The organism is Pigmentiphaga sp. H8 (assembly GCF_003854895.1).
GTDB lineage: Bacteria > Pseudomonadota > Gammaproteobacteria > Burkholderiales > Burkholderiaceae_B > Pigmentiphaga.
Genome location: NZ_CP033966.1, coordinates 4109357 through 4560271, shown reverse-complemented (window position 1 = coordinate 4560271; position 450915 = coordinate 4109357). Strand labels below are relative to the sequence as shown.

Sequence of the window (450915 nt, the reverse complement as noted above, 5' to 3'; positions counted from 1 at the left end):
TACCTTATGGGAAGGAGGGGCAGGCTACTATGGCGGCCATCTGCAATACCGCACGTTCCAGGAGCGAAACATGCCCCAAGCCCCCATGCGCCTTCCCGTCTACATGGACTACAGCGCCACGACGCCGGTCGATCCGCGCGTCGTCGACGCCATGGTGCCCTATCTGTACGAGAAGTTCGGCAATCCCGCCTCGCGCAGCCACGCCTATGGCTGGGAGGCCGAGGAAGCGGTCGAGGCCGCGCGCGGCCACGTCGCGGCGCTGCTGAACGCCGATCCGCGCGAGATCGTCTGGACCTCGGGCGCCACCGAAGGCAACAACCTCGCCATCAAGGGCGCGGCGAATTTCTACGCCGAGCGCGGCAAACACATCATTACCGTCAAGACCGAGCACAAGGCGGTCCTGGACACCTTCCGCGAACTCGAGCGCCAGGGCTTCGAGGCCACCTACCTGGACGTGGACGAGGACGGCCTGCTGCCGCTCGAGCGCCTGGAGGCGGCCATCCGCCCCGACACCATCCTGGTCTCGGTCATGCTGGTCAACAACGAGATCGGCGTGATCCAGGACGTGGAAGCCATCGGCAAGCTCTGTCGCGAGCGCGGCGTGCTGTATCACTGCGACGCCGTGCAGGGCGCGGGCAAGGTACCCATCGATGTCCAGTCCTTCCCGGTCGACCTGTTGACGGTGACCGCGCACAAGCTCTACGGCCCCAAGGGCATCGGCGCCCTGTACGTGCGGCGCAAGCCGCGGGTGCGCATCGAGGCGCAGATGCACGGCGGCGGCCACGAGCGCGGCATGCGCTCGGGCACGCTGGCCACGCATCAGATCGTCGGCATGGGCGAAGCCTTCCGCCTGGCCAGGCTGGAAATGCAGCTGGAGTCGGCGCGCGTCGGCAAGCTGCGCGACCGGCTGCTGGCGGGACTGTCCGAGATGCAGGAAGTCTATGTGAACGGCAGCCTCGAACACCGCGTGCCGCACAACCTCAACATGAGCTTCAACTTCGTCGAAGGCGAGTCGCTCATCATGGCGATCAAGGACGTCGCCGTCTCGTCGGGGTCGGCCTGCACCTCGGCGTCGCTGGAGCCTTCCTTCGTGCTGCGCGCCCTGGGCCGCAGCGACGAACTGGCACACAGCTCCATCCGCTTCACGCTGGGCCGCTTCACCACCGAGCAGGAAGTCGATTTCGTCGTCGATCTGATCAAGGGCAAGGTCGCCAAGCTGCGCGAGCTCAGCCCGCTGTGGGAGATGTACCAGGACGGCGTGGACCTGAGCACCATCCAGTGGGCCGCCCACTAAGGGACGAGACCGGAACGGCGGGGCCGCCGTTTCGCGTGCCGAAATAACCGAAGAAAGCCCGTCACGCCGCGGTCCGGCGGGGCTATGCTGCGCGGATCCGTTTGTTTCCGGCCGCGCAGCGCGGCCTTCCGCCATGTCCGATCCTTCCGCTTCCGGCGCCCGGCGCGCCCTGTCCGGCATTCGTGTCCTCGATCTCACCTCGGCGGTGGTCGGGCCGTATGCCGCCAAGATCATGGCCGACCACGGCGCCGACGTGATCAAGGTCGAGGCGGCCGACGGCGACGTCATCCGCTGGATTGCCGGGCCTTCCCCCACGCCCGGCATGTCGGGCAAGTTCATGCACCTGAACCGGGGCAAGCGCAGCATCGTGCTCGACCTGAAGCAGCCGCGCGGCCGCGAGGCCGTGATGCGGCTGGTCGCGCGCGCCGACGTGCTGCTGATCAACATGCGCCCGCAGGCGGTCGAGCGCCTGGGGCTGGACTACGGCAGCGTGGCGCGCGCCAACCCCCGGCTGGTGTATTGCGCGATGGTGGGCTTCGGCCCGGGGCCGTACCGCGACACGCCCGCCTACGATTCCATCATCCAGGGCGGGGCGGGCGTGGCCGCGCTGTCCGAGATGGCGACCGGCCAGCCGCGCTACGTGCCCTACGTCGTGGCCGACCGCACCGTGGGCCTGATGGCGCTCAATGCCGTCATGATGGCGCTGTTCCAGCGCGAGCGCACCGGCGAAGGCCAGTGCGTGGAAGTGCCCATGTTCGAGAACATGGCGGCCCTGATGCTGAGCGAGCATCTGTACGGCGCGACCTTCGAGCCGCCGCTGTCTCCGCCCGGCGACCTGCGCCTGATCGATCCGCAGGCCAGTCCCGTCAAGACGTCGGACGGCTACGTCTGCCTGACGACCAACACCGATGCCCAGGCCTTCGCGCTGATGCGCGCCATGGGGCATCCCGAGATGCAGACCGATCCGCGCTTCAGTACCAAGCAGGCCCGCGCCGCCCATAGCCGCGAGTACTTCGGCATCCGGGCCGAGGCGATCGCTCGCCGCACGACCGCCGAGTGGCTGGCCCTGCTGAAGGAAGCGGACATTCCGGCCATGCCCTACAACACGCTGGACAGCCTGCGCTCGGATCCGCACATCGTGGCTTCCGGCCTGCTGCGCGAAGTCGATCATCCCACCGAGGGGAAGATGTGGGACCTGGCCGATCCCACCCGCATGAGCGGCCGGGACGACGCGCCATCCCGGCCGGCGCCCAAGCTGGGCGAACACGGCGCCGAGATCCTGGCCGAGGCGGGTTATTCGCCGGAAGAGATCGAGGCGTTGGCCGGCACCGGCGCGCTGGGGCCTTCGTCGGCCTGATCCATGTGCCGCAGCGGCGCATGGGCCGCCAGGATCTCCAGGGCGGTCTGCCGCAGGATGGGGATGTGGCGGTCCAGGAAGTCCCGGGTCATCGTGGAGCCGAAGGTGGTCATGCTCAGCACGGCCAGCAGTTCGCCGTCCTCGGCCACCGGCACGGCGCAGGTCGCGCTTTCCCACTCCGCGGTGGGTTGCCGGACCGCGTAGCCGCGGGCCCGCGTGGCGTCCAGGACGGCCTGGAGTTCCGCCGGGGCTCCCTCGGGCAGCAGGAAGCGCCGTTCGGGTTCGGAACAGAAGGCCAGGTAGGCCAGCCCGACCGAGGATTGCGTCATCGGATGGCGGCGCCCGTACGTGGTGGGCAGGTAGGCCAGGGGGCTGTAGGGCATGGTGCTGTAGCGCACGGCCATGCGGTCGCCGTCCAGGGTCGACAGCCCCAGCGGCCACTTGATCCGGCGCGTGGTCCGGATCATGCAGGGAATGGCCGCGTCCACGATCAGCAGCCGTTCCGAGCAGCCGTCGCTCAGGTCGCGTACCTTGCCGGTCAATTGATAGCTGCCGCGGGCGTCGACCTCGCGTACATAGCCTTCATCCCGCAGCGTTTCCAGGATGCGGAAGACGGTGGGCTTGGGCAGGCCCGTGTCCCGGTGCAGGTCCGCCAGCGTGGAATGCATGCGCGCGTTCATCGCGCGCAATACCGCCAGTCCCCGGGAGATGGACCGTATCATCGCCGCGGTTCCTTCAGGTCCGGGCGTGGCGGTCAGGCATCGGCGCGAGGAGAATAGCGGGAGGCGGGCGGGCGTTCGAAGATCAGGTCCCATACGCCGTGGCCCAGCCGCAGGCCGCGGGTCTCGAACTTGGTCTGCGGCCGCCAGGCCGGGCGCTCGGCATAGCCTTCGCAGGTATTGCACAACTGCGACTCGCCGCTCAGCACTTCCAGCATCTGTTCGGCATACGGCTGCCAGTCGGTCGCGCAATGCAGATAGGCGCCAGGCGCCAGGCGGCTGGCCAGCAGCTCGATGAAGGCGGGCTGGATCAGGCGCCGCTTGTGGTGCCGCTTCTTGGGCCAGGGATCGGGAAAGTAGATGTGCACGCCCGCCAGCGAGGCCGGCGGAATCATGTCGCGCATGACTTCCACCGCGTCGTGCTGGACGATGCGCACGTTGCGCAGGCCCGAATCCTCGATGCGCCGGAGCATGGCGCCCACGCCGGCGTTGAACACTTCCACGCCCAGGAAGTTGCGCTCGGGCTGGGCCAGGGCGATCCGCTCGGTGGTCTCGCCCATGCCGAAGCCGATCTCCAGCACGGTGGGCGCCTCGCGGCCGAACACCTGGGCGAACGAGATGTGGCGGTCCGTGTAGGGCAGGGACCAGGTGTCGGTCAGGGTCTCGAGCGCTTCTTTCTGGCTGAGCGTGATGTGGCCGCGGCGGTGGACGAAGCTGCGGATGTGGGTGCCCGGCCGCGTGGCCTTGGGCAGTTCGCCGCCGGCCAGGGCCGGATCGGCCGGAATGGGCAGGGCGGGAGAAGGAGTGGTCATGTTCATCGTGATCCTAGCCTCCGCCGACGGCGACGACGATTTCGAGCCGGTCGCCATTGGCGATGAGGGTGTGCTGGTGCGCGCTGCGCGGGACGATCTCGCCGTTGCGCTCGATGGCCACGCGCTTGCCCGCGTAGCCCAGCGCCTGGATCAGATCGGCCACCGAGGAGGCTGCCTCGATGGTGCGCGGTTCCCCGTTCAATACGATATTCATGGCCGGGATTTTAGTCGGTCTCGGGCCGGTGGTGCGGCAAGCTCCGCGTCAGGTCGGTAACGGATTGCGGGTACCGGGCGATCATTCATGCGACTGATTGATTCGGGTTTACCCCATAGACCCGTGTCCAAGTGTGACCTACTATGTATTTATGCCATATATAAATCATCGTTTTATATATGGTACAAACCGGCCCTTCCGGTTTTCTCCCACTCATATGCCGGCGGGATGCTTCCCGCGCCAGGCCAGGCCGCCGCAATGGCCGGCGGCCACAACTGGAGTCCTTTCATGAAACGTCGTGAATTCCTCGGCAGCGCTGCTGCCGCTGCCGCCACGCTGCTGCCGCTGCCGGGCCTGGTGTCCGTGGTGCACGCCCAGGGCAAGGGCAAGCTGACCTTCCTGACGCCGTCGTCGTTCTCGCTGGCCTTCTCGCCGGTGCTGTACGCATCGGTGGCCGGCCATTTCGCCAAGGAAGGCCTGGACCTGAAGGTCGAGGCCGGACGCGGCGCCGCCCAGGTCGTGCAGTTGACCGCTGCCAAGCAGGTGCAGACCGGCCGCACCGGCGGCGCCAACTATATGATGGCGCGCGTCAACAGCAACGCCCCGGTCATCGCCATTGCCACCATCGCCCAGCGTTCGCCGTTCGCGGTGATCTCGTCCAAGGACGCCCCGATCCGCACGCCGCAAGACCTGGCGGGCAAGGTCATCGGCGTGCAGTCGGCCGGCGGCTCGATGGAAGCCACGCTGGACCTGATGCTGATGCGCGCCAAGGTCGATCCCAAGTCGGTGCGCCGCGAGCGGGTAGCCGATTCCGCCGCCTCCTTCGGCATGATCCAGTCCAAGCGCGTGCAAGGCTTCCTGGGCAATGCCAGCTCGGCCATCCGGCTGACCGCGCAGAACTTCCCCGTCTCCACCATGCAGATGGACGACGGCGTGCCGGGGCAGGTCTACCTGGCCGAGGAAGCCGAACTGGCCGCCAACAAGGACGCGTTCGTGGCCTTCCTGCGTGCCGCCTATCGCTCGGCCCAGGAACTGATCGCGATGGACGACGCGGCGTTGCAAAAGGCCGTGGCCCTGATGCGTGGCAAGTACGATATCCCCGGGTCGGACAACACGCCGATCGCGCTGGCCGACATGCGCGCCAACCGCGAGCTGTGGGCGACCGCGAACCCCAAGCAGGTCCTGCGCTGCAACGAAGCGCAGTGGACCGAGGGCGAGTCGCTGCTGCGCCAGGCCGGCCTGCTCAAGCAGCCGACCACCAAGCCGCTGTACACCAACGACATCTGGGAGGCCGCCAATGGCTGACAACATCGTGCGCGCGGTACCGCCGGCCGGTAACGTGCATGCGCTGAACGCCAGCCGCGGAACGGTGGTCCGCGTGGATGGCGTGTCCAAGCGCTTCGACACCAAGTCGGGTACCGTCCAGGCCCTGGCGGGCATCCGCCAGTCCATCGGCGCGGGCGAGTTCGTCGCCATCGTCGGACCCTCGGGCTGCGGCAAGTCGACCTTGCTGCGCATCCTGTGCGGCCTGGAAGAGCCCACCGAGGGCCGGATCGACTGGGGCCGGGAAGGCCAGGCGCCGCGCATGGGCGTGGCGTTCCAGGACCACCGCCTGCTGCCCTGGCTCAGCATCGAGCAGAACATCATGCTGCCGCGGCTCATGCAGGGCCGGGCCTCGGCCGCCGACATCGACCGCGCGCTCGCGCTGTGCAAGCTGGTCGGCCTGACCGGCTTCGAGAAGCGTCGTCCGGCCGAGCTGTCGGGCGGCATGAAGCAGCGCGCCTCGGTGGCGCGCGCGCTGTTCACCGATCCCGAACTGCTGCTGCTGGACGAGCCGTTCGGCGCGCTGGACGCGCTTACGCGCGAACAGATCACGGCCGATACCGAACGCATCTGGACCGAACAGGGATTCGCCGCGCTGCTGATCACCCATTCGATCAGCGAAGCCGTGCACCTGGCCGATCGCGTGATCGTCATGTCGGCCCGCCCCGGCCGCGTGGTGGCCGAATTCAAGATCGACCTGCCGCGTCCCCGCACGGAAGCCCTGGGTTCGCCCGAGTTCGGCAAGCTGTGCAGCGACATCCGGAAAAAGCTGGAGCTCTGACCCGACATGAAACGACTCGCGCTACAAGTATCCGCCGTCGTGGCCTTCTTCCTGATCTGGAAGGGATACGTGCATTTCTTCGACGTCTCGCCGCTGGTGCTGCCGGCGCCCGAACTGGTGGTGGTGGCCCTGTTCCGCCTGCTCGGTTCCACCGACACCTACTACCACCTGGGCATCACGCTGACCGAGTGCCTCGGCGGCTTCCTGTTCGCCATCGTGTTCGGCACCGTCGTCGGACAGCTCCTGGGCCGCGTCGCCATCCTCGACACGGTGTTCAAGCCCTTCGTGATCGCCTTGCAGGTCACGCCCAAGGTCGCGCTGATCCCGCTGTTCATCCTGTGGTTCGGCTTCGGGCTGGAGTCCAAGATCATCGTCTCGGCGGTGCTGGCTTTCTTCCCCGTGTTCGCCAACAGCTACCTGGGCGCCAAATCGGTGGACCGCGGGCTGTCCGAGGTGTTCACCGTGGGCCGCGCCAGGCAGTCGCGGCGTTTCCGGCTGCTGGTCATTCCCAGCTCGCTGCCCTACATCCTGACCGGGATGGAAATGGCCATCGTGCTGGCCATCATCGGCGCGGTGGTGGGCGAGTTCGTGGCCGGCACGCGCGGCCTGGGCTACCTGGCCACCATCAAGCTGCAGGAGCTGGAAGTCGACACGCTGTTCGCGGTCGTACTGCTGCTGGCGGCCATCGGCTTCTCGCTGTATTTCGCCGTCGGCTCGCTGCGCAAGGTGATGATCCCCTGGCACGAGTCCGCCAACAGGGTCGCCATCTGATGTCCAGATGCCGACACTGATGCGGGCGCTGGACGAACTGCGCGCGGCGTTGGGCGACGAGGTCGTCCGCGCCGCGGCCGACATCCCCGAGCGCCACCTGCGCGACTGGGTGGTGGCGGCGGGGCCCGAAGACCAGCCGCTGGCGCTGGCCTTGCCGCGCACGACCGACGAGGTCGCGCGCCTGCTGGCCTGCTGTGCCCGGCTGCGCGTACCCGTCGTGCCGCAGGGCGGCCTGACGGGCCTGTCGGGCGGCGCCACGCCGGTGCGCGGCAGCGTGCTGGTGTCGTTGCAGCGCATGCAGGGCATCGAGGAAACCGACGCCCAGGCCGGCACCCTGACCGTGCTGGCCGGCACACCCTTGCAGCGCGTGCAGGAGGCCGCCGACGCGGCCGGCTGGATGTTCCCGCTGGACATCGGCGCGCGCGGTTCGTGCAGCATAGGCGGCAACGCCGCCACCAACGCGGGCGGCAACCGCGTACTGCGCTACGGCATGATGCGCGACCTGGTCCTGGGGCTGGAAGCGGTGCTGCCTGACGGCACCGTCGTTTCCTCGCTCAACAGGATGCAGAAGAACAATGCCGGCTTCGACCTGAAGCAGCTTTTCATCGGCAGCGAGGGCACGCTGGGCGTCATCACCCGCCTGGTGCTGCGCCTGGCGCCCCGGCCCGCCAGCCAGAACACCGCGCTGTGCGCGCTGGCCGATTACGCCGCCGCCAGCCGGCTGCTGCGCCTGGCCCGCACGCGGCTCGGCCCGGCGCTGTCGGCGTTCGAGTTGATGTGGCCCGAGTTCTACGAACTCGCGCTGGCGCATGCCGCCCGCCAGGGACGCGGTGCCGCGCCCCTGGCCCACGGCCACGGGCTTTATCTGCTGATCGAGTCCTCGGGCTTCGAGCCGGAGCAGGACGCCGATCAGTTCACCTCCCTGATCGAGGCCGCCGTCGAGGAAGGGCTGGTCGAGGACGCCGCGCTGGCGCAGTCGCTGCGCGACACCCAGTCCTTCTGGGAACTGCGCGAATCCGGCAGCGACTTCCTGCCTGCGCTCGGCGCGCGCGTGGGGTTCGACATCAGCGTGCCCACGGCGCAGATCGGCGACTTCGTCGAAACCTGCCGCGAGCGCTTGCGAGCGCGCTGGCCGTCCTTGCGCAACATCGCCTTCGGCCATGCCGGCGACGGCAACGTCCACTTCATCGTGCAGGTGGACGACCGGCCGCTGCCGGTGCACGAGATCGAGGAAACGGTCTACGGCTGCGTGCAGGCAAGAGGCGGCTCCATCGCCGCCGAGCACGGCGTCGGGCTGCACAAGCGGCCGTTCCTGCACTATTCCCGTTCCGCCGCCGAGATCGCGCTGATGCGTACGATCAAGGCCGCGGTGGATCCGCTGGGAATCATGAATCCGGGGAAAGTGGTGGCGCGAGACGGCCAGCCGCGCGCCTCGGTGTCTTAGCGGGCGGCCTCCAGCCCCGACGCGCGGGCCAGTTCCGTCGCCTGCTCGACCTCGTCCTTCAGGAAGCCCGCGAACTCCTCGCGCGTCGTGCTCTTGGGCTCCAGCCCCTGCTTGATGAACGCCTGTTTGACGTCCGGCGCGCCGACCACCGCGACGATGGCGGCGTTCATGCGATCGACGACCTCGGGCGGCACGTTCTTCGGCATCACGACCCCATACCAGCCGTAGCGCGCGTATCCCGGCAGGCCGGATTCCCCGACGGTGGGCAGGTCGGGCATCACGGCGGTGCGGTACGGCGTGCTGACCGCCAGCAGCTTCACCTTCTTGGCGGCGGCCAGCGCCATGACGGACGGAAAGCTGGCGAACACCATGTCGATCTGGTTGGACGCGACCGCCGTGACCCCTTCCGCGACACCCTTGTACGGGATGTGCACGATCCGGGTCTTGGCCATGGTGTTGAACAGTTCATTGGACAGGTGCGCCGCGCTGCCCATGCCGGACGACGCGTAGCGCAGCTCGCCGGGGTGGGCGCGGGCCAGTGCGATCAGCTCGGCCACGTTCTCGACCGGCAGGGTCGGCTTGGCGACGAGCGCGAACGGCACGGTGACGACCAGCGAGACCGGCGCGAAGTCCTTCAACAGGTCGTACGAAAGATCCTTGTGCATCAGGTGTTGCGCGGCGTCGGCCGCCGACGCCATCAGCATGGTGTAGCCGTCGGGCGCGGAACGCGCGACCGCGGCCGTCGCGATCATCCCGCCCGCTCCGGGCCGGTTCTCCACGATGACGGACTGTCCGAGTTTCTCGGACAGCTTGGTGGCGAGCAGGCGGGCGGTGACGTCGGTGCCGCCTCCGGGCAGGAAGCCGACGAGCATCTTGATCGGCTTGTCGGGATACCCCGCCGCACAGGCGGGGACGGCGGTGGCAAGTCCCAGTACGGCAGCTACGACGGCAATCGCTTTCATGGTTGTCCCCTTGAATTATTTGGAACGTCGTATGGAGTGTCGAGGCATCGCGTCGCCTAGGCTACTTTCGGAAACTTCATGGCGCAATCGGTATTTCTAAATACTGGAACGCTTTTCTAAAAAATTGACATGCGCGCGGATTGACCCGTACATTACGCAGCCAGAGGGTGCGTGATTTGCCGCGCGAACATCGCGTCCGAGGGTATTCCCCGCCATCAGGAGGAGCAGTCCATGATTCAAGGCGTCGTCGATGCGGCAACCCTGAAGCGCATGCTCCACGACGGCGGCGAGATCGCGTTGCTCGATGTCAGGGAAGAAGGCGTGTTCGCCAAGGGGCACATGTTCCTGGCCGCGCCGGTGCCGTTGTCCCAGCTCGAGATCCGCATGCCCGTGCTGGTGCCGCGCCGCTCGACGCGCATCGTGGTGACGGACGGCGGCGAGGGCCTGGCCGAACGCGCGGCGGCAACGCTAGCTCGGTACGGTTATGGCGATGTCTCGGTGCTTGAAGGCGGCCTGCAAGCGTGGGTCGATGCCGGGTACGAGGTGTACACGGGCGTGAACGTGCCCAGCAAGGCTTTCGGCGAGTACGTCGAGCTGCACGACCAGACCCCTCGCATGGAAGCCGCCGACGTCAAGGCACGCGTCGACCGCGGCGATGACATGGTCATCCTCGACAGTCGGCCGTTGGCCGAGTACCGCAAGGTCAGCATTCCCGGCGCCATCGATTGTCCAGGCGCGGAACTGGCCTACCGCATTCACGATCTGGTGAAGTCCGATTCCACGCTGGTCGTCGTGAACTGCGGCGGGCGCACGCGCAGCATCATCGGCGCGCAGTCGCTGCGCAACGCCGGCATTCCCAACCGCGTCGTCGCCTTGAAGAACGGCACGATGGGATGGCATCTGGCCGGTTTCCCGGTGGACAACGGCAAGGACAGGACGGCGCCGCCCCCGACCGAGCCGGGCCTGCGCAAGGCGCGGGAATCGGCCCGACGCGTCGCCCGGCGCTTCGGCATCCGCTTCCTGGACGCCGCCGGCCTCGACGCATTCCGGCGCGAGGCCGACGCGCGCACCGTCTACCTGCTCGACGTGCGCAGCCCGGAAGAATATGCGAGCCGTCACTTGAAGGGCAGCGTCTCGGCGCCCGGCGGCCAGCTCGTGCAGACGACCGATACCTATGTGGCGGTGCGCAATGCCCGCCTGGTGCTGATCGACGACCATGGCGTGCGCGCGACCATGACCGCCTCGTGGCTGATGCAGATGGGCTGGAACGAGGTCTACGTGCTGCGTGATGCCTTGCAGTACGGCGAATGGGTGAGCGAACCGCCGGCGGCCGAGGTTCTGGGATTGGACGGCATACGGTGCGAGAGGATTTCTCCCCGGTCGCTCGCGGCGCTGTCCATCGAAGGAGCGAGCATTCTCGACCTCGATTCCAAGCCGCGCTATCGCGACGGCCACATTCCCGGGGCCTGGCACGGCATCCGCGCCAACCTCGCACGCAATCTTGCCCGGCTGCCCGCGGGTGGCTGCATCGTCGTGACCTCGGCCGACGGCCTCCTGGCCACGCTGGCCGCGCCCGAGATCGCCGCGATCACGGGCGGCGACGTCCGCGTCCTGGAGGGCGGCACCCAGGCCTGGCGCGCGGCGGGCCATCCCATGGAAGAAGGCGAGACGCGGCTGACCGACGACACGGACGACGTCTGGGTGAAGGTGCACGACCGCATCGAGAACCGCGACCAGGCGATGAAGGACTACCTGACCTGGGAAGTCGATCTGATGACGCAGATCGGGCGCGACGACGACGCCGGGTTTCGCCGCTATCCCACCGCTGAATAGGACCGCAAAGGAATCCGCATGAGCCAGAACTCCGCGATCGTGAAGAACGAGGCGAGCGCCGACGCGCGCTCGGTGTCGCAGCGCATCGCCGCGCATGTGGCCGAGCTGCGCCACGGCGCGCTGCCGCCCAGCACCGTCGAGGCGTCCAAGCGATTGATGCTGGACACGCTGGCCTGTGCGTGGGCCGGCCGCGATGCGCCGGGGGCGCCCGCGGCACATGGACTGCTCGCGGCCGATGGCGGCACGCCCGAGGCCACGGTGTGGGGCTATGGCGGGAAGCTGCCCGCCGCATCGGCGGCGTTCCTGAACAGCCTGTTCGGCGCGGCGCTCGACTATGACGCCGTGAACACCGTGCACGCGGACGTCTGCGTGCTGCCGGCGGCCCTGGCCGTGGCGCAACGGCAGCGCACGAGCGGCAAGGAGTTCCTGGTCGCCTACGCGCTGGGGACCGACCTGGCCTCGCGGCTGGGAGGATCGATCACCGGACAGCACCGGGGCTGGTTCACTACCTCGATCTATGGCGTGTTCGGCGCCACGGCCGCGGCCGCCCGCCTGCTGGGGCTGGACGAGACAGCCATCGCCCATGCCTTCGGCATCGCGCTCAGCCAGGCCTCGGGCACCCAGCAGGCCAATATCGAACAGGCCCTGACCAAGCGGCTGCAATCGGCCTTCGCGGCGCGGGCCGGGGTGTTCTCGGCGCTGCTGGCCTCGCGCGGCGTGACCGCGCCGCGGGAAGCCTTCGAGGGCCGGTTCGGCCTGTTCCAGCTGTACCAGGAAGGCAATCCGCTCAAGGTGCTCGACGGCCTGGGCCTGTCCTTCGCGCTGGAGCAGACCAATCTCAAGAAGTATCCGACCTGCGCCTGCAGCCATGCCGCGCTCGACGCCGCCTTCGCCCTGATCCGGGAGCACGATCTGAAGCCGGAGGATGTGAGCGCGATCGAGGTCGTGCACTCGCCGTTGATGCACCGGCTGGTCGGGGCGCCGTTCGATCCGTCGGGCAATCCGCAGGTGACGGCGCAGTTCAGCGTTCGCTACGCGCTGGCCAGCGCGCTGCTGCGCCGCAAGGTCGCCATCGACGACATCCAGGAAGCCGCGGTGCTCGACCCGGCCATCCGCGCCATCACGGAACGAATCGCCGTCGTGGTCGACGAGGACAACAAGAGTGCTCGCGCGCCCGCCACCGTCACCATGCAGACCCGGCACGGCAGGCTGTCGCGGACGGTGCATGAGTTCCCGTGGAGCGCGGAGGCGCCGCCCAGCGGCGAGGAACTGGCCGCGAAGGTCGATGCCTGCTTCGGCTACGGCGGCGACGCATTGGCCCCCGCCGCGAGGAAGACGCTGATCGAACGGGTGCGCCGCATCGAGGAAATCGACGACATGTCGGCGTTCTTCGCCGGCGTGCTGTAACGCTTCAGGATCCCTTGCCAGGACGAGCGCCGATGGACACCAGCATTTCCCGCCTGGCGGATTTCGCCGCCGGACTGCGTTTCGAGCATCTGGCCGCGAGCGTGGTTCACGATTGCAAGCGCCGTCTCATCGACGCGCTGGGCTGCGGCCTTGCCGCGTGCGACGCGCCGCCTTCGCGTATCGCGCGCAGGCTGGCCGCCCGCGTGGATCTGCCGGATGGAGTCCCGGTGCTGGGAACGCGCCGGCGCACGCTGCCCGAGCTCGCGGCTTTCGCCAACGGCGTCATGATCCGCTATCTGGACGGCAACGACACCTTTCCAGGCGGGGGCGGCCATCCGAGCGACGTCATGGCGGCGGTACTGGCCGCCGCCCAGGACGTTCGCGCCGACGGCCGCGCCACGATCGCGGCCATCGTGGCGGCCTATGAGGTGTACGCGGCCCTGTTTCGCGCGGTCAACATGCGCGAGCGAGGCCTCGACCACGTCTTCTATACGGCGGTGGCGGGTGCCGCCGGCGCCTGCAACGTCATGGGCCTGGATGCGGCGCGGACCGCGCAGGCGATAGCGCTGGCCGTGACTCCCAACCTTGCGCTGGAAGCCACCCGTCGCGGGGCCTTGTCCGAATGGAAGGGTTGCGCGGCCGGCAACGCGGCGCGCAACGGCCTGTTCGCGGCCCTGCTCGCGCGCGAGGGGTTGACCGGTCCGGAACAGGCCATAGAGGGCGCGCATGGCCTGCGCGAACTGGTCGGCGGCTTCGAGCTGCCCGACCTTGCCGCGCGGGGCGCGGACTTTCGCATCGGCCAGGCACACCTCAAGCGTTTCCTGGCCGAGTTCCATGCGCAGTCGCCGATCACGGCGGCGCTCGAGCTGGCCCGCAAGGTATCCCATGCCGACATCGCGCGGATCACCTTGCACACCTACCATTTCGCCTGGAGCGAGGTCGGCCACGAGCCCGAGAAATGGCGGCCCACCACGCGCGAGACCGCCGATCACAGCCTGCCTTACATGATCTCGGCGGCCCTGATCGACGGCGATTTCAGCGACGCCGTCTTCGAGCCCGAGCGGCTGGCGGACGAGCGCATCCACGCGCTGGCGGCCAGATTGACGGTCGAGGAAGACCTGGACCTGAGCGCGCGCTTTCCGGCCTTCGTCCCCTGTCGCCTGGAGATCGTGACGCATGGCGGCATGCGCCACGTCGCGACGGTCGACTACCCCCGCGGCCATGCCGCCAATCCCATGGACGATGCCGAGGTCGAGGAGAAGTTTCTGCGCCTGGCCGGCCGTCGTCTGGACGAGGCGAGCGCGCGCCGCGCGCTCGACATGCTGTGGCGCCTGGACGCCGGCAAGACGCTTGAGGAGCTTTGGTCGGTTCTGACCATAGGGGCGGAGGAGAGACCATGAAACACGGATTGCAGGGAATGCTGGCCATCGCGCTGGCGGTGGCGGCGGGGCCGGCCTGGCCGGCGGACGCCTATCCGTCGAAACCGATACGCATCGTGATCCCGTTCGCGCCGGGCGGCACCGTCGACATCCTGGGGCGGGTGCTGGGCGAACAACTCGGCACCCGGCTGGGGCAACCCATCATCATCGACAACCGGCCCGGCGCCGGGGGCAACATCGCGGCGGCCAACGTCGCGCGCGCCGACCCGGACGGCTACACGCTGTTCCTCGGCTCCATGGGCACACAGTCGATGAACGGCGCCATCTACGCCAAGCTCCCGTTCGACCCGATCGCCGATTTCGCGCCGATCACGCGCCTGGTCACCAGCGCCAACCTGCTGGTGGTGCATTCGTCGATCAAGGCGAAATCGGTCAAGGAACTGATCGACTACCTGAAGGCCAGGCCGGGGCAGGTGAACTACGCCAGCGCGGGTATCGGCAGCTTCAACCACATCTCGGCCGCCCTGTTCGAGATGATGGCGGACGTGAAGATGACGCACGTGCCCTACAAGAGCGGCGGCCAGGCGCTCAACTCCGTGCTGGCCGGCGAAACGCAACTGGTGTTCCAGACCATTCCGGCCGCGGTGCCCTACATCCAGTCGGGCAAGCTCAGGGCGCTGGCGGTCTGCTCGGAAGAGCGCCATCCCTTGTTTCCCGACCTGCCCACCGCCAGCGAGTCGGGGCTGCCCGGCTTCGAGATCAATACCTGGTACGGCATGCTGGCGCCGGCCGCCACGCCGCGCGCGGTGATCGACAAGCTCCACGGCGCGCTGGTGCAGACGCTGCAGGACACCGCGATCCGCAAGCGCCTGACGGAGCTGGGCCTGGATGCCGCGCCGGACACGCCCGAGCAGTTCGCGGCGCTGATCAAGACCGATGCCGTGAAGTGGGGCAAGGTGATCAAGACGGCCGGCGTGGTGGCCGAATGAGCGCGGCGCCATCCCGGTCCATGCAGGATGCCGTCGCCTGGGTGGTCGGCGGCGCCGGCTCCCTGGGGCAGACGATCGCCGCGGCGCTTGCCGAGGCCGGGGCCCGGGTGGTGGTGTCGTCCCGCAGCGTGGAAGGCCGCTGGCCGGTCCGGGAACCGGACGGCATCTGGCCGCGGGGCGCGGTCGCGCTCGACCTGGGGTCTGGCGCCCGGGTCGATGCGGCCGCGCGGGAAATCGAGGGTCGATGCGGCCGCATCGACCTGCTCGTCAATTGCAGCGCCGCGCCGGTCTTCGGCGATTTCCTCGAACTGGACGACGAGGACTGGGATACGGTGCTGCAGGCCAAGCTGCTGGGCTACATGCGGACCATGCGGGCCGTCCTGCCCGGGATGGCGGAGCGCGGCGCCGGCGCCATCGTCAACATCAGCGGACGCGGCGGGCGCCAGCCGACGCCGGCGCACCTGCCCGGTTGCTGCGCGAACGCCGCGGTCAACGTACTGACCAAGGGCGTGGCCGATATCTACGGGCCGCGCGGCGTTCGGGTCAACGCCATCGCGCCCGGTCCCATCGATACCCCGCGCCACCAGGAAATCGTCCAGGGCAATGCCCGGGTCGGTTCGCCCGCCTCGAAGAAGCTGCCGCCCGTGGGGCGCCTGGGCGAGCCCCGGGACGTCGCCGGCGCGGTGCTGTTTCTTGCCAGCCCGGCGGCCGCGTTCATCACCGGCATCACCCTACCCGTGGATGGCGGCGGAACCGCCACCGTATAGGCGAGCAAAGCGCGTAGACCAGGCGCGAAAAGGAGAGGAGATGAGGAGCATTCGAGGCATTGCCCGGCTCGCGGCCGGGTGTCTGTGCATCACCGCCGGTTCGGCGGTGGCGGACGGTTTCCCGACCCGCCCGCTTCGCGTCATCGTCGGCTACCAGCCGGGCGGGGCCGCCGATCTCGTGGCGCGGGTGGCGGCCGAAGGGCTGGGCGCCAAACTGGGCCAGCAGGTGGTGGTGGAGAACCGCCCGGGCGCGGGCGGGTTGATCGCCAACGAGATGGTCGCGGCGTCATCGCCCGACGGCTATACGCTGCTGCTGGTGAATTCGTCGTTCGCCTATCTGCCCACGATGTATTCGAAGCTGAAGTTCGACACCGTCAAGGACTTCGCGCCCGTCGCGCTGCTGGCGACGACGCAGAACGTGCTGGTGGTCAACGCCAATTTGCCGGCGAAGAACGTGAAGGAACTCGTAGCCCTGGCCAAGGCCAGGCCCGGCAAGCTGACCTATGCCTCGGGCGGTCCGGGCGGCTCCACCCATCTGTCGACGGAATTGTTCAAGAGCATGACCGGCACCGACATTCTGCACATTCCCTACAAGGGCAATGCGCCGTCCATCGCCGATCTCAGCTCCGGGCAGGTCGACATGACCATCGGCCCCATCCCGGCGCTGCTGCCCTTCATCAACGGCGGCGCGAACGGCAAGCTGCGCGCGCTGGCCACCAGCGGCGCCCAGCGCACGCCCATGCTGCCCGACCTGCCGACCATTGCCGAGGCGGGTGTGCCGGGCTACGACGCGGGGTCCTGGTACGGCTTCATGGTGGCAGCCAAGACACCCAAGGATATCCGCGACAAGCTGGAGCAGGCGCTGTTGGCGGTCGGCAAGTCGGACAAGTTCATCGAGCAGTTGAAGAGCGCGGGCGCGGAGCCGTCGGTGATGCCGGCCGACGAGTTTCGGCGCTTCGTTGCGAGCGAGACCGACAAGTGGGGAAAGATCATCCGGGAAACCGGCATCCGGGGCGATTGAGCACCCGCCGCAAGGAGCACTTCATGGTTGACACCACGCGCGCGGCGCAGCGCCCGCGCAGCATGTTCGAGAAGATCTGGGCCCGCCACGTCATCACCGAGCGCGAGGGTGGCGAGTCGCTGATCTACATCGACCGGAACTTCGTGCACGAAGGGCCGTTCTATGCCTTCGACGGCCTGCGGCTGGAGAACCGCAAGATCCACCGCCCGCTCAAGCAGTTCGCGATCGCCGACCACTACGCGCCCACACAGCATCGCGAAGCGGGCGTGGTGGCCATCCAGGATCCGGACATCCGGAGAATGATCGAACAGCTCGAACAGAACGCCCGCGATTTCGGCGTGCCGCTGATCGGCATGACCGATGCGCGCCAGGGCATCATGCACGTCGTCGCTGCCGAACTGGCCCTGGTGCAGCCGGGCATGATCACGACGGCGGCGGATTCGCACACGACCAGCATAGGCGCGTTCGGCGCGCTGGCCTTCGGCGTGGGGGCGTCCGAGATCAAGCACATACTGGCGACGCAGTCGCTCTGGTTCCGCAAGCCGAAGACGATGCGGGTCACCGTGGCGGGAAGCTTGTCCCGGGGCGTGGCGGCCAAGGATGTGATCCTGGCGGTGGTCGGCAGGGTGGGGCTGTCCGGCGGGACGGGCCACGTCATCGAGTACGCGGGGCCGGCCATCAGCGGGATGACGATGGACGAGCGCATGACGATCTGCAACATGTCGATCGAAATGGGCGCGAGGGCCGGCATGGTGGCGCCCGACGAGACCACCTTCGCCTACCTGAAGGGACGCCAGTACGCCCCCCCGCCCGAGTACTGGGACCAGGCGCTGGCGTTCTGGCGCGGACTGCCGACCGAGCCCGGCGCGCACTTCGACCAGGAGCTTGCCCTGGATGCCTCGCGGATCGAGCCCATGGTCACCTGGGGCAATCTGCCCGAGCACGCGCTGCCCATCAGCGCGCGGGTGCCGCACCCGGACGAAGCAGCCACCGAGAAGCAGCGCGGCCACTACGAACGCGCGCTGGCCTACATGCAGCTGGAGCCGGGCATGCGGCTGACCGACGTGGCCGTGGACCGCGTCTTCATCGGTTCGTGTACCAACGCCCGTTTCGAGGACCTGGCCGCGGCCGCCGAGATCCTGAAGGGCCGCCACGCGGTCGTGCCGGCCATGGTGTCGCCGGGCTCGACCGACGTGAAGCGCCGCGCCGAGGCGGCGGGGCTGGACCGCATCTTCAAGGAAGCCGGTTTCGAATGGCGCGATTCGGCCTGTTCGATGTGCGTCGGGTCGAACGGCGACTTCGCGCTGCCGGGCGAGCGTTGCGCATCGACGTCGCCGCGCAACTACGAGAACCGGCAGGGGCGCGGCGTGCGCACGCACCTGATGAGCCCGGCGATGGCGGCCGCAGCCGCCGTGACCGGCAGGCTGACCGACGTTCGCAACCTGGGCTAGGAGATCCCGCATGGAGCCGTTTACCCGCCTGACCGCCATCGCGGCGCCGCTGGACCGCGCCGACGTCGACACCGACATGCTGATTCCGCAGCGTTTCCTGCGCAAGCCCCTGACGGTGGGCTACCGCAGTTTCCTGTTCTACAACGACCGCTACGACGCCGCGGGCAAGCTCAAGGGCGACTTCCTGCTCGATCGCGAGCCCTATACGCAGGCGCGCATCATCGTCTCGGGGCCGAACTTCGGCTGCGGCTCGACGCGCGAAGGGGCGGTCTATGCCGTGGTCGATTTCGGCATCCGCGCCGTGATCGCATCGAGCTTCGGGCCGTTCTACGCCAGCAACGCCTACCAGAACGGGCTGCTGCCTGTCGTGCTGCCCGAGGACGCGGTGCGCGGGCTGCTGGACCAATTGGCGGCCGCGCCGGGCGCCGAGATATCCATCGACCTGCCCAGCCAGACGGTGACCGATCCGGCGGGCAGGCAATATCGTTTCGAGATCGAGCCGGCCCGCAAGGAGCGCATGCTGGGCGGCATCGACGACATCGCGGCCACGGGCGAGTTCGCCCAGATGCGCGATGCCCTCGAACGCAAGCTCGAAGCCGAGACGCCCTGGCTGACCGGCAAGGAACTGGCGGAGCTTACGTCGTGACGCATGCGCCGCTGACCGCCGCGCTGGGCGATTTCGTCGCGAAGCTCCGGTACGAGGACATCCCGGAGGCGGCCGTGGCCATTGCCAAGCAGGGCATCGCCGACTGCGTGGGCGTGATGCTGGCCGGCTCGGCCGAGCCGGCCGTCGAAGCGGTCCGAAAAGGGTTCGCGCCAGACACCGCCGGAGGCGGCTCGTCGATCTGCTTCGGTCCGGCGCGGGCGCCCGCGCACGTCGCGGCCTGGGTGAACGGCACCGCCGCCCACGTGCTGGACTACGACGACGTGGCGCTCAAGGGCAGCCATCCGAGCGCGGTGCTGGTGCCGGCCATCCTGGCCGAAGCCGAGGCGGTGGGCGCGAGCGGGCGCGACATGCTGCGGGCCTATGCGGCCGGGTTCGAAACCTGGGGCGAACTGATCTCCCGCGACAGTGGCAACTACCAGCGCAAGGGCTGGCATCCGACCGGCGTCTTCGGCGCCATGGGCGCGGCGGCGGCCTGCGCGGCCCTGCGCGGCGCGACGGCGCGGGAAGCGGCGCACGCCCTGGGCATCGCGGCCTCGCAGGCCAGCGGCGTGATGGCGAACCTGGGCTTCATGACCAAGCCCATGCATGCGGGCAAGGCGGCGGCCTGCGGCCTGCTTGCCGCGCGTTTCGCGTCCGCCGGGCTGACGGCCGCGCCGGACGCGATCGAGCACGAACAGGGCTATCTGGGCGCGTTGTCGCCCGCGGGCGAGATCGACCGCGAGCGTGCGCCGTCGCTGCCCCCCGCTCGCTGGCGCCTGGTCGAACAGGGCCTGGCGATCAAGCAGTACCCGGTCTGCTACCGCGCGCATCGCGCGATCGATGCCATGCTCGGGCTCGTCCGCGATCGCGGGCTGGAGGCCGACGCCGTCAAGGCGATCACCGTGCGGTTCAGTCCGTCGCACTCGGTGATCCTGAAGAATCACCGGCCCCGCACGGCCATCGACGCGAAGTTCAGCATCGAGTTCGCCCTGGCGTGCGCGCTGGTGGCGGGCAGGGTGGGGCTGCGCGACCTGGTCGACGAATTCGTGCTGAGCGAACCGATCCAGCGCCTGGTGCCGCGCGTGGCCATCGAGATCGAATCCGAGGAAATGCCGGGCACGTCGGGCTATGCGCCGTACGACCTGGTGCGCGTCGAGACCGCCGCTGGCGAGGCGATCGAGAGCGAGCACGTGCGCCACGCGCGCGGCGATCCCCAGGCGCCGCTCTCGGCCGACGCGTTGTGGACGAAATTCGAGGATTGCGCGCTGTGGTCCGGCCTGCCGCTGGATGCCCGCGCGCTTTTCGACAGACTGAACACGCTGGAGACCTGCCGCTCGGCGGCGGAGCTGCTGCGATGACCCGACTACTGATCGAATCGGAGATAGGCAATGAATCAGCCGGCAGATGCGGGATTCAAATCCTGGCTGTGCATCACGTGTGGCTTCATCTATGACGAGGCCGCGGGCCTGCCGGGCGAAGGCATCGCGCCGGGAACCCGCTGGGCCGACATCCCGGACGACTGGTCCTGCCCCGATTGCGGGGTGAGGAAGGTGGACTTCGAGATGGTGGAATTCGCCTGAACCCGCAGGGGAACCTGCCGATTCCAATATATGAAATCACGTTCTCCGAATTGACCCCCATGCTATAGTCGTTCCACGTTCAACTCCCGATGTCGTATCGCTTTGGACAAGACCGCCGCCAAGACCCTGCGCGCATTCGAACACATGTGCCGCATCGAAAAATCCATCGGGGTCAGCGCGCTCGCCGCGAAGCTCGACATCACCAAGAGCAACGCGCACCGCATCCTGACCACGCTGGTCGAGACCGGCTACGTGCAGCAGCTGGAAAACGGCGAGTACTTCCCGACGCTCAAGATCTGGGAACTGGGCAGCATGCTGCTCAGCCGGCTGGACTTTGTCCAGATCGCCAAGCCCCATCTCCGGCGCCTGAGCGAGGCCACGGGCGAACAGGTCTATCTGGCATCGATGAGCAGCGGCGCCGTCGTCTATCTGGACGTGATCGCCAGCAAGCATCCCATACGCACCTATGCCTCCATCGGCAGCGCGGCGCCCCTGCATTGCAGCGCGTCGGGCAAGGTGCTGCTGGCGTACAACCAGGCGCTGGCCGATGAATATCTCGCGGCGCCGCTGGAGAAATACACGCCGCGCACGGTGACCAAGGAGGCCGACCTGCGCAAGGTGCTCGACGAGGTACGCAAGAAGGGTTACGCCACGAACGATGGCGAGTGGCACGAAGGCGTATGCGGCGCGTCCGCGCCCGTCCATACGGCTTTTCGCGAAGGCGTGGCGGCCGTCGGCATCTCGGCGTTGAAGGAACGCACGCCGCGAACCAAGCTGATCCGCTTCGGCGAAGAACTCAGGCAGGTGTCGGTCCGGATCTCGCGTGAACTGGGCTATCACCCGGCCTTGCAGGTCCTAGGCTAGGTCCTTCAGCAGCTCGCGGGCGTTCGCCAGCCGGTCCAGTCCCAATACCCGGTCCACCAGACGTTGTGCCTGTTCGCCGTCCAGGGGCTGCACGCCCGCCCGCAGGCAGTCGAGCGCCTTCTCGCTGCGGTCGGCCTCGGCCAGGGGCGCTTCCCGCGACCCGGGGATATGGGCGACGTGGCGTTCGCGCCGCTCTCCCGAATGCAGGCGGACCACGACGGTGGCGGCGCGGCCGTTACCCCAGGATTCGTCGACGTGGACCGTTACCCGGCGCGCAAGCGCAAGCGTGGCCGGATCCAGCACGGCTTCGGGTTCGATGTCGCCCACGCCGAAGCGCCCGCGCAGCATGGCCGCGGCGACCGAATACTGGACGCTGAATTGCGCGGCCACCTGTGGGTCGCTGGAGGGATCGAACGGCGCGCCCACCAGGCGATGGACGTAGGGAGAGATGGTGACGTCCAGGTCCGCGATCCCGGATGCCTGAACCGGATGTTCCCGCGCCAGTTGCAGCGCCGCCTCGATCGCGGTGTGGTTGCAGGCGCAGCTCGGAAAACGCTTCACGCCGGTTTCCACGTGCGGATAGGACACTCCCAGGCCATCCAGCAGCCGGTCGGGTTCCCCCGGCTGGTATAGCTCGTAGAATCCGAACCGGCCCTCGAACGCCTGGCGCGCGGCGGTGATTCCCCGCGCGGCCAGCAGCGCGGCCAGGACGCCGCCCTGCGCGGCGAAGGCCGAGGAGTAGCGCTTGACCAGACTGCGTTCGATATTGGGCAACTGCGTCGAGCAGGCCTGGTTCACCGCGATGCCGAAGGCGTGCATGGTCTGTTCGGCGTCGAGCTTCATCAGGCGCGCCGCGGCCGCGGCGGCGCCCATGATTCCGTAGATCGAGGTCTGGTACCACCCCCGGTGCGGCAACGCGGACGCGGCGCCCAGGCGGGTGACGATGTCGTTGCCCAGGACCAGCGCCGCCACCAGTTCCTGGCCCGTGGCGCCGTGCTGTTCGGCCACCGCCAGCGCGGCCGGCAGCACGACGCTGTCCGAATGCACGCTGCCGCGTTCGGAGGCCCGCATGCCGTCGAAGTCCAGCGCCGCGGCGGCGGCGCTGTTCAGGAAGGCGGCGGAGCGGGCGGGAATCTTCGCGCTGGTTGCCCAGACGGCGCTTTGCGGCTTGCCGCCTTCGTCGATGAGCGCGTCGCGCACGGGTGGAATGCCCGGCGCGCTGGTGCCGGCCCAGGCCACGGCCAGGGTGTCGAGCGCCATGTGCTTGGCGGCCAGGACGGCCGCCGGCGGCAGCGCGTCCCAGGGGGTGTCGATGACGTGGGCGGCGAGCCGGGCCGAGAGCGTGTCGGGCGACATGGCGGCGGCGCTCAGGCGGCCGCGGGCCGGACGGGCGCCAGCAGCCGTTCGGCGTTGCCCGAACGGATCAGCGCCTTGTCGGCGTCCGAGATGTCCGGGTTGGCGGCCAGGAGCTGGACGTCCTTGTACTTCATGCGGCCGCCCGGGTCGTCGTGCGGATAGTCGGTGGCGAACAGGAACTGCGAGGCGCCGAACAGGTTGACGGCTTCGGGCAGTTCCGCTTCCTCGGTCTCGATGGTGAAGAACAGGTTCTTCCTGAAGTAGTGGCTGGGCGCCTGCTTGTTCTTGGGCTTGTAGTCGTCGACCGAGACGATGCGCTTGCCGCCTTCCAGCTTGCGGTAGTTGAAGCGCGGCGCGGCGTCTTCGGATTCGTAGTCGACGATCTCGTTGTTGAAGACCGAGTCCAGGTGCGAGACCAGCGGCTTGATGAAGCCGACGCCGGCCTCGGTGAAGACGAATTTCAGATCGGGGAAGTCATCCAGCAGTCCGCTCGTGACGAGCGAGACCAGGCTCATCTGGCCTTCCTGCGGCGCCAGCACGTCCAGTCCGTTGAACTGATAGTTCAGCAGGTTGGTGATGCGGTGGCCGTGCTGGATGTTGTGCAGGAACAAAGGCATGCCCAGTTCCTCGGCCCGCTTGAAGAAGGGCCAGAGTTCGCGATGGTTGCCCAGCGGATCGGAATAGCAGTGCTCGTGCACCGGAAAGACCTTGTCCATGATCACGGCGCGAAAACCATTGGCGGCGGCCCACTCCATCTCGGCGATGGCGCCGTCCACGTCCTGCAGCGCGACCAGGGCGCCGCCGATGAGGCGGTCGGGATAGCGCTTGAGCAGGTTCAGGATGGACAGGTTCCAGGAATGGGCCATGGCCGTGGCAAGGCGAGGTTCGACCAGGTAGGAGAACACCGTCGCCGTGAGCTGGGGGAACAGGAACTGCTTCTCGATGCCCAGCTTGTCGTAGTCGGCCAGACGCTCCTCGATGTAGTAGGTGCCCCGGTAGCGCGAACCGGTGCCCGGCGGAGGCAGCGGCGTGGCTCCGGGCACGCGCGGCGGTTCTCCCGGGAACTGGACGTCGACCAGCAGTCCGGAGTCATCCCAGGTCAGGCGTGGGCGAAGCGCCTCGAACTCCGGTCCGAGGTAGTCGTAGACATCGGGAGGCAGGAAATGGGTGTCGGCATCGATGATCATGGCTGGGTCTCGTCCAATCGTTTCTCGGGCAACGTCTCGCTTGGCCGAAACGCGCTGGAAACAGACTACTCCGCGGGTTTGGCGCCCGCAATACTGATTTTCTAAATAATAGAACAGCTTTCCAAATTTATTGACAGTCTTGCCGCTTGTCCGTAAATTACCCAGCCAATACGTCGTATCGCCACGAGCGTTTTCTTCCCTCCCACCCTTACACCCAGCGGGCCCGCACATGATCATCGACATGGACACCCACATCCTTCCGCGTGACATCTACGATCATGTCACCGGCAAGACCGCCGACCTGCGGCCGAGATTCGAGTTCGACAACGCGGGCATCCTGGTGAACTGGAGCTTCCCCGGCAACTACATCGTCAAGGGCTCGACGCCGTTGCCGCCGCCCGGCGCCGGCGGCAGGCATGTCGGGCTGACCGACATGGAATATCGCCTGGAGGAATACGACAAGCTGGGCATCGAGAAGCAACTGCTGCTGCCGCAGTTCTCGGCGATCTATTTCAACTACACGCTGGATCCCGAGCTTGCCGGCCAGATGGCGCATTCCTACAACCTGTCCATCCTCAATCTGCTGCAGAAGTACCCCGGCCGCCTGATCGGCTCCGCGCTGGTCGCGCTGCAGGACGTGGACGGTGCCATCGCCGAAATGGAATGGGCCCGCAAGAACGGCTTCCAGTCGGTCGCGGTCGACAAGGTGTTTCCCGTGCGCGAGCACCAGTTCTCGGAAACGCTGGGCAGCCGGCGCGAGCTGTGGCCCTTCTTCAAGCGAGCCGAGGCGCTGGGCATGCCTATCGTCCTGCACAACATCCAGCACGGCCATCGCATCAGCAACCTCAACATCTTCCAGCGCGACGGGCTGGACGTGGCGTCGCCGGCAGAAGGTCAGCTCAGCCTGATGTCGCTGTGCACCAGCGGACTGTTCGACGATTGCCCCAACCTGAAGGTGGTGTTCACCGAGGCCGGTTCGGCCTTCATCAGGCCGCTGGTGGAGCGTTTCGACGCGGCCTATGTGAAGCCGCCGCTCAACTACGAGGACGAGGACGCGCAGGCTCGCTTCCATCGCCGCGTCAAGCCGGGGGCCGAGCGCCTGTCGGCCGGCAAGCGCATCACCTCGGTCGAGGAATACGAAAGCCGCAACAAGGAGCCCGCCAGCTACTACTTCCGGAAGAACCTGTTCTTCACCATCGAGACGGAAGAACCCGAACTGCCGGATTCCATCGCGTTCCTGGGCGCCTCGCAGTTCCTGTTCGCCACCGACTATCCGCACGACGATCCGGGCGGCCGCATGAAGTACAAGGACGTCCAGCTCCTGCACGACCACCCCGGCATTTCCGAGGAAGACAAGGACATCATCCGCAGCGGCTCGGCCCTCGACATGCTGCCGGCCTGAACGGCCCACACACTTACCGGCCAGGGAGCGAGGATGGCTATCCAGACTGATGTGCTGATCGTCGGCGGCGGAAACGCCGCATTGTGCGCGGCGCTGGCGGCACGCGCGCACGGCGTCTCGGTGATGGTGCTCGAACGGGCGCCCGAGGACGAGCGGGGCGGCAACAGCCGCTTCACCGAAGGTTCGATGCGCTTCGCCTTCAACGGCGTGGACGACCTGCTGAAGGTCGTGCCCGACCTGACCGAGGACGAGAAGCAGAACACCGACTTCGGCGCCTACACCGAGGACGATTTCTTCGACGATCTTTTCCGCGTCACCGATTTCCGCAGCGATCCCGACCTGGCCGAGGTCCTGGTCAGGCGCAGCTTCGACACCGTGTGCTGGCTGCGCTCGCTGGGGCTGCGCTACGTGCCCAAGTACGGCAAGCAGGCCTACAAGATGGGCGGCCGCTTCAAGTTCTCCGGCGGGGTCGTGGTGGAGGTGGTGGGGGGCGGCGCGGGCCTGGTCGACTCGCTCTACAAGCTGGTCGCAGATCGTGGCGTCGACGTGCGCTACAACGCCCGCGCGCTGTCCCTGCTGGCCGACGACAGCGGCGTCCACGGCGTTCGCGCCCGCATCGACGGCAAGACCCAGGATATCGAAAGCCACGCGGTGATCCTGGCCTGTGGCGGCTTCGAGGCCAACGCGGAATGGCGCGCCCGTTACCTGGGGCCGGGCTGGGACCTGGCCAAGGTGCGCGGGTCGCGCTTCAACACCGGCGACGGACTGCGCATGGCGATCGACGCCGGCGCGCTGCCGGTCGGCAACTGGTCGGGCTGCCACGTGGTCGCGGGCGACCTGAACGCGCCGAATTATGGCGACCTCAAGTTCGGCGATGCCTTCCAGAAGCACAGCTACCCGTTCGGCGTGCTGGTCAATGCCGAAGGCAAGCGCTTCTTCGACGAAGGCTACGACTTCCGCATGTACACCTATGTGGAATGCGGGCTGGCGCTGGCGCGCCAGCCCAAGCAACTGGCCTACCAGGTGTTCGACGGCAAGGTGCTGCATCTGCTGCGCGACGAATACCGGCTGCGCAGCGTGACCAAGGTGCGCGCCGACACCCTGGAAGAGCTGGCCGAGAGCCTGGAAGGGGTCAACCCCCAGCAGTTCCTGGCCACGATACGGGAGTACAACGCGGCGGTCCGCACCGACCGCGCATTCGACCCGAACAGCAAGGACGGGCGCTGCACGGAAGGCCTTGCCCTGAACAAGTCGAACTGGGCCAATACCCTCGACGAAGGTCCGTTCGAGGCCTATCCGGTCACCACCGGCATCACGTTCACCTTCGGCGGGCTCAAGATCAATGCCCGTGCCGAAGTGGAGGACGTCGATGCGCGCGTCATCCCGGGCCTCTACACGGCCGGCGAGATGGTGGGGGGACTGTTCTATTCGAACTACCCCGGCGGCAGCGGCCTGATCTCGGGCTCCGTCTTCGGGCGGGTCGCGGGCGACGCCGCCGCGGAATACGTGCGTTCGCGCTAGATCCCATGGAAACAACCGGTTTCGCCGACGGCGACGAGATCCGCACCCGGTTCTCCCGCCGCATGTCGGAAATGTACCGGCGCGAGGTACCGCAGTACGGCGCGCTGCTCGACCTGGTCGCGGACGTCAATGCCGCCGCGCTGCGGCGCGATCCGTCGTTGCGCGAGCGCCTGGCGCGCGCCGGAGAGCTGGAGCGCCTGGGCGTCGAGCGCCATGGCGCGATTCGCCTCGGCTCCGCCGGGGAGCTCGCCACGATGCGGCGCGTCTTCGCCGTCATGGGCATGCAGCCTGTCGGCTACTACGATCTGTCGATCGCGGGCGTGCCCGTGCACGCCACCGCCTTTCGCCCCGTGGACGACTCGTCCCTGGCGCGCAATCCGTTCCGGGTGTTCACGTCGCTGTTGCGCCTGGATCTGATCGAGGATGCCGGCCTGCGCCGGGTCGCGACGGAAATCCTGGAACGGCGCCGGATCTTCACCCCCCGTCTGCTGGCCCTGGTCGAGCGGGCGGAGGGGCAGGGCGGGCTGGCCGGAACCGAGGCCGACGAACTGGTGGCCGAGGCGCTGCAGACCTTCCGCTGGCACAGCGCGGCCACGGTGGACAAGGCGACCTACGCCAGGCTGCACGATGCCCATCGCCTGGTTGCCGACGTCGTCTGCTTCAAGGGACCGCACATCAATCACCTGACGCCGCGCACGCTGGACATCGATGCCGTGCAGGCGGCGATGCCGGCGCGGGGCATCGCCGCCAAGACGGTGATCGAAGGGCCGCCGCCGCGCAAGGTGGCGCTGCTGCTCAGGCAGACCAGTTTCAAGGCGCTGGAGGAGCGCATCGCCTTCGCGGGCGAGGACATCCGGGCGCCGGGCACCCATACCGCCCGCTTCGGCGAAATCGAGCAGCGCGGCGTGGCGCTGACCCGCAAGGGCCGCGCGCGCTATGACGCGCTGCTGGCGCGCGCCCGGCGCGGCGCGTCGGGGCAGGATTACGCCGGCCGGCTGGCCGGCGCGTTCAAGGACTTCCCCGACGATCTGCCCACGCTGCGGCGCGAGGGGCTGGCTTTCTTCCGCTATGCGCGCACCGGCCGGGGCAACCGGGACGGCGTCAGCGCGCGCCTGCCCCTGGAGACGCAAATCGAGCGCGGCCTGGTCCGGGCCGATCCCATCGTCTACGAAGACTTCCTGCCGGTAAGCGCCGCGGGCATCTTCCAGTCGAACCTGGGCGAAACCGGACCACGCAGCTATGCCGGCAACGCCGCGCAAGCGGCGTTCGAGCACGCCCTGGGGGCGCCGGTGCTGGACGAAATCGCGCTGTACGAGGCGGCACAGGCCCGTTCGCTCGACGCGCTCGCGCAAAGGTGAGGCTATGAAGGTATTGGTCGCGGTCAAGCGGGTGGTGGACTACAACGTGAAGGTTCGCGTCAAGGCGGACGGCTCCGGCGTGGACATCGCCAATGCGAAGATGAGCATGAATCCTTTCGACGAGATCGCCGTCGAGGAAGCCGTCCGGCTCAAGGAAAAAGGCATCGCCACCGAGGTCGTGGCCGTCTCCTGCGGCGTCGCCGCGTGCCAGGAGACCTTGCGCACGGCCATGGCCATGGGCGCCGACCGAGGTATCCTGGTCGAGACCGACGAAGCACTGCAGCCGCTGGCCGTGGCCAAGCTGCTTAAGGCGCTGGCCGATCGGGAACAGCCGCAGCTCATGCTGCTGGGCAAGCAGGCCATCGACGACGACGCGAACCAGACGGGCCAGATGCTGGCGGCGTTGGCGGATCTGCCGCAGGCGACCTTCGCGGGCCGGATCGAGCTGCGGGACGGCGAGGCGGTGGTCACCCGCGAGGTGGACAAGGGCGTGGAGACCGTCGTGCTCTCCCTGCCCGCCGTCGTCACCGTCGATCTGAGGTTGAATGCGCCGCGTTTCGTCACCTTGCCCAACGTCATGAAGGCCAGGAAGAAGGCCATCGAGGTCGTCAAGCCCGACGAGCTCGGGGTCCAGGCCGGATCGCGCCTGCGCACGATCCGTGTCACCGAGCCGCGTCCGCGCACGGCGTCCGCCAGGGTGCCCGACGTGGCGACGCTGGTCGACAGGTTGCGCAACGAAGCCAAGGTCCTTTGAGGGAGAGTCGCATGGCCGCACTCGTCGTTGCCGAGCACGACAACGTTTCCATCGGTTCCGCCACGCTGTGTACCATCGCGGCGGCCGCCGCCTGTGGCGGCGAGGTCCACGTATTGGTGGCGGGCAGCGGGGTGGACGCAGCCGCGCGGGCCGCTTCCCGGATCGCCGACGTGGCCCGGGTACTGCAGGCCGAGGCGCCCTGCCTGGCCGATGGCCTGGCCGAAAACGTCGCGGCCCAGGTGCTTGCCGTGGCGGGCGGCTACAGCCACATTCTCTTTCCCGCGAACGCCAGCGGCAAGAGCGTCGCGCCCCGCGTCGCCGCGAAGCTCGACGTCTCCCAGATCAGCGACATCGTCCGCGTGGAAAGCGCGGACACCTTCGAGCGGCCCATCTATGCCGGCAACGCGCTGGCCACGGTGCAGAGCGACGATCCCGTCAAGGTGATCACCGTGCGTGCCACGGGCTTCGATCCGGTGGCGGCGACGGGCGCAGACGCGCCGATCGAAGCCATACCGGCGGTGGCCGGCCACGGCAAGAGCCGCTTCGCCGGGCGTGAGATCAGCAGCAGCGACCGCCCCGACCTGACCGCGGCGAAGGTCGTGGTGTCGGGCGGCCGCGGCCTGGGCAGCGCCGACCGGTTCCGCGAGATCATCGCTCCGCTGGCCGACAAGCTGGGCGCGGCGATCGGCGCCAGCCGCGCCGCCGTCGATGCCGGCTATGCCCCGCACGACCTGCAGGTGGGCCAGACCGGCAAGGTCGTGGCGCCGCAGCTCTATATTGCCACGGGCATCTCGGGCGCCATCCAGCACCTGGCGGGCATGAAGGATTCCAAGGTGATCGTGGCGATCAACAAGGACGGCGAGGCGCCGATCTTCGGCGTTGCCGACTATGGGCTGGAGGCCGACCTGTTCGAGGCGGTCCCGGAACTGCTGGCGCGGCTCTGACGCCTTTGCGCAAGGAATGCCATGTTTGATTTCCTGCGTTCCACCCCGCCCGTCCACGATCCGCTCGAGCCGCCCGCGCCCGGCGCCGCGAACGAGGTCAAGCACACGACCTGCTACATGTGCGCCTGCCGCTGCGGCATCCGCGTACACCTGCGCGATGGCGAGGTCCGCTACATCGACGGCAATCCGGACCATCCGCTGAACCAGGGGAAGATCTGCGCCAAGGGCTCGTCCGGCATCATGAAGCAGCACTCGCCCGCGCGGCTCACGGTGCCGCTCAAGCGCCGGCCGGGCACCGCCCGCGGCGACGGGGAATACGTCGAGATTTCCTGGGACGAGGTCTATGCCATCCTGACCGAGCGCCTGGGCCGCATCCGCGCCACCGACCCCAAGCGCTTCGCGCTGTTCACGGGCCGCGACCAGATGCAGGCCCTGACGGCGCTCTGGGCGCGCCAGTTCGGCACCCCCAACTACGCCGCGCATGGCGGATTCTGTTCGGTCAACATGGCCGCGGGCATGATCTACAGCATAGGCGGCTCGTTCTGGGAGTTCGGCGGCCCGGACCTGGAGCATGCCAGGCTGTTCGTCATGATAGGCACCGCCGAGGACCACCATTCCAATCCGCTGAAGACCGCGATCTCGAAGTTCAAGCGCGCCGGCGGCCGCTTCATCTCCATCAATCCCGTGCGCACCGGGTACTCCGCCATCGCCCATGAATGGATCCCGATACGGCCAGGGACCGACGGGGCGCTTTTCATGGCGCTGATCCGGGAACTGATCGCCACGGGCGAATTCGACCGCGATTTCGTCGCCCGCCATACCAATGCCATGGACCTGGTCGATCTGGACAGCGGCCTTATCGTCGGCACGGGCGACGCGCTGGAGGGCGAGCGCGAGGTGGCGGGCAAGCCCGCCAGGCCCGCCTTCGAGCTCCTGCGCGAACGCGTGGCGGACTGTACGCCGGAATGGGCCAGCGCCATCACCGGCATCCCGGCGGCGCGCATCGTCGCCCTGGCCCGCGAGATGGGCGAGACAGCCATGCGCGGCGCGTTCGAACTGCCCATTCCCTGGACGGATACCGACGGCGTGGAGCATGCCGGCGTCGTCGCCCGTCCCGTGGCGTTCCACGCGATGCGGGGCCTGGCTGCGCACTCCAACGGCTTCCAGACCATTCGCGCGCTGGCCATCCTGATGAGCCTGCTGGGCACGATAGACCGGCCCGGAGGCTTCCGCCACAAGGCGCCGTTCCCGAAGGCCATCCCGCCGGGCGTGCGGCCGCCGAACTCCTGGGACCAGGTGCGGCCGATGACGCCGCTGGGCGCCGCCCCGCTGGGATTCCCGGCCGGCCCCGACGACCTTGCCGTCGGGCCGGACGGCGAACCGATACGGATAGACAAGGGGTTCTCGTGGGAGCATCCGCTCTCGGCCCACGGCCTGATGCACAACGTCATCACCAACGCCTGGCGCGGCGATCCGTACCGCATCGACACCCTGCTGATCTTCATGGCGAACATGGCGTGGAACTCGACCATGAACACCACCCAGGTGCGGGCCATGCTGAACGACCGCGACCCGGGCGGCGACTACCGGATTCCCTTCATCGCGGTGTGCGATGCATTCGCTTCGGAGATGACCCAGTACGCCGACCTGATCCTGCCCGACACCACCTACCTGGAGCGGCACGACGCGATGTCGCTGCTCGATCGGCCGATTTCCGAGTTCGACGGCCCGGTGGACTCCGTGCGCATACCCGTGGTCGCACCGAAAGGGCAGTGCAAGCCTTTCCAGGAGGTGCTGATCGAACTGGGCTGGCGCCTGAAGCTGCCGGTGTTCACCGACCCGGACGGCGGGCGCAAGTACCAGGGCTACGAAGATTTCATCGTCCGCTACGAGACCGCGCCCGGTTCGGGCATCGGCTTCCTGGGCGGCTGGCGCGGCGCGAACGGCGACAAATCGCTGGTCGGCGAGCCCAATCCGCGCCAGTGGGAAAAGTATGCCGAGAACCATTGCGTGTTCCATCACGAGCTGCCGCCCGGCATGCAGTACATGCGCAACTGGAACCGCGACTATCTTGCCTTTGCCCGGCAGGCCGGATTCAACGGCGCGCCCGAGCCCATCCGCATCCATCTGTACTCGCCGGTCATGCAGGAATTCCGGCTGGCCGCCCAGGGCCGGCGCGCGGGCAAGCAGCCGCCGCCGCACCTGCGCGCGCGCATCGAACGCCACTTCGATCCGCTGCCTTTCTGGTCGCCGCCGCTCGAATACGCCGCGACCGATCTCGAGAAATATCCGCTCAACGCCATCACGCAGCGGCCCATGGCCATGTATCACTCGTGGGATTCGCAGAATGCCTGGCTGCGCCAGATCCACAGCCACAACTACCTCATGGTCAATCCGGCCACGGCGCGCGCCGCCGGAATCGAGGACGGCGGATGGATATGGGCCGAGTCGCAGTGGGGCCGGCTGCGATGCATGTGCCGCTACAGCGAGGCGGTCGAGCCCGGCACCGTCTGGACCTGGAACGCCATCGGCAAGTCGCGCGGCGCCTGGAACCTGGGGCCGCAGGCGGACGAATCCAGCAAGGGCTTCCTGCTCAACCATTTGATCTCGGAAGAGCTGCCCCTGCCGGGCGGGGGCCCGGCCGGAACGGTTTCCAACAGCGATCCGGTCACTGGCCAGGCCGGATGGTACGACGTCCGCGTGCGCATCAGTCCGGCGGACCCCGGCGAACCCAAGGAGGTCTGGCCACGGTTCCCCGCCATGAAGCAGATGCCGGGCACCGGCATCATCCGCAAGGTCCAGGCCTATTTCGCCGGCAACAAGTGATCCCATGACCCAACTCGCGCTAGTCATCGATCTGGACGTCTGCGTGGGCTGCCACGCCTGCGTGACCTCCTGCAAGCAATGGAACACCTCCGGCTCGGCCGGTCCGCTGGAGGACGCGAATCCTTACGGCGAAAGCCCGAGCGGCACGTTCTTCAATCGCGTGCAGACCTTCGAGGTGGGTGAATTCCCGCTGACCGAAACACTGCATTTCCCCAAGAGCTGCCTGCACTGCGAGGATCCGCCCTGCGTGCCCGTTTGCCCCACCGGCGCGTCGTACAAGCGCAAGGAGGACGGCATCGTGCTGGTGGACTACGACAAGTGCATAGGCTGCAAGTACTGTTCGTGGGCCTGTCCGTACGGCGCGCGCGAACTCGACGAAGGGCGCAAGGTAATGACCAAGTGCACGCTGTGCGTGGACCGCGTCCATAACGAAGCGCTGCCCGAGAGCGAGCGCAAGCCGGCCTGCGTGATGGCCTGTCCGACCAATGCACGGCTGTTCGGCGACGTGCACGACGAGGATTCCGAGGTATCGCGGGCGATACGCGAGCGCGACGGCTACACCTTGATGCCGGAGTGGGGCACCCGGCCGGCCAATCACTACCTGCCGCGCCGGAGCCGCCCATGAAGCCCGCCTGGTCGGTCATCTTCCTGACCACGCTGTGCGGCATGGCGCAGGGCCTGATGCTGGCGCTGGTCGGCGCGGACGTGTTCGGCGCGCCGCTCGAGCCGCTGGCGGCACAGCGTTTCTTCGGCGGCGGGGCGCTGCTGTGCGTGGCGCTGGCGGGCCTGGGGCTGTTCGCGTCGTTCTTCCACCTGGGGCGGCCGGAACGCTTCTGGCGCAGCGCGGCCATGTGGCGCACGTCGTGGCTGTCGCGTGAGGTGATCGCCGTGCCGGCCTTCATCGGCGCCGCGTCGTGGTATGCCTGGGCCCACCATGCCGGACAGGGCTACGCCCCGGCGGTGGGGCTGCTGTGCGTGGCCTGCGCGCTGGCGCTGTGGGTGTGCACGGCGATGATCTACGCGTGCCTGCGCTTCATCCGCGAATGGGCCAGCCCTTACACCCTGGCCAACTTCGCCGTACTGGGCTGCGCGTCGGGCTTCACCGCGGCGTCGGCCTGGGCGGCGTGGATGGCGCCCGGCTGGATGCCGGCCTACCTGTCGGCCGCTTATGTGACGCTGACCGCCGGCCTGGCGGTCCGGTTGCTGATGCTGCGCCGCAATGCGCGGCTGCGGCCGGTGTCCACCTTGCAGAGCGCGCTGGGCGTCCGGCATCCTGCGATCGCGCAGAAATCCATGGGCGCGATGGGCGGCACCTTCAACACGCGCGAGTTCTTCCATGGCCGCAGCGCGGCCGTGATCCGCGGCGTGCGCTGGGCGTTCCTGCTGCTGCTGTTTCCCGGTTCGGCGCTGCTGCTGGCGTGGGGGCAGCTTCGGGCCAGCGGCATGCTGATGGCGGCGGCGCTGGCGGTGCAGTACCTGGGACTGCTGGCGGAGCGGTGGTTCTTCTTCGCGCAGGCCAACCATCCGCAAAACCTGTACTACCAGGTGATCTCGTAGGGCCTGCTTGAAAAGCCTGTTCGGCGAAGCCGTCTATGATCGTCAATTATCGTGCGGCATCACCCGGCCGCGATTCTTGATTCGTGCGAACATTCATGGCAAATCCCTTATCCGCAAGCTCCGGCGACGGCCGTGGCAACGAGGCGCTCGCCGCCGTACCCGGCGAACTGCGTGTCTTTCAATGGCATGACCACGCCTCGCTCTGGTTCAGCCTGGGCGTGGGGCTGCTGGTCATGCAGATGGGCTCATACCTGGTGCCCGCCCTGAGTTCCACCCAGGCCTTGCTGGTCATCGTGCTGGGCTCCGTAGTCGGGGCCGGCCTGCTGGGCTGGGTCGCGCGGATCGGCTGCCGCAGCGGCCTGTCCAGCGCCGGGCTGATGGTGGCCGTTTACGGGCGCCGCTTCGCGCGCCTGCCCATCGTCCTGAACATCGTGCAGTTGCTGGGCTGGGGCGCGTTCGAGCTGGTGGTGATGCGCGATGCCACGGTCGCCGTCGGCCGCCATGGCGGCGCCATGACCGCCGATTACTGGCCCTACCTGGCCACGCTGCTGTGGGGCGCCGTGATCCTGCTGCTCATCGGCGGTTCCATGGTGCGTCTGGTGCGCCGCATCGTCTCGCGCGTGGCCCTGCCGCTGGTCGTGCTTTCGCTGCTGTGGCTGAGCTGGCAGTTCCTGTCCATGGCGCACAGCCAGGGCATGGCCGCCTTGTGGAGCCGGAGCGGCACGGGCGGCATGAGCACGCTGTCGGCCCTGGATCTCGTGATCGCCATGCCCATCAGCTGGCTGCCCCTGGTGGCCGATTACGCCCGCCACGGCAAGAGCGGCCGTTCGGCGCTGACGGGCGCCTGGGTCGGCTATGCCGTGGCCAACATCTGGTGCTACGGGCTGGGTGTGCTGGTCGCGCTGACGCTGCCGAGCCAGGACCTGATCATGGCCCTGCTGCAGGCCCAGGGCGGCCTGATCGCGCTGTCCCTGGTGCTGATCGACGAAGTCGACAACGCCTATGGCGACGCCTACTCGGCTTCCGTGTCGGCGCACAGCATCGCGCCGCGCTGGAGCATTCGCCGCTGGGGGCTGCTGATCGCCACGGCCTGCTGCCTGCTGGCGATGGTGCTGCCCATGCACAGCCTGGAGCCGTTCCTGCTGCTGCTCAGCTCCTGCTTCGTGCCTTTGTTCGGCGTCATGCTCGGCACCCTGGGCCTCGGCGCCGACGCAAACCGGCTACTGCGCCAGGCACCCGCGATACGGGTCAAGGCCGTGCTCATCTGGGGCGCCGGCATTGCCTGCTACCACCTGCTGCCGCTGGCCGGCACGGCGCTGGGTTCGGCCCTGCCCACCCTGGCGCTGAGTTTCGGCCTGGCCGTGGTGTTCATGCGGCGGCGGGAACAGGTAGAACCCGTTCCCGCCTAGCCGGCTTCAGCGGCAGACGTAGTTCGCCGCGTCATCCGGGTCGCCTGTTCCCTCGTAGGCCGCCTGCTTGGGGTAGGCGCACAGCGGGCGGGTCCTTTGTACCGATCCTCCCGCCATCCGTGATGCGACGAAGTCGTCCGGGGGCTTGCCTTGTTCCACCCACCGGTCCATGAGGGCCAGGATGTCGCGGCTCGGGTCCGGCGCGGCGTCGCCGTCGGCGCGCAAGGTGGTCGCGCCGGGGCCGCCGCTGCAGTGGCCCATGCCGGGAACCAGGAAGAGCCGGTAGAACTCATCGAGCGCTGTCCGGGATCCTTGCGCGGCGAGTACGCGATCGTAGTAGCCGATGCTGTCATAGGCACTGACCACCGGATCGCTCCAGCCGTGATAGACCATCAGCTTGCCACCCCTCGCCTTGAACGCCGACAGGTCGGCGCTGGTCTGGTCGACCAGTGGCGCGATCTTCGCATACGCATAAGAAACGTCGCGGTCGAAATCGAATGTCCACCAGTTCCACTGCGGATCGTCGAAAACCCAGTAGCGCCAGAAATCGGCCCGCACCGGTTCGGTCGATCCCATGTAGCCCGACCAGCCCGACTCGCTGCCCACGGGCCAGCCGGGATAGAGCTGGGCCTTCGTGCGGGGATTGCGCGGACCCTGGTAGATATTCCGTGCGGCGCCAAGCTGGTCGGAAGTGAGGCAGTCCGCCGCATCGCCGGCGGTGCACAGCAGGCTGGCGACGTCGAATTTGTCCGTGGTACAGGCGCGCGGATCGTCGATGACGCCATCGGCCACGCCGTCCAGCGTATCGCAGGCCGCGACGGCGCGATCCGTGATGAGCCGGAGCTTGGCCGGCGTCAGGAACTGCGTGAGATTGTCGTCGGTGGGGCGGTTGGAGCGGAAGCGCCACATGAACTCGATGTTGAGGGCGGTGCGGTTATTGCCGGGCGAGCCGGCAATGATGCCGTCGAAGTCCTCGGGGTAACGCTGCGCCTCGGCGAATCCCTGATGGCCGCCCGTGGAGCAACCCAGGTAATAGGCCCGGTGGGCCGCCGTGCCTCGCAGCTCGGTCAGCAACTGCTTGCCGGCGACCGTAATCGCGTTGATCGACCGGGAGCCCCAGTCGATGATCTTCTCGGGATTGCCGACGCCCCACAGCATGTCCTCCGTCTGATGGCCGGTGTCGCCGCCCAGGACGGCATAGCCTTGCCGCATGGCGTACGCCATGTCGCCGTAGCTCAGTGCCGGGCTGTAGCCGCCGTTGCCGGTCGTGACCAGCTTGCCGTTCCAGGATGTTCCTTCGGGCACCCAGAGCTGGAAGTTGATCCGCGAGCTGGTCGTGGGCGTGGCCACGGCGTCGATGCGGCAGAACGCGGGGACGTCGTTCAGGTCCTGGCGGCTGTCGGCGGGACGATAGGTGCCGGCGGGAACGGACGATACCGCCGTGATGCGCGCCGCGGGGATCCGCACATCGGCGAAGCTTTCCAACTGACAGGAGCGGGCAACGGACTCCGGAGGGGGCGGCGGCGTTCCGCCGCCGCTGTCACCGTCGCCGCCGCCGCAGGCCGCGAGCGAGGCAGCCAGGGCAAGCGCGAGAGGCAATGCGGTGTGTGCGGGAGGTGGGTATCCCATGACTTCTCCTTTGGTGTGGCGCCGCGCTCGTTGTCGATCTTGTGCGCGCGGCGAGATGGTGCGAAGCCTTCTTGTCCGCCGCACTCTATGCCGGGAGATTTCATTTGGGAATTCGAAAATTTACATGAATTGATCGATTGTTCAGGATAGTCGGGGCGGTGGACGATGGCGCGCCAGGCTGATCGCACCCTCGCCCACCAGGACCAGCACCGCCATCCAGATCGCCACGTAGGTCGGCCACTGCGCGGGGGAAATGGATTCGCCCAGCACCCCCGCGGCGACGGCGACCAGAAGGACCGGCTCCACATAGATCAGCAGGCCGAACAGCGTCACGTTCAGCTTCGGCGCCGATAGCGCCTGCAACCCCAGCGCCGAGGCGCTGATGATGCCCAGGCCGAGGATCAGCCACGGCAGGCTGGGCGGCGCATCGGCCGGCAGCGCGTAGCCGCCCTGCAGGACGAAGAACACACTGACGGGCAGGCCCAGCGTCATGTCCAGCCACAGCGAACCCAGGGTATTGGTATGGGTGGCGCGGCGCAGCCAGAAATAGCCGGGATAGCCCAGGCACACCAGCAGCGCGGGCCAGGACACGGTGCGGACGATCGCCAACTGGTAGGCGATGCCCACGAGCGCCAGTCCGCCGGCCAGCAACTGCATCCGGCTGATGCGCTCCTTGAACGCGAGCCGGCCCAGCGCGACCATCGCGATCGGCAGCAGGAAATAACCCAGCGACACGTCGAGCCCGTGGCCGTTGACGGGCGCCCACATGAACAGCCAGAGCTGGGCGCCGAGCAGGGTGGCCGACAGCACGCGCTGCGCCCAGAAGAACCGCTCGCGGCGCACCCGCGCGGCGAGCTGGCGGATTTCGTGCCAACGCCCCATGGCCAGGACCAGGAGAGTCAGCGCGGGGACCGTCAGCAGCATGCGCCAGCCATAGATGGCCGCGCCGTCCAGGGGGCGCAGCAGGGTGGTGTAGGCGGACATCAGCGCGAAGAGCGCCGAGGATGCGACGTTGAGCAGGACGCCGGTGGAGGTGTTGAGGGAGGGGGGGGCGGTCATCGGGATGGATAGGACGCAGGCAGGGAATGCCGCGTAGTGGGGCGTCCAGATAAGTGAGAATGACTACAATCTACAATATGAGGGCTTGCCCCTTATTTGCCGGCCTTCGAATTCGGGCTTAGAATTGCAGTCCTGTCGCGTCTAGCGGTAGTGTCTTCCGTCCAAGCGGTCAGCCTGGGCGTCCAAGGCGGGTGTAGTTCAATGGTAGAACGGCAGCTTCCCAAGCTTCATACGAGGGTTCGATTCCCTTCACCCGCTCATTTTGAATTTCCAAACCCGTTGAGAGGCTTTGGGAAGTTGACTAAGTCCTTGATGTTCAATGAATTTCTGAAAATTGGCCTTTGCCGGTGTTCAGAAGAGTTCGCCAGTTTTTACCCCCGATAAGTACATTTTTCTGGCCATCGATTTGATGCATTGGCGGCTTGTTCGCGTGCGTCTGTCGAGGTCCATTGGCGTCTATGGAGAAGAGCTGCACGGTCTCTGGAGCTGGGATGACGGACCTCCTTGCGGCTTGGTGTGCGCGGTCTATAGTCCACTGCCGTCCACCAGCATCCAGCGTTTTTAAGTCCATTTTCGGGCCGTAGTTCCGATGTTGTAACGGTGCTGATTTGTCGGGCCATTGTCCATGGCTCCCCATCTCGTCTAATTGGAGATTTGGAGTTGGAGCATGGCGCTCACCGAATTGCGTGTCCGGACCGCGAAGGAGATGGGAAAGGCCTACACCCTTGGCGACTATGACGGATTGTCGTTGTTCGTATCCGCCAAAGGTGGCAAGGCTTGGCACTTCCGGTACTACTGGCTGGGCAAGCAGTTGCGGATCTCCCTGGGCACGTATCCCGAGATCGGTTTGCGCGATGCGCGGGCCTTGCGGGAAGAAGCGCGGGGGCTGATCGCCAGAGGCGTCAATCCGAAGATCCATCGCAAGCAGAAACGGCAGGCGGCCAAGCTGGCCGGCGAGTACACCTTCATGGTGGTGTACGAGCAGTGGCTCGCGCGTCGAGAATTGGTGCTGGAAGAAGGGCGGCAGAGCACGCTGGAGCAGATTCGGCGTGCGTTCAAGAAGGATGTTCTGCCGGCGCTGCATCGGATGACTATTCACGAGATCACGAGGCATCACCTGTTGGAGGTGATCGAGCGGATCGAAAAGCGCGGTTCGTTGTCTGTCGCGGAGAAGGTACGGACCTGGTTCCGGCAACTGTTCGAGTACGCCCTGGTGGTTGTGCCTGGGATGGAAAGGAGCCCCGCGACAGATCTGCACGTTGTCGCGGCGCCCTTGCCACCGGTTCAGCACAATCCGTTCTTGCGGATGGAGGCGTTGCCTTTGTTCTTGCGCACCTTGCGTACCTATCAGGGAAGATTGACGACGCAGCTCGCGATTCGCTTGCTGTTGCTGATCGGGGTGCGTACTGGCGAGCTGCGGTTAGCTACGCCAGATCAGTTCGATCTTGACCGCGGGCTTTGGATCGTTCCCGTCATGTCGCTTAAGCAGCGCGCAATGCTGACTCGCAGGCGGCGTAAACGCGCAGAGGACATCCCTCCATATATCGTGCCGCTTTCGACCCAGGCGCAGGTGGTCGTTCGATCTATGTTGGACGAGTTCAAGCTAGCGCAGAAGTATGTGTTCGCGTCGGCTACGCGGCTGACGGATCGTATGAGCGAGAACACAGTCAACTTCGCACTGAAGCGCATGGGGTACAACGGGTTGCTGACCGGGCATGGGCTGCGGGCCACGATGTCGACGGCGTTGAACGAGATTGGCTATCCACGGGTGTGGGTGGATGCGCAGCTATCGCATGCTGATCCGAATCGGATCAGGGCGACGTATAACCATGCGCAGTATGTGGAGCAGAGGAGGGTAATGATGCAGGATTGGGCGGATCGGGTGGAGTTGCTTGAGCGGGGTGAGTTGGAGGCCGCGAACCGGCATCTGATTGTGCATCTGCAGGGGAGGGCAGAAATGACTTGGTCGGGTGATCATGCCTCACAACGTTCGAGAGTTCAGGCTTTACATCGTATGGAGGCTTATCCTCAACAATCCATACTGTCTCTGACAGAAACAGACCGTGCTGGCCTTTCTACATATATGGTCTGAGATGGTTGTGCTTGGAGGCTAACTGAAGTGGTCGACGGCTTTTAGGGCCTTGGCTTGCCAAGTTGGCCGTTATTAAAGCAGGTTATCTCTCGACTCTAGTTGGAGGCGACTGACTGTTTTCGGCCAAGAGCGGGCAGTAGAGCTCAGGCGGTAATGTGTCAAAATGCGGGAAATTCCTCCAACGCGTAACTACCAGTGCAGGTGAGGTAGCTAGTTTGGAAAAGGTGGCTCCCGAGAGAGGTTGTTTAGTACCAAAAATATCAGGGGTTGCAGGGGGTCTAGGTGATCAAACCCATTATTTAAATGGAAAATAGATGAAATCAATAGCCGTTTTCAATAACAAAGGTGGTGTTGGAAAAACAACACTTGCGTACCATCTGGCGAGCGCCATGGCGGATCTTGGAAGGAAAACTCTATTAGTAGATTTGGATCCACAATCCAATCTAACGCTGTATGGATACTCTCCGGAGGAGCTCGAAGATTTGTGGAAAGAAGAGGATGATTTCATCGAGGATTTTCCTCAGGCAAAAAAGGTAAGTACTCAAGCTAAGTATAAGAAAATCACCTCAACTACACGATCAATTCATTTTCTTCTAAAGCCGACAGAAGACGGTGTGGATGAACTAAAAAAACTCCCGCCACCTCGAAAACTTGCAAAAAATCTTGATCTTCTGCCTGGTCGTTTGTCCATCCACATGTTTGAAAACAAAATCGCCAGTCGATGGTCAGAGGCTTTTCAAAGTGATCCCTTGGCAATTCGGACGATTACAAATATCAGCAGAATAATAAAATCGTATGGCGCTACGAGAAAATATGATGTCGTGATCGTGGATACATCTCCAGCTCTCGGGATATTAAACAAAATAGTTATATCAACTTCCGATGCCTTTATGGTGCCATGTGCGCCCGATATGTTCTCAGTATATGGGATAAAAAATATCGGCAGAGCCCTTAATTCTTGGATAAGGGATTTTTCGCTTTTAGAAAAAATTGTGGGGGAACGCCATTCCAAGGATTTACCAGCAATACCTGTTTCTTTTCTCGGCTTTACTATTTATAACGCTAGAAAGAGAGGGGATGCTTCAAATGAGTGGAAGATTGCAAAGGCACATTATAACTATGCTAAACAAATCCCATTTGCTGTGGAGGAGTTTATTCCCAAAGAAACAATTAGCGAAAGTGTGAGCGATGTTATCTCTGATCCAATTGGTGGAACATCTGTCATGTATTCTCACTCTACTATTCCTGGGATGTCTCAAAAATATCGGGTGCCAATATGGAGCGTTCCGGATCATGAAAACTTAAGTTCAGAAGATCGATCAAGCGTTTCCCCAAATCGAAACCAATACGTAGAGACTAAATCTGCCTATAAGACTTTTGCCGAGGATGTGATTTCTCGGTTGGGGGTGTAAATTGATTGCACCGAAGAAGAAATCGGAGTCAGTGGCCAGTATTTTGAAAGCCATAAGAGAACAGTACCCAGTGATAGAAGGGTTTGGGACTACAGTTGAGGCAATTTTAACTAAAGACCCGAGGGTTGTTCCCGTAATTCATTCTTTTAAGAGAAGATTGAAGGAGGAAAAAAGTATCAAGGAAAAAATAATGAAGAAAAGGCTTTCTGGTGTGCAAATAGATTCAAACAACGTTTTCTCCGAGGTTACCGATATCTATGCCGTGAGACTTATCCATTTGTACCCTCATGACGTGAGAGTTGTTCATAATGTGATAGTCGATCATGCTGCGAAGAAGGATTGGATTCTTGTTGAAAAACCAAAGGCTTACACATGGGATCCTGATAGCATTAAGTTTCTAAAGTCCTTGGGCCTTAAGTGTGAGTTAAAGTCAAGTTTCTATACGTCAGTTCATTATTTGGTGAAACCTAGAAAGAATTCTGCTGCTATATGTGAAATTCAGGTGCGTTCATTACTCGAAGAGGTATGGGGTGAAGTTGATCACAAAATCAAATACAAAGGATTGACTGAAGATGAACGTATCAATGAGCATCTGGCTGTTCTGGCAAGGTTAATTAGCGCAGGATCTCGTATTCTATCTGCGATACAAAAGAAGTAACTTCTGTAGCGAACATTTGTTGGAGTTAGTAGCAATTGGTCTATATAAGCAAAGGCGTGAAAGCTCAATTATTTATTTAACGGAATTTTCCCTGAGACCGAAACGCCAGTTTTTCCCATCGCAGCAGGACTTGGTAAAGCGTATCCCTAATTTTTTTTTGGGAAACATCCAACTTTCGGATACGTAGGTGCAGGATTCGACTTCTCGCGAATCGAATAATTGCTTCGAATAAATCGAATGTCTGATGTGGGTCGAAAGCCGCTAAGCATTGGGAGCATTAAATGATTAAGTTCGATCCGTCGATGCTGTCTGATGATGCAGCAGACCAGTACACATGGAACTGGATGAAAGTTCGCACGGAGCCACTGTCCGCTGAAGACTATCTTTCATTCGCTACAGAGGATTTGGTTGATGGGAAAACACCTAGGAATTTGATTAATTCTTTGTCTAACGCCAAGAAGGCCTTACATTTGCGTCTCGAAGATCTTTGTTTGGGTTTTGGTGCCAAAGATTTAAAAAATTTGAAAGCATTTCCAGCACTGATAAATTACGCCCGGGAGTGTGGGTTCGTCGCACCTCGAGTATTAGATCGCCTTAACACGCAGCGTAACGCTGTTGAGCACGACTACATACTACCCATAGAGGCTGATGTTGAGACGTTGGTTGATATCGTTCACTTATTTATAGCTGCAACTGATCGGTGGGTATCTAGGCGTCCTTGTGAAGTGGGAATCTATAATGTAAAAATCATAAATGATTCATCCGAATTCGATTTGAATCAACTCGCCTTTGACTGGCCACAAGGAACAGCGTCCCTTGTTTTTGGAAAGTCGAAAAAGAGTGGGAATGAGTTGACTGAGACAATTGAATATCAATCACCTTCCCCTGAGTTTTTCCAATGCGTAAGATTCGCTCTTCGCAACTCAGATTAATTGCTTTGGAAAGGGACGCTGGCGAATTTCCGCTTGGGGTCGGGAGCCGACAAGGGAGAACGACCGTTTCCGACCGAGGCTGTGTGAAAACTCTTTGACGCTGCTACGGTTGTGTAGTTAGAGTTTAGTATCTCGATTCCGGGAGTCGACATGCCCCGATTCATGGAAGGTCAGGACCGGCAGCAGGTAGCGTTAATCCCGGAATGCCTGGATGACTTTATCGCCGACGACAACCCGGTGCGCATAATCGACGCATTTATCGACGAGCTCAACCTGGCATCGCTGGGATTTGAGAAGGCGGCGCCAGCAGCTACCGGCCGCCCGTCGTATCACCCGGCCGTGCTGCTGAAGATCTACATCTACGGCTACTTAAATCGGGTTCAGTCCAGTCGTCGACTCGAGCGAGAGTGCCAACGCAATGTCGAACTGATGTGGCTGGTCGGCCGACTGGCGCCAGACTTCAAGACCATTGCGGATTTTCGCCGTGACAATGGCTCGGGCATTCGCAACGTTTGCCGGCGGCTTGTTGCCGTATGCCGAGATCTCAAGCTATTCAGCCAAGCCCTGGTTGCCGTTGATGGAAGCAAGTTCAAGGCAGTCAACACGCGCGACAAGAACTTCACTGCCGCCAAGATAGACAAACGTCAGCAGCAGATTGAGGAGAGCATCCACCGCTATCTGGCGGCGCTCGACACTGCGGACCGAACGCAGCCTGTCGAGATCGAGGCCCGGACCAATCGGCTCAACGACAAGATCGAGCGCCTGCGCAAGCAAATGCGCGCACTGGATGACGTCAAGGAAAGGCTCAAAGATAGTCCAGACGGTCAACTGTCGGTGACTGACCCGGATGCCCGCTCGATGGCTACCAGCGGCCGGGGCTCAGGGATGGTCGGCTACAACGTGCAGATGGTTGTCGAAGCCAAGCACCATCTGATCGTCGCGCACGAAGTGACGAACCGAGGACATGACAGGGACTCATTGGCATCAATGACACAAGCCGCGCGGGAGGCTATGGGCAAGAAGCGACCGTGTGCGATTGCCGATCGCGGCTACTACAGCGCGCCTCAGATCAAGGCATGTGCAGAGACAGGTATTGATGCGATCTTGCCCAAGCCGACGACTTCCAATGCCAAGGCCGAAGGCCGCTTCGACCGTTCGGACTTCATATACATTGCGAAGGACGATGAGTACCTGTGCCCTGCGGGCCAGCGCGCCATTCACCGGTTTACGCGGGAGGAGAATGGTCTGCAATTGCGGCGCTACTGGAGCAGCGCCTGCCCACAATGCGCTATGAAGGAGCGATGCACACCTAGCGCGTATCGGCGCATCAGTCGATGGGAACATGAGGCCGTGCTTGAGGCGGCGCAGCGCCGTCTAGACCGAATGCCAGAAGCGATGAAGGTGCGGCGGCGCACAGTAGAACATGTGTTCGGCACGTTCAAGCATTGGATGGGCTATACACACTTCCTAACTCGTCGCTTGGGCAATGTGAGCACGGAAATGAGCTTGAATGTACTGGCCTATAACCTCAAGCGGGTCATGCGCATCCTAGGCTTCCAGCAAACAATGAAAGCGATGCTGTCGATGGGGGGCTGAGCCCCTCTTGTGGCCAATGACGCACTTCAAATCCTATCCGCGCCGCTCAAACGGCCTTTAGGGTGTCTCGCGTCGAAAAATCGAAGTGAAGACCGCCCAAGTTGATGCGGTCCAGGCGAACGCGCTGTAGTCGTTAGGGCGAGTGGAGTTTCCACACAGCCTCGACCCAGAGCGGAAGTTTGCGCTGCCCAGAAAATTGTCTGCTTTACATCGGATCGCAGCCATTGACCGAATTGTTGATGACTGGACGTGCTGACCTATGAACTCTTCGAGGGCGCTGATTAACTGTCCATTCTTTATGCTTCGGCGGTCTTGAACAGTAGTTCCCGCGCCGCGTAGTCAATGCGAAAGGCGTGCGGCTCCGCGAGTGCGCATTCCAGCGCTTCACCCGTTGCCGGCCCCCCGTTGAGCTTCACGGTCCAGAAATACGGATCGAAATATTTCAGTTCGACACCGTCCAGCTCTGAGTCGTCGCGCTCAAGTATTTCGTCGCCAGTTGGCCGATAAATGAAAGTCGTTTTGTAGGCAACCTCACCCGTTCGTTTGAAGCGCATAGCGAGCGTGTCCGAAGCATCATGGATGTGCTCCTCGCCGATAGCAAGCGCAGGTGGGTTGGCAATTAGTTCGGAAACATCTGGTTCCGAAGGTGGTGGTGCTGGCGGCGGCTTGTGAGCTGCAAACAGCTCATGAACGTTATCCCTCGTCGCAACGAGGAGCGTAGCTGTCATGCTTAGGCAAAGCGCAGAATAACTCTCCTCCGAAGGGCTTGGCAGTCCGCGCCCTCGGTCGTCTCCAGTATGCCCGATGCGATAGAACGACATGGGCAGCGCGTGGACATGACTCGAAAACAGCACATAGATCCAGCGGAAGGTTCTTAGGTCAATACCTGCTCGCTCCGCAATAACTTCCATCGGCAAGAGATACGCGGTCTGGCCATGGAGCAGGCGCTTGCTGTGCTTTTTGTCGATGGTGGCTAAGAATGGACTCTCGAGTAAGCGTGATCGAAGATCTTCGGCAACTGCGCGCAGAGCTTCTACCTGATCTGAATTTTCGAGAGCCTCGAATATGCGGATTCGAGACGTGCAATCATGAAGGTTGAATAAATTCCAGCGAAACCTCCATTCATCCTCTGGGCATTGGTCCACGCACAGATAATAGAAAGCGACGCGCAGCTCGATGATTGTGCGAGCGATGCCAGTCATCGAGCTGTAGTCCCAGTGCTCAATTTTCTTATCAGCCCAAGGCGTGTGCGGCGCCAGCATAAGAAGGCTAACGCACTTGGTAATCATGAGCGTGAATAGAACTGACGCGTAAAAATGTTGGCTCGTAGGTGAAGGAATGCCTCCATAGGAACGAGAAACAAACATGCACTCGCGAACAATCTCATCAAGCATCCGCAGACGCTCGAGATAGGATTTTGACGGCTCGGGACCGAGCGCGCCACGATCGACAATCTCCTCTAGATTCGAGGTGCTTACTTCGTCGGACGTCTGATTATCCACTTGTCGATGCAGATCGTGGTTCATGCTGCCGTTCCCAATAATAGCTGCGTCATCCGTTCGACTGAGCTCGTGAGTTGAATGATAGGGGTATTAGACCGAGCCAGGGGAGCTCGCATGCAGCTCAATGAAGCAATTCGCCAACGACTTAATCAAAACCAGCTGTCCGCTAATCGCCGGATTCCCGTAATCCCAAATTTCATCTTCGACAACTGCTATTGGCCGATCACTGACTACTCGGTGATCTGGCCGGCATCGTCTTACCCAGCTTCATCAGGTGAGAAACTATCGAATGTGCCAGCCGGAAAGCGGCACGCTGGCCGAAAGCCTTGTCTTTGCAATCCAGTTCACGAGGACTCTATCGGTGCGAGTCTTCAGTTCTCCGGTGGAGAAATCCCAAGCAAAGTCCACATGCTGCAACCGACCGGCTTTGCTGCAAGCTTGGGTAGCACCAAACCAATGCATGTCCCAACCGCCAGAAGGACCAAACGGAAGCCCGACGCTAAGTTGGTTAGCATGATTGCCAGGCGAAAATTCGAGCCGCGCCTCGCGGGATTGATGGTTAAAACATCCGCCAAGGTCAACCGGCCGAACGTCATAGGGTGATGCAGACCGTCGATATCGAACTGCCACGTCTTCCCCGCTACGAGCAGTATGGTGACCTCTGCGACCGTACCATCTTCAAATCCGATCTCAACCTGTGTGTTTTCGTAGCGATAGCAAACACGGTCATATTTCATCTCAAGCACGCATTGAATGCGATCGGGCGTACCTAAGATCTCAAGAACCTTCGCTTTGGGCGTTCCTAAATCCAAGAAGTTGATAAGGTTGCGGGGTGTCTTGGTTGTGGGGAGAATCAGCACATCCCCATCACCTTTCTCCGCAATCGTCTCGGCGATTGGCGGTGGCTCAAGGTAAAGATCGGCACCATGGAGGTCCTCGACTTCAAGTAGTGCGTCACCTCTGTGGTGGCCTGTGACGCAGGGCGTTACTTTTCCAGTGACATAAACATCGCCGTTGAGTTTGTCCCTATTTGCCGCGTATTGGTCTGATGACATCATCAAGTGAAGCACTTGCACATCAGGTTTGACGATGGGTTCGGCTTGAGTCGGCTCGAACGATCGGTAATTAAATCGGAACGGCTCGGGTAGCGTAAGTAGCCAATTGGTTTCGAGCGCATCAGTTCTGAAGTCTTCGTAGTTCGGTGGGCCTGCGAACGTTTGCCGAGACAGGTAGCCTTTGAATTGAATACGCTGCCCGTCGTAGATCTCGTCCGGAAGGGCTGGCTTCTGACCGCGCGGCGCATGATTCAGCCGCTCCGCGCCAGCCATGGCCAGGAACCAGGCATCCCGATGCCGGCGGAGTTCGCTAGGGCGGTATTTGGTCCCTTTGGGATGTCGGTCGTTGTAGTGGCCAACGTCCGCATGACAATCGAAGCAAAGTGGAATGCAGTTATCTAGTGTAGAAGGCCCGCCATCCGCTTCGGGCTCGATGTGGTGGAGTTCCATATTGACTCCGCAGAACCGATTACAGATGCAGCAGCGCCGTCCACAGGCGGACAATGCTCGTTCTCTAACGTCGGTCGGCCACATGCGATTTGTCTCCCCATCCGATTTCCCAAAGTCGGCCTATGAAGGCCGTAACGATCGGACCCAAGTGGAGCACATTCTGAGGCTACCAAGAAGTTCTGTCGAATGGCCGCTGGTGTCCGCTTTTGGCCGATTCTGTTGAAAAACTCGCCGCGGTCTCGGTCGTCTGGCAGAATTTCCAAAGTGCCAACGAGTTCATAGAGCACCGACATGATGGGTCATCAAGCGAGCGGACAAGAGCGGTTGTTCTACGCCTTCAACGTTGAAGACGTCATTCCGCCGACCCACCTTCTGAGAGCCATCGATCGCTGTCTGGATCTGAGTGAACTTCACCGACACCTGGCAGAGCACTACAGTCATACGGGCCGCCCCTCCATTGACCCCGAACTCATGATCAGGATGCTGATCGTTGGGTATTGCTACGGCATCCGCTCCGAGCGACGTCTGTGCGAAGAGGTTCAACTGAACCTTGCCTATCGATGGTTCTGTCGTCTCAGCCTCGAGGATGCAGTGCCCGATCACTCGACCTTCTCCAAGAACCGACACGGACGCTTCCGTGCCAGCGATACCTTCCGCTAGTTGTTCGATGAAGTGGTCCGTCGTTGCATGGCTGCGGGCCTAGTAAAAGGCGAAGGCTTCGCTGTCGACGCCAGCGTCGTGGCCGCTGATGCGAGCCGCCAGCGCGGTGTTCCTGCCAGTGAGGCCACCGACTGGTCGAACCCCGCACTCAGCACGCGTGCCGTGCGCGAGTACCTCGAAGCGCTCGACGACGAAGCGTTCGAGCAAGCCGTTCCCCGGCGGATCTCGCTGACCGATCCGCAGTCACGGTGGACGGCCGCCCCTGGCGGCCCCGCATTCTTCGCCTATTCGACGAACTATCTGATCGATACCGAGCATGGCGTGATCCTCGACGTCGAAGCCACCCCTGCACATCGCACCGCAGAAGTGGACTCTACCAAGACGATGGTGGACCGTATCGAGGAACATTTCGATATCACCCCTGAGCGGCTCATCGGCGATACCGCTTACGGCACGGCTCCGATGCTGGCGTGGATGGTGCAAGACAAGGGGATCGAGCCGCACGTTCCCGTCTGGGACAAAACCCAGCGCAAGGACGACAGTCTATCGAGCAGCGACTTCCAATGGGATGGCGAGGCCAACGAATATCGTGGCCCCGAGGGGCATGCACTGCGCAGCGAGCGGCGCATATTCAAGATCGAGCGCACTCACGTCACCAAGGCAGGCACCGTGATTTACCGGGCCAGCAATAAGGACTGCGGTACGTGCGCTATGAAGCCGCGGTGCTGCCCCAATACGCCGATGCGCAAGATCGCTCGCAGCATTCACGAGGATGCACGCGACGTAGCCAGGCGTATCGTCGCCACCGTGCAATACCAGCGCTCACGTCACGAACGCAAGAAGGTCGAGGTCCTGTTTGCACATCTCAAACGTATTCTGAAGATCGACCGCTTGCGGTTGCGCGGACTCACTGGTGCAGCAGATGAATTCACGCTTGCGGCAGCCGTTCAGAACCTACGCCGTCTTGCGAAGCTCACCTCACAGGGGCCACCGGTTCAGGGCACAGGTGCGCCCGCTTGAGGCGAAACCCACCGATTAACAAGGCAACCGGGCATCAGTACCCGGTTCCAATCGGAAAAAGGCGAAAGCCGCCTGGTCGTCGGGCTTGCAAGCGTGATTAATCGCGACGAGCAATCGAGTTTTTCAACAGAATCGGCTGAAAGCAGACGTCCGCACAGCTGCCTTCCCCTATGCCTTGTGTGCCGAGAACGCCCCTGCAGTCAAATCAATATCCGCGCTGCTAATGCGCATCCGACGAGCAGCGTCCTGCCAATGATCCACAACTACGATTACCTCATTCACAATTTTCTGAGCTTGCACATCGTCCAGCCCATAAAAAGCAGCCGTGCTGAGGACAGTCTCCAGGCTAGGCCGATTATCAACGTCGTCAATATTCAAGACATGCTCCGCCTTGTCGATATTCGGATTGATATCAAACGCGGGTGCAAGTCTCCATCCTGTCTTGCCAAGCACGAATCCGTGATTGCGAAGGTGGTCGTCGCGGTTGCCAACGGCGACGTTAAACACCACGCGCCGGAATAGTTGTTCCAAGTCTGCGTCCGTATGTTCGGCGTCGCCCTGAGCTCGGATGAACTGCGCCAGTTCCAGATAGCTCGTACCTTCACTTTGAGTCTTGCGAAGCAATGTCATCGCCGAGGCATAGAAGCATCGCGAACTGTTGGCACGATCGAACCTTTGGACACAGAAGGTATGGAAGTCGTTGTTTAGCTTGATGAGCTTCGCAGGCGGTACGTCTATCCCCGCTTCTTGCGCGAGTTGGTGAACGACATATTCCCAGGCCCCGACGTCTCGATCGTCATCCCTGGCTGGGAACTTGCCGATCCAGAGTGAGCCGTCGGTTTCGGTAAAGTTGGCCTTTGGCCTTGCTCCGCCTAAAGACGCGCCAGGTGCGACGAGCACGGCGAGCCACTTTCGTAGCGCATCTAAATCGTCGATACGCCGGTTGCTGAGCTGATAGGCCACGGCTTCCAACTCTCGTAGCGTCGTCACTGGCGGGGCCGCCATTTTCTCGTTGCCGAGAAACGCATCCGTACCTGATCGGCGAAAGCGCAGGGCGCCTTGGCGAGTGAGGTCTTGCACGCCGATGAGGAAGTCCCAGGCGTACAGCGTACGAGGAGAGCGTTGCTCATCCTTTGCCTGTAGGGCCTCGCGCCGCTTCATCAGTGTTTGTCCCCATCGGTCCGGTGACGAATCCAGGAAGATGCCAAAGTTGCCTAGCTCAGGCTTGGGAAAGAAGGGGTGTTCGTCGAGGGAGAGATCGGGGTCCAGCGCGAAGGCGCGAGGATCCGTCAACCAGTCACGTTCGTAATGAAAGCGGATCTGGCCGCGGTCATGGGCGAGCGTGCCGACTTGGCGTGCAGGGCCGAGGTCGTCGTCAAGCCATACGTCCAGGGTGTTGTCCTGCGTGCTCATGTTGGTTCCTCATCGTTTGAGGTTGATGAGGCCTTGGCCGTCTTGGCGCGGGTAGCGGTGCGGCGCTTGGGCGCTGGTTCCAGCGCCAGATCCTGCAATTTCCGCCCAACTCTATCGTCGGCTCCAAGCTGATTGAGGTCGCCCTCAAGCCCCAGCACGGCCAGGACCCGGACATAGGAGCCCAGCGTAGCCCCAGCATCTCCGGCCTCGACCTTGTATAGGGTGGTCCTTGAAATCCCCGCGCGTTGCGCGACGACGGCGTTGCTCAACTTGCGTCGCTTGCGGGCAAGACGCAGCCGCTCTCCCAGCGCGGAGAGCAGGCGCTGTTCTTGAGGGAAGACGATAGGCGGTTTGCGCGGCATGTTCGCTATTATGGCTCATATCGCTATTATTCGTCCATAATAGCGGGAAAAATGATTTTATGTTGGAGATCGCGGAGAGTGGAGCAGCGCAGCCGTTGCATCCATCTGCTCATGCTCGAAAGCCGCCGCGAAATCATCCAGTTCGTTCGGACGTAGTCCAACATCCGCTCCAAGAGCGGCCTGTCGCCAGCTCACGACGGCCCCATAGACCTCGGCCAAGACACCCAATGCCTGCTTTTCATCCAGTGCGAAGTACGACGCGCGAGCCAGCAGCATCTGCACATCGGTGATCGGACCATCTGTTTCAGACAGCCAGGTCTTGGATTCCCGCTCCTTGTCCGGAAAGGGGTTGATGTCGAAGGCGGGTGCAAGACGCCACAGTCCGTGCCCCACGTGCAGGAAGCCATGGTTCTGCAAGTGATCGTCCACGTTCGTAATCAACAGGTTGAACACAAGGCGACGCCATAGCTGGCGCAGATCCCGGGTAGGCTCATGACCGTGGGATCGGATGGCATCCGCGATTTCCGTGTAGCTGCGATCTTCCTCGCGCGAGGCCTGCAACAACGATGCGGCTGATTGGTATGGAATACGGCCATCGGCGCCGTCACGATCAAAGCGGCGGATGACGGCTATCGGCACGTCTGCCAGGGAGACGATGCGCGCAGGTGCGGCGTCGATGCCTGCCAGCGTCGCCAACTTTAGAGCCAAGACCTCACCGCGAGTGACGCTGCGCGTGTCGTTCACACTGGGGAACTTGCCGATTGCGAGCCAGCCGTCTTCGTCCACCATGGTGCACTTGGGCCGCATGCCGCCCAGCGAGGTGCCTTTGCCTTGCAGGTAGCGCAAGTCTTCGGCCGTCTCCTGCCCGCGCTCGACAGCGCGGCTGGCTTGATAGATGTGTTCGAGCTCGATCAACGGTGGGGTAGTGCGTCGGCCTTCGGGCACTGTTCGATGCCAGGCCCCGTCCGGGCCGTGTAAGCGCAGTGCGCCGACGCGACTGAAGTCATCGACCGCCAATAGATAGTCCAACTCCGTCAATGCAGCCAATTTGGGATCGATTCGGCGCCGTTTGGCATGATCGCGGGCGATGACGCGCCGGCCCCAGGCGTCTGGGGCAGTATCGGCGATCGCACCATGGAATACGGAGTCATGGGGCGAGGCAGCCTTGTGCGGCTGGTGGCCAGGCATCAGTTGCAGGTCGGCCGATACGTTGAAGCGCTCGGGGTTGGCCAGCCACGCCTCGTCATAGGCAAAGACGCAGTTTTCACGCCGACCTTGCTGGACGTATACAAGCGAGCCGAGCGGTAGCCCAGCCTTGCCGATGCAGACTTGAACTTGTTGGCGGATTGCTGCGGCGGTCGCCATTACAAGGCTCCCGAGGACTTGCCGGGCTTGTTGCGCACGCGTTTGGGCAAGTTCTCGTCCATCAGCGTCAGCCCAATCTCGTCGTTCGGTGTGTCTAGCAGATGCTCCAACGCTTGGATCTCGCCGAAGACATGCAACGCCCGGGCGAAGAAATGGATGGGCACGCGGACGTCGCCTTTCTCCATGCGGCGCACGGTGGACAGGGATGCACCCATGCGCTCGGCAAGCGAGGCCTGGGAGATATGACGTCGCCTGCGGGCCAGGGAAATGTCGCCGCCGAGCTTCCGGATCGCTCGTTCGACGGATAGGGGGATGGGGGAATCCATTTAAGTGCTCCCAAAGGAGCTTGAATTATAGTTAAGAGTTCCAGATAGAACAATTAAATGAAGAATAGGAGACTGCTTGAGGGATGATCTCGAAAGCCAACCGTGCAATGGCAGCCAGGCGCTTCGTGGCATTGCGGCGCTGGAATCCGTCCGGATCCTTGCGCTTCAGTGACTCGACCTGCTTCTGCAGACTATCCAGTTGCGCACGAAAGAGCGGATGCAGGTAGATGGTCCAACCGTTGACGGTGACGAGGACGCTCGATTCAGCCGTCATTCGTCATCTGCGGACAGCGGTGCATCAAGGTCGATATCTCCAGCCTCGCGCGCAGCCTTTTCCATGGAAGCGAGCAAGTCGCCCGACAGGGATGCCAGGCGTTCGGGATGCGACGCGATGTCGTGGGCGAGGAAAGCCAGGAATGCCCCGAGCGCGGGGTGTTGCTGGAAACGCATCTAGAATCCGAATGAAGGCGTTGACCACGAACTGGCGCCACTGTCAGGCCGCTGAGCCAGCGGCCCATCATGCTGAATCGTTGGCAAGCTTCCTGCTCACTCTCCGGCACTCTTCAGCCAGTTGCTCGGCTACGGGACTCAATTCCATGTCGCGTCGAAAGACCAGCCCGACGTCGCGCTGAACAAGCGGAGGCGCGAGAGGCCGAAAGGCCAGATCCCGCAACAAGGGGAGTGCGGCCACCAGGGCGGGTACCACGGCGGCGCGAATGCCGCTGCGGATCATCCAGTGCAGGCTTGTAACGCTGGAGACTTGGTATTTCGGCTCAGTCAGGATGGAGCCCAGGTCCGGCACGCTCTGCAATTGCTGGCGCGTGCTGGTGTCCAGCGTATGGCCGACGAGTTCGTAGCCGCGTAGTTGATCCCAATGCAACTGCCCGCCAAGTCGTGCCAGAGGATGATCCGCCCCGCATACCAGCCCGAGGTGATCGTGTGTCAGCGTCTCGAACATCAGGCTCGAGTCTTCCGCGGTACGGCTTGTCAAACCGAAGTCGGCCGATCGTGACCGCACGTGCCGACGGACTTCGTCGGCGCCCGCGTCGCGGATGGTGATGCGCACGGCGGGGTGGTTTTCCACGAAGGCTTCGATGGCAGGCGCAAGGATCGCTTCGAATGCGGAAGGCGCCGCTACCACGCTGATATGGCCCCGGCTGCCGCTCGCGAAGCCGCGCATATCGCTGACCGTGTGGTCCAGGTCCTGGAGCAGGCGTTCAGCGATGGGAAGCAGGTCCCGCCCGGCCTCGGTCAGCTCGACGTGCCGGGCCGACCGGTTGAACAGGCGTACGCCCAGTTCTGCCTCGAGTTTCTGGATGGTGGCAGTCAGTGCCGGCTGCGCGAGAGCCAATCGCTCGGCTGCCACGGTGAAATGGCCGGCTTTCGCCACGGCCACGAAGCAGTCCAATTGCCTGATGGTGACGCGCTGGGTCAAGGCAGCCAACTCCAACGGAAGATCTTCGTGGCGCCGTTCCCGGAACGAGGATCGCCAAATCCTATTGATTCATCGTGCATTGCGATTGGACTTCATCTGAGCTGGACACACATACTCACCCGATCTTAACAAGCGCCAGGCTCTTTGGAGGCCGAAAATGAGCAAGCTGAATCGCCGGCATGTATTTGTGCATGGCTTGGTTGCTGCAACCCTGCTGGGAAGCGGTGCCGCCTTCGCACAGGATAACTATCCATCGAAGCCGGTGCGCCTCATCTCGCCATGGCCGGTGGGGGGTTCCGCCGATGTCACGACCAGGTTGGTCGGGGATCGCCTGGCGGCCTTGCTCGGGCAGCCGTTCGTCGTGGAATCTCGTGGCGGAGCGGCCGGTACGATCGGGTTCGGTGCCGTCGCCCGTTCGGCACCGGATGGTTATACGCTGCTGCTGGGCACGAACAGCACCTATGGAATCGCCCCGCATTTACTGCCCCCCACGCCTTACAAGATATCGGATTTCGCGCCGGTGGCGCTGGTGGCAGCCAACCCCCAGATCATCAGCGTCCATCCGTCCGTTCCCGCGAAGGACCTGCCAGATTTCATCGCCCACGTTCGTGCCCATCCCGGCCGCTACTCCTACGGATCAGGAGGGAAGGGCGGCACCAGCCACATGGCTTCGGTGCTGCTGGCGACAACCGCCGGATTGAACATGCTGGACGTCCCGTACCGGGGAACCGGACCTTCCCTGCAGGCACTTCTTGCCGGGGAGATACAGATGGTGGCGCTCGACGTGGCCGTCGCCAAGCCCCTCGTCGAGGCCGGCAAGGTCCGGGCCCTGGCGGTGAGCTCAAGCCGCCGCTCGCCTGCCATGCCCGATTTGCCGACTATCGCGGAACTCGGCTATCCCGGTTTCGATTCGGCGACGGTCTACGCGCTTTTCGCGCCGGCAGGTACGCCGGCCAACATCATCGCGAAACTGAATCGCGCGATCAACGAGATGCTCAAGCAGCCCGACCTGCAAGAACGCTTCATCGCGCTGGGCCTGGACGGGATGGGCGGCACGCCGGAAGAGATGGCGCGCCACATCAAGGCGGAGTCAGACAAGTGGCGCGACGTGATCGCGCGCACCGGCATCAAGATTGAATGAACACTCGCGGAAAGCTAGGGGAGTCCTGTATGGCGTTTCGGCTTGCTTGCGACGTGGGCGGCACTTTCACGGATGTGGCGGTTCGACAGGCGGACGGCGGTGTTGTTTTCGCCAAGGTGCCGACTACTCCAGACGATCCGGTCGAGGGTGTGCTGAACGGTATCGCCGCGCTGGCGGAGCAACTTGGCCAGGATGCGCGCGAGTTGCTTTCATCCGCGGGCGAGCTCGTGCATGGCACCACGATCGCGACCAATGTGCTGGCCCAGGGGCGTCCCGCGCGCGTGGGTTTGCTCACCACACACGGGTTCCGGGACATCCTGGAGTTGCGTGACGGCACACGGAGCAATCGCTACCAATTGCGGGTGCCCAGTCCGGTGCCGCTGGTGGCCCGGCCTTACCGGCTGGAGGTGATGGAGCGAATGGGATTTGACGGTTCCGTCCGGACGCCGCTCGATGAAACGCAGGCGCGAGACGCCATTGCCTCGCTTCTCGACCTCGATGTGGAAGCGGTGGTGATCGGGTTGTTGCATGCGCACCGCAACCCCGCGCATGAACTGATGCTGGAGAAATGGTTGCGGGAATCGGACTGGATGGGGCCGATCGTGCTGTCGCATCGGGTGCTGCCGCAGGAGGGCGAGTATGTCCGCTTCTCGACGGCCGCGATCGAGGCGAGCGTCGCACCGGTGCTGGAAGGCTACCTGGAGCGCTTGGGCAAGCAGTTGGAAGCCAAGGCTGGCCGCCCGGTGCGCACGCAGGTGATGCAGTCTTCCGGCGGCCTGCTGCCGTTGACCGCGGCGGGGGATCGGGCCGCGCATTTTGTCAACAGCGGTCCGGCCGGCGGCGCCATTTCCGCCGCCAGCATTGCGCGTCAACTTGGCCGTGACGTGGTGGCCTTCGATGTCGGCGGCACGACCACCGACATCTCGGTCATTCACGGCGGCCAGCCGCAGGAGCGGCTCGTGACCAGCACCGATGCGTACGTCATCGGGCTGCCCACGATCGATATCCATGTGCTGAGCCTGGGCGGCGGTTCGATCGCGCGGGTCGGGGCGGACGGCGTGCTGCAGGTAGGACCGGAGAGCGCGGCCGCGGTACCAGGACCCGCCGCATACGGCCGTGGCGGAGCGAGGGCGACGCTGACGGATGCGGCGGTCGTGCTCGGATTGTTGCCGGCTGGCGATGCCGGCGAAACGAGCAGCCTGGGTGGGACCTCCGGTCTGAGCCTGTCCAGGAAGCTGGCTATCCAGGCGGTTACGCGCGATGTTGCCGTGCCGCTGGGGCTTTCGCTGGAAGCGGCCGCGCAAGCCGTGCTGACTCTCGCGGCCACCACGGTGGCCAGTGGGATTCGCGCGGCAACGGTCAGCCGGGGCATCGATCCGCGCGCGCTGGCACTGGTCGGTTTTGGCGGTGCCGGCGGTTTGCTGCTCGGCGCCGTGGCGCGGGAGACCGGCGTGGCGCTGGCGGTGGCACCGGCTGCGGGGTCTGTGTTGTCCGCCGCCGGGTTCCTCGATGCGGAAACGAGATACGACACGATCCGGCACGCCGGTCTGGCGATGAACGCGTTGCCGAAGGAGAGCCTGGCTGCGCTCGCGCGCGACATGGAGGATGAGATGCACCGCTGGCGTGACCGCCACGCCATGGCTTGGGGCGATGAACCGATGGAGATGGCCTGGGTCGCGGAATGCCGCTACGCACGGCAGGCCGGCACCGTGGCCATTTCACTCACTTCGGATGAGCTGGAGCGCGGCGCGGTGGACGAGGTGGCGGCCCGCTTCGAGGCGCGCTACACCATGCTTTTTGGCCATGCGCATCACAACGAGACCTGCGTGCTGGATGCCCTGCGGCTCGTGGCGACGCAGCCTTGCAGCGCGTCGGGGCGCCATAAGGGCCGCACGCGGCGCAAGCCGTCCGGGCAGACGCTCACGCGCTCGGTTCACCAAGGGGGGGGCTGGCGCGAATGGCCCGTCATCTCGGTTGATGAGCTTGGCGACGACGCCTCATGGCGCGGTCCCCTCCTGTGCGATTGCGGCGGCGTGGTGGTCGTGCGGGAAGGTGAAACCTTGAGCAGAGGAGAGCAGGGCTTGCTCATCCTCTCGGTGGAGAAGTGACGATGGCCGTGCAACCGGTGGACCCCGTGACATTGGCGGTCGTGCGAGCCCGCCTCGCTGCGATCGTGGACGAAACCGTCGAGGTGATGGCGCGTACGGCCTTTTCTCCGATCCTGAATCAGTCGCGCGACTTCTCGGCTTCGATCTTCGATGCGGATGGGGAGCTGTTGACCCAGGCGGAGCGCCTGCCCATCCATCTGGGCGCGTTGCGGTTCGCGTTGATGGCCGCGCGCGAGCGGTTCGGCGATCAGCTCGCCAACGGTGACGTCGTGCTGCTCAATGACCCTTACCACGGCGGAAGCCACTTGCCGGACATGACGCTGTGCCTGCCCGTGGTGATAGAAGGGCGAGTCGCATTCTGGGTGGTCAACCGTGCTCACCAAGGCGATATCGGCGGTATCTCGCCTGGCGGCTACAGCCCTCATGCCACGGAGATCTGGCACGAGGGCTTGCGGGTGCCGCCCGTCCGTCTGGTGCGGGCCGGGTTTCTGGACGAGGAGTTGCTCGATCTGCTTTGCCTGAATTCCCGCACGCCGGCGGACATGCGTGGCGATCTCCTGGCCCAGCTCGCGTCCGTCCAGGCGGGCGCCACACGGCTGCGCGCGCTGGCCGATCATTACGGGGCACCTTGCCTGGCCGTATGCGGCAAAGCGATCCTGGCGGCGGGGGAGGTGGCGATGCGAGCCACCATCAGCGCGTGGCCCGATGGAATACAGGAAGGCGAAAGCTGGCTTGACCCGATCGAACCCGGCGGTGCAGCGCCGCGCATTCACGTCCGGATCGAGGTGGAGGGCAACGAAGCGACGGTGGATCTGCGAGGCAGCTCCGATCAGGTCGTGCGATTCGTGAACTCGCCGCTGGCCAACACTACCGCGGCGGTCAACGCTGCTTTCGCATATGTCTGCGCGGGCGAGGGGCGGCAGAGCGGCGGCGCGATGCGTCCCATACGGCTTCTTACCCGGCCAGGCAGCCTGGTGGATCCGGTCGCGCCGGCGCCGGTCACCGCTTGTACCACCCTTACCGCGGCGCCGATCATCGAGGCGGTCCTGGATGCGCTCTCCAGGATCGTGCCCCATCAGGTCATCGCAGGCTTCGCGCGGCGCTTTCGCGTGGCGATCGCCTGCCACGACAGGAGCGGGCGCAGTGTGGTGTGGCACCACTTCGCCAACCGGGGGGCCGCCGGTGCGCATGCCTCGGGCGACGGTTGGTCCAACCTGGGTGTCGTGCAAAGCCCGGGGGGCACGCCTTCGCCCAGCGTGGAGAGGACGGAGTCGGTCTTTCCCCTGCATATCGAACAGTACGCGCTGCGTCCGGATTCGGGCGGCGAGGGGATGTATCGCGGAGGCCTGGGGGCTACCTATATCTTCCGCTACGAGGGCATGGAGCCGGGCCGCCTGACGCCAACTGGCGACGGCGTGATGGTGCCTCCCCCCGGTCTGGCGGGTGGCAGGCCAGGGCAGTCCAACGCCGTCCGTATCGTGCGGGGGGGCCACGATCTGACGTTGCAGGCGCTGTCCGGCACCGTGTCGATTCTGCCGGGTGACCGGATCTTTCATGAGTCGGCCGGCGGAGGGGGCTTTGGCCCACCTGAAGACCGCCCCGCCGCGCTCAAGGCGCATGATGCAAGCTGCGGCTATACCTCCCTGAAGGAATCCGCTGAATGACCGACTCCCTGGATTTGGCCGTCATCGGCACGGGTCCCATCGGTATTCTCTCGGCAACGCTGGCGGCTTCCGCGGGGCATCGCGTTGGCGTGTGGTCTCCACGTACTGCGGTGGAGGGCAAGCGGCTGACCTTGCGTTGCTCTGGCAGGCTGGAGTCGAGCGTGGAGGTCGAGAACATTTCCGGGCCGGAATCGCTCGCCGCATGGAGCCACATTCTGGTGGCTTTGCCTGCCACCGCCTATGCCGACGTGCTAGGCATGGCCGCGCCGTTCCTGCACGGGAAGCAGACGGTGATTCTTAGCGGTGCGCTTTCGCTGGTGCAATTCTGGTTGCGGGATTCCGTGGATTGGAAAGGCGCCGCTCCGGATCTGGTGGCTTGGGGGACGACCCTCGGCACCGCCAATCGCGTGGCGCCTTTGCATGCCCGTATCGCCACGGTGCGGCCGCGTCTGGGGGTGAGCGCGCTACCTTCTACTCGCATCGAGGTTCTGACGGGCCGCTGCGCGGCGCTGTTCGGTGATCGCTTCGAATCTTCGCCAGCGCATCTGGCCACATTGCTGGCCAATATCAACCCCATAGCCCATGCGGGCCAGGTTATCCCGAACCTGACGCGCATCGAGAACGGCGAGCCGTGGCGTCTGTTCGCCAATTTTTCACGCGCCGGAGCGCGCATTGCCGAGGCGATAGATGCCGAACGGCTGGAAATAGGGCGCCGCTTGGGGATCTCCCTTCGTTCCCTGGACGATCACTATCGCTTGTCCTATGCGGTGGAGGGCAGGGACCTGGCGGCGCTTGCCCAAGCCATCGAAGCAGCAGGACTCGGGGCTCCAGGGCCTGAGAGCACCCGTCACCGCTACATCGAAGAAGATGTTCCCTATGGGTTGGTGGTGCTTCAACGGATCGGTGCACGCGTTGGCGCAGCGACGCCCAATCTGGATATGGCCATCGCGCTGCTGAGTTGCGGCTTGGACAAGCCATACGCGCGAATGAATCCGATCCTGGCGGGACTTCGGCTGGAGACGGAAACGGCGGAATCCCTGGCGCGGCGCTTCGCGTGACGGAGCGCATCAGCCAGGCATGGGACTACCACGCGGGCACCGCGATTGCTGACGAGCGACAGCCACCCAGCACATACCCGTTGCCCTGCCGTCTGAGGAGCCTCGCATGGTCGAGCCTGTCCAGCATCGCCGCATCCGCGTCGACAATATCGATACCTTCTACCGCGTGGCGGGCCCGCCGGACGCGCCGGCCATCCTGCTGCCGCATGGCTACCCCTGTTCTTCCTACGAATTCCGCAATCTGATGCCCCGGCTGGCGGATCGTTGGCGGCTGGTCGCGCCCGATTATCCCGGCGCAGGCTACAGCGCCACGCCAGACGATTTCGATTACAGCTTCGATGGCTATGCGGCCTTCCTGGAGCGCTTCGTCCTGGCCCTTGGCCTGGACCGTTTTGCGCTCTATCTGCACGATTTCGGTTCGCCGATCGGGGCGCGGCTGGCGATCCGGGCACCCCATCGGGTGACGGCGCTGATCATCCAGAATGGCGACGTTCCCTACGAAGACGCCTTGGGCCCCAAATACGCGGACATCGAAGCCACCTGGACGCTGCCGCCAGCCGACATGCGCCGGGCCATCGGCAGCAGCATCACCGAAGCGAGTTTTCAGGATGAGTTCCTGAATCATGTCCGGCCGGACATCGCGGAGCGGATTTCCCCGGACTTATGGAAACTGCACTGGTCCCTGATGACGCCGCGCCGCAAGGAGGTAGCCATCGATCTGATCGCCGGCCTGAAACAGAACCGATCGTGGTTTGCACAGCACCGGCAATACCTGGCGGACCACCAGCCGCCCACATTGATTGTCTGGGGGCCACAGGATCACTACATGCCTGAAGCCTCCGCCCGTGCCTATCTGCGCGACTTGCCGGATGCCGAACTCCACCTGCTGGACGGCGGCCATTGGTTGCTGGAAACGCATCTGGATGAAGTGGCCGCGCTGATGCGGGTATTTCTGCAACGGGTGCATGCGGCCTGATCGGCCGATACCGCGCGGAGCCGAACGCCTCGGGTAGAGCGTTTCACCGCCTCAGCCGGCGCGAGGCGCGCCGGAATTCGGCCGCAAGCGCCGCAGCTGCTGCGGTCAGCGGCCGCATCGTCGGCGTGATCAGGTACTGCACGGCTAGCGGCAGATCGAGATCGATGGGCAGGAATTTCAGCAATCCCCGCTGCCGCAGGGGCTCCAGCGCCGCCAGGCTGTTGATCGCGACATAGTCGCCCTGGAGCAGCATGTCGACCAGCGCGCTGGCCGAATTGCAGTGCGCGACCAGCGTGGGGTCGGGCAGGCCCTGCTTGCGCATCAGCGAGACGATCATGGGGCCGCCGGACTGCTGCACGCTGTACAGCCAGCCGTAGGGGACGAGGCTGGCCAGGTCGCGGGCGTCGGCGGCGGGGTGGTCGGCGCGCACGATGATGCCCAGGTCCGAACTGCACAAGCGTTCGGTATGCAGGTCGGTGATGCTCTGGTCGGCCGGCAGCGGGCTGACCGCGAAATCGATCCTGGCCTCGCGCAGCGCCGCGATGGTGGAAGACGAGCGGCCGCCGTACACGCTGATCTGCGTGTTCGGCCTGCAGTCGCGAAAGCGGGCCACGGCTTCGGACAACAGCATCGCCTCGGCGGTGGCCGACAGGCCGATCTTGACCTGGCTGTGGTGTTCGCCGCTGAACCGTTCGATTTCCTCGTGCAGATTGCGCAGTTCGGCATCGATGACGCGCGCGCGGCGCAGTACCATGCGGCCGATCTCGGTGGGTTCGACACCTCGGGCGGAGCGGATCAGCAGGGGCACGCCCAACGATTTCTCGAGAGCGGTAAGGTTCTTGCTGACGGCGGCTTGTGCGAGGCCGAGTGTCCGGGCAGCGGATCGAACGCTACCCGTTTCGACAACCGCTATCAAATCGCGCAGATGAGCTTCGCGCACTGTGGATCTTGCCTCCCCATTGGATTTTCTTGATTTTCTTGCTTTGTGCGTATTCTATAGCGCCTGGGGCAGCGGCTTGCCGATCGTTTCGAACGGCGAGCCGCTGCCGACGTCCGTCAGTTTTTCTGGCTTACCACCAGCTTGTTGCCACCGCTGCCGTCCATGTAGCCGCTGGTCGAGAAATCGCATCCCGACGTGCAGGTGAAGGAGAAGATGCCGGTGTTGTTGCTGTTGTCCTGGACCAGGACACGGAACGTCGCCGGTTTGCCGTCGAAGGTGCCGCTGCCGTCGATCTGCACCGAGTTCCTGGCCGCGGTGATATCGCCGTCGGCATCGATTGCCGAGCCGAGTCGCGTCACCGAGGTCAGCTGCGCATCGTGGCCCTGGCCCTTGAGGGTCATGCTGGCCACGGCGGGGGCGCCGTTGCCGTTGCGGCTGGCTTCCACCGCGACGTCCAGGTTGCCCTTCGCCGAAACCACCTTCCCCTTGACGCTCGCGCCACGGCTCATGCAGGGGTTGTATTCGGGATTGGTCAACTCCACAGACACCAGGCCGCCCTGGTTCCAGCCCGTGTAGTACAGGCAGTTCTCGGTGTCATAGCGCGGGTCGGGGCGCGTGAAGTCCATCTGGTCGCTCGTATTGCGCTCCTTGATGTAGTAGGCGACCTCGATGGGGCGTGCGGGGTCCTTCCAGTCCACGAAGCGGATGCCGCCGTAGGCGCTCGCATAGACCGCCACGCGCATGTTGCTGCGGTCGTCGAAGCCGATGTAGTGCGTCATGCCCGCCCAGGTGTCCTCGGCCAGGTTCTTCTCGCAGTTCTCGGGCTTGTTGGCATCCGACTTGTAGGTGCCGACGACCTGCGGGTTCTTCTCGTCCGAGATGTCGATCATGCGCGCGTAGGATTGGTGCGCGCAGATTCCCGAAGGCGTGCCGCCCAGGCCGCCGCCCGACTCTTCGGTCGAGACGATGTACTCCTTGCCGTTGACGTGGCGCACCCACTCGGTCGCATGGGCCGACGCCGTTTCGCCGTTGCCGAAGTCGGGGTCGATCATCTGCTTGTCGTCGCACCACGAGACGAAGCTGATGTACTTCAACTTCGGATTGGCCACCCGCTTGACGATGTCGCTCGAGTCCATGATGAGCAGGCCGTTGCCGCAGCGCTGGGTCCGTGCCTCGATGGCGCTCTTGTTGCCCCCGCCCAGGGAGTTGGTGCCGCCATACAGCGCCATGTAGACGCGCGTTCCATCGTTATTGGTGCTGACGTCGTGGAAGTGGGTCGTGTTCAGGATCTTCCAGTCCAGGTTGTCCTGGACCTCCTGGGGCAGGTCCAGGCGGTTCCAGTTCAGCAGGGCCTTCGGTTTCCTTGGATCCGACAGGTCGGTCACATGCATGTCGATGCGATTGACGGCTTCGGGAACGACCTGGTTCTTGTTGCCGTTGTCGACGTTGCCGCGGCCGATGATCGGGTCGCCGCTGAACGGGATGCCGTAGTAAGTCTTGCCGTCGGGCGTAAGCCAGCCGTCGTGGTTGCCCTGGGGAGTGTTGTAGGTGGTGCTGAGCGGAACGGGGTGGAGGCAGTCGCTGACGTCATAGACGTCCAGCGGGTTGGTGACCTTGCCGGCCACGGTGGGGCCGTTGTCCTTGTAGGCGCCGATCATGATGTTGCCCTGGAGCTCGAGCGCCGAGTAGGCACGGATCATCGCGGGCGTGCGCAGGACTTTCCCATACGGATTCGGACCGGCCGGATCGAAGGAAGCGTGGCCGACCTGGTCGTCGTCGGGCGTGATCGCCATCTTCGTCGGGGTTTTCATGTCGAACACGACGGTCCCGACGTATTGCTTCTGGTCGGTAATCGGCTGGCCCAGGGCATCCTTGGCACCGTCGCGCCGGGAGGCGTAGGCACAACGGCCCTTGATTTGCAGATCGCCAAAGGCGCCCCGGTCGAACAGCTTGTGCTGTGCGACTTTGTGCGCGCCGCACCAGAAACCCTTGAAGGTCACGTTGTTTTTGACGGGGCCACGGTCAGCGGCGGGAATCCCGCCACGGATGCCGGTTTCGGGCTGGTCGCCGGGGCCCGGTTCGCAGTATTCGATTTTCTTCGCCGGGATGGGGTCGCCGGCGACCGGCGTGTCCGTGCCGGATACCGGGTCGTTATCGCTGCCACAGGCGGCGATCAACGCAGCCGTGGCCAAAGCGACCATGGACAGGCCGATGTGCGTTTTCACGTTTTGTCTCCTCTCATTCAAGAGTGGTTGTTGGTAAGCGGGGTGGGGCAATCGCGGGTCAATGCCCTTCGACTGCGTTCTCGGGCGCGGGCCCGCGATAGGCCTCGGGTAGTTGCTCGATGGGAAGCAGGGGAGGTGCAGGCGGGGCGGAAGCGGGCGGAGCCGGTTCCGCGGCGCCCGCGCCTGCGTCGGTCGCGGCCTGCGGCCAGGTTTCGATCGCGACGATGCCTGTCGCGCCGGCCAGCACGACCTTGCCGGATTCGATTTCGGTGACGACGAGGTCGTCGACGCGATCGCCCACGCGGAGCTGCACGAGCCGCGAGTCGGCCGTGTGACGCACCATCGCGAAACTGCCTGCGCCGCCGACGACCGTGCCTTCCAGCTTGAGCGCCGGCGCGGACGTCGCGGCCTGGCCCGGTGCGACGGACTTGTCCGCATCGTGGGCGCACAGCGGAGCGGAGTCCGGCATCAAGGCCGCCGCAGGTTCCGCTGGGTCGTCATGCCATGGTTGCCACCACGCGATCGATAGGGCAGCGATCGAGGCCAGGAACCACCACGGCCAACGTCTTGTCTCTGTCAGGGAAGATTGCATGTCATCTTGTTCGAATTCATCAACGCGGATTACCGAAGCCGTGCGAGCCATGGCCGTGGCCCCGGTTATAGTCGCGGCCCTGGTACGCCGGAAGACAACTGGCGGTTAACTCGTTCGGCATAGGTGAACGGGCAGGCATCGCCGTCGATGCGCCGCGCCCGCCGCACCTGATGAAAACCCGCGTGGATGCTGGTTCTTATGCCAGCAATCGATGTTTGCTCCGCGCATGAACTCCGCCCGGTTGCCGGCGTGGTCCCTCTTGCAAGCGTCCGCGGCGCTGGTTGATACTGCGAGCCTTCAAGCAAAGGACGGGGACGACGATGTTGCTGAAATGGATCTCGCGCGGTGCTCGGGTCTCGTTGATGGCTGGTGCCTTGCTGCTCGCGCTGGATGCCTCGGCCGATCCCGCATGGCGCGATGGCATGCTGCTCGCCGGCCATGACCCGATCGTCGACCCGGTGCTGCGGCGCTATCCCGGCAAAGTGACCGGCCTCGGCTCGCCCGGCAAGACGGGGCGCGTCTACACGCTGCGCCTGCAGCCGCTCGGTCCGAAAGCGGCACCGCCGGCACCCAATGCATTGCGCGGCTGGCGGTTGACCGTACTGAAAGGGGCGCGCTTCGGGCAGGTCTACTGGGTCCAGAGCAATACCGCGGATGCGATCACGGTGCGCAGCAAGGATGGCTCGCTCGACGGAATGGCCGCGGGCGACCTGTTCGTCGTCGAAGAACTCGACCCCGATCCGCCGGCAACCTCGCTTGGTGACGATGGGGGCAAGCCGCGTGTGGCCTGAACGGATGCGTCCGCTGCTCATGGCCGCGGGCCTGGTGCTGGCCGGCTCGGCGTGGGCGCAGAGCGCCAGACTCCCCGCCGATGCGGTAGATGGTTTCCACGCGGCCCTCAAGCGCAAGGATACGGGCGCGGCGCTCTCGCACCTGGACCGCGGGCTGGTCGTGTTCGAGTTCGGTACCATGGACCCGACGGTCGAGGCCTATGCGTTGAGCCATCTGCCGAACGATATCGACATGGCCGCCATTTCCGATTGGAAGCTGCAGGCCAGGCGCCTGGGCGGCAGCGGCAACGAACGCTGGGTGCTGAGCACCTACCGCGTCACCGGCAAGCTGCCCAACGGTAAGGAAATCGACCAGGTCACGCTGGAAACGGCGATCGTGCGGCGCGTTGGCGACAGCTTCCGTATCGTCCACCTGCACTGGTCGAGCGACAAGAGCGACTTCCAGTCCTGGGCGCAGGCGCAGCAGCAGCGCCCCACGCCCTGATATCAGCCGACGATGGGCTGGGCCATGATCCACAGGCTCAGGCTGGTATAGGCCACCATCAGCGCGAGCATCGGCAACTGGCTCATCAGCGCCGCGCGGTGGCTCTCGAAACGCCGCGCCGCTTCGACGTGCGCGACGATGACCGCCAGCACATGGCCGACGACGATCAGCGTGACGGCAACGTACCAGTAGACGGCCGGACTGACGATGCCGAGATCGACGGTGCGCCCGCGCGTGCCGAACAGGTTCCAGCCCCAGCCGAACGGATCCGACGCCAGCGGGATGATGAACTGGCCCGTGGTCAGCAGCAGCGACGCATAGTGGGCAAGGTGATAGGCCACGGCGATCGGCACGAGGCTCCATACCATCACGTTCAGATCGACCTGGGTATGGCCGGTGCTGGCAGTTGCGCCGGCCAGGCGCAACATCCATGCGTTGACACCGCGAAAGATCAGCACGAAGCCGAGCGGGAACAGCAACAGCAGGACGGTGTTCAGCCATTGCGTCTCGTCCAGCGCCGTGATGGAGGAGAGCGTGAACAGCGTCTCGGCCACGGGGCGCGACATCTGCGCGGCGGTTCCGATGCGATCCATCAGGGGCGTTTCATGGAACCCGTCGAAGGTGACGGTTGCGAGCATCAGCAGGACGAAGGCCGCCATCGAATTCGACACCGGTTCGTTGGTCAGCAGTCCGGCGGCGTAGGGACGCAGGCGCAGACACGCGGGTTCGGTGGGTGTCGAACCGCGAAGTTCGAGCGGTGCAAACCGGCCCAGCACCCGAAACACCATCGCGAAAGCGTCGGCCTGCCGGCGCCAGGCCTCGACACCGAAGAGCAGCATGCCGACCCAGCTCAGCGCCGAATAGGCCAGCAGGGCGGTGGCGAGGGCGCGCGGCACGTCCTTGTCCTGCCAGATCAGCTCGGCCCAGGCGAAGGCGAAGAACAAGGCGACCGCCGGCCATGTGGCCCATCGTGCGGGGTAGGTCCAGCCCAGCGATTCCCGGCAGCCGATCAAGCGCACGGCCGCGCGATACAGCACAGGCAACGGATTGACGATGTCCCACAGGTCGCCGATCAGCGCGCAGAAAAAGGCCATGCCCACCCACCACAGCACCCAGACCATCGTGACGGTCAGGTTCGCATAGGCGTCGGAACTCCCGTAGAAGCCCGTCGCCAGGATCAGCGCGAACAGCGCGCAACCGATGGCGCGCAGCAGAGCCGCGAGCGGATGGGCCACGCGGCGCAGCAGCGGGAACCGCAGCAGGTCGATACTGCGAAGGAATGACGCGCCGAAGTCGCGCCGGCGCGCGAACAGCGCCAGCGCTGCGAACGTGAGCACGATGGTTGCGCCGGCCCCGGTCAGCCACAGCCACAGCGGCAGCGGCAGGTCGAAGCGCTGTCCGAACCCGTGCGCCTGCGCGTCGGACGCGGCGCCCGCCAGGACGAGGACCGGAAAGGCCCCGTTCAAGCCTCGCGATGAGGACCTGCCAGGCGCCGCACGGCTATGGATGGACTTCGATGAACAGCACGGCACGATGATTGCCAGCCCCATGGGTGTGTACGTGCACGGGAAAGCGGCCGGCCAGGTCAGCCTTGAATGCCAGCAGCGCCGGCGCCGGCGGCTCGACCCTGGCCTCGATCTCGTAACCGTGCAGGTGCAGCATCATCGGCTGGTCGCTGGTCAGGCTGACCCGGACCTGGTCGCCCTTGCGCACCTTCAGCGTCTCGTCGCCCTTCACGCGGCCGCCAACGATCTGGACGGAAAAGGACTGCGTGGAAGCGGCGGCGACGGCGGTGCCGCCCAATGCCACCATCGCCGCCAGCGCAATCAGCCGCCGCCGAGAACGGTCAGTCATGACGGTCTCCGCGGTCATTGCACGTACTGTTGTCCGGCGGCCTTGATGACCGAACCCCATTTTTCTATTTCGGCTTCCACGAATTTCTTCTGTTCGGGGCCATTGACCCGGGCGTCGTTGATGATGACCGCGCCGAGCCCTTCCTGGCTTTTCACGAAGACGGGATCTTTCAAGGCCACCTTCAGCGCCGAATTGAGCTTGTCGGTGATTGCCTTCGGCGTGCCCTTGGGCGCGAACAGGCCGTGCCAGATGGTGACGTTGAAGCCTTTCAGGCCGCTTTCATCCAAGGTGGGCAGCGCGGCCAGTGCCGGCGTCTTCAGCCGTTGCTGCGTCGTCACCGCGAACGCCTTGACCATGCCCGCCTCGATCTGCGCGGTGGTGTTGGTCGTCTGATCGCACATGACATCGACCTGGCCGCTGATGAGATCGGTCATCGCCGGCGCGGTGCCCTTGTAGGAAATGGCTTGCATCTCGATCTTGAGCGCGTTTTGAAGCATGAGCCCGCACAGGTGCGAGGCCGAACCGACACCGGCGTTGGCGATGTTGATCTTCCCGCGATGGTCTCCCAGCCACTTGTGCAGCTCGGCGAAAGTGGCAGCGGGCAGTTTCTTCGTGCTGATGACGGTCATCGGCACCTCGTTGATCATGCCGAGATACTCGAAATCGTCCAAGGTCTTGTAGGGCAGCTTGCTGTACAGCGCGGGCGAGGTGGCGAGGCTGACGTGGTGCAGCAGCAGCGTGTAGCCGTCATTGGACGCACGCGCAGCCTTGGCGGCCCCGATCGTGCCGCCGGCTCCACCAGCGTTGTCGACAAGGACCACGATATTGCCCAACTGCTTGCGCAGTGCTTCCGCGAAGTCGCGTGCGACCTTGTCGGTCGGCCCGCCGGCGGCGAACGGCACGACGATCGTTATCGGCTTTTCGGGATACTCGGCCCGGGCGGGAAGGGCGGCGATGGCCGCCATGGCCATCATGATCGTGGACAGACGCTTCATGGGTCGTCTCGCAGGAGGTGAAACGGCGATCCTATCGAGAGCCGGCGCGGCGTAGAAGACGCACAACCGTTAAGTCGTTCACTTAAGGTGAACGCCAGGTTGCGGATCCGCTCACTTCGCGGTCGTCCAATGTATCGCAGTCCGAATTCGCCGGGTTCGGCGCACGCCCGGTCGTACCCAGCCCGTCACGGCCCTTCGCCATGCGTTTGCTATCATTGGCCGCGCCTGCCAGCGCTACACGAAAATCTAGACCGCGAATGGATAAAACAGTCATCAAAGCCTTCCAGGTGTTCGAGCGCCTGTGTCAGCACGACGGGCCGGTAAGCCTGTCCGAACTGACCCGCGAGACCGAGCTGCAGAAAAGCAATGTCCATCGCCTGCTCAACACGCTGATGCATCTGGGCTACGTGTGCCAGACGCCCGACGCGAGCTACATGCCCACGCTCAAGACCTGGACGCTGGGCAGCAGCATACGCGAGCGCTACAACGTGGCGGCGTTGGCCCGGCCGGCCTTGGTTGCCTTGCGCGATGAACTGGGCGAGACCTCGTATCTGGCCGCCCTGGACCGGGACAGCATCGTGTATCTGGACGTGGTCGAAGGCACTCACCGCATCCGCGTCAACGCGAAGACGGGCGGGCAGGCGCCCATGCACGCGACGGCTTCGGGCAAGGTGCTGCTGGCGTTCTCGTCCGGGGCCGTGCTGGATGCGCTGGCCGAGCCCTATCCGCGCTTCGGCCCCAACACGCCGACCACGCGCGCCGCGCTGGAGAAGATCATGGCGAAGGTCCGGCGCGACGGCTACGCGGTCAACAACGAAGAGTGGGCCGAGGGTGTGATGGGCATTTCCGTGCCCATCCGCGATGCCAGCGGCGAGTGCGTGGCGGCGATAGGCGTGACGGGCCTGGCCGTGCGACTGGCCAAGGCGCCGCCCAAGCGGATCATTGCGCTGCTGCAGGAGCATGCGCAGGCGATATCGGCGACGCTGGGCTTTCCCGGCTGAACGGGAAAGCCCTTGTCCGCGGGGTCAGTTGGACGCGGCGAGCTTGCCGTCAACGATGACCTTGTTCCAGTAGGCGGTTTCGGACGCCATGAATTTCGCGAAGGTGGGCGGGTCGCTGAAGTCCACCGGCATGCCCGCCGCATTGAAGCGTTCGATCACGGCGGGTTCCGACAATACCTTCTTCAAGACGCTGCTGTAGCGCTGGACGATGGCCGGCGGCATGCCGGCGGGTCCCGCCAGCCCCATCCAGCCTGACCAGTCGATGTCGCCGAAGCCTTGCTCGCTCAGCGTCGGCACGTCGGGAAGGTCTTTCGAGCGTTCCTTCGAGGTGACGGCCAGCACGCGCATCTGCTTGCTCTGGATATAGGGCATGACCTTGCTGGGAAAGCCGACCACCATGTCTATCTGTCCACCTAGCGCATCCTGCAGCGCGGGCGCGGCGCCTTTGTAGGGCACGTTGAGTAGTTCGAAATTGCCCAGGCGCTGGAGTTGCAGCATGACGAGGCTGCCCAGCGTGCCCTGCGAGACGCCATAGCTGGCGCTTCGGGGTTTCGCCCGGGCGGCTTCGGCGACGTCGCGGAAGGTCTTGTAGGGCCGTTGCGCGTTGACGCCGATGGCCATGGGCGCGCGCGTGACCAGGCCGATGGGCGTGAAGTCTTCCAGGGGGCGATAGCCGGCGTCCTTCAGCAGGCTGGGCACGATGGTGTGGGCATCCATGATCAGGCTGATGGTGTAGCCGTCGGGCTCGGCGCGGCGGACGAAGTTGGCGCCCAGCGAGCCGCTGGCCCCACCGCGGTTGTCGACGATGACGGGCTGGCCGAGTTCTTTCGCCATCTCGTTCGAGAAGGCGCGCGCCATCTGGTCGACCGGACCGCCCGCGGGGTAGGCGACGATCAACTTGATGGGCCTGGCCGGTTTCCACGTGGCGTCCGCGGCCTGCGTGGCGGGCAGGCCGCCCGCGCAGGACAGCGCGAGCACCGCGAGGCCAAGGACGGGCTTGCCGAGTCTTTGCTGTGTCATGAGATGTCTCCGGTGTTTTTATCGTTGCGCACGGCGCGCGGCCTCAGGCGGGCCGCTGCGGGGCGTAGGCCTGGAAGTTCAGGCTGCCGTCCAGGCGGGCCTGTTCCAGCAGGTCGACCTCCCACGACAGGTACTCGTCCATGGCCTGCCGGGTCTGGGTCGGCCTTTCGAAGGGGCGCAGCCAGACGTCTTCGGGTTCCACCGACCAGCGCTGTCCGTCGCTGGTCAACGGCTGGCCCGCCGCGGACCAGGCGGCGATCCCGCCCGCCAGGTAGTGGACGGGCTTGCTGGTCAGGGCCTGCGCCTCGGCCAGGGCGAAGCCCGAGATGCGGCCGTCCTCGCAGGTCAGCAGGTAGCCGGCGCTGTCGGCATGGGCATCCATGGCCGCATCCAGGTGGCTGCGCGAGGCAAACACGGCGCCCGGCACGTGGCGCCGCTTGTAGTGGCGGCTCCAGGACAGGTCCAGCACCGTCACGTCCATGGCCTGCATGTAGGCCTGGGCTTCGGCGACGTCCAGCCCCGGGCGGGCGGGCGTCGGCAGCGGCGCCGGCCGCGTCGCCAGCAGGGCGGCCATGTCGCGGACCTGGTGCGGCGGCGCCACGTAGACGTCGCGCCAGCCCATGCACCGCAGCCAGGCGCCCGTCATCAGCGCCCGCGTGTGTTCCGGATCGAGCAGGAGGATGCGCGATTGCAGGGTGCCGATATAGAGATCGGTTGCCTGCACGAGTTGGCCGCCAGGCGCGGGCAGCGTCCCGGGCAGCGGATCCCGCGCGGTTTCATCGGGCGTGCGCACATCCAGCGCATAGAGCGTGCGCGCCTCGCGCTCGTCCAGCCATTGGTGGAGCATGGGCAGGTCGGCCGCGCGTACGCCGGCGGCGTCGGCGAAGCGCTGCGCGGCCGCGCGCGAGGCCTGCGCGGCTGCGCGCGAAGGCGTGGCCAGGCGGCGTTCCGCGCCGGTTTCCACCGCCAGCCCCGCCAGGCGCCATCCCATGGTGCCGTTGCGCAAGGCGACGACGCGCTGCGGCAGGCCGGCATTGATGACGGACTGCGCCCCCAGGATGCTGCGGGTGCGGCCGGCACAGTTGATCACCACCAGGGTATCGTTGTTCACGACGGCTTCGGGAACGCGGAACGCCAGTTCCGCACCCGGCGCGCTGGTGGACGTGGGGATGGTCTCGGCGGTGTAGTCGTCGTAGGGACGCGAGTCGAATACCTTCACGTCGGCTTGGGCGTCGAGCAGGGCCTGCAGCTCCTGCGCGTCTATCGACGGCGTGTGGTAGGCATGCTCGACGAATTCCCCGAAGGCCTTGCTGGGCACGTTGACGCCGCTGAAGACCGGCAGGCCGGCCTGGGCCCAGCCCTCGAGCCCGCCTTCCAGGGCGGAGACGTCCGTATAGCCGAGGCGGGCCAGCCGCCCGCGCGCCTGCTCGTTCAGCGCCGAGTCGGCGCACAGCACGATGGGCGTCGATCGCCGGGGAACGCGCTGCGGCATCAGTACTTCCAGCCGCGACAGCGCGATGCAGCGGGCCTGCAGCAGGTGCGCGCGCGAGAAGGGCAGTTCTTCGCGAACGTCGACCAGGGCGAGTTCCCCGTCGCGCCGCAGGCGCTCTCGCAAGTCGGCGGGTGTCACGATCCGTTCCTGTCCAGGCGTGTTCATGTCGGTTGTTCCATGGTGCGGGGGGACACGTCAGCTCGCCCGCTGCGGGGTCATGCGGGTGACCGTTCCCGCCTCGAGATCGAACATGTCGCGATGGAAGGCATCGAGGTCGCGGCCGGTGACGCGCGCGAACACGGCCTGGTCGGGATAGTCGATCGCGTGGATGGCCCCCTGGGGAAACAGCCGGGCCTGCCCGGGTTCCAGCCGGAAGGACTCGGTCAGCGTGAGGTCGGCGTGGCCGGGCTGCCGGCCGTCGTCGTTGCGCCGGTAGTTGGTGATGTCCACCCAGCGGGTGACCTGGCCATAGATCGCCCACGATTCGCCGTGGTCGTGGGGCGGGGACTTGCGCGCCGCCTTGTTCAGGTGGACCAGGACCTCGAAGCCGAGCTCGGGATCGGTGTGGACGCGGTACAGCTTGCGTTCGAGCTCCGGCCCGCAGTACTTGTCGACGAATGCCGGCGATTGCAGCAACCGTTCGAAGTCGGCGCAGACGCGCTCCTGGCCGGCGCGGCCGGGGTCCTGGCGCAGCGTGGCGCGGGTGTTCTCGCAAAACTGCTCGAGCGTGTACGGGTGATTCGACATGGATCGCTCCTTACACGATCTGCGGCAGGCACCACACGCGCTCGGCGTGCTCGCGCGTGACGATGTCGAACACGACGCCGTTCGGGTCGCGGTACTTGCGCTCGGTGGCCGGGCCCTTGCCCACGCCGTTGATCTGGCCGTGGTACTCGGCGCCGGCGCCCAGCACCCGGTCCGCGGCGCTTTCCATTTCGTCGATCAGAAAGCCCATGTGATGAAGGCCTTCGCGTTCTTCGGCGTTGGGGTTCTTGGTCGAGCTGATGATGGCCAGGCTGACCACGCCGTCGGACATCATGACGGCGACGTTGGACTGGCGCACGCGGAACATGCCGAATGCCTGTTCGTAGAAGCGCGCGGTTTCTTCGATGTCCTTCACCGAAAGGGAGATGTGGCGGAGCTTGCCAAGCAGGGGTTGAGCCATGGTGGGGATGTGCCTTGTCATGTGTACCGAGTGCATCCGCCGGCCCCGCACTTTGTACATTCCAAATATTGGACCGACTGTTCTAAAATAATAATTGGCTGATCCAATCCGGGTCAAGCACGAAAAAACCATGGAGAAGTCGCACGATGTTCCATCCACATCCCGGCACCTTTGCCGATGCGCCCGCCGTTCCGGACAGCGTGCGCGCGCTCATGCGCGAACTGGGACCCATCTGGGGCCGCGACATCAAGGACCATACCCGGCGCATGATCGAGGCCTATGACGCGCTGCACGCCGCCGCGCCGAAGGTGGGCAGGCGCGAGATGGACCTGTCCTACGGTCCGCACGAGCGCAACCGGCTCGATGTTTACGTGCCGCCTTCCTCTGAATCTGAAGGGACGGGCACCCGCGCCTCCCGTCCCGTCCTGATGTTCGTGCATGGCGGGGCCTTCGTGGATGGGGAAAAGAACCGCACGCCCGAGATCTACGCCAACGTGCCGTGGTTCATGGCACGCCACGGCATCGTGGGCGTGAACGTGGAGTTTCGTCTCGCGCCGGACCATCCCTTCCCGAGCGCGACGCAGGACATCGCCGCCGCGGTCGCCTGGGTGCGCAAGCATGCCGGGGAATGGGGCGGGGATCCCGACCGGATCTTCCTGATGGGGCATTCGGCGGGAGGTACCCACGCCGGCCACTATGCCGGCGACAGCCGCTTCCATCCGGCGGGGCGGAGTGGCCTGGCCGGGCTCATCGTGGTGTCGGGACGGGTGCGCGCCGAGGCCGGCGCCGAGAATCCCAACGCCCGTCGCGTGGAGGCCTATTACGGGGTCGACCCCCGGCGCATGGAGGAAGGATCGCCGGTCACCTATGCCGCCCAGGGCTTGGCCAAGCTACCGATCATGCTGGCGGTGGCGCAGTATGAGAACCCGTTGATCGACGTGCACAACGCGGAGCTGTATCACGCCCTGAGCGCCCACCGGCGCAGGTCGCCGCGCTTCATGTGGCTGGCCGGGCATAACCACACTTCCATCATCGCGCACCTGAACACCGCCGATGCGGACTTCGGAATGGCATTGGTGGACTTCATTCGGGACGGTGCTTGACAGGCCGGCGGCTACTGGACCTGGGCGCGGCGTATCGTGGCGGCCGCCTGCAGCAGCGCCGCCGCGCACTCGTGTTCGATGCGGCATCGCTCATGCGGCATCGAGCAGGTATGCACGCCGGCGATCACCGCGCTGTCGCCGCCGGCCAGCGCGAACGGAGCGGCGATGAAGCCCACGCCGGACCGCCACGTGCCGAACGACGCGCAGGTGCCGCCTTGGACGAGGTCGTGGAAAGCCTGGTAGATGGTCGCGGCGTGGGTGTGTTCGGCCGGGTTCGCCGATGCGCGCATCGGCGTCAGCCATTCGCCCTGCGTGGCGGCCGGCTGGGTCCACAACCAGGCGTGGCCCGGTGCGGTGCGGGCGATGGGCAGCCGCGTCCCGGCCCTTAGCGGGCAAGGCTCCGTGCCGGTGCCGGCCTGGTGCGCGAGCACCAGCATGTCGCCGCGGTCGCGCACGCACAAGAGGCAATGCAGGGCGTGGCGGTTGGCGAGCAGTTGCAGCACCGGCGTCGACCTGCGCACCAGTTCCGAGCCCGACAGCACCGCCTGGCCCAGGACGAAGCTGGCGACGTGCAGGCGGAAGGCATCGCGATCCGGGACGCTGAACAGGAAGTCATGCGCGGCCAGCGTGTTCAACAGCCGGCGTGTGGTGGTCCGCGGCAGGGCCAGCCGGCGGGCGATCTCGGCAACGGTCAAGGCATTTTCGCCAGGCAGGAAGCAGCGCAGGACTTCCATTCCCCGCTGCAAGGAGTCGATGCCGCGATTGCCTTCGTCGCCGTTCGCGGCGTCCAGCACCGGGGTGCGCTTGCGCATCAGGAGCCTCCCGCGCCGCCGGCCGTTTCCAGGTCGGCTTCGATCCGGCCGCGCAACCCGAGCAGCAATGGACCGATTTCAGCGATGCAGCGCTCGCGGGGATAGCGAAAAGCCGGTACCGAGCAGCCGAGTACGTATGCGCCTGGGGATTGTGCGAAATCGATGGGCGTCGCGACGCTGTTGACGTCGGGCTCCAGCGAGCCGACCGTGACGCAGAACCGGGACCGGGCGATCTCGGCCGCCGCCTCGTCCAGCGCCGGATGAAGCGTGTCTTCGGGGAAGGCCTGTTCCAGTTCGCGCAGCATGGCCGCATGCCGGGCGGGGGCAAGAGAGGCCATCCAGGCACGGCCCATGGCCGAGCGCGGCAGCTTCAGCCGCGAACCCGCGGCGACGCGGATCGTGAGCGCGCCCCGCCCACGGCAGACCTCGTGGCAGACCATCACATTGCCTTCGCGTACGGCCAGCACGACCACCAGGTCGTTGTCATCCGCGAAGCGCTGCATGTGCTCGCGGGCCCGCACGCGGATGTCCTGCGTGGACAAGGCGCCGAAACCCAGCGCGACGGCGGCGTGAGCCAGGCGGTAGCGGGCCGATTCTTCCAGGTATTCGAGGTAGCCCAGGCGGGTGAGGGTCGCGGTCAGGCGCGACACGGTGGCCTTGGGCAATTCGGTCATTCGCGCCAGTTCGCCGTTCGAGCGGGCGGCGTTGCGCGGACAGAACGCCTTCAGCAAGGCCAGGCCGCGAGCCAGGACGCGGATTTCGCCGGTGGGCGCCGCAGTCCTAGGGAAAGTCCCTAGCGTGTCGTTCATGGAATGGAATTCGATGTGATGGAAAGAAACGATCCGGTGAATTTCCGCGCAATATCAATGACTTCGCGTCGATGCGCCGCGCCGTGGCATTGTGAAATTTGCCTGCTTTCCAGGCATTCCATGCCGCCATTCTACATAATTAAAATGGAATTAGACTTTTAAAAACGGAATAAGAATCTAGAATTCGGCCATCCCCTTTTCGCCATTCCCGCATGGAGGCCCGGATTCGATGATCACCCAGCCTTTCGACGAGCTGTCCGTGGGCCAGCGCCGGCGCTCCGGCGGCCGCACCATGACCGAGACGGACGTGGTCAATTTCTGCGGCCTGACCGGCAACTGGCTGGCCATCCACGCGGACGCGGAGTTCTCCAAGCGATCGCTCTATGGCCAGCGCGTCGTGCAGGGGGGATTGGTGTTCGTGGTCGTGAATGCGCTGCTCGGCTTCGATTCGAGCGTCGTCGAAGCGTTTTACGGCGTGGACAAGCTGCGCTTTCTCAAGCCCACTTTCATCGGCGACACCCTGCATGCCGAAAGCGAAATCATCAACCTGCGCGCCAAGGGCGACCGGCACGGCATCGCGACCACGAAGCTGGTCGCGGTCAATCAGCGCGACGAGACCGTGCTGAGTTGCGAGTTCAGCCTGCTCGTGCGCCGCCAGCGCCTGCCGGCCCAATGACGATTCCCCACCTTCCCACAAAGAGAGCGACATGGATTTCCTGAACGAAGAGCAGACGTTGTGGCGCGATACCGTCGCGCGGGTGATGGAGCAGGAGATCGGCCGCGAGTATGTGCGCCAATGCGACATCGACCGCGCCTATCCCTATGAAGCCTATGAAAAGGTGGCCAAGCTGGGCTGGCTGCGCCTGCTGATACCCGAGGACCAGGGCGGCGATGGCGGCACGATCTTCGACTACGCGCTGATGTGCGAGGGCCTGGCGCGCTATGGCTTCGATTTCGCGACCGCCTTCATGGTCGCGACGTTCACGGGCATGAACATCGTCAAGTTCGGCACGCCGGAGCAGAAAGAGCGCTACCTGCCCGCGTTCATGCGGGGCGAGCTGCGTTTCTCGATCTCGATCTCCGAGCCCCAGGCGGGTTCCGACGCGGCGTCGACGCGCACGCGGGCCGAGCCGCGCGACCAGGGCTGGGTGATCCGGGGCCAGAAACTGTGGTGTTCCGGCGCGGCGGCCCGGAACGTCGTGATCGCGATGCTGGTGCGTACCGACAAGGAAGCGAAGAAGCACAAGGGCCTGTCGGTGCTGCTGGTGCCCAACGACACGAAGGGCCTGGACATCCGGCGCCTGCCGACGATGGCGCGCCGTGCCACGGGCACCACCGAGATCTTCGTCGACGATGCGTGGGTGCCCGAGGCCAACATGATGGGCGAGCCGGGCGATGGCTGGCGCATCATCACCGACCACCTGGAACTCGAACGGATAGCGGTGTCCGCCGCCTACGTCGGCAACGCGCAGCAGGCCGTCAGCGACGCCCTGCGCTATGCGCACGAGCGCATCCAGTTCGACCAGCCGATCTACGACTTCCAGGTGATACGCCACATGCTGGCCGACATGCAGACCGCGGTCGATGCGTCGCGCCTCATGGTGTATCGCGCCGCCGACATGGCTTCGCGGGGCTTGCCCTGCTCGCGGGAAGTCAGCATGGCCAAGCTCATGGCGTCGGAGACCCTGCAGACGGTGACGCGCCAGGGCATGCAGATCCTGGGCGGGCACAGCATGCTGCCCGAGTCCGACATGGAGCGCTATTTCCGCGAAGGCATGCAATCGACCATAGGCGGAGGGACCTCGCAGATCCAGCGAAGCATCATCGCCAAGGCGATGCGCATGTGACCGCAGGCCGGGCGATCCCGGCGTTCCCCCCGTTGGACGTGCAAGGCCATCAAAGGAGACATGACATGAGAAAAATCCACACACTGCAAGCCCTGTTGCTGGGGGGATCGCTGGCGCTGGCCGCCTCGCCGCAGGTCCGGGCCCAGGCGGCGAGCTTCCCCAGCAAGCCCATCACCATCGTCGTGCCGTTCGGCGCCGGTACGACCACGGACCTGGCTGCCCGCTTCGTCGGCAAGCACATCACCGAGATCACCAAGCAGCCGGTCATCGTCGACAACAAGCCCGGCGCCAGCGGGTTCATTGCTTTGCAGCACGTGCTGCGCCAGCCCGCGGACGGGTACACCATCGTCGTCGGCACGAACACGACGCATGCCGCGAACCTCGCGCTGTTCAAGAAGCTGCCGTACGATCCCGTGGCGGACTTCGTGCCTATTACCGCGATGATCGTGGGCGGCGTGGTGCTGACGGTCGCGCCCGGCGCGCCTTACCACAACGTCCAGGAGCTGATCGCCGCGGCCAGGAAGAACCCTGGCAAGCTGACCTTCGGCTCCGGCAACTCCTCGTCCAGGGCCGGCGGCGAAGTGCTCAAGGAACTGGCCGGCATCGACATCCTGCATGTGCCGTACAAGACGTTGCCGCTGGCCGTCACGGACGTGATGGGCGGTCAGATCGACATCGTGTTCGGCGATGCGCCGGCGGTGATGCCGCACGTGCGCGCCGGAAAGCTCAAGGCCCTGGGCGTGTCCACGCCCACGCGCATGCCCGGCTACGAGGACATCCCGACGATCGCGGAGCAGGGCGTTCCCGGCTACGAGGCCAGTGGCTGGCTGGCGGTGTTCGCGCCCAAGGGTACCCCGAACGACATCGCCGACAAGCTCAATGCGCTGATCGTTCCCATCATGCAATCGCAGGAGGCCGCCAAGTACTTCGGCGACAACGCCTGGAAGCCGATCGCGGGGACCCGACAGGAGCTGGCGGAGTTCCAGAAGGTCGAAATCACCCGGTGGACGAAGCTGGTCAAGGCGGCGGGCATCGAGCAGCAGTGACGGACCGGCTACCGATCACAACCTGCGGGGGTAGCAAGAGCGACAGATAGACGCAGCGGCAGGAGCCAGGGGACGGCCCATGCATGAGCCCGAGTCTTCGGAGCTACGTATAATCCGCCCATTCTGTTGATCTTCGACGGTGAGCACGCATGATCATCCGGCCCCGCCCGCACTGGCTGCGCATGCTGTTTATCGTACGCGGCTCGGTGCTGCCCGGCATCCTGCCGCAACTGGCCGCGGCGACGCTGTTCGCCGCCCTGGTCACCGTGCTGCACGGCCAGGTCTTCGAATGGAAAGTGCAGCTCAATTTCGTGCCGTTTTCGCTGATCGGGTTGACGCTGGCCATCTTCCTCGGTTTTCGCAACAGTACCAGCTACGCGCGTTATTGGGAGGCTCGCAGCTTGTGGGGCACGTTGCTGAACGAGACGCGATCACTGGTCCGGCAGGCCTTGACCCTGACCGACGCGCCGGGCAGGGCGCGCGAGTTCGCCATGTGCCTGGCGGCCTTCGTGCACGCCTTGCGCCATCAACTGCGAGGCAGCGATGCCGGCGGCGATTTGCGGCGCCTGCTGGGCGACGAGGGCGCGGCCTCCATCGGCCAGGCCCGCTACAAGCCCGCCATGCTGTTGCTGCAGGCCGGGCGATGGGTGGGCGAGCGGCGCCGCGACGGTTCCCTGGACTCCGTGCTCGTGCCATCGATGGAAGCGTCGATGCGCAGGCTGAGCGAAGCGCTGGGCGGCTGCGAGCGGATCGCATCGACGCCCATCCCTTTCACCTACGCGGTGCTGATCCACAGGACCATCTATCTGTATTGCCTGCTGCTGCCGTTCGGCCTGATCGACGCCATCGGCGCCATGACGCCGGTGATCGTCGCCTTCATCGCCTATACGTTCTTCGCGCTGGAAGCCCTGGCCGCCGAGATCGAAGAGCCATTCGGCCTGGAGCCCAACGACCTCGCCCTGGACGCGATGTCCGGCATGATCGAATCGACCCTGCGCGAGATGCTGGGCGAGAAGCTGCCGCCCGAGGCCGACCGTTCGGATACCATCGTGCTGAGCTGACATCTTTCATCCCCCTGGACCCACCATGGAAAACTATCCCAAGGACATCTACACCGAGCCGGAACCGGATGTCCACACGCTGGCCAATCTCGGGCCGCTGACCGGCATGGCCGGCATCTGGACGGGCGCGCGCGGGCTCGACATCAACCCCAAGGCCGACGGTCCCGAGAAACAGGCCTTCATCGAGCACATGGAGCTGCAGCCCATCGATGCGCAGACCAACGGTCCGCAATTGTTCTACGGGCTGCGCTATCACACCCGCATCGTCAAGCCGGACGACGTCGAGACCTTCCACGACCAGGTGGGCTACTGGCTGTGGGAGCCCGCGACGGGCGCGATAATGCAGACGCTGTCCATCCCGCGCGGGCAGACGGCGATGGCCGTGGGCCAGACCACCGCCGATGCGAAGCGTTTCAGCCTCCAGGCCGTGCGTGGTTCGCTGACGAACGGGATCGTGTCGAATCCCTTCCTGGAATATGCGTTCAAGACCGAGAGCTACACCATCACGGTCACGATCAACGACGACGGCACCTGGTCCTATGAGCAGGACACGATACTGGTCATCCCCGGCCAGGCGGAGCCCTTCCACCATACCGACCGGAACACGCTGCGCAAGATCGGCGAGGCCACGCCGAATCCCACGGCGCAGGCGGCCATGAAGCAGGGGCTGCCGCAACTGTCCTGACGTGGCGCACCCCTTTTGTGTGTTAGTGCTTGCTACGTTTTGTAGCAACTAAATTCCGATAGTTACGAAAAAACGGGTAATTTTCGTGCGGTGGCAAGGGGGTATTGCCACAACACCGAAAATAAGCGCAACACACACCGGGGGGATCCGATGAGAGGATCAATGTGCACCCGCGCCCGCCATCTATGGCTGGCGCTGGCGGGTAGTATCGTGCTGACGCTGGCCGCCTGCGGCGGCGACGGCGCCAAGCCGGGGGGCGAGGAACCGCCTCCGGCATCGAGCAGCAAGGCCGTGATCGAAGTCCAGGCCGATCGCAGCAATGCTTCCGTGGGTAAACCGGTAGGCTTCAGCGTCGCCGCCGTGACGGACGGCACGAAGATCGACCAATACCGCTGGACGTTCAGCGATGGGCAGCGGGCCACGGGACAGCGGGTCTCGGCTTCCTTTGGCAAGGCGGGACCGGTGACGGCAACCGTGCAGGCCATCTCCGGTGGCCAGTCCGTGGCCGAGGCCAGCGCCGCGGTCGTCGTGATGGATGCCGGCAATTCGCCGTATGCCGAGTTCGGCATACCCTCGAAGATCGGCAACATCTCCGGCAATGCCAAGCCCGGCCTGGTCGATGCCATGCGCCTGGGGCAATACGTCGGGGGGTTGAACACGCTGAACGAGCTCCAGGTGGCGCGTGCGGACATCAACCTGGATGGCACCGTCGACGAAGCCGATGTCGCGCTGGCCATGCAGGCGGCCGCCGCCGGCCAGGAACTGCCATCGGCGCTTCTGCATCCCCAGGCCTATCCTGGAGCCGTGGTCGCGATGGTGTCTCCGGCGTTGTTGAATCCGGAAGCCCAGGTGGCCATCAAGGTGGACGGCGTTGCTTCGCCCCAGGTGTTCCGCATGCTGCCGGGCTATGCGTCGTTCCTGGTCCCGGCCGGGTTGGCGCGCAACGCGAAGGCGCAGGTCGTGGTGTCCGTCAACGGCGTGGCGAGCGAGACCCTGGCGCTGGATCTGCTGGCGCCGCTCCAGCCCAATGTACCGGCCGCCCAGGACGTGCGCGCCTTTTTCGATCGGATCGATCGCCTGATGCAGGCACAGCACGATGCCATCGTGGCCGAACCCAGCGGCTTGAGCGCCGAGGGCGCCGAGCAGTTGCGCAAGGTGGCGGCCGCCGGCCGCAGCGCCTTCGGCAACGCCAGGCTGGAACTCGAGCGCGTGCTGGCCGGGCCCAACGGCGATACGCTGGCCAAGGTGTTCCAGAAGGCGCTGCTGGCCAACGGCATGCGCGAGTTCCAGGCCGAAAGCCAGGAAGTGCTGGGCAAGGTGTCCGCGAATGCCGCCGCCGGTCCCATGGCGGCCGCCGTCTCGCCGGACCAGATCTGCGATTTCGTGCTGCCCGAGCTTTGCCGGTTGAAGAAGACCGCCGACATCCTGGGCGAGGCGTCGTCGATCGCCAGCGCGGCGTGCAGCGCGGTGACCGCCACCATCTTCATCGCCGGCGCGGTCATTCCCGCCGACGGCCCCGCCATCGAGATCGGTGCCGTGGCCGCGTTCGTGAAGTTCTGCGTGCCGCTGAGCGCGACGTTGTCTGTGGCATCCACGCTGGGCGAGATCGTCAAGCCCATCGATCCCAAGCTGTACCTGACGGTGAGCCCGCTCAGCCTGAAGCCGGGCGAGTCGGCGCTGGTCAAGCCGGAAGTGGCTTTCATCGGCCTGCAGCATCTATGCGGCATGGGCGCCAGCCAGGGAGCCGGGTATCTGGTCAAGCAGATCATCGGCAAACGCGTGGTGGCGGGCATCCTGCGCAGCAATACGGCAGCGCGGACGCTGGCGGATTTCTTCGCGAAGTATGCGGAGGATCTCTACGTCAAGCTGCTGGACGGCTTGGCCGATGCCGCAGGCAATGCCCTGGATGCCGCCGGCGTGATGGGCGCGATCGAGAGCTTCGTGACCAACCGCTGCGCCGTGGTGCCTGCGGGCCGGGCGCCGATGCCGGCGAACCGCGTGCTGACGCCGCTGAGCGCGGACAAGGGCAGCTACAGCTTCAACTCCGACGGAACGGCGAACTACAACTGCCCGAGCGCGTCGCCCACGGCGGCCGGCACGGCCACGCTGGAGGCATCCTGGCCGATGTGCGACGGACTAGGCAGGGCGACCGAGATCGTCGGCTGCAGCACGTCGGATGTCACGATCACGATGGGAGACAATGGTTCCGCGCTGGACGACATCTTCGAGGTCGTCGTGTTCGGCCAGACGGTGCTGACCAGCAGCTCGCCGGTGCGCAGCGTTTCCGCTTCGGTGCCGATTCCGGCAGGCCAGGCCGAGGTGCTGATGCGCGGCCTGGCCGCGCCGGACGGGATCGGTACGTACTTCATCACCTTCGGCGGCAATGCGAGGGTGGTGGGCGGGGATGCCTTGTCCGGCAGTGACCTGACACCGGGCGTGACCAAGCGATTCATTCTCGAGGTGCAATGACATGCGTATTCGTTCGTTCATTCTCCGGTCCGTGCTGGCCGGCCTGCCGCTGGCGGCGGCCATGAGTGGCGCCGCGCATGCCCAGTTCGTCGGCGACGCCTTCTTCGTCGATCCTTCGGTGACGGCGGTGGCCGGCGCCGAGGGCGCCATACAGGTGGCCGTGTTCTCCGGCACCCAGGCGGTGGGGGCGGCCCACGCCACGGTCACCTACGATCCGGCGGCGCTGGAGATCCTGGCCATCGAGCCGGTGGCGGCCGGCCGCGTCACGCCGGCCGTCCAATGGCGCAAGGACGGCAACGTCCTGCATATCGTGATGGTCAACGGCACGTCGCTGACGCAGCCCATCGGCACCGTGCCGCTGGGCAACATCCGCTTCAAGGTGCTGGGCCCGGCGCAGGCCACGACCACGCTGACGGCCAAGGCGACCGAGATCCTGAAGCCGGATGCGACGGCCATTCCGCCGGGTGCCGATGGCTACGACGGCGAGGTGACCTTCGTCGAGTCGGTGGCGTCGCCGGCGCCCCGGTTGGCGGGGGTGGTCCAGAAGTCCTCCAGTCCCGACCTGGTGTCGCGCGCGCGGCGGATGCGGCCGGCCGGCGGCACGGTGACGCTGCAGGTCGCCAACGGGTCGGGGCAGGCGCAGCCGGTGCAGGTTCGGATACCGGCCGCTACGGCGCCCAGGGAGTAAGGAAAAGGAAGGTTCGAGCCGGCGCCCCGCCGGCTCAGCCCGCCGTCAGGCTGTCCAGCAACTGGACGGCCAGGTACCCCAGTAGTGCCAATGCGATGACGGCCTGGAACACCGCGACGAACCCGAAGAGCAGGGGCGTTTCCCGGCGCCGGATGGTGCGCGGCGGGATGACGAGTTCGCCCTCGCGCAGCCCTTGCAGGTAAAGGGGAAGAAACGCCAGCGGCAGGCACAGCAGGAGGGCCTGCATGAGGCTGTCGGGCAGCGCGATCCATCCCTGCTGCCTGGCCCAGGCGGCAAGCACGATGGCGGCGAGCACCCCGGCGAAGATGGCCTGGCGCATGGAACGGCTCCTGGGATGACCGGAGGGATGAGGAAGTCTAACAGCCCTGGCTGCCATTGTTTTGGTTCCCGCCGCGGCGATGGTACGCTTGGCCGCGGCTGGATGTTCCGACCGTGCAGTCAGGACTTGCCGGCTACATTCCAATAAGACCTGCGGAGACTTCCTTGAACGCCCTTGTGCGCATCATCCCGTTCGCTTGTAGCCTGGCCGCTGCCGGAACCAGCCTGGGCGCGACCCCCGATTCCCGGGACATCCTCGAAAGCGCCAATACGCAGGCCGCGCAGGTGCAGGCCGCGCTGGATTTCTGCAAGCGGGATGCAACCCCGGTCGTCCGGGCCCTGGATGGATTGATCGGCGCCGCGGGCCTGTCCTTGCCCCAGCGCGACCACTTGCGGCGCGCCTACGAGCAGGCGAAGCGCGACGAGACGGCGCGCATCGCCGGCATCGCCAGCCAGAAGGGCTTCGCCCAGGGCGCCTGTCCGGCCGCGACGCTGGATACGCTGGACAAGCAGACGCCCGTCATCGTCAAGTCGCTGGACGACATGCGCCGCGGATGGCGGCAAACCGCGGCTCCAGCTCCAGCGCCCGCGCAGGCCGCCGACATCGCACCTGGCAAGTACACCTGCTACACCTTCGATGCAGGCCAGTTGAACTACGCCTATACCGATGTCGTCGTGCAGAAAAGCGGCCAGTACGCGGTGGGCGCCAAGGGCGGCAGCTATCAGCTGAAGGATGGCCGCGTCAGCTTCACCGGGCCGCTGTCCAACGCGACCGGACGCTACGCGGTCAAGCAGACCGGCGTGCCGCAGCTAGACCTCGTGTTCAACGGCGACAACCGGGCGTCGATGACCTGTCCGCGCGGTCGCTGAGCGGGAAGTTATCGCCGCCTTAGTTGCCGGGCTGGCCGGCGGGGCCTTCCGCGGCCGGCGCCGCCGCGGCCGGTGCATCGTTCCGCGCGACCTCGGCGGCGCCCGCGGGACCTTCCTTGGCTTTCTCGACGGCCGCCAGGCTTTGCGTGGGCTTGCCATCCTCGCGATGCATCCGGTCGAAGACCTGGGGCTCGCCGAAGATCAGTTGTACCCAGTCGGGATAGTTGTAGGCCACGCCCTTGCTGTGGTCGATGATGGCACCGATGCCGCCGCCGATGATGATGTTGCCGAACATGCCGGCGCCGGCGCGAGAGATCAGCCGGCCGGTGGCTGCTGCCGGCTCGCCGTCCTTCTTGCAGTCGATGGAGAGGTCTTCCGAGGATTTCCTGACCGAGACCGTGGCCGGGGTCGTGGCATTGAAGACGCCCCGGTCATTGGACAGCGTGCACGCCGCGCCCGCCACGCTCTTGCCGTCCTTGTCGAGTGTTTCGACCCGCAGGGTCTGCATGCTGTCGCTGGTGATCGACGCGCATGCGCCCAATGCGCCGATGCAGGCCGCGGCCATGGCTGAACGAATGAACATCTGCAACTCCCCCGGTGCTTTTCTATGAGGGAGTGAATGTAATGAAATATTTCAGAGGGAGCAAACGCCGGCGCCCCGGCACTGGCCGGGGCGCCGGCGATCAGAACGGCTGCGCCGTGGCCGACGCTTCCATTTCCGCGCCCTGGCTGGTCGAGCAGAACGACGGGTTGTACTGATAGACCCAGTTCGTCTTCGGAATGGCGGTGGGCGCCGTCCAGGAATTCATCTGGGTCATGGTGTCGAAGATGAGTTCGGAACGCTGGGTGACCTTGGTCGTGAAGTCGCCGCCGCTGGCTTCGACCGTGAACGAGGCCTCGGCCACGACGGGGGTGCTGTCGTTCTCGTTCAGGTACCAGAGCGAGACGGTGAAGTCGGCCCCTTGCTGGCCCAGGTCGCTGTCCGGACCATCGTAGGTTTTCTCCCAGATCGACAGGCCGCCCACCACGACGAGCGGGTCGTCCCGCACGACGTCCAGGCCGGTCGCGACGGGATAGAGGTCCGTGACGTCCTTCATCTTGTTCAGGTTCTTGCCGTTCGAGAAATCCTGCTTGGTCGACCGGGAATAGGCCGTGGCCGAGGCGGTCTTGTCCATCTCGAACTTGGAGTCGGCGCCCGATTCGCTGCCGGTGATGGTGACGCCCGCGGCAGCGGACTGGGAGCTCGAGCGGAACTTCAGCGTCGATTCGCGCTTGTCGCTCACGCGTTCGCGGAAGGAATAGGACTGCGCGCGCAGCTGGCAGCTGCCCGGCGAGTCATAGAAGCGCACGGTGCGTTCCTTGTCCTTGGCGAAGCTGCCGCCGATGCTGCGGTCGAAGCCGGCGGAGGCCAGCGCGGCCTTCAGGTCGGCCAGGTACGTGTTGGACGCGTTCTTGGGATGGTCCGCGAACAGCGCGGGCTTGAGCAGCACCTTGTATTCCCGCGATGTCGGGACGTCGGCCTGCGCCGCTCCGACCATCGCCCACGCCGCGCCCAGCGCCGCGACCTTCAGCCATGCCATGGTTTTCTCCTTTGTAGGGACCTCGCGCCCGCGGGAATGATCGTCGGCGCGTGTGTCAGGCATGTGTCGGCCGCATCGATCGATGATACGGCAGGCCGGGTCAGTCGATCGCCTGCGCCCACGGTTCGCCGACGAAGTGCGTGGTCAGGTACTCCATCAGCGCCTGCACGCGGGCCGGCCTGCCGCGTCCGGGCGGCGTGACGAGGTGCAGCGCGATGGGGTCGACCTGCCAGTCGTCCATGGCCGTTTCCAGCGTGCCGGATTGCAGGTCCTGCCAGGCCAGGAATTCGGGCTGCAGGGCCAGGCCGGCGCCGGCGCGCAAGGCGGGCGTCAGCGCCTCGGCATTGTTCACGCGCAGCGGCGTGGGCATGGCCTGGGTGAATTCGCCATGGCGCGCATGGCGGAAGCGCCAGCTCGACCCGCCGCGCGCGTAGGCGTACTGCAGCGCGCGATGCCGGGCGAGTTCACGCGGATGCCGGGGCCGTCCGTACTGTTCGAAGTAGGCGGGGGAACCCACGAGCAGGATGCGCACGGTGCACAGCCGGCGCACGAGCAGGCTGGAGTCTGCCAGCGTGGAAATGCGCAGCGCCAGGTCGAAGCGCTTTTCCACCAGATCGACCTGTTCGTCGCTGAAGTGGACATCCAGGTTGACCTCGGGATAGCGCGCGAGGAACGGAGGCAGTACCGGCGCCACGTGCGAGATGCCGAAGGACATGGGTGCGGTCATCCGTATCGGCCCGCGCGGGCTGCTGGACTGCTCGGCCACTTCCGCCTCGACGGCCTCGCCCTCTTCCAGGATGCGCGAGGCGCGCTCCAGCGCGGCCAGCCCGCTCTCGGTCAGGGAGATGCGGCGCGAGGTGCGGTGGAACAGCACGGCCTTCATTCGTCCCTCCAGGCGTGAGACCGCCTTGGAGACGGTGGCCTGGGACAGAGACAGTTCGGCCGCCGCCCGGGCGAATGACCCGGTTTCGGCCACCTTGGCGAAGATCGCCCAGGCTTCCAGGTCGGGGAGTCTGCTCATGGATTCCTCTCGAATGCGTCGGTGTAGACCTAAAAAATGGAAAGTATGGTTTTCAATTAATTCTATTTCAATGGTGCCGACGAGTTCTTATAGTTCTCTACATCGAAGCAAACGAAAGCGGAGAACATCATGATCGAACGTCGTCCCTACGAGAGCCTGGGTGGAGCCAACCACGGATGGCTCGATGCCAAGCACCATTTCTCGTTCGCCGGCTATGTCGACCCGGCCCGCATGAACTGGGGCGCCCTGCGGGTCTGGAACGATGACACCATCGCCCCGGGCACCGGCTTCCCGGCGCATCCCCATGCCGACATGGAAATCATCACCTACGTCCGGGAAGGCGCCATCACCCATCAGGACAACCTGGGCAGCCGCGGCCGCACCGAGGCGGGGGACGTCCAGGTCATGAGCGCGGGTTCGGGCATCCGGCACTCCGAATACAACCTGGAACCCGGCGTGACGCGCATCTTCCAGATCTGGATCTTTCCGGACAGCCGCGGCGGCCAGCCGTCGTGGGGGGCCAAGCCGTTTCCCAAGGGCGACCGTTCTGGCCAGTTCGTCGCGCTGGCCAGCGGCATGCAGGGGGACGAGGATGCCTTGCCCATCCGTGCCGACGCCCGGGTGTCGGGCGCCACGCTGAAGGCGGGCGAGACCGCGGAGTACCGCCTGGGAGCCGGCCGCTACGGCTACCTGGTGCCGGCCACCGGCCGCGTGGACGTCAACGGCGTGGAGTTGCGGGCGCGGGACGGCGCCGCGATCCGGGACGAGGACGTGATACGCCTGACCGCCATCGAAGATACCGAACTCGTCCTGGTGGACGTGGCCGGCTGACACATTTCCTGATCGTTTCCCCAACGGAGAACCGCCATGTCTCATTATCTAGACGTCCTGACCCCGCAGAACAGCCAGATCATCTTCATCGACCAGCAGCCGCAGATGGCTTTCGGCGTGCAGTCGATCGACCGCCAGGTCCTGAAGAACAACGTCGTGGCGCTGGCCAAGGCGGCCAGGGTGTTCGATATCCCGACCACCCTCACGACGGTGGAGACCGACAGCTTCTCGGGCAACACCTACCCCGAGCTGCTGGCGGTGTTCCCGCAGAACAAGATCCTCGAACGCACCTCGATGAATTCGTGGGACGACCAGAACGTGCGCGACGCGCTGGCCGCCAACGGGCGCAAGAAGATCGTCGTGTCGGGGCTTTGGACTGAGGTCTGCAACACCACCTTCGCGCTGTGCGCGATGAAGGAGGGCGGCTACGAGATCTACATGGTGGCGGATGCCTCGGGCGGTACGTCGCTGGATGCGCACAAGTACGCGATGGACCGCATGGTGCAGGCGGGCGCCGTGCCGGTGACCTGGCAGCAGGTCATGCTGGAATGGCAGCGCGACTGGGCCCGCAAGGAAACCTATGACGCCGTGACCGGCATCGTGAAGGAACATTCGGGCGCCTACGGCATGGGCATCGACTATGCCATCACCCACGTGCACAATGGCGCGGAGCGCGTCCAGCACGGCGAGCGGATCGGCCCCAACCCGGCCAGGTAAACCTCCGCGCGCGTGCCGGCTCCCGGCCGCGCGCGACAGTCGATCGTCGAGGTCAGCGATGAAACTCTATGTACTGTCATTGGGGGCCGGCCTCTTGGTCGGCATCGTCTACAGCCTGCTGAACGTCCGCTCGCCCGCGCCTCCGCTGGTGGCCCTGGTCGGCCTGCTGGGCATCCTGGTGGGCGAACAGGTCATCCCCGTCGGCAAGCAGTGGCTGGCCGGGTCCGCGTTCATGTCCGCTTGCGACAAGTCCTCGGCCGTCGCGCACGTGTTCGGCCAACTGCCCGGCCGCAACCAGGCCGCGCCTTCCACCCGGTCCACCGAGGAGCAATCATGAGCGCATCCACCGCCGACCTCATCCTGCGGCATGGCCGCATCACCACGTTGGATCGGGCCAATCCGTCGGCCTGCGCCGTCGCGGTCAAGGACGGGCGTTTCCTGGCCGTGGGCGACGATCGGGAAATCATGGCCCTGGCGGGGCCGGCGACCCGGATCGTCGATCTGGGCGGCCGCGGCGTGCTACCCGGATTGATCGACAACCACACCCACGTGATACGCGGCGGGCTCAACTTCAACATGGAGCTGCGCTGGGATGGCGTGCGTTCGCTGGCCGACGCGATGGACATGCTGCGCCGGCAGGTCGCGATCACGCCGCCCCCGCAGTGGGTGCGCGTGGTGGGCGGTTTCACCGAGCACCAGTTCGCCGAGAAACGCCTGCCGACCATCGCCGAGATCAACGCGGTGGCGCCCGATACGCCGGTCTTCCTGCTGCACCTGTATGACCGCGCGCTGCTCAACGGCGCGGCGCTGCGAGCGGTAGGCTATACCAGGGATACGCCCGAGCCGCCGGGCGGAGAGATCACGCGCGACGCCCAGGGCAATCCCACGGGGCTGTTGCTGGCCAAGCCGAACGCGCAGATCCTGTACGCCACGCTGGCCAAGGGCCCCACGCTGCCGTTCGACTACCAGGTCAACTCCACGCGGCACTTCATGCGCGAGCTGAACCGGCTGGGGGTGACCGGCGTGATCGATGCCGGAGGTGGTTTCCAGAACTACCCCGACGATTACGCGGTGGTTCGGAAACTGGCCGACGACGGCCAACTGACGGTACGCCTGGCCTACAACCTGTTCACGCAGAAGCCGAAACACGAGAAGGAGGATTTCCTGAACTGGACCTCCAGCGTTACATACAAGCAGGGCGATGATTACTTTCGCCACAACGGCGCGGGCGAGATGCTGGTGTTCTCGGCCGCCGATTTCGAGGACTTTCGCCAGCCGCGTCCCGAGATGCCGCCGCAGATGGAAGGCGACCTGGAGGAAGTGGTGCGCATTCTGGCGCAGAACCGCTGGCCGTGGCGCCTGCATGCCACCTACGACGAGACCATTTCGCGCGCGCTGGACGTGTTCGAGAAGGTCGACCGCGACATTCCGCTGAAGGGCCTGAACTGGTTCTTCGATCATGCCGAGACCATCTCCGACCGGTCCATCGACCGCATCGCGGCGCTGGGCGGGGGGATTGCCGTGCAGCATCGCATGGCCTACCAGGGCGAGTATTTCGTCGAACGCTACGGCGCCGCCGCGGCCGAGGCCACGCCGCCCATCGCCCGCATGCTGGAGAAGGGCGTGAAGGTGTCGGCGGGCACCGATGCCACGCGCGTGGCGTCCTACAACCCCTGGGTGTCGTTGGCCTGGATGATCACCGGCAAGACGGTGGGCGGGCTGTCGCTGTATCCGCGGCGCAATTGCCTGGATCGCGAGACGGCGCTGCGCATGTGGACCGAGAAGGTGGCCTGGTTCTCGAACGAGGAAGGACGGCGGGGCCGTATCGCCCCTGGGCAGTTGGCCGACCTGATCGTGCCCGACAAGGATTTCTTCGCCTGCGGCGAGGACGAGATCTCCTTCCTGACCTCGGAGCTGACCATGGTGGGCGGGCGCATCGTCTACGGCGCGGGTGGCTTTGCCGGCCTGGACGACAACCCGTTGCCGCCGCCGATGCCGGACTGGTCTCCCGCGCGCGTGTTTGGCGGCTATGGCGCCTGGGGCGAGCCCGAGGGCGCGGGCCGCCATTCGCTGGGCTACCGCCGGGTGGCCGCGTGCGGCTGCGCGCAGGCCTGCGGCCTGCATGGGCACGAGCATGCCCGGGCCTGGGCGTCGAAGCTGCCGGTGTCCGATGCGCGGGGTTTCTTCGGAGCGCTGGGCTGCTCCTGCTGGGCCGTCTGAGGAGGACGCGACGTGAGCGAAGCGGTCAAGAGCACTTCCCAGGGCGGCTTCGGTCCGCTGAAGCAGAAGCTGTTCGCCGTGCTGTGGGGCGCGACGATCATCGGCAACACCGGCAGCTTCATCCGCGACGTGGCCAGTTCCTGGCTGATGACGGACCTGTCGACCTCGCCCACGGCGGTCGCCATGGTGCAGGCCGCCGCCACGCTGCCCGTCTTCCTCCTGGCCATTCCGGCCGGCGTGCTGTCGGACATCCTGGACCGGCGCAAATTCCTGATCGCGATCCAGGTGCTGCTGGCCTGCGTCAGTATCAGCCTGATGCTGCTCACGGCCTGGGGCTTGCAGACCATCGGTTCGCTGGTCGCGCTGACCTTCCTCGGCGGCATCGGGGCGGCGCTGATGGGGCCGACCTGGCAGGCCATCGTGCCCGAGCTGGTGGACAAGAAGGACATCAAGAATGGCGTGGCGCTGAACTCGCTCGGCATCAACATCGCGCGCGCCATCGGCCCCGCGCTGGGCGGCTTGATCCTGGCGAGCCTGGGCGGTGCGGTCACCTACGGCGTGGACGTCATCAGCTATGCCTTCGTGATCGCCGCGCTGCTGTGGTGGCGCCGGCCGCCCACGCCGCACGACGAACTGTCGGAGCAGTTCCCGGGCGCGTTCCGGGCGGGATTGCGCTATGCGCGGGCCAGCCGTGAACTGCACGTCGTGCTGGTGCGCGCGTTCTGTTTCTTCGCGCTGGCCAGTTCGGTCTGGGCGTTGCTGCCGCTGGTGGCGCGCGGGCTGCTGGGGGGCGGGGCGGGGTTCTACGGCATTCTGCTGGGCGCCGTGGGCATGGGCGCGATCGGCGGGGCCGTGGCCATGCCCAAGCTGCGCGACAAGCTGGATGCCGACGGCCTGCTGTTGATGGCGGCGCTGGTGACGGCGGCGGTCATGGCTGGCTTGTCCTTCGCGCCGCCGCAGTGGTTGGCGGTGGTGGGCCTGCTGGTGCTGGGGGCGGCGTGGATCACCGCACTGACCACGCTCAACGGCACGGCGCAGGCCATCCTGCCCAACTGGGTGCGCGGTCGTTCGCTGGCCGTCTACCTGACCGTGTTCAATGGCGCGATGACCGCTGGCAGCCTGGCCTGGGGCGCGGTGGCCGAGTGGGTAGGCGTGCCCGCCGCCTTGCTGGCGGGCGCCGCGGGGCTGGTGATCGTGGGCGTGGTGTCCCACGTGCTCAAGCTACCCAAGGGCGAGGCCGACCTGGTGCCCTCGAATCACTGGCCCGAACCCTTGACGGCCGCACCGGTGGAGAATGACAGGGGGCCGGTGCTGATCCTGGTCGAGTACCGGATCGACCCCGCCGATCGCGTGGCCTTCCTGCGCGTGCTGGAGCGGCTATCGGCCGAGCGGCGCCGCGATGGGGCCTATGCCTGGGGTGTGACCGAAGACGCGGCCGAGCCGGGGCTGATGCTGGAATGGTTCCAGGTGGAGTCCTGGGCCGAGCATCTGCGCCAGCACAAGCGGGTCTCGAAGGCCGATGCCGATATCCAGGCGGAGGTGCTGCACTTTCACCGGGGGCCGGAGCGGCCCGCGGTGCGCCACCTATTGGCGGTTCATAGCCGGACGGCAATCTGATCGTATGTGTCCGAGATGTCGATCGTCTCGGTCGCGGGTTCTTCGCCGGCGTGCCAGGCCTCGGCTTGCTGGCTGTCCTGCAGAGCGGCCTCGGCGGCGGCCGGGCAGTCGGTCTGCAGTCCGCCGGGGTAGAGCATGAAGCCTTGCGGAATGCCGAGCTGGCTGAAGCGCATGACCCACCGGGTCTGGCATCGCAGGCAGACATAGCGGAGCTGATAGACGGGTGGGGGTTGCGAAGGATCCTGCGTGGTGCGTGCGACTTCCGTGGCTTCGAGACGAAGGTGGGAGTGCGGCGGGCAGTTGGGCTGGCAATCGAACAGCTGATCGCAGCTCTTGCAGACAAGGGAACTGAGTTTCATGCGTGCTTCCTTGGCCGAGCGCTAGGGGCTCTGCGGCTAAGCCGAGATGACGCACGGGCATGGGTCTTGGATAGAAGGATGGCGGACAGGCTCTTGGCGAGCGCTTTTCACAGGCTCGTTCGGAGGATAAAGAGGTGTCGCGTGCTTGGGTAGGCAAAGCTCCCGATACTAGCCATCGGTTCCATCGGGGCGCGGTCGCGGCGGCCGCGCCCCGGACCGCTCAACGCGCCGGTTGCAGCGTGATGCTGTCCGCCTTCAGGCTGTCGACCTTTTGCCGGCTGAAGGCCATGGGGAAGAGTTCCCCCTTGACCCACAGCGGCAGCAGGTTCTTGTAGTAGGGGCTTTCGGGATCGGATGACTGGCCCGGCACGTTCATGGCCAGCGAGTTGTCCCAGTTGCCCACATCGATGGCCTGCCGGTAGGACGCGCCGTGGATCTTGCGGAAATCGGCGCCATAGGCGCCCAGGTACACCGTCTCGATGTTGCCGCTCATCGGATAGCGTTCGGTCCCCAGCGCGGCGCGCTGGCCGGCCGGCAGCAGCGCCGCCAGCTGGTGGTCGAACTTGATGTGGAACAGGTCCCCCCATTTCCACTTGGCGGGATCGTTGCCCAGCACCTCCTTCAGGTTGGCGAGCCCCGCCTTCAGCGCATCGACCAGCAGCGCGTCGCGGCCCTGGACGGGTTCAGCACCGAAGGTCGCGTCGGGTTCCTTGAGCTTGTTCATCACCAGCCGCTTGTCCAGGTCGCCGAACGTGTCGCGGCTGGCGGCCGGCACGTACAGGTCCGAGACCTTGGCGACGATGACGTACTGCCAGAACTCATAGATGGTGGCGGCCACCGAGTCGGCGGACATGCGGTGGTTCCAGGCCTTGAGCCGTTGCAGCGCGTCGGCGACCTCGGCATCGGGCGAGGACAGGCCCGATGCCAGGCCCATCAGCTCGCGCGCGGGGATGGACAGATCGTCGTACTGCAGCTTGGCCGTGTCCTGTACGGTCAGGCCGCGCGCGCTGCCCAGGACCTCGCCGATGCGCTGCACCCGATTCGGGTCCGACCATTCGCGTGCCGACATGTCCTTGCGCGCATAGTCGTCCGGCACGTTGTACTCGTTGGCCGTGGCGTAGAACCCCTTGGCCGGATTCAGCACGCGCGGCAGCGAGGTGCCCGGCAGGATGCCGTCCCATTCGTAGGTGCCGTCGCCCGGGACCGGTAGCAGGCCCGACCATCCGGCCTTGGGCCGGATGGGGGCGAGCGCGCCGCCGAACCAGCCGATGTTGCCGTTCACGTCGGCATACACCATGTTCTCGCCGGGGGTGTAGTGGCGAGCCATGCCGGCGGTGAACTCGTCCCAGTTCCGCGCCTGGTTCAGGCGCAGGCTGGCCAGGTAGGCGGCGGTGCCGGGAAACTCCAGGTAGGCGGCGCGCACGGCGTAGGCCTTGCCCCGGGCGGCGTCCTCGTGCAGCACGGGGCCGTGGCGGGTGAATTTGATCGTCGCCTTCACGTCGGCCTGGCCCCGCACCTTGATCGTTTCCTCGATCCGGCGCATCTTTTCCCACTTGCCCTGGTAGCGGTATTCGTCGCGGTTGGCGGGATTGGTCTCGTAGACGTACAGGTCCTCCTCGTCGCCGAACGAGAAGATGGTCAGGCCGAAGGCGACGCGGTCGTTGTGTCCGATGGATACGCCGGGCAGCGCCGGCTCGCCCGCGCCGATGACGTTCCAGCCGGGCGAGTTCAGGTGCACCATGTAGCGCAGCGAAGGCATGGACAGGGCCCGGTGCGGATCGTTGGACAGGATGGGTCTGCCCGATGCGGTGCGCGCGCCCGAGATCGTCCAGTTGTTGCTCTCGTAGCGGGCGATGCGGCGCGTGTTGGCGCGGGCCATGCCCTCGGCCGCGCTGCTGGCGGCGGCGGGCTCGTCGGGACCCGACAAGGCCTTGGCCAGCGTGTCGCGGGCCTTCGCGCCCAACGGACTGCCGGGGAAGTCGCTGGCCTGGAAGCGCGCGGCGGCATGGCCGAGGTTGTAGGCGTTCATGATCGAGCCATCGATCTGCGACAGGTCCACGCCGCCGGGCACCTGCAGGTCGATGGGCGGTTCGAACAGGCTGAGTTCCTGCACCTTCTTCGCGCCCATCGCCGTGACGTCGCGCGCGAGAGCGACTTCGGAACCGATGTTGCGGGTGATGCCGTACTTGCGCACCAGCACCGTTTCCGGACGCCAGTGGCCGGGTTCCGTGCCTGTGAGCCGGAATTCCAGGGGTAGCCTGGACGGATCGGCCTTCACCTGGTCGATGTAGGCGTTGATGCCGGCCACGAAAGCGGAAATGATGGCCTGGCTTTGCGGATGGTAGCTGGCGTATTCCTTTTCCAGGTCGCCCCGGTACAGGAACATCCGGGCCGCCCGGTCGGCTTCGACGAAGCGCGGCCCGAACTGTTCGGCCATCCTGCCTTCGCCCTGGCGGCGCCATTGGTCCAGTTGCCACAGCCGGTCGCGCGCGGCGTTGTAGCCCTGCGCGTAGAACATGTCTTCCTGGTTCTTGGCGTAGATGTGCGATACGCCGTATTTGTCGCGGATGATCTCGACGCTTTCCTTCAGGCCGGGAAGCGTGTTGCCGCCGCCGGGCGGCGGTGCCGGATCGTCGTCTCCTCCGCCGCAAGCGGCCAAGAGCAGCGCGGCGCTGACCGAACAGGCCGTGGCGGTTCGTCTCCATGCGTGGTCCATCGATGTCTCCTGTCTAAAGGATAGATATGTGCCGCGCATTGCGAGCCGGAGCACGGTGGGGCTTTAGCAGGCGACGTACCCAGCCGGCAGGATCGTGCCATCCGGGCCTAACGCATTGATAGGAATGAGGATTTCTCTTTCGACGGGAGGGAATGGGCGGCACCGCTTTCCGGGATTCCGCATAAAGCGGGGCGGCGGGTTGGCGGGCCGCCGGAACGGCGGGCGCCGGTTGCCTAGGCCTGGGCGGCTAGCGGCCTGCCGCGTAATGCGCCGGGCGGCTGCCCGACCACGCGCTTGAAGGCCCGGCTGAAGGCGGCCAGCGAACCGTAGCCCAGGCGGTAGGCCACCGTTTCGAGGGGCTGGCGTTCCCGTTCTATCCATTGCACGGCAAGCTGCATGCGCAGTTCGGTCAGGTAGCGCAGCGGCGTCATGCCGGTCACGGCCAGGAAGCGTTCGGCAAAGACCGAGCGGGAGCTGCCCATCTGCGCCGCCAGCTCCGCGACCGTCCAGGGGCGGCCCGGATCGCGGTGCAGCGCGACGATGACCTTGCCCAGGCGGGGGTCGCGCAGCGCCTGCACCCAGCCCGTGGCATCGCCGCATCCGCACTCGACCCAGCCGCGCACGATGAAGGCGGACACCACGTCCGCCAGCCGCGCGAGGATGCCGGCGAAACCGGCGCGCCGTGTCCGCGCCTCGCGCTCCATGGCATCGAGCATGGGCCGGATTTCGGGGTAACGGTCGAGCAGGGTGCCAACCAGCATGACTTCGGGCATCGAGGCCACGAGCATCTGCATGCCGCCCAGATGGAACTCCATGCAGCCGCTGAAGACCAGCGGACCGCCGGCCGGGCAGGCGACCGGCTTGACCGCGCAGACCTGCTCGCAGATGTCGACCGACTCGAAGGCGGCGATGTCCCGGCTGGGCGTCTCGGGCGAGGACAGCAGTTCGTGCATCCCGCCATGCGGCAGCAGCACGGCATCACCTGTGTCGAGCCGGTGCAGCGCCCGGCTCGCGGTGCGCAGCAGCAGCGGGCCGCGGCCGACGAAGTGGAACTGCGCGCGCCCCGGCGCCTGGCCGAAACGCACGCCGCAGGGGGGCGCGAGTTCGATCCGCCGGTACTGGACGCCAACCAGCCGCATGCCGAGCAGCAGCTCACTGGCGGGATCGAAGTCGGGGACGGGTTGCAGGTCGGGCGTGTCCATGATTTCCGGACGATAGATCAATAAAACAGGATTCTACGTCATAGACAGTCCTGGCGTGCGGCCGATACGCTGCGGTTTTCGGCAATCCTGGAAGTCGTCATGAGTGAATGCATTTCTCCCGGCCGCCTGGCCGCCGCGCCGGACCGGCCCGCCTGGGGCGCGGTATTCGGGTTGGCGCTGGGCGTGTTCGGCCTGGTCACGGCCGAGTTCCTGCCCGCCAGCCTGCTGACGCCGATGGCCGCCAGCCTGGGGGTGACCGAGGGTCTGGCGGGGCAGACGGTGACGGCGACCTCGGCGGTCGCGCTGGTTGCCAGCCTCCTGATCGCGGCGGCGACGCGCGGCATCGACCGCAGGTGGGTGTTGATGGCGTTTTCCGTCCTGCTGATCGCCTCGAACCTGCTGGTCGCCTTCGCGCCCAGCCTGGCTGTCATCCTGTTGGGACGGGTGCTGCTGGGCATCGCCATCGGCGGGTTCTGGACGATGTCGGCCGCGACGGCGATGCGGCTCGTGCCCGAGGCCATGGTGCCGCGTGCGTTGTCCCTGATCTTCGGCGGCGTGTCGGTCGCGACGATCGCGGCGGCGCCGCTGGGCAGCTATTTCGGCCATCTGCTCGGATGGCGCAACGTCTTCCTGCTGGCCACGTCGCTGGGCGTGGTGGCGTTGATATGGCAGGCCCTGACCTTGCCGCGCATGGCGCCCTCGGGCACCACGCGCCTGGGCACGCTGGTCGATGTGTTGCGGCGGCCGGGCGTGGCGCTGGGCATGGGGGCCTGTATCATGGTTTTCACCGGGCACTTCGCCTTCTTCACCTATCTGCGGCCGTTCCTGGAAAGCGTGCCCGGCGTGGACGTCAACGGCCTGTCGGCCATGCTGCTGGGATTCGGCGTGGCCAATTTCGTCGGCACGTCGCTGTCGGGCCTGCTGCTGCAGCGCAGCCTGCGCATGACGCTGCTGCTGATGCCGCTGGCGATGGGCGGCATCGGCCTGGTTCTGGCCGCCACGGGGACGCTGCCCTGGATCGCGGCCGTGCTGGTCGCGCTGTGGGGCATGGCCTTCGGCGCGGTACCGGTGGCCTGGTCCACCTGGTTGACGCGGGTCGTGCCCGACGAGGCCGAGAGCGGCGGCGGGCTGATCGTGGCGGCCGTGCAACTGGCCATCACCGTAGGCGCGGCCGCAGGCGGCGTGGTGTTCGACGCGGGAGGCGCGCACGGCGTCTTCGCGGCCAGCGCGATGCTGCTGCTGGGGGCGGCGCTGGTGGTGTTCAGGGGGTTCTGGCGGCGGCCGGTACTGGCCGCCGCGCCCCTGGCCCGATAAGGCGCCAGGCCCGCGGCCGGTACGCTAGCCCAGGCCGGCGTTGGCGCCCAGCACCGCGAGGGCGGTCATGTTGATGATGCGGCGGACCGTCGCGCTGGACGTCAGGATGTGCACCGGCGCGTTCACGCCCAGCAGGAAGGGCCCCACCGCCACGTTGCCGCCAGCGGCGGTCTTGAGCAGGTTGTAGGCGATGTTGCCCGCGTCCACGTTGGGGCAGACCAGCAGGTTGGCTTCGCCCTTCAGCGTGGAGGACGGCAGAATGCGCAGCCGCAGGGCCTCGTCCAGCGCGCAGTCGCCGTGCATTTCGCCGTCGACCTCCAGGTCCGGCGCCTGTTCGCGCAGCAGTTCCAGCGCGCGGCGCATCTTGCCGCCCGAGGCGGAACTGCCCGAGCCGAAGTTCGAGCGCGACAGCAGCGCGGTCTTGGGTGCCAGGTCCAGCCGGCGCATGGCCTCGGCCGCCGCCTGCGTGTATTCGGCGATCTGCTCGGCGCTGGGGTCGTCGTTGACGTGCGTGTCCACCAGCGCGATGGTCCGTTCGTTCAGCAGCAGGATGTTCATCGCGGCGTAGACGCCGTGTCCGGGCCGCCGGCCGATGACCTCGTCGACGAAACGCAGGTGGTCGTGGTAGGCGCCCACGGTGCCGCAGATCATGCCGTCGGCGTCGCCCAGGTGAACCATCATGGCGCCGATCAGGGTCATGCGGCGGCGCATCTCCACGCGCGCCATCTCCTTGGTGATGCCGCGGCGGCACATCTTTTCCCAGTACGTCGTCCAGTACTGGTGAAAGCGTTCGTCGAACTCGGGATTGGTCACCTCGACGTCCTGGCCCAGGCGCAGACGCAGCCCGAATTTCTCGATGCGCGCGAGCAGCACGGCGGGGCGGCCGACCAGGATGGGCTTGGCCAGCCCTTCGTCCACGATCACCTGCACGGCCCGCAGCACGCGCTCGTCCTCGCCCTCGGTGAACACGATGCGGGCCTTGCCGCCGTCGCGCACGAAACGCTTGGCGTTGGCAAACAGCGGCTTCATGAAGGCGCCTGAGCGGTAGACGAACTGCTGCAACTGCTCGGCATACGCGTCCAGGTCCGCCAGCGGGCGGGTCGCCACGCCGCTCGCCATCGCGGCGGCGGCCACGGCGGGTGCGATGCGCACGATCAGGCGCGGATCGAAGGGCTTGGGGATCAGGTAGTCGGGGCCGAAGCGCAGGTCATAGGTGCCGTACGCGGCGGCCACCACCTCGTTCTGTTCTTCCTCGGCCAGGGCGGCGATGGCGTGGACCGCGGCTTTCTCCATTTCGCGCGTGATCGTGGAGGCGCCTACGTCCAGCGCGCCCCGGAAGATGTAGGGAAAGCACAGCACGTTGTTGACCTGGTTGGGAAAATCCGAGCGCCCCGTGGCCATGACCACGTCGTCGCGCACGGCGTGGGCGGCGTCGGGAAGAATCTCGGGCGTGGGGTTGGCCAGCGCCAGGATCAGCGGCCGGGCGGCCATGGCCGCCACCATGCCGGGCTTGAGCACGCCGCCGGCCGACAGCCCCAGGAACACGTCCGCGCCGGCGATGACCTCGGCCAGCGTGCGGGCGTCGGTCGGCTGCGCGAAGGACGCCTTCTGTTCGTCCATCAGCACCGTGCGTCCCTCGTACACCACGCCTTCGATGTCGGTGACCCAGATGTTCTCGCGCGGCAGGCCCAGGTCCATCATCAATTCCAGGCAGGCCAGGGCCGCGGCGCCCGCGCCTGAGGTCACGACCTTGACCTGTCCGATGTCCTTGCCGACCACCTTCAGGCCGTTGATGAACGCGGCGCTGACCGTGATGGCGGTGCCGTGCTGGTCGTCGTGGAAGACGGGGATCGTCATGCGCTCGCGCAGCTTGCGCTCGACGGCGAAGCACTCGGGCGCCTTGATGTCCTCGAGATTGATCCCGCCGAAGGTCGGGCCCAGCGAGGCGATGATGTCCACCAGCTTGTCCGGGTCGGTCTCGTCGATCTCGATGTCGAATACGTCGATGCCGGCGAATTTCTTGAACAGCACGGCCTTGCCTTCCATGACCGGCTTGGAAGCCAGCGGGCCGATGTTGCCCAGGCCCAGCACCGCGGTGCCGTTGGAGATCACGCCCACCAGGTTGCCGCGGGCGGTGTAGCGGAAGGCATTGGCGGGGTCGGCGACGATTTCCTCGCAAGCGGCGGCGACGCCCGGCGTGTAGGCCAGGGCGAGGTCGCGCTGCGTGACCAGCGGCTTGGTCGGGTAGATCGACACTTTTCCCGGAACGGGGAATTCATGGTAGTCGAGGGCGGCCTGGCGAATCGTGGTGCTCATCTTCCTGTCCTTCCGTGCCTCTGGGGCATAGGGTTGCATCAAGATCCAGCCATTCTAGGCAGCGGTTATCATTGAAATATTCTGATTGACGATGTATCCATAATATTTAGCTGATATCTTGGCGATTCCAGGCATGCCAGATTCCGGTTTTCCCTCTGATGACGTCGTCCGCCGGTTGGTTTCCCGGCTGAAGATGCGCCATCTGCAACTGATCGTGCAGGTCCACCGGCTCGGCTCCCTGACACGGGTGGCCGAACTGATGGCCACCAGCCAGCCGGCGGTGACCAATGCCTTGTCGGAACTGGAAGCCATGTTCGGCGCGCCGCTGTTCGTCCGCACGGCGCGCGGCATGGCGCCCACCGACATCGGGCGGATCGTGGCGGGCCGGGCGCGGGCCATGCTGCAGGACCTGGGGCATCTGGTCCGCGATATGGAGGCTTCCAGCGCGGGCCTGGCCGCGCGCTTGCACGTGGGGGTGACGCCCTTCGTGTCCGGGCGGCTGGTGGCCGAGGTCGTCTCCGCCGTGCAGGCGGAGCCCCGGCGGCTGGCCGTGCGCATCCACGACGGCACCAGCGAGAGCCTGTTGCGCGCGCTGCGCGATCACGCGCTGGACGTGGTCATCGCGCGGGCAAGTCCCATGCTGGATTTGCAGGGGCTGGCGTTCGAGCCGTTGTACCGCCAGCAGGCCCGGCTGATCAGCAACCGGCGCCTGGCGGCGCAACTGGGGCGCGCGCCGCTTTCATGGCACCGCCTGGCCGAACTCGACTGGGTCCTGGGCGAACCCCACACCGCGCTGCGCGAGCAGGTCGCCGGCCTGTTCATCGGGGCGGGCGTCACGCCGCCCGTGCCCGTCACCGAAGGCTACTCCGCCAAGCTCATCGGCGAGATCATCGCCGCGTCCGAGCGCGCGGTCTCGCTGCTGCCCGCCGACATTGCCGAAGAACTGGTGCACGTGGCGGGCGTGGCCATCGTCCCGTATTCCATCGCCTGGAGCCTGCCGCCGATCGCGGCCATCGTGCGCGAGGACAGCGGCGAGAACGAATCGCACCGGCGTTTCCTGGAGGCCGTGCGCCAGGCTTGCGGCGGCATGCGGCGGGACGCCCCGGATCCGGGGCGGCAGACCGAGTTCTGACGAGCGGCTAGCGCGCGCCGGCTTGGAGCAGGATGCGCTCGATGGCGGTGAAACCGCGTTGGCGGGCATGCCGCAGCGGGGTGACGCCGTTGCCGTCGGCCAGGTTCACATCGGCATGCGCATCGACCAGCAGGCGGACGATGTCCGTGTGGCGGGCGCCGCCCGTGCCCAGGATGATGGCTTCGAGCAGCGCGGTCCAGTGCAGATTGTTGACGTGGTTCACGTCCACGCCCGCCTTGATCAGCATGCGGACCGTCTCGACGTGGCCGCGTTCGGCGGCCGGGATCAGCGCCGTGCCGCCGTAGCGGTTGGTGCTTTTCAGGTCCGCCCCATGCGCCAGCGTCATCCGGAGGATTTCGTCGTGCCCCCGCGCGCCCGCATACAGGTAGGGGCTGTCGTTGATCCTGTCCTTGGCGTTGACGTCGGCGCCCGCGTCGATCAGGGCCCGGGCCGCTTCCACGTTGTTGCGGTGGGTGGCGGCCAGCAGGGGAGTGGCGCCCGCGGCATCGCGCGCTTCGATGTCCGCCCCCTGGCCGATCAGGGTGCGGACGTCGGCGGCCGTGCCCCGTTCGGCGGCGGCGCGCAACTGGCCGTCCAGGCTGGCGCCGTTCACGGGCGCCGACAGCGAGGCGAGCAGGGTCGCTGCGACCCCGAGGTGGATGGATAGGCGCTTCCACAGCATGCACGAGTCTCCTTGGATGAACGGAGACGTGATGTTAAGAGCGCCGTGGCGGATTGGAAAATCGTATATATGAATGGGCCGCAGTGGAAAAAGCTATGAATCCGGCAGGGTCAGGTGCGGTGCGCGGCCGGGTTGTCCACGGCCACCAATCGCAGGGGGTGGACGAATAGCGTCGCCTGGCAGCCGTGGCACCGGAAAAGCCGTCGCCCCGGGACGAGCCGCAGCCAGAAGCCCCGGGGCAGGCGCGATTTGCGTGCTTGGCACGGGCAAGGACGAAAAAGCATGGGAATCCTCAGGACTGTCCCGGCCACGTGCCGGGACAGCAATTAGAGGATGGGGCGAGTCCGGCGGCTATCCCGAGAAATGGGTAATCGGGGGCAGGTGGACGCGCAGGCGCGTGCCGCCCGCGTCCGACTCGATCTCCAGTCGTCCGCCTATGCGGGCGATGCGGGCCCGCATGCTGCGCAGCCCGATGCCCGCCATGGGGTGGTCGGCCAGCCCGACGTCGAATCCCGCGCCGTCGTCCTCGACGCTCAGCGCCAATACTCCGTGGCCGGCATCGCCCAGGGTCACGGTGATCGCGCTCGCGCGGCTGTGCTTGATCACGTTGGTCAAGGCTTCTTCAAGAAAGCGGGTCAGGGCGAGCAGGCGGGCCGGGTCCGGCTCCGCGGGCCAGTTCCCGGCGATCCGCCAGGCGCACCGGACCTCTTGTTCGTCGAACAGTTCGCCGTAGCGGCGCCGCAGCGGCGCGATCCAGTCCGCAGGCGAGGCCACGGCCGCGGGAGTGGCCGCGAAGCTCTGGTCCAGGATCTGCCGCAGGTCGTCCCGCAGGCTTTTCAGGATGGACACGTAGTGCTGCGGCGGCAGCGTGGCGTTGCCTGTTTCCGCCATGACGATGGATCGCACCAGCGAGCTGCCCAGGCCGTCATGCAGGTCGTGGGAGATCTGCAGCCGCTCGCTCAGCCGGGCATTGGCCACTTCCAGCTCGTGCTGCCGGCCCAGCGTGTGCGTGAGTTCCCGCCGGGCCCGGTCGACGTGGTCGGCCAGTTCGCGGTTGAACCTTTCCACGCGTCCGAGGGTGGTGGTGAAGCTCCAGGCCAGGACCAGGGCCATGCCTATCATCATCAACGGCGCGGTGGCGGAGGTGTAGCCATGGACGTCGTCGATGATGCGCAGGAAGGCCAGCATGTCGTGGGTGACGGCCACCAGGAAACTCAGCATGCAGGCCGCCAGGAACAGGTGTTCGGGGCGGCGCGTGCGCAAGGCGTGCAGCTGGAATTGCACGCAGGTTCCGACGAACACGGCGGCATAACCCATCGCCACCAGATAGAACACGATCTTGGGCTGGACCGGCCCCAGTGCCAGCAGCGCGACGCACACCGCGCCCGTGAGGGTCCACAGCGCCCTTTCCAGGCGCGGGAACCGCTGGCCGCCGAAGCGCCAGGCGAACATGGCGAAGGCGCTGCAATAGATGGTGAACACCAGGGTGATCCACGTGGACCAGCCGTGCGTGGTGGCGAATGGCCAGGGGGAAGTGACGGCCGAATTCAGGCCGAACAGCAGCCAGGCCAGCGATGTCAGCGCATACCATCCATAGGCCTGCTCGTTGCGCCGCAGAAGCCAGACCACCAGGAAGAAGCAGCCCAGCGTGATGGAGATGATCAGGTTGACCTGCGGGAGGACGCGCCGCAGCAGCCATTCCCGTTCGTAGAGCGGGCGGATTTCGTCGGGCGGGCCGACGTGTACGCCGCCCAGCCCGGAGCTGTAGCGGTCGTAGCCCACTGCCCTGAACCACAAGGTGTTGGTGCCGGCGCGCAGCGCCGAGGGCGGCAGCAGGGAGTAGCGTGGCAGGTTCCAGCCGCGCGACAGGGGTTCGACCAGGCTTGCGTCCGCCCAGAGCGTATCGTCGTTGAGACGTCCCGCGCCTGCCATCGAGAGGTATTCGAGGAAGACGGCCACGGCCTGGCCGGGGCAGTGCGTCCATTCGACGCGGTACCAGACCGTGCCGTCATACCCGGGCCAGCGCGTCGACCAGATGTCGGGCAGGGTGACGGTCTCCCAGCCCGTGGCGGGCGGCATGTCGGGGGCGTGGTCCGCGCGCGCGGCGCTGATGGAGGAAATCGCCGGACGGCAGGCTTCCGCGCGGATCGTGTCCGCCAGGCCCAGCCAGAGCGCCAGGATTACAGCAAGCCAAGCGAGCGCGCTTCGTGGATCGCGCGCGTGCGGGACGTGACCGCTAGTTTCCGATAGATGTTCTTGATGTGGCATGCGGCGGTGTGGGGGGAGACGAACAGCTGCTCGGCGATCTCGCGATTGGTGTGGCCCTGGGCGACCAGTTCGAGGATTTCCCGCTCGCGTTTGCTCAGCGGCGCCTCGGCCGGTGCCGGGACGGGCGAGGCGGGCGGGGGTAGCAGCGCCAGCAGGCGCCGGGCGACGAACGGGTCGATGGGCGCGCCGCCGCGCAGCACGCTGCGCAGGGACATCGTGATTTCCAGGTCGTCGCGTTCCTTCAGGACGTAGCCGGTGGCGCCCAGTTTCAGTGCCGCGAGGATCATGTCCTCGGTGGTGCAGGCCGAGATCACCAGGATGGCGGTCCGGGCATCGCGCCTGTGCAGCGTTTCGATCAACTCCAGGCCACTGCCGTCCGGCAGGCCGAGATCGATCAGGGCGAGCGCGAAGCGGGCGTTGCCGTCGAAGTGGAAGCGGGCCTCGGCCAGCGTGGCGCATGAGACCAGCGCGCCTGGGGGGTAGCCGAGCCCGGTCAGCAGACTCAGGATCCGTTGGCGCATCGAGGGCTCGTCTTCGACGACGAGGACCGGTGCGGAAAGAGGGAGGTCGGTCATGGTGAAACGGAACTGGCGGGCCGGGAACTTTCCGTCGGCCGTGTCCCGTGCCTGGCAAGGGACGGTAACGCGATGTTGCGGATATGAGGACTGTACCACCACGAAATGAAAAACGGCCGCGCCGGCGGGTCCCGTGGGGATTCCGCCGGCGCGGCCGTACGTCCGGACCCCGGTGTCAGGCGTCCTGCCAGACCTCGGACGGAATCAGCACGCTGCCTTCGAACAGCCGGCGGGCGGTGCGGATCACCGCGGCGCGCCGGATGGCGGGCGTGGCGCTGACCAGGTCCACGTCGAGGTCGATGGAGATCGTGCCGGACGGATGCTCGATGCGCACCACGCCCTGCGGCGGCGTGCTGTCCAGGCCCGACAGCCGGGATGCGATGGTGCCCGGCACTGCGCAGGCGGAAGCCACGCACAGCGCGCCGGTGACGGCGTGCGCGCGGTGGCAGGAATAGGGCACGAAGTAGCGCGACGAGATCGTGCCGCCGTTCTGCGGTTCGGCCAGCAGCCCGATCTTGGGCACGACCGACGCGCTGACGTCGCCCAGCCCCATCAATTCGCCCGCCTTGCGCCGGATGGCCTCCATCCTGGCGATCAGCGCGGTGTCGGCATCGAGGTCCTCGGCGCTTTCATGGCCGGTCTTGCCCAGTTGCGCCGCCGAGAACAGCACCATGGGCATGGCGACGTCCACGCAGCTGACTTCGATGCCGTCGATCACATCCAGCGGCCGGCCGGTGGGCAGCAGCTTGCCGGTGATGGAGCCGATGGCGCTGCGGAAGTTCAGCTTGACGGGCGCGGCGGTGCCGGGCACACCGTCGATCGCCGCATCGCCCGAGTAGGTCACCGAGCCGCCCGGCGTCTGCACGATGGCGTGGACTTCCGCCTGCGTGTTGACGTTGAAGATGCGCACGGTCGTCTCGTCGCCCTGCGCCGGCACCAGTCCGGCGTCGATGGCGTAGGGGCCGACCGCGCCCAGGATGTTGCCGCAGTTCGGGCGCGTGTCGACCAGGCGTTCGTTCACCAGGACCTGGGCGAACAGGTAGTCGACGTCTATGCCGGGGCGCTGCGAGGGGCTGATGATGGCGACCTTGCTGGTGAAGGGCGTGGCGCCGCCGATGCCGTCCACCTGGTAGGAATGGGGCGATCCCATGGCGGCCAGCAGCACCTCGTCGCGTCGCGCCGGATCGGACGGAAGGTCCGAGGCCAGAAAGAAAGGCCCGCGCGAGGTCCCGCCTCGCATCATGACGCACGGTATCTTCGTCTGCATGGTCATTCCACCTGGATCTTGGCGTCGGTCACGACGCGCTTCCAGAGCGTCAACTCCTTCTGGATCTGCGCCATCAACTGCTCGGGCTTGCCGATGGCGGGTTCTTCGCCGTTGGCCTTCAGTTGCTCCACGGTTTCAGGTAGCGCCAGCGCGGTGTTCATTTCCTTGTTCAGCCGCTGCTGGATGTCGGCGGGCAGGCCCTTGGGGGCGATCAGCCCGTACCAGACGATCACCTCGTAGCCCGGCACGCCGGCCTCGGCCACCGTGGGGATGGACGGCTCGGCCTGGATGCGCTTGGGCAGCGTCTCGGCCACGACCTTCAGCCGGCCGCTTTTCATGTAGGGAAAGGCGGCGCCCGCGGTGCTGAAGAAGAGGTCGGTCTGGCCCGCCACGGTGTCCGTCAGGGCCGGGGCCGTGCCGCGGTAGGGCACGTGGGTCATCTCGATGCCGGCGGTGCGCTGGAACAGTTCCGTGGCCAGGTGGGAGATGCCGCCCTGGCCGGACGAGGCGTAGGTCAGGCCGCCCTTCTTGGTCTTGGCGAGCTGGATCAGGTCGGCCAGACTGTTGACCGGCAGCGTGGTCGGCACCGAGATCAGGAGCGGGCCGCGCGCGATCATGCCGATGGGCGTGATGTCCTTGATCGGGTCGAACTTGATGGGATAGAGGCTGGGATTGACGGAATAGCTGTTGGAGATCAGCGTGAGCGTGTAGCCGTCGGGATCGGCCTTCACGCCGGCTTCCACGCCCAGCTTGCCGCCGGCACCGGCGCGGTTCTCGATCACCACCGGCTGGCCCAGCGAGTCGCCCAGGCGCCGGCCCAGAGTGCGGGCGATGGCGTCGTTGCCGCCGCCGGGGGCGAAGGGCACGATCAGCTTGATGGGCTTGGTCGGATAGTCGGCTGCCTGCGCGGCCTGCCACGAGGTCGCGGCCAGCGTGCCCAGCATCGCGGACAGCAGGGTGCGGCGCAAGGCCTTGAACGCCGAACCGGCGCGAGGCGTGAGGGGGTACGTCATGTAGGTCTCCGGGGACGGTTCTTGTGTCTGGAATGGTTGAACTGCCGAGCAAGGCGCGTGCCATGGGCCGCGGCCAGCGGGGTATCCAGCGACAAGCCTTTGATTCGTATGAAATTTCGAAGCGCGGCCGCGGTTCATGGTGGAGCGCTTCGGAATAGGTGGTGTTTCAATAATGTAACGTGTTTCGCCGAAACGGCATCATCGCCCGGTGGGCGCGTAGACCTCGCCCCGCATCAGCCGGCGCGCGGTACGCGTGACGGTGGTGCTTGCGACATGCGGTCGTGGTCCGCCGCTGACGGCGGCGCCTACCGGCAGCGAACCCGAGGCGTGGCCGATGACGATGTCGCGGCCGTCCGCGGGCACGCGGCCCAGTTCGGCGCCCAGGGTGCCGGGCAGGCGGACGCAGGCCGCCAGGCACATCGCGCCCGTCAGCGGCGTTGCCCGGTGCGGCTGGCCGGCCGAGAACATGCGGGCGGTGATGTCCACGTCCCGGGCCTGCAGCGGGGCGCCCGAGGGCAGCACCACGTCGGCGGGCGGCGACAGCAGGCAGACCAGCGGCAGGTTGCGCAGGCGCGTGCGCGCCTCGTCCTCGGTGGCGAGCCCCATCAGGACGGCGGCGGCCACGCGCAGTTCCTCGCATTGCCGGACCAGGTCCGGCCGCGCGTCGATCTGCGCCGCCGATTCGGTGCCGGCCAGGCCGAAGTCGGCGGCGCGCGCGAAGACCGTCGGATTGGAGACGTCGATGCACGAGACCTCGATCGTGCCCACGCCGGGGATCGTCACGGTGTCGCGCGCGGCGCCGGTGGGGAACAGCTTGCCGGTCGTGGCGCCGCCCGGGTCCAGGAAGGACAGCCGGATGGGCGAGCCGGTGCCCGCCACGCCGGGCAGCACGAAATCGCCGGCGACCGCGGCGCGGCCGCCGCTAAGGGCGAAATCGGCCACGATGATCTTGCCGGTGTTGGTGTTGTGGATGCGGACCGAGGCGCGGTCGCCCGATGCCCGCACCAGGCCTTCGTCCACGGCATAGGGGCCGATGGCCGCCGAGATGTTGCCGCAGTTGCCCCGGTACTGGACCAGCGGCGCGTCGATCGCGACCTGGCCGAAGGTGTAGTCCACGTCGGCATCGTCGCGCGAAGGCGCGCCCACCACGGCGATCTTGGACAGCGACGAGATGCCTCCGCCCAGGCCGTCCAGTTGCCGCTTGCCGGGATCCGGGCTGCCCAGCGTGGCCAGGAAGACATGGTCGCGGGCGTCGCGGCCGGCGGGCAGGTCGCGGTCGTGAAAGATCAGGGCGCGGCTGGTGCCGCCGCGCATGTAGACGGCTGGATAGGCTGATTGGGGCATCGAAGTCTCCGAATGGGATGGCCGCCTGTTGCAAGGCCCATGCCAGCCGGCTCCATGGTGCGGGAGCCCGGCACGGCGCGGCAACGGACGTGGTGTGTTTCACCGGATCTCGTGTTCATGTTTCAATATTGAAAAGGAGTGAACATGAGCATCGCCGCATCCGATGACCGCCGGCCCCTGATCTGGGCCATCAGCGCGCACCGGCTGACCGAAGTCTTCCGCACCGTCAGCCCCGAACTGGCGGACCGGGCCGCCATCGAGATCATCGACAAGGGCTTCGACGACGCGATCGCCGAGATCGCCCGGCGCAGCGAAAAGCGGGCCTGCGACGTCATCGTCGCGGCGGGCGCCCATGGCGCCTATCTGCGCCAGAACGTCAGCATCCCCGTGGCCTTCGTCAAGGTGGGCGGCTTCGACCTGATGGCCGCGATCTGCAAGGCGCGGCAGTTCTCCGACCGCATCGCCATGGTCATGCACCGCCGCGTGCCGCCGGCGTTGAACCGCTTCGCGACGCTGTTTTCTTTGCCCATGCAGATCCGCGCCTACCAGACCGCCGAGGATGCCCGGCATTGCATCCAGGAGCTGGCGGCGGCCGGCGTCGAGGTGGTGGTCGGTCCGGGCTTGATCGCCAACCTGGCCGACGAGGCCGGCCTGACGGGCATCCTGGTCTATTCGCTGGATTCGGTGCGTGCCGCCTTCGACGACGCCATCGAGATCGCCGCCGCCCAGAAGGCCGAGAAATCGCGCCGCACGCAACTCGACTCGGTGCTCTACCACTTGAACGACGGCGTCATCGCGGTGGACATGGCCGGCCGCATCGTCGCCGCCAATCCGTCGGTGGACAAGCTGACCGGGCGCCGCGTGCGTGACGCCCTGGGCCAACCGCTGCGCCAGGTGCTGCCCGACCTGGAGCCGGGGCAGGTCATGACACGCGGGGCGAGCGAGATCGGGACCGTGCAGGAGATGGGCGGCAAGTCCGTCGTGGTCGACCGCGTGCCGCTGCTGGACGAGGGCATGCAGACCGGCGCCATCTTCACGCTGCACGGATCCAGCGAACTGGAGCGCGCCGTCAGCAAGCTGCGGGCGCATACGCACCGGCGCTCGCGCGTGGCCCGGTACCGGCTGGACGATGTGGTGGCCGAGTCCGCCGCCATGCGCCAGGTGATCGCGCAGTGCCGGGTCTTCGCCGAGCACAGCGACGCGGCCGTGCTGATCCACGGCGAAAGCGGCACCGGCAAGGAGCTGCTGGCCCAGGGCCTGCACAATGCCAGCCGGCGACGCCGGCATCCCTTCATCGCCATCAACTGTGGCGCCTTCACCGAGACCCTGCTGGAAAGCGAGCTGTTCGGCTACGACGAGGGCGCCTTCACCGGCGCGCGCCGGCAGGGCAAGCCGGGCCTGTTCGAGTCCGCCAACGAAGGCACGCTGTTCCTGGACGAGATCGGCGAGATGCCGCTGCCGTTGCAGACGCGGCTGCTGCGTGCCTTGCAGGAGAAGGAGATCACGCGCGTGGGCAGCGTCGACACCATTCCGGTCGACGTGCGCATCGTCGCCGCCACCCATCGCGATCTGCTCGCGATGGTCAGGGCCGGCGCCTTCCGCGAGGACCTGTACTACCGCCTGAACATCCTGCAGGTGATGGTGCCGCCGCTGCGCGACCGGCCCGAGGACATCGAGGCGCTGGCGCGGCTGCTGCTGCCGGCGGCGCTGGGGCGGGCGGGGTTGCGGGAGGCCGTGGCGCCCATGCTGGAGGCGGCGCTGCCGGTGCTGAAGGAAGGTGCGTGGCGGGGCAACGTCCGGGAACTGGAGAACGTGTCGGAACGCCTGACCATGGCCTGCCTGACCGAGGGGCGGCCGCTGTCGCGCCGCGAGGTGCGGGCCATGCTGGCCGATGCGCCGGCCCGGCGCCAGGCGCCCGCGGCGCGCAGCCTGTCGGCGGTGCGCGCCAGCCAGGAGGCCGAGCATGCCCGCGCCGTGCTGGCCGAGTGCGCGGGCAATCACCAGGAAGCCGCGCGGCGGCTGGGCATCAGCCGTACCACGCTGTGGCGCAAGATCAAGGCGGCGCAAGCCTAGGCGCGGCGGTGCAAAATACAGGCAAACCCGCCGGCCGCAACGGCGGGCCATGGATCGGTACTGGAGAAGCCCGGTGAAACTCACGACCCTGAACGCGCTGGTTGCGGCGGTGGAGGAAGGCAGCCTGCGCGGCGCGGCGCGGCGGGTGGGCACGTCGCAGCCGGCGCTGACCAAGATGGTCAGGGAACTGGAACTCGAGCTGGGCGTGACGCTGTTGCAGCGGACCTCGCGCGGCGTCATGCCCACGGGCCAGGGCCGCATCCTGTACGAGCGCACGGTCAAGGCCCGGCGCGAGCTGAACCTGGCGGTGGACGAGATCCGGCAGATGTCGGGCTCCATGGTGGGCGAGCTGCACCTGGGCGCGGTGCCGGTGGCCGTGATGCTGCTGGTGCCCGAGGCCCTGCGGACCTTCAGCCAGGAGTTCCCCGGCATCCGGCTGCGCGTGAGCGAGGAACTCTACGTCGCGCAATTGCAGAAGCTGCGGTCCCAGGAAGTGGATGTGACCCTGGGCGGCATACCGGAGGATTTGTCGGCGGGCGAGTTCCACATCGAACCCCTGATCCGTACGACCATGGTACCCACCGCGCGCCGGGGCAGCCCGTGGCTGAAGGCGCGCACGCTGGCCGATCTGCAGGGGGCGCGCTGGGTGTTCACCGGCGCCGACGGAGAATCGGGCTACGCCCGGCCTCTGTTCGAGCAACACGGCCTGGAGCCGCCGGCGGTGGCCGCGGTGGCCAACTCGACCCTGGCGCTGCTGTCCCTGCTGGCGGCGGGCGACTATGTGGGCCTGATGCCGCGCCAGATCGCCATGCAGCCGCTGGCGTCCCAGTTCATGTCGGTGATCGACGTGGAAGAGAAAGGCTACGACCTGACGGTGGGCGCCATGCTGCGCAGCGATTCGCTGCCGTCGCCGCTGATGCGGCACCTGATCACCCACCTGCACCGTGCCGCGCACCACATCGGGTAGGACGCGGTCCTAGCGGACGACCACGCCGGCGTCGATCGTGCCGTACACGCTGATGCCGTTGCCGCTTTGCGCGGAGCCGGAGGGGGATCGAGGCGCGGGCGTGCAGGCCACGCAGAAGGCCGCCAGCAGCGGCCCGGTCGTCTTGAGCAAGAATCGAAGCATAGGGTTTCCTGTCCGCGTCAATGCAGGCCCCAGGCGGACATGCCGTCCGACGTCCCGGGCTGGGAGCCGCCGGCGACGAAGGCCCGGACCTGTTCGTCGACGATGAAGCTCGCGGAAGAGCTGGCGCGCAGGATTTCGTCGGGCGCCATGGGCTTGGCGATGGCCCAGCCCTGCACATAGTCTACCCCCAGCTCCGCCAGCGCTTCCACCGTGGGATAGTCCTCCACCCATTCGGCGATGCTGCGCATGCCGAGGTTGCGCGCCAGCTCTACGATGGCCTCGACGATGGCGTAGTTGGCCGGGTGCTCATGCATGCGCTTGATGAAACCGCCGTCGATCTTGAGCGCGTCGGCGGCGAATTCCTTCAGGTACGAGAACGAGGTGTAGCCGGCGCCGAAGTCGTCCAGCGCGATCTTGGCGCCGCAGGACTTGAGCCGGTCGATGAAGCGGCGGGAGTTGGCGATGTCGTGCAGGGCCACGCTTTCGGTGATCTCCATGCACAGGTATTTCACCACCGGCCCGAAGCGCGACAGGATGCGGAAGGTGTCCTCGATGAAGGCCTCGTCGTTCAGCGACGCGCCGCTCAGGTTGACGCAGACGAAGCGGGTGTTGGGCAGGCGCGGCAGGTTCTCGGTCAGCCACACCAGCGTCGAGGTCAGCACCCATTTGTCCAGTTCGCCGATGGTGCCGTTGGCCTCGGCCGCCGCGATGATCTTGCCGGCCGGCACCATCGAGCCGGACGAGTCCTGCATGCGGATCAGCACTTCGAAGTCCAGCGAGGCCTCGGGCGCGCGCAGCGACATGATGGGCTGCATGACCAGCGAGAGGCCCGTGGGCGTGAAGGTGCTGCCGAGCTCTTCGATCAGCCGCAGTTCCTCGGCGCGTTCCTGGAAGGCGGGTGCGTTTTCCTTGTAGATGACCAGGTGGCCGTGCTTGCCCTTCTTGGCTTCGCGGCAGGCCCGATCGGCCGCCGAGACGGCGTCCTGGACCCGCATCTCGGGCGTGATCTCGATCAGTCCGATGGACACCTTGACCTGGAACGAACGCCGGCGCAGCTGGAAGGGCATGTCGCAGATGTCGCTGATGATGCGGCGGCAGAGGTCGGTAGCCGGCAGCATGGCGGTGTCGCGCAGCACCAGGATGAACTCGTCGCCGCCGATGCGGCCGATGTGGTGGTGGTCTCCCAGCGACCACTTGACCCGCTGGCAGACCTGTTTGAGGACTTCGTCGCCGGTCTGGTGGCCGTACAGGTCGTTGATCAGCTTGAAGCGGTCCAGGTCCAGGTAGGCCAGGGCGATCGGGTGCGCCGGGTCGAACTGTTTCAGCGAGGTTTCGAGGATGTGCTCGATGCCCCGGCGGTTCAACGCGCCGGTCAGGGTGTCGTTGTTGGCCAGGAAGCGCAGCCGTTCGGTGGCCTTGCGCCGCTCGGTGATGTCCTGCAGCGAGCCTTCGATCCGGGTATGGGCCAGCGTGGCCTTGGCCAGGTACCAGCGCGGCTCCATGCCGCCTATGGGCTGGGCCTGGATCTCGGCCTCGCCGCCGCGGTCGGCGATCTCCTTGAGCCGCGCCAGCGCGCCGGGCTCGAAGTAGTTCTGCCAGCGCAGTTCGTGCAGCGGCCGGCCTTCCAGGCCCAGCTTTTCCTGCATGGCGGTGTTGGCGCGCACGAAGCGGCCGTCGGGCTCCAGCGTGAACAGGCCCACCGGCGTGACTTCGTAGGCGCGCTGCAGCTCGGCCTCGGCATGTTCGCGCTCGACCCGTTCCACGCGTATCTGCTCGGCGAACGCAAAGGCGGCCACGAGGCTGGACGCCAGCGCGGCGGTGACGCTGTTGAGGGCGCCGACCAGGGCCTTGAAGTCGAAGGCCGCGGCGATGACTTCGGAGAAGGTGGAGAACAGCACGATGCCCAGCGCCGCCGCGTACCAGAGCGCGATGCGCGAACGCGTGACGATGACGATGCGGGCCAGGAAGAAGATGACGACGAAGATGCCGAACGAGGCCACCACCCACATGGCGGGCAGGAAGGCGGCGAAGCTGAGGAAGACGGCCAGGACCAGCAGTACCAGGCCGGCGCGCGAGCCGGCGCGCAGCAGCCAGCCGTAGCCCACCCGGCTGAGCTCGGTGCGCATGAACTGGGCGAACAGCGTGTAGGTGACGATGTAGTAAGCGGCGATGGTCAGCTTGCGGGTCATCGCCATCCATTCATTGGGAATGGTGCGTTCCAGCCACTGGGTGTCGAATCCCATGGTGATGCCGCCCAGGCGCAGGTTGCCGACCAGCCAGATCGCGAACAGCAGGTAGCGCGCGTCGCGGTTGATCAGCGCCGTCATCAGCGTGAGCACGGCCAGGGTCAGCAGCCCGCCCTCGAGCACGCCCGTGGCATGGTGGTAGGCGAGATGGGAGAGGGCCAGCTCGGCTTCGGGCCAGGCCTCGACCGTGATGCGGGCCGGGCCCGAGAAGTGCGCGCGGCACAGGAGATCGAGGGGCCGCGCGTGCACGCCCAGGTCCAGCGCGAAGCCCGATTTCACCGACTGCAGGATGCCCGACGTGCCGCCGCGCGTGGCCGCGCCCAGGGGCACCAGGCCCGCAGCGTTCCAGCACGAGACTTCCTGCGCATGGCGAGAGGGGAGTTCCACGCTTTGCGGCGTGTTCGAAGGCGGAACGGTGAAGCGGAACCAGAACGGGGTCTCGGCCAGGCGGGTATCGTGGAACCGGACGGCGGGCGCGGACGCGAGGGCGGCCAGCGCTTCGGAAGGGGGCTGGCCGGTCTTGTCGGCGACCACGGCGAAGGGCAGGACGCGGTTGTCGTTGGTGTCGTAGATGCTGTGTTCCAGCGTGAGCGCCACCAGCGAGAATACGAAGATCGCGGCCGGTACGAGGTAGTACGAGAAGTTGCTTAAGAACCAGTCGATCTTGGCCGTAACCCAGGCAACGCGGGTAGAGGGTTCCGCCGGAGGGGGCTGCATGTTCGCCTTGTTCAGGAGGGGGGGCTTGTCGTTTCGCGGGCGGCCCGCCCCCCCGGATGGGCCGCTGATCGTGCCGGATCAGGCCTGCGGTTGAAGGAGATCTTCCCGTTCCCGCGAAGCGCTGCGCAGCGCGTCAATGTTAATCAAATTCCCATCGATGCGAATGTCCGGGTGATGGGTCTTGAACACAAACTGATACAAAGGGTGGCTGCCTTCGCGCCACCGCTTTTCGGCCGTCGCGATTTCGAAAGCCAGTACGCGGTGGGGGATGTTGCCGGCGTGGCGCATCGGCATGAAGCCTTGGCCGGGGAACACTTCGCGGAACATCAGCGCCTCGTACTGGCGATCGAGCGGGGACCGTCCGGCGATGACCATCCAGTCTATGCCCGCTTGCACGCAAAAAAGGAAATAAGCCTTGAAAAGGGCTGTTTTCGCGACGCGGCCCATGCGCTCGCTGGCCACGCCCAACCGGGTAGCCTCGGCCAGGGCATAGCCCGAGAGCCAATCGGGCAGCGTGACCGACTGTTCCAGCCACAAGGGGCCGCACATGTTGGTCTGGACGCGCATGGTGCCCAGCGGCGCGCCGTCGAACTTGGATTCGGCCAGCAGCACGACCGAGCCGGGATCGGAGTCGTGCAGCTCCGGTTCACCCAGGTTGCGGGCGATCTCCGGCACGTGGCGGCCGTAGGCCGACTGGCGCATGGAAATAGCTTTTTCCATGGCTTCACCGTCCCGGGCGATGCGGATGGTGAAGGGCAGGTTCTCGGGGGTCTGCTCGGAAAGCGGCAGCAGCAGGCCGGACCGGGTAGGCAGAGCGTTGTCATAAGACATTTGGACTTCCTTGTAAGAGTGAGACGGTATGGCCGTTGCGGATATCGCAGCGGTAACACCAGATTCGCACGTCTGGGCGGGAAGTTGCTTACAACTGTCGGGAAAAAGGGGGTTATGGGCCGGTTTTTGTTGTGCGCTGCACAATAAGCGGTTTCAACCGCCCAGGCTGGCCCAGATCAGGCTGGCGCCGGCCAGCATCAGCAGGCCGCAGACCAGCCATTCCACGGCGCGCCGGGAAATGGGGGGCGGATGCCGGGCCTGCCACCACGATACGCCCGCGACCACGGGAACGGCGCAGACGCCCAGCAGCAGCGAACTCCATTCGAAATGTCCGCTGGCGGCCACCAGCACCAGGCGCAGGGCGGCGCTGGCGGCGAACATCATGAACAGGCACTCGCGCACCAGGTTGCGGTCCAGGGGCTGCCGGTACAGGTGATAGACCATGGGCGGCCCGGAGGTGGAGAAGAGGCCGCCGAGCAGCCCCGACAGCACGCCGAAGAACCACAGCGCCGGCTTGCCCGACGGCTGGGCGCGGGGGGCGGTCTGCACGAGCAGCAGGATGGAGCAGCCGATGATGGCCACGCCCAGCAGCAGGCGCAGCGTCGTGACCGCGTTGGTGCTGAGCCAGGCCAGCAGCGCGACGCCGCCCAGCACGCCGACGAGGCTGCTGGTCAGGATGGGACGCAGCAGCGTCCAGTCGAAGGTGACGCGGTTGTAGCGCCAGTAGGCCCAGGCGTTCGCCAGGCTCAGGACGCTGGCCACGTTGGCCGCCTCGGGAATGGGCATCAGTCCGAAGGCGCCGACCATGCCGAGCAGCAGCAGGGCGAAGGCAAAGCCGGTGAGGTTCTGGCAGTAGGCCGAGAGGCCCACGCAGGCGAGAAATAGCAGGAAGGTCAGTACGGTCATGAGCCCGAAATACTAACCCGAAAAGCAGGGGTTTTCCGGGGGCGGAGCGCTTTCAGCTCGCGCGCAGCACCGCCGAGATGCTGGCCGCGCTGCGCAGCGCGTGCTGGGCCAGCGGCGCCTCGGGATCCAGCTCGTCTTCCAGCGCCAGCCCGGCCACGATCAGCGCGGCCACTGCTTCGTCGCCACGGCCGAACACCGGGCAGGCGAGCGTCCCCACGCCGGGCCGCATCTCGCTCAGTCCGAACGACAGGCCCCGGGCCGCGCGTATCGCTTCCAGCCGTTCCGAGACGGCCGCGTAGCGTTCCTCGCCCATGCGCGCGATGCCTTGCTCGCGCGGCCACGCGGCCAGGATGGCGCGCCCGCTCACGCTGGCGTCCAGCGGGAAATGGGTGCCGATGTCGGTGATGATGTTGAGCGGCACCGAGGGGGCCCAGATGCGTTCGATGATGACCACCTCGTCCAGCGCCGGCACCGAGAGCGAGACGATCGCCCGGCGCTTGCCCACGCCTTTCTCCTGCAGCTCGATCGCGTGCGGCAGGGCGGCCCGCCGTATGCCCAGCCGGTCGTGCTGGGCCGTTCCCAGCACCAGGCACTTGGGGCCCAGCGCATAGACGCCGTCCCGCGCCTGCACCATGCCCCAGAACGCCAGGGTGCGCAGCACGCGATGGACCGTGGTGCGGTCCAGTTCCGTGACCTGGGCCAGTTCGAGCGCCGAGGCGCCGCGCGGCATCCGCATCAGGACGTCGAGCAGGAGCATGGCCCGGTCGATGACCTGGACCCGATTGCCGGGCGGCGCTGCGGAGAGGGAAGGCTGGCGGGGCATGGGCACGGTCGGGAATCGTTGACGTCGCGACATGGTATCGCTAATCTCTGAGTGCGTATTGCAAGCTTTAAGTGCGTAATATGCACATAACCCCAGATCATGAGAGGTTACCGCCATGTCGTTCCCGCGTGTTTCCTGGTTTGCGTCGTTCCTTGTGCTGGCCGCGGTTCCCGCCGTCGCGGCGGATGGCTATCCCTCCCGGCCGGTCAGGCTGATCGTGCCGTTCGCGGCCGGCGGCGCGGTGGACGCGATCGCGCGCACGCTCGCGCTCCGGCTGTCCGAGCAGTTTTCGCAGAAGGTCGTGGTCGAGAACCGTGCCGGCGCTTCCGGCAACATCGGCGCCGAGGCGGTGGTCAGGTCGCCGGCGGACGGCTATACGCTGCTGTTCACGGCCTCGACCCTGGTGGTCAACCCGCTCATCATGAAGGACAAGCCGCCCTTCGATCCGGCCCGCGACCTGACGCATCTCGCGCTGGTCGCCTCGGGACCGCTGTTGTTCGTCACGCCCGCGTCCGCGCCGGCCGGGTCGGTCCAGGACTTCGTGGCCCAGGCCCAGGCCGCTCCCGACCGGTTCAATTTCGCGGTGGGCGGTTTCGGCGCGGCGGGCCACCTGGACGTGGAGTCCTTCAAGCATCGGGCCGGGCTGGCCGTGCCCACGGTGCTCTACAAGGGCACGGGGCCGGCGCTGGTCGACCTGATGGGCGGCCAGGTCAGCGGCATGATCGATCCGCTGCTGACTTCGCTACCCCCGGTCAAGGCCGGCAAGCTCAAGGCGCTGGCCATCACCGGGAACAAGCGCAGCACGCTGGCTCCCGACGTGCCGACGTTCGCCGAGGCAGGCTACCCCGAAGTCAATTTCTCGACCTGGTATGGCCTGTGGGGACCGGCGGGACTGCCGGCCCCCGTGGTGGACAAGCTGGAGGCCGCCGTCAAGCGCTTCGTGGCCGAGCCCGACACGCGCGCCTGGTTCGAGCGCCAGGGGCTCGAACCGTCGGGGGTGTCGGGCGCCCGTTTCCGGGCCTTCATCGACCAGGAAACGGCCAAGTCGCGCGAGATCGTGAAGCTGGCCAATATCGCCGAGCAGTGACGGGGCCTGCGGGCTCAGGCTTCGTCCACCAGCAGGGCCCGCACCTTGGCCCGCTGCACCTTGCCGTAGTGGGACTTGGGGATGGCCGGGGCGAAGCGGATCACGCGCGGTTTCTTGAATCCCGACAGCGACCGGCGGCAGTGTTCCATCAGTTCCTCGGCCGTGGCCGCCGCGCCCGCGTGCAGCACGACGGCGGCGCCGACGATCTCGCCCCACTCGGGGTCGGGCAGTCCGGCCGCGGCCGCTTCGGCCACGGAAGGGTGGCTGCACAGCGCGCGTTCCACCTCGTCCGGAAGTATGGACTTGCCGCCGCTGCGTATCACTTCCTTCAGGCGGCCGGTAATGCGCAGCACGCCCGAGGCGTCCAGGATGCCGAGGTCCCCGGTGCGGAACCAGCCGTCGCGGAAGACCCGGGCGGTCAGTTCCGGCTGCCGCCAGTAGCCGGCCGCGACGTGGGCGCCGCGTATCAGCACTTCGCCTTCCGTGTCCGCCGGCGCGGTTTCCCCATCGCGCCCGATGCGGATCTCGCAGCCGAACAGCGGCCGGCCCACGCTGCGCACGGCCCGCGCCCGGGTCGTGGGGTCGGCCAGGGCATCGGGCGGCTGATAGCAGCTCCACGATGCCTCGGTCAGCCCATACAGGATGCCGAAGCGCGGGCCGAAGGCCTCGATGGCGGCCAGGAAGGTGTCGGGCGGAATGGCGGCCGCGCCCACGTCCATGCAGCGCAACGCGCCCAGGTCGTGGTCGGCGGGCCGGGTCTCCTTCAGCAGCCGCACCAGATGGGTGGGCACCAGGGAAGTCGAGGTGGCGCGGTGGCGCGCCAGCAGCTCCAGGAAGCGCGCCGGTTCGAAGCGGCCCGCCAGCACGACCGCGCCGCCCGCGGCCAGCTGGGCCAGCACGATGATGGCGGCGATCGGCCATAGCGGCCGCATGTTGAGCATGACGTCGCCGGGATGCTGGCCGCGCGCCATGACGATGTTCTGCAGCGCGGAGGTGATGCTGCCGTGGGTGATGACGACGGCCTTGGGCGCGCCGGTGCTGCCGCCGGTGTAGTTGAGCGAGGCCATGGCGTCGGCCGCGGGCGTGGCCGCGGGCGCCTCGCGGCTGCCCGCGTCGGCTTCCAGTGGACGCAGGCGCAGGCCGGGCACGCGGGCGGCCAGCTCGCGCGCGCGTTCGCCGTATTCGGCGCCATGGGCCAGCAGGCCGGCCTGGGCATCGATCAACTGCGCGGCCTGTTCGTCGGCGCTGAGCGCCGGGTCGAGCGGCACCCGGACCAGTCCGGCCGACATCGCGCCGTAGTCCCACAGCAGGTAGGCGGGGGTGTTGTCCCCCAGGATGGCAACGCGGTCGCCGTCGCCGAGCCCGTCCGCGCGCAGCGCATGGCCCAGTCCGAACACGCGCGCGGCGAACGAGGGAAAATCCAGGACGCTGCCGTCGCGCGCGTCCACGATCGCGGGCCGGCCGGGCCAGCGCTGCGCGCAACGTTGAAGCAGGGCACCGATGTTCATAGCCAGCCCTGCATGATCACGCGGCCTTCCACGGCCTTGGTGTCGAGAAGCTCGTGCGCGCGGCGGATCTCGTTGAAGGGCAGGGTGGCGGAGATGACGGGGCGGATCTGGCCGCAGGCCAGCATCGCCAGCGCCTGGCGGATGTCCTCCAGCGTGCCGCTGCCCGATCCCATGACGCGTATCCTGCGGCCGATCAGCAGGCCGGGCAGCACGTCCACCGCCTGGCCGTCGATGTTGCCGAGCACCACCACCGTGCCGCCCTGCGCCATGCTGCGCAGGGTCTCGGGCAGCGACAGGCCCAGGTTGTCGATGGCGATATCCACGCCCTGCTTGCCCGTGAGCTGCCAGGCCTGGGCGCTGAACTTCAGGTCCGGCGCCACGATGACTTCGTCGGCCCCGAGCGATTTCAGGTGCGCGGCCTTGGCCGGGCTGGAGGTGACCGCGATGGAGCGGGCGCCCAGGGCGCGCACGATCTGGATCTGGTGCATGCCCAGGCCGCCGCTGGCGCCGGTGATGAGGACCGTGTCGCCGGGGCTGGTGCCGGCCAGGGTACGCAGCGCGCGCAGGCTGGTGCCGATCGGGCAGCACGACAGCGCCGCGGCTTCCCAGGGCAGGCCCCGCGGCACGGGGATGGCCATGGGCGCGGGTACGCAGACATATTCGGCGTAGCCGCCCACGGTGTCGACGGCCGGCAGGCCCAGCGCGCGGCACATGTCCTGCCGGCCGCGCAGGCAGTTGCGGCACAGGCCGCAGAACTGGCGCTGGTAGATGACCACCGGGTCGCCCACGCGGTGCGTGATCACGCCGTCGCCCACCGCCACGACCTCGCCTGCGGTCTCGTGGCCCAGGACGACGCCGGCGCGCGCGCCGGGCAGCTTGCCCGCGCGGTGCAGGACGTCATGGTGGCAGATGCCGGCCGCCCTGACCTGCACCAGGACCTCGCCCGCTGCCGGGGAGGGTGTGGGAACCTCGCGGATTTCCAGGGCGTCGGGGGGGCCGAAGGCGGAAAGGATGACGGCTTTCATGGAGGGATCGTCCTTGGTTGATTGTGCATATTATGCACATAATGTTTACTATTCACACATTTGCGGTATAGTTTGCATAGCCGGCACCCGCCTGTCAACGTATCGCCGGCGCCATTCATGGGAAGAGGCCTGCATGGGTATCGACTATCGTCCGCTCGAAGGCGGCATCCACGAGATCGTCATCAACCGTCCGGAGCGCATGAACGCGCTGGACGTGCCCGCCAAGCGGGAACTGGGCCGCATCTGGCGCGACGCGGCGCGAGATCCGGCCGTGTCGGTGCTGGTGCTGCGCGGCGCGGGCGAGAAGGCCTTCTGCGCCGGTTCGGACATCAAGGAAATGCAGGCCACCGGCACCATGGTGGACACGCGCACGCTGATGGAGGCCATTCCCGGCATAGGCGTCGAACTGCACAAGCCGGTGGTGGCGGTGCTGCACGGCTTCACCATAGGCATGGGGCTGACGCTGGCCATCCATGCCGATTTCCGCATCGCCGCCGAGACGGGCAAGCTGGGATTTCCCGAGGTGCAGCACGGCATGCTCTCGGGTGTCAGCGCCGTCACCCTGCCGGGGCTGGTGGGCGAACCGCGCGCGCTGGACCTGATGCTGACGGCCCGGCTGATCGAACCGCGGGAAGCGCTGCGCATCGGTCTGGTGGACGAGGTCGTGCCCGACAGCCTTGCGGCCGCGATGGCGCTGGCGCGGCGCATCGCCTCGAATTCCGCGGCGGCGGTGGCGCAGACCAAGCGCCTGATCCTGCTGGAGCGCCGCCGCCGTGCGCGCGATCATGCCGCCGCCATCGACGATGCGCGGCTGGCCATACTCGAGTCGAAAGAGTTCGGCGACGTGGTGGCCCACAAGCCCGGAGCGGGCCGCATTCGCTAGGCGGCGCGCCTATCCGTCCATGCGCCGCCCCGCGTCCAGCAGGCGGCCGATGTCCTGTGCCGCCAGCAGTTCCACCGTTCCCTGCGCGAGCTGCGACAGCGGCCGCTCGCGGGCGGTGGCCAACACAAGGTTGTTGCGCATGCGCGGCGAGCCGATGGTGGAGATCCGGAACGGGCCGCCTTCGACGATGCTGGCGATGGGTGCCGCGCTGCGCGGCACGATGGCATAGCCCTGCCCGCTCAGCGCGAGCTTGAGCAGGGTGTGCACGGCGTCGACCTCGGCCACGACGTTCAGCTTGATGCCGTGGGGCCGGCAGCCCGCCTCGATCACGTTGCGCACGGCGTTCGGAATGCTGGGCACGAGGACCGGGTAGCGCTCCAGCTCCCGCGCCGCCAGCCGCGCGGGCAGCGGGAAGGCGGGCTTGGGACGGCCGCACAGCACCATGTCCTCGCGATACAGGCTGCGGTACTCGAGCCGGGGGCTGGGCGGAGGGTCGAACAGCAGCGCGATCTCGATCTTGCCCAGTATCAGGTCCTCGCGCAGCGCGACGCTCAGGCCCTCGGACACGGAAATCGATGCCTCGGGGTAGCGCTTGCGGAACTGCTTGACCAGTTCCGGCGTCAGCACGTGCGCGATGCGCGGGGGCAGGCCCACGGTCAGCCTGCCGGTGGGCTGTTCGCGCAGCGCCTGGATGTCGGCGCGGGCCTGCCGCGTCAGCTTCAGGATGGCGTTGCCGTAGGACAGCAGGCATTTGCCGGATTCGGTCAGCTCCACGCCGCGGCCGGTGCGGACCAGCAGGTGGGATTTCAGTTCGAGTTCGAGCAGGCGGATGTGGCGGCTGAGCGTGGGCTGGGAGACGCCCGCCACCAGCGCGGCGCGGGTCAGGCTGCCGAGTTCGGCCACGCGGACGAAGGATTCCAACTGCTGCAGGTCCATGGTATTTAATTTTCGGATATCAGATGTAGAAGCTATTTTATTGATGAAAATGGCCGGCGTGCTCACAATGCCGCCTCTTGACGAAACGCCGCCAGCGGGATGCCGCCAAGGTGGCATGCACGAGGAGACCCCATGCACATGTCCCGCAAATTCCTGGTCCCGGCCGTTGCCCTGGCGCTGGCTTCCACGCTGGGTGCCGCGCGCGCCGAGGACTATCCCGACCGTCCCGTGCGCATCGTGATTCCGTTCGCGCCCGGCGGCAGCAACGACATCGTCGGCCGCCTGATCGGCGAGGAACTGTCCAAGAGCCTGGGGCAGCCGTTCATCGTCGACAACCGGGGAGGCGCGGGCGGTACCATCGGTACCGAGGTGGTGGCCAAGTCCCGTCCCGACGGCTATACGCTGTTGCTGATCTCGACCCCGCACACGGCGAATTCGACGCTGTACAAGAAGCTGTCCTACGATCCGAACAAGGACTTCGCGCCCATCGCCCGGCTGGCGACCGCGCCGCTGCTGATTTCGGTCTATCCGGGCCTGCCGGTGAAGACGCTGTCGGACCTGATCGCCTACGCCAAGGCCAATCCGGGCAAGCTCAACTACGTGTCGTCCGGCGTGGGCAGTTCGCAGCATCTGGTCAGCGAACTGTTCGAGATCCGGGCCGGCATCTCGATGACGCACGTGCCCTACAAGGGCGCCGGCGCGGCCCTGACCGACGTTGCCGCGGGCCATGCCCAGGTGTCCGTCGGCACCGTGTTGCAGGCGCTGCCGCACGTCAAGGCCAACCGCCTGCGGCCGCTGGCCGTCAGCGGCAACCAGCGCCAGCCCGTGCTGCCCGAGGTGCCCACGGTCCAGGAAGCGGGCCTGGCGGGCTATGACGGCGACAACTGGTGGGGCATCCTGGCACCGGCCGGCACGCCGCCGGCCGTCGTCGACAAACTGAGCAAGACCATCGGCGACATCCTGGCCAAGCCGGAGATGCGCCAGCGCCTCGCGGCCGAGAGCGCGTCGGTGGCCTATCTGTCGCCCGAACCCTTCGGCAAATTCATGGCCGGCGAAACGACCAAGTGGGCGGAGCTGATCAAGCGGCTCGGCATCCAGGCCGACTGACGCGTCCGGCTGGCCATTTCTGGAAGATGCATCTATGAGTAGACCCGCCGCGGTGTTGTTGCGGTATTCCCCGGTGCCCGCCGACCTGGCGGCCATCGAACGGCTGGCGGCCGAGGTGGCGGCCGCCCACCCCGGGTACTTCGAGCGCGTGGACGCCAACCGCGCGCTGGACGGTTCCCATCTGTACCTGTACTTCTGGTCCGCGCGGCCCGGCGGCCCGGAGCTGGCCGGTGCCATCGCCGAACGGGCCGGCCGGCTGCTGCCCGGCCAGGCGCCGGACGTCCTGGTCCTGTCGCCGGTGCAGGATCTGCCCGGCGTCTCGCAGGGGCAGCCGGCCACGCACCACTACGTGGTCGAGACCGACGTGCGTCCGGAGGTGGCCGAGGACCTGTCGAACTGGTACGGACAGGAACACCTGCCCGGGCTGGCCGCCGTGGCGGGCAACGTGCGCGCGCGCCGGCTGGTGGCGGACAATAGCGATGGCAGCCAGCGCTCGCTGGCCTGCTATGACCTGACCACGCCCGCCATCCAGCAGGATCCCGCCTGGCTGGCCGTGCGCGCGACCGACTGGAGCAGCCGCGTGCGCCCGCATTTCCAGAATACGCGCCGGGTCATGTGCGAACGGATCTACGCACTCGAACCCGGCCAAGGAGCGATATGACTTCCGCAATCCGACGAGACGGCGCGCCCGCCCTGGTGGACGCCCGCATCACCCGCATCGAGACCATCCCGCTGAAAGTTGAGCTGGAACGTCCGGCCACGGGCTCGACCCTGAAGCTGACCCATCGCTGCACCATCGTCACGCGCGTCCATACCGACGCCGGCGTGGTGGGCGAGTGCTTCAACGGCAACGACGACGAACTGCAGGCGGACATCATCCGCCTGATCCACGACGAACTGGAGCCGCTGCTCAAGGGGCGCCGCGTCGCCGCCATCGACGACGCCTGGGCCGCCACGCGGCGCGCGACCGAGCCTTTCCTGCGTGACCGCCGGGTGGCGCTGCGGGCCCAGGCCTGCGTGGACAGCGCGCTGCACGATGCCGTGGGCAAGCTGGCCGGCCTGCCGCTGCACCTGCTGTGGGGCGGCGCGCGCGAGCGGGTGCCGGTGGTGGCGCTGGGCGGGTACTACCGCCAGAGCGGCGACCTGGAAGCCCTGGCGGACGAAGTGGCCGAACTGAAGGCCTTCGGCATCCACGGCCTGAAGCTCAAGCTGGGCGGCAAGACCCCCGCCGAAGATGCCTTGCGGGCCCAGACCGTGCGCCGGGCCGGCGGCGATGACTTCGTGCTGGCTTGCGACGCCAACCAGGGCTGGAGCCGCGAAGAGGCGCTGGAGTTCGTGCGCCGGACCCGCGACCTGAACCTGGCCTGGTTCGAGGAACCCTGCCGCTGGGACAACGACCGTGCCGACATGGCGGTGGTGCGGACGGTGGGCGGCGTGCCGGTGGCGGCGGGGCAGAGCGAGCTGTCGCGCTTCGGCTGCCGCGACCTGCTGGTGGCCGGCGCCATCGACGTCTGCAACTTCGACGCCAGCTGGGGCGGCGGGCCGACCGAGTGGCGGCGCGTGGCGATGCTGGCCTCGGCCTTCAACGTCTCGGTCATGCAGCACCTGGAGCCGCAGATCGGCCTGATGATGTCGGCGGGCGTGGCCAACGGCCGCTATGCCGAGGTCATGCTGCCCTGGCGCGATCCGTTCTTCTACAAGCTGATCGCGAACCAGCCGGCGCGGCCGTTCGTCGACGGCTTCTATACGCTGCCGACGGCGCCGGGCTGGGGCATGAGCTTCGACCCCGAGTACCTGGAGTTCGCGCGGCGCAAGTAGCGGCCGCCGGTTCAGCGCGCCGCGAGCAGGGCCTCGACGGCGCGCGCCACCGCCAGCAGGCGGCGGTCCTGGCCGCCCGGCGCGGCCAGCATGAGCCCGACCGGCGCCGTGCCCGGTTCGTGGCAGGGCAGCGAAATGGCGCACCCGTCCAGGAAGTTGATGAAGGTCGGGTTGCGCAGCATCAGCAGGTTGGCCCGGCCATAGGCCTCGTCGTTGGCCAGCTCGCGCAGCGTCGGCGCGATCACGGGCACCGTGGGGCAGACGATCACGTCCAGCGTCTCGAAGTGCCGGCTCGTGCGCCCTATCCAGTCGGCGCGGCGGGCATGCAGTTCGGCAACGTCCCGGGCGGTCAGCTGCGCGCCTTTCTCGATGCGTACCTTGACGCGCGGATCGTACCGGTCGCCGTGCCGGGCCATCATGTCCCGGTGCAGCGGATAGGACTCGGCGGCCGTGTAGCCGCCCTTGGCATTGATGGCCGCCAGTTCCGAGAATTCCGCGAAGGGCGCGTCCACGATGGCCGCGCCGGCTTGCGACAGCCGTTGCAGCGCGGCCTGGAAGGCCGCGGCCACGTCGCCGTCCATGCCGTCCAGCACGAGGGTTTGCGGCACACCCATGCGCAGGCCGGCCAGGGGCGCCTGCTCGTGCAGGTACACCGGGTCGCCGGACAGGATGGCGTCGACGAGGGCGCAGCAGTTCACCGTGTGGCCGAGGCCGCCTATGCTGTCCAGCGTGGTCGACAGCGGAAAGGCGCCCGCCGCGGGCACGCGCGCCGCGGTGGGCTTGAAGCCGGCCAGGCCGGTCAGCGCGGCGGGGATGCGGCATGATCCGCCGGTATCGGTGCCCAGGCCCACGGCGGCCATGCCGTCGGTGACCGAGACCGCCGCGCCCGAGGACGAACCGCCGGGGATCCGGCCGGTCTTGCGGTCGTAGGGATTGAGCGGCGTGCCGTAGTGGGGATTGAGCCCCAGCCCCGAATAGGCGAACTCGGTCATGTTCGTGCGGCCCATGACGACGAAGCCCGCCTCGCGCAGGCGGGCGACCGCCACGGCGTCGCGCGCGGCGGGCGGGCCATCGGCCAGCACGCGCGAGCCGGCCGTCGTGACCTGGCCTTCGATGTCGAACAGATCCTTGATCGAGATGGGAATGCCCGCCAGGCGCCGGGTGCGTTCCCCCCGCGCGCGCGCCGCATCGGCCGCATCGGCGGCGCGCCGCGCGCCGTCGGTATCCACCCGGGTATAGGCGCGCGCGCCCTCGCCGGACGGATCGGCGATGCGCGCCAGACAGGCTTCCACCAGCTCGCGGCTGGTCGTGCGGCCGGCGCCCAGCTCGGCGCTCAGGTGTTCGAGGGACATCAAGGACGGCATCGCGGGGTCTCGTTCAGGCGGGGTCGTAATAGTGTATTTCCAGAAGGAGACAACCGCCGTTCGATTTGAAGGGGCCGTGCCAGGCGCCGGGCGGGCGCACCGCGTAGGTGTAGCCGGAGAACGGCGTGCCGCCGTTGCCGTCGGCGTCATTGCCCACCGTCAGGTCGCCGGAGACCAGGAAGACTTCTTCCCAATGGTCGTGGACGATGGCCTCCCGCGTGTGGAGGCCCGGCGGGAAGCGCAAGAGGCGCGTGCGGCTGCCGCGCTTGTTCAGGACGTCCAGCGCGCCGGCCAGGATCTTCTCGCGGGCGCCGGAGGCGGGGTCGTAGCCCTCGGGCAATTGCCAGCCATTCTCCATGTCCAGCGTATGGAATTCGTCGTGCAGTTTGTTCACGGGCATAGGGGGGCTCCTGATGGGAAACGGGATCAGCCGGCCACCGGCAGCGCCTCGGCGCGATAGCCGTGGCGCAGCGTGCGGTCCAGCACGGGGTCGTGCAATTCGAAATCGAAGCGGGCCGAGTGGCGGATGCCGCCGTGGGCCGGCAGCGTGCCGCAGAACATGGCGCCGCCTTCGGGCAGGGCGCCCGCGCCGTCGGCGTAGCCGGCGATCAGGTCGAGCGGATGGCGCATGGCCGACACCGGGCCTTCCTGGTAGGGCACGCGCCGGCCGTCTTCCTCGATGAAGGCGCGCAGCAGCAACTGGTCCCAATGCGGGGCGACGTCGTCGAACAGCCACCAGTCGGCGCCTATGGGTTTTTCGCACAACTGCTTGGAGATCGCCACCCCCATGGTCTCGACCTTGCGGTCGGTATGGTCCGAGCCTATGCCCACCCACAACTGCCCGCCCGCGCGCAGCATGACGAATTCGACCTCGCCGCTGGAGTCGGTGCCGCTGACCTCGATGTGGTCGCGAGTGGTCAGGCGCGACGCGGCGACGCGGTAGTACATGGGCGTGGCGGCCGGGCGCGGGACGCCCAGGGCCTCCAGTTCGGCGATGTGTTTTTCCATGGCCTCGCGGTCGCGACCGGTCCAGCCTGCGATGACGGCGTGCGAGATGGCGGTGTCGCGCGGGACCGTGCCCGCGCCGGTGATGAAGTTCAGAAGCATCGTGTTTCCATCGGGAAAAGCGTGGCGGCCGCGCATGCCGTGGCATGCGCGGCCGGATCGGTCCGGCGTCAGTCCAGCTGGGCGTTGGCGGCCTTGACCACCTTCTGCCAGCGGGCCGATTCCTGCGCGATGAAGGCGCGGAACTCGTCGGGCTTGTCGGCGATGATGGTCAGTCCCAGCGATTCCAGCCGGGCCGTGACGGCGGGGTCGTGCAAGGCCTTGGCGAACTCGGCGTTCAGCCGGTCGACGACGGGGCGCGGCGTGCCGGCGGGCGCGACGAAGCTGTACCAGTTGCCGGCCTGCACGTCGGGATATCCGGCCTCGGCCGAGGTGGGAATGTCCGGCGCCTGCGGGCTGCGTTCCTTGGCGGTCAGCGCGATGGCCTTCAGGCGGCCGCTCTTGACGTACTGGAGGACGTTCGACAGGTTGTCGCACATCAGGCCCACGCGGCCGCTCAAGACGTCCTGCATGGCCGGGGCCGGGCCCTGGTAGGGCACGTGCACCAGGTCCACGCCGGTGGCCGCCTTCAGCGATTCGCCGCACAGGTGGCTGGTGCTGCCGTTGCCGGCCGAGGCGAAGGTCAGTTCGCCGGGGCGCTTGCGCGCCAGTTCCACCAGTTCCTTCAGGTTGGACGCCGCGATGCCGGGGTGGGCCACCAGCAGGTTGGGGGTGGACGCGGCGTTGATGACCGGGTCGAAGTCCTTGGCCGGCGCGTACGCGAGCTTGCTGTACACCCAGGGGTTGATGGCCAGCACGCCCGTCGTGGCCATCAGCAGCGTATAGCCGTCGGCGGGCGAGGTCGCCACTTTCGCCGCGCCCAGCGAGCCGTTGGCGCCGGCACGGTTTTCGACGACGACCGTGGTGCCCAGGGCCTTCGAGACGTGGGGCGCCAGCAGGCGGGGAATGATGTCGCTGGTGCTGCCCGGCGGAAACGGCGTCACGATGGTGATGGGGCGGCTGGGGTACGGATCGGCCCAGGCCGTGGCCGACGCCAGCGCGAGGAGGGTACCTAGTGCGAATTTGCTGAACATGCTGAACTCCCGATGGAGGATTGGTGGGAAGGGGAGCGCATACGGCGGGTCAGGCTCCCTGGTGCATCTCCGGCCGCCGCAGGCTGCTGATCATGGACACCTTCAACAGGTACTCCCTGGCCAGTTGCCCGTCGCCGGCCGTGCGGGTCATCTCTTCGCGCCAGGTCTTCTGCCGCGCTTCGTCCCGCGTCTCCAGGTTGTTCTTGTTGGCGATGGTGATCTTGTTCACGTAGTCGAGCGCGACGGGCCGGCGTTCCGCCTCGTACCGGTCCAGCAGTGCGTCGTCGGCCTGCCCCAGGCACACGCGGGCGAGCTTGTCGGCCAGGTTGAAAGCATCATGTATGCCACCGTTCATGCCCATGCCGCCCAGCGGATTGTTCAGGTGGGCCGCATCGCCGGCCAGAAAAGCCCGGCCCACACGGTAGCGCGGCGCCACGCGCTGGTGCACGGAATAGATGGTGCGGTGCTCGATGGTGTAGCCGGCCGGGTTCGGGTGCACGCATTGCAGGCGCCGCTGGATGCTGGCGTCGGACAGGATGTCGGCGTCGGTTTCGTCGGCGCCCACCGGCAGCATCACGCGCCACAGGCCGGGCACGCGCAGCAGGAAGAACCACTGCTCGGGGTCCGCGAAGTAGCTGACTTCGGCCAGGCCGGGAATGACGTCGGCGAAGTCGAAGGGGGTGCTGGCGACCAGGAAGCGTTCAGTCCAGGTGAAGCCTTCCAGCACCACGCCCACCAGGTCGCGCACCGCGCTGCGGCCGCCGTCGGCGCCGATCAGCCAGGTGCCGCGTTCCGTCGTCTCGGCGCCGTCCGCGCGCTGGACGGTAAGCGTCACGCCGTCCGCGTCCTGCTGCGCGTTCGTCACGCGCGCGTCGAAGCGGACCTCGGCATGCGGAATGCGCGCCAGGCGGTCGACCAGGAGGCCGTTCAGCTTGAACTGCTCGCACTGGAGGCGGTAGGGGTGCGCGGTCTCGCCGCCGATGGCGCCGAAGTTGAACTCGGCCACCCAGCCCTGGCGATCGCGGTATTGCATGCGCGGGGCCACCAGGCCCATGTTGATGAGTAATTTCGAAATATCGAGGCGGGCAAGCAGGTCCAGCGTCGACGGCTGGAAGGTGGAGGCGCGCAAGGTCTGGGGCAGGCTGGCCTCGGCCTCGAACACCGTCACGGGTATGCCGGCATCCGCCAGCACGTTGGCGGCCACCAGGCCCACCGGGCCGGCGCCGGCGATCAGGACTCGTTCGTTGTTTGCGGTCATGGCTTGCAGGAATGTGGAGGAACGGGAGACATCCTAGGAGTCTTGTCCGAGGCCCGACAAACGATTTATTCTGGACACATCTTGAGTTTTTGGAATGATCCAATGCGACGCAGGCTGCCCAGCATCGGTGCGTTGACCGCCTTCGAGGCGGCCGCCCGCCACCTCAGCATCACCCGCGCGGCGGCCGAGCTGGCGCTGACCGAAAGCGCCGTGTCGCGGCAGATCTCGCTGCTGGAAGAACAACTGGGCGTGCGGCTGTTCCATCGCATCAAGAAGCGCATTTCCTTGACGCGCGCGGGCGCCATGTATGGCGAGCGGGTGATGCAGACCATAGAACGCATCGAACGCGACACGCAGGAAGTCATGGGACATGAAGGCGGCGGCGTGGTGCTCGAGATCGCCGCGTTGCCCACCGTCGGGTCGCAGTGGCTGGTGCCCAGGCTGGCCTCGTTCTACGATGGCCAGCCCGGTGCCACCGTGCACGTCAGCGCGCGCAGCACGCGCTTCTTCTTCAGCGAAAGCGCGCTGGACGGTGCCCTGTATTTCGGCGCGCCCGACTGGCCCGGCGCCGGCGTCGACCACCTGTTCGACGAGGTGCTGCTGCCGGTGGGCAGCCCGGCCTTGCTGCGCGGTGCCGCCTCGCTCGGTCCGCGCGACATCGTGGGCTGCCGGCTGCTGCACCTGATGACTCGCCCCGAGGCCTGGCGCCAATGGTGCGCGGCGGCGGGGCTGGCCGACGTCAACGTCATGCGCGGACCGCGTTTCGAGATCCAGTCCATGCTGATCAGCGCCGCCTGCGCGGGCCTGGGCGTGGCGCTGCTGCCGCGTTTCCTGATCGGCGACCAGCTGCGGTCGGGCAAGCTCAGGGTGTTGTCGGATCTGGCGGTGCGCAGCGAAGGCTCTTATTACTTCGCCTATCCGGTGGAAAATGCCGGCGACCCGGCCCTGGCGATTTTTCGCGCCTGGCTGCAGGCGCAGACCGAATCCCTCAGGAAACAGACACGGGCAAGCGATGCCGCTCCAGCCGCTCGCGGTCTATCCAGTCGTCCAGGCAAGGCGAGGACGGCAGTGCCACGCGGCCGCGCCGGATGAGCGGCTCGGCGGGCACGATCTGCTCGGCCAACGTCAGGAAGAAGGTCTGCTCCGCGGCGAAGGCGCTGTCGGCGGCAGGTACGGCCGCGGCCTGCTGCAGGTTGATCAGGGTGCCCAGCGCGCTTTCCGCATAGATGCCGGTGGCGATCCGGGCGCCGTAGTCATGTGCGAGTTTGCCGATGGCCAGTGTTTCTGTCATGCCTATGCGCCCGGGCTTGGCGCTGAGCGAGCGCGCGCCCCGTTCCAGGAACAGCGCCGCATCGGCGGCCGTGGCGCAGGGGCTGTCCACCAGGATGGGCAGGGGGGTGCCGCGCTGCAAGGCCTCGAAGTGGGTATCCGGGCGCAGCGGGCAGGGGTCTTCCGCGGTCTCGACCCCTTCGTCCTCGAGCAGGCGCAGGTAGGCCGCGGCCTCGTCCGGCGCATAGGCCGAGTTGGCGTCCACGTTGAAGACCGCGCCGTCGCCCACCGCCCGGCGTATGGCGCGCAGCGCCCGCTGGTCGACGTCCATGCCTTGTCCGCCCTTGATCTTGAACGCGCGTATGCCATGGCGCTCGGCCGCGCCGGCGGCCTCGCGCGCCATGACTTCCGGGGGCTGGCGGGTCACGGTCCAGGTCACCTCGACCTCGGGCGTGCCGCCCCAGAGTTGCCACAGCGGCTGCCGGGCGCGGGCGGCGCGCAGCATCCAGCAGGCGGTTTCCAGCATGCCCTTGGCCAGGCGGTTTTCCGGAAGGGGAGCCAGCGCCTGGCGCAGCGTGGCCGGATCGGAGACGTCCAGCCCAACCGCCGCCGGCATCACCAGATCCCGGAAAGCCGCGGCCAGCGAGGCCGGCGAGACGCCGGACCAGGTCGCCTTGACCGTGCCTTCGGCCATCCCGGCCAGGCCCTCGTCCGATTCGATGCGCAGCAGGGCGTAGATGCCCGCGTCTTCGACCGCGTTGGCCCAGACCACCTGGCGGCGGTAGGCCAGGCGATAGAAATCCAGCGACCAGCGGGCGATCTTCATGGCGGAAGGTCAGCCCATCGTGATGTTGGCTTTCTTGATCAGCTTGCGCCAGGTCTCCATCTCGCGCTCGACGTGGGTCCGGAATTCCTCCGGCGTGGTACCCAGCATCTCGACGCCCTGGGATTTGAAGTGCTCTTTGAACTCGGGCGATTGCACGATCTTGTTCAATTCGCGGTTCAGCTTGTCGACGATGGGCTTGGGCGTGCCGGCTGGCGCGACATAGCCCCACCAGCCCGAGGCATCGTAGCCGGGCAGGGTTTCGGCGATGGTGGGCACGTTGGGCAGTACCGACATGCGTTCCTTGCCGGTGACGGCGATCGCCTTCACGCGGCCGGGTTGCAGGTAGGCCATCGCCCCCGTGTAGGTGCTGAACGTCAATTGCACCTGTCCGCTGGCGACGTCGTTCAGGCCCTGTGCCAGGCCCTTGTAGGGGATGTGCATCAGGTCGACGTGGGCCATGTCCTTGAGCAGTTCGCCCATCAGGTGGGCGCTGCCGCCGTTGCCGGTCGATGCGTACGAGATCTTGCCCGGCTGCGACTTGGCCAGCGCGATCAGTTCGGGGACCGTGTTGGCGGGCAGGCTGGGTGTGGCGGTCATCACGTAGGGCGAGGTTCCCACCAGGGTGATGAAGCTGAAGCTCTTGATCGAATCGTAGGGCAGCTTGGCGACCAGGCTGGGATTGATCGAATGGGAAGCCGCCGTTTGCAGCAGGGTGTAGCCGTCGGGTTCGGCGCGCGCGACGTACTCGGTGCCGATGACGGTGCCGCCGCCGGGCTTGTTCTCGACGACGACCGATTGCTTGAGCGCTTCGGACAGTTGCTGCGCGACGCGGCGCGCCAGCACGTCATTGATCGCGCCGGGCGTGTAGGGAACGATGATGCGGATCGGCCGCGAGGGGTAGTTGGCCGCGGATTCGCTTTGCGCCCACGCGGGCAGCGTTGTCGCCACGGCAGCCGCGACGGCTCCCAATTGAAGGGCGAAACGGGTCTTCATGCTGTCTCCTCGATGGCGGCTGTCCGGGGGACTTGCCGTCCTTGCCGGGGAAAAGCCAGATTGTTGTCTAAATCAACTATGGATTTTATCAACTATACCGTAGCAAGTTGCCATTTTCAACGAAGAGGCGCTGGGGAAAACCCCGGGCGCCCCCGCCCGCATCGTTCATTCGTAGGAGAGAGTGTCGAACAGTGTTTGCACGGCCGCCGGCGGGGTGCCGGCGCCCAGCGCCAGCATCAGTGTGATGCGCGCCTTGTAGGGGTCCAGGCCGGCGGCCTGGATGAAGCCGCCGCCGGGCAGCCCGACCCGGCCGGCGCCGCAGCGGGTGGCACGCACGATCGCCAGGCCCTGCCGGCCGGCCTCGCGCAGCAGCGGTTCGATGCGGCCGCTGATCGAGCCGTTGCCGTAGCCGGCCCAGACCAGTCCGCGCGCACCGCCGCGCAGGACCGCTTCGACCATCGAGGTGGAAATGCCGGGATAGTCGAACAGGATGTCCACCGGCGCGAGCGGCGCATCCGGCGCGAAGCGCGCCGCGGGCCGGCGGGGCGGCCAGAACCAGCCCACGCGGCCGTCCTGGATGAAACCGGCGGGCCCGGCTTCCCCGCTGTCGAAGGCGTCCACGCGATGCGTGTGCGCCTTGCGCAGATGGCGGGCGTGATGGATCTGGCCGTTCAGGACGGCCATTACGCCATGCCGCGCTGCCTGCGGGCAGGCCGCCACCTGCACGGCCTGCAGCAGGTTCATGGGGCCGTCGGCGGAGGCCGCGGTGGCGGGGCGCATGGCGCCCGTAATGACCAGCGGCTTGGCCAGGGCCAGCGTCAGGTGCAGGAACCAGGCCGTCTCCTCCAGGGTGTCGGTGCCGTGGGTCAGCACCACGCCGTCGACATCCGGGTCCGCCTGCGCCCGCCCGACTTCGCGGGCCAGCATCTGCCAGAAACCGGGCAGCGCATCCTTGCTGTCCAGCGAGGCCAGTTGCCGCGCGTCCAGGCGAATGTCGTCCTGCGGGGGAAGGGCGGCCAGCAGCGCATCGACCGGAAGGGCGCCGGCGCGGTAGCCGCTGGTATCGCGAGGCGATGGCGCGGCGCCGGCGATGGTGCCGCCGGTGGCCAGGATGCGCACGGCGGGTATCCGGCGCGTCATGCGGCCTCCGCGGAGTATGCTCGCGTGGGGGCGCGCAGCCGCGCCCGCCTGTCAGGACGATCCGTATGCACGATGCGACACACCGCTTGCTGGCCGCGCTCAGGATGCGCCAGCTCGAACTCATCAGCACCCTGGCCGATGCCGGCAACATGCGGGCGGCGGGCCAGCGGCTGCACCTGAGCACCGCGGCGGTCAGCAAGGGCCTGCGCGAGGTGGAAGCCCTGTTCGGCACGGCCATCTTCCACCGCCTGCCGCGCGGCGTGGTCACGACCGCTGCCGGCGACCTGATCGTCCAGCGCGCGCGGGTGCTGCTGGGCGAGGTGGCCCAGTTGGCCGACGAGCTGGCCGCGCACGGCATGCCGGCCGACCAGGGCATACGGCTGGGCGCGCCGCCCTTCATCGCCTGGACGCTGGTGCCCCGGCTGCTGCGCGACCTGGCGGCCCACGGCGGCCTGCCGCCCGTGCGCATCGTCGAGGGCCGCCTGGCCGACATGTGCCAGAAGCTGGAGGCCGGCGACCTGGACGTGCTGGTCACGATGAACACGCCGTCCGAGCTTGGCGGGCTGAGGCCCGACGGTTTCGTGATCGAACAGATAGGGACCGAGGAATGGACCGTGGTGTGCGCGCCGGCGCATCCGCTGGCCGCTGACCGCCGCCGGCGCCACGCGTGGCGGTCGCTGCGCGACGAGGCCTGGATACTGCCGCCGCGGCCGACCAACGCCCGCATGATGGTGGAGCAGGTCATGCTGCACCACGACCTGGCGCCCATCGTGCCCCGGATCGAATCCACCAATGCCATCACCAATCTGCAACTGGCCGAACAGTCGCTGGGCGTGACGCTGGCGGCGCGCTGCGTGATCGAGGATCGCCTGCGGCGCGGGACCCTGGTGGAGATCGGCATGGAGGACCTGCCCGCGCCGGTCCCCATCGCGATGGTCTATCGCTTCAGCGGCGCTCATCGCGGCGGCGTGTCGGCGCTGCGCGAGGCGGCGCAGCGGCTGCGCAGCGCGGCGACGTCGCCCGAGGCCAGCCCCAGTTCGTCCACCAGGAAGTTCTCGGCCCGGAAATCGCGCGCATAGGCGGCCTCCAGGATGTCGATGCAGGCCGACAGCAGCGGCGACTCCACGCCCGCCGCCCGCGCCAGCGCTTCCTGGAACACCAGGCCGAAGGGCGCGTCTTCCAGCACGTAGCGGTGGTCCAGGCGGGCGGGGCCCGAGGGACCCATGCCGCGCGCCTGGATGGCGGCGGCCATCTCGTGCAGCGGTCCGGCCTCGATATGGTAGGAGCGGCTGTAGTGCTCGGCCAGCGTGGGCAGGGCGAAGCCCAGCGCCGCGGCGGTGGCCAGGCGTTCCCGGTCCAGGCCCGCGGCCAGGCGGCCGACCACCGGCGTGAAGCAGCCGAACAGCGGCCAGTCCTCGCCCCGGTCCATGCGGGTCAGGTTGGGGATGACCTCGGCGGCGTGGGCGATGGGGTTGATGTTGGCCAGCGTCGGCGCCAGCAGGTCGCCGGCATCGACGAAGCGGTCACCCAGCAGGGCGGCGCAGAGCGCCAGGATGCGGTCGCCCGCTCCGGTCGAGGCCATGTCGATGCGATGGCGCAGCGGATTGGCGTGCAGCCGGCCGTCGGGCAGGAAGTGCGCGGTCGTGGGCGTCGTGGCCCAGCCCGCGGCGTGCAGATCGCAGCCGCGCCGCGCCGCGCGCTCGCGCAGCCAGAGCGGCGCCAGGCTGAGCGCGCCGCTGACGATGATGGTCTGGCCGTCGCGCCACACCGGCGTCAGCCGTCCCAGCACGTCGGCATAGGCATTGCCCGGCAGGCAGACGATTACGGTGTCGAACCCGGCCAGCCGTTCCGGCGCGGCCAGCAGCTCGATCTCCACGTCGCCGTCCAGGGCGCCGGTGCAGGCGATGCGCGCCATGCCGCCGCGGCGCTCGAGCCGGGCGGCGGTGGGGGACCACAGGAAGGGACGGTGTCCGTGACGAAGCAGATAGGCCGCGGTGGCGCAGCCGATGGGCCCGGCGCCGACGACTGCGACGTCGAGCGCGGGGTGGGAATGCGATGCCATCCTAGTCCAGGGAAATGTGGCGTTCGCGGATGATGCGGGCCCACTTGGCGCTTTCCGCGGCCGCGGCGCGGCGCAGCTCGTCGGGCGAGCCGTCGACGATCTCGACGCCCTGGCGGCGCAGCTTGTCGCGCAGGTCGTTGCCCGACAGCACCTTGTGCACGGCCTGGTGCAGGCGGTCGATGATCGGGCGCGGCGTGCCCGTCGGCGCGAACAGCGCGAAGTTGGTCGTCGACTCGAAGCTGGGGACGCCGGATTCGCCCACGGTGGGAACCTCGGGCAGCAGGGGCGAGCGGGCCGTGCCCGTCACGGCGATGGCCTTCAGGCGGCCGGCGGCGGCGAAGGGCAGGGCCACGCCCAGGTCCAGGAAGGCCGCGTCGACTTCTCCCGCGGCCACCGCGTTGTTGGCCGGGCCGCCGCCCTTGTAGGGCACGTGCGTCATGGAAATGCCGGTCAGGCTCATGAACAGCTCCGCCGCCAGGTGGCTGGTCGAGCCGTTGCCGCCCGAGGCGACGTTCAGGCGGCCGGGCTGCTTGCGGGCCAGCGCCAGCAGATCCTTCACGCCGGATGCCTCCAGCGTGGGACGCACCGCCAGGATGAGCGGGCTCGAGGCCAGCAGCGAGACCGGGGCGAGGTCGCGTTCGTTCCGGTAGGGCAGCGATTTGTACAGGTGCTCGGCGATGGCGTAGGTGCTGTTGGTGGCCAGGATCAGCGTATAGCCGTCGGCCGGGGCGGCCGCCACCTGGGCGTGGCCGATGGTGCCGTTGGCGCCGGGCCGGTTGTCCACCACCACCTGCTGGCCGAGCTGCAGGCTCAGTTCCGTGGAGACCATGCGGGCCAGCAGATCGGTGGCGCCGCCAGGAGACCACCCGACCACCATCTTGACGGGCCGGGAGGGATAAGCGCCGGACTGCGCGTGGGCGGCCGGGACAAAGGCGACGGCCAGCGCGGCCCATAGGCTTATGGCGGGTAAGGTTTTCATCGAAGGGAGTCCGGGGTGAAGGGTACGATGAGTGTATTGAGCGCCTTCCCGCCTGACGAGCGACGTCTTTTCAAGCCTCGTCAACCCAGGGTTAACGCAGCGTGGCCATCGCCCGCTTCCCCGGTGGGCGCAACCCTTGCACGAGAGCAGAATGACCGCACTGTCCGTATTGGATCTGTCACCCATCTGCGCCGGCGGCACGGCCGCCGACGCCTTTCGCAACACCCTCGACCTGGCGCAGCACGCCGAGCGCTGGGGCTATCGCCGCTACTGGCTGGCCGAGCACCACAACATGCCCGGCATCGCCAGCGCCGCCACGGCGCTCGTGATTTCCCACGTGGCCGCCGGCACCACCCACATCCGGGTGGGCGCGGGCGGCGTCATGCTGCCCAACCACGCGCCGCTGGTCATCGCCGAACAGTTCGGCACGCTGGCCTCGCTGTATCCGGGCCGCATCGACCTCGGCCTGGGCCGCGCGCCCGGGTCGGACCAGGCCACCGCCCGCGCGTTGCGCCGGGGGCAGGGCGATACCGCCGACCGCTTCCCGCAGGACGTGGCCGAGCTGCAGCACTATTTCCAGGCGCCGAGCCCGGGGCAGCCGGTGCAGGCCGTGCCCGGCGGCGGACTGGACGTGCCGCTGTGGCTGCTGGGGTCCAGCCTTTTCAGCGCGCAACTGGCGGCGCAGATGGGGCTGCCGTTCGCCTTCGCCTCGCACTTCGCGCCGGGCTATCTGACGGCGGCGCTGGATCTGTACCGCACGCGCTTCCAGCCTTCCGAGGCCTTGCGGCGCCCCTATGTCATGCTGGGCATCAACGTGGTCGCCGCCGACACCCCGGACGAGGCGCGCCGCCTGTTCACGTCGCTGCAGCTGCAATTCGTCAACTTGATCCGCGGGACGCCCGGCAAGCTGAACGCCCCGGTCGACAACATCGAGGAAATCTGGAGCGGCGCCGAGAAGGCGCACATCGAGCGTTCGCTGTCCTGCGCGGTGGTGGGCACGCCGGAAGACGTCGAAACCGGCCTGGACGAATTCGCGCGCCGGCACGGGGCCGACGAGCTGATGGTGACGGCCCAGGTCTACGACCACGCCGCGCGCCTGCGTTCGTTCGAGATCGCCGCCGCCGCCGGCGCGCGGCTGGGGTGGCTGGAAAACGCGGCGTGAGGCTGGTCAGTCGTCCCGCTCGGGCAGGCGCTCGGCTTTCAGCGGCAGCACCTTGCCCAGCCAGAATCCGTGGACCAGGTGATCGCGGCGCGGAAGTCCCGTGTCCGGGTGCACCAGCACGTCCAGGCCGCGCCGGTTCAGCATGAGCCAGGGCACGAGCGAGGCAAAGACGGCGGGGTCGAACAGCAACTGATACATCGCCTGGGTATGCGGGCCGACGGGCACGTCGTGCCAGCGGCCGGCGCGCAGGGGAAAGCGCGCGACGGCTTCCTCGCGCACGATCGCGGCCACGTCGCGGGTGGCGGCGGGGTCGTAGTAGACATGGGCATGGAATGCGCGAATGATGCCGGTGTCGTAGGAGTCTGCCTGCATGGCTTCTGGCCTGGATGGCGGTGCGGACCGCGGTGGTGAATGAAAGAGAAGAAGGCGCGGCGGTGGCCGAGCCCTGTATCGATTCTATGTGACGGAGCGACAAGTGGACCTGGGATTGAAAGGAAAAGTGGCGGTGGTGACCGGCGCGACGGCAGGCATAGGCCTGGCGGCCGCGCTGAAGTTCGTGGAAGAGGGCGCCCGGGTGGCGATCTGCGCGCGCAGCGCCGACAAGCTGGCGGCCACCGTGGAGCTGTTGCGGGCCAAGGGCGGCGATGTCTTCGGGCTGGCGACGGACATCTCCAGGCCCGAGGAGATCGAGCGGTTCTTCACGGCCGTCGCGGATCACTTCGGCCGTATCGACATCCTGGTCAACAATGCCGGCACCTCGATGCGCGGCCCGTTCCTGAAGATGAGCGACGCCGACTGGGACGCCGATCTCGAACTGAAGCTGTACGGGGCGATCCGCTGCTCGCGGCTGGCCGTCCAGCACATGAAGAAGCAAGGGGGTGGCCGCATCGTCAACATCTCGACCATAGGCGGCAAGCAGCCCGCCGCCACCTCCATGCCGACCTCGGTGTCGCGCGCGGCGGGGTTGGCCCTGACCAAGGCGCTGTCGCGCGAGTTCGCCGCCGACAACATCCTCGTGAACGCCGTCTGCATCGGCAAGATCAAGGCCGGCCAGCACGAGCGCGCCGCCGCCTCGAAGGGCCGCGACGCCGACGACCTGTACCACGAGTTCGCCCAGGACATCCCCCTGGGCCGGGTGGGCGAGGCCGAGGAAGCCGCCAACGTCATCGTCTTCCTGGCGTCCGGGGCGGCCAGCTACGTGACCGGCTCCAGCGTCAACCTGGACGGCGGCGCATCCTCCGTGATGTGACGGCGGCGCGGGCTCCGGCCCGCGGCGGGGCTTGCAATTCCCGGCCTCCGCCTATATAGTTAGTTCAACTAACTAACTTATTGGGCGCAGCGCCCGCGCGCCCGCCCGCCAGGACCATGTTGGACCCCACCGGCAACGAATCGATCGACCTGGCCGCGCAATTGCGGCCGGCCATCCTGCGGCTGAACAGGCTGCTGCGGCGCGAGACCCAGGCCTTCGGCGTCTCGCCGCTCATGGTCATGCTGCTCTCGGCCATCGACAAGGAGCCCGGCATAGGCGTCAACGATCTCGCCAATCGCGAGAACATGCGCGCCGCCAGCATGAGCAATCACGTCAAGCAGCTCGAGGCCGGCGGCTACATCCAGCGCGACCAGACCCTGCATACGGACAAGCGCCGCGTCGGACTGGCCGTGACGCCGGCTGGCCGCAAGCTGGTGGCCGAGGTGCGCAAGCGCCGCACCGACTGGCTGGCGGGCCGCATCGCCATGCTCGATCCCGACGACCGCGCCGCGCTCGGCCGCGCGGCCAAAGCCCTGCAGCATCTCGGGGAGTGACAGCCATGGCCTTGTCCACCAACCATCACTCCCCGTTCATCGCCCGCATCACGCAGCGGCTGGCCCCCATGGTCGTGCCGCTCATCGTCGGCTGCGCGCTGTTCATGCAGATGCTGGACTCCACGGTCATCGCCACGGCCCTGCCGGCCATGGCTCATTCCTTCGGCGAGGATCCGGTCCGGCTCAACGTCGCGATCACCGCCTATCTGCTCAGCGCCGCGGTGTTCGTTCCCATCTGCGGCTGGGCCGCCGACCGGTTCGGCGCGCGCCAGGTATTCGCCTCGGCCATCGTGCTGTTCACCATCAGCTCCACGCTGTGCGGTCTGTCGCAAACGCTGGGCCAGATGGTGGCCGGCCGCATGCTGCAAGGATTCGCGGGGGCGATGATGGTCCCGGTGGGGCGCATCGTGCTGCTGCGCACCGTGTCCAAGTCGGAACTGGTGCGCGCCATGTCGTTCCTCAGCATGCCGGCGCTGCTGGGGCCCATCTTCGGGCCCGCCGTGGGCGGCTTCCTGGTCGAGTATGGTTCCTGGCGCTGGATCTTCTTCATGAATCTGCCCATCGGCATCCTGGGCGTGATCCTGGCGCTGCGCTACATCCGCGATACCGAGGCGGGCCAGCCGCAGCCGCTGGACATCATCGGCTTCCTGCTGACCGCCGTCTGCCTGGGCACGCTGGTGTTCTGCTTCGAAGCCGTGGGCCATGGCGTGCTGTCGACGCCCGTGGTGCTGGCGATGCTGGGCTTGGGCGGCGTGTGCGGGCTGCTTTACGTCAAGCACGCGGAGCGTTCGCCGCACCCCATCCTGGATTTCCGCCTGCTGAAGATCCCGACCTTCTCCATCGCGCTGCTGGGCGGCAACCTCTGCCGGCTCGCGGTCGGCGCCGTGCCCTTCCTGCTGGCCATGCAATTGCAGGTGGCGTTCGGCATGGGGCCCTTCGCCGCCGGGATGTTGACCTTCGCCGGCGCGCTGGGCGCGCTGATGATGAAGATGAGCGCCAGCCCCATCATCAAGCGCTTCGGTTTCCGCCGCACGCTCGTGGCCAACGCCTTCCTGACCGGGGCGTCCATCATCGGCTGCGTGCTGTTCACCTCGGTCACGCCGCATGCCGTCATCATCATCGTGCTGCTGCTGGGCGGGTTCTTCCGCTCGCTGCAACTGACCGGGGTCAATTCGCTGGCCTATGCCGACATCGGCCCCGAGCAGATGGGGCGGGCCACCGGCATGGCCAGCGCGGTCCAGCAGCTGGCCATCAGCCTGGGCGTGGCCGTGGCCGCCTTCGCGCTCAAGGCCAGCATGGCCACGCGCGGTACCACCACGCTCGATGCCTACGACGTGATCCCCGGCTTCCTGGTCATCGGCATCGCGATGATGATGTCGGTGTTTTTCTTCAGCCGCCTTTCCGCCAACGCCGGTTCCGCCGTCAGCGGAAAGCGGGAGCCCCCCCCTACGCGCTGACGCGCGCCCCCCAGGGGGCGATGCGGGTGGACCGGCAAAGCCGGATCCACCGCATCCTGGGTCTAGTACCGCTATCTTGGTTGGTGGCGCCGGTGCTTCGCTGGCTGCCAGCGGTAGCAACCGTGCTTCTATCCAAGATAGTTTCCCTAGACCCAGGAAACCGCGGATCTGGCTTTGCCAGTCCGCCGGTTTCGCCCCCTGGGGGGCGCGCGAAGCGCGTAGGGGGGGGCTTCGCCTCTACACCATGTTTTTCGGGATGACCCAGGCGTCGAACTGCTCGTTCGTCACATAGCCCAGGGCCAGCGCGGATTCGCGTAGCGACAGGTTTTCCTTGTGGGCCTTCTTGGCGATCTGCGCGGCCTTGTCGTAGCCGATGTGGGGATTGAGGGCGGTGACCAGCATCAGGGAGCGTTCCACCAGTTCGGCGATGCGGTCGCGGTTGGGTTCCAGGCCCGCCACGCAGTTCTTCTCGAAGCTTTCCATGCCGTCGGCCAGCAGGCGGACCGATTGCAGGAAGTTGTGGATCAGCATGGGCTTGAAGACGTTCAGCTCGAAGTTGCCGCTGGCGCCGCCGATGTTGATGGCGACGTCGTTGCCCAGGACCTGGGCGCCGAGCATGGTCAGGGCCTCGGACTGGGTCGGGTTGACCTTGCCGGGCATGATGGAGCTGCCGGGCTCGTTCTCGGGGATGCTGATCTCGCCCAGTCCGGAGCGCGGGCCGCTGGCGAGCCAGCGCACGTCGTTGGCCAGCTTGATCAGGCCGGCGGCCAGGGTCTTGAGGGCGCCGTGGGAGAACAGCAGGCCCTCGTGCGAGGCCAGCGCCTGGAACTTGTTGGGCGCCGACTCGAAGGGCAGGCCGGTTTCGCGGGCCAGCTCGGCGGCCACCTTCGCGCCGAACTCCGGATGGGTATTCAGGCCGGTGCCGACGGCGGTACCGCCTATGGCCAGCTGCAACAGGCTGCGCTGGGCGTGGCGGATCTGTTCCTCGGCCAGCAGCAACTGGGCCTCGTGGCCGGACAGCTCCTGCCCCAGGGTCAGGGGCGTGGCGTCCTGCAGGTGGGTACGGCCGATCTTGACGATGTCGGCATAGGCCCGCGCCTTGTCGCCCAGCGTCTTGCGCAGGCGCGCCAGGGCAGGCAGCAGGCGGGCGTGGATCTGCAGCGCCGCCGCCACGTGCATGGCCGTGGGGAACACGTCGTTGGACGACTGGCCGCGGTTGACGTGGTCGTTGGGGTGGACCAGCCGGGCCTCGCCCCGCTCGCCGCCCAGGAGTTCCGAGGCGCGGTTGGCCAGCACCTCGTTGACGTTCATGTTGGCCTGCGTGCCCGAGCCGGTCTGCCAGACGCTAAGGGGAAATTCGTCCGGCCAGCGGCCGGCGATGATCTCGTCGGCCGCCGCCTCGACGGCATGGGCGGTACGGCCGTCCAGCAGGCCCAGGTCAGCGTTGACGCGGGCGGCGGCGCGTTTGACCTGGGCCAGGGCCGTGATGAGCGGCACGGGCATCTTCTCGTGCGAGATCGCGAAGAACTGCAGTGATCGCTGGGTCTGGGCGCCCCACAAATGGTCGGCGGGAACGTCGATCGGACCGAAGGTGTCCTTTTCAACACGGGTTTGCATGGTCATCTCCTTGCCTGCCGGCCCGGCCTGCGGGCCTGGATGATTCCAGGTTAGCAGAAGCCATCCACGCATCGGCTTGTGTCCCTGCAAGCGACTGTGGTAAAGGATGAGCGATGCCAGAACCAGGGAGCTTTTCGTGTTCGAACGAGCCGAGCGGGACCCGTCCATGGACGAGCGGGAGTACGAGCGGCGCGAGCTCGTGCTGCGGACGGAACTGCTCCAGCAGCAGTACGAGCTTCTGAAGCAGCGCGACCGCGCCGTGCTGATCGTGGTGGCGGGGGTCGACGGCGCGGGCAAGGGATCCGCGATCAACCTGCTGAACGAATGGATGGACCCGCGCCACATCCGCACCCTGGCCTTTGGCGACCCCAGCGTGGACGAGGCCCAGCGGCCGGCCATGTGGCGCTACTGGAACGCGCTGCCCGCGCTGGGGCAGACCGGGATCGTCTTCGGCTCCTGGTATGCGCCCCTGTTCAAGGAGGCCGCGCGCAAAAAGCCTGACATGGACCGCATCGAGGCGATGGCGGCCGAGATCCTGCGCTTCGAGTCCATGCTGGCCAGCGAGCGGGTGCGTATGCTCAAGCTCTGGTATCACCTGTCGCGCGATGCGCAGGTGGCCCGCATCGATGCGCAACTGGCCGATCCCGCGACGGCCTGGCGGGTGTCCGAGGCCGACCTGAAGGTGCGCAAGAAATTCGACCGGCTGCGCACGGCCGGCGAGATTGTGCTGGGCGCCACCGACGCGGCCCATACGCCGTGGCGGGTGGTGCCGGGCGCCGATGCCCGGCTGCGCGCGGTCGAAACGGCCTCGGCCGTGTTGCAGGCGATGCGCGAGCCGCTGCCGCGCGCGCCGCGCCGGCCGCCGCTGCAGGGGGTGCGCCCCGGCGGCAGGTCCAAGGCGGTGCTGGAGCCCATGCCGGGCGCGGGCAAGCTGGACGAGGTCGATTATGAAAGGCAACTGGCCGGCTGGCAGGCGCGCTTGTCGGAGCAGGTACGCGCCAAGCGCTTTCGCAAGCGCTCGCTGGTGCTGGTGTTCGAGGGTGTGGATGCCGCCGGCAAGGGCGGCGCGATCCGGCGTGTCTCGCATGCGCTGGATGTGCGGAACTTCGATATCGTGCCGATCTCCGCGCCCAGCGACGACGAACTGGCCCATCCCTACCTGTGGCGATTCTGGCGGCATCTGCCGCTGCATGGCAGTGTGTGCATCTTCGACCGTTCCTGGTATGGCCGGGTGCTGGTCGAGCGGGTCGAGTCGCTGATTCCGCCCGCCACGTGGCGGCGCGCCTACGACGAGATCAACGACTTCGAGGACCAGTTGCGCCGCGGCGGCGCGGTGGTGCTGAAGTTCTGGCTGTCGGTCTCGCGCGAGGAACAACTGCGCCGCTTCAAGGAGCGCCGCGATTCCCCGTTCAAGAGTTTCAAGCTCACGCCGGACGACTGGCGCAACCGGCGCAAGTGGGACGACTACATGTCGGCCGCGCGCGAGATGATCGCGCGCACCGACACCGCGCACGCGCCCTGGATCGTGGTGGCCGACGACGACAAGCGCACCGCGCGGGTCAAGGTCCTGGAACACATCGTGAAGGCCATGGATGAAGCCTGATCCACGCCAGCCTTCCACCGCGTGGGTGCTGGCCGTCACGCTGGCGATCCAGTCGCTGGCCTCGGCCGCCACCATCGCGCCGGCGGTGGTGGCCCCGGTGGCCACGCGCGAACTCGGCCTGCCTTCCAGCGCCATCGGCTTCTACATGGCCCTGGTCTACCTGGGGGCGATGTTCACCAGCGTGATCGGCGGTACCCTGGTCACCCGCCTGGGAGCGGTGCGCTGCAGCCAGGCGGCCCTGCTGCTGTGCGGCCTGGGCACGGGGCTGCTGTGCAGCGGCGGCCCCACGGTCGCGGCCTTGGGCGCATTGATCATCGGTGCCGGGTACGGCCCCATCACGCCTTCCAGTTCCTACCTGTTGATGCGCAGCACGCCCGCCCATCGGATGTCGCTGGTGTTCTCGATCAAGCAGACCGGCGTGCCGCTGGGCGGGGTCCTGGCCGCGCTGGCCAGTCCGCAGATCGAACACGTGCTGGGCTGGCGCTGGGCACTGGGCATTTGCGCGGTGGCCTGCCTGCTGTGCATGCTGGTCGCGCAAAGCGTGCGCCGCAGCCTGGACGTGCCGGGCGAGCCCGCCGCCCCGTGGCGCTGGCAGGACCTGGCGCGGCCGGTCGGACTGGTCTGGCGCACGCCCGCGCTGCGCCTCATGGCCGTGTGCTCGCTGTTGTTCTCCTTCATCCAGCTGGCGATCACGGCTTACCTGGTGACCTACCTGAACCTGTCGTTGGGATGGACGCTGATCGCGGCGGGTGTGATCCTGTCCTTGTCGCAGGTCGCGGGCGTGGCCGGGCGGATCCTGTGGGGCATCGTGGCCGACCGCTGGGCGCCGCCGCGCAAGGTCCTGGGCGGGCTGGCCCTGACGATGGCGGCAAGCTGCGTCGCCACCGCCTTGCTGCAGCCCGCCACGCCCTGGGTGCTGGTGGCCGCCGTCGCGGTGGTGTTCGGCGCTTCGGCCATAGGCTGGAACGGCGTGTTCCTGGCCGAGGTCGCCCGGCGCGCGCCGGCGGGGCAGGCCGGCGCGGCCACGGGTGGGACTCTGCTGTTCACCTATTTCGGCGTATTGGTGGGCCAGCCCTTGTTCAGCTACGTGGCGTCGCTGGCGGGCCCGGCCGGGCAGCCCGGCTATGCCTGGGCATACGGGCTGCTGGTGATTCCCGCGCTGTTCTGCGCCACCTGGCTGCTGCGCGCGCGGAGCTAGCGAACCTGCGCGATGACGTGGGCCACCGCCGCGGTCAGCTTCTTCACGTAAGGAATGTGCAGGAACTCGTTGGGCCCGTGGGCATTGGACCGGGGGCCCAGCACGCCGGTGATCAGGAACTGGGCCTCGGGGAATTTCTCGCCCAGCATGCCCATGAAGGGAATGGTGCCGCCTTCGCCTATCCAGGCCGTGCCTTGCCCGAATGCCGACTGCGACGCCGCGTCCAGCGCGCGCGAGCCAGGGGGCGGTCGGCGGAGCGTTCCAGCCACCGGCGCCGCCCTCGCTCTCGAACCTGACCCGGGCCTGGTAGGGAGGGTCCTTTTCCAGCGCGGCTTTTATCGCATGCGTCGCGCGTTCGGCGTCCACCGTGGGCGGCAGGCGCATGCTGAGCTTGAGCGAGGTCTTGGGACGCAGCACGTTGCCGGCGGCGTCGATGGACGGCAGGCCGGCCGCGCCGGTCACGGACAGGGCCGGCCGCCAGGTGCGGTTCAGGATGCCTTCGACCGGGTCGGTGGTGGTGGGCTGGGCGTGGGCATGGCCGTCGGCGCCGTGCGAGCATCCCACCCAGGGGAATTGCTTCCACACCTGGTCGCCCAGGATGGCGCCCGCCGTGCGGGCCTGGGCCAGGCGCTCATCCGGGATGCCGGCATGGAGTTCGGGCAGCAGCACGCGCCCGGTGGCCGGATCGTCGATCCGGTTGAGCAACTGGCGCGCGACCCGGAACGAGGACGGCACCAGGCCGCTGGCCATGCCCGAGTGGACGCCTTCGTCCAGGATTTCCACCGTCAGCACGCCGCCGGTCAGCCCGCGCAACGAGGTGGTCACCCACAACTGCTCGTAGTTGCCACAGCCCGAATCCAGCCCCACCACCAGCGTGGGCGGGCCGATGCGCGGGGCGAGCAGGTCGAGATAGGCGGGCAGGTCGTAGCTGCCGCTTTCCTCGCAGGTCTCGATCAGTCCCACGCAGCGGGGGCGCGGAATGTCCTGCGCATCCATCGCGGCCAGCGCGGCCAGGGCGGCGTAGATGGCGTAGCCGTCGTCCGCGCTGCCGCGTCCATAAAGCTTCCCGTCCTCGATCTTCGGCGTCCACGGACCCAGGTCCTGGCGCCAGCCGGTCATTTCGGGCTGCTTGTCCAGATGGCCGTAGAACAGCACGGTGCGGTCCCCGCCCAGTCCCTGGGTGGCCGGCGCCTCGAAATACAGGCAGGGGGTGCGTCCCGGGATGGCGACGATCTCGACGTGCAGTCCGGTAACCGGCTGAGCGCGCGCCCACTTCGCCGCCGCCTCCACGACCGCGGCCAGATGGCCGTGCTCGGCCCAACTGGCATCGAACATGGGCGACTTGGCGGGGATGCGCACGTAGTCGGCCAACAGGGGAATCAGTTCGTCGTCATAGCGGCGCGCCAGCACCGCGGCAAGGTCGGACAGGTCCATGAAGGGGCTCCCGGATCAGGCTCCAGTGTAGAACTTGTAGCCGGGGAAGGCAGCTTGCAAGATTTACATGTAATTCTTACCTGAGGTAGGGTGGGAGGCCATGCAAATCTTATAAACACCCCTGCGCCTACCCAGCGCGACAGGCTTTTCAACGGGCAAGGCCGGCATGGTACGGAACGTGCTCGTTGTTTCCGGCACGACGCTTACCGCGTCGCCAAGACAGAACCCGCCATCAGCGGGACGAGTTTTACGGGAAAGCCAAGGAGAAGAACCATGTTGCGCTGGGCTACTATCTTTTTCGTGATTCCCTTGCTGGTTGCCGTCGCGGGATTCAGCGACTTCGCGGCCAGTGCCGCGAACATCGCCGTCGTCCTGTTCCTGGTTTCGCTGGGGGCCTTTCTCGCCACCTTCTTCATCCGGACGCCCGAGGACGTGGAAGAGGGCTACGAGGGGGAATGGTCCCGATGAACCCACAGTTCCTTTTCCGCGGTTGAACATGGTTGCAAGACGCGTTTCGCAGGCGGCCGGGCCGCCCGATTCCTCTTATCGCAGATTGGCCGAGCACGCGCCGGGCGTACTTTGGTCAGCCTCGGAGACAGGGGAGTGGCTGTATGTGAATCCGGCCTGGACCCGCCTGACGGGGCAGCCCGCCAAGGCGGCCCTGGGCTGGGGCTGGCTGGCCTGCGTGCCCGCCGACCAGCGCGACCGGGTCCGTGCCGCCGTCGCCAAAGGAGCCGCCGATGCCGCGCCCTTCGAGGTGGTGCACGGACTGGCCACTGCCGACGGACGGTGGGTGGATGCGCATACGCAAGCGCAGCCCAGCCTGGAGGCCAATCAGCAGTTCGTGGGATTCAGCGGTACCTGCCTGCCGTGGCGCGAGTTCGCCGCGGTTAGCCCGTCCGCCCAGGAAGAGCCCGACGGACGGCAATTGCTGGACCTGCTGCCCCATGCCGTCGTCGCCTACGACGCCTCCTTGCGCTACGTGTACGCGAACCGCGCGGCCGGCGAGCTGTTCGGCATCGAGCCCGCCGTCTTCGCCGGCAAGACCGCGCGGCAGTTGGGCGTGGCGCCCTATATCGCATCGGCATACGAACAGGCGGTGGCCGACGCGCTGGCCACGGGGGTGCCGCAGACCTTCGACTACCGCATCGATACCGGCTCCTCCACGCGCCACTTCCGCGCTCGCGTCGTGGCCGATGGTGACGGCCGGCGCGCGGTGGCTTCCACTTTCGACACCAGCGCCTGGGTGCGCGTCCAGGTAGAGCAGGACACGCTGCTCCTGCGCGAACAGGCGGCCCGGACCCAGGCGGAAACCGCGATCGGGATACGCGACCAGTTTCTATCCATGGTCTCCCACGAATTGAGGTCTCCGCTCAACGGCATCCAGAGCTGGGCTCACGTGCTGGAGAGCCGGGTCGATGCCGGCGTGCCCACGATCGCGCGCGCGCTGGCGGGCATCAGGACCGGCGTGCAGCAGCAGGTCGGACTGATCGACGAACTGCTCGACGCCACGCATGCCATGACGGGACGGCTTCAGCTTTCGATGGCGATGGAGGCGCTGGGGCCCATCGTCGAACGCGCGATCGCCCGCGCCGCCCCGAAGGCGGCCGAACGCAACGTGAGCCTGCGTGCCGAACTGCCGCCGGGCGAGATCCGGGTCTGGGGCAGCGCCGAGCGCATCGAGCAGATGGTCGGGCACCTGCTGGGCAACGCCATCAAGTTCAGCCAGCCCGACGGCCAGGTCGCGGTGCGGGTCGAAGCGACGCAGGACGAGGTGCGCATCGCCGTCGGCGATACCGGCAAGGGCATCGCGGCCGACGTCATGCCTTATCTGTTCGATCCTTTCCGCCAGCTCGACGCTTTTCGCGCTCGCCGCCCGGACGGCCTGGGCCTGGGATTGACGCTGGTGCGGCACCTGGCCGAATTGCAGGGCGGCAGGGTGGCCGCCCAGAGCGGAGGCGAGGGGCAAGGCGCGGTTTTCTCGATCTACCTGCCGCTGGCCGGCGATGGCGAGGCGCCCGTGCCGGCCGTGCGACCCGAAGCGGCCGGCGTGTCCGCCGGCATGCTGCGTGACATACGCATCCTGCTGGTCGAGGGGCACGCCGAGGCGCGAGCCGCGCTGGCCGATTCCTTGCAACAGGCAGGGGGCGCGGTGGTGGCGTGCGACTCCAGCGCATCGGCCCTGGAGCATCTGCGCCGAACCGGCCCGGGGGAGCTTCCCCATGTCATCGTCAGCGACATGACCCTGCCCGGCATGGATGGCAGCGACACGCTGGCCCGCATCCGCGAACTCGAACGCGGCGAGCCGGACCGTTTTCCTTCGCCTACTCCCGCGGTCGCGCTGACCTCGGCCAGCCGGTGCGAGGATCGTATCGGCGCGCTGGCCGCCGGCTTCCAGGTCTACCTGGCCAAGCCGGTGGAGTTTCCGCAATTGGTGGGATTGATCCAGAATCTGGCGCGGGCCGCCTCTCTGGAGCGACGCTAGCGAAAAGGCGGCCCGCAGGCCGCCTTTCCGGTCAGGCGTGCGCGCGCATCCGGTCGCGCAGTTCCTTCACCTGATCGTGGTTGCGCACGACGCCTTCATATTGCAACTGGATGAGTGCCAGGAGCTGAGGCGGAAGTTCCTCGCGCAGGGCAGCCTGGTAGCGGCCCTTGGCGACGTCCTCGCCGCGTTCGCACTCCTCCAGGATGGCGAGATCCGTTCTTCCCGCCACCGCCGATTTCAATCCCAGCCAGCCACGGTGCAGCGCGCCGGCCGCGGTGCCGCCTTCTTCCGGCTCGTCGCCCAGTGCCGATACCTGCTCCTGCAACTGGGCCGCGGCCGTCGAGCAGTCGCTCGCGCGCCGGGAGAAAAGCGTCTTCAACTCGGGATCGTGGGCGTCCTGGGCAGCTTGCCGAAAGCCGTACTCGCCGTCCTTGCAGGTCTCGACCAAGTCGTTCAGTACTGTCGTCACATCTCGGGCCATCTTCGTCTCCTGGGTAGTCCGAATGAACCGGGCCGCATCGGGCCCGGTCCGGGACTTCAGCAGGAAACGGGCCCGCCTGACGATGGCTATTTCTTGGGATGGCTGGGCTTGAGCTTCCAGTCCTTGTCGTCCTTGTCGGTACGGACTTCCTTCTCGGCATGGGCGGCGGCCCCGGGCGAGATCGGATCGCTGGCCGGGAAGGTATCCTCCAGCGAATCGTCCAGCAGTTCCTGGTAGGTCGGCAGCCCTTCGTCGGACTGCTTGGCCTTGTCCTTCGGATCCTTCTCCGAACGGTTCTTGGGTTCAGTCTTCATGCCATGCTCCCGCAAATTGTCGCGTGGTCGAGTCGGCAAGAGTCATGCCCGGGCCTTACGCCCCGGCGGCGCCGCCCGCCGACGGTGGCGGCACCGAAACCTGGGGTCCGTCGCCATCCAGGCGGCGGACGAAGCTGGCCTGCGGATTGGCAAACTTTATCCCCAACTGCTTGAAACGGCGATAGATGCGCTGGTTGAATCCGCGCTGCACCGCGGCCTTGCCGCGATCCAGCGTGCGGATCTGCCCCGCCAGCGTGACCGAGGCGCCGTCCACCTGATCCACGCCCCACAGGTCCAGGTCGGCCAGCATCAGCGGACCCAGGTTGGGATCGTTGCGCATTTCCTCGCCCACGTTGCGGATCGCGGCCATGACCTCGTCCAGGTCCGAATCGGCGCTTACGCTGACCCGCACCGAGGCGTTGCCGATGCCGCGGTTGCTGTTCGAGACCGTGCCCACGGCGCTGAACGGGACCACGTGCAGCGAGCCGTCGCCCGCGCGCAGCCGGACCGTCCGTATGGACAGATACTCGACCGTGCCCGACACGCCGGCCAGCGTGACCGAGTCGCCCACCTGCATCGCGTTCTCCATCAGCAGGAAGATGCCGGTGATGAAATCCTGCACCAGCTTCTGCGAGCCGAAGCCGATGGCCACGCCGATGATGCTGGCGCCGGCCAGCAGCGGCGCGATGTTGATGCCCAGCTCGTTGAGCGCGGTGAACAGCACGATCAGCGCGATCACGATGAACAGCGTCGTGCGCAGGATGGGGACCAGCGTGCGCAGCCGCGTCGCGCGGGCGAGGTCGCCGGCCCGGGTCCAGCGCTCCATGCGCCGGTTGATCGACAGGTTGGCGGCTTCCCAGGCGACCAGCGCCAGGATGCACGACACCGCGATGGTGGCCGTGGCCGAGACCAGCCTGCGGCCCACCGTGCCGGTCTCGAACCAGTCCAGCGCGCGCACGCCCCAGACCTCCAGCAGCGCGATCGCCGTGGCGACGAATACCAGGATCATCACCACGCGCTGCGCCAGCGTCTGGTAGGGCCGCCGGCCCGGCTGGCCGTCGCCCCCCGCGGGCGCGTCGCTGTAGAAAGCGCGGTCCAGCGCCCCGAGCAGGATCATGCTGAGCACGGTGGCCGCCAGCATGACCAGCGCCGTGCCCCAGACGTAGTGCAGCAGCTGCGACAGTCCGCTGGCCGTGCCCAGCGCCCATACCGCCCACAGGCCGGCGATCACCGCGATGGCCGTGGGTGCCCAGACATTGGCCAGCACCACTCGCAGTCCCTCGCGTTCCGGCCCGCGTATCCAGCGCGAGACCTGGCGCCGCCGCTGGACCACCATGATGATCAGCATCACGTGCACGGCCAGGCCCACCAGCTTGGACAGCACGTTGCGCGCGTCGTCGCCGGCCCCCAGCAGATAGGCGATCTCGGTCGCGGCCACGCCGAAGGCGCCGACCGCCACCACGCGCCGCAGCCACGTGTCCAGGTAGCGCGCCGCTTCGTCGCCCAGCCGCGACAGGCGCAGGCAGGCGGCCGACGGCGAGGTCAGGAGACGCAGCGCGGCCATCGTCAGGCGCATGGCGAGATAGGCGGCGATCAGCGGCAGGATGAACGGATAGAAATCGGCGGTCGGCGCGCCGAACAGCGTCATCAATACCGTCGCCACGACCAGGAAGCCGGCCAGCGGCACCAGGGTCAGGATGGCATGCGCCAGCGCGGCGGGCAGCCGGCGCACGATGCGCAGGTGCTGGTCGGGCTCGGCGGGCGTTTCCGTGTCGGCGTCCGGCGCGGAGGGCGGGACCGTGTCCGGAATGTGCCGGCGTTCCGCGTAGGCCATCAGCATCGCGCGCGGCCGGCGCAGCAGCCGCCCGATCCCGGCTTCCACGCCCAGGGCCGCGGCCAGGATCAGCAGGATGGTGCCCAGGCCCTGGAAGGTGGCCGCGCGGGCCTCGGGCGTGCCGAGGTAGTACTGCCACCAGGCGCCCGCGGAACGCAGCGACAACAGCGTCGCGCCCGTCAGCCGCAGCTCGTCCAGCGCCGAGTGCACCCAGCTGCCCGCCTGCGTGAAGGCCTGGGCGACCAGTCCGTCCTTCTCCAGCGCGGCGGGGACTTCGGGCGCGGAGGGTGCGGCCGCCTGTTGCTGCGTCGCTTCGGCGATGACGCCCAGCGTCTGTTCCAGTTCCGCCCGCCGGGCATCGTCGCGCAGCAGGTCCAGGACCTGGCGCGCCTGGGCGGGCGTCACGGCGGCGGGCGCGGGGGCGGCGGCGCCGGCTGGCCGCGACATCCAGAGGGCCAGGCACAGCAGGGCGAGGGCGGTCCAGGGGCGTGGGCGTCGTGTCTGCATGGGATCGGTCGGAAGGGGGATAGGGCGATTCTACCCAGCGGTGCGGGATGTCTGGGGGGAGTTGCGGGGCAATCAAAAAAACCGCTATAATCTTTCTTCTTTGCAGGGCTGTTAGCTCAGTTGGTAGAGCAGCGGACTCTTAATCCGTAGGTCGAGTGTTCGAGCCACTCACAGCCCACCAGAATTCGAAATCAACGCCTTAGCCGCTATGCGGCCTAGGGCGTTTTTTCTTTTGCGGCAACGCCTGTCAGGCATGGCTCGTAGCTTCTGGAATGAGCAACGCCGTCGAAGGACCCTCGAAAGAACCGTCATGGCCGTGGCCATGAAGGGCTTTCATTCTTGCAACCACATGTGGTGAAGATATGAACAAGCCTTTCATTTCGCTGTGTCCAGAGATCACTCGGGCAGACGCGCTGACGCTGATGGATTGGTTGGAAGATGAGCGCGTCATCCGCTACCTGAGCGATTCGCGCCACGTCTCCCGGTTCATCGAACAGGTCATCGGCCGGGTTCAGTTGCCGATCCTGACCCATCTGTTCAACCAGGGCGGCCGGTTCTTCATGGCCTACGACCGGCATGACGTGCCGGTGGGGTTCGTGCGTCTCGTCAAGACCGGTCCGGACTGCGAGATCGTCCTGGTCATCGGCAATCGCGACAACTGGGGCCGCAAGCTTGGCGCCAGCGCCATCCTCGAAGGCATGAAGCTCGCCTTCTTCGACATGCGGGCCGAGAAACTCATCGCCAAGGTCCACCCGGACAACGCGCGCTCGTTGAAAGCCTTCCTGCGCTGCGGCTTCCTGCTTGAAAGCGAAACGCCCACGCTGAAGTCATTTTCCATGACATTCGAGCGCTATCTCCGGCTGCTGCGCGAAAACGCCGTGGGCGACTCCACCGACATCTACATCACCGAAATCGACAAGGCCCGGCTCAGCAGCCTGGTCGGGTTCGAACAGGGGCCGGCTGTCGTCGACCTCGAGCACGAGATCGAACGAGCCATCGTCGTCGATTCGCGGCAAGTGGCGCGCAATGTCGTCACGATGAACTCCAGGGCCTTGCTGCACCTGGACGACGAGGAAGTGGAAGTCGCCCTGGTCTACCCCGAGGACGCGGACGGCAGCGCCGGGAAACTGTCGGTGTGCTCCGACGTCGGCGCCGCGATCCTGGGCTACCAGGAGGGCGATGCCATCGACTGGCGGATTTCGGACCGGACCCGCCGTATCTGCATCGAGAAAGTGCTTTACCAGCCGGAAGCCGCCGGCGATTTCCACCTGTAGCGTCGCACGCTTGCGCCTGCGCGGTTTGCATCTTCGATATGTGCCGTCCCCGCCGCCTAGCCGATGGACGGCTGGTGCCGCCGGTGCATGACCAGCCACTTGCCCACGGCGATGACGGATAGCGCGGCCACGATCTCCACCGCCAGTTCGACCATGGGGCCGGGTTCGCCCAGGTGTTCGACGACGAAGGTGTCGCTGATCAGCATGCCGCCGGCGATCCATCCCAGCATGCCCGCGCCCAGCGTGACGATCACGGGGAAGCGGTCTATCAGCTTCAGGACCAGCGTGCTGCCCCAGACGATGATGGGCACGCTGACGCACAGGCCGAAGATCACGTAGTACAGCTGGTGTCCGAGATGGGCGCTCTCGGCCGCGCCGGCGATGGCGATGACGTTGTCCAGGCTCATGGCGAAGTCGGCGATGATGATGGTCCGGATGGCGCCGAAGACGGACGTGCCGCCGTCGATGTCGCCGTGCGCGTCCTTGTCCTGGGCCAGCAGCTTGATGCCTATCCAGATCAACAGCGCACAGCCCACGATCTTCAGGAAGGGCATGCTCAGCAGCGCCAGCGCGAAGGCGATCAGCAGGACGCGCAGCAGGATGGCGCCCGCGGTGCCCCACAGGATGCCTTTGATCCGTTGCCGGGGCGGCAGGTTGCGGCAGGCCAGGGCGATGACGATGGCATTGTCGCCGCCCAGCAGGATGTCGATCAGGATGATCTGGAAGACGGCGCCCCAATGAAGCGTCTCGATGAGTTCGAACATGAGCTTGCCCCCGGAAAGAACAAGGAAGGCCGCATCGATACCGGCGCAAGAGCCGTACGCATAAGGATGAGCCGCGAAACATTCTATTCCTAGAATGTTTTAAACATTCTAATAATGGCACTATTAAAAGGGTCACTCGCCTTCCCGGAACGGCGGGACCGTATGTTTCCGCTGAAAAATAGATATCTGTTTATCGGATGGGATGTGACTTGTCCTGACCGATTGGTGGATGGAAACTGGCCGCCATGATCAATATTGGGGTGGTCGATGTCCATCAGGCCCCGCGTACCGCGTTTCCTTTGTAGTGCCGTGCTGTTCTGGGGCCACTGCGCGCGCAGGTTCCTGTCTGCCCGTGCGATCCAGCGCGCCATCCGCCGGCGCGAATTCCGCATGGTGTACCAGCCCATCGTCGCGCTCGACACCCTGGCGTTCAGTGGGGTCGAGGCGCTCGTGCGCTGGCACCGGCCGGGCCGGGGCGGCGTGCCGCCCGATCGGTTCATTCCGGTGGCGGAGAGCCGCGGCCTGATGGCCGAACTGACTCGCCACATCCTCGACCTGGTTGCCCGCGACGCCGTCAGCCTGGGGCTGGGGGCCCAGCATCGCCTGGCCGTCAACATCAGCGGTTCGTACCTGGCTACGCAGGCGTTCGCCGAGGACATCCGCCGTTTCATGGGCCGGCTTGGTCCCGACCGGCCCGTGGTCGTACTCGAACTGACCGAGCGCGAATGCCTGCCCGACAGTCCGCTGGTCCGGCACAACATGGCGCAGGCGCGTGCACTGGGCGCCCTATGGTCGCTGGACGATTTCGGTACCGGCCACAATTCCCTGGCCTGTCTGGACCGGTTTCCTGTCGATCATCTCAAGATCGACCGTTCGTACATACGCGGCATCGGGACCGGTTCGATCCGCGCCGTGGTGCTGGACACCCTCATCGACCTGGCCCGGCGGTTGAACCTCGCGGTGGTGTCCGAGGGCATCGAGACCGAGGCGCAGGCCGCCTATCTGCGCGATCGCGGCGTGGCGCTGGGGCAGGGCTATCTGTTCGCCAAGCCGCTGGAGGCGGCGGATCTCGCGGCCTGGCGCTAGCCGCCGGGGATCAGGTGCCGCCCAGGTTGCGCATCAGGCCGCCGTCGACGAAGTAGCTGCTGCCCGTCACGTAGCTGGCCTCGTCCGAGGCCAGGAACAGCACCACGTTGGCCACTTCCTGCGGCTGGCCCGGCCGCCCCTGCGGGATCTGCGAGGCCGACTCGCGTGCCTGCGCGGGATCTTTCAGGCGGTCCTGCGTCATGGGTGTGGCGATCATGCCCGGCGCGACATTGTTGATGCGTATGCCGCGCGAGGCCAGCTCGAGCGCCAGTGTCCGCGTGACCGATCGCAATCCCGCCTTGGACGCGTCGTAGGCCGCGCTGCCGGGCAGGGAAATTTCTTCATGTACCGACGTAATATTTATGATGACGCCGCCGGTGGACACCATGCGGCGGGCGGCCGCCTGGCACAGCAGCCAGGGCGATACGAGATTGATGTTCAGCATCCACGAGAATTCGTCGGGCGGGATCTCCAGCGAATCCTGGCGCGTGGCGCCCGCGCCGGCGTTATTCACCAGCACGTGCAGGCCTCCCATCCTTGCGTGGGCCTGTTCGAAGAACGCCTGCGCGCGCGCGGAGTCGGAGAAGTCCGCCTGCAAGACCTCGGCGCGCCGCCCGGCTGCCCGCACCTGCGAGGCCGTGGCGTTGGCTCCTGCTTCATCCCGGTGATAGTGAACCAGCACATCGGCACCTTCGCGGGCGAACGTCGCGGCCACCGCCTGGCCGATGCCGCTGTCCGCGCCGGTCACCCAAGCGATCTTGTCCTGGAGTTTCATGTCGGCTCCCTGGTCGTAGGCGGACTGGCGCCGACGCAAGCGGCGTGCCGCCCGTGCCGAAGGGTGTTGTAAAAAAGCCGTTTCCCCGCGCCGGGTGCGGCGCCCGGCGCTAAGATACGCGCCACCCCGGAACACAGGCGTCGCGTCGAACGCCGGTTCGCCACTCCCATAGGCCATGTCCGCCCCTTCCTCCCGCATGCCGCTGATCGATGCGATCAAGGCCGTCGCCTGCCTGGCCATCGTGCTTCATCACCTGGCCTTCTACGGCCCCATGTCCGAGATCGCCCACCCGCTCATGCCGCGCGTGCTGGATGCGCTGATGCACTACGGCAGGATGGCCGTCATGGCGTTCTTCGTGGTGTCGGGATTCCTGGCCGCGCGTGCCTTCGCCCCGGCGGGCGTGTCGCGGGTGGAGCAGCCCCTGGCCGCGATCAAGCGGCGGTATTTCCGGCTGGCCGTGCCCTTCATGGCGGCGCTGGTGCTGGCCATGGGCTGCGCCGCGCTGGCGCGGGCCTGGATGGAACACGACTCCATCCCGGATACGCCCACGGCGCCGCAACTGGCGGCCCACGTGCTGCTGAGCAACGGCCTCTTGCGCCAGGAGTCGCTGTCGGCGGGTGTCTGGTACGTGGGCATCGATTTCCAGCTGTTCAGCGTCATGGCGCTGCTGCTGGGGCTGTCTCGCTGGATCGGCGTGCGGCGTCCCACCTGGCGGTGGCTGGGCGCCGCCGCGATCGGCGGACTGACGCTGGCGTCGCTGTTCGTCTTCAACCGCAATCCCTATTGGGACGAGACCGCGCTGTATTTCTTCGCCTACTACGGCCTGGGGTGCTGCGCCTACTGGCTGACCGGCCGACCCAAGGGCGGCCTGTGGCTGCTGGCCATGGCCGGGGTGGTGGCCGCGGCGCTGGTCACGGATTTCCGTGAACGCATCGTCGTGGCGGCGGCCATCATGCTGCTGCTGGGCGCGGCCCGCCAGGCGGGCTGGCTGGAGACGGTGGCCGTGCCCGGCGTCCTGAGCCGGCTCGCGCGCATCTCCTATTCGGTGTTCCTGGTGCACTTTCCGCTGTGCCTGGTGGTCAGCGCCCTGGTGTTCCACTTCTTCCCGGAGCAGGCCTCGGCCAATGCGCTGGGCATGGGGCTGGCGGTACTAGTCAGCGTCGCCGGCGGTGCCGCCTTCCACCGGCTGGTGGAGTGCCGCACGCTGGACCCGATCGTGCGGCGCGCCGTCATGGGGCTCTTCGCCGTGGGCGGCGCGCTGGCGGTCTACTCCCAGGTCTAGGGCCCTACACCAGCCTCGGGCCCCGGGGCTGGTGCCGGGCTTCGGCGGCCGAGGTCAGTCCCGCTTCCTTCTCGAAATCCGCGCCCTGGCTCTGGACCTGGGTGTAGGCGTGCTCGCGGAACAGGTTTTCGGCGCGGTCGGCCTGCCCGCTTTCTATGGCGGTGACGATGGCATGGTGCTGCCGATGGGCGTAGAACAGGAAGTTGAACATCATGTCCCGGCTCTGCGTGTCGAACGCCAGCGTGAGCGGATCGGTGAACGGCACGATGTTGCAGCGGCTGACCAGGCTGGCCAGCAGGGGCATGTCGGCGCCTTCCAGGATCAGCGTATGGAAGCGCGCGTTCATTTCCGCATAGCGGATCTCGTCGTCGTCCGATAGTTTGCGCTCGGTGAAGATGCGGTCGCCCTGAGCCAGGCAGTCCTTGAGTTCGGCCAGCAGTTCCGCGCTGGCGCCGTTGGTGGCCAGCGCGCGCGCCGCCAGCCCCTCCAGCGCGGCGCGCACGTGCAGGGCCTCCGTGCTTTCGCGGGCGGAAAAGGCGCGTACCGCGAAGCCACGGGCGCCGGATGGCACCAGCAGGCCTTCCTGGGCGAGCGCGGGCAGGGCCTGGCGCACGGGCGTGCGCGAGGTGCCCAGCCGTTCGGCCAGGTCGGCTTCCCGTACCCGTTCTCCCGGCGCGAGTTCGCCCCGGAGGATCATTTCACGAATATGCAGCATGGTCGTGGTCTGCTGCATGCGTGCTCCCTGAGTGATGATGCGGTTGCCTCGCGGCTGGCGAGGTGGGTGCAAGTATAAGACTCGTTTGGGATCCCGTATTGGATCCCAAGCAGGCGCCTAAACCCGAAAAAACCCTTGATTGCTTTATTTTGGGATCCCATATAATCTCCGCTACGCATAAAAAAGGGCTGGTGGCGCATGGCGATGCGGCCGCGCCGCCTTCCTATCAGACGGAGCACGCATCATGGCAAGAATCATCGGCGGCATCGGCAGCTCGCACGTGCCGACCATAGGCGTCGCCTATGACAAGGGCAAGCAGAACGATCCGGCCTGGGCGCCGCTGTTCGACGGCTACAAGCCGGTGGCTGCCTGGCTGGCCGAGAAGCAGGCCGACGTGCTGGTGTTCTTCTACAACGACCACTGCACGACCTTTTTCTTCGACATGTATCCCACGTTCGCGCTGGGGGTGGGGGCAAGCTTTCCCATCGCCGACGAGGGCGCGGGCCTGCGCAACCTGCCCGCCATCCGCGGCAACGTCGATTTCCAGGCCCACATCGCCGAGTCCCTGGTGAACGACGAGTTCGACATCACCGTCTTCCAGGACAAGCCCATCGACCACGGCTGTGCCTCGCCGCTGCCGTTGCTCTGGCCGCACCAGCCCGACTGGCCGGGCACCGTGGTGCCCGTCGCGATCAACGTGCTGCAATATCCGCTGCCCACGGCGCGCCGTTGCTATCGCCTGGGGCAGGCCGTGCGCCGCGCGGTGGAATCCTATCCCGAGGACCTGAAAGTAGTGGTGGTCGGCACCGGCGGCCTGTCGCATCAGGTCCATGGCGAACGCACCGGCTTCAACAATACCGAGTGGGACATGGAGTTCCTGCGCCTGCTGGAGGAAGATCCCGAGGCGCTGCTGCGGATGAAGCATGCCGACTACGTGCGCCTGGGCGGCGCCGAGAGCGTGGAGCAGATCATGTGGCTGTCCATGCGCGGCGCGTTGGGCACCGGTCCGCTGCGCAAGCTGCACCAGAACTACTACCTGGCCACCACCACGGCGATGACGGTGGTGCTGTACGAAGAAGGCGAGCCCGTCGCCCGGCAGGCCGGCCCGGCCGCCGCGGCCGTGGCCTGAGGAGCGCGCGATGAATCCGCAACTGGAAGGCATCGAGCAGATTCCCGGCACCTACGCGTTCGACCTGCGCATCAGCAACCGTACGCTGAAGATCAATCGCTTTTTCTGGAACATGATAGGCGCCGACTGGCGCGCGCGCTTCATCGCCGACGAGGAGGGCACGATGGATGCCGCCGGGTTGACGGAAGAGGAAAAAGCCCTGGTGCGGGCGCGCGACTGGCTCGGCTTGATCCAGCACGGCGTCAACTTCTTCGTGCTCGAGAAGTTCGGCCGGGTCGTCAAGAAAACCAATCTCGAGATCTACGCCATCATGCGCGGCGAGAGTTTCGAGGAATTCATGAAGACACGGCTGGTCCCGGACGCTAGGTAGAAGACCCCCGTACGCGCTTCGCGCGCCCAGCATGGTGAGCCCCCAGCCGCTACGCGGCAACCCCCCGAGGGGGCCGGGACCCGCCTTGGGGCGGCCCGGCGCCGGGTCCCGTGGGGGCGGCACTGGCGGACCAGCGGAGCCGGATCCACTGTGCCTTAGCTACACCATTACATCGCAACACCACCGACGATAGGCGCAGCGCGCCAAGGAGAGAGACTATGCGAATCGGGAAACGCGTGGCGGGGCTGCTGTGCGCCGCCGCGGCCGTGGCGGCGGCGGGAACGGCCGCCGCGGCGGAAATCAAGGTCGGCCTGCTGAGCCAGTTCTCGGGCGCCTACACCTGGTGGGGCCGGGAGTATCAGCGCGGCGTCGACCTGTACCTGGCCCAGCGCGGCGGCAAGTTCGGCGAGCACACCATCACGGTGCTGTCGCGCGACGAGGCCGGTTCCAATCCCCAGCGTGCGCGCCAGTTGTCGCAGGAACTGGTGGTGCGCGACAAGGTGCAGTACCTGATCGGCGGCGTCTTCACGCCCACGGTGCTGGGCGCGGTCGATGTCATCAACCAGACCAGGACGCCCTACGTCATCCTGAACTCGGGCACGTCCAGCGTGACCGACAAGTCGCAATACTATGTGCGCGCCGGTTTCACGCAATGGACGGTCAGCATCCCGCTGGTGCAGTGGGCCTATGACCAGGGCATGAAGAACGCCGTGGTGCTGGCGGCCGATTACGCGCCGGGCCACGACGCGCTGGAGGCCTTCGGCCAGACCTTCGCCAAGCTGGGCGGCAAGGTGGTGGGCGAGATCAAGGTGCCCATGGGCACCACCGATTTCTCCAGCTACCTGCAGCGCGTGCGCGACCTCAAGCCGCAGGCGGTGTTCATGTTCATGCCGGTGGGCCCCATGTCGGCCGGCATGATCCGCAGCTTCAAGGAACGCGAGCTGGACAAGGCCGGCATCACGCTGCTGGTGACCAACGAGGCGCAGGAAGAGGATATCGCCCCCATCGGCGACGCCGCGATCGGCCTGACCTCGGCGCTGCACTATTCGCCCTACCTGGATACGCCGTTGAACAAGGAGTTCGTGACCGCCTACAAGGCCAAGTACGGCAAGGACGAACTGCCCAGCGTCGCGTCGGTGGCGGCCTACGACGGCATGCGGCTGATCGAGCAGATGGTGCGCGCCACTGGCGGCGTGAAGGACGGCGACAAGGCCATGGCCGCGATCAAGGGCTACAAGTGGGACAGTCCGCGTGGTCCGGTCAGCATCGATCCGCGTACCCGCGAGATCGTCCAGAACGTCTACATGCGCAAGGTCGAGAAGATCGACGGCAAGCTCGGCAACAAGGTGTTCCACACCTATCCCGCCGTGAAAGACCCCTGGCACGAGATCAACAAGTAATTCCCGCGCGGGCGCGGCCCTGGCGCCGCGTCCGTTCCCTTCTTCCTCGCGCCGGATGACGCATGACTTCGACGCTCGCCACTTTCCTCAGCCTTGCCGTGGACGGTATCGCCTACGGCATGATGCTGTTCCTGATATCGGTCGGCCTGACCATCACGCTGGGCGTGATGCGCGTGGTCAACCTGACCCATTCGGCCTTCGCCATGATCGGAGGCTACATCGCGCTCTGGTTCATCCAGCGCGCGGGCGTGCATTTCTTCCTGGCCGTGCCGCTGGCGGTCCTGGCCACGATGGCCATCGGCGCGCTGCTTGAACGCACGCTGTACCGCTGGGTCTACGGCACCCACGGACTGGGCCAGCTGCTGATGACCATCGGCCTGACCTTCATCATCACGGCCATCGTCAAGAACCTGGCCGGCACGCAGCTGCAGTCCCTGCCGCTGCCGCCTTCGCTGCAGGGCAATTTCAGCGTGGGCCCGCTCACGCTGTCGGTCTATCGCGCCTTCCTGATCGGCGCCAGCGCGGTCGTCGCCTTCGCGCTGTGGCTGGGCATCGAACGCACGGCCTTCGGCGCCCGCCTGCGCGCCGCGGTCGATAACCAGCGCATGGCGCGCTGCGTGGGCATCAACGTGCCGGCGGTGTTCTCGGCCACGTTCGCCATCGGCTGCGGGCTGGCCGCGGTGGGCGGCGCGCTGGGCAGCCCCATGCTGCCGCTGGAACCGTACTATGGCCTGAAGTACCTGGTCATCGTGATGATCGTGGTGGCCGTGGGCGGCCTGGGCAGCCTGCGCGGATCGCTGTACGCGGCGCTGCTGCTGGGCCTGATCGATACGCTGGGCCGCTACTACCTGCCCGCGCTGGGCGCTTTCGTGATCTATCTGGCGGTGCTGGCGATCCTGCTGGTGCGCCCCCGTGGCCTCGTGGCGAATTGATCATGACGACACCTTCCCTGAACTCATCCGTCGCGCGCGCGTTCTCGCGCCATCGCTACAACCTGCTGGACCTGGTGCTGCTGGGCGCGGCGGTCGCGACCTTCTTCCTGGCCGACCTGTACCTGGCCCTGGCCACCGCCGTGCTGATCATGATCGTGTTCGCGCTGTCGCTGGACATCGCGCAAGGCTACGGTGGCATCGAGACCCTGGGCCACGCGGCCTTCTTCGGCACCGGCGCCTATGCCGCCGGCCTGTACGCCATGCACGTCTCGTCCGAGCCGATCTCGGGCCTGTTCGTGGGCATGGCGGCGGCCGCCGTCGTGGGCCTGCTGTCCGGCCTGGCCGTGCTGCGCACCGCGGGCCTGACCCAGATCATGCTGACCCTGGTCTGCGCGACGCTGCTGCTAGAGCTGGCCAACGTGGCCAAGCCGCTCACCATGGGCGACGACGGCTTGACCGGCTATTCGGTGGCCCCGGTGCTGGGCCTGTTCCAGTTCGACATCGAAGGCCGCACCGCCTACTGGTACGCGCTGGCCGTGCTGGTGCTGGTCTACGCCTTCTGCAAGTTCCTGGTCAGCTCGCCGCTGGGCCTCACGGCGCAGGGCGTGCGCGAGAACCCGACGCGCATGGCGCTGCTGGGGGTGCCGGTACGCCGGCGCCTGCTGACGCTGTATGCCATCTCGGCCGCGCTGGGCGGGGCCGCGGGCGCGCTGTCGGCGCAGGTCAACAACATCGTCGGGCTGGACAGCCTGGGCTTCACCATGTCGGCCAACGTGCTGGTCATGCTGGCGCTGGGCGGCACCGGCCGGCTCTACGGCGCCTTCCTGGGCGCCATCGTCTTCATGCTGCTGGCCGACCGCGCGGCGGCGCTGGACCCGACCAACTGGCTGGCGGCGCTGGGCGTGCTGCTGATCGTCGTCGTGCGCTTCGCGCCCACCGGATTGTCCGGCTGCCTGGCCCGGTGGACGAACAAGGAGGGCACGCAATGAGCACCCCTCCGCTGCAGCTCGTGGGCCTGTGCAAGCAGTACGGCGCGCTGAGCGTGACCCGCGACGTGAACCTGACGCTGGAAGCGGGCGCCCGGCACGCGCTGATCGGCCCCAACGGCGCCGGCAAGAGCACACTGGTGCACCAGATCACCGGCGTGATCCGGCCCAATGCCGGCAAGGTCCTGCTGGAAGGACGGGACGTCACCGCCATGCCGGCCGAGCAGCGCGTCAAGCTCGGGCTGGCGCGCACCTTCCAGATCAATTCGCTGTTCAATCACCTGACCGTTGCCGAGAACATCGGCCTGGCGCTGTCCGCGCATCGCGGCCTGGACGGCCGCATCGGACGGCCGCTGCCGGCGCGCCCGGCGTTCGTCGACGAAGCCGTGGAGTGCCTGCGCGAACTGGGGCTGCTCGACCTGGCGGGCAGGCGGGTGAGCGAGCTGGCCTACGGCCAGCGCCGCCAGATCGAGATCGCGCTGGCCCTGGCGCTCAAGCCGCGGGTGCTGCTGCTGGACGAGCCGGTGGCCGGGGTGCCGTCGACCGAGGGCAAGCGCCTGTTCGAACTGCTGGAGCGCCTGCCGCAGGACGTGGCCGTGCTGGTGATCGAACACGACATGAGCCTGGTATTCCGCTTCGCGCGGCGCATCACCGTGCTGGTCGAGGGGGCGGTGCTGCTGGAGGGCAGCGTGGACGAGGTCCGGACGGATCCGCGCGTGCGCGACGTCTACCTGGGCAAGCGGGGGCATCATGACTGAGCGGGTACTGGAACTGCGCGACCTGAGCGCCGGCTATGGCGAGACCGTGGTGCTGGAGGACGTGTCGCTGCACGTGGACGCAGGCGAGGCGCTGGCGCTGCTGGGCCGCAACGGCGTGGGCAAGACCACGCTGCTGACCACCGTGCTGGGGCTGAACACGGTGCATGGCGGCAGCGTGCGCTACGTGGGCCAGGACATCGCCGCCTGGCCGGCGCACGTGCGCGCGCGCAAGGGCCTGGGGCTGGTGCCGCAGGAGCGGGAGATATTTCCGTCGCTGACCGTGCAGGAGAACCTGACCGTGGCGGCGACGGCGGGGACCTGGACCCTGGAGCGGGTGTACGAATTGTTTCCGCGGCTGGCGCAGCGGCGGCGCAACCTGGGCTACCAGTTGTCGGGCGGCGAACAGCAGATGCTGGCGATCGGCCGTGCGCTGATCGGGAACCCCAGGGTGCTGTTGCTGGATGAACCCTTCGAGGGACTGGCGCCGGTGATCGTCGACGCCCTGGTCGATGCGTTCGGCAAGCTGCGCGAGGGCGGGGCGCTGTCCATCGTGCTGGTCGAGCAGCATGCGGAACTGGCGCTGGACCTGACCGAGCGCGCCGTGGTGCTGGATAGGGGACGCATCGTCTGGCAGGGCGCGAGCCCGGATCTGCGCGGCGATCCGGAGCGGCTGGCGTCATTGATAGGTTTGGAGGAAGTGTAATGAGCAGTCTGTCGAATCCGCCCCTGGTGCTGCTGCCGGGCCTGCTGTGCGACTTCGCCGTCTGGGAGGACCAGCGCGCGCGTTTCGGCGATCGGTTCGCATGTCAGGTGCCGGACTACGGCATGCTGGATACGCTGACGGCGATGGCCGAGCACGTGCTGCGGCACGCGCCCGCCGACCGGTTCAACCTGGCCGGCCATTCCATGGGCGGCCGTGTCGCCCTGGAGGTGACGCGCCTCGCACCGGAGCGGGTGCTGCGCCTGGCGCTGATGGACACCGGCTACCAGGGCCTGGCCAAGGGCGTGGCGGGCGAGTCCGAGCGCGCCGGGCGGCTGGCGCTGCTCAAGGCCGCGCGCGAATCGGGCATGCGCGAGATGGGGCGGATCTGGGCGCGCGGCATGGTGCATCCCGACCGGCTGGACGGGCCGGTGTTCGAGGCCGTGCTCGACATGATCGAGCGCCGCACTCCCGAGGTGTTCGAAGCGCAGATCCACGCCCTGCTGAACCGGCCCGACGCCACGGGCCAACTGGCCGGCATCGCCTGCCCGACGCTGGTGCTGTGCGGCCGGCAGGACACCTGGAGCCCCTTGTCGCGCCACGAGACGCTGGCCGCCGAGATCCCGGGCGCGACGCTGGCCGCCATCGAGGATGCCGGCCACATGACCACGATGGAGCAACCCGGCGCGGTCAACGAAGCCCTGGCGCAATGGCTGCGGGCGGAGGTACGCCACTGATTTCGCAACCCTTCGCGCGGGGCCGGCTCGCGGCCCGCGGCGCGAAGTCATCACTGAGGAGACTCACATGTCGTCCAATCGCGGTGTCGTCTACGTAGGTCCCGGCAAGGTCGAGGTGCAAGGCATCGCCTTCCCCGAACTGGTAAGTCCGGCCGGCAAATCCATCGAGCATGGCGTCATCCTCAAGGTGCTTTCCACCAACATCTGCGGCTCGGACCAGCACATGGTGCGCGGCCGGACCACCGCGCCGGCGGGACTGGTGCTGGGCCACGAGATCACCGGCGAGGTGCTCGAGGCCGGGCGCGACGTCGAGACCCTGAAGAAGGGCGACATCGTTTCGGTGCCGTTCAACGTGGCATGCGGCCGCTGCCGGCTGTGCAAGGAACAGCAGACCGGCGTCTGCCTGAACGTGAATCCCTCGCGCGCCGGCGGCGCGTACGGCTACGTGGACATGGGCGGGTGGATAGGCGGGCAGGCCGAGTACGTCATGGTGCCGTACGCCGACTTCAACCTGCTGAAATTCCCCGACCGCGACCAGGCCCTGGCCAAGATCCGCGACCTGACCTGCCTGTCGGACATCCTGCCCACCGGCTATCACGGGGCGGTCACGGCGGGCGTGGGGCCGGGCAGTACGGTCTACGTGGCCGGCGCCGGACCGGTCGGCCTGGCGGCCGCCGCATCGGCCCGCCTGCTGGGCGCGGCGGTGGTCATCGTGGGCGACGTGAATCCCGCGCGGCTGGTGCATGCGCGCAAGGTGGGCTTCGAAACCGTGGACCTGTCGAAGGATGCCTCGCTGGGTGACCAGATCGCCCAGATCCTGGGCGTGCCCGAAGTGGACAGCGCGGTCGACGCGGTGGGCTTCGAGGCCCGCGGCCATGGACACGAGGGCGCCCGCCACGAGGCGCCGGCCACCGTGCTCAATTCGCTGATGGAGGTCACGCGCGCCGCCGGCAAGATCGGCATTCCCGGCCTGTACGTGACGGACGATCCCGGCGGCGTGGACAGGGCCGCCCAACAGGGTTCGCTCAGCATCCGCCTGGGCCTGGGCTGGGCCAAGTCGCACAGCTTCTTCACGGGCCAGACGCCGGTGATGAAGTACAACCGCGCGCTGATGCAGGCCATCCTGTGGGACCGCATCAAGATCGCCGAGGTCGTCGGCGTGGAAGTCATCACGCTGGACGAGGCGCCCAAGGGCTATGCCGAGTTCGATGCCGGCGTACCCAAGAAATTCGTCATCGATCCGCACGGGCAGTTGCCGAAGGCTGCCTGATCGTCTCCCCCATCCTAGGGAATGTACCGAGGCCCGCGGCGCCCACCAACGATTGACGTTGGGGGCGCCGTGTTTCATTATTCTCCTGCAATTCACCAAAACGTGAATTAAGCGCGAGCGACGGGATCCCGTGTTCGCGCCGCACCGGTTGCATGCGTATAAAAGACACCGCACCAGGAGACAACCATGAACTTCGTCCGCGCCGCAGCACTCGCTCCGGTATCGTGCCTGATCGCCCTGGCCCACGCGCCGGCCGGCGCCCAGGATGCCGCCTACCCCACCAAGCCCATCCGCGTGATCGTGCCGTTCACGGCGGGCAGCACGACCGACATCATCGCCCGCGCCATCAGCGACAAGCTCGGCGCCAGCCTGGGCCAGACGGTGGTGGTCGAGAACCGCGCCGGGGCCGGCGGCACCATAGGCGCGGCCCAGGTCGCCCAGGCCGCGCCCGACGGCTACACGATCCTGATCCACTCCTCGTCGCATACGGTCAATCCCTCCACCTTCGCCAAGCTGCCGTTCGATACGGTGAAGGACTTCGCGGGCGTGACGCCGATCTCGACGCTGCCCAACGTGCTGGTGATCGCACCGTCCAAGAACATCAAGTCGCTGTCGCAACTGCTGTCCACCGCGCGCAGCCGCCCGGGCACGCTCAACTACGCGTCGTCGGGCACCGGCAGCGCCACGCACCTGAACGCCGAGCGCTTCCGGCTGCAGGCCAAGATCGACGCCACGCACATTCCCTTCAAGGGTTCGCCCGAGGCCGTGTCCGAAGTCATCAGCGGCCGGGTCGACTACTACTTCTCGCCCGTGGCGCCGGTCATCGGCCAGATCAAGGAAGGCCACCTGGTGCCGCTGGCGGTGGGATCGCCGCGCCGCTCCAGCATCCTGCCCGACGTGCCGACCACGGCGGAAGCGGGCGTACCGGGGTCCGAGTTCAACTTCTGGATAGGCATGATGGTGCCGTCCAGGACGCCGCGCCCCATCGTCAACAAGCTGCAGGCCGAAGTGGCCAAGGCCCTGGCCACGGAAGAGGTCAAGACGCGCTTCGCCGCGGTGGGCGCCGATGCCTTCGTGCTGGCGCCCGAGAAGTTCGACGCCTACATCAAGGATGAAATCGAGTCGAACGCCCAACTCGTGAAGGCCGCGGGCATCGAGCCGATGTAAGGCGTGCTAGGCGATGGCCGGGTGGGGCCAGAGCGCGTTGCGGTCGATGTCCCGCAGCGTGCGGCAGCCGGCCAGGGCCATCGCGATCTCGAGCTCGGTGCGCAGCATGTGCAGCACGTGGATGACGCCCACGGCGCCGGCCGCCGCCAATCCATGCACGTAGCCCCGGCCCACCATCACGGCGCTGGCGCCCAGCGCCAGCGCCTTGAATATGTCGGTGCCGCGCTGGATGCCGCCGTCCATCAGGACCGGCAGGCGGCCACCCACTTCGGCGGCGATCCAGGGCAGGGCCTCCAGCGTGGCGGGCAGCGTGTCCAGGCCGCGGCCGCCGTGATTGGACACGACGATGGCGGCCGCGCCGGCATCGATCGCCAGCCGGGCATCGGCCGGCGCCAGGATGCCCTTGAGCACCAGGGGCAGCCGGGTGGCCGAGCGCAGCCAGGCGATGTCGTCCCACGACGGCGCGCCGTCCAGCGTGCCGCCGCCGAAGATGGCGCTTTCCCCGGCCCGCGCCACCGCGCCCGCCATGGGGCGCATGCCCCGCAGGTTGACAGCCTCGACGTCCGGGGGCAGCCCGAAGCCCTGGCGCTGTTCGCGGTTGCGCACGCCGTTGACCGGCGCATCCACCGTGACCACCAGCGCGCGATAGCCAGCCGCCTCGGCGCGCCGGACCAGCCGCAGGGTGTCGTCGCGCTCGCGCTGGAAATAAAGCTGGAACCACAGCGGCGCTTCGGCCGTGCGCGCCATGTCCTCGAGTCCGACGCTCGCCTGCGTGCTGGCCACCATGACCGTCTTCATGGCGGATGCCGCCAGCACGCTGGCCAGTTCGCCCTGCGGATGGACCAGTTTCTGGTAGGCCACCGGGGCCAGCAGGATGGGGAAGGGCAGCGGCGTGCCCAGCAGCTCGAGCCCGGTGCCGCCGCCCGTCAGGTCGCGCAGCACGCGCGGCTGTATGCGTACGCGCGCATAGGCCTCGCGGTTGGCGCGCAGCGTGTGTTCGTCGGCAGCGCCGCCCGACAGGTAGGCCCAGGCGGCGTCGCTCATGCGTTCCCGCGCGTAGTCCTCGTAGTCGGCCACGGCGGCGATCTGCGGGGGAATCTGCGTCAGGGGGGGCAGGGGCATGTCGGCTCCGGGGCGCCCGCTCAGGTCTGCGACCATTGCCGCAGCAGGTTGTGATAGATGCCGGTCAGCTGGACCACGGCGTCGCTGCCGGGGACTTCGCGGGACAGTTGCTGGATGGCCGTGTCCATGCGGTACAGCGTTTCGCGTTGCGTCTCGTCGCGCACCAGGCTTTGCACCCAGAAGAAGGCCGAGACACGGGCGCCGCGGGTCACGGGGGTGACGCGGTGCAGGCTGGTGCCGGGATAGATCACCAGGTGGCCGGCGGGCAGCTTGACGCGGTGGGCGCCGTAGGTGTCCTCGACCACGAGTTCGCCGCCGTCGTAGTCTTCCGGCGGCGTCAGGAACAGGGTGGCCGAGATGTCGGTGCGCACGCGGTGGGCGCTGCCGGGCAGGCTGCGGATGGCGTTGTCGATGTGGTTGCCGTAGTTGCCGCCACCTTCGTAGCGGTTGAAGGCCGGTGGCAGCACCTTCAGCGGCAGCGTGGCGGAAATGAACAGCGGGTTGGCGCCCAGCGCGTCCAGGATCTGGTTGCCCAGTTGCGCGCCCAGCGGATCGTCATTGGCCAGTTGCTGGTTGTGCTTGGCGTGGACCGCCATGTGCCCGGCCGTGGCGCGGCCATCGACCCAGGCGGCACCCGCCAGCGCCTGCCGGCAGCGTGTCACCTGCTCGGCCGTCAGCACGTCGGGAAGGGTCAACATCATGGCGGAGTATCCTCGTGAGTATCCCGGCAAGTTTACCCTTGCCGCCCAACCAGGAGCCCCGCATGCCCGCCGATATGCCCGACCTGCAATCCCTCTGGATGCCCTTCACCGCCAATCGCCAGTTCAAGGCCGCACCCCGGCTGCTGGTGTCGGCCAAGGGCATGTACTACACCGACGCCGACGGCCAGCGGATCCTGGACGGCACGGCCGGCCTGTGGTGCTGCAACGCCGGACACGGGCGCGAGGAAATCATCGAGGCCGTGCACGGGCAGATGCGCGGGTTGGACTATGCGCCGCCTTTCCAGATGGGGCATCCGCTGGCCTTCGAGGCGGCGCGGCGGCTGGCCGCGCTGATGCCGGCGGGGCTGGACCGTATCTTCTTCACGAACTCGGGGTCCGAGTCGGTCGATACCGCGCTCAAGATCGTGCTGGCCTACCACCGGGCGCGCGGCGAAGGCCAGCGCATGCGCTTCATCGGCCGCGAGCGGGGCTATCACGGCGTGGGGTTCGGCGGCATGTCGGTGGGCGGTATCGGTACCAACCGCAAGGCCTATGCGGGCAACCTGATGCCGGGCGTGGACCATCTGCCGGCCACGCTGAACCTCGCCGAGGCGGCGTTCACGCGCGGGCAGCCGGCCTGGGGCGCGCACCTGGCCGACGAACTGGAGCGCTTGCTGGCCTTGCACGATCCTTCGACGGTGGCGGGGGTGATCGTCGAGCCCATGGCCGGCTCGGCGGGCGTGCTCGTGCCGCCGCTCGGCTACCTGGAGCGCTTGCGCGAGCTATGCACGCGCCACGGCATTCCGCTGATCTTCGATGAAGTGATCACCGCCTTCGGCCGCTTGGGCGCGGCCACCGCGGCGCAGCGCTTCGGGGTGACGCCGGACCTGCTGACGATGGCCAAGGGGATCAACAATGCCGCCATTCCGATGGGCGCGGTGGCGATATCGCGGGAGATCCACGACACGATCATGGCGGCGGGGCCGGGCAACGCGATCGAGCTTTTCCACGGCTACACCTATTCGGGGCACCCCGCCGCGGCGGCGGCCGCGGTGGCCACGCTGGACCTGTACGAGAAGGAAGGGCTGTTCGCGCGCGCCGCGAGTCTGGAGCCGGTGTTCGAGTCGGCGGTTCACGGCCTGCGGGGAGCGCCGCACGTGAAGGACATCCGCAACATCGGGATGGCGGCGGCGATCGAACTGGAACCGCGCGCGGGGCAGCCGGGGGCGCGGGCCTACGAGGCGTTCCTGGCCTGCCTGAAGGCAGGGGTGCTGGTGCGGTTCACCGGGGACATCCTGGCGTTCTCGCCGCCGCTCATCATCGACGAGGAGCAGATAGGCGTGCTGTTTTCCGTGGTGAAGACGGCGCTGGATGCCGTGGGCTAACCAGGGCGCAGCGGATCCGGCTTTGCCGGTCCGCCAGCGCGTAGGGGGGTCAGCTATAGTCCGGCTGCTTCGCCGGCACGGCCTGCTGGAACGCGGGCTGCTGCTGGCAGTGCTCGTACACGGCCATCACCCGGGGGTAGGCCGAGGTGTCGCAGCCCATGCGCTGGGCGTTGCCGACCTGGGGGACCAGGCAGCAGTCGGCCAGCGTGGGGGCGTCGCCGAAGCAGTAGGGACCGGAGCCGTGGGCCTGGAGCAGGCGTTCGACGGCGGCCAGGCCGTCCTGGATCCAGTGGTCGTACCACGCCTTCTTCTGTTCCTCGGTGACGCCGATGACGTCGGTGAGGTACTTCAGGATGCGCAGGTTGTTGACCGGATGGATGTCGCAGGCGATGGCCAGCGAGACCTCGAGCACGCGGGCGCGCTGCATCTTGTCCTGCGGGATCAGGCGCGGCTCGGGATAGGTGGCGTCGAGGTAGTCGAGGATGGCCAGCGACTGCCCCAGTTGCACTTCGCCGTCGACCAGCAGCGGGACATTGGCCGAGGGGTTCCTGGCCACGTAGTCCGCCGCGCGGTGCTCCAGCTTGCGGATGTTGACGCCGTGGTACTCGTAGGCCAGGCCCTTGAGCGCCAGCGCGATGCGGACCCGGTACGAGGTCGAGCTGTTGAAGAAGCTATAGAGTTCCATATCGGCTCGTCCGGCCTCAGACCACGCGGACCTTCAGTTCGCCCAGGCCGGCCACGCCGCTTTCCATCAGGTCGCCCTTGACCACGGGGCCCACGCCTTCGGGGGTGCCCGTGAAAATCAGGTCGCCCGGTTCCAGGCGGAAGTACTTGGACAGGTAGGCCACCGTTTCCGCGATCGACCAGATCAGCTTGGAGGTGTCGCTGCGCTGCTTGTCCTGGCCGTTGACCTTGAGCCACAGCTCGGCCTTGTCCATGTCGCCGACGTCGGCGGCCTTGTGCAGCGGCGCGGTGGGCGCGCTCTGGTCGAAGGCCTTGCCGAGTTCCCAGGGGCGGCCGACTTCGCGCATCTTGATCTGCAGGTCGCGGCGGGTCATGTCCAGGCCGACGGCGTAGCCCCAGACGTGGCTCAGCGCCTGTTCGACCGGGATGTTGGAGCCGGCCTTGCCGATGGCGGCGACCAGTTCGATCTCGTAGTGGAAGTTCGAGGTCTCGGACGGGTAGGGCAGGTCCAGGGTCGTGCCGTAGGGCACGGCCACCACGGCGTCGGCAGGCTTGCAGAAGAAGAACGGCGGTTCGCGGTCGGGATCGAAGCCCATTTCGCGCGCGTGGGCGGCGTAGTTGCGGCCGACGCAGTAGACGCGGCGCACGGGGAATTGTTCGTTGCTGCCGACGACGGGCAGCGCGGTGACCGCTTCGGGTTGGAAGACGTACGACATGGGCGGGTAACCTTTGGTGGAGGGATGGGAAAAGGGATCAGGCGACGCGCTCTTCGCGCAGCAGCCCCAGCGCGGCCTGCACCGGACGATCAGAATAGCTGAATAGCACCGCGTCTTCGAGCGCGGCCAGTTGCACCGGTTTCCAGGGCGGCACGGAGAATACGTCGCGCGGCCCGAACTGGAAGACTTCGTCGCCGATGCGCACGCTGCCCTGGCCTTCGACCACGCTGAACACGGTGGAGTCCGAGGTGCGGTAGGTCTTGCCCTGGAAGCCGGCCGGCAGCCACTGCATGAAGGTCGCCATGGTGGGCATGGGGTAGCCGCCGGTGGCCGGGTTCACGTAGCGCAGCTTGACGCCGTCCCAGGGGTCGAGTTCGCCGCGGCGCGCCAGCTGGTCGAGGGCCTCGCGCGAGCGTTCGTAGGGATAGTTGAAGATGGGCGAGGACGTGCCGCTGAAGGTGTGGCGCACCGGCGCCATGTTGTAGCCGTAGCGGGCGAAGCTGTCCCCCTCGGGGCGCATGACGGGCTGCGAGGCCTCGGGGTAGTTTTCGGCGAAGCCGGCGTCCAGCGAGCGCAGCAGCGGGATGTCCAGGCCGTCGAGCCAGACCACCGGCTCGCCGCCTTCGGCCTCGGTGGGGTTGCCGTGGTCGTGCCAGGTCCAGGACGGCGTGATGATGAAGTCGCCGGGATGCATGGTGGTGCGTTCGCCGTTGACCGCCGTGTAGGCGCCCTTGCCTTCGACGATGAAGCGCAGGGCGGACTGGGTGTGGCGGTGGCTGGGGGCGATCTCGCCGGGCAGGATCAGCTGCAGGCCCGCGTACAGCGTCTGGGTGATGGCCGACTGGCCTTTCAGGCCGGGGTTCTCCAGGATCAGTACCCGGCGCACGGCTTCCTCGGCGCTGATGATGGAGCCCGACTCCATGACGTCGGCGCGCAGCTTCTCGTATTTCCAGATCGCGGGCACGCACTGCGGCTGCGGCTGGGGCGGGACGAGGGTATGCAGGGATTCCCAGAGGGGGCTCAGGTTCTTCTGCGCGATGCGGTCGTAGTAGTCGCGGCGCGCGGCATCGGGAGCGGTCTTGTCGAGCATGGATGTCTCCGTGTCTGGCGGAATGGCGCGGAGTGCCCCCGCAGCCGTGGTTTCGGCCATTGTATGCGTCGAGGTATGCAAATCGATATGAAATTATCTTATCAACCATATCAATAAAAATATGGCTTGCGGCATGTAGGCCGGCTCATCCATGCACCAACCGGAGGGCCGGGACTAGAATCGTCGATGATGCCGACCAGCGTGAGCCCCCTATGACCTATTGTGTGGCGACGCGCGTGGACCAGGGGCTGGTGTTCCTGGCGGACACGCGTACCAACGCGGGCGTGGACCACGTCAGCACCTTCCGCAAGATGACCGTGTTCGAGCAGCCCGGCGAGCGCGTCATGGTGTTGCTGACGGCGGGCAACCTGGCGCTGACCCAGTCGGTCGCGCAGCTCCTGTCGCAGCCGTCCGACCCGGACCTGTCCACGCCATGGAACGTGCCCGACATGTTCGAGGCGGCTTGCCTGGTGGGGCGGGCGGTGCGCGAGGTCCACCGCATGCACGGCAGCGCGCTGAACGATTTCAACATCGAGTTCAATTGCAGCTTCCTGCTGGGCGGCCAGATCCGGGGGCAGCCCATGCGGCTGTTCCAGATCTACGCGGCGGGCAACTTCATCGAGGCTTCGACCATGAGCCCGTATTTCCAGATCGGCGAGGCCAAGTATGGCAAGCCCATCCTGGACCGGGTGCTGACGCCGTCGATGCCGCTGGACGAGGCGGCCAAGTGCGCGCTGATCTCGATGGATTCCACGCTGCGCTCGAATGTGTCGGTCGGCCTGCCGCTGGACCTGCTGGTGTACGAGAAGGACAGCCTGCGCGTGACCAAGTTCGCGCTGATCGACCACGACAACGACTACTTCCGGATGATCCATTCGTCGTGGGGCGAGCGGCTCCGGCAGGTGTTCGCCGAGATTCCCGACCCGCAGTGGGCGCCGGTTTCGGCGCTGCCCCACGGCAAGTCGCCGATGCGCTCCGAGCCGCCGCTGGCGCCGGGGCACGGGCCCTACAAGTCGGTGCACGAGCCCGCCCTGGCACAGACCCTGGCGCAGTCGCCGGGGCGTCAGCCCGGGCCGGACTAGGGCCTGTTCCCCCTAGGCGATGGGCGTCAGCGCGTTTTCCAGCGCCTGGGCGGTCAGCGGCCGCGAGAACCAGAACCCCTGCGCTTCGTCGCAACCCAGTTCGCCCAGCCGGCGGGCGTGGGCGGCGGTCTCCACGCCTTCGGCGGTGACCTTGATGCCCAGCGCGTGGGCCATGCCTATGATGGCGCTGATGATGGCGTCGCCGTTCTTGACCGACGAGATCGCGCGTACCAGCGAGCGGTCGATCTTGATGCGGTTGACCGGGAAGCGCGCCAGGTAGGCGAAGCTGGAATAGCCGGTGCCGAAGTCGTCGATCGCGATAGCCACGCCCAGCTTGCGCAGGCTTTGCAGCGTGTCCGAGACCTGGCGGGTATTGTCCAGCAGCAGCCCCTCGGTAATCTCGAGTTCCAGGCAGCCCGGCGGCAGATGCCAGCGTTCGAGGGCGGAGGCGACCACGCCGTAGAGCTTGCGGTCGCGCAACTGCGTGGGAGAGATATTGATCGCCATGCACGGCGACTGGCCGAACTTGGCGTGCAGGCGCACGGCCTGCTGACAGGCGGTGTCGATCACCCAGGCGCCCAGTTCGTCCATCAGGCCCAGGTCTTCGGCCATGGGGACGAACTCGGAGGGACCGACGGCGCCCAGCCGCGGGTGCTGCCAGCGCAGCAGGGTCTCGGCGCGGGTGATGTGGCCGGTGCCCAGGTCGACCTGCGGTTGGTAGGCCAGCGAGAACTGGCGCGTTTCCACCGCCTCGCGCAGCAGCGTCTCGAGATGGTTGCGGCGCGCCGACTGCGTCTGCATGCCGAAATCGAAATGGCGGGCGGTGCCGCCGCCGCTGCGGCTGGCCGCGTGCAGGGCCAGCAGGGCGCGCTGCAGCAGGGCCCTGGCATCGTTGCCGGCCGTGGGATGGGAGCTGACCCCGATGCTGGCGGTGACGTGCAGCGTTGCCGAGGCGAACGGGATGGGCCGCGAGACTTCCGCCATCAGCGCGGTCTCGCGCTCGACGGACAGCGTGTTGCGGCCGGTGGAGATCATGACGAACAGCGAGCCGCGCATCAGTCCGAGCACGTGCTCGTCGCCGCACAGGCGCTTCAGGCGGGACGCCACCTGCTTGATGGCGGTGTCGGCGGCGGCATGGCCGAGGGTGTCGCGCAGCTTGCGCAGGTTGTCCAGCTCCAGCAGTACCAGCAGGACCGGATCGCTGCCGTTTTTCGCGCGTTCCAGCGCCAGCCCCAGGCGCTCTTCCAGCAATTCCTGGTTGGGCAGGCCCGTCAGGGGATCGTGGTGCAGCAGGTGCCAGAGCTGCAGGCCATTGCGGGGGCGGCGGGAGTTGTCGAAGACCGTGCCCACGTAGCCGGCGGTCTGGCCATCGGCCTGGGTCAACCGGCTCAGGGCCAGCGTGACGGTGACGCGGGCGCCGTTGCGGCGCATATAGGTCCAGTCGGCTTCCGCCCCCTGGCTGGCGATCATTTCGGAGTCGGGGTGCAGGCCGACGATGTCGCGCACCGGCGGCGAGGCCAGTTCGCCCTGGCGCAGCGCCAGTTCGGACGGGTCGTGAAGCGCGTCGAAACGCAGCTTGCCGATCAACTGGCCGGCGGAATAGCCGGTGATGCGCTCGTAGGCGGGATTCACCATGGTAAACACGCCATGCGCATCGCACATGAATATGCCGCAGGGAGCCGACTGCATCGCCAATTGATAGGCGGTGGCGGTCCATTGCTGAGCGGACCACGCCGTCGTGGTGCCCGCATCGTTGTGCACGGTCTCATTCCTCCACGACCAGGACATTCTGTCGTGCCGGCCCCGCCGGCACGGCATCTATTGAATCACAAGCGGCCACGGCGCGGCAGGCGATGATGGCGCTACGCCACGACTTTTCAGGGATCTCCCGGGGTGGCGCGTTCGGGGGGGCGACTTTTTGTCGCCGCCGGGCCGCCCCAAGGCAAAAAACGCCCCCTCGGGGGGGCAGCGGGAAGGCCGGCCCGGCCTCAGGCTTTCAGCCGGGCATCCATCGTGATCTGCGCGTTAAACAGCTTGGACACCGGGCAGCCCGCCTTGGCCGCGTTGGCGGCTGCCTCGAAGGCGGCCTGGGCGGCGCCGGGAATGGCGGCCTCCACGTCCAGGTGGACCGCCGTGATCGAGAAGCCATCGCCCACCTTGTCCAGCGTGACCGTGGCCGTGGTCGCTATGCTTTCCGCCGTCATGCCCGCCTTGCCCAGCTCGGCGGACAGGGCCATCGAGAAGCAGCCGGCGTGGGCCGCCCCTATGAGTTCCTCGGGATTGGTGCCCTTGCCGCCCTCGAAGCGGGTATGGAAGCTGTAGGGCGTTTGCGACAGCACGCCGCTCTCGGTGCTGAGCGTGCCCTTGCCATCCTTGATGCCGCCTTTCCAGACGGCCGAAGCCGATTTCTTCATGAATGCCTCCTGGTTGACAGAGCCGTCCAGCTTAACGCCGGGCGGCCGGCGCGGGCCGGGAGGGAATCGCAAGCGGCTGTAACGCCTTGAGGCGTGGGGCTGTCAAACTACAATCCACGCGATGCACGGAACACGAACGGACATGACGCGGAACGCCGCGGCGGACACGCGGGCCGCCGTGCCGCTGCGCGTGCTGCGCGCGGTCGCCGCGGTGGCGCAGGCAGGCGGCGTGACCCCGGCCGCGCTGGCGCTGCACCAGTCCGCCTCGTCCGTGACGCGGGCCATCCAGGAGGCGGAGTCGCTGCTGGGCATACGCCTGTTCGACCGTGGCGCGCGAGGCATGGCCGCCACGCCGGCGGGCGAAGTCCTGGCGCTGCGGGTCGCGCGCGCAATGGCCTTGCTGCGCGCGGCCGCGGAAGGGCTGCGGCTGCGCGGCGCGCCGGCGTCGGTCATGGCGCTGCCGCGACTGGTCGGCGACACCTCGCTGGCGGCGCTGGCCTTGCGCGCCGACCATGCCACCGAAGGCGCCGCGGCGGATGCGCTGGGCATTTCCCAGTCGGCGCTGCACCAGGCGCTGCGCCGGCTCGAGCACCTGGCCAAGCTGCCGTTGTTCGAGCGCACGCGGATCGGCACGCGGCTGAACGAATCGGGCCGCTGGCTGCTGCTGCACGCGCGCCGGGCCGTGGCCGAGATCCGCATCGGCCACGAGGAACTGGCACGCTGGCGAGGCCTGGGCGGGCGTCGCGTATCGATAGGCTCGCTGCCCATGACGGGCGACGTGCTGGTGCCGCGCGCGGCCGCGCTCGCGATCGGCGCCGAGTCCGATATTTCCCTGACCATCAAGGGCGGCACCTACGAAGCGCTGACCGAGATGCTGCGCGCCGCCGACATCGATTTCATGGTCGGTCCCCTGCGCGGAGCCGCGCTGGCGGCCGACTTCGTCGAAGAGGTGTTGTTCATCGATCGCTTCGTCGCGGTCGTGCGTGCCGGCCATCCGCTGCTGGCGCGCCGCCGGCGTCCCTCGCTGCGCCAGCTGGCGGCCTATCCCTGGGTCGGGCCCTTGCCCGGCACGCCCGCGCAGCGGGTGTTCGACCACCTGTTCGCGCAGGCGGGCATCCCCATGCCCGGCGTTTCCATGCAGGCCCACAGCACGGCGGTGGTGCGGTCCGTCCTGCTGTCGGGCGACCACGTGGCGCTGGTCTCGCCGCTGCAGGTCAGGGCGGAGGTGGCGGCCGGCCTGCTGGTCCATGCATGCGGTCCCCTGGCCGGCACGGAGCGCGGCATCGGCATCACCCAGCGGCGGGACGCCCTGGCGTCGTCGGCCTGCCTGGCCGCCATGGCGGCCTTGCGCCAGGCGGCGGCGGAGGCCATTTTCACGCCCATCGATAAGTAGAACGCAACGCAGGATCCCCAACACGCAAGGCTGGGCTCGCATCGGCAGGGGTGCAGTTCGTATACTGCCCGGCAAGGAAAACCTCCGGCGCTGCGTGGCGGCTTCACGCGATGCACGGCCGGTGGAAACGACAAGAAAACAGGGGAGACCACGACATGTGGAATAGCTTGCGCGCAACGATTTTTCTGACGGTCCCGGCCATCATGGCCTGCGCGGCCACCAGCGCGGTCCACGCGCAGGATGCCGCCGCCAATTATCCGAATCGGCCATTGCGTCTGGTGGTGCCTTTCACGCCGGGTGGGTCCACCGACATCCTGGGACGCACCATCGGCCAGCAACTGAACCAGGCCTGGGGCCAGGCAGTGGTGGTCGAGAACGTGCCGGGCGCCGGCGGCAGCATAGGCGCGGACAAGGTCGCCAAGGCGCCCGCCGACGGCTACACGCTGTTGATGGGCCACATCGGCACGCTGGCCGTGACTCCTTCGCTGTACACCAAGCTGCCTTATGACCCGATCAAGGCCTTCGCCGCCGTAGCCTGGGTGGCGCGCGTTCCCAACGTGCTGGTGGTGCATCCCTCGGTCCAGGCGAAGAGCCTGCAGCAACTGGTCGCCTATGCCAAGGCCCACCCCGACGCGATCAACTACGGATCCGGCGGTAACGGCAGCGCCGCCCACATCGCCACCGAATACCTCAAGCTGCAAAGCGGGGCGAGCATGCAGCACGTGCCCTACAAGGGCACCGCGCCAGCGGTCAACGATCTCGTCGCCGGCCACATCAAGGTCATGTTTACCGGCGTGCCCGCGGTGATCGCGCAGATCAAGGCCGGCCAACTGCGGCCGATCGCGGTATCCTCGCCCCAGCGCGTGAAGATGCTGCCCGACGTGCCCACCGTGGCCGAGAGCGGTTATCCGGGCTTCGAGGCGGACCAGTGGTATGGCGTGGTCGCGCCGGCGGGCACGCCGCGCGAAGTGGTGGCCAAGCTGAACAAGCAGATCAACCAGTCCCTGTCGTCGCCCGAGATCGAGCAACGTCTGGCCAGCGAAGGCGCCGAGGCCACGCCCAACCCGCCCGAGGTCTTTGCCAAACTGATCAACGCCGAGATCGCCCGCTGGCGGCCGGTGATCGAGAAGGGCGGCGTCAAGGTGGATTGATCGTTCTTTCCGCAACGACAGGACCAAGGGCCCGGCGTGTTCGCGTCGGGCCCTTGTTGCGTTGCCGATACGCCTGCCGTCATGCCGCTGTCACCCGATGACGCGGGAGCCGCGATAGATCGGCCCGCGCCAGCGGTCTGCCTGGGCGTCGGTGGAAAGCGTTACATCTGAGAAGGTAAAACATTCGCGAAAATCGGCTGGCAGCGAAGGCCATGGATTAAGCTTTGCCCAACCTCACTTCAAATGGAGGGCATGATGCTCGAGTGGCTTCGTAGGTGGGTACTGAGTCACGCCCCGACCCCGGAAAGAGAAGCAGAAAAGGCGCTGAACGAGGCGCGGCTGGCGCTGTATCGCGCCGAGCAGCGGGTTCGCGATGCGATCATGTACGCGGAGTACTACCGCGAGCGGGTCAGCTTCCTGAAGCGGGTCAAGGAAGAAGGCATCGAGAACGTGACCGACGTGCGGGCCATGCGTCCGTATGGGGGCCAGGCCGGAGGTTCGCAGGCGACGCTGCGGCTGCATCCGAAGGCGGTCACGAACGAGTAGCCGCGCACCGCTGGTCCGCAAGCAAGATACCGGCCGCGCGGCGGCAAAAAAAAGCCTCCGCTCTGGGAGGCTTCATGGCAACCATCCGAGGATGGTTGGTAGGGTGGGAGGGACTCGAACCCTCGACTCTCTGATTAAAAGTCAGATACTCTAACCAACTGAGTTACCACCCCACGTACTCACGGAGTTCGCTGTTCGATCAACTGAACTTGCGACCCGAAGCCCAAAATTATGGCAACCCAAAGACTCTTTGTCAAATGAAAAAGGCCGGTATATCCGGCCTTTTTCATTTGAGCGGGTATCGCGTCACTTCAGCAGTTCGAGACGATCCTTCGCGGTCTGCGCGGCGGGCACGCCGGGATAGTCGCGTACGATGCGTTCGAGCGTGGTGCGCGCACCGCGCCTGTCGTTCAGTTCGACCTGGCTGCCGGCGATGACCAGCAGCGCGTCGGGCGCGCGGACGTTGGAGGGAAAGTTCTTGACCAGCGCCTGCTGCTGCGTGATGGCCGCCTTGTAGTCCTTGAGCGCGTAGTGGCTGCTGCCGACATAGAACTGCGCGGCGGGCGCGTACGGGCTCTGGGGGTACTGGCGGACGAAGTTCGACAGGGCGGGGATGGCGTCGGCGTAGTTGCCGTTGCGGAACAGGTCGATGGCGGCGTCATAGGCGCGCTTCTCGTCGGCGCCCACGGTGGCCTGCTGGCCGTCTATCGAGGCCGTCTGGGGTTCGAGGCGCTTGAGGCGCGTGTCGAGGTCCAGGTAGATGTCTTTCTGGGCTTGCTGGGTGTCGGCCACCTGCTTGGTCAGAATTTCGATCTGACCGCGCAGGCGGGCGATTTCCTGCTGCAACTGCTCGATCTGCGAGGCAAGCTGCAACTGGCTGCGCTGGCTCTGGGCCAGGTCGTCGGTCAGTTTGCGGCCTTGCTGGTCGGACCGCTCGCGCACTTCCTTGCGCAGGTCGATGATGGCCTGGCGCGCCTCGTCGTCGGAGAACAGGGCCGCGTGGGCCGAGAAACCCGTCAAGCTGGCGCCGATGCAGGCGGTGGCGGCCAGCAGCCGGAGGCGGGAAGTGCGGAGCGTCATGAGGGCGGATCCTTAGCGGTAGGCGATGTCGGCGCGGCGGTTCTCGGCGCGCGAGGCTTCATCCGTGCCGGTGGACTTGAGCTTTTCCTTGCCGAAGCTGATGGCTTCGACCTGGTCGTCGCGCACGCCCAGCAGCACCATCATGCGGCGCACGGCTTCGGAACGGCGCTGGCCCAGGGCCAGGTTGTATTCGCTGCTGCCGACGTCGTCGGTGTTGCCTTCGATCACGACCTTGCGGTTGCGGTTGTTGTTCAGGAAGCGCGAGTGGTTTTCGACGATGGGACGGTACTGGTCCTTGACCACGTAGCTGTCGAAGTCGAAGTACACCGAACGCTGGGCCAGCACGCCCTTGGGATCGTTCAGCGGATCCAGGCCCTGCTGGGTGGTGTCGACGCGGGCGACGCCGTTGGGGTTGGCGCCGGTGTTCTGGCCGGAGCGGTCTTCGACCGGGACGTTGCTGCTCTCATCGAGCTTGACGGGGCTGCTGCAAGCCGAGACTACCGCGACAACGCTCGCCACGACGAACATTTTGAATGCACGAGTAGACATGATTTTTCCTTGGGTTCCGAGGGACGATAGTGGGTTGGAAAAGACGATGACCAGACCGAAACGTGATCCTAAAGTGTCACATGAGCCCCACGGCGCGCAAGGTTGCAAGACGTGACAACGATGCGGCGCCGCGACAGCGGGGCCCTTTTCAGGTAATCAATTGTTCAGGAAAGGCCCCCAGGTGGGTTCGCGTACGTCACCGTTGAGCACCGACAGAGTCTGGGTAACGCGACCGTCGCTCGAAACCGCAGCCAGCACACCGCGGCCGGACTGCGATGTTGCATAAAGAATCATCTTTCCGTTGGGGGCAAAGCTGGGGGATTCGTCCCGGCCGCCGTTGGTGAGGACGAGCTCATTACCGGTGGCGAGGTCTAGGGAAGCTATCTGGAAGCCGGCGCGGCGGGTGACGTACAGCAAGGTTTTGCCATCAGGCGACAACTGGGGAGAAATATTGTAAGTCCCTTTGAACGTGACGCGCTCGACTTGATTGTTGTCCACGTTCAGCCGGTAGATCTGCGGGCTGCCGCCACGGTCGCTGGTGAACAGAATGCCGCGGCCATCGGGCGTGAAAGTGGGTTCCGTATCGATGCCGGGAGACTGGGTCAGCCGGCGCAGGCCCGAGCCGTCGGCGTTCAGCATGTACAGCTGGGACAGGCCGTCGCGGGTCAAAACGACCGCCAGGCGGTTGCCATCGGGCGCCCACGCCGGGGCGCTGTTATTGCCCTTGAAATTGGCAACCGGTATCCGTTGGCCCGTGGTGATAGTGTGCACATACACAACAGGCTTGCGCGATTCGAAGCTTACATAGGCCAGGCGGGTGCCGTCGGGCGACCAGGAGGGCGAGATGATGGGCTCGCGCGAGCGCAGGGCCGTTTGGGCGTTCTGGCCGTCGGCGTCGGCGATCTGCAATTCGTAGATGTTGTCGCGCTTGAGCACGTAGGCGATGCGTGTTGCGAAAATGCCACGATCACCGGTCAGCTTCTCGTAGATGCGGTCGGCGATCTGGTGCGCGGTGCGACGCATTTCATTGGCGCCCGAGGCGAAGGCCACGCCGTCGATCTGGGCCTGCTTGACCGTGTCGACCAGGCGATAGCGAACGTCGTAGCGGCCGTCGCTGGTGCGTTGCACGCTGCCCACGGCCAGCGCGTCGGCGCCGCGGGTCTTCCAGGCGGCAAAGCCGATGACGGCCGAGTCCGACAGCGGGGTGTCGCCGGCATCGATGATGCGGAACAGGCCGGTGCGGTTCAGGTCGGCGCGGATGATTTCCGCGATCGCCTTGCCCTGCGGATCGGCCGACTCGAAGTTGGCGATGGCCACCGGATACTGGTTGGCGCCGGCGCCCGAGATCTGGACGGTGAGCTGGGCGCGGGCCGGGGCGGCGCCCAGGGCGAAGGCCGTCGCGGCCAGCGCCGCGGCGCATTGCAGGAGCCGCCGTCCTAGCCGGCTGCCGAGGTCACGCAGGCGAGCGCTGCCGGACAGGGCGGACGAGGGGGGGAAAGCGGGATTTGCAAATGTCATCAGTCGAACATCCGATATTGAACTTCTATGTTGGACTCGTACCGGCCGGAAGACGGCCGCGGGAAGGGGTCGCAACGCCGGATACCGGTCTCGACCGCGCGATCGAAAGCCGGGACGCCGGAGGAGCGGACGAGGCGCGGCGCGCCCGCCTGGTCCCCGGTGGGTAGCAACTGGACCCGGAACACGGCTGTGGGGTTCCCGCCGGAGGAACTGCCACTTGCACTATAAATGACTCCGGGTTTGATGCAAGCGCGCACCAGGTCCGCATAGCCGGGGTCGCCCCCGCCGCCGCCCGCCTGGTTGCGGTTGGCGGTGCCGCCCTCGCGGCCGCCTTCCAGGCCAGCCGCGCGGGCGGTGTCGTTGCGGAAGGCTTCGCGCAGCTTGCGGTCGCGCTCGGCCTGGGCCTTCTTGTCGGCAGCGGCCTTCTTGTCTGCGGCAGCCTTGTCGGCCGCGGCTTTCTTCTCGGCGGCGGCCTTGTCGGCGGCCAATTGGTCGGCCTTTTTCTTGTCGGCTTCGCGCTGTTCGGCTTCCTTCTTTTCTTGCGCGCGCTTGTCGGCCAGCTTCTTCTCTTCCAGCTTTTGCAGTTCGCGCTTGCGCTCGGCCTCGCGCTCCTCGGCTTCGCGCCGTTCAGCCTCGCGGCGCTTCTTTTCCTGCTCGATGGCGATGTCGGGCTTCTCCTGCGTCACCTTGGGTTCAGGCGGCGGAGGCGGTGGCGGGGGCGGCTTGATCGGCTCGGGTTGCGGTTCGGGCGTGGGGGTGGGCGGCTCGGGCTGGTTGGGCGCGGGCAGCGCCGTCCACAGTTCGGCCTGGACCGGCCCCGGCGAGCGCCGGTTCCAGTCCAGGCTGAAGATCAGGGCGGCGGCCAGCAGCACGTGCATCAGCACCGCCAGGCCGAAGGATTTCCACTTGCCGGGTTCCGGCGGTCGTCGGAGAGGTCGGTTGGATCGGTCGTTGGGCGCCATGGGCAATCAGGAGCCTTGTTGCTTGACCAGCAGGCCGACCCGCTTGACGCCCTGGCGCTGCAGGTCGTCCATGACTTTCAGCACGGACTCGTATTGCGCCTTGCGGTCGGCGGAGATGACGACGGGCTGGTCGGGATGTTCGGACTGGCGTTCGCGCGCGAGGCGGGCGAGGTCGTTGCGCGGGACGGCATGCGGCGTGCTGTCGCCGCGCTCGCGGTCGCGGATGGTGACATTGCCGTCGGCGGCCAGGATGATCTCGAGCGGCTTGACCGGTACCTGCGAGGCCTTGCCCACCGTGGGCAGGTCGATCAGGCCCGGCGACATCATGGGCGCGGTAACCATGAAGATCACCAGCAGCACCAGCATGACGTCGATGTACGGGACGACGTTGATCTCGTTCATGGAGCGGCGCCCACCTCGGCCGCCGCGGTTGCTGGAGCGGTTCGAGGGCATCAGCGCACCTGTCGTTGCAGGATGTTCAGGAACTCGTCGATGAAGCTGTCGAAGCGGATGGACAGCCGGTCGATGTCGTGCGAGAACCGGTTGTAGGCGACCACCGCGGGAATGGCGGCGAACAGGCCGATGGCCGTGGCCACCAGCGCTTCGGCGATGCCGGGCGCGACGCTGGCCAGCGTGGCCTGTTCGACGTTGGCCAGGCCGCGGAAGGCGTGCATGATGCCCCAGACCGTGCCGAACAGGCCGACGTAGGGGCTGACGGAGCCGGTGGAGGCCAGGAAGGCGAGGTGGGATTCGAGCGAGTCCATCTCGCGCTGGTAGGCGGCCCGCATCGCGCGGCGGGAGCCGTCCAGCAGCGTGTTGACGTCGCTCAGCTTGCTCTGGCGGCCCTTGACGAATTCGGCCATGCCGGCCTCGAAGATGCGCGCCAGCGCGCCTTGTTCGCCGCGCCGCGTGGTGACCGCCTGGTGCAGCATGTTCAGGTCGCCGCCGGACCAGAAGTCGGCCTCGAAGCGCTCGGTCTGCTGCTTGGCGCGCTTGATGGCGAAGTGCTTGCGGAAGATGTAGGTCCAGGACATCAGCGACACGATGGCAAGGATGGCCATCACGCACTGGACGGTAAAGCTTGCCTGGGTGATCAGGGACAGGATGGACATATCCTGGTTGACGTTCATGCAGAGTCCTTTGGGGGGGCGAAAGAGGATGCCTGAAGGGTTGATGTCGGGGTTAATCGGTTGCGGGTTCCGCCGCGAGCGGCGCGAGCGCCCGGACGAGATCGGGCGGCAGCGCGCGCGGCCGCAGCGTCGCGCGATCGACGCATCCTACCTGGACCTTGCCGGTCGCGAGCAGTTCATCGCCGCGCTCGCAAAACTGCAGGAAATCGATGGAGGCCTTGCCCAGGCGGGAGACCTGGCTGCGTATCGTCAGGCTGTCGTCCAGGGCGGCGGGCCGCCGATACTGGGTGTCGATGCCGCGCACGACGAAGATGCAGCCGGTCAGGTCCGCCAGCGCCCGCTGTTCGACGCCCAGCGCGCGCAGCCACTCGGTGCGGGCGCGTTCGAAGAACTTGAGGTAGTTGGCGTAGTAGACCACGCCGCCGGCGTCGGTATCTTCGTAGTAGACCCGGATCGGAAACCGGAAATCTTCACTGGCGGGTTGGAGCACGAGGCGGAACCTTGGACGAGTCTGGCGAGCTGAGGCCGATGAAGCCCCTGGGGCGAAATTGTAAACAACCCGCCGGTCCGGGGCATCCGGCCACCATGCGGGCATTGTGCCAAATGTGACGGCTTGTAAAGCGGGAAACTTTAGCGCGCCAGGGCCGTCAGACGCCAGGAAGCGTTGATTGCAAGCCTGTGCGGCTTCGGGTGCGTGGGTGGCGCCGTCCGGGTTATCGACGCTTCCACCCTTCTTTTACAGGTCGGGCGATTCTGCACCGAGCTGTCATGGCCGCGTCATCGACGCCGTTCATGATCTCGTCCGACTTGATGTCAACTGTGCCCTGCACAGTCGAACCCGTGACCTGGGGGATGCCCAGCACGGGTTTTGTTTTTGTACCCCCCTACGCGCTGACGCGCGCCCAGTATGGTGAGCCCCCAGCCGCTACGCGGCAGCCCCCCAAGGGGGCCGGGACCCGCCTTGGGGCGGCCCGGCGCCGGGTCCCGGGGGCGATGCGGGTGGACCGCCGGATCCGCCGCATCCTGGGTCTGCCTCGATCATTTCCGTATCAACTGGAAAACAGATCGCCACCGGTTTGCGTGGGCGGGGTCAGGCCCAGGTGGCGATAGGTGCCCTGGGTGGCGATGCGGCCGCGCGGGGTGCGTTGGACGTAGCCGTGCTGGATCAGGTAGGGCTCGATCACGTCCTCGATGGTGTCGCGTTCCTCGCCGATGGCGGCGGACAGGCTGTCCAGGCCCACGGGGCCGCCGTCGAACTTGTAGACGATGGCTTCCAGCAGCTTGCGGTCCATGATGTCCAGGCCGGCCGGGTCGACGTCCAGCATGGACAGGGCGGCGTGGGCGACTTCGCCGGTGATGCGGCCGCCGGCCTTGACCTCGGCGTAGTCGCGCACCCGCCGCAGCAGCCGGTTGGCGATGCGGGGCGTGCCGCGCGAACGGCGCGCGATCTCGCGGGCGCCGTCCTCGGCGATGGCGGCGTTGAGCAGGCCGGCGCTGCGGGTCACGATGGAGGACAGCTCGTCGGCGGTGTAGAACTCCAGGCGCGCGATGATGCCGAAGCGGTCGCGCAGCGGGTTGGTCAGCATGCCCGCGCGGGTGGTGGCGCCGACCAGCGTGAAGGGCTGCAGGTCGAGCTTGACGCTGCGGGCGGCGGGGCCTTCGCCGATCAGGATGTCGATCTGGAAGTCTTCCAGCGCGGGGTACAGGATTTCCTCGACCACCGGGGACAGGCGGTGGATCTCGTCGATGAAGAGGACGTCGTTGCGTTCGAGATTGGTCAGCAGGGCCGCGAGATCGCCCGGCCGCTCCAGCACCGGTCCGGAGGTCTGGCGCAGCTGGACGCCCATCTCGCGCGCGACGATGTGGGCCAGCGTGGTCTTGCCCAGGCCCGGCGGGCCGAACAGCAGGACGTGGTCCAGCGATTCCTGGCGCTTGCGCGCGGCGGCGATGAAGATCTCGAGCTGTTCGCGGATGCGGCGCTGGCCGACGTATTCGTCGAGCGCCTTGGGGCGCAGCGCGCGTTCGATGGCCTCTTCGTTGGGGGACGAGGCGCGTGGAGAGATCACCCGCATGTCGGGGGCGTCGTCTCGGATGGAAAGCTTGTCGGGCTGGATCGCCATGGGGGTATTCTGCCTTGAACTGCGGGTATGTTAGCCCGTTCCGCGCCGGGCTGCGGGCGCCGCCGCCGGCTTAGTAGTCCAGCCGTCCGTACAGTTCGCCGAAGGGCACCATGACGTGCTCGCGATAGGGCGCGCGCTGCTGCAGCCGCTGGTACCAGGCCCTGACGTGGGGTACGTCGGGCCGGGCGATGTCCAGGCCGAAATAGCGGTACAGCGCCGTGCCGGCGGGAATGTCGGCCAGGGTCAGTTGCTCGCCGCCCAGAAAGGGCTGGTTCGCCAGCCGCGCATCCAGCAGGCGGAAATAGCCGGCGCATTCCTCGACGCGGGCGCGGATCCGGTCGGGGTCGCGCAAGGGCTCGGGCGTCCGGTAGTAGCCCCAGAACACGCCGGTCAGGAAGGCGGGTTGCAGCGAGGTGTGGGCCCAGTCCATCCAGCGTTCGGCCTGCGAGCGGGCGGCCGGGTCGGCCGGCCAGAAGTCCGGTGCGCCATGGCGGGCCGCCAGGTAGCGCAGAATGGTGTGGGATTCCCAGACCACGGCGCCGTCGTCGTCGATGACCGGCACCCTGCCGTGGGGGTTCAGCGCGCGGAATTCCGGCGTGTCGATCAGGCCATGCTCGCCGCCGGCGGGGATGTGTTCGTAGGCCAGCCCCAGTTCGTTCGCGAACCAGAGCACCTTCTGCACATTGAACGAGTTGCGCCGTCCCCAGATCCTGAGCATGCGGCCTCCGTCGGCGCGCCTAGCGGGCCAGCGCCTTGAGCGCCTGCTTGATGCCTTCCGAGACGCCCACGCCGGCCGGCAGGTTCTTCACCGAGGCCACGGCCTCGCGTTCGGAATAGCCCAGCGCCACGAGCGCGTTGAGAATGTCGGTCTGGCCGTCGGCCACCACGTGGCCGGCCGCGGCCCCCAGGTCGGCGCCCAGCTTGCCCTTGAGTTCCAGCAGCAGCCGTTCGGCCGTCTTCTTGCCTATGCCCGGCACGCGGGTCAGGCGGCCGGCCTCCTGCAGGGTGACGGCCTGCGACAGCTCGGCTACCGTCATGCCCGACAGCACGGCCAGCGCGATCTTGGCGCCTACGCCGCTGACCTTGATGAGTTCGCGGAAGGTGACGCGTTCGGCCGCGGTGCCGAAACCGTACAGCACGTGGGCATCCTCGCGTATGGCCAGGTGGGTGAGCAGCGTCACCCGGGCCCCGAGTTCGGGCAGGGAATACAGCGTGCTCATCGGCACGTCCAGTTCATAGCCCACGCCGTTCACGTCCAGGCAGACGGTGGGCGGTTGTTTCTCGACCAGCGTTCCGGTCAGGCGTCCGATCATGAATTCACCTTGGCGACTTGTCTTCGCGCGTCATACTAATCTTCCGGCCCGCAGCCGGGTACCGCGGCGGGCGAAGGCGGGATGGCTGCCGTGTTCGCGCAGGCGGTCGGCCATGGGCGAGACGTGCGCATGGCAGATGGCGCAGGCCAGCGCGTCGGCGGCATCGGCCGCGGGGGCGCCGTCCAGCGCCAGCAAATGTTGCACCATGGACTGCACCTGGGTCTTGGCGGCGCGTCCGGTGCCGACCACCGATTTCTTGATCTGCAGCGCAGTGTATTCGTGCACCAGCAGTCCGGTGTCGGCCAGCGCGCACAGCGCCGCGCCGCGCGCCTGGCCCAGCAGCAGCGTCGAGGCGGGGTTGGTGTTGACGAAGACCTTCTCGACGGCGGCGAAATCGGGCGCGGTGTCGCGCACGACCTGCCGCAGGTTGTCCAGGATGATCTTGAGCCGCGCCGACAGGTCGTCGTCGGCGGGCACCACGATGGTCCCGCTGGCGACATAGCGCAGCCGCGGCCCCTCCGATTCGATCACGCCGAACCCCGTACGCCGCAACCCCGGATCCACCCCAAGAATACGCATAACGTCAGCCTACCCCGGATCCAGGGCGCCGAGGATCCGGCTCCGCCGGTCCGCCAGCGCCGCCCCAAGGCGGGTCCCGGCCCCCTCGGGGGGCTGTCGCGTAGCGGCTGGGGGCTCACCATGCCGGGCGCGCGTCAGCGCGTAGGGGGGGGCCATCTCTAGTGGCGGAAGTGGCGGGTGCCCGTGAGCACCATCGCGATGCCGCGTTCGTCGGCCGCCGCGATGACCTCCGCGTCCCGCATGCTGCCGCCGGGCTGGATGACGCAGCTCGCGCCCGCGTCCACGACCACGTCCAGGCCGTCGCGGAACGGGAAGAAGGCATCGGAGGCCACGGCCGAACCCTTGAGCGACAGGCCGGCGTTCTCGGCCTTGATCGAGGCGATGCGGGCGGAGTCGACGCGGCTCATCTGGCCGGCGCCCATGCCCAGCGTCATGCCGCCGCCCACGAACACGATGGCGTTGGACTTGACGAACTTGGCCACCTTCCAGGCGAACAGCAGGTCGTCCATCTGGGCCTCGGTGGGTGCGACCTTGGTGACGACCTTGAGCTGGTCGCGCGCGACGTTGAACGAATCGGGCTGCTGCACCAGCCAGCCGCCGCCCACGCGCTTGACGTCGAAGGCGTTCACGCCGTCGCCCATCGGGATTTCGAGCAGGCGCACGTTCTGCTTGGCGGCGAAGATCTCCAGCGCGCCGGCCTCGTAGGCGGGGGCCAGCAGCACTTCGACGAACTGCTTGCTGACCGCCTGCGCGGTGGCGGCGTCCACGGGGCGGTTGAAGGCGATGATGCCGCCGAAGGCGGACGTGGGATCGGTCTTGAACGCCTGCTGGTAGGCGTGGAGCGCGTCGGTCGACACCGCCACGCCGCACGGGTTGGCGTGCTTGACGATGACGCAGGCCGGCGCGTCGAAGGTGCGCACGCATTCCCAGGCGGCATCGGCGTCGGCGATGTTGTTGTAGGAAAGCTCCTTGCCCTGCAACTGGCGGTAGTTGGCCAGCAGGCCGGCGGCCGGCGCGGTGTCGCGATAGAAGGCCGCGGACTGGTGCGGGTTCTCGCCGTAGCGCATGGCCTGGCTCTTGGCGGCCTGGAAGCTCAGGATCTCGGGATAGGCCTCGCGCGCCGGCACGGCCTCCTGGGCCGGCGCGTCGGTCAGGCTGGTCAGGTAGTTGGCGATCGCGCCGTCGTACGAGGCGGTATGGGCGAACACCTTCTTGGCCAGGTTCAGGCGCAGGGCGTAGGACGTGGCGCCGGTGGCATCCATTTCCTTCAACACCTGGGCGTAGTCGGCCGGATCGATGACGACCGTGACGCCGCCCGCTTCGGTGCCGTGGTTCTTGGCCGCGGCGCGCAGCATGGCCGGCCCGCCGATGTCGATGTTCTCGACGGCGTCGGCGAAGGTGCAGTCGGGCTTGGCGACGGTCTCGCGGAAGGGATAGAGGTTCACCACCAGCAGGTCGATGCGGCCGATGCCGTGGCCGGCGATGGCGTCCAGGTGCGCCTGGGCGTCGCGGCGGGCCAGCAGGCCGCCGTGGATCTTCGGATGCAGCGTCTTGACGCGGCCGTCCATCATCTCGGGAAAGCCGGTGTAGTCGGAGACTTCCTGCACGGGCAGGCCGGCCTGGGCCAGCAGCTTGGCCGTGCCGCCGGTGGACAGCAACTGCACGCCGCGGTCGTGCAAGGCCCTGGCGAAGTCGACGATGCCGGATTTGTCGGAAACGGAAAGAAGCGCGCGTTCGATTTTCATGGGTGTGGGGCAGAATGGCGTGCCAGGGCCGGCACGGGACAATGGGGATAAAGGGGCCGGGTCAGAGCTTGATCTGATAGTGGTCGAGCTTCTTGCGCAGGGTATTGCGGTTGATGCCCAGCATCTCGGCGGCGCGCGATTGGTTGCGGTCGGCCTTCTCCAGCACGACCTCCAGCATGGGGCGCTCGACGGCCGTCAGCACCATGTCCCAGATGCCGCTGGTCGTCTCGCCTTCGAGATCCTTGAAGTAGCGGTCCAGGGTGTGGCGTACGCACTCTTCAAGCGTATGTTCTTTCATTGGGTTGTTTCCTTGATGCGCGATCTAGGCGGCCAGCCGCGAGGCTGGCGTGTCGATCGGGTGATCGAACCAGTCGGCCACCGCCTGCCATTGGTCGCGCGTGTTTTCTATCAAATTCAGCTGCGCACAGAACTGCGGCCCTCCCGGCAGCGAGCCCAGATACCAGCCGATATGCTTGCGCGCGGTCCGCACGCCCGTGTATTCGCCGTAGAAACGGTAGTGGTCGTCGAGGTGCTGCAGCAGCAGTTCGCGCATTTCCGCCTGCGTGGGAGCGGGCAGGCGGGTTCCGGTGCGCAGATAATGGTCGATTTCCCGGAACAGCCAGGGCCGGCCCTGGGCCGCCCGGCCGATCATGACGGCGTCGGCGCCGGTTGCATCCAGCACGCGCCGCGCCTTTTCGGGCGAGTCGATGTCGCCGTTGGCGATGACGGGAATGGCGAGCTCGGCCTTGACCGCGGCGATGGTCTCGTATTCCGCCTCGCCCATGTAGAGGTCCTCGCGGGTGCGGCCGTGCAGGGCCAGGGCCGCGATGCCGATGTCCTGCGCGCGCTGCGCGACCCGCAGCACGTTGCGGTCGGCCCGGCGCCAGCCGGTGCGGGTCTTGAGCGTGACGGGCACGCCCAGCGGCTCGCAGGCGCGCACGACGGCCTCCAGGATGCGGGCGACCAGGTCCTCGTCGCGCAGCAGGGCCGAGCCGGCGGCCACGTTGCAGACCTTCTTGGCCGGACAGCCCATGTTGATGTCGATGATGCGGGCGCCCTTGCCGACGTTGAAGACGGCGGCCTGCGCCATCATTTCGGGATCGCTGCCGGCGATCTGCACGGCGATGGGATCGCTTTCGCCTTCATGGTCCAGGCGGCGCGAGGTCTTGACGCTGTTCCACAGCCGCGGATTGCTGGCGGCCATCTCGGACACGGCATGGCCGGCGCCCAGCCGCTTGCACAGCTGGCGGAACGGACGATCCGTCACGCCTGCCATGGGAGCGACGAAAACGTTGTTCGGAAGGTCGTAGGGGCCGATGCGCATGACTGAATGCGCCGTCAGCCCTGTTCATCGGGGATGCGGCGCGTGAGGCAAAATGTCCGAGGAAGGCGGGGATTGTACCGCTGTCGGGGCGCCGCGGCGATCAGGCCCGCAGCCCCTCCATCAATTGTCGCGCCAGCGGTCCGCGCAGCGTGCGCGATACGTCCAGGCCCAGCAGGGCCAGGCCGCAGGCATGTTCGACGGGGGCCAGGCCGGTCGTGAAGATGCGCGGCATGAAATCGGTCAGGCCGCTGGTCAGCCAGCGGTCGGCCCCGCGGGCGCGGGCGTAGGCCGCCAGCAACGGCGCGGCGCCGGCGGACGGATCGCGCAGCAGGGGGGCGAGGCTTTCGGCCAGCCGAGCGGCGTCGCGCAGGCCGAGGTTCATGCCCTGGCCGGCCACCGGGTGCAGGGTCTGGGCGGCGTTGCCGATGGCGACGGCGTTGCCGTCGACCACGTGACGGCGCAGGTTGATGCCCAGCGGGTAGCGGTGGCGCGGACCGGCGGCGGCGAAGCTGCCCAGCCGGGTGCCGAATGTCTGTCCCAGGGCCTCGGCGAAGGCGCCGTCGTCCAGGGCCGCCAGGCGCTCGGCATGGCCGGGGCGGCAGCACCAGACCAGGGCGTAGCGGCCGGCGTTGTGGGCCGGCCCGGCGGGGTAGGGGAGCAGGGCCAGCGGGCCCTCGGTGGTGAAACGTTCCCAGGCCCAGCCCGGACGCGGACGGCTGGCGCGGACGATGGCCAGGACCGCATGCTGGCCGTAGTCGCGGTGCAGGTCGTTGCGGGCCTGGTGGTCGAAGGTGCCGCCTTCGGCGTGGACGCAGGCCCGGGTGGCCCATTCCTGGCCTTCCTGGCCGATCACGGCGGCGTCGCCTTCCTGGCGCAGGATGGCGGCGGGCTCGCCTGCGCGAACGGTGATGCCCGAAAGCGCCAGCGCGGCGTCCAGGGCTTCGACGATGGCCGGATAGGGTACGACCGTGCCCAGCGCCGGCACGCCGAAGTCACTGTGCGAGATATGGGTGCGGCCCAGGCGGCCCTTCTGCGAGACATGGACGTGCAGGATGTCGGCGCCGCCGTCCGGCCAGGCGTCCAGCGACGCCAGCAGCACCCGGCTGCCATGGTTGAGCGCCATCGAGCGCGGATCGGTCGCCGCGCTGGCGGAGGCGACGGCGGGGCGCCGGGGGCGGCACAGCACGATGCGTTCGGGCCGGGCGGCGGCGCGGGCCAGGAGCAGCGCCAGCGTGGCCCCGACGGGGCCGCCGCCCAGGATGGTGACGTCCGCGTGCATACCCGCGTCAGCCCCGCATCAGGGCTTCGATCTCGTCGGCGGCAACGGGCACGCCGCGGGTGATCAGGTCGCAGCCGGATTCGGTCACGACGGCGTCGTCCTCGATGCGGATGCCGATGTCCCAGAACCGCTCGGGCACGTCGGCGGCCGGGCGGACGTAGATGCCGGGCTCGATGGTGAGCACCATGCCCGGCCGCAGTTCGCGCCACGGGCGGGGTTCGTCCGCGGCCGGCGCCGTGCCCGGCTCGCGGTAGTCGCCCACGTCGTGCACGTCCATGCCCAGCCAGTGGCCGGTGCGGTGCATGTAGAAGCGGGCGTACTGCTGGGACTCCAGCACGCCGTCCAGGGTGCCCGTCAGCAGGCCTTCGTCGATCATGCCCTGCGCCAGCACGCGGACCGCGGCGTCGTGGCCCTCGTTCCAGCGCGCGCCGGGGCGGGTCAGGGCGGCGGCGGCGTTCTGTGCTTCCTGCACCAGGTCGTACAGCGCGCGCTGCGGACCGCTGAAGCGGCCGTTGACGGGAAAGGTGCGGGTGATGTCCGAGGCGTAGCCGTCCAGTTCGCAGCCGGCGTCGATCAGCAGCAGGTCGCCGTCCTTCAGTTCGGCATCCCCGGCGCGATAGTGCAGCACGCAGGCGTTGTGGCCGGTGGCGACAATGGAGTTGTAGGCCACGGCCTGCGAGCCGTGGCGGCGGAATTCGTGCAGCAGCTCGGCTTCGATCTCGTATTCGTGCAGGCCCGGCCGCGACGCCCGCATGGCGCGCACGTGGGCGCCCGCCGAGATGGCGCCCGCGCGGCGCATGGTCTCGATCTCGAAGGCGTCCTTGACCAGGCGCATTTCCGCCAGGATGGCGCGCAGGTCGTAGCTGCTGGCGGGCGCGGTGGCGCCGGAGCGGCCCATGGCGCGCACCCGGTCCAGCCAGCCGCGCAGGTGGGTGTCGAACAGGCGGTCGCTGCCCATGGGCACGAACAGCGCCGGCTGGTCGGCGATCAGCTTGGGCAGTTCGTCGGCCAGCGCCTCGACCGGCAGCGCGCGGTCGAAGCCGAACTGCTCGGCGGCCGCGTCGGGACCGATGCGGTAGCCGTCCCAGATCTCGCGTTCCAGGTTCTTGCTGCGGCAGAACAGGATGCTGCGGTCTTCCGTGCCGGCGATCAGGACCAGCCAGGCCTCGGGCTCGGGAAAGCCGGTCAGGTAGAAGAAGTCGCTGTCGAAGCGGAACGGGAACTCGGCGTCGCGGTTGCGGACGAGTTCGCGCGAGGTAGGCAGGATCGCGATGCCGCCGCCGCGGGCATGCATGGTGTCCAGCACGCGCCGGCGGCGCGCGGCGAAGGGGGCGAGGTCCGGGGCGGGAATGCTCATGGCGATGGATCCGTGCGCGGGAATGACCAGGGTTTATTGTAGGCTGGCGTCGAGCTCGGCCAGGCGCTGCGGCGTGCCCACGTCGGTCCAGCGGCCGCCGTGATGCATGCCGGCGACCTGGTCGCGGCCCATGGCGGCGCGCAGCAGGGGCGCCAGCCTGGCCGGCTCGCCCGCAGGCAGGCCGGCGAACAATGCCGGCTGGTAGACGCCGATGCCGGCGAAGGTCAGCCGAGGTTCGCCGTCCCGGACCAGGCCGGCGGGCGTCAGGCGGAAGTCGCCCGTGGGATGGTGGACGGGATTGTCGACCAGCACCAGCCAGGCCAGGCGGCCGTGCCGCGGCAGGTCGTCGGCCGCGGCGCGGGCCAGGGAGGGATCCCAGTCGGTCCAGATGTCGCCGTTGATCACCAGGAAGGGGTCGCTGCCCAGCAGGGGCAGGGCCTGGCGGATGCCGCCGGCCGTCTCCAGCGCGGTGGCCTCGGCCGAGTAGCGCAGGCGCACGTCCCAGCGCGAGCCGTCGCCCAGCGCTTGCTCGATGCGCGCGCCCAGCCAGGCATGGTTGACGACGATGTCGCGCACTCCCGCCCGCGCCAGCCGCTCGATGTGCCAGACGATCAGCGGCTTGCCGCCCGCCGGCAGCAGCGGCTTGGGCACGGTGTCGGTCAGCGGCCGCATGCGTTCGCCGCGACCGGCCGCCAGGATCATGGCGCGCATCAGAAGGTGTATCCGGTGGCGGACGTCTGGCCGTCAAGCTTGTCCAGCAGTTTCATCAGCGGCTTGAAAGCCAGGTAGCGGCTGGCCACCTGCCGGACGTAGGTATTGACGCGGGGCATGTGGTCCAGGTAGGCGAGCTTGCCGTCGCGGTGGGCCAGGCGGGCGAAGACGCCCAGGATGCGCAGGTTGCGCTGCAGCCCCATCCATTCGTAGGCGCGATGGAAATCGGCGAAGTCGGGCGCCACCGGCAGGCCGGCCTTGCGCGCCATTTCCCAGTAGCGGATGCCCCAGTCGAGCTGTTGCGGTTCGTCCCAGGTGGTACGGGCATCGGTCAGGACCGAGGCCAGGTCGTAGGTGATGGGGCCCACCACCGCATCCTGGAAGTCGATGACGCCGGGATTGGGGCCGTAGTCCGGTCCGCCCGCCGGCAGGTCGGTCAGCATCAGGTTGGGCGAGTGGTAGTCGCGGTGCACCAGGACGAAGGGCTGGGCCATATTGGCGTCGATCAGCGTTTCGAACACGGCGTCGAGCGCGGTCCGGTCGGCCGCGTCCAGGGGCTGGCCGCGGTAGCGCGCGGCGTACCAGTCCGGAAACAGCTCGAGCTCCGTCGCCAGGCGGGCCTTGTCATAGCGCACCAGGTCGGTGGTTGCGCTTTGTTGCAACTTCACCAGCGCCGCCAGCGCGTCCATGTAGATGCGGTGCGTATCGTGCGGGGTGGGCGTGCCCCGCAGGTAGTCGACGTAGGTGCTGCGCCCCAGGTCCGACAGCAGCAGGAAGCCCTGGCCCAGGTCCTGCGCCAGCACGCGCGGCACGTGCACGCCGGCGTCGTGCAGCAGACCCGCCACGTGGAGGAAGGGACGGCAGTCCTCCTTGTCGGGCGGGGCGTCCATCACGACCGCGGTGCTCGGGCCCATGGCGACCCGGAAATACCGCCGGAAGCTGGCGTCGCTGGAGGCCGGCTGGAGGGTGGAAGGGTCGAGCTGGAGCTGCTGGGGAAGGCCGGACAGCCAGGCGGCGACCTGGGTCCGCCTGGGGTCGGCGCCGGCCTGGCCGGCGGCTGGATCGGAAATGGCGTTCATGCCTCCTATAATACCGACCGATATCGGTTCCCGGAACGAGCCCGGCCCCCTTTTCGGCGGGGCCCGGCGCCCCCCGCCAAAAGCCGCGGGCCGCTATCTTTTTTTACCGCGCGCGGCCGTCGGCTCGCGTATTCTTCGACTTTCCGTTTTTTCATTCCTCGAGGCCCGTGCGATTGATCCGGTGGTTCAGCCTGTTTGCAGCATTTGCGGTAGCGCCGCTGGCCTATGCGCAAGACGGTCCGTCCGAATCCCAGGCCGGCGCCGGGCCGGTATCCGGCCCTGGCCTGCGCCTGTCGCCGGGCCTGCGCCAGCACACCTACGATCCCGACCAGTTGCCGGTGTTCATGCAGGCCGACACGCTCACGGCCGAGGACCAGGACAAGCTCCGGCTGGAGGGCAGCGCGCAGGTGCGGCGCCAGGACACCATCCTGAAGGGCGACACCATCGAGTACGACAAGGTCGAGGACGAACTGGAAGCACTGGGCAACGTGCGGCTGTTCCGCGAGGGGAATCTGCTGACGGGGCCGAGGCTCAAGCTCAACATGAGCAGCGGCACGGGCGAGATCGACAACGCCCGGTTCTTTTTCGGACTCAACGGCGGCAGCGGTTCGGCCGAGCGCATCCGCATGCTGGGACAGAACCGGGTGCGCGCCGACCGGGTGCGCTATACGGGGTGCGCGTGCGAGACGCCTGACTGGGAGCTTCGCGCCCGGCGGGCCGACTTCGATTATGACGCCGGTACCGGGGTGGGCTATGGCGGGGTGCTCTATTTCAAGGATTTCCCCATCCTGGCCTCGCCCATCATTTCCTTCCCGCTGAACAACGAGCGCAAGTCGGGCTTCCTGTCGCCCACGTTCGGCCTGACCAGCAAGAGCGGTCCGGAATTCTCGATTCCGTACTACTTCAACATCGCGCCCAACCGCGATGCCACGCTGACGCCCAAGTTCATGACCCGCCGCGGGCTGCAACTGTCGGGCGAGTTCCGCTACCTGGAGCCTTCGTTCAGCGGGGTGACGCGGCTGAGCTACCTGCCCGACGACCGGGTCGCGCAGCGCGACCGCTATCTGTTCAGTTCGCAGCACCGGCAGCAGTTGACGCCCAACCTGGGCTTCAACTGGAACGTGTCCAAGGCGTCCGACGACGCGTACTTCCGCGACCTGTCCGTGCTGGGCACGGGCCTGGCCTCGACCGCGACGCTGGAACGTTCGTTCTCGCTGAACTGGCAGCAGGGGTACTGGGAAGCCTACGGCCGCGTGATCAGCTACCAGACGCTGCAGGATCCGCTGGCGCCCATCGTGCCGCCGTACGGCCGCGAGCCGCAACTGCACCTGACCGGCCAGCGCTACGACTGGAACGGCTTCGACGTGCGGATGGACGCGGATGCCACGCGCTTTCGCAGCAATACGCTGGTGAACGGGTCGCGCGCCTATGCCTATCCGTCGGTGTCGTATCCCATCATCCGGCCGGGCGGGTTCTTCATCCCCAAGATCGGCATCCATTCCACTCGCTACAACACGGACTCCTACCAGGGGGCGGCGTCCTACACCGCCAACCGTACCGTGCCCATCATGTCGCTGGACACCGGCCTGATCTTCGAGCGCGACAGCACGCTGCTCGGCAGGGAGGCGCGCCAGACCCTGGAGCCGCGCCTCTACTACCTGCGCGTGCCGTACCGCAACCAGTCGAACCTGCCCATCTACGATACGGCGCTGGCGGACTTCAATTTCGCGCAGATATTCTCCGAGAATCTGTATTCGGGCTGGGACCGGATCGCCGAGGCCAACCAGCTGACCGCGGCGCTGACCACGCGCTGGCTCGACCCCAAGACCGGCGTGGAGCGCGCGCGCATCATGGGTGCCCAGCGGCTGTACTTCAGCGACCAGCGGGTCACCCTGCCGGGCGAGGAGCCCAGTTCCGACGGCCGTTCCGACTTCCTGGTGTCGGTCTACGGTGCGCTGACGTCCACGCTCAGCGGCGAGACGACGGTGCAATACAATCCCAAGATCGAGCGTGTGACCCGGTCCACGATCGGCGCGCGCTGGAGCCCGCAGCGTCTCAGCACGGTATCGCTGGCCTACCGCTACAAGCGGGAGATGGTCAGCGTGCCGGGGCAGGAGTTGATCGACATCGCCTTCCAGTGGCCGCTGGCCCCCCGCTGGTTCGGCATCGGGCGCATCAACTATTCGCTGCTCGAGAACCGGATCGCCGAGGCGGTGGCCGGGATCGAATACAACGGCGGGTGCTGCTGGGCTTTCCGCCTGGTCGGCCAGCGCTACGCGGTGGCCAAGGACAACGCCACGACCGCGATGTTCTTCCAGCTCGAGCTGACCGGATTCGGCGGCATCGGGGCGAGCCCGATGACGACGCTGCGCCGGAGCATCCCGGGTTATCAGGTAATCAACCCGCCGCCTGAGAAAGGGACGGTGTTCGAAAGGTACGAATGATGGTTTCCAAGGTATTGCCCAGAATGACGAAAGCGGCCCACGGTGTCGCCCTTTGCTGCCTGGCCGCTTTGGCGGGTGGGTCGGCGGTGGCCCAGGGGCTGCGCATGCCAGGTGACCTCGGCGGCGCGCCGGGCGGCAACGGGCCGACCCTGTTGGCACCGCAGCCCGCGCCGCAGTCCGCGCCGCCCGCCAGCCAGGCTCCCGTGGCCCCGGCCGCGCCGGCGGCCCCGGCTGCGCAGGCGCCGCGCAGCACCAGCGGTTCGCGCATCCAGCTGGGTGACAACATCGTCGCCGTGGTCAACACCGACGTCATTACCCGCCGCGAACTCGACGCCCGCGTGCACGCCGCCCAGGCCACGCTGGCGCGCCAGCAGATCGCGCCGCCGGACGCGGCCACGCTGGAGAAGCAGGTGCTCGAACGCATGGTGGTCGAGAAGACCCAGTTGCAGGAGGCCGCGCAGACCGGCATCCGCATCGACGACCTGCAGCTCGACCGCGCCATCAGCCGGATCGCCCAGCAGAACAACGTGTCGGTTTCGCAGATGCGTGACCAGATCGAGCGCGATGGCCTGCCGTTCTCGGTCTACCGCGACGACCTGCGGCAGGAAATCACGCTGATGCGCCTGCGCGAACGCGCGGTCGACAGCCAGATCCAGATCTCCGAACCCGAGATCGATGCCTATCTGTCCGAGCAGCACGAGGGCGCGCCTTCCGACCTGTCGCTGGCACAGATCCTGGTGCGCGTGCCCGAGGGCAGCTCGTCCGACATGGTGGCGCGCCTGCGCCGCAAGGCCGAGACCCTGCTCCAGCAGGCGCGCGGCGGCGCCGATTTCGCCCAGTTGGCGGCCTCGTCCTCGGACGGCGAGGAGGCCCTGCGCGGCGGCGACCTGGGCTCCCGTCCCACCGACCGCTGGCCGTCGATGTTCGTCGACGCGGTGGCGCAACTGAGCCAGGGCGGCATCAGCGAGATCATCCAGAGCGGCAACGGTTTCCACATCATCAAGGTGGTCGAGCGCAAATCGTCCGGCGGTGCCGGTGGCGGCGCTGGCGCGATGCCCGTGCGGCAGACGCATGCCCGGCACATCCTGATCCGGCCGACCCAGGTGCTGACCGCCGAGCAGGCGCGCGAGCGCCTGGCCAACATCCGCCAGCGCATCGTGCAGGGCGGGTCGAGCTTCGCCGACATGGCCCGGCAATATTCCAACGATGCCTCGGCGCCGCAGGGCGGCGACCTGGGCTGGCTGTCGCCCCAGGAAACCGTGCCGGAGTTCGAGCGCGCCATGGATGCGCTGCAGCCCGGCCAGGTGAGCGAGCCCGTGCAGTCGCCGTTCGGCTGGCACCTGATCCAGGTCGTCGAGCGCCGCACGCAGGACGTCGGCCGCGAGCGGCAGCGTGCCGAGGCGCGCCAGACGCTGTTCCAGCGCAAGCTGGACCAGGCGTACGAGGACTGGGCTCGGCAGTTGCGGGACAAGGCCTATGTCGAAATCAGACTGAGCCCCCCCCCTACGCCCTGACGGGCGCCCCCCCAGGGGGGCGGCACTGGCGGACCGGCGGAGCCGGATCCGCTGTGCCCTGGGGGACTACCCGGCTGGTGGGGGGCGGCGTTCTTGGCGCCGTTTTTGTTTTTTGAGGCCGGTGTTGGGCTGGCGGATGAGTGAGATGAGTGCGATGCGCAGGCTGGTCTTGACGACCGGCGAACCGGCGGGGATCGGGCCTGAGTTGTCGGTCGCGGCCGCGGCGTGGTTCGCGGGCGAGCGCGGGGCGGGACGGGTGCCGGCGGATGTGGAACTGGTGCTGGTGGGGGATCGCGATCTGCTCGCGCAGCGCGGCGGGCAGGATGCCGCGGCGTTGGCGGGGGTGGGGGTGCATCACGTGCCGCTGCGCGTGCCGTCCGAGCCGGGCAGGCTGGCGGTGGCCAATGGGCGCTACGTGCTCGACACGCTGGATGAGGCCATTGCCATGGTGGCCGATGGCCGGGCGCAGGCCATCGTCACGGCGCCGGTCCACAAGGGGGTGATCAACGATGCCGGCGTGGCTTTCTCGGGACATACCGAATACCTGCAGGAGCGGGCGGGGGTCGACAAGGTCGTGATGATGCTGGCCGGCGGCGGCCTGCGGGTGGCGCTGGCGACCACGCACCTGCCGCTGCGGGCGGTGCCCGATGCGGTCACCGCGCAGACGCTGGACCAGGTGCTGCGCATTCTGGATGCCGACCTGCGCCGGCGCTTCGGGCTGGCGCACCCGCGCATTGCCGTGTGCGGCTTGAATCCGCACGCGGGCGAAGGCGGGCACCTGGGGCGGGAAGAAATCGAGGTCATCGAACCGGCCATCGCGCGGGCCCGCGCCGCCGGCATCGATGCGCGCGGGCCGCTGCCCGCCGATACGCTGTTCGTGCCCGCGCACGTCGCGCAGTTCGACGCGGCCCTGGCCATGTTCCATGACCAGGGCCTGCCCGTGCTCAAGCACGCGAGCTTCGGGCACGGCGTCAACATCACCCTGGGCCTGCCCTATGTGCGGACCTCGGTGGACCACGGCACCGCGCTCGACCTGGCCGGAACGGGCAAGGCCGATCCCGGCAGTTTGCAGGAGGCCATCGTCACGGCCCTCCAGATGATACGAACCGGCACCCAGGCGGATGCCGGCTCCGGAGTTTCCGCATGAAACATCAGGCGCGCAAGCGCTTCGGCCAGCACTTCCTGGTCGACGAAAGCATCACCGACTCCATCGTCCGCGCGGTGAACCCGCGCCGGTCCGACAACGTGGTCGAGATCGGCCCAGGCCTGTCGGCGCTGACCCGGCCGCTGCTGGACAAGCTCGATCGCCTGAAGGTCGTCGAGATCGACCGCGACCTGGCGGCGCGCCTGCGCGGGCAGTATGCGCCCGAGCGCCTGCAGGTGACCGAGGCCGACGTGCTGACCGTGGATTTCGCGCCGTTCGGCGAAGCGCTGCGCGTGGTGGGCAACCTGCCCTACAACATTTCCAGTCCGCTGCTGTTCCACCTGATGGCCTACGCCGACCAGGTGCGCGACCAGCATTTCATGCTGCAGCGGGAAGTCATCGACCGCATGGTGGCCCGGCCGGGTGATGCCGACTACGGCCGCCTGTCGGTCATGCTGCAGTCGCGCTACGACATGGAGAAGCTGTTCGACGTGCCGCCCGAGGCCTTCGATCCGCCGCCGCGCGTGGTCTCGGCCGTCGTGCGCATGATTCCGCTGCCGGCCGACCGTCCGCGCGCGCGCAGCGAGGAAGCCCTGTCCGCCACCGTGGCCCGGGCATTCGCCCAGCGCCGCAAGATGCTGCGGCGGGGCATGGGCGACTGGGCGGCGCTGGTGCCGTGGCAGCAACTGGGAATACCGGAGACCGCGCGCGCCGAGGAGTTGTCGGTCGCGCAGTTCATCGCCATGGCCGACGTGCTGCACGCAGCCGGCGTGGCCTGACCGCGCCGGCCCGCCGCGACGGGCGCGTCATTCGGGCTGGATGCCCGCCTTGGCGACAATGCCCCGGTAGGTGTCCACGCTGCCGGCCAGCAGCGAGGCGAATTTTTCCGGAGAAGGATGCGCCTCGACCTCGAAGCCCGCGGTTTCCAGGCGTTCCTGAAGATCGGGCGAGGCCAGGGCTTGTTCGATGCCGGCGCGCAGTTTCTCGATCACGGCCGGCGGCATGCCGGCGGGGCCGAGCAGGCCCACCCAGGTGTCGGGTACGGCGAAACCGGGCAGGCCGGCCTGGGCCAGCGTGGGCACGTCGGGCGCGGCCTTGGCCCGTTCGGCCTGCAGCACGCCCAGCAGGCGCAGCTTGCCCGCCTTCACGTGGGGCAAGACGTTGGAAAGCACCAGGATGCCGACCGGCACCTGTCCGCCCACCACGTCGTTGAGCGCCGGCGCGCCGCCCTTGTAGGGCACGTGGATCATGTCTATGCCGGTCGAGGCCTTGAGCAGTTCGCCGCCCAGCTGCTGGGACGAACCGACGCCCGACGTCCCGTACGAGAGCTTGCCGGGCCGCGCCTTGGCGTAGGCCAGGAACTCCTTCAGGTCTTTCACGGGCAGCTTGGCGTTGACCACCATGGCCTGCGGCGCCGTGCCTATCATCGCCACCGGCGTGAAATCCTTGACCGGGTCGTAGGGCACGTTGCGCGAGAAGAACGGCAGCGTATTGTGGGGCGGCCCGAGCTGCATCAGCAGCGTGTAGCCGTCCGGGGCGGCCCGCGCCACCAGTTCGGAGCCGATCATGCTGTTGCCGCCGGCGCGATTGTCGACGATGAAGGCCTGGCCCAGCGCCTCGCCCAGCTTCTGGGCCACGGACCGCGCGACCGTGTCCGCGGCGCCGCCCACCGCGAAAGGCACGACCACCCGGACGGGGCGGTCGGGATAGGTTCCGGCCAATGCCGGCAAGGGCATCAGGCACAGGGCGGCCAGCGCCCGCCTCATGGGGTTCATGGTGTCTCCTTGATGTTCGTGGTCGCGGCCGCGCGAGCGGCGGCCGTCGCTGTGTCAGGCTTGCTGCGGGAAGCGCTCGGAATAGGAAATGAAGCCGATGCGGTTTTCGTTGACCCAGTGGGCCAGTTCGTCGTGCCGGGGAAACCAGACGCCGGGATGGGAGGCGATGTAGCCCAGCACCTCGTCCAGCATCGCGCTGATCAGCGGCCGTCCGCCGAAGTGGCCATGCACGGTGATGTTGATGAACGCGTTCGGCTCCTTGCGATACAGGAAATCGAAGGTGTCGCGGTAGCACTGGAAGAAGTCGCGCGGAGCCGCACGCAGCACCCGGTTGTCGGCGAAGTCGCTGTGCGGAATGGCGACCATGCCGCCGTGCCGGGTCTGGATCTGGCAGGGCAGGTCCAGGTAGTTGTAGTCGCCGTGCCAGAGCATGCCTTCCTCGGCCAGCAGGTCCGCGGTCCGTTCGGTGGTCGCGATGGTGGAGCTCAGCCAGCCTTGGGGCCGCACGCCGGAGGTGCGCTGCAGGATGTCCAGGCTCTTGCGGATCAGGGCGCGTTCCTGCGCCTCGTCCAGGCCGGGCAGCACTTCATCCTGCGCGTAGTTGTGCCCGGCCAGCTCGAAGCCCTGGCCGACGATGGCGTGGATGACCTCGGGAAACAGTTCTGCCACCCGCGCGTTGACGCAGAACGTGGCGGGCAGCCCGCGGTCGCGCGCCAGCCGCATCAGCCGGTAGGCGCCGGCCCGCGCGCCGTATTCCGACCAGGAGATGCCGGCCAGGTCCTTCGCGCCCGGCTTGGGCGGACTCGTCATGGGCGAGTAGGGCGGGGCCTTGCCCTCGGACCAGCTTTCGACCAGGAAGGTCAGCGCCACGACGATGCGCGCGCCGCCCGGCCACATGGATGCGGGAGTGGACATGAAGTCTCCGGTTGACGTTGCCCACGGTCTGGCCGTGGTGATGCCGCCCACTATCCGTGCTTCCTGGACTTTTAACAATTTTAACTTTTTTAATTAAAATTAAGTCTTATTGGAAATCGGCCGTTATCTCCATGCCCGACGCGTTCAAGATCCCCCAGCTTCGTCAGTTCGTCATCGCCGCCACGCGGCAAAGCCTGCGGGCGGCGGCCGAGGACACTCACCGCACCCAGGCCGCGGTCACGCTGGCCATGCAGAATCTCGAAGCGCAGATAGGCGGCAACCTGTTCGAGCATGGACACCAGGCCCGCCTCACGCCCCTGGGCGAATCGGTGCTGCCGCTGCTGCGCGAGCTGGTGGCGCTGCACGACCGCGTGCAGAACGAGGTCGGCCTGCTGGCCGCGGGCGAACAGGGCTCGATCGCCCTGGCCGTCATGCCGTCGCTGGCGGAGGAATGGCTGCCGCTGATGCTGCGGCGTTTCGCCGTGGACTATCCCGGCGTCAGCCTGAAGATCGCCGACGTATCCTCGCCCCAGGTCGGCCCCATGGTGGCCAGCGGCGAGGCCCAGCTCGGCATCGCCGGCGTGGGCGCGGAACTCGCGGGCCTGCGCTGCATACCCGTGGCCCAGGATACGTTCGGCGTCGTCTGCCGCCACGACCATCCCATCGCGGGGCGAGGACGGTCGGTACCCTGGCGGATACTGGAAGGCGAACCCATCATCGAGAACACCACCTTCCACGCACTGCGCGAGCATCGCATGGCGGCGTTGTTGCAGCGGCCCCATCTGGTGATCAAGAACCGCACGTCGCTGATCGCCGCCGTGAAGGCGGGCCTGGGCATTACCGTGCTGCCGACCCTGGCGCGGCCCGCGGTGGAACACGACCTGGCGTTCGTGCCGTTGACGGCGCCGCGCATCGAGCGCCGCGTCGGCGTGCTGCATGGCGCGGGCCGGTCATTGTCGCCGGCGGCGGCGCACATGCTGGCGCTGATGCTCGATTCGCTGCGGGCGTTCGCGCACGCCAAGGGCGCGCGGCCGATCGATCAGCCGAAGAACCAGTAGCACACGCCGATGGCGGCCAGCACGCCCGCCAGGTCGGCCAGCAGCGCGCAGCCCACGGCGTGCCGCGTGCGCTGGATGCCGACCGCGCCGAAGTACACCGCCACCACGTAGAAGGTGGTTTCCGTGCTGCCTTGTACCGTGGCCGACAGCAGCGCGGGGAAACTGTCCACGCCGTGGTTCTGCATGGTCTCTATCATCAGCGCGCGCGCCGCGCTGCCCGAGAAAGGCTTGACCAGCGCGGTCGGCAGGGCATCCACGAAACGGGTGTCGAAACCCAGCCACTGGATCGCCAGGCGCAGGCCGTCCAGCACGAAGTCGAGCGCGCCCGAGGCCCGCAGCACGCCGATCGCGCACAGCATGGCGACCAGATAGGGCAGCAGCCCCTTGGCCACGTCGAAGCCGTCCTTGGCGCCTTCGATGAAGCTTTCGTAGACGGGAACCTTGCGGATCGCGGCCACGGCCAGGAAGAACAGGATCAGCGCGAACAGCGTCAGGTTACCCAGCAGCGAGGACAGCGCGCCCAGCGCCGCCACCGACAGCGTGGACAGGAAGGCCATGAAGCTGCCCAGCAGCAGCGCGGTGCCGCCGACCCAGGCCAGCACCACGGGATCCCAGACCCGCAGGCGCTGCACCGCCGCCACGCACAGGAAGCCGGCCAGCGTCGAGGCGCTGGTGGCCAGCAGGATGGGCAGGAAGACCAGGGTGGGATCGGCCGCGCCCTGCTGCGCGCGGTACATGAAGATGGTGACCGGCAGCAGCGTCAGCGACGAGGCATTGAGCACCAGGAACAGGATCTGCGCGTTGCTGGCCGTGGTGGTGCTGGGGTTGAGCGTCTGCAGCGATTTCATCGCCCGCAGGCCGATGGGCGTGGCGGCGTTGTCCAGGCCCAGCACGTTGGCGGCGAAGTTCAGCGTGATCAGGCCGATGGCGGGATGGCCGCGCGGCACCTCGGGCATGAGCCGCGCGAACAGCGGCCCCAGGATGCGCGCCAGCGCATCGACCAGCCCGGCCTGCTCGGCGATCTTCAGGAAGCCCAGCCACAGCGCGATGGTGCCGAACAGCAGCACCATGACTTCCACCGACAGCTTGGCCATCGCGAACAGCGAGGCGACCATGGCCTGGAAGACCGACGGGTCGTGGGCGATGCCCCAGCGCGCCAGGGCGGCGGCGGCCGCGGCGATGAAAAATCCCAGCCAGAGTTTGTTCAGCATGCGCGACAGGAGTGGGGAAGGCGCCGGCCCGGCGGGCGCGGCAGTCCGCTGATTGTAGCGATTAGGGCCTGTTCACACTAAAAGAGGCTCGCATGCCCTAGCCTGGCGGGTGGTCAGCGGCGGCGGGCGTAGGCCGCCGGCGTCATGCCGTTCCAGCGCTGGAAGGCGCGCGCGAAGGCCTTGTCCGATTCGTAGCCGACGGCCGCGGCAACCTCGTCCAGGGTCAGGGCGGGATCCTTGAGTTTCTCGGCGGCGACGGCCATGCGGTATGAGGTCAGGTATTGCATGGGCGTCATGCCGACCAGTTGCCGGAAGCGTTCGCTGAACACGGTGCGCGAGAGATAGCAGGCCGAGGCCAGCATGGCGACCGTCCAGGGGCGCTCGGGATGGTCGTGGATGGCCAGCATGGCGCGGGCGATGCCCTGGTCCGCCATGCCGCGCAACATGCCGGTGCGGCGTTCGGCCGATGTGCGCAGATGTTCCCCCAGGATGTGCACCAGCAGCAGGTCGGCCATGCGCGCGGTGGCCAGCTGCCACCCCGGCGGTTGCAGCAGCGACTGGTCGACCAGCGAGGCCATCGTCTGCGCCAGCGCCGCGGTCACCGGCGTTTCGCGCTGGCGGATCACGATCAGGCGGGGCAGGGTGTCGACCAGCGTGCCCGGCCCGCTGTCCGGCATCCACAGGTGGAGCGAGAACATGCCGGTGACCGGTCCGTCGCCGCCGTGCGAGAACACGATGGGCCGATCGCCGTGGGCGCCGACCTGGTGCGCGGCGATCAGCGGCTGGAAGGGGCGCGCCGGCAGCCCGGGCGCGGACGAGATGGTGTGGGCGTCGCCGTGGGGCAGCATCAGGATGTCGCCGGCCTCGATCCGCTGCGGCGTATCGTGGTCGAGGGCGATCCAGTAGGGCGTGTCCGCCGCCATCCTGATCAGCGCGCCTTCCACGCCGTCCGACCGCAGGGCCCAGGGCGCGGACAGCGCGAAGCGGGCCGTTACCGCGCGATCGGATCGCCAGTGGGCCAGCAGGCGGCTGAGGAGGTCACCGGAGGCGTGCATGCGGGGTCGGAGGTCTGGGCGGGGCCGCGTGGCGGATTTCCGGACGCCTGGTGCCCGGATCCGGCGTCCCGAGGGTTGAGGCGGGCGCCGGCGGCATCGACACTTACGGCATCGACACGGAGATTATCATGCCTCGAATCGACCACGCCCTGATCGTCGGCGCCGGCATCGCCGGCTGTTCCGCCGCGATCGCGCTCGCGCAGCAGGGCATGCGCGTGACCATGGTGGAAAAACAGCGGGCCTGGCAATTCCAGAGTTCCGGCCTCTTCATCTACAGCAATGGCCTGCGGGCGCTGCGCGAGATCGGCGTGCTTGCGCCGATCCTCCAGGCGGGGTTCGCCGTGCCGGGCGGACGCAACCGCTATTTCGGCCCGGACGGCTCGTTCATCGTCGAGACGGTCTATCCCTCGCTGGACGGGCTGCCCGCCATCCTGGGCATCAAGCGCGCCGAACTCCATCGCATCCTGGCGGCTCGCATCGAGGAGCTGGGCATCGTGCTCAAGCTCGGCACGACGCTGGCAAGCCTGCCGTCCGGCCAGGACGACGGACCGATGCGCGTGGCCTTGTCCGACGGCACGCAAGTCGCCTGCGATCTCGTCATCGGCGCCGACGGCATCCGCTCCCAGGTACGGGCCGACGCGTTTCCGGAACTGGTGCCGAGCTATTCGGGTTTCGGCGTCTGGCGCAGCGTGCACGACCGCCCGCGGGGCCTCGATGCCAAGATCATGATGATGGGCACGGGCAAGCGCCTGGGCATCATGCCCATCAGCGACGAGAAGCTCTACCTGTTCGGCGTGATGCTCGAACCCCAGGACTCCTGGTACGAGCGTGCCGAGTGGCCGGCGCTGATGCGCGAGCGCTTCGCCGAGTTCAGGGGCCCGGCGGCGCCCTTCCTGGATCAGCTGGGCGAAGGCGCCGAGGTGCTCTACACCGGCGTGGAGGAGGTGATCGCCCCCTTGCCCTGGCACCGCGGGCGGATCCTGCTGATCGGCGATGCCGCCCATGCGTCGACGCCCTTCATGGGACAGGGCGGCGCGATGGCGCTCGAGGATGCGGTCGTGCTGGCCGAGGCGCTGGGGTCGGAAGCGACGCCGGAGCAGGCCTTGCTGGCATTCGGCCGGCGCCGCCATCCCATGTGCAGGCTGGTGCAGGATGTCTCGCGGCAGGTGGGGCAGGCCGGCGCGCTGGAAGACGCCCAGGGATGCGCGCGGCGCGACGAGGCGTTGCGGCGGGAAGGGCAGGCGAAGGTGGACGGCTTCTTCGCCGAGCTGGAGCGACTGCGCGCGGCGGGCCGGTAGCGACCGCCGCGATAGCGCGTCAGTCCTTGTGGGTGTTGGCCTGGATGAATTCGATCTTGTAGCCGTCCGGGTCCTCGACGAAGGCGATGACCGTGGTGCCGTGCTTCATGGGACCGGCCTCGCGCGTGACCTTGCCGCCCAGTTCGCGCACGCGGTCACAGGCGGCATAGGCGTCGTCCACCGCCACGGCGATGTGGCCGTAGCCGGTGCCGAGGTCGTACTTCTCCACGCCCCAGTTGTGCGTGAGTTCGAGCACGGAGCCGTCCTTCTCGTCTTCATAGCCGACGAAGGCCAGCGTGAACTTGCCGTCGGGGTAGTCCTTGCTGCGCAGCAGGCGCATGCCCAGGACCTTGGTATAGAAGTCGATCGAGCGCTGCATGTCGCCGACGCGGAGCATGGTGTGGAGTAGTCGCATGGGTTACCTCGCTAATCGTGGGAAGGGGAACAGGCCCTAGTGTAAACAGGCCTAGTCGAACCGCGGCAGGCTGCCCGGATCGTGGCGCCGCAAGGTATCGCGGGCGTCCTCGAAGCCGGGCATCAGCTGGCCGACTTCGGCCCAGAAGCCCGGGCCGTGGTTCATCTCGCGCAGGTGCGCCAACTCGTGCGCGATGACGTAGTCGATGATGCCGACAGGGAAATGGATCAGGCGCCAGTTCAGCAGGATGTTGCCCTCGCTGGTGCACGATCCCCAGCGCGTGGCGGCCGACGACAGCCGCCAGCGGTTGATGGTCAGGCCGGTGCGGGCCAGGAAATCCAGCAGGCGGACGTCGAACAGGACGCGGGCGCGGCCCTGCAGCCAGGCCTGGACGGTGTCGCGGATGCGGGCCGCCGTCGCGTCGGACGGCAGGCCCAGCCAGAGCACGTCGCCGTCGGCGGGCGCGTCGAGGTCGGCCGTGGCCAGCGCCGTGTCGCGCTGCGCGTCCAGGCGCATGACGATGCGGCGGCCCAGATAGGGCAGGTCGCCGCCGTCTTCCCAGCGCGTCTGGTTCAACGCCAGGCGTTCCCGGCGCAACTGCCATTCGTGCAGCTTGGACAGGATCCAGCGCGCCTTCTCGCGGACGGCGCCATCGATCTCGGCCAGGCCGACCCAGCGCGGCGCGGTCACGCGCAGGCCGTCGTCGCCGATCAGGAAGCCGATGGTGCGGCGGCGCGAGCGTTGCAGGACGAAGCGTATCCGCTGTCCCTCGGCCACCACTTCGTGCCAGCGCGCGCCGGGCGGCAACTGGATGGCGGGGGCAGGCGGCGGCGCGGCGGGCGCGCGGGCGACGGGTGGCGGCGGCGCCGGAACGGCCACGGCCTGGGGCGGCTCGGCGAACAGGTCGAGCTGCGCGGAGTGGGGACCGGACTCCCGCTGCGGAGCCGGGGGCGCGCCGGTGTCGGAAGCGGGGCGTGTGGCCATGGAGGCTAGCCGGCGGCGCGTTCGGCGCCCCGGGTATCCGGATAGCGCTCGGGGTTGAGCTGGCGCATCTCGGCCTCGATCCAGTCCTCGACTCGGCGGTTGATCTCGTCGGCGGTCAGGCCTTGCGGATCGATAGGCGGGCCGATGGAGACGGTGATCAGGCCGGGACGCTTGACGAAGGTCTTGCGCGGCCAGCATTCGCCGGCGTTGTGGGCGATGGGCACGACCAGCGCGCCGGTGCGCGCGGCCAGGCGCGCGCCGCCGCTCTTGTACTTGCCCTTCTTGCCCGGGGCGATGCGGGTGCCTTCCGGGAACATGACCATCCAGCGGCCCGCGGCCAGGCGTTCGCGGCCCTGCGCCACGACCTGCTCGAAGGCGTCGCTGCCTTTCTTGCGGTCGATGGCGATCATGCGCAGCCCCGCGAGGCCCCAGCCGAAGAAGGGCACCCAGTTCAGCTCGCGCTTGTACACGTAGCAGACTTCGCGCGGCATCCAGGCGGGAAAGAACATGGTTTCCCAGGTCGATTGGTGCTTGGGCAGCAGGATGGCCGGCTGGTCGGGAAGATTGTCCCAGCCCTTGATGCGCCAGCGCATGCCGGTGATCCAGCGGCCGCCCCAGATCATCAGGCGCGGCCATCCTATCGTGAACCGGTAGCGCCACCGCAGGGGCAGGGGCAGCCACAGCACGCAGAGAATGGCGTAGGGAATCACCGTGACGATGAAGAAGATCGAGAACAACAGCGAGCGAAGCCAGCGCATCAGTGCTCCTCGGCCTGGGCGGCGGTTTCGAGCGCGTCGGCGACTTCCCCCAGGTCGTTCCAGACCACCGTTCCCGGCGGCAGCTGGCCCTTGGCGAGGGTCTTGGGCCCGTTGCCGGTCAGCACCAGCCAGGGCGTGCAGCCGGCGGCCGCGGCGGCTTCCAGGTCGCGGGCCGAATCACCCACCGAGGGCACGCCGTGCAAGTCGGACTCGAAGCGCCGGGCAATCTCGCGATACAGGCCGGGCAGCGGCTTGCGGCAGTCGCAGCCCTCGTCCGGCGCGTGCGGACAGATGAAGATGGCGTCGATGGCGCCGCCGTGCTTGGCCAGCGACGCCCGCAGCTTGGCGTGGATGGCGTTCAGCGTGGCCGCGTCGAACAGGCCGCGGCCCAGGCCCGACTGGTTGGTGGCGACCACGACGCGATAGCCGGCCTGGTTGATGCGGGCGATGGCTTCGAGCGCGCCGGGCAGCGGAATCCACTCGTCCGGCGATTTGACGAAGTCGGGGCTGTCCTGGTTGATGACGCCGTCGCGGTCCAGGACCACCAGCTTGGGGCGGGCAGGAGTGGTGGGCATGTCAGGTATCCATGGTGTGGCACGATACGCATCGCATGAAACGAGCGCGACTCGCTCCGGGACGCAGCGGATCCGGCTTTGCCGGTCCGCCTGCGTCGCCCCCTGAGGGGCGCGCGTCAGCGCGTAGGGGGGGGCTCATCATGTCAGGCGGTTGCCAAACGGGACAGATCGGCCACGTGGTTCATCGTGCGGTGCAGTTCGGCCAGCAGCGCCAGGCGGTTGGCCCGCACGGCCGGATCCTCGGCCATGACCATGACGTCGGCGAAGAAGGCGTCGACCGGCTCGCGGGCCTGCGACAACACCGTCAGGGCGCCGGCGAAGTCGCCCTGCGCGAACTTGCCCTCGGCCTGCGGCCGCAGCGTGCGCACGGCTTGCGCCAGCGCCTGTTCGGCCGGTTCCTTGAGCAAGGCTTCGTCGACCGTGCCCGGCTCGCCCTCGACCTTCTTGAGCAGGTTGCCGATACGCTTGTTGGCGGCAGCCAGCGCGGCGGCCTCGGGCAGCGCCGAGAAGGCGACCACCGCGCGCACCCGCGCCGGCACCTGGGCCAGGGGCGGCGCCACGGCGACCACGGCATCGACCGCGGCGCGGTCGAACTGGCCAGCCAGCTGGTTGCGGTAGCGTTCGAACACGAAGGCGCGGACCTCATCGATCTGGGCCGCCGTGGGCGGCGTGGCGAAGGTTTCCGCCGCCCGCGCCAGCAGGCCGTCCAGCGTGAGCCCGGCGCCGCCGGCGGACAGGCGCCCACCCGCGTCGAGCTGCTCGAACGCGCTGATCAGCCCCAGCGCCGCGCGGCGCAGGCCGTAGGGGTCCTTGTCGCCGGTTGGGACCAGGCCGATGCTCCAGATGCCCAGCAGCGTTTCCGCGCGCTCGGCCACGAACAGCGCGGCGGCGGTGGCGCCGTCGGCATCGACGGGCTGGTCCAGGCGGATGCGGTACTGCTGGCGGATGGCCTCGACCACGTCGGAGGCCTCGCCGTCGGCCGCCGCGTAGTAGGCGCCCATGACGCCCTGCAGTTCGGGGAACTCGCCCACCATGCCGGTGACCAGGTCGGCCTTGGCCAGCAGCGCGGCGCGGTCCGCGTGCTCGGGATCGGCGCCGATCGCGCCCGCCACCCAGCGCGCCAGCGCGCGCACGCGCTGCGCGCGTTCGAGCTGGGTGCCGAGCTTGTTGTGATAGACGATGGTGCCGAGCTGTTCGACCCGGCCGGCCAGCGGCACCTTCTTGTCGGTCTCGAAGAAGAAGCGCGCGTCGGCCAGGCGCGGCCGGACGACCCGCTGGTTGCCCTCGACGATGTTGGACGGGTTGGCCAGGGCCATGTTGCTGACGATCAGGAAGCGGTGCGTCAGCTTGCCGGTGGCCGCGTCGAACAGCGGGAAGTACTTCTGGTTCAGCCGCATCGTCAGGATCAGGCATTCCTGGGGCACGGCAAGGAATTCGGATTCGAACTCGCCCACGTAGACCGTGGGGTACTCGACCAGCGCGCACACCTCGTCCAGCAGCGAGGCCACGTCGGCCTCGTCGCCCAGCGAGGCCTGCAGGCGCGCGGCCTGGTCGCGCAGCTGGCGTTCGATGGCGGCGCGGCGCTGGTCGAACGAGGCGATCACGCGGCCCGGTTCGTGCAGCAGCGCTTCATAGGCGTCGGCCGAGGGCAGTTCGATCGTCGCCCGCGACTGGAAGCGATGGCCGCGCGTGTTGCGGCCGGCGCGCAGGCCGAGCGCGCAGATGTCGACCACCGTGTCGCCGTGCAGCGCCACCAGGCCGTGCGCGGGGCGCACGAAGCGGACGGTGGTGACGCCGTCGGCCAGTTGATAGCTCATGACCTTGGGGATGGGCAGCTTGCCCAGCGTGTCTTCCAGCGCCGCCTGCAGGGCGGGCGCCAGCACCGCGCCCTTGGCGATGCCGCGATAGACGAGCTGTTCGTTCTTGCCGTCCGACTCGCGCGCGAGCCCGGACACGTCGACGCCTTCCAGGCCCTTGGCCGCGAGCTTCTTTTGCAGCGCGGGCGTGGGCTGGCCGCTGGCGTCCAGCCCCACGCTCACGGGCATGAGCTTTTCGGAGAATTCGCTGTCGGCCCCTTGCGGCAGCACGGCCGACAGGCGCACGGCCAGCCGCCGCGGCGTGGCATAGGCGGTGGTGGTGCTGCCGCCGGCCAGCAGGCCCCGGCTCTTCAGGCCGGCGGCGATGCCTTCGGCGAAGGCCTGTCCCAGGCGGTTGAGCGCCTTGGGGGGGAGTTCCTCGGTGAACAGTTCCAGCAGGAGGGGGTGAGCGGCCGGCATTTACGCGGCCTCCTTGCGTGCAAGCATGGGAAAGCCCAGTCGTTCTCGTGATTCGTAGTACGCCTGCGCGATGGCGCGCGACAGGTTGCGGATGCGGCCGATGTAGGCGGCGCGCTCGGTGACGCTGATCGCGCCCCGGGCATCGAGCATGTTGAAGGTGTGGGCCGCCTTGAGCACCATTTCGTAGGCCGGCAGCGCCAGCGGCACTTCCACCAGGCGCTTGGCCTGGGCCTCGTAGTCGTTGAAATGGCGGAACAGGGTCTCGGCCGACGAATGCTCGAAGTTGTAGGTGGATTGCTCGACTTCGTTCTGGTGGTAGACGTCGCCGTAGGTGACGCGCGTGCCGTCCGGCGCCTCGGTCCAGACCAGGTCGTAGACGCTTTCGACGCCTTGCAGGTACATGGCCAGGCGTTCCAGGCCATAGGTGATCTCGCCCATGATGGGCTTGCAGTCGATGCCGCCGACCTGCTGGAAATAGGTGAACTGCGTCACTTCCATGCCGTTGAGCCAGACCTCCCAGCCCAGGCCCCAGGCGCCCAGCGTCGGGTTTTCCCAGTCGTCTTCGACGAAGCGGATGTCGTGTTCCTGGGGATCGATCCCCAGCGCCTGCAGCGAACCGATGTAGAGGTCGAGGATGTTCGGGGGCGAGGGCTTGAGCACCACCTGGTACTGGTAGTAGTGCTGCAGGCGGTTGGGGTTCTCGCCGTAGCGGCCGTCCTTGGGGCGGCGCGAGGGCTGCACGTAGGCCGCGCGCCAGGGCTCGGGGCCGAGCGCCCGCAGGAACGTGGCGGTGTGCGACGTACCGGCACCGACTTCCATGTCGTAGGACTGCAGGAGGGCGCAGCCTTGCTGGCTCCAGTATTCCTGGAGTCGGAGAATGATTTGTTGAAATGTCAGCATGGTGTTGGAGTAGATGCGGCCGCGGGCGGCCTTGCGGCACGGCGAAACCCTGGATTTTAACTGGCCCTGGCGAAATGCGGAGGGATGGAGCCCCGGGGCGCCGCGGCGTATCAGTCCACGCGACGGATCCGCAGCCAGCCCAGCACCGCCAGCAGGGCCGCGACGATGAACAGGATGGGCACGTTGCCGGTGCGTGCGTAGGGCGTGAGCCCCGTGGTGCCCTGCACCGTCGCGTCCAGCGCGCCGACGCTGTGCGGCGCCAGTTCGCCCACCACCTGCGCCCGCTCGTCCACCACCGCCGTCATGCCGGTGTTGGTGGCGCGCAGCATGGGGCGCCCGGTCTCGCGCACCCGCATGCGCGACATCTGCAGGTGCTGGGGCAGCGCCAGTGAATTGCCGAACCAGGCCAGGTTGCTGACGTTGGCGAGGATGGTGGCGCCAGGATCGGTCGGGCCGGGCCGGACCGCGGGCAGCAGTTCCTCGCCGAACACGTCCTCGTAGCAGATGTTCATCGCGATGTACTGGCCGCCGATGTCGAACGGTTTCTGCCGTTCCCGGCCCCGGTCGAAGTCGCCCAGCGGCATGACCATTTCATCCACGAACCAGCGGAAGCCGGGCGGCACGAATTCGCCGAAGGGGACGAGATGGCGCTTGTCGTAGCGGTGCGCGACGCGGCCGGCTACCAGTTGTTCCGGCGAACTGCGGCCATCGAGCGAGATGACGCTGTTGTAGTAGTAGTCGCGGTCGGGATGGATGTCGCGCATGGCTACGCCCAGCGCGAACGTGCCGCCGCGCAGCGCGGCGCTGTCCACCCATTCCTTCCAGGCCTCGGCGCTGAGCTGGTCCTGGAATACCGGCACGGCGGTCTCGGGCAGCAGCGTAAGGGCAATGGGCTTGCCGTCGGCCCGCGGCGCCTCGGCCAGATCGCGGTGCAGGTCCATGCCCTGCCAGATCTGGGCCGGATCGAACTTGTCGGCCAGCGGGATATTGGCCTGCACCAGCCGGACCGTCAGCGGCGCGCCGTAGGGGCGCACCCAGTTCCAGGCCGCGCCCGCCATGCCGACGAGCAGCACGGCCAGCGCCGCCGCGGACGCCCGCCATCCCGGGCGCAGCGCGGCCGCGAGACTGGCGGTGCCGCGCTCGGCGGCGGCGCTGGCCGCCCAGACCAGCCCCGAGGCGGTCAGCGCGGCGGTGAAGGCCACGCCGTAGACGCCCAGCAGCGGTGCCCAGCCTTGCAGCGGGCCGTCGACGTGGGCATAGCCGATGTTGAGCCAGGGGAACCCGGTGAACAGGACGCCGCGCAGCCATTCCGCACCGGTCCAGGCCGTCGCCATCGCCAGCACGCAGGTCAGCGGCGAGGCAAGCCGGGCCGGGCCGTCCGCGGCGGTTGGCCGCTGCGACAGCCACCATGCCACGCCGGTGGCCAGCGCGGGATACAGCGCCAGATAGGCGGCCAGCAGGCCCACGCCCAGCGCCGCCAGCGGCGCCGCCATGAAGGCATAGACGTGCAGGCTGATGTAGATCCAGGACACGCCGACCAGGAAGGTGCCGGCGCCGAAGGCCGCGCCGATCCATATGGCGCCCCGCAGGCTCGTGGCGCGCCAGGTCAGCCAGCTCATGCCGCCGAAGGTGGATAACTGCAGCACCGGCAGGAACCAGGCTGGAAACGGAGTGGGCGCGAAGGCCAACCCCTGTAGCATGCCGAGGATCAGCGCTCCGGCCAGCGCGGCATAAGACAGGGGCACGGGCGGAGTCAACCTTGGTTGGGGAGCGGGGAGGCCGGCGCGGCGCCAGCTGCCAGGCGGGAGACGCGCAGCCAGAGCGCGCGGCGGGCATCGGCGCGGATCACGTCTATGCGCAGGTCGTCGCGTTCGATGCGGTCGCCGCGCCGGGGGATGCGGCCCAGGGTGCCGGCCATCCAGCCGCCCACGGTGTCGTATTCGTCGTCGTCCAGCGACGAGCCGAAGGTTTCGTTGAAGCGGCGGATGTTGGTCAGCGCCATGACCCGCCAGCGGTTCTTGCCGTCGGGGAAGATGGACTGCTCGACGGCGGCGTCGTCGAACTCGTCCTCGATCTCGCCCACGATCTGCTCGAGCACGTCCTCGATGGTGATCAGGCCGGCGGTGCCGCCGTGCTCGTCGACGACGATGGCGATATGGTTGCGATTGCTGCGGAATTCGCGCAGCAGCACGTTCAGCCGCTTGGATTCGGGAATGAAGACCGCCGGCCGCAGCAGCGTGCGCAGGTCGAGTTCGCGGTCGATCATGTAGCGCAGCAGGTCCTTGGCCAGCAGGATGCCGATGACGTTGTCGCGGCTGTCCTCGAACACCGGGAAGCGCGAATGCGCGGTCTCGATGATGGTGGGCAGCAGGACGTCGATGGGCTGCGAGACTTCCAGCATGTCCATGCGCGAGCGCGGGATCATGATGTCGCCCGCCGTGAGCTCGGAAACCGCCAGCACGCCCTCGATCATGGACAACGCCTCGGCGTCGAGCAGGTCGCGGCTGTAGGCGGCCTCGAGCACGGCCTTGAGGTCTTCGCGGTCTTCAGGTTCGCGGTGGATCAGCGCCGAAAGCCGTTCGAAGAAGGTTCTGGGAGGTTGTTTGGGCGTACGCGAAACGTACGCCGGACTAGGGGAGGTGTCTGACATCGTCCAATAGGACAAGTGTTGCAAAAGTTTAGGATACCCGATACGGGTCGGGTATTGCCATCTCGGCCAGGATACGGGTCTCCAGGGCCTCCATCCGCCGGGCGTCGCGGTCGTTCAGGTGGTCGTAGCCCAGGGAATGCAGCACGCCGTGGACCACCAGATGGGCGGCGTGATGCAAAAACGGCTTTTTCTGCGCCCGAGCCTCGGAAGCCAGCACCGGCAGGCACAGCACGATGTCGCCGCCCACCACGCCATCCGGATCCGCGCCGTACTCGAAGGTCAGCACGTTGGTGGCGTAGTCGCGCTGGCGGAAATCGCGGTTCAACCGCCGGCCCTCGGCGGCGCCCACCAGCCGCAGCGTCAGGGCGACCCCCGCCACGCCGGCCAGTTCGGGCGCCCGCAGCGCCTGGGTCACCCAGCGCCGCAGCCGCCAGCGCGGCAGCCGGGGCTCTTCCCGTCCGTACTGGATCGCAAGGGACAGCGCCGGCGCGGCGGCGGGCGCGTCAGCGGCCCGGGGCTTGCTGCTGGCCATGTTTCTCGTAGGCGTCGACGATGCGCGCCACCAGCGGGTGCCGCACGACGTCGCCGCTGGTGAACTGGGTGAACGACAGGCCCTGCACCGAGGCCAGCACCTGCGAGGCATCCAAAAGGCCGCTGCGCTGGCCCTTGGGCAGGTCCACCTGCGACGGGTCGCCGGTGATGACCGCCTTGCTGCCGAAGCCGATGCGGGTCAGGAACATCTTCATCTGCTCGGGCGTGGTGTTCTGCGCCTCGTCCAGGATCACGAAGGCATGGTTCAGCGTGCGCCCGCGCATATAGGCCAGCGGCGCGATCTCTATCGTCTGCTTCTCGAACAGCTTGGTCACGCGTTCGAAGCCGATCAGGTCGTACAGCGCGTCGTACAGCGGGCGCAGGTAGGGGTCGACCTTCTGCGTCAGGTCGCCCGGCAGGAAACCCAGCCGCTCGCCCGCTTCGACCGCGGGCCGCGTCAGCACGATGCGGCGCACCGACTCGCGCTCCAGGGCATCGACGGCGCAGGCCACGGCCAGATAGGTCTTGCCGGTGCCGGCCGGACCCATGCCGAAAGAAATGTCGTGCGCCAGGATGTTGCGCAGGTAGTCGCGCTGGCGCGGCGTGCGGCCGCGCAGGTCCTGCCGGCGCGGCAGCCGCAGCACCACCTCGGTCTCGCCCGGGGCGCCCTGCGGCGGCGTGTCCTCGTCGGTGTCGTGGGCGGCGGTCATCGCCCCCAGCTCGACCAGGTTCAATTGCAGCTGGTCCACCGACAGCGGCTGGTCCGCGTGTTCGTACAGATATTGCAGTGCCGCCGAGGCCGCGTCGGCGCGTTCGCCTTCCAGCGTGATGCGGTGGCCGCGGCGCGCCAGCTCGACGCCGTAGGCGGCGGCCAGCTGACGCAGGTTCTCGTCCAGCGGGCCGCAAAGATTCGACAGCCGGGCGTTGTCGTCGCCCAGCGAGACGACGACCGGCGCGGCGCGGCGGTGGGAAGCGCGGGAGGCGGCCGTCATGCGGACACCCCTCCGGCCGTCTCGCGCGTCACGACCTCGCCGCGCAGCGTGTGCGACAGCGCCGTGGTGATGCGGATGTCGGCCACCTGGCCGACCAGCCGCGCGGGCGCGGGGAAATTCACGATACGGTTGTTCTCGGTACGGCCCATCAGTTCGTTGGGATCCTTGCGCGACGGGCCTTCGACGACGACCCGCTGCGTGGTGCCGACCATGCCCTGGCTGATCGCCGCGGCCTGGTCGTTGATCAGCGCCTGCAGGCGCTGCAGTCGCGCCAGCTTGATCGTTTGCGGCGTATCGTCGGCCAGATCGGCCGCCGGCGTGCCGGGGCGGCGCGAATAGACGAACGAGAACGACGTGTCGAAGCCGACCTCGTCGATCAGCCGCATGGTCTTCTCGAAGTCCTCTTCGGTTTCGCCGGGAAAGCCGACGATGAAGTCCGACGACAGCGACAGCCCGGGCCGGGCGGCGCGCAGCTTGCGCACGATGGACTTGAACTCCAGCGCCGTGTAGCCGCGCTTCATCGCCGCCAGCACGCGGTCGCTGCCCGCCTGCACCGGCAGGTGCAGGAAGGACACCAGCTTGGGTAGCCGCGCGTAGGCCTCGATCAGCCGCGGCGTCATTTCCTTGGGGTGCGAGGTGGTGTAGCGGATGCGCTCGATGCCGGGGATGTCGTGCACGTATTCCAGCAGCAGCGCGAAATCGGCGATCTCGGTCGAGCCGCCCATGCTGCCGCGATAGGCGTTGACGTTCTGCCCCAGCAGCGTCACTTCCTTGACGCCCTGGTCCGCCAGGTCGGCGACCTCGGTCAGCACGTCCTCGAACGGGCGCGAGACTTCCTCGCCGCGGGTATAGGGCACGACGCAGAAGCTGCAGTACTTGCTGCAGCCTTCCATGATCGACACGAAGGCGGTGGCGCCTTCCACCCGGGCCGGCGGCAGGTGGTCGAACTTCTCGATCTCGGGGAAGCTGATGTCTACCTGCGACACGCCCGAGGCGCGCCGCCTGGCGATCAGCTCGGGCAGCCGGTGCAGCGTCTGCGGACCGAATACCACGTCGACGTAGGGCGCGCGCGCCACGATGGCATCACCTTCCTGGCTGGCCACGCAGCCCCCCACGCCTATGACCAGGTCGGGCTTCTCGCGCTTGAGCATCTTGGCGCGGCCCAGGTCGGAGAAGACCTTTTCCTGCGCCTTCTCGCGCACCGAACAGGTGTTGAACAGGATGATGTCCGCGTCTTCGGGACGGTCGGTGATTTCCAGCGGCTGGTCGGCGTTCAGGACGTCCACCATCTTGTCCGAGTCGTACTCGTTCATCTGGCAGCCGAAGGTGCGGATGTACAGCTTGCGGGGAGTGGGATGGCTCATGTCGATTGCCGTGACGGGGTTATAGCCCGGGGGCAGAAAGGCGGAACAGGACATTTTAACAGAGGGGGCGGGGTTGGCCGGACGCCACGCGGGCGCCGTGTTCAGGTCTCTGTCAGTCCCTCCGGGCTAGACTGAAGCCTCAGATGATTGCTTTGCCGCTACGGGCGCCGGCGGAATCCGCAGATCCCCAGCGCCTGGCAGGGTTGTTGTCCGACACCGATACCGCGCTTCCCCCGCGAGCATATTGAGGCGCGGCATTGTGTGCTCCCTATTGGCCCGACAGTTTACTGTCGGGCCATTTTTTTGGGTAATTCAGGGGCCCTGGTCTGGGCATGGCTGTCCATTTGCGTCCCGTTTCCTGACTGTATATAATCGCGGTCTTGGCTTTTTTGGCGCATTAGCTCAGCCGGTTAGAGCGACGGAATCATAATCCGCAGGTCCCCTGTTCGAATCAGGGATGCGCCACCAGAATTCATAAGGGTGCCCACGTAAGTGGGCACTTTTTTGTTCCGCAAACTTGTCTGAGTTGCGCCCAAAGCCTGCTAGTCTCCACGACAGCGGGCTTTTTCGATTTGGATCAGGCGTGTTTCAGCGTGTCGGGACGCAGCGCTATCTGAGCGATGTACGCCGAACGGCTGGCGCCGGCGGCGCGGGCCTTGGCATCGAGACGGGCCAGCACTCGACGAGGCAGCGTAATGTTCACGCGCTCGATGGTGTCGTCCATGACGGCGGGGTCGATTTCCGCGATGGCCCATATCCAGCCCTTGAATTCGGGATCGGCTTGTAGATCCGTGATGCTGCCGGGCTCGGGGATATCCTCCCCCGCATCGATGGCGGCTTCGATCCAGGCTTCGATTGCCTCCTTCGCATTCTCGATCGCTTCGTCAATGCCTTCATCGGCAGCCGAGAAGCAGCCGGGGAGATCCGGGACGACAACGCCCCACGCTTGAGTGGCGCTGCCAGGTTCGATGGCAATGGGGTATTTCATGGTGGTCATCCTTATTTCAGTCCAGCTTGTTTGAACCGCTTGGCTGCCGCATTGCGCTACTTCCTTCGGTAGCTCTTGTTCCCGCTGTCCGAGAGGCAGTACACCCCGCCGCGCGGTCCCGTGCAGTACGTCCCGCTTCGGCAATTGCACGATCCGTCCGCGGCCGGCGCGGCCCGCTTTGGCGCCGCCATCAGTCCCTGCCTGCCGCCGAAGGTCGCCTGGCAGGACTTCTTCGAGGCGCTGATCGAACCGTCGTTGCAGATGAACGTGTCCCCGTCGCACTGGGCGATGCCGCCTTTGCGGCCGGAGCATGGCTGGTTCGCGGCGTCTGCCGCCGGCCAGGCCAGCAGGCTGCCGATAGCCAAGGCGAAGCATGCGATCTGTTTCATGCGCGGCTGCGGTCTGCTCATTCCGGCAACCGCGCCGGAAGCACCAGCAACAGCCGCGCGCCATCTTCTCCCATCGTGAACGCCACACGCCCGCCCAGCTCGCGAGCCCGGCGGTGCATGTTGCGCAGCCCGTTCCCCGCGCCGGCCTGGAGCGGCCGGCCGCCATCGTTGAACACCGATAGCGCCGCCATTCCGTCCTCGGTCGTCCTGCCTTCGATAGCCAGGCGACGCGCGGGCCCGTGGCGGATGGCGTTGGTGACGGCTTCCTGGAGGATGCGCAGCACGGACAGGGCGTTCTGGGGCGTGACGCCGGTTACCGCGGGCAGTTTCTCGGTGGACCAGTGGAATTCGATGCCCAGGCGCCGCAATTGCGGTTCCAGCCGTTCGCGGAAGGCCGCCAGGGCCACGCCCAGGTCGCCGTCGCCCAGGTCCAGGGAATGGACCACCAGCCGCAGGTCGTCGAGCGCGGCGCGGGCCGCGCGCTCGATGGCGTGGCCGCCTTCCTGGTTGCGTTCGGCCAGCGCGATGATGGCGACGAGGTGGCCGCTCATCCCGTCGTGCAGGTCCCGCATCAGGCGCTGGCGCTCCTGTTCGCGCACCATCTGGCTGGCGTGGACCTTTTCCTTTTCGTGCAGCAGTCCCAGTTCCGTCTCCCGCGCCGCCAGTTTCTGCCGGAGCGTGTCGTTGGCGTGGTCCAGGCTGTTGAGGCTGCGGGCCAGCCGGCTCATCAGGATGACCATGATGGCCAGCAGCATCAAGGTGCGGGCGTACGAGGCCAGGAGGAAAGGATCGTCGTATCGTCCGGTCACCACGAGGATGTCGTGCACGCCGAACCAGACCGTCAGCGCGCAGGGGCCCACCATGATGGCGGCATCCCAGTTCCTGTCCTGCGCGAACTGATGCGCCAGGATGCCGGCGGCGACGACATAGGCGGTCAGCGTGATGCAGGCGCTCAGGAGTCCGATCACCGGAAACGGAACCAGCCCGGTCTGTCCCAGGACCAGGAGGAAGGCGGGAACGGCGATGACGGCCGGCAGCAACTGCCTGGGGCGGCGCCGTCCCACGATGGCCAGGGCCATGCCGATCGCCATCAGGCCGACGGCGGACACGAGCGAGATCGTCTGGAGTTGTTGCAAGGTGCCCAGCGGGGCGTGCGGGGATTGGCCAAGAACGACGAGGATGCTGGTGACCGACATCGCGGCCAGCCATCCAAAGACCGGGTCGTGCCTGCGGGCGGTCCAGATGCTGGCGATGCCTATCGTCAGGGCGATGTGCAGGGCGAAGGTCATGGCGCGGATTTCCTCGATCAGGAAATTCGACAACTGGTACGCGGGCATGACCGCGGCGGCGGTTCCCACGCTGACCTGGGAAAGGCGGCCCGGCAGCCATCCGATCTTGCGGGTCTGCCGCAGCAGGATTTCGTTGTCGCCCGCGTGAATCGCGCCGTCGGGAATCCGCGCCAGGAAGGAATAACCGCTGGTGGGCGTCGACCACACGGTATCCGGCGCCGTGTCCGCTCTCCGGCCGTTCACCCAGGCTTCGACGCGATGGCGCACGGCGGGGATGAACAGGAACATCGACTCGTCGGGCACGTCCGAGAGGTGAAAGGAAAGGCGATAGCTGCCGGTCGTGAGCTCGTACAGCGTCTCGGGCATCCATTGATGGGGCAGGGGGACGGTCTGTTCCGGGCTTTCCCCTTCCTGGATGAAGCGGGCCTGGGTGATCGCCAGGGCGTCCGGTGGCGGGGACGTGTCCACGAGGTGGGGCAGCGCGCCGATCGCCAGGATCAGCGCGATCAGGACGATCCCGGCGAGCAGTCTTCCATGATCGTGCGACAGGCCTGCGCGCAGTCCCATCACAGCTTGATGAGCCCGAGCCGCGAGGCTTCGAAGACGGCTTCGGAACGGTTGGTGGCTTGCAGTTTGCGATAGATGTTGCGGATGTGAACGGGAACGGTCTGCCGGGAAATGGCGAGCTTGTCGGCCAGTTCGCCATAGGTGTAGCCCTTGGCGATGCCCCACAGGATGTCCATCTCGCGTTCGGTCAGGGAGGGCTTGTCCGCTGCCTGCGCCGTGTCGCTGGCCACATGCCCCTGTTCGGCCAGGCGGCGGACCAGGACGCGGGCGATGCGCGAGGAAATGGGCGAGCGGCCGGCCATGACGTCCCGGATCGCGTCGAGCAGGTCGATGGAGTCGGCATCCTTGAGCAGGTAGCCGGCGGCGCCCGCCTCGATCGCGTCGAGGACGGAGCGCTCGTCGGCCAGGATGGAAATGACCATCGCCTCGGCCTTGGGCTGCCGCTTGGCCAGGAAGCGGATGGCGTCGATGCCGCTGCCGTCCGGCAGGTTGAGGTCGGTGATCAGGAGGTCGATCTCGTTGGCGCCGATGGCGATCAGGGTTTCCTCGAGGTTGGCGCAGGCCGCGCACAGGTCCGCCTCGGGCCATTCGCCGATGATGCGGGCGAGGCGCTCGCGTATGGGCCCATCGTCTTCGGTCAGCAGAATCCTGAGCGGACCCGTCGTCATTGCAGATCTCCTGGCCGCACTGCCGCCGCGGCCGTCCCGTCGGCCCATGGCGAGTGCGCATTTCTCGATTGAGCAAGTATCGCAGAGGGAACCGCGCCGACCATACCATGTACATGGTATTCAACCGGCGGCCCAGGCGTGACTAAGATGCGCCCATCGCGGCGATCGACTGCGCGAGTCCTGGGGGAATACCAATGAGAAGATACATCCAGCGCCTGGCGGCGGTGGGAGCCGCCACCGTCACGGGACTGGCCGGCTGCGGCGGCGGCTCGTCCAGCAGCGGCGATGGCCAGGCCGAGGGGCCGGATGCCAATCCGCCCAATATCCTGTTCGTCGTGATGGATGACGTGGGCATCGACCAGATGGCCGCCTTCGGCTATGGCGGCGCCACCGCGCCCAGCATGCCCAACATCGGCGCGGTCGCCTCGGCCGGCGTGCGCTTCCGCAATACCTGGTCGATGCCGGAGTGCTCGCCGGGCCGGGCCGCCTTTTTCCTGGGCCGCTACCCGACCCGCACCCGCATCTATCAGGCCATCGGGCCCAACGATCTCGCCAATTCGCAGGTGTCGCCGTACGAGGTGACGGTGCCCAAGCTGCTCAAGCGGGCCAACTACGAAAGCGCGATGTTCGGCAAGTTCCACCTGGCCGGCCCCGAGAACAACGAGGCCGGCAACGCCACGCCCAGCGTGCTGGGCTGGGACCACTTCTACGGCTGGATCGGCGGGCTGCCCGGCTCGATCGACTCGACCGCGGGCGGCATCGCGGCCGAGAAGACCTATGCCTGCGGCTTCGTGCCGGGCAAGGCCGCCGGCGGCGCGGACACGGGGGCCTGCTACCAGGCCGACAACAGCTGCACGACGGTCAGCCGCACCTCGCCCCTGCAGGACGCGGCTGGCCTGCAATGCCTGTCCGCGGGGGGCATCTTCGTGCCCCGTGAGAGCTGTGGCACGGCGCCGGCCACGCTGAATTTCGAGCGCGAGAACGCGTATTACGTGTCGCCGCTGGTGATCATCGACGGCGGCAAGGTCACGGAAGTTCCGCTGAGCGACCCGCGTGCGCGCGGTTATCGCACGCGCATCGAAACCGATGCCGCCATCGACTGGATCAAGTCGCGTCCGTCGTCGCGGCCGTGGATGGCCACCGTCAGCTACAGCGCGGCCCATACGCCCTGGCAGCAGCCGCCTCGCAGCCTGGTGCCGGCCAGCGGCAACGCGACGGCCGACGGCTGGGACTGCAACGGCACGCTGACCGGCCGCCGCATCCAGGACCAGATGACCGAGGCCCTGGACACCGAGTTCGGCCGCCTGCTGGTCGAGACCGGGCTGGCGCGCCGGAGCGATGACGGCCAGTTGCAGTACGACCCGAAGGCCGCCAACACGGTGATCGTGATCGTGGGCGACAACGGCACGCTGGGCTCGGCGGTCAAGCTGCCGTTCAGCGGTTCGCAGGCCAAGGGCACGGCCTACCAGACGGGCGTCTGGGATCCGCTCATCATTGCCGGGCCCCAGGTCGCGCAGCCCGACCGCGAGGTCGATCACATGGTCAACATGGTGGACCTGTTCCAGTTCTTCGGCGAGGTGGCCGGCATCGACGCGCACGCGGCGGTCCCGCGCACGATCGACTCGGTGGCCATCCTGCCCTACCTGACCCACCCCGACCAGCCCAGCCTGCGCACCGTCAACTTCACCATCGGCGGCTACAACCAGCAGGCCGAGGGCGGACGCAACGGCGCCTGCGTGATCAATACGAGCTGCACCCAGATCCCCGTCTCCAAGAGCGTGTGCGAGGACAACCAGGGCACGTGGTGGGGCGCCGGCTACGACGATCCCTCGGTGATTCCCAACGGAGGAGCCGGCTACGGCTCGTGCTGGAGCGTCAACCAGGCGCTCTACAAGGCCGACCGCGATCAGCTCGAGATCCTGCCCGAGATATCGGCGGCGATCCGCGACGACCGCTACAAGCTGGTCCGCAATACCCGCCAGGCCTACGACAGCGCGAGCGACAGCGGTACGACGATCGTGACCGAGGAACTGTACGAGGTGGACCAGGCCGCACCTGAGCCCTTGCTCGACACGCCCGATCGCAACCTGTTGCCGCCGGCCACTGCCGAGGCCAGCTCCGCCTATGCCGACCTGCGCGCCAAGCTCGACGACATGCTGGCTGCCGATCCTGACTGCCCGGGCGATGGCAACCGCGACGGCGTGGTCGATGCCGAGGACCTGTCCAACTGGAGCCGGCTGGCCCGGGACTGGGGCCTGTCCAGCGTCTACGACTTCGTGATCGCCAACGTGCTCGATGGGCGCACCAACGACGCCGATGGCCAGATCGTTCGAAACAACCTGGGCAAGACCTGCCCCAAGAGCCATGGCATCTATTGACCTGAAGAACAGCCGCCGGCGCCTGCTGGTGGGCGGCGTGGCCCTGGCGGCCGCGGGTACCGCGGCAGGCGGCGTCCTGGGCTGGCAGGCCTGGCGCAGCCGTCCCGCGCAAAAGCCGCGCGTCGTCCTGGGCGATGGCATCAAGACGCCCAAGGACATGGCCTGGGTGCCGGGCGGGGTGTTCCTGATGGGCAGCGACCACAAGCTGGCCTATCCCAACGAACGCCCCACGCACGAGGTGCGCGTTCCGGGATTCTGGATGGACGTCACGCACGTCACGAACGACCAGTTCGCCCGCTTCGTGCACGAGACCGGCTATGTCACCACCGCCGAGCAGAAGCCGGACTGGGAAAGCGTGCGCGTGCAACTGCCGCCCGGCACCCCGCGCCCGCCTGACGACGTGCTGGTGCCCGGGGCCATGGTGTTCGTCGGCACCGACCGGCCCGTGCGCCTGGACGACTATTCCCGCTGGTGGCGCTACGTCCCGGGCGCGGACTGGCGTCATCCCCAGGGGCCGGGCAGTTCCATCGAGGGCAAGGGCGGCCACCCGGTGGTCCAGGTCAGCCATGCCGATGCGCTGGCCTATGCCAAGTGGGCGGGCAAGCGCCTGCCGACCGAGGCTGAATGGGAATTCGCCGCGCGCGGCGGCCTGGAACAGGCCACCTATGGCTGGGGCGACGAGCCGCTGCTGGACGGCGCGCGCCAGGCCAACTACTGGGACGTGCGCGAGCGCCGCTTTCCCGTGGTCAGCCCGCGCGCGGGCGGCGCGGCCGGCACGGTCGAGGCCGGCACCTTCCCGCCCAATGGCTATGGCCTGCTGGACATGACCGGCAACGCCTGGCAGTGGGTGGCCGACTGGTATCGCGCCGATTACTTCGTGCAGCAGTCCAGGCTGCCGGTCCATCCCATCGACAACCCCCAGGGGCCCGCCGACTCCTACGATCCCGGCGAGCCCGGTGTTCCGCTCGACGCGCCCAAGCGGGTCATCCGCGGCGGTTCGTTCCTGTGCAACGAAGACTACTGCCTGTCGTACCGGCCCAGCGCCCGGCGCGGCTCCGACCCCTACAGCCCCATGTCCCACCTGGGATTCCGGCTGGTCAGGACTTGAGAGGGAGAACAAGCATGAAAACGATAGCGCGCGGCAAACCGATCATCCTGTGCGCGGCGGCCGCGGCCGCATCCGCGCTGCTACTGTCGAGCTGCTCGGACGATAGCGGCGCCAAGCCCTCGCCGCAGGCGGAGCAGAAACCCAACATCCTGTTCATCGTGATCGACGACTTCGGCCTCGATCAGCTGACCTCCTACGGCTACGGCGGCGCGGTGCCGCCCAAGACGCCCAACCTGACGGCCATCGCCAAGGCTGGCCTGCAGTTCCGCAATGCCTGGGCCATGCCCACCTGCACGCCCACCCGCGCCACCTATTTCACGGGCCGCTACCCGTCCAGCACCAACATCCTGAACGCGGTGGTGTCCACCGACCTGGCCAACTCCGAAATCTCGCCCTACGAGGTCACGCTGCCCAAGCTCCTGCGCACCCAGGGCTATACCAGCGCGCTGATCGGCAAGATGCATCTGACCGGCTCCGACCTGGGCACCGCCGCCAACCTGCCCTATGGCCACCAGACCATGTGGAAGCTGGGCTGGGACTACTTCGACGGCTATCTGGACGGCGCGCCCTATCCGATCGATACGCGGGCGGGCCTGGCCACCGTGGCCGAAGGTACCTACAAGTGCGGCTTCGTGTCGAACACGACGATGGATCCCGTCAACGGCGCCGATGGCGGCGCGTGCTATTTCGCCACGGGCGGTTGCGAGTCCATTGCCCGCAGCAGCGACATCGTCACGCCCGGCCGCAGCTGCATGGAGCGCGGCGGCATCTTCGACCCCGGCCAGTCCTGCCAGAGCACCCGGCCCGGCTACATCGACTTCAGCGCGCAGAACGGCTACTACACCGGCGAGTTCATCCAGAGCTGGGCCGATGGCAGTTCGCGCAAGGTCACGGCCACCGATCCGTCCGCGCGCGGCTACCGCAGCACGATGGAAACCGATCGCGCCGCGGCCTGGGCCAGCAAGCAGTCCAAGGACAAGCCCTGGATGATGTCGGTCGGCTATTCCGCCATCCACGCGCCGCTGCAAGTGCCGCCCCTGTCGCTGGTATCGGAATCCACGCCGGGCCGCAACGACAACCTGCTGTGCTCGCCTGCCAGCGACATCGAGGGCGCGCCGGGCCAGATCACGGCCCTGGTCGACGACCACATCGTCACCAACCTGATGGTGGAGGCCATGGACAAGGAAATCGGCCGCCTGCTGGTCGAGCTGGAGCTTGCCACGTGGAACGACGACGGCACGCTGAACTACCAGCCGGAGAAGACCAACACCATGGTGGTCGTCATGGGCGACAACGGCACCTACGTCAACAGCGTGAAGTTCACCGCGCCGGGCCGCTTCGATCCCACCCGGGCCAAGGGCTTCCCCTACCAGACCGGTGTGTCGGTGCCCCTGCTGGTGGCCGGCCCCATCGTGAAGGAGCCGGGCCGGGAAGTGCCGCATCAGGTCAGTTCGCCCGACCTGTACCAGTTGTTCGCCGAAATCGCCGGCGCCGACGTCAAGGCCACCGTACCCGCCAACCGTCCGGTGGATGCCCAGCCCATGCTGGCCTACCTGACCACCCCCGACCAAGGCGCCATCCGTACCCTGAACTTCTCCGAGATGGGCACCAATTTCATCAACCCGGCCACGGACATCACGCCCCAGCCCTGCGTCGTGGAGGCCGCCAACGTCTGCTTCACCATCTTCCCGAACAAGGCCTTGTGCGAAGACCAGAGCGGTGTCTGGTACGGTGCCGACTCCGGACTGGCGGGCGTGCCCGCGGAAGGCTTCAGCCAATGCGGCCAGGTGCTGTCCTACCGCAAGGCCCTGGAGGCGGACGACCCCGTGGACATCCTGCCTGATTCGCAGAAGGCCGTCAGCGACGGCAGCTACAAGCTGGTGCGCCTGAACCGCAAGACCTATACGGTGGATACCGCCAATCCGGTCAACTCGGCGTACGTGGAAAACAAGAACACCGACGAGCTGTACCGGATCGACATGGCCGTTCCCAACCCCACGCTGGACCGCAGCGGCAGCGCCATCGCCACGGGTACGCCCACCATCACCGCCGCGCTGGACGGCGAGGCGCAGCAGGCCTATGCCACGCTCAAGGCCGAGATGGACAAGCGCGACCAGGTGGCGGCCTACAACTACAGCTATGACACGCTCAACTGCCCAGGCGACGGCAACCGCGATGGCGTGGTCGACCAGAAGGACCTGGACAACTGGACGGAGCTCAGCCAGTTGAACCTGCACGAAGGTGTTGCGCAGTCCAGCTGGTACGACTTCAACCACGATGGCAAGACTGATGCCGCGGATCGCGCCATCATCCAGACCAACATGGGCAAGGCTTGCAAGCTGAGCGTGGCCGGTTGAGCGTGCGCGGTGGCCGAGGACTCAGATCGTCCTCAGCCACCTGCCACGGCTCTTGCGCTGCTGGCCGGCCAACGGCGGCAGGTCGAAGGGATGGTCGTCGTCGAACGGCGATTCGTACGGTGTCCTGATCAGTCCGGCCAGCTTGTAGGGCGGGGACGGCAGGGGTTCGAAGCGCCGGCCCGTGCGGGCCAGGCGATTCATCTTGTCGGCGTTGTACAGGCGCCAGCCGGGTGGATCGCCCGAGCGGCCATCGAGCTGCCAGGCGATCACGACCAGCGTGCCGTCGGTGGTGGCGCCCAGGCTGTGGGGATGGGCTATGCGCGTGGCGCCGTGGTAATGGAACTGGAGTTCGGACCGGACGGCAATGGCGGCGGACAATAGGGTGGAGCGGGTTTCGTTGTGCATCGCAGCTCGGGTAATCCTGATGGATTCCCTTGATGGTAGCGCCTGAAAAACCGGATCGCCAGGAAAATGTTGCGATGCACAAATACGGGTCGGAACGCACCATGACGGCGCGTCCGGGACCCTGTCCTGGTGCCTTGCCGGTCAGAGTTCGACCAGCTTGCGGTTGGCCGCACCCGGCAGCGTGGCGAGGCTCTGGCCCAACGATGCGCGATAGCCGCGGGCATGCACCGTGTCGACGTATTGCCAATCGGCGCGGATGCGCTCGGGCGTGACGGTCAGGACCATGTAGCCGCGCAGGCTGGTGTCGGCGTACTTCAGGCTGCCCGCCCACTTGTTGCCCGCGGGCAGGGTGGACAGGTTGGCCAGGCCGGTCAGCAGGGCAGCCAGTTGAGCCGGCGGCACGCCGTCGCCCAGGTATTCCTCGAAGCCGGGCGAGGTCACCGACGACGCGGCGAACTCCACGCCCACGGCGTTGCCGTCCTTGTCGCGCAGGTCGCTGGCCCAGGCGTTGTGGGTATCCCCGGCCAGCACGACCAGGTTCTTGTCCAACTGGCGCGCCATGCCCAGCACGGTCTCGCGCGCGGCCCAGTAGCCGTCCCAGGAGTCGAGGTTGTACGGGATGCAGGGCATGGCCAGGATGGCGCGTTCCTGCGCCGTCAGGGTCGGATCGCCGGCCTGCTGCCGGGCGACGAGCCGGGCGTAGGCCGCGGGGTCCATCGCGAACTGGGCGGGGATCTCGACGTCGCCCAACTGGCCCGTGGAGGCCAGCAGGCCCAGCAGGACCGGCATGGGCAGGTGCACCGGCGCCATCAGCACCTGCTGACCCAGGACCTGCCAGGTTGCGCTCGACGAGGCCATGCGATCGCGCAGCCAGGCGGTCTGGGCCTGCCCCATCAGTTGGCGATCGGGCGCGGCGACGTCGGCGGTGAACGCGGCGGCGAACTGCGCGAGCCCGGTCGCGGGGTCGGGACTGCCGAGCAGCGCGCCAAAATAGCTGGCGTAGGACAACTGCCGGGCGCGAGCCAGGACGCGCGTGTCGAGCATGTGGAGCGACAGCAGGTTGCCGAAGTCGAAGCTGCGGTAAATGACGTTGGGCGCCGACTGCGGACGGGTGGGCAGCCACTCGTGGTAGGCGCGCACCGCGGCCGCCTTGCGCAGCGCGAAGTCGCCCTCGGAGTCGGGCTGGTGGTTCTCGGCGCCGTTTTCCCAGGTGTCGTTGGCGATCTCGTGATCGTCCCAGACGGCGATGAAGGGCAGGGCGGCATGAACCGCCTGCAGGTCGGGGTCGCTGCGGTACTGGGCATAGCGGCGGCGGTAGTCCGCCAGCGACACGATCTCGTTGGCCGGTTCGGACGGCCGGCCCATGGCCTGCGCCTGTTCCGAGGCATAGCCGTCGCGGCCGTATTCGTAGATGTAGTCGCCCAGGTGGATGGCGGCATCCAGGTCGCCGCGCTTGGCCGCCTCGGCATAGACGTGGAAATAGCCGGCGGGGTAGTTGGAACAGGAGAAGACCACCAGCTTGACCTGCTTGACCGAGCCAGTAGGCAGGGTACGGGTGCGGCCGACGCCGGAAACCTTGTCTTCGTGCTTGAAGCGGTACCAGTAGGACGTGCCCGCGGCCAGGCCGGTGACGTCGATCTTGACGGTATGGTCCTGGTCGGCGCGGGCGCTGGCCGACCCGTTCTTGGCGATGTTCCTGAAGGCCTCGTCCGTGGCCATTTCCCATTCGATGTCGACGTCGCCGCCGCCGGCCGGGACGGCGCGGGTCCAGATGACGACGCGGTCGGCCAGCGGATCGCCGCTGGCCACGCCGTGGGTGAAGCTGACGTCGGTGGGATGGTCGTCGTCGCCGCCGCCGCAGGCGGCCAGGGCCAGGGTAGAGGCGGCGCCGGCGCCGCCCAGGGCGACGCCGCGCAGGAAGCGGCGGCGCGCAAGGGTATCGGTCATGTTCGTCGTGTTCACGTGGGGGAGACGCCGGGCAGCCTACCCGCCACGGGTGACAACGAAGTGAACGATCGGCTAGGGCGCCGGTTCCCCCAGCACGCGCTGGATGACCCCGCGCAGCCAGATGCTCTTGGGGTCGTCGTGGAAGCGTCGGTGCCAGTACTGCTTGAGGTCGTAGCGGCGGATGGGGAAGGGCGGTTCGATGATGCGCGCGTTGGCGCTGCGCACGTGCAGCTCGGCCACCGCGCGTGGCAGCACGACGATGAGGTCGCTGTCGTTGATCAGCGTGCCCAGGCTCATGTAGTGCGAGGTGTGCAGCGCGATCTTGCGCTCGATGCCGCGGGCGGCCAGTTCCTGCTCGAACATTTCCTGGCTGCGCCCGTCGTCGCGCACCAGCACGTGGTCCATGCCCAGGAATTCGTCCAGCGTCATGCGCGGACCGGGCAGCGGATGGGCCTGGCGCACGAGACAGGTCAGGTCGTGCGAATACAGCCGCTGCTGGAAAATGAAGTGGGATTGCAGATCGGGAAAATAGCCCAGTACCGAATCGACGCGGCCTTCGTACAGGGCGCCTTCCAGCTCGGCCGGCAGCAGGCCGACGGTGCGCAGCCGCGCACCGGGGGCCTCGGCGCGGATGCGCCGGTACAGGGCGGGCAGGAAGACCGCCTCGCCGATCTCGCTCATGCACAGCGTCAGTTCGCCGTCGAAACGGGCCGGCGAGAACTCGGGGTTGGGCAGGATCTCGTGGTCGATGACCTGGATGACCTCGCGCGTGCGGGCAATGATGTGCTGCGCGCGCGGCGTGGCTTCCATGCGGGAGCCGCGCCGCACGAACAACTGGTCGCCCAGGGATCCGCGCAGGCGCGACAGCGCGGCGCTGGCCGCCGGCTGGCTCATGGCAAGGCGTTGCGCGGCGGCGCTGACGCTGCCGGTGTCGTAGATGGCGACCAGCACGCGCAACAGATTCAGGTCGGTCTTCATGCGGCGGATATTATCCGAAAATCAAATAGTCGATATTGAAAATATTTGCTATTGAAATTCTGTCGGTGCCGGTAGATTGCTGGCTGAGCCCCGTTCCGGGGCCATCCAAGAACGAGGCGCCACGCGCCGACAGGAGATGATGCATGCAAGCAAGATATCCGCTGGCCGCGGCGCTGGCCTGGGCGTGCCTGGCCTCGGGGGCGCAGGCCCAGGTCAGGATCGGTTTCATGGGAGAGCTGTCCGGTCCGCAGGCCATGCTGGGCCAGGACATGTACGACGGCTTCATGCTGGCGGTGGAACAGGAAGGCGGCAAGCTGGGCGGCATTCCCGTGGCCATCGTGCGCCGCGACAGCCAGCTCAAGCCCGAGGTCGCCACGCAGATCGCCGACGAGTTGATCGAGCGCGAGAAAGTGGCGCTGGTGGCCGGCATGACCTTCTCGAACGTGGCGATGGCGGTGGCCCGCAGGTTCGCCGCGGCGCAGGTGTTCATGGTGTCGGGCAATGCCGGGCCGTCGCCCCTGGCCGGGTCCGCCTGTACGCCTTTCTTCTTTTCGGCGGCCAAGCAGAACGACCAGTTCGCCGAGGCCAGCGGCACCTATGCCAAACAGCAGGGTTATGCGCGCGTGATCGCGCTCGCGCCCAACTACCAGGCCGGCAAGGATTTCGTGGCCGGCTTCAAGCGCAACTACGGCCAGCCGCTGGCCGACGAGATCTATACCCCGCTGGCCCAACTGGATTTCTCGGCCGAGATCACCCGCATCGCGGCCGCGCGGCCGGACGCCGTCTATGCGTTCTACCCGGGCGCCAACGGTGTGGCTTTCGTCCGGGCCTACGGCCAGGCGGGCTTGCTGGGCAAGATCCCGCTGCTGACCAACGCGGCGGCCGACGGCACCAATCTGCCCGCGCTCAAGGAAGCCGCGCTGGGCGTGTTCAACAGCAGCAACTGGGGGCCGGATCTGCCCAACGCCGAGAACCGGCAGTTCGTCGCGGCCTTCGAGGCGAAGTACGGCCGCATTCCGTCCGAGTACGCGGCGCAGTCCTACGACTCCGCCCGGCTGATCGGCTCGGCGCTGAAGGCCACCGGGGGCAAGTTGGACGACAAGCAGGCCCTGGGCAAGGCCTTGCGCGCGGCCGATTTCAAGTCGGTGCGCGGCAACTTCCGCTTCAACACCAATAACTATCCGATCCAGGATTTCTACATGTTCGTGGCCGCGCGCGATGCCCAGGGGCGGGTCAGCCTGAAGACCGTGTCCAAGCCCTTGTCCGACGCCAAGGACAGTTTCCACGCGCAATGCCGCATGTCGTGAGGATGGCATGGAGTTCCTGAGGAATTGCTGGTACATGGCGGGCTGGAGCGAGGAGCTTGCCGCCGGGACGCTGCTGCCGCGCACCTTCCTGGAGCAGCCGGTGGTGCTGTTCCGCCAGCAGGACGGTGCGCCCGTCGCCCTGCTGGACCGCTGCCCGCACCGCGTGGCGCCGCTCAGCCGCGGCACGCTGGCGGGCGACACGCTGCGCTGCATCTATCACGGTCTGCGTTTCGATGCCCACGGGCGCTGCGTGGAAAACCCGCACGGCGCCATTCCGGCCAAGGCCAGCGTGCCGGCCTTTCCGATGGCCGAGCGCGACGGCGTGCTGTGGATCTGGATGGGGACGCCGGACGCCGCCGACCCCGCCCGGGTGCCCGATCTGAGCCACATGGCGCGCGTGCCCGCCACCGCGCAGTCGCGCGGCGCCATGCCGTCCGCCTGCCATTACCAATTGATCGTCGACAACGTCGCCGATCTCAGCCATGTCGAGTACCTGCACGCGACCACGCTGGGCGGCGGGGCCTTCGTCGAAAATCGTCCCGTCGTGTCCGAGCAGGGCACCGAGGTGGTCATCGAGCTGCGCAGCCAGGGCCAGCCGGCCCCGCCGGTCTACGACCGTTTCCTGCCGCAACCCGGCGTGCCGGTGGACTTCGTCAATCGCGTGACCTGGTGTCCCGCCGGACTGCTCAAGCTGGACATCAGCGTCACGCCCATGGGCGCGCCGCCGGAGCAGGGGCTGCGGACCTTCAATGCCCACATCGTCACGCCCGAAACGCGCACGTCGTCCCACTACTGGTATTGGCTGACGCGCGAATACCGGCAGGACGACGAGGACATGACCCGGCTGCGGCATGCGCTGATGACGCGCGTGTTCGTCGAAGAGGACAAGCCCGTCATCGAGGCGCAGCAGCGGCTGCTGGGAGCCGTCGACCTGTTCGACGCCCAGCCGGTGCTGCTGGCCACCGACACGGGCTCGATCCGTATCCGCCGGGTCCTGAAGCAGTTGCTCGCGCAGGAGGGCGGCCCGACGGCTTGAGCGCCGCGGTGTCGCGCCGCAGGAACGGTTCGCCCGGCTGATTGCAACATCGCCCCACCCGCGCCGCGCCAGGGGATTCCGGCCGCCAGTCGGCGCGGACATACGTTTGATTACGTATGTAGCAATGTATCAATATTGCCGCGGTGTACAGTCAGCTTGCCGAAAGCCAAGTGTGCTCGCCCACCCCGTGCGGGGTGGCACAGGAGGCGGCGGGTTAGAAGGAAACGACATCATGATCAAGAAGACGCTGGTGATAGCGATGGCCTGTGCCGGCCTCGCCCTGGGCGCTGCGGCCCAGGCCAAGGGCGACCGTTGGGACCGCGGCCATGGCCACGGCCATTACGACAAGCACGACCGGGGCGATCATCGCCGCTGGGACGATCGCCGCCGCGACCGCGACTACCGCCATGGCTATCGCGACGGTTACCGCGATGCGCCGCGCGTCGTCCATCGCGGCTGGGCGCCGCCTCCGCCGCACCGCTGGGCGCGCGGCGACCGCCTGCCCAACTACCATCGCGGCGGTTATTATGTCGTGAACGACTGGCACTCCCATCGGCTCTACAGGCCGCAGCCCGGCTACCAGTGGGTGCGCATGGGGTCCGAGTACCTGCTGGTCGCGATCGCGTCCGGCGTGATCGCCAGCATCATCCTCAACAACTGACCACCCCTGTCCGCAAGGACATTGGAGCGGGATTCCATGTCCATGCGGCATACGCGCCTCGCGGCGCGCGTGGCGGTCCTGGCGCTGGCGGCGGCGACGCCGCTGTCGGCCCAGACCATCCTCCACACGGAAAAATCGGCCTTCGAGGACATCGTCGTCTACGAGTCTCGGGGCGAGCGCTGCATGAAATTCGGCAGCGTGCAGGCGCCCGGGCGCCAGACCTGCCAGTTGCCGGCGCGGCCCGAGGAACTGCTGTTCGACTACACCCGGATGATGATGGCTTCGCTGTACCTGCATCCGGATCCGCGCCGCATCCTGGTGATCGGCCTGGGCGGCGGCAGCCTGCCCATGGCGCTGGCCAAGGTCGTGCCGCGGGCCCGCATCGACGTGGTCGAGATCGATCCCGCCGTGGCCCGCGTGGCCGAGCGTTTCTTCGGCTTCCGGACCGGGCCGTCCATGCGGGTGGAAGTGGCCGATGGGCGTGCTTTCGTGCAGGCGGCGGCCCGGCGCGGCGACCGCTACGACATCGTCATGCTCGATGCCTTCGACGAGACCTACATCCCCAGGCATCTGTCGACGGTGGAATTCATCCGCGAGGTGCGATCCATCCTGCGGCCCGACGGCGTGCTGGCGGCGAACACGTTCGCGTCCAGCGATTCGTACGCGAATGAATCGGCGACGTATGCCGAGGTGTTCGGGCCGTTCTACAACCTGCGCAGCGCCAATCGGGTCGTACTGGCGTCGGCCGGCGCGCTGCCCGGCCAGGACGTCGTGGCGGCGCGTGCCCGCGCGCTGCAACCGGCCCTGGCCCCCATGGGCGTCGATCCCGATCGCCTGCTGCCAATGTTCTCGACCCGCCCCGACTGGCAGCGGGACGCGCGGCCGCTGCGCGACTGACGCGGCCCACGCCGCGCGATCAGCGCAGCAGCGACGCCGGATCCTCGCGGTGCAGCCGGCGGACCGCGAACAATCCCGAGATCAGCGCGATCGCCATGACGAGGATGGCGCATACCACGGCCACCACGGGCGTCATGCGCACCGGCACGTTTTGTCCGCGCGCGATCGTGAGCAGGACGACACACAGGATGGCGGCCAGCGCGGTGCCGGTCACGCCCACGCCGAACGCCTGCTTCAATACCACCGTGCGCAGCGACGAGGCGCTGACGCCCATGGCCTTGAGCGTGGCATAGGCGCGCATGGAGCCGGCGATGGCGGCGATCAGGGTCTGGCTGGTGATGGCGGCGCCGGCCAGGAACACCACGCCGGCCAGGAACAGTACGCCGGCGCCGGCGCCCGTTTGCAGCAGCCAGTACAACTGCGTCTTCTTGGAAAATTCCTTGCTGCTCCAGACCTCGTAGGCGCCGAAGCTGCGCTGGTTCGCGATCCGCTCGCGCACCGCTTCGGCTTCCGACGGGTCGCGCACCTTGGCGACGAAGTAGGTGGGCAGGTCGCCTTCGTCCGGCGTGCTGATCAGCCGCGCGGTATCGGACGAGGCCAGCACGTTGGCGCCGTCCAGGGCGCGCAGGCCGCTGATGACGCCGATGACGCGTACGGGATGGCCGTTCAGCGTGGCCTGTCCGCCTTGCCGCGTACCCAGCTTGTGCAGGTCGGCGCGGTCCACGACGATGGTGCCGATCTCGGCCAGGCGCTCGCGCAGGTCGGGCGACAGGAGCCGCGAAAAAAGCATGCCGCCCGGCCGGACGTCCACGCCGGATACGGCCACGCTCATGCCGCCATGCACCTCGGGGCTGCGCCATTCGGCCGAGCGCAGGTAGAAGGGCTCCACCGCCGCGATGCCGCGGTCCATGCGCAGGGGCATCTCGATGTCGGGGTTCAGCGGCAGGCCCTGGTCGATGCTTTGCGTACCGGGCGAGCCTATCCAGATGTCGGCGTCCGACGCGGTGATGTAGACCGCCGCGTTGCCGAAGATGCCCAGCACCAGGCTGGCCTGGGCCAGCAGCAGCAGGCCCGAGAAGGCCACCGCCACTACCGCGGGCAGGAAACGCGGCCATTCGTGGATGAGAGTCTTGCGTGCGAGCATGTCGGTTATTGGGCGGAGGCCGCGGCGGTGGACGATGGTTCTTCGCCGCGCCAGGCGGGGGCGCCGCCCACGGCCTTGTGCAGCGAGATGAACGCGAGGTCTTCCGCCAGCGTGGTGGCCGACAGCGCGAGTTGGGCCTGGATGCGGCGCGAGGCGAGATCGGCGTTGTCGAATTCGCTCGACAGCTTCGAGGCCGTCAACCGGTCGGCGTGGTCGGCGGCCCGGCCGATCGCCCGCAGCGCGCGTTCCTCGGCTTCGCGGCGCTGCCGGTACTGGTCGAGTTCGATCAGCGCGGACTCGGCTTCCGACAACCCTTCCAGTACCGCCTGCCGGTAGGCCAGCAGGGCGGCATCGAGTTCGTCGCCGCGCGCATGCGCGGCGGCCTGCCGCTGGCCCCAGTCGAACAGGGGAATGTCGATCAGCGGCCCGAGCGAGAAGATGGTCTGGGTATAGGTGGGCGTGTTGCGCCGGTTGAAGTTGTTGGCGAAGTTGCTGGCAACCGTCAGCGAACCGCCTATGCCCAGGCGGGGATAGAGGTCGGCCCTGGCGATGCCCAGGGCGCCCGCCGCGTCCAGCACGCGCGCCTGGGCCATCTGGATGTCGGGGCGGGTGCGCAGCATGTCGGCGGGCGTGCTGGTGATCGCGGCCAGCGCGGGAGGGCTGGCCACGGGGGCCGGCATGCGGAGCCAGGCAGGGTCCGGCTCGTGGCGGCCGAGCAGCACGGCCAGCTTGAGCGCGCTCTGCCTGACGGCCAGGCCGGGGTCGGCCAGGGATGCGCGCGCCTGCTCCAGCGCGGCCTGCGTCCGCTCGACGTCCACCCGCGATGCGAGGCGTGTACGTTCCCGCAGCGAGATCAATTGCACCTGGCGTTCCTGAAGAGTGACCGCTTCCTTCAGCAACTGCTGCCGGGCCTGGGCGCTGCGCAGTTCGCGCCAGGCGCGCACGACTTCGGCGGCGACGCTGACGCGCGCGCCCTGCAAGGTGGCGGCCGCCGCATCCACGCTGGCGCGTGCCTGGCGCTCGGCGCCCTCGCTCCGGCCGAACAGTCCGAATTCCCAGGTGGCGTCGAACCCGGCCTGGAAGTACGAACTGCTGGCGTCCGCCGCCACGGCGTCGCGCGTGCGAAAGCCCAGGTTGGGCAGGTAGGGCGCGTCGGCCGCGTCATGCAGCTTGCGCGCGGCCTGCAGGCGGGCATGGGCCTCGGCGATGGTCAGGTTGCCGGCCAGCGCCTGCTCCACCAAGCCGTCGAGCTGCGGGTCGGCGAAGGCCTTCCACCATTCGGCGGGCGCGGGCGCGCCCGGCGCGGCGTTGCTCCATTGCGCGGGGACGTCGGCCTGCAGGTCCGGGGCCGGAACGCTCGCGCAGCCGGCCAGGGCGGCGACCGCCAGGACCAGCGCCCAGCGGAGGCCGGGGCGAAAAGGGGGGGACTGCGGAAAATAAAAAAAGGGCATGGCCAGGCGCGCAGAGGAACTGTGGGGCGTGGAGGCGGTACGCGGCCCCGGCGACGAAGGGGCAAATCGCGACAGGCGTGATCTTACTGTTTGTTGGGCATCGGGCGCGAGCGGGGCGGGGCCGGATACCGGGCAGGCTATAATTTTTCGGCGGGAATGCCTAACCGAATGGTAATGAAAATGTCCACCGTGGCCGTTTACCCTATGCGCCTCTTGCAACAGGCGCAGCCTACCGGCCGCGTTGACGATGGCAGTTCACGGCTTTTCTGCGATACTGCGCAACGACGGAGGGTCGGGAAGGTTGGCGGGGACTTCCCGTGTGCTTTCCCAGAACGATAAGCGGTGGGCGCCCAGCCTACAAGACCCGCGGCCGCAACTGATTTCCCCGAGGTTTCCCTTAATGAGCTCCGAATCCCAACTGCTTGCCGACGAAGCGCAATACTGCTCGTTCGGCGATACCGTCCATTACGTCAATCCGCCGAAGATCTTCGATCGCTGCGAAGGCAGCTACATGTACGATGCCCAGGGCACGCCGTACCTGGACCTGCAGATGTGGTATTCGGCCGTGAACTTCGGCTATGGCAACCAGCGCCTGAACAACGTGCTCAAGAAGCAGCTGGACGTGCTGCCCCAGGTTGCCAGCCAGTATCTGCACCCGACCAAGATCGAGCTGTCCAAGGTCATCGCGCAGGACGCCGAGCGCAAGTTCGGCTACAAGGGCCGCGTGCACTTCAACGTGGGCGGCTCGCAATCCGTCGAGGATTCGCTCAAGCTGGTGCGCAACGCCACGGAAGGCAAGAGCCTGATGTTCGCTTTCGAGGGCGGCTACCACGGCCGGACCCTGGGCGCCTCGGCCATCACCTCCAGCTACCGCTATCGCCGCCGCTACGGCCACTTCGGCGAGCGTGCCCACTTCGTGCCGTTCCCGTATCCGTTCCGCCGCCCGCGCGGCATGACGCCCGAGGAATACAGCGAACATTGCGTGGCCGGTTTCGCCCGCCTGTTCGAGACCGAATACAACGGCGTCTGGGATCCGAAGGTGGGGCAGGCCGAATACGCCGCGTTCTACGTCGAGGCCATCCAGGGTACCGGCGGCTACGTCGTGCCCCCGCCCGATTTCTTCAAGGGCCTGAAGAAGGTGCTGGACCAGTACGGCATCCTGCTGGTGGTCGATGAAATCCAGATGGGTTTCTATCGTACCGGCAAGCTCTGGGCCATCGAGCACTTCGGCGTCAAGCCCGACGTGCTGGTCTTCGGCAAGGCGCTCACGAACGGCCTGAATCCGCTGGCCGGCCTGTGGGCGCGCGAAGAACTGATCAACCCCACCGTGTTCCCGCCGGGATCGACCCACTCCACCTTCGCGTCCAATCCGCTCGGCACCGCCATCGGCCTGGAAACGATGAAGATGCTGGCCGAGGTCGACTACGAAGCCATGGTGATGGCCAGCGGCAAGCACTTCCTGGAAGGCCTGAAGGACCTGCAGAAGCGCCACCGCGAGATCGGCGACGTCGACGGCCTGGGCCTGGCCCTGCGCGCCGAAATCTGCACCGAGGACGGCTTCACGCCCAACAAGGCGCTGCTGGACCGGATGGTCGACATCGGCCTGTCCGGCGACCTGGACTACAAGGGCAAGAAGATGGGCCTGGTCCTGGACGTCGGCGGCTACTACAAGAACGTCATCACGTTCGCGCCTTCGCTGCACATCACGCCGGAAGAGATCGACCAGGGACTGGAACTGCTCGACCAGTTGCTGACTCGTGCAAAGAACGGCGGTTGAGGTTGCCGGTCCGGGGGCGACCCCGGACTTCCTGCGGCCGTACCTGAACAGGTTGGAACCCGAGGGGCTGGTGGGCCATTTCCTGGCTTGCCCGCCCCAAGGCTTTTCTGCATGGGTGACCGCCAGCGGCGGTCCGATGTTCCGTGCCCGTTTCGACCTGCTGACCACCGCCGACGACGGCGCCAAGCGCCTGGTTCGGCGCCTGCCGGGCTTTCGCTTCTGGAAGGGCCTGCTGCAGCCGCGCACCGCGTTCGTCGGTACGACCGTCTCGGAATACGCGCTGCTGGCAGCGGGCACGGAGCCCGCGCGCCTGGCCGCGCAGTTGAAGGCCGAGTACGGTGGCCAGCAGCCGTTCCTGATCGTCAAGGACCTGCCGCAGGATTCGCCGCTGCTGAGCGCCGAGGAAAACGGCTACGCGGCGGCGGTGGCCCAGGCCTGCCAGGCCGAGGGCTTCGTGCTGGTGGAAGGGCAGGCGCTGGCCTACGTGGCGATCGATTTCGCCAGCCTGGATGCCTACCTCGAAAGGGTGTCCTATTCGCGGCGCAAGAACATCCGCCGCAAGCTGCGCTCGCGCGCGGGGCTGGACATCGAGCGGGTCATGGCCGGCGATGCCCGATTCGCGCGGCCCGAGGTGCTGCGCGAGTTCTACGCGCTGTACCGGAACGTCTACGACCAGAGCGAGATGCATTTCGACCTGCTGACCGAAGATTTCTTCCAGCGGGTCCTGCAGGACGGCGACAGCGGCGGGATCATCTTCGTGTACCGCCGCGAAGGCCGGATGATCGGCTACAACATCTGTTTCGAGTGCGACGGCAACCTGGTCGACAAGTACATCGGGTTCCAGTATCCCGACGCGCGCGACAACAACCTGTATTTCGTCAGTTGGATGGTCAACCTCGAATACGCGCTGGAGCGAGGCCTGCGCCACTACATCGCCGGCTGGACCGATCCCGAGGTGAAGTCCTACCTGGGGGCGTCGTTCACGTTCACCCGGCATGCGGTCTACATCCGCAATCCCTTGCTGCGGGCCGTGCTCAAGCGCTTCGCGGGGCGCTTCGAGGGCGACCGCACATGGAGCGAGGGCGACAAGCCATGAACGCCGCGCCGCTCGTGCTCGATTTCGACGATGCCTGCGGCAAGGTGGACGGCGCCACGGTGCTGCCGCTGCAATCCTGGCAGGAATCCGTGCGTTTCGGCTGCTCGCTGGCCACGTTCCGCGCGCTGCGGCGCGAGCTGGACGGAACCATGCCGGCGCATCATGGCACGGTGCTGATGGGCAGCGGCGATTTCCATCACCTGAGCTGGCCCCTGATCGAGCGCATGCGCGCGCGCGGGCCGTTCCGCGTGGTGGTATTCGACAACCATCCGGACAACATGCGCTATCTGTTCGGCATCCATTGCGGGTCGTGGGTGCGCAAGGTGGCCGCGCTGCCCTTCGTGTCGCACGTCCATGTCATCGGCATCACGTCGGGCGACGTGGGCTGGTCGCACAGCTGGGAAAACTATCTGCGTCCGCTGGCGGGCGGCAAGCTCAGCTACTGGTGCATGAACGTGGATGCCGGCTGGGCCCGGCTGCTGGGCCTGGGCGGCGCGGTGCGCAGCTTCGACGGCCCGCAGGCGCTGATGGCGGCGGTGCTGCCCGTGCTGGCGGCCTCGTCCGAGCCCACCTACGTCTCGATCGACAAGGATGTGTTCCACCCCGAGGTGGCCCGTACCAACTGGGACCAGGGCATCCTGCGCGAGGAACACGTGGCCCGGGCGATCGGGGCGCTGTCGGGCCGCGTGATCGGCAGCGACATCACGGGCGAGGTCTCGCTGTACGAATACCGCGCCTGGTGGAAGCGGTGGCTGAGCGCCGCCGACGGCCAGGAGGCGCCTTCGGCGGAACTCCTGGCCCGCTGGCAGGCCCAGCAGCACGCGCTCAATGCGCGATTGATTGCCCGGCTGGCTGCCGCATCGCCGCACTGATCGCGCAGTCGGCGGCGATGCGCTGCTCGATGTGGGCCAGCGCTTCCTCCACCTGATCCACCAGGATCAGGCACAGGTCGCCCGCCCCGAGTTCATCCATGGCCGTGTCGATGGCCAGGAATTCCCCCCGGATCTCCCGCACGTCCTGCGCACGGGTCGCGCCCGCCAGTCCCTGGCGCAGCAGCGCCAGCACCTCGCCGTCCTCGCGGCCGCGCTGGCATTGGTCTTCGTACAGCACGACCTGGTCGAAGGCGGTGCCCAGGATTTCGGTCTGGCGGCAGATGTCCACGTCGCGGCGGTCGCCCGCCCCGCTGATGACCACCGAACGCCGCTTGGCGGGCATGCGCTCGATCGCGCGCACCAGCGCCTGGATGGCGTCGGGATTGTGGCCGTAGTCGGCGAAGATCGTGGCGCCGCGGAATGCGAAGCGATTGAAGCGGCCGGGCGCGGTCTGGGCGTCGTTCACGAAGCTGGCCAGGCCGCGGCGGATGACCTGCCAGTCCAGGCCCAGGGCCCAGGCGGCGGCGATGGCCGCCATCGCGTTCTCGACCTGGAAGTCGATCGCGCCGTCGTAGGTCAGGGGAATGTCGGCCAGCGCGATGCGCTGTTCCTCGGCGCCGCGCGCGGCGACGATGGCCTGGCCGTCGCGATAGACCACGCGCTGGTTCTTGGCGCGCTGGGTGGTGATCAGCGTGTGCTGGCGATCGTTCGAGAAGAAGATCACCGAGCCGGGGCAGCTGTCGGCCATGTTGGCGACGTTGGGGTCGGTGGCATTGAGCACGGCGGTGCCGGTGGGCGCCACGTTCTCGACGATCACCCGCTTGACCACCGCGAGGTCCTCGACCGTGCTGATGAAGTTCAGGCCCAGGTGGTCGCCCATGCCGATGTTGGTCACCACCGCCACGTCGCAGCGGTCGAAGCCCAGGCCCTCGCGCAGGATGCCGCCGCGCGCCGTCTCGAACACGGCCGCGTCGACGTCGGGGTGCAGCAGCACGTTGCGCGCGCTGCGCGGTCCGCTGCAGTCGCCCACGTCGATGCGCTGCTGGCCGATGTAGACGCCGTCGGAATTGGTCATGCCGACCAGGTGCCCGTTGACGCCCTGGAGGTGGGCGATCAGGCGCACGGTCGTGGTCTTGCCGTTGGTGCCGGCCACCGCGACCACGGGGATGCGGCCGTCGTCCTCGGGCGCGAACATGTCGGCGATGACGGCTTCGCCCACGGCGCGCGGCTTGCCGTACGACGGCGCGAGATGCATGCGCAGGCCGGGGGCGGCGTTGACTTCGACGATGGCGCCGCCCTGGCTTTCCAGCGGCTTGATGACGGTGCCGGCCACGATGTCCACGCCGCAGATGTCCAGGCCAACCGTGCGCGCCGCCGCGATGGCGTGGGCGGCGAATTCGGGATGGACTTCGTCGGTGACGTCGGTGGCGGTGCCGCCGGTGCTCAGGTTGGCGTTGTTGCGCAGGATGACCAGCGCGCCCTTGGACGGGACCGAATCCGGGGTGTAGCCCGCCTTGGCCAGGGTCGCGATGGCGATGTCGTCCAGGCGGATCTTGGTCAGGCTGGTGGCGTGGCCCTCGCCGCGGCGGGGATCCTTGTTCACTTCGTCCACCAGCTCGCGGATGGTGTGCACCGCGTCGCCGAACACCTGCGGCGGATCGCGCCGCGAGGCCGCGACCAGGGTGTTGCCGACCACCAGCAGGCGGAAATCGTGGCCGGGAATGTAGCGTTCGACCAGGACGGCCGACCCGTATTTCTCGGCCACGGCATAGGCCGCCAAGACCTGTTCGCGCGTCGAGATGTTGACCGCGACGCCCTTGCCCTGGTTGCCGTCGCGCGGCTTGACCACCACGGGCGCGCCGATCTCCTGCGCCGCCGCCCAGGCGTCCTCGGCATCCTCGACCGGACGGCCCTCGGGAACCGGGACGCCGGCGGCATGCAGCAGGGTCTTGGTCAGTTCCTTGTCCTGGGCGATGGATTCGGCGATGGCGCTGCTGCGGTCCATCTCGGCCGCCTGGATGCGCCGCTGCTTCTTGCCCCAGCCGAACTGGATCAGGCTGCCCTGCGTCAGGCGGCGGTACGGGATGCCGCGCTGGATTCCCGCCTGCACGATGGAGCCGGTGCTGGGGCCGATGCGGACGTCCTCGTCCAGGTCGCGCAGCTGCGTCAGCGCGGCATCGAGGTCGAAGGGCGTGTCATGCTCGGCGGCCTGGCACAGTTCCAGCGCGAATTTCAGCGCCTGCCTGCCGACCTCTTCCTCGGTGTACTCGACCACCACCTGATAGATGCCGGCGTCCAGCGTGGGGACGGTGCGCACGAAGGTGACGGGGCAGCCAGCCTGGGATTGCAGGCCCAGCGTGGCCAGCCCGAGCGCGCGGGCCATGGAGACGGAACGCTCCTGGCCCGCTGGCTGCAACAGGCCGATGGCGGGAAAGCGCGCGCGCAGGCGTGCCTCGAAGCCGGGGATGCCGGCGATGGCGCGCTCGGCTTCGGTACACGAGACGATCGCTTCGAGCGCGGTACGCCGGCTCCACAGATTGGGGCCGCGCAGTGCACGGATACGTGAGACTTCCATGATGTTTTCCTGTGCGTTTCCCAGGCTTTCAGGCCGTGGCGGCCGCGGCGGCCGGCATGCCGTAGGTTTCGATCCCGGCGCGGATGCAATCCTGCGGCAGGTCCAGCGCCCAGCCCGCGGCCACGGCGGCCAGGACGCTTTCGATCGGCAGGCCCGGCTGTCCGGCCAGGCAGGGCACGGAGACGAGCGGGGCCAAGGGAGTTTCGTTCGCGCCATGGGCGAGCACGATGGCATCGTCGCGCACGAAGACCGCGCGCTTGCCGGCGGCCCGGTGTTCGGCGATGCGGGGCAGCTTGCCGTCGCGCGCGAAGTACATCACGTCGCCGTCGCACAGCCGGGCCATGTCGGCGACCAGCTCGTCGGCGGCATTGAGCACGGCGCAGCCGCTGGGCAGCACGACGTCGACCTGGGTGCGCAGCACGTTGAAAATCTGCTGCGGCTCGACGATGGACAGGTCGGGGTGCGTTTGCGTGGGATCGAGGTCGGTCACGACGCCGACCTGGCAACGGTCGTAGGCCAGGCCTTGCGTCAGGATGGCGCGGGCACCGTTCTCGATCGCGGCCGCTTCCATCATGGGGTTCATCAGCGCGCGCTGCACGGCGGTCCAGCCGGCGGGGGCGCGATCGACCTGCCGGTGGTCGAAGTACAGGCCCTGGCTGGATGCCGTGGCCACGCGGCGGCCCGACAGCCGCAGGAACTGGCCGACCAGATGGACCACGCCGGTCATGCCGTGGCTGCCGGATACGCCCACCAGCGGGATGCGGCCTTCGCCGCCGTTGGGGAACAGGTGGTCGACGATGGCGCGGCCCACGGGGCGCGGCTTGCCGTCGGCGGGTTTCAGGTGCATCAGCAGGCCGGGGCCGGCATTGACCTCGACGATGGCGCCGCCCTGTTCTTCCAGCGGCCGCGAGATGTCCTCGACCACCAGGTCGACACCGGCGATGTCCAGGCCGACGATGCGCGCCGCGAGCCGCACGTGCGCCGCGACCGAGGGATGGACTTCGTCGGTCACGTCGAAGGCGACGTTGCCGTTGCGCTGGATCAGGACTTCCTCGCCAGCGGGCGGGATGGATTCGCCGTCGTAGCCCTGGCGTTCGAGTTCGATGCGGGCGGCGGAGTCCAGCGCGACCAGGTTCAGCGGATGCTCCTCGGTGTTGCCACGGCGCGGATCCGAGTTGAGCTGGCTGCCGATCAGTTGCTGGATGGTGGAGCGGCCGTCGCCGATGACCGAGGCCGTCTTGCCGCGCGCCGCGGCCACCATCCGGTCGCCCACCACCAGCAGGCGGTGTTCGTTGCCGGGCACGCAGCGCTCGACGATCACACCGCTGCCTTCGCCGCTGGCCACGCCGAACGCGGTCTCGATGGCCTCGCGCGTGCGCAGGTCCAGGAACACGCCGCGGCCGTGGTTGCCGTCGCTGGGCTTGACCACCACAGGCAGGCCGATTTCCTGCGCGGCTTCCCACGCGTCGTCCTTGCTTTCCACCGCGCGGCCCTGGGGCACGGGCACGCCGCAGGCCTGCAACAGGCTCTTGGTCAAGTCCTTGTCGCAGGCGATGCCTTCGGCCACGGCGCTGGTGCGGTCGGTCTCGGCGGTCCATATGCGGTGCTGCGCGGCGCCGTAGCCGAACTGCACCAGGTTGCCCTGGTTGAGGCGGATATAGGGAATGCGGCGGTCCTCGGCGGCCTGCACGATGCTTGCGGTGCTGGGCCCCAGCCAATGTTCGTTGACGAGGTCGCGCAGGGCCTCGATGGCCGCGGGCACGTCGTAGGGCCGGTCTTCGATCGCGGCCATGACGAGATCGCGCGCGGTATGGAGCGCGGCGCGCGTGACTTCTTCCTGGTAGGCGCTGACGATCACGCGGTAGACGCCGCGCGTGGACGTCTCGCGCGCCTTGCCGAAGCCGCCCGGCAGCCCGGCCAGGTTCTGCAATTCCAGCGTGACGTGTTCCAGGATGTGGCCCGGCCACGTGCCCTCGCGCACGCGGCGCAGGAAACCGCCGCGTTCGTCGTAGCTGCACCGGTGCTCGATCAGCGTCGGCAGCCAGGCCTCCAGCCGCTCGTAGAAGCCCGGAATCAGGTTGGACGGGAAGTCCTCGAGTTCCCCGATGTCCACCCAGGCCTCGAGGACGGGCGGATAAGTCCACATGCTGGGTCCGCGCAGGGACAGCACATCGAGGAATTCAATGTGTTTGCGTTTCATGACGAAGATGGGTCTGGGGCGGGGCGCACGGCGCAGAACGGAAAACCGGGGCGTGCGGGCGGCGCGGACAGGCTGAGAAGTTGGGACGAGGGTCCGGGTGGAACGATGCGAGCTGGGTGTACGCTCTCGGGGCGTACTCGAGTCAATCCGATGACAATCGTAGATGAGCGGAAATGTATTGCCCCCTTGCCTGGCAGGCAAGATGGAATACACGGTTTAGGGAATCCCCTAGATGCGACGCTACAACGCATCGGTTTCTCGAACAACGGAAGTTGGTGGGAACTATAATACTTACGTGAGGCTGACATATTTCCATGAATTAGAAATAGTTACAAATACTATGTTGCTTATTTGGGGCACCGCCCGCCGATGACTGCCGCGTCTCATCCGTTGTCTTCCCTGCCCGATGCCTGGCGCGGCCAGGCCGCCCCACCGCTGGCCGCAGGCGAAACCGTATGCGCCTGGCTGGAGCTGGATCTCGATACGGAACTGCGCTATGCCCGGGGCCTGCTGGTGCTGACCGAGACCCGGCTGCTGGCGGCCGCGGCCGATGCGCCGGGATGGCGCGACTGGCCGCTGCGCGAGGGGATGCGGCTGGCCCTGTCCGACCACGCGGGCGTGGTCGCGGTCGAGCTGGTGGATGCCCGGGCGCGACAGGCGCTGTGGCGCACGACCATGGCCCATCATGCCGGCGCGGTCCGGCTGGCCGACCAGTTCGAGCGCCAGCTGGCCGCGCTGGCGCAGGGCGGCGTGGCGGCTCGCCTGGCGCCGGCCTGCCCCCGCTGCCATGCGCCGCTGCCGGAAGGCGAGCAGGACTGCCCGGCCTGCGAGGCGGAAGCGCCGGTCGAGAACCGGGGCTGGGCCCTGCTGCGCCTGAGCCGTTTCGCGCGCCCCTATCGCGGCAAGCTGCTGCTGGGCTTCATCCTGACGGTCCTGGCCACCGCCGCGACGCTGGTTCCGCCTTATCTGACCATGCCGCTGATGGACGATGTGCTGATCCCGTTCCAGAACGGCAAGCCCATCGACTACGACCTGGCCGGGCTCTACCTGTCCGGGCTGCTGGGCGCGGCGCTGGTGGCGTGGGTGCTGGGCTGGTCGCGCACCTACATCCTCGCGTGGGTCAGCGAGCGCATCGGCGCCGACCTGCGCACCAGCGCCTATGAACACCTGCAGCAGCTGTCGCTGGAATACTTCGGCGGCAAGCGCACGGGCGACCTCATGGCGCGCATCGGCAACGAGACCGACCGCATCTGCGTCTTCCTGTCGCTGCACCTGCTGGACTTTGCCACCGACGTGCTGATGATCCTGATGACGGCCGGCATCCTGGTCTCCATCGATCCCTGGCTGGCGCTGGTCACGCTGCTGCCGCTGCCCTTCATCGCCTGGCTCATCCACCTGGTGCGCGACAAGCTGCGCCATGGGTTCGAGAAGGTGGACCGCAACTGGGCCGAGATCACCAACGTGCTGGCCGACACCATCCCTGGGATCCGGGTGGTCAAGGCCTTTGCCCAGGAAAAGCGCGAAGTGGAGCGTTTCCGCGAGGCCAACAACCACAACCTCGCGGTCAACGACAAGGTCAACACCACGTGGTCGATGTTCTCGCCCACGGTCATCCTGCTGACCGAGGTCGGCCTGCTGGTGGTCTGGATATTCGGCATCTGGCAGATCGCCAACCATCACATCTCGGTGGGTGTGCTGGCCGCGTTCCTGGCCTACATCAGCCGCTTCTACCTGCGGCTCGATTCCATGAGCCGCATCGTTTCGGTCACGCAGAAGGCGGCGGCGGGCGCCAAGCGCATCTTCGACATCCTGGACCGCGTCTCCAGCGTACCGGAGCCGGCCCATCCGGTGTCTATCGGCCGGCTGGAGGGGCGTATCCAGATCCGCGAGGCCACCTTCCGCTACGGCACGCGTGCCGTGCTGCGCGGCATAGACCTCGACATCCAGCCGGGCGAGATGATCGGCCTGGTGGGACACAGCGGCTCGGGCAAGAGCACGCTGGTCAACCTGATCTGCCGCTTCTACGACGTGGCGCAGGGATCGATCAAGGTGGACGGCGTCGACATCCGCGCGCTGTCCATTCCCGAGTACCGGCGCAACATCGGCGTGGTGCTGCAAGAGCCGTTCCTGTTCTTCGGGACGGTGGCCGAGAACATCGCCTACGGCAAGCCCGAGGCCACGCGCGCGGAGATCGTGGCGGCCGCGCGCGCGGCCCACGCGCACGAGTTCATCCTGCGCCTGCCGCATGGCTACGATTCGCTGGTGGGCGAGCGCGGACAGGCCCTGTCGGGCGGCGAGCGCCAGCGCATCTCCATCGCCCGCGCGCTGCTGATCGACCCGCGCATCCTGATCCTGGACGAGGCCACCTCCTCGGTCGACACCTCGACCGAACAGGAGATCCAGAAGGCGCTCGACAACCTGGTGCAGGGACGCACCACCATCGCCGTGGCGCACCGGCTCAGCACCCTGCGGCGGGCCGACCGGCTGGTGGTGCTGGACCGCGGCCGCATCGTCGAGCAGGGCCGCCACGAAGACCTGATCGCCAAGGGCGGCGCCTACTATCGCCTGCACCAGGCGCAGACCCGCCAGCTCGATCCTCCCGGCAGCGACAGCGACAACACCTGGGACGGCGACGACGAGGAGCAGGCATGAGCCATACCTTCCCCTATACGTTGAGCCGCAACGCCTACGGCCGGCTGATCTGCACCCCCGCCGACGGCGGGCCGGCCGAGGAAGTGACGCCCGTGCGCGCCTTCCCCATCGATACCGAATCCGAGGACATCTCGCTGGTCGGCCCGGGCGGGCATGAAGTGGCGTGGATTGCCCGCCTGGCGGACCTGCCGCCCGAGGCGCGGGAGCTGGTGCGCGAAGAACTCGGCCACCGTGAATTCATGCCCGAGATCCAGCGCATCGTGCAGGTGGCGAGCTACGTCACGCCCACGACCTGGACCGTCCGGACCAACCGCGGCGAAGCCCGGCTCTGGCTCAAGAGCGAACAGGACATCCGGCGCATTTCCCAGTCCAAGCTTCTGATCTCGGACGGCCACGGCATCCACTTCCTGATACGCGACCTGGAACGCCTGGACCGTGCGAGCCGCCGCATCCTGGACCGCTTTCTCTGAGTTCCGGAGCGCGTCAGGACGCCAGGGTCTTGCAGATCGTCTCGAATCGCTCGTCGTCCAGCCAGTGGCTGTTGGTGATCGACAGCGCGCGCGCCGCGAAATCGCGGGCGTGGGGCACCGGCGTGTCGGCGACGATGGGGCGCAGGTAGTCGTAGTCGGGCAGGGTGTGCACGAACAGGGGGCCCACGCCCAGTCCCGCGCCCCATAGCCGGTCCAGCGCGCGCTGCCGCGCCCGCGCGTCGGGCAGCAGCAGCATGAAGAACGGCCAGACGCCGTCGCCGCCGGCGGTGTCCCGCATCACCCGAATCCCGGGCAGGCCTTGCAGCCGTACCAGACGCGACTGGGCACGCTCCCGGGCATCGTCCAGGAAGGCCGGCAGGCGGCGGGCCGCCCGGGCGCCCACGCCTCGGCGCCAGCGGCCGACCCGGTGGATGGGGATGTCGAGCGGGAAATCGTCGCCGGCGGCCCGGACCGGATCGCCGGCGCGCAGGGCCGCGCGCTGCGGGTTGCCGTAGGCCAGGCGCATGCCGCGAGGTCCGTACAGCAGCGCGTAGGCCAGGAGTTCCAGGCTGCGGCGCGCCTCCCATCCCGGGCGGCTGCCGACTGTGCGTGCGCTGGTGGCCCGCAATTCGTCGCGCAGCGCGGGATCGCGCGCCAGCAGCAGTCCGCCTTCGTAGATGCTCAGGCCCTTGCCCGCGGCCAGGCTGAAGAAGCCGATGTCGCCGTCCAGGCCCACGCTGCGTCCGTTGCGGCGCGCGCCCAGCGCCTGCGCCGCGTCCTCGATGACGGCCGCGCCGCAGCGGGCGGCGCAGCGCAGCGCGGCGCCCGTGTCGGCCACGCGTCCGGCCAGGTGGGTGACCACGATGGCCAGCGTATCGTTGTCGCAGGCCGCCTCGAGCGCGGCCGGGTCGAGATCGAAATGCCCGGGGGCGAGGTCGCACAGCTTCAGCCGCAGTCCGCAGTGGTGGACGGCCAGCGCGACCAGCGGGCAGGTATAGGCGGGCAGGATGACGGTCTTGCGGGGGCTGCGCCGGGCCAGCGTCAGCAGGGACACGACCAGGCTGGCGGTGCCGGAGCATTCCAGTTGCAGGGCCGGGGCGCCCAGCCAGGACGCGATGCGCGCCTCCAGGTCGGCGGGGCCGCCGGGCAGGAGGTCGTTCCAGCGCAGCGGCAGGCCCGCCGTGGGCGGGATGTCGCGCCCGTGGGCGCCGGCCGCGAGCCTAGGCGTCGGCACGGCCGGACTCCGGCTGGAGGCGCCGCGATTCGCTGGCCTCGCCGAAGGCCAGGCAGACGATGCCGCCGATGATCAGCAGCGCGCCCAGCATCTGGTTGACGGCGATGTGTTCGTCGAACAGCCAGACCGACACCAGCATCACGGTCACGACTTCGAGGTGGGAGGCGGCGAAGGCCGGGCCGATGGGCGCGCGCTTGAGCAGCGACATCCAGGTGAAGAAGGCGCCGATGTAGCCGACGAAGGCGCCGTAGATCCATGGCTGGCCGAACACCCGCATCAGCCAGTCCAGGTCGGCCGCCAGCGGCATCGCATGGTTGGCGGCGTATTTGAAGCTGATCTGCGCCAGCGTGTCGAAGGCCATCAGCAGGCCGAAACCGATCAGGTAGAAGCGGCGCATCACGGTATTCCCACGATCGCCACACCGGCGGCGATCAGCGCGATGCCGGCCACCCGCAGCGGCGTCAGGTGTTCGTTGAACAGGAAGCGGCCGGCGATCATGATGGCGACGATGTTGATCGAACCCAGCAGCACGCCCTCGGACAACGGCACCAGCGACAGGAAGGCCAGCCAGACGACGAACTCCAGGATATAGCAGGCGATTCCTATCCATATCCAGGGGCGCCGCGCCAGCTCGCGCCAGTAGCGCAGGCCGCTGCCTTCGGCCGGCGCGGTGGCGGCCGCCTTGAAGGCCAGCTGGCCACCGGTGTCGACCAGCACGTTCAGCGTCCAGAGCAGGGCGACCAGCGGCGTCATCGCGCCGCCGCCTGCGGCATGGCGCCTTCGCGCTGCGCGGCGATCTCGGAGAAGAATTCGGCTGACTCGCGTATGACCTCGCGGCGCTCGCGGTCCACCGTGATCATGTGATAGCTGTCGTGCAGCAGCACCAGCTTGGCGGGGCCGCTGACGCGCTCCATGACCAGATGGGCGTTGCCGACGCTGGCCATGTCGTCCTCGGCGGCGTGCATGACCAGGCAGGGCGCGCGCACCTGGGGCAACTGGCGGCGCACCGTGGCCGACAGGTCGATGAGCTCGGTCAGGGAGGACCAGGGGTTGCCGGGCAGGCCGGCGTCGGCGCTGTCGCCGCCCAGCATGCTGGAGGACACCGCCGCCCGTAGCCGCTCGTCCTTCAGGCCGTAGGGCGGTTCTTCGTCGAAGGACTTGTCCTGGAACAGGTTGAAGCGCTTGAACCAGGGCAGCAGGAACGACAGGCGCGAGTACCAGGGAATGTTCCAGCCGTCGTAGCGGAAGGTGGCGCCGTATACGCCGACGCCGGCGATGTCGTCGGGCCGGTCGGCCGCGGCCTTCAGGGCCAGTACCGCGCCCATCGACAAGCCGGCGACGAAGCAATGGTCGACGTCGCGGCGCAGGCGGTCGACGCCCTCCAGCACGCTGGCGTACCAATCCTTCCAGCCGGTGCGGACGAGGTCGTCGACGTCGCCGCAGTGTCCCGCCAGTTGCATGCCGTAGACCGTGAAGCCGGCCCGGTGCAGGCCCTTGCCCACGGTACGCATTTCATTGGGGGTGCCGGTCAGGCCATGGATGAGCAGCACGCCCGCGCGGCCGCCTTCGAAATAGAAATCCGCGGATTTGATCATGAGGTGAAGAATGGACCGCCCGGGTTCAGGCGGTGCTGGCTGCTGCCGGCGCGATCGTGAAGCCGCGCGGAGGTTGCGCGATGGCGTGCAACTGGCCTTTCAGGATGAAGTCGAGCGCATTGCGGGCCTCGTCGAAGCCGGCAATGGGAATGTGCACCAGGCCGTGTTCGCGGCAGTAGTCGATCAGGCGGTGCTTGGCCAGCACGAAATCGACCGTGCCCGACACGCAGAAATCCGAGGCGCCGTCGCCCACGTACAGGATTTTTTCGTGGAGGCCGCGTACGCCCGAGCCGTAGGAGCACTTGCAGGTGCCGCTGGCCTTGCGGCAGGCGGCGTCGGCGTAGGGGAAGGTCAGCCGCCAGTTGCGGGGGCCGGCCTGTTCGAAGCGGTTGGCCACCACGGGCAGGTCGGCCAGCCCGTGGCGTTCCATGATGGCCGTGATCACGCCAGCCAGACCGTCGCTGACGATGTGCACCGGCGTGCCGAGGCGGCGCGCCTGGGCCACGAATTCAGGGAAGGCCGGGTCGATCTCGATGTTCGCCACCAGGGCGTCCAGTTCTTCCTTGCTGGCGTCCAGCAGCGCGACCTGCTTGGCCATGCACTCGCGCGAGCCGATTTCCCCCCGTTCCCAGGCGCCTTCCAGCTCCTGCCATCCCGGCCGGCCGAAATGTTCAAGCAGCGTATCGGTGACATCCTGCTTGGAAATGGTGCCGTCGAAGTCGCACAACACGATCCATTCGGATCCGGGCTGTTCATCGGCGGCGTACTGACTGAGCAACATGGCAAGCCTTTAGGGAAGGAAACGGACCAGCACGCGCTGGCCGACACGCAACTTTTCGGGGTTTTCGATCGACAGCAGGCTTTCGACGCCGCGGCGGCTGATCCGCTCCTGCGGGTCGTCGCCCGGCGACATGAGCTGGAACACGCTGCCTATGCGTTCCAGGCGCGCGGAGATGGGCGTGCCGCCGGGGGCGGACTCTTCCACGATCTCGGCCTGCATGCCGGTTTTCAACGCCGCGACGTAGGCCTCGTTCACCTCGGCACGGACGATCAGGCGCCGCTTGGGCAGCAGGCGCAGCATTTCCGTCTGGGCGGTGACCGCGTTGCCGACCTGCACTTCCAGGCCCACGACTTCGCCATCCACGGGGGAACGGACCTGCTGGCGTTCCAGCGTCCATTGCGCGGCGCGCAGTTTCTGGCGCGCGACGTCCACCGCCGCCTGGGAAGCCAAGGCCTCGGCCTCGGCCTGGGCCACGGCGTGGCGCGCGTCGTCGGCGGCCTGGCCGTCGATGGCGCCGCCGGCCGCCGCCTCGGCCATCCGCTGGGCGCGTTGCTTCAGCCCGGGCAGGCGGCTGCGCAGCACGCGTTCCTGGGCTTGCGCCTGGCGCAATTCGGCGTCGGCCGCATCGACGGCCAGCTGGGCCGCCGCCGGATTGAATTCGATCAGCGCCTGGCCCTTCTTGACCTGGTCGCCGTCGCGCACCGCCACCCGCACAACGGTGCCGTCCACGGCCGCGCCCACCCGCACCAGGCCGCCTTCGACATCCACGCGCCCGCGTGCGACGGCGGCGTAGGGCGGCTGGTCGGCCGCCGGGGCCTGCGCCTGCTGCTGGCGTGAACACGACGCCAGCAGCACGCCGCCCGTCAGCGCGGCCAGGATTCCAAGGCGAAGAGTAGTGAAAAGCTTAGGCACGAGCTCGAGAGTTCCTAGGTTTCGGCGACCAGCGCACCGGTGCGCCTGTCGTCCAGGATGCGTCCATCCTCCATGGTCAGGACGCGGTCGGCATGGCTGATCAGGCGCGGATCATGGCTGACGCACAACACCGTGGCGCCGTGGCGCTTGGCGATGCGGTGCAGGATGTCGATGACTTTCATGCCGTTGCCGGCGTCCAGCGCGCTGGTCGGCTCGTCCGCAAAGAGCAGTTCGGGTTCCTTGGCAAGCGCGCGGGCGATGGCCACGCGCTGCTGTTCGCCGCCCGACAGGCCGGAGGGCCGCTGGCGGGCTCGTCCGCTCATGCCCACTTCCTCGAGGGCGGCCCAGGCCTGTTCCTCGGCCTGCGGCTTGGACAGGCCCACGTAGCGCAGGGGCAGGACGACCTGTTCGACAGCCGTCAGGGCGGGAAAGAGGTTGAAGCCTTGGAAGACGAAGCCGGTATGCATCAGCCGGAAACGTTCAAGCTCTTGAAGCTGCAACAGGCCAAGGTCCTGGCCCAGGGCGCGCACCATGCCGGCATCCGGACGGAGCATGCCGCTGAGTATGGCCAGCAGGGTGCTTTTGCCGCAGCCCGATGGCCCAGAAATCAATGTCAGTTCGCCGGGCATGATGCTAACCGACAAATCTCGCAAAATGCGCTCGCGAACATTACCGGATAGAAAGGATTTGCTGAGAGACTCGGCGACGAGGCTCGGTGTGCTCCCGGGGGCGCCCCCTGGGGTACTCCCCGATGTGCGGCCTGTGGCCTGGGGCTGGGTCGCCCGCATGGCAAGGTCTCCAACTGGCTGAAAAAACAAAACCCGGCAAGGCCGGGATTGTAACGCTTGGTACGATAACCCAAGACTTGTGATCGTGGGAAGCCTTGCAACAATCCGCCCTGGGGCGGATTGTTGCAAACACGCCGCATCGGGGAAGGGCGCGGCGGGCCGCGCTTCCCCGCCGATATCAGTCCTCCAGGCGGTTGTCCTTGGTTTCCTTGATGAACAGGGTACCGATGACCAAACTCATCACCGCGACGATGATCGGGTACCACAGTCCGTTATAAATGTTACCGGTGGCCGCCACGATGGCGAAGGCGGTGGTGGGCAGGAAGCCCCCGAACCAGCCGTTGCCGATGTGGTAGGGCAGGCTCATGGAGGTGTAGCGGATGCGGGTCGGGAACATTTCCACCAGCATGGCCGCGATCGGGCCGTAGACCATGGTGACCAGGATCACCAGCAGCGTCAGCAGCAGCACCAGCATGGGTTTGTTGACCTGGGCCGGATCGGCCTTGGCGGGGTAGCCGTGGTTGCGGATTTCCGAGGTCAGCCGGGCCTTGAGCTCGTCGCCGCGGGTCTTGAGCTCGGCCGCCGCCAGGCCCGCGCCTTCGAAGGAGTCGATCGTGGTGTCGCCCACCTTGACCTTGGCCACGGATCCCGCCGGGGCCGCCTCGTTGCTGTAGTTCACCGAGTTCGAGGCCAGGAAGGACTTGACCTGGTCGCAGGAGCTGACGAACTTGGCGGTGCCCACGGGGTTGAACTGGAACGAGCAGGTTTTGGGATCGGCCACGACCACCACCGGCGCCTTGGCCTGTGCCGCTTCCAGCGCGGGGTTGGCGTAGTGCGTGATGGCCTTGAACAGCGGGAAGTAGGCCAGGGCGGCGATCAGGCAGCCGGCCATGATGATGGGCTTGCGGCCTATCCTGTCCGACAGCGAGCCGAAGATCAGGAAGAAGGGCGTGCCGATCAGCAGGGCGAGGGCGATCAGGATGTTGGCGGTGGTGGCGTCCACCTTCAGGGTCTGGGTCAGGAAGAACAGCGAATAGAACTGCCCCGTGTACCAGACCACGGCCTGGCCGGCGGTCAGGCCCAGCAGCGCCAGCAGGACCACCTTCAGATTGCCCCACTGGCCGAAGGATTCGGTCAGCGGCGCCTTCGATCCCTTGCCCTCGGCCTTCATGCGCTGGAAGGCGGGCGACTCGTTCAGCTTGAGCCGGATCCAGACCGAAATCGCCAGCAGGAAGATGGAGACCAGGAACGGGATGCGCCATCCCCAGGAAGCGAAGGCTTCCTCGCCGGTGGCGTTGCGCACGCCCAGGATCACCAGCAGGGACAGGAACAGGCCCAGGGTGGCGGTGGTCTGGATCCAGGCGGTGTAGGCGCCGCGCTTGCCCTGCGGGGCGTGCTCGGCCACGTAGGTGGCCGCGCCGCCGTACTCGCCGCCCAGCGCCAGGCCTTGCGCCAGCCGCAGGAGGATGAGGATGACGGGCGCGGCGATGCCGATGGACGCGTACGAGGGCAGTATCCCGACGATGAAGGTCGACAGGCCCATGATCAGGATGGTGATCAGGAAGGTGTACTTGCGCCCGACCAGGTCGCCCAGCCGGCCGAACACCAGGGCCCCGAACGGCCGGACCGCGAAGCCTGCCGCGAATGCCAGGAGCGCGAAGATGAAGGCCGCCGTGTCGTTGACCCCCGAGAAGAACTGTTTGGCGATGATGGCGGCCAGCGAGCCGTAAAGATAGAAGTCGTACCACTCGAATACCGTGCCTAGCGACGAGGCGAAGATCACGCGCCGCTCTTCCTTGGTCATGGGACGCGCGGCCGGAGTCGGCGCCCCTGAACTGCTGACGGTGGTGCTCATGAAGGAATGTCTCCTGGGTGGGCCTGCTGTAAAGGAGTAATAGTTGGAACGGCAGACTGGCCCTTAGCCACGGGAGCCTCGGGCTTGAAACCAGAGTAGAAACAGTTACTGACGCGGCGCTGACAAATTGCTGACGGGGAACTGAATTTTCACGAACTGGTGATATGGCCGGGTTTCGGACGTGCCGGCGCCGCCCGAGCGTGGCGGCGGCGAGACGCCATTGGAGGGAATCAGCGGACCGGCGGGGTGTCCGGCCGCAGGTGCTCGACCAGCCAGTCGACCAGGGCGGCGACGCGGGCGACGTGCTGCCTGCGCCGCGGGACATAGGCCTTGAACCAGGTTTCCTGCAGCGGGAAATCGTCCAGCACCGTCTCCAGCGTGCCGGCTTCCAGTGCCGGGCGGGCGACGTACGCGGGGAGGGCGGCGATACCCAGTTCCGACAGAGCGGCGTCCCGCAGCGTGAGGTTGTCGTCGGCCACGAGCCGGGGCGCGATGTCCAGGCTGATGCCGCCGCGGGCGCTGCGGAATTGCCAGGCGCGGCCGGATGGCTTGAAGACGAGGCAGGCGTGTTCGGTCAGGGCCTGCGGGTGGCGGGGCCGGCCGTGGCGGGCGAGATAGCCGGGCGCGGCGCACAGCACGGTGTCCACCGGACACAGCGGGATCTCGACCACGCCTTCGTAGCTGGCCGGCCGGCCGCTGATGGCCACGTCGTAGTCCCGCTCGGCGGGGTTGGTGGAATGGTCGACCAGCGAGATCTCCATCGTGATGCCATCGTGCCGTCGCAGGAATGCATTGAAGAGCGGCCCCAGCCGGACCGTGGTCAGCGTGGTCGGCGTTGCCACCCGCAGGTGACCGACCAGCTTGGAGGCATCCCGCTCCACGCTCTGCACCAGATCCTCGAAGCTGGCCACCAGCACGCCGGCGCGGGCGTGCAGTTTCTCGCCGGCTTCGGTCAGGCGCACCGTGCGGGTGGTGCGGTCGAACAGCCGCGCGCCCACGGTGGCTTCCAGCTGGCGGATGCGCTTGGCCACGACCGAGGGCACGACGTCCATCTGCCGGGCCGCCTCGGAGAAGCCGCCGCAGGCAACGACGGTGGTGAAGGTGCGCAGTTGCGTGATGGCGTCCAATTTATTCCCGATCGAGCTTGCTGATAGCTATTTTTTGAACAAATATTCGCCATTATTCCTTAATAAAATGCCTTCGCACAATGGGCCGCAAGCGACGTCCCACCGTATCCACGAAGAGGAGACAAGACATGTCCAAACCGCCGATCGCGCGCATGCTGGCCGCTGCCGCCCTGGCCGCGGCGTCCAGCGCCGCCGTCGCCGCCGCGCCGGCCTATCCGGCCCGGCCGCTCAAGATCGTGACACCGTTCGCCGTGGGCCAGGGCCCCGACGTGCTGCTGCGCATCGTCGCCGAGAAGCTGACCGCCACGCTGGGGCAGCAGGTGATCGTCGAGAACCGGCCCGGCGCCAGCGGCTTCCTCGCCTTCGAGGCCGGCCGGCGCGCCGCGCCCGACGGCTACACGCTGGTCCACATGGACAGCTACCACGTGGGCACCCAGCCTTACCTGTTCGCCAGGCTGCCGTACGACGTGCGCAAGGATTTCGATCCGGTCACGCCGCTGGTCCGCAACTACTTCTTCGTCGTGGTGCCCGCCGCTTCGCCATGGCGGACGATGGGCGACCTGATCGCCTCGGCCAAGGCCCGGCCCGGCGGCGTTTCGTATGGATCCTGGGGTGTGGCCAGTCCGGCGCACCTGGGCGGGCTGCTGCTGGAGGCGGCCACCGGCACGAGCATGATGCACGTGCCCTACAAGGAGTCGGCCCAGCTGTTCCAGTCGGTGGCCGTGGGCGACGTGAACTGGACGCTGGGATCGCCCGTTTCGGCCGGGCCCGTGTACCAGTCCGGCAAGGTGCGCTTCCTGGCCGTCGCGGCGCCCCAGCGCCTGCCGGGCTACGCCGAGGTGCCCACCGTGGCGCAGGCCGGCGGTCCGGCCAACTTCGAGGTCGGCGGCTGGAACGGCCTGTTCGCGCCCAAGGGCACGCCCGCCGGGATCGTGCAGCGGCTGAACGAAGGCATCGCCGCCGCGCTGAAGGCGCCCGACGTGCAGGAGAAACTGGCCACCTTCACCTACGAGGCCTATGCCATGCCGCCGCGCGACATGGCGCGGCTGGTGGACGAGGAAATCGCCAAATGGGGGCCCATCATCAAGGGCGCCGGTATCCACCTGGATTGACGCCGTACGGGAGCACAGTCGTGGCAAGCAAGCACATCGAAGTCGTGGTGGCCGGCGTCCGGCCGCTGACGCCGCGCATCAAGGAATTCCTGCTGGCCTCGGCCGATGGCAGGCCGCTGCCGCGCTACGAGCCGGGGGCGCACGTGGCGCTGCACATGGTGTCGCAGGAGCGAGGTCCCATCGTCCGGCATTATTCGCTGATCGGCGGACCGGCCGGGCGGGACGATCCACGGCACGTTTATCGCATCGCCGTGCAAAAAGAGGACCGGGCGCGCGGTTCGGCCTTCATCCACGACACCTTCGCGCCGGGCACGCGCCTGCGCGTCAGCGCGCCGGTCAACGATTTTCCGCTGGACCGGCGCGATGCCTGCTCCCTGCTCATCGCCGGCGGCATAGGCGTGACGCCCATCGTGTCCATGGCGCGCAGCCTGGCCCGGCGGGGCTGTCGGTACAGCGTCGTGTACGCCGGCCGCGATCCGGGCGCCATGGCCTATCGCGACATGCTGGAAGAGGTGGCCGGCGACCGCGTCCGTTTCCACTACAGCGACGAGGCCGGCGTGCTGGACCTGCGCGGCCTGCTGGCATCGCAGCCCGACGGGACGCGCGCGTACGTGTGCGGTCCCGCCCCCTTGATCGCCGCCACCCACGACGCGGGGGCCGCGCTGGGATGGGACCCCGGCCGCGTGCGCAGCGAAGTGTTCACCGCCGGCCCCACGGGCGACGAAACGGCCTTCGAGGTCGAGCTGCGCCGCTCGGGCAGGACCGTGCGGGTCGGTCCCGACGCCAGCATCCTGGATGCGCTGCGCCTGGCCGACGTGCCCGTGCTGTGGGACTGCGCGCGCGGCGAATGCGGCCTGTGCCCGCTGCCCGTCGTCTCGGCCGACGGCCCCATCGATCATCGCGATCGCTATCTGAGCGCAGAAGAGCGTGCCGCGGGCGAGACCCTGTGCATCTGCGTGTCGCGCATCCGCGGCACGCGCCTGGTGCTGGACGCCTGACCATTCCGAGCCATTCCTGCAGGAGCGTGCCATCATGAACCGCATCGCCGATCCCATCCCCGAACTCCGGGCCGATTTCTCCTTCGAACCCGGCGGCTTCGCCGACCACGCCACGCCGCTGGTGCGCAACTGCTGGTACGTGGCGGGCCTGTCCGGCGAGATCACCCGCGAGCTGAGCAGCCGGCGCTTCCTGGGCGTGGACGTCGCCCTGTATCGCACGCAGGCCGGCGAGCCGGTGGCGGTCCGCAACCGCTGTCCGCACCGTTCCTTTCCGCTGGCCAAGGGCCGCCTGGACGGCGACGAACTGATGTGCGGCTATCACGGCATGCGCTTCGATCCGTCGGGCCGCTGCGTGAAGATGCCGGCCATGCCGCTGGTTCCCACCAATGCCCAGGTGCGCAGCTTTCCCATCGTCGAACGGGCGCCGCTGGTCTGGATCTGGATGGGCGATCCCGACCATGCCGACCCGGCCCTGATCCCGGACACGAGCTGGCTGGCCAGCCCGGCGTGGAAGAGCGTGGGCGGGGCCTTCCACATGAAGGCGGACTACGTGTCCATGCACGAGAACTTGCTGGACCAGACCCACTTCCCCTTCCTGCATCCCGGCGCCATCGGCACGCCGGAGTACGCGCGCAGCAAGCTGGACGTGCGCCAGGAAGGCGACGTGGTCATCATCGACCGCGCGCTGAAGAACTCGCCGCCGCCCGACGTCTACGGCGTGCCCACCGGCCTGACCGGCAAGCCGGTGGACCGCTATTCGGAAGCGCGTTTTGCCTCGCCCGGCCTGCACGTCGCCTTCGCCCGCATCGTCGACAACCACGATGCCGGCGGCGCGCCGCGCACCTATCGCTTCAACATCACCCACGCCTTCACGCCCGAGACCAACGGCAGCATCCACTACTGGTGGTTCAACAGCCGCGACGCCAACCTGGACGATTCCGCCGCCGATGCCTATCTGCACGAGGCGTCGTCCAAGGCCTATCTCGAGGACGTGGATGCGCTGGAATGGATACTGGACGTGGTGACGCGCGACGCCGAGCCGCAGTTCGACCTGAACTTCGCGCCCGACAAGCCGGGGCTGCTGATGCGCCGTGCGCTGCATGACATGGCGGCGCGCGAGGCCGGGCTGGACTTCTGACGGGCCGCGGCCTCAGGCCGGCGGGAAGCGCACGCTGATGCGGGTGCCGGGCATGCCGGCGGCCGTGTCCTGCGGGTTGTCGGAAATCGACAGAATGGCGTCGTGCCGCTGGGCGATCTCGCGCACGATGGCCAGGCCCAGGCCGCTGCCTTCGGCGTTGGATCCCAGGATCCGGTAGAAGCGGTCGAACACCAGTTCGCGTTCCTCGGGCGGTATGCCCGGGCCGGAGTCCTCGACGTCCAGCGTCGCGCCCGCGCCGGTCGCCGCCACGCGCACGGTCACGGTGCCGCCGCCCGGGGTGTAGCGCAGCGCGTTGTCGATCAGGTTGTTGACCAGTTCGGCCAGCAGCAGGGCATTGCCGGCCACCGGAACCGGCGTCTCCGGGCCTTCCAGGCCCAGGTCTATCCCGCGTTCCATCGCCTCGTGCACCCAGTTCTGCGTCTGGTCGCTGGCGATGGCCAGCAGGTCGACGCGGGCGGAGACGTCCACGGGGCTGCCCTTGTCCTCGGCGCGTGCCAGCGCCAGCAACTGGTTCACCAGGCGCGTGGCCCGTTCGGCGCCCGAGATCAGATGCCGCAGGCTGGCCTCCATGTCTTCCGGGCTGGCGTTGCGCAGCGCCAGCTCGGCCTGCGTGCGTATGCCGGCAAGCGGCGTCTTCAACTGGTGCGCCGCGTCGGCGACGAAGCGCTTCTGCGCGTCGACATTGTCCGACAGGCGCTGCAGCAGCTCGTTCATCGCGCCGACCAGCGGCGCGATCTCCTGCGGCACCTCGCGATCATCGATGGGCGACAGGTCGTCCGGCCGCCGCGCGCGCAGCCGCGCCTGCAGCCGGCCCAGCGGGGCGATGCCGCGCGACAGGCCGAACCACACCAGCACCACGGCCAGCGGCAGCACGACGAATTGCGGCAGCACCACGCCCTTGATGATTTCGTTGGCCAGCTGCGAGCGCTTCTCCAGCGTCTCGGCCACCTGCACCAGTGCCGGTTGCGCGCCCGGGATCGTGGGCAGCGATACCCAGGTGTAGGCCACGCGCACCGCGAAGCCGCGCATCACGTCGTCGCGATACTGGACAATGCTGGGCAGGGGGCGCTCGAGCGACGGCAGCGGCAGTTCCCGGTCGCCGCCCAGGTATTCGCCGCGGCTGCCCAGGACGAGGTAGAACACGCTGTCGGTCTCGTCGGCGCGCAGCATCTCGCGCGCCGAGACCGGCAGTTGCAGCCGGGCCCGGCCGTTGACGTCCTTGATCTGCTGGGCCAGGGCCAGCACGTTGTTGGCCAGGCTGCGGTCGTAGGGCGCGACCGAGATGGACTGCGCGACCACGTAGGTGATGGCGACGCTGACGGGCCACAGCAGGAACAGCGGGACCAGCATCCAGTCCAGGATCTCGCCGAACAGCGAGCGCGCCGGCCGTTCGACGGCGGGGATGGGCTGCGGCCCCTGGCGGTCGTCGTCCATGCTCCCCAAGCCGGGTCAGGCCGCGCCGTGCTGGGCGCCGGGCTCGCGTTCCAGGCAGTATCCCAGCCCGCGCACGGTGGCGATCTTGACGCCGCCCGATTCCAGCTTCTTGCGCAGCCGGTGCACGTAGACCTCGATGGCGTTGGTGCTGACTTCCTCGCCCCATTCGCACAGATGGTCCACCAACTGCTTCTTGCTGACCATGCGGCCGCTGCGCGACAGCAGGACTTCCAGCAGGCTGACTTCGCGCGCGGACAGCTCGACGATCTGCTCGTCGATGGTCACCACCCGGCCGACCTGGTCGAAGGCCAGGCGGCCGTGACGCAGCACCGCCGGGCCGCCGCCCGCGCCGCGCCGCGTCAGCGCGCGGACGCGGGCCTCGAGCTCGGACAGCGCGAAGGGCTTGGCCATGTAGTCGTCGGCGCCCAGGTCCAGTCCCTTGACGCGCTGCTCCACGCTGTCGGCGGCGGTCAGGATCAGGACCGGCATGTGCGAGTTGCGCGACCGCAGCCGGCGCAGGACCTCGGTGCCCGACAGCCGGGGCAGGCCGATGTCCAGGATCAGCAGGTCGAAGGGTTGCGCCGCCAGCGCGGAGTCCGCCTCGAGTCCGTCGTGGACGGCATCGACGGCGTAGCCGTTCTGGCGCAGGGAGCGGGACAGGCCGTCGGCAAGGATGTTGTCGTCTTCGGCGATGAGGATGCGCATGGGGGAATTGTAGCTTCGGGGTAATGCATCGAGGTGCCCCGACGCATTGTCCCCCAGGCGCGCGTCCCCGTCACTAGCGCTATTCGATCTGATACATCCCCGTGCGGCGCGTCGCGTCGGCCCAGTAGGCGGTTTCCTTGTCCACGAAGCTGCCGAATTCCTGGGGCGTCATGGGCGCGACGGCCTCCAGGCCGAGCTGGGGCAGCTTGGCCACGATCTCGGGGGTCTGCAGCACCGCCCGTACGTCGGCGACGATGCGGGTCATGGTGGCGGGGGGCGTGGCCTTGGGCGCGAACATGCCGTACCAGGCGCGTCCCGGCAGGCCGGTCAGGCCGGCGCTGCTGGCCAGCGGCACGTCCGGCATGAGGGTGGAGGGCGTGTCGCTGCTGGTGATGGCGATGGCCCGGACCCGGCCCGATTTCACCTGGGGCATGGCGCTGGGCAGGGCGTCGATCATCAGCTTGATCGAACCGCCGATCAGGTCCGTGAACGCCGGCGGACTGCCCTTGTAGGGCACGTGCACGAGATCCACGCCCGCCAGTTGCTTGAAGACTTCCATGCTGAGGTGGCTGGTGGATCCCGTGCCGGGCGATCCGTAACTGAACTTGCCGGGATTGGCCTTCAACTGGGCGATGACCTCGCGCAGCGTGGTGGCGGGGAACTGCGCGTTCACCACCATGAGCATGTCGGTGGCGGCAAGCAGCGCGACGGGCTGGAAGTCGCGCCCTACGTCGTAGGGCAGGTGCTTGTACAGATTGGGATTGATCACGACCGGGGAGTTGGAGGTGACCAGCAGCGTGTACCCGTCGCCCTCGGCCCGCGCCACTTCCTGCAGCGCGATGGAGCCGTTGGCGCCGGCGCGGTTCTCCACCACCACCGGCTGCCCCCACTTCTGCGCCAGCTTGTCGCCGATGGCGCGGGCGAGGATGTCCGAGCCCTGTCCGGGCGGGAAGGGGATGATCACGCGCACCCGCTTGCTGGGGAACGCCTGGTCGGCAAGGGCGGGTTGGCTGGCCAGGCCCACGGCCAGGCAGAGCAGCGAAAGCAGTTTGTTCATGGGAAGGGTCTCCTCGCGAATGGTGCCATTGGTGTGGCTTTTCTGTTTCCGGATTTTGATATATTGTTATAACAAACTCAAGATGTCCTTTTCCAACATCGTCCGGGGAGCTTCATGTCGCTACTTCACGGGTTCCGCATTCTTGCCGTCGAGCAGTACGGCGCGGCGCCTTTCGGCACCCAGTTGCTGGCCGCGCTGGGGGCCGAGATCATCAAGGTCGAGCAGGCCGCGCAAGGGGGCGACGTATCGCGGCTGGTCGGGCCGCATTTCCTCGCGAACCTGCCCGACAGCGCGCAAAGCCTGTTCTTCCAGAGCCTGAACCAGGGCAAGAAAAGCATCACGCTGAACCTCGCCCATCCCGAGGGCCGGGCGGTGTTCCGCAAGCTGGCGGCCACGGCGCACGGCGTGGTCGACAACCTGCGCGGCGACGTCGCGGGCAAGCTGGGCCTGACCTACGAAGACTTGAAGGACGTCAATCCGGCCGTGGTCTGCGCCCACATATCGGCCTATGGCCGCACCGGCGAACGCGCGGCCTGGCCGGGCTACGACTACCTGATGCAGGCCGAGGCGGGCTATTTTTCGCTGACCGGCGAACCGGACACCGCGCCGTCGCGCATGGGGCTGTCGCTGGTCGACTACATGACCGGCGTGATGATGTCGGTGGGGCTGCTCAGCGGCATGCTGGAGGCCGCGCGCAGCGGCAAGGGATGCGACGTCGACACCAGCCTGTACGACGTCGCGCTGTTCAACCTCAATTACGTGGCGGCGTGGTACCTGAACGGCGCCGCCGAGACCGACCGCCAGCCCCGGTCCGGCCACCCCTCGCTCACGCCGTGCCAGCTCTACCGCACCGGCGACGGCTGGATCTACCTGATGTGCAACAAGGAAAAATTCTGGCGCAACCTGTGCGAGCGGATCGGGCGGCCGGAATGGATCGCGGATGCGCGCTTCGTCGACTTCGGCGCCCGGGGTCGGCATCGCGAGGAACTGACCCGCCTGCTGGACGAGGCGCTGTCCGCCCGCACCACGGCCGAGTGGATGCAGCACTTCGCCGGCACGGTGCCGGCCGCGCCCGTATGGTCCGTGGGGCAGGCGCTGGATGCGCCCCTGGCCCAGGCCGACGGCAGGGTCCGCCGCGTCGACCTGGCCGGCGGCGGCGCGCTGCGGGTGCTGGACAGTCCGCTGCGCACGTCGCGGCCGGCGGCGGCTGTCGGACCCGCGCCGGCCATGGGCGCCGATACCCGCGAGCTGCTGGCCGGCATCGGGATCGACGAAGAGGAGCAAGGTAGACTAAGGACCCTTGGTGTTCTCTGACGTGTCGCCTCATGTTCCAGCGCAGTGCCGGTTCGCAGTACAAGCTGTTGGCCCAGACCTTGATCCGGCGGATCCGCGACGGCGAATATCCACCCGGCAGCCTGCTGCCCACCGAGAACGAACTGGGGCAGCAGTTCAACGTCAGCCGCATCACCGTGCGCGGAGCCTTGCGCGAACTGGAAGTGCAGGGACTGGTCAGCCGCCGGCCCGGCATCGGGACCCGCGTGGAATCGGCGCAGCCCTCGGGCAATTTCGTGCACGTGGGCAACACGGTGGACGACATCCTGCGCTTCACCCGCGGTTTTCGCTTCCATACCCTGAACATCCGCGAGGTCGACGGCGACGAGGGCTCGGCCCGCGCGCTGCGGCTGCCCGCCGGCCAGCGCTTCATCCGGGTGACCGGCCTGCGCCAGGCCGAGGGCGCGCCGCCGGTCGTCTACAGCGAACACCACATCCCGCCGCTGTACGCCGACGCGCTCGAGCAACTGGATGGCTATCGGGCCTCCGTGGCCGAATGGCTGGCCGAACGGCGTGGCGACCGGGTGTGCGAAATCCGCCAGGAAATCGATGCCGTCCGGCTGACCCGGGCGCAGGCCGAGTTGCTGCAGACCCGCTTCAGCACGCCGACCTTGCGCACGCGCACCTGGTACTACGGCACCAAGAAAGACCTGATCGTCGCCTCGGTGGGACTCTTCCCCGAAGGGCGGCACCTGTTCAGCACCGTGATGCGGCGAGAGCCGATCGGCTGATCCGATCGCGCGGGCCGCGACCTTGTCCCGGAGAGCCCGTGTGACCCACCCCGTCGTTCCTTCCACCTTCCTGTTCTGTCCCGGCAACCGGCCCGACCGCTACGACAAGGCGCTGCGCGGCGGCGCGCCGGGCGTCATCATCGACCTCGAGGACGCCGTGCCGGCGGCCGACAAGGCCGCCGCCCGGCGCGACGCGCTGGCCTGGCTGGCGGCGCTGCCCGTGGCCGGCCCGGGGGCGCCCGCGGTGGCGCTGCGGGTGTCTTCCCCGCAGACCCCCGCGGGTCTGGAGGACCTTTACGCGCTGGCCCACGCGGGCGCCTTGCCCGCCCTGGATCTCGTGGCCGTTCCCAAGGCCGAAGATGCCTCCGAACTGCGCATGGTCCACACGCACGCGGCCGCGGCCAACCCTGCGCTGCGGCTGATGGCGCTGGTGGAGTCGGCGCGGGGCGTGCGCCGCGCGGCCGACATCGCGCATGCCGGGCCGTGGCTGGCGGCGATGGCCTTCGGCGCCGCGGACTTCAGTGTCGAGACCGGCGCGGACAACGCCTGGGACGCGCTGGCCTACGTGCGCGGGCGCCTGCTGTTCGAGACCGCCGGCAGCGGCGTGCCCATGCTGGACGTGCCGCATATCGCCATCGACGACGACGCCGGCCTGCGCGTCGATTGCGAACGGGCGCGCGCCATGGGCTTCTCCGGCAAGCTCGCCATCCATCCGCGCCAGTGGCCCATCATCGTGCAGGCCTTCGCGCCCGATCCACGCCGGCTGGCGTGGGCCGGCGAGGTGGCCGCCGCCTACGAACGCGCCGGCCGCCGCGCCTGCGCCGTGGGGGCCACCATGGTGGACGAGCCCGTCTATCAGAGCGCCCTGCGCATCCTGCGGCGTGCCGCCGCCCCGAACCCCTCCGCCGTTGGAGACCATCATGCATAGTTCCTACTACCACCTGGGCGACGGCCTGTATGCCGAACGCTTCGGCCTGGGCTTCGAGCACCTGTCGGCCGGACAGCGTTTCGTCCATCGGCCGGGCATCACGTTCTCGCAGCAGGACAACGTGGCCGAGGCCCTGGATTCCATCAATGCCGCCATGGTCCACTACGACGACTGCTACGCCGGGCTGACGGACTGGAAGCGGCCCCTGATGGTCAGCACGCTGACCCTGCAGCGGCTGATCGGCATGACGTCCAAGACCTTCGGCCGTCGCCGCCGCATCGTGTCCATGTCCAGCATCGCGCTGACCCGGCCCATGTTCGGCGGCGATACCCTGTATGTCGAAACCGAAGTGCTGGCCACCGAGCCGGTGGACGCGCACCTGGGCCGCGCCAGCCTGCTCACGCGCGGCTACAACCAGCGCGGCGAGCAGGTGGCCGAACTGCGCTACGTGGCCGAGCTATGGCACGGCGCGGCGGGGCCCGATGTGGTCGCGGGCGCCTCGGCGGCGGACGAGGCGCGCTTCCTGTCGCATGCCGCGCGCGAGGACGGCGCCTGGGTCGAGCAGACAGGCCTTTTCTTCGAGGACCTGCGGCAGGGGGAAACCTTCGTCCACAGCCCGCGCAAGACCCTGCTGGCCGAGGAAGCCACGCTGCACGCGCTGCGCGCCATGGAGTGGCAGCCGCAAAGCCACGACCATGCCTTTGCGCAGGCGCTGGGGCTGCCCGCGCCGGTCGTGCCGCAGACCTGGGGGATAGGCGTGGCCGTGGCGCTGTCCACGCGCACCTTCGGCCGGGTCACCGTCAACCTGGGATGGACCGACGTGGAGTTCGGCGCCGACCTGATGCCGGGGGACACGCTCGAGGCGCGTTCCACGGTCGAGGGCACGCGCCTGTCCGGTTCGCGGCCCGACCAGGGCGTGGTGACGGTGCTGACCGAGGCGCGCAACCAGCGGGGGGAGATGATCAACCGCTACCGCCGCGCGCTGATGGTGTACAGGCGGGGGGCCAATCCTTATGCCAGGGCGGGGTACTGAACGGGGGCAGGCGCTCCTGTTTCGAAATTTCCGTTGTTAATTTGGCCTGGGAGCTTGCAGTCCCATACTGTTTTTTTATACAGTATCGGGCAGTGCCATAATTCGCCCATCAACCCAAGGATCCCAGAATGGACGACACCAAAGCTTCCAAGGCCGCAGCCGCTGCCCAGAACGAAAAGACCAAGGCCCTGGCCGCCGCGCTGTCCCAGATCGAAAAGCAGTTCGGCAAGGGCTCGGTCATGCGCTATGGCGACAACGAGGTCGAGCACGACATCCAGGTCGTCTCCACCGGTTCGCTCGGCCTGGACATCGCCCTGGGCGTCGGCGGCCTGCCGCGCGGCCGGGTCATCGAGATCTACGGCCCGGAATCGTCCGGCAAGACCACGCTCACGCTGCAGGTCGTCGCCGAAATGCAGAAACTGGGGGGCGCCTGCGCCTTCATCGACGCCGAGCACGCGCTCGACGTCCAGTACGCCTCCAAGCTGGGCGTGAACCTGACCGACCTGCTGATCTCGCAGCCCGACACCGGCGAACAGGCCCTGGAAATCACCGACGCGCTGGTGCGCTCGGGCGCGGTCGACCTGATCGTCATCGACTCGGTCGCGGCGCTGGTGCCCAAGGCCGAAATCGAAGGCGAGATGGGCGATTCGCTGCCCGGCCTGCAGGCCCGCCTGATGAGCCAGGCGCTGCGCAAGCTGACCGCCTCGATCAAGCGCACCAATTGCATGGTCATCTTCATCAACCAGATCCGGATGAAGATCGGCGTCATGTTCGGCAACCCCGAAACCACCACCGGCGGCAACGCGCTGAAGTTCTACGCCTCGGTCCGCCTCGACATCCGCCGCACCGGCTCCATCAAGAAGGGCGACGAGGTCATCGGCAACGAGACCCGGGTCAAGGTCGTCAAGAACAAGGTGTCGCCGCCGTTCAAGAGCGCGGAGTTCGACATCATGTACGGCGCCGGCATCTCGCGCGAAGGCGAGATCCTGGACCTGGGCGTGCAGGCAGGCATCGTCGAGAAGTCCGGTTCGTGGTTCAGCTATAACGGCGAGCGCATCGGCCAGGGCAAGGACAATGCCCGCGAGTTCCTGAAGGAGCGCGTGGAAATGGCCATCGAGATCGAGAACCGCGTGCGCGACAGCCTGGGCGTGGCCGCCAGGGTCGCCGGCGCCGGCAAAGTGACCGAAGCCGAGCTTGAGGACGAGTGACGACGGCAAGCCCGCCTCCGGCCCTTCGTTGAAGGCCCGGGCGGTGGGCTATCTGTCCCGGCGCGAACACAGCCGCCTGGAACTGGGCCGCAAGCTTGCCCGTTTCGGGGAAGAGGACGAGGTTCGCGCCGTGCTCGACAGCCTGGAGAAGGAAGGCTGGCTGTCCACCCAGCGCTACGCGCAGAGCGTGGTGCATCGGCTGGCGGCCAAGCAGGGCACCCTGCGCATCATGCATGAGCTGCGCCAGCATGGCGTGGCGGATGCGCAGATCGCCGAACTGCGGGACACGCTCGAAACCACCGAACTGGCCCGGGCGCGCGAGGTGTGGCGCAAGCGCTTCGGCACGCTGCCCGCCGATGCCAGCCAGCGCGCCAAGCAGGTGCGTTTCCTGATGTCACGGGGCTTCGGCCAGTCCACCATCAGGCAGGTGTTGCGAGGCGTCGATCTCGACGACCTGGATCAAGATTAGGACCTAGGCCGCTTTCCCGAACCCCCGTACACTTTCCGCATCCGTTTTCGCCGCGAGGCCGCTATGCGTGCATTGTTCCTGGCCCTGTGCCTGAGCGTGTCCAGCCTGTGGGCCTGCGCCCAGTCCGCTCCCCAGGCGGGCGACGTGATCACGCTGGAAGGGCGTCTCGTGCTCAAGGGCAACGAGCCTTTCGTCGTCGCCGTGCTCGAATCGGGCGAGCGGCAATGGGACCTGCGCGGCCTGACCTGGCAGCAGATGCAGGACCTGCAATCCCGCACCGTCACGGTCACCGGCACGGTGGCCCGTTCCGCCAGCGAGGCTGGTGGCGGGATGCCCGCCCAGTTGCAGGTGCAGTCCATCCGCTAGTCCGCGTGCCATGGTATGTTGCGCCAAGGCTTCTTCGGCGGGGGCAAGATGAATCGCGAGACCGTGGGTACCATCCGGACATTGGCCGGAATCTCGTTGGCGGCGCTGCTGGCCTCCTGTGGCGGCGGGGGCAGCGAGGTGTCCGGATCGGGCGTGTTGTCGGTGGCGTGCAGCGGCGCGCAGTGCGGCGCGTCAGACGCCCAGACTTATCGCGGCAGCGGCGTCGGCATCTGGCGCTACGACAATAGCGGCTCGAGTTCGGGCACGTCCGTGCCGATCACCCTCAATGGCGTCAGCGGCCGCACCGTCACCCTGGTCTTCACCAATGTGTCCGACCGCGATGCCGGCATGGCCTCGGTCAGCACATCCGTGGCGGACCGGCCCGCCACGGCGTCGAAAATAGACGCCCCGTCCGATCCGGATCACCTGCCGGGCGTCAACCAGATCCCCGCGCATATCCGCGACTACCAGCCGCCGGTCGATCGCGCGTCCCAGCCGCAAGCCTCGGCGCGGCAAGGGCCCGCCGCCGCGGTGCGCGCCGCCGTCGAAGGCGATACACGGGAATGGCAGGACAGCGGCGGTACGCGGTTCCAGGCCACGCTGGCCCGCCGCTGGGCGGCCTCCGACGGGCGCTGGCTGAACATCTGGGTACAGGACGGCGAGCGGTCCGCCGCGAAGGTAAGCGAGGCCCTGCTGGACAGCCTGAAGAGCCGGTTCTCGTCGAACCAGGATTCCGTCTATCCCATCGTGACCGACCTCGCGGGCGAGCCCTGGGGCGATACCGTCGGCAGCGGCTATATCGGCGCTGACCAGGACCTGCACATCGTGCTGTCCAACATCACGCCCGACGGCAAGGCCTGGGGCGTGATCGGCTATTTCTTCAGCGCCAATGCCTTCCTGAAGAGCTACGAGGGGCTCAGCAACGAGGCGGTGGTGCTGTTCCTGGACACCGAGACCATGTACCTGGGCGGCCAGGCGGGCCGGAACACTGGCTATACGACGCTGGCGCACGAGATGACCCACATGGTCAATTTCTACCAGCGCGCCGCGCGCACGGGCGTGAGTCCGGACAACCGCTTCGCGGTCTGGCTGGAAGAGACCACGGCATTGATGATGGAAGACCTGGCTTCGGGCCGGGTGGTGCCGGGCTTCAACCCGTTGCGGGACGGGGACTACGGCAACTGGCTCCACCAGAGCCAGAACTGCGACTACATCCGGGGCTGGGACGCCAGCGTGTCCTCCAGTTGTTTCTCGTATCCCATCGCCGCCAACTACGGCGGCTACCTGCTGCGGCAATATGGCACGGATTTCTACCGCAGCCTGCTGCGCGGCACCTCGTCCACCGATTCGTTCACGCTGCTCGACCAGGCCGTCAGGCAGGCGGGTGGCGCGGGCGCGCGTCCGGCCTTGCGCGACTGGGGCGCGGCGCTGGCCCTGTTGCCCGCGTCGCCGCCAGCCGGGTTCGGCTATCCGCGCCGGACGCAGGGCGGCTACGACCTGCCCGCCATCAACGGCCCCGACTACGCCTCGCTGCGCACGCTGCCGTCCAGTTCGCCGTCCACGCTCAAGGCCTCGGGCCATTTTCCGGTGGTGCGCCGGCCGTCGGGCGCGTCGTATTCCGAAACCGTGGCGGTGCCGGCGGGTTCGGCCCTGACCGTCGTCGTCCAGTAGCTCAGGGCCCCGGGGCGGCCTGGCGTTCGCCGCGGGGCGCCCGGATGCCGGTCAGGTTCCGGAACGTCAGTTCGCGCGCGATGTCCAGGAAGTTCAGGATGTAGGGCGCGTCCTGGTCCTCGACCCGCACGCCCGCGTACAGCGTGCGCCAGACGCCTTCCGCGCCCAGGCGGCAGGCATGCAGCAAGCCCTGGTCCAGGTATTCGGTCAGCGCCCAGTTGGGGATGGCCGTCACGCCGCGGCCGCTTGCCACGAGCTGGATGATCATGGGCGTGAGTTCGGTGGTGCGGATTTGCGCCGGCTCCACGTCGGCAGGGTCCAGGAAGGCGGTGAAGATGTCCAGCCGATCGCGCTCGACGGGGTAGGTGATCAGTGTCTGTTCCGCCAGTTGCGCCGGCTCCAGGGTCTTGAACGTCGCCAGCGGGCTGTTGCGCGCCACGGCCAGCACCAGTTCGTAGCGGAACAGCGGCACGTAGCGCACCGCGTCCAGGCGGATGGGGTCGGACGTGATCACCAGGTCCAGGTCGCCGCGCACCAGCGCCGGCAACGGCGCGAAGGAGAAGGCCGCGGACAGGTCCAGGACGACCTCGGGCCATTGTTCGCGGAACACGTCCAGCGCCGGCATCAGCCACTGGAAGCAGGAATGGCATTCGATGGCCAGGTGCAGGCGGCCGGTGCGTCCCGCCGCCAGGCGCCCCAGTTCCCGTTCGGCGGCCCGCATGCGGGGCAGGACGTCGTCGGCCAGGGCCAGCACGCGCAGGCCGGCCGTGGTGAAGCGCAGCGGGCGCGTGCGCCGGTTGAGCAACTGCGTGCCCAGGCGTTCTTCCAGTTCGCGCAACTGGTGCGACAGCGCGGACTGCGTGACGTGCAGGCGCTCGGACGCTTCGACCAGGCTGCCGCCCTCGCGTATGGCGACCAGGGTTTCGAGATGGCGGATGTCTATCATGGCTGCCATCATAACTTGAGAAAAATTCATACTAGTTATGTAAAACTTGATTTTGATTCAAGCCATCCGCCTTGCACAATGCCGTGTTTCATCGGATAGGTCGGACGCGACACGGACATGGCTACGCTGCACAACCTGGGCTTCCCCCGCATCGGCGTGCGCCGCGAACTCAAGCGCGCCCTGGAAAGCTACTGGGCCGGGCTGTCCACGCAAGAAGCGCTGGAGCAGGCGGGACGCGAACTGCGCGCCCGCCACTGGGCCGTCCAGGCGGCATCCGGGGCAGCCCTGGTGCCGGTGGGCGACTTCGCCTGGTACGACCACATGCTGGAGTGGTCGGCCACGGTGGGAGCGGTTCCCGCGCGTTTCGGCCAGGCCGGCGATGCGCCCGTGACGCTGGACACCGTGTTCCGGATGGCCCGGGGCCGCGCGCCGGGCGGTTCGCCGGCTGCGGCGTGCGAGATGACCAAGTGGTTCGACACGAACTATCACTACCTGGTGCCGGAACTGCATCCGGGGCAGCAATTCCGCATCGCCCGCGACACCTTGTTCGAGCAGGTGCGCGAGGCGCGGGCGCTGGGCCATGCGGCCAAGCCCGTCATTCCCGGTCCGCTGACCTGGCTGTGGCTGGGCAAGGGCGAGGCCTACCGGGGCGCGGGCGACGCGGACAAGCTGGCGCTGCTGGCGGACCTGTTGCCCGTCTATGAAGAAGTGCTGGCGCGGCTGGCCGGCCTGGGCGTGCGCTGGGTGCAGATCGACGAGCCCATCCTGGCGCTGGACCTGCCCGCCGCCTGGCGCGAGGCCTTTGCCGCGGTGTACGAGCGGCTGGCCGGCGCGCCGGTCTCCATCCTGCTGGCCACGTATTTCGGCGCGCTGGACGACAATCTGCAGGTGGTCCAGGCATTGCCCGTGGCCGGGCTGCACGTCGACCTGGCGCGCGCGCCGGAGCAACTGGCGGCCGTGGCCGCCGGACTGCGGGCAGGCCAGGTGCTGTCGGCCGGCGTGATCGACGGCCGCAACGTCTGGCGCGCCGACCTGGATGCCTGGCGCGCGCGGCTGTCGCCGTACGCCGCGGCCCTGGGCGAGCGCCTGTGGCTGGCGCCGTCGTGCTCGCTGCTGCACGTGCCGGTGGACCTGTCGGCCGAAGAGCAACTGGACGACGAACTCAAGAGCTGGCTCAGCTTCGCCCGCCAGAAGCTGGACGAGCTGTCGCTGCTCGCCCGGGCCCTGGAGCTGGGCGAGGCCGCGGACGGCGTGGCCGGGGTAGCCGATGCGCTGGCCGTGCAGCGCCGCGCCCTGCGCACGCGCGCCGAGTCGCGGCGCATCCACCTGCCGGCGGTCCAGGCCGCCCTGCGGGATGCCGCCGGACTGGCTCGGGCCCGTGCTCCCTTCGCGCAGCGGACCGCCGCCCAGCGGGCGCGGCTGCGGCTGCCGGCGTTTCCCACCACGACCATCGGTTCGTTGCCCCAGACCCCGGAGATCCGAGCGCTGCGCCGCGACTGGCGGGCCGGGGCGCTGGGCGACGCCGCCTACGAAAAGGCCATCCGCCAGGAGATCGCCGACGGCATCGCCTTCCAGGAACGGGTGGGGCTGGACGTGCTGGTGCACGGCGAAGCCGAGCGCAACGACATGGTCGAGTACTTCGGCGAACTCCTGGCGGGCTTCGCCTTTACCCAGAATGGCTGGGTGCAGAGCTACGGTTCGCGCTGCGTGAAGCCGCCCGTCCTGTTCGGCGACATCGCGCGTCCGGCGCCCATGACGGTCGGCTGGACCGCGTACGCCCAGTCGCTGACCGAGCGGCCGGTGAAGGGCATGCTGACGGGGCCGGTCACGCTGCTCCAGTGGTCCTTCGTGCGCGACGACCAGCCGCGCGGCACGACCTGCCGGCAATTGGCGCTGGCCCTGCGCGGCGAAGCCCTGGACCTGGAGGCGGCCGGCATAGGCGTGATCCAGGTCGACGAGCCGGCCTTTCGCGAAGGTCTGCCCCTGCGGCGGGCGCAGCGGGCCGAGTATCTGGACTGGGCGGTCGACAGCTTCCGGCTCTGCACGGCCGGCGTGCGCGACGACACCCAGATCCATACCCACATGTGCTATTCCGAGTTCAACGACATCATCGCGTCCATCGCCGCGATGGACGCGGATGTCGTCACCCTCGAGACCTCGCGCTCGAACAGGGAGCTGCTCGGCGCGTTCGAGGGTTTCCGCTATCCCAATGACATCGGCCCGGGCGTCTACGACATCCATACGCCCAACGTGCCCCAGGCCGAGGCGATGGTCGGGCTGATCCGCCAGGCGGCCGCGCGCCTGCCGGCCGAGCGCCTGTGGGTCAATCCCGACTGCGGCCTCAAGACCCGGGCCTGGCCCGAGGCCGAGGCGGCGCTGCGGGAAATGGTGGCCGCGGCGCGCGCGCTCCGGCGGGGCGGCCCCGCCGCGGGGTAGAAGGGCCCGCAGGCAGGGGTGCTATACTCTCCGGGTTTTATCGCCCGCCCATTGCCTCCCGGCCACGCCCGGAATCTGCCGGCGCCCCCGATGCAATCGGCACCTTAGCGCATGCCCGTAACCGCCAATCGCCTCGCTATGCGACAGCCCGCGACTTTGCTCGTCCCGAGTACAGGTCCGTGGGCTTTTGTTTGCCCGGCCGCGGCTACGCCTGGGCTATCCCCATCCGTATCCAGGCGCATGACCCGTCATCGCGCTGGTCTTTTCCAACCGATCATTCAACGTCTACCCGACAGCGAAGGCTCCGCATGAAAATCCACGAGTATCAGGGCAAAGAGCTTCTGAAGAAATTTGGCGTCACCGTTCCGCGCGGCATCCCCGTGTTCTCGGTGGACGAGGCCGTCAAGGCCGCTGAACAACTGGGCGGCCCGGTGTGGGTCGTCAAGGCCCAGATCCATGCGGGCGGCCGCGGCAAGGGCGGCGGCGTCAAGCTGGGCCGTTCCATCGAGGAAGTGCGCACGCTGGCCGGCCAGATCCTGGGCATGCAGCTGGTCACGCACCAGACCGGCCCGGAAGGCCAGAAGGTCCGCCGCCTGCTGATCGAAGAAGGCGCCGACATCAAGAAGGAACTGTACGTCGGCATCGTGACCGACCGCAGCTCGCAGCGCGTCTGCGTGATGGCCTCGAGCGAAGGCGGCATGGAGATCGAAGAGGTCGCCCACGCCACCCCCGAGAAGATCCTGAAGGTGTTCGTCGACCCCGCCACGGGCCTGACCACCGATGAAGCCTCGCAGCTGGCCCGCGGCATCGGCGTTCCCGAAGGCTCGGTCGCCGACGCGGCTGACCAGATCCAGAAGCTGTACACCTGCTACGTCGAGACCGACGCCGATCTGGCCGAGATCAACCCCCTGATCGTTACCGGCTCGGGCAAGATCATCGCTCTGGACGCCAAGTTCAACTTCGATTCGAACGCGCTGTTCCGCCACCCCGAGATCGTGGCCTACCGCGACACCGATGAAGAAGATCCCGCCGAAATCGAAGCCAGCCAGTTCGGCCTGGCCTACATCCAGCTCGACGGCAACATCGGCTGCCTGGTGAACGGCGCCGGCCTGGCCATGGCCACCATGGACACCATCAAGCTGTTCGGCGGCGAGCCGGCCAACTTCCTGGACGTCGGCGGCGGCGCCACGGCCGAGAAAGTGACCGAAGCCTTCAAGATCATGCTGAAGAACCCCGGCCTGAAGGCCATCCTGGTCAACATCTTCGGCGGCATCATGCGCTGCGACGTCATCGCCGAAGGCGTGATCGCCGCGTGCAAGGCCGTCAGCCTGAGCGTGCCGCTGGTCGTGCGCATGAAGGGTACCAACGAGGAGCTCGGCAAGAAGATGCTGGCCGATTCCGGTCTGCCCATCATCAGCGCCGACACCATGGCCGAAGCCGCCACCAAGGTCGTGGCCGCGGCCAAGTAAGCGCACGAGCGCACAGCACAGGATATTAAGGACTCGAAATGTCGATTCTGATCAACAAAGATACCAAGGTGATCACGCAGGGGATCACCGGCAAGACCGGTCAATTCCACACCCGCATGTGCCGCGAGTACGCCAACGGCAAGAATTGCTTCGTGGCCGGTGTGAACCCCAAGAAGGCCGGCGAGGACTTCGAAGGCGTGCCCATCTACGCCAACGTTTCCGAAGCCAAGGCCGCCACCGGCGCCAACGTGTCGGTCATCTACGTGCCGCCCGCGGGCGCCGCCGCCGCCATCTGGGAAGCCGTCGAGGCCGACCTGGACCTGGCCATCTGCATCACCGAGGGCATTCCCGTGCGCGACATGCTGGAAGTCCGCAACCGCATGCGCGCCGAAAACAAGCGCACGCTGCTGCTCGGACCCAACTGCCCCGGCCTGATCACCCCCGATGAAATCAAGATCGGCATCATGCCCGGCCACATCCACCGCAAGGGCCGCATCGGCATCGTCAGCCGCTCGGGCACGCTTACGTACGAAGCCGTGGGCCAGGTCACGGAACTGGGCCTGGGCCAGTCGAGCGCCGTCGGCATCGGCGGCGATCCCATCAACGGCCTGAAGCACATCGACGTGCTGAAGATGTTCAATGACGATCCCGACACCGACGCCGTCATCATGATCGGCGAAATCGGCGGCCCGGACGAAGTGAACGCCGCGCAGTGGGCCAAGGACAACATGAAGAAGCCGGTGGTCGGCTTCATCGCGGGTGTCACGGCTCCGGCCGGCAAGCGCATGGGCCACGCCGGCGCGCTGATCTCGGGCGGTGCCGACACCGCCGAGGCCAAGCTGGAGATCATGGAAGCCTGCGGCATCAAGACGACCAAGAACCCGTCTGAAATGGGCAAGCTGCTCAAGTCCGTGCTGTAAATTAGAAGAGAGACGGGCGCGATTGACTATCGCGCCCGTCGCCATTTCAGGAGAAAAGCGTGGAATTTGGTTCAGCCGCCTTCGTACTGGCTCTTATTCAAATCATCTGGGTGAACATCCTGTTGTCGGGGGACAACGCGGTGGTCATCGCGCTGGCAGCTCGTTCGCTGCCCGCCCACCAACAAAAGAAAGCAATCGTGATCGGCTCTGCGGCCGCCATCGTGATGCGTATCATCCTGACGCTGGTTGCGGCCCAGTTGCTGCAACTGCCCTGGTTGAAACTGATCGGCTCGCTGCTGTTGCTGTACATCGGTATTTCGTTGTTGTTGCCGGAAGGTGAAGAGGACGAAGGCAAGCTGGCCAAGGACGGCCTGATGGCCGCCATCCGCACGATCCTGATCGCCGACCTGGTCATGAGCCTGGACAACGTGATTGCCGTGGCGGCCGCCGCCATGGGCAATACCGTGCTCCTGGTCCTGGGCCTGGCCATCAGCATCCCGTTGGTGATCTTCGGCAGCACGCTGCTGCTGAAGGTCATCGAGCGCTTCCCGCTCATCGTCTGGCTGGGCGCCGCTCTGCTGGGGTTCATCGCCGGCGAGCTGTTCGTCAACGATCCCGCGCTGCACACCGAGGCCGTCGAGGCATCCATGGGGCTGAGCCATCATGGTGCCGAGATCGCCGCCGGCGTGCTCGGAGCCGTCATCGTGCTGGTGGTGGGCAAGGTGCTGATGTCTCGGCGCCGCTCCGGCGACCAGCCCGCCTGATGGCCGGCAACGCTGCATAGTCGTGGTGCACCGGCCTGGCATTCCTGTGCCAGGCCGGTTTCGTCTTCGCCGGGGGATTTACGGGCATGCGGGTGCCTGGAAATGCCGTCCCGGAAGACGTGGTGAATTCGAAAAACAAGGAAGAACCTATCTTCCGTACAGGAAGATTCGCTCGTCCGGATCTGTCTTAGGGAGCTACACGTGCTTGAATTTTTCCAGACGCTCAGCTGGGCGGCCGTATTCCAGATCATCTTGATCGACATCCTGCTGGGCGGGGACAACGCGGTGGTCATCGCGCTGGCCTGCCGCAACCTGCCCGCCAAGCGGCGGATGCAGGGCATCCTGTGGGGGACGGCGGGCGCCATCGTGCTGCGCGTCGTGCTTATCGCCTTCGCGGTCACGATGCTGCAGATCCCGTTCCTGAAGATCGTGGGCGGCGTGCTGCTGTTCTGGATCGGCATCAAGCTGCTGGTGCCCGAGGATGAGTCGCACGACAACATCGAGGGCGGCGCCACGCTGCTGGGCGCGATCAAGACCATCATCGTCGCCGACTTCGTCATGAGCCTGGACAACGTCATCGCCATTGCCGGCGCGGCCCAGCAGGCGGACGAATCCCACCAGATCGGCCTGGTCATCTTCGGCCTGCTGGTCAGCGTGCCCATCATCATCTGGGGCAGCACCCTGGTCCTGAAGCTGATCGACCGCTTCCCCGTCGTGGTGACGCTGGGCGGCGCCCTGCTGGGATGGATCGCCGGCGGCATGCTGGCGACCGACGTCGCGGTCCAGTCCCATGTGATCCAGCCCAGTTCGCTGGCGGCCTACAACACCCAGATCACCTACGCCGCGGAAATCCTGGGCGCGCTGATCGTCGTGGGGGTGGGTATGTGGTTGGCTCGCCGCAAGAAGGCGCAGCAGCCGGCCAGCCACGCCTGACCGGAGCGCGGGGCCGCAAGGCCCGGCATGGCACGCCCTGCTTCGGCAGGGCGTTGTCGTTTGTGGGGCGTCATGCGTCGAAGGGCCGCTTGCCCAGCGCATCGACGACGTGGTCCACGAAGGCCGTGATGCGCGAGGCCAGGGCGGTGTTCCGGTAGTAGACCGCGTTGATCGCCTGGCGCACGTCCAGCGTCTGCCTGGACAACAAGGGCGCCAGCCGCCCCTGGCGGCGGTCGTCGCCCGTCATGAAATCCGACAGGCAGACGATGCCCAGGCCCGCCAGGGCCATGTGCCGCAGCGTTTCCCCGCTGGACGAGGCGATCGTGGGCCGGATGCGAACGGTGTTCCCGTCCGCGTCGCGCAGCGGCCAGTCGTTCAGGGTCTCGGGCTGGGTGAAGCCCAGCAGCGTGTGCCGCCCGAACTGGCCCGGGGAGGCCGGCGTACCGTGGCGTTCCAGGTAGGCGGGACTGGCGAGCACACGTATCCGGCTGGTGCCCACGGGGCGGGCGTGCAGGGTGGAGTCCTTCAGGGTGCCGATGCGGAAGGCCACGTCGGTGCGCTTCTCGATCAGGTCGATGATGCCTTCGTTCGAGTTCAGTTCCAGTTCCACCTCGGGGTAGCGGGCGCGGAAACCGTCCAGCAGCGGCACGAGGACATGCAGCATGAACGGCGTGGACGCATCCACCCGCAGCCGCCCGGCCGGGTGCAGGCGCCGGGCCGCCATCTGTTCCTCCGCTTCATCGACCGAGGCCAGGATGGCGCGCGCATGGTGCAGGAAGGTCGAGCCTTCCTCGGTCAGTTCCAGCCGCCGGGTCGTACGGCGCAGCAAAGTGGTCTGGAGCTTTTCCTCCAGCCGGCCCAGGGTGCGGCTGGTGGCGGAGATGGTCAGCCCGAGCACTTCCGAGGCCGCCGTGATCGAGCCGGTGTCCACGACGGCCACGAAGGCCTGCAACTCGTCCAGGGTGGTCTTCATTATTGAATCCAAATCAAATGATATTGGTTGATACCGGGCTTAATCTGCAAATATAAACCCGGCACACTGGCTGCATCCACAGAAAACCGTCCCAGGATGGCCGTCATGTCTCCCGCTTTCAACGATTCCAAGCCGGCCGCGGTGAAGTCCACCGCGGCCCTGTTCGCCCTGGCCATCGGCGCTTTCGCCATCGGCACGACCGAGTTCACCCCCATGGGGCTGTTGCCCGTGATCGCCGACGGGGTACAGGTCGACATTCCCGCCGCCGGCATGCTGGTGTCGGCCTACGCCGTTGGCGTGATGCTGGGCGCGCCGGTGATGACGCTGCTGTTCAGCCGCTTCGGCAAACGGGCCGCGCTGATGCTGCTGATGCTGATCTTTACCGTCGGCAACCTCTTGTCGGCGTTCGCGCCCGGATACGCGACCCTGCTCCTGTCGCGCCTGGTCACCAGTCTCAACCACGGCGCCTTCTTCGGCATAGGGGCGGTGGTGGCGGCCAGCGTCGTCCCCAGGGAAAAGCAGGCCAGCGCGATCGCGGCGATGTTCATGGGCCTGACCGTGGCCAACATCGGCGGCGTGCCGGCGGCGACCTGGATCGGGCAACAGGTGGGATGGCGCGTGGCCTTCGGCGGAACCGCCGCGCTGGGCCTGGTCACCATCGCCGCGCTGTGGCTGGCGCTGCCCAAGGGCGAGCCGGGCACGCGGCCGGACGTGCGCCGCGAACTGGCCGTGCTCACGCGCCCCGAGGTACTGCTTGCCATGGGCACGACCGTGCTGGGGGCGGGCGCGATGTTCGCGCTCTACACCTACGTGGCGCCCGTGCTGGCCGACATCACCCGCGCCAGCCCGGGCTTCGTGGCATTCGCGCTGGTGCTGATCGGCATCGGCTTCACCCTGGGCAATACCCTGGGCGGCCGCCTGGCGGATTGGTCCCTGGACGGCGCGGCCAAGCTCATCCTGGCCGCGCTCGCGATCATCATGGCCGTGCTGCCGCTGGTCCTGACCACCCATGTCGGCGCGGCCATCGGACTGGTCGTGTGGGGCGCCGCCGCTTTCGGTATCGTGCCGCCGGTGCAGATGCGCGTCATGCAGGCGGCGGCCCAGGCGCCCGGCCTGGCCTCGTCCGTCAACGTCGGCGCGTTCAACCTCGGCAACGCGCTGGGGGCGGCCCTGGGCAGCGCCGTCATCGGCCAGGGGCTGGGCTACGCCGCGGTGCCCCTGGCGGGCGCGGCGCTTGCCGCCGGTGGGCTGGGGCTGGTCTGGCTGGGCAACGCCGGCCGGCGCCGCGAACCGGTGTGCGAGTAGGCGGGGCGCCCGCGCCATCGGCGGCGTGAAACAGGCTAACCTTATGCCCCGTCGGATTTCGACGTATGTTTCTTATTGCCGCGCCCGCGGGGCGGCGCCAGAGGATGGAATGAAGAGCTTGCAGAAAGGGTTGACGCTGATGCAGATGCTGGTGCTGATCGGCGCCGTCGGCGTGGCGATCGCGGTCGCGGTGTCCTACCTGCGCTGACCGCCCCGGGGCTAGCGTTCGCGGTAGCCCAGCGCCATCGACAACTCCCGCGCCGCCCGTACCACGGCGGGGATCACGGTCCCGGCCACGACCTCGTCGGTGAAGGTGTAGATCATCGAGGTCGCGTTCAGTCCGGCCACGACTTCTCCCTGGGCGTTCAGGACCGGCGCGGCGATCGAACGCACGCCGCGGTGGAATTCCTCGTCGTTGTAGACGTAGCCGCGTTCGCGCGCGGTATCCAGCAGCGCGCGGAAGGCGGCGGGGTCGACCGTGGATTTTTCGGTCAGGGCGGGTATGGGCGCGCCGTCCAGGATGCGGGCAATGTCCGCCTGGGGCTTGTAGGCCAGCAGGATCCGGCCGATCGATGACGAGTGCGGCGGCATGCGGGACCCGACATGGATGTCGATCGAGGTCGGCAGGGGGATGCGGGCCTGCGCCACGTAGACCAGTTCGTCGCGGTCCAGGATGGCCATGTGCACCGAGGCGCCGACTTCGGTGCGCAGCCGGTTCATGATCGGCTGCGCCAGCTCGACCAGGGGCAGGCGGTTCAGGTAGGCGAAGCCGAGCTTCATCGCATGCGCGGTCAGGCGGTAGCGCCGGCCGACTTCCTCGCGCTCCAGGAAGCCCAGTTTCTCCAGCGTATGCACGAAGCGGTAAGGCTTGCTGCGGCTCCAGCCCAGGCGCTGCGCCAGTTCGGTCAGGGTCAGCGAGGGCTGCTCGCAATCGAAGGCTTCGAGCACGGACAGGCCCTGGGCGAGCGCGTCGACCCAGTAAGGATCCTTGCGGGGAGCGGAAGCGTTGTCGGGCGTGTCGTCGCCGTCTTCGATAGCCGGCAGTTGGGGGTCGGTCATAGGGGGCAGATAGGACGGGGCGCAGGGCGAAGCACCTTGCGCCCGGTCATTTTATAGTCTGCGCAGCCCTATCCGGTCGATCAACAGTTTTTCCTTCTGCATGGTGTCCGCGGCGAAGCGGGTGAACTGCTCGCTGCTCAGGTAGGCGGGTTCAAGGTCGTACTGCTTGAGCGCGGCGCGATAGTTGTCCATCTCCATGGACTGCTTGAAGGCATCGTGCAGGATGCGGACCACGCCCGGATCGGTGTCGCGCGGGGCCGCCAGCCCGAAGGGCGCATTCTGCACGATGTCGTAGCCGAGTTCCTTGAGCGTGGGCGCCGCCGAGAAGCGCGCGCTGCGCGTTTCGCCGCCGGTGGCGAGCAGGCGCAATTGCCCCGACTCGACGTATTGCGCCCAGCTCGGGCCGTCGGCGAGCGACATGATGTGTCCGCCCAGCAGCGCGACCAGCGCCTCGGCGCCTCCCTTGTAGGGCACGTGGTTGAACTTCACGCCGGCCTGGAAGGCCAGGTCTTCCATGGTCAGGTGGGGTGAGGACAGCGTGCCCGGCGTGCCGTAGGTCATCTTGCCGGGGTTGGCCTTGGCGTAGGCGATGTAGTCCGCCAGTGTCTTGATGGGCGAGGAGGCCGGCACCACGAGGCCGAAGGGGTAGGCCGCCAGGCCGATGATGTATTTCAGATCCTTGAGCGGATCCCAGGTGGTCTTGACCAGATAGGGCGTGCGGAACACCGATACGGCGATCTGCGCGATCGTGTAGCCGTCGGGCTCGGTGGTTTGCATCATCTGGGCGGGGATCACCATCCCGGCGCCCGGCTTGTTCTCGACCACGACCGGCTGCTTCAGGATGGCGGCCGCGTTCTGCGCCAGGACGCGGAACGCGACGTCGGTGGCGCCGCCGGGCGCGAAGCCGACCAGCATGCGAATGGGGCGCGAGGGGAAACCGGATTGGGCGCGCGCGACCGGGGCCGCGCCGGCGCCCGCCGCCGCGATCATGGTGCCGAGGAAATGTCGTCTGTGCATGGAATGACTCCGCAGGGGAAGGGAAGGGTTCAGTGCGCCCGCTCGGGCAGGGGTTCGGTCCAGGCGTCGTAGCCGTAGACCCAGTCGGCGTTCGTGTCCGAGCGCAGCCAGTCGTTCTGCAGCGAGCCGCGCTGGATGCGGCTGGCGCGTTCCAGCCGGGCCTGTTCGTAGCGCAGCAGGGCGGCGGGTACGTCGTCTCCGGCCTCGTCCAGGCAGCGGCTCAGCACCGCGGCATCCTCCAGGCCCATGGCGGCGCCCTGGGCCATGAAGGGCAGCATGGCGTGGCAGGCGTCGCCCAGCAGCGTGACGCGGCCATGGGTCCAGCGCGCCATGGGGTCGCGGGCGTAGAGCGCGGTCTTGAGGACGACGTCGCAGCCTTCCAGGATGGCCAGCGCTTCCTCGTGGAAGCCGGCGTACGCACGCAGCAGTTCGTCCTTGTGCCCCTGGATGGACCAGGACTCGTGCGTCCATTCGGTCTCGGGCACGGTGGCGAACACGAACAGCTCGCGCTGGCCGCGGTCGATCAGGAAGGTGAAGATCTGGCTGGACGCATCCGGCCCCCACCATTTGGTCGTCGGGGTCAGGTCATAGCGGGCGAGCGGCGCGGTGGGTACGATGGAACGGAACGCCACCTTGCCGGTGAAGCGGGGGGCTTCGGGACCGGCGATGGCTTCGCGCACCACCGAATGGATGCCGTCGCAGCCGACCACGGCGCGCGCGGCCACCCGCGATCCATCGGCCAGTTCCAGCCAGGCGTGGCGCTCGTCCTGGCCGATGGCGACTACCTTGGCGCCCAGGTGGACCGAGCCGGCGGGCAGGGTCGCTTCCAGCGCCGACAACAGGTCGGCGCGGTGGATGGTCAGTTGCGGCGCGCCGTAGCGGCGTTCTCCCTGGGCGTGCAATTCCAGCCGCGAGGTTTCCTGGCCGCTGTCCCACAGCCGGCTGACCCGGCAGGTGGGTTCGTAGGCGGTGGCGCGCAGCACCGCGCCCACGCCCAGTCCGTCCAGTACCTTGACCGCATTGGGCGTCAGGTTGATGCCCGCGCCCACGCGCCCGAACCGGGGTGCCTGTTCGTAGACGCCCACCTTGTATCCCGCGCGATGGAGAGCGATGGCGGCGGCCATGCCGCCTATGCCCGCCCCGATGATCGCGATGTCGACTTCCGTCATGCTTCCATCCTGATTGTTTTGTATAAGAAAACTTTTTTTGAATATAAAACTTAGAGCAGGAAGGAAGCAATAGGGGGAAGCCACGAAGGCGCAGGCGGGCACCTGCGCCGGGTCGCGGCGCATGTTGGGAAAGAGGGGGAAGGGAAGAAGGCGGACCGGAGGACGGTCCGCCATGCCGCCGGGGTCAGCCGGTGTTGCGCAGGCCCGCGGCGATGCCGTTGATGGTCAGGTGAATGCCGTTCTGGGTCCGGCCGGCCGGATCGGCCTTGGCGCGGCCCGCCTTGCCGAGGGTGGCGCGATAGCGGCGGATCAGTTCGATCTGCACGTGATTGAGCGGATCGATGTAGGCGATGCGGTCGCGGATCGAGCGTGCCAGCGAGGGATTGTCGGCCAGCAACTGGCGCTGGCCGGTAATCAGCTTCAGCGCGCTCATGGTGCGCTTCCACTCGTCGCTGATCGCGCCGAAGATGCGCTTGCGCAGCGCGGTGTCAGGCACCAGCTGGGCATAGCGCGAGGCGATGACCAGGTCGGTCTTGGCCAGCACCATTTCCATGTTGGACAGCAGCGTGCGGAAGAACGGCCAGTCGCGCGCCATGGCCTGCAGGTGTTCGATGCGCTGGCGCTTGGTGCCTTCGCCGTGGCGCAGGTAGTCGTCGATGGCCGCGCCCATGCCGTACCAGCCCGGCAGCAGCAGCCGGCACTGGCCCCACGAGAAGCCCCAGGGAATGGCGCGCAGGTCCTCGATGCGCCCGGTGGATTTGCGCGAGGCCGGGCGCGAACCGATGTTCAGGCCGGCGATCTCGGAGATCGGCGTCGAAGCGAAGAAGTAGTCGGCGAACCCCGGCGTTTCGTAGACCAGGGCCCGATAGCTGCGCATGGCGGTGGCCGACAGGCGGTCCATGGTCTGGCCATAGCTGGCGAACAGCGCGTCCTCGGCCGAGGCGCTTTCGGTGTGGTCGGCCAGGCTGGCCTCCAGCGTGGCGGCGGTCAGCAGTTCGAGATGCCAGCGGCCGATGTCGGCGTCCTTGTATTTGCTCTGGATGACCTCGCCCTGTTCGGTCAGCCGGATCTGGCCGGCCACGGTACCCGGAGGCTGCGCCAGGATGGCGTCGAAGCTCGAACCGCCGCCCCGGCCCACGGTGCCGCCGCGGCCGTGGAACAGGCGCAGCCTGACCTTGCGGGCGCGGAAGACCTCGACCAGCGCGCGTTCTGCCTGGTACAGGGACCAGTTCGACGTCAGGAAGCCACCGTCCTTGTTGCTGTCGGAATAGCCCAGCATCACTTCCTGCACGCCGCGCTGGGCATGGCGCACGCGCGCCTTGACCTCGGGCAGGTCGAGGAACTGCGCCATGATGGCGGGGCCGTTGGCCAGGTCGGGAATGGTCTCGAACAGCGGCACCACCATCAGCCCTTCGCCGTCGGCGGGAACGTGGCCGCTCGTGGAGCCGCCCCCCGGCGCGATCAGGCCGGTTTCCTGCTGCAGCACCAGGACTTCCAGCAGGTCGCTGACCGTTTCCGTGTGCGACACGATGGCGTGGTGCACGGCCTGCGCGCCCAGGCGCTGGCGGGCGCTGGCGGCGGCCCGGAAAATCTCCAGTTCGCGGGTCGTTTCCTCGCTGTAGCGCAGCCAGGGCGAGACCAGCGGGCGGACCTCCTTCAACTCGCGCCGCAGCAGTTCGATGCGCGCGGCTTCGTCCAGGCTGGCGTAGTCGGCCTCGACCCCGGCGCGCGCGAACAGCTCGGCCACCGTGCGTTCATGCACGTCGGAACTCTGGCGCAGGTCGATCGTGGCCAGGTGGAAGCCGAACACGTCCACCGCCTGGCGCAGCGCCGACAGGCGCAGCCGGGCGATGGGCGAGGCATGGTGGCCGTTGAGCGAATCGGCGATCACCGCCAGGTCGGCGGCGAATTCGGCGGGCTCGGCATAGGGTTGGGCGGGCGGGGCCTCGCGGCGGGCCAGGCCGCGGCCGGTCAGCACCCGCGCCGATGCCGCCAGGCGGGCGTAGATGCCGACCAGGGCACGGCGGTAGGGCTCGTCGCGGCGATGCTCGGAAAGGTCGCCGCCTTGTTCGGCCAGCGCGGTCAGCGCCTGCGAGGCGGGCGTCAGCAGCGCGCTCAGGGACAGTTCGGCGCCCAGCGCGTGGGTCTCGTCCAGGTAGTACTCGAAGGCCGTCGTGCTCTGGCGCAGCAGCGCCAGGTTCAGCGTCTCGGCATCGACGTTGGGATTGCCGTCGCGGTCGCCGCCTATCCAGCTCCCCATGCGCAGGAAGGACTTGAGCGGCGTGGGGTGCGGGCCGAACGGATCGGCCGGCTCGCGGCCGAGCAGACGCGAAAGATGGCCGTACAGCTGCGGGATGACGGACAGGAAGGTGCTGCGGTAGTAGGACAGCGCGTTCTCGATCTCGTCGGCCACCGTCAGCCGGGAGTTGCGCAGCATGCGCGTCTGCCACAACGTGGTGATGCGGCCCAGCAGGGCCAGCGTCTGTTCGAAGGATTCGTCCGTGGTGCGCGGGTCGTCGCGCTCCTGCAGCAGGTGGGCGATTTCCTTGTGCACGTCCAGCGTGCTCTTGCGCTGCACCTCGGTGGGGTGGGCCGTCAGGACCGGCGAGATCAGCGTTTCGTCCAGCAACTGGCGCATGCGCGCGTTGCCGATGCCCGCGGCCCGCAACTGGGTGACGGCGTCCTGCAGGCTGCCGCGCGCGGGGGCGTCCTGTTGCAGCAGGGTGGCGCGGCGGCGCCGGTTCTGGTCGCGGTCCTCGGCGATGTTGGCCAGGTGCAGGTAGTAGGTGAAGGCGCGGACCACGGAGTTGGTCTCGTCGGCCGCCAGCAGCTTCAGGCGTTTTTCCAGCGCGCGGCCGTCGGTGGCGTTGCCGTCGCGGCGAAAGCGCACCGCCGTGCGGCGCACGGTCTCGATGGTGTCGAAGACGCCCGCGCCTTCGCTGGCGCGGATCACGTCGCCCAGAAGGCGGCCCAGCAGTCGGATGTCGTTGCGAAGAGGTAGGTCGGGATCTTGAAGCGATGAGGTCATGGAGCGTCGCGCGTGTTGTCGTTGGAGTCGGCTGCTGCAAATGCTTGGAGACGGGCCCGAAGGCAAAAGAACGCGGTACGGGCGCCTCCAGAGCATGCCATGAAAAAAGGGCCCGTATCGAATACTTCTATAATCCCGAAGGGGGGCGCCGCGAGAGCGGAAGCCTGTCCGCACCGCAATCGAGATCCCCGCATTTTGAAAAACGATCGTTTGATCATCGCCACGCGCGAAAGCCAGCTGGCGCTCTGGCAGGCCGAACATGTACAGGCGCGGCTGCGCGCGCTGTATCCGCAGTATTCCGTCGAACTGCTGGGCATGACCACCCGCGGCGACCGCATCCTGGACCGCACGCTGTCCAAGGTCGGCGGCAAGGGCCTGTTCGTCAAGGAATTGGAAACCGCCCTGCAGGACGGCCGGGCCGACCTGGCCGTGCATTCGCTCAAGGACGTGCCGGTGGACCTGGCGCCGGAGTTCGCGCTGTCCACCATCATGGAGCGCGAGGATCCGCGCGACGCCCTGGTGTCGGCGCGCTACGCGGCGCTGGCCGACATGCCCGCCGGCGCGGTCATCGGCACCTCCAGCCTGCGCCGCGAGTCGCAGGTCCGGGCCCGCCATCCGCACCTGCAGGTGCGGCCCCTGCGCGGCAACCTGCAGACCCGCCTGGCCAAGCTCGATCGCGGCGAATACGACGCCATCGTGCTGGCGGCCGCGGGTCTGCGCAGGCTGGGCCTGGGCGACCGCATCCGGACCCTGCTGGCGCCCGAGGACAGCCTGCCGGCCGCCGGGCAGGGCGCCCTGGGTATCGAGATCCGCGCCGACCGCGAAGACCTGCGTGCCGTGCTCGCGCCGCTGTCGCATGCTGCCACCACCGCCGAGGCCCTGGCCGAACGCGCTGTGTCGCGGCGCCTGGGCGGCTCCTGTCAGGTGCCGCTGGCCGCCTATGCGCAGGCGCAGGGCGAATCGCTGCGCCTGCGGGCCCTGGTCGCGACGCCCGACGGCGCGCGCATCGTCCGGGCCGAGCGCACCGGCACCGCGCGGGACGCCGAGGCCCTGGGCCTGGCCGTGGCCGAAGAACTCCTCGCGGCCGGTGCGGCCGATATCCTCGCTACGCTGGGCTGAGCCGCGATGCCGGCCCAGCCATCCGCGCCGGTACCCGGGCGCACCGTCATCCTGACCCGTCCCGCCGGCCAGAACGACGGCCTGGCGCGGGCGCTCGCGGCGGGCGGATGGCGGCCGCTGGACCTGCCGGCGCTGCGGCTGACCCCGGAGGCCGGCCCGGTGCCCGATCCCGCGGCCTTCGATCTCGTCGTCTTCGTCAGCGGCAACGCCGTGCGGATGTTCCTGGACGCGTGGCGCGAGGCCACCGGGCCAGACCGGGCCTGGCCCGCCGCCACCGCGGCCGCGGTCGTCGGACCCGCCAGCGCGCGGGCGCTGCGCGAACATCCGGCCTTCGGCCAGGGGCCGCGGCTGCTGCAGCCCGCCGCCGACAGCCCGCATTTCGACTCCGAGGCGCTGTGGGCCATCCTGTCCGCCGCGCCGCTGCCGTCGCGGGTGCTGATCGTGCGCGGCGGCCGGGGCGAGCAGGGCAGCGGCCGCGACTGGCTGGCCGGCCGCCTGCGCGAGGCCGGCGCCGGCGTCACCCTGCACCGCGCCTACAGGCGGGTGCCCGAGACGTGGATGCCGGCCCAGGCCGAGCGCCTGCGCGAACTGGCCCGCGCCGGCACGCCCACCGCGTGGCTGCTGACCAGCGCCGAGGGCGTGGACGCGGTGCGCGGGCAGCTTGCCCGCCTGGGATTGCTGGACTGGTGGGCCGATTGTCGTCTCGTTGCAACCCATCCACGGATCGCCCGGCATTTAATAACGGTGATCGCCGAAGCATTGCCCGCTCGCGACCACCCGCCAATGTTACAAACTTGCGCGCCCCGGGATGAGGACATCCTGGCCGCGATAGAATCGGTGTCATGACTGCATCCGAGAACGCATCTCCCGCATCCGCGCAGGGTCCTGCGCCCAACGATACCCGTTCCGCAACCGAGCGCGCCGGCCGTGCCCCCAAGGGGCGGACGTCCAGCCGGTCCTTCCCCTGGCTGGGAACGGTGCTCGCTTTCGCGCTGATCGTGATCGTGGTGCTGGCGGCCGCGCTGTGGCGCCAGCAGCAACTGGTCGATGCCATCGGCCGCGAATCGGCGCGCCGCTTCAACGAGATCGACTCCTTCTCCCGCGATGCCCAGGCCCGCGCCCGTCAGGCCCTGTCCATCTCCCAGGGCAATACCGACAAGCTGGCCGTGCTCGAATCCAAGGTGCTGGAGTCGCAAAGCCAGCAGGCCGCGCTGGAGCAGCTCTACCAGGAGCTGTCGCGCGGCGAGGACGAGTGGACCCTGATCGAGGTCGAACAGGCCCTGTCCATCGCCGCCCAGCAGCTGCAGCTGGCCGGCAACGTGCAGAACTCCATCGCCGCGCTGCAGGTGGCCGACGCCCGGCTGGCGCGTGCCGACCGGCCCCAGTTCACCGCCGTGCGCCGCGCCATCGCGCAGGACCTCGAGCGGCTGCGCGGACTGCCGTCGGTGGACGTGTCCGGCCTGGTGGTCAAGATCGACCAGTTGATCGGTCTGCTGGACCGCCTGCCGCTGCTGGCCGGCGTGCAGCCGGCCCATGAAGCCGACGGCCAGGCCGCGCCGGCCGCGGCCGAAGCCGTCCAGGCGCCGGCGGCCGATGCGTCCTGGTGGAAGCGGGCCATCGCCTGGTGGGAACCCCTGCGGAACGGCTTCCTGGGCGACATGCGCGACCTGATCCGCATTCGCCGCATCGACAAGCCCGATGCCCTGCTGGTGTCTCCCGAGCAGGGCGCCATGGTGCGCGAGAACCTCAAGCTCAGGCTGCTCAACGCCCGCCTGGCCCTGCTGTCCCGGCAGGAACATGCCTGGCGCGCCGACCTGGACGCGGTCGGCCAGGCCCTGCCCGCCTACTTCGATGCCAATGCGCCGGCCACGCGCAACGCCCAGACGCTGCTGCGGCAGATCCGCGAGACCGACATCTCCATCGAGCTGCCGAACCTCAATGACAGCCTGGCCGCGGTGCGCTCGGTGCTGCCGCGCAATGCCGTTCCCGGCGCGCAGAGGTAAGGCATGCGCACCTGGTTCTGGACCCTGTTGCTGCTGGTGGCCGCCGTCGGGCTGGCGGTCGGACTGCGTTATCACTCCGGCAACGTCGCGCTGCTGCTGCCGCCCTACCGGGTCGAGCTGTCCGCCAGCCTGGCCGCGCTGATCCTGGTCGCGCTGTTCGCGGTGCTGTACGCCGCGCTGCGCGCCATCTCCTGGACCCTGGACCTGCCGGTGCGGGTGCGCCGCTGGCGTGCGCGGCGCGCGTTGACGCAGCAGCAGGAGCTGCTCGAGCGCGGCTGGATCAATCTGCTGGAAGGCCGCTATGCCAAGGCCGAGGCCGACATGAGCAGCGTGGCCGGACAGACCGACGTGCCGTCGCGCCGCGTCCTGGCCAACCTGTCGGCCGCCCGGGCGGCGCATGCCATGCAGGAATTCACCCGCCGCGACCTGCTGCTGGCGCAGGCCCGCGAGGCCGCGGAAGCCGACGCCGGACTCAAGCCCGCGGTCGTCCTGGTCGAGGCCGACATGCTGCTCGACCAGCAGCGGCCCGAGGAAGCATTGGCGCTGCTGTCGCAACTGCACGAGGGCGGGCCCAAGCACATGCATTCGCTGCGGCTCACCTTGCGAGCCCATCGCGACCTGGGGCATTGGGCCGAGGTCCTGAAGCTGGCGCGCACGCTGTCCAAGCGCAATGCCCTGCATCCGGCCGCCGCCACCCGCATGATCGCCACCGCCGCGGCCGAACTGCTGCGCTCGGCCAGCGATGCCGCCACGCGGCGCGCCATCTGGAAGGACCTGAAGGACGACGAGCGCATCCTGCCCGAAGTGGCGCAGGCCGGCGCCGCGGTGTTCGAGGCCGATGGCGACGAAGTGCGCACCCGCCGCATCCTCGAGACCGCGCTCGACGCCCAGCTCAGCCCGCTCCTGCTGCAGGCCTATGCCCGTTGCAGCCCCGAACACATACCTCCGCGGCTGGAGAAGGCCGAGAGCTGGCTGCGCCAGCATCCCAATGATCCCGACCTGCTGCAGGCGCTGGGCACGCTGTGCCTGTGCGGCCGCCTGTGGGGCCCGGCGCAGCGATATCTCGAACGCAGCCTGAGCGAGCGCGACGACCCGCGCACGCATGCGCTGCTGGCCAGCCTGTACGATCGCACCGACCGCGCCGTCGAGGCCGTGCGCCACTGGCGCCTGGCTACCGAGGCCGTGATCGGCCTGCCGGTCCTGAAGGCCGACGAAGCGGTCCTGTTCGGACCCGCCGCCGCGCGTCCCCAGTTCGAGAGCGAAGAGGACGTGGCGCCCGATCGCGCGGCTGGCCTCTAGCGGCGGTTTTTTTTCGATGTCGTACCGGCCCCGGGCCGGTCCACTTGTTTTTTCCAACCTTCCAGGCAGTTATGAATCTCGATCGAGTCGGTCCCGGCAAAAAGGCGCCGGAAGAATTCAACGTCATCATTGAGATCCCGATGAACGCGGATCCGATCAAGTACGAAGTCGACAAGGAAACCGGAGCCTTGTTCGTCGATCGCTTTATGATGACGGCCATGCACTACCCGTGCAATTACGGCTACGTGCCGCAGACCCTGTCCGACGACGGCGACCCCGTCGACGTGCTGGTCATCACCCCCCATCCGGTCACCGTCGGCGCCGTCGTGCGCTGCCGCCCCATCGGCATCCTGAACATGGACGACGAAGCGGGCGGCGACGCCAAGCTGCTGGCCGTGCCCGTGGACAAGGTCCTGCCCATCTACCGCCACTGGCAGAAGCCGGAAGACCTGCAGCCCGAGTACCTGCTGCGCATCCAGCATTTCTTCGAGCACTACAAGGATCTGGAAAAGGGCAAGTGGGTCAAGATCAAGGGCTGGGACGGCCCGGAAGCCGCCCGCCAGGAGATCGTCGGCAGCATCGAGCGCTACCAGCAGGCCGGCAAGTAAGGCGACGGTTGTGCCAGGCAGAAGACCTCCCGACGGGAGGTCTTTTTCATTGGGAGGGCGGCACCTGCGCGCGCCGTACGATCCCGCGCGCCGCCAGTTCCTCGATGCGCTGGGGCGACAGCCCGGCCAGCGTTTCCAGGATCTCCTGCGTGTGGGCGCCGGGCAGCGGCGCCGGCGCGTCGTAGCCGGCCTGGCCTGCGCTGAACTTGATGGGGAAGCCGGGGGCGCTGGCGGCCATGTCGGTGCCGGTCATGGGGTTGTGCACCGGGACCACCATGCCGCGCTCGCGCAGTTGTCGCCATTGCATGACCTCGTCGATGCTGCGCACCGGGCTGCACGGCACCTTGGCCGCGTGCAGGGCCTGGACGATGTCCTGGGTGGCGCGCGCCTCGGTCCAGGCGGACACGATGGCGTCGACCTGCGCGTTGTGGGCGATGCGCCAGCCCAGATCGTTCATCCGCGCATCGTCCGTCAGGTCGTGCCGCTCCATCGCGCCCAGCAGGGCGGTCCAGTCGGCGGCGGTGGCCGCGCCCAGCACTACCCAGCCGTCGCGCGAGCGGTAGACGTTGAAGGGCGAGAACCGCATGATGCGGCTGCCCTGGCGGTGGGGCAGGCCCAGCCGCTCGTAGCAGTCGAAGGGTTCGTCGAACATCAGCGAGAACAGGCAGTCGGCCATCGAGACGTCCACCGCCTGGCCGCGCCCCGTGCGCTGGCGGTGCAGCAGGGCGGCCAGGATGCCGGACGCGGCGAACACGCCGGCGATGGCGTCCGACAGCGGCGAGCCGGTCTTGACCGGGGGGCCGCCGGCTTCCCCGGTCACGCTCATCAGGCCCACCGCCGCCTGCACCATCAGGTCGTAGGCCTTCAGGTGGCGATCGGAGCCGGTCGCGCCGTATCCCGTCAGGGAACAATAGACGATGCCGGGGTTGACCGCCGCCAGCGCGTCATAGCCTATTCCCAGCCGGTCCGCCACGCCCGCGCTGAAATTGTCGATCACGACGTCGGCGCCGGCCACCATGCGCAGGAATACCTCGCGGCCCGCTTCCGATTTCAGGTCCAGCATGACCGATTGCTTGCCGCGCGCGCGTTTCAGGTAGGCCAGGCCCATGTCCGCGTCCGAGGTCCGCTGGAAGGACACGCCGCCGGGTCCGGCATAAGGAGGGGAAAACGCGGTGGGATCGCCCGTGGCGGGATCGTCGATCTTCACGACCTGCGCGCCCATGCCCGCAAGGAACAGGGTGGCCTGCGGACCCGAGAAAAAGCGGGTCAGATCCAATACGAGGGTCCCGGACAATAGCTTCTGCGTGATCTGGTTCATGGCGGGCAGTCTAAGCAGAACCGGCGATGGGGGCGTCATAGGACTTTGCGCGGGGGCCATATCCGGCCGCTATGGAACCTCCGCGGCCGCCAGCGCCGTGGCGCCGGGCCAGCCGCCCGCCGCGACGATGTCCCGCACCAGCTCGGGGATCAGCGCGGCCACGCTTTCCGCGGCGGAGCCCATGGCGACGATGTCCGGGCTGCACAGCGAGAGCCGCCGCAGGATGGGCGGGTCGCCCACCGACAGCGCCGACAGCCGGTCGCGAGCGCCTTCGCCCACCAGCGAGGAGAGCGACAGGATGGTGGCCGCCTGGCCGCGTTCGACGATGGTCTGGATGGTGGACAGCGAATCGAGTTCGGCCATGACCTGGGTGGCCAGCCCGCGCGCGGCGAATACCTGGTCGATGAGCTGGCGGGTGATGTTGGCGCGTCCGGGCAGCACCAGCCGCATCGCCGCGGCGTCCTCCAGGCTGACGCGGCCGTCGCGGGCGCCTGGGGCGGGCGTGGCCGACAGCAGGAACAGCTCTTCCTCGACCAGCGGGACGCGGTGGATGTGGGGCAGGTCGCCGCCCTCGCGCGCGGCCGCGCCCGGTGGCGGTGCCGGCTCGAACAGCAGGGACATCTCCAGGCGGCCGTTGCCCACCAGTTCGCGCAGGTGGCCGCTCAGGCTTTCGACCAGGCTGAGCTGGACGTCGGGATAGCGCTGCTGCACGGTGGCGATGAGCGGGCCGGCCAGCACGTTGGCGGCGCTGGTGGGCATGCCTACCGACACCGGGCCGCCGGGCAGCGCGCCGGCATGCGCGACGTCGCGGCGCAGGCGTTCGACCTGCCGCAGCACGGCCTGGGCATGCAGGTACAGCGTCTTGCCGCCGGCGGTGGGTGTGACGCCGCGCACGCTGCGCGCCAGCAGCCGCACGCCCAGTTCGGATTCCAGGTTCGCCAGCTGCGCGCTCAGGGCCGGCTGCGCGATATAGAGATCCTTGGCCGCGCGGGACACGCTGCCCAGTTCGACGATGCGAACGAAGTACCGCAACTGCCTCAGTTCCATGTTCTTCTCTCGTGCTCGCGGCGGAACACTGTAGACCATAGGTTCCGCGTATACCGGGATCGCAATGTCCTATTATTCCCGACGCATCGATGTCCCTACCATGGCTTCCCATTCCCGGAGAAGCCGCGCAAGGGCACGGACATCATGATCGACCTCTATTTCTGGACCACTCCGAACGCCTACAAGGTCTCGATCCTGCTGGAGGAACTGGGGCAGCCCTATCGCGTGGTGCCGGTGCACATCGGCAAGGGCGAGCAGTTCGATCCCGCCTTCCTGGCCATCAGCCCCAACAGCAAGGTGCCCGCCATCGTCGATCAGGACGGTCCGGACGGGCGGCCGCTGGCGATGTTCGAGTCGGGCGCGATCATGATGTACCTGGCCGAGAAATTCGCCAGCCCACTGCTGCCCGCCGATCCGGTGGGGCGCTATGCCACCGTGCAGTGGCTGATGTTCCAGATGGGCGGAGTCGGCCCCATGCTGGGCCAGGCGCATCACTTCCGCAAGTACGCGCCCGAGACCATTTCCTACGCGGTGGACCGCTACACCAACGAGGCGCATCGCCTGTACGGCGTGATCGACCGCCGCCTGGGCGAGGCCGAGTACCTGGCCGGCGATGCCTATACGCTGGCCGACATCGCCACCTATCCCTGGCTGCGGCCCTACAGGTGGCAGGGCCAGGACATCGACGCCTGGCCCAACCTGAAGCGCTGGTACGCGGCGGTTCGCGCCCGTCCGGCCGTGCAGCGCGGACTCGCGGTGCTGGCCGGGAAGGTGGACCGCAGCGGCGCTCCGCCCCAGGGCGAGCGTTGGAACAACCTGTTCGGCGGCGCCCGGCCGGGCGCGCGCCAAGTCTGAGAACCGCCACACCGAAGGAAACCCATGTCCGCCGCCTTGCCCATGCTCAAGGGATACCGCGTCCTGGATATGACGCAGATCGTGGCCGGGCCGACCTGCTCGCGCATCATGGCCGAGCTCGGCGCCGACGTCATCAAGCTCGAACTCGCGCCGTTCGGCGACCGCACCCGCATAGGCGGACTGCGTTCGCGCGATCCGCTGCACAAGAATTCCAGCCGCAGCACCTATTACTTCCAGCACAACCATTCCAAGCGCAGCGTGGCGGTGGACATGAAGCATCCGCGCGGCGTGGCGCTGATCAAGGCGCTGGCCGCGCGCTGCGACGTGCTGGTCGAGAACTTCAGCCCGGGCGTCATGGAGCGCGCGGGGCTGTCCTACGAGGCGCTGCGCGAAGCGAACCCGGGCCTGGTCATGTGCTCGATCTCGCTGGCGGGCCAGCGCGGGCCGCTCAGCCGCAAGCCCGGCTACGACTATGTCGCCCAGGCCTATGCCGGGATCACCGACCTGATCGGCGACCCGGACGGCGATCCGGCGATGATCACCATGGCGGTCGGCGACACGGCCACCGGGCTGACGGCGGCGATGGCCGTGGGCTATGCGCTGCTGCATCGCGAGCGCACCGGGGAAGGCCAGCACGTCGAGGCCTCGCTGCTGGACACCTATTTCCAGATGCACGAGGTGGCGCTGCCGCGCGTGTCGCTGCGTCCCGGCTATACGCCGCGCCGCACCGGCTCGCAGCATCCCGACGGCGGTCCGACCGGCCTGTTCCGCTGCGGCGACGGCCGCTACATCGCCCTGGCCACGCTGCCCCACCAATGGGAGGCGCTGGCCCGCGCGCTGGACATGCCCGAACTGCTGGCCGATCCGCGTTTCGCCACGGCGGCCCTGCGGCGCGACAACAACGCGGCGCTCAAGACCCTGCTGGAAGGGTGGCTGGCGCGCTTCGATTCCTGCGAGACGGCCGTGGCCGCGCTGGAGGCGCACCGCATTCCCTGCGCGCCCGTCCTGACGCTGAACGAGGCGATGGCGCAACCGCACCTGCGCGAGCGCGGCACCGTGCGGCGCGTCCATGACGAGGTGCTGGGCGATTTCGACATCCCCGGCTTGCCGGTCCGTTTTTCCGCCTGGGAACCGGCGCGCGAGCTGCGCGCCGATGCCCTGGGCGAGCACAACGAAGACGTGTTGAGCGAGGTGCTCGGGCTGGGGCCCGAGGACATCGAGGCGCTCTACGCGCAAGAGGTCCTGGTACAGGACAGGCTGATCGCGCGCGGCAGACGCGGGGCGGCCTGACGAGTCATCCATCCAAGGAGGAGGCATCATGCGGACATTCATGCTTGCGGCGGCATTGGCCGTGGCGGCCGGGCCGGTATCGGCGCAGACCTTTCCGGCACGACCCGTCACGGTGATCGTGCCGTTCTCGGCCGGCGGCCCGACGGACGTGGTCGCGCGGCACCTGGCGCTGGCCATCGGCGCCAACCTGGGGCAGACGGTGGTGGTGGACAACCGGCCCAGCTCGGGCGGCATCGTCGGCGCGGAAGCGCTGTTGCGCGCCGCGCCCGACGGCTACACGCTGATGATCCACAACATCGGCATGTCCACCGTGAAGGCGCTGTCCCCGGAGATCAAGTTCGATCCGGTGCGGGACTTCGGCTATGTGGGCGAAGTGGTCGACGTGCCCATGACGCTGGTCGGCAAGAAGGACCTGCCGGCCAGGAATTTCCAGGAACTCTCGGCCTATCTGCAGAGCCAGGGCTCGCGCATCAACCTCAGCAATGCCGGCATCGGCACGGCGTCGCATCTATGCGGGCTGATGCTGATGACGCGCCTGAAGGTGGCCCTGACGACCGTTCCGTACAAGGGCGCCGCGCCGGCCATGACCGACCTGCAGGGCGGCCAGGTCGACCTGCTGTGCGACCAGATCACGACCACCCAGCAACCCATCCTGGCGAACCGCGTGCAGGCCTATGGCAGCACCACGGCGGTCCGCCTGCCTTCGCTGCCGGAGCTGCCGACGCTGAGCGAACAGGGCCTGCCTGGTTTCGAGGTCACGGTCTGGCACGGCCTGTACGCGCCGCGCGCGACGCCGCCGGCCGTGATCGGCCGGCTGCAGCAGGCCTTGCAGGCCGCCCAGTCGGATCCGGCTTTCGTCGACAGCATGAAGAAGCTGGGGGCGATGCCCGTGGGAGCCGGACGAGCGACGCCCGCCGCGCTGGAACAGAAGCTCAAGAGCCAGGTTGCCACGTGGACACCGCTCATCCAGCAGTCGCAGGGATTGGTGCAATAGCACGGACGCGGATTTTTTCTGGAGCAAGACGCAATGAAGATCGAGATGTACTGGGACGTGGGCAGCACCAATACCTATTTCGCCATCAAGCTGATCAAGCCATTGCTGGCGCGCTACGGCGCCGAACTGGTGCTGCACCCGTTCAACCTGGGCTACGTGTTCCGCAGCAACAACTACGAACTGATGAAGGAACCCAAGGCGAAGCTGCGCAACCGCAAGCGCGACCTGATGCGCTGGGCCGAGAAGTACGGCCTGCCGTTCCAGATGCCGCGCGAGTTCCCGATCAAATCCAGCCGTGCCTTGCGCGGATCGCTGGCCATGCGCCGCCACGGCAAGGAACTGGAATTCGTCGAGCGGGTCATGGAGCGCTACTGGGAGCACGGCGACGCCAGCATCGCCGAGTATGCCGGCCTGCGTCCCATCGCCCAGGCGCTGGGGGTGGATCCGGACGCGTTCGAGCGCCTGAGCGCCTCGGACGAGATTGCCGAGGAACTGGCCCGCAGCACCAACGAGGGCGTCGCGCGCGAGGTGTTCGGCGTGCCGATGATCATCGTCGGCGACGAGCTGTTCTGGGGCAAGGACCGGATGGAGTTCGTCGAGGACGAGCTGCGGCGCCGGCAGGCCCGCGCGGCCTAGGCGCGCTTCTGTTCAGCCAGGCAATGCGGGCAGTAGCGGGCGTGCGGCTTCAGGTAGCGGTCGCATTCCAGGCACAGCGATCCTCCTCGCAGTTCGATCTCCCGCAGGCGCCGCCGCTTGCGCCAGGACGATCGAAGCTTGAGCAAGCCCAGCAGGAAGGCAACCGCGAGCGAGCTGTAGGCGAGGGTGGTCATGGCGCCTCGAAAACGAGGAATAGGGACTGTTTATTCTAGATTTTTCATGTTGCATTCTGTAAACATTTCCGCAATGTAATGTTGCAGTGGTGTTTTACATACAGATACAGGTTGGCCCGGCCCGGCGTAGCGGGTTCACGCGGAATGCGATTCGTGGGGCAGGGTGAAGCGCAGGGTGGCCCCCTTGCCCGCCTCGCCATGGGCGACGATGCGTCCACCGTGGCGTTCGATGATGCGGCGGCAATGCGCCAGCCCCACGCCGGTGCCGTCGAAATCCCGGTTGGAGTGCAGCCGGCTGAACATGGTGAAAAGCTTGCCCGCCTGCCGCATGTCGAAGCCGGCGCCGTTGTCGCGCACGTTGATGGCGACGGTCTGCTCGTATTCGTCGGCCCAGACCTCGATCCGGGCGTTCGGTGTGTAGCGGGTGAACTTCACCGCGTTGTCCAGCAGATTGACCATGACCAGCCGGATCAAATGAGGGTCGGCGAACACGCGCGGCAGCGCGTCGATGCGCCACGAAACCGATCGGTCGCCCACGCTGGCGGCCAGCTCCGACTGGATTTCCTGCACCATGGTGCTGAGCGGCCATAGCGAGGGCACGATGCCGGCGCGCCCAAGGCGCGACAGTTCCAGCAGGGCGTCGATGGTGCGGTTCATGCGCTCCGCGGTGGTCAGGAGCGCGGACAGCATGGGCTTGATGTCGCTGCCCGGCTGTCCGGTCTTGCGCAGCATGATGTCGGCGGCTGACATGATCTGGCGGGCGGGCGCGCGCAGGTCATGGCTGACCGAACTGGTGAAGGCTTCCAGTTCGGCCGTGCGTTCGGCCACGCGCAGCTCCAGGGTTTCGTTCAACTGCCGGATCTTGTCTTCGGCCAGCCGGTGTTCCGTGACGTCGACGCAGAACAATTCGACCCGCTGCTTGCCGTCCCGGGTGACGCTGATCGCGGCCAGCTCGACGTCGCGTTTCTGGCCGTCCAGCGCCACCAGCCGGTAGGGCCTGAACTCGGCGAAGCCCGGGGCCTGGGCGAGTTCCTCGATGCGCCGGCGGACCTTCTCGCGGTCCTTGTCGACGATGAAGTCCGAGAACGGCCGCCCGATGGCGCGGCCCGACCAGTCCGCCGACAGCATGAGGAGCGCCGCGGGGTTGGCATAGATCAGCAGGCCGTCGACCTGGGTCAGGATGCCGATGGGGGCATGCTCGATGACGGCCTTGTACATCGATTCGCGTTCGATCAGGCCGTGCTTGGCGCGCACCGCGTCGGTCACGTCGACCAGCATCATCAGCGTGGCCTGGGGGCCCGCGTCCGTGTCGGCGTGGGGCGAGAGGAAGACGTCGAATTCGCGCTTGACGTTGTCGGGCGTGGTGAACGGCAGTCGGAAGCTCGCGGCCTTGCCCTGCGTGGCCTGTTCCAGGTGGGGCGCGCACAGCGAGGCCGCGCGGCGCGGCCACAGCTCGCGCATGGTGCGTCCCAGCGCGACGGCGGCAGGCTTGTCGATCAGGGCCAGGTAGGGGCCGTTGGCATAGGCCAGCGAGCCGTCGGCGCCGGTGATCGCCATGGCGTGCGGCAGCAGGTCCAGCAGCGGTTCCAGGTGCGTGGCCGGCTGCGCGGGGCGGTCGAGGGCGGCTCGCGCGGCCAGCCGCTGGCCCGCTGCCTGCGAGGCCGACAGGCAAAGGTGGACCACGGCGACGGACAGCAGCGTGGTCACGGCGAACAGCGGCGCGACCGGGACGTCGGGCAGGCGCCAGACCAGTGGCAGCGGACCGATCATCCAGCCCCAGAAGTCCAGCAGCGACGTGAAGACCACCGAGGCCGCCGAGAGCAGCGTCGATTCGCGCAGGGGCAGCACGATGACGCCGGCGACCAGCGTGGAGATCAACGGAACGGCGATCGGCCATTGCAGGCCGCCGCTGACCGCACAGGCCAGCAGGGCCAGCGCGGAGCATCCGTATATCAGGCCTCGTCCCCGGACGGGAAGGCGGACTTGGGCGGAGGCAGCGGCTCCGGCGTCGCCTGCCTGGGCGCTTGCTCGGTCAGCCGACATTGGAGCTTGGTATCAATTGAAATAAAGGGTTACTTGTGGCAGCCGCGCCGGATTGTACCGGCTTCCCCCCGGACTGGGAATCATCGGTGTCAGGCGAGAACCAATTGGATCATTCCGCCGGGTCGGTCAGGCGGGTCTCGATATTGGCCAGCACGCGTGCCGACGCGCCCTTGGCCTCGAGCGCGAACAGCAGCAGCGAGTGGGCGGTGACCTGGTAGACGTCTCCCGCGTTGAACACCGGCAGGTCCTCGCGCACCGGCATGTTGGTGTCCAGCAGACAGGTCCAGGCATCGGGGCCGGGCACGTCCGGCAGCGTGAAGTTGACCGTATCGTGATGGGCGTTGAACACCAGCAGGAGGGTGGCGTCCGAGGCCGGGCGCTTGATGCCCGAGGCCTGGGCGCGGCCGTCGATCAGCATGCCGAAGCAGCGCATGGACTCGTCGGCCCATTGCTCGCCGGTCAGCGGCGTGGCCGAGGGCGAGAGCCAGCGCACGTCGGTGACGTCCAGGGCCTCGTTGTATTCGCCCGTCAGGAAGCGGTTGCGCCGCAGGACCGGCAGGCGCCGGCGCAGGTACAGGAGCTTGCGCACGAACTCCTGCAGTGCGCGGCCGTCGTCGTCGATGCCTTCCCAGTCCACCCAGCTGATCTCGTTGTCCTGGCAGTAGGCGTTGTTGTTGCCCCGCTGCGTGCGTCCGAATTCGTCGCCGGCCAGCATCATAGGCGTGCCCTGCGACAGCAGCAGGGTCGCCAGCATGTTGCGCTTCTGGCGTTCGCGCAGCGCCCGGATGCCCGGATCGTCGGTGGGGCCCTCGGCGCCGCAGTTCCACGAGCGGTTGTCCGAGTGCCCGTCGCGGTTGTCCTCGCCGTTGGCTTCGTTGTGCTTGTCGTTGTAGGACACCAGGTCGTTCAGCGTGAACCCATCGTGCGCGGTGACGAAGTTCACGCTGGCCCAGGGCTTGCGTCCGCGCCGGTTGAAGCGGTCGCCCGAGGCGGTGATGCGGGTGGCGAAATCGGCGGCCGTGCCCGCGTCGCCCTTCCAGAAGCCGCGCACGGTGTCGCGGAAACGGTCGTTCCATTCGGCCCAGCCCGGGGGAAAGCCGCCGACCTGGTAGCCGCCCGGCCCGCAGTCCCAAGGCTCGGCGATCAGCTTGACGCTGGACAGGATGGGATCCTGGCGGCAGCTGTCGAGGAAGCCTCCGCCTTCGTCGAAGCCATGGTCCTCGCGTCCCAGTATGGTGGCCAGGTCGAAGCGGAAGCCGTCCACCTTCATCTCCGTGACCCAGTAGCGCAGGCTGTCCGTCACCATCTGCAGCGTGCGCGGATGGCTCAGGTTCAGGGTGTTGCCCGTGCCCGTGTCGTTGATGTAGTAGCGCGCCTGCCCGGGCAGCAGGCGGTAGTACGAGGCGTTGTCGATGCCCTTGAAGGACAGCGTCGGTCCCAGTTCGTTGCCCTCGGCCGTGTGGTTGTAGACCACGTCCATCAGGACTTCCAGGCCGGCATCATGGAAGTGGTCCACCATGCCCTTGAATTCCTGCACGGCCTCGCCGGCGAAATAGCGCGGATCGGGCGCGAAGAAGCCCAGCGTGTTGTAGCCCCAGTAGTTGGTCAGCCCCTTTTCCAGCAGGTGGTTGTCGTTGACGAAGGTATGCACCGGCAGCAGTTCCACCGAGGTCACGCCCAGGCCCCGCAGATAGGCGATGACCTCCGGGTTTTGCAGCCCGGCCAGGGTTCCCCGCAGCTCGCGCGGCACGTCCGGATGCAGCCGGGTATAGCCCGCCGCGTGCATCTCGTACACGACGGTCTGGTCCCAGGGCACGAGCAGCCGTTCGGGGCGGCTGCCCGATGCCGAATCGACCACGATGCACTTGGGGACGAAAGGGGCGCTGTCGCGCTCGTCGAAGGACAGATCCGCGTCCGGATCGCCCACGCGGTAGCCGAACACTTCCGGCGACCACTGCAACTGTCCCGCGTGCGCCTTGGCATAGGGGTCCAGCAACAGCTTGTTGGGATTGAAGCGATGCCCTTCGTCGGGGGCATAGGGGCCGTGTACGCGATAGCCGTACAGCGTGCCCGGTTGCAGGCCGTGCAAGTAGCCGTGCCAGATCTCGTCGGTGAATTCGGGCAGTTCTATCCGCTCGGTCTCGTGGCCTTGGGCATCGAACAGACAGAGCTCTACCTTGGTGGCGTGGGCCGAGAACAGCGCGAAGTTCGTGCCCCGTCCGTCCCAGGTCGCGCCCAGGGGATAGGGGTGGCCTTCGGCAAGTCGATAAATTCCGTTCGCCATGCTGCTGCTTCCGCTACGAGCCGGGTCATAGCATGCAACAAAAGCGCTCGCCCAAGTGTCCTACGCGAGGTAAAAGAAGTAAGCGGACCGAAGGCTTCAGGCGTGGAAGCGTTCCGCCGTCAATCCATCCAGGTCGATGGCGGGCTGCCGGCCGGCCACGATGTCCGCCACGATGCGCGAGGTGCCGCAGGATTGCGTCCATCCGTTCGAGCCGTGGCCGCTGTTCAGGAACAGGTTGTTCCAGCGCGTGCGGCCCAGGATGGGCGGGCCGTCCGGCGTCATGGGCCGCAGGCCGGCCCAGAATTCCACCTGGTCCCAGTCCAGTCCCCGCGGGAACAGTTCGCCCACGACGTCGATCAGCAGCTTCCTGCGTGCCGGGTTCAGGCCCAGTCCGTATCCGGTCAGCTCGGCCATGCCGGCGGCGCGTATGCGGTTGCCCAGGCGCGAGATCATGATCTTGTTGTGCTCATCCATGACCGCCATGCGCGGGACCGCGTCGGGGTCGGACACGGGTACGGTGATGGAATAGCCCTTGAGCGGATAGACCGGCAGGTTCAGGCCCAGCGGCCGCACCAGGAACGGCGCGTGGCTGCCCAGCGCGACGACGTAGGCATCGGCGCGCAGCAGGCCCTGCGACGTGCGGACGGCATCGATGGCGTCGCCGTGGCGTTCCAGCGCGTCGATGTTCACGCCGTATCGGAAGTCGACGCCGCGCTGTTGCAGGAACGCGGCCAGCCCTTGCGAGAACTTGTAGCTGTCGCCCGAGGCGTCGGCGGGCATGTGCAGGGCGCCCGCCACCGTGGCGCGGCTGTGCGCCATGGCCGGTTCCAGCGCGCTGATGTCGGCGGCATCCAGGATGCGCCAGGGCACGCCGTATTCCTCGAGAGCCTTGGCCGACAGGCGGCCCAGGTCGAGTTCGGCGGGCGTGCGGAAGATCTGCAGCGTGCCGCCTTCATGGAAGTCGAACGACGGCAGGTCCTCGCCGCTGGCGATCTCGCGCAGGCATTGCAGGCTGTAGTGCGCCACGCGCTGCATGCGCAGCTTGTTGACGCGGAAGCGCTCGGCATTGCAGTTGCGCATCCATTGCAGCACCCAGGCCACCTTGCGGGGCTCGGGCAGCGGCGAGAACCGGATGGGGGAATCGCGCTGGACCGACAGCTTCAGCACCTTGGAGATCATGCCCGGCGCGGCCCAGGGGCCGGCGAAGCTCGGACACAATCCTCCCGCGTTGCCGTAGCTGGTCTCCCGGCCGGGGCCGGGCTGGCGTTCGACCACGGTGACTTCGTGACCGTCCTTCCACAGGTAGTAGGCGGTCGCGACGCCGACCACGCCGGCGCCCAGCACGAGGACTTTCATGAACCTTGCCGCTTATTCGACCGTGATCTTGGCCGCGTCGATGATCTTCTGGTAGCGCGCCATTTCCGAGTCGATGTACTTGGCGAAGTCGGCCGAGTTCTTGTAGGCCGATTCGAAGCCCAGCGACGACAGGCGTGCCTTCATCTCGGTCGAGGCCATGATCTTGGCCGCGGCGGCGTCCAGCTTCTTCAGGACCGGGGCCGGCACCTTGGCGGGCGCCCACAGGCCATACCACGAGTAGAACTCGAAGTCCTTGAAGCCGGCTTCGCGCATGGTGGGCACGTCGGGCAGCAGCGGGCTGCGTTCGCGGCCGGTCACGGCCAGGGCGCGCAGCTTGCCCGCCTTCACGTGCGGCAGCGACGACAGCATCGGGTCCATCATGGCCGACACCTGGCCGCCCACGAGATCCTGCAGCGCCGGCGCGGCGCCCTTGTACAGCACGATGGGGATGTCGCCGGTCAGGTGGGTGTCATGCAGGAACAGCGCGGAACTCAGGTGGCCGGCCGAGCCGAAGCCGCTGGTCGCGAACGTGTACTTGGTGGGGTTGGCCTTCAGGACGGAGACGAATTCCTGGACGTTGTGGGCCGGGACCTGGGGGTGGACGCTGAAGATCAGCGCGCCCTGGGCCAGCATGCTGACGGGGGCGAAGTCCTTGACCGCGTCGAACTTGATGTCCTTCTTGTACAGCAGCGGATTGATGGAGTGGATGGAGGCGTTGAAGTACAGCGTGTAGCCGTCCGGCTCGGCGCGCGCGACATAGGCGGCGCCGATCATGCCCGAGGCGCCGGCGCGGTTCTCCACGACGATCGATTGCTTGAGCTCGTCCTTGAGCTTGTCGGCGAACAGGCGGGCCGTGTTGTCGACCGCGCCTCCGGGGGCGTGGGGGACGACGATGGTGATCGTACGGGACGGATAGTCGCCCTGGGCATGGGCGGGACTGGTCAGGGCTGAGGCGCCGGCCAGGCCGGCAACGGCCAGGGTGGTGCGCAGGAAAGTGCGGCGGGTCGTGTGGTTCATGATTTCCCCATATTCGAAAAACAGAATTGTCTCCGTTTTCTATATATTTTGCGGTTATTAGAAAATGCTCCGGCTTCCCCTGTCGGGGCGGGCCGCAGCCCGCGCGTCCTGGGCCGTTCCGCAAGCGGGACGGCACGGACGCCTTGTTGTTCTCCTGTTTTCCTTCTTGTTCCCGGATCGGCGCCCGGGTTTCCGTCAGAACGTGCCCGGGTAGCCGCCGCCGTCGATCAAGAGGCTCTGGCCCGTGATGTAGCCCGTGTGCGCCGAGCACACGAAGGCGCACAGCGCGCCCAGCTCCTCGGCGCGCCCGTAGCGGCCGGCGGGGTTGTTGCTGCCGCGTTCTTCCCAGAGCTGGTCGAAGGTCTTGCCGGTGTCCTCCAGCATGCCCTCGATGTGGCGGCGCTGGGCGTCGGTGGCGAACACGCCCGGCAGCAGGTTGTTGATCGTGACGTTGTGGCGCACCGTCTGGCGCGCCAGTCCCGCCACGAAACCCACCAGGCCCGAGCGCGCGCCGTTGGACAGCCCCAGCTCGATCTGCGGCGTCTTCACGCTGCGCGACACGATGTTGACGATGCGGCCGAACTTGCGTTCGACCATGCCGTCCACCGTGCGGCGGATCATCTCGATCGGGCCCAGCATCATCGAGTCCAGCGCCTGGTGCCAGTCATCCAGCGTCCATGTGCGGAAATCGCCGGGCTCGGGGCCGTCGGCATTATTGACCAGGATGTCGGGAGCGGGACAGGCGGCCAGCGCCGCGTCGCGTCCCGCTTCGGTCGTGATGTTGGCGACCACGTAGCGCACCGGCGTGCCGGTTTGCGCCGTGATCTCCGCCGCCGCCTTCTCCAGCGTGGTCTGGGTGCGCGCCGCGATGGTCACGAGCACGCCTTCCTGCGACAACTGGAGCGCGCAGGCGCGCCCCATGCCGCGGCTGCCGCCGAATACCAGCGCGCTCCTGCCTTGGATGCCGAGGTCCATGAGTCGCGTCCGTCCGTCAGGCCGACTTCAGCTCGGGCGAGCTCCAGCCGTATTTCTTGTCCAGTTCCAGCTCGCGCACCACGCGCAGGCCCTTTTGCAGCGCCTCGGGGGCCAGGCTCTTGAGCGGCTTGCGCAGGTCGCCGGCGGGCAGGCCCACGGCCTTCATCAGCGACTTGATCGCCACCGGGTTGATGGCCGAGTACGAGAAGTGCAGCATGGGCAGCATGTGCAGGTACATGTCGCGGAAGCTCTCGGACACTTCCGGCGTCTTCCAGGGCTTGGAGATCGTGGCGATCTCGGCCGGGGCGATGTTGCCGGTCATGTTGGCGGTGCCGTGGCCGCCCAGGCTCATGGTCGGGACGACCAGGCCCAGGTTGGGCGAATCGCAGCACATCACGGCCACGTCGGGGCGGGCGCGCAGCACTTGCGCGACCTGGCCCACGCGGGTGGTCGATTCCTTGTGCACGACGTAGTTCGGGTGCTTGAAGATGCGCAGCAGGTTGTCCCAGTGCAGGTCGGTCTTCACGCGCGGCGGGTTGTTGTAGATGCCCAGCGGCAGGTCGGTGGCGTCGGCCACTTCCAGGAAGTAGTCCTCGATGTCGGACTCGGGGCCGCAGATATAGGCCGGCGCGGCCAGGATGGCGCCGTCCGCGCCGTTGGCGTGGGCGAAGCGCAGGTAGTCGATGGTGGTGTCGGTGTTGTTGCCGGTGCAGCCGTAGAAGAACTTCATCTTGCCGTTCTTCATCTTGGCCGTCTCGGCAATGATCTGCTGGCGCTCCTGCTGCGACAGCATCGAGACCTCGCCCGTCGAGCCCATGATCAGCACGGCGGAGGTACCGTTGTCTTCATGGAACTTGAGCAGGGTGCGGAAGCCTTCGAAATCGACGCTGCCGTCTTGATTGAAAGGAGTGATCAGGGCGACGAACGACCCTTCGATTTTCATCTTAGCCATGGCGATTCCACCGATTGATTAACTGTTACATGATACTCCGCGGGGAAACCCTCGTTCCCCGCGCGATACCTGGGTTTCCCGGTCAGGCGCGGCGCGCGACGGGGGGCGAATCGATTTCGGCCAGTGCGGCGAAGCCGCCTTCCAGGTCGGCGATCAGGTCGGCCGGATCCTCCAGGCCGACGTGCAGGCGCAGCGCCTGGCCGGTGTACGGCCACTTGGCGGTGACGCGGTCGCCCGACGGGTTGAAGGGGATGACCAGGCTTTCGTAGCCGCCCCATGACACGCCGATGCCGAACAGCTGCAGGCTGTCGATGAAGGCTTCCACCGCGGCCGGCGAGGCGGGCTTGAGCACCACCGCGAACAGTCCGGCGGCGCCCAGGAAATCGCGTTTCCACAGCGCGTGGCCGGGATGGCTGGGCAGCGCGGGGTGCAGCACCTTCTCCACCTCGGGCCGGGTCTCCAGCCACGAAGCCACCTCGACGCCCGACTTCCAGTGCTGCTGCAGGCGCACGTTCATGGTACGCAGGCCGCGCAAGGCGAGATAGACGTCGTCGGGACCGGCGGTCTGGCCCAGGTCCTGGGTGGTGCGCTTGATCAGCGGCCAGGTCTCCTCGGTGCAGGTGACGATGCCCAGCATGGCGTCGGAATGGCCGACGATGTACTTGGTCGCGGCCTGGATGGAGACGTCCACGCCATGCTCGAAGGGCTTGAAGAACAGCGGCGTGCCCCAGGTGTTGTCCATGACCACCTTGGCGCCGTGGCGATGGGCTACGGCCGCGATGGCGGGGATGTCCTGCATCTCGAAGGTCTCGGACCCGGGCGATTCGACGTAGACCACCCGGGTGTTGGGTCGCATGCTGGCTTCGATGCCGCCGCCCGAGGTCGGGTCGTAGATGGTGACTTCCACGCCGAAGCGGCCCAGCACCCGGGTCAGGAAGGTGCGGGTGGGCGAATAGGCGCTGTCGGTCAGCAGCACGTGGTCGCCGGCGGCCAGCAGGGCGGTCAGCGCGGTGGCGCAGGCGGCCAGCCCCGACGGGAACACCTGCGAGCGGTAGCCGCCTTCCAGTTCGGCGATGGCTTCTTCCAGCGCGTGGTGGGTGGGCGTGCCGAAGCGGCCGTAGGTGGTGGCGCCCGGCTCGTCGGCGGCGCGCCGCTTCTTCTTTTCTTCCCATTCGGCCATGGTCTCGTGAAGTATGGTCGACCCGCGGAAGATCGGGGTGTTCACGAGTCCGGCGAAACGCTCGGGGTGCCTGCCGGCGGTAACCAGCCTGGTCTTTTCTTTCATTGCTGCTGTTGTCCTCGAATACACAGACGGCGCCGGTGGCGCCGGACCCATCCGCGATACGGCCGGGCATGGAGAAAGTGTAGGGGGGATGGTGATTAAATTTTTTTCCTTATTGACACCGGTTTGTCAAAAAATGGGAAAATTATTTATCCTGTAGTCTCTAGAATAGTGATTGATTCCCCATGGATAAAAAAGACAGCAATATTCTTTCTATCCTCCAGGAAGACGCCACGCTCTCGGTCAACGAGATCGCCGAGCGGGTCAGCCTGTCCCCCACCGCGTGCTGGAAACGCATCCAGCGCCTGACGCAGGAGGGCGTGATCCGCAAGCAGGTGTGCCTGCTCGACAACCGCAAGCTGGGCGTGGGAGTGACCGTGTTCGTGGCCGTCAAGACCAACCACCACGACCTGCAATGGCTGCAGAAATTCGCCGCCGGGGTGCGCGACATGCCCGAGGTGGTCGAGTTCTACCGGATGAGCGGCGAGATCGATTACCTGCTCAAGGTCGTGGTTCCTGACATCCAGGGCTTCGACATGGTGTACAAGAAACTCATACAGGTCGTGGAACTCTTCGATGTCAGCTCGAGTTTCGCGATGGAAGAACTGAAATACACGACGGCGCTGCCGTTGGACTACGCTTGATCCCTGCCGAGACCGCCATGGCCGTAGACGTCAAACGCTTTCCGTCCCTGTCCCACTGGGGCGCCTTCACCGCGGTCGTCGCCGACGGCCGCCTGCAGGCCTGCGAGCCGTTCGCGCTCGATCCTGCGCCGTCGCCCATCCTGCAATCCATGCCCGGCATGGTCCACTCGCCCCTGCGCATCGCCCGTCCCGCCGTGCGCGAAGGCTGGCTGCGCGACCGCGAGCGGGCCGACCGCGCAGCGCGCGGCAGCGACCGTTTCGTGGAAGTGGAATGGGACGTGGCCCTGAAACTGGTGGCCGACGAGCTGGCGCGGGTGCGCGCCACGCATGGCGATGCCTCGATCTTCGGCGGCTCCTACGGCTGGTCGTCGGCCGGCCGCCTGCACCATGCGCGCACGCAAACCCACCGCTTCCTGAACGCGGGCGGCGGCTGCGTCAACCAGGCCGGCAACTACAGCTGGGGCGCGGCGCAGTTCCTGCTGCCGCACGTCATCGGCACCTATTCGCCGGTAACCGGACGCGTCACCGACTGGAACAGCGTGGCCGCGCACACCCGGCTGTTCGTGGCCTTCGGCGGGATACCGCTGCGCAATACCCAGATCACCTCGGGCGGCGCCGGCGAGCATTCCGCGCCGCGCTGGCTGGCGCGCGCGCGGGAAGCGGGGGTCGAGTTCGTGGTCGTCAGTCCCACGCGGGGCGACGTGCCGGAAGGCATCGACGCGCGCTGGATTCCCATCCGCCCGAACACGGACGCGGCCCTGATGCTGGCCATGGTCCACGTGCTGCTGACCGAGGACCGGCATGCTGCCGACTTCGTGCAGACCCACTGCGCCGGCTTCGACCGTTTCGCCGACTACGTCCTGGGCAAGACCGACGGCCAGGCCAAGAGCCCCGAATGGGCGCAAGAGCTGTGCGGCGTGCCGGCGGCCGACATACGCGCCCTGGCGCGACGCGCCGCCGACACGCGCACCATGCTGACCTGCACCTGGTCCCTGCAGCGCGCGCACCGCGGCGAGCAACCCTATTGGGCGGCCATCGCGCTGGCTTCGGCTCTGGGCCAGATCGGCCTGCCCGGCGGCGGCTTCGCCTTCGGCCACGGCTCCATGAACGGCGTCGGCAATCCACGGCCGGCCGCCGCCTCGCCCGAGATGTCCTCGGGCGCGAACCCCATCGGGCGTTCGATACCCGTGGCGCGCATCGCCGACATGCTGCTGCAGCCGGGCGAGCCCTTCGAGTTCAACGGCCGCAGCGACGTCTATCCCGACATCCAGATGATCTACTGGGCGGGCGGCAATCCCTTCCATCACCATCAGGACCTGAACCGCCTGGTGCGCGCCTGGAACAAGCCCCAGACCATCGTCGTGCACGACAGCTGGTGGACGCCCACTGCGCGCCGCGCCGACATCGTGCTGCCGGCCACCACCACGCTCGAACGCAACGACATCGGCGGTTCCTCGCGCGACCGCTTCGTGCTGGCCATGCACCAGGCCCTGGCGCCGCATGCGCAAAGCCGCAACGACTTCGACATCTACCGCGAGCTGGCGGCCATGGGCGGCTACGAGCAGGCCTTCACCGGCGGCCGCGACGAGTTCCAGTGGATACGCCACATCTACGACGGCATGGCCGCGGGATGGCGCGAGTCGGGGTTCGACGCGCCCGGCTTCGAGGACTTCTGGCGCGCCGGCTACCTGGAACTGCCCGAGCCGACGCGCGAGTTCGTGCTGTTCGAGGACTTCCGCCGCGACCCCGCCGCCCACCCGCTCAAGACGCCATCGGGCCGCATCGAGATCTATTCCGAGCGCATCGCCGGCTTCGGCTACGACGACTGCCCGCCCCATCCGGCCTGGGTGCCGCCGGCCGAATGGCTGGGCGCCGACCTGGCCGCGCGCTTCCCGCTGCACCTGGTCACCTCGCAGCCGGGCGACAAGCTGCACTCGCAGCTGGACGCCGGCATCGTGTCCACCGCCAACAAGGTGCACGGGCGCGAACGGGTGCGGATGGCGGCCGGGGATGCGGCGGCGCGCGGAATCCAGGACGGCGACCTGGTCAAGGTCTACAACGATCGCGGCGCCTGCATCGCGGCCGTGTCCGTGCAGGACGGCGTGATGCCCGGCGTGGCCATCATGTCCACCGGCGCATGGTTCGACCCCCTGGACGCGGCGCTGGAGCGCCACGGCAATCCCAATGTGCTGACCCTGGACGCGGGCACGTCGCGCCTGGCGCAGGCGCCCAGCGCGCTGTCGGCGCTGGTGGAGATCCGCAAGTGGGAAGGCGAGGCGCCGCGGGTCGAGGCGTTCGAGGTGCCGGCCCTGGCGGTCTAGCGGCCGCTACTCAGGCCGCGTCCGCATCGGGCGCGGCCTGGTGGTCGCGCTTCTGCCGGCGGAACTGGGCCGGCGTCAACCGGGTATAGGCCTTGAACCGCTTGGCGAAATGCGTCGCGTCCAGGAATCCGGACGAGATCGCGATCTGCTGCAAGGGCAGGTCCGTATAGGCCAGCAGATTCTTCGAATTCTCCAGACGGATCTGGTCCAGCAGCGGCTTGAACGACTTGCCGGTCTCGTGCTTGAGCAGGTGAGTGAGATAGGTCCCCGTCAGGTGCACCTTGCGGGCGACGTCGGACAGCGTTAGCGGGCGGTTGAAGTTTTCCTGCAGGAAGCTCAGCGCCGCGCGGGCACGCTTGTCCAGGCTGGGCGCCGCGGATTCGGCCTTGTCGATGCGCTTGAAATCCTCGCTGTAGCGCCTGGCCACCGCCGTCAGCAGCAGGGTCAGTTCGGCTCTGGCCTCGGCCTGGTCGAGGATGTCCTTGCGTTGGCAGGCGGCGCGGATGCGCTCGCACCGCGCCCGCATGTCCAGGGTGGCCGCCGCATCCAGCGCGTAAGTGCAGAATCTCTGGTAGACGAACGGGGCCAGCTCGGGCATGGCGTACAGCTGCGAATCCTGCACGGCGATTTCGGACACCGAGAACCCGCGCCGAAGAAAAGGCGCGTCGAAGTACAGGACGTAGCATTCGGCGTCTTCGGGGAAGGTGACCTGGTGGACGGTGTAGGGGCTGACGAAGAAAATGTGCCCGGCGCCGGCCTCGATGGTCCTGCCCGCGATGTCGTGGGTGGCGCTGCCCGACGCGACGAAGAATATCTGGAAGAAACTGTGGCGGTGCGCGGGCATGTTGCGCTCGGCGGATTCGGTGGTTCGGACGCCGATTCCGTCCCAGCAGAAACGCTTCTGCGCGAGCGAGAAGGTAGGTATCGTCTTGGTCCCCATGGAGCGCGACTCCGCAACGGCATCGCGCCAGCTTATGCGCTTGCCGGCCGCCGTTGAATAGGGCCTTCCACGAGGCCCAGGTCGATCAGCCGCAGGCACGCGTAGATGGCGCGCAGGGTCGGAACCTCCAGTCCGTGGTGGGCCGCCAGTTCGAGCAGCGCGCCCAGGATGGGATCCAGTTCCAGCCGCCGCCCGGCTTCCACGTCTTGCAGCATGGAGGTCTTGTGCCGCCGGCTGCCGCGAGCCCGGGCGAAGGCGGCCTCGGTGTCGATGGGTTCGGCCAGCCCGCAGGCCCGCGCCACCCGCAAGGCTTCCTCCATCAATTGGCCCGCCAGCCAGGTGCCCGGCGCATCGTCCAGGACCTGGCCGAAGCCCAGGTGGGAGATGGCGCCCAGGGGGTTGAAGGCGGCATTGATCAGCAGCTTGCGCCATTTCTCGAGCCGGATGTCGGCGGCCAGCCTGACCGGCAGGCCGCAGCCGGCCAGCAGGTGCGCGGGGCGGTCCGCCGCCCCCGAACCGGCCACCACGTCACCCAGGGCGAACAGGTCGCTGGCGACGACGGCTTCCACCAGCGTGGCGTCCGGCCCGAACGACAGGCCCTTGGTCACCGTGCAGCCGGCGATGCGTTCCAGGGGCAGCGCGCGCTCGGCGTCGCCGTCCGGGTCGACCGCATGCAGCCGCAGCGGCGGCGCCCCGGTGCCCAGGAACTGCCACCAGGGAAGGCCGTTCTGGGGCAGCACGATGACCGCATCCCGGACGTGACGGGCGAATTGGCGGGCCGCGGCCGGCAGGTCCTGCGCCTTGACGGCGAAGATGACCATCTCCCAGCCGGCTTCCGGCGGAGGCGAAAGCATGCATGGCAGCGGTATCGTCCGCGCCTGGCCGCCGTCCTGTCTCGCCAGTCGCAGTCCGTGGGCAGCGACATGGCGCAGGACGGGGCCGCGTCCATGCAGCGTGACGTCGATGCCCGCCTCGGCCAGGCGCGCCGCGAAGTAGGCGCCGATCGGACCGGCGCCGATCACCAGGGTGCGCATGGGGGCCTCAAAGCTCGTAGCCCCGCTCGCGCAGGGCCTCGTCTATCCAGGCGGAATCGTAGGCGCCGTCGGCGATCTGGGCGACCAGCCGCTCCTCCCGCTGCTGGATGGCGCGCGCGGCATCCGCGACCTCTTCCAGTTGCCGCCGGGGGATGGCGATGACGCCGTTGCGGTCGCCCACCAGCAGGTCCCCCGGCTCGACCACCATGCCGTCCAGCGATATCGCGATGTTGAGCTCGCCGGGGCCGTCCTTGTAGGGGCCACGGTGGGTGTAGCCGCAGGCATAGACCGGGAATTCGGATTCGGCGATGCAATCGATGTCGCGCACGGCGCCGTGGATGATGATGCCCGCCAGCCCACGCTGGCGCGCCCACGAGGTCATGATCTCGCCCACGATGGCCTGCTCCAGCATGCCCCCCGCGTCCACGGCCAGGACGTCGCCCGGCCGCGCGGCGGCGATGGCCTTGTAGACCATCAGGTTGTCGCCGGGCGGCAGTCTGACCGTGACGGCCGGCCCGATCATGGCGCCGCCGCGGTGCAGGGGCTTGAGCGCGGTGCCCGCGGGCGAGGTCTTGCCCAGGCTGTCCGAGATGTTGGGCGTGGGAATGCCCCGGAACCGCTCGCATAGCGCGGCGGGCGGAGAAGGCGGAGAGGGATGGATGCGAAAACCAGGTTTCATGGGAGGTCCTAGGGGGCGTTGACTGGGCGTCAGTCGTTCGCGTGCTGGTAGGTGAACGTGCTGGCGTCGATTTCCGGCTCCAGCCCGACGGCCTCGTCGGCGGGGAAGTTGAGTTCCACCTTCACCCCGTTCGGGTCGAACAGGAAGAGCTGGTAGAGCCCCTGGGCGTTGACGCGGCGCTGGCGGAAATCGACCTGCCTGGCCCGCAGGCCGGCCATCATGTCGTGCAGGCCGCTGCAGCGAAAGCCGATGTGGTCGATGACTCCCGAGCCGCTGGTCTGCTCGGACTGCTGGCCGAGGTAGCGCTTGCGGTTGTCGGTGGTCTTCCTGCCGCCGTGGGTAATGTGCAGGACGTCGCGGTCACCCAGGTACATCCACTGGACGGGGAAGCCGAAATCGGGCGTCGGCCCCGGCGCCATGCCCAGCACGTGCTGGTACCAGTGGACGGTTCCCTCGAAGTCCTCGGTCTGCACGAGATAGTGTTCGATGTATTGCAGGGGCATCGCTGTGCTCTCCTTGGCGCGGCGTCCGGCGCCGCCAGTGGGGTGCGTCACGCGTTCGAGGCGCGTTCCAGGGTCATGGCGGACGTGAATTCGCCCGCTTCCAGCAGCGTGATTTCCGCTTCGCCGGCCCCATCCAGCCGATGCTGTCTGGCACGCTGGTATTCCGGCGAGTGGTAGCAATCGAGCGCCTGCTGCAGCGAGGGAAACTCCAGCAAGACGAAGCGCGTGAAATGGCCGTCGCCCTCGACCTGCACGAAGGGCGCGCCCCGGGACAGCACCCGCGCTCCATATTTCTCGATGATGGCGGGAACCTGCTCCGCATATTTCATGTAGCGGACCGGATCGATGACCCGGCTGCGCGCCAGCCAGTAAGCACTCATGGAAGACCTCGACGAAAAGGGTCAGTCGGCGGGGGACAGCAGCCGCAGCGGCCGTTCGATGGCATCGCGCATCAACTGATTGGCGTCCTTGCCCGCCAGGCCACGGGCCAGTTCGCGCGCCTCGGCCACGAAACGGGAGGCGGGCAGGGAACGTCGATCGAGTTCGCGGGTCGTCCGGTCCGCCAGGTCGGCCATTCTTTCGTCGAGCGCCATCCGCTCGTGCGTGGGCAGCTCCAGGAACGCGCATCCCGCCGCCGCGAATCGTTCCCGCGCCAGGGCGCCGCCAAGGCCATACAGGATCTGGGTCTCGGCCTGGGCCTCGGCGCGCAGCCAGTCGTTCAGGATGGCCTGGAGGCCGGGTTCCAGCCGTTGCAGGAACGCGGCGCTCAGCCCGAACTCCATGTTCATCATGGAAACGCCCATCTCGATCCGATAGGGGGCCTTTGCGCCCACGCCGAAGACATCCGCCGATCCGTCGGCAAGCGAGACCGCATCGACGCGGCCCGCGAGAAAGGCCGGCAGCAGCTCCACCGAACTCAGCGCAACGGGCGTGGCATCGAGCGCCGTGGCGATCCGGCTGTCCAGGCCGGCGTTGACGGCGATCGACATGCCGCGCAGGTCCGCGAGGCGCCGGACCGGCTTGTGCGAGAACAGGTGGTAAGCACCGGTGGCCTTCAGGCGTCCCATCAGCAGGCCCGGCCTTTCGAACTCGGTCCGCAGGTATTTCGCATACAGCCGCTCCGCGACCTCGGTGCCGATCTCGCTGTTGGGAAAGAGTCCGGGCAGCGCCAGCAACTGGGCCATCGGGTAGTCGTCGGCCCGCCAGTTCGTGTAGCACGGCGCAAGGTCGGTCCGGCCGTCGGCCAAGGCCTCGAAGCCTTCAGCGGCGGGATGCGCGCTTTCCCCCCAATGGCCTTCGGCCACGAGCCGGCCGCGGGACATGCGGCGCAGCGCCGAGAACGACGGGTCGAATACTTCCCGGACCACGTACGCGTCGGCCGAGGGGTGCGCGCTGACGCGCATGACGACAGGGGGAGCGGCATGCGTGGACGGCTCGGCCGGTGTCTGGCCGGCCTCGCTCGACAGCCATGCGCGGGCGGCCGCGCATCGCATGAGCTCCTGCTTGACGGAGTTGGGCATGGGGTCAGGTTCGCTTGCGAGGGGAGAGGGGGCCTGGCCTTACCGCAGGCGCAGGCCTTCGATGACCGCCGCCATTTCGCCGCGCTCGGTCTGCCCCACCTGCTGAAGCTCGGCGGGGCTGCTGGCGCGGGCCCGCAGCCCGTAGCCGGCGATCTGGTCGCGGCTGGCCTTCTGGTCCAGCACGCCCTGGACGGCTTCGCTCAGCACGCGCAGCACCGGAGCCGGCGTGTTGGGCGGCGCGTACAGGCCGACCCAGGGCACGTACTCGAACTCGCGCACGCCGGCCTCTTTCAGCGTCGGCGTATCGGGCAGTTGCGGGGATCGCGTGCCACCGCCGACGGCCAGGGGCCGCAGCTGTCCCGTCTTGATGAACGGAACCGCTACGGACACCGCGATCCAGGTCGCCTGGATCTGCCCGGACACGACGTCCGCGACCGCTTGCGGGCCGCCGCGATAGGGAACGTGCAGGAGATCGGCGCCGGTGGCCGATTTCAGCATTTCCATGGCGATGTGCTGGGGGCTGCCCATGCCGACCGAGCCATAGGAAAGCTTGCCGGGATGCTGCCTGGAATAGTCCACGAATTCCCGCAGCGTCGAGGCCGGCAACGCGGCGGGCACGACCAGGACGCTGGGAAGTTCGGCAATCATGCTGACCGCCGCCAGCGTGCCGATGTCGAAGGATGGCCGGTCGGGAAGATTGGGAACGAAAGTGATCAGGCCGTTGTTCAGCGCCGCCAGCGTATAGCCGTCGGGCTTGGCGCCGTGGAGCCGGGAGGCGCCCAGCACGCCGCCGGCCCCGGGCAGATTCTCGACGATCACTTTCACGCCCAGTCTTTTCGACAGTTCGCCCGCGACGACCCGGGTCGCGATGTCCGAGGCGCTGCCCGCCTGCAACGATACGATGACGGTGATGGGCTTGGACGGAAAGGGTTCGTCGGCAAGCGCGGGGCGCCATGCCAGGCCGACGACGGCAAGCAAGAGCTGCAGTCCCCGGCGCAGCCCGGCGTGAGGGGCGGATGTCATGGGGTGTCTCCGGTCTTTCGTTATGGCCTCATGGTAAGCCGGCCACCCTGGTCCGTTATGTCTGTTTCCGATGGGCTATTGGCGTTTTCCGGCCTGTCCCGCCGGCGCGGCCAGCACGGCCTTGCGGCGTGAATACAGGAAATACACCGCGAGGCCCGCCAGCACCCACACGCAGAAGGCCAGCCAGGTGATCCGGTCCAGATGCGCGATCAGGAAGACGCAGCAGGCCACCGCCGCGAGCGGCACGTAGGGGACGCCGGGGCAGCGGAAGCCGCGCCGCAGGTCCGGATGGGTCCGGCGCAGCACGATGACCGCCAGCGAGATCAGCGCGAAGGCGGTCAGCGTGCCGATATTGATCAGCTCGGCCAGCACGGCCAGGGGCACGAGCCCGGCGATCAGCGCGAAGGCCAGCCCGACGGACCAGGTCAGCGTGAAGGGCGTCGCGTGGCGCGGGTGCAGGGTGGCCAGCCGCCGCGGCAGCAGGCCGTCGCGCGCCATGGCGTAGAGAATGCGCGTCAGGCCGTAGCTCATGACGAGGATGACCGTCGTCATGCCCAGGATCGCGCCCAGGTCCACCACGCCGGCCAGGCCGAGCTGCCCCGTGCGCTGCAAGGCCAGCGACACCGGGTGGTCGGAGTTGGCGGTGAAGTCCTGGTAGGGCACGATGCCGGTCATGACCAGGGTCACGAGCACGTACAGCACGGTGCAGATCAGCAGCGAGCCCAGGATGCCGAGCGGCAGCGACCGCTGCGGATTCCTGACTTCCTCGGCCGAGGACGCGACCGCGTCGAAGCCGATGAACGCATAGAACATCAGGGCCGCGCCGGCGTACACGCCGCTCATGCCGTAGGGCATGAAGGGCGTCCAGTTCTCGGTCCGCACGTGGGTGGCGCCGGCGGCGATGAACAGCACCACCACCAGGATCTTGATCACCACCATCGCGTTGTTGACGCGCTTGGACTGGCGGATGCCCAACGATAACAGGGCGGTGATGGCGGCCAGGACCAGGAAGGCGGGCAGGTTGAACAGCGAGGCGCTGCCGGACACGGCGCCCGGCGCGGCGCGCAGCGCCTCGGGCAGGTGCAGGCCGAAGCCGGCGATCAGCGATTGCAGGTAGCCGGACCAGCCGGCCGCGACGGCCGAGGCCGCCAGGCCGAATTCCAGGATCAGTATCCAGCCGATCAGCCAGGCCGGCAGTTCGCCCAGCGTCGCGTAGACATAGGTGTAGACCGAGCCGGAGACCGGCAGCGCGGACGAGAACTCGGCATAGGACAGCGCCGAGAAAAAACAGGCGATGGCCGCCAGGACGAAGGACAGCGACAGCGCCGGGCCGGCGATCAGGCTGCCGGTGCCGGTCAGGATGAAGATGCCCGAGCCGACCACCGCGCCCACGCCCAGCATGACGAGATCGAAGGTGGACAGGCTCTTGCGCAGGCCGGCCGTCTGGCGCTGCGCCAGCATGCTGTCTATGCTCTTGACGCGGAACAGGTCCATGGGCACCCCGCTGGATGTGGTGTCGGCGCGTGCTCGCTCGGTCCGTTGCCCGCATTCTCACACAGGTGTCCTGGCGAGGCGATTCTTGTCCCGGGAGCCTTTCTGCTGGTACAGTAGCGGGCTTGCGTCCCTGTAGTTCAATGGATAGAACAGGTTCCTCCTAAGAATCAGATCCAGGTTCGATTCCTGGTGGGGACGCCACCCGCCGCCTTCCCTTTCCGCTGTACCTCCCCGCTGTCATCCCCCTGCCGCCTCGGCCGACAACTGCACTTCCTCGGTGGTCGCACGCCGCAGCTCGCGCCGCTGCGCGAAGTCGAAGCGCCGGCCGCGATGCAGGGTGGCGGTGTTGTCCCACATGACCAGGTCGCCCACGCGCCAGTGATGGCGGTACACGAACTCGCGCTGGGTCGCATGTTCGAGCAGGTCGAGCAGCAGCATGCGGCCCTCGGCCACGGTCATGCCCACGACTTCGCACGCGTGGATGCCGACGAACAGGATCTTGCGGCCCGAGCGCGGGTCGGTCTGCACGAGCGGCCAGCGCACCGCGGGCAAGGCGTCGCGCTGGGCCTGGGTGTATCCGGTGTCGCCCAGCAGGAAGCGCGAGTGCAGGGCGTAGTGCACGGCCTGGAGATCGCCGATGGCGGCCTTCATGCCCTCAGGCAGGTGATCGTAGGCGGCGCGCAGGTCGGCGAACTCGGTCTGGCCGCCGTCCTGCGGCACCACCACCGCCGACAGCATCGAATACTTGGCCCGCGGGCGCTGGAACGAGCTGTCGCTGTGCCAGAGCTGGTTGGCGATGTTGCCGACGATCTTGGCGTGGTCGCGGCCGGCGACCGAGCCGTCGACGGTGACGTTCGAGATGTCGGCCAGTTCCGCATGGTCGAAGCGGTGGGCGCCTCCCTTGACCTTGCGCAATCCCAGGTCCAGCGGGCCGAAGCCCTGGGCGAAGCGGATCTGCTGGTCCTGGTCCAGCGGCTGGTTGCGGAACACCAGCACGGCGTAGTCGTCCATCGCCTTTTCGACGGCGCGGACGGCGGCCGCGTCCAGCGGCCGGGCGAGGTCCAGCCCCGAGGCTTCGGCGACGAAACCGGGGGTCAGGGGCGTGAGTGAAAGTGCCATGGTGCGAGTCTCTCCTTGTCGGGGTTCATTCGATCTTGATGCCGGCGGTCTTGACCACCTTGGCCCATTTGTCGATCTCCGTATCGATCAGCGCGGCGTATTGCTCGGGGGTCGAGCCCACGGGCTCCATGCCCAGCTGCTGCATGCGCGCGGCCAGGTCCGGCGCCTTCACGATGCGTCCGATGTCCGCGCCGACGCGCCGCCGCAGGTCGGCGGGAACGCCCGCCGGCTCGACGATGCCGATGGTGCTCATGGCCGAGAATCCCGGCACGGTCTCGGCGATCAGGGGAATGTCGGGGTGGCTGGCGGCCCGCTTGGGACTGGCGAGCGCGATCAGCTTGAGCCGCTTGTCCTCGACGTAGGGCATGGCCGAGAACATCACGTCGAACAGCAGCGGCACGCGTCCGCCCACCACGTCCTGCTGCGCCGGGCTGCTGCCCTTGTACGGCACGTGCACCAGTTCGATGCCCGCCATGTGGGCCAGCAGTTCGCCGGCCAGGTGCGTGCCGGTGCCGACGCCGGGCGTGGCGTAGCTCAGCTTGCCCGGATTCTTCCGGGCATAGGCGATCAGCTCGGGCACGGTGCCGACCGGCAGCGAGGGATGCGCGAACAGGCCGAAGTGCGTCAGCGCGACCTGCGAGACGGCGGCCAGGTCCTTGCGCGTGTCATAGGGCAGCGAGGGCTGCATGCTGGGGTTGATCATCAGCGCGCTGATGGCCATGCCCAGCGTGTAGCCGTCGGCGGGCGCCTTGGCGACCGTGTTGGTGCCGGTGATGGTGCCGCCGCCCGGCTTGTAGTCGACCACGACCGGCTGCTGCCAGGCGGCCTGCATCTTCTCGGCCAGCATGCGGGCGATCGTGTCGGTGGGGCCGCCCGGCGCGAACGGCACGATGAGTTTCACGGGACGGTTGGGCCAGGCCTCGCCCTGTGCGGCCGAGAGGCGGGGCGCGGCCGTGGCGGCCAGCAGGGCGGCCAGGGCGGTGCGCCGCCCCGGGTGGAAAGGAATGTCGGGCATGCGTGTCTCCTTGTGTTTTCTGGTCGTGGATGGGCGATGGCCTTATGCCGACGAGGCGGCCATTCGTTTGCGTGGAGCGGGCAGTGCGGCCGCCGTCAGCGCGGGGCCGCAGACGCCGCCGATCTCGTCGGCGAAATCGGCCGCCGCGCGCAGCAGCCGGGGAATGACGAGATCGTGCAGCTTGTCGGGCGTGATCAGGAACGAGGGGCCGCCGCAGTTGATTGCGAAGACCTCGCCGCTGGGCGCCCGCACCGGCGTCGCGACGGCGTTGATCTGCGCATGCCATTCGCCCTGCGAGGCCGCATAGCCCAGCCGGCGCGCCTTGCGCAGCGCGGCATCCAGGCGCGAGGCGGTCACGGTGCTGCCGGCGGCCAGCGTGTCGGCGCCCACGGTGGCGCAGGTCAGCGGATCCACGCCGGACAGCCACGCCCGCCCCAGCGCGGAACTCGCCAGCGACATGCGCGTGCCGACGTCGGCGCCCAGGAAAGCCACCGCCGACCGGGCGCGGGCCGCCTCGACCACCAGGATGTCGGTGCCGTCGCGCAGGCCCAGGAAGGCCGAGGCGCCACAGGCCTCGGCCAGCGCCACGAGATGCGGCCGCGCCAGGCGGCGCGCATCGATCGCGCCCAGGAAGGATTGCGCCAGGCGCACCACGCCGGCGGCCAGTTCGTACTTGTCGGAGTCCGGGCAGGGGCGCAACTGGCCCAGCGCCACCAGCGTGGAGATCAGGCGGTAGGCGGTGGGGCGGGGAATGCCGGTGGCCTCGGCGATGTCGCCGTTGCCCAGCGGTCCCGGGGCGCGGGCGAAGCAGTCGAGTACGGCGAAGCCGCGTTCCAGGGCGGTGACATTGGCGGGCGGCTTGGTGCGGCGGCGCATGGCGTGGGCGATATCCGGGTGGGCGGCCCGGGATGGCCGCCGTCGGAAATCACTCTAGGATCGCCGCCTGGTGAAAACAACCTTTTCCAAAAACCATTTTCATTTTTCGGCATTTGGATGCAAGTCCCTCAGGCCGGAGGCTCGGTGCTCAGCAGGGCTTCCTCGATCGCGGCGGGCGTCAGGTTTGGCGCCAGCTTGCCGACGAATTCGTACAGGTGGCGCGGCCAGTACGCACCGCGCCGGGCCAGCGCGTAGACGATGCTGGTCGGAAACAGGTGGTCCACCGGCCGCGCGTCGAGCTTGCGGTCGCGCGTGCGGGAATAGGCGATCAGCGGGATGACGGCCAGGCCCACGCCGGTGGCGGCATAGCTCTTCATGATTTCCACGTCGGTGCCGCGCATGGCGATCTTGGGCGACAGGCCGGCGGCGGCGAAGGCTTCGTTCACCCGCCGGCCGATGGCGTGCTGTTCGCTGTAGGTGATGAGCGGGTGGCGGGCGATGGCCTCCAGCGTCAACGGAGACGTCTCGAACACGGGATGGCCGCGCTCGCCGATCAGCACGTGCTTGAGCTTGTAGCAGGGGATGGTCGCCAGCGAGGGGGGAAGGATCTGCGGCGCGGTGGACAGGCCCAGGTCGACTTCGCCGGTGGCGACCAGGTCGGCGATCTCGGACGGCGTGGCCTGGACCAGGTGCAGGCCCACGCCCGGATGGCGGCGGGTGAAGCCCGGCACGATGTCCTGCAGCGCGTAGCGGGCGTGCGTGTGCGTGGTAGCGATGGCCAGCCGGCCGCCGGCCTCGCGCCGGTGGTCGGCCACGATCAGCGAGATGTCCTCGGTCGCCGCCAGGATGCCGCGCATGCATTGCAGCACCTGCCGGCCCACGTCGGTCAGCCCCAGGATGCGGCTTTTGGCGCGGATCAGCAGTGCCACGCCCAGGCCGTCCTCCAGTTGGCCGATCTGCTTGCTGACCGCCGACTGAGTAGTGTGCAGGGCGCGCGCCGCTCGCGACACGCTCATGTCGTGGTCGACGACGGCGCAGAAGGCGCGTACTTGCTGGAGTTTCATTGGGGTATTCCAGGAATACGTTTCCAAAATGGAATAGACATCCGCAATTTATCATTTCTCGGAAACAAGGGGCGGGTCTACGATGGGTTGGTACAAGAGAACTCCAGCGAGACAGCATCGTGAACTCCGACACCACGCCCGCGACACTCGAGGCGTTGCAAGCCTGGGTGGGCCGCAGCGAGACGAACGCCGACGTCGTTACCCCTCAACTGGCCGAACGTCTGTCGGCCACCCTCGAATCCTCGCGCGGCGCCGCGTTCGCGCGGGGCGCCGAATTCCCGCAGATGTGGTACAGCGTGCTCTTTCCGCGCGTCGTGCCGCGTTCCCAGCTCGGCCGTGACGGCCATCCGGCGCTGGGCGACTTCCTGCCGCCCGTGCCGCTGCCCAAGCGCATGTTCGCCGGCAAGCGCATCCAGTTCGTCGCGCCCATCCGCATCGGCGACGAGCTGGAGCGGGTGTCCACCATCGCCTCGATCACGCCCAAGCAGGGCAGTTCGGGACCCTTGGTGTTCGTGACCGTGCGCCACGTCGTCAGCAACGGCGCGGGCACCGTGGTGATCGAGGAGCAGGACGTGGTCTATCGCGACAGTACCCTGGCCAAGGACGGCGGCGCGGCCAAGGCTGCCGCCGCGCCCGCCTTCGAGGCCCTGCACCGGTCCGAGACCATCGTGGCCGATGCCGTGATGATCTTCCGCTACAGCGCGCTGTGCTTCAACGGCCACCGCATCCACTACGACCAGCCCTACGCCACCCAGGTCGAAGGCTATCCCGGATTGGTGGTCAACGGCGGCCTGGGGGCGCTGTGCGCCGCCGAGCATCTGCACGAGGCCTGGGGCGGCGCGCGCCTGTCGCGCCTGACCACCCGCAATACCTCGCCGCTGTTCGAGGGCGTGCCCTTCCGCATCGAGAGCCGCGCGGGCGCGGAGCCCGGCGCGATCGAATTCCGCGTCGTGACCGAGGCGGGCAAGACCACGCTGCAAGGCTCGGCCACCAAGGAGGCCGCATGATGGCATCCGTTTCCCGGCAAGCGGGGCGCGCGCCGCTCGAAGGCGTGCGCATCGTCGACCTGACGCAGGTGGTGGTGGGGCCCTATGCCACGCAGTTCCTGGCGGACTTCGGCGCCGAAGTCATCAAGATCGAGCATCCCTCGGGCGATCTGGCGCGCTGGATAGGCGGGCGTTCTCCCACGCCCGGCATGGCGGCGAAATACCTGCACCTGAACCGCAACAAGAAGAGCCTGGCGCTGGACCTGAAGAAGCCCGGCGCGCTCGATGCCCTGAAGAAGCTGATCGCGTCGGCCGACGTGGTGGTGCACAACATGCGGCCGCCGGCGGCGGCGCGCCTGGGGCTGTCGGCCGAGGACCTGATCCGGATCAAGCCCGACCTGATCTATTGCAGCGTGGTGGGTTTCGGCCAGGAAGGGCGCTATCGCGACAAGCCCGCCTACGATTCCATCATCCAGGGCGCCTCGGGCCTGGCGGCCATCAACAACGGCGGCGACGGCCAGCCGCGCTTCGTGCCCATGGTCATCGCCGACCGCACCGTTGGCGTGATGGTGGCCAACAGCATCCTGATGGCGGTGGTACAGCGGCTGCGGCATGGCGGCCCCCAGGTGGTGGAGGTGCCCATGTTCGAGAGCATGACCGCCTTCGTGCTGGCCGAGCACATGTTCCTGAAGACCTTCGATCCGCCGCTGGGCGCCACCGGCGACTCGCGCCTGCTCGATCCCAATTCGCGGCCCGTGCGCACCGCCGACGGCTATCTTTGCGTGACCGCCAACACCGACGCGCAGGTCTTCGCGATGTTCGACGCGATGGGCCGGCCCGAACTGCGGACCGATCCGCGCTTCGCCGAGAAACGCGCCCGCTTCGAGAACATCGGCGAGATGTTCCGCATCCGCAACGAGGTGTTCGCGACGCGGACCACGGCCGAATGGCTGGAGATCCTGGAAGCCGCCGATATTCCCGCGATGCCGCTGCACACGCTGGATTCGGTGCTGGACGATCCGCACCTGGCCGACACCGGGCTGTTCCAGAAGATCGAGCATCCCACCGAAGGCACGATCACCAACCTGCGCAACCCGGTCCGCTTCTCGACCTACGAGCCGGCGCTGAAGTGGGCCGCGCCGCACATCGGCGAGCACAGCATCGAACTGCTGCGCGCCGCCGGGCTGGGCGACGAGGACATCCAGGCCATGGTGGCCAGCGGCGCGACGGTCGACCATGCCGCCGCCCGGGAGGCAGCACGATGACGAGCATGGCCGAACAAGCCAAGCAGCGCGAGCTGCCGGTCTGGCGATCACTGCTGTACGTGCCGGCGAACGTGCCGCGCTTCATCGAGAAGGCGCACACCCGTGGCGCCGACGCCATCATGCTGGACCTCGAGGACAGCGTGCCGGCGACCGAGAAGGCGGCGGCGCGCGAGGCGGTCGCGGGCGCAGCCGCGCAGGTGCGGCGCGGCGGCGCCGACGTGCTGGTGCGGGTGAACCGCCCGCTCGGCCTGTGCGTGCGCGACGTGGAAGCCAGCGTGGGCGCGGACGTGGACGGGATCGCCATCACCAAGGTGGACGGCCCGTCGCACGTGCGGCTGCTGGACGAACTGGTGACCGAGCTGGAGGCGGACCGTGGCCTGGCCCTGGGACGCACGCGCTTCCTGGTCATGATCGAGACGCCCGAGGCGTTCGAGCAGATGACCGACATCGCCCGCGCCTCGCCGCGCGTGGCGGCGATCAACATAGGCGGCGAAGACTTCGCCCTGAACGGCGGCTTCGAGCCCACCGACGAAGCGCTGCTGATGCCCAAGCAGCGGATGATCCTGGCGGCGCGCGCCGCCGGCGTCATGCCGCTGGGCTACATCGGCACCGTGGCCGATTTTTCCGACTGGGACCGGTTCCGGGCCATGGTCAGGCGCTCGCGCCAGTTCGGTTTCGACGGCGCGAGCTGCGTGCATCCGGGGCAGGTCGCCATCGTCAACGAGGAGTACGGGCCGCGGCCCGATGACGTCGCGCATGCCGTGCGCGTCATCGAGGCGGCGGAGCAGGCGCAGGCCGAAGGCCGCGCGTCGTTCCAGCTGGACGGCAGGATGATCGACATTCCGGTCATCGAACGAGCCCGAAGGCTGATCGCGCGCCAGCGGCGCATCGAGGCCCGGGGCGCCCGTCCCTGAGCCACGGGGCGGCGGGCCCCAAGGTCCACCGCCCACATATCAATACATACAGGAGACCCATCGTCATGTTCAAGCAAGTCCTTACCTCGGCCATCGTCTGCGCCGCTTTCGCCGCTCCGCTGCACGCGGCCGACAACTACCCGTCCCGGCCCATCACCCTGGTCGTTCCGTTCACGCCGGGCGGCAGCACCGACATCATCGCGCGCGTCGTGAGCAAGCAACTGGGCGCGGCGCTGGGCCAGTCCATCGTCGTCGAGAACAAGCCCGGCGCGGGCGGCATCGTGGGCACGCAGTACGCCAAGTCGCAGCCGGCCGACGGCTACACCCTGATCATGGGCGCCATCGGCACCTTCGGCGCCAACGCCACGCTGTATCGCCGCCTGCCTTACGATCCGGTCAAGGATTTCGCCCCGATCTCGCTGGTGGCCGGCGTGCCCAATGTGCTGGCGGTCAATCCGGCCAAGCTGGATGTGCGCACGGTGGACGAACTGATCAAGGCCGTGCGCGCCAAGCCCAACGGCTACGACTACGCTTCGGGCGGCAACGGCAGCGCGGCCCATCTGGCGACCGAGTACTTCAAGCTCAAGGCCAACATCCAGATCCAGCACGTCCCCTACAAGGGAACGGCGCCCGCGCTGAACGACCTGGTGGGCGGCGTGACCTCGATGGTGTTGACCGGCTATCCGCCGCTCTCGCCGTTCCTCCAGGCGGGCCGCCTGCGGCCTATCGCCGTGGCCACCGCCAAGCGCCTGCCGCAGTTGCCCGACGTGCCGACCATCAGCGAGACCAAGGGCCTCGAAGGCTTCGAAGCCAGCCAGTGGTATGGCCTGCTGACCATCGCCGGCACGCCCAAGCCCATCGTCGACCGCCTGAACAAGGAGATCGTGGCGGTCTTGAAGAATCCGGAGACCCTGGAGCAGTTCCGCAAGGAAGGGCTGGAGCCGATGCACAACACGCCCGAGGAATTCGCCCAGTACATCAAGGACCAGATCCAGCTCTGGCGGCCGGTCATCCAGAAGGCCAACATCATCATCGATTGATGGCCCGCCGGTCTTGCGCTACTGCTTGAGGTTGAGCTTGGGCACCAGGGTCTTGAAGGCCTGGCCCTGCCTGGCCACGTCGGACGAGAACTCGGACAGGTCGGCGTAGGCCGGCGTCAGGTTCTGCTTGCGCATGGTGGTCTGGAACTCGGTCGACTGCGACAGGGTCCGGGCCGCCGCGCGCCATTTCTCCACCGCCTCGGCGGGGGTGCCCTTGGGGACCCCCACGCCGCGCCAGACGCTGAACAGCAGGTCGTGGCCCAGCTCCTTGAAGGTCGGGACCTGGCCCAGCGTCTCGATCCGTTTCTCCGACATCACCGCGAGCGTGCGCAGCTTGCCGGCCTCCACGTGCTGGCGCAGTTCCGCGTAGGCCACCGTGGTGGCCTGCACGTCGCCCGACAGCAGGCCCATGATGGCCGGCGCCGAGCCCTGGTAGGGCACGTGCGTGAACGCGATGCCCGCCGATTCGCCAAGCGCCGCGGCCGCCATGTGCGGCACCGTGCCGTTGCCGGCGTTCGAGATCGCGACGCGGCCCGGATTGGCCTTGGCGTAGGCCAGGAATTCCTGGATGGTCTGCCACGGCGCGTCGGCGCGGACCGTGATCGACGACGGGTCGTCGGTGAAGCGGGCGATGGGCTGGAATTCATCCACGGTGGTCTTGCCTATGCCCATCAGCGGTACGACCAGCATCTCCGGCGTCATGAGGACCAGCCGGTAGCCGTCGGCCGGGCCGGTGGCCACGTAGGACCAGCCGATCGAGCCGCTGGCTCCGGGCTTGTTGACCACGTAGACGGTCTGCGGAAAGATGGGGCGCACCGCGTCGGCGATGGCGCGGGCGGTGTTGTCGCTGCCGCCGCCGGGCTGGTAGGCGACGACGAGTTCCACGGGCTTGGCCGGATAGCCGGCGGCCCAGGACGAAGCCAGCGTGGACAGGCTGGCGAGCGAGGCGCAAAGCAGGCGGGCGAGGTTCATGGTGCGGTCCTTCTGCTGTGGGAAAGCCCCCGGTGGCGCCTGGCGCCGAGGGGGCGGGGGATCAGTAGTCGTATCCCAGCCGGCGCAGGCCGGCCTGGGTCTCGCGAACGATGGCGAGGGTGCGTTCCCGTTCGGCGCCCGACAATGGGAGCCGGGGCGGCTTGACGGTTTCCGCGGTGCCGTCGATCAGGTGTTCGGCCAGCTTGATGTGCTGCACCAGCTTGACCACGGTATCCAGGTGATAGAGCGGCGTCAGCACGCGATACAGCTCGCGGGCCTTGTCGAAGTCGCCGGCGGCGGCCAGCGCCAGCAGGTCCACGGATTCGCGCGGCACCGCGTTGGCCATGCCCGATACCCAGCACCGGACGCCTAGCGCGGCGCTCTCGACCACCAGGTCGTCGACGCCGCACACCACGGCCAGGCGGTCGCCGAAGCGGGTGATGAGGTCGGTGACGCGGGTCGTGTCGTAGGACTCTTCCTTGAGCGCGACGATGGTCGGCTCTTCCAGCAGGCGGGCCACGACGTCGGGCGTGAGATCCACGCCGTAGCCGCGGGGGTTGTTGTACAGCAGGATGGGCAGGGGCGAGGCCTGCGCCACCGACCGGTAGAAGGCCACCGTTTCGTCGGCGTCCGACTTGTAGGTCAGGCCGGGGAACACCATCAGGCCGTCCACGCCCAGCGCATGCGCGTCGCGGGCGAAGGCCGCGGCCCGCTCGGTGCTGGTCTCGGCCACGCCGGACAGCACCGGCACGCGGCCCTTCACGGTGTCCAGCGCGATGCGCAGCACTTCCTGTTTTTCCTCGGGCGACAACTGGGCGTTCTCGCCCACCATGCCCATCATCAGCACGCCGTTCACGCCCCGGGCGATCAGGCGTTCCAGGCCCACGCGGATGGCGTCGGCATCCAGCGAGCAGTCGGGTTTGAGCTTGGTCGTGACGGCGGGAAACACGCCTTGCCATCGGATCGTCATGCGGGCACTCCTTGGAATCTACAGTAAGGATATTGACTACTTTATATTGGATCCAATTTAAAAGTCCATAAAAAACGGCCAGGGAGGCCGTCGTCAGCCCGGCTGGTCATCGCCGGTAGCTGTTGGATAGTGGATCCAATATACTGATATTAAAACCCCAAGTCCGCGACGCGTCTGTCGGGGTTTACCTGGACCCCGCCATTCTTTCCCTTGCCATGCCCAGAAACGATCTTTCCCCGTCTTCCCCCGCGTCCCCCGGCAGCCGGCTGGTGCGCCGGACCACGTCCGAACTGGTGGCCGAGGCGCTGCGCGACCGCATCCTGTCGGGCGCGATCCCGCCCGGTTCGCCGCTGCGCCAGGAGTCGCTGGCGGACGAGCTGGGCGTGAGCCGCATCCCGGTGCGCGAGGCCATCCGGCAGCTCAGCGCCGAAGGGCTGGTGGATGCGATTCCCCACCGCGGGGCCTTCGTCTCCATGCTGTCGCGCGCCGAGGTCGAGGAATTGTTCGACATCCGCCTGCGCCTGGAGCCCTGGCTGATCCACGAGGCGGCCTCGCGGATCTCGGAAGAGGAGCTGGCACAGGCCGAGCAATGCGTGGCGCGCATGGATACCGCGGGTCCCGACCAGTGGGGCCAGTTGAACTGGCAATTGCACGAAGGGCTGTACCGGGCGGCCCAGCGGCCCGCCGCCCTGGCCATCGTGCGCGGGCTGCACGAGAAGTCCGAGCGCTATTTCCGCTTCCAGGTGGTCAATGCCCCGATCCGGCAGCAGGCGCACCAGGAACACCTGGCCCTGGTCGCGCTGTGCCGCGACCGGCGGGCCGACGAAGCCCGATCGGTGCTGGAGCGCCACATCGGCGACGCCGCGGAGCAGATCCTGGCCATCGTCGAACGCCTGCTGGACCAGGCGCCGGGCCGCGATCCGGCGTAGCGGGAGCGGTGCGACTACAATGCGCAGGCCGTGGCCGGTCGCGCACGCACCGGCGCCGCGGTTTTCACCGTCCAGTCCTTCATGCCGTCGCAGCCTCTTTCTTCATCGATCCCGTCGTCCCGTTCAGGAAACATCGTCGTCTGCGCGTCGCTCGTGCTGCTGTTCGCGATGGGCGTGCGCGCGACCTTCGGTTTGTTCATGCAGCCCATGGGGCTGGTCCACGGCTGGGGGCGCGACGTGTTCTCGCTCGCCTTCGCCATCCAGAACCTGGTGTGGGGCGTCTCGGCCATCCTGATGGGATCGGTGGCCGACAAATGGGGGTCGGGCCGGACCATCGTCGCGTCGGCGCTGTTGTGCGCCTTGGGCCTGGTCGGCACGCGCTACGCGGGATCCGAGGCCATGCTGTACCTGTGCGCCGGCGTGCTGGTCGGGCTGGGGCAGGCCGGCACGACGTTCGCCGTGCTGCTGCCGGTGGTGGCGCGCGCCGTGCCGCCCGAGGGCCGCAGCACCGCGATGGGCATCGCCAGCGCGGGCGGGTCCATGGGGCAGTTCGTGGTCGTGCCCGCCGGGCAATTGCTGATCGACCATATCGACTGGACCGGCGCGCTGTGGGCGCTGTCGGCGCTGATGCTGCTGGCCGTGCCGTTGGCCAGCCGCCTGACGGGCAAGCCGGCGCATGTCGCGGGCGCCCAGTCGCTGGGCGCGGCGGTGCGCCAGGCCATGGGGCACGGCTCGTACCACTTCCTGTTCTGGAGCTACGCGGTCTGCGGCTTCCACACGGCCTTCATCACGCTGCACCTGCCGGCCTTCGTGGTGGACGGCGGCCTGAAAGCCTCGGACGGCGCGCTGGCCATCGCGCTCATCGGCCTGTTCAACGTGTTCGGCTCGTACTGGGCCGGCCGCATGGGCGGCCGCCACAGCAAGAAGCACCTGCTGGCGCTGCTGTACGCGACGCGTTCGGCGGCGATCATGCTGCTGATCCTCTTGCCGCTGACGCCGGCGGTGCTGTATGCCTTCTCGGCCCTGATCGGCCTGGTCTGGCTGGGAACGGTGCCGCTGACCACGGCGCTGGTGGGACATATCTACGGCATGCGCTATGCCTCGACCCTGACGGGCATCGTATTCTTCGGCCACCAGATCGGCAGTTTCGTGGGGGTCTGGCTGGGCGGCAAGCTGTATGTCGCCACCGGCAGCTACGATGCGGTCTGGTGGATCTCGGTCGCGCTGGGCCTCATGGCCGCGGCGCTGTGCATGCCCGTGCGCGAGCGCGCATTGGTGCCGGCATGAGTCCCGCCGGAAACAGGAGCGACGCCCATGGCAGATGCCAGCCGGTACGAGCAAGCCAGGAGGCGCGGGCGCGCCTGGCGGACGGTCCTTGCCTATGCTTTGCTTGGCGCCGTGCTTGCGGTAGCCTTCCTGGGCTATCTGCGCCCGCAACTCGTCGTCGGATGGGAAGGGCTCATGGCCCTGTGCGGCTTTTGAACGCCGCCGGCCGGGGAAGGAATGGGTGCCCAAAAAATGGGCGTGCCAGTTCGACCCGCATGGTTAGGCCCTCCATCCGTAAAATACCCTTCATTTTCCACAGTCGCTGGGGATAACTTGGCCACTCGCTACAACGAAGCTTCCATCCGGGTGCTGAAGGGGCTCGAGCCCGTCAAGCAGCGCCCGGGCATGTACACCCGAACCGAAAACCCCCTGCACGTCGTGCAGGAGGTGATCGACAACGGCGCCGACGAGGCGCTCGCCGGCTACGGCAAACATCTGCAGGTCACCCTGCACACCGACGGCAGCGTGACCGTCGAGGACGAAGGCCGCGGCATTCCCGTCGGCATGCATCCCGAGGAAAACGCGCCGGTCGTCGAGCTGGTCTTCACCCGCCTGCACGCGGGCGGCAAGTTCGACAAGCAGGGCGGCGGCGCCTATTCGTTCTCCGGCGGCCTGCACGGCGTCGGCGTCTCGGTCACCAACGCGCTGTCCTCGCGCATGGAGGTCACGGTCTGGCGCGACGGCGCCGCCCACCGGCTGGTGTTCCAGCACGGCGACGTGGTCGAGGAACTCGCGCAGGTTTCCGATCCCACGCGCAAGAAGAGCGGCACGCGCGTGCGCTGCTGGCCGGATCCCAAGTATTTCGACAGCGGTGCGATCCCGATGGGCGAGCTGTCGCGCCTTTTGCGCAGCAAGGCGGTGCTGCTGCCGGGCGTGAAGGTCACGCTGCGGGTCGAGAAGACCGGCGAGACCCAGACCTGGCTGTACGAGCAGGGCCTGCGCGGCTACCTGACCGAGGCGCTGGCCGGCGCCGAACTGCTCATCCCCCTGTTCGAGGGCGAGCAGTACGCCGGCGGCGACAACGAGAACTTCGCCGACGGCGAGGGCGCCCAGTGGGTGGTGGCCTGGACCGAGGACGGCAACGTCGTGCGCGAGTCCTACGTCAACCTGATCCCGACGCCGGCCGGCGGCACGCACGAAGCCGGGCTGCGCGACGGCCTGTTCAACGCGGTCAAGGGCTTCGTCGAACTGCACAACCTCAGCCCCAAGGGCGTCAAGCTGCTGCCCGAGGACGTGTTCGCGCGCGCCAGCTTCGTGCTGTCGGCCAAGGTGCTCGATCCGCAGTTCCAGGGCCAGATCAAGGAACGCCTGAACAGCCGCGACGCGGTGCGCCTGGTGGGCGGCTTCTCGAAGCCGGCGCTGGAGCTGTGGCTGAACTCCCATGTCGAATACGGCAAGAAACTGGCCGAGCTGGTCATCCGCCAGGCGCAGTCGCGCGTGCGGGCCACGCAGAAGGTCGAGAAGCGCAAGAGCTCCGGCGTGGCGGTGCTGCCCGGCAAGCTGACCGATTGCGAAAGCAGCGATGCCACCCGTACCGAGGTCTTCCTGGTCGAGGGCGATTCGGCCGGCGGCTCGGCCAAGATGGGCCGCGACAAGGAGTTCCAGGCCATCCTGCCGCTGCGCGGCAAGGTGCTCAACGCCTGGGAAGTCGAGCGCGACCGGCTGTTCGCCAACAACGAGATCCACGACATCGCGGTGGCGATCGGCGTCGACCCCCACGGGGCAAACGACGATCCCGACCTGTCGGGCCTGCGCTATGGACGGGTCTGCATCCTGTCCGACGCGGACGTGGACGGCTCGCACATCCAGGTGCTGCTCCTGACGCTGTTCCTGCGGCATTTTCCCAAGCTGGTCGAGGCCGGGAACGTGTACGTGGCGCGCCCGCCGCTGTTCCGCGTGGACGTGCCGGCGCAAGGCAAGCGCCCGCCGCGCAAGCTCTATTGCCTGGACCAGGGCGAGCTGACCGCGGTCGAGGACAAGCTGCGCAAGGAAGGCGTGCGCGAAGGCTCCTGGAGCATCAGCCGCTTCAAGGGCCTGGGCGAAATGAGCCCCGAGCAGCTTTGGGAAACCACGATGAACCCTGACACCCGCCGCCTGCTGCCGGTCACCTACGGCGAACTCGGCGCGGACGAGACCACGCGCATGTTCGACATGCTGATGGGCAAGGGTGAGGCCGCACAGCGGCGCTCGTGGCTGGAAGAGAAAGGCGACCTCGCCGAGGTGGATATTTGATGACGGACGAACAACAACCCGGCCTGTTCGAGCGGCCGGGCGGCGATGCCGCGATCACGCTGGCGCGCTATGCGGAACAGGCTTATCTGGATTACGCGGTATCGGTGGTCAAGGGCCGGGCGCTGCCGGACGTCAGCGACGGCCAGAAGCCCGTGCAGCGGCGCATCCTGTACGCGATGCAGGCCATGGGCCTGGGTTCCAACGCCAAGCCGGTGAAGTCGGCCCGCGTGGTGGGCGACGTGCTGGGCAAGTACCATCCCCACGGCGACCAGGCCGCCTATGACGCGCTGGTGCGCATGGCGCAGTCGTTCTCGCTGCGCTATCCGCTCATCGACGGGCAGGGCAACTTCGGCTCGCGCGACGGCGACGGCGCCGCGGCCATGCGCTACACCGAGGCGCGGCTCACGCCCATCGCCCGGCTGCTGCTGGACGAACTGGACGAAGGCACGGTCGACTTCATTCCCAACTACGACGGGTCGTACCAGGAGCCCAGGCAGTTGCCCGCACGCCTGCCCGTGGTGCTGCTGAACGGCGCCTCGGGCATCGCGGTGGGCATGGCCACCGAGATCCCGCCGCACAACCTGCGCGAAGTGGCGCAGGCCGCGGTGGCGCTGTTGAAGAATCCGAAGATCGCCGACGACGAGCTGTACGGCCTGCTGCCCGGACCCGATTATCCCGGCGGCGGCCAGATCATCACGCCGCGGGCCGAGATCGCCCAGATCCTCAGCACCGGCCGCGGCTCGATCAAGGTGCGCGCGCGTTGGAAGTTCGAGGAAATGGCCCGCGGCCAGTGGCAACTGGTGGTGACCGAGCTGCCGCCCTCGACCTCCGGCCAGAAGGTGCTGGAAGAGATCGAGGAACTCACCAATCCCAAGGTGAAGGCGGGCAAGAAGAGCCTTTCGAACGAACAGCAGCAGACCAAGGCGGCGCTGCTCGGCCTGCTCGACGCGGTGCGCGACGAGTCGGGCAAGGACGCGGCGGTGCGGCTGGTGTTCGAGCCCAAGACCTCGCGCGTGGACCGCGACGAATTCGTCAACACGCTGCTGGCCCACACCTCGATGGAAAGCAGCGCCCCCATCAACCTGGTGGCGGTGGGCAACGACGGACGGCCGCGCCAGAAGTCCATGCGCGAGATCCTGGACGAATGGCTGGCCTTCCGTACCCAGACCGTCACGCGCCGCTCGCGCCATCGCCTGGACAAGGTGCTGGACCGCATCCATGTGCTGGAAGGGCGCATGGTGGTCTACCTGAACGTCGATGCCGTGATCAAGGTCATCCGCGAGTCGGACGAACCCCGGCCCGCGCTGATGCAAGCCTTCAACCTGACCGAGCGCCAGGCCGAGGACATCCTGGAGATGCGCCTGCGGCAACTGGCCCGCCTGGAAGGCTTCAAGATCGAGCAGGAACTCAAGAACCTGCAGGAAGAGCAGGGCAAGCTCGAGGAACTGCTGGCCAATCCGGCCTCGCTCAAGCGCCTGATCGTCAAGGAGATCGAAGCCGACGCCAAGCAGTACGGCGACGATCGCCGCACGCTGATCGAGGCGGCCGAGCGCGCCACCATCGAGGCCAAGGTCATCGACGAGCCGGTTACCGCGATCGTGTCGCAGAAGGGCTGGCTGCGGGCCCGACAGGGCCACGGCCACGATGCCAGCCTGTTCACGTTCAAGGCGGGCGACGCGCTCTACGGCGCGTTCGAGTGCCGGACCACCGACACGCTGATCGCGCTGGGCAGCAACGGCCGCGTCTACTCGGTGGCGGTCAGCGCGCTGCCCTCGGCGCGCGGCGACGGCGTGCCGGTGACCACGCTGATCGACCTGGAAGCCGGGTCCCGCATCCTGCACATGATCGCGGCGGCGCCCGAGAGCCGCTGGCTGCTGGCCACCGAGCGCGGCGTCGGCTTCGTCACCCGCCTGGGCGACATGGCCACGCGCCAGCGCGGCGGCAAGCAGTTCATGACGCTGGACGAAGGCGACAGCCCGCTGCGCCCCGTGCCGGTGTTCGACGGCGCCGATTCGCTCGCGCTGCTGACCGACAAGGGCCGCTTCCTGGTGTTCGGCCTGGCCGAGGTCAAGGCCTTGTCGTCGGGCGGACGGGGCACGGCGCTGATGGACATCGATCCCAAGGACACGCTGGCCCAGGTGGTGCCGGTCGGGCCGGCGGGGCTGCGGATCACGGGCATCTACCGCAACAAGCCGCACGAAGAGATCCTGTCCGGCGCAGGACTGGCGGTCTACGTCGGCAAGCGGGCACGCAAGGGCCGGCTGCTGGATGCCAAGCCCAAGCAGCCCGTGCTGTCGCCGGTGCTGTAGCGCCATGATGCGGCGAGGGGTGGCGGCGGTCCTGGCGGCCTGCGCGGTGGCGGGGTGCTCCCCCGTCAACCCGTACTACGATGCGACCCAGCCGCACCATACGCCGCACGGGTTCCACAACCTGTACTCGTATGCCCATCCGGGCACGCTGGACTTCTGGCGCTGGCAGTTCGACCGTTGGGCTCAGGGGCTACCGCCGCCCCCGACCGAGTCCCTGGCGCCTGTCGTCGCGGACACCGCGTGGCTGAAGGAGCCTTCGTCCGACGTGCGGGTCAGCTGGGTCGGGCATTCCACCCTGCTGGTGCAACTGGGCCATTTCAACCTGTTGACCGATCCGGTGTTCTCCGAGCGCGCCTCGCCCTTCGGATTCATGGGGCCCAGGCGCCACCAGCCTCCCGGCATCGCGCTGGCCGACCTGCCGCACATCGATGCCGTGGTGATCTCGCACAACCACTACGACCACCTGGATTTCGAATCGGTCAAGGCGCTGGCGGCCCAGCCCGGCGGCCCGCCCGTCTTCATGGTGCCGCTGGGCGTGGACGTCTGGTTCCGCCAGTACGTGCCCGAGGCCACCGATCTGCGGCCGCTGGACTGGTGGGGCCAGACGGTGGTGGGCGATGCCATCCTGACGCTGCTGCCGGTGCAGCACTGGAGCGCCCGCACGCCCTTCGACCGGAACGTCTCGCTATGGGGCGCATGGGCGGTCCGGACGCGCGAGCCCGCGTTCAATTTCCTGTTCGGCGGCGACTTCGGCTATTCCAGGGACATCGCCGCCATAGGCGAGCGCATGGGGCCCTTCGACCTGGCCGCGCTGCCGATAGGGGCCTACGCGCCGCGCTGGTTCATGCGCGGCCACCACATGAATCCCACCGAGGCCGTGCAGGCGCACCGCGAGCTGGGCGCCCGGGCCTCCGTGGCCATCCACTGGGGCACGTTCGAGCTGACCGACGAGGCGCTGGACCAGCCGCCCCGCGACCTGGCGCGGGCCCGCCGCTACGCGGGCGTCGCCTCCGACGAGTTCTTCGTGATGCACCACGGCGAGAGCCGGGTCTGGCGCGACGGCCGCTGGCTGATCCGCGCTCCAGGGGATTGACCCCCCCCTACGCGCTTACGCGCGCAAGGGAAGCCCACCCCCTACGCCCTTCGGGCGCCCCCTCAAGGGGGCGATGCGGGTGGACCGGCGGAGCCGGATCCACCGCATCCTGGGCCTGGGTTGTTTGTCTTGGTGGGCAGGGGAATGTTGTGCGGAATCGGCATTTGTCTTGATTTGGTCATTGATGCGCTGTATAAAAAACCAGTGAAAGATAGCGATAGGCAATCCATTTAGGAGAAAACTGTGGCTCATCTGGTTCTCGCGCTCGATGTCGCCGGTACGCCGGTGCATTGGGTCGACATCGAAAAAGCCATCTGCCTGCACGTGGCGGGAAGGGTGGCGTGGGAACTGGGGGACACCACCGTCACCTATCGCGGGGGCACGAACCGGCTGACCGGGCTCGTCTCCACCGTCAGCACCGCCAGCATCATCGCCGTGCGCGGCCGCGAGTTCCGCGGCGACCGTTCCGCCTCCATCAGCATCAGCCGCGAGCGCCTGTTCTCGCGCGACATGCATGTCTGCGCCTATTGCGGCGGCTGTTTCCCCGAATTCGAACTGACCATCGAGCACGTCCGCCCCGAGTCGCGCGGCGGTGCCAATACCTGGGAAAACGTGGTCACGGCCTGCCGCTCGTGCAATCAGCGCAAGGGCAACCGCACCCCCGAGCAGGCCGGCATGCCGCTGCTCTACCTGCCGTACCGGCCCAATCGCTGGGAAGGCATGATCCTGCGCAACCGCCGGATCCTGGCCGACCAGATGGAATTCCTGCTGGCCGGCGTACCCATTACGAGTAGGTTGGGGCCCCCCCCTACGCGCTGAGGGGAAGCCCACCCCCTACGCCCTTCGGGCGCCCCCTCAAGGGGGCGGCGCTGGCGGACCGGCAAAGCCGGATCCGCGGCGCCCTGGGTCTGGGTGGGGGCTGTTATGCTTGAAAAAGGTGCGCGCGGCCTTATCTAGGCCGCGTGAGCTTTTTGCTCCAATCGGACAACTTCCTTTCGTCAACCGCCATGCCTGGCGCGCCTGAACCCTGCGCGCCGGGATGGGCCTTGTTATTGCCATGAGTCAGACCAACACCTCCGAAACCCTGGGCTTCCAGACCGAAGTCAAGCAGTTGCTGCACCTGATGATCCACTCGCTGTACAGCAACAAGGAAATCTTCCTGCGCGAGCTGGTCTCCAATGCGTCCGACGCCTGCGACAAGCTGCGTTTCGAGGCCATCGACCGGCCGGAACTGCTGGAAGGCGACGGCGAGACGGCCATCCGCGTGGGCTTGGACAAGGCCGCGCGGACCATCACGATTTCCGACAACGGCATAGGCATGACGCGGGACGAGGCCATTGCCAACCTGGGCACCATCGCCCGCTCGGGCACGCGCGAGTTCTTCCAGCAACTGACCGGCGACAAACAGAAGGACGCGCAACTGATCGGCCAGTTCGGCGTGGGCTTCTATTCGTCGTTCATCGTCGCGCAGAAAGTCACCGTCATCAGCCGCCGCGCGGGCCTGCCGGCGGACCAGGCCATACGCTGGGAATCGGCCGGCGACGGCGAATTCACGATCTCGGCGGCCGAGAAGGCCGGGCGCGGCACGGACATCATCCTGACGCTGCGCGAGGACGAGGACGATTTCCTGTCGTCGTGGAAGCTGCGCGACATCCTGCGCCGTTATTCCGACCACATCTCCGTTCCCATCCTGATGAAGAAAGAGGAATGGGACGCCGAGAAATCCGAGCAGGTCGTCCGCGACGAGGAAGAAACCGTCAATCAGGCCAGCGCCCTGTGGACGCGCAGCAAGTCCGAGATCTCCGACGAGCAGTACGCCGAGTTCTACAAGCACGTGGCGCACGACTTCGAGGAGCCGCTGGCCTGGAGCCACAACCGGGTCGAAGGCCGCAGCGAATATACGCAGCTGCTGTACGTGCCCCGGCGCGCGCCGTTCGACATGTGGGACCGCAACAAGAAGCACGGGGTCAAGCTGTACGTGAAGCGCGTCTTCATCATGGACGACGCCGAGCAGCTGCTGCCCGGCTACCTGCGCTTCGTGCGCGGCGTGATCGATTCGGCCGACCTGCCGCTGAACGTGTCGCGCGAAATCCTGCAGGAAAGCCGCGACGTGCGCGCCATCCGCGAAGGCAGCGCCAAGCGCGTGCTGAGTCTCCTGGAAGACTTGGCGGAGAACCGCAAGGACGACTACGCGACGTTCTGGACCGAGTTCGGCCAGGTGCTCAAGGAAGGCGTGGGCGAGGACGCGGCCAACCTGGAGCGCATCCTGAAGCTGCTGCGCTTCGCCTCCACGCAGGAAGGAACGCCCGCGCAGACGGTGTCGCTGGCCGACTACGTGGCCCGCATGAAGGAAGGCCAGGACAAGATCTACTACGTCACGGCCGAGACCTTCGCCGCGGCCAGCAGCAGCCCGCACCTGGAAATCTTCCGCAAGAAGGGCATCGAGGTCCTGCTGCTGACCGATCGCGTCGATGAATGGATGCTGTCCTTCGTCAACGAGTTCGACGGCAAGCCGCTGACCTCCATCGCCAAAGGCGGCCTGGACCTGGGCGCGCTGGCCGACGAGGAAGAGAAGAAGCAGCAGGACGAGGTCTCGGAAGAACTCAAGCCGGTGGTCGAGCGGCTGAAGGCCGCGCTGGGCGAGGCGGTCAAGGACGTGCGCGTGACCTTCCGCCTGGTCGACTCCCCCGCTTGCGTGGTGGTGGACCAGCAGGACATGAGCCAGCACCTGCAACGCCTGCTCAAAGCGGCCGGGCAGGCCGCGCCCGAGTCGCGCCCCATCCTGGAGATCAACCCGGGACATCCGCTGATCGCGCGCGTGCGCCAGGCCGGCGAGGCCGACTTCGGCGCATGGGCCCGGCTGTTGCTGGACCAGGCCCTGTTGGCCGAGGGCGCGGCGCTGGAGGATCCGGCCGCGTTCGTGCGCAGCATGAACAACCTGCTGCTGAGCCAGGCCTCTTGAGCCGCGGGGCGCAACGGTCCGGGCTGGACCGGCGGCGGACCGCCGGTCCCAGTGAGCTCGACGAACCGACGTTCTCGGAAGAGCAGGGCGTTCGCTACCTGCATTTCGGCAGTCCCTGGATCCAGGGCGCGATGCGGATACGCAGCCCCTTCGTGCTGGAGCTGGAGTACACGCGCCAGATGATGGCGTGGCTGCTGTTCCTCGATCCGCCCGAGGCCGGCGGCGAGCAGGCCATCGGCACGCTGGGGCTGGGCGCGGGGTCGCTGACGCGCTTCTGTCTGAAGCAGACCGACAGCCTGGTGCATGCGGTGGAATGGAATCCCAGCGTGACCGCCGCCTGCCGCGCCTATTTCCGCCTGCCCGCCGACAACGAGCGTTTCAGGGTGACCCATGACGACGCGGGCGCGTGGGTGGAGGACATCGCCAACCGCGGCAGTTGCCGCGCCTTGATGGTGGACTTGTACGACCATGCCGCGCGCGGCCCGGTACGCGATTCCGTCGAGTTCTACCGCGGCTGCCGGCGGGTGGTCAGCGCCAACGCCAGCCAGGCCGGCATCGTGACCGTCAATCTGTTCGGCGCGCACGACAGCTACGAGCACAATCACGGCAACCTGGACGAGGCGTTCGAGGGGCGCGTGGCGGTCCTGCCGGAAATCGAGGAAGGCAACCGGGTGGCGATCGCCCTGGCCGGCCCGGCCTTGCGCATCGACGCGCAGGCGCTGCTGGCCCGCGCCGACGAGGTCGAGAACCGCTACGGCCTGCCGGCGCGCAAATGGGCGCGTTCGCTGGTGCCGGAGCTGGAGCGGTTGTGAGCGCCGCGGCGCAGCCCCAGCTCAGCGGTTTTCCGCCGGTCCTGGCGCCCGATGCCAGGGTACTGCTGCTGGGCAGTTTCCCGGGCGTGGCTTCGTTGAACATGGGGCAGTATTACGCCCATCCGCGCAACCAGTTCTGGCGCCTGCTGGGCGCCTGCCTGGATGTCGAGGCACTGCACCTGATGCCCTACGAGGAACGCCTGCGCGTCGCCATCCGGCATCGCGTGGGCATCTGGGATGTCGTCGCCAGTTGCAGGCGCCAGGGCAGCCTGGATGCCGCCGTGACCCAGGCCGAGGTCAATCCGCTTGCCGCCTACCTGAAGGAACACGCGCCGCGGCTCGAGTGCATAGGCTTCAACGGCGGCCTGTCGTGGAAGCTGGGCCATCACCTGGCCGATTACGGCTACCGCGTGTTCCGGCTGCCTTCTTCGTCGCCGGCGGCCGCGATGTATGGCTTCGAGCAGAAGCTGGCGCAATGGCGGCCCCTGTTCGCATGTCGGTCGTGATCTCCTGCTGCAACAGGTCGTCCGTCAGGTGGCGGATCTCCTGGATCAGGGCCTTGCTGGCGGTCGACAGCATGGTGTCGCGCCGGTAGGCGACGCCTATCATGTGCGTGCTCAGCAGCTTCTTGCCCACCGCCGGCTGGAGCGGCAGTTCCACGATGTTGCCGGTGTGTTTCTCCAGGCGCGCGGAGTCGTAGCGGGCCAGGCCGATGCAATCGCTGGCCACCAGCGTCGAGCGGAAAAAATAGAAGGAATCGGTGCGGATCACGTTGTTGGCGAAGGGCGTACCCTGCGCGCGCATCATCTGCCTGAGCGTGACTTCCAGCTGCGAGCATTCCGACAGCACCAGCCAGGGGTAGTCGGCCAGGTGGGTGCCGGTGCCGTCGAAGGTTTCCAGCACCGGATGGCTGGCGCGCACGAACAGCGCGGTGCGATCGGGAAAGAGCGGCTCGGACACCAGTTCGTCGGCGTATTCGTCGTCCTCGATGCCGACGATGACGAAATCCAGGTCGCCGCGCAGCAGCGGGCCCAGCATGCTGCTGCGATGGCCGAACCGATAGTTCACCGTGAGCCGCCGGGCGCGCTGCGTCAGGTTCAAAGTGGCCTTGGGCAGGATCTGGTTCTGCAGCAGGCCGGGCACCACACCCACGTTGACCTCGCCCATCGATACGTCGCGCAGCGCGCGCGCTTCGCTTTCCAGCTTGCGGAACTCGGCGTCGACCAGCCTGGCGCGGGTATAGATGGTTTCGCCGAAGGACGTCAGGCTCACGCCGCGCGCGTTGCGGGTGAACAGCTCCACCCCCAGGGCTTCTTCCAGGTCCTGCAGGTCCTTGGTCAGCGACGGCTGCGAGACGTTCAGGTGCGAGGCCGCCTTGTTGATGCTGCCGAGTTCGGCGATGGCCAGGAAGCGTTTGAGCGTGCGCAGGTTCATGGCGCCAGCATATCAATATTTACGATAGCTGGTGGAGAAAATTGTATTTGTTGTCTATAGCTAGCCTACGTATTCTGTCGTCCATGACGAGAGCCCGCCGCGTGCGGGCGCCAGAACACGAAAGGCCGGGCCGCCGCCGCCCGGCCGGTGGGAGAGACAGCAATGAGCGCGCAACTCAGGGAAGAGCGGGGCATCCGCTTGCGGACCGCCATGGACCAGGCAGGCCTGGACCTGCTGGTGGTGACGGGTAATGCCTGGCGCAGCGATTATTTGCGCTACGCGCTGGACGTGACGCCCATGGAAGGCCAGGCCGTGGCCTTCGTTACCGCCAGCGACGCCTGGCTGATGGTCGAGACCCCGGCCGAGGCCGAGCGTATCGCGGCCGAGCAACCCGGCCTGAAGGTGGAGTGGCGCGCCGACCTGCTGGCCCGCGCACGGCAGGCGCTGGATGCCGCCCGGCCCGAGCGCACCGGCCTCGCGCCCGCGCATTCGACCCCGGCCCTGCTGGCGCGCGGCGCCGCGGGCGCGGGCATGCAGGCGGCCACCGCCATGCTCGACGGCCTGATGGTGCGCAAGACCGCCGCCGAGGCCGACCGCGTCGAGCAGGCGGTGCGCCTGGCCGACGAAGGCTACGAGGTCTTTCGCGCGGCCGCCCGGGTGGGCAAGCGCGAATTCGAGCTGGTGGGCGAGCTCGAGGCCTGGCTGCGGACCCAGGGCTGTCCGGAGAATTTCATGATCATGGGGTCGGGCGGCAAGGAAGTCCGCACCATGCGTCCGCCGGGCGAGCGCCGGCTGGCCGCGGGCGACCTGGTCACGACCGAACTCACGCCCTGCCTGGACGGGTACTACGCGCAGATCTGCCGCACCCTGGTGCTGGGCACGCCCACGCGCGAACAGCTCGATTCCTACCAGGTGTACCTGGACGCGCTGGAGGCGGGCATCGCCGCGGTGAAGCCGGGCAATACCCATGGCGACGTGGCGCGCGCGCAGAACGACATCTTCCGCCGCCATGGCCTGGGCGAATACGTGACCTCCAAGTACACCCGCGTGCGCGGCCACGGCATGGGGCTCTACGTCGACGGCCCGCACGTGCTGGAAGACGTCGACCTGGTGCTGGAGCCCGACATGACCCTGGTCGTCCATCCCAACACCTACCACCCGGTGGCCGGCTACATCGTGCTGGGCGACACCGTGCGCGTGACCGCCGACGGCTGCAAGGTGCTGACCCGCACGCCGCGCGAGCTGCGCAGCGCCCCGGCCGGCCTGGCCTGATTCGATATTCACGGAAGGATTCGTTTATGCGTCGCGGACTCATGAGCTGGTCGCGGGAAGAATTGCCGGCCTCGGTGCTGGACGAGCGCGTTGCGCGCCTGCGGGCGGGGATGAAGCGGGAGGGCCTGGCGGCCGTGCTGGCCTACACCTCGTTCGCCGAGCCGGCCGCCGTGCACTGGCTGACCCATTTCACGCCGTACTGGAGCGAGGCCATGCTGCTGGTGCTGCCGGACGAGGCGCCGGTCCTGCTGGCGTCGCTCACGCCGCGCGTGCACGGCTGGATACGCGAAGTCTCGCACCTGGGCGAGGTCGTATCCGCGCCCCGGCTCGCCCAGGGCGTGCTCGACATGCTGGCCGGCAAGGGCGTGCAGCCCGGCGCGCGCCTGGGCGTGGTCGGCCTGGACGCCCTGCCGGCGGCGGTGGCCCTGCCGCTGATGAAGGCCTGGGGAGCCGAAGCCATCGTCGATGCCGCGCCCATGTTCGCCGCGGTGCGCCAGCCCTGCGGCAAGGAAGAACTGGCGCTGGCCGATCGTGCGCTGGCCATCGCCCGGGGGGCCGTGGCCGAGGTGCCGGACGATGTCCGGAACACTTCCACGCTGGCGGCCGCCATCGAGGCCAGCGCACGCGCCGCCGGCGCCGAGGAAGTGCTCTATCGCGTTGCGCCCGACCTGTCGCGCGCCGGCGCATTGGGCCGGCTGGAAGGAGAGTTTCCGCTGGGCGCGGCCTATGCCCTGGAACTGTCGGTGGCCTACAAGGGCCATTGGATCCGCCTGGGCGGCAGCCATGCCCGCGGCGCGGCGCCCGCGGGCTGGGAAGCGGCCCGGGCCTGGTTCGACGACAGCCTGTCGCGCCTGGCCGGACACGGCGCCGACGGGCTGCCCGCTGCGCCGGCAGACGCGTCGCGCTGGGCGCTGGAGTCGTGCACGGGCGTGCAGCCCCTGAGCCTGGCCCGCACCCATGAACAGGAATTCGTGCCCCTGCCGCCGGGCAGCCTGGCGGTGTTTTCCGCCCATGCCGCGCTGGAGGGCGGCCACTGGTACCGGAGCGCGCCACTGACGCTGGGCGGCGGCGGACAGCGCGGACAGGTGCTGCGCGGCTGACGCGCGGGACCCCAGACGAACACGGCGCATGGACGCGCCGACACACAAGGAGACAACACTATGTCCAAGCACATCGTGCGGCGGCTGCTGGCGGCCGCATCGCTGGCCCTGCCCTGTGCCGCGATGGCGGCCGGTTATCCCGAGCGGGTGATCAAGGTGATCGTGCCGGTGCCCGCCGGCGGCGCCGCCGATACCCTGGCGCGCCTGGCCGGCGAGGGGATCCAGAAGAAGTGGGGCCAGCCGGTGGTGGTGGAGAACCGCGCCGGCGCCAACGGCAACATCGGCGGCGAGGCCGTCTACCGCGCCGAGCCCGACGGCTACACCTTCCTGGTGTCGCCGCCCACGGCGATCGCGATCAACCAGAGCTTCTACAAGAAGCTCGCCTACGACCCGAACCGTTTCGTGCCGGTGTCCATCATCGCCGCCAATCCGAACGTGCTGCTGGTCAATCCCAAGGTGCCGGCGAAGACGCTGCAGGAATTGATCGCCTATGCCAAGGCCCATCCGGGCAAGCTCAACTTCGCCTCCGGCGGCACCGGTTCCACGCCGCACCTGGCCGGCGAACTGCTGAAGATGACGGCCGGCATCGACATGGTCCACATCCCCTACAAGGGCGGTCCGCCCGCCTATGCCGATCTGATCGCCGGACAGGTGGAAGTGATGTTCCAGGGCCTGGCCACCGCCTTGCCGCAGATCCGCGAAGGCAAGCTGCGCGTGCTGGCCATCGGCAGCGAGAAGCGCCATCCGGCCCTGCCGGACGTGCCCACGCTGAACGAGACCATGCCCGGCTTCATCTCGGTGTCGTGGACCGGCATGGTGGCGCCGCCGGGCACGCCGGCCGACATCGTCGCCAAGGTGTCGGCGGCGATACGCGAGGAACTGATGACCAACGGCGCCGGCAAGGACATCAAGGGCCTGGATGCGCGCGACCTGATCGCCAGCAGCCCGGCCGAGGCCGACCGTTTCATCAAGGAAGAAGTGGCCCGATGGGGCAAGGTGATCCATTCGACCGGCATCAGCATCGACTGACGCCGGTTCCTTCAGGAGATTTTTTCATGCGTGCAGCCATCACCGGACCGGCCACCTGGCGCGGCCCCGAAATCAAGGACAGCAAGGCCTGGGTGTACGAGTTCACTCCGGCCGAGATCGACGAGATCGACGCCGCGCTGCGCAACGTGCGCGCGCGGGGCAAGCTCATCTCGACCATGACGCGCGAGGACTTCCCGCTGCCGACGGTATCGAAGGTGATCGCCCATACCCGCGAGCAGATCGAGAACGGCCTGGGCCTGCAACTGCTGCGCGGCATCCAGGCCGAGCGCTACAGCAAGGACGACCTGCGCATCATCTACTGGGGTGTTGGCCAGCACATGGGCACGGCCGTCTCGCAAAGCGCCAAGGGCGACATCCTGGGCGACGTGCGCAACCTGGGCATCGACATCAACAGCCCGCAGGGCCGGGGCTATACCTCGAACCAGAAGCTGACCTACCACACCGATTCCTGCGACGTGGTGGCGCTGTTCGTGCTGCGCACCGCGCGCAGCGGCGGCCTGAGCATGATCGCCAGTTCGCAGGCCATCCACAACGAGATCCTGAAGCAGCGTCCCGACCTGCTCGAGGTGCTGTACCAGCCGTTCTACTGGAGCTGGCAGGGACAGGAAGAGCCCGGGCAACCGCCGTACTACCAGCAGCCCGTGTTCTCGATGCATGACGGCAAGTTCTCGTGCCGCTACGTGCGCACGCACATCCGCTCGGCCCAGCGCTTTCCCGACGTGCCGCGCCTGACGCCCATCCAGGAAGAGGCGCTGGATTTCCTCGACAGCCTGTCTGGCAGCACCGACTTCCATTTCTCGATGATGTTCCAGCCGGGCGACCTGCAATTCCTGAACAACCACATGATGCTGCATTCGCGCACCGCGTTCGAGGACTTCGAGGAACCGGAGAAAAAGCGCCACCTGCTCCGCATGTGGCTGTCGGTGCCCAACAGCCGCGCCCTGAGCCCGGCCCTGGGCACCATCTACCGCGACCAGCGCGCGGGCGCGGTGCGGGGCGGCTTCCCGTCGCGCACGGGCAAGCTGATCTACGAAACCGTCGGCAGCATCGAGTAAGGCGGAGGGCCTATGTTGTACGAAGCTGAGCGGGGCCGTATCAAGCTGGCGTTGGTTGGCGACATGATGTTGTCCAGGGCCTTGAAGCCTTACGCCGAAGACGACTATCTGGCGCTGGTCGATCTGCTGCGGGATGCCGATGCCAGCTTCGGCAACCTGGAGACCACCGTGCGCGAGTCCGGCGAAGGCGTGCCCAACTTCACGCAGGGCACGCCCATGAGCACCGCGCCGGGCCTGCTGGAAGACCTGAAGTGGATGGGCCTGGACATCGTGTCCATCGCCAACAACCATGCCACCGACTACGGCGTGTCGGGGGTGCTGGCCAGCCTGGCGCACCTGGACCGCGCCGGCATTCCGTACTCCGGCGCGGGCCGTACGCTGGCCGAGGCACGCCGGCCGGGCTACCTGGAAACGAACGCGGGCCGCGTCGGCCTGGTCTCGGCCACGTCGTTCTACCGGCCCTGGAATCGCGCGGCCGACGCGCGCTCCGACAGCGCCGGCCGCCCTGGCATCAATCCCCTGGGGTTCGCCACGTCCTATACGGTGGACGACGAATCGCTGGCGGCGCTGCGGCGCATCAGCGACGAGCTGGGCATGGCGCAGGAGCAGGTGCGGCACCGCTCGCAGTTCTACGCGCCGCACGAGGTGCCCAGCAATGACGACGACAGCGTGGCCCTGCTGGGCGCGAAGTTCCGCCGTGGCAAGGGCTTCGCCGTGTCGACCAAGGTCGACGCCAGGGATGCCGAAGCCAACCTGCGCTTCATCCGCGAGGCGCGCAAACAGGCGGACTGGGTGATTTTTTCCTTCCATTGCCACGAGTTCGGCAGTGCGGGCAAGCGCACCGCGCCCACCGACGTGGAGCTGGAAGAGTCCGCGCAGTTCGCCATCGAGTTCGCCCGCGCGGCCGTGGACGCCGGCGCCCACGTGGTGGCGGGTCATGGCCCGCACCTGACCATGGGCGTCGAGGTCTACCGGGGCGCGCCCATCTTCCACAGTCTGGGCAATTTCATTTTCCAGAACGAAACCATCAATGCCTTTCCCGCCGAGGCCTACGGCCGGTTCGGGCTGGATGCCGCCGCCACGCCTTCCGAGTTCCTGGACGCGCGCACCGGCAACGACAGCCGGGGTTTCCCTGCCACGCGCGAGTTCTGGGAAGGCTGTCTGGCCACCTGCCGGTTCGAGGCTGGCAAGCTGGCCGCGGTCAACCTGTATCCCATCGACATGGGGTTCGGGCGGCCGCGGGGCCAGCGCGGCCGCCCGGTGCTGGCCCGGGGCGAGGACGCGCATCGCATCCTGGCGCGCGTCGCCCGGCTGTCCCGCCCCTTCGGCACGCGCCTGGACATCGAGGGGGACGTCGGCGTCCTGCGCCTGCCATGAAGCGCCTGGCCATCCTGGACGACTATCTGCACCTGGCGCTGCGCTCGGCCGACTGGTCGGTGCTGGAAGGGCAGTGCCGGATCGACGTGATCGACCGCAAGCTGGCGGTGCCGGACGAGGCGGCCGAGGTGCTCGAGCCGTATCACATCCTCTGCCACCTGCGTGAACGCACGCCCATGCCGCGCGCGCTGCTGGAGCGGCTGCCCAACCTCGAGTTCATGACCGTGACGGGCAAGGCGCATCGCACGCTGGACCTGCAGGCGGCGACCGGGCGGGGCGTCGTCGTGTCCCACGTGTCCTCGGCCGTCCAGGGTTCCAACGCGACGCCCGAACTGGCCTGGGGGCTGATACTGGCCACCGCCCGCCACATCGCCTACGAGGACCGCGGCGTGCGCGAGGGGGCCTGGCAGCGTACCGCCGGCATGCTGCTGGATGGCAAGACCCTGGGGCTGCTGGGGCTGGGGCGGGTGGGCCAGCGCATGGCCGCCATCGGCCAGGCCTTCGGCATGCGGGTCGTGGCCTGGAGTCCCAACCTGACCGACGAGGCGGCGGCCGCCTTCCAGGTCCGGCGCGTGGACAAGGACGAGCTGTTCGCGCAGTCGGACGTGCTCAGCATCCATGTGGTCCTGAGCGAACGGTCGCGTCATCTGGTCGGCCGGCGCGAGCTCGCGCTGATGAAGCCCGACGCGCTGCTGGTCAACACCGCCCGGGGGCCGATCGTGGACGAGGCGGCGCTGGTCCAGGCGCTGGCGCAGGGCCGGCTGGGCGGCGCGGGGCTGGACGTCTTCGAGACCGAACCGCTGCCGGCCGGCCATCCGCTGACCCGGCTGGACAACGTCGTGCTGACACCGCACCTGGGCTATGCGACGCGCGAGACGATCGCGGGCTTCTACCAGGCCAGCGTGGCGGGCGTGCAGGCCTACCTGGCGGGCGCGCCCGTCGGCGTGCGCGGATCGTGACCGGCACGGCCGGGCGGTAGTTCGCGCGGTGGGTGGCCGTCGTACACCGGCAGGAACTGCCGGGGGATGGGCCCCTTGTTGCGTCCGCCCTGCTCGTGCTGTTCCCAGGCATGGGCCAGGATGCCCACCGAACGGGACAGGCAGAACAGGCCTCGCGCGAGTTCGGCCGGAAAGCCCAGTTCGGCGTAGACGGCCGCGGTGGCCCCGTCGATGTTCATGGGAAGACGGCGCCCCTTGCGCGCCTGGAGTTCGGACTCCACCGCCCGCGCGATCGCGACGTGGCGGCCCGGGATCACCCCTTGCGCGATGGCCTCGTCCATCAGCGCCATCAGGCGTACCGCGCGCGGATCGATGGGATGGAAGCGATGGCCGAATCCCGGTACGTATTTGCCGCGGCGGGCGATGCAGTCGTCCAGTCCGGCGCGCACGGCGTTGGCCAGGTCGATGCCGGTATCGAGACGCCGCGCGATGTCGCCGTACAGCTCGACCGCCTGTTCGCCCGCGCCGCCGTGCACGTCGCCGAGCACGTTGACCGCCGAGCCCATGGCGTTGTTCAGCCCGACCCCGCAGGTCATCGCCATGCGCGAGATGGCGATGCTGGGCGCTTGCGGCCCATGGTCCACAGCCGCCATCAGCGCCGCGTCCAGCAGGGCGCCTTGCCCGGCTCCGGGCAGCTCGCCGCGCAGCATGAGCCAGATCATTTCCGCGAAACCCAGGTTGCCGATCAGGTCCTGCACCGCATAGCCGCGATAGCGGATGCTGCCGGGCCGCATGTCGATGATGCCGGTGTGCCACCATTGGCCGCAGGCCTGTCCTTCGTTGCCGGCGTGGTCGTTCATATGGCCCCCTCGGTTTTCATCACGGCGATCTCGTCGTCCGTATAGCCCAGCTGCGCCAGCAGCGCCACGGTGTCCTGTCCCAGTTCGGGCGGCGGCGTATCGACCGCCGGCGGCTGCCCGTCGATCTTGTATCCCCCGCGCACGACCGCGATGTCGCGTTCCGCGCCGGGTACCTGCGCGAAGCGGCCGATCAGGCCGCGGTCGCGTATCTGCGGGTGCGCCAGTATCTCGTCCACCTGGTAGACGGGCCCGGCGGGTATGCCCCGCTCGGCAAGCAGGGGCCACCAGTCGTCCGCGGGGCGGGCGGCCAGGGCCTGTTCCAGCTCCGCCTTGAGCTGATCGCGATGGGCGAGGCGCGCCTGCCGGTCGGCGTAGCGGCTGTCGCGCGCCAGCTCGGGCCGGCCCACGGCCTGGCACAGGGCCTCGAACTGTTCCTGCTTGTTGGCGGCGATGTTCAGCAGTCCACGACCGGTCCTGAAGGTGCCCGAGGGGCTGGCGGTGAAGTTCTCGTTGCCCAGCGGCCGGGGCCGGTGCCCGGCGTTCAGGTAGTTGGACACCACCCATCCCATGGTCGAGATGACCGATTCCAGCATGGAGACGTCGATGAAGCGTGCCTGGGTGCGGGCGCCGTCGGCCAGCTCGGCGGCGATCGCGAAGGCCGCCGTCATGCCGCCTATGGTGTCGCCGATGGGGTAGCCGACGCGATAGGGCGCGGTCCGCTCGTCGCCAGTGATGCTCATCGTGCCGGACATGCCCTGGATGATCTGGTCGTAGGCGGGCAGGCCGCTTAGCGGGCCGTCTTGCCCGAAGCCGGAGATGGCGCAATAGACCAGGCGCGGCCGGTGTCGGCGCAGGACGTCGAAGCCCAGCCCCAGGCGGTCCATGACGCCCGGGCGAAAGTTCTCCACGACGACGTCGGCGGTCGCCACCAGCCGCAGGAAGGCCTCCTTGCCCCGCCGGTGTTTCAGGTTGACGGTGACCGAGCGCTTGCCCGCGTTCTGCGCCAGGAAGGACAGGCCCATGCCGCGCCGGTTGAGTTCGGGGTCGGCCCCGAGCTGCCGGGCGAGGTCGCCGGAACCGGGCACCTCCACCTTGATGACCTCCGCGCCCATCAAGGCCAGTTGCTGGCAGCAGAACGGTCCCGCCAGCACGTTGGTCAGGTCGAGGACGCGCAGGGACTGCAGTGGCTTGCTCATGGGCGTGTCACTTGATCTGGATGTTGGCGTCCTTGATGATCCCGGACCACTTGGCGGAATCGCTGGCGATGGTGTCGGTGAACTCCTGCACCGTTCCCCCCAGCACCACGTTGCCCTCGTCCATGATCTTGCGCTGCAGGTCCTGGCTCTTGAGTACGTCGTTCACCGCCTTGTTGACGGCATCCACCGCCGCCTGGGGCGTGCCGGCCGGCATGAGCAGGCCGGTCTTGGAGGCGGCCTCGAAGCCCGGCAGCGTATCGGCCAGCGGCGGGACGGCGGGCAGCTGCGGAATGGGCTTGAGCGTGGTGATGGCCAGCATCCGCACCTTGGGGTTGTCGACCTGGGACATGGCCGCGGGCGTCGAGGCGAAGAAGATGTCCACCTGGCCGCCCAGCAGGTCGTTCATGGCGGGCGCCGCGCCCTTGTAGGGCACGTGCAGGACGTCGATGCCGGCCTCGTGGGCGAAGTAGCGGCCGGTGATGTCGCCCACCGTGCCGGTGCCCGCATTGCCCACCGAGAGCTTGCCGGGATGCGCCTTGGCGAACTTCACCAGGTCGGCCACCGACTTGTACGGCTTGTCGGCGCTGACCACCAGGACCATGGGCTGCGACGCCACCGAGACGACGGGGGCGAAGTCCTTGGCGACGTTGTAGGAAACGTTGGTGTACAGGTAGGGGTTGATGGACAGGTTGGAGGTCTGCCCCAGGGCCAGGTTGTAGCCGTTGGCGGGCGCGCGGGCCAGGGCGCCCAGGCCGACCATGCCGCCGGCGCCGGGCCGGTTCTCCACGATCACGTTCCACTTGTACTTTTCCGTCAGCGCCGCAGCGACGAAGCGGGCCATGGTGTCGGTGCCGCCGCCCGGCGGGAAGGGCACGACCAGTTTCAGGAGCTGGCTGGGATAGGCGTCGGCGGCCCGCGCGGCGGACCCCGCCGCCAGCGCGCATACGGCCATGGCGGTCGCGGCGGCGTATTGTCGATAGCGATTCATGGTTGTCTCCTCGTATTGTTTATATCGGAAAGCAGGGTGCTACACGGGCAAGCCCTTGGCTCGCAGGACGGCGTCGAAGCGCTCGGGATCCGACGTGCCATGCTCGTTGGAACGCCGGATGGCGTCTTCGCGCTGCAGGTGCGCCTGCGCGCGCGGCAACAGCGCCTCCGCCTCGCGGGCGGGAATGCAGATGACGCCGTCGGCATCGCCCATGACCAGGTCGCCGGGCAGGACCGCCAGCCCCGCGCAGGCGATGGGCGCGTTGATGCGGCCCGGGCCTTCCTTGCTGGGACCGCGATGGGTATGCCCCCGCGCGAACACGGGCATGCGTCCATCGGCCCACTCGACCAGGTCGCGGATGGCGCCATCGATGACGAAGCCCCCGATCCGGTGTGCCAGCGCGGTGGTGCGCATCAGGCCGCCGATCAAGGCCTGGGTCAGGTCGCCGCCGCCGTCGACGACGATGATGTCGCCGGGTTGGGCCATCATCAGGGCCTTGTGGATCATCAGGTTGTCGCCGGGGCGTACCTGTACGGTCAACGCGGGACCGCAGAGACCCAGGCGCAGATTGTCGTGATAGGCCTTCAGGCCCATGGCGCCCAGCGATCGCCCCATGCAGTCGCCGGCCACCGCCACCGGGACGTCGGAAAACCGGGCGATCAGCCCGGGGTCCAGGTGGCGCGGCATTTCCTCGATGCTGTAGCCGGGCGGCCAGGTCTTATTGCCGGACATGCTTGTCTCCTTGGTGGGTGTTCGACAGATCGGTGATGTTCACGACGCAGCCCTCGGGCAGGATGCCCCGGGTGAGATAGTCCAGAACGTTGCGGGCCGCGCCTTGCGCCATGGCGGCCAGCGCCGCCGGCGTCGAGGCGCCGACGTGGGGCGTCAGCACCACGTTGGGCAAGTGCCGCAGCGGGTTGCCCCGCGCCATGGGTTCGACGGCCAGGGTGTCCAGGCCCGCCGCATGCAGGCGGCCGTGGACCAGGGCATCGGCCAGGGCCGCCTCGTCCACGACTTCGCCGCGCGCCGTATTGATCAGGATCGCGCCCTCGGGCAGCCGGGCCAGTTGTTCGGCGCCGATGAAGGCGCGCGTCGCGGGGGTCAGGGGGACATGCAGGCTGAGCACGTCGGAGGCCCGTAAAAGCTCATCCAGGTCGGACAGCATCTCGGCGCCGTCGTCCGGCGCCGGACGGACATGCGGGTCGTAGGCCATCACGCGCATGCCCAGGGCCGCGCCATAGGCGGCGACCAGGCGGGCCACCTGCCCATAGCCGACCAGGCCCAGGGTCCTGCCGCGCAGCTCGACACCGGTCCGCAGCCGGGTCCAGCGTCCGGCGCGCATCTCGGCGTCCATGTGAGCGATGCCGCGCGCGGCGGCCAGCATCAGGCCCAGCGTCAACTCGGCCACCGAGCGGGCATTGGCGCCGGGCGTCACCATGACCGGGATGCCGCGGGACGAGCAGGCCGGCACGTCGATGTTGCTTACCCCCACGCCATGCTTGGACACGACCTTCAGCGTGGGGCAGGCCGCGATCGCGCCGGCCGGCAGGTCGACGGTGCGCGATATCACCGCGTCCACGGGCTCGCGGGCCAGCACCGCCTCGACCTCCTCGACGCAGCCCGCGCGGTTCATGAACAGGACGCGGCATCCCGCCTGGTCCAGGACCCGCCGTCCGGCGGGACTCAGGGTGATGTCGGTGACGAATACGGTATGGGACATGTGGCGCGTCTCGTTGCGGCTCAGGCTGAGCTTTCGCGCCATTACATCCGAGCGTAATATGAATATCTATTCGATAATTTTGATTAATCAATTCCTGCGAGGAATGAATTGAATATCGAGATCCGGGACCTGCGCTACTTCGAGGTCATCGCCGAACTGGGCCACCTGGGCCAGGCGTCCGAGGTCCTGCACCGCAGCCAGCCGGCCCTGACCAAGTGCGTGCAGCGCCTGGAGGAAGAGCTGGGCGCCGACCTGTTCGAGCGCAAGGGGCGGGGCCTGGTGCTGACGGCGGTGGGCAAGGAGTTCTACCTGCGGGCGCGGAAAATCCGCGAGACCAACGACCGCACCCTGAGCGACATGAAGGACTTCGTGGCGGGCTCGGCGGGCAAGGTCCGCGTGGGCTGCGGACCCATCACCGCCGACTACCTGCTGCCCAGGCTCTGCAACCTGGCGCTGCGGCACCTTCCCAAGGTGTCGCTGGAAATTATGATCGGGACCAGCTACTTCCTGAAGGAGCAGATACGGGAAGAACGCCTGGACATGATCGTGGGCGTCGTCGAGAACGACAGCGAGTTCGCCTGCCGCGGCTTCATCGACGATACCGTGGTGGTTGCCGCACGCCAGGAGCACCCCATCTTCGAGTTGCGCGCGCCGCGCCTGCGCGATCTCGAGGGCTACCACTGGATCTTGCCCACGCCGCCCGTGTCCAGCCGGAAATGGCTGGACAGCGCCTTCGCGGCGCGCGGCCTGCCCAAGCCCACGCCCCACATCGAAACCAACTCCCTGCCGTCCATCCACGACCTGATCGGCTCGACCGACCTGCTGTGCTTCCTGTCCCGGCTGACGCTGGAGCACCCGAAGACACGGGGCATGCTGCGGGAGGTCCCGCTGAAGGAAACGACCATGACCCGGCAGCTCGGCATCACCTATCCCCACGGGCCGCTCACGCCGGCCACGCAGCGGCTCATCGACCTGCTCGACAGGCTGGCCTCGGAGTGAGCGCCGGAGCGGCTCCTGTCTACAATGCGAGGTCGAAGGTTCAGGCACAGGCGGGCATGGCGATGTCGCAGTACTCATTAATCGGCAACCTGGTCGTGCTGCGACCCCTGGCGCGCGGGGATGCCGCGGCGCTGGCGGCGGCGGCGCGGGACCAGGACGCGTGGCGCACCCCCTACACCCAGATCCCTGCCGAGCCGGCAGCGGCCGAGGCCTACATCGAGGCCGCGCTGCGCGCCCGCGGCACGGGCGAGTCCATGCCCTTCGCCACCACGCTGCGCGAGGACGGCCGGGTGGTCGGCTCGACCCGCTATTGCCGCATCGAGCCCGAGCATCGCAAGCGGGAGATCGGCTACACCTGGATAGGCGGTTCGTGGCAGCGGACCTTCGTCAACACCGAGGCCAAATACCTGATGCTGCGCCATGCCTTCGAAGGGCTGGGCTGCCAGCGCGTGCAACTGCAGACCGATGAATTGAACCAGCAGTCCCGCCGCGCCATCGAGCGGCTGGGCGCCCGGCTGGAAGGCATCCTGCGCAACGACCGCATCATGCCCGACGGGCGCAGGCGGCATTCGGCCCTGTACAGCATCATCGACCAGGAATGGCCGCAGGTGCGCGCCGGCCTCGAGGCCGCGATGCGCCAGAGGGGGCTCGAGCCGGCCATGGAAATGGTCGCGGGCTGAGGGGTTTTCATTCGACCAGCAGCTTGCGCCGTTTCAGGATGTCCTGGATCTGGCCCAGGCGGCTTTCCGGATCGTCGTCGGCCAGCAGATGCCGCTGTTGCGGCGGCAGCAGCGGCAGCATTTCCGCCCAGCGGTTCGCCACCCATGCGCATTCGTCCAGCCGGAAGGGGGGCGCGATCGGCAGGTCCGCGCGGGGGCCTTGATGCTGCTGGATGTCGGCGATCAGGCGGCCCAGCGTATTGGCCGCGGGTTGCAGGGCATCCGGGATGGGGACCACGGGATCGTCGGCCAGCGGTTCGACCTGCCCGACCCAGAGACCGTATTTGCCCTGTTCGCTCGACACCAGGCGAAAGCGGGTCGTTCCCACGCAGCGCAGTTGCAGCAGGCCTGGCATGGGCGCATCCCACTGTTCTATCTTCGCCATGGTGCCGAAATCGGCCAGGACCTCGGTGCCTTCGGGCGTGCGGACCTCGTGGCCGGCCAGCAGCGGCACGACGCCGAACGAGGCCTGGTCGGCGATGCATTGCTTGATCATGTCGAGGTAGCGGATCTCGAAGATGCGCAAGTGCAGCACGCCCTCGGGATACAGCGCCCGGCTGAGCGGAAAGAGCGGGGTCGTGTTCATGGCGGGTAGGCGGTTGGTTGCCCGAGGCTCCAGGATAGCGCTTCTACCAGGAATGCAGCGCAGGCCGCTTATTTCGTGCCACGCAGCCGCAGCGCATTGAAGATCACCGAAGCCGAGCTCAGACTCATCGCCAGTGCCGCAATCATTGGCGACAGGAGCCAGCCAGTGAACGGATACAGAACCCCGGCGGCAATCGGTACGCCAATACCGTTGTAGACGAAGGCAAACATCAGGTTCTGCCGCATATTGCGCACCGTATCGATGGAGACCTCGCGCGACGCCGCGATGCCGCGCAGGTCGCCCTTGATCAGCGTGATCTGACCGCTGTTCATTGCCACGTCAGTGCCCGTGCCCATGGCGACCCCGACGTCGGACTTTGCCAGTGCGGGAGCGTCATTGATGCCGTCTCCCGCCATGGCAACCACATGGCCTTCTTGCTGCAGCCGCGCCACCAGCGCCAGCTTGTCGGCGGGCTTGACCTCGCCATGCACTTCATCGATACCCAGCTTGGCCGCTACGGCCTTGGCGGTGGTGAGACCGTCTCCAGTCGCCATCACGATGCGCAGACCGCTGGCGTGCAGGGTTCGGATGGCGCCGGGCGTGCTGGCTTTGATGGGGTCGGTCACCGCCAGAATGCCCGCGAACCGCCCGTCGACAGCCAGGTGCATGATGCTGGCGCCTTCACCGCGCAGGCGCTCTGCGTCAGCCTGCAGGGACGAAACCGCCACGCTTTCCTGCTCCATCAAGGCCGTGTTGCCCAATGCCAGCCGCCGTCCCTCGACCGTGCCGCGCACGCCGATGCCGCTGTCCGACTCGAAATCGGCCGGTTTGGCCAGCGGCAGGCCCTTGGCTCGCGCTGCGCTGACAATCGCATCTGCCAGCGGGTGTTCGCTGCCCTGGTCCAGACTGGCCGCCAGCCTCAGAACCTCATCGGGCGTGAAGCCAGGCGCCGCAACGGCGGTGTCGAACGCGGGTCTGCCTTCCGTCAGTGTGCCGGTCTTGTCCACGATGAGGGTGTCCACCTCGCGCATCTTCTCGATGGCACCGGCATCGCGGAACAGCACTCCCTGCGTGGCGGCGCGCCCGGTGGCCACCATCACCGACATGGGGGTGGCCAGGCCCAGAGCACAGGGACAGGCGATGATCAGCACCGCCACGGCATTGATCAGCCCGAACACCCAGCTGGGCTCCGGCCCGAACAGGCCCCAGGCCAGAAAGGTAGCGATGGCGATCAGCACCACCGCCACGACGAACTTGCCCGCCACCACGTCGGCCATGCGCTGCATGGGAGCCTTGGAGCGCTGGGCCGAGGCGACCATCTGCACGATCTGCGACAGCATGGTGGCCGCGCCGATTTTCTCGGACCGCATGATCAGCGCGCCGCTGGTGTTCAGCGTGGCCCCGATCAACGGGGCACCGGCACGCTTGGTCACTGGCACTGGTTCGCCGGTCAGCATGGATTCATCGACCGCGCTGCTGCCTTCGGTAACGATGCCATCGACCGGAATTTTCTCGCCAGGGCGCACACGCAGCAGGTCGCCGACATGAACATGGTTGAGCGGCACATCCTCTTCGCTGCTGTCCGCGTTGATGCGCCGCGCAGTCTTTGGCGCCAGGCCCAGCAGGGACTTGATGGCCGCCGAGGTCTGGGAGCGTGCCTTCAACTCGATAAGTTGGCCCATCATGGTCAGGGAAATGATGACCACCGCTGCTTCGAAGTAGACGGCCACGCGGCCCATGAACATGAACGAGTCGGGGAAAGCGCCCGGCGCCACCGTGGCGACCACGCTGTAGACGAAGGCGGCGCCCGAGCCCAGGGCGATCAAGGTCCACATGTTCGGGCTGCGGTGGACGATCGATTGCCAGCCCCGCACGAAGAAGGGCCAGCCTGTCCACAGCACCACGGGCAGCGACAGCACGAATTCGACCCAGGTCTGGGTGGCCATGGCGAACCAGCCCAGACGATGGCCGAGCATGGCCAGGACGGTCACGATCAGAGTGAGGGGCAGCGTCCACCAAAAGCGGCGCTGAAAATCGATCAGCTCGCTGTTGCCTTCCTCGGCCAGCGGAATGATCGGCTCCAGCGTCATGCCGCACTTGGGACAATTGCCGGGGTGGTCCTGCCGCACCTCGGGGTGCATGGGGCAGGTGTAAATGGTGCCAGCCGACGCATCACTCCGTTCTCCAGACTGATGATGGTCATGGTGATGCGGATTCATGCTGTTCCCCTCGCGCCAGATCAAGGCTTGATGCTCCGCCTTGACACTATGGGAATGTCAAGTATTTTTGTGCGTGATCCGAGTACAGGATCGCATTGAGCACCTGCGAATATGCATGCAATCTTCATTCGTTGGCGTCAACACGACCTGGCCCAGCGCAACGACCGCTTCTAGTCCAGCGGAAACACCGCCTGGTCCGCGCAGGCGCGCAGCAGTTCGTCCACCGGCCCCTGGGGCAGCGTCATGCCCGGATCGATGTCCGACAGCGGGCGCAGCACGAAGGCGCGCTGGTGCATGCGGGGGTGGGGCAGGGTCAGCCGGGGCGTGTCCAGGCGCTGGCCGTCGACCGCCAGCAGGTCCAGGTCCAGCGTGCGGGGAGCGTTGCGATAGGGGCGTTCGCGGCCGTGGCGCCGTTCGATGTCCTGGAGCAGGTCCAGCAGCGCCAGAGGAGGCAGCGTGGTGCGCAGGCGCACGACGGCATTGACGTAGTCGGGACCGCTGGAGTCGATCGGCCCGGTGCGGTAGAAGCGGGAGAGCGCGTCCTGCCGCACCTGGGGATGGGCGGCCAGCGCGGCCAGCGCTTCGCGCAGGGTGGCGGCCGGGTCGCCCAGGTTTGCGCCCAATCCCACCCAGGCCGTCTGCCAGGCGGGTGCGTTCATCCGGCTACCGGGGTGCCGCCTTCCGGTCCGCCCTCGGCCGGGCCCCCCTGGCGCGAACGGCCGCTGCGCCGGCGGCGCTTGCGGGGAGCCGTGGCTTCCCCGGCCGCGCGTGGCTGGCGGGCCAGGTCTTCCAGCATCTCGGCGCGCGCCGCGTCGCTGGCGTCGGCCAGGTCCATCCACCATTGCGCCAGCGCGCTGTCGACCTCGCCGGCGGCGGCGCGCAATTGCAGGAAATCGCAGGCGGCACGGAAGCGCGGCTGTTCGAGCATGCGCCAGGCGCCCTTGCTCTGGCGCCGCTCGAAGCGCGGCTGCATGAACCAGATCTCGCGCATGTCGGACACGAAGCGGCGCTGGATGGCGAGCTTCTCGGTCTGGTCGTCCAGCACGGAATCCACGGCCATGCCCAGGGCGGGCATGGGCAGTTCGCCGTCGGCGCGGTACTGCTGCCAGCGGTGGTTGACCTGCTGCCACAGCAGCGCGGCGAACAGGAAGCTGGGGCTGACCGACTTGCCGCTACGCACGCGCACGTCGGTGCGTTCCAGGGCAAGCTTCACGAAGCGTTCGCCCCCCGGCTGTTCCAGCACCACGTCCAGCAGCGGCAGCAGGCCCTTGTGCAGGCCCTCGGCGCGCAGCCGGCGCAGGCAGTCCAGCGCGTGGCCGCAGGTCAGCATTTTCAGCATCTCGTCGAACAGACGCGACGCAGGCACGTTCTCGATCAGGTGGGCCATCTCGCGTATGGGCGCGAGCGTGGACGGCGCGATGGCGAAGTCCAGCTTGGCGGCGAAGCGCATGCCGCGCAGCATGCGGACCGGGTCCTCGCGGTAGCGTTTGGACGCGTCGCCGATGATGCTGACGGTTTTCTTCTTCAGGTCGGCCACGCCGTCGTGATAGTCGATGACGATCTCGGTGGCGGGGTCGTAGTACAGCGCGTTCAGCGTGAAGTCCCGCCGCGCGGCGTCTTCCTCCAGCGTGCCGAAGACGTTGTCGCGCAGGATGCGGCCGTGTTCGTCGGTGGTCTGTTCGTCCGAGCCCGAGGCGCGGAAGGTGGAGGTTTCGATGATCTCCTGGCCGAACACCACGTGCACCAGGCGGAAGCGGCGGCCGATGATGCGGGCGCGGCGGAACAGCGGCTGTATCTGTTCCGGCGTGGCGTTGGTGGCCACGTCGAAGTCCTTGGGCTGGGCGCCCACGATCAGGTCGCGCACGGCGCCGCCGACGATGTAGGCCTCGAAGCCGTTCTCGTGCAGCACGTCGCAGACCTTGATCGCATGGCGCGAGACCAGCCGGCGGTCGATGCCGTGCTTGGCCTGGGGCACGCGCAGCGGCGCATGCCGCTTGACGCTCAGGATGGGGCGCGCCGCGCGGGGGGTGAAGAGCTTGCTGATGAGCTTCTTGATCATGCGAACAGGTCCGTGATGCGCCAGCCTCGTTCGCGCGCCAGTTCGCGCAGCGCGGCGGATGGGTTGGCAGCGATCGGGTCGGTCACCGCTTCGAGCAGCGGGACATCGTTCATCGAGTCGCTATAGAAGAAAGACTGCCGGAAATCCGACAACTGCCAGCCGTGGCCGGCCAGCCATTGGTTGACGCGCACCACCTTGCCTTCGCGGAAGCACGGGATGCCCTGGATGCGGCCGGTGTAGCGGCCGGCGGTGTATTCCGGCTCGGTGCCCAGCAGCACGGGGATGCCGAAGGCGCGCGCGATGGGCGCGGTCACGAAGGTGTTGGTCGAGGTGGCGATGGCGCACAGGTCGCCCGCCTCCAGGTGCTCGCGCACCAGCGCGATGGCCTGGTCGGAGATGGCGGGGCGGATCACCTCGGCCATGAAGTCCTCGTGCCAGCGGGCCAGGTCGTAGGGCGTGCTGCGGGCCAGGAGGCCCAGCATGAACTCGGCCGACTCCATCGCGGTCAGCTTGCCGGCGTCGTAGCGCTGCATCAGCTCTTCGTTCCGGGCGCGGGCGGCCACGGGGTCGCCGACGTGGCCGGCGCGGGCGAGGAAATCGGCCCACCGGTAGTCGCTGTCGAGCGGCAGCAGGGTGTGGTCCAGGTCGAACAGGGCGAGGCGGGCAGGTGGCGCTTGGGTGGGGATCATGACAACGAAGAATACGACTGAATGGAGGGCGGTGGGGGCTGTTCGGCCAGCATGGCGCGCAACAGCGGCAGCGTGATCGGGCGCTTGGCCGCCAGCGAATAGCGGTCCAGGGCATCGAGCAGGGCGGCCAGCTGGCGCATGTCCCGCTCGTAGTGGGTAAGAATCCAGTTCACCACCTCGGGCGCGAGCTGCAGCCCGCGGCTGGCGGCCTGGCGGATCAGGGCGTCGGTCTTCTCGGCATCGGACAGCACTTCCAGCCGGAAGACCAGGTCCCAGCCCAGGCGGGTGCGCAGGTCCTCGCGAATCTCGAGCTGGCCCGGCGCGCGTTCGCCGGCCACGATCAGCGACAGGGCGATGTCGGTGGCCGAGGTTTCGCGCCAGCGGTTGTACAGCGAGAACACGCTGGCAAGCCGGGGTTCGTCCAGGAGGTGCAGGTCGTCGACGGCGATCAACGCCGGGCGGACGTCGGACTCCTCGGGCTGGGCCGTGCGGCGGTAGGCCGACACGGGGCTGTGGCTGTCCAGGTAGAGCGCGCCGGGCCGGTCGGACAAGGCCCGCAACAGGTGGGTGCGGCCGCAGCCGGCGGGGCCCCAGAGGTAGACGGCGCGGCCGGGCGCCAGCGCGCGCAGGCTCGCCAGGGCCTCGGTATTGGGGCCCGCGACATAGTTTTCCAGGGACGGAGCCGGCGCGGCAAGAACGTCGAGTAGCAACTGCTTCATGAGGTGCGGCTAAGAGACCCGCAGCGTCGGACGATCATGGCGTTGGGGGGCGACAGGTCGGGCCGGGCAAGGCTGCGCAGGCAGAAAAGGAACGCGGGGCGCGGCGGGTGCCACCGGGCGTTGCCCCGATGTAAATCCCTGTCCGCTGCATGGGAATACCAATCATCGTAAAATTATAGCTTTCAGGCGGTCCCGGCTGGTTTTTTTGCCGCGAAAGCCCGCGCCCATCCACTTTTCGGTCCATCCCATGTCCGCACAACAACCCAGCGCTTCCTCTCTAACCTACCGCGACGCGGGCGTCGACATCGACGCCGGCGATGCCCTGGTCGAGCGCATCAAGCCCCTCGCCAAGCGCACCATGCGCGAAGGAGTGCTGGCCGGCATTGGCGGATTCGGGGCCCTGTTCGAGGTGCCCAAGAAGTACCGCGAGCCCGTGCTGGTGTCGGGTACCGACGGCGTGGGTACCAAGCTGCGTCTGGCGTTCTCGTGGAACAAGCACGATACCGTGGGCATCGACCTGGTGGCCATGAGCGTGAACGACATCCTGGTGCAGGGCGCCGAGCCGCTGTTCTTCCTGGACTACTTCGCCTGCGGCCGCCTGTCGGTGGACACCGCCGCCACGGTCGTCGGCGGCATCGCCAAGGGCTGCGAACTGGCCGGCTGCGCCCTGATCGGCGGGGAAACCGCCGAAATGCCGGGCATGTACCCCGATGGCGAATACGACCTGGCGGGTTTCGCCGTCGGCGCGGTCGAGAAATCGCAGGCCATCGACGGCAGCCGCATCCAGCCCGGGGACGCCGTGCTGGGCCTGGCTTCCAGCGGCGCGCACTCCAACGGCTATTCGCTGGTGCGCAAGATCATCGAACGCGCCGGCGCCACGCCGGACCAGGACTTCCACGGCCAGCCCCTGCGCGACGTCGTCATGGCGCCCACGCGCATCTACGTCAAGCAAGTGCTGGCGGCCATCGCCAAGCACGAGATCAAGGGCCTGGCCCACATCACCGGCGGCGGCCTGCTGGACAACGTGCCGCGCATCCTGCGCCCCGGCCTGGCCGCGCGCCTGCACCGCGATGCATGGAAGATGCCCGAACTGTTCACGTGGCTGCAACGCGAAGGCCAGGTAGCCGACGTCGAGATGCACCGCGTCTTCAACTGCGGCATCGGCATGGTGGTGGTGGTCTCGGCCGACCAGGCCGACGCTGTTGCCGCGACGCTGCGCGAACAAGGCGAAACCGTCTACCGCCTGGGCGAAATCGTCGACCAACAACCCGGCGCCGCCCAAACCGAAGTGGTGTAAGCCCACCCCCTACGCCCTTCGGGCGCCCCGACAGGTAGTCCACCCCACGCGGCCTATGGCCGCGCCCCTCAAGGGGCGGCGCTGGCGGACCGGCAAAGCCGGATCCGCGGCGCCCTGGATCAAACCAAGCATGCGGTGCTCCGCACCGAGAACGGCAACACAGACTACGACACGGTGGATCCGGCTCCGCCGGTCCACCGCCGTCGGCCCCCTGGGGGGGCTTCCCTCAGCGCGTAGGGGGGATATCCCTCAATGCGCTTAGCAGCGCATCGCATTCGGCGTCGGTGCCGACCGTGATGCGCAGGTACTGGTCGATGCGCGGCTGCTTGAAATGCCGCACCAGGACCTTGCGTTCGCGCAGCGCCTTCAGCAGGGCCGCGCCATCGTGGCCGGGGTGGCGTGCGAAGACGAAGTTGGCGGCCGACGGCAGCACCTCGAAACCCAGTTCTTCCAGCTTGGCGGTCAAGCGCACGCGCGAGGCGATGACGGCCTGGCGGGTACGATCGAAATAAGCGGTGTCTTCCATGGCCGCGGTCGCGCCGGCCATGGCCAGGCGGTCGAGCGGATAGGAGTTGAAGCTGCTCTTGACCCGTTCCAGCCCCTCGATCAGATGCGGCTGGCCGATGGCGTAACCGACCCGCAGGCCCGCCAGCGAGCGCGCCTTGGACAGCGTCTGCACCACCAGCAGGTTGGGATGGGCCGCCACCAGCGGGACCGCCGACGTGCCGCCGAAATCGACGTAGGCTTCATCCACCACGACGACCGAATCCGGATTCGCCTTCAGCAGCGTCTCGATGTCCTCCAGGGGCAGCAGGCGGCCGGTGGGGGCGTTCGGATTGGGGAAGATGATTCCGCCGTTCGGCTGGCCGTAGTCCTGCACGCGCAGGGACAGGTCGTCGGCCAGCGGCACGGTGCGGTAGTCGATGCCGTACAGGCCGCAGTAGACCGGGTAGAAGCTGTAGGTCACATCCGGGAACAGCAACGGCAGGTCGTGCTTGAGCAGGCCGACGAAGACGTGGGCCAGCACCTCGTCCGAGCTGTTGCCGACGAAGACGTGGTCGGCCTGCACGCCATGGAAGCGCGCCACCGCCGCCTTGAACACGTTGGCGTCGGGGTCGGGATAGCGCCGCAGCGTCTCGTTGGTGGCCTGGCGTATGGCTTCCAGGGCGCGCGGCGAGGGCGGATACGGATTCTCGTTCGTGTTGAGTTTGACGAGTCCGTCTATCTGCGGTTGTTCGCCGGGGACGTAGGGCGTCAGTTGTTGAGTGACGCGGCTCCAGTACCTGTTCATGAATCTGTCGTCGAAAGCGCAAAGCGCGGCAACGGGCCGCGCACGCATCCAGCATAGCAGGGCCGGCGCCCCGGCGCACGCCGCGGCGGGCGGGGCGTGGCGCGGGCGCGCCGTCAGCGCGGATTGCCGGCCGCTTCCAGGGACGCGTCCAGCGTGGCGGCGGCCGCGTCGATCACGCGCGCCGTGCTGTCCGCCGCCAGGCAGTCCACCGCCAGCCGGTCGGGCAGGGCGCGCAGCCAGGTGATCTGGCGCTTGGCCAGTTGCCGGGTGGCGGCGACCGCCTGGCCCCGCATCTCGGCGCCGTGGATTTCCCCGGCCAGATAGCCCCAGACCTGGCGGTACCCCACGCATCGTATGGACGGCAGGTCGGGACTCAGGTCGCCGCGCGCCCGCAGGCGGCGAACCTCGTCCACCAGGCCGGCCTCGAGCATGGCGTCGAAGCGCTGTTCGATCCTGGCATGCAGGCCGGCGCGTTCCGAGGGTTCCAGGCTCAGGTTGACGTAGCGCAGGCCGGTGTCGGCCGGCGCGGCCTGGCCGGTCAGCAGGGACGACATGGGTTGGCCGGTCAGCGCATGGATCTCCAGCGCGCGCTGGATGCGTTGGCTGTCGTTGGGCGAGAGCCGCGCGGCGGTGGCCGGATCGACGCGCGCCAGTTCGGCGTGCAGGGCGGGCCAGCCGATGTCGGCGGCGCGGGCGTTCAGTTCCGCGCGCAGGACGGCGTCCGCCTGCGGCAGGTTGTCCAGGCCCTCGCGCAGCGCCTTGAAATACATCATGGTGCCGCCGGCCAGCAGCGGGATGCGGCCCCGGGCGCGGATGTCGGCGATCAGGCGCAGGGTCTCGGCGCGGAACTGGCCGGCCGAGAAATTTTCGGCCGGATCGCGGATGTCCAGCAGGTGCTGCGGCACGCGCAGGCGTTCCTCCCGGCTGGGCTTGGCCGTGCCGATGTCCATGCTGCGATAGATGGTGGCGGAATCGACGTTGACGATCTCGAGCGGCCAGCGGTCGGCCAGCGCCAGCGTGGCCGCGCTCTTGCCGGCGGCGGTGGGGCCCATCAGGCACAGGACGGGAAAGGGGCTGCGGTCGGCCATCTTCGGTGCGGACTCAGCGCCCGCGCAGGAACAGGCGGTCGAGATCGCCCACGCTGAGCTGCACCCAGGTCGGACGGCCGTGGTTGCACTGGTCGGCGCGTTCAGTCGCCTCCATCTGCCGCAGCAGGCCGTTCATCTCGTCCTGGTTGAGCCGGCGGTTGGCGCGCACCGCGCCGTGGCAGGCCATGGTCGCCAGCAGTTCGTTGCGCTGCTCGGTCAGCAGGCGCGAGGCGCCCACCTCGGCGAAGTCGCGCAGCACTTCGCGCGCCAGGGTCTCGATGTCGGCCTGGGCCAGCGGCGCGGGCACGGCGCGCACGGCGACCGAGGCGGGACCAGCCGGCCGCAGTTCGAAGCCGAGGTCGGACAGGGCTTCCTGCTGTTCCTCGACCAGCGCGACGTCGCTTTCCGAAGCCCGGAACACGACCGGCACCAGCAGGTTCTGCCGCGGCATCTCGCGCGCATCCAGGGCGTTCTTGAGCTGTTCGTACACGATGCGTTCATGGGCCGCGTGCATGTCGATCACGACCAGCCCGTGCGCGTTCTGGGCCAGCACGTAGATCCCGTGCAACTGGGCGATCGCCATGCCGAGCGGCAGGTCAGTGCCGTCCGGCAGCGGGCGGGGGCGGGCGCCGGCCAGGGCCTGGGCCATGCCGACGGCGCTGGGCGAGGGGGCGGGCGCCAGAGGTTCGTGCAGGGCCAGGATGCGCGCGCCCAGCTCGGGCCGATACGCGGACGGGGCATCCTGCAGCCGGAACGGCAACTGCGAGGACGAGGCCAGCGCGGGGGCCACGGGGCGCGTGGAACCCGGTTCGGACGAGACCGGCATGGGCAGGGCGCCCGCGCCGTCGACACGACCCTGGATGGTCGGCGCGGGCATGCCGTCGGCCTGGACCGTCTCGGACGGCACCGCCTGGGCCGCCGCGTCCACGCCGGTCGCCGCGCCCGCGGCATGGGCCAGGGTCTGGCCGATGATCTGCGTCACGAAGCGGTGTACCGCGCCGCTTTCGCGGAAGCGCACCTCGTGCTTGGCCGGATGCACGTTGACGTCCACCGCCGCCGGGTCCAGGTCCAGGAACAGCACGTAGGCCGGCTGGCGGTCGCCGTGCAGCACGTCGGCATAGGAGGCGCGCATGGCGTGGCTGACCGTGCGGTCGCGCACGAAGCGGCCGTTGACGTACAGGTACTGGCGGTCGGCACGGGCGCGCGAGGCGGTGGGGCGCGAGACGACGCCATGCAGGCGGATCGCGCCGGCGTCGGCCTGCACCGGCAGGCCGCCCTGGCCGAATTCCGCGCCCAGTACGTCATGGATGCGGCGCACCGGATCGGCGGGCAGGTGCTGCTGGTAGGCCCGGTCGTGGTGGAACAGGCGGAAGGCGATATGGCAGTGCGCGAGCGCGATGCGCTGGAAGGCCTCCACGCAATGGCCGAATTCCGTGGCTTCCGATTTGAGGAACTTGCGCCGGGCCGGCACCAGGTCGAACAGCTGGCGCACGTCCACCGTGGTGCCCGGGGGGCCGGAGGCGGGAGAGACCTGGCCGTCTTCCCATTGCCAGGCATGGTCGGCGCTGGCCGTGCGCGAAATCAAGGTGAGCCGGGCGACGGAGGCGATCGAGGCCAGGGCCTCGCCGCGGAACCCCATCGAGGCCACCGATTCGAGTTCGTTCAGCGACCGGATCTTGCTGGTGGCGTGGCGGGAGACGGCCAGCGGCAGTTCGTCCGGAGGAATGCCGCCACCGTCGTCGCTGACGGCGATCCGCCGGATGCCGCCGCCCTCGAGCCGCACGTCGACCGCGCGCGCGCCGGCGTCGATGGCGTTCTCCATCAATTCCTTGAGGACCGAGGCAGGGCGCTCGATGACTTCACCCGCCGCGATCTGGCTGATCAGGAGGTCGGGAAGCTGGGCGATGGGGCGACGTTCGGACATGGCCGGATTATAGTGGCCCCTCTTGGGGCGCAGGGATCCTGTCATGCTTTGACATGCGCGGAAACGCCTGCGTCGGCTATAGTGCCCGCTCGCCTTTTTCCTCGTCCCCTACCTCCGGCTTCCCATGCTCGAATTCCTGCAGATGTTGATCCATATCGACCAGACCCTGGGCGTGTGGGTCGCGCAATATGGCGCCTGGATCTACCTCATCCTGTTCCTGATCGTGTTCGCCGAGACCGGCCTGGTCGTCCTGCCCTTCCTGCCGGGCGATTCGCTGCTGTTCATCGCCGGCGCCTTCGCCGCCACCGGCAGCATGCATCCCATGGTGCTGATCGTGCTGCTGCTGATCGCCGCGGTCTCGGGCAATACCGTCAACTACTACGTGGGCCGCTACATCGGCCCCCGCGTGTTCTCGCAGAACATCCGCTTCCTGGACCGCGCGGCCCTGATCAAGACCCATGCCTTCTACGAGAAACACGGCGGCAAGACCCTGATCATCGCCCGCTTCCTGCCCGTGGTCCGGACCTTCGCCCCCTTCGTCGCCGGCGTCGGCTACATGACCGTCGCCCGCTTCCAGTTCTTCAACATCATCGGCGCGCTGCTATGGGTGCTCCTGCTCGTCCTGGCCGGCTACTTCTTCGGCAACCTGCCCCTGGTGCGCGAACACCTGAACACCATCGTCCTGATAGGCCTGGCCGCCGCCATCGTCCCCGTGGTCCTGGGCGGCCTGTGGAAACTGATAGGCGGCCTGAAGTCGCCCCCCCCTACGCGCTGAGGGGAAGCCCACCCCCTACGCCCTTCGGGCGCCCCCTCAAGGGGGCGGCGCTGGCGGACCGGCAAAGCCGGATCCGCCGCGCCCGGGATCAAGGCAAGCATGCGGTGCTCCGCACCAAGACAACCCCACCAGACCCAGGATGCGGTGGATCCGGCTCCGCCGGTCCACCCGCATCGCCCCCTGGGGGGCGCGCGAAGCGCGTAGGGGGGGACCCCTACGTCAGTTTGTTCTTCGACAGAGGCGGGTTCTTCGCGAAATAGCGCTGGATGCCCTGCATGATGGCGGTCGCCATGCTGCTCTGGTAGGACACGTCCGATAAGCGCTTTTCCTCTTCCGGATTGCTGATGAAGGCGGTTTCGACCAGGATGGACGGGATGTCGGGCGCCTTCAGCACGGCGAAGCCGGCCTGCTCGACCCGCGGCTTGTGCAGGCGGTTGATGTTGGACAGTTCGTCCAGCACCGCGCGGCCGAGCTTGAGTGAATCGTTGATCTGGGCCGTGGTGGACAGGTCCAGCAGCACCCGGGCGATCTGTTTGTCGTGCGAGCCGATGTTGACGCCGCCGATCAGGTCGGAGGCGTTCTCCTTGGCCGCCAGCCAGCGTGCCGCGCTGCTGCTGGCCCCGCGTTCGGACAGAGCGAACACCGACGAGCCGCGCGCGTCCGGCTTGATCCAGGCGTCGGCGTGCACCGATACGAACAGGTCGGCCTGCACCCGCCGCGCCTTCGCCACGCGCACGTGCAGCGGCACGAAGTAATCGCCGTCGCGGGTCAGCATGGCGCGCATGTTGGGCTGCTGATCGATCATGGCCTTGAGCCCGCGCGCGATCCGCAGCACGACGTCCTTTTCCCGCGTGCCGCCGCGGCCGATCGCACCGGGGTCTTCGCCGCCGTGTCCGGGGTCCAGCGCCACCGTGATCATCCGCGCCACCTGCGGCGCGGGATCGGACCGGCGGCGGATGGACGGTGCCTGGGGCGCCGCTTCCGGAATGGGCGCGCCGTTGGCCCCGGCCCCCGTGCCGGGTGCCGGGATGGCGTCGCGTTCGGACTGCAGGTTTTCCAGGATCTGCGCCATCGGGTCGTCGCCGCCCTTGTTCGCCAGCGCGACCAGGGGATCCTGGGCCGCCTTGGGGTAAAGGTCGAGCACGAGGCGGTGCTTGTATTCACCCACGGGCTTGAGGCTGAAGACCTGGGGGATGGTTTCCTGTTTCAGGTCCAGCACCAGCCGCACCACGTTGGGACGGTTCTGTCCGACGCGCACGCTGGCGATGTACGGATCGTCGGGCCGGACCTTGGACACCAGGTCGCGCAGCGCGGCGTTCATTTCCACGCCTTCGATATCCAGGACCACGCGGTCCGGATTGTCCAGCACGAAATGCTCGGTCTTGAGTTCGGCGTCCAGCTCCAGCGTGAGCCGGGTGTAGTCGGGGGCGGGCCACAGGCGCACCGCGACCAGTTCGGCGGCCCGCGTGGCCGTCGGGACCAAAGGCACCACCAGCGTGGCGGCCAGGCCGGCTACCAGCCGCCGGCGGGAGATGCCGCGGGGCGCGAGCACCCCTTGGGCCTGGGCATAGGACAGGGCCGGCGTGCCGGCCGGAAGGTCGGGGTCGGGTTCTAGCTCGTCGCGTCGGGAAAAAGTGTGTTCAGCCATGCCTGCCCTTTTGCGGTGTGGGCATCGAGCGTCACTCCGCGTCCTGCGCCTTCATAAGACAGCGCGATGTCCAGGTCCGGGACCGGGAGCGCACCGCCTGCGCGTTCCGCCCATTCGATGAGCACGAGGGCGTCATCGCGCAGGGCGTCCCGGAATCCGGCGTCGAGCCACTCGCGTGGATCGGTAAAACGATAAAAATCAAAGTGATAGCAGTATAAGTTCGAAACTTTGTAAGGTTCAACTAGCGTGAACGTCGGACTTTTGATTCGACCTGTAACGCCGACTCCGCGCAACAGTGCCCGGGCGAAGCTGGTTTTGCCGGCGCCGAGGTCGCCGTGGAGGTGGATGCGGCCCCCGTTGGCGACCAGCGGAGCCATCCGGGCGGCCAGGGCTTCGGTGGCGGATTCGTCGGGCAGATGGGCGTGGCGGGCGTTGGACATGGCGGGATGAAGGGCAGGGTTCATGGGCATGGGCTACCATGACAGTATGTCAGCGTCGCCCCCGTTTACCCCCGTTTCCACCCAGGACGGCCCCGACCTGGCCGCGCTGGCCGAAACCATACGCGGCTGGGGCCGGGAGCTGGGTTTTTCCGCAGTGGGGTTCGCCGACCTTGACCTGGACGAGGCCGGCCAGCGGCTGGCCGCCTGGGTGGCCGAGGGCATGCATGGCGAGATGGATTATATGGAGCGTCACCTGCCGCTGCGGCAGGATCCTGCTCAATTGGTCTCGGGGGCCCGCTCAGCCATCATGGTGCGCATGGACTACGCCCCGCTGGATGGACCCGCGCTGGCGGCGCGCCAGCGGCAGGCCCTGGAAGCGGGCGACCGGGCGGTCGTCGCCGCCTATGCCCTGGGCCGGGACTACCACAAGGTCCTGCGGCAGCGCCTGCAGCGGCTGGCGGACCGCATCGCCCAGCATGCCGGCCCCTTCGGCTACCGCGTCTTCACCGATTCGGCGCCGGTCATGGAAGTGGAGCTGGCGCGCAAGGCCGGGCTGGGGTGGCGCGGCAAGCATACGTTGTTGCTGTCGCGCGACGGAAGTTGGTTCTTCCTGGGCGAGATCCTGACCGACCTGCCCCTGCCGGCCGACCACCTGGAGACGCCGCACTGCGGACAATGCCGCCGCTGCATCGACGCCTGTCCGACCGGCGCCATCGTGGCGCCCTACGTGGTGGACGCCCGGCGCTGCATCTCCTACCTGACCATCGAGCTCAAGGGCAGCATTCCCGAGGCGCTGCGGCCCGCCATCGGCACGCGCGTATACGGCTGCGACGACTGCCAGACCGCCTGTCCCTGGAACAAGTACGCGCGCGCCTGCGCCGAGGGGGATTTCGCGCCGCGCCATGGGCTGGACACGGCATCGCTGCTCGATCTGTTTGCCTGGACCGAGCGGGATTTCGACCAGCGCACCCAGGGCAGCGCGATCCGCCGCATCGGCTACGAACGGTGGCTGCGGAATCTGGCGGTGGCGCTGGGCAACGCACCGGCCTCGGACGAGGCGCGCGCCGCGCTGCGCGAGCGGGCCGATCACCCCAGCGAACTGGTCCGCGAGCACGTGCGCTGGGCTCTGGCGTGCCAGGGTCGGGGAAAACGAGAGGTTTGACACGCATGGCGTGTCAAACCTGTTTGCTATTCTTTTGACCAGGCCCGCTTGAACCATGAGATCAAGAAGGCATGGTCGGCGCACAGCATGGAGACTCGTGCGCAGACACCTCCGCATCGTTGCGGCACGGGCCGATTCCGTGAAGGACCATCCACAAGAGGAGTACGCATGAAAGCAGCAAGAATCGCCGCTTCGCTGGCGGGGTTGACCGTGTCCGCCGCCATGCTCGCCGTGCCCGGCACGGCCGCCGCCCAGTCCTATCCCAACAAGCCGGTACGCGTCATCGTGCCGTTCGCGCCCGGCGGCTCGACGGACATCATCGCCCGGCTCGTGGGCGAGCGCATGGGCCGCGAACTCGGCCAGCCCTTCGTGATCGAGAACCGCGGCGGCGGGGGCGGGGCCATCGGCGCCAGCGAAGCCGCGCGCGCCGCGCCGGACGGCTACACGCTCAGCATCGCCACCGTCTCGACGATGGCCATCAACCCCGCGTGCAACCCCAAGCTGGGCTACGACCCGCTCAAGGACTTCCAGCCGGTCACCAACTTCGCCCACACGGCCAATGTGCTGGCCGTCAACCCCAAGGTCCCGGCCAACGACTTCAAGTCCTTCCTGGAACTGGCCAAGAAAGAACCCGGCAAGTTCTCGTTCGCCACCTCGGGCACTTGCAGCATCAACCACTTCCTGGGTGAACTCTTCCAGCTGGGTACGGGCGCCAAGATCGTCCACATTCCCTATCGCGGTTCGGGGCCGGCCATCGCCGACGTGGTCGGCGGCCAGGTGCAGATGCTGTTCGACAACCTGCCTTCGTCCATGCCCAACATCCAGGCCGGCAAGCTCAAGGCGCTGGCGGTCGCGTGGGACAAGCGGGTGGACGGCCTGCCCGACGTGCCCACGTTCAAGGAACTGGGCCTGCCGCTGATGAACGATCCGGCCTGGTACGGCCTGCTGGCTCCCGCCGGGACGCCCGCCGACATCGTCAACAAGCTGCGCGACGCCGCTGTGAAGGTGCTGTCCGATCCGCAGGTGAAGGACACCCTGGCCAAGCAGGGCGCCGCCGCCGTCGGCAACACGCCCGCCGAATTCCGCACCGAGATCGAGAAGGAACTGAACAAGGCGAAGGACGTGGTGAAGAAGCAGAACATCAAATTGGAGTAGGACCCCCCCTACGCGCTTACGCGCGCCCCCCAGGGGGCGGCACTGGCGGACCGGCGGAGCCGGATCCGCTGTGCCCTGGATCTGGGACGACCGCGAATACGGGAACGGCCTTGCATCTGATGCAAGGCCGTTCTCATTTGTGCTGACAAGAGGCAAGAATGTCTGTCCTCCGCCAGCCAGGTTGTACCCCAGGATGCGGTGGATCCGGCTTTGCCGGTCCGCCCGCATCGCCCCCTTGAGGGGGCGCCCGAAGGGCGTGGGAGTGGGTTTCCCTTCCGGTCCACCCGCATCGCCCCCTGGGGGGGCGCGCGAAGCGCGTAGGGGGCTAAATCCCTCTGGCCATGGCGGCGGCCAGGATGGGGAGGGCTAGCCAGCCCAGGAACTGGAGGCGGATGGCCTTGCGGACTTTGCCGATGTCGGCGGGCGATGGCTGGAAGGCGGGGTCGTTGCGGGCTTGCTGGCGCCAGCGCAGGTAGTTGATGGTGGGCAGGGCCGAGATGGCGCCCACGGCCAGGAAGACCGCGATCTTGGCCCAGAAGACGGGGTTGTCCAGGTAGAAGGCCGCGCCCTTGGGGCCCCAGGCGACGCGTGCCGCGCCGATGGCCAGGATCAGCATGGCCAGGCTGCCGTACCAGGCGTCGGTCTTGCCGAGCAGGGCCAGGGGAATGGCGGGGCGCGACGGGCCCAGGAGCGTCCATTGCATGGCCAGTGCCGCGGCCATGCCCAGGAAACAGAGGTGGTGCATCCAGGCGAGAATGAAGTCGGCGATCATGGTCTTGACGCTGTCTAGATAAAGAAACGCCACGATAGTCTTTGATGTTTACACTGTCAAGAAAAAATCCGGCCGTGCCGCCCGGCCAATTTGACGGCGTAAAGATTTCTTTGCGAAGATGGCGCATGCGAGCTGATCTTCCCCCGGGCGGCAAGCGCCCCCGTCGCACCGTTGCCCGCCAGGCGGGTTCCTATCACCACGGCGACCTGCGCCAGGCGTTGCTCGACGCGGCGCAATCCCTGCTCGACGAGCGCGGCCTCGAAGGTTTCACGCTGCGCGAATGCGCGCGCCGCGCCGGGGTCTCCCATGCGGCGCCCGCGCATCACTTCGGCGATGCCGCCGGTTTGCTGACGGCCTTCGCCGCCGAGGGGTTCCGGCAGCTGTCGGCCATGATGCGGGCCTATCGCGACAAGGCGACCGCCTCGCCGCAGGCCCAATTGCGGGCCGTGGGGCTGGCATACATCGATTTCGCCATCGGCCATCGCGCCCGGTTCCAGTTGATGTTCCGCTACGACCGCTTGTCGCCGGGCGATGCCGGATTGGAGCAGGCGGGCAGCGAGGCCGCCGGCCACTTGTCCACCACCTTGGCCGGCGCGCTGGCCGAGCGGGGGCTGGACGGGCAGGGCCAGGACTTCGAGCGGCGGCTGTTGCTGGCCTGGTCGGCGGTCCACGGTTTCGCGACCTTGCTGCTCGAAGGCCGGCTTGACGGCTGGCGTGGCCGGCAGTCTGTTCCCGCGTTCGCGTCCCGGACGGGCGACGACGTGCTGGCTGTCCTGGAAGTGGCCTTGCTGGCGCCGCCCGGCGCCGGCACGCGGCGGCGCAGCCGGGGGCGCACGGCATGAACGCGGCCCGGGACGGCCGGGGCCGGTCCAGGCAGGGGGTGGCGCGCCCGGATGACGATCCCGGCATCGCGGCCTTTCTCGAAGCCATGTGGCTGGAGGACGGATTGTCCGACAACACCCTGCGTGCCTATCGCCAGGACTTGTCGGCCTTCGACGCCTGGCTGAAAGAAAAACGCGCCTCGGCACTGGATCGCGCCCAGGCGCACGACATCGAGGCGTGGTTCGCGGCGGTCCACCACCAGAGCAAGGCCACCACGGCCAACCGGCGGCTGGCGACGCTGCGCCGCTATTTCCAATGGGCCCTGCGCCTGCACCGCGTGCAGGCCGATCCCTGCCTGACGCTGCGTGCCGCCAAGCAGCCGCCCCGCCTGCCCAAGACGCTGTCCGAGGCCCAGGTCGAGGCCCTGCTGGGCGCGCCGGACCTCGACACCGACCTGGGGCTGCGTGACCGCGCCATGCTGGAAACGCTGTACGCCACGGGCCTGCGCGTGTCCGAGCTGGTCGATCTGAAGTCCCTGGACGTCGGCTTGAACGAGGGCGTGGTGCGCGTGGTCATGGGCAAGGGCGGCAAGGACCGGCTCGTGCCGCTGGGCGCGGAGGCGGCGCACTGGATCACGCGCTATCTGGAGGCGTCGCGTCCCGCGCTGCTGGGCGGCAAGATCAGCGATGCGCTGTTCGTGACCGCCCGCGCTACCGCCATGACGCGGCAGAGCTTCTGGCTGATCGTCAAGAAATACGCGCTGCGGGCCGGCATACGCGCGGCCCTGTCGCCGCATGTGCTGCGGCACGCCTTCGCCACGCACCTGCTCAATCATGGCGCCGACCTGAGAGTGGTGCAGATGCTGCTGGGGCATGCCGACATCTCCACCACGCAGATCTATACGCATATCGCGCGCGAGCGTCTTAAACTGCTGCACGCGCGGCATCACCCGCGAGGCTGAGGCCGCCCTTCATCATGAGCAAAGCCCGACACGTTTCAGAAACTCCCGCCACGCAATTCCTGCGCAAGCACGGCGTCGCCTTCACCGAACATGCCTACGACTACGTCGAACACGGGGGTACGTCGGAATCGGCGCGCCAACTGGGCGAGGACGAGCACGCCGTGGTCAAGACCCTGGTCATGGAAGACGAGGCCGCCCGGCCGCTGATCATCCTGATGCATGGGGACAAGGAAGTGTCGACCAAGAACCTGGCGCGGCAGATCGGCGTCAAGAAGGTGGCGCCCTGCAAGCCCGAGGTGGCGCAGCGGCATTCGGGCTACCAGGTGGGCGGCACCTCGCCCTTCGGAACCCGCAAGGCCATGCCGGTGTACGTGGAAGGCAGCGTGCTCGACCTGCCGCGCATCCTCATCAACGGCGGCCGCCGGGGGTATCTCGTGGGGATGGCCCCCGGCGAACTGGTCCGCCTGTTGAAGGCCGTTCCCGTCGCCGCGGCGCTATGACGCAAGCGTGCGCGGCGGATTTCGTGCGCTTGCAGCGGGACAGTGTCCTGCCCAACCGGTAGAATCGCCGCCTGTCATGCCATCGTCACCGTGACGTGGCCACATAGGCCCAAGGGTTCCCCATCCATGATCACCGTCGCCGCCGCCGTCATCGCCTATCTGATCGGTTCCATTTCGTTCGCCGTGGTCGTGAGCCGGGTGATGGGGCTCGACGATCCGCGCTCCTACGGCTCGGGCAATCCGGGCGCCACCAACGTGCTGCGCTCGGGCAGCAAGGCCGCCGCGATCCTGACGCTGATCGGCGACGCCTTCAAGGGCTGGGTGGCGGTGTGGCTGGCCCAGGTCTACGCGTATCGGCTCGGCTTGGGCGAAACCACGATCGCGGTGGTGGCGCTGGCGGTATTCCTGGGCCACCTGTACCCGGTGTTCTTCCGGTTCAAGGGCGGCAAGGGCGTGGCGACCGCGCTGGGCGTGCTGCTGGGCCTGCAGCCCTGGCTGGGCGTGGCCACGCTGGCGACCTGGCTGATCGTGGCGCTGTTCTTCCGTTATTCGTCGCTGGCGGCGATCGTCGCGGCCGTCTTCGCGCCCATCTACTACGTGTTCGGCCACGGCGTGGCCTGGACCGCCGATTCCCGGATCGGCACCGCCATCGGCCTGATGGCGCTGATGCTGCTCTACCGCCATCGGCAGAACATCTCCAAGCTGATGGCCGGCAAGGAAAGCAAGCTCGGAGGGAAGGGGTCCCCCCCTACGCGCTGAGGGGAAGCCCACCCCCTACGCCCTTCGGGCGCCCCCTCAAGGGGGCGGCGCTGGCGGACCGGCAAAGCCGGATCCGCGGCGCCCAGGATCAAAGCAAGTACGCGGTGCTCTGCATCGATATATCCCCACGCAGACCCAGGATGCGGTGGATCCGGCTCCGCCGGTCCACCCGCATCGCCCCCTGGGGGGCGCGCGTCAGCGCGTAGGGGGGGGCTCCAATGGCCACCGGGGTTGGACCGTGAAGCTCATGTGGCGCTCGGTGGGGTTGGCCAGGCCGGCTTGCAGGCGCAGGGCGCCGGCGAAGGCGATCATGGCGCCGTTGTCGGTGCACAGTTCCAGCGGCGGAAAGAAGACCTGGGCGCGCAGGCGCGCGAGGTGGGTGGCCAGGCGTTCGCGCAGCAGCCGGTTGGCGCCCACGCCGCCGGCGACGACCAGGCGCTTCAGGCCGGTGGCCTCGAGGGCCTTGGCGGCCTTGGCGACCAGTACCGAAACGATGGCATCCTGCGTGGCCGCGGCCAGGTCGGCGCGGGCTTGCGCGTCGTCGGCGTCCAGGGTTTTCATGCGGGTCAGCACGGCGGTCTTCAGGCCGCTGAAGCTGAAATCCAGATCGGGGCTGTGCAGTTTGGGGCGGGGCAGGTCGAAGCGGTCGGCGCGGCCGGATTCGGCCAGCCGGGACAGCGCCGGTCCGCCGGGGTAGCCCAGGCCCAGCAGCTTCGCGGTCTTGTCGAAAGCCTCGCCGGCAGCATCGTCCAGGGTCTCGCCCAGCAATTCGTAGCGTCCCACGCCGTCCACCCGCATGAGCTGGGTGTGCCCGCCGGAGACCAGCAGCGCGACGAAAGGGAATTCGGGCCGGGGCGTCGCCAGCAGCGGCGACAGCAGGTGTCCTTCCAGGTGATGGATGGCGATGGAGGGCAGGTCGCGGGCCCAGGCGATGGCTTGCGCCACGCTGGCGCCCACCAGCAGCGCGCCGGCCAGGCCCGGCCCGGCGGTGTAGGCGACCGCGTCGACGTCGTCCAGGGTCAGGCCGGCATCGTTCAGGGCCTGCTGCGTCAGGGGCAGCACCCGCCGCACGTGGTCGCGGGAGGCCAGCTCCGGCACCACGCCGCCGTAGGCCTGGTGCATCTCGACCTGCGAATACAGCGCGTGGGAGATCAGGCCGCGTTCGGCGCTGACGACGGCGACGCCGGTTTCGTCGCAGGAGCTTTCGAAGCCGAGGACAATCATTGAAAAATGCGCGCGGACGCGATTATGATCAGAGTTAACCCTAGCGGCAGTGTAGCACCCGGGCTGCGGAAGGGTTGGCAATATGGAAAAGGATCTGCTATATTGGCAGGCTTGATCAACCCCTAGCAACCCCGAGGCAATCGTTACATGCCGACAATTCGCGTTAAAGAAAATGAGCCGTTTGAGGTCGCCCTGCGTCGTTTCAAGCGCACCATTGAAAAGACTGGCTTGCTGACCGAACTGCGCTCGCGCGAGTTTTACGAAAAGCCCACGGCCGAACGCAAGCGCAAGCATGCCGCTGCCGTCAAGCGCCACTACAAGCGCATCCGCAGCCAGCAGCTGCCCAAGCGCCTGTACTGATTGCTGCCGCGCCCTTGGCGCGACGAAGCTTTCCGGTAGTTTCGCAAAGTTGTTGTCAGAGCCGCTACGGCACCAGCCGGGCGGCTTTTGGCGTTTTTGCCGTTATCCTCTGTCCTGGCTCGCGCCTGTCGTGGCGCCCGGCTTCTCTCTTATCGCGGAATCCCTCCATGAGCGCAGATACCCTCAAAGCCCGCCTGTCCGATGAAATCAAGAGCGCGATGCGCGCCAAGGCGGCCGAGCGCCTCGGAACGTTGAGGCTGCTGTCGGCCGCGGTCAAACAAAAGGAAGTCGACGAGCGCCGCGAGCTGGCGGATGCCGACATCGTCGCCATCGTCGAGAAGCAGGTGAAGCAGCGCCGCGAGTCGATCGCCTCGTTTGAACAGGCCGGCCGGACCGAGTCGGCCGAGCAGGAGCGCGCGGAAATGGCGGTCCTGCAGGAGTTCCTGCCGCAGGCCGCTCCCCAGGAAGAGATCGACGCGGTGGTCGCTGCCGCCGTGGCCGAGGTTTCGGCGCAGGGCGTCACCGGTGGCGCGGCCATGGGCAAGGTGATGGGGCTGGTCAAGCCCAAGCTGGCCGGGCGCGCGGACATGGCCGAAGTGTCCAAGCTGATCAAGGCCCGCCTGGGTTGAGCCGGCGGTCCATGCATTGTCCTTTCGCGCTGCGCGCATGATCCCAGAATCATTCATCCAGGATCTGCTGGCCCGGGTCGACATCGTCGATGTCGTGGGCCAGCACGTGCAGTTGCGCAAGGCGGGCGCCAATCTGCTGGGATTGTGCCCCTTCCACGGCGAAAAATCGCCGTCCTTCACGGTCAGTCCCACGAAGCAGTTCTATCACTGCTTCGGTTGCGGCGCTCATGGCACGGCCATCCGCTTCCTGATGGAACACACCGGCGCCGGCTTTCCCGAAGCGGTGCGGTCGCTGGCCGGAATGGTGGGCATGTCGGTTCCCGAGGAGGAACGCAGCCCCCGCCAGCGGGCCGCTCGCCAGCAGCGCGAAGCCATGGTGTCGCGCCATAGCCAGGTGCTGGAAACCGCCAATACCTGGTACCGGCAGCAGTTGCGCGGGGCGGGTGCCGCCGTGGCCTACCTGAAAGGACGCGGCGTCTCCGGCGAGATCGCTGCCCGTTTCGGACTGGGCTGGGCCGGCGGCGAGCGCCAGGGCTTGTCCGCGGTCCTGCCCGGCTACGACGATCCGTTGCTGGTCGAGGCCGGACTGGTCATCCTGAGCGAAGATGGCCGACGTTACGACCGGTTCCGCGAGCGCGTCACGTTTCCCATCCGGAATGCCCGGGGCCATCTGATCGGTTTCGGTGGCCGCATCATCGGCAAAGGCGAGCCCAAATACCTCAATTCACCTGAAACCCCCATCTTCTCGAAGGGATCCGAGCTGTATGGGCTCTGGGAGGCGCGCCAGGCCATCCGCAAGGAGGGCATGGTGGTGGTGGTCGAGGGCTACATGGACGTCGTCGCGCTGGCGCAGCTCGGTATCGAGTGCGGCGTGGCCACGCTGGGCACGGCCACCACGCCCGTGCACGTGCAGAAGCTGCTGCGTGCCAGCGATAGCGTGATTTTCAGCTTCGACGGCGACAAGGCCGGCCGCAAGGCGGCCTGGCGCGCGCTGGAGGCTTGCCTGCCGTTGTTGCGCGACGACATCTCCATCCGCTTTCTTTTCCTGCCGGACGAGCACGATCCTGACTCGTACGTGCGCGAATTCGGCGCGGAGCGCTTCCGCAAGGCCCTGCGCGAAGCGATGCCCCTGTCCCAGTTCATGCTGGGCGAACTGGCCGAGCGGCATCAGATGGACGAGGCCGAGGGCAGGGCGCGCTGCGTGCACGATGCCAAGCCGCTGCTGCAGGCCATGCCGGCCGGCGCGCTGCGCATGCAGGTGCAGCGGGAATTGGCGCAACTGACCCGCCTGACCACGGAAGAACTGGGCCAGTTGGTTCCGTTGCAGGACGTGCCCAGCGGGCCGCTGGTGCAGACGCCGGCGCAAATGCGGGGAACTTCCCCGGCGCCGGGGCGCTCAGAGTCTAATAATGGCGTGCAGGGCAGTGCCGAAGCCCCGGACTGGGTGCCCGATCACGAACCGCCTGACGACCATTTCTACGAACCTGCCCCGGATTTTCACGAGCGGCCCGCCGGGCCGGCCGTGGGCGGCGGGTTCCGGCCGGGGCGCTTCAAGAGCGGGCGTTTCCGGGACCGCGACGGTCGCTACGGCGACGAGCGGCCGCAGGGCTACACGGGCCCGCGGGCCAGGGTGACTCCGATAGCGGGGCGATTGCTTCAGCTGCTGCTGACGCATCCCGGCCTGGTCCGGCACCTGGGCGAAGATGCCGAACATTTGCTGGAGGCCAACCAGGGATACGAATCGGTCAAGGCGCTGCTGGCGCTGGTGCGCGAAACGGGCGCCCAGCACGCGGGCGCGCTGTTGCAGGCTGCCGAGGGCAGCGCGTTGTCGCAGACTCTTGTGATGGCGTCGACGGCCACCATCTATGAAGAAGAGTTGCCGGATCCCGACGCCGAGTTGCATGATGCGCTGCGCATGGTGGCCCTGCATGCCGCCATTGCTGAACAGCAGCAACTGGCCGCCGCGGGTCTGCAAGACGCCCAGGACAAGGCGCGCTACCTCGCCCTGACTGAAAGAATCCTAGAGTTGAAGAAGCCGAGAGTGGTAGAATAGAGGGTTTACCGTAGGTTAGATCGGGAGAATTTTTTCCCGTTTTCTGGTATGGATTTTGCTTGGCGCGATCTTTGCCAGGGGCCGTTACCGGATGCGCGGGAAGCCGAGATCGGCGCACACGCGCCGACCCGCGGGTTGGGGGCTGGAGCAATCCAGCCACCGGATGAAATATTAGGAGTGGTTGACCGACCATGGCGAAAACGACAGGCAAGACGCTGACTGTGAACAAATCCAAAGCCGAAGGGCAAGACCAGGCCAAGGAGAAGGCTGCGTCCAAGACGGCGGCCTCCAGTGGCGTCAGGGTGACGGTCAAGTCGGCTGGCAGGGCCCGCACCAAGCTGTTGGACCCGCAGGCCGCCGCCCAGGCGGCCGATGCCGATTTCGACGCCGTGACGGCCGAGCCCGCCGAGAAGGCCAAGCCCGCCGCCAAGGCGGCCAAGAAGGCCACCAAGACGGCGGCCAAGACCGCGACCGCCGCCGACAAGAAGAACGCCGAGAAGAAGCTGGCCGAGCTGCTGGCCAAGCCGGCGGGCCGTCGGCCGGGCCGTCCGCCCAAGGACGCCAAGCAGGGCGAGTCTTCCGGTGGCGATTTCGACGACGTGGGCGATAACGACGGTGATGCCGAGCCGATCCCCGAGATCAAGATCCCCAAGGGCCGGGGCAAGCGCGGCAAGGCCGATCCCAAGGACCTGATCGCCCGCGGACCGGTGACGCCCGAGGAATACGAAGCGCGTCGCAACCGCCTGAAGCTGCTGATCAAGCTCGGCAAGGACCGCGGCTATCTGACCTATGGCGAGATCAACGACCATCTGCCCGATGACCTGGTCGACGCCGAGGCCATCGACGGCATCATCAGCACCTTCAACGACATGGGCATCTCGGTCTACGACCAGGCGCCCGATGCCGAAACCCTGCTGCTGAACGAGAACGCCCCGGTCGCTTCGTCCGACGACGATGCCGAGGAAGAGGCGGAAGCCGCCCTGTCCACGGTCGATTCCGACTTCGGCCGCACCACCGACCCCGTGCGCATGTACATGCGCGAGATGGGTTCGGTCGAGCTGCTGACCCGCGAAGGGGAAATCGAGATCGCCAAGCGCATCGAGGACGGCCTCAAGCACATGGTGATGGCGATCTCAGCGTGCCCGACCACGATCAACGAGATCCTGGAGAACGCCGACCGCGTCCGCGCGTCCGAGATCCAGATCGACGAGATCGTCGACGGCCTGATCGACCCCAACGACGGCGAGGAATACGCCGGATCGGGCGTCACCTCGTCGTCCGACGACGATGACGAAGAAGGCGACGACGCCCCCGCCGGCGGCATGAGCAGCAAGCAGGTCGAAGAACTGCGCGTGAAGTCGCTGGAGAAGTTCGACAGCGTCAAGCGCTGGTTCGACAAGATGCGCCAGGCCTACGAGCGCGAAGGCTACAAGTCGGAATCCTACATCTCGGCCCAGGAAACCATCCTGGAAGAAATGATGGGCATCCGCTTCACCGCGAAGATGGTCGAGCGCCTGGCCGACACGCTGCGCGCGCAGGTCGAGGAAGTCCGCAAGCTTGAACGCGCGATCATGCAGATCTGTGTGGACCGTGCCGGCATGCCGCGCACGCACTTCATCAAGGCCTTCCCGGGGCATGAAACCAACCTGGAATGGGTGCTTGGGGAAGTCAACGCCGGCCACGGGTATTCCGAGACGCTGTCGCGCCAGATCCCGGCCATCCAGGAGCTCCAGCAGAAGCTGATCGACCTGCAGGCCCGCGTGGTGCTGCCGCTGAAGGACCTGAAGGACGTCAACAAGCAGATGGCCACCGGCGAGGCCAAGGCCCGCAAGGCCAAGCGCGAGATGACCGAGGCCAACCTGCGCCTGGTGATCTCGATCGCCAAGAAGTACACGAACCGCGGCCTGCAGTTCCTGGACCTGATCCAGGAAGGCAACATCGGCCTGATGAAGGCGGTGGACAAGTTCGAATACCGGCGCGGCTACAAGTTCTCGACCTACGCCACGTGGTGGATCCGGCAGGCCATCACCCGTTCGATCGCCGATCAGGCGCGCACCATCCGTATCCCGGTGCACATGATCGAAACGATCAACAAGATGAACCGGATCAGCCGCCAGATCCTGCAGGAAACCGGCGCCGAGCCGGATCCCGCCACCCTGGCGCAGAAGATGGACATGCCGGAAGACAAGATCCGCAAGATCCTGAAGATCGCCAAGGAACCGATCTCGATGGAGACCCCCATCGGCGACGACGACGATTCGCACCTGGGCGATTTCATCGAGGACACCGCCACGCTGGCGCCCTCGGATGCGGCGCTGCACGGTTCGATGCGCAACGTCGTCAAGGAAGTGCTGGATTCGCTGACGCCGCGCGAGGCCAAGGTCCTGCGCATGCGTTTCGGTATCGAGATGAGCACCGACCAGACGCTCGAAGAGGTGGGCAAGCAGTTCGACGTGACGCGCGAGCGCATCCGCCAGATAGAAGCCAAGGCGCTGCGCAAGCTGCGCCATCCGAGCCGGGCCGACAAGCTCAAGAGCTTCCTGGAAGGCCAGTAAAAAGCCTTGTAGCAAGGGTCCGCCAAGGGAAATCCCTGCCCGCGCATGAGTGCTGGCAGGGATTTTTTTTCGCACGATATCAACCAACCGGATGGTTGACTAAAGGGAGAATGTGCGTATCATGGGCGCGTATCCAACGGGTATTCCAAGCCAAAGCGGGGTGCGTTGCCATGAAACTCGAAAGACTGTTTGCGATCGTGATTTGCTTCTCGATGCTCGCTGTCGGGATGCGGGATGTGCCCGCGCAGGAGGGGCGGAAAGTACTGCGCGTCATCAGCGGCGACGTGACCGAGCTGGATCCCACCCAGGGCAGCAACAGGGTGTCGCGTGTCTATTCGCAAATGGTCTTCGATACGCTGTTTGCGCTCGATGGCAAGCTGGTCGCCAAGCCGATGATGGTGGAGAAGTACACCGTCAGCAGTGACGGCCTGACGCGCGACTACACCTTGCGCGCGAACCTGAAGTTCCACGACGGATCGCCGGTAACCGCGCGCGATGTGGTGGCCTCGGTGAAGCGCTGGGCCGACAACACGGCCATCGGCGCGCAGCTCAAGTCGCGGTTGGCGTCGCTGACCGCTGTCAACGATCGTGACTTCCGGCTGGTCCTGAAGGAGCCGTTCGGGTTCGTGGAGTTCCTGCTGGCCGGAGCGGGCTCGCCGATTCCGGGCATCATGCGGGAGAAGGACGCGGCGCGCCCCTACAACACGCCCATGCCGCTTCCCGTGGTCGGTTCGGGGCCGTTCAAGTACGTCGATACCGAGAGGGTGGAAGGCAGCCGGGTGGTGTTCGCGCGCAATGCCGCCTACCTGTCCCGCAGCGAGCCGGCCGACGGCCTGGCGGGGGCCAGGATCGTCAAGGTCGATCAGGTCCGCTGGATCATCATGCCGGACGCGACGACGGCGTCGAACGCCCTGGCGGCGGGCGAGGCCGATCTGTGGGCCGAGGCGGATCCGGACCAGATCGCGTTCTTGAAGCAGCGGGGGCTCAGGCTCAGTCCCAACGGACTTCCCTTCGTCGAGTTCGTGCGCCCCAATTTCCAGCTTCCGCCGTTCAACGACGTCAGGGCGCGGCAGGCGCTGGCGCTGTTGGTCGATCAGGATGAAATCATGCCCGCCGTGGCGGGAGACGCGGACTGGAAGCCGTGCCATTCGTTCAGCGTCTGCGGCACCGCCTTCGGCACGGAGGCGGGATCCAAGCCGTTTCTCAAGCCGAACGTGCAGCGGGCCAGGAGCCTGCTGGCCGAGGCGGGATACAAGGGGGAGACGATCGTGCTGCTGAGCCTTCCAGCCGGTCCGAACATGGCCGTCGCGCAAGTGCTGGCCCAGCGCCTGAAGGAGGCCGGCGTCAAGGTTGATCTCCAGGTGACCGATCTTCCCACGCTCTTGCAGCGCGTCCGGGCCAAGGGCCAGCCTCCGGGCAAGGGCGGCTATCACCTGTTTCCATACAACGCCACGGGCAGCATCTGGTTTCACCCGCTGACGAATGCCGCGCTCGACATGTCCTGCGGCGGACACAACTGGCCCGGTTTTCCCTGCGACGAGGCCGGCGAGCGCCTGCGCCAGCGTGTCCTGCGTGCCTTGACTCCCGCCGAGCAACAGGAAGCGTTTGAAGCCCTGCAGGAGCACATGTGGCAATTCCTGCCCTACGTGCCGGTGGGGCAGTGGGATGTCGTCAGCGCCTATCGGCCCAACATCGCCGGCCTGCTGTCCGCCTACGTCCAGCCCTACTGGAACGTCGAGAAGCGGTGAGCGTGGCCGGAAGGCTCATTCCCTAGGAGAGGTCCATGCAGAGTCGTCAGGTAAGTCCCGAGGAAATGCGAAAGAGGGTGGCCGTCTTCCGCGAACTCCAGTCCAGCACCATGCCGCTGATCGATGCGGCGAGGCCCGAGTTCCAGCGCGAACTCCTGAGCATCATCGGCCAGGGCGTGGCCGAGGACGGCGCCATCGTTCCGCCGATCACGGATGTCGAGGGCTTCCATCTGTCCATCGTCCGGGTCGAACCGGGGAAGGGCAGCGCGCTGCACAAGCACCGGACGGTGGAGGTGTTCATGCCCCTGAATGGCCGGTTCTCGGTGCAATGGGGAGACCAGGGCGAGCACGAGATCTTTCTCGACCAGTACGACGTCATCTCGCTGCCGGTCGGCGTGCTGCGCGGATTCCGCAACGAGAGCTCCGGCCAGGCCCTGCTGCTGGTCATTATCGGCGGCGATGACCCGGGCAACGTCGAGTGGACCGACGAAGTGATGGATGCGGCGCGCCGGCAGGGCTTCGGCCTGGACGAGCGGGGCAAGATCACGGCCCGTTCCTTGAGCGAGGGAGGCTGAGCCGGCCATGCGACAGGACGAACTTTGCGGGTTGTCCGCGACGCGCCTGGCGGCTCTTGTCGCCGCGCGCCAGATTTCGCCGGTCGAGATCACCGGCGCGGTGCTCGACCGCATCGATCGGGTCAATCCACGGATCAATGCGTTTGCGCTGGTCTTGCGGGAAGAGGCGCAACGCGCGGCCCGCGAGGCCGAGCGGCGGGTGATGGCGGGCGAGGCGCTCGGTCCACTGCACGGAGTGCCCGTGACGGTCAAGGACAACGTCGCGGTGGCGGGCGTGCCGCTGGGCAACGGATCCATTGCCGTGGCGCCAGCCATACCCCGGAAGGATGCCGTGGCGGTCGAGCGGGTGCGGGCCGCGGGCGCGATCCTGATCGGCAAGACGACCCTGCCCGAGTTCGCGCACAAGATGTTGACCGAGAGCCTGGCGACCGGGGTGACGCGCAATCCCTGGAACCTGGACCATACGCCGGGAGGGTCGAGCGGCGGGGCCGGAGCGGCCTTGGCCGCGGGCATGGGGCCGCTGGCGATCGCCACCGATGGCGGGGGGTCCATCCGCTGTCCGTCCGCGTGGAATGGCGTGGTCGGCATGAAGCCGACCCTGGGGCGCGTGCCGATCGAGGCGGTGCCCGACGGCTTCGGAAACTTTGCCTACATCGGCCCCATGGCACGCACCACGCAGGACGCGGCGCTGCTGCTGTCGGTGATGCAGGGACCCTCTGCCGCCGATCCATTCTCGACCCGCGGGGCGCCACCCGCGTGGTCCGGCGGGATCCGCGGCATGCGGATAGGCTGGATCGAGCACTTCGGGGAATATCGAACCGATCCGGAGGTGCTGCGGATCACGTCGGCCGCCGTGTCCCGTCTTTCGGATCGCGGGGCGAGCGTCGAAAGCTTGCGCGAGGCCTGTTTCGATGGCCTCTATCCCTTGTATGCGACGCTTGCCAGCACGCATCGCGCCGGGCGGTATGGGGCCCTTTTCGATGCCGCGCCGGACAGGATGACGCCCACGCTGCGCGCGGGTATCGCACAGGGCCGTAGCTGGTCGGCCATCGAATTCCTGGCCGCCTGTGACCGGCGCACCGCGCTTTTTCGGTCGGTGCAGGCCATCTTCGAACGTTTCGACGTATTGGCCATGCCTACGACGACCGTCGCGGCCCCCCGTCTCGACACCGTCGACCCGGAGTATCCGGGGGCGTATCCGCAATGGGCGGCGGCGCTGCATCCGTTCAATCTGACGGGCCATCCCGCGCTTTCCACGCCCGTGGGATTCACCGGGGCAGGGCTGCGGCTGCCCGTGGGGCTGCAACTCGTGGGGCCGTGGGATGCCGAGCAGCGCCTGTTCATGCTGTCCCGGGCGCTGGAGCAGGACCTGGGCCTGTCGGGATGCATCGCGAACCTGGAGGATGCGCCATGCTAGGTTTCATCGTCCGCCGGATCCTGTCGACCCTGCCCGTCATGGGCGTGGTCGCGCTGCTGGTGTTCAGCCTGATGTACCTGGCGCCGGGTGATCCGGCATTGCTGATCGCCGGCGACCATGCCAGCCAGGAGGAGCTGGACCGTATCCGCGTGTCCCTGGGGCTGGACGAGCCGTTTCCCATCCGCTTCGCCACCTGGGTCTGGCAGCTTCTGCACGGCGCGCTGGGGACGTCGATCTTCACCAATCTGCCGGTGGGCACGCTGCTGCTGGAACGGATGGAGCCGACCGTGTCCCTGATGGCCGTGACGCTGGTCATCGCCACCAGCGCGGGGGTGCCGCTGGGGATCGCCGCCGCGGCCAGGGCCGATTCCTGGATCGACCGCCTGGTCATGACAGGAGCCGTGTTCGGATTCTCCGTGCCGGTGTTCGTCCTGGGTTATGTGCTGGCCTACGTGTTCGGGCTGCAACTGGGGATCCTGCCGGTGCAGGGATACCGGGCATTCTCGGAGGGGCTGGGCCCCTGGCTGCGCAGCGTGCTGCTGCCTTCGTTCGCGCTCAGCGGCGTCTATGTCGCCATCATCGCGCGCACGACGCGCGCCGCGCTGCTGGACGTCCTGCAACAAGGCTACATCCGCACCGCGCGCGCCAAGGGGGTCGGCCGGGTTCGCATTCTCTATGTCCATGCATTGAAGAATGCCGCCCTGCCCATCGTCACCGTCATCGGCATAGGCATGGCATTGCTGGTCAGCGGCGCGGTCGTGACCGAGAGCGTATTCGCCATTCCCGGCCTGGGCCGGCTGACCGCCGATGCCATCCTGCGCCGCGACTATCCCGTCATCCAGGGTGTGGTGCTGCTGTTCTCGTTTACCTACGTGATGGTCAATCTGCTGATCGACCTCGTCTACATCCTGATCGACCCGAGGGTGCGACTGTGAATGCCCATGCAACCACGACGTTTTCCGCGGAGCTTGCTCCGCCCGCGGCCAGGCCGCTGCCGGACCTGTTTCCCGAGACGCGTTCCGCCGGGGGCGCTTTCGGATTCGTCCGCCGTCATCCGACCATGGTAATAGGCGGCCTCCTGCTCCTGCTGATGATTCTGGTCGCCGTCTTCGCTCCCTGGCTGACGGCGCGGGATCCGGCCTCCGTCGCGCCGGCGCTGCGCAAGATGGAGCCCTCGGCCCGCTTCTGGTTCGGGACCGACATCCTGGGCCGGGACCTGTATTCGCGCGTGCTGTTCGGCGCCCGGGTGTCCCTGGTCGTCGGCTTCGCGGTGGCGCTGCTTTCCTGTCTGATCGGCCTGGCGATCGGCCTGGTATCCGGCTACGTCCGCTGGGCGGACAACATCGTGATGCGGGTGATGGACGGCATGATGTCGATTCCGCCCATCCTCCTGGCGATCGCGCTGATGGCGCTGACGCGGGCCAGCATCGGCAACGTGATCCTGGCCATTACCGTGACCGAGATTCCCCGTGTCGCGAGAGTGGTGCGCGGAATCGTGATCTCGCTGCGGGAGCAACCCTTCGTCGAGGCCGCCATCGCCTCGGGAACCCGGGCGCCGACGATCATGGTCCGGCACATCCTGCCCAACGTCATGGGGCCGCTGATCGTGCAGGCAACCTTCATCTGCGCCAGCGCCATCCTCATCGAAGCCGCGCTGTCGTTCCTGGGCGCCGGCACGCCGTCCAACATCCCGTCATGGGGGAACATCATGGCCGAAGGCCGGAGCATCTGGCAGGTCAAGCCGTACATCGTTTTCTTTCCCGCCTTGTTTCTCAGCGTGACCGTTCTGGCGATGAACATGCTGGGCGATGGCGTCAGGGATCTCCTGGATCCGAGGATGAACGAACATGTATGAGGACGCGAGCGTCGCCGCCGCCCCCTTGCTGGAGGTCGAGGACCTGCAGACGCAGTTCCTTGCCCGCGACGGCATCGGCCGCGCCGTGAACGGCATCAGCTTCCAGGTGGCCGAGGGAGAAACCGTGGCCATCGTGGGAGAAAGCGGTAGCGGCAAGTCGGTGACCGCCATGTCCATCATGCGGCTGCTGCCCGCCCGCACGACGCGCGTGGCCGGCAAGGTCCGGCTGTTGGGCAGGGACCTGATGGGGCTGACGGAGGAGGAAATGCGGACCATCCGCGGAAACGCCCTCAGCATGATCTTCCAGGATCCGATGTCCAGCCTGAATCCGGTGCTGACCGTGGGCCAGCAGATTGGCGAGGCATTGGCGCTGCACGCGGGACTGCGCGGCCGGGCGGCGCAGGACAGGGCGGTGGCGATGCTGGAGCTGGTCGGTATTCCCGAGCCGCGGCGCCGTGTCCGGCAATACCCCCACGAACTGTCGGGCGGCATGTGCCAGCGGGTCATGATCGCGATGGCCCTGGCGTGCGAGCCGAGGCTCCTGATCGCCGACGAACCGACGACCGCGTTGGACGTGACGATCCAGGCGCAGATCCTCGACCTGGTCAAGGACCTGACGCGCAGGACCGGCGCGGCCGTGGTGCTCATCACGCACGATCTCGGAGTGGTGTGGGAGGTGGCGCAGCGCGTGCTGGTGATGTATGCGGGACGGGTGGTCGAGGAAGCGCCCGTCGCGCAGGTGTTCCAGGATCCGCTGCATCCTTATACGCGCGGCCTGCTGGGCGCCGTGCCTACGCTGGACGCCCGGGCGTGCGCGGCGGGCGGCCGGCTGGCGGAGATCCCGGGAACCGTGCCCAGCATCAAGGAGCGCATCGAAGGCTGTGCGTTCGCGGGCCGGTGCGCCTTGGCCACGGATCTGTGCCGGGCGGTGGTCCCGGCCTTGCAGATCAAGTCGCAGGGGCATCGCGTGGCTTGCCATCGGGTCGAAGCGGAAGAAGGAGCCTGCTCATGAACGCGCCGCTGTTGAACGTCACGGGTCTGAAAAAATACTACGCGATCGGGTCCCGGTTTCCCGGGGCGCGTCCCCGGCAGCTACGTGCCGTGGACGATGTGTCATTCAGCATCGGGCATGGCGAGACTCTGTCGCTCGTCGGCGAGAGCGGCTGCGGCAAGTCGTCGGTCGGGCGGTCCATCCTGGGGTTGTTCCCCATCACGGACGGCTGCATCGAACTCGACGGAACGAGAATAGACCGGCTGTCGCCCGAGGCGTTTCGTCCCGTCCGCAAGACATTGCAGGTGGTGTTCCAGGATCCCTTTTCGTCGCTGAACCCCAGGATGAAGGTCCGGGATATCGTGGCCGAGCCCCTGCGCAATTTCCGGCCGGATCTGTCCAGGCCGCAGGTCGACCGCAAGGTCGGGGACATCCTGGAGCAGGTCGGCTTGCCGCGCGATGCCATCGGCCGGTGGCCGCACGAGTTCAGCGGAGGGCAGCGCCAGCGTATCGGCATCGCCCGGGCCCTGTCGGCCGAGCCGAAGCTCATCGTGTGCGACGAGGCCGTGTCGGCGCTGGACGTGTCGGTCAAGGCCCAGATCATCAACCTGCTACAGGACCTGCAGCGGGAGCTCGGGCTGGCCCTGCTGTTCATCAGCCACGACCTCGGCATCGTCGCCCACTTCACTCACCGCGTGGCGGTGATGTACCTGGGCAAGATCGTGGAGATCGGCACGCGCCAGGATGTGTTCTTCCAGACCCGGCATCCCTATACGAAGGCCCTGCTGTCGTCGGTGCCGTCGATGAAGGCCCGCGGTGCCGGGAGCCGGCGCATCATCCTGGCCGGCGACGTTCCCAGTCCGGTCCATCCTCCGCTGGGCTGCCGCTTCCACGCCAGATGCCCGTCCGCGATGGACCGCTGCAAGGTCGAAGAACCGCCCTTGGTGTCCCATGGGGACGGGCATGCATCGGCCTGCCACTTGAACGATACGAACGGAGCGCCCGAGCGATGATCCATCATGTTCCCGCCTCGCCCGAGAATGTCCGGGTCGGCATGTTCGACGCTGGCTTCGAGCCCATCCTGACGATCGAGTCCGGCGACACGGTCAGGGTGGAGACCGTGTCCGGCAAGTCTTCGCTGTTTCCGCAACCCGGGTCGGGGATGACCGTGCCCTCGGCGCTGCGTCGCATCGCCGAGGCGAACCTGCCCATGCTGGCTCCGCACATCCTGACCGGGCCGATCGGCATCGTGGGGGCGGAGCCGGGAGACATGCTGGAGGTCAGGATAGACGCGGTGGAGCTGGGCTCGGATTGGGGGTATAACTACATCCGCCCGTTGGCGGGAACGCTGCCCGAAGATTTCCCCGACCTGACGGTGGCCACGATTCCCATCGATCGTAAGACCCGCCGCGCGCGTCTGGCATGGGGCATGACGCTGCCGGTTGCTCCTTTCTTCGGTGTCATGGGCGTTGCGCCGCCACCTTCATATGCCTGCATTTCTTCGAAAGAGCCGCGCGTCCATGGCGGCAACATGGACAACAAGGAACTGGTGGCTGGAAGCACGCTGTTCCTTCCCGTCCATGTCGCCGGCGCGCTTTTTTCCGTGGGCGACGGCCATGCGTTGCAGGGCGATGGCGAGGTATGCGTCACCGCGCTCGAGACCTGCCTGGACGGCGAATTCACGCTCGCCGTCCACAAGGGGGGCGGAGCGGCCGATCCCAGGCTTCGTTTTCCTCGCGCGGAAACGCCGACGCACTACATCAGCATGGGGTTCCATGAAAGTCTCGACCAGGCCCTGAAGCAGGCGCTGCGCGAGATGATCGACTTCATCTGTGGGCGGACCGGTCTTGCACGCGCCAGCGCCTATCAGCTGTGTTCGCTTGCCGTCGACTTCCATGTGACGCAGGCGGTGAACGGCGAGAAAGGCGTGCATGGGATGCTCCGCCGGGAAATACTGGACTGACCGGGGCTTGCTCCATCTTTTTTCAGGAAGCGTCAAATTGACAGTTCGCAGTACCGACAAGAAAGACAAGCCGACTTTCTTCATTTCGGCGACGAGGCGGCCGAGCCGCTCCAACGGTGCCCGGGATCCGGAGCGCACGCGGCAGAACCTGCTGGACGCGGCCTACCGGGAGTTCTCCCATAGCGGATACCACGGCGCCAGCGTCGAGCAGATCTGCACCCGGGCGGGGGTCAGCAAGCAGATCCTGTCCCATCATTTCGGCTCGAAGGAAAATGCCTACCTGGCGGTGCTCGAGGCGGCCTATACGGCGTTCCGGTCCAACGACCCCAAGCTCGAGCTGAACGCCGCCGATCCGCGCGCCGCGCTGCGGGACTTCGTCCTGTTCACCTTCGACCACGTCCGCCACAACCGCGATTTCGTCAACCTGCTCAGCGGCGAGAACGTGAACAAGGGCAGGATCATTCGCAAGTCGGAGCGCTTGAAATCCATCTACGATCCGATGATCCATCGGATCGGCATGCTGCTGCAGGCGGGGGCCGAGGCAGGCCTGTTCCGGCCCGGGCTGGACGCGCGCCAGGTCTACATCAGCATCAACGCCTTGTGCTTTTTCAGCATTTCCAATTGCCACACGCTCTCGGCGGTGCTGGGCACCGATCTGTCGGACGATGCGGCGCTGGACGAGCGCCGCGAGCACGTCGTCGATTTCGTGATGGCCGCCATCACCGCGTGAAGCGCTTGGGCGGCGCCGCCGCCTCGCCCTCCAGCCCATGCTGCGCCCGGTACTGGGCCGCCTGTGCGGCCAGCCACTGCGCGAACAAGTGCAGGGGTTCGTGGTCGGCCTTCCATTCGGGCAGGACCAGGTAGTAGTTCTTGTCCCGCACCGACTCGCGCTCGCAGGCAACGATCAGCCGGCCCGACTCGAGTTCCTGCTCCGCGATCAGCCGTGGCACCAGGGCGATGCCCTGGCCGTGCACGGCGGCTTCCACCAGCATCGAGAACAGCTCGTAGCGCGGGCCGCCCAGGTCGTGCGGATGGCTGACGTTCTGCGCGGCGAACCACTGCCGCCAGGCGTAGGGGCGCGTGCTTTGCTGCAGCAGCCGGTAGGCCGAGAACTGCCCGGGCATGATGCGCTTGCGCACGCCCAGCAGCTTGGGCGAGCACACGGGCACCAGTTTCTCGGGCATCAGGAAGACCGCCTCGGTGCCCGGCCAGGGGCCGTCGCCGGCGTAGATGGCGGCGTCGAAGGGGGTGCCCTCGAACAGGAAGGGCCGGCTTTGCGGGGTGATGTTCAGGACGATGTTGGGGGCTTGGCGCTCGAAGTCGGCCAGGCGCGGCAGCAGCCAGCGGGTGGCGAAGGTGGGCACGGAGGCCAGTTCCAGCACGCCGCCTTCGCCGCGCCGGGCCATCAGGTCCAGGGTGTCGCGTTCGACCTCGTCCAGGCGGCGCGCCACGGATTCGCCGTAGGTCTGGCCGGCCTGGGTCAAGGTGACGCCGCGCCGGGTGCGGCGGAACAGCTTCAGGCCCAGGAAGGACTCCAGGCCGGCGATCTGGCGGCAGACGGCGCTCTGGGTCAGCGCCAGCTCGGTCGCGGCCTTGGTGAAGCTCTGGTGGCGCGCGGCCGCCTCGAAGGCGGCCAGGGCGGCGGTACTGGGCAGTTTGCGGCGCATGTCAGGGGCCCGGGATCGGAAGGTTCTACTTTAACAAGTGCGGAAAACGCACAGATAAGTGAAAAGAACTCGTTTGGCGTGGCCGCCGAATCCGTATATCTTGCAGGAAATTCGCCGGGAGGACACGGATTCTCCTGTTTCCCCAACTACTCGCGAGACATGAATCTTATGCACAAGCCTGCACAATTCAACTGGGCCGACCCCTTGCTGCTCGACCAGCAGCTGACCGACGACGAACGCATGGTGCGGGAAGCGGCGGCGGCGTACTGCCAGGACAAGCTGATGCCGCGCGTGCTGGAGTCGTTCCGCAACGAGCGCACCGATGCCGCCATCTTCCGCGAGATGGGCGAGCTGGGTCTGTTGGGACCCACCATTCCCGAGCAATACGGCGGCCCCGGCCTGAACTACGTCTGCTACGGCCTGATCGCGCGCGAGGTCGAGCGCGTGGATTCCGGCTATCGCTCGATGATGAGCGTGCAGTCCTCGCTGGTCATGGTCCCCATCCATGAATTCGGTACCGAGGCGCAAAAGCAGAAATACCTGCCCAAGCTGGCCACCGGCGAGCTGATCGGCTGCTTCGGCCTGACCGAGCCCAACCACGGCTCGGACCCCGGCTCCATGGTCACCCGCGCCACCAAGGTGGACGGCGGCTACCGCCTGAGCGGCGCCAAGATGTGGATCACCAACTCGCCCATCGCCGATGTGTTCGTGGTCTGGGCCAAGCTCAAGGACGAGGACGGCAAGGACAACATCCGCGGCTTCATCCTGGAGAAGGGCTGGAAGGGCCTGTCGGCGCCTGCCATCCACGGCAAGGTCGGCCTGCGCACGTCCATCACCGGCGAAATCGTCATGGACGAGGTGTTCGTGCCGGAAGAGAACTACATGCCCAACGTGGCCGGCCTGAAGGGACCGTTCACCTGCCTGAACTCGGCCCGCTACGGCATCGCCTGGGGCGCGCTGGGCGCCGCCGAGTACTGCTGGCACACCGCGCGCCAGTACGTGCTGGACCGCAAGCAGTTCGGCCGCCCGCTGGCCGCCAACCAGCTGGTGCAGAAGAAGCTGGCCGACATGCAGACCGAGATCACGCTGGGCCTGCAAGGCTGCCTGCAGCTGGGCCGGATGAAGGACGCCGGGACGGCGGCGGTGGAGATCACCTCCATCATGAAGCGCAACTCCTGCGGCAAGTCGCTGGACATCGCCCGCGTGGCGCGCGACATGCTGGGCGGCAACGGGATTTCCGACGAGTTCGGCGTGATCCGCCACGTCGTCAATCTCGAGGTGGTCAACACCTACGAAGGCACGCACGACATCCATGCGCTGATCCTGGGCCGCGCCCAGACGGGCATCCAGGCGTTCTGCTAGGTGTCACGGGGCGCCGGGCGGCGCCTCTTTCAGCTTGCGCCACAGCGTGGCGGGGCTGATGCCCAGTATCCGGCACGCCGCCGCGCGGTCGCCGTGGCAGGCGTCCAATACCCGGCGCGCATGGGCCGCCTGGCTGGCCCGGGCGATCTCGTCCAGCGACGCGAAGGCGGCCCCGTCCGGACCGGCGGGTGCGGTCTCGTCCGTGCCGCCGTACAACTCGGGCACGGTGATTTCCAGTTCCAGCTCCAGTTCCTTGCGGCCGATCTTGCGGCCCGCGTGCGAGACGGCCACCCGCTCCAGCACGTTCTCCATCTCGCGCAGGTTGCCGGGCCAGGCGTAGTTCGCGCACAGCGACCGGACGAAGGCCGGCAGGCGCACGGGCCGCGTCATGCCCAGCCGCCGCTGCGCGCGGGCGTAGAGTTCCTCGGCCAGTTCGTCGATGTCGCCTTCGCGCTCGCGCAGCGGCGGCATGGCGATGCGCAGGATGTTCAGGCGGTAGAACAGGTCCTGCCGGAAGTCGCCGGCGCGCACCATGGCCTGCAGGTCGCGGTGGGTGGCGGCGACCACCCGCACGTTGACCGCCACCGGTTCCAGCGCCCCCACCGGCAGCACCTGCCGTTCCTGCAGCACGCGCAGCAGGCGCACCTGCAGGGCCAGCGGCATGTCGCCGATCTCGTCCAGGAACAGGGTGCCGTTGTGGGCCGCCTCGAACAGCCCCGTCTTGCCGCCCTTGCGGGCGCCGGTGAAGGCGCCTTCCTCGTAGCCGAACAGTTCGCTTTCCAGCAGGGGTTCGGGAAAGGCGGCGCAGTTGATGGCGACGAAGGGAAAGTCGCGGCGGGGGCTGGCGCGGTGCATGCCTTGTGCCAGCACTTCCTTGCCGGTGCCGCTTTCACCCTCGATCAGCACCGTGGAGCTGACGCCGGCGTACAGCCGGGCCAGTTCGCGCACCCGCTGCATGGGACCCGAGCTGCCCAGCAGGTCGTCCAGGTCGTAGCGCGTGCCGGATGGCCGCGCCGGCGCGCCGGTACGCAGGTTGCGGTCCACCCGCTGGATGGCCTGGGCGTCCTGTGCCGTGACCACCGCGCCCAGCAGTTCGCCGCCGCTCAGGATGGGGATGCGGTTCAGGATCAGCACCTTGTCGCGAACCTTCTGGATGGTCTCCAGTTCCTTCTGCCCGTGCCGCAGGGGGCCGTCGAGCGAGATCGCCGGCGCGGCTTCCTCCAGCGGCTGGCCGATGGCCTGCTCGCGCCGCAGGCCCAGCAGGCGCTCCATGGGCGGATTGAGCGACTGGATGCGGCCTTCGGCGTCCACCGCGGCCACGCCCTCGTTCAGGTGGGACAGTACCGTGTTCAGGTATTCGCGGCGGCGCTGCTCGATGCGCGTGAGCCGGGCCGCCTCGATGGCGTCTTCCAGCGCGACCCGGATCGAATTGGTGGAGTACAGGAAAACGCCGGCCAGTCCCTGCTGTTCGGCCAGGTCCGAGACCAGTCCGGGGCCGACGATGACCTCCAGCCCGGCGCGCTTGAGCGCTTGGACCTGCAAGGCGGCGTCTTCGGTCGTGACGTAGCTGTGGCTGGGAAAGTCCAGCCCGAAGGCCTGCTTGAAGGCCTCGGCCTCGGGAAAGGTGGAGGCGTGCGTGACCAGGGCCAGGCGGCTGGACAACTGCCTGGCCGTGGTCAGGGCGTGCATGACGTCGAAGCCCGTGACCTTGATCAGGATGACCGGCACGTCCACATGCTGGCGCAGGTAGGCGCCGTTCGAGCCGCCCGCCACCACCGCATCGACCAGCCCCTGGCGCGCGGCCTCGTTGATCGAGCGGGCCGCCGTCTCGAAGCCTTCATCGACGATGCGGAAATCGGCCTGTCCGGCGTAGCCGGGCGCCAGTTCGGCGAAGGCGCGGGACACGCGGCTGATGCCCATGGTCCAGATGACGGGCCGGGATTGCGAGCGGGCGGGAAGGGCGGCTGGAAGGTCCATGGCAAGATCCGGATTGCAGATTTGATTATATAGATTTCAAATATGAAATGAATCTGGCGATCGAGACAGGGGGACGATGGTCGGGATGAGCAGGCCCGCCGCCAGGGAAGCCTTGGCCCATGCGGCTCGGCGCGGGGAAGCGCGGCGCGGGCCCACGCATGGCACGGTCTTTGCAGTAAGCTGAGTTTTCCCCCAGTCCGAGTCATCGCCATGACCTCCTCACGACCCGCCTCGCCCGGCGCCCGCTTCCGCCAGGCCCTGCGCGAAGAACACCCCCTGCAGATCATCGGCGCCATCAACGCCAACCACGCCTTGCTGGCCAAGCGCGCGGGCTTTCGCGCCGTCTACGTGTCGGGCGGCGGCGTGGCCGCCGGTTCGCTGGGCATGCCCGACCTGGGCATCAACACGCTGGACGACGTGCTGATCGACGTGCGCCGCATCACCGACGTGTGCGATCTGCCGCTGATGGTGGACATCGACACCGGCTTCGGCCCGTCGGCCTTCAACATCGCGCGTTCGGTCAAGAGCCTGATCAAGGCCGGCGCGGCCGCCTGCCACATCGAGGACCAGGTCGGCGCCAAGCGCTGCGGCCACCGTCCGGGCAAGGAAATCGTCTCGGCCTCGGAGATGGTGGACCGCGTCAAGGCGGCGGCCGATGCCAAGACCGATCCCGACTTCTTCCTGGTGGCGCGTACCGACGCCATCGCGGTGGAAGGGCTGGACGCCGCCATCGAGCGCGCCCAGGCCTGCGTGGAGGCGGGCGCCGACGGCATCTTCGCCGAGGCCGCCTACGACCTGCCCACCTACCGCAAGTTCGTCGACGCCGTGAAGGTGCCGGTGCTGGCCAACATCACCGAGTTCGGACAGACGCCGCTATTCACGGTGGAGGAACTGCGCAGCGCCGATGTGTCCATGGTGCTGTACCCGCTATCCGCCTTCCGCGCCATGAACAAGGCCGCGGAAACGGTCTACACGGCCATCCGCCGCGACGGCCACCAGAAGAACGTGATCGACATGATGCAGACGCGCGAGGAGTTGTACGATCGCATTGGCTATCACGCGTTCGAACAGAGCCTGGATACCCTGTTCAAGAAGAGGTAGACCCCCCCTTACGCGCTGACGCGCGCCCCCCAGGGGGCGATGCGGGTGGACCGGCGGAGCCGGATCCACCGCATCCTGGGTCTGGTAAGCGTTTCCTGGATGTGTGGCAATTGTTACGGAGCGAGTGAGACGATGAGCGCAACAGTATCGAATCAGAAGGACCAGCCGGCCGCGGGACCGAAGCCGAAGAAGTCGGTGGCCCTGTCGGGCGTGATGGCGGGCAATACCGCCTTGTGCACGGTGGGCCGCAGCGGCAACGACCTGCACTATCGCGGCTACGACATCCTGGATATCGCCGACGAATGCGAGTTCGAGGAAATCGCCTATCTGTTGGTGCACGGCAAGCTGCCCAACCGCAACGAGCTGGCGGCCTACAAGACCAAGCTGAAGGCGCTGCGCGGGCTGCCCGCGAACGTGAAGGCGGCGCTCGAATGGCTGCCCGCGGCCAGCCATCCCATGGACGTGATGCGCACCGGCGTGTCGGCCCTGGGCTGCGTGCTGCCCGAGAAGGACGACCACAACCTGCCCGGCGCGCGCGACATCGCCGACCGGCTCATGGCCTCGCTGGGATCGATGCTGCTGTACTGGTACCACTACAGCCATCGCGGCGAGCGCATCGACGTCGACACCGACGACGACAGCATAGGCGGGCACTTCCTGCACCTGCTGCACGGCAAGCCGGCGCCCGCCTCGTGGGTGCGGGCCATGCACACGTCGCTGAACCTGTACGCCGAACACGAGTTCAACGCCTCCACCTTCACCGCCCGCGTCATCGCCGGCACCGGCTCGGACATGTATTCGGCCCTGACCGGCGCCATCGGCGCGCTGCGCGGACCCAAGCACGGCGGCGCCAACGAAGTCGCCTTCGAGGTCCAGAGCCGCTACGACACGCCCGACGAGGCCGAGGCCGACATCCGCCGCCGCGTCGAGAACAAGGAAGTGGTGATCGGCTTCGGCCACCCCGTCTACACCGTGTCCGACCCGCGCAACCAGGTCATCAAGGGCGTGTCGCACCGCCTGTCCAAGGAGTCCGGCAACATGCGGCTGTACGAGATCGCCGAGCGCCTGGAATCGGTGATGTGGAACGTCAAGAAAATGTTCCCCAACCTCGACTGGTTCAGCGCCGTCAGCTACCACGAGATGGGCGTTCCCACCGCGATGTTCACCCCGCTGTTCGTGATCGCCCGCACCGCGGGCTGGTCGGCCCACATCATCGAACAGCGCATCGACAACAAGATCATCCGCCCCAGCGCCAACTACACCGGCCCCGAAGACCGCAAATTCGTGCCGCTGGCCAAGCGCAAGTAAAGAAAAGACCGCTTCATTCCTGCAATAACCAACATCCTTCAACCAATCAAACCCGCAAAGCGCAAACCGCCCATCCAGGGCACCGCGGATCCGGCTCCGCCGGTCCGCCAGTGCCGCCCCCTGGGGGGCGCGCGAAGCGCGTAGGGGGAGCCCCATGTCTTCCGCTATCTCTACCGTTCGTCCGAAGCCCGACCAGGTCCTGGTCGACATCGTCGACTACGTCCTGAAAAAGCGCATCACCAGCAAGCTGGCCTACGAGACCGCGCGCAACTGCCTGATCGACACCCTGGGCTGCGGCCTGGAGGCGCTGGAGTATCCGGCCTGCACCAAGCTGCTCGGACCCATCGTGCCCGGCACCGTCGTGCCCAACGGCGCCAAGGTGCCCGGCACCCAGTTCCAGCTCGATCCCGTGCAGGCCGCCTTCAACATCGGCACCATCATCCGCTGGCTGGACTTCAACGACACCTGGCTGGCCGCCGAATGGGGTCATCCCTCGGACAACCTGGGCGGCATCCTGGCCACGGCCGATTGGCTGTCGCGCCAGGCCGTCGCCGCGGGCAAGAAGCCGCTGACCATGCGCGACGTCCTGACCGCCATGATCAAGGCGCACGAAATCCAGGGCTGCATCGCGCTGGAGAACTCCTTCAACCGCGTGGGCCTGGATCACGTGGTGCTGGTCAAGGTCGCCTCCACCGCCGTGGTCGGCCAGATGATGGGCCTGACCCGCGATGAACTGATCAACGCCGTGTCGCTGGCCTGGGTCGACGGCCAGAGCCTGCGCACCTATCGCCACGCGCCCAACACCGGCTCGCGCAAGAGCTGGGCCGCCGGCGACGCCACCAGCCGCGCCGTGCGCCTGGCGCTGATCGCGCGCACCGGCGAAATGGGCTATCCCTCGGTGCTGAGCGCCAAGACCTGGGGCTTCTACGACGTCCTGTTCAAGGGCCAGCCCTTCAAGTTCCAGCGCCCCTACGGCAGCTACGTGATGGAGAACGTGCTGTTCAAGATCTCCTTCCCGGCCGAGTTCCACTCGCAGACCGCCGTCGAATGCGCGATGGACATCCACAAGCAGTTGCAGAAGCAGGGCCGCAGCGCGGACGACATCAAGAAAATCACCATCCGCACCCACGAAGCCTGCATCCGCATCATCGACAAGAAGGGCCCGCTGGACAACCCCGCCGACCGCGACCACTGCATCCAGTACATGGTGGCCGTGCCCATCCTGTTCGGCCGGCTGACCGCCGGCGACTACGAGGACGAGATCGCCAGGGACCCGCGCATCGACCAGTTGCGCGACAAGATCGTCTGCGTCGAGGACCCGGCCTTCACCAAGGACTACCACGACCCCGAGAAGCGCTCTATCGCCAACGCGCTGACCGTGGAATTCAAGGACGGCAAGAAGCTCAAGGAAATCGTCTGCGAATACCCCATCGGCCACAAGCGTCGCCGCAAGGACGGCATCCCGCTGCTGGAGGCCAAGTTCCGGACCAACCTGGCCCGCCGCTTCCCGACCAAGCAGCAGGACGCCATCCTGGGCGTGTCGCTGGACCAGCAGGCGCTGGAGGCCATGCCGGTGCATGAGTACGTGGATCTGTACGTGATCTGACCGGTCCCGGCCCAGGGCGCAACTCAGTGTAGAATTGCGCCCTCGGGCCTCTAGCTCATGCCTGGTTAGAGCAGCGGACTCATAATCCGTTGGTGCTCGGTTCGACTCCGAGGAGGCCCACCAAAGAATTGCTTAGGTATCAAGCACTTAGCGCCACCCTTGCGGGTGGCGTTTCTTTTTGTGCGATGCGGTTTGACTAAAAATTGACATGGTTTGCGTGCGCGGACATGCCGGCCTATTCGGGCTCCCTGTTGTGATCGGAGCCATCCATTTCATCGCGATTCAGGTGTGTGGGCATCGAACAGAAGCAAAAGCCTGAGTCTAGCCCTCCGGCCGCTCGACAACAAAAAACCCAGCTCTGGGGCTGGGCTTCTGAAGGCAACGCTAGCAAGACCGTTAGATCTTGGTTGCGATAAAAAAAGTGGCGGCGACCAGTAGCGTGCAAATACCGGTTGTCCACGTAATAAGTTTCCACGTCTGCGAATTCAGCTCCTTATGGAGATCTTCCTTCGTGGCGTAGTTTGAGCGAACGACAGCCATGGTCTCGCGAACCTGGACCATCGCATCCTCTAGGGCTTTGACTCTGCGTTCCATTTCGTCATGATCGGGCGGATCGCCATCCCCGTCAAGAGGTCGGGCCCTGTCCTTGACTTCGCTCAGATCGTGCAGCTTGGCACCGTAGCCCTCAGACGCCAAGGCGACACTCTTCTTCTGGATTCCAGATGTCATGATTCGCCCAAGTAGTTGTCAGGGATCTCGATGCGGGCGTCAGCAAGCGCCTGTTTGACTGGGTTCGCCTCAAATGCTTTGTGTGAGCCCGAAAGGGCGGCCGTGATGTCTTCAACATACCCGCGAAGGTAGCGCCCAGCGTGCTCGTCGCTGCTGGACCAGGCGCGCATGTCCTCCACGACAGCGATTAGTGCCCCATGCACACTCAGCATATTCAGGACTAAGTCGGTTGCCCCTTTCTCAAGGGTAACTCTGTCAAGGCTGGAAATTTCCGTGTCCGGGCTATCATCCGCCAGATTGGCTTGCCGCCATATCTTCGCCATAAATTTCCTCGGTTACTTCGTCCTGAGCGTCAGTCTTTCGAGCCCGCCAACGTCACTATACCAGCGTGCCTTGGCCTACCGCTGAGCCAGATACCACGCCACCAGCGCATTGGCATGCCCATGCCCCATCTGATGCTCCGACTTCAAATGTGTCACCAGTTCCATGTGCTTGAGCGGCCCAGCCTTCTTGAGCACCTGCATCCAATGCTCGATGGGTTCGCCGTGCTTCTTCTCGATCGAAGGGAAGTAGGACGCCGGACCGGTGACCTTTTCTTGGGTTGCCATGTGGACCTCGGTAGGATGTGTCGAGAGCCGGCCAGCCTGTGAGGCGACCGGTGCCACGGTACGACGAATGAAGGCGGCCGAAATCGACAGCTTATAGAGCCGATTCCGCGTCCTGGCTCCTGTAGCCTCGCGCCAACCACCCCGCGGCCAACTCATCCCCACTCAACGCCCGCGAAAAATAAAACCCCTGTCCCAAGGTAAACCCGATCTCCCGCAACTGGTTGCGCTGGGCCTCGGTCTCGATGCCTTCGGCCACCATGTCCAGGTGCATCGCGCTTCCCAACCCGTAGATCGCCTGGCAGACGATTTCCGCGTCGTCGCTGGCCCCCAGGTCGTCGATCACGCTCTTGTCGATCTTGATGCAGTCGAACGGCAGGGCTTTCAGGTGGCCGATGTTCGAGGCGCCGCTGCCGAAATCGTCCAGGGACAGCGGGAAGCCCAGGGCCTTGAGGCGGTTGAGCACGTTGATGGACAGGTTGGGGTTCGTCATGACGGAGGATTCGGTCAGTTCGAACTCGATCTGCGTGGGGCTCAGGCCGTGGTCCAGCACGCAGCGCAGGGATTTTTCAGGGAAGTCGTCGTCCAGCAGTTGTTTCGCGGAAAGGTTGACGGACGTTACCGGCGGGGTGAAGCCGCGCCTGCGCCATTCGACGAGTTGGCGGCAGGTTTCCTGGAGCACCCATTCTCCCAGGGGAACGATCAGGCCCGAGGTTTCGGCCACGGGAATGAATTCATCGGGAGCCACCTTGCCCAGGGCGGGTGAATGCCAGCGGCACAGTGCCTCGACGCCGTGGAGCTTGCCGGTATCCAGGTGGACCTTGGGCTGGTATTGCAGCAGGAATTCGTTGCCGGTCTCGACCGCGCGCCGCAGTTCCACTTCGAGTTTCATGGGGCGGACGGCTTGTACGATGGTGTTTTCGTCGTAGACCTGCAGCCGGTTTTCCCCCAGCGTGATGGAGCGCGCCAGGGCCTGGTTGCCGTGTGCGATGAGCGTTTCGAGGGCATCGTGGTCGCCCGAGGACGAACTGATGCCGATGTTCAGGCTCAGGTGCAGGTCGCGGCCATGGGAGTGGAAGGGGCGGCGGAAGGCGGCGAAGACGTTGTCGACCAGCGTGACAGTCTCGTCCAGGCGGTCGGCCATGACGAACAGGCCGAAGGTGCCGTCGTCGAAGCGCGACAGGGTGGGGTTCTTCACCACGTCCTCGAGCCTGCGGGCCGCCTCGGTCAGCAGGGACTCGGACAGGCTGGGGCCCAGCGTCACGCTGACGTTGCGCAGCCGGCGGATGGAGATGAGCAGCACGGTGATCTTGTCGTCGGAGCCGGCGAGTTTTCGCAGCGCGGCATCCAGTTCGAGCCAGAAGCCGGCCCGGTTCAGCAGGCCGGAGGCCCGGTCCCGGACCAGCAGCGTCCTGACCAGGTCCTGCTGTTCGTTGAGCTTGCGGCCGAGGTTGGTCTTCTGCTGGATGAGGATGAGCATGCCCCCGGCGATCATGGTTACGCAGAACTGGGAGAGCGGCATGACGATCAGCAGCGACCCGGTCACGTGGGCCAGCCACAGCGCCGCGGCCTGGTTCAGCGAAGCCCAGGCGCCCATCGTGGCAAGGGAGCCCGCCGAGACCGCGCCGGGTTCGGGCACCAGCCGGGTGCGCCAGCGCGCCAGGACGACGATGCCGAGGAAGATGGTGGCCAGGACGGCCACGCCTATGGGTGCCGCGGGGCCGCCTATCCAGCCGCGGGTGATGGCGCCGATGGCCAGGGACACGACCGCGGGGATGGGGCCGCCGAAAAGGTAGGCCAGCACCAGGATGGCGCCCCGCATGTCGGCGATCGTGTACTGTCCGTGGTGGACCGAGGACATCATGGCCAGCCACATCGCGGCGCCGAACAGCACCGACATGTGGAGATTCCCTTGCCTGCCGCCGGGCAGCCATGCCCTGAGCGCGACATAGACCGAAGTCAGCGCGATCGGAGTCAGGGCGGACAAAAGGAGGGGGAACAGGGTGTTCATACGTTCCCGCGCGGAAGGTGCGACTCCTCACCCCCGGCGCGGCGGATTACGGTCTGGCTTCAAAAGTGTAATCGCATAATCGATCCTGGACGTGGTGGAACGGTATTGTCAGGAACCCTTACCTTGGTCCCCCCTGGACGCCGGTTTCCTTCCTCCAGAGATCATCCCGGGGCATGCTGGGATTGGCCGGCCGCCGGTCGTAGTACGGAATCAGGGGCACATACAGGCCGTACAGGCGGCGCAGCTCGCCGATGGGCTCGTCGTGTTCGTCCACCCGCAGGTCGACCCAGGCGTAGGATTTCCTGTTGTGCACCAGCAGCGCGGCGGAGTGCTGCCCGGCCACCTGGCCGCCGGCGTCGCGCGCCGCTTCCAGCACGCCAACCAGGCGGTCGGCCAGCTCCAGGTCGGCGTGCCGCTCGAAGGCGTCGGACATGGCGGTAAGCGTGCGCTCGCTGGTCAGGCGGTTGCCCAGCACGACATAGTCCTGTTTGGCGATGTGGCCCTTCCAGTCCTCGTTGTCCTTGCCGGTCACGGCGGCGGTCCGGCCGTCCTTGTCGATGACGGCGATCTGCCGCCAGGCGATGTTGTCTTCCCCGTCGCTTTCGATGATGTCGTTCAGCACCTTGCGGGCGGAATAGCCCTGTTCCAGCAGCGACAGGCCCAGCGGCCCCAGGCGGGGGTCGCCGTTGGCCTGCACGACCAGCCCGCCCATGCCGGGCCGCAGGAACGGGCACTTGGCGCCGATGGCCATGGGGCGCGTGGCGATGGCGATGCCGAACATGCCCGTGCGCGGGCAGCGGGCGATCACGGAAAACGTCATGGATACCTCCTTGGGGACGGGGTGGTGGCTAGTCGACCTTGACGTTGGCCGCCTTGATGATGGCGGCCCACTTGGGGATCTCGGCGCGCAGGTAGGCATCGAACTGTCCGGGGCCGGCGCCGATGATCTCGGCGCCGAAGCCGTCCATGCGCGTCTTGATGTCGGGCGAGGCGAGCGCCGCGGCGATGTCCTTGTGCAGCCGTTCGATGACGGGCTTGGGCGTGCCGGCCGGCGCGAAGATGCCGAACCAGACGGCTACGTCGTAGCCGGGCAGGCCCGCCTCGGCCACCGTGGGCAGGTCGGGCAGCGACGCCGACCGCTTGGTGCCCGCCACCGCCAGCGCGCGCAGGCGGCCGGCCTGGATGTGGGGCAGCAGGGCGGGCGGGTTCTCGAAGGCCATCTGCACCTGGCCGGACAGGAGGTCGTTCAGCGCCGGGCCCGTGCCCTTGTAGGGAACGTGGACGATGTCGACGTGGGCCAGGTATTTGAAGAGTTCGCCGAACAGGTGCTGCGAGGAACCGTTGCCGGTGGACGAGAAGTTGAGCTGGCGGGGGTGGGCCTTGGCGTAGTCGATCAGCTCGGGCACCGAGCGGATCGGCAGCGAGGGATGGACCACGAGGATGTTGGGCACCACGGCGGCCAGCGTGACGGGCGCGAAGTCGCGCATGGGATCGTAGGGCAGCCGGGGATACAGGCCGGGCGCGATGGAGTGGGTGGGCGAGCTGCCCATGACCAGGGTGTAGCCGTCGGCCGGCGCCTTGGCAGCGTAGTCCGAGCCTATGGTGCCGGCCGCGCCGGGGCGGTTTTCCACGACCACCGGCTGTCCCAGCGATTCGGTCAGCTTCTGCGCCAGCGCCCGGCAGAAGATGTCGTTGGCGCCGCCGGGCGCCCAAGGGCTGACCAGCTTGACCGGCCGCGCCGGATAGTCCTGCGCGACCGCCTGACCGCTTCCTGTGGCGACCCCCAGCAACAGGTAGCGGGACCACTTCGACAACTTGCCTTTCCATCTGCTCGAGCGCATGGCGTGTCCTTAGAAAGACGACGAGGAATCAGTTGCCGGCTCCCGCCTTGGGATAGAGGGTGGCCGTGTATCGGTAGCGTTCGGGGTGATAGACCGCATCGACGATCTCCACCGGCCGGTTCTGCACGTCGTAGTAGATGCGGGTGGCGCGCAGCACCGGGGTGTTCCGCGAGATGCCCAGGCGGGCGGCGATCTCGCTGGTGGCCGCCATAGGCTCGACGAGCTGGTCGGCGTGGTCGATGCGGACGTTCAGGCGGGTCTGGAGGTATTTGACCGGCGGCAGCGGGCCGGCCACCTCGGCGGCGCCTATGCCGTCGGCCACGTGTTCGGCGAAGTAGAAATGGGCGTAGTCCAGCGGTTCGCCGGGCGCCACGTGGTTGACCGCGCGCACGCATTTCCATTTCTGCGTGCCCAGGCCGAACAGTTCGCGCAGCCTGGCCGGCAGGGGCGTCCAGGCCTCGTCCACGACGCTGACCTGGTTGCGCGGCAGGACTTCGTCGATCACGCCGACCAAGGTGACGTCCTTGGTGGCCCGGCGCGGATCGTTGACGAAGGTGCCGACGCCGCGGCGGCGGACGATCAGGTGGCGGGCCAGCAGTTCCTCGACGGCCTTGCGGACGGTGATGCGGCTGACGCCGAACTCGCGACACAGGCTGTCTTCCGGGGGCAGGGCGTCCCCGGGGACGAGCTGGCCGCTGGCGATGCGCTGGATGAGGTGCTCGGCCACCTGCCGGTACAGCGGCGCGCCGCCTTCGGTCAGCAGCGGGTTGGGAAGGTCCATGCGTGAGTCATGCCGTCATGATGTGAAGGCATCATGACGGCATGACATCATGATGTCAATGGAATGTTGACGAGATCGCGCACGCCGGCGGTTTCATGCCAGGGGGGCGGCATGAAAGAATAGCCATGCCGGTCTTCATCGAGGCCGGGGCCTAGACTCTTTGGATACTCTTTCACCATGAACAAGGTTTGCATCTTCGGCGCCGGGGCGGTGGGCGGATACATGGCGGCTCATCTGGCGCGGGCGGGCGTCGACGTGTCGGTCGTCGCCCGCGGCGAGCATCTGGCGGCCATCCGCCGCGACGGCCTGCGGTTCATCGGCCCCGACGGCGAGTTCACCGTGCGCGTGGCGGCCAGCGACCGTCCCGCCGACCTGGGGCCGCAGGACCTGGTCGTCTCCACGCTCAAGGCCCACGGCCTGCCGCCGGCGGCGTCATCGATGCGGGCGCTGCTGGGAGCCGATACGCCGGTGGTCTTCGCGGTGAACGGCATTCCGTGGTGGTATCTGGCGGCGTTGAGCGGGGGCGCATCCTCGGTATCCCGGCTCGATCCGGAAGGCACGCTTGCGCGCGAGCCGGGCCTGGCGCGGACGCTGGGCTGCGTGATCCGTTCGCCCAACGAGGTCGTCGCGCCAGGCGTGGTGCGCAACAATTCGCGCGCCAGCAGTTTCGTGGTGGGCGAGCCCGGCGGCGCGTTGTCGCCGCGGCTCGAGCAGGTGGTGGCGCTGCTGCGGCGCGGGCTGCCGGGCGCGGCGGCTACCGGGGACATCGGCCGGGAGATCTGGAGGAAGCTTCTGCTCAACGTTCCCAGTTCGCTGCTGTCCTGCCTGACTCAGTCGCCATCGTCGGGCCTGCTCGCGGATTCCGCCACGCGCGAGCTGTATGCCCGCCTTGCCCGGGAGACCTGCGCGGTGGCGGCCCGCTACGGCGTCGCCATGGAGTTCGACCTGGAGGGGCAGGTGGCGGCCACGGGATCGAACCCGCATCCGCCGTCCATGCTGCAGGACCTGCTGGCCGGACGCCCGCTGGAGCTGGACGCGCAGTTGTTCGCGGTCCAGGACCTGGCCCGGTCGGCCGGCGTGGATACGCCCATGCTGGACGTGATGCTGCCCTTGCTGGCGCACCGTGCGCATGCGCGGCCGCCCGCGCACGGCTGACGGGTGTTCGCCTATCTGTTTTCCGGCCGGCCGTAGAGCCGCCCCGCCAGTTCCGCCACCTTGGCGATGACCTGGTCCTTGACCTCGTCCGATACCCGCGTGCTGGCGACGTAGACCGACATCAGGATCGCGGGCCGTCCGGGCGGCCAGGCGAGCCCGATGTCGTTGGCGCCTACCTTGGCGTAGGTGCCGGTCTTCTCGCCGATGCGCCAGCTGGCCGGTATTCCCGCGCGCAGCCGCTTGTCGCCCGTCGTATTGCCGACCAGCCACGCCTGCAGGCGCTCGCGCGATGCGGGCGACAGAGCCTCGCCCACCGCCAGCTTGCCCAGCGTGCGCGTGATGGCGTGGGGCGTCGTGGTGTCCAGCATGCCGGTGGCATGGGGCACGTTCAGCTCGGGTTCGTAGCGGTCGCAGCGCGTGACGCCGTCGCCCAGGCTGCGGATGAAGCGCGTCAGCGCTTCCGGGCCGCCAAAGCTGCGCAGGATGAGATTGGCGGCGGTGTTGTCGCTGGTGGTCACGGTGGCATGGCAGAGCTCGGCCAGGGTCATGCCGCGATCACCGACGTGTTTTCCGGTCACGGGCGACCCATTGACCAGGTCCTGCCGGCTGTAGCGGATCCGCCGGTCCAGCGAGTCTTCGCCCCGGTCATGCCGGGCCAGCACGAATCCGGCGGCGAGCAGCTTGAAGGTGCTGAGCATCTGGAAGCGTTCGTCGGCGCGGCGGCCGATTTCCTCGCCGGAAGCGGTATCGACGATGCACACGCCCAGTCGTCCGTCGGCCAGCCGTTCCAGGCGCGCCAGCTCGTCCAGGGCGGCGTTGCGGGTCGAGACCGGCAGGGTGCCTGCCGGCTGGCCGGCCCAGGCGCCGCGCGCGCCGCAGGCAAGACCGGAAAGGACGAGGGCATGGAACGAGCGGCGTGTGGTCAAGGATGGTTCCTCCAAGGCAGGGAATGGCAGCCCGCGCGAAGGCGGGGCCGTATTCTAGCCTCGGTGGCGGACCGGCCCGGGCGTTAAGCTATTCGACATCCCAGATCCGTAAGATGACGGTACTTCCCGCGATAGGCCCGCCATGCCCCAGACCTTGCCGCCCGCTTCCGCCGACAGTGGTTCCCGGCTTCCTTCCGTGCTCCAGATCTTCCTTGCTTTCACCAAGATCGGCCTGACCAGCTTCGGCGGCGGGCTGAGCGGCTGGATGCTGCGCGAGTTCGTGCAGCGCCGGAACTGGCTGTCGGAGGCCGAGTTCCTGAGTGGCCTCGCGCTGGCCCAGGCCTTTCCGGGCGTCAACGTGGTCAATCTGGCGATCTGGGTCGGCTTCCGATTGCGCGGCGGCGTGGGCGCGCTGGCCGGCGCGCTGGGCCTGGTGGTGCCCGCCATGGTGCTGGCGCTGGTGGTGGTGGCCGCGTTCGCGACGATGGCGACGTCCGATTCGGTGCACCTGGCGCTGGCCGGCGTGGCGGCCGCGGCCGTGGGATTGTCGCTGCAGACGGGGCTGCGCGCCGCGCGCCGGGCCGCGCGAGGCGTGCCCGCCCTGGCCGTGATGGTCGTCACCTTCGTGGCGATCTTCCTGTTGAAGCTGCCTTTGCTGTGGGTGGTCGGCGCGATGGCGCCGCTGTCCATCGGGCTGGCCTATCTGCGCCTGCGCGAGGGTGGGCAGGCATGAGGCTCGCGCAACTGCTGGAAGTGGTCCTGGTCTTCGCGCCGCTGTCCTTTCTGACGGTGGGGGGCGGGCAGAGCATCGTGGCCGACATCCACCGCCAGTCGGTGGATGTCTATGGCTGGGTGACGAATCCGCAGTTCATGGACCTGTATGCCTTGTCGCGCATCATCCCCGGGCCGGGCGCGCTGCTGGTGACGCTGGTGGGATGGCAGGCGGCGGGGTTGGCGGGCGCATTGCTGGCGTCGGCCGCGATCTTCATTCCCAGTTCGCTGCTGGTCTATGCCCTGGCGCATCTGTGGACCCGGTTCAAGGGCACGCGGTGCATACGCGCGATCGAAGCGGGCCTGGTGCCGGTGGCGGCGGGCATGGTTCTGGCTGCTTCATGCACCGTGCTGCGCGCCGCCGAGGGCGGCGCCTGGGCCTGGGGCGTGGCGGCCGCCTCGACGCTGACGCTGATGTACACGCGGCTCAGCCCGTTCCTGATGCTGGGGATAGGCGCCGTGGTGTTCCTGGTGGCGCTGGGTTGAGGTGTGATGAGGGCGGGCGAATGCCGCGCCAAGGAGTCGAAGATGGAAGACTGGACGTTGCAGGCAAGAGGGTGGGTCAATGAACGCAATTTCGAGATCGATACCTCGCCGGGCGAGGACGGCTACCGGTTCCAGGTGCGGGTGCTGGGATTTCCGTTGATGCGGGACAGCGAGGTCTTCGCTTCCGCGGAGGAAGCCCGGACGGGCGCGGTGGCGTTCCTGGAGCGGCAGTTCCAGGCCCCGGTCGAGCTGGAATGAATCAGCCTGGATAGGCCCGGCGGACCGAGCGGATGAAGCCGCGCACGGCGTCGTCGTAGGCGGCGCCGCTGCGGCTGGCGCCGGAGTGCGACGCTCCTTTCAGCCAGACCAGTTGCTTGCGCGGGGATTGCCGTGCCGCCGCCAGCAGCGCCTCGCTCATGGCGGGCGGGACGACCCGGTCCTCGGTTCCGTGCATCAGCAGCAGCGGCACGCTTAGTGTTTCGATGGCGCCGCGCGAATCGAAGGGCTGCGTGACCAGCAGGCCGAAGCCGGGAATGCCGGCCCAGCGCGTGGTGGCGATCATGTCGCGGATGCTGGTGAAGCTGGCTTCGACGATCAGGCCGGCCACCGGTATCGGCGGATCGAGGCGGGCCATCAGGTCGATCGCGATGGCGCCGCCCAGGCTGTGGCCATAGACGAAGCGGCGGGCGGGATCGGGCTGGAGCCGGGCCAGTTCGCGCAGAGCCACCTGGGCGTCCTGCCGCACGCTGGCCTGGGAGGGCAGCCGGGGCGACGAGGCGCCGAAGCCGCGATAGTCGATGGCGAGCATCGAATAGCCCAGCCCGGCCCAATGGTCCATGCGGAACGCGCTGCCGTTCAGGTTCCAGCGCGAGCCGTGCAGGTACAGCACCGTCGGGGCGCCGGGATCGGGATGCCGCCAGTACCAGGTCCGCAGGGTATCGCCGCCCGGCATGGGCAGGTCATAGACCTGGGTGCCGGCCGGCGGCTCGCGCCACCACGAGCGTTCGCCCAGTTCGACCGAGAAGATCATCCCGCGCTGCCAGCGGTCGAGCGCGACATAGCCCGCGCTGGCAAGCGCGAGCACGCAGGCGAGGGCGGCAAGACGGCGGATCCACATGCTCATTCCGAGCGCCGGATCCGCCGGAGGTTCCCGCATGGGGCGGGAACGCCGGTCAATCGGCCTGGATGCCGAATTCCTTGACGACCTTGCCGAAGAACGCGTATTCGTCGGACGTCAGCTTGCCCAGGGCTTCGGGCGTGCTGGACTTGGCGAAGGCGCCGAAGACGCGCATCTTGGCGACCACGTCGGGCATTTTCAGGATTTCGGCCATGTGCCCGTTCAACGTGCGCACGACCTCGGCCGGCGTGCCCTTGGGCGCGTACAGGCCCTGCCAGGCGGCAATGTTGATGTTCTTGTATCCCAGTTCGGCCATCGACGGCGCATCCGGGGCGAGCGGGGTGCGTTCCGCCGCGCCGTTGGCCAGGATGTGGATCTTGCCCGAGGCAAGGTAGGGTTCCACCGGGCCGTAGGTCATCCAGCTTAGCGCCACGTGTCCGCCCAGCAGGTCGTTCACGGCGGGCGCGACGCCCTTGTAGGGGACGTGAGTGATCTTGACGCCGGCGGCCTGGTTGAAGAGTTCGCCCAGGATGTGCATGGGCGAGCCCGAGCCGGGGCTGGCGTAGGTCAGGGCCTTGCCCGCCTTGGCGTCCTTCAGGACCTGGGCGATCGAGGTGTAGCCCGAGGCCTGGCCGGCCACCAGCAGCAGGGGCTGGGACGCGGTCTGGGTGATGGGCGAGAAGTCGCGGGCGGGGTTGTAGGTGTCGGCCGAATTGGTCTTGACCACGTGGGTGGCCATCGAGAAGGTGCTGGGGGCCAGCAGCAGCGTGTAGCCGTCGGGCTTGGCGCGCGCGACGTAGTTGCTGCCGATGATGCCGCTCGCGCCGGCGCGGTTCTCGACGATCACGGGCTGGCCCAGGCGCTGCGTCAGCTTTTCGCCGAACAGGCGGGCCATGGCGTCGGTGTCGCCGCCGGCGCCGTAGGCGACGACGATGGTGATGGGCTTGGCCGGATAGTCGGCCGCCATCGCGGGAAGGGATGTGGAGATCGCGCCGGCGGTCGCCAGCGCGGCAGCCAGCGCGAGCGTGGCGCGCCTGCCGGATTGGAGTTGCGTAAACATCATGATGACCATCTGCATAGAAAGGAGAGTGGCTGGCAGGCGGGGACGGGGCTCGTGGCCCAGCCGGGGGACCGGCCGGCGGCGCATGCGCGTGCATGCGTGGCGAGGTTATACCGCAGCCGTTCGCGGCGCGGCTCCCGGCTTTGTATCTTCCAGGGAAAGCGATAGGTTGGCTGTCCGCAACATGCCAGGGGTGAAACGGCGCTGAAACGCGCGGACCCGTGATGGGGCGATCCCGCCGGAGCGGCGCGCGCCGATGGCGTAGACTGGCTGCTCCGCATGGCCGCAGGAGGCAAGATGGAGACAGGCATGGACACGGGGCACCGGCGCTACGTGGCGCGGCTGGCGCTGGCGTTCGCGGTGATCTGGGTGGCTCTGGCCATCGATCCGCTCGACCGTTCGGACTGGGCGCTGGAGAATGTGCTGGTGATTGGATTTTGTATCGGACTGGCCGCGAGTTGGCGGCATTTCCGGTTTTCGCGCCTGTCGTACACGCTGATCTTCCTCTTCCTGTGCCTGCATGCGATCGGCGCGCACTACACCTACGCGAAAGTGCCCTACGACGCCTGGTGGCAGGCGCTGGCCGGCCGCAGCTTCAACAGCCTGTGGGGCTGGGAGCGCAACAATTTCGACCGCGTGGTGCACTTCTCGTATGGCTTGCTGCTGGCCTATCCGATACGCGAGGTCTTCCTGCGCGTGGCCGATGCGCGGGGGTTCTGGGGCTATTTCCTGCCGCTGGAGTTCACGCTGGCGACCTCCGCCATGTTCGAACTGTTCGAGTGGATCGCGGCCGAGGTCTTCGGCGGCGACCTGGGCGTGGCCTACCTGGGTACCCAGGGCGATGTCTGGGACGCGCACAAGGACATGGCCCTGGCCGCCTGCGGGGCCGTGGTGGCGATGATCGCCACGGCGGCCGTGAACCGTTGGCTGCAGCGGGACTTCTCGCGGGAATGGGCGGACAGCCTGCGGGTCAAGGACCCGCGTCCCTACGGCGAGGACGAGATCGCCCGCATGATCCGGCAGGCGCACGAGTAGCGGCAGCCGGCGCCGCGGGCCCGAGCCCGCGGCGGACCGGGCTCAGGCTTCGCGTTTGAGCCTGCGCAGCAGCAGGGGCAGCACCAGCGCGGCTGCGGCCAGCGCGAGCAGCGTGGCCGAGGTCGGCGTCGACACCAGGATCAGCGGATTGCCCTCGCCCACGGCCAGGGCGCGCCGCAGCTGCGTTTCCGCCATGGGCCCCAGGATCAGGCCGATCAGGACCGGCGCGATGGGGAAATCGTAGACCCGCATGACGTAGCCCATCAGGCCGATGCCGAACATCATCGCCAGGTCGGTCCACGAGGTCGCCACGCCCCAGATCCCCACCATCGCGAAGATCAGGATGCCGGCATACAGGTAGGGGCGGGGGATCAGCAGCAGCCGCACCCACAGGCCGACCAGCGGCAGGTTCAGCACCAGCAGCATCAGGTTGCCGATGTACAGCGAAGCGATCAGGCCCCAGACCAGGTCGCCGCTGTTGGTGAAGAGGAACGGGCCGGGCTGCAGGCCGTAGCTCTGGAAGGCGGCCAGCAGCACCGCCGCCGTGGCGGACGTCGGCAGGCCCAGCGTCAGCAACGGCACCAGCACGCCGGCCGCCGCGGCGTTGTTGGCGGCTTCGGGGCCGGCCACGCCTTCGATCGCGCCCTTGCCGAATTCCTCGGGATGCTTGCAGAGCTTGCGTTCGATCGTGTAGGACAGGAAGGTCGGGATCTCGGTGCCGCCGGTGGGCAGCGCGCCGATGGGAAAGCCCAGCGCGGTGCCGCGCACCCAGGGTTTCCAGGACCGCTTCCAGTCCTGGCGCGTCATCCAGGTGCCGCCCGACAGCGGATTGATGCGCGGCGGGGCCTGGCTGTAGCGGCTGGCGACATACAGGATCTCGCCCACCGCGAACAGCGACACCAGCACCACCGTCAGCTCGATGCCGTCGAGCAGGTCGGCCGAGCCGAAGGCCAGGCGGGCCTGCCCGGTCTGGCCGTCGATGCCCACCACGCCCATGGCCAGGCCCAGGAACAGCGCGATGAAGCCGCGCACGCGCGAGGTGCCCAGCACCACCGAGACGGAGGTGAAGGACAGCACCATCAGCGCGAAGTAGTCGGCCGGGCCGAACACGAAGGCCAGCTCGGCGATGGCCGGCGCCACGAAGCTCAGGGCCAGCGTGGCGATGGTGCCGGCCACGAAGGAACCGATGGCGGCGGTGGCCAGCGCGGCGGCGCCGCGGCCGGAACGTGCCATCTTGTTGCCTTCCAGTGCGGTCATCATGGAGCCGCTCTCGCCCGGCGCGTTGAGCAGGATGGAGGTGGTCGAGCCGCCATACATGGCGCCGTACAGGACCCCGGCGAACATGATGAAGGCGGCGGTGGGCGCGATCTGCACGGTAACCGGCAGCAACAGCGCGATGGTGAGCGCCGGGCCGATGCCGGGCAGCACGCCGATGGCGGTTCCCAGCACCGAGCCCAGGAAGGCCCAGAACAGGTTCATGGGCTGCAGCGCGACGCCGAAGCCGGTCAGCAGGGCGTTGAAGGTATCCATCGATCACCACCCCGCCGGAGGAAAGGCCAGGCCCAGGCTCACGCCCAGGTGCGAGAAACCGAGCCAGCAGATCACGCCCAGCGCGAGGCCGATGGCGCAGTCGAACACTACGCGCCGCGAGCCGAAGGCCCGGGTGACCAGGGCGAACGACCCCATGGCGGTCAGGGGAAAGCCGAGCGGCTGCATGGTCAGCAGCGGCAGCGCGGCGCCCGCGGCGGCCCACAGCAGGGCCGGGCGCGAGGCGCCGGCATCGGCCTCGGCGTTCTCCACTTCCTGGGGTGAGAAGTTCTCGCCGCGGGCGATCTGCAACAGCAGCAGGATGCCCAGGACGATCAACGCCGCGCCGATGGCGCTGACGAAGAAGCCCGGGCCCAGGGCGGCATAGCCGCCGATCTGGGGCAGGGTGCCGCCTTCATAGAGCCAGACCGCGCCTATGATCATGACGGCCAGGCCCAGCCACCAGGGGCGCCTTCGGGGTGTTGTCATCGTGTCGTCTCCGATGGGCGCCGGCGGCGGCGCCCCGTGCCTTCTTATGTTGGCGTGGACCTTACTTGACCAGTCCGACGTCCTTCAGCACTTCGGCCTGGCGCGCCTTTTCCTTGGTCAGGAAGGCGGCGAAGTCGTCGCCGGCCAGATAGGCGTCGTCCCAGCCGCGATCGGCCAGCGCCTTCTTCCACTCGGCCGAGGCGTGCAGCTTGGCATAGCGCTGCAGCCACATGTCGCGGCCGGCCTTGCTCATGCCGGGCGCGCCGATGATGCCGCGCCAGTTGCCGATGACCACGTCATAGCCGCTTTCCTTGAGCGTGGGCGCGTCGACGCCCGGCAGGCGTTTCTCGGAGGAGACCGCGATGATGCGGATGCGGCCCTGGTCGACGAAGGTCTTCAATTCGGACAGGCCCGAGATGCCGATCTTGGCTTGCCCGCTGGCCAGCGAGGTGACGACTTCCGCGCCGCTGGTGTAGGGCAGGTAGTTGACCTTGGTCGGGTCGAACTTGGCCGCCTTGGCTAGCAGCGCGGCGGTGACGTGGTCGGTGCCGCCTATCGAACCGCCGGCCACGGCGGTGCCGCCGGGGTTGGCCTTCATCGCCTGGACCGCGTCGGCGATGGTCTTGATGGGCGAGTTGGGCGCCACCACGATCGCGCCGGCGTCGTCGGTCAGCCGTACCAGCGGCACGGTCTGGTCCAGCGTGATGGGGGACTTGTTGGTGATGATGGCGCCGATCAGGATCGCGCCCATGGACATGATGGCGTTGTCGTCGCCCTTGCCGGTGCGCACGAACTCGGCCAGCCCGATGGTGCCGCCCGCGCCGCCTTTGTTGGTGACCTGGAAACCGTCGGTGAAGATGCCGGTCTGCTGCATGATCTGCAGCGGCACGCGCGCCGCGCCGTCATAGCCGCCGCCGGGGCCGCCGGGGGCCATGACCTTGGCGGGGGCCGCGATGCCGGCCAGCGGCACGACGGCGATGGCGAGGGCTGCAACCGTTTTCTTGACGAACTTCATGCGTGTCTCCTTGCTGCGAGGGTCGGCGGAAAAGCCGCCTGATAAATAGGGAACGGCAAGGGGCCGTTCCGCTACGAATACAGTATCCGTCCAAACGCGCGCGGGCGGGAAGTCATTCCCACGGCGGTACCAGCACCACGCCGTCCATCAGCCTGCGGGCCGTGCGGCTCATGGCCACAAGTGCGACGCTCCAGCGCCCGTCCCGGCCATGCGCCTGGGCGCCCACCTTCAGCGTGCCCGACGGGTGGCCGAAGCGCAGTTCGCCGCGGGCGCCGCCCAGCACGTCGGCCAGGACCGTGCCGGGTACGGCTGCGGTGGCGGCGATCGCCACCGCGCCGGTTCCCGTCATGGCGTGGTGCAGCTTGCCCATGGAAAAAATGCGCACGTTCAGATCGATGTCGCCGGCGCCGACGGCGCGGCCGCTGGCGGCCGTATAGGCCGCGGCCGGGGCGGCGAAGGCGAGCTTGGGCGTGTGCTGGCGGTGTGCGGTGGCTTGGGCGGCGTCGGGCGCCAGTCCCATGGCCACGGCCGCATGGGCGCGGATGGCCTCGGCCCGGGCCAGCAAATCGGCGCGGCTGTTCACATCGGGTTGCAATTCCGTGCCGGCGAGCCCCAGGGACGACGCGGCGACGAAAACCGTGGGGTTGCCGGCGTTCACCAGCGTTGCGCGGATTTCCCCCACTCCCGGAACGGTCAGCACGTCGGCCGCGCGGCCGGTGGGAAACATCGCGCTGCCGGGGCCTTCGCCGCCGCCGGGGTCCAGGAATTCCAGCCGCACTTCGGCTGCCGGGAAGGTCACGCCGTCCAGTTCGAAATCGCCCAGTTCCTGGACCTGGCCGCCCCGCACCGGTACGTGGGCGATGATGCGCTTGCCCAGGTTGGCCTGCCAGATGCGGACCACGGCGATGCCGTCGCCCGCCGGCCGCACCAATCCGCGATGGATCGCGAAGGGGCCGACGGCGGCGCTGAGGTTGCCGCAGTTGCCGCTCCAGTCGATGACGGGCTGGCCGATGGCGACCTGGCCGAACCAGTAGTCGACGTCGCAGTCGGGGCGGGTGCTGGGGCCCACGATGACCACCTTGCTGGTGCTGGAGGTGGCGCCGCCCATGCCGTCTATCTGTTTCTCGTAGGGGTCGGGGCTGCCGACCACGCGCATCAGGACGCGGTCGCGGGTGGAGGGATCGGGGGGAAGGTCGGCGGGCAGGAAGAACACGCCCTTGCTGGTGCCGCCGCGCATGTAGAGGGCGGGAATGGCACGCTGTCTGTCGGTGGCGGTCATGGCGGGTCGAAGTGCCGGTTTCAGATTGTTTTCAGGAAACGCGCCCATATTTACGAGATTACTACGAGGCGCGAGGCGCGCGGGAATGCCCCGGCTGCCATCAGGGGTGTGGTACGCAACCCCTCCCGGCCTGGCCCGAATCGGTGCAAACTAGCTTCCTTCGCCGTTTCCTACCCGGAACCGGCGCGGCTCGCGTTTCGTTCCATCAACCCTTTCGACGAGATAGCCATGACCCGCAAGACCCCCATCGAGCGCTACCGGAACATCGGCATCAGCGCGCATATCGACGCCGGCAAGACCACGACGACCGAGCGCATCCTGTTCTACACCGGGGTCAATCACAAGATCGGGGAAGTCCATGACGGCAATGCCACCATGGACTGGATGGAGCAGGAACAGGAGCGCGGCATCACCATCACGTCCGCCGCCACCACGGCGTTCTGGAAGGGGATGGCGGGCAATTATCCCGAGCATCGCATCAACATCATCGACACCCCGGGGCACGTGGACTTCACGATCGAGGTCGAGCGCTCCATGCGGGTGCTCGACGGCGCCGTCATGGTCTATGACTCGGTCGGCGGCGTGCAGCCGCAGTCCGAGACCGTCTGGCGCCAGGCCAACAAATACCATGTGCCGCGCATGGCTTTCGTCAACAAGATGGACCGCGTGGGCGCGGACTTCTTCCGCGTGCAGCGGCAGATCGTCGACCGCCTGAAGGGGCGGGCCGTCCCCATCCAGATCCCGGTGGGCGCCGAGGACCATTTCGAGGGCGTGGTGGACCTGGTCAAGATGAAGGCCATCATCTGGGACGAGGCCAGCCAGGGCGTGCGCTTCGAGTACCGGGACATCCCGGCCGGGCTGCAGGCCACGGCCGTCGAGTGGCACGACAAGATGGTGGCCGAGGCGGCCGAGGCCGACGACGAGCTGATGGACAAGTACCTGAACGGCGACACGCTGACCGAGGACGAGATCAGGCGCGGGCTGCGCAAGCGCACCGTGGCGGGCGAGATCGTGCCCATGCTGTGCGGCAGCGCGTTCAAGAACAAGGGCGTGCAGGCCATGCTCGATGCCGTCATCGATTACCTGCCGTCGCCGGTGGACGTTCCGGCCATCAAGGGCGTGGACCTGCACGACCGCGAGATCGAACGCCATCCGTCGGACGACGAGCCGTTCTCGGCGCTGGCCTTCAAGATCATGACCGATCCCTTCGTCGGCCAGTTGATCTTCTTCCGGGTGTATTCGGGCATCGTGCGCTCGGGCGACACGGTGTTCAATCCGCTCAAGGGCAAGCGCGAGCGGCTGGGCCGCATCGTGCAGATGCACGCCAACGAGCGCCGCGAGATCAAGGAAGTCTACGCGGGCGACATCGCGGCCGCCGTGGGGCTGAAGGAAGCCACCACCGGCGATACGCTGTGCGAGCCGGACCATCCCATCATCCTCGAGCGCATGGTGTTTCCCGAGCCGGTCATCTCGCAGGCGGTGGAGCCCAAGACCCAGGTCGATCAGGAAAAGATGGGCATGGCGCTGAACCGGCTGGCGCAGGAGGACCCGTCCTTCCGCGTGCGCACCGACGAGGAGTCGGGCCAGACCATCATCTCCGGCATGGGCGAGCTGCACCTGGAGATCCTGGTCGATCGCATGAAGCGCGAGTTCGGCGTCGAGGCCACGGTGGGCAAGCCGCAGGTCGCCTACCGGGAAACGGTGCGCTCGGCGGTGCGCGACGTCGAGGGCAAGTTCATCAAGCAGTCGGGCGGGCGCGGCCAGTACGGCCACGTGGTGATTTCGCTGGAGCCGCAGCCGGCCGGCTCGGGCTATGCGTTCGTCGACGCCATCAAGGGCGGCGTGGTGCCGCGCGAGTTCATCCCCGCGGTCGACAAAGGCATCCAGGACACGCTGGGCTCGGGCGTGCTGGCGGGCTATCCGGTGGTGGACGTGAAGGTCACGCTGACCTTCGGTTCGTATCACGACGTGGACTCGAACGAGAACGCGTTCCGCATGGCCGGCTCGATGGCTTTCAAGGAAGCCATGCGGCGCGCGAGCCCGGTGCTGCTCGAGCCCATGATGAGCGTCGAGGTCGAGACGCCCGAGGACTTCATGGGCAACGTGATGGGCGACCTGTCGTCGCGGCGGGGCATGGTGCAGGGCATGGAGGACATCGCGGGCGGAGGCGGCAAGCTGGTGCGCGCCGAGGTGCCGCTGGCCGAGATGTTCGGCTACTCCACCACGCTGCGTTCGCTCACGCAGGGGCGCGCCACCTACACCATGGAGTTCAAGCACTACGCCGAGGTGCCGCGCATGGTGGCCGACGTGGTCATCGGCCAGCGCAAGCAAGGGGGTTAGGGCTGCGCGATCCCCGGCACGCCGCGCCGTATGGCGGCCGAGAAATCCGGATCGGCGTCGGCGTCCCGCGCCCGCTGGGTGATGCGGCCCAGCCGCTTCAGTTCCGCCAGCGGGTGCGAGGTGTCCAGCCCGCGCACGTCGTAGATGTAGCCCGGCAGGTAGCCGGCCAGGACCAGCCGGTAGTCCATGGGCAGGCCGGGAATGATCCGCGTCATCATGTGATAGACGATGGTCGTGCAGTTGGCCGTGATGGTGTGGTAGAAGCGCGGCGTCGACACCAGCTTGTTGGCTTCGTCCACGTAGGCCAGGAACAGCGACATCATGGCCTCGCGCGGCATGGATACCCGGTACAGGTAGTCGTCTTCCTCGCGGATGTTGGTGCGCACGCGGACGATGTCGCGTTCGTCCGCGGCCACGACGCTGGTCTCGAACTCCTTGAAGAAACCGCCGATGGACGAGAATTTCTCGTGCCGCTCCTTGCGGATCTCGACCGAGAATACCAACTGCCGGCCGTCCTCGAAGCCGAACGACACCAGCGTGTGAGCGATGGCCTCGATGGTCCAGTAGGACAGGATCAGGTCCACGCTGGCCAGTTTGGTCAGGTCGTAGCTGCGCGTCTCCCAGCGCGGGGTGTAGTCGGCCGGGCCGCGCCAGTCGAAGTTGCGCACGTTGCGCAGCGTGACCACGTGGCCGTCGACCTGGCCCGTGGTCATCTGGGCGACGTCGTCGGCCCAGACCCTGTCGTTCGACGGCGCGATGCTGTGCCACCAGGCCAGCAGCAGGCCGAAGCCCACGACGTACGCGCCCACGCCCCAGGCGGGCCGTCCCGCCAGCGTCAGCCACAGCATGCCCAGGCCGAAAGCCGCGCCGGCCACGGCCGCCGCGATCCGGACGGGCAACGGACCGGGGACCTGATAGCGCAGGGCGAAAGCGGCCCACAGCGTGGTGGGCAGGAAAACCAGGACGGCCAGCGCCGACAGTAGAAAAGTTCGCATGGACCCGAACATACCACCGCCCGCGACGATGCGGCAGTCCCCTCGAGAAGCCGCCCCGCAATGCGCTTGCTAGCTGGTACAGTTGTCGGCGACGTTCCTCGGCTTACCGCTCGCGACCATTCATGACGCTTCCTGTCTTTTCCGCCCGCCTCGTGGCCCGCTGGCTGCTGATTCTCATGCTGCTGGCCGGCGCCTACTTCTTCAGCGGGTTCCTGGTTCCTGGCCTGGCCGCGCTGATCATCGGCCTGGCCAGTTGGCCGCTGTACCGGCGCTGGGTCCGCATCTGCGGCGGCCGCACGGCGCTGGCGGCCTCCAGCGCGCTGCTGGTCATCGTCGTCGGGCTGATCGTGCCCTTCGCCTATTGCCTGTCCTATGCGATCCAGGAGGCCAGCAACCTCATCCGCTGGCTGCTCGAGGCCAACCGCGAGGGGCTGGCCGTCCCGCACTGGGTGGCCGGGCTGCCGCTGGTGGGCGAGCGCCTGGCGGGATACTGGGAGGAACACCTGACGCGGCCGCACGCGCTGGGCGCCTGGGTGCAACTGATCAGCGGCGAACACCTGGGCAACATCTACCGGGTCGTGCTGTCCACCACGGGCAACGTCTTCCACCTGGCGCTGACGGTGGTGTTCATGCTGATCATCCTGTTCTTCGTCTACAAAGACGGCGAACGCATGGTCGGCCAGCTCGACACCGTGGGCGAGCGCGTGCTGCCGGCGCGTTGGACCCGCCTCTCGCGCGTGGTGCCGGCCACCATCAGCGCGACCGTGACCGGCATGGGCCTGATCGCCATCGGCGAAGCCGTGGTGCTGGGCACCGCCTACTGGATCGCCGGCGTCCCGTCACCGGCCCTGCTGGGCCTGATCACCGGTTTCATGGCGCTGGTGCCCGGCGGCGCCCCGCTGGCCTTCACCATGGTTTCGCTGTACCTGATCGGCTCGGGCAAGCTCATCGCCGGCATCGGCCTGTTCGCCTGGGGCACGCTGGAACTCTTCATCGTCGACAAGACCCTGCGCCCCCGCCTGGTGGGCGGCCCCGTCAAGCTCCCTTTCCTGCCCACCTTCATCGGCCTGGTGGGCGGCGTACAGACCATGGGCCTGGTCGGCCTTTTCGTCGGCCCCGTCCTGATGGCCCTGCTGGTCGCGATCTGGCGCGAATGGCTACGAGAGGAAAGCCCCCCCCTACGCGCTTACGCGCGCCCCCCAGGGGGCGGCACTGGCGGACCGGAAGGAAAGCCCACCCCCATGCGGCCTCCGGCCGCTCCCCCTCAAGGGGGCGGCACTGGCGGACCGGCAAAGCCGGATCCGCGGCGCCCTGGGTAGGGGGCAAAACAAAATGGCCTCGCTTCAAAAAAGCGAGGCCATTTTTTTCATTTCCAACCGCCGGTAGCCAGCGAAGCACCGGCGCTACAACCCACGAAACCCGTACTAGACCCAGGATGCGGAGGATCCGGCTCCGCCGGTCCTCGCGCATCGCCCCCGGGACCCGGTGCCGGGCCGCCCCAAGGCGGGTCCCGGCCCCCTTGGGGGGCTGCCGCGTAGCGGCTGGGGGCTCACCAGACTGGGCGCCCGTAAGGGCGTAGGGGGGGGCTAGTACACGCCTTGAGCCATCATCGCGTCGGCCACCTTCACGAAGCCGGCGATGTTCGCGCCGTCCACGTAGTTGATGGAGCCGTCGGCGCGGCTGCCGTGGCGCACGCAGTTTTCGTGGATGTCCTTCATGATGGCGCGCAGGCGCTCGTCGACTTCGGCGTGGTGCCACGACAGGCGTTGCGAGTTCTGCGCCATTTCCAGGCCCGACACGGCCACGCCGCCGGCGTTGCTGGCCTTGCCGGGGGCATACAGGGTGCCCGCATGGGTGAAGACGTCCACGGCTTCCAGCGTCGAGGGCATGTTCGCGCCCTCGGCCACGCACAGCACGCCGTTGCCGACCAGGGTCTCGGCGTCCTTGTGGTCGAGTTCGTTCTGGGTGGCGCACGGCAGGGCGATGTCGACCGGGATGTGCCAGGGGCGCTTGCCGGCCTCGAACGACAGCTTGTTGCGCGCGGCGAAGTCGGTCAGGCGGCCGCGCTGGACGTTCTTGAGATCCATGATCTCCTTGAGCATGTCGACGCTGATGCCATCCTTCACGTACAGCGTGCCGTCGGAGTCGGACAGGCTCACGACCTTCGCGCCCAGGTCCAGCGCCTTTTCGGCGGCATACTGCGCGACGTTGCCCGAGCCGGAGATCGACACGGACTTGCCGTCGAAGCTCTGGTTCTTGCGATACAGCATCTGTTCGGCGAAGTAGATGGTGCCGTAGCCGGTGGCCTCGGGACGCATCAGGCTGCCGCCGAAGGCCAGGCCCTTGCCCGTGAACACCGCCGAGGCGCTGTTGGACAGCTTCTTCATCATGCCGGCCATGAAGCCCACTTCGCGGGCGCCCACGCCGATGTCGCCGGCCGGCACGTCGGTGTCGGGGCCGAGATGGCGGTAGAGTTCCAGCATCAGGGCCTGGCAGAAGCGCATGACTTCGCCGTCGCTCTTGCCCTTCGGGTCGAAGTCGGAGCCGCCCTTGCCGCCGCCCATGGGCAGGGTGGTGAGCGAATTCTTGAAAGTCTGTTCGAACGCCAGGAAGCGCAGGATGGACAGGTTGACCGACGGGTGCAGCCGCATGCCGCCCTTGAAGGGACCAATGGCCGAGTTGTGCTGGATGCGGAAGCCGCGATTGACCTGGGTCTGGCCCCGGTCATCGACCCAGCATACGCGGAACTGGATGATGCGCTCGGATTCCACCAACCGCTCCAGCAGGCCGTGCTCGGCGTAGCGCGGGTGCTTCTGCAGGAAAGGCCAGAGGCTGGTCATGACCTCCTTGACGGCTTGCAGGAACTCCGGCTGATGAGGATCGCGCAGGGCGACCTGCGAGAGAAAGCTGTCTAGGCTGGCGTGTTTCAATATCGGCTCCGTTGAATGTCCGGGCGCTTGGGGTCGTCCTGCCGCAATCAGCTGCGAGCGGCGTCGAGGGCTGCACCTTTTGCGTGCGGCAATTGCTCTGATGTGGTGCGTTACACCGAAAAAACGCGGCATTGTAATCGCGTTTTTCCGTCATCATGTCGGTAAACCCCGACTTTATGCACGTATTTAGTGCGATCTTTAAAAAGGGACGGAGCGGGGTAGTGAAGTGTTTTTCGGTATTTAAATAGGGACGGAACGAGGCGGGGACGACCCCGCTGGGCATGACGAATGGGGACGGCCCCGCAATGAGGATAAAACCATGGCTTGGACCCTTTTGATCATCGCCGGACTGATGGAGGTCGGCTGGGCGATCGGTTTGAAATACACCCACGGATTCACGCGATTGTGGCCGTCGGTGGGCACCATCGCCGCCATCGTCGTCAGCATGGCGCTGCTGGGCGTGGCGATGCGCACGCTGCCGGTAGGGACCGCCTACGCCATCTGGGTGGGCGTGGGCGCGGTGGGTACCGCGGCGCTGGGCATCCTGTTGTTCGGCGAGGCCGCCAGCCCGGCGCGCCTGGCCAGCCTGGGGCTGATCCTGGCGGGTATCATAGGGCTGAAACTGGCTTCCTAGCGCGCATTTCCATCCCATGACCACCGCCGCTCACGACGGACCCCTAGGCATTTTCGACTCCGGCGTGGGCGGCATCAGCGTGCTGAGCGCCATCCGGCAGTCTTTGCCGCACGAAAACCTCCTGTACGTGGCCGATAGCGGCCATCTGCCGTATGGCGAGAAAACGCCGGCCTACATCGTGTCGCGCGCCCTGCGCCTGGCCGAGTTTTTCCTGTCGCACCGGGCCAAGGCGGTAGCCATACCCTGCAACACGGCCACGGCGGTCGCGGTGGAGGCCCTGCGTGACCGCTACCCGGACCTGCCCATCGTCGGCATCGAGCCCGCCGTCAAGCCGGCGGCCCGGCTGACGCGTTCCGGCGTGATCGGCGTGCTGGCCACCACCGGTACGCTGCTCAGCGACCGCTTCCACGCGCTGGTCCGGCGCGAGGCGCCGGACGTGGAAGTGCTCCTCAAGCCTTGCCCCGGCTGGGTATCGCTGGCCGAAGAAGGCTGGACGCCGGACCAGGACCGTCTCGTGGCCGAGCCGCTGGCGGAGCTGGTCGAGCGCGGCGCCGACGTGCTGGTCCTGGGCTGCACGCATTTCCCCTTCCTGATCGATCCGATCCGGCGCCACGTGGGGCCGGACGTGGCAGTGCTGGAAACCGGCGTCCCCTTCGCCCGCCAGTTGCAGCGGCAATTGCTGGCCCATGGACTGGCGCGCGAGGCGGGCGGGGGCGGCGTTTCCTTCATGACCAGCGGGGACCCGGCCGAGACCGCGCGGCGCATCGCGCGCCTGACGGGGCAAGAGGCCGCCGTGGCGCGCCTGCCCCGGGAATATTGCTGAACCGCGGCGGCGGCCGGGATTCGGGATCGAGGTAGGGCCTTTCCGGCTACGCCCGGGGCGATGGGGTATCCTCACGCCTTCCGCGGGCCTTCGCGCCGCGCCCGGTCGGTCCAGCGCCGCCGTTTCCACGGATATCTCGGGAGCCTTCATGTCGCTCGAACAGAACTACACCTCCATACTCGAACAGCTCGGCGAGGACCCGGGCCGGGAGGGCCTGCGCGATACGCCCAAGCGCGCCGCCAAGGCCATGAAATACCTGTGCCAGGGCTATACGCAGAACCTGGACGAGATCGTCAATGGCGCCCTGTTTTCGTCCGACACCAACGAAATGGTGCTGGTCAAGAACATCGAGCTGTATTCCCTGTGCGAGCACCACCTGCTGCCCTTCATCGGCAAGGCCCATGTGGCCTACCTGCCCAACGGCAAGGTGCTCGGCCTGTCCAAGGTGGCGCGCATCGTCGACATGTACGCCCGGCGCCTCCAGATCCAGGAGAACCTCTGCCTGCAGATCGCCGAGGCCGTCCAGGAAGTGACCGACGCCCTGGGCGTGGCCGTGGTCATCGAGGCCCAGCACATGTGCATGATGATGCGCGGGGTCGAGAAGCAGAACTCGTCCATGGTCAGTTCCGTTATGCTGGGCGCGTTCCGCGAGAATCCCTCGACGCGGGCCGAATTCCTCGAGCTGATCCGCTAGCCGGCACGGCCGCGCCGCGCGGTCTGGCGCACCGGCCGGGTGCGGTTTCCTTTCTTCCCGCCCGTGGATGGTGCGATGCCGCACCGCCACGGCGCCTTGCGCCTCGTCGTAGGGGCCGGTTTTGCCCCTGGTCCGGAGTTTGCTACGGCATCGGTAGTGGTTTACCCCAGTCGCGCCTCCAAAATCGAGGCGCTATATTTTTGCCACTGTTCCGTATATGAGATGAGGTTTCGTATTTAAGACGACGAACGATGCCGGCCCAGCGATCGAATAACACTATCGCAGTGTCCGGCCCCCCGCAACCACGGGGATGGGGCAGTTCCGCTCCCGTTCGCCGCCGGATCGAAGCTTCGGTTCCTACAGGCCCGCAACATGAATGAAATCGAGTTCCGCAAGGTTGGCAAGCGCTTCATGGATCGCCAGACGGGAGAACCCCGCACCGCGGTCACCGACGTCAATCTCAGCATACGCAGCGGCGAGGTGGTGTCCATCATCGGCCCGTCGGGTTGCGGCAAGAGTACGTTGCTGAACATGGGCGCCGGCCTCTACCTGCCCAGCGAGGGCGAGGTCTACGTGGGCGGCGAGCGCGTCACCAAGCCCGTGCGCAAGGTGGCGTTCATGCTGCAGAAGGATTTGCTGATGCCGTGGCGCACCATCCGCGCCAATGTCGAGCTGGGACTGGAAATCGACGGTGCCCCGGCCCGCGAGCGCAAGGTGATCGCCGACGAGCTGTTGGCCAAGTGCCACCTGAAGGGCTTCGAGGAACACTATCCCTACCAGTTGTCGGGTGGCATGCGCCAGCGTGCCGCGCTGGCTCGCACGCTGGCCGTGGACCCGCAGGTGCTGCTGCTGGACGAACCGTTCTCGGCCCTGGATGCGCAGACCAAGATGGTGCTGCAGCAGGACCTGGCCAAGATGGTGTACGAGAAGCGCAAGACGGCGCTGTTCATCACCCACGACCTGGTGGAGGCCATCGCGCTGTCCGACCGCCTGCTGGTCATGAGCGAGCGTCCCGGCACCATCATCGAGGAAATCGTCGTCGACCTGCCCATGCGGGACAACCCGCTGGAGCGGCGCAAGCTGCCGGAAATCGGCCCGCTGCAGGGGCGCCTGATGGAGTTGCTGAAGGTCGGCAAGGAAACCGCCGAACTGCACTGACCGTCCATTTCTCCCGATCACGCACGTCGCGCCCGTGGGCGCCCATTCTTTACAGGAAGCCCTATGAAAAAAGCTCTGGTCTCGTTCAGCTTCAAACTGGCCGCCGTCGCCGTGGCTGTCGCCTCGCCCTTCGCCGTCCACGCCGCGCCCGAGGAAGTGAACTATCTGCTGCCCGCGCCGCCCACGCTGCCGGCCTTCGCCCCGTGGATGATCGCGCAGCAGCGCGGCTACTACGCCGATGAGAACATCAAGGTCAATTTCGTGCTGGGCAAGGGCGGCGTCGACGTCGCCAAGCAGATCGGCGCCGGCAATGCCGTGATCGGCGGCGCCATCGGCGACACGCCCATCATCGTCCGCGCCAACGGCGTGCCGGTGAAGGCCGTCGCCGTGCTGGGCGCCGGCTCGCTGTCGGCGCTGGCGGTCAAGAAGAACGGTCCGATCAAGTCGGTTCCTGATCTCAAGGGCAAGACCCTGACCGTGATCTCGTACAGCGACACGACCTACTACGCGCTGCTGGGCACGCTCAAGAAGTACAACCTGAGCAAGAACGACGTGTCCATCCAGGCCGCGGGCCCGGCCGGCGTCTGGCAGCTGTTCGCCGCCGGCAAGTCCGAGGGCATGGCCGCCACGCCCGACTGGCTGGTCGATGCCGACGAGGCCACCAACGGCAACGTCGAGTACCTGAAGGTCGACAAGCCGTTCAACAGCATGGCGCAGGCCATCATCGCCTCGGACGAAACGATCAAGAACAACCCGGACCTGATCAAGCGCCTGGTGCGCGCGACCCTGCGCGGCATGCAGGACGTGATGAAGGATCCCAAGAGCGCCGCCGCCACCTACGCCCAGGCCGCGCCGGCCTTCAAGGGCAAGGAAGAGAAGCTCGAGCGCATCCTGCGCCTGTACAACAAGTACGTGTACGCCGACCAGAAGGTGCTGGGCCAGATGGACACCGCCCGCCTGGCGGAAGTGCAGAAGTTCTACGTGTCGGAAGGCATCGTGTCCAAGGCCGCGCCCTTGACCGATCTTTATACGAACCAGTTCGTCGGGGTTGAGCGGTAATGTCTGTATCCGTATCCAACGAAAACGCGCCCGCCGCGGCGGGCGCCGCCAAGCCGGCGGCCCGCCCGTTCTTCTCGGGCAAGGTCGCCACGGCCGCCGGCAGCCTGCTGGTCCTGGTGGTGTTCCTGGCCGCCTGGGAATGGGGTCCCGGCCTGCTCAAGATGCCGGAATTCATCCTGCCCCGCTTCAGCCGCGTGGTCCAGGAATTCGGCCATATGTGGCAGACCAGCGAGCTGCTCATGCACAGCGGCATCACCGCGTTCGAGGTGATCGTCGGCTTCATCCTGGGCGCCTTGCTGGGCCTGGTGGTGGGCGTGGTGCTGGGCCTGTCGCCCACCACCGAATCCATCCTGTCGCCGTACATCCTGGCGCTGCAGATCGCGCCCAAGGTGGCCTTCGCGCCGCTGTTCGTGATGTGGCTGGGCTATACCATCTATCCCAAGATCCTGGTCGCCATCCTGATCGTGTTCTTCCCGGTCATGATCAACGTGCTGTCGGCGGTGCGCACCGTGGACCCGGACATGGTCAACCTGGTCCGCACGCTCAACGCCAGCCGCTGGCAGATCTTCCGCCTGGTCGAGTTCCCGTCGGCGCTGCCGGCGCTGTTCTCGGGCCTGCGCATCGCCTCGACGCTGGCCGTCATCGGCGTGACCGTGGGCGAACTGGTCGGGGGCAACCTGGGCCTGGGCTTCCTGCTGGTCGACGGCGAGGGGCAGGGCAATACCTCGGCCGTGTTCGTCACGATCGCGGTGCTTACGCTGATCGGCATCGTCGCCTACGCGGGCGTCGTCTGGGCCGAGAAGCGCGTACTTCACTATCTGCCGCGCGCGGCCACCACCACGGTCTGAGCGCGGGTAATGGGAGCAATGTTGGATTCAAGCACTATCGGTAATCTCCTGCGGGGCCGCCGCATCCTGGTGACGGGCGCGGCGCGCGGGCTGGGCTACGAGTTCGCGGTGGCGCTGTGCCAGGCCGGCGCGCAGGTGGCCATGGCCGACATCCTGGCCGACACGCTGAAAGAGGCGGTCGAGTCGCTGCAGGCGCGGGGCTTTCCGGTGCACGGCATCGAAGTCGACCTGGGCGACAAGGCCTCGGTCGAGCGGTGCGCGGCGCGCGCCGTCGAACTGCTGGGCGGGTTGGACGGGCTGGTGAACAACGCCGCCATCACCAATTCGGGTGGGCGCACGGCGCACCAGCTCGAGGTCGAGGTGTGGGACAAGGTCATGCAGGTCAACGTGCGCGGCACCTGGCTGATGTCCGTCGCCTGCCACGCGGCGCTGAAGGCGTCGGGCCGGGGCGCCATCGTCAACCTTGCGTCGGACACGGCCCTGTGGGGCGCGCCCAACCTGATGGCCTACGTCGCCAGCAAGGGCGCGGTCACGGCGATGACGCGGTCGCTGGCGCGCGAGTTCGGCGCCGACAACATCACCGTCAATGCCATTGCCCCGGGGCTGACCCTGGTCGAGGCGACGGAGTACGTGCCCGAGGCGCGGCACCAGCTCTACCATGACCAGCGGGCGATCCACCGCGAACAGGTGCCCGAGGACGTGAGCGGATCGGTGCTGTTCGCGCTGTCGGACCTCGCGCGCTTCGTTACCGGGCAACTCCTTCCGGTCAACGGCGGTTTCGTGATGAATTGAAAAAAGCGGGCGGCGTGGCCGGCACCGCCCGTCGGGACCGGTATCATTCCGTCCGCAAGCCATCAGACAGTCGGTCACACCATGAGCAAAGGGAATATCTCGGAGGTCGCGCAGGACAAGTATCTCGTCCCGGCGCTGGAGCGCGGCCTGCTGTTGCTGGGACAATTCAGCCACGTCGACCGCAAGCTGTCGGCCCCCGAACTGGCGCGCCGCCTCAGCCTGCCGCGATCCACCGTCTTCCGGTTGCTGATGACCCTGGAGTCCATGGGCTTCGTCCAGCGGGCCGAGGGCGGGCACGACTACCGGCTCGGACTGGCCGTGCTGCGGCTGGGCTTCGAATATCTGGCCTCGCTCGAACTGACCGAACTGGGCGCGCCCCTGCTGGAGCGCCTGCGCGGCGAGATCGGGTTCTCGTGCAACCTGGTCGTGCGCGATGGCCGCTCCATCGTCTACGTCGCCAAGTCGTCGGCGCCCACGCCCTTCACCAGCTCGGTCCACGTCGGCACGCGGCTGCCCGCGCACGCCACGGTGCTGGGCCGCGTCCTGCTGGAGGATCTCACGCTGGACGAACTGCGCGAGCTGTTCCCCGAGGAACACCTGGCCAGCTATTCCTCCAGCACGCCCACGACCGTGATGGATTTGTACGAGCTGGTGCAGAAGGACCGTGAACGCGGCTATGTGCTGCAGGAAGCCTTCTTCGAGGCGCGGGTCTCGACCATCGCCGCGCCGGTGCGCGACGCCACCGGTCGCATCGTGGCCGCGCTGGGCGCCACGATCCCCTCGTCGCGCTTCGAGCCCGAGCGTATCGACGACCTGGTCGGCCGGGTGCGCAACACCGCCATGGAGTTGTCCCGCCTGTTGAATTATTCGCCCGAGAAACTGGCCATGGGCCGGGTCGTCAACCTGTGAACGGTGCGCCGTGCCGGCCATGGCCGGGCCGTTGACCGCGTCCGGTCGCGCCGCCGTGGTGGGCGCCGGGCCGGCGGGCCTGATGGCCGCCGAGGTCCTGGCCGGGGCGGGCATCGCGGTGGACGTCTACGACGCCATGCCGTCGGCGGGCCGCAAGTTCCTGCTGGCAGGCATAGGCGGCCTGAACATCACCCATTCCGAACCGGCGGCGGCCTTCCTGGCCCGCTATGGCGATCGCGCCGAGGCGCTGGCACCCATGCTCGAAGCGTTCGGCGCCCGGGCCATATGCGATTGGGTGCATGGCCTGGGCATCGAGACCTTCGTCGGCTCCTCGGGCCGGGTCTTTCCCAAGGAAATGAAGGCCGCGCCGCTGTTGCGCGCGTGGCTGCACCGGCTGCGGGGGCAGGGCGTGCGCCTGCACATGCGGCATCGATGGCTGGGATGGGAGGAGGGCGGTGCGCTGGCCTTCGACACGCCGGCCGGCCGCGCGGTCCAGCACCACGATGCCGTGGTGCTGGCCCTGGGCGGCGCGAGTTGGCCGCGGCTGGGATCGGACGCGGCCTGGGTGCCGTGGCTGGCCGGGCGCGGCGTGCGCATCGCACCGCTGGCGCCTGCCAACTGCGGTTTCGAGATCGACTGGAGTCCGCATTTCCGCGAACGCTACGCGGGGCAGCCGGTACGCGCGGTCACGCTCGCCATGTCCGACGAGCAGGGCGAGTGGCGCCGCGGCGGCGAGTTCGTCGTGTCCGGCTACGGCGTCGAGGGCAGCCTGGTCTATGCCGCCTCGGCCCGCCTGCGCGAGGCCGTCGCTCGCCACGGCCACGCCGAATTGCGGCTCGACCTGGCGCCCGGGCTGGGCATGGAGCGTGTCGCCGAGGAACTGGCGTGGCCGCGCGGCAGCAAATCCATGGCCAACCATCTGCGCGCGCGTATCAAGGTGGATGGCGTGAAGGCGGGCCTGCTGCGCGAGATCGTGCCGGCCGCCGACTTCCACGATCCCGCCAGGCTGGCCGCCTGGGTGAAGTCGCTGCCCTTGACGCTGCGCGCGCCGCGTCCCATCGACGAGGCCATCAGCAGCGCCGGCGGCGTGGCGTTCGACGGCATGGACGAACACGGCATGCTGGGCGCGCTGCCCGGTGTCTTCTGCGCCGGCGAGATGCTGGATTGGGAGGCGCCCACCGGCGGCTATCTGCTCACGGCCTGCCTTGCCAGCGGCCGCTGGTCGGGGCAGGGTGCCGCCCGTTGGTTGGCGCGGCGCAACGGCGCTTGACCTTGCCATCGTGGGAAGGGAAATACTGGCTACACCATCAAGAAAGGAGTCATGCCATGTTTGAATTCCAGGTGCAGGGAATGAGCTGCGGACACTGCGTCAAGTCCGTCACCCAGGCGGTGCAGTCCGCCTACCCCCAGGCCCATGTCGAGGTCGACCTGGGCGCCGGGAAGGTGCGCGTCGACCAGGCCGGCGATGCCGCGCGCATCGCCAAGCTGATCGAAGAGGCCGGCTACACGGTGTCGGGTTCCGAAACCGTCGGCTGATCGCCGAACAGCGCGAGCTGTCCGCCGGGGGCGCCCAGGCGCACGCCCAAGCCCATCAGCCGCACGGCGCGCGGGTTGCGGCGGAAGGCCGTGGCCAGCAGGATGCGGAATTGTTCCTCGTCCAGCGCCGCGCCCACGCCTTCGGCGGTGGTGCGGTTGAAGTCCGAGAAGCGCAGTTTCACGAACAGTTTCTGGATGTGGTTCTGGGCATCGGCGCGCCGCACGCGCGCGTCGAGCTGGTCCAGCATCTCGCGCAGGAGCGCCTGGCACGCCTCCAGCGTGTGCAGGTCGGTCACGAAGGTCTGCTCCACGCTGACCGACTTGCGTTCACGGGTGGGCGAGACCTCGCGCAGGTCGATGCCGCGGCACAGGTCGTGCAGGCGTTCGCCGAACGCGCCGAATTCGTCGCGCAGCCGGTCGTGTTCCCATTCCCGCAGGTCGGCGCAGGTCTCGACGCCCAGCGCCTTGAGCCGCGCGCCGGTCACCTTGCCCACGCCGTGAAGCTTGGCGACGGGCAGGGCCGCCACGAAGGTGTCCACGTCCTGCGGGCGCACCACGAACAGGCCGTCGGGCTTGTTCCAGTCGCTGGCGATCTTGGCCACGAACTTGCTGGGCGCCACGCCCGCCGAGACGGTGATGCCGACGGCCTGGGCCACGCGCTGCCGGATCTCGCTGGCGATCCGCGTGGCGCTGCCCTGCAGCCGGTCGCTGCCGGTCACGTCCAGGTAGGCCTCGTCCAGCGACAGCGGTTCGACCAGTTCGGTGTAGTCGCGGTAGATGTCCATGATCTGCGCCGAGGCCACGCGGTACATCTCCATCCTGGGCGGAATGATGAGCAGGTCCGGGCACAGCCGCACCGCGCGCGCCGACGACATCGCCGAATGGACGCCGTACTTGCGCGCCTCGTAGTTGCAGGTGGCCACCACGCCCCGGGTCTCGGGCCGCCCGCCCACGGCCAGCGGCCGGCCGCGCAGGCTGGGGTCGTCGCGCATTTCTATCGATGCGTAGAAGCAGTCGCAATCGCAGTGGATGATCTTGCGCATGGCCGCATTCGCCGGTTGGCCGCGCCTATTTCAGGCTGAGCTTCGCATAGCGATAGAAGCTGCCGGCGGCCGCGGTGGCCGCGAGCAGGAACCCGTGGCGGCCGTCCAGGAAGCCGCGCTTGAAGACGTACAGCCGCACGAAGGTCCAGGCGCCATGCCCGATCGCGGCACCCACGCCGGCGCGCCGGCCGCGCGCGTGCAGGGCCTGCGCGCTGTCCGTGGAATAGCGGTTCATCTTGGCGATGGCGCTGTCCAGGTCGGGATAGGTGTAGTGCAGCAGATGCGGCGCCAGGTGTCCCACCGCGCCGTCGGCGACCACCTTTTCGTGCACCAGGTCGTCGCTGAAGCGGGCCGTGCCGCGCCGGAACAGGCGCAGCACGCGGTCGGGCCACCAGCCGCTGTGGCGGATGAAGCGGCCGCAGAAACTGGACAGCCGTGGCATGTCGTAGGCGTCGTGGCGCGGTGCGCGCAGGACGTCGGCGATCGCGGCGGCCAGTTCGGGCGTCACCCGTTCGTCGGCATCGATCGACAGCACCCAGTCGCCGGTGGCCAGGGCCAGCGCGCGGTTCTTCTGCGGGCCGAAGCCGGGCCAGTCGGGGGTGGTCTCGACCCGGGCGCCGTGCTGGCGCGCGATGTCCACCGTCTCGTCGGTGCTGCCCGAATCGACCACGACGATCTCGTCGGCGAAGCGGACCGATTCCAGGCAGTCGGCCAGGTTGCGGGCCTCGTTGCGGGCAATGATGATGACGGACAGGCGCATGTCGCATGCGGAGCAGGGTGGCGATGCCGCCATTACAGCATGGTGCGCCGGGGCGGCGGGCCCGTCCGCCGCCGGTTTTTCCTTCTGGCTGACAGGCTGGCTTTTGGGGTAAAATCTAAGTCTTTGATTTTTCTGGACTATTGATACGCATCATCGTGTTGCGGCATTGGTGGTCCCCCACCATGACAGATACAGCGGCATCAGGGCCCAGTTCTTTTGCCGATTTCGGCCTGCACCCCGACATACTCAAGGCGGTCGTCGCCACTGGGTACACCATTCCGACGCCTATCCAGGCGCAAGCAATTCCGGTCGTCACCAGCGGCCGCGACGTAATGGGCGCAGCGCAAACCGGAACCGGCAAGACCGCGGCTTTCACCCTTCCCATCCTCCATCGGCTCATGCCCTTGGCCAACCACAGCGCATCGCCGGCCCGGCATCCCGTGCGCGCGCTGATCCTCACGCCCACGCGCGAGCTGGCCGACCAGGTGGCCGATAACGTCAAGCGCTACAGCCAGTTCACGCCCCTGCGCGCGGCCGTGGTCTTCGGCGGGGTCGACATCGGCCCCCAGAAGGAAGAAGTGCGGCGCGGCTGCGAGGTGCTGATCGCGACCCCGGGACGCCTGCTCGACCACGTCGAGCAGAAAACCATCAATCTGGGCCAGGTCGGCATGCTGGTGCTGGACGAGGCCGACCGGATGCTCGACATGGGCTTCCTGCCGGACCTTGAACGCATCATCCGCCTGCTGCCCCAGCAGCGCCAGACGCTGCTGTTCTCGGCCACCTTCAGCAACGAGATCCGCAAGCTGGCGCGCTCCTACCTGACGCAGCCGGTCGAGATCGAGGTCGCGGCGCGCAACGCCACGGCCGACACCGTCAGCCAGATCGCCTACAAGCTGAGCGGCGACGCCAAGCGCGCGGCGGTCGTGCACCTGGTCAAGTCGCGCGGCCTGAAGCAGGTCATCGTGTTCTCCAACACGAAGATCGGCACCGCCCGCCTGGCGCGGCAGCTCGAGCGCGACGGCGTGCGGGCCGAGTCCATCCACGGCGACAAGACCCAGGCCGATCGCATGAAGGCGCTCGAGGCCTTCAAGGCCGGCGAACTGGAGGTGCTGGTGGCGACCGACGTCGCGGCCCGCGGCCTGGACGTGGCCGGCGTGCCCTGCGTGATCAACTACGACCTGCCCTACAACGCCGAGGACTACGTGCACCGCATCGGGCGCACCGGCCGTGCCGGCGCGACGGGCGAGGCCATCGCGCTGTTCGCGCCCGAGGAAGAGCGCTTCCTGCTCGACGTCGAGAAGCTGATCAAGCGCGAGATCCCGCGCGGCCAGCTGGACCTGCCGGCGTCGGTGCTGGCATCGTCGCGCGGCGAACGCGATCGCGAACGTCCGGTCCGCAGCCATGGCGGACGCGGCGAACGTGGCGAGCGCCATCGCTACGAGCCGCCGGCCAAGCCCGTCGACGATTTCTTCTTCCGCCCCTACGTGCCCGCGAACGGCACCGAGCCGGTCCACAGCGAGGCGCCTCCCGTGCCGCCCCGCACTTCCGCCAAGCGGCCGCTGGCCGTGCTGCTGGGCGGCGGCAAGAAGGACTGACCTTCTGCCGGCCATCGTCGGGGCGCTTGCCGCGCCCCGGCCTCATCCCCGATGTATTGCCCATCGCCGCGCCCAGCGGTCCGTCGCCTCGGCCAGGAAGGCGGGGACGTCCGCCGCCGGCAGCGGCTCGCATTGCAGGTGGCGCCACGCGGCCTGCAACGCGGCCAGCGGCCGCTGCGTATCGATCGCGGCCGCGCCGGTCTGTTTCGACAGTTTCTGCCCGTCGGCATTGACCACCACCGGCACGTGCATCCACCGGGGGACCGGCAGCGCCAGCAGCGTCTGCAGGATTTTCTGCCTGGGCGTGGAGCCGATCAGGTCCTTGCCGCGCACGACGTCGGTGACGCCCTGCTCGGCGTCGTCCACCACCACAGCCAGTTGGTAGGCCCACATCCCGTCCGCGCGGAACAGCACGAAGTCGCCCACCTCGTCCGCCACGTCCTGTTCGATCACCCCCATCCATCGATCGTCGATACGTACGGTGCCCGGCGGCACGCGCAGCCGCCAGGCGCGGGCCGGCTTGCCGTGCAGCCCGCCGCGGCAGGTGCCCGGATAGGGCAGTTCGCCGGCCGGCAGGTAGCCGCGCGCGCTCAGGACGGAATCGGCGATTTCCTTGCGCGTGCAGCCGCAGGCGTAGACCATGCCCTGGCGCCGCAGCGTATCGAAGGCCGCGCGGTAGGCCTGGTGGCGCGAGGACTGGTAGAGCACCTCGCCGTCCCAGTGCAGGCCCAGGGCCCGCAATTGGTCCAGGATGATGCGGTCGGCGCCTTCCACGACCCGCGGCGCGTCCAGGTCCTCGACACGCACTAGCCAGCGTCCGCCATGGGCGCGGGCGTCCAGATGGCTGGCCAGCGCGGCCGCCAGCGAGCCCTGGTGCAGGGGGCCGGTGGGGCTGGGGGCGAAGCGGCCGACGTAGTCCGATGGCGCGTGCATGGGGAGGCGTCGTTCCTTGAGTTCGAATGAGGTCCTCGAAGGATACGGCACAAATCGCCAAGGTTCTGCTGTCCGGCCCGCCCTGATAGACTGGAAGCCGACGAGGGTCCTCCTTCGCCCCGGGCGATTGAAATCGGTCGGCGTGTCCCACATATAAGACGGTAACCCCCCGGGCAGGGGCGGCACTTTACTTTGCGAGACCGCGGCTATGGAGTTCAAGGACTACTACGCTACTCTGGGCGTCGAGCAGGGGGCGTCGGACGACGATATCCGGCATGCCTACCGCAAGCTGGCCCGCAAGTACCATCCGGACGTCAGCAAGGAAGCCGACGCCGAGCAGCGCATGCGCGACGTCAACGAGGCCTACCAGGTGCTGAAGGATCCCGAGAAGCGGGCCGCCTACGACAACCTGGCGGCCGGCGTCTCGTCCGGCGGCGATTTCCGCCCGCCGCCCGACTGGGATAGCGGGTTCGAGTTCCGCGGGGCCAGCCCCAACGATGATGCGGCGTTCAGCGAGTTCTTCTCGTCGCTGTTCGGCGCGCGCCAGCGTCCGGGCGGCGCGCCCATGCGCGCCCGCGGCGAGGACCACCACGCCGCCATCGAGATCGACCTGGACGACGCCCTGCACGGCGCGACCCGCGACATCTCGCTGCGCTCCATCGGCCACGACGAGAACGGCCAGCCCCGGCTGCAGACGCGCACGCTGAGCGTGCGCATCCCGGCCGGGATACGGGAAGGGCAATTCATCCGGCTGGCGGGGCAGGGCATGCCGGGCCTGGGCGGCGGCGAGAACGGCGACCTCTACCTCGAGATCCGGATCAAGCCCCACCCGCGCTATCGGGTCGAGGGCCGCGACCTGTACATGGACCTGCCGGTCGCCCCCTGGGAGGCCGCGCTGGGCGCCACGGTGCGGGCGCCCACGCCGCACGGGCCGGTCGAGGTCAACGTGCCGGCGAATTCGCGCGACGGCCGCAAGCTGCGTCTGAAGGGCAAGGGCATCCCGGGGGACCCGGCCGGCGATTTCTATCTGGTACTGGAGATCGCCTGGCCGCCCGCCGACACCGAGAAGGCGAAGGCGGCGTATAGACACCTGGCGCAGGAAGTGCCTTTCGACCCGCGCCGGAACCTGGGAGACTGACGATGAAGACGGTTGCCGTCACCGCCACCCTGGTGGGCAAGGAACAGCCGCTCAGCACCGGGGAGCTGGCCCGGGCCTGCGGCGCGGAAGAGACCTGGGTGCTGCAACTGGTCCGGGTCGGCATCATCGAGGCCAGCGGCCGTCCGGCCGACTGGTGCTTCGACAGCGCCGCGCTGCGGCAGGCGCTGGCGGCGCGCGACCTGCAGCGCGATTTCGACGCCAGCCTGGACGCGGCGGCCCTGATCCTCGACATGAGCAACGAAATACGGCGGCTGCGCGCGCGGTTGCGCGTGCTGGGCCTGGACGCCGAAGGCCGCTGAGCGTTATATAGGGTTTACCCTAGTGACGACGGGAAGGCGGAGCGGCTATATTTCGTTCTGTTCCGTGTATGGATTATCAGTTCATATTTGAAACGACATTCATGCCCATCCCTTAGCTGCTCGAACGAACCCTGGCGCGCGCCGTGAACCCGCTTCTTCCTCAGGAAACTTCGCAGGACAAGTACGTCGTTCCCGGCCTGGAGCGCGGCCTGCGCGTGCTGTGCGAGGTCGGCCAGGCCCAGGGCGCCATGAACGCCCCCGAACTGGCGCGCCGGCTGGGCGTGCCCCGCACCACGGTATTCCGGCTGCTGGCCACGCTCGAGCGCATGGGATTCATCCATCGCGCGGACAACGGCCGCGACTACTTCCTGGGCATGGCCGTGCTGCGCCTGGGCTTCGAATACCTCGCCTCGCTCGAACTGACCCAACTGGGGGCCCCCCTGCTGGAGCGGGTGCGCAACGAGTTCAATCTTTCCTGTCACCTGGTGGTGCGCGACGGCGCGGACATCGTCTATGTCGCCAAGGCGGCCGCCAATACCCCGCTCGCCAGCTCGGTGAACGTCGGCACGCGCCTGCCCGCCCACGCCACGGTGCTGGGCCGGGTGCTGATGGCCGACATGTCCCTGGACGAACTGCGCGAGCTGTATCCGCAGGGCACGCTGCCCATCGTCAACGCGTTCACGCCGCGCTCCGTGGAGCAATTGCACGCGCTGCTGGCGGAGGACCGCCGGCGGCCCTACCTGCTGCACGAAGGCTTTTTCGAATCGGGCATCTCGACCCTGGCCGCGCCGGTGCGCGAGCAGGGCGGAGCCATCGCCGCCGCGCTGGGCGTGGCGATGCCCGCCGTGCCGCTGGAAGCCGGCCGCCTGGAGCGTCTGGCAGACAGCGTGTGCGAAAGCGCCGCCGAACTCTCTTCTTTGCTCAACTACCGTGGGCAGGATGCCGCCTACGGTCTCGATGAAAAACTGAACGGAATGGTTGCCTAATGACTATGTATAAGCTTGACGGGAAAGTCGCCGTCGTCACGGGGGGTACCTCGGGCATCGGTCTCGCGACGGTCGGCTTGTTGCTGGAAGCCGGCGCGGCGGTCGCCTTCTGCGGCCGCAACGAGGACAAGCTCAAGGAAGCCAGGGAAGGCCTCCTTGCCCGTTTTCCCGGCGCCCGCATCCTTGCGGCCCGCTGCGACGTGCTGGTGCCCGAACAGGTCGAGGCCTTCGCCGCCCAGGTGCAAAAGGAACTGGGAACGGCGTCCATCCTGGTCAACAACGCCGGCCAGGGCCGTGTATCCACGTTCGCCAGCACCGAGAACTCGGCCTGGCTGGACGAAGTCCAATTGAAGTTCTTCTCGGTCATCAACCCGACCCGCACCTTCATTCCGCAGCTTGAGCAGAGCGAGGATGCCGCGATCGTGTGCGTGAATTCGCTGCTGGCCATCCAGCCCGAACCGCACATGGTGGCCACGTCGGCCGCGCGCGCCGGCATCCACAACCTGGTGCGCTCGCTGGCCTTCGAACTGGCTCCCAAGAAGATCCGCGTGAACGGCATCCTGCTGGGCCTGGTCGAGTCGGGCCAATGGCGCCGCCGCTACGAGGAGCGCAAGGACCGCGCGCTGACCTGGGAGCAATGGACGGGCCGCATCGCCGCCGAAAAACAGATTCCGCTGGGCCGCCTCGGCCGTCCCGAAGAGCCCGCGCGGGCCATTTTCTTCCTTGCCACGCCCTTGTCTTCCTACACGACGGGCAGCCATATCGATATCTCCGGAGGGGTTTGCCGTCATGCCTAATGTCAACCGTATCACCGTCGGCGCAGCCATTGCGCAGTTCCTCGAGAACTGCGGCGTCAAGGCGGCATTCGGGGTCATCTCGATCCACAACATGCCCATCCTGGACGCCTTCGGCGAACGCGGGAACATCCGCTTCGTCATGGCCCGCGGCGAAGCCGGCGCGACCAACATGGCCGACGCCTATGCCCGCACCACCGGCGGCCTGGGCGTGACCGTGACCAGCACCGGCACCGCCGCCGGCAATGCCGCCGGCTCGATGGTCGAGGCCATCACCGCCGGCACGCCGCTGCTGCACCTGACCGGCCAGATCGACAGCCCCTACCTGGACCAGAACCTGGGCTTCATCCACGAAGCCAACCACCAGCTCGACATGCTGCAGGCCGTGTCCAAGGCCGCCTTCCGCATCCGCACGCCCGAGACCGCCATCGGCATCGTCAAGCGCGCGGTGCAGATCGCCATGACGGCCCCGACCGGTCCGGTCAGCATCGAGATCCCCATCGATGTGCAGGCCGCCCTGATCGACGAACCCGCCGACCTGAGCCCGCTGCCCGTGGCGGCGCTGGTGCCGTCCGAGGCCGCGCTGGACGAGCTGGCCCGGCGCCTGGCCCAGGCCAAGCGTCCGCTGCTGTGGCTGGGCGGCGGTGCCCGCCAGGCCGGCGAGCAGGTTCGCCGCCTGGTCAAGCTGGGCTTCGGCGTGATCACCAGCACGCAGGGCCGAGGCGTGATCCCGGAAAACGATCCGGCCTGCCTGGGTTCGTTCACGGTCGCCAAGCCGGTCGAGAACCTCTACCAGACCGTGGACGCGCTGCTGGTGGTCGGTTCGCGCCTGCGCAGCAACGAGACACTGAAGTACGCGATCAAGCTGCCCGCCACCCGTTACCGCATCGATGCCGATTCGCAGGCGGACGGCCGTGCCTACACGACCGATTTCTTCGTTAACGGCGATGCCACCCTGGCGCTCAAGGGCCTGGCCGACCGGCTGGAAGGCAAGATGTCGGTCGACCCCAAGTTCCTGGACGACATCCAGTCCGCCAAGCAGGGCGCGATGGCCAAGCTGCGCGACGACGTCGGCCCCTACACCAGGCTGATCGACACCCTGCAATCCGTGGTGGGCGAATCCTTCAACTGGGTGCGCGACGTCACGCTGTCCAACAGCATCTGGGGCAACCGCCTGCCGTGCCTGCATGAACCCAAGGCCGGCGTGCACGCCCTGGGCGGCGGCATCGGCCTGGGCCTGGCGATGGGCGTGGGCGCCGCCGTGGGCGCGGCCGTCAGCGGCTCGGGCAAGAAGACCTTCACGCTGGCCGGCGACGGCGGCTTCATCCTGAACCTGGGCGAGCTGGCGACGGCGGTGCAGGAACAGGCCGACATGCTGATCGTCCTGATGAACGACCAGGCGTACGGCGTCATCAAGAACATCCAGGACGCGGTCTACGGCGGGCGCAAGCACTACGTGCAGCTGCACACCCCGGACTACGCGCTGCTGACCCAGGCCATGGGCCTGGGTCATGCCCGCGTCAGGAACCTGGACGAGCTGGAAGGCGCGCTCAAGCAGGGCCTGGCCGCCAAGGGGCCGTTCATCGTCGAGATCGACATGCTGTCGGTCGGCGGCTTCAACACCAAGTTCGCGGGTCCCCCGGTCAAGGCCGCGACCGACAAGGCGGGAGCCTGAACCATGCTGATTTCCGACAAGAATCTTCCCATCTGCGTCGCCGGCGTCTGGCGCGAGGGCGGCGGCGACCGCTACGCCACGCTCTATCCGGCCACCGGCGAGCCCGTGGCCTACCTGAACGCGGCCAGCCTGGACGACGTCGAAGAGGCGATCCAGGGCGCGCACCAGGCCTTCCGCACCAGCGGCTGGGCCCAGCGCAAGCCGCACGAGCGCGCCGCCGTGCTGTACCGGATCGCGCAGCTGATCCGCGAGCGCGCCGAGGACCTGGCCCAGCGCCAGCGCCTGGACAACGGCAAGCCCATCAGCGAGACGCGCGCACTGGTGGCCAGCGCGGCCGGCACCTTCCAGTTCTTCGCCGCCGCCTGCGAGACGCTGGAGGAAGTGATCACCCCGTCGCGCGGCGACTACATGTCCATGAGCGTGTACGACCCCATGGGCGTGGTGGCCGCCATCACCCCGTGGAACTCGCCCATCGCCAGCGAGGCCCAGAAGATGGCTCCGGCGCTGGCCGCCGGCAACGCCCTCGTGGTCAAGCCCGCCGAAGTCACGCCGCTGATGGCGCTGGACCTGGCCGCCATCTGCGAGGAAGCCGGCGTGCCCAAGGGCATCATCAGCGTGCTGCCCGGCAAGGGTTCGGTCATCGGCGACGCCATCACCAAGCATCCGCTGGTCAAGCGCGTGTCCTTCACCGGCGGCACGACCACCGGCCGGCACATCGCCCACATCGCCGCCGACAAGATGATGCCGGTGTCGCTGGAGCTGGGCGGCAAGTCGCCCACCATGGTGTTCGAGGACGCCGACCTGGACCATGCCGTCAACGGCGTGCTGTACGGCATCTTCAGCTCGTCGGGCGAGTCCTGCATCGCCGGTTCGCGCCTGTTCGTCGCCTCGTCCATCTATGAGCAGTTCCTGGACCGGCTGACCCAGCGTGCCGCCGCGCTGCGCGTGGGCGACCCCGCCGACGAGCGCACCCAGATGGGCCCGCTCATCACCGGCCGCCATCGCGAGTCGATCGAGCGCTACGTCGAGATGGGCGTGTCCGAAGGCGGCCGCATCCGCACCGGCGGCCAGCGTCCGGAAGGCGGCATCTACGACAAGGGTTATTTCTATCGCCCCACCATCATCGAAGGCCTGGACAACCAGGCGCGCATCAGCCAGGAGGAAATCTTCGGGCCGGTGCTGGTGGCGATGCCCTTCGACAACGAAGAGAACCTGATCGAGCAGGCCAACGACAGCGTGTACGCGCTGGCTGCCGGCATCTGGACGAGCGACTACAAGCGCGCCTGGCGCGTCGGCCGCGCCGTGCAGGCCGGTACGGTGTGGATCAACACCTACAAGTTCTTCTCGATCTCCACGCCGTTCGGCGGCTGGCGCGACAGCGGCCTCGGCCGCGAGAAGGGCCGACTCGGCATCCTGCAGTACATGGAACAGAAAGGCATGTACTGGGGCATGAACCAGAATCCGTTGCCTTGGGCAAACTGAGGTAGGAGAGCAAAATGGACGTATTGGGTATAGACGAAATCACCTACGGCGCCGACGATCTGGCCGCCTGCAGGAAATTCCTGTCCGACTGGGGCCTGACGCTGGCCGAGGAAACGGACAAGTCGCTGGTGTTCGAGTCGATGAACAAGTGCCGGGTGATCGTGAAGACCACCGATTTCCCGGGACTGCCGCCGGCGATCGAGGACGGCCCGACGCTGCGTGAAGTGGTGTGGGGCGTGTCCAGCGACGAGGTGCTGGAGCGTTTCGCGGCTCGCCTGAAGGACAAGCCGGGCTACGTGAACGAAGGCGGCCGGGTCGGTTGTACCGATCCCAACGGCCTGGCCGTGCGTTTCCAGACCACCCGCAAGATCGACCTCGATCTCGACAGCCCGGGCATGAACACCTGGGGTACCAAGGCCCGTCGCAACGAGCGCAGCCCGATCTACGAGCGCGCCACCCCCATCGAAGTCGGGCATGTGGTGTTCTTCGTGAAGGATGTGAAAGCCTGCGAGCAGTTCTATACCGAGAACTTCGGTTTCGTGGCTTCCGACCGCTATCCGGGCAAGGGCGCCTTCCTGCGCTGCGCGCCCGAGGGCGGCCACCACGACCTGTTCCTGCTGCAGCCGCCGCAGCCGCGCGCCGGCCTGAACCACGTCGCTTTCGCCGTGCGCGATATCCACGAAGTGTTCGGCGGCGGCATGGCGATGGCCCGCGATGGCTGGAGCACGCAGCTCGGCCCGGGCCGGCATCCGATCTCGTCGGCCTACTTCTGGTACTTCAATTTCCCGGGCGGTGGCCTGATCGAGTACTACGCCGACGACGACTACCTGGATGCCGAGTGGGAAGCCCGCGACTTCGAGCCCGGTCCCACCGTGTTCGCCGAATGGGCGATCGATGGCGGCCTGGACGGCAATACCCGCCGCCAGAAGAACGCCAAGGCGCCCGACGGCAAGTTTCTTACCGAGAAGAAGTAGGGGCGACGTATGGCCGAGCCGGCGAATGTGATGTTGACCGTGCTGCTCAAGCACGATCAGTCGAACAATCTGGACGCGGTCCAGACCAAGCTGAAAGAAGCCGACTGGTGGGAGCGGTTCCCACCCGAGGGCGTGAAGATCGTGTCCTGGACCGTGGCGATGGGGCTGGGGCAGATCGTGACGCTCGAGGTGCCGTCGCATCTGCTGGCCACGGTCAACGTCGAACTCGAGCGCTCGGCCTGGGGTGTGTTCCGCACCGAGTGCTATCCCACTTATGACTTTGTTCCCGTTCGCGAACGCATCCGCGAACGCGTACGCAACGGAGGTAAATGATGCAACAAGACCGTTATCTGGACCCGCATCAGGCACGGCGCCGCACGCCCACCGAGTGGGAAAGCCTGCTGGGCGATTCGCTCGAGCGCGCCTTCGCGGCGGGCAAGCATGAACTCGCGCCCATCGTCGAATACCTGAACCATGCCGGCCCTCCGGCGCCCAACGGCGTGCCCTGGACCGAGGACCTGCTGCAATCCGAACTGGCCCGCCTGGCCGAGACCGCCTGAGGAGTCCGCCATGATCAAGATCGATAGCCCCGACACCCTGCTCGCGAACGGCCTGAAAGACACCTGGTACGCGATCTGTCCGTCCAACTTCATCGCCGACAAGCCCGTGTCGCTGCGCCGCCTGGGCATGAAGCTGGTGTTCTGGCGCGACGAGGCCGGCAAGCTGTACGCGCTGGAAGACCATTGCCCGCACCGCGGCGCGCCGCTGTCGCGCGGCATCCTGCTGGGTGACCGCATCGCCTGCGGCTACCATGGCGTGCAGGTGCGCGCCGACGGCGTGGTGACCAACGTGCCGGGCAGCCCCGGCTGCAGCCTGGAAGGCAAGCGCGCCGCGCGTTCCTTCCACGTGGTCGAGCGCAACGGCGCGGTGTTCCTGTACAACTCGGCCACCAACGTGGACGAGGCGCCCGACTTCACGCTGCCCGAAGAACTGGTCTCGGACGAGTACGCGGCCTTCCTGTGCTACACCGAATGGCGCGGCGACTATCGCTACGTCATCGACAACGTCATGGACCCGATGCACGGGACCTATCTGCACAAGCAGTCGCACTCGAT

General features: G+C 67.6%; 409 protein-coding genes, 6 tRNA genes and 6 pseudogenes (1 of these 421 running past the window's edge). 217 read left to right on the top strand and 204 right to left on the bottom strand.

Annotated features, from left to right (window positions below):
* Window positions 1-70 precede the first annotated feature (70 nt).
* Together EGT29_RS21500 and EGT29_RS21495 are read left to right on the top strand one after the other, a co-directional pair.
* Window positions 71-1294, top strand: coding sequence for an IscS subfamily cysteine desulfurase (locus EGT29_RS21500; protein ID WP_305037037.1), 1224 nt, complete (start codon window positions 71-73; stop codon window positions 1292-1294).
* Window positions 1295-1427: 133 nt separating this feature from the next.
* Window positions 1428-2651 carry a CaiB/BaiF CoA-transferase family protein gene (locus EGT29_RS21495; protein WP_124690897.1) on the top strand — a complete coding sequence of 408 codons (1224 nt, stop codon included), beginning with the start codon at window positions 1428-1430 and terminating at the stop codon, window positions 2649-2651.
* On the opposite strand, the gene EGT29_RS21490 is transcribed toward EGT29_RS21495, so the two are convergent.
* The 3 genes from EGT29_RS21490 to thiS are packed head-to-tail and all read right to left on the bottom strand — an operon-like array spanning window position 2588 to window position 4396.
* Entirely contained in the window at window positions 2588-3373 is a 786-nt protein-coding gene (locus EGT29_RS21490) for a helix-turn-helix domain-containing protein (RefSeq protein WP_161567907.1), read from the bottom strand. The genes EGT29_RS21495 and EGT29_RS21490 overlap by 64 nt on opposite strands.
* A 32-nt stretch (window positions 3374-3405) precedes the next feature.
* Window positions 3406-4182 carry a tRNA (guanosine(46)-N7)-methyltransferase TrmB gene (gene trmB, locus EGT29_RS21485; RefSeq protein ID WP_370282526.1) on the bottom strand — a complete coding sequence of 259 codons (777 nt, stop codon included), beginning with the start codon at window positions 4180-4182 and terminating at the stop codon, window positions 3406-3408.
* 13 nt (window positions 4183-4195) lie between these two features.
* The gene (gene thiS, locus EGT29_RS21480) at window positions 4196-4396 is read right to left on the bottom strand and encodes a sulfur carrier protein ThiS (RefSeq protein ID WP_124690894.1); all 201 of its coding nucleotides are present in this window, start codon (window positions 4394-4396) and stop codon (window positions 4196-4198) included.
* A gap of 288 nt (window positions 4397-4684) precedes the next feature.
* Between thiS and EGT29_RS21475 the strand changes: the two genes are divergently transcribed.
* The 4 genes from EGT29_RS21475 to EGT29_RS21460 are packed head-to-tail and all read left to right on the top strand — an operon-like array spanning window position 4685 to window position 8715.
* Window positions 4685-5701: an ABC transporter substrate-binding protein gene (locus EGT29_RS21475; protein WP_161567906.1), complete on the top strand. Its 1017-nt coding sequence runs from the start codon at window positions 4685-4687 to the stop codon at window positions 5699-5701.
* Window positions 5694-6500, top strand: coding sequence for an ABC transporter ATP-binding protein (locus EGT29_RS21470; RefSeq protein ID WP_124690892.1), 807 nt, complete (start codon window positions 5694-5696; stop codon window positions 6498-6500). Before EGT29_RS21475 ends, EGT29_RS21470 begins: the two co-directional genes overlap by 8 nt.
* A 6-nt stretch (window positions 6501-6506) precedes the next feature.
* Window positions 6507-7271: an ABC transporter permease gene (locus EGT29_RS21465; RefSeq protein WP_124690891.1), complete on the top strand. Its 765-nt coding sequence runs from the start codon at window positions 6507-6509 to the stop codon at window positions 7269-7271.
* A gap of 7 nt (window positions 7272-7278) precedes the next feature.
* A complete protein-coding gene (locus tag EGT29_RS21460) occupies window positions 7279-8715 on the top strand; it encodes an FAD-binding oxidoreductase (RefSeq protein WP_124690890.1) in 1437 nt (478 codons plus the stop codon).
* On the opposite strand, the gene EGT29_RS21455 is transcribed toward EGT29_RS21460, so the two are convergent.
* On the bottom strand, window positions 8712-9677 hold the full coding sequence (locus EGT29_RS21455) for a tripartite tricarboxylate transporter substrate binding protein (protein ID WP_124690889.1): 966 nt from the start codon (window positions 9675-9677) through the stop codon (window positions 8712-8714). The genes EGT29_RS21460 and EGT29_RS21455 overlap by 4 nt on opposite strands.
* 231 nt (window positions 9678-9908) lie before the next feature.
* On the opposite strand from EGT29_RS21455, the gene EGT29_RS21450 reads away from it, so the two are divergent.
* The 11 genes from EGT29_RS21450 (at window position 9909) to EGT29_RS21400 (ending at window position 21614) form a co-directional block, all read left to right on the top strand.
* Window positions 9909-11510 (top strand): rhodanese-like domain-containing protein, encoded by a 1602-nt coding sequence (locus EGT29_RS21450; protein WP_124690888.1) that lies wholly within the window; start codon window positions 9909-9911, stop codon window positions 11508-11510.
* Between the two features lie 18 nt (window positions 11511-11528).
* Complete coding sequence (locus EGT29_RS21445) at window positions 11529-12917, top strand: MmgE/PrpD family protein (RefSeq protein ID WP_124690887.1); 1389 nt, start codon at window positions 11529-11531, stop codon at window positions 12915-12917.
* A 32-nt stretch (window positions 12918-12949) separates the two neighbouring features.
* Window positions 12950-14317: an MmgE/PrpD family protein gene (locus tag EGT29_RS21440; protein WP_124690886.1), complete on the top strand. Its 1368-nt coding sequence runs from the start codon at window positions 12950-12952 to the stop codon at window positions 14315-14317.
* A complete protein-coding gene (locus tag EGT29_RS21435) occupies window positions 14314-15285 on the top strand; it encodes a tripartite tricarboxylate transporter substrate binding protein (RefSeq protein WP_124690885.1) in 972 nt (323 codons plus the stop codon). The genes EGT29_RS21440 and EGT29_RS21435 overlap by 4 nt, the downstream gene beginning before the upstream one ends.
* Window positions 15282-16052 (top strand): SDR family NAD(P)-dependent oxidoreductase, encoded by a 771-nt coding sequence (locus EGT29_RS21430; RefSeq protein WP_124690884.1) that lies wholly within the window; start codon window positions 15282-15284, stop codon window positions 16050-16052. The genes EGT29_RS21435 and EGT29_RS21430 overlap by 4 nt, the downstream gene beginning before the upstream one ends.
* A gap of 40 nt (window positions 16053-16092) precedes the next feature.
* The gene (locus EGT29_RS21425) at window positions 16093-17073 is read left to right on the top strand and encodes a tripartite tricarboxylate transporter substrate binding protein (protein WP_161567905.1); all 981 of its coding nucleotides are present in this window, start codon (window positions 16093-16095) and stop codon (window positions 17071-17073) included.
* 23 nt (window positions 17074-17096) lie between these two features.
* Entirely contained in the window at window positions 17097-18524 is a 1428-nt protein-coding gene (gene leuC, locus EGT29_RS21420) for a 3-isopropylmalate dehydratase large subunit (protein WP_124690882.1), read from the top strand.
* A gap of 10 nt (window positions 18525-18534) precedes the next feature.
* A complete protein-coding gene (gene leuD / locus EGT29_RS21415; RefSeq protein ID WP_124690881.1) occupies window positions 18535-19170 on the top strand; it encodes a 3-isopropylmalate dehydratase small subunit in 636 nt (211 codons plus the stop codon).
* Window positions 19167-20528, top strand: coding sequence for an MmgE/PrpD family protein (locus EGT29_RS21410; protein WP_161567904.1), 1362 nt, complete (start codon window positions 19167-19169; stop codon window positions 20526-20528). The genes leuD and EGT29_RS21410 overlap by 4 nt, the downstream gene beginning before the upstream one ends.
* Before the next feature lie 30 nt (window positions 20529-20558).
* Window positions 20559-20750 (top strand): rubredoxin, encoded by a 192-nt coding sequence (locus EGT29_RS21405; protein ID WP_124690879.1) that lies wholly within the window; start codon window positions 20559-20561, stop codon window positions 20748-20750.
* A gap of 102 nt (window positions 20751-20852) precedes the next feature.
* A complete protein-coding gene (locus tag EGT29_RS21400) occupies window positions 20853-21614 on the top strand; it encodes an IclR family transcriptional regulator (protein WP_124690878.1) in 762 nt (253 codons plus the stop codon).
* Here the strand turns inward: EGT29_RS21400 and EGT29_RS21395 are convergent.
* Complete coding sequence (locus EGT29_RS21395; RefSeq protein WP_124690877.1) at window positions 21606-22970, bottom strand: MmgE/PrpD family protein; 1365 nt, start codon at window positions 22968-22970, stop codon at window positions 21606-21608. The two genes, EGT29_RS21400 and EGT29_RS21395, sit on opposite strands and share 9 nt — an antisense overlap.
* Window positions 22971-22981: 11 nt before the next feature.
* Window positions 22982-24157 (bottom strand): amidohydrolase family protein, encoded by a 1176-nt coding sequence (locus EGT29_RS21390; RefSeq protein WP_161567903.1) that lies wholly within the window; start codon window positions 24155-24157, stop codon window positions 22982-22984.
* Window positions 24158-24386: 229 nt separating this feature from the next.
* Here EGT29_RS21390 and EGT29_RS21385 point away from each other — a divergent pair, with 229 nt between their 5' ends.
* From EGT29_RS21385 to EGT29_RS21345, 9 genes are all read left to right on the top strand, one after another.
* The gene (locus EGT29_RS21385) at window positions 24387-25559 is read left to right on the top strand and encodes an amidohydrolase family protein (RefSeq protein WP_124690875.1); all 1173 of its coding nucleotides are present in this window, start codon (window positions 24387-24389) and stop codon (window positions 25557-25559) included.
* Window positions 25560-25592: 33 nt separating this feature from the next.
* Window positions 25593-27080: an FAD-dependent tricarballylate dehydrogenase TcuA gene (gene tcuA, locus EGT29_RS21380; RefSeq protein ID WP_124690874.1), complete on the top strand. Its 1488-nt coding sequence runs from the start codon at window positions 25593-25595 to the stop codon at window positions 27078-27080.
* 5 nt (window positions 27081-27085) lie between these two features.
* Complete coding sequence (locus EGT29_RS21375) at window positions 27086-28438, top strand: VOC family protein (protein ID WP_124690873.1); 1353 nt, start codon at window positions 27086-27088, stop codon at window positions 28436-28438.
* Window positions 28439-28442: 4 nt separating this feature from the next.
* The gene (locus EGT29_RS21370) at window positions 28443-29192 is read left to right on the top strand and encodes an electron transfer flavoprotein subunit beta/FixA family protein (RefSeq protein ID WP_124690872.1); all 750 of its coding nucleotides are present in this window, start codon (window positions 28443-28445) and stop codon (window positions 29190-29192) included.
* 11 nt (window positions 29193-29203) lie between these two features.
* The gene (locus EGT29_RS21365; RefSeq protein WP_124690871.1) at window positions 29204-30136 is read left to right on the top strand and encodes an electron transfer flavoprotein subunit alpha/FixB family protein; all 933 of its coding nucleotides are present in this window, start codon (window positions 29204-29206) and stop codon (window positions 30134-30136) included.
* A gap of 21 nt (window positions 30137-30157) precedes the next feature.
* Window positions 30158-32962 (top strand): molybdopterin oxidoreductase family protein, encoded by a 2805-nt coding sequence (locus tag EGT29_RS21360; protein ID WP_124690870.1) that lies wholly within the window; start codon window positions 30158-30160, stop codon window positions 32960-32962.
* Between the two features lie 4 nt (window positions 32963-32966).
* Window positions 32967-33587 carry a 4Fe-4S dicluster domain-containing protein gene (locus EGT29_RS21355; protein ID WP_124690869.1) on the top strand — a complete coding sequence of 207 codons (621 nt, stop codon included), beginning with the start codon at window positions 32967-32969 and terminating at the stop codon, window positions 33585-33587.
* Window positions 33584-34519 carry a DmsC/YnfH family molybdoenzyme membrane anchor subunit gene (locus EGT29_RS21350; protein ID WP_124690868.1) on the top strand — a complete coding sequence of 312 codons (936 nt, stop codon included), beginning with the start codon at window positions 33584-33586 and terminating at the stop codon, window positions 34517-34519. The genes EGT29_RS21355 and EGT29_RS21350 overlap by 4 nt, the downstream gene beginning before the upstream one ends.
* A 95-nt stretch (window positions 34520-34614) precedes the next feature.
* Window positions 34615-35928, top strand: coding sequence for a cytosine permease (locus tag EGT29_RS21345; protein WP_124690867.1), 1314 nt, complete (start codon window positions 34615-34617; stop codon window positions 35926-35928).
* A gap of 6 nt (window positions 35929-35934) precedes the next feature.
* Here the strand turns inward: EGT29_RS21345 and EGT29_RS21340 are convergent, their stop codons facing one another.
* Together EGT29_RS21340 and rarD are read right to left on the bottom strand one after the other, a co-directional pair.
* On the bottom strand, window positions 35935-37557 hold the full coding sequence (locus tag EGT29_RS21340) for a tannase/feruloyl esterase family alpha/beta hydrolase (protein ID WP_124690866.1): 1623 nt from the start codon (window positions 37555-37557) through the stop codon (window positions 35935-35937).
* A gap of 141 nt (window positions 37558-37698) precedes the next feature.
* Window positions 37699-38616 (bottom strand): EamA family transporter RarD, encoded by a 918-nt coding sequence (gene rarD, locus EGT29_RS21335; RefSeq protein WP_124690865.1) that lies wholly within the window; start codon window positions 38614-38616, stop codon window positions 37699-37701.
* Window positions 38617-38803: 187 nt separating this feature from the next.
* Here rarD and EGT29_RS21330 point away from each other — a divergent pair.
* The 6 genes and pseudogenes from EGT29_RS21330 (at window position 38804) to EGT29_RS21305 (ending at window position 45306) form a co-directional block, all read left to right on the top strand.
* Window positions 38804-38874: transfer RNA gene (locus tag EGT29_RS21330), tRNA-Gly, on the top strand.
* A 409-nt stretch (window positions 38875-39283) separates the two neighbouring features.
* Window positions 39284-40564 (top strand): annotated as a pseudogene (locus EGT29_RS21325) (tyrosine-type recombinase/integrase); the annotation flags it as partial.
* Window positions 40565-41022: 458 nt separating this feature from the next.
* Window positions 41023-42120: a ParA family protein gene (locus EGT29_RS21320; RefSeq protein WP_124690863.1), complete on the top strand. Its 1098-nt coding sequence runs from the start codon at window positions 41023-41025 to the stop codon at window positions 42118-42120.
* A gap of 1 nt (window position 42121) precedes the next feature.
* The gene (locus tag EGT29_RS21315) at window positions 42122-42778 is read left to right on the top strand and encodes a (p)ppGpp synthetase (RefSeq protein ID WP_124690862.1); all 657 of its coding nucleotides are present in this window, start codon (window positions 42122-42124) and stop codon (window positions 42776-42778) included.
* Window positions 42779-43059: 281 nt separating this feature from the next.
* On the top strand, window positions 43060-43710 hold the full coding sequence (locus EGT29_RS21310) for a hypothetical protein (protein ID WP_124690861.1): 651 nt from the start codon (window positions 43060-43062) through the stop codon (window positions 43708-43710).
* 150 nt (window positions 43711-43860) lie between these two features.
* Entirely contained in the window at window positions 43861-45306 is a 1446-nt protein-coding gene (locus EGT29_RS21305; protein ID WP_124690860.1) for an IS1182 family transposase, read from the top strand.
* 296 nt (window positions 45307-45602) lie between these two features.
* On the opposite strand, the gene EGT29_RS21300 is transcribed toward EGT29_RS21305, so the two are convergent.
* Together EGT29_RS21300 and EGT29_RS21295 are read right to left on the bottom strand one after the other, a co-directional pair.
* A complete protein-coding gene (locus EGT29_RS21300) occupies window positions 45603-46832 on the bottom strand; it encodes a DUF5677 domain-containing protein (protein WP_124690859.1) in 1230 nt (409 codons plus the stop codon).
* A gap of 347 nt (window positions 46833-47179) precedes the next feature.
* On the bottom strand, window positions 47180-48397 hold the full coding sequence (locus tag EGT29_RS21295; protein WP_124690858.1) for an HNH endonuclease: 1218 nt from the start codon (window positions 48395-48397) through the stop codon (window positions 47180-47182).
* 207 nt (window positions 48398-48604) lie between these two features.
* Here EGT29_RS21295 and EGT29_RS21290 point away from each other — a divergent pair.
* A pseudogene (locus EGT29_RS21290) lies at window positions 48605-49993 on the top strand (transposase).
* Between the two features lie 168 nt (window positions 49994-50161).
* On the opposite strand, the gene EGT29_RS21285 reads toward EGT29_RS21290, so the two are convergent.
* From EGT29_RS21285 to EGT29_RS21255, 7 genes are all read right to left on the bottom strand, one after another.
* A complete protein-coding gene (locus EGT29_RS21285) occupies window positions 50162-51406 on the bottom strand; it encodes a type II toxin-antitoxin system HipA family toxin (RefSeq protein ID WP_124690857.1) in 1245 nt (414 codons plus the stop codon).
* Window positions 51403-51768, bottom strand: a complete 366-nt coding sequence (locus tag EGT29_RS21280) for a helix-turn-helix domain-containing protein (protein WP_124690856.1) — start codon at window positions 51766-51768, stop codon at window positions 51403-51405. Before EGT29_RS21280 ends, EGT29_RS21285 begins: the two co-directional genes overlap by 4 nt.
* Before the next feature lie 57 nt (window positions 51769-51825).
* A complete protein-coding gene (locus EGT29_RS21275; RefSeq protein ID WP_124690855.1) occupies window positions 51826-53133 on the bottom strand; it encodes a type II toxin-antitoxin system HipA family toxin in 1308 nt (435 codons plus the stop codon).
* A complete protein-coding gene (locus EGT29_RS21270; RefSeq protein WP_124690854.1) occupies window positions 53133-53459 on the bottom strand; it encodes a helix-turn-helix transcriptional regulator in 327 nt (108 codons plus the stop codon). Before EGT29_RS21270 ends, EGT29_RS21275 begins: the two co-directional genes overlap by 1 nt.
* 31 nt (window positions 53460-53490) lie before the next feature.
* Complete coding sequence (locus EGT29_RS21265; RefSeq protein ID WP_124690853.1) at window positions 53491-53733, bottom strand: type II toxin-antitoxin system YhaV family toxin; 243 nt, start codon at window positions 53731-53733, stop codon at window positions 53491-53493.
* Window positions 53730-53909, bottom strand: a complete 180-nt coding sequence (locus EGT29_RS21260) for a type II toxin-antitoxin system PrlF family antitoxin (RefSeq protein ID WP_124690852.1) — start codon at window positions 53907-53909, stop codon at window positions 53730-53732. The genes EGT29_RS21265 and EGT29_RS21260 overlap by 4 nt, the downstream gene beginning before the upstream one ends.
* Before the next feature lie 67 nt (window positions 53910-53976).
* Window positions 53977-54894: a LysR family transcriptional regulator gene (locus EGT29_RS21255; RefSeq protein ID WP_124690851.1), complete on the bottom strand. Its 918-nt coding sequence runs from the start codon at window positions 54892-54894 to the stop codon at window positions 53977-53979.
* A 157-nt stretch (window positions 54895-55051) separates the two neighbouring features.
* Here EGT29_RS21255 and EGT29_RS21250 point away from each other — a divergent pair, with 157 nt between their 5' ends.
* The 5 genes from EGT29_RS21250 (at window position 55052) to EGT29_RS21230 (ending at window position 61841) form a co-directional block, all read left to right on the top strand.
* A complete protein-coding gene (locus tag EGT29_RS21250; protein ID WP_124690850.1) occupies window positions 55052-56035 on the top strand; it encodes a tripartite tricarboxylate transporter substrate binding protein in 984 nt (327 codons plus the stop codon).
* A 29-nt stretch (window positions 56036-56064) separates the two neighbouring features.
* The gene (locus EGT29_RS21245) at window positions 56065-58143 is read left to right on the top strand and encodes a hydantoinase/oxoprolinase family protein (RefSeq protein WP_161567902.1); all 2079 of its coding nucleotides are present in this window, start codon (window positions 56065-56067) and stop codon (window positions 58141-58143) included.
* A 2-nt stretch (window positions 58144-58145) separates the two neighbouring features.
* Entirely contained in the window at window positions 58146-59807 is a 1662-nt protein-coding gene (locus EGT29_RS21240) for a hydantoinase B/oxoprolinase family protein (RefSeq protein ID WP_124690848.1), read from the top strand.
* Window positions 59804-60865, top strand: a complete 1062-nt coding sequence (locus tag EGT29_RS21235; RefSeq protein WP_124690847.1) for an NAD/NADP octopine/nopaline dehydrogenase family protein — start codon at window positions 59804-59806, stop codon at window positions 60863-60865. Before EGT29_RS21240 ends, EGT29_RS21235 begins: the two co-directional genes overlap by 4 nt.
* A gap of 106 nt (window positions 60866-60971) precedes the next feature.
* Window positions 60972-61841: an alpha/beta fold hydrolase gene (locus EGT29_RS21230; RefSeq protein ID WP_124690846.1), complete on the top strand. Its 870-nt coding sequence runs from the start codon at window positions 60972-60974 to the stop codon at window positions 61839-61841.
* A gap of 43 nt (window positions 61842-61884) precedes the next feature.
* On the opposite strand, the gene EGT29_RS21225 is transcribed toward EGT29_RS21230, so the two are convergent.
* From EGT29_RS21225 to EGT29_RS21215, 3 genes are all read right to left on the bottom strand, one after another.
* Entirely contained in the window at window positions 61885-62781 is an 897-nt protein-coding gene (locus EGT29_RS21225) for a LysR family transcriptional regulator (RefSeq protein WP_124690845.1), read from the bottom strand.
* Window positions 62782-62897: 116 nt separating this feature from the next.
* On the bottom strand, window positions 62898-65006 hold the full coding sequence (locus EGT29_RS21220; RefSeq protein WP_124690844.1) for a hypothetical protein: 2109 nt from the start codon (window positions 65004-65006) through the stop codon (window positions 62898-62900).
* A gap of 58 nt (window positions 65007-65064) precedes the next feature.
* Window positions 65065-65598: a hypothetical protein gene (locus EGT29_RS21215; RefSeq protein ID WP_124690843.1), complete on the bottom strand. Its 534-nt coding sequence runs from the start codon at window positions 65596-65598 to the stop codon at window positions 65065-65067.
* 320 nt (window positions 65599-65918) lie between these two features.
* Between EGT29_RS21215 and EGT29_RS21210 the strand changes: the two genes are divergently transcribed.
* Together EGT29_RS21210 and EGT29_RS21205 are read left to right on the top strand one after the other, a co-directional pair.
* Window positions 65919-66389: a hypothetical protein gene (locus EGT29_RS21210; protein WP_124690842.1), complete on the top strand. Its 471-nt coding sequence runs from the start codon at window positions 65919-65921 to the stop codon at window positions 66387-66389.
* Between the two features lie 4 nt (window positions 66390-66393).
* Entirely contained in the window at window positions 66394-66873 is a 480-nt protein-coding gene (locus tag EGT29_RS21205) for a DUF4440 domain-containing protein (RefSeq protein WP_124690841.1), read from the top strand.
* 2 nt (window positions 66874-66875) lie between these two features.
* Here the strand turns inward: EGT29_RS21205 and EGT29_RS21200 are convergent, their stop codons facing one another.
* From EGT29_RS21200 to EGT29_RS21190, 3 genes are read right to left on the bottom strand one after another with little or no spacing between them, the layout of a single operon-like run.
* Window positions 66876-68339, bottom strand: a complete 1464-nt coding sequence (locus EGT29_RS21200) for a hypothetical protein (protein ID WP_124690840.1) — start codon at window positions 68337-68339, stop codon at window positions 66876-66878.
* A gap of 34 nt (window positions 68340-68373) precedes the next feature.
* Window positions 68374-68727 (bottom strand): hypothetical protein, encoded by a 354-nt coding sequence (locus tag EGT29_RS21195; RefSeq protein WP_124690839.1) that lies wholly within the window; start codon window positions 68725-68727, stop codon window positions 68374-68376.
* 14 nt (window positions 68728-68741) lie between these two features.
* Entirely contained in the window at window positions 68742-69722 is a 981-nt protein-coding gene (locus EGT29_RS21190) for a tripartite tricarboxylate transporter substrate-binding protein (protein WP_124690838.1), read from the bottom strand.
* Window positions 69723-69979: 257 nt separating this feature from the next.
* Between EGT29_RS21190 and EGT29_RS21185 the strand changes: the two genes are divergently transcribed.
* Complete coding sequence (locus tag EGT29_RS21185; protein WP_161567901.1) at window positions 69980-70723, top strand: IclR family transcriptional regulator; 744 nt, start codon at window positions 69980-69982, stop codon at window positions 70721-70723.
* 24 nt (window positions 70724-70747) lie between these two features.
* Here the strand turns inward: EGT29_RS21185 and EGT29_RS21180 are convergent, their stop codons facing one another.
* The 4 genes from EGT29_RS21180 to EGT29_RS21165 are packed head-to-tail and all read right to left on the bottom strand — an operon-like array spanning window position 70748 to window position 74400.
* Window positions 70748-71743, bottom strand: a complete 996-nt coding sequence (locus EGT29_RS21180) for a tripartite tricarboxylate transporter substrate binding protein (protein ID WP_124690836.1) — start codon at window positions 71741-71743, stop codon at window positions 70748-70750.
* A 43-nt stretch (window positions 71744-71786) separates the two neighbouring features.
* Window positions 71787-73400, bottom strand: coding sequence for a rhodanese-like domain-containing protein (locus EGT29_RS21175; protein ID WP_124690835.1), 1614 nt, complete (start codon window positions 73398-73400; stop codon window positions 71787-71789).
* A gap of 30 nt (window positions 73401-73430) precedes the next feature.
* The gene (locus EGT29_RS21170; protein ID WP_124690834.1) at window positions 73431-73982 is read right to left on the bottom strand and encodes a hypothetical protein; all 552 of its coding nucleotides are present in this window, start codon (window positions 73980-73982) and stop codon (window positions 73431-73433) included.
* Window positions 73983-73992: 10 nt separating this feature from the next.
* Window positions 73993-74400, bottom strand: a complete 408-nt coding sequence (locus EGT29_RS21165) for a VOC family protein (protein WP_161567900.1) — start codon at window positions 74398-74400, stop codon at window positions 73993-73995.
* Between the two features lie 146 nt (window positions 74401-74546).
* Between EGT29_RS21165 and EGT29_RS21160 the strand changes: the two genes are divergently transcribed.
* Window positions 74547-75503 carry an alpha/beta hydrolase gene (locus EGT29_RS21160; RefSeq protein ID WP_124690832.1) on the top strand — a complete coding sequence of 319 codons (957 nt, stop codon included), beginning with the start codon at window positions 74547-74549 and terminating at the stop codon, window positions 75501-75503.
* Window positions 75504-75514: 11 nt separating this feature from the next.
* On the opposite strand, the gene EGT29_RS21155 is transcribed toward EGT29_RS21160, so the two are convergent.
* Both EGT29_RS21155 and EGT29_RS21150 read right to left on the bottom strand, forming a co-directional pair.
* Entirely contained in the window at window positions 75515-76315 is an 801-nt protein-coding gene (locus EGT29_RS21155; RefSeq protein ID WP_124690831.1) for an IclR family transcriptional regulator, read from the bottom strand.
* Entirely contained in the window at window positions 76315-77124 is an 810-nt protein-coding gene (locus EGT29_RS21150; RefSeq protein ID WP_124690830.1) for an IclR family transcriptional regulator, read from the bottom strand. Before EGT29_RS21150 ends, EGT29_RS21155 begins: the two co-directional genes overlap by 1 nt.
* A gap of 229 nt (window positions 77125-77353) precedes the next feature.
* Between EGT29_RS21150 and EGT29_RS21145 the strand changes: the two genes are divergently transcribed.
* The 7 genes from EGT29_RS21145 to EGT29_RS21115 all read left to right on the top strand — a co-directional run bounded on the left by EGT29_RS21145 (window position 77354) and on the right by EGT29_RS21115 (window position 84920).
* Window positions 77354-77800 (top strand): MaoC/PaaZ C-terminal domain-containing protein, encoded by a 447-nt coding sequence (locus tag EGT29_RS21145; protein WP_124690829.1) that lies wholly within the window; start codon window positions 77354-77356, stop codon window positions 77798-77800.
* A 31-nt stretch (window positions 77801-77831) separates the two neighbouring features.
* Window positions 77832-78971: an acyl-CoA dehydrogenase family protein gene (locus EGT29_RS21140; RefSeq protein WP_124690828.1), complete on the top strand. Its 1140-nt coding sequence runs from the start codon at window positions 77832-77834 to the stop codon at window positions 78969-78971.
* 65 nt (window positions 78972-79036) lie between these two features.
* Window positions 79037-80017: a tripartite tricarboxylate transporter substrate binding protein gene (locus EGT29_RS21135; protein WP_124690827.1), complete on the top strand. Its 981-nt coding sequence runs from the start codon at window positions 79037-79039 to the stop codon at window positions 80015-80017.
* A gap of 149 nt (window positions 80018-80166) precedes the next feature.
* Entirely contained in the window at window positions 80167-81078 is a 912-nt protein-coding gene (locus EGT29_RS21130) for a bestrophin family protein (RefSeq protein ID WP_124690826.1), read from the top strand.
* A gap of 25 nt (window positions 81079-81103) precedes the next feature.
* The gene (locus EGT29_RS21125; RefSeq protein ID WP_124690825.1) at window positions 81104-81763 is read left to right on the top strand and encodes an FABP family protein; all 660 of its coding nucleotides are present in this window, start codon (window positions 81104-81106) and stop codon (window positions 81761-81763) included.
* A gap of 162 nt (window positions 81764-81925) precedes the next feature.
* Complete coding sequence (locus EGT29_RS21120) at window positions 81926-84232, top strand: PKD domain-containing protein (RefSeq protein WP_124690824.1); 2307 nt, start codon at window positions 81926-81928, stop codon at window positions 84230-84232.
* 1 nt (window position 84233) lies between these two features.
* Window positions 84234-84920, top strand: a complete 687-nt coding sequence (locus EGT29_RS21115) for a cohesin domain-containing protein (protein ID WP_124690823.1) — start codon at window positions 84234-84236, stop codon at window positions 84918-84920.
* 34 nt (window positions 84921-84954) lie between these two features.
* On the opposite strand, the gene EGT29_RS21110 is transcribed toward EGT29_RS21115, so the two are convergent.
* Window positions 84955-85260, bottom strand: coding sequence for a hypothetical protein (locus tag EGT29_RS21110; RefSeq protein ID WP_124690822.1), 306 nt, complete (start codon window positions 85258-85260; stop codon window positions 84955-84957).
* Between the two features lie 164 nt (window positions 85261-85424).
* Between EGT29_RS21110 and EGT29_RS21105 the strand changes: the two genes are divergently transcribed.
* On the top strand, window positions 85425-86129 hold the full coding sequence (locus EGT29_RS21105) for a hypothetical protein (RefSeq protein WP_124690821.1): 705 nt from the start codon (window positions 85425-85427) through the stop codon (window positions 86127-86129).
* Between the two features lie 19 nt (window positions 86130-86148).
* Here the strand turns inward: EGT29_RS21105 and EGT29_RS21100 are convergent, their stop codons facing one another.
* The 3 genes from EGT29_RS21100 to EGT29_RS21090 all read right to left on the bottom strand — a co-directional run bounded on the left by EGT29_RS21100 (window position 86149) and on the right by EGT29_RS21090 (window position 88730).
* Window positions 86149-86712, bottom strand: coding sequence for a hypothetical protein (locus tag EGT29_RS21100; protein ID WP_238160159.1), 564 nt, complete (start codon window positions 86710-86712; stop codon window positions 86149-86151).
* Between the two features lie 100 nt (window positions 86713-86812).
* Window positions 86813-87709 carry a hypothetical protein gene (locus EGT29_RS21095; RefSeq protein WP_124690820.1) on the bottom strand — a complete coding sequence of 299 codons (897 nt, stop codon included), beginning with the start codon at window positions 87707-87709 and terminating at the stop codon, window positions 86813-86815.
* A gap of 100 nt (window positions 87710-87809) precedes the next feature.
* Window positions 87810-88730 (bottom strand): LysR family transcriptional regulator, encoded by a 921-nt coding sequence (locus EGT29_RS21090; RefSeq protein ID WP_124690819.1) that lies wholly within the window; start codon window positions 88728-88730, stop codon window positions 87810-87812.
* 129 nt (window positions 88731-88859) lie between these two features.
* Between EGT29_RS21090 and EGT29_RS21085 the strand changes: the two genes are divergently transcribed.
* From EGT29_RS21085 to EGT29_RS21065, 5 genes are read left to right on the top strand one after another with little or no spacing between them, the layout of a single operon-like run.
* The gene (locus EGT29_RS21085; protein ID WP_124690818.1) at window positions 88860-89561 is read left to right on the top strand and encodes a pirin family protein; all 702 of its coding nucleotides are present in this window, start codon (window positions 88860-88862) and stop codon (window positions 89559-89561) included.
* A 36-nt stretch (window positions 89562-89597) separates the two neighbouring features.
* Window positions 89598-90278, top strand: coding sequence for a hydrolase (locus EGT29_RS21080; RefSeq protein WP_124690817.1), 681 nt, complete (start codon window positions 89598-89600; stop codon window positions 90276-90278).
* Between the two features lie 58 nt (window positions 90279-90336).
* Window positions 90337-90615, top strand: coding sequence for a XapX domain-containing protein (locus EGT29_RS21075; protein ID WP_124690816.1), 279 nt, complete (start codon window positions 90337-90339; stop codon window positions 90613-90615).
* On the top strand, window positions 90612-92498 hold the full coding sequence (locus EGT29_RS21070; RefSeq protein ID WP_124690815.1) for an amidohydrolase: 1887 nt from the start codon (window positions 90612-90614) through the stop codon (window positions 92496-92498). The genes EGT29_RS21075 and EGT29_RS21070 overlap by 4 nt, the downstream gene beginning before the upstream one ends.
* Before the next feature lie 12 nt (window positions 92499-92510).
* On the top strand, window positions 92511-94115 hold the full coding sequence (locus tag EGT29_RS21065; RefSeq protein WP_124690814.1) for an MFS transporter: 1605 nt from the start codon (window positions 92511-92513) through the stop codon (window positions 94113-94115).
* Here EGT29_RS21065 and EGT29_RS21060 read toward each other — a convergent pair.
* The 3 genes from EGT29_RS21060 to EGT29_RS21050 all read right to left on the bottom strand — a co-directional run bounded on the left by EGT29_RS21060 (window position 94094) and on the right by EGT29_RS21050 (window position 98392).
* Complete coding sequence (locus EGT29_RS21060) at window positions 94094-94474, bottom strand: hypothetical protein (RefSeq protein ID WP_124690813.1); 381 nt, start codon at window positions 94472-94474, stop codon at window positions 94094-94096. The two genes, EGT29_RS21065 and EGT29_RS21060, sit on opposite strands and share 22 nt — an antisense overlap.
* Window positions 94475-94694: 220 nt before the next feature.
* On the bottom strand, window positions 94695-97190 hold the full coding sequence (locus EGT29_RS21055; protein WP_124690812.1) for a penicillin acylase family protein: 2496 nt from the start codon (window positions 97188-97190) through the stop codon (window positions 94695-94697).
* A 233-nt stretch (window positions 97191-97423) separates the two neighbouring features.
* Complete coding sequence (locus EGT29_RS21050; RefSeq protein ID WP_124690811.1) at window positions 97424-98392, bottom strand: AraC family transcriptional regulator; 969 nt, start codon at window positions 98390-98392, stop codon at window positions 97424-97426.
* Between the two features lie 99 nt (window positions 98393-98491).
* Between EGT29_RS21050 and EGT29_RS21045 the strand changes: the two genes are divergently transcribed.
* Window positions 98492-99706, top strand: a complete 1215-nt coding sequence (locus EGT29_RS21045) for an MFS transporter (protein ID WP_124690810.1) — start codon at window positions 98492-98494, stop codon at window positions 99704-99706.
* Between the two features lie 24 nt (window positions 99707-99730).
* Here the strand turns inward: EGT29_RS21045 and EGT29_RS21040 are convergent, their stop codons facing one another.
* Window positions 99731-102022: an NADP-dependent malic enzyme gene (locus EGT29_RS21040; RefSeq protein ID WP_124690809.1), complete on the bottom strand. Its 2292-nt coding sequence runs from the start codon at window positions 102020-102022 to the stop codon at window positions 99731-99733.
* A gap of 133 nt (window positions 102023-102155) precedes the next feature.
* Here EGT29_RS21040 and EGT29_RS21035 point away from each other — a divergent pair, with 133 nt between their 5' ends.
* Window positions 102156-103154: a LysR substrate-binding domain-containing protein gene (locus EGT29_RS21035; protein ID WP_124690808.1), complete on the top strand. Its 999-nt coding sequence runs from the start codon at window positions 102156-102158 to the stop codon at window positions 103152-103154.
* 7 nt (window positions 103155-103161) lie between these two features.
* Here EGT29_RS21035 and EGT29_RS21030 read toward each other — a convergent pair whose 3' ends face one another.
* The 6 genes from EGT29_RS21030 to EGT29_RS21005 form a co-directional block, all read right to left on the bottom strand.
* A complete protein-coding gene (locus EGT29_RS21030; protein ID WP_124690807.1) occupies window positions 103162-103836 on the bottom strand; it encodes an ankyrin repeat domain-containing protein in 675 nt (224 codons plus the stop codon).
* A 351-nt stretch (window positions 103837-104187) separates the two neighbouring features.
* Window positions 104188-105915 (bottom strand): ATP-binding protein, encoded by a 1728-nt coding sequence (locus tag EGT29_RS21025; protein WP_161567899.1) that lies wholly within the window; start codon window positions 105913-105915, stop codon window positions 104188-104190.
* Between the two features lie 101 nt (window positions 105916-106016).
* Entirely contained in the window at window positions 106017-106679 is a 663-nt protein-coding gene (locus EGT29_RS21020; protein WP_124690805.1) for a response regulator transcription factor, read from the bottom strand.
* Window positions 106680-106854: 175 nt separating this feature from the next.
* Window positions 106855-107946, bottom strand: a complete 1092-nt coding sequence (locus EGT29_RS21015) for a 4-oxalomesaconate tautomerase (RefSeq protein ID WP_124690804.1) — start codon at window positions 107944-107946, stop codon at window positions 106855-106857.
* 2 nt (window positions 107947-107948) lie between these two features.
* The gene (locus EGT29_RS21010; RefSeq protein ID WP_124690803.1) at window positions 107949-108959 is read right to left on the bottom strand and encodes a tripartite tricarboxylate transporter substrate binding protein; all 1011 of its coding nucleotides are present in this window, start codon (window positions 108957-108959) and stop codon (window positions 107949-107951) included.
* A gap of 198 nt (window positions 108960-109157) precedes the next feature.
* On the bottom strand, window positions 109158-110303 hold the full coding sequence (locus EGT29_RS21005) for a 2-methylaconitate cis-trans isomerase PrpF family protein (protein WP_124690802.1): 1146 nt from the start codon (window positions 110301-110303) through the stop codon (window positions 109158-109160).
* Between the two features lie 144 nt (window positions 110304-110447).
* Here EGT29_RS21005 and prpR (EGT29_RS21000) point away from each other — a divergent pair, with 144 nt between their 5' ends.
* Both prpR (EGT29_RS21000) and EGT29_RS20995 read left to right on the top strand, forming a co-directional pair.
* Window positions 110448-112376: a propionate catabolism operon regulatory protein PrpR gene (gene prpR / locus EGT29_RS21000; RefSeq protein WP_124690801.1), complete on the top strand. Its 1929-nt coding sequence runs from the start codon at window positions 110448-110450 to the stop codon at window positions 112374-112376.
* Window positions 112377-112449: 73 nt separating this feature from the next.
* Window positions 112450-113343: a LysR family transcriptional regulator gene (locus EGT29_RS20995; protein ID WP_124690800.1), complete on the top strand. Its 894-nt coding sequence runs from the start codon at window positions 112450-112452 to the stop codon at window positions 113341-113343.
* 9 nt (window positions 113344-113352) lie between these two features.
* Here EGT29_RS20995 and EGT29_RS28520 read toward each other — a convergent pair whose 3' ends face one another.
* The 5 genes from EGT29_RS28520 to EGT29_RS20975 all read right to left on the bottom strand — a co-directional run bounded on the left by EGT29_RS28520 (window position 113353) and on the right by EGT29_RS20975 (window position 119061).
* On the bottom strand, window positions 113353-113505 hold the full coding sequence (locus EGT29_RS28520; RefSeq protein WP_161567898.1) for a hypothetical protein: 153 nt from the start codon (window positions 113503-113505) through the stop codon (window positions 113353-113355).
* A gap of 17 nt (window positions 113506-113522) precedes the next feature.
* Window positions 113523-116468 (bottom strand): bifunctional diguanylate cyclase/phosphodiesterase, encoded by a 2946-nt coding sequence (locus EGT29_RS20990; RefSeq protein WP_124690799.1) that lies wholly within the window; start codon window positions 116466-116468, stop codon window positions 113523-113525.
* 78 nt (window positions 116469-116546) lie between these two features.
* Window positions 116547-117299 carry a hypothetical protein gene (locus EGT29_RS20985; protein WP_124690798.1) on the bottom strand — a complete coding sequence of 251 codons (753 nt, stop codon included), beginning with the start codon at window positions 117297-117299 and terminating at the stop codon, window positions 116547-116549.
* Window positions 117300-117452: 153 nt separating this feature from the next.
* The gene (locus tag EGT29_RS20980; protein ID WP_124690797.1) at window positions 117453-118205 is read right to left on the bottom strand and encodes a TSUP family transporter; all 753 of its coding nucleotides are present in this window, start codon (window positions 118203-118205) and stop codon (window positions 117453-117455) included.
* Between the two features lie 52 nt (window positions 118206-118257).
* The gene (locus tag EGT29_RS20975) at window positions 118258-119061 is read right to left on the bottom strand and encodes an IclR family transcriptional regulator (protein ID WP_161567897.1); all 804 of its coding nucleotides are present in this window, start codon (window positions 119059-119061) and stop codon (window positions 118258-118260) included.
* 82 nt (window positions 119062-119143) lie between these two features.
* Between EGT29_RS20975 and EGT29_RS20970 the strand changes: the two genes are divergently transcribed.
* Complete coding sequence (locus EGT29_RS20970; RefSeq protein ID WP_124690795.1) at window positions 119144-120115, top strand: tripartite tricarboxylate transporter substrate binding protein; 972 nt, start codon at window positions 119144-119146, stop codon at window positions 120113-120115.
* A 14-nt stretch (window positions 120116-120129) separates the two neighbouring features.
* Here the strand turns inward: EGT29_RS20970 and EGT29_RS20965 are convergent, their stop codons facing one another.
* Window positions 120130-121623, bottom strand: a complete 1494-nt coding sequence (locus EGT29_RS20965) for a class I adenylate-forming enzyme family protein (RefSeq protein ID WP_124690794.1) — start codon at window positions 121621-121623, stop codon at window positions 120130-120132.
* Window positions 121620-122648 carry an alcohol dehydrogenase catalytic domain-containing protein gene (locus EGT29_RS20960; RefSeq protein WP_124690793.1) on the bottom strand — a complete coding sequence of 343 codons (1029 nt, stop codon included), beginning with the start codon at window positions 122646-122648 and terminating at the stop codon, window positions 121620-121622. Before EGT29_RS20960 ends, EGT29_RS20965 begins: the two co-directional genes overlap by 4 nt.
* 133 nt (window positions 122649-122781) lie before the next feature.
* Between EGT29_RS20960 and EGT29_RS20955 the strand changes: the two genes are divergently transcribed.
* Entirely contained in the window at window positions 122782-123531 is a 750-nt protein-coding gene (locus EGT29_RS20955; protein ID WP_124690792.1) for an enoyl-CoA hydratase/isomerase family protein, read from the top strand.
* Window positions 123532-123540: 9 nt separating this feature from the next.
* On the opposite strand, the gene EGT29_RS20950 is transcribed toward EGT29_RS20955, so the two are convergent.
* Window positions 123541-124467, bottom strand: coding sequence for a LysR family transcriptional regulator (locus tag EGT29_RS20950; protein ID WP_124690791.1), 927 nt, complete (start codon window positions 124465-124467; stop codon window positions 123541-123543).
* 138 nt (window positions 124468-124605) lie between these two features.
* Here EGT29_RS20950 and EGT29_RS20945 point away from each other — a divergent pair, with 138 nt between their 5' ends.
* Genes EGT29_RS20945 through EGT29_RS20935 form a run of 3 tightly spaced genes read left to right on the top strand, consistent with a single transcriptional unit; the run spans window position 124606 to window position 127392 of the window.
* Window positions 124606-125574, top strand: coding sequence for a tripartite tricarboxylate transporter substrate binding protein (locus EGT29_RS20945; protein ID WP_161567896.1), 969 nt, complete (start codon window positions 124606-124608; stop codon window positions 125572-125574).
* Window positions 125575-125608: 34 nt separating this feature from the next.
* Window positions 125609-126235, top strand: a complete 627-nt coding sequence (locus EGT29_RS20940; protein WP_124690789.1) for a DUF4286 family protein — start codon at window positions 125609-125611, stop codon at window positions 126233-126235.
* The gene (locus tag EGT29_RS20935; RefSeq protein WP_124690788.1) at window positions 126232-127392 is read left to right on the top strand and encodes a mandelate racemase/muconate lactonizing enzyme family protein; all 1161 of its coding nucleotides are present in this window, start codon (window positions 126232-126234) and stop codon (window positions 127390-127392) included. The genes EGT29_RS20940 and EGT29_RS20935 overlap by 4 nt, the downstream gene beginning before the upstream one ends.
* An 11-nt stretch (window positions 127393-127403) precedes the next feature.
* Here EGT29_RS20935 and EGT29_RS20930 read toward each other — a convergent pair whose 3' ends face one another.
* The 5 genes from EGT29_RS20930 to EGT29_RS20910 all read right to left on the bottom strand — a co-directional run bounded on the left by EGT29_RS20930 (window position 127404) and on the right by EGT29_RS20910 (window position 132152).
* Window positions 127404-128756 carry an amidase gene (locus EGT29_RS20930; RefSeq protein ID WP_124690787.1) on the bottom strand — a complete coding sequence of 451 codons (1353 nt, stop codon included), beginning with the start codon at window positions 128754-128756 and terminating at the stop codon, window positions 127404-127406.
* Window positions 128757-128769: 13 nt separating this feature from the next.
* A complete protein-coding gene (locus EGT29_RS20925; RefSeq protein WP_124690786.1) occupies window positions 128770-129156 on the bottom strand; it encodes a cupin in 387 nt (128 codons plus the stop codon).
* A gap of 26 nt (window positions 129157-129182) precedes the next feature.
* A complete protein-coding gene (locus tag EGT29_RS20920; protein WP_124690785.1) occupies window positions 129183-129863 on the bottom strand; it encodes a DUF2848 domain-containing protein in 681 nt (226 codons plus the stop codon).
* A 68-nt stretch (window positions 129864-129931) separates the two neighbouring features.
* The gene (locus EGT29_RS20915; protein WP_124690784.1) at window positions 129932-130894 is read right to left on the bottom strand and encodes a tripartite tricarboxylate transporter substrate binding protein; all 963 of its coding nucleotides are present in this window, start codon (window positions 130892-130894) and stop codon (window positions 129932-129934) included.
* Between the two features lie 49 nt (window positions 130895-130943).
* Window positions 130944-132152: an NAD(P)/FAD-dependent oxidoreductase gene (locus EGT29_RS20910; protein ID WP_124690783.1), complete on the bottom strand. Its 1209-nt coding sequence runs from the start codon at window positions 132150-132152 to the stop codon at window positions 130944-130946.
* Between the two features lie 102 nt (window positions 132153-132254).
* On the opposite strand from EGT29_RS20910, the gene EGT29_RS20905 reads away from it, so the two are divergent.
* A complete protein-coding gene (locus EGT29_RS20905) occupies window positions 132255-133244 on the top strand; it encodes a LysR substrate-binding domain-containing protein (protein ID WP_124690782.1) in 990 nt (329 codons plus the stop codon).
* Here EGT29_RS20905 and EGT29_RS20900 read toward each other — a convergent pair.
* The 3 genes from EGT29_RS20900 to EGT29_RS20890 form a co-directional block, all read right to left on the bottom strand.
* Window positions 133141-134247, bottom strand: a complete 1107-nt coding sequence (locus EGT29_RS20900) for a mandelate racemase/muconate lactonizing enzyme family protein (RefSeq protein WP_124690781.1) — start codon at window positions 134245-134247, stop codon at window positions 133141-133143. The two genes, EGT29_RS20905 and EGT29_RS20900, sit on opposite strands and share 104 nt — an antisense overlap.
* A 9-nt stretch (window positions 134248-134256) precedes the next feature.
* Window positions 134257-135240 (bottom strand): tripartite tricarboxylate transporter substrate binding protein, encoded by a 984-nt coding sequence (locus EGT29_RS20895; protein WP_124690780.1) that lies wholly within the window; start codon window positions 135238-135240, stop codon window positions 134257-134259.
* Between the two features lie 165 nt (window positions 135241-135405).
* Window positions 135406-136380 carry an asparaginase gene (locus EGT29_RS20890; RefSeq protein ID WP_124690779.1) on the bottom strand — a complete coding sequence of 325 codons (975 nt, stop codon included), beginning with the start codon at window positions 136378-136380 and terminating at the stop codon, window positions 135406-135408.
* Between EGT29_RS20890 and EGT29_RS20885 the strand changes: the two are divergent.
* Window positions 136314-137315 (top strand): annotated as a pseudogene (locus EGT29_RS20885) (LysR family transcriptional regulator); the annotation flags it as partial. The gene EGT29_RS20890 and the pseudogene EGT29_RS20885 overlap by 67 nt on opposite strands.
* A gap of 20 nt (window positions 137316-137335) precedes the next feature.
* Here the strand turns inward: EGT29_RS20885 and EGT29_RS28790 are convergent.
* Both EGT29_RS28790 and EGT29_RS20875 read right to left on the bottom strand, forming a co-directional pair.
* Window positions 137336-138442 carry an NAD/NADP octopine/nopaline dehydrogenase family protein gene (locus EGT29_RS28790; RefSeq protein WP_124690777.1) on the bottom strand — a complete coding sequence of 369 codons (1107 nt, stop codon included), beginning with the start codon at window positions 138440-138442 and terminating at the stop codon, window positions 137336-137338.
* Between the two features lies 1 nt (window position 138443).
* On the bottom strand, window positions 138444-139421 hold the full coding sequence (locus EGT29_RS20875; protein WP_161567895.1) for a tripartite tricarboxylate transporter substrate binding protein: 978 nt from the start codon (window positions 139419-139421) through the stop codon (window positions 138444-138446).
* 151 nt (window positions 139422-139572) lie between these two features.
* Between EGT29_RS20875 and EGT29_RS20870 the strand changes: the two genes are divergently transcribed.
* On the top strand, window positions 139573-140583 hold the full coding sequence (locus EGT29_RS20870) for an LLM class flavin-dependent oxidoreductase (RefSeq protein ID WP_124690775.1): 1011 nt from the start codon (window positions 139573-139575) through the stop codon (window positions 140581-140583).
* Between the two features lie 6 nt (window positions 140584-140589).
* On the opposite strand, the gene EGT29_RS20865 is transcribed toward EGT29_RS20870, so the two are convergent.
* Window positions 140590-140955 carry a DOPA 4,5-dioxygenase family protein gene (locus EGT29_RS20865; RefSeq protein ID WP_124690774.1) on the bottom strand — a complete coding sequence of 122 codons (366 nt, stop codon included), beginning with the start codon at window positions 140953-140955 and terminating at the stop codon, window positions 140590-140592.
* A gap of 88 nt (window positions 140956-141043) precedes the next feature.
* On the opposite strand from EGT29_RS20865, the gene EGT29_RS20860 reads away from it, so the two are divergent.
* The 3 genes from EGT29_RS20860 to EGT29_RS20850 all read left to right on the top strand — a co-directional run bounded on the left by EGT29_RS20860 (window position 141044) and on the right by EGT29_RS20850 (window position 143843).
* Window positions 141044-141832: an SDR family NAD(P)-dependent oxidoreductase gene (locus EGT29_RS20860; protein WP_238160156.1), complete on the top strand. Its 789-nt coding sequence runs from the start codon at window positions 141044-141046 to the stop codon at window positions 141830-141832.
* 116 nt (window positions 141833-141948) lie between these two features.
* Window positions 141949-142386, top strand: a complete 438-nt coding sequence (locus EGT29_RS20855; RefSeq protein WP_124690773.1) for a MarR family winged helix-turn-helix transcriptional regulator — start codon at window positions 141949-141951, stop codon at window positions 142384-142386.
* 5 nt (window positions 142387-142391) lie between these two features.
* A complete protein-coding gene (locus tag EGT29_RS20850; protein WP_124690772.1) occupies window positions 142392-143843 on the top strand; it encodes a DHA2 family efflux MFS transporter permease subunit in 1452 nt (483 codons plus the stop codon).
* A gap of 237 nt (window positions 143844-144080) precedes the next feature.
* Here EGT29_RS20850 and fumC read toward each other — a convergent pair whose 3' ends face one another.
* Entirely contained in the window at window positions 144081-145460 is a 1380-nt protein-coding gene (gene fumC, locus EGT29_RS20845; protein WP_124690771.1) for a class II fumarate hydratase, read from the bottom strand.
* A gap of 136 nt (window positions 145461-145596) precedes the next feature.
* Here fumC and pap point away from each other — a divergent pair, with 136 nt between their 5' ends.
* Window positions 145597-147063 (top strand): polyphosphate:AMP phosphotransferase, encoded by a 1467-nt coding sequence (gene pap, locus EGT29_RS20840; RefSeq protein ID WP_192901767.1) that lies wholly within the window; start codon window positions 145597-145599, stop codon window positions 147061-147063.
* Window positions 147053-148261, top strand: a complete 1209-nt coding sequence (locus tag EGT29_RS20835) for an MFS transporter (RefSeq protein WP_124690769.1) — start codon at window positions 147053-147055, stop codon at window positions 148259-148261. The genes pap and EGT29_RS20835 overlap by 11 nt, the downstream gene beginning before the upstream one ends.
* Here the strand turns inward: EGT29_RS20835 and EGT29_RS20830 are convergent.
* A pseudogene (locus EGT29_RS20830) lies at window positions 148258-149695 on the bottom strand (M20/M25/M40 family metallo-hydrolase). The gene EGT29_RS20835 and the pseudogene EGT29_RS20830 sit on opposite strands and share 4 nt — an antisense overlap.
* A gap of 273 nt (window positions 149696-149968) precedes the next feature.
* Here EGT29_RS20830 and EGT29_RS20825 point away from each other — a divergent pair.
* The gene (locus EGT29_RS20825; RefSeq protein ID WP_124690768.1) at window positions 149969-150163 is read left to right on the top strand and encodes a DUF1328 domain-containing protein; all 195 of its coding nucleotides are present in this window, start codon (window positions 149969-149971) and stop codon (window positions 150161-150163) included.
* Window positions 150164-150191: 28 nt separating this feature from the next.
* On the top strand, window positions 150192-152180 hold the full coding sequence (locus tag EGT29_RS20820; protein WP_124690767.1) for an ATP-binding protein: 1989 nt from the start codon (window positions 150192-150194) through the stop codon (window positions 152178-152180).
* Window positions 152181-152211: 31 nt separating this feature from the next.
* On the opposite strand, the gene EGT29_RS20815 is transcribed toward EGT29_RS20820, so the two are convergent.
* The 3 genes from EGT29_RS20815 to EGT29_RS20805 form a co-directional block, all read right to left on the bottom strand.
* Window positions 152212-152661: a PA2169 family four-helix-bundle protein gene (locus EGT29_RS20815; RefSeq protein WP_124690766.1), complete on the bottom strand. Its 450-nt coding sequence runs from the start codon at window positions 152659-152661 to the stop codon at window positions 152212-152214.
* An 86-nt stretch (window positions 152662-152747) separates the two neighbouring features.
* Window positions 152748-152975: a hypothetical protein gene (locus EGT29_RS20810; RefSeq protein ID WP_124690765.1), complete on the bottom strand. Its 228-nt coding sequence runs from the start codon at window positions 152973-152975 to the stop codon at window positions 152748-152750.
* A gap of 55 nt (window positions 152976-153030) precedes the next feature.
* The gene (locus tag EGT29_RS20805; RefSeq protein ID WP_124690764.1) at window positions 153031-155316 is read right to left on the bottom strand and encodes a mechanosensitive ion channel domain-containing protein; all 2286 of its coding nucleotides are present in this window, start codon (window positions 155314-155316) and stop codon (window positions 153031-153033) included.
* A 105-nt stretch (window positions 155317-155421) separates the two neighbouring features.
* Here EGT29_RS20805 and EGT29_RS20800 point away from each other — a divergent pair.
* Both EGT29_RS20800 and EGT29_RS20795 read left to right on the top strand, forming a co-directional pair.
* Window positions 155422-155497 (top strand) — tRNA-Lys (locus tag EGT29_RS20800).
* A gap of 181 nt (window positions 155498-155678) precedes the next feature.
* The gene (locus tag EGT29_RS20795) at window positions 155679-156590 is read left to right on the top strand and encodes a bifunctional GNAT family N-acetyltransferase/nucleoside diphosphate kinase regulator (protein WP_124690763.1); all 912 of its coding nucleotides are present in this window, start codon (window positions 155679-155681) and stop codon (window positions 156588-156590) included.
* Between the two features lie 56 nt (window positions 156591-156646).
* On the opposite strand, the gene EGT29_RS20790 is transcribed toward EGT29_RS20795, so the two are convergent.
* A complete protein-coding gene (locus tag EGT29_RS20790; protein WP_124690762.1) occupies window positions 156647-157354 on the bottom strand; it encodes a TerC family protein in 708 nt (235 codons plus the stop codon).
* A gap of 267 nt (window positions 157355-157621) precedes the next feature.
* Between EGT29_RS20790 and EGT29_RS20785 the strand changes: the two genes are divergently transcribed.
* Window positions 157622-158440 carry an EAL domain-containing protein gene (locus EGT29_RS20785; RefSeq protein ID WP_124690761.1) on the top strand — a complete coding sequence of 273 codons (819 nt, stop codon included), beginning with the start codon at window positions 157622-157624 and terminating at the stop codon, window positions 158438-158440.
* A 10-nt stretch (window positions 158441-158450) separates the two neighbouring features.
* On the opposite strand, the gene EGT29_RS20780 is transcribed toward EGT29_RS20785, so the two are convergent.
* Window positions 158451-159215 (bottom strand): SDR family oxidoreductase, encoded by a 765-nt coding sequence (locus EGT29_RS20780; RefSeq protein ID WP_124690760.1) that lies wholly within the window; start codon window positions 159213-159215, stop codon window positions 158451-158453.
* A 175-nt stretch (window positions 159216-159390) separates the two neighbouring features.
* Here EGT29_RS20780 and EGT29_RS20775 point away from each other — a divergent pair, with 175 nt between their 5' ends.
* On the top strand, window positions 159391-160497 hold the full coding sequence (locus tag EGT29_RS20775; protein ID WP_124690759.1) for an acyltransferase: 1107 nt from the start codon (window positions 159391-159393) through the stop codon (window positions 160495-160497).
* 4 nt (window positions 160498-160501) lie between these two features.
* Here the strand turns inward: EGT29_RS20775 and EGT29_RS20770 are convergent, their stop codons facing one another.
* Window positions 160502-161230 carry a GntR family transcriptional regulator gene (locus EGT29_RS20770; RefSeq protein ID WP_124690758.1) on the bottom strand — a complete coding sequence of 243 codons (729 nt, stop codon included), beginning with the start codon at window positions 161228-161230 and terminating at the stop codon, window positions 160502-160504.
* Between the two features lie 226 nt (window positions 161231-161456).
* On the opposite strand from EGT29_RS20770, the gene EGT29_RS20765 reads away from it, so the two are divergent.
* From EGT29_RS20765 to EGT29_RS20720, 10 genes are all read left to right on the top strand, one after another.
* Entirely contained in the window at window positions 161457-162341 is an 885-nt protein-coding gene (locus EGT29_RS20765) for a gallate dioxygenase (protein ID WP_124690757.1), read from the top strand.
* 10 nt (window positions 162342-162351) lie between these two features.
* Window positions 162352-162711, top strand: coding sequence for a protocatechuate 3,4-dioxygenase (locus EGT29_RS20760; RefSeq protein ID WP_124690756.1), 360 nt, complete (start codon window positions 162352-162354; stop codon window positions 162709-162711).
* Between the two features lie 218 nt (window positions 162712-162929).
* On the top strand, window positions 162930-164111 hold the full coding sequence (locus EGT29_RS20755; protein WP_124690755.1) for an ABC transporter substrate-binding protein: 1182 nt from the start codon (window positions 162930-162932) through the stop codon (window positions 164109-164111).
* A 62-nt stretch (window positions 164112-164173) separates the two neighbouring features.
* Window positions 164174-165043, top strand: a complete 870-nt coding sequence (locus EGT29_RS20750) for a branched-chain amino acid ABC transporter permease (protein ID WP_124690754.1) — start codon at window positions 164174-164176, stop codon at window positions 165041-165043.
* Between the two features lie 2 nt (window positions 165044-165045).
* Entirely contained in the window at window positions 165046-166032 is a 987-nt protein-coding gene (locus tag EGT29_RS20745; protein ID WP_124690753.1) for a branched-chain amino acid ABC transporter permease, read from the top strand.
* Window positions 166029-166787, top strand: a complete 759-nt coding sequence (locus EGT29_RS20740) for an ABC transporter ATP-binding protein (protein WP_124690752.1) — start codon at window positions 166029-166031, stop codon at window positions 166785-166787. Before EGT29_RS20745 ends, EGT29_RS20740 begins: the two co-directional genes overlap by 4 nt.
* Window positions 166780-167490: an ABC transporter ATP-binding protein gene (locus EGT29_RS20735; RefSeq protein WP_124690751.1), complete on the top strand. Its 711-nt coding sequence runs from the start codon at window positions 166780-166782 to the stop codon at window positions 167488-167490. The genes EGT29_RS20740 and EGT29_RS20735 overlap by 8 nt, the downstream gene beginning before the upstream one ends.
* 8 nt (window positions 167491-167498) lie before the next feature.
* On the top strand, window positions 167499-168224 hold the full coding sequence (locus EGT29_RS20730) for an alpha/beta fold hydrolase (RefSeq protein ID WP_124692462.1): 726 nt from the start codon (window positions 167499-167501) through the stop codon (window positions 168222-168224).
* Between the two features lie 67 nt (window positions 168225-168291).
* On the top strand, window positions 168292-169494 hold the full coding sequence (gene fdhA, locus EGT29_RS20725; RefSeq protein WP_124690750.1) for a formaldehyde dehydrogenase, glutathione-independent: 1203 nt from the start codon (window positions 168292-168294) through the stop codon (window positions 169492-169494).
* Between the two features lie 186 nt (window positions 169495-169680).
* Window positions 169681-170661, top strand: coding sequence for a tripartite tricarboxylate transporter substrate binding protein (locus EGT29_RS20720; protein WP_124690749.1), 981 nt, complete (start codon window positions 169681-169683; stop codon window positions 170659-170661).
* Window positions 170662-170667: 6 nt separating this feature from the next.
* Here EGT29_RS20720 and EGT29_RS20715 read toward each other — a convergent pair whose 3' ends face one another.
* Entirely contained in the window at window positions 170668-171783 is a 1116-nt protein-coding gene (locus tag EGT29_RS20715) for an alpha-hydroxy acid oxidase (RefSeq protein WP_124690748.1), read from the bottom strand.
* A 20-nt stretch (window positions 171784-171803) separates the two neighbouring features.
* Window positions 171804-172484 (bottom strand): Fe2+-dependent dioxygenase, encoded by a 681-nt coding sequence (locus EGT29_RS20710; protein ID WP_124690747.1) that lies wholly within the window; start codon window positions 172482-172484, stop codon window positions 171804-171806.
* A 62-nt stretch (window positions 172485-172546) separates the two neighbouring features.
* Between EGT29_RS20710 and EGT29_RS20705 the strand changes: the two genes are divergently transcribed.
* A complete protein-coding gene (locus EGT29_RS20705; protein WP_124690746.1) occupies window positions 172547-173869 on the top strand; it encodes an aspartate aminotransferase family protein in 1323 nt (440 codons plus the stop codon).
* Between the two features lie 49 nt (window positions 173870-173918).
* On the opposite strand, the gene maiA is transcribed toward EGT29_RS20705, so the two are convergent.
* Genes maiA through gtdA form a run of 3 tightly spaced genes read right to left on the bottom strand, consistent with a single transcriptional unit; the run spans window position 173919 to window position 176359 of the window.
* Window positions 173919-174554 carry a maleylacetoacetate isomerase gene (gene maiA, locus EGT29_RS20700; protein WP_124690745.1) on the bottom strand — a complete coding sequence of 212 codons (636 nt, stop codon included), beginning with the start codon at window positions 174552-174554 and terminating at the stop codon, window positions 173919-173921.
* Window positions 174555-174570: 16 nt separating this feature from the next.
* The gene (locus EGT29_RS20695) at window positions 174571-175269 is read right to left on the bottom strand and encodes a fumarylacetoacetate hydrolase family protein (protein ID WP_124690744.1); all 699 of its coding nucleotides are present in this window, start codon (window positions 175267-175269) and stop codon (window positions 174571-174573) included.
* Window positions 175270-175306: 37 nt separating this feature from the next.
* Complete coding sequence (gene gtdA, locus EGT29_RS20690) at window positions 175307-176359, bottom strand: gentisate 1,2-dioxygenase (protein ID WP_124690743.1); 1053 nt, start codon at window positions 176357-176359, stop codon at window positions 175307-175309.
* A gap of 212 nt (window positions 176360-176571) precedes the next feature.
* On the opposite strand from gtdA, the gene EGT29_RS20685 reads away from it, so the two are divergent.
* Window positions 176572-177441, top strand: coding sequence for a proteasome-type protease (locus EGT29_RS20685; RefSeq protein ID WP_124690742.1), 870 nt, complete (start codon window positions 176572-176574; stop codon window positions 177439-177441).
* A gap of 12 nt (window positions 177442-177453) precedes the next feature.
* Here the strand turns inward: EGT29_RS20685 and EGT29_RS20680 are convergent, their stop codons facing one another.
* Window positions 177454-179202, bottom strand: coding sequence for a GGDEF domain-containing phosphodiesterase (locus tag EGT29_RS20680; protein WP_161567894.1), 1749 nt, complete (start codon window positions 179200-179202; stop codon window positions 177454-177456).
* Window positions 179203-179429: 227 nt separating this feature from the next.
* Window positions 179430-179855 (bottom strand): OsmC family protein, encoded by a 426-nt coding sequence (locus EGT29_RS20675; RefSeq protein WP_124690740.1) that lies wholly within the window; start codon window positions 179853-179855, stop codon window positions 179430-179432.
* A gap of 142 nt (window positions 179856-179997) precedes the next feature.
* On the opposite strand from EGT29_RS20675, the gene EGT29_RS20670 reads away from it, so the two are divergent.
* The 3 genes from EGT29_RS20670 to EGT29_RS20660 all read left to right on the top strand — a co-directional run bounded on the left by EGT29_RS20670 (window position 179998) and on the right by EGT29_RS20660 (window position 182945).
* The gene (locus tag EGT29_RS20670) at window positions 179998-181248 is read left to right on the top strand and encodes a LysR family transcriptional regulator (RefSeq protein WP_161567893.1); all 1251 of its coding nucleotides are present in this window, start codon (window positions 179998-180000) and stop codon (window positions 181246-181248) included.
* A 203-nt stretch (window positions 181249-181451) separates the two neighbouring features.
* Window positions 181452-182399, top strand: a complete 948-nt coding sequence (locus EGT29_RS20665) for a tripartite tricarboxylate transporter substrate binding protein (RefSeq protein WP_238160483.1) — start codon at window positions 181452-181454, stop codon at window positions 182397-182399.
* Window positions 182400-182654: 255 nt separating this feature from the next.
* Complete coding sequence (locus EGT29_RS20660; RefSeq protein WP_192901766.1) at window positions 182655-182945, top strand: hypothetical protein; 291 nt, start codon at window positions 182655-182657, stop codon at window positions 182943-182945.
* A 96-nt stretch (window positions 182946-183041) separates the two neighbouring features.
* On the opposite strand, the gene EGT29_RS20655 is transcribed toward EGT29_RS20660, so the two are convergent.
* The 19 genes from EGT29_RS20655 to EGT29_RS20565 form a co-directional block, all read right to left on the bottom strand.
* A tRNA-Lys gene (locus EGT29_RS20655) sits at window positions 183042-183118 on the bottom strand.
* Window positions 183119-183251: 133 nt separating this feature from the next.
* Window positions 183252-184025: a tol-pal system protein YbgF gene (gene ybgF / locus EGT29_RS20650; protein WP_124690737.1), complete on the bottom strand. Its 774-nt coding sequence runs from the start codon at window positions 184023-184025 to the stop codon at window positions 183252-183254.
* A 12-nt stretch (window positions 184026-184037) separates the two neighbouring features.
* Complete coding sequence (locus tag EGT29_RS20645) at window positions 184038-184574, bottom strand: OmpA family protein (RefSeq protein WP_124690736.1); 537 nt, start codon at window positions 184572-184574, stop codon at window positions 184038-184040.
* Between the two features lie 156 nt (window positions 184575-184730).
* Window positions 184731-186092 (bottom strand): Tol-Pal system beta propeller repeat protein TolB, encoded by a 1362-nt coding sequence (gene tolB / locus EGT29_RS20640; RefSeq protein WP_124690735.1) that lies wholly within the window; start codon window positions 186090-186092, stop codon window positions 184731-184733.
* Complete coding sequence (gene tolA / locus EGT29_RS20635) at window positions 186092-187054, bottom strand: cell envelope integrity protein TolA (RefSeq protein WP_124690734.1); 963 nt, start codon at window positions 187052-187054, stop codon at window positions 186092-186094. Before tolA ends, tolB begins: the two co-directional genes overlap by 1 nt.
* Before the next feature lie 6 nt (window positions 187055-187060).
* On the bottom strand, window positions 187061-187507 hold the full coding sequence (gene tolR / locus EGT29_RS20630) for a protein TolR (RefSeq protein WP_124690733.1): 447 nt from the start codon (window positions 187505-187507) through the stop codon (window positions 187061-187063).
* Entirely contained in the window at window positions 187507-188184 is a 678-nt protein-coding gene (gene tolQ, locus EGT29_RS20625; protein WP_124690732.1) for a protein TolQ, read from the bottom strand. Before tolQ ends, tolR begins: the two co-directional genes overlap by 1 nt.
* Window positions 188185-188236: 52 nt before the next feature.
* On the bottom strand, window positions 188237-188674 hold the full coding sequence (gene ybgC, locus EGT29_RS20620; RefSeq protein WP_238160152.1) for a tol-pal system-associated acyl-CoA thioesterase: 438 nt from the start codon (window positions 188672-188674) through the stop codon (window positions 188237-188239).
* A 559-nt stretch (window positions 188675-189233) separates the two neighbouring features.
* Window positions 189234-190304: a Holliday junction branch migration DNA helicase RuvB gene (gene ruvB, locus EGT29_RS20615; RefSeq protein ID WP_124690730.1), complete on the bottom strand. Its 1071-nt coding sequence runs from the start codon at window positions 190302-190304 to the stop codon at window positions 189234-189236.
* Window positions 190305-190374: 70 nt separating this feature from the next.
* Entirely contained in the window at window positions 190375-191022 is a 648-nt protein-coding gene (locus tag EGT29_RS20610; protein ID WP_124690729.1) for a glutathione S-transferase family protein, read from the bottom strand.
* A 19-nt stretch (window positions 191023-191041) separates the two neighbouring features.
* Complete coding sequence (gene ruvA / locus EGT29_RS20605; protein WP_124690728.1) at window positions 191042-191617, bottom strand: Holliday junction branch migration protein RuvA; 576 nt, start codon at window positions 191615-191617, stop codon at window positions 191042-191044.
* 30 nt (window positions 191618-191647) lie between these two features.
* Window positions 191648-192196, bottom strand: a complete 549-nt coding sequence (gene ruvC, locus EGT29_RS20600) for a crossover junction endodeoxyribonuclease RuvC (protein ID WP_124690727.1) — start codon at window positions 192194-192196, stop codon at window positions 191648-191650.
* Between the two features lie 158 nt (window positions 192197-192354).
* Entirely contained in the window at window positions 192355-193941 is a 1587-nt protein-coding gene (gene purH, locus EGT29_RS20595) for a bifunctional phosphoribosylaminoimidazolecarboxamide formyltransferase/IMP cyclohydrolase (RefSeq protein ID WP_124690726.1), read from the bottom strand.
* 61 nt (window positions 193942-194002) lie between these two features.
* On the bottom strand, window positions 194003-194239 hold the full coding sequence (locus EGT29_RS20590) for a helix-turn-helix domain-containing protein (RefSeq protein WP_124690725.1): 237 nt from the start codon (window positions 194237-194239) through the stop codon (window positions 194003-194005).
* A 24-nt stretch (window positions 194240-194263) separates the two neighbouring features.
* A complete protein-coding gene (gene dusB / locus EGT29_RS20585; protein ID WP_124690724.1) occupies window positions 194264-195265 on the bottom strand; it encodes a tRNA dihydrouridine synthase DusB in 1002 nt (333 codons plus the stop codon).
* 100 nt (window positions 195266-195365) lie between these two features.
* A complete protein-coding gene (locus EGT29_RS20580) occupies window positions 195366-196544 on the bottom strand; it encodes a UbiH/UbiF/VisC/COQ6 family ubiquinone biosynthesis hydroxylase (RefSeq protein WP_124690723.1) in 1179 nt (392 codons plus the stop codon).
* Between the two features lie 7 nt (window positions 196545-196551).
* Complete coding sequence (locus EGT29_RS20575) at window positions 196552-197901, bottom strand: aminopeptidase P N-terminal domain-containing protein (RefSeq protein WP_124690722.1); 1350 nt, start codon at window positions 197899-197901, stop codon at window positions 196552-196554.
* Window positions 197902-197934: 33 nt separating this feature from the next.
* On the bottom strand, window positions 197935-198612 hold the full coding sequence (gene murU, locus EGT29_RS20570; protein WP_124690721.1) for an N-acetylmuramate alpha-1-phosphate uridylyltransferase MurU: 678 nt from the start codon (window positions 198610-198612) through the stop codon (window positions 197935-197937).
* Entirely contained in the window at window positions 198612-199691 is a 1080-nt protein-coding gene (locus EGT29_RS20565) for an aminoglycoside phosphotransferase family protein (RefSeq protein ID WP_124690720.1), read from the bottom strand. The genes murU and EGT29_RS20565 overlap by 1 nt, the downstream gene beginning before the upstream one ends.
* 167 nt (window positions 199692-199858) lie before the next feature.
* Here EGT29_RS20565 and EGT29_RS20560 point away from each other — a divergent pair, with 167 nt between their 5' ends.
* From EGT29_RS20560 to rsmA, 4 genes are all read left to right on the top strand, one after another.
* On the top strand, window positions 199859-202135 hold the full coding sequence (locus EGT29_RS20560) for an LPS-assembly protein LptD (RefSeq protein ID WP_124690719.1): 2277 nt from the start codon (window positions 199859-199861) through the stop codon (window positions 202133-202135).
* A 104-nt stretch (window positions 202136-202239) separates the two neighbouring features.
* Window positions 202240-203649 carry a peptidylprolyl isomerase gene (locus EGT29_RS20555; protein WP_124690718.1) on the top strand — a complete coding sequence of 470 codons (1410 nt, stop codon included), beginning with the start codon at window positions 202240-202242 and terminating at the stop codon, window positions 203647-203649.
* A gap of 145 nt (window positions 203650-203794) precedes the next feature.
* The gene (gene pdxA / locus EGT29_RS20550; protein ID WP_124690717.1) at window positions 203795-204796 is read left to right on the top strand and encodes a 4-hydroxythreonine-4-phosphate dehydrogenase PdxA; all 1002 of its coding nucleotides are present in this window, start codon (window positions 203795-203797) and stop codon (window positions 204794-204796) included.
* On the top strand, window positions 204793-205572 hold the full coding sequence (gene rsmA / locus EGT29_RS20545) for a 16S rRNA (adenine(1518)-N(6)/adenine(1519)-N(6))-dimethyltransferase RsmA (RefSeq protein WP_124690716.1): 780 nt from the start codon (window positions 204793-204795) through the stop codon (window positions 205570-205572). The genes pdxA and rsmA overlap by 4 nt, the downstream gene beginning before the upstream one ends.
* Before the next feature lie 27 nt (window positions 205573-205599).
* Here rsmA and EGT29_RS20540 read toward each other — a convergent pair whose 3' ends face one another.
* Window positions 205600-206568, bottom strand: a complete 969-nt coding sequence (locus EGT29_RS20540; protein WP_124690715.1) for a tripartite tricarboxylate transporter substrate binding protein — start codon at window positions 206566-206568, stop codon at window positions 205600-205602.
* Window positions 206569-206622: 54 nt separating this feature from the next.
* Window positions 206623-207483 carry a polysaccharide deacetylase family protein gene (locus EGT29_RS20535; RefSeq protein WP_124690714.1) on the bottom strand — a complete coding sequence of 287 codons (861 nt, stop codon included), beginning with the start codon at window positions 207481-207483 and terminating at the stop codon, window positions 206623-206625.
* 131 nt (window positions 207484-207614) lie between these two features.
* On the opposite strand from EGT29_RS20535, the gene EGT29_RS20530 reads away from it, so the two are divergent.
* Window positions 207615-208541 carry a LysR substrate-binding domain-containing protein gene (locus EGT29_RS20530; RefSeq protein ID WP_124690713.1) on the top strand — a complete coding sequence of 309 codons (927 nt, stop codon included), beginning with the start codon at window positions 207615-207617 and terminating at the stop codon, window positions 208539-208541.
* Here the strand turns inward: EGT29_RS20530 and EGT29_RS20525 are convergent.
* Both EGT29_RS20525 and EGT29_RS20520 read right to left on the bottom strand, forming a co-directional pair.
* The gene (locus EGT29_RS20525; RefSeq protein ID WP_124690712.1) at window positions 208523-209752 is read right to left on the bottom strand and encodes a nucleoside recognition domain-containing protein; all 1230 of its coding nucleotides are present in this window, start codon (window positions 209750-209752) and stop codon (window positions 208523-208525) included. The genes EGT29_RS20530 and EGT29_RS20525 overlap by 19 nt on opposite strands.
* Before the next feature lie 113 nt (window positions 209753-209865).
* Window positions 209866-210807 (bottom strand): AraC family transcriptional regulator, encoded by a 942-nt coding sequence (locus tag EGT29_RS20520; RefSeq protein ID WP_124690711.1) that lies wholly within the window; start codon window positions 210805-210807, stop codon window positions 209866-209868.
* A gap of 128 nt (window positions 210808-210935) precedes the next feature.
* On the opposite strand from EGT29_RS20520, the gene EGT29_RS20515 reads away from it, so the two are divergent.
* Window positions 210936-212105 carry an FAD-dependent oxidoreductase gene (locus EGT29_RS20515; protein WP_124690710.1) on the top strand — a complete coding sequence of 390 codons (1170 nt, stop codon included), beginning with the start codon at window positions 210936-210938 and terminating at the stop codon, window positions 212103-212105.
* A gap of 19 nt (window positions 212106-212124) precedes the next feature.
* Here EGT29_RS20515 and gloA read toward each other — a convergent pair whose 3' ends face one another.
* The 11 genes from gloA to miaB form a co-directional block, all read right to left on the bottom strand.
* Window positions 212125-212520: a lactoylglutathione lyase gene (gene gloA / locus EGT29_RS20510; protein WP_124690709.1), complete on the bottom strand. Its 396-nt coding sequence runs from the start codon at window positions 212518-212520 to the stop codon at window positions 212125-212127.
* Between the two features lie 51 nt (window positions 212521-212571).
* Window positions 212572-213504, bottom strand: a complete 933-nt coding sequence (locus EGT29_RS20505; protein WP_124690708.1) for a M48 family metallopeptidase — start codon at window positions 213502-213504, stop codon at window positions 212572-212574.
* Window positions 213505-213509: 5 nt separating this feature from the next.
* Window positions 213510-214262 carry a 1-acyl-sn-glycerol-3-phosphate acyltransferase gene (locus tag EGT29_RS20500; protein ID WP_124690707.1) on the bottom strand — a complete coding sequence of 251 codons (753 nt, stop codon included), beginning with the start codon at window positions 214260-214262 and terminating at the stop codon, window positions 213510-213512.
* Entirely contained in the window at window positions 214262-214837 is a 576-nt protein-coding gene (gmhB, locus tag EGT29_RS20495; protein ID WP_124690706.1) for a D-glycero-beta-D-manno-heptose 1,7-bisphosphate 7-phosphatase, read from the bottom strand. Before gmhB ends, EGT29_RS20500 begins: the two co-directional genes overlap by 1 nt.
* A 143-nt stretch (window positions 214838-214980) precedes the next feature.
* The gene (glyS, locus tag EGT29_RS20490) at window positions 214981-217113 is read right to left on the bottom strand and encodes a glycine--tRNA ligase subunit beta (RefSeq protein ID WP_124690705.1); all 2133 of its coding nucleotides are present in this window, start codon (window positions 217111-217113) and stop codon (window positions 214981-214983) included.
* Complete coding sequence (glyQ, locus tag EGT29_RS20485; protein ID WP_124690704.1) at window positions 217114-218013, bottom strand: glycine--tRNA ligase subunit alpha; 900 nt, start codon at window positions 218011-218013, stop codon at window positions 217114-217116.
* Between the two features lie 110 nt (window positions 218014-218123).
* A complete protein-coding gene (lnt, locus tag EGT29_RS20480; RefSeq protein ID WP_238160149.1) occupies window positions 218124-219758 on the bottom strand; it encodes an apolipoprotein N-acyltransferase in 1635 nt (544 codons plus the stop codon).
* An 8-nt stretch (window positions 219759-219766) separates the two neighbouring features.
* Window positions 219767-220663, bottom strand: coding sequence for an HlyC/CorC family transporter (locus tag EGT29_RS20475; protein ID WP_124690703.1), 897 nt, complete (start codon window positions 220661-220663; stop codon window positions 219767-219769).
* 28 nt (window positions 220664-220691) lie between these two features.
* Entirely contained in the window at window positions 220692-221195 is a 504-nt protein-coding gene (gene ybeY / locus EGT29_RS20470) for an rRNA maturation RNase YbeY (protein WP_124690702.1), read from the bottom strand.
* Window positions 221167-222186, bottom strand: coding sequence for a PhoH family protein (locus EGT29_RS20465; RefSeq protein ID WP_124690701.1), 1020 nt, complete (start codon window positions 222184-222186; stop codon window positions 221167-221169). Before EGT29_RS20465 ends, ybeY begins: the two co-directional genes overlap by 29 nt.
* Window positions 222183-223550 carry a tRNA (N6-isopentenyl adenosine(37)-C2)-methylthiotransferase MiaB gene (gene miaB, locus EGT29_RS20460; RefSeq protein ID WP_238160148.1) on the bottom strand — a complete coding sequence of 456 codons (1368 nt, stop codon included), beginning with the start codon at window positions 223548-223550 and terminating at the stop codon, window positions 222183-222185. The genes EGT29_RS20465 and miaB overlap by 4 nt, the downstream gene beginning before the upstream one ends.
* 391 nt (window positions 223551-223941) lie before the next feature.
* On the opposite strand from miaB, the gene EGT29_RS20455 reads away from it, so the two are divergent.
* Window positions 223942-224018: transfer RNA gene (locus EGT29_RS20455), tRNA-Met, on the top strand.
* Window positions 224019-224127: 109 nt separating this feature from the next.
* Here EGT29_RS20455 and EGT29_RS20450 read toward each other — a convergent pair.
* The 4 genes from EGT29_RS20450 to EGT29_RS20435 are packed head-to-tail and all read right to left on the bottom strand — an operon-like array spanning window position 224128 to window position 227451.
* Window positions 224128-224538: a type II toxin-antitoxin system HicB family antitoxin gene (locus EGT29_RS20450; protein ID WP_124690699.1), complete on the bottom strand. Its 411-nt coding sequence runs from the start codon at window positions 224536-224538 to the stop codon at window positions 224128-224130.
* A gap of 56 nt (window positions 224539-224594) precedes the next feature.
* On the bottom strand, window positions 224595-224927 hold the full coding sequence (locus EGT29_RS20445) for a hypothetical protein (protein ID WP_124690698.1): 333 nt from the start codon (window positions 224925-224927) through the stop codon (window positions 224595-224597).
* A gap of 17 nt (window positions 224928-224944) precedes the next feature.
* Entirely contained in the window at window positions 224945-226783 is a 1839-nt protein-coding gene (locus tag EGT29_RS20440; protein WP_124690697.1) for a sensor histidine kinase, read from the bottom strand.
* Window positions 226783-227451: a response regulator transcription factor gene (locus EGT29_RS20435; RefSeq protein ID WP_124690696.1), complete on the bottom strand. Its 669-nt coding sequence runs from the start codon at window positions 227449-227451 to the stop codon at window positions 226783-226785. The genes EGT29_RS20440 and EGT29_RS20435 overlap by 1 nt, the downstream gene beginning before the upstream one ends.
* A gap of 194 nt (window positions 227452-227645) precedes the next feature.
* Here EGT29_RS20435 and EGT29_RS20430 point away from each other — a divergent pair, with 194 nt between their 5' ends.
* From EGT29_RS20430 to EGT29_RS20420, 3 genes are read left to right on the top strand one after another with little or no spacing between them, the layout of a single operon-like run.
* Window positions 227646-229829: a sulfatase-like hydrolase/transferase gene (locus tag EGT29_RS20430; protein WP_124690695.1), complete on the top strand. Its 2184-nt coding sequence runs from the start codon at window positions 227646-227648 to the stop codon at window positions 229827-229829.
* On the top strand, window positions 229816-230937 hold the full coding sequence (locus tag EGT29_RS20425; protein ID WP_124690694.1) for a formylglycine-generating enzyme family protein: 1122 nt from the start codon (window positions 229816-229818) through the stop codon (window positions 230935-230937). The genes EGT29_RS20430 and EGT29_RS20425 overlap by 14 nt, the downstream gene beginning before the upstream one ends.
* Before the next feature lie 14 nt (window positions 230938-230951).
* A complete protein-coding gene (locus tag EGT29_RS20420; protein ID WP_124690693.1) occupies window positions 230952-233294 on the top strand; it encodes a sulfatase-like hydrolase/transferase in 2343 nt (780 codons plus the stop codon).
* Window positions 233295-233315: 21 nt separating this feature from the next.
* On the opposite strand, the gene EGT29_RS20415 is transcribed toward EGT29_RS20420, so the two are convergent.
* From EGT29_RS20415 to EGT29_RS20405, 3 genes are all read right to left on the bottom strand, one after another.
* The gene (locus EGT29_RS20415; protein ID WP_124690692.1) at window positions 233316-233699 is read right to left on the bottom strand and encodes a hypothetical protein; all 384 of its coding nucleotides are present in this window, start codon (window positions 233697-233699) and stop codon (window positions 233316-233318) included.
* Between the two features lie 141 nt (window positions 233700-233840).
* Window positions 233841-235646, bottom strand: a complete 1806-nt coding sequence (locus EGT29_RS20410; RefSeq protein WP_124690691.1) for an alkaline phosphatase — start codon at window positions 235644-235646, stop codon at window positions 233841-233843.
* A gap of 72 nt (window positions 235647-235718) precedes the next feature.
* Window positions 235719-236624 carry a LysR family transcriptional regulator gene (locus tag EGT29_RS20405; protein ID WP_124690690.1) on the bottom strand — a complete coding sequence of 302 codons (906 nt, stop codon included), beginning with the start codon at window positions 236622-236624 and terminating at the stop codon, window positions 235719-235721.
* A gap of 143 nt (window positions 236625-236767) precedes the next feature.
* On the opposite strand from EGT29_RS20405, the gene EGT29_RS20400 reads away from it, so the two are divergent.
* From EGT29_RS20400 to EGT29_RS20385, 4 genes are all read left to right on the top strand, one after another.
* Window positions 236768-237931 (top strand): ABC transporter substrate-binding protein, encoded by a 1164-nt coding sequence (locus EGT29_RS20400; protein WP_124690689.1) that lies wholly within the window; start codon window positions 236768-236770, stop codon window positions 237929-237931.
* 7 nt (window positions 237932-237938) lie between these two features.
* Window positions 237939-238967, top strand: coding sequence for an aromatic ring-hydroxylating dioxygenase subunit alpha (locus EGT29_RS20395; protein WP_124690688.1), 1029 nt, complete (start codon window positions 237939-237941; stop codon window positions 238965-238967).
* Between the two features lie 232 nt (window positions 238968-239199).
* Window positions 239200-239628, top strand: coding sequence for an RcnB family protein (locus tag EGT29_RS20390; RefSeq protein WP_124690687.1), 429 nt, complete (start codon window positions 239200-239202; stop codon window positions 239626-239628).
* Window positions 239629-239664: 36 nt separating this feature from the next.
* A complete protein-coding gene (locus EGT29_RS20385; RefSeq protein ID WP_238160145.1) occupies window positions 239665-240525 on the top strand; it encodes a spermidine synthase in 861 nt (286 codons plus the stop codon).
* A 19-nt stretch (window positions 240526-240544) separates the two neighbouring features.
* Here the strand turns inward: EGT29_RS20385 and EGT29_RS20380 are convergent, their stop codons facing one another.
* On the bottom strand, window positions 240545-241669 hold the full coding sequence (locus EGT29_RS20380) for an ABC transporter permease (RefSeq protein WP_124690686.1): 1125 nt from the start codon (window positions 241667-241669) through the stop codon (window positions 240545-240547).
* Window positions 241670-241674: 5 nt separating this feature from the next.
* Window positions 241675-243120: a TolC family protein gene (locus tag EGT29_RS20375; RefSeq protein ID WP_124690685.1), complete on the bottom strand. Its 1446-nt coding sequence runs from the start codon at window positions 243118-243120 to the stop codon at window positions 241675-241677.
* A 400-nt stretch (window positions 243121-243520) separates the two neighbouring features.
* Here EGT29_RS20375 and EGT29_RS20370 point away from each other — a divergent pair, with 400 nt between their 5' ends.
* The 3 genes from EGT29_RS20370 (at window position 243521) to EGT29_RS20360 (ending at window position 246865) form a co-directional block, all read left to right on the top strand.
* A complete protein-coding gene (locus tag EGT29_RS20370) occupies window positions 243521-244897 on the top strand; it encodes an aspartate aminotransferase family protein (protein ID WP_124690684.1) in 1377 nt (458 codons plus the stop codon).
* A gap of 136 nt (window positions 244898-245033) precedes the next feature.
* Window positions 245034-245993 carry a GNAT family N-acetyltransferase gene (locus EGT29_RS20365; RefSeq protein ID WP_124690683.1) on the top strand — a complete coding sequence of 320 codons (960 nt, stop codon included), beginning with the start codon at window positions 245034-245036 and terminating at the stop codon, window positions 245991-245993.
* On the top strand, window positions 245990-246865 hold the full coding sequence (locus tag EGT29_RS20360; protein WP_238160143.1) for an arginase family protein: 876 nt from the start codon (window positions 245990-245992) through the stop codon (window positions 246863-246865). The genes EGT29_RS20365 and EGT29_RS20360 overlap by 4 nt, the downstream gene beginning before the upstream one ends.
* Here EGT29_RS20360 and cphA (EGT29_RS20355) read toward each other — a convergent pair.
* Entirely contained in the window at window positions 246819-249440 is a 2622-nt protein-coding gene (gene cphA / locus EGT29_RS20355) for a cyanophycin synthetase (protein WP_124690681.1), read from the bottom strand. The genes EGT29_RS20360 and cphA (EGT29_RS20355) overlap by 47 nt on opposite strands.
* A gap of 61 nt (window positions 249441-249501) precedes the next feature.
* Window positions 249502-251640 (bottom strand): annotated as a pseudogene (cphA, locus tag EGT29_RS20350) (cyanophycin synthetase); the annotation flags it as partial.
* Between the two features lie 369 nt (window positions 251641-252009).
* Between cphA (EGT29_RS20350) and EGT29_RS20345 the strand changes: the two are divergent.
* The gene (locus EGT29_RS20345) at window positions 252010-254292 is read left to right on the top strand and encodes an ABC transporter ATP-binding protein (RefSeq protein WP_124690679.1); all 2283 of its coding nucleotides are present in this window, start codon (window positions 252010-252012) and stop codon (window positions 254290-254292) included.
* Window positions 254289-254762, top strand: a complete 474-nt coding sequence (locus tag EGT29_RS20340) for a DUF1854 domain-containing protein (protein ID WP_124690678.1) — start codon at window positions 254289-254291, stop codon at window positions 254760-254762. The genes EGT29_RS20345 and EGT29_RS20340 overlap by 4 nt, the downstream gene beginning before the upstream one ends.
* A 13-nt stretch (window positions 254763-254775) precedes the next feature.
* Here EGT29_RS20340 and EGT29_RS20335 read toward each other — a convergent pair whose 3' ends face one another.
* The 9 genes from EGT29_RS20335 to EGT29_RS20295 all read right to left on the bottom strand — a co-directional run bounded on the left by EGT29_RS20335 (window position 254776) and on the right by EGT29_RS20295 (window position 263054).
* The gene (locus tag EGT29_RS20335) at window positions 254776-255996 is read right to left on the bottom strand and encodes a DegT/DnrJ/EryC1/StrS family aminotransferase (RefSeq protein ID WP_124690677.1); all 1221 of its coding nucleotides are present in this window, start codon (window positions 255994-255996) and stop codon (window positions 254776-254778) included.
* On the bottom strand, window positions 255983-256393 hold the full coding sequence (locus EGT29_RS20330) for a multidrug efflux SMR transporter (RefSeq protein ID WP_124690676.1): 411 nt from the start codon (window positions 256391-256393) through the stop codon (window positions 255983-255985). Before EGT29_RS20330 ends, EGT29_RS20335 begins: the two co-directional genes overlap by 14 nt.
* A complete protein-coding gene (locus EGT29_RS20325) occupies window positions 256393-256749 on the bottom strand; it encodes an EamA family transporter (protein ID WP_124690675.1) in 357 nt (118 codons plus the stop codon). Before EGT29_RS20325 ends, EGT29_RS20330 begins: the two co-directional genes overlap by 1 nt.
* Window positions 256746-257591: a carboxylesterase gene (locus EGT29_RS20320; protein ID WP_124690674.1), complete on the bottom strand. Its 846-nt coding sequence runs from the start codon at window positions 257589-257591 to the stop codon at window positions 256746-256748. Before EGT29_RS20320 ends, EGT29_RS20325 begins: the two co-directional genes overlap by 4 nt.
* 25 nt (window positions 257592-257616) lie before the next feature.
* Window positions 257617-258372 (bottom strand): MtnX-like HAD-IB family phosphatase, encoded by a 756-nt coding sequence (locus EGT29_RS20315; RefSeq protein WP_124690673.1) that lies wholly within the window; start codon window positions 258370-258372, stop codon window positions 257617-257619.
* Between the two features lie 9 nt (window positions 258373-258381).
* Window positions 258382-259284 (bottom strand): HlyD family secretion protein, encoded by a 903-nt coding sequence (locus tag EGT29_RS20310; protein WP_124690672.1) that lies wholly within the window; start codon window positions 259282-259284, stop codon window positions 258382-258384.
* Window positions 259285-259298: 14 nt separating this feature from the next.
* Window positions 259299-260072 (bottom strand): ABC transporter ATP-binding protein, encoded by a 774-nt coding sequence (locus tag EGT29_RS20305; protein WP_124690671.1) that lies wholly within the window; start codon window positions 260070-260072, stop codon window positions 259299-259301.
* Between the two features lie 178 nt (window positions 260073-260250).
* A complete protein-coding gene (locus tag EGT29_RS20300) occupies window positions 260251-261927 on the bottom strand; it encodes an MFS transporter (protein WP_124690670.1) in 1677 nt (558 codons plus the stop codon).
* A gap of 230 nt (window positions 261928-262157) precedes the next feature.
* Window positions 262158-263054, bottom strand: a complete 897-nt coding sequence (locus EGT29_RS20295) for a LysR family transcriptional regulator (protein WP_124690669.1) — start codon at window positions 263052-263054, stop codon at window positions 262158-262160.
* A gap of 128 nt (window positions 263055-263182) precedes the next feature.
* Here EGT29_RS20295 and EGT29_RS20290 point away from each other — a divergent pair, with 128 nt between their 5' ends.
* The 3 genes from EGT29_RS20290 to EGT29_RS20280 are packed head-to-tail and all read left to right on the top strand — an operon-like array spanning window position 263183 to window position 266302.
* Window positions 263183-264166 (top strand): tripartite tricarboxylate transporter substrate binding protein, encoded by a 984-nt coding sequence (locus EGT29_RS20290; protein WP_161567892.1) that lies wholly within the window; start codon window positions 263183-263185, stop codon window positions 264164-264166.
* Between the two features lie 20 nt (window positions 264167-264186).
* Window positions 264187-265164 carry a PDR/VanB family oxidoreductase gene (locus tag EGT29_RS20285; RefSeq protein WP_238160139.1) on the top strand — a complete coding sequence of 326 codons (978 nt, stop codon included), beginning with the start codon at window positions 264187-264189 and terminating at the stop codon, window positions 265162-265164.
* Window positions 265165-265198: 34 nt separating this feature from the next.
* A complete protein-coding gene (locus tag EGT29_RS20280; RefSeq protein WP_124690666.1) occupies window positions 265199-266302 on the top strand; it encodes an aromatic ring-hydroxylating dioxygenase subunit alpha in 1104 nt (367 codons plus the stop codon).
* A 12-nt stretch (window positions 266303-266314) separates the two neighbouring features.
* Here the strand turns inward: EGT29_RS20280 and EGT29_RS20275 are convergent, their stop codons facing one another.
* The 3 genes from EGT29_RS20275 to EGT29_RS20265 all read right to left on the bottom strand — a co-directional run bounded on the left by EGT29_RS20275 (window position 266315) and on the right by EGT29_RS20265 (window position 269519).
* Window positions 266315-267757: a sensor histidine kinase gene (locus tag EGT29_RS20275; RefSeq protein ID WP_238160137.1), complete on the bottom strand. Its 1443-nt coding sequence runs from the start codon at window positions 267755-267757 to the stop codon at window positions 266315-266317.
* A 15-nt stretch (window positions 267758-267772) separates the two neighbouring features.
* Window positions 267773-268462: a response regulator transcription factor gene (locus tag EGT29_RS20270; protein ID WP_124690665.1), complete on the bottom strand. Its 690-nt coding sequence runs from the start codon at window positions 268460-268462 to the stop codon at window positions 267773-267775.
* Between the two features lie 79 nt (window positions 268463-268541).
* Window positions 268542-269519 (bottom strand): tripartite tricarboxylate transporter substrate binding protein, encoded by a 978-nt coding sequence (locus tag EGT29_RS20265; protein WP_124690664.1) that lies wholly within the window; start codon window positions 269517-269519, stop codon window positions 268542-268544.
* Window positions 269520-269633: 114 nt separating this feature from the next.
* On the opposite strand from EGT29_RS20265, the gene EGT29_RS20260 reads away from it, so the two are divergent.
* The 8 genes from EGT29_RS20260 (at window position 269634) to EGT29_RS20225 (ending at window position 277257) form a co-directional block, all read left to right on the top strand.
* Window positions 269634-270833, top strand: coding sequence for a CaiB/BaiF CoA-transferase family protein (locus EGT29_RS20260; protein WP_124690663.1), 1200 nt, complete (start codon window positions 269634-269636; stop codon window positions 270831-270833).
* 11 nt (window positions 270834-270844) lie between these two features.
* On the top strand, window positions 270845-271582 hold the full coding sequence (locus EGT29_RS20255; RefSeq protein WP_124690662.1) for a GntR family transcriptional regulator: 738 nt from the start codon (window positions 270845-270847) through the stop codon (window positions 271580-271582).
* Window positions 271583-271622: 40 nt separating this feature from the next.
* Complete coding sequence (locus EGT29_RS20250) at window positions 271623-272510, top strand: CoA ester lyase (RefSeq protein WP_161567891.1); 888 nt, start codon at window positions 271623-271625, stop codon at window positions 272508-272510.
* Window positions 272503-273543 carry a MaoC/PaaZ C-terminal domain-containing protein gene (locus EGT29_RS20245; protein ID WP_124690660.1) on the top strand — a complete coding sequence of 347 codons (1041 nt, stop codon included), beginning with the start codon at window positions 272503-272505 and terminating at the stop codon, window positions 273541-273543. Before EGT29_RS20250 ends, EGT29_RS20245 begins: the two co-directional genes overlap by 8 nt.
* Before the next feature lie 128 nt (window positions 273544-273671).
* On the top strand, window positions 273672-274751 hold the full coding sequence (gene recA, locus EGT29_RS20240) for a recombinase RecA (RefSeq protein WP_124690659.1): 1080 nt from the start codon (window positions 273672-273674) through the stop codon (window positions 274749-274751).
* Window positions 274738-275220: a recombination regulator RecX gene (gene recX / locus EGT29_RS20235; protein WP_124690658.1), complete on the top strand. Its 483-nt coding sequence runs from the start codon at window positions 274738-274740 to the stop codon at window positions 275218-275220. Before recA ends, recX begins: the two co-directional genes overlap by 14 nt.
* Before the next feature lie 63 nt (window positions 275221-275283).
* The gene (locus tag EGT29_RS20230) at window positions 275284-275586 is read left to right on the top strand and encodes a hypothetical protein (RefSeq protein WP_124690657.1); all 303 of its coding nucleotides are present in this window, start codon (window positions 275284-275286) and stop codon (window positions 275584-275586) included.
* A 48-nt stretch (window positions 275587-275634) separates the two neighbouring features.
* Window positions 275635-277257 carry a hemagglutinin gene (locus EGT29_RS20225; RefSeq protein ID WP_161567890.1) on the top strand — a complete coding sequence of 541 codons (1623 nt, stop codon included), beginning with the start codon at window positions 275635-275637 and terminating at the stop codon, window positions 277255-277257.
* Between the two features lies 1 nt (window position 277258).
* On the opposite strand, the gene EGT29_RS20220 is transcribed toward EGT29_RS20225, so the two are convergent.
* Window positions 277259-278203, bottom strand: coding sequence for a LysR family transcriptional regulator (locus tag EGT29_RS20220; RefSeq protein WP_124690655.1), 945 nt, complete (start codon window positions 278201-278203; stop codon window positions 277259-277261).
* A gap of 117 nt (window positions 278204-278320) precedes the next feature.
* Here EGT29_RS20220 and metE point away from each other — a divergent pair, with 117 nt between their 5' ends.
* From metE to EGT29_RS20195, 5 genes are all read left to right on the top strand, one after another.
* Complete coding sequence (gene metE, locus EGT29_RS20215; protein WP_124690654.1) at window positions 278321-280639, top strand: 5-methyltetrahydropteroyltriglutamate--homocysteine S-methyltransferase; 2319 nt, start codon at window positions 278321-278323, stop codon at window positions 280637-280639.
* A gap of 308 nt (window positions 280640-280947) precedes the next feature.
* Window positions 280948-282108 carry an ADP-forming succinate--CoA ligase subunit beta gene (sucC, locus tag EGT29_RS20210; RefSeq protein ID WP_124690653.1) on the top strand — a complete coding sequence of 387 codons (1161 nt, stop codon included), beginning with the start codon at window positions 280948-280950 and terminating at the stop codon, window positions 282106-282108.
* 38 nt (window positions 282109-282146) lie between these two features.
* Window positions 282147-283028 (top strand): succinate--CoA ligase subunit alpha, encoded by an 882-nt coding sequence (sucD, locus tag EGT29_RS20205; RefSeq protein WP_124690652.1) that lies wholly within the window; start codon window positions 282147-282149, stop codon window positions 283026-283028.
* Between the two features lie 59 nt (window positions 283029-283087).
* The gene (locus tag EGT29_RS20200; protein ID WP_124690651.1) at window positions 283088-283792 is read left to right on the top strand and encodes a TerC family protein; all 705 of its coding nucleotides are present in this window, start codon (window positions 283088-283090) and stop codon (window positions 283790-283792) included.
* A 201-nt stretch (window positions 283793-283993) separates the two neighbouring features.
* The gene (locus EGT29_RS20195) at window positions 283994-284725 is read left to right on the top strand and encodes a TerC family protein (protein ID WP_124690650.1); all 732 of its coding nucleotides are present in this window, start codon (window positions 283994-283996) and stop codon (window positions 284723-284725) included.
* Window positions 284726-284795: 70 nt separating this feature from the next.
* Here EGT29_RS20195 and EGT29_RS20190 read toward each other — a convergent pair whose 3' ends face one another.
* Window positions 284796-285698 carry a LysR family transcriptional regulator gene (locus EGT29_RS20190; protein WP_124690649.1) on the bottom strand — a complete coding sequence of 301 codons (903 nt, stop codon included), beginning with the start codon at window positions 285696-285698 and terminating at the stop codon, window positions 284796-284798.
* 141 nt (window positions 285699-285839) lie between these two features.
* Between EGT29_RS20190 and EGT29_RS20185 the strand changes: the two genes are divergently transcribed.
* Window positions 285840-287003, top strand: coding sequence for an MFS transporter (locus EGT29_RS20185; RefSeq protein ID WP_124692458.1), 1164 nt, complete (start codon window positions 285840-285842; stop codon window positions 287001-287003).
* 219 nt (window positions 287004-287222) lie between these two features.
* On the opposite strand, the gene EGT29_RS20180 is transcribed toward EGT29_RS20185, so the two are convergent.
* The 4 genes from EGT29_RS20180 to ppc form a co-directional block, all read right to left on the bottom strand.
* The gene (locus EGT29_RS20180; protein ID WP_124690648.1) at window positions 287223-288062 is read right to left on the bottom strand and encodes an IclR family transcriptional regulator; all 840 of its coding nucleotides are present in this window, start codon (window positions 288060-288062) and stop codon (window positions 287223-287225) included.
* A gap of 51 nt (window positions 288063-288113) precedes the next feature.
* Window positions 288114-289079 carry a tripartite tricarboxylate transporter substrate binding protein gene (locus EGT29_RS20175; protein ID WP_124690647.1) on the bottom strand — a complete coding sequence of 322 codons (966 nt, stop codon included), beginning with the start codon at window positions 289077-289079 and terminating at the stop codon, window positions 288114-288116.
* Window positions 289080-289108: 29 nt separating this feature from the next.
* On the bottom strand, window positions 289109-290248 hold the full coding sequence (locus EGT29_RS20170; RefSeq protein ID WP_124690646.1) for an FAD-dependent monooxygenase: 1140 nt from the start codon (window positions 290246-290248) through the stop codon (window positions 289109-289111).
* A gap of 184 nt (window positions 290249-290432) precedes the next feature.
* Window positions 290433-293276, bottom strand: a complete 2844-nt coding sequence (gene ppc, locus EGT29_RS20165; protein ID WP_124690645.1) for a phosphoenolpyruvate carboxylase — start codon at window positions 293274-293276, stop codon at window positions 290433-290435.
* A gap of 195 nt (window positions 293277-293471) precedes the next feature.
* Here ppc and hemC point away from each other — a divergent pair, with 195 nt between their 5' ends.
* The 5 genes from hemC (at window position 293472) to ppa (ending at window position 298305) form a co-directional block, all read left to right on the top strand.
* Complete coding sequence (hemC, locus tag EGT29_RS20160) at window positions 293472-294395, top strand: hydroxymethylbilane synthase (protein ID WP_124690644.1); 924 nt, start codon at window positions 293472-293474, stop codon at window positions 294393-294395.
* 6 nt (window positions 294396-294401) lie between these two features.
* Window positions 294402-295241, top strand: a complete 840-nt coding sequence (locus EGT29_RS20155; protein ID WP_124690643.1) for a uroporphyrinogen-III synthase — start codon at window positions 294402-294404, stop codon at window positions 295239-295241.
* Window positions 295238-296398, top strand: coding sequence for a uroporphyrinogen-III C-methyltransferase (locus EGT29_RS20150; RefSeq protein WP_124690642.1), 1161 nt, complete (start codon window positions 295238-295240; stop codon window positions 296396-296398). The genes EGT29_RS20155 and EGT29_RS20150 overlap by 4 nt, the downstream gene beginning before the upstream one ends.
* Before the next feature lie 3 nt (window positions 296399-296401).
* Window positions 296402-297697 carry a heme biosynthesis HemY N-terminal domain-containing protein gene (locus tag EGT29_RS20145; RefSeq protein WP_124690641.1) on the top strand — a complete coding sequence of 432 codons (1296 nt, stop codon included), beginning with the start codon at window positions 296402-296404 and terminating at the stop codon, window positions 297695-297697.
* A 71-nt stretch (window positions 297698-297768) separates the two neighbouring features.
* On the top strand, window positions 297769-298305 hold the full coding sequence (ppa, locus tag EGT29_RS20140) for an inorganic diphosphatase (protein WP_124690640.1): 537 nt from the start codon (window positions 297769-297771) through the stop codon (window positions 298303-298305).
* A 46-nt stretch (window positions 298306-298351) separates the two neighbouring features.
* Here the strand turns inward: ppa and EGT29_RS20135 are convergent, their stop codons facing one another.
* Together EGT29_RS20135 and EGT29_RS20130 are read right to left on the bottom strand one after the other, a co-directional pair.
* Window positions 298352-299623 carry a CaiB/BaiF CoA-transferase family protein gene (locus EGT29_RS20135; RefSeq protein WP_161567889.1) on the bottom strand — a complete coding sequence of 424 codons (1272 nt, stop codon included), beginning with the start codon at window positions 299621-299623 and terminating at the stop codon, window positions 298352-298354.
* Between the two features lie 69 nt (window positions 299624-299692).
* The gene (locus EGT29_RS20130; protein WP_161567888.1) at window positions 299693-300670 is read right to left on the bottom strand and encodes a LysR substrate-binding domain-containing protein; all 978 of its coding nucleotides are present in this window, start codon (window positions 300668-300670) and stop codon (window positions 299693-299695) included.
* A gap of 144 nt (window positions 300671-300814) precedes the next feature.
* On the opposite strand from EGT29_RS20130, the gene EGT29_RS20125 reads away from it, so the two are divergent.
* Genes EGT29_RS20125 through EGT29_RS20110 form a run of 4 tightly spaced genes read left to right on the top strand, consistent with a single transcriptional unit; the run spans window position 300815 to window position 304445 of the window.
* Window positions 300815-301525, top strand: coding sequence for a glutathione S-transferase family protein (locus EGT29_RS20125; RefSeq protein WP_124690637.1), 711 nt, complete (start codon window positions 300815-300817; stop codon window positions 301523-301525).
* A 24-nt stretch (window positions 301526-301549) separates the two neighbouring features.
* On the top strand, window positions 301550-302815 hold the full coding sequence (locus EGT29_RS20120; RefSeq protein ID WP_124690636.1) for a CaiB/BaiF CoA-transferase family protein: 1266 nt from the start codon (window positions 301550-301552) through the stop codon (window positions 302813-302815).
* Between the two features lie 28 nt (window positions 302816-302843).
* Window positions 302844-303809 carry a tripartite tricarboxylate transporter substrate-binding protein gene (locus EGT29_RS20115; RefSeq protein ID WP_124690635.1) on the top strand — a complete coding sequence of 322 codons (966 nt, stop codon included), beginning with the start codon at window positions 302844-302846 and terminating at the stop codon, window positions 303807-303809.
* A 33-nt stretch (window positions 303810-303842) separates the two neighbouring features.
* A complete protein-coding gene (locus EGT29_RS20110; protein WP_124690634.1) occupies window positions 303843-304445 on the top strand; it encodes a 2-hydroxychromene-2-carboxylate isomerase in 603 nt (200 codons plus the stop codon).
* On the opposite strand, the gene EGT29_RS20105 is transcribed toward EGT29_RS20110, so the two are convergent.
* From EGT29_RS20105 to metC, 8 genes are all read right to left on the bottom strand, one after another.
* Window positions 304442-304639, bottom strand: coding sequence for a hypothetical protein (locus EGT29_RS20105; protein ID WP_124690633.1), 198 nt, complete (start codon window positions 304637-304639; stop codon window positions 304442-304444). The genes EGT29_RS20110 and EGT29_RS20105 overlap by 4 nt on opposite strands.
* A 135-nt stretch (window positions 304640-304774) precedes the next feature.
* Entirely contained in the window at window positions 304775-306682 is a 1908-nt protein-coding gene (locus EGT29_RS20100; protein WP_124690632.1) for an ATP-binding protein, read from the bottom strand.
* Between the two features lie 109 nt (window positions 306683-306791).
* Window positions 306792-308966: a glycogen debranching protein GlgX gene (gene glgX, locus EGT29_RS20095; protein WP_124690631.1), complete on the bottom strand. Its 2175-nt coding sequence runs from the start codon at window positions 308964-308966 to the stop codon at window positions 306792-306794.
* Window positions 308967-309062: 96 nt separating this feature from the next.
* Entirely contained in the window at window positions 309063-310322 is a 1260-nt protein-coding gene (locus EGT29_RS20090; RefSeq protein ID WP_124690630.1) for a D-amino acid dehydrogenase, read from the bottom strand.
* Window positions 310323-310334: 12 nt separating this feature from the next.
* Window positions 310335-311339 (bottom strand): tripartite tricarboxylate transporter substrate binding protein, encoded by a 1005-nt coding sequence (locus EGT29_RS20085; RefSeq protein WP_124690629.1) that lies wholly within the window; start codon window positions 311337-311339, stop codon window positions 310335-310337.
* 195 nt (window positions 311340-311534) lie between these two features.
* Window positions 311535-312314, bottom strand: coding sequence for an SDR family oxidoreductase (locus EGT29_RS20080; protein WP_124690628.1), 780 nt, complete (start codon window positions 312312-312314; stop codon window positions 311535-311537).
* Between the two features lie 16 nt (window positions 312315-312330).
* Window positions 312331-313266 carry a 4-hydroxy-tetrahydrodipicolinate synthase gene (locus EGT29_RS20075; protein WP_124690627.1) on the bottom strand — a complete coding sequence of 312 codons (936 nt, stop codon included), beginning with the start codon at window positions 313264-313266 and terminating at the stop codon, window positions 312331-312333.
* 82 nt (window positions 313267-313348) lie between these two features.
* Window positions 313349-314551: a cystathionine beta-lyase gene (metC, locus tag EGT29_RS20070; RefSeq protein ID WP_124690626.1), complete on the bottom strand. Its 1203-nt coding sequence runs from the start codon at window positions 314549-314551 to the stop codon at window positions 313349-313351.
* 182 nt (window positions 314552-314733) lie between these two features.
* Here metC and EGT29_RS20065 point away from each other — a divergent pair, with 182 nt between their 5' ends.
* Both EGT29_RS20065 and EGT29_RS20060 read left to right on the top strand, forming a co-directional pair.
* The gene (locus tag EGT29_RS20065; protein ID WP_087781515.1) at window positions 314734-315192 is read left to right on the top strand and encodes an Lrp/AsnC family transcriptional regulator; all 459 of its coding nucleotides are present in this window, start codon (window positions 314734-314736) and stop codon (window positions 315190-315192) included.
* A gap of 17 nt (window positions 315193-315209) precedes the next feature.
* A complete protein-coding gene (locus tag EGT29_RS20060; protein WP_124690625.1) occupies window positions 315210-317513 on the top strand; it encodes a molybdopterin guanine dinucleotide-containing S/N-oxide reductase in 2304 nt (767 codons plus the stop codon).
* Between the two features lie 10 nt (window positions 317514-317523).
* Here the strand turns inward: EGT29_RS20060 and EGT29_RS20055 are convergent, their stop codons facing one another.
* The 8 genes from EGT29_RS20055 to EGT29_RS20020 all read right to left on the bottom strand — a co-directional run bounded on the left by EGT29_RS20055 (window position 317524) and on the right by EGT29_RS20020 (window position 324706).
* Window positions 317524-318453 carry an AraC family transcriptional regulator gene (locus tag EGT29_RS20055; RefSeq protein ID WP_124690624.1) on the bottom strand — a complete coding sequence of 310 codons (930 nt, stop codon included), beginning with the start codon at window positions 318451-318453 and terminating at the stop codon, window positions 317524-317526.
* A gap of 32 nt (window positions 318454-318485) precedes the next feature.
* Window positions 318486-319487, bottom strand: coding sequence for a ketopantoate reductase family protein (locus tag EGT29_RS20050; protein ID WP_238160135.1), 1002 nt, complete (start codon window positions 319485-319487; stop codon window positions 318486-318488).
* A 7-nt stretch (window positions 319488-319494) separates the two neighbouring features.
* Window positions 319495-320166: an RraA family protein gene (locus EGT29_RS20045; protein WP_124690623.1), complete on the bottom strand. Its 672-nt coding sequence runs from the start codon at window positions 320164-320166 to the stop codon at window positions 319495-319497.
* A gap of 29 nt (window positions 320167-320195) precedes the next feature.
* Entirely contained in the window at window positions 320196-320669 is a 474-nt protein-coding gene (locus EGT29_RS20040) for a VOC family protein (RefSeq protein WP_124690622.1), read from the bottom strand.
* A 47-nt stretch (window positions 320670-320716) separates the two neighbouring features.
* Window positions 320717-321049: a DUF1330 domain-containing protein gene (locus tag EGT29_RS20035; RefSeq protein WP_124690621.1), complete on the bottom strand. Its 333-nt coding sequence runs from the start codon at window positions 321047-321049 to the stop codon at window positions 320717-320719.
* Window positions 321050-321070: 21 nt separating this feature from the next.
* On the bottom strand, window positions 321071-322189 hold the full coding sequence (gene dctP, locus EGT29_RS20030; RefSeq protein ID WP_124690620.1) for a TRAP transporter substrate-binding protein DctP: 1119 nt from the start codon (window positions 322187-322189) through the stop codon (window positions 321071-321073).
* 39 nt (window positions 322190-322228) lie between these two features.
* Entirely contained in the window at window positions 322229-323212 is a 984-nt protein-coding gene (locus EGT29_RS20025; RefSeq protein WP_124690619.1) for a tripartite tricarboxylate transporter substrate binding protein, read from the bottom strand.
* A 75-nt stretch (window positions 323213-323287) separates the two neighbouring features.
* The gene (locus tag EGT29_RS20020; protein ID WP_124690618.1) at window positions 323288-324706 is read right to left on the bottom strand and encodes an amino acid permease; all 1419 of its coding nucleotides are present in this window, start codon (window positions 324704-324706) and stop codon (window positions 323288-323290) included.
* A 126-nt stretch (window positions 324707-324832) separates the two neighbouring features.
* Here EGT29_RS20020 and EGT29_RS20015 point away from each other — a divergent pair.
* Window positions 324833-324907: transfer RNA gene (locus EGT29_RS20015), tRNA-Arg, on the top strand.
* Window positions 324908-324943: 36 nt separating this feature from the next.
* Here the strand turns inward: EGT29_RS20015 and EGT29_RS20010 are convergent.
* From EGT29_RS20010 to EGT29_RS19995, 4 genes are all read right to left on the bottom strand, one after another.
* Window positions 324944-325825 (bottom strand): TauD/TfdA family dioxygenase, encoded by an 882-nt coding sequence (locus EGT29_RS20010; RefSeq protein WP_124690617.1) that lies wholly within the window; start codon window positions 325823-325825, stop codon window positions 324944-324946.
* Between the two features lie 25 nt (window positions 325826-325850).
* Window positions 325851-326840, bottom strand: coding sequence for a tripartite tricarboxylate transporter substrate binding protein (locus tag EGT29_RS20005; RefSeq protein WP_124690616.1), 990 nt, complete (start codon window positions 326838-326840; stop codon window positions 325851-325853).
* 42 nt (window positions 326841-326882) lie between these two features.
* Window positions 326883-327716, bottom strand: a complete 834-nt coding sequence (locus EGT29_RS20000) for an IclR family transcriptional regulator (protein ID WP_124690615.1) — start codon at window positions 327714-327716, stop codon at window positions 326883-326885.
* A gap of 128 nt (window positions 327717-327844) precedes the next feature.
* Window positions 327845-328780, bottom strand: a complete 936-nt coding sequence (locus EGT29_RS19995; RefSeq protein WP_124690614.1) for a LysR substrate-binding domain-containing protein — start codon at window positions 328778-328780, stop codon at window positions 327845-327847.
* Between the two features lie 119 nt (window positions 328781-328899).
* Between EGT29_RS19995 and EGT29_RS19990 the strand changes: the two genes are divergently transcribed.
* The 4 genes from EGT29_RS19990 to EGT29_RS19975 all read left to right on the top strand — a co-directional run bounded on the left by EGT29_RS19990 (window position 328900) and on the right by EGT29_RS19975 (window position 332985).
* Entirely contained in the window at window positions 328900-329787 is an 888-nt protein-coding gene (locus EGT29_RS19990; RefSeq protein WP_124690613.1) for a MaoC family dehydratase N-terminal domain-containing protein, read from the top strand.
* Window positions 329784-331031, top strand: a complete 1248-nt coding sequence (locus EGT29_RS19985) for a CaiB/BaiF CoA-transferase family protein (RefSeq protein WP_238160133.1) — start codon at window positions 329784-329786, stop codon at window positions 331029-331031. The genes EGT29_RS19990 and EGT29_RS19985 overlap by 4 nt, the downstream gene beginning before the upstream one ends.
* Before the next feature lie 5 nt (window positions 331032-331036).
* Window positions 331037-331945: a CoA ester lyase gene (locus EGT29_RS19980; RefSeq protein WP_124690612.1), complete on the top strand. Its 909-nt coding sequence runs from the start codon at window positions 331037-331039 to the stop codon at window positions 331943-331945.
* Window positions 331946-332010: 65 nt separating this feature from the next.
* Window positions 332011-332985 (top strand): tripartite tricarboxylate transporter substrate binding protein, encoded by a 975-nt coding sequence (locus tag EGT29_RS19975; RefSeq protein WP_124690611.1) that lies wholly within the window; start codon window positions 332011-332013, stop codon window positions 332983-332985.
* 18 nt (window positions 332986-333003) lie between these two features.
* Here the strand turns inward: EGT29_RS19975 and EGT29_RS19970 are convergent, their stop codons facing one another.
* Together EGT29_RS19970 and EGT29_RS19965 are read right to left on the bottom strand one after the other, a co-directional pair.
* Complete coding sequence (locus EGT29_RS19970) at window positions 333004-333957, bottom strand: tripartite tricarboxylate transporter substrate binding protein (protein WP_124690610.1); 954 nt, start codon at window positions 333955-333957, stop codon at window positions 333004-333006.
* A 61-nt stretch (window positions 333958-334018) separates the two neighbouring features.
* The gene (locus EGT29_RS19965) at window positions 334019-334927 is read right to left on the bottom strand and encodes a dihydrodipicolinate synthase family protein (protein WP_124690609.1); all 909 of its coding nucleotides are present in this window, start codon (window positions 334925-334927) and stop codon (window positions 334019-334021) included.
* A gap of 215 nt (window positions 334928-335142) precedes the next feature.
* Between EGT29_RS19965 and EGT29_RS19960 the strand changes: the two genes are divergently transcribed.
* The 10 genes from EGT29_RS19960 to EGT29_RS28785 all read left to right on the top strand — a co-directional run bounded on the left by EGT29_RS19960 (window position 335143) and on the right by EGT29_RS28785 (window position 347096).
* Entirely contained in the window at window positions 335143-335856 is a 714-nt protein-coding gene (locus EGT29_RS19960; RefSeq protein WP_124690608.1) for a GntR family transcriptional regulator, read from the top strand.
* 81 nt (window positions 335857-335937) lie between these two features.
* Window positions 335938-337143, top strand: coding sequence for an MFS transporter (locus EGT29_RS19955; protein WP_124692455.1), 1206 nt, complete (start codon window positions 335938-335940; stop codon window positions 337141-337143).
* 27 nt (window positions 337144-337170) lie between these two features.
* On the top strand, window positions 337171-337338 hold the full coding sequence (locus tag EGT29_RS28515) for a hypothetical protein (protein WP_161567887.1): 168 nt from the start codon (window positions 337171-337173) through the stop codon (window positions 337336-337338).
* 117 nt (window positions 337339-337455) lie between these two features.
* Complete coding sequence (gene parE, locus EGT29_RS19950; RefSeq protein ID WP_238160131.1) at window positions 337456-339414, top strand: DNA topoisomerase IV subunit B; 1959 nt, start codon at window positions 337456-337458, stop codon at window positions 339412-339414.
* Window positions 339414-341723, top strand: a complete 2310-nt coding sequence (gene parC / locus EGT29_RS19945) for a DNA topoisomerase IV subunit A (protein WP_124690607.1) — start codon at window positions 339414-339416, stop codon at window positions 341721-341723. Before parE ends, parC begins: the two co-directional genes overlap by 1 nt.
* Before the next feature lie 4 nt (window positions 341724-341727).
* Entirely contained in the window at window positions 341728-342816 is a 1089-nt protein-coding gene (locus tag EGT29_RS19940; RefSeq protein WP_124690606.1) for an MBL fold metallo-hydrolase, read from the top strand.
* A gap of 243 nt (window positions 342817-343059) precedes the next feature.
* Entirely contained in the window at window positions 343060-343635 is a 576-nt protein-coding gene (locus EGT29_RS19935; protein WP_370282492.1) for an HNH endonuclease, read from the top strand.
* 238 nt (window positions 343636-343873) lie between these two features.
* The gene (htpG, locus tag EGT29_RS19930) at window positions 343874-345778 is read left to right on the top strand and encodes a molecular chaperone HtpG (protein WP_124690605.1); all 1905 of its coding nucleotides are present in this window, start codon (window positions 343874-343876) and stop codon (window positions 345776-345778) included.
* A complete protein-coding gene (locus tag EGT29_RS19925) occupies window positions 345775-346590 on the top strand; it encodes a spermidine synthase (RefSeq protein WP_238160129.1) in 816 nt (271 codons plus the stop codon). The genes htpG and EGT29_RS19925 overlap by 4 nt, the downstream gene beginning before the upstream one ends.
* Entirely contained in the window at window positions 346587-347096 is a 510-nt protein-coding gene (locus tag EGT29_RS28785) for a DNA-deoxyinosine glycosylase (RefSeq protein WP_238160127.1), read from the top strand. Before EGT29_RS19925 ends, EGT29_RS28785 begins: the two co-directional genes overlap by 4 nt.
* Window positions 347097-347136: 40 nt before the next feature.
* On the opposite strand, the pseudogene EGT29_RS19915 reads toward EGT29_RS28785, so the two are convergent.
* Window positions 347137-348024 (bottom strand): annotated as a pseudogene (locus EGT29_RS19915) (LysR family transcriptional regulator); the annotation flags it as partial.
* Window positions 348025-348186: 162 nt separating this feature from the next.
* Here EGT29_RS19915 and EGT29_RS19910 point away from each other — a divergent pair.
* The 6 genes from EGT29_RS19910 to EGT29_RS19885 are packed head-to-tail and all read left to right on the top strand — an operon-like array spanning window position 348187 to window position 354837.
* Window positions 348187-349296: a Xaa-Pro peptidase family protein gene (locus EGT29_RS19910; RefSeq protein WP_124690602.1), complete on the top strand. Its 1110-nt coding sequence runs from the start codon at window positions 348187-348189 to the stop codon at window positions 349294-349296.
* A gap of 26 nt (window positions 349297-349322) precedes the next feature.
* Window positions 349323-350396 carry an aminopeptidase P family N-terminal domain-containing protein gene (locus tag EGT29_RS19905; RefSeq protein WP_124690601.1) on the top strand — a complete coding sequence of 358 codons (1074 nt, stop codon included), beginning with the start codon at window positions 349323-349325 and terminating at the stop codon, window positions 350394-350396.
* Window positions 350397-350456: 60 nt separating this feature from the next.
* Entirely contained in the window at window positions 350457-351425 is a 969-nt protein-coding gene (locus tag EGT29_RS19900; protein ID WP_124690600.1) for a tripartite tricarboxylate transporter substrate binding protein, read from the top strand.
* Window positions 351426-351451: 26 nt separating this feature from the next.
* On the top strand, window positions 351452-352501 hold the full coding sequence (locus EGT29_RS19895) for a TauD/TfdA family dioxygenase (protein WP_161567886.1): 1050 nt from the start codon (window positions 351452-351454) through the stop codon (window positions 352499-352501).
* Window positions 352502-352513: 12 nt separating this feature from the next.
* The gene (locus EGT29_RS19890; protein ID WP_124690598.1) at window positions 352514-353878 is read left to right on the top strand and encodes a CapA family protein; all 1365 of its coding nucleotides are present in this window, start codon (window positions 352514-352516) and stop codon (window positions 353876-353878) included.
* Entirely contained in the window at window positions 353875-354837 is a 963-nt protein-coding gene (locus tag EGT29_RS19885) for a D-2-hydroxyacid dehydrogenase family protein (RefSeq protein ID WP_124690597.1), read from the top strand. The genes EGT29_RS19890 and EGT29_RS19885 overlap by 4 nt, the downstream gene beginning before the upstream one ends.
* Here the strand turns inward: EGT29_RS19885 and EGT29_RS19880 are convergent.
* Genes EGT29_RS19880 through EGT29_RS19860 form a run of 5 tightly spaced genes read right to left on the bottom strand, consistent with a single transcriptional unit; the run spans window position 354798 to window position 359580 of the window.
* A complete protein-coding gene (locus tag EGT29_RS19880) occupies window positions 354798-355676 on the bottom strand; it encodes a citryl-CoA lyase (RefSeq protein ID WP_124690596.1) in 879 nt (292 codons plus the stop codon). The genes EGT29_RS19885 and EGT29_RS19880 overlap by 40 nt on opposite strands.
* Window positions 355673-356872 carry a CaiB/BaiF CoA-transferase family protein gene (locus tag EGT29_RS19875; RefSeq protein ID WP_124690595.1) on the bottom strand — a complete coding sequence of 400 codons (1200 nt, stop codon included), beginning with the start codon at window positions 356870-356872 and terminating at the stop codon, window positions 355673-355675. Before EGT29_RS19875 ends, EGT29_RS19880 begins: the two co-directional genes overlap by 4 nt.
* Window positions 356873-356879: 7 nt before the next feature.
* A complete protein-coding gene (locus EGT29_RS19870; RefSeq protein ID WP_124690594.1) occupies window positions 356880-357860 on the bottom strand; it encodes a tripartite tricarboxylate transporter substrate binding protein in 981 nt (326 codons plus the stop codon).
* Window positions 357861-357899: 39 nt separating this feature from the next.
* Window positions 357900-358592: an RraA family protein gene (locus EGT29_RS19865; RefSeq protein WP_124690593.1), complete on the bottom strand. Its 693-nt coding sequence runs from the start codon at window positions 358590-358592 to the stop codon at window positions 357900-357902.
* Window positions 358579-359580 carry a hydroxyacid dehydrogenase gene (locus EGT29_RS19860; protein WP_124690592.1) on the bottom strand — a complete coding sequence of 334 codons (1002 nt, stop codon included), beginning with the start codon at window positions 359578-359580 and terminating at the stop codon, window positions 358579-358581. The genes EGT29_RS19865 and EGT29_RS19860 overlap by 14 nt, the downstream gene beginning before the upstream one ends.
* Before the next feature lie 108 nt (window positions 359581-359688).
* On the opposite strand from EGT29_RS19860, the gene EGT29_RS19855 reads away from it, so the two are divergent.
* Together EGT29_RS19855 and EGT29_RS19850 are read left to right on the top strand one after the other, a co-directional pair.
* On the top strand, window positions 359689-360579 hold the full coding sequence (locus tag EGT29_RS19855) for a LysR family transcriptional regulator (RefSeq protein ID WP_124690591.1): 891 nt from the start codon (window positions 359689-359691) through the stop codon (window positions 360577-360579).
* Window positions 360580-360641: 62 nt separating this feature from the next.
* The gene (locus tag EGT29_RS19850; protein ID WP_202865646.1) at window positions 360642-361259 is read left to right on the top strand and encodes a GNAT family N-acetyltransferase; all 618 of its coding nucleotides are present in this window, start codon (window positions 360642-360644) and stop codon (window positions 361257-361259) included.
* 7 nt (window positions 361260-361266) lie between these two features.
* On the opposite strand, the gene EGT29_RS19845 is transcribed toward EGT29_RS19850, so the two are convergent.
* The 6 genes from EGT29_RS19845 to hda all read right to left on the bottom strand — a co-directional run bounded on the left by EGT29_RS19845 (window position 361267) and on the right by hda (window position 367570).
* Complete coding sequence (locus tag EGT29_RS19845; RefSeq protein WP_124690589.1) at window positions 361267-361884, bottom strand: LON peptidase substrate-binding domain-containing protein; 618 nt, start codon at window positions 361882-361884, stop codon at window positions 361267-361269.
* A gap of 68 nt (window positions 361885-361952) precedes the next feature.
* Window positions 361953-364103 carry a copper-translocating P-type ATPase gene (locus EGT29_RS19840; RefSeq protein WP_124690588.1) on the bottom strand — a complete coding sequence of 717 codons (2151 nt, stop codon included), beginning with the start codon at window positions 364101-364103 and terminating at the stop codon, window positions 361953-361955.
* A 170-nt stretch (window positions 364104-364273) separates the two neighbouring features.
* Window positions 364274-364762 carry a 2-amino-4-hydroxy-6-hydroxymethyldihydropteridine diphosphokinase gene (gene folK / locus EGT29_RS19835; protein WP_124690587.1) on the bottom strand — a complete coding sequence of 163 codons (489 nt, stop codon included), beginning with the start codon at window positions 364760-364762 and terminating at the stop codon, window positions 364274-364276.
* Window positions 364759-366162, bottom strand: a complete 1404-nt coding sequence (gene pcnB, locus EGT29_RS19830; protein WP_124690586.1) for a polynucleotide adenylyltransferase PcnB — start codon at window positions 366160-366162, stop codon at window positions 364759-364761. Before pcnB ends, folK begins: the two co-directional genes overlap by 4 nt.
* Complete coding sequence (locus EGT29_RS19825; protein WP_124690585.1) at window positions 366159-366851, bottom strand: HAD family phosphatase; 693 nt, start codon at window positions 366849-366851, stop codon at window positions 366159-366161. The genes pcnB and EGT29_RS19825 overlap by 4 nt, the downstream gene beginning before the upstream one ends.
* Complete coding sequence (gene hda, locus EGT29_RS19820) at window positions 366848-367570, bottom strand: DnaA regulatory inactivator Hda (RefSeq protein ID WP_124690584.1); 723 nt, start codon at window positions 367568-367570, stop codon at window positions 366848-366850. Before hda ends, EGT29_RS19825 begins: the two co-directional genes overlap by 4 nt.
* A gap of 247 nt (window positions 367571-367817) precedes the next feature.
* Here hda and purM point away from each other — a divergent pair, with 247 nt between their 5' ends.
* The gene (gene purM, locus EGT29_RS19815) at window positions 367818-368867 is read left to right on the top strand and encodes a phosphoribosylformylglycinamidine cyclo-ligase (RefSeq protein ID WP_124690583.1); all 1050 of its coding nucleotides are present in this window, start codon (window positions 367818-367820) and stop codon (window positions 368865-368867) included.
* 226 nt (window positions 368868-369093) lie between these two features.
* Here the strand turns inward: purM and hisC are convergent, their stop codons facing one another.
* The 3 genes from hisC to mutL form a co-directional block, all read right to left on the bottom strand.
* Complete coding sequence (hisC, locus tag EGT29_RS19810) at window positions 369094-370158, bottom strand: histidinol-phosphate transaminase (RefSeq protein WP_124690582.1); 1065 nt, start codon at window positions 370156-370158, stop codon at window positions 369094-369096.
* A gap of 113 nt (window positions 370159-370271) precedes the next feature.
* Entirely contained in the window at window positions 370272-371246 is a 975-nt protein-coding gene (miaA, locus tag EGT29_RS19805) for a tRNA (adenosine(37)-N6)-dimethylallyltransferase MiaA (protein WP_124690581.1), read from the bottom strand.
* Window positions 371247-371259: 13 nt separating this feature from the next.
* The gene (gene mutL, locus EGT29_RS19800) at window positions 371260-373170 is read right to left on the bottom strand and encodes a DNA mismatch repair endonuclease MutL (protein ID WP_124690580.1); all 1911 of its coding nucleotides are present in this window, start codon (window positions 373168-373170) and stop codon (window positions 371260-371262) included.
* A 124-nt stretch (window positions 373171-373294) separates the two neighbouring features.
* On the opposite strand from mutL, the gene EGT29_RS19795 reads away from it, so the two are divergent.
* Complete coding sequence (locus EGT29_RS19795; RefSeq protein WP_124690579.1) at window positions 373295-373945, top strand: VTT domain-containing protein; 651 nt, start codon at window positions 373295-373297, stop codon at window positions 373943-373945.
* A 214-nt stretch (window positions 373946-374159) separates the two neighbouring features.
* Here the strand turns inward: EGT29_RS19795 and EGT29_RS19790 are convergent, their stop codons facing one another.
* Window positions 374160-375593 carry an N-acetylmuramoyl-L-alanine amidase gene (locus EGT29_RS19790; RefSeq protein ID WP_124690578.1) on the bottom strand — a complete coding sequence of 478 codons (1434 nt, stop codon included), beginning with the start codon at window positions 375591-375593 and terminating at the stop codon, window positions 374160-374162.
* Complete coding sequence (gene tsaE, locus EGT29_RS19785; RefSeq protein ID WP_238160123.1) at window positions 375557-376057, bottom strand: tRNA (adenosine(37)-N6)-threonylcarbamoyltransferase complex ATPase subunit type 1 TsaE; 501 nt, start codon at window positions 376055-376057, stop codon at window positions 375557-375559. Before tsaE ends, EGT29_RS19790 begins: the two co-directional genes overlap by 37 nt.
* A 22-nt stretch (window positions 376058-376079) precedes the next feature.
* On the opposite strand from tsaE, the gene queG reads away from it, so the two are divergent.
* Together queG and EGT29_RS19775 are read left to right on the top strand one after the other, a co-directional pair.
* Window positions 376080-377195, top strand: a complete 1116-nt coding sequence (queG, locus tag EGT29_RS19780; protein ID WP_238160121.1) for a tRNA epoxyqueuosine(34) reductase QueG — start codon at window positions 376080-376082, stop codon at window positions 377193-377195.
* A gap of 222 nt (window positions 377196-377417) precedes the next feature.
* The gene (locus tag EGT29_RS19775; RefSeq protein ID WP_238160480.1) at window positions 377418-378350 is read left to right on the top strand and encodes a tripartite tricarboxylate transporter substrate binding protein BugE; all 933 of its coding nucleotides are present in this window, start codon (window positions 377418-377420) and stop codon (window positions 378348-378350) included.
* Between the two features lie 325 nt (window positions 378351-378675).
* Here the strand turns inward: EGT29_RS19775 and EGT29_RS19770 are convergent, their stop codons facing one another.
* Window positions 378676-379155, bottom strand: a complete 480-nt coding sequence (locus tag EGT29_RS19770) for a DUF2214 family protein (RefSeq protein ID WP_124690575.1) — start codon at window positions 379153-379155, stop codon at window positions 378676-378678.
* Between the two features lie 92 nt (window positions 379156-379247).
* Here EGT29_RS19770 and EGT29_RS19765 point away from each other — a divergent pair, with 92 nt between their 5' ends.
* From EGT29_RS19765 to plsY, 4 genes are all read left to right on the top strand, one after another.
* Complete coding sequence (locus tag EGT29_RS19765) at window positions 379248-379964, top strand: TetR/AcrR family transcriptional regulator (RefSeq protein WP_161567885.1); 717 nt, start codon at window positions 379248-379250, stop codon at window positions 379962-379964.
* Entirely contained in the window at window positions 379961-380905 is a 945-nt protein-coding gene (gene xerD, locus EGT29_RS19760) for a site-specific tyrosine recombinase XerD (RefSeq protein ID WP_124690573.1), read from the top strand. The genes EGT29_RS19765 and xerD overlap by 4 nt, the downstream gene beginning before the upstream one ends.
* A gap of 14 nt (window positions 380906-380919) precedes the next feature.
* Complete coding sequence (ybaK, locus tag EGT29_RS19755; RefSeq protein ID WP_124690572.1) at window positions 380920-381405, top strand: Cys-tRNA(Pro) deacylase; 486 nt, start codon at window positions 380920-380922, stop codon at window positions 381403-381405.
* Between the two features lie 126 nt (window positions 381406-381531).
* Entirely contained in the window at window positions 381532-382164 is a 633-nt protein-coding gene (gene plsY, locus EGT29_RS19750; RefSeq protein WP_124690571.1) for a glycerol-3-phosphate 1-O-acyltransferase PlsY, read from the top strand.
* 195 nt (window positions 382165-382359) lie between these two features.
* Here plsY and tsaD read toward each other — a convergent pair whose 3' ends face one another.
* Complete coding sequence (gene tsaD, locus EGT29_RS19745) at window positions 382360-383388, bottom strand: tRNA (adenosine(37)-N6)-threonylcarbamoyltransferase complex transferase subunit TsaD (RefSeq protein WP_124690570.1); 1029 nt, start codon at window positions 383386-383388, stop codon at window positions 382360-382362.
* 147 nt (window positions 383389-383535) lie between these two features.
* On the opposite strand from tsaD, the gene rpsU reads away from it, so the two are divergent.
* The 13 genes from rpsU (at window position 383536) to EGT29_RS19680 (ending at window position 398264) form a co-directional block, all read left to right on the top strand.
* Complete coding sequence (gene rpsU, locus EGT29_RS19740) at window positions 383536-383748, top strand: 30S ribosomal protein S21 (protein WP_087782307.1); 213 nt, start codon at window positions 383536-383538, stop codon at window positions 383746-383748.
* A 167-nt stretch (window positions 383749-383915) separates the two neighbouring features.
* Window positions 383916-384377 carry a GatB/YqeY domain-containing protein gene (locus EGT29_RS19735; protein WP_124690569.1) on the top strand — a complete coding sequence of 154 codons (462 nt, stop codon included), beginning with the start codon at window positions 383916-383918 and terminating at the stop codon, window positions 384375-384377.
* Between the two features lie 37 nt (window positions 384378-384414).
* Complete coding sequence (dnaG, locus tag EGT29_RS19730) at window positions 384415-386430, top strand: DNA primase (protein ID WP_124690568.1); 2016 nt, start codon at window positions 384415-384417, stop codon at window positions 386428-386430.
* A gap of 191 nt (window positions 386431-386621) precedes the next feature.
* A complete protein-coding gene (gene rpoD / locus EGT29_RS19725; RefSeq protein WP_238160118.1) occupies window positions 386622-388985 on the top strand; it encodes an RNA polymerase sigma factor RpoD in 2364 nt (787 codons plus the stop codon).
* Between the two features lie 170 nt (window positions 388986-389155).
* The gene (locus tag EGT29_RS19720; RefSeq protein WP_161567884.1) at window positions 389156-390733 is read left to right on the top strand and encodes an ABC transporter substrate-binding protein; all 1578 of its coding nucleotides are present in this window, start codon (window positions 389156-389158) and stop codon (window positions 390731-390733) included.
* A 35-nt stretch (window positions 390734-390768) separates the two neighbouring features.
* The gene (locus EGT29_RS19715; protein WP_202865554.1) at window positions 390769-391308 is read left to right on the top strand and encodes a cupin domain-containing protein; all 540 of its coding nucleotides are present in this window, start codon (window positions 390769-390771) and stop codon (window positions 391306-391308) included.
* Between the two features lie 7 nt (window positions 391309-391315).
* On the top strand, window positions 391316-392725 hold the full coding sequence (locus tag EGT29_RS19710; protein ID WP_124690566.1) for an amidase: 1410 nt from the start codon (window positions 391316-391318) through the stop codon (window positions 392723-392725).
* Entirely contained in the window at window positions 392719-393660 is a 942-nt protein-coding gene (locus tag EGT29_RS19705; RefSeq protein WP_124690565.1) for an ABC transporter permease, read from the top strand. The genes EGT29_RS19710 and EGT29_RS19705 overlap by 7 nt, the downstream gene beginning before the upstream one ends.
* A gap of 56 nt (window positions 393661-393716) precedes the next feature.
* Window positions 393717-394580: an ABC transporter permease gene (locus tag EGT29_RS19700; protein ID WP_370283057.1), complete on the top strand. Its 864-nt coding sequence runs from the start codon at window positions 393717-393719 to the stop codon at window positions 394578-394580.
* Entirely contained in the window at window positions 394573-395592 is a 1020-nt protein-coding gene (locus EGT29_RS19695) for an ABC transporter ATP-binding protein (protein ID WP_124690564.1), read from the top strand. Before EGT29_RS19700 ends, EGT29_RS19695 begins: the two co-directional genes overlap by 8 nt.
* The gene (locus tag EGT29_RS19690; protein WP_124690563.1) at window positions 395589-396584 is read left to right on the top strand and encodes an ABC transporter ATP-binding protein; all 996 of its coding nucleotides are present in this window, start codon (window positions 395589-395591) and stop codon (window positions 396582-396584) included. The genes EGT29_RS19695 and EGT29_RS19690 overlap by 4 nt, the downstream gene beginning before the upstream one ends.
* A complete protein-coding gene (locus EGT29_RS19685; RefSeq protein WP_124690562.1) occupies window positions 396581-397534 on the top strand; it encodes an acetamidase/formamidase family protein in 954 nt (317 codons plus the stop codon). Before EGT29_RS19690 ends, EGT29_RS19685 begins: the two co-directional genes overlap by 4 nt.
* Before the next feature lie 37 nt (window positions 397535-397571).
* Complete coding sequence (locus tag EGT29_RS19680) at window positions 397572-398264, top strand: TetR/AcrR family transcriptional regulator (protein ID WP_161567883.1); 693 nt, start codon at window positions 397572-397574, stop codon at window positions 398262-398264.
* Here EGT29_RS19680 and EGT29_RS19675 read toward each other — a convergent pair.
* Complete coding sequence (locus tag EGT29_RS19675) at window positions 398254-399201, bottom strand: LysR family transcriptional regulator (protein ID WP_124690560.1); 948 nt, start codon at window positions 399199-399201, stop codon at window positions 398254-398256. The two genes, EGT29_RS19680 and EGT29_RS19675, sit on opposite strands and share 11 nt — an antisense overlap.
* Window positions 399202-399369: 168 nt before the next feature.
* Between EGT29_RS19675 and EGT29_RS19670 the strand changes: the two genes are divergently transcribed.
* Window positions 399370-400563 carry an acyl-CoA dehydrogenase gene (locus EGT29_RS19670; RefSeq protein ID WP_124690559.1) on the top strand — a complete coding sequence of 398 codons (1194 nt, stop codon included), beginning with the start codon at window positions 399370-399372 and terminating at the stop codon, window positions 400561-400563.
* A gap of 3 nt (window positions 400564-400566) precedes the next feature.
* On the opposite strand, the gene prpR (EGT29_RS19665) is transcribed toward EGT29_RS19670, so the two are convergent.
* A complete protein-coding gene (prpR, locus tag EGT29_RS19665; RefSeq protein WP_124690558.1) occupies window positions 400567-402540 on the bottom strand; it encodes a propionate catabolism operon regulatory protein PrpR in 1974 nt (657 codons plus the stop codon).
* A 210-nt stretch (window positions 402541-402750) separates the two neighbouring features.
* Here prpR (EGT29_RS19665) and prpB point away from each other — a divergent pair, with 210 nt between their 5' ends.
* The 4 genes from prpB to EGT29_RS19645 all read left to right on the top strand — a co-directional run bounded on the left by prpB (window position 402751) and on the right by EGT29_RS19645 (window position 406678).
* The gene (prpB, locus tag EGT29_RS19660; protein ID WP_124690557.1) at window positions 402751-403641 is read left to right on the top strand and encodes a methylisocitrate lyase; all 891 of its coding nucleotides are present in this window, start codon (window positions 402751-402753) and stop codon (window positions 403639-403641) included.
* A gap of 132 nt (window positions 403642-403773) precedes the next feature.
* Window positions 403774-404949 (top strand): 2-methylcitrate synthase, encoded by a 1176-nt coding sequence (gene prpC / locus EGT29_RS19655; protein ID WP_124690556.1) that lies wholly within the window; start codon window positions 403774-403776, stop codon window positions 404947-404949.
* A gap of 154 nt (window positions 404950-405103) precedes the next feature.
* Window positions 405104-406555, top strand: coding sequence for a bifunctional 2-methylcitrate dehydratase/aconitate hydratase (locus tag EGT29_RS19650; protein WP_124690555.1), 1452 nt, complete (start codon window positions 405104-405106; stop codon window positions 406553-406555).
* Window positions 406556-406599: 44 nt separating this feature from the next.
* A tRNA-Ile gene (locus EGT29_RS19645) sits at window positions 406600-406678 on the top strand.
* A gap of 273 nt (window positions 406679-406951) precedes the next feature.
* Here EGT29_RS19645 and EGT29_RS19640 read toward each other — a convergent pair.
* The 7 genes from EGT29_RS19640 to EGT29_RS19610 form a co-directional block, all read right to left on the bottom strand.
* Complete coding sequence (locus EGT29_RS19640; protein WP_124690554.1) at window positions 406952-407284, bottom strand: hypothetical protein; 333 nt, start codon at window positions 407282-407284, stop codon at window positions 406952-406954.
* On the bottom strand, window positions 407281-407607 hold the full coding sequence (locus EGT29_RS19635) for a hypothetical protein (RefSeq protein ID WP_124690553.1): 327 nt from the start codon (window positions 407605-407607) through the stop codon (window positions 407281-407283). Before EGT29_RS19635 ends, EGT29_RS19640 begins: the two co-directional genes overlap by 4 nt.
* A gap of 75 nt (window positions 407608-407682) precedes the next feature.
* Window positions 407683-407892 (bottom strand): DUF4287 domain-containing protein, encoded by a 210-nt coding sequence (locus EGT29_RS19630; RefSeq protein WP_124690552.1) that lies wholly within the window; start codon window positions 407890-407892, stop codon window positions 407683-407685.
* 91 nt (window positions 407893-407983) lie between these two features.
* Window positions 407984-409900, bottom strand: a complete 1917-nt coding sequence (locus tag EGT29_RS19625; protein WP_124690551.1) for a bifunctional diguanylate cyclase/phosphodiesterase — start codon at window positions 409898-409900, stop codon at window positions 407984-407986.
* Between the two features lie 118 nt (window positions 409901-410018).
* Window positions 410019-410720, bottom strand: a complete 702-nt coding sequence (locus tag EGT29_RS19620) for a DUF1028 domain-containing protein (protein ID WP_161567882.1) — start codon at window positions 410718-410720, stop codon at window positions 410019-410021.
* Between the two features lie 28 nt (window positions 410721-410748).
* Entirely contained in the window at window positions 410749-411741 is a 993-nt protein-coding gene (locus EGT29_RS19615) for a tripartite tricarboxylate transporter substrate binding protein (RefSeq protein ID WP_124690549.1), read from the bottom strand.
* Between the two features lie 28 nt (window positions 411742-411769).
* A complete protein-coding gene (locus tag EGT29_RS19610) occupies window positions 411770-412522 on the bottom strand; it encodes a GntR family transcriptional regulator (RefSeq protein WP_124690548.1) in 753 nt (250 codons plus the stop codon).
* 177 nt (window positions 412523-412699) lie between these two features.
* Between EGT29_RS19610 and EGT29_RS19605 the strand changes: the two genes are divergently transcribed.
* Entirely contained in the window at window positions 412700-413677 is a 978-nt protein-coding gene (locus EGT29_RS19605) for a ketopantoate reductase family protein (protein WP_124690547.1), read from the top strand.
* An 11-nt stretch (window positions 413678-413688) separates the two neighbouring features.
* Here EGT29_RS19605 and bla read toward each other — a convergent pair whose 3' ends face one another.
* Window positions 413689-414603: a class A beta-lactamase gene (gene bla / locus EGT29_RS19600; RefSeq protein ID WP_202865553.1), complete on the bottom strand. Its 915-nt coding sequence runs from the start codon at window positions 414601-414603 to the stop codon at window positions 413689-413691.
* Window positions 414604-414745: 142 nt separating this feature from the next.
* Here bla and EGT29_RS19595 point away from each other — a divergent pair, with 142 nt between their 5' ends.
* The 3 genes from EGT29_RS19595 to EGT29_RS19585 are packed head-to-tail and all read left to right on the top strand — an operon-like array spanning window position 414746 to window position 416118.
* Window positions 414746-415336 (top strand): chromate transporter, encoded by a 591-nt coding sequence (locus EGT29_RS19595; RefSeq protein ID WP_124690546.1) that lies wholly within the window; start codon window positions 414746-414748, stop codon window positions 415334-415336.
* Window positions 415333-415860, top strand: coding sequence for a chromate transporter (locus EGT29_RS19590; protein WP_124690545.1), 528 nt, complete (start codon window positions 415333-415335; stop codon window positions 415858-415860). The genes EGT29_RS19595 and EGT29_RS19590 overlap by 4 nt, the downstream gene beginning before the upstream one ends.
* Before the next feature lie 42 nt (window positions 415861-415902).
* Window positions 415903-416118 (top strand): hypothetical protein, encoded by a 216-nt coding sequence (locus tag EGT29_RS19585; RefSeq protein ID WP_124690544.1) that lies wholly within the window; start codon window positions 415903-415905, stop codon window positions 416116-416118.
* 1 nt (window position 416119) lies between these two features.
* Here EGT29_RS19585 and EGT29_RS19580 read toward each other — a convergent pair whose 3' ends face one another.
* Window positions 416120-416983 (bottom strand): alpha/beta hydrolase, encoded by an 864-nt coding sequence (locus tag EGT29_RS19580; RefSeq protein WP_124690543.1) that lies wholly within the window; start codon window positions 416981-416983, stop codon window positions 416120-416122.
* A gap of 49 nt (window positions 416984-417032) precedes the next feature.
* Window positions 417033-418040, bottom strand: coding sequence for a tripartite tricarboxylate transporter substrate binding protein (locus EGT29_RS19575; RefSeq protein WP_238160113.1), 1008 nt, complete (start codon window positions 418038-418040; stop codon window positions 417033-417035).
* Window positions 418041-418346: 306 nt separating this feature from the next.
* Here EGT29_RS19575 and EGT29_RS19570 point away from each other — a divergent pair, with 306 nt between their 5' ends.
* A complete protein-coding gene (locus EGT29_RS19570) occupies window positions 418347-419072 on the top strand; it encodes a DUF2238 domain-containing protein (protein WP_124690542.1) in 726 nt (241 codons plus the stop codon).
* Window positions 419073-419114: 42 nt separating this feature from the next.
* Here EGT29_RS19570 and EGT29_RS19565 read toward each other — a convergent pair whose 3' ends face one another.
* From EGT29_RS19565 to prpF, 4 genes are all read right to left on the bottom strand, one after another.
* Window positions 419115-420602, bottom strand: coding sequence for a tripartite tricarboxylate transporter permease (locus EGT29_RS19565; protein WP_124690541.1), 1488 nt, complete (start codon window positions 420600-420602; stop codon window positions 419115-419117).
* Window positions 420603-420605: 3 nt separating this feature from the next.
* Window positions 420606-421088, bottom strand: coding sequence for a tripartite tricarboxylate transporter TctB family protein (locus EGT29_RS19560; RefSeq protein WP_124690540.1), 483 nt, complete (start codon window positions 421086-421088; stop codon window positions 420606-420608).
* Window positions 421089-421149: 61 nt separating this feature from the next.
* The gene (locus EGT29_RS19555) at window positions 421150-422103 is read right to left on the bottom strand and encodes a tripartite tricarboxylate transporter substrate binding protein (RefSeq protein ID WP_124690539.1); all 954 of its coding nucleotides are present in this window, start codon (window positions 422101-422103) and stop codon (window positions 421150-421152) included.
* 112 nt (window positions 422104-422215) lie between these two features.
* On the bottom strand, window positions 422216-423382 hold the full coding sequence (prpF, locus tag EGT29_RS19550; protein ID WP_124690538.1) for a 2-methylaconitate cis-trans isomerase PrpF: 1167 nt from the start codon (window positions 423380-423382) through the stop codon (window positions 422216-422218).
* 228 nt (window positions 423383-423610) lie between these two features.
* Between prpF and fusA the strand changes: the two genes are divergently transcribed.
* Window positions 423611-425722: an elongation factor G gene (gene fusA / locus EGT29_RS19545; protein ID WP_124690537.1), complete on the top strand. Its 2112-nt coding sequence runs from the start codon at window positions 423611-423613 to the stop codon at window positions 425720-425722.
* Here fusA and EGT29_RS19540 read toward each other — a convergent pair.
* Window positions 425719-426717, bottom strand: coding sequence for a DUF4105 domain-containing protein (locus EGT29_RS19540; RefSeq protein WP_124690536.1), 999 nt, complete (start codon window positions 426715-426717; stop codon window positions 425719-425721). The genes fusA and EGT29_RS19540 overlap by 4 nt on opposite strands.
* A gap of 122 nt (window positions 426718-426839) precedes the next feature.
* Between EGT29_RS19540 and EGT29_RS19535 the strand changes: the two genes are divergently transcribed.
* Window positions 426840-428036, top strand: a complete 1197-nt coding sequence (locus EGT29_RS19535) for an AI-2E family transporter (RefSeq protein ID WP_124690535.1) — start codon at window positions 426840-426842, stop codon at window positions 428034-428036.
* Window positions 428037-428303: 267 nt separating this feature from the next.
* Here EGT29_RS19535 and gdhA read toward each other — a convergent pair whose 3' ends face one another.
* Window positions 428304-429647, bottom strand: coding sequence for an NADP-specific glutamate dehydrogenase (gene gdhA, locus EGT29_RS19530; protein ID WP_202865552.1), 1344 nt, complete (start codon window positions 429645-429647; stop codon window positions 428304-428306).
* 319 nt (window positions 429648-429966) lie between these two features.
* On the opposite strand from gdhA, the gene sugE reads away from it, so the two are divergent.
* From sugE to EGT29_RS19480, 10 genes are all read left to right on the top strand, one after another.
* A complete protein-coding gene (sugE, locus tag EGT29_RS19525; RefSeq protein WP_124690533.1) occupies window positions 429967-430281 on the top strand; it encodes a quaternary ammonium compound efflux SMR transporter SugE in 315 nt (104 codons plus the stop codon).
* Between the two features lie 16 nt (window positions 430282-430297).
* The gene (murI, locus tag EGT29_RS19520) at window positions 430298-431104 is read left to right on the top strand and encodes a glutamate racemase (protein WP_124690532.1); all 807 of its coding nucleotides are present in this window, start codon (window positions 430298-430300) and stop codon (window positions 431102-431104) included.
* A gap of 148 nt (window positions 431105-431252) precedes the next feature.
* Window positions 431253-431798, top strand: coding sequence for a GTP cyclohydrolase I FolE (folE, locus tag EGT29_RS19515; RefSeq protein ID WP_124690531.1), 546 nt, complete (start codon window positions 431253-431255; stop codon window positions 431796-431798).
* A 372-nt stretch (window positions 431799-432170) separates the two neighbouring features.
* Window positions 432171-432956 (top strand): ABC transporter ATP-binding protein, encoded by a 786-nt coding sequence (locus tag EGT29_RS19510; protein ID WP_124690530.1) that lies wholly within the window; start codon window positions 432171-432173, stop codon window positions 432954-432956.
* A gap of 63 nt (window positions 432957-433019) precedes the next feature.
* The gene (locus EGT29_RS19505) at window positions 433020-434015 is read left to right on the top strand and encodes an ABC transporter substrate-binding protein (protein WP_124690529.1); all 996 of its coding nucleotides are present in this window, start codon (window positions 433020-433022) and stop codon (window positions 434013-434015) included.
* Window positions 434015-434863, top strand: a complete 849-nt coding sequence (locus tag EGT29_RS19500; RefSeq protein ID WP_124690528.1) for an ABC transporter permease — start codon at window positions 434015-434017, stop codon at window positions 434861-434863. The genes EGT29_RS19505 and EGT29_RS19500 overlap by 1 nt, the downstream gene beginning before the upstream one ends.
* A gap of 18 nt (window positions 434864-434881) precedes the next feature.
* Complete coding sequence (locus EGT29_RS19495) at window positions 434882-435655, top strand: SDR family oxidoreductase (protein ID WP_124690527.1); 774 nt, start codon at window positions 434882-434884, stop codon at window positions 435653-435655.
* 81 nt (window positions 435656-435736) lie between these two features.
* Window positions 435737-436564: an IclR family transcriptional regulator gene (locus EGT29_RS19490; RefSeq protein WP_124690526.1), complete on the top strand. Its 828-nt coding sequence runs from the start codon at window positions 435737-435739 to the stop codon at window positions 436562-436564.
* Between the two features lie 19 nt (window positions 436565-436583).
* Entirely contained in the window at window positions 436584-437834 is a 1251-nt protein-coding gene (locus tag EGT29_RS19485; protein ID WP_124690525.1) for a TIGR03862 family flavoprotein, read from the top strand.
* A 56-nt stretch (window positions 437835-437890) separates the two neighbouring features.
* Window positions 437891-438100: a heavy-metal-associated domain-containing protein gene (locus tag EGT29_RS19480; RefSeq protein WP_087840800.1), complete on the top strand. Its 210-nt coding sequence runs from the start codon at window positions 437891-437893 to the stop codon at window positions 438098-438100.
* Here the strand turns inward: EGT29_RS19480 and dinB are convergent.
* The gene (gene dinB / locus EGT29_RS19475; RefSeq protein ID WP_124690524.1) at window positions 438067-439143 is read right to left on the bottom strand and encodes a DNA polymerase IV; all 1077 of its coding nucleotides are present in this window, start codon (window positions 439141-439143) and stop codon (window positions 438067-438069) included. The two genes, EGT29_RS19480 and dinB, sit on opposite strands and share 34 nt — an antisense overlap.
* A gap of 25 nt (window positions 439144-439168) precedes the next feature.
* Window positions 439169-439903, bottom strand: coding sequence for a glycosyltransferase family 2 protein (locus tag EGT29_RS19470; protein ID WP_124690523.1), 735 nt, complete (start codon window positions 439901-439903; stop codon window positions 439169-439171).
* 182 nt (window positions 439904-440085) lie between these two features.
* Here EGT29_RS19470 and EGT29_RS19465 point away from each other — a divergent pair, with 182 nt between their 5' ends.
* The gene (locus EGT29_RS19465; protein ID WP_124690522.1) at window positions 440086-441498 is read left to right on the top strand and encodes a DEAD/DEAH box helicase; all 1413 of its coding nucleotides are present in this window, start codon (window positions 440086-440088) and stop codon (window positions 441496-441498) included.
* A 42-nt stretch (window positions 441499-441540) separates the two neighbouring features.
* Here EGT29_RS19465 and gluQRS read toward each other — a convergent pair whose 3' ends face one another.
* Window positions 441541-442431, bottom strand: coding sequence for a tRNA glutamyl-Q(34) synthetase GluQRS (gene gluQRS / locus EGT29_RS19460; protein ID WP_124690521.1), 891 nt, complete (start codon window positions 442429-442431; stop codon window positions 441541-441543).
* Between the two features lie 208 nt (window positions 442432-442639).
* On the opposite strand from gluQRS, the gene EGT29_RS19455 reads away from it, so the two are divergent.
* The 10 genes from EGT29_RS19455 to EGT29_RS19410 all read left to right on the top strand — a co-directional run.
* Entirely contained in the window at window positions 442640-443569 is a 930-nt protein-coding gene (locus EGT29_RS19455) for a DnaJ C-terminal domain-containing protein (RefSeq protein WP_124690520.1), read from the top strand.
* 2 nt (window positions 443570-443571) lie between these two features.
* The gene (locus EGT29_RS19450) at window positions 443572-443889 is read left to right on the top strand and encodes a chaperone modulator CbpM (RefSeq protein ID WP_124690519.1); all 318 of its coding nucleotides are present in this window, start codon (window positions 443572-443574) and stop codon (window positions 443887-443889) included.
* A 143-nt stretch (window positions 443890-444032) separates the two neighbouring features.
* A complete protein-coding gene (locus EGT29_RS19445) occupies window positions 444033-444875 on the top strand; it encodes an IclR family transcriptional regulator (RefSeq protein WP_124690518.1) in 843 nt (280 codons plus the stop codon).
* Window positions 444875-445672: an SDR family oxidoreductase gene (locus EGT29_RS19440; protein ID WP_124690517.1), complete on the top strand. Its 798-nt coding sequence runs from the start codon at window positions 444875-444877 to the stop codon at window positions 445670-445672. Before EGT29_RS19445 ends, EGT29_RS19440 begins: the two co-directional genes overlap by 1 nt.
* A complete protein-coding gene (locus EGT29_RS19435) occupies window positions 445665-447344 on the top strand; it encodes a thiamine pyrophosphate-binding protein (protein ID WP_124690516.1) in 1680 nt (559 codons plus the stop codon). The genes EGT29_RS19440 and EGT29_RS19435 overlap by 8 nt, the downstream gene beginning before the upstream one ends.
* 3 nt (window positions 447345-447347) lie before the next feature.
* The gene (locus EGT29_RS19430; RefSeq protein WP_370282482.1) at window positions 447348-448826 is read left to right on the top strand and encodes an aldehyde dehydrogenase; all 1479 of its coding nucleotides are present in this window, start codon (window positions 447348-447350) and stop codon (window positions 448824-448826) included.
* A gap of 14 nt (window positions 448827-448840) precedes the next feature.
* Entirely contained in the window at window positions 448841-449800 is a 960-nt protein-coding gene (locus tag EGT29_RS19425) for a VOC family protein (protein ID WP_124690515.1), read from the top strand.
* A gap of 30 nt (window positions 449801-449830) precedes the next feature.
* Window positions 449831-450133: a hypothetical protein gene (locus EGT29_RS19420; RefSeq protein ID WP_370283055.1), complete on the top strand. Its 303-nt coding sequence runs from the start codon at window positions 449831-449833 to the stop codon at window positions 450131-450133.
* Window positions 450133-450360, top strand: coding sequence for a recombinase-like helix-turn-helix domain-containing protein (locus EGT29_RS19415; RefSeq protein ID WP_124692444.1), 228 nt, complete (start codon window positions 450133-450135; stop codon window positions 450358-450360). The genes EGT29_RS19420 and EGT29_RS19415 overlap by 1 nt, the downstream gene beginning before the upstream one ends.
* Window positions 450361-450370: 10 nt before the next feature.
* A protein-coding gene (locus EGT29_RS19410) for an aromatic ring-hydroxylating dioxygenase subunit alpha (protein WP_124690513.1) crosses the window boundary here: on the top strand, window positions 450371-450915 show its 5' portion. It continues 475 nt past the right edge of the window; the window shows 545 of its 1020 coding nt (coding positions 1-545); the start codon lies at window positions 450371-450373; the stop codon falls past the right edge of the window.

Coding starts and splice junctions, on each gene's coding strand:
- EGT29_RS20555 (WP_124690718.1), top strand. CDS start 202,240: ATGCCAGGTGACCTCGGCGGCGCGCCGGGCGGCAACGGGCCGACCCTG.
- EGT29_RS20420 (WP_124690693.1), top strand. CDS start 230,952: ATGAAAACGATAGCGCGCGGCAAACCGATCATCCTGTGCGCGGCGGCC.
- EGT29_RS19980 (WP_124690612.1), top strand. CDS start 331,037: ATGGCCGAACAAGCCAAGCAGCGCGAGCTGCCGGTCTGGCGATCACTG.
- EGT29_RS20935 (WP_124690788.1), top strand. CDS start 126,232: ATGACTTCCGCAATCCGACGAGACGGCGCGCCCGCCCTGGTGGACGCC.
- EGT29_RS20540 (WP_124690715.1), bottom strand. CDS start 206,568: ATGAACCCCATGAGGCGGGCGCTGGCCGCCCTGTGCCTGATGCCCTTG.
- EGT29_RS20955 (WP_124690792.1), top strand. CDS start 122,782: ATGGGTATCGACTATCGTCCGCTCGAAGGCGGCATCCACGAGATCGTC.
- ybgF (WP_124690737.1), bottom strand. CDS start 184,025: ATGACGCTCCGCACTTCCCGCCTCCGGCTGCTGGCCGCCACCGCCTGC.
- EGT29_RS21350 (WP_124690868.1), top strand. CDS start 33,584: ATGAAGCCCGCCTGGTCGGTCATCTTCCTGACCACGCTGTGCGGCATG.
- EGT29_RS20930 (WP_124690787.1), bottom strand. CDS start 128,756: ATGCCGTCCTTGATGTCCCTCGAACACCTGAGCGCCGAGCTGGGCGCC.
- EGT29_RS21475 (WP_161567906.1), top strand. CDS start 4,685: ATGAAACGTCGTGAATTCCTCGGCAGCGCTGCTGCCGCTGCCGCCACG.
- EGT29_RS19880 (WP_124690596.1), bottom strand. CDS start 355,676: ATGAACGACCACGCCGGCAACGAAGGACAGGCCTGCGGCCAATGGTGG.
- EGT29_RS20425 (WP_124690694.1), top strand. CDS start 229,816: ATGGCATCTATTGACCTGAAGAACAGCCGCCGGCGCCTGCTGGTGGGC.
- EGT29_RS20820 (WP_124690767.1), top strand. CDS start 150,192: ATGGTTGCAAGACGCGTTTCGCAGGCGGCCGGGCCGCCCGATTCCTCT.
- prpC (WP_124690556.1), top strand. CDS start 403,774: ATGAGCGCAACAGTATCGAATCAGAAGGACCAGCCGGCCGCGGGACCG.
- EGT29_RS20060 (WP_124690625.1), top strand. CDS start 315,210: ATGGCCGTAGACGTCAAACGCTTTCCGTCCCTGTCCCACTGGGGCGCC.
- EGT29_RS20765 (WP_124690757.1), top strand. CDS start 161,457: ATGGCAAGAATCATCGGCGGCATCGGCAGCTCGCACGTGCCGACCATA.
- EGT29_RS21165 (WP_161567900.1), bottom strand. CDS start 74,400: ATGGCTCAACCCCTGCTTGGCAAGCTCCGCCACATCTCCCTTTCGGTG.
- EGT29_RS21095 (WP_124690820.1), bottom strand. CDS start 87,709: ATGGCATGGCTGAAGGTCGCGGCGCTGGGCGCGGCGTGGGCGATGGTC.
- EGT29_RS20370 (WP_124690684.1), top strand. CDS start 243,521: ATGAGCTCCGAATCCCAACTGCTTGCCGACGAAGCGCAATACTGCTCG.
- EGT29_RS20855 (WP_124690773.1), top strand. CDS start 141,949: ATGTTGGACCCCACCGGCAACGAATCGATCGACCTGGCCGCGCAATTG.
- EGT29_RS21245 (WP_161567902.1), top strand. CDS start 56,065: ATGGCGTTTCGGCTTGCTTGCGACGTGGGCGGCACTTTCACGGATGTG.
- EGT29_RS20705 (WP_124690746.1), top strand. CDS start 172,547: ATGCCCGCCGATATGCCCGACCTGCAATCCCTCTGGATGCCCTTCACC.
- trmB (WP_370282526.1), bottom strand. CDS start 4,182: ATGACCACTCCTTCTCCCGCCCTGCCCATTCCGGCCGATCCGGCCCTG.
- EGT29_RS20400 (WP_124690689.1), top strand. CDS start 236,768: ATGCAAGCAAGATATCCGCTGGCCGCGGCGCTGGCCTGGGCGTGCCTG.
- EGT29_RS20960 (WP_124690793.1), bottom strand. CDS start 122,648: ATGAAAGCCGTCATCCTTTCCGCCTTCGGCCCCCCCGACGCCCTGGAA.
- EGT29_RS21425 (WP_161567905.1), top strand. CDS start 16,093: ATGAGGAGCATTCGAGGCATTGCCCGGCTCGCGGCCGGGTGTCTGTGC.
- EGT29_RS20720 (WP_124690749.1), top strand. CDS start 169,681: ATGAACTTCGTCCGCGCCGCAGCACTCGCTCCGGTATCGTGCCTGATC.
- tsaE (WP_238160123.1), bottom strand. CDS start 376,057: ATGAACCCTGCCCTTCATCCCGCCATGTCCAACGCCCGCCACGCCCAT.
- EGT29_RS19505 (WP_124690529.1), top strand. CDS start 433,020: ATGAAAAAAGCTCTGGTCTCGTTCAGCTTCAAACTGGCCGCCGTCGCC.
- EGT29_RS20915 (WP_124690784.1), bottom strand. CDS start 130,894: ATGTTCAGCAAATTCGCACTAGGTACCCTCCTCGCGCTGGCGTCGGCC.
- EGT29_RS20410 (WP_124690691.1), bottom strand. CDS start 235,646: ATGACCGATACCCTTGCGCGCCGCCGCTTCCTGCGCGGCGTCGCCCTG.
- EGT29_RS20175 (WP_124690647.1), bottom strand. CDS start 289,079: ATGCACAGACGACATTTCCTCGGCACCATGATCGCGGCGGCGGGCGCC.
- dusB (WP_124690724.1), bottom strand. CDS start 195,265: ATGCGCATCGGCCCCTACGACCTTCCGAACAACGTTTTCGTCGCTCCC.
- EGT29_RS21020 (WP_124690805.1), bottom strand. CDS start 106,679: ATGACCGACCTCCCTCTTTCCGCACCGGTCCTCGTCGTCGAAGACGAG.
- EGT29_RS21115 (WP_124690823.1), top strand. CDS start 84,234: ATGCGTATTCGTTCGTTCATTCTCCGGTCCGTGCTGGCCGGCCTGCCG.
- EGT29_RS20190 (WP_124690649.1), bottom strand. CDS start 285,698: ATGAAGACCACCCTGGACGAGTTGCAGGCCTTCGTGGCCGTCGTGGAC.
- EGT29_RS21205 (WP_124690841.1), top strand. CDS start 66,394: ATGCGTCCGCTGCTCATGGCCGCGGGCCTGGTGCTGGCCGGCTCGGCG.
- EGT29_RS21215 (WP_124690843.1), bottom strand. CDS start 65,598: ATGCAATCTTCCCTGACAGAGACAAGACGTTGGCCGTGGTGGTTCCTG.
- EGT29_RS19455 (WP_124690520.1), top strand. CDS start 442,640: ATGGAGTTCAAGGACTACTACGCTACTCTGGGCGTCGAGCAGGGGGCG.
- EGT29_RS21055 (WP_124690812.1), bottom strand. CDS start 97,190: ATGGACCACGCATGGAGACGAACCGCCACGGCCTGTTCGGTCAGCGCC.
- EGT29_RS19765 (WP_161567885.1), top strand. CDS start 379,248: ATGCGAGCTGATCTTCCCCCGGGCGGCAAGCGCCCCCGTCGCACCGTT.
- EGT29_RS19430 (WP_370282482.1), top strand. CDS start 447,348: ATGCTGATTTCCGACAAGAATCTTCCCATCTGCGTCGCCGGCGTCTGG.
- pcnB (WP_124690586.1), bottom strand. CDS start 366,162: ATGATCAAGAAGCTCATCAGCAAGCTCTTCACCCCCCGCGCGGCGCGC.
- EGT29_RS19540 (WP_124690536.1), bottom strand. CDS start 426,717: ATGCGAACTTTTCTACTGTCGGCGCTGGCCGTCCTGGTTTTCCTGCCC.
- miaB (WP_238160148.1), bottom strand. CDS start 223,550: ATGAGCCATCCCACTCCCCGCAAGCTGTACATCCGCACCTTCGGCTGC.
- EGT29_RS20365 (WP_124690683.1), top strand. CDS start 245,034: ATGTTCCGTGCCCGTTTCGACCTGCTGACCACCGCCGACGACGGCGCC.
- EGT29_RS20740 (WP_124690752.1), top strand. CDS start 166,029: ATGAGCACCCCTCCGCTGCAGCTCGTGGGCCTGTGCAAGCAGTACGGC.
- EGT29_RS20715 (WP_124690748.1), bottom strand. CDS start 171,783: ATGCCCCTGCCCCCCCTGACGCAGATTCCCCCGCAGATCGCCGCCGTG.
- ybeY (WP_124690702.1), bottom strand. CDS start 221,195: ATGGCCAGCAGCAAGCCCCGGGCCGCTGACGCGCCCGCCGCCGCGCCG.
- EGT29_RS21155 (WP_124690831.1), bottom strand. CDS start 76,315: ATGCGCAAGCGCACCCCGGTGCTGGACGCCGCGAACGGCGACGAAGGC.
- EGT29_RS20875 (WP_161567895.1), bottom strand. CDS start 139,421: ATGAAAACCTTACCCGCCATAAGCCTATGGGCCGCGCTGGCCGTCGCC.
- tcuA (WP_124690874.1), top strand. CDS start 25,593: ATGGCTATCCAGACTGATGTGCTGATCGTCGGCGGCGGAAACGCCGCA.
- EGT29_RS20085 (WP_124690629.1), bottom strand. CDS start 311,339: ATGAACCACACGACCCGCCGCACTTTCCTGCGCACCACCCTGGCCGTT.
- EGT29_RS20780 (WP_124690760.1), bottom strand. CDS start 159,215: ATGAAACTCCAGGACAAGATCGCTTGGGTGACCGGCGCGGACAGCGGC.
- EGT29_RS21130 (WP_124690826.1), top strand. CDS start 80,167: ATGATCATCCGGCCCCGCCCGCACTGGCTGCGCATGCTGTTTATCGTA.
- EGT29_RS21365 (WP_124690871.1), top strand. CDS start 29,204: ATGGCCGCACTCGTCGTTGCCGAGCACGACAACGTTTCCATCGGTTCC.
- EGT29_RS20920 (WP_124690785.1), bottom strand. CDS start 129,863: ATGCTTCTGAACTTCATCACCGGCGCGGGCACGGTCCCGCGCGACACC.
- EGT29_RS21300 (WP_124690859.1), bottom strand. CDS start 46,832: ATGAACCACGATCTGCATCGACAAGTGGATAATCAGACGTCCGACGAA.
- EGT29_RS21145 (WP_124690829.1), top strand. CDS start 77,354: ATGATCACCCAGCCTTTCGACGAGCTGTCCGTGGGCCAGCGCCGGCGC.
- EGT29_RS21470 (WP_124690892.1), top strand. CDS start 5,694: ATGGCTGACAACATCGTGCGCGCGGTACCGCCGGCCGGTAACGTGCAT.
- EGT29_RS20390 (WP_124690687.1), top strand. CDS start 239,200: ATGATCAAGAAGACGCTGGTGATAGCGATGGCCTGTGCCGGCCTCGCC.
- EGT29_RS21025 (WP_161567899.1), bottom strand. CDS start 105,915: ATGCCGCCCGCCACGGGCTGGGAGACCGTCACCCTGCCCGACATCTGG.
- EGT29_RS20965 (WP_124690794.1), bottom strand. CDS start 121,623: ATGAACATCGGTGCCCTGCTTCAACGTTGCGCGCAGCGCTGGCCCGGC.
- EGT29_RS20010 (WP_124690617.1), bottom strand. CDS start 325,825: ATGGCACTTTCACTCACGCCCCTGACCCCCGGTTTCGTCGCCGAAGCC.
- EGT29_RS20105 (WP_124690633.1), bottom strand. CDS start 304,639: ATGACCACCCTCGCCTACAGCTCGCTCGCGGTTGCCTTCCTGCTGGGC.
- EGT29_RS20590 (WP_124690725.1), bottom strand. CDS start 194,239: ATGAAAGAACATACGCTTGAAGAGTGCGTACGCCACACCCTGGACCGC.
- tolA (WP_124690734.1), bottom strand. CDS start 187,054: ATGGCGCCCAACGACCGATCCAACCGACCTCTCCGACGACCGCCGGAA.
- EGT29_RS21440 (WP_124690886.1), top strand. CDS start 12,950: ATGGACACCAGCATTTCCCGCCTGGCGGATTTCGCCGCCGGACTGCGT.
- EGT29_RS20850 (WP_124690772.1), top strand. CDS start 142,392: ATGGCCTTGTCCACCAACCATCACTCCCCGTTCATCGCCCGCATCACG.
- EGT29_RS19625 (WP_124690551.1), bottom strand. CDS start 409,900: ATGAACACCCTGTTCCCCCTCCTTTTGTCCGCCCTGACTCCGATCGCG.
- EGT29_RS20255 (WP_124690662.1), top strand. CDS start 270,845: ATGTTCCAGCGCAGTGCCGGTTCGCAGTACAAGCTGTTGGCCCAGACC.
- EGT29_RS21140 (WP_124690828.1), top strand. CDS start 77,832: ATGGATTTCCTGAACGAAGAGCAGACGTTGTGGCGCGATACCGTCGCG.
- EGT29_RS20895 (WP_124690780.1), bottom strand. CDS start 135,240: ATGAAGACCCGTTTCGCCCTTCAATTGGGAGCCGTCGCGGCTGCCGTG.
- EGT29_RS20045 (WP_124690623.1), bottom strand. CDS start 320,166: ATGAAACCTGGTTTTCGCATCCATCCCTCTCCGCCTTCTCCGCCCGCC.
- EGT29_RS20360 (WP_238160143.1), top strand. CDS start 245,990: ATGAACGCCGCGCCGCTCGTGCTCGATTTCGACGATGCCTGCGGCAAG.
- EGT29_RS21375 (WP_124690873.1), top strand. CDS start 27,086: ATGGAAACAACCGGTTTCGCCGACGGCGACGAGATCCGCACCCGGTTC.
- EGT29_RS19715 (WP_202865554.1), top strand. CDS start 390,769: ATGCAGAGTCGTCAGGTAAGTCCCGAGGAAATGCGAAAGAGGGTGGCC.
- prpR (WP_124690801.1), top strand. CDS start 110,448: ATGAGCATCGCCGCATCCGATGACCGCCGGCCCCTGATCTGGGCCATC.
- EGT29_RS19560 (WP_124690540.1), bottom strand. CDS start 421,088: ATGACAACACCCCGAAGGCGCCCCTGGTGGCTGGGCCTGGCCGTCATG.
- EGT29_RS20685 (WP_124690742.1), top strand. CDS start 176,572: ATGACCTATTGTGTGGCGACGCGCGTGGACCAGGGGCTGGTGTTCCTG.
- leuD (WP_124690881.1), top strand. CDS start 18,535: ATGGAGCCGTTTACCCGCCTGACCGCCATCGCGGCGCCGCTGGACCGC.
- pdxA (WP_124690717.1), top strand. CDS start 203,795: ATGAGTGCGATGCGCAGGCTGGTCTTGACGACCGGCGAACCGGCGGGG.
- EGT29_RS21395 (WP_124690877.1), bottom strand. CDS start 22,970: ATGTCGCCCGACACGCTCTCGGCCCGGCTCGCCGCCCACGTCATCGAC.
- EGT29_RS20735 (WP_124690751.1), top strand. CDS start 166,780: ATGACTGAGCGGGTACTGGAACTGCGCGACCTGAGCGCCGGCTATGGC.
- gloA (WP_124690709.1), bottom strand. CDS start 212,520: ATGCGACTACTCCACACCATGCTCCGCGTCGGCGACATGCAGCGCTCG.
- EGT29_RS20180 (WP_124690648.1), bottom strand. CDS start 288,062: ATGACCGACCCCCAACTGCCGGCTATCGAAGACGGCGACGACACGCCC.
- fumC (WP_124690771.1), bottom strand. CDS start 145,460: ATGCAAACCCGTGTTGAAAAGGACACCTTCGGTCCGATCGACGTTCCC.
- prpR (WP_124690558.1), bottom strand. CDS start 402,540: ATGGACCTTCCAGCCGCCCTTCCCGCCCGCTCGCAATCCCGGCCCGTC.
- fusA (WP_124690537.1), top strand. CDS start 423,611: ATGACCCGCAAGACCCCCATCGAGCGCTACCGGAACATCGGCATCAGC.
- gtdA (WP_124690743.1), bottom strand. CDS start 176,359: ATGCTCGACAAGACCGCTCCCGATGCCGCGCGCCGCGACTACTACGAC.
- EGT29_RS20970 (WP_124690795.1), top strand. CDS start 119,144: ATGTCGTTCCCGCGTGTTTCCTGGTTTGCGTCGTTCCTTGTGCTGGCC.
- EGT29_RS19500 (WP_124690528.1), top strand. CDS start 434,015: ATGTCTGTATCCGTATCCAACGAAAACGCGCCCGCCGCGGCGGGCGCC.
- miaA (WP_124690581.1), bottom strand. CDS start 371,246: ATGGCCGACCGCAGCCCCTTTCCCGTCCTGTGCCTGATGGGCCCCACC.
- htpG (WP_124690605.1), top strand. CDS start 343,874: ATGAGTCAGACCAACACCTCCGAAACCCTGGGCTTCCAGACCGAAGTC.
- EGT29_RS20275 (WP_238160137.1), bottom strand. CDS start 267,757: ATGGACGACGACCGCCAGGGGCCGCAGCCCATCCCCGCCGTCGAACGG.
- EGT29_RS20265 (WP_124690664.1), bottom strand. CDS start 269,519: ATGAACAAACTGCTTTCGCTGCTCTGCCTGGCCGTGGGCCTGGCCAGC.
- EGT29_RS19615 (WP_124690549.1), bottom strand. CDS start 411,741: ATGCGCTCGAGCAGATGGAAAGGCAAGTTGTCGAAGTGGTCCCGCTAC.
- EGT29_RS19435 (WP_124690516.1), top strand. CDS start 445,665: ATGCCTAATGTCAACCGTATCACCGTCGGCGCAGCCATTGCGCAGTTC.
- EGT29_RS21285 (WP_124690857.1), bottom strand. CDS start 51,406: ATGAGCACGCAGGACAACACCCTGGACGTATGGCTTGACGACGACCTC.
- EGT29_RS19640 (WP_124690554.1), bottom strand. CDS start 407,284: ATGACATCTGGAATCCAGAAGAAGAGTGTCGCCTTGGCGTCTGAGGGC.
- ppc (WP_124690645.1), bottom strand. CDS start 293,276: ATGACCTCATCGCTTCAAGATCCCGACCTACCTCTTCGCAACGACATC.
- EGT29_RS19565 (WP_124690541.1), bottom strand. CDS start 420,602: ATGGATACCTTCAACGCCCTGCTGACCGGCTTCGGCGTCGCGCTGCAG.
- EGT29_RS19720 (WP_161567884.1), top strand. CDS start 389,156: ATGAAACTCGAAAGACTGTTTGCGATCGTGATTTGCTTCTCGATGCTC.
- EGT29_RS21100 (WP_238160159.1), bottom strand. CDS start 86,712: ATGTTCATTCGTTCAGCCATGGCCGCGGCCTGCATCGGCGCATTGGGC.
- EGT29_RS21360 (WP_124690870.1), top strand. CDS start 30,158: ATGTTTGATTTCCTGCGTTCCACCCCGCCCGTCCACGATCCGCTCGAG.
- EGT29_RS19590 (WP_124690545.1), top strand. CDS start 415,333: ATGAGGCTCGCGCAACTGCTGGAAGTGGTCCTGGTCTTCGCGCCGCTG.
- EGT29_RS21040 (WP_124690809.1), bottom strand. CDS start 102,022: ATGAGCACCACGATTCGCCAGGCCGCCCTCGACTACCATGAATTCCCC.
- EGT29_RS21045 (WP_124690810.1), top strand. CDS start 98,492: ATGAGTGAATGCATTTCTCCCGGCCGCCTGGCCGCCGCGCCGGACCGG.
- EGT29_RS21110 (WP_124690822.1), bottom strand. CDS start 85,260: ATGCGCCAGGCCATCTTCGCCGGGGTGCTCGCCGCCATCGTGCTTGCC.
- EGT29_RS21500 (WP_305037037.1), top strand. CDS start 71: ATGCCCCAAGCCCCCATGCGCCTTCCCGTCTACATGGACTACAGCGCC.
- EGT29_RS19870 (WP_124690594.1), bottom strand. CDS start 357,860: ATGAATCGCTATCGACAATACGCCGCCGCGACCGCCATGGCCGTATGC.
- EGT29_RS20120 (WP_124690636.1), top strand. CDS start 301,550: ATGTCCGCCGCCTTGCCCATGCTCAAGGGATACCGCGTCCTGGATATG.
- EGT29_RS21075 (WP_124690816.1), top strand. CDS start 90,337: ATGAAACTCTATGTACTGTCATTGGGGGCCGGCCTCTTGGTCGGCATC.
- EGT29_RS20475 (WP_124690703.1), bottom strand. CDS start 220,663: ATGTCAGACACCTCCCCTAGTCCGGCGTACGTTTCGCGTACGCCCAAA.
- EGT29_RS21495 (WP_124690897.1), top strand. CDS start 1,428: ATGTCCGATCCTTCCGCTTCCGGCGCCCGGCGCGCCCTGTCCGGCATT.
- rpoD (WP_238160118.1), top strand. CDS start 386,622: ATGGCGAAAACGACAGGCAAGACGCTGACTGTGAACAAATCCAAAGCC.
- EGT29_RS20980 (WP_124690797.1), bottom strand. CDS start 118,205: ATGACCGTACTGACCTTCCTGCTATTTCTCGCCTGCGTGGGCCTCTCG.
- EGT29_RS20505 (WP_124690708.1), bottom strand. CDS start 213,504: ATGGCCACACGCCCCGCTTCCGACACCGGCGCGCCCCCGGCTCCGCAG.
- EGT29_RS21310 (WP_124690861.1), top strand. CDS start 43,060: ATGATTAAGTTCGATCCGTCGATGCTGTCTGATGATGCAGCAGACCAG.
- EGT29_RS20520 (WP_124690711.1), bottom strand. CDS start 210,807: ATGCACGCCTCCGGTGACCTCCTCAGCCGCCTGCTGGCCCACTGGCGA.
- EGT29_RS20565 (WP_124690720.1), bottom strand. CDS start 199,691: ATGAACGCCATTTCCGATCCAGCCGCCGGCCAGGCCGGCGCCGACCCC.
- EGT29_RS28515 (WP_161567887.1), top strand. CDS start 337,171: ATGGCAGATGCCAGCCGGTACGAGCAAGCCAGGAGGCGCGGGCGCGCC.
- EGT29_RS21135 (WP_124690827.1), top strand. CDS start 79,037: ATGAGAAAAATCCACACACTGCAAGCCCTGTTGCTGGGGGGATCGCTG.
- EGT29_RS19905 (WP_124690601.1), top strand. CDS start 349,323: ATGCGTCGCGGACTCATGAGCTGGTCGCGGGAAGAATTGCCGGCCTCG.
- EGT29_RS20040 (WP_124690622.1), bottom strand. CDS start 320,669: ATGCCCCTGCAATACATCGAACACTATCTCGTGCAGACCGAGGACTTC.
- EGT29_RS21185 (WP_161567901.1), top strand. CDS start 69,980: ATGGATAAAACAGTCATCAAAGCCTTCCAGGTGTTCGAGCGCCTGTGT.
- EGT29_RS19910 (WP_124690602.1), top strand. CDS start 348,187: ATGAGCGCGCAACTCAGGGAAGAGCGGGGCATCCGCTTGCGGACCGCC.
- EGT29_RS19795 (WP_124690579.1), top strand. CDS start 373,295: ATGCTCGAATTCCTGCAGATGTTGATCCATATCGACCAGACCCTGGGC.
- glyQ (WP_124690704.1), bottom strand. CDS start 218,013: ATGCTGACATTTCAACAAATCATTCTCCGACTCCAGGAATACTGGAGC.
- EGT29_RS20825 (WP_124690768.1), top strand. CDS start 149,969: ATGTTGCGCTGGGCTACTATCTTTTTCGTGATTCCCTTGCTGGTTGCC.
- EGT29_RS21080 (WP_124690817.1), top strand. CDS start 89,598: ATGTCTCATTATCTAGACGTCCTGACCCCGCAGAACAGCCAGATCATC.
- EGT29_RS19885 (WP_124690597.1), top strand. CDS start 353,875: ATGAAGCGCCTGGCCATCCTGGACGACTATCTGCACCTGGCGCTGCGC.
- rarD (WP_124690865.1), bottom strand. CDS start 38,616: ATGACCGCCCCCCCCTCCCTCAACACCTCCACCGGCGTCCTGCTCAAC.
- EGT29_RS19875 (WP_124690595.1), bottom strand. CDS start 356,872: ATGAGCAAGCCACTGCAGTCCCTGCGCGTCCTCGACCTGACCAACGTG.
- EGT29_RS20890 (WP_124690779.1), bottom strand. CDS start 136,380: ATGACGCGCCGGATACCCGCCGTGCGCATCCTGGCCACCGGCGGCACC.
- tsaD (WP_124690570.1), bottom strand. CDS start 383,388: ATGATTGTCCTCGGCTTCGAAAGCTCCTGCGACGAAACCGGCGTCGCC.
- EGT29_RS19495 (WP_124690527.1), top strand. CDS start 434,882: ATGTTGGATTCAAGCACTATCGGTAATCTCCTGCGGGGCCGCCGCATC.
- EGT29_RS20900 (WP_124690781.1), bottom strand. CDS start 134,247: ATGAAGATCGCCCGCTGGTCGCTGGATTTCTATCGCCTGGCCTACCGC.
- EGT29_RS21235 (WP_124690847.1), top strand. CDS start 59,804: ATGACCGACTCCCTGGATTTGGCCGTCATCGGCACGGGTCCCATCGGT.
- EGT29_RS21240 (WP_124690848.1), top strand. CDS start 58,146: ATGGCCGTGCAACCGGTGGACCCCGTGACATTGGCGGTCGTGCGAGCC.
- EGT29_RS20530 (WP_124690713.1), top strand. CDS start 207,615: ATGCCCGACGCGTTCAAGATCCCCCAGCTTCGTCAGTTCGTCATCGCC.
- ruvB (WP_124690730.1), bottom strand. CDS start 190,304: ATGGCGATCCAGCCCGACAAGCTTTCCATCCGAGACGACGCCCCCGAC.
- EGT29_RS19900 (WP_124690600.1), top strand. CDS start 350,457: ATGTCCAAGCACATCGTGCGGCGGCTGCTGGCGGCCGCATCGCTGGCC.
- EGT29_RS20755 (WP_124690755.1), top strand. CDS start 162,930: ATGCGAATCGGGAAACGCGTGGCGGGGCTGCTGTGCGCCGCCGCGGCC.
- EGT29_RS19675 (WP_124690560.1), bottom strand. CDS start 399,201: ATGCGCCGCAAACTGCCCAGTACCGCCGCCCTGGCCGCCTTCGAGGCG.
- EGT29_RS21010 (WP_124690803.1), bottom strand. CDS start 108,959: ATGACGTACCCCCTCACGCCTCGCGCCGGTTCGGCGTTCAAGGCCTTG.
- EGT29_RS19705 (WP_124690565.1), top strand. CDS start 392,719: ATGCTAGGTTTCATCGTCCGCCGGATCCTGTCGACCCTGCCCGTCATG.
- EGT29_RS20345 (WP_124690679.1), top strand. CDS start 252,010: ATGACTGCCGCGTCTCATCCGTTGTCTTCCCTGCCCGATGCCTGGCGC.
- EGT29_RS21170 (WP_124690834.1), bottom strand. CDS start 73,982: ATGTCGAATCACCCGTACACGCTCGAGCAGTTTTGCGAGAACACCCGC.
- purM (WP_124690583.1), top strand. CDS start 367,818: ATGTCCGCACAACAACCCAGCGCTTCCTCTCTAACCTACCGCGACGCG.
- EGT29_RS21445 (WP_124690887.1), top strand. CDS start 11,529: ATGAGCCAGAACTCCGCGATCGTGAAGAACGAGGCGAGCGCCGACGCG.
- EGT29_RS21435 (WP_124690885.1), top strand. CDS start 14,314: ATGAAACACGGATTGCAGGGAATGCTGGCCATCGCGCTGGCGGTGGCG.
- leuC (WP_124690882.1), top strand. CDS start 17,097: ATGGTTGACACCACGCGCGCGGCGCAGCGCCCGCGCAGCATGTTCGAG.
- EGT29_RS19630 (WP_124690552.1), bottom strand. CDS start 407,892: ATGGCAACCCAAGAAAAGGTCACCGGTCCGGCGTCCTACTTCCCTTCG.
- EGT29_RS19850 (WP_202865646.1), top strand. CDS start 360,642: ATGTCGCAGTACTCATTAATCGGCAACCTGGTCGTGCTGCGACCCCTG.
- EGT29_RS20665 (WP_238160483.1), top strand. CDS start 181,452: ATGGCCTGCGCGGCCACCAGCGCGGTCCACGCGCAGGATGCCGCCGCC.
- EGT29_RS19955 (WP_124692455.1), top strand. CDS start 335,938: ATGCCGTCGCAGCCTCTTTCTTCATCGATCCCGTCGTCCCGTTCAGGA.
- EGT29_RS20770 (WP_124690758.1), bottom strand. CDS start 161,230: ATGCAGCAGACCACGACCATGCTGCATATTCGTGAAATGATCCTCCGG.
- EGT29_RS20230 (WP_124690657.1), top strand. CDS start 275,284: ATGCGTGCATTGTTCCTGGCCCTGTGCCTGAGCGTGTCCAGCCTGTGG.
- EGT29_RS20500 (WP_124690707.1), bottom strand. CDS start 214,262: ATGCGCTGGCTTCGCTCGCTGTTGTTCTCGATCTTCTTCATCGTCACG.
- EGT29_RS20430 (WP_124690695.1), top strand. CDS start 227,646: ATGAGAAGATACATCCAGCGCCTGGCGGCGGTGGGAGCCGCCACCGTC.
- EGT29_RS19735 (WP_124690569.1), top strand. CDS start 383,916: ATGAGCGCAGATACCCTCAAAGCCCGCCTGTCCGATGAAATCAAGAGC.
- EGT29_RS21180 (WP_124690836.1), bottom strand. CDS start 71,743: ATGACACAGCAAAGACTCGGCAAGCCCGTCCTTGGCCTCGCGGTGCTC.
- parC (WP_124690607.1), top strand. CDS start 339,414: ATGACGGACGAACAACAACCCGGCCTGTTCGAGCGGCCGGGCGGCGAT.
- EGT29_RS20975 (WP_161567897.1), bottom strand. CDS start 119,061: ATGTCGCGACGTCAACGATTCCCGACCGTGCCCATGCCCCGCCAGCCT.
- EGT29_RS20005 (WP_124690616.1), bottom strand. CDS start 326,840: ATGCCCGACATTCCTTTCCACCCGGGGCGGCGCACCGCCCTGGCCGCC.
- plsY (WP_124690571.1), top strand. CDS start 381,532: ATGATCACCGTCGCCGCCGCCGTCATCGCCTATCTGATCGGTTCCATT.
- EGT29_RS20415 (WP_124690692.1), bottom strand. CDS start 233,699: ATGCACAACGAAACCCGCTCCACCCTATTGTCCGCCGCCATTGCCGTC.
- EGT29_RS20020 (WP_124690618.1), bottom strand. CDS start 324,706: ATGGACCTGTTCCGCGTCAAGAGCATAGACAGCATGCTGGCGCAGCGC.
- EGT29_RS21030 (WP_124690807.1), bottom strand. CDS start 103,836: ATGCTGTGGAAGCGCCTATCCATCCACCTCGGGGTCGCAGCGACCCTG.
- EGT29_RS21035 (WP_124690808.1), top strand. CDS start 102,156: ATGCCAGATTCCGGTTTTCCCTCTGATGACGTCGTCCGCCGGTTGGTT.
- gluQRS (WP_124690521.1), bottom strand. CDS start 442,431: ATGCACGCGCCATCGGACTACGTCGGCCGCTTCGCCCCCAGCCCCACC.
- EGT29_RS19670 (WP_124690559.1), top strand. CDS start 399,370: ATGCACAAGCCTGCACAATTCAACTGGGCCGACCCCTTGCTGCTCGAC.
- EGT29_RS20465 (WP_124690701.1), bottom strand. CDS start 222,186: ATGACGGCCGCCTCCCGCGCTTCCCACCGCCGCGCCGCGCCGGTCGTC.
- EGT29_RS20440 (WP_124690697.1), bottom strand. CDS start 226,783: ATGGGACTGCGCGCAGGCCTGTCGCACGATCATGGAAGACTGCTCGCC.
- tolQ (WP_124690732.1), bottom strand. CDS start 188,184: ATGAACGTCAACCAGGATATGTCCATCCTGTCCCTGATCACCCAGGCA.
- EGT29_RS21230 (WP_124690846.1), top strand. CDS start 60,972: ATGGTCGAGCCTGTCCAGCATCGCCGCATCCGCGTCGACAATATCGAT.
- EGT29_RS20035 (WP_124690621.1), bottom strand. CDS start 321,049: ATGAGTGCTTACTGGCTGGCGCGCAGCCGGGTCATCGATCCGGTCCGC.
- EGT29_RS21125 (WP_124690825.1), top strand. CDS start 81,104: ATGGAAAACTATCCCAAGGACATCTACACCGAGCCGGAACCGGATGTC.
- EGT29_RS20745 (WP_124690753.1), top strand. CDS start 165,046: ATGACGACACCTTCCCTGAACTCATCCGTCGCGCGCGCGTTCTCGCGC.
- murU (WP_124690721.1), bottom strand. CDS start 198,612: ATGCGCGCCATGATCCTGGCGGCCGGTCGCGGCGAACGCATGCGGCCG.
- EGT29_RS19585 (WP_124690544.1), top strand. CDS start 415,903: ATGGAAGACTGGACGTTGCAGGCAAGAGGGTGGGTCAATGAACGCAAT.
- EGT29_RS20145 (WP_124690641.1), top strand. CDS start 296,402: ATGCGCACCTGGTTCTGGACCCTGTTGCTGCTGGTGGCCGCCGTCGGG.
- EGT29_RS19690 (WP_124690563.1), top strand. CDS start 395,589: ATGAACGCGCCGCTGTTGAACGTCACGGGTCTGAAAAAATACTACGCG.
- EGT29_RS20670 (WP_161567893.1), top strand. CDS start 179,998: ATGACGCGGAACGCCGCGGCGGACACGCGGGCCGCCGTGCCGCTGCGC.
- EGT29_RS20025 (WP_124690619.1), bottom strand. CDS start 323,212: ATGACATCCGCCCCTCACGCCGGGCTGCGCCGGGGACTGCAGCTCTTG.
- EGT29_RS20990 (WP_124690799.1), bottom strand. CDS start 116,468: ATGCAGCCCCCTCCGGCGGAACCCTCTACCCGCGTTGCCTGGGTTACG.
- sucD (WP_124690652.1), top strand. CDS start 282,147: ATGTCGATTCTGATCAACAAAGATACCAAGGTGATCACGCAGGGGATC.
- EGT29_RS20395 (WP_124690688.1), top strand. CDS start 237,939: ATGGAGTTCCTGAGGAATTGCTGGTACATGGCGGGCTGGAGCGAGGAG.
- EGT29_RS20910 (WP_124690783.1), bottom strand. CDS start 132,152: ATGACCGCAAACAACGAACGAGTCCTGATCGCCGGCGCCGGCCCGGTG.
- EGT29_RS20790 (WP_124690762.1), bottom strand. CDS start 157,354: ATGTTCGAACTCATCGAGACGCTTCATTGGGGCGCCGTCTTCCAGATC.
- EGT29_RS20645 (WP_124690736.1), bottom strand. CDS start 184,574: ATGTCTACTCGTGCATTCAAAATGTTCGTCGTGGCGAGCGTTGTCGCG.
- EGT29_RS20515 (WP_124690710.1), top strand. CDS start 210,936: ATGCCTCGAATCGACCACGCCCTGATCGTCGGCGCCGGCATCGCCGGC.
- EGT29_RS21050 (WP_124690811.1), bottom strand. CDS start 98,392: ATGGACACGCCCGACCTGCAACCCGTCCCCGACTTCGATCCCGCCAGT.
- EGT29_RS19570 (WP_124690542.1), top strand. CDS start 418,347: ATGGACACGGGGCACCGGCGCTACGTGGCGCGGCTGGCGCTGGCGTTC.
- cphA (WP_124690681.1), bottom strand. CDS start 249,440: ATGGAAGTCTCACGTATCCGTGCACTGCGCGGCCCCAATCTGTGGAGC.
- EGT29_RS20075 (WP_124690627.1), bottom strand. CDS start 313,266: ATGGCTAAGATGAAAATCGAAGGGTCGTTCGTCGCCCTGATCACTCCT.
- EGT29_RS20220 (WP_124690655.1), bottom strand. CDS start 278,203: ATGATAGACATCCGCCATCTCGAAACCCTGGTCGCCATACGCGAGGGC.
- EGT29_RS20675 (WP_124690740.1), bottom strand. CDS start 179,855: ATGAAGAAATCGGCTTCGGCCGTCTGGAAAGGCGGCATCAAGGATGGC.
- EGT29_RS21460 (WP_124690890.1), top strand. CDS start 7,279: ATGCCGACACTGATGCGGGCGCTGGACGAACTGCGCGCGGCGTTGGGC.
- EGT29_RS19695 (WP_124690564.1), top strand. CDS start 394,573: ATGTATGAGGACGCGAGCGTCGCCGCCGCCCCCTTGCTGGAGGTCGAG.
- EGT29_RS20325 (WP_124690675.1), bottom strand. CDS start 256,749: ATGACGCCGCTGGTCGCCCTGCTCTGGACGCTGAACGTGCTGGTCGAC.
- EGT29_RS19975 (WP_124690611.1), top strand. CDS start 332,011: ATGTTCAAGCAAGTCCTTACCTCGGCCATCGTCTGCGCCGCTTTCGCC.
- EGT29_RS19860 (WP_124690592.1), bottom strand. CDS start 359,580: ATGTCCCATACCGTATTCGTCACCGACATCACCCTGAGTCCCGCCGGA.
- EGT29_RS28790 (WP_124690777.1), bottom strand. CDS start 138,442: ATGGCATCGCATTCCCACCCCGCGCTCGACGTCGCAGTCGTCGGCGCC.
- EGT29_RS21490 (WP_161567907.1), bottom strand. CDS start 3,373: ATGATACGGTCCATCTCCCGGGGACTGGCGGTATTGCGCGCGATGAAC.
- EGT29_RS19450 (WP_124690519.1), top strand. CDS start 443,572: ATGAAGACGGTTGCCGTCACCGCCACCCTGGTGGGCAAGGAACAGCCG.
- EGT29_RS20405 (WP_124690690.1), bottom strand. CDS start 236,624: ATGAAGACCGACCTGAATCTGTTGCGCGTGCTGGTCGCCATCTACGAC.
- sugE (WP_124690533.1), top strand. CDS start 429,967: ATGGCTTGGACCCTTTTGATCATCGCCGGACTGATGGAGGTCGGCTGG.
- EGT29_RS21355 (WP_124690869.1), top strand. CDS start 32,967: ATGACCCAACTCGCGCTAGTCATCGATCTGGACGTCTGCGTGGGCTGC.
- EGT29_RS19620 (WP_161567882.1), bottom strand. CDS start 410,720: ATGACGTTTTCCGTGATCGCCCGCTGCCCGCGCACGGGCATGTTCGGC.
- EGT29_RS19960 (WP_124690608.1), top strand. CDS start 335,143: ATGCCCAGAAACGATCTTTCCCCGTCTTCCCCCGCGTCCCCCGGCAGC.
- EGT29_RS21060 (WP_124690813.1), bottom strand. CDS start 94,474: ATGAAACTCAGTTCCCTTGTCTGCAAGAGCTGCGATCAGCTGTTCGAT.
- EGT29_RS21120 (WP_124690824.1), top strand. CDS start 81,926: ATGTGCACCCGCGCCCGCCATCTATGGCTGGCGCTGGCGGGTAGTATC.
- EGT29_RS20340 (WP_124690678.1), top strand. CDS start 254,289: ATGAGCCATACCTTCCCCTATACGTTGAGCCGCAACGCCTACGGCCGG.
- EGT29_RS21295 (WP_124690858.1), bottom strand. CDS start 48,397: ATGTGGCCGACCGACGTTAGAGAACGAGCATTGTCCGCCTGTGGACGG.
- fdhA (WP_124690750.1), top strand. CDS start 168,292: ATGTCGTCCAATCGCGGTGTCGTCTACGTAGGTCCCGGCAAGGTCGAG.
- EGT29_RS21265 (WP_124690853.1), bottom strand. CDS start 53,733: ATGACGGCTGAATCGAGCGTCCTCGTCACCGTCAACGGTTGGACCATC.
- EGT29_RS19825 (WP_124690585.1), bottom strand. CDS start 366,851: ATGATCCCCACCCAAGCGCCACCTGCCCGCCTCGCCCTGTTCGACCTG.
- EGT29_RS20805 (WP_124690764.1), bottom strand. CDS start 155,316: ATGCAGACACGACGCCCACGCCCCTGGACCGCCCTCGCCCTGCTGTGC.
- EGT29_RS19985 (WP_238160133.1), top strand. CDS start 329,784: ATGATGGCATCCGTTTCCCGGCAAGCGGGGCGCGCGCCGCTCGAAGGC.
- EGT29_RS20380 (WP_124690686.1), bottom strand. CDS start 241,669: ATGCTCGCACGCAAGACTCTCATCCACGAATGGCCGCGTTTCCTGCCC.
- EGT29_RS20130 (WP_161567888.1), bottom strand. CDS start 300,670: ATGGAACTGAGGCAGTTGCGGTACTTCGTTCGCATCGTCGAACTGGGC.
- EGT29_RS21280 (WP_124690856.1), bottom strand. CDS start 51,768: ATGCCGCGCAAACCGCCTATCGTCTTCCCTCAAGAACAGCGCCTGCTC.
- EGT29_RS21260 (WP_124690852.1), bottom strand. CDS start 53,909: ATGCGTTTCCAGCAACACCCCGCGCTCGGGGCATTCCTGGCTTTCCTC.
- ppa (WP_124690640.1), top strand. CDS start 297,769: ATGAATCTCGATCGAGTCGGTCCCGGCAAAAAGGCGCCGGAAGAATTC.
- EGT29_RS20155 (WP_124690643.1), top strand. CDS start 294,402: ATGCCGGCCCAGCCATCCGCGCCGGTACCCGGGCGCACCGTCATCCTG.
- metC (WP_124690626.1), bottom strand. CDS start 314,551: ATGAAAGAAAAGACCAGGCTGGTTACCGCCGGCAGGCACCCCGAGCGT.
- EGT29_RS19635 (WP_124690553.1), bottom strand. CDS start 407,607: ATGGCGAAGATATGGCGGCAAGCCAATCTGGCGGATGATAGCCCGGAC.
- EGT29_RS19650 (WP_124690555.1), top strand. CDS start 405,104: ATGTCTTCCGCTATCTCTACCGTTCGTCCGAAGCCCGACCAGGTCCTG.
- EGT29_RS20775 (WP_124690759.1), top strand. CDS start 159,391: ATGTCCGCCCCTTCCTCCCGCATGCCGCTGATCGATGCGATCAAGGCC.
- EGT29_RS19890 (WP_124690598.1), top strand. CDS start 352,514: ATGTTGTACGAAGCTGAGCGGGGCCGTATCAAGCTGGCGTTGGTTGGC.
- EGT29_RS21175 (WP_124690835.1), bottom strand. CDS start 73,400: ATGAACACGCCTGGACAGGAACGGATCGTGACACCCGCCGACTTGCGA.
- EGT29_RS21015 (WP_124690804.1), bottom strand. CDS start 107,946: ATGCAGACGAAGATACCGTGCGTCATGATGCGAGGCGGGACCTCGCGC.
- ruvA (WP_124690728.1), bottom strand. CDS start 191,617: ATGATCGGACGCCTGACCGGAACGCTGGTCGAGAAACAACCGCCCACC.
- EGT29_RS20375 (WP_124690685.1), bottom strand. CDS start 243,120: ATGCCCTTTTTTTATTTTCCGCAGTCCCCCCCTTTTCGCCCCGGCCTC.
- EGT29_RS20865 (WP_124690774.1), bottom strand. CDS start 140,955: ATGCAGGCAGACTCCTACGACACCGGCATCATTCGCGCATTCCATGCC.
- EGT29_RS19775 (WP_238160480.1), top strand. CDS start 377,418: ATGCTCGCCGTGCCCGGCACGGCCGCCGCCCAGTCCTATCCCAACAAG.
- EGT29_RS20300 (WP_124690670.1), bottom strand. CDS start 261,927: ATGAGCACCACCGTCAGCAGTTCAGGGGCGCCGACTCCGGCCGCGCGT.
- recA (WP_124690659.1), top strand. CDS start 273,672: ATGGACGACACCAAAGCTTCCAAGGCCGCAGCCGCTGCCCAGAACGAA.
- EGT29_RS21450 (WP_124690888.1), top strand. CDS start 9,909: ATGATTCAAGGCGTCGTCGATGCGGCAACCCTGAAGCGCATGCTCCAC.
- EGT29_RS20050 (WP_238160135.1), bottom strand. CDS start 319,487: ATGCGCACCCTGGTGATCGGCGCCGGTCCGATCGGCGCCTACTTCGCG.
- xerD (WP_124690573.1), top strand. CDS start 379,961: ATGAACGCGGCCCGGGACGGCCGGGGCCGGTCCAGGCAGGGGGTGGCG.
- EGT29_RS21430 (WP_124690884.1), top strand. CDS start 15,282: ATGAGCGCGGCGCCATCCCGGTCCATGCAGGATGCCGTCGCCTGGGTG.
- EGT29_RS21390 (WP_161567903.1), bottom strand. CDS start 24,157: ATGATCATCGATGCCGACACCCATTTCCTGCCTCCCGATGTCTACGAC.
- metE (WP_124690654.1), top strand. CDS start 278,321: ATGGCTACGCTGCACAACCTGGGCTTCCCCCGCATCGGCGTGCGCCGC.
- hisC (WP_124690582.1), bottom strand. CDS start 370,158: ATGAACAGGTACTGGAGCCGCGTCACTCAACAACTGACGCCCTACGTC.
- sucC (WP_124690653.1), top strand. CDS start 280,948: ATGAAAATCCACGAGTATCAGGGCAAAGAGCTTCTGAAGAAATTTGGC.
- EGT29_RS20785 (WP_124690761.1), top strand. CDS start 157,622: ATGTCCATCAGGCCCCGCGTACCGCGTTTCCTTTGTAGTGCCGTGCTG.
- EGT29_RS19510 (WP_124690530.1), top strand. CDS start 432,171: ATGAATGAAATCGAGTTCCGCAAGGTTGGCAAGCGCTTCATGGATCGC.
- EGT29_RS20710 (WP_124690747.1), bottom strand. CDS start 172,484: ATGATGTTGACCCTTCCCGACGTGCTGACGGCCGAGCAGGTGACACGC.
- mutL (WP_124690580.1), bottom strand. CDS start 373,170: ATGTCCGAACGTCGCCCCATCGCCCAGCTTCCCGACCTCCTGATCAGC.
- EGT29_RS21005 (WP_124690802.1), bottom strand. CDS start 110,303: ATGCCCCAATCAGCCTATCCAGCCGTCTACATGCGCGGCGGCACCAGC.
- thiS (WP_124690894.1), bottom strand. CDS start 4,396: ATGAATATCGTATTGAACGGGGAACCGCGCACCATCGAGGCAGCCTCC.
- EGT29_RS20905 (WP_124690782.1), top strand. CDS start 132,255: ATGCGACGCAGGCTGCCCAGCATCGGTGCGTTGACCGCCTTCGAGGCG.
- EGT29_RS20985 (WP_124690798.1), bottom strand. CDS start 117,299: ATGTCTTATGACAACGCTCTGCCTACCCGGTCCGGCCTGCTGCTGCCG.
- EGT29_RS20170 (WP_124690646.1), bottom strand. CDS start 290,248: ATGACGGAAGTCGACATCGCGATCATCGGGGCGGGCATAGGCGGCATG.
- hda (WP_124690584.1), bottom strand. CDS start 367,570: ATGAAGCAGTTGCTACTCGACGTTCTTGCCGCGCCGGCTCCGTCCCTG.
- EGT29_RS20950 (WP_124690791.1), bottom strand. CDS start 124,467: ATGGACCTGCAGCAGTTGGAATCCTTCGTCCGCGTGGCCGAACTCGGC.
- EGT29_RS20320 (WP_124690674.1), bottom strand. CDS start 257,591: ATGATCAAATCCGCGGATTTCTATTTCGAAGGCGGCCGCGCGGGCGTG.
- EGT29_RS19485 (WP_124690525.1), top strand. CDS start 436,584: ATGGCCGGGCCGTTGACCGCGTCCGGTCGCGCCGCCGTGGTGGGCGCC.
- EGT29_RS20450 (WP_124690699.1), bottom strand. CDS start 224,538: ATGAAATACCCCATTGCCATCGAACCTGGCAGCGCCACTCAAGCGTGG.
- EGT29_RS21270 (WP_124690854.1), bottom strand. CDS start 53,459: ATGGATTCCCCCATCCCCCTATCCGTCGAACGAGCGATCCGGAAGCTC.
- EGT29_RS19575 (WP_238160113.1), bottom strand. CDS start 418,040: ATGATGTTTACGCAACTCCAATCCGGCAGGCGCGCCACGCTCGCGCTG.
- EGT29_RS20305 (WP_124690671.1), bottom strand. CDS start 260,072: ATGCGGGCGACCCAGCCCCAGGCCACAGGCCGCACATCGGGGAGTACC.
- EGT29_RS20695 (WP_124690744.1), bottom strand. CDS start 175,269: ATGTCGTACGTCTTCCAACCCGAAGCGGTCACCGCGCTGCCCGTCGTC.
- rsmA (WP_124690716.1), top strand. CDS start 204,793: ATGAAACATCAGGCGCGCAAGCGCTTCGGCCAGCACTTCCTGGTCGAC.
- EGT29_RS21070 (WP_124690815.1), top strand. CDS start 90,612: ATGAGCGCATCCACCGCCGACCTCATCCTGCGGCATGGCCGCATCACC.
- EGT29_RS19535 (WP_124690535.1), top strand. CDS start 426,840: ATGACGCTTCCTGTCTTTTCCGCCCGCCTCGTGGCCCGCTGGCTGCTG.
- EGT29_RS19490 (WP_124690526.1), top strand. CDS start 435,737: ATGAGCAAAGGGAATATCTCGGAGGTCGCGCAGGACAAGTATCTCGTC.
- EGT29_RS20810 (WP_124690765.1), bottom strand. CDS start 152,975: ATGAAGACTGAACCCAAGAACCGTTCGGAGAAGGATCCGAAGGACAAG.
- EGT29_RS20385 (WP_238160145.1), top strand. CDS start 239,665: ATGTCCATGCGGCATACGCGCCTCGCGGCGCGCGTGGCGGTCCTGGCG.
- EGT29_RS19710 (WP_124690566.1), top strand. CDS start 391,316: ATGCGACAGGACGAACTTTGCGGGTTGTCCGCGACGCGCCTGGCGGCT.
- EGT29_RS20945 (WP_161567896.1), top strand. CDS start 124,606: ATGTCCCGCAAATTCCTGGTCCCGGCCGTTGCCCTGGCGCTGGCTTCC.
- purH (WP_124690726.1), bottom strand. CDS start 193,941: ATGAAAATCGAACGCGCGCTTCTTTCCGTTTCCGACAAATCCGGCATC.
- EGT29_RS19470 (WP_124690523.1), bottom strand. CDS start 439,903: ATGCGCCTGTCCGTCATCATCATTGCCCGCAACGAGGCCCGCAACCTG.
- folK (WP_124690587.1), bottom strand. CDS start 364,762: ATGAACGCACCCGCCTGGCAGACGGCCTGGGTGGGATTGGGCGCAAAC.
- EGT29_RS20080 (WP_124690628.1), bottom strand. CDS start 312,314: ATGGACCTCGGCATCCAAGGCAGGAGCGCGCTGGTATTCGGCGGCAGC.
- EGT29_RS19995 (WP_124690614.1), bottom strand. CDS start 328,780: ATGAAACTCCAGCAAGTACGCGCCTTCTGCGCCGTCGTCGACCACGAC.
- glgX (WP_124690631.1), bottom strand. CDS start 308,966: ATGGCGAACGGAATTTATCGACTTGCCGAAGGCCACCCCTATCCCCTG.
- EGT29_RS20315 (WP_124690673.1), bottom strand. CDS start 258,372: ATGTTGCTCAGTCAGTACGCCGCCGATGAACAGCCCGGATCCGAATGG.
- EGT29_RS21190 (WP_124690838.1), bottom strand. CDS start 69,722: ATGAAGCGTCTGTCCACGATCATGATGGCCATGGCGGCCATCGCCGCC.
- EGT29_RS21320 (WP_124690863.1), top strand. CDS start 41,023: ATGAAATCAATAGCCGTTTTCAATAACAAAGGTGGTGTTGGAAAAACA.
- EGT29_RS20150 (WP_124690642.1), top strand. CDS start 295,238: ATGACTGCATCCGAGAACGCATCTCCCGCATCCGCGCAGGGTCCTGCG.
- EGT29_RS21385 (WP_124690875.1), top strand. CDS start 24,387: ATGATCATCGACATGGACACCCACATCCTTCCGCGTGACATCTACGAT.
- EGT29_RS19555 (WP_124690539.1), bottom strand. CDS start 422,103: ATGAAGTTCGTCAAGAAAACGGTTGCAGCCCTCGCCATCGCCGTCGTG.
- EGT29_RS19895 (WP_161567886.1), top strand. CDS start 351,452: ATGCGTGCAGCCATCACCGGACCGGCCACCTGGCGCGGCCCCGAAATC.
- gmhB (WP_124690706.1), bottom strand. CDS start 214,837: ATGCCCACCACTCCTGCCCGCCCCAAGCTGGTGGTCCTGGACCGCGAC.
- EGT29_RS20660 (WP_192901766.1), top strand. CDS start 182,655: ATGCTCGAGTGGCTTCGTAGGTGGGTACTGAGTCACGCCCCGACCCCG.
- EGT29_RS20925 (WP_124690786.1), bottom strand. CDS start 129,156: ATGCCCGTGAACAAACTGCACGACGAATTCCATACGCTGGACATGGAG.
- EGT29_RS20575 (WP_124690722.1), bottom strand. CDS start 197,901: ATGAGCATTCCCGCCCCGGACCTCGCCCCCTTCGCCGCGCGCCGCCGG.
- folE (WP_124690531.1), top strand. CDS start 431,253: ATGTCGCTCGAACAGAACTACACCTCCATACTCGAACAGCTCGGCGAG.
- EGT29_RS20290 (WP_161567892.1), top strand. CDS start 263,183: ATGTCCAAACCGCCGATCGCGCGCATGCTGGCCGCTGCCGCCCTGGCC.
- EGT29_RS19595 (WP_124690546.1), top strand. CDS start 414,746: ATGCCCCAGACCTTGCCGCCCGCTTCCGCCGACAGTGGTTCCCGGCTT.
- EGT29_RS19790 (WP_124690578.1), bottom strand. CDS start 375,593: ATGGCTGAACACACTTTTTCCCGACGCGACGAGCTAGAACCCGACCCC.
- EGT29_RS20815 (WP_124690766.1), bottom strand. CDS start 152,661: ATGGCCCGAGATGTGACGACAGTACTGAACGACTTGGTCGAGACCTGC.
- EGT29_RS19610 (WP_124690548.1), bottom strand. CDS start 412,522: ATGGACCTTCCCAACCCGCTGCTGACCGAAGGCGGCGCGCCGCTGTAC.
- dnaG (WP_124690568.1), top strand. CDS start 384,415: ATGATCCCAGAATCATTCATCCAGGATCTGCTGGCCCGGGTCGACATC.
- EGT29_RS21090 (WP_124690819.1), bottom strand. CDS start 88,730: ATGAGCAGACTCCCCGACCTGGAAGCCTGGGCGATCTTCGCCAAGGTG.
- EGT29_RS20115 (WP_124690635.1), top strand. CDS start 302,844: ATGCGGACATTCATGCTTGCGGCGGCATTGGCCGTGGCGGCCGGGCCG.
- prpF (WP_124690538.1), bottom strand. CDS start 423,382: ATGACCGCCACCGACAGACAGCGTGCCATTCCCGCCCTCTACATGCGC.
- EGT29_RS21405 (WP_124690879.1), top strand. CDS start 20,559: ATGAATCAGCCGGCAGATGCGGGATTCAAATCCTGGCTGTGCATCACG.
- tolB (WP_124690735.1), bottom strand. CDS start 186,092: ATGACATTTGCAAATCCCGCTTTCCCCCCCTCGTCCGCCCTGTCCGGC.
- dinB (WP_124690524.1), bottom strand. CDS start 439,143: ATGCGCAAGATCATCCACTGCGATTGCGACTGCTTCTACGCATCGATA.
- EGT29_RS20445 (WP_124690698.1), bottom strand. CDS start 224,927: ATGAAACAGATCGCATGCTTCGCCTTGGCTATCGGCAGCCTGCTGGCC.
- murI (WP_124690532.1), top strand. CDS start 430,298: ATGACCACCGCCGCTCACGACGGACCCCTAGGCATTTTCGACTCCGGC.
- EGT29_RS19865 (WP_124690593.1), bottom strand. CDS start 358,592: ATGTCCGGCAATAAGACCTGGCCGCCCGGCTACAGCATCGAGGAAATG.
- EGT29_RS19580 (WP_124690543.1), bottom strand. CDS start 416,983: ATGAGCATGTGGATCCGCCGTCTTGCCGCCCTCGCCTGCGTGCTCGCG.
- EGT29_RS19685 (WP_124690562.1), top strand. CDS start 396,581: ATGATCCATCATGTTCCCGCCTCGCCCGAGAATGTCCGGGTCGGCATG.
- EGT29_RS20795 (WP_124690763.1), top strand. CDS start 155,679: ATGAACAAGCCTTTCATTTCGCTGTGTCCAGAGATCACTCGGGCAGAC.
- EGT29_RS20135 (WP_161567889.1), bottom strand. CDS start 299,623: ATGAACCAGATCACGCAGAAGCTATTGTCCGGGACCCTCGTATTGGAT.
- EGT29_RS20835 (WP_124690769.1), top strand. CDS start 147,053: ATGAAGCCTGATCCACGCCAGCCTTCCACCGCGTGGGTGCTGGCCGTC.
- prpB (WP_124690557.1), top strand. CDS start 402,751: ATGACCTCCTCACGACCCGCCTCGCCCGGCGCCCGCTTCCGCCAGGCC.
- EGT29_RS20245 (WP_124690660.1), top strand. CDS start 272,503: ATGCATAGTTCCTACTACCACCTGGGCGACGGCCTGTATGCCGAACGC.
- EGT29_RS21150 (WP_124690830.1), bottom strand. CDS start 77,124: ATGAACGACACGCTAGGGACTTTCCCTAGGACTGCGGCGCCCACCGGC.
- maiA (WP_124690745.1), bottom strand. CDS start 174,554: ATGGAACTCTATAGCTTCTTCAACAGCTCGACCTCGTACCGGGTCCGC.
- tolR (WP_124690733.1), bottom strand. CDS start 187,507: ATGCCCTCGAACCGCTCCAGCAACCGCGGCGGCCGAGGTGGGCGCCGC.
- EGT29_RS20065 (WP_087781515.1), top strand. CDS start 314,734: ATGGATAAAAAAGACAGCAATATTCTTTCTATCCTCCAGGAAGACGCC.
- EGT29_RS20435 (WP_124690696.1), bottom strand. CDS start 227,451: ATGACGACGGGTCCGCTCAGGATTCTGCTGACCGAAGACGATGGGCCC.
- EGT29_RS20125 (WP_124690637.1), top strand. CDS start 300,815: ATGATCGACCTCTATTTCTGGACCACTCCGAACGCCTACAAGGTCTCG.
- EGT29_RS19965 (WP_124690609.1), bottom strand. CDS start 334,927: ATGACGATCCGATGGCAAGGCGTGTTTCCCGCCGTCACGACCAAGCTC.
- ybaK (WP_124690572.1), top strand. CDS start 380,920: ATGAGCAAAGCCCGACACGTTTCAGAAACTCCCGCCACGCAATTCCTG.
- EGT29_RS19605 (WP_124690547.1), top strand. CDS start 412,700: ATGAACAAGGTTTGCATCTTCGGCGCCGGGGCGGTGGGCGGATACATG.
- EGT29_RS20270 (WP_124690665.1), bottom strand. CDS start 268,462: ATGCGCATCCTCATCGCCGAAGACGACAACATCCTTGCCGACGGCCTG.
- EGT29_RS21345 (WP_124690867.1), top strand. CDS start 34,615: ATGGCAAATCCCTTATCCGCAAGCTCCGGCGACGGCCGTGGCAACGAG.
- EGT29_RS20940 (WP_124690789.1), top strand. CDS start 125,609: ATGAGTAGACCCGCCGCGGTGTTGTTGCGGTATTCCCCGGTGCCCGCC.
- EGT29_RS20760 (WP_124690756.1), top strand. CDS start 162,352: ATGAATCCGCAACTGGAAGGCATCGAGCAGATTCCCGGCACCTACGCG.
- EGT29_RS20280 (WP_124690666.1), top strand. CDS start 265,199: ATGAACCGCATCGCCGATCCCATCCCCGAACTCCGGGCCGATTTCTCC.
- EGT29_RS19440 (WP_124690517.1), top strand. CDS start 444,875: ATGACTATGTATAAGCTTGACGGGAAAGTCGCCGTCGTCACGGGGGGT.
- EGT29_RS20330 (WP_124690676.1), bottom strand. CDS start 256,393: ATGCGCCGCTTCTACCTGATCGGTTTCGGCCTGCTGATGGCCTTCGAC.
- dctP (WP_124690620.1), bottom strand. CDS start 322,189: ATGCCCAACTCCGTCAAGCAGGAGCTCATGCGATGCGCGGCCGCCCGC.
- EGT29_RS20870 (WP_124690775.1), top strand. CDS start 139,573: ATGACCGCACTGTCCGTATTGGATCTGTCACCCATCTGCGCCGGCGGC.
- EGT29_RS28520 (WP_161567898.1), bottom strand. CDS start 113,505: ATGCTTCGATTCTTGCTCAAGACGACCGGGCCGCTGCTGGCGGCCTTC.
- EGT29_RS19415 (WP_124692444.1), top strand. CDS start 450,133: ATGCAACAAGACCGTTATCTGGACCCGCATCAGGCACGGCGCCGCACG.
- queG (WP_238160121.1), top strand. CDS start 376,080: ATGTCAGCGTCGCCCCCGTTTACCCCCGTTTCCACCCAGGACGGCCCC.
- EGT29_RS20055 (WP_124690624.1), bottom strand. CDS start 318,453: ATGGGGACCAAGACGATACCTACCTTCTCGCTCGCGCAGAAGCGTTTC.
- EGT29_RS21195 (WP_124690839.1), bottom strand. CDS start 68,727: ATGACTGACCGTTCTCGGCGGCGGCTGATTGCGCTGGCGGCGATGGTG.
- EGT29_RS20225 (WP_161567890.1), top strand. CDS start 275,635: ATGAATCGCGAGACCGTGGGTACCATCCGGACATTGGCCGGAATCTCG.
- EGT29_RS21085 (WP_124690818.1), top strand. CDS start 88,860: ATGATCGAACGTCGTCCCTACGAGAGCCTGGGTGGAGCCAACCACGGA.
- EGT29_RS21250 (WP_124690850.1), top strand. CDS start 55,052: ATGAGCAAGCTGAATCGCCGGCATGTATTTGTGCATGGCTTGGTTGCT.
- EGT29_RS20110 (WP_124690634.1), top strand. CDS start 303,843: ATGAAGATCGAGATGTACTGGGACGTGGGCAGCACCAATACCTATTTC.
- rpsU (WP_087782307.1), top strand. CDS start 383,536: ATGCCGACAATTCGCGTTAAAGAAAATGAGCCGTTTGAGGTCGCCCTG.
- EGT29_RS21455 (WP_124690889.1), bottom strand. CDS start 9,677: ATGAAAGCGATTGCCGTCGTAGCTGCCGTACTGGGACTTGCCACCGCC.
- EGT29_RS20580 (WP_124690723.1), bottom strand. CDS start 196,544: ATGCACGCGGACGTCACCATCCTGGGCGGCGGCCCCGTCGGGGCCACG.
- EGT29_RS21340 (WP_124690866.1), bottom strand. CDS start 37,557: ATGGGATACCCACCTCCCGCACACACCGCATTGCCTCTCGCGCTTGCC.
- EGT29_RS20090 (WP_124690630.1), bottom strand. CDS start 310,322: ATGAAAGTCCTCGTGCTGGGCGCCGGCGTGGTCGGCGTCGCGACCGCC.
- EGT29_RS19425 (WP_124690515.1), top strand. CDS start 448,841: ATGGACGTATTGGGTATAGACGAAATCACCTACGGCGCCGACGATCTG.
- EGT29_RS19465 (WP_124690522.1), top strand. CDS start 440,086: ATGACAGATACAGCGGCATCAGGGCCCAGTTCTTTTGCCGATTTCGGC.
- EGT29_RS20100 (WP_124690632.1), bottom strand. CDS start 306,682: ATGTCGGCTGACCGAGCAAGCGCCCAGGCAGGCGACGCCGGAGCCGCT.
- EGT29_RS20535 (WP_124690714.1), bottom strand. CDS start 207,483: ATGTCCACTCCCGCATCCATGTGGCCGGGCGGCGCGCGCATCGTCGTG.
- EGT29_RS19840 (WP_124690588.1), bottom strand. CDS start 364,103: ATGAATCCGCATCACCATGACCATCATCAGTCTGGAGAACGGAGTGAT.
- glyS (WP_124690705.1), bottom strand. CDS start 217,113: ATGCCGGCCGCTCACCCCCTCCTGCTGGAACTGTTCACCGAGGAACTC.
- EGT29_RS20260 (WP_124690663.1), top strand. CDS start 269,634: ATGTCGCTACTTCACGGGTTCCGCATTCTTGCCGTCGAGCAGTACGGC.
- EGT29_RS21160 (WP_124690832.1), top strand. CDS start 74,547: ATGTTCCATCCACATCCCGGCACCTTTGCCGATGCGCCCGCCGTTCCG.
- EGT29_RS21275 (WP_124690855.1), bottom strand. CDS start 53,133: ATGGCGACCGCCGCAGCAATCCGCCAACAAGTTCAAGTCTGCATCGGC.
- EGT29_RS20000 (WP_124690615.1), bottom strand. CDS start 327,716: ATGCGCCGCCGCACCAAGCCGCCCGCCAATGTCACCGCCCTGGAACGC.
- EGT29_RS20610 (WP_124690729.1), bottom strand. CDS start 191,022: ATGCTCAGGATCTGGGGACGGCGCAACTCGTTCAATGTGCAGAAGGTG.
- EGT29_RS21305 (WP_124690860.1), top strand. CDS start 43,861: ATGCCCCGATTCATGGAAGGTCAGGACCGGCAGCAGGTAGCGTTAATC.
- EGT29_RS20525 (WP_124690712.1), bottom strand. CDS start 209,752: ATGCTGAACAAACTCTGGCTGGGATTTTTCATCGCCGCGGCCGCCGCC.
- EGT29_RS21370 (WP_124690872.1), top strand. CDS start 28,443: ATGAAGGTATTGGTCGCGGTCAAGCGGGTGGTGGACTACAACGTGAAG.
- EGT29_RS21465 (WP_124690891.1), top strand. CDS start 6,507: ATGAAACGACTCGCGCTACAAGTATCCGCCGTCGTGGCCTTCTTCCTG.
- EGT29_RS19480 (WP_087840800.1), top strand. CDS start 437,891: ATGTTTGAATTCCAGGTGCAGGGAATGAGCTGCGGACACTGCGTCAAG.
- EGT29_RS21210 (WP_124690842.1), top strand. CDS start 65,919: ATGTTGCTGAAATGGATCTCGCGCGGTGCTCGGGTCTCGTTGATGGCT.
- EGT29_RS19970 (WP_124690610.1), bottom strand. CDS start 333,957: ATGAACCTCGCCCGCCTGCTTTGCGCCTCGCTCGCCAGCCTGTCCACG.
- EGT29_RS19420 (WP_370283055.1), top strand. CDS start 449,831: ATGTTGACCGTGCTGCTCAAGCACGATCAGTCGAACAATCTGGACGCG.
- ruvC (WP_124690727.1), bottom strand. CDS start 192,196: ATGCGTATTCTTGGGGTGGATCCGGGGTTGCGGCGTACGGGGTTCGGC.
- EGT29_RS20750 (WP_124690754.1), top strand. CDS start 164,174: ATGACTTCGACGCTCGCCACTTTCCTCAGCCTTGCCGTGGACGGTATC.
- EGT29_RS19845 (WP_124690589.1), bottom strand. CDS start 361,884: ATGAACACGACCCCGCTCTTTCCGCTCAGCCGGGCGCTGTATCCCGAG.
- EGT29_RS19940 (WP_124690606.1), top strand. CDS start 341,728: ATGATGCGGCGAGGGGTGGCGGCGGTCCTGGCGGCCTGCGCGGTGGCG.